The organism is Luteolibacter sp. Y139, from assembly GCF_038066715.1.
GTDB lineage: Bacteria > Verrucomicrobiota > Verrucomicrobiia > Verrucomicrobiales > Akkermansiaceae > Haloferula > Haloferula soli.
In genome coordinates this window covers 57,257-451,294 of sequence record NZ_JBBUKT010000005.1, presented here as the reverse complement: position 1 = coordinate 451,294, position 394,038 = coordinate 57,257, and the positions used below count along the sequence as shown (strand labels likewise).

The following is a 394,038-nucleotide window of genomic DNA, read 5'->3' as shown; positions in this document are numbered from 1 at the left end:
TCGGAGGAAGACGACTCGGAGGAAGACGACTCGGAGGAAGACGACTCGGAGGAAGACGACTCGGAGGAAGACGACTCGGAGGAAGACGACTCGGACGAGGACAAGGAGAAGACCGGCGAGAAGAAGGACCATTGAGCGTCCGCCTCACCTGAAGGGGCCACCCGATGACCGCGGCGCAGCCGCCCTTGGACTGCTGCGATCATTCGCAGCTTTCGAGTGCAGCTTGCTGCGCGGCAGTTCTCGCGGGCCGAACCGACCGCACAGGTCCCCGTCCGCCGCAGATTGAAAAATGCACCCTCACGCATGCGCCCTGCGTGATTTCCTCCCTCCTTCCCTACCCCTTCCCACCCTAACTGTTTGATCCCCAACCCTCCCTTCTAGCGGCACGCGGCTTGCAATTACCTCGCAATCCCGAATCCAAAACCGCCATGAAGATGAGAAACCTCGCTCACCCCCTTCGCAGCCTGCTGGCCCTTTCTGCCCTCACGCTCACCGCCGCTAGCGCCACCCCCGAATTTGTCCTCGAAGATGATGCCGGTCTCGCCGACTTCATCGGCATGACCTTCACCGCCGATGAACGCCTCGTTGGCGACACCATCCACGTCTCGGTGAACCAAGGCATCGCCACCCTTTCCGGCAAAGTCGCTACCCTCAATCAGGCCGAGCGCGCCGTCGAACGCACCAAGTCCGTCGAAGCCGTCCGCGGCGTGATCTCGGAAATCAAGATCGCCTCCGCCCGCCTCAGCGATGAGCAACGCGCTGCCGACATCGCCCGCCGCCTCGCCGCCGCTCCCGGCATCAGCTCCAGCGCCATCACCGTCGGCGTGCACGATCAATACGCCGTCCTCGATGGCCAAGTCGGCTCTTGGGACGAGCAGGAACTCGCCCGCGAACTCGCCGCGGAAACGCCCGGCATCGCCGTCATCGAGAACCGCATCACCTCCACCAACAAGCCCTCCCGCAGCGACCGCGCGATCCGCTGGCAGATCGAGCGCGATATCGCCGATGACCCGCTTCACGATGGCCTCCACATCGCCGTCTCCGTCAATGGCGGCCAAGTCCGCCTCTCCGGCAAGATCGGCACCGCCGGCGAAAAAGCCCAGCTCATCCAACGCGCCCGCGTCACCGGCGTCAGCGAGGTGAATGGCGAAGGCCTCGAAATCGCCCGCAGCCTTTCCATGGAAGGCATGACCGGCAAGGCCCCTTCCACCAGTGCCACCCGCCAGGCACTGAATGACGTCTTCCTGCACGACAAGCGCCTCAAGGGCACGGACATCACCATCGACCTTGATGGCCGAGTCCTCACCCTCGGCGGGACCACCACCAGCGCCGAAGTGAAGACCGTCGCCGAGTCCGACGCCCGCGGCGTCCCCGGCGTCGAGATCATCATCAATCGCATCACCGTCTCCGAAGACCGCCGCGTGGCCGTCCAGTAAGATCAGGGTCAGCTTCGCTACGGCCGGAAGAACTCCATCTCCTCGATGGGACCATAGATCCCGGCCGCTTCCCGAGTCTCATAGACGAGGTCCATCTCGCGCTCTTCGTTCCGGCGGAGCTCTTCAGCGGTCACGGTCACGAGATGCTCTCTGGAGGTCCTTTGAAAATGGACGTGAGCGATCTCCATTGGCTTGCCACGGACGACCTCGAATTCGAGCTCGGACGGTAACGGCCCGGCCGGCTGATTCGACGCGGTGGCGATGATCCGCCCATCGGTCGTGAAGCTTCGGAAATTCAATTCGCGCGTCTCCTTGAGCTTGCGATCGATCACTGCCCGCGTGATCGACGGAATCGCAGCGTGACAACCATCCGGCGAGAGGAAGATCAGCTCGGTCACCCCGTGGCAGCCGGTCGCCAGAGTCTGGTGCTCGGCATACACCATCGGCCAGTCGGCGAGCGGAGTGCCCGCGATCTCGGAGCGCCACGCCGCCAATAGATCCGGATCCGCCTTCTCGGGAGATAGCCATTCGCGCTCGCTCCAATGAAAGACGGTCTGCTCCACGGGCCGGCCCTTCACTCGCGACCGGTGCATCCAGCTCCGCAGGGTTCCCAGCGGACCGCCGCCATGGACCTCCTTCCAAAACGACGTCGGCATCCGGTCCAGGCGAATCTTGAATACCCGCTTCTTCACCGGCACCGGCACATACCCCACCGCCTGCGCCCCGAGCCCGGCAAGCGCCTTCGGGCCCAAGCCCTTGATCCACACCCAGCCATCGCTGAAGCGCGGGCAACGCCACCCCTTGTCAGCCTCTTTCCAGATCGCCACCGCGAGCAGGAGCACCAGCGATACCGCCACGATCCCGCCCGCCCACTTCGCGACCTCCAGGATCTGGTCATATCTCCTCGTCATCAGGGGATACGCGACCACCAGCGGGAAGATGACGAACACCGGTGCCAGCAGCGCCCAGGTCAGCCGCCGCCGGATCTGATCGCGCCGGGTGATCGACCGGATCGCCGGGATGGAGATGTAGCCATACACGTGAGCCGGTGCGGTGCGCACCTTCACCCCGCGGAACAGAAACTGACAAAGGACCTGGGTGCCCACCGCGATCGCGATCATCCACAGCGGCGAAACACGCGCTCCTCGCGTGGCTTGATAAATCATGTACCCCACCATCGGCAGCCCGGCGATGACTACGATCGCCAGGCGCTTTCCATCCATCGGCACCGGCAGCTTCATCGCCACCGGAGTCAGGTGCCCGCCCATGCCGCGGCCGTCCAAGTCCACCTTCGGCAAAACGGTTCCCTCACGAACGACCAGATAGTCGGCCTCCACTCGCCACACGCCACCCACCACCTCCGACGAGACCACCTCTTCCGCGGGCGGTGCATAGGGATTGAGAGCATCGTCAGCCACGCCCGCATTCCAGCCTCATGACATCGCGGAAACAAGCATCCTCCGATCCACCCTCCAACTCACTCCTCCAGCCCGCATCCCACAAAGCCCCTAAGGGGTGTCGACGTTCCGTCGACACGGGGTGGACAGCATGTCCACGCTCCCCATCTCTTCATCCGCGCCATCCGCGCCATCCGCGCAATCCGCGGTCAAAACCACCTTCCCTTCATCCGCATCCATTCGCGGTCAAACCTCCCAATCCCCCGGCATCTCCACCTCCTCGTTCGCACTGCGAATCCCCGCCTCCTGCAACAGCACCGCATGATCTTCCGCCTCCTTCTCTAACAAAGCTCGCAGTTCTTCTTCACTTTCCACCGCCAGCGGAGTCACCCGCTCGCAACGCTGGAGATGCCGCGACCACTGCCCGCTGACATTCCCCCTCACCCGCTGGAGATCGAGATACTCCGGAAGCCGCGGGTAAAACGGCTGATCGGAAGTAATCACACACCTCCCGTCAGTGGTCCACGTGCGGAAGTCCGTCTGCGCCACTTCCACAAACGCCCGCGCCTTCGAGATCCGGTACAGCGTCAGATGACAAAAGTGCCGCCGGTCCGGCGACGCGAACCGCGCCGTGAGCATGCTCAAGTCTCCCTTGGGCGAACCGACGCGGATGCAGCCGAGCTCCTGCCACGAGGCGAACTCCCCCTCGCTGCGCAGCTTCTCGATTTCCTTCGCCATGCCTTCACCCGACGGCAACCCGCGCCGCCGTTCGCTCCAGTGGAAGTTCTGCCGCACCAGCGCCCGCGAACGGAACACCTTGAAGAGCGCCACGATCAGGATCAGCAGCGGATTCCGCCGCGGCCCGAGCAGGATCCCCAGCGGCAGCCGGTACTGATAGAGCGTGTAAACCTTGCGCGTCCGCAACGGCGGCGGCTCGGGCGAGATCCTGGAGAGCTTCAGCAGCGAAGATGCAGGCACACCGGTTAGATAAAACCACCCGCCCGTCTGTCGCACGCACCGCAGCCAACGCTCCGCCATCAGCCACACCATCGCCGCGAGAAACAGGCCCACGGTTCCCAGCACGACCGGTGTCTTGAACCAGTCATCCCACAGATGCTCCCGCTCATAGTTTCCGGAAATGAAAGAGTCGCTCAAGCCGGTCACGACAACGCCGACCAATGCCGCCATGATCATCCCACTCCGCCAGCGATCGCGGCGAGCCCGCGCCTTGAGCCTAGCGATGGGCAGGTAGCAATGGATGTTCGCGATGAGCTGGCTGGCCTTCGTGAAGCGACGGAACAAGCGCCCACTCACGAGAAACGCCAGCAACCCCGCCAGCCCTGCCAACCGGGGAACGACATTGGCGACACTGAAGATCACCGCTATCGCGATGACCAACGGCACCAACAGCCCAAACGCCGAAGCCCCCGAAGCCGCCACGAAAACCTGGTGCGACGAGGTCAGCTCCCCTCCCTCATCCTCCCCGAACAGCGACACCGGCGGCAACCGCGCCCCATCGCGAACCAGCAAGTGATCCCCATGCACCATCCACAACTTCCCCGCATCGACCGCCGCCAACGGCTCCACCGAAACCGGCGGCGCATAGGGATTGAGAGGAGCATCATTCGACACGACCACATTCCAGCGTCATCTCTTCATGGCGGCAAGGATGCTCCTCGTTTGGATTCTAGAGGATCATCTCTAGACGTAGGCGCGTTCGTGAGAACGCGGGAAGCAAAGGTGATGCCCGCCTCAATCCGCCTTCAGCCACCGCCATCCCACCGCTGCCAAGGCAGCGGCCAAAAGGCCACAGGAAAGAATCAACGCATACTTGGGGCCCTTGTTGACCACGGCTCGGGGTGACGCGTTCTCCTCCACTGCGCCGACATCCGGAACAGGAAGCCCCTGGCGCCGCACCTTTCCTGCCACCGAGCCTGCGGAAACCGGAAGATTGTCGACGCCGAGCCCAAGCTCCTCATTCAAGATGGCCTTCTCTCCCCAAATCTCCTTCACCATCTCCGCAATCCGAGGACTATCCGGCGAGAGGCCTGCTGTGCCGGTAACTGAAGTATCCTTCAGGCCGCGACGCTCTTGGGCCAGCCGAGCGACGGAGCTTATCGCCCGCAAGGCGTCCGACGCCAGTATTCCATTGGTCCCTCCCGGAGGTCCATATCCGTAACGCCGGAAGATCAGATCCCCAGTGTCGTCCCAATCCCCAATTTCCGCCTGTTCTTCCTTCATCCTCTTCTGGAACTCTGGATCGTCGTAGTCGAATTGGCCCGACTTCATCGGGCGATCATCACGGGATAGTTCGAGAAGAAAGCGGACCGCCCACTCCGCGCGAAGTTCGCGGATCGCCGTGATGATCGATCTTCGTTCCGCGTAATTCTCGAAAAGCACCGGGGTCTCTTTGAAGTATTCCTTCACCCATACGACGAGCTGAGTATTCTGGGCGAAGTTGGCCTTTGCCAGATCTCCCAATTCGCCGGCATTGGCATATTTTTTAAAGAGCGCTACGGCATCTTGTGGAGGAAGCGACTCAAGTTGCTGCACTTCTCTCAGTTCCGAGTCTACCGGCACGGCCGCTTTGAGGCCTCCAAGCAAACTGGAGATCGTTATCAAGATCGCAGCGAAAATAGGCACCTGCTTCATCGCACTTAATGTTCGATCTCCTGAAGCTTATCTACCTCGTGCTTGAGCAATTTGGACGGCTGGAATCTGAATGTGATCAGTCCCCACATCACAACAAATCCAGCATGATCCCGAGGCAGGGAGGAGCGGCTTGGACTCATTTTCTGGCCTCGGTGGTTCGGGACTAACGGTGCGGTGCAACATGGATGGTGCGTGGCGGCAACGGAAGCCAGGTTCAACCTTGCTGTATTACCGCGACGAGATCACTTCCCCGGCCCCGCCAGCTTCGTCGTCTGCGCGGCATCCATCTCGCTGCGGGTAATTACCACCCGCCCCTTCTCCTCCACCATCGTGAGCTTTTCCCGATAACGCCGCGAACGAAGCTCGCCGCTCTCCTTGTCCCGGAAGACTTCCGACACCCTCATCTCGACCGAGGCGCTCCCATCAGCGGCCAAGGAGATCGATTCAATCGCGAGCCCATAAACATACGTCGCCGTATCGATGGACCGATAGAAGGATTCGATGATCTCCTTCATCTGAGCCCGGTCGATGTGTTGCCGTTCCTTGGTCTCCACCAATACCAGTTCGAATCCCGCCGTCGGCATCGTCTCAAGGCACGCCTCCGCCTTGCAGGAATTCGACGCAAGCGTCACCGACTGCAAGCACTTCATCACCTGATCTTCCGTTAGCCCGGCCGCAAGAGAACCGGCCATGGGGACCACGAATGGCAAAAGTGTGATGAGCTTCATCCTCGAAGGAATAGAGCCCGCGACGATCAAGGACAAGCAAGCTTCTCGCGAGAGAAGAGGTTCACCAACCTCACTCCATCCACCCGCCCAGCTGTTCCGATGCGAGAACCGAGCCCATCCAAGCCTTGCGTTTCTCTTGCGAGGGTTCCTTACTAGGCAACACCATGGAAAGAATAGCCAAAATCATCCGGGTACTTGGGCTTTTGTCGTTGGCGATCCTTCTGATCTTAATCTGGCGCGCCAACATGGGACATGTCGTTCAGCAGGTGAGCGCTTCGGAGAACGGCCCGATGATCAAGATCAGGGTGTTGCAGGTCGCCCCATGGAGTTTGGAGGGGCTTTTGGATATCGGTGGAACAGCCTGTCGAGCAGAATACTACCCTGGTCCGGGGGCTCCGATGCTATTCTCGATTTCGGAATATGGGGAGGACAGTCTTCCGCCGGACTACAACATGAAAATCGAATGGACTAGTAACGGTCGCGCGGAGGTGGTGAGAAATGGCTTCGTGGTTTTTCGCTGGACCGGCCAAGGATGGGAGCAAGTCAGCAAAGGGTATTGATGCCCGTAAATTTCCGACTCACACCTATCAGTGATGCCATCCCTTGAAATTTGAATCTGTTAGACCGCAACCACCTCCATCTTCTACGCATGCTGACTCCGCTTCCGCGCAAACCATGCTCCCACAACGGCCAACGCAGTGACGACGGAAACCAACCCGGGCCACCAACTAGCGGGAAACGAAGGTGCCGGAGCTACCTCCCCGTTCGTGGGCGAAGGAACGGCGCGAGAAATCAATTCGGGTAACTCCTGCTCCTTGCGAATCTCTTCGTCGCTGATAGCCAGAGGCGCAGTCTCCCACGATCCATCGGGCATGAATCGGTATTCCACTTTCTGCCCCAGGAAGGAGAAGGCCCGCCTGCCTTCTTTTATCTCCGCATACCACGCACGAAATTTTGGCAATGCGACCGCCTGCTCAGGAATGCCCTTTGCGGAATCCACAAATCGAAGCGGCGGGTAGGGGGAATCTCTCAGCCCGATGGTCGAGAGCGCGCCAACGGCAAGCCAAGCATTCTCAGGCTCTGTGATGTAATCTCTCTCGCGCGACTTGTCCACCTCGTGGCGGGGAATGTCCCGCTCGTCGTCAAGATAGTGACCAAGCACTTGGACCGCCTCGGGAGACGGCAGATGAGGAAAAATCCCCATCAAACAGAAGCTCCTCACGGAATCATATTTTATCTGAGCAGTCCGCGGAATGGCTTGAGCTTCTTCGCGCTCGCGCTCGATTTTATCAGCGAAGTGTTTGGCATGCCCGGGGATGGCAAGAAGCGCAGCTTGGACCTCCTTTTGGAAGGTAGCCGCTTCGGCTCCAGCATACCTGTAGTCCGCTGGCCAACCGATCCCTCGAAGAACGGTGCCTAGTGTCTCGATTTTTTGAGCAACGGGCTGAGCGTCCAAGTCTCCTGCTTCGGCCAATTGCCCTCTCCAATAAGAAATCCGCTGATGTTCTCCCGCTTCCTGCTCCGGCGTTGCACTGGAAATCATCGTGCTCCCGACAAGGAACAGTAGAAGGATGGTGAATTTCATTTCGTTCAATAGCTTGGCAAGACTTGGTTCCAACCTCGTATCGAGAAGAAGACAAGATCCCTCCCCGTTCAACTCCAGCTTCAAGCAGGCGAAGCCAAACCACGAAGTGGATGGGGTCGGTTCTCGCACTTTAACATTCAGACGCGCGGCCCTAGACGGCTCGAACTCCTCCATCGGGCCAGTCCACCAAGCCCAGTTCCTTAACCTGTTAGAATCCCTCCAAGATGGGACGTTCGGCGTTCCCCCCGCTCGCCTTCTCTCTCGTCAGCTCGAAGGTCTTCCGCCCGTCCTTCTCCCAGCTCCCGCTCATCACGTTCTCATCGTCCGTGAATTCCAGCGTATTCACCCACCCCTTCGCCGCCGTCACCACCACTTGCCGCTTCTCCGCATCGTATGCCATTGTGAAAGAATCTTTCCCGTTGAAGACCCCGCCCTTCTCACTCTCGATCTTCCAGACCTTTCCGTCCGTATTTCGCCGCCACGTCCCGACCAGCAGCTTCAGATCCACTTCACTCTCCTTCCTCGGCAACGCCTTCTCCTTCTCCTTCTCCTTCTCCTGCAACTCCTTCTCCGTCCTCGCGATCAATTCGGCCACTGCCTTCGCCTTCTCCGGTTCATCCGCTTTCCGATAGCGCTCCGCCAGCGCATCCAGGTCCTGTAGATAGGCCAGTTTCAGCCGGCGCACCTCCTTCTCATGCGCCTCCGTCACCAACCGCACCTCATCCGGCAGCTCCTGTGCAATCGCCCCCACGCCCAGGAAAATCGAAAACAGCATCCCGTATCTCATCCTCCTAGCCTCTATCAATCGCCGCCTCGCATGACCATCTCTTTTCCCGCTTCCGTCCGCCTACCTTTTAAGGACGAGCATCGCCCACCCAAAAAATAAGTCCCAAGCCAAACCGGCTCCAGCAGTCGCGGGATAGCTACCTACTTTCTCCGGATCGACGGGAAGTGGCTACCCGCTGGTGATCGCCGATCACGATGCGCTCCTCACTCCTTCCACCCGCCCAGCTTGCACACCCGCTTGAAGTGTTTCGCCTCCACCGGCGTGATCGAAAGCCGCGTGCCCTTCTGTAGCACCACCATACCTTCCAGCGATGGATCCTCCTTCATCTGCTGCAGCGTCACCTCATTCGGAAACTTCGCCACGAACTCGAAATCGACGAGCATCCAGCGCGGGTTCTCCTTGGTCGACTTCGGGTCGTAGTACTCCGACTTCGCATCGAACTGCGTGGGATCGGGATAAGCCTCGCCGGCCACCTTCGCGATCCCCACCGCACCGGGCGGCGTGGTGCTGGAGTGATAGAAGATCGCGAGGTCGCCGGGCCGCATGTCGTCCCGCATCGAATTCCGCGCCTGGTAATTCCGCACGCCGCTCCACGGCTCGCGCTTCGCCTTGGCAAGATGATCGATGCCGAAGACATCGGGCTCGGATTTGATCAACCAGTAACGCATGGCGACAGGACGCCCAAAGGCGCCGTTTTTGTCGAACCCGGAATGCGGAATCTATCCATCCTCACGCCGTTTCCCTCCGGCTTCATTTCAGATCCTCCAGCGCCCCTGCCCATGCCTCACCGGACTCGTCCACGAGCTTCCGGTCGACGAAAGCTTCCAAGGTGATCTGGGCCTTGGATTTCCACTTCTCCGTCTTGCCGCCATCGGATCGTGACAGCATTGCAGCGGACTCATTACACTATTGGGTAGAATTAGAACCATGAAGCCAGTGCCTCCACCATCCAAGATCGGCAATCCGGTGATCTTCGCCCCGCCGGTGGCTGTGGGTGAAGCACCCAAGAGAAAAGGCAGGATTGTCGACGAGGTTTGGACTGATGTATTTCCGGACAGGGAGTGGGGCTGGTATATTTACACTTCCCAGCTAATAGAGTGGACCGATGGAACCCAGTCCATCCGCATGACTTACTATTACCAACCAGAAGGAGGAAATCGCTGGCTGTTCGGAGGCCAATATTCCCTGGAGGATACTCCCGAGATCATCCACGGATTAATACACCAGACCATCGCCAAGAACTGGAAAAGCAAACAAGCCGGACAAACCGGTCGAGGCGACGGCGACAAGCCCTCGAATTGAATCGGAGTCCTGTGCGCCACCTCACCTAAAACGTCCCCTGAAAAATTGCACCTCTACCTCTCATCGTATCTTATCGGCGATCAAGGCCACCACCTCGCGCACCTCGCACGAGGCAAGACTGCCCTGGTCGTTTCTAACGCACTTGATTTCTCGAACGATTCCGAGCGTCTCAGGGCTGGAATGGGGCGGGAGATTGGCCGGCTAGCCGACCTCGGAATTGCCGCGGATCCCTTGGATCTCCGGGACTATTTCGCTTCCCACGGCATCCTTTCTGAGAAGCTCGCGGCAGCTGGCATGTTGTGGGTGCTCGGAGGCAACACCTTCCTGCTGCGGAAGGCCATGCACCTCAGCGGTCTCGACCAATGGATCCAGGGCAAGGTTGACGACAAGCATTTCCTCTACGGAGGCTACAGCGCTGGCGTTTGCGTTCTGTCCCCTTCGTTGAGAGGCATTCACCTGGCTGATGAACCGGAAGCTCAGTCCCACGGATATGAGCACCCCACCCTATGGGAAGGACTTGGCATCATCGACTACTACATCGTGCCTCACTACCGATGTGACCACTTTGAATCAGAGAGCATGGAAGCGGTCGTGGACTACTACCGTGAGCATGATCTTCCGTATCGGGCAATTTCGGATGGTGAAGTCATCATCGCGGACACCCACAACCGGGAACCAATCGCGGCACCCAATTCCTGACCGCTGTGTTTTTGGGTCGATTTTACGACTTCACCCCTTACCTTCCATCAAAGCGCCCAATCCTTGTCGCGGATGGGTGCGCTATAGCGTTCGTCAGAAATCGATGAAACGGATCATCCCAGTGGTTCTCGCGTGTTTCTGCGCTCCTTGCCGGGGCGAGGAGCCAGTCACTGACCCCGGAACCAAACCCGTGGCGGCTCCGTCTTTCGAAAAGCGGGAGAGTCCTGCCACCCTGCTCAAGAAAAACCCGGACGGGACTCTTCTGGTGTCCCTAAGGCCACAAATCTACCTGGACGAGCTCGGATGCGTCATGCTGAGCGATCGGGAGGGACACACCTTTTCCCAGCTGCACCACATCATCTCATTCTCCTTGGATAAGACCCGCTACTGGACCATTTGGGGAATCAGCCCGGGCAGCGGGCCGCCGGTCAAACTCGACCCCGCGACCGATTACAAGTGTCTCATCAAGACCTCGAATCCACCTCAGGAGGGAGCGGCGACACCGTTCTCGATCCTGAAAATCTGGGAGGGAGACAAGTTGATTTTCGAGTGCAAAGAAAAGGCCGAGCCAAGCCCCGCTCCGGACCGGAAGGACTAAAACGTGAGGCACTAGCATCACACTCCGGTTGCAATCGAAGCTTCTCGAGGACCTGGCGTCGGGCTTTTGTCGTTCTGCAACAGATGAAAGCTGGCACCATTATACTCACTTCTCTCTTTGCCGCTGTTCTGGCTTCCTGCTCCAAAACGAGCAAAGCCGACACCCGGAAGGAGCAAGAAGCGGGGTTCGAGAGGACTTTCGGGTTTGATCCTCGCGCGTCCATCACATCAATCAATTATACCAGCCACTATACCCGGGAACTGACGGACGGCACGACCGCGGTATGGCTGGGTTTCACTTACGATCAAATCACATTTCAGAAGATCGTCGGCGGGGGATATTCCACCTCTACCTCAACTACGGTTCCCGACATCAAACCGTCGCCTGCTTGGTGGCGCAAGCCCCCAGCCAACGTCACCATTTATTCAAGAACTCAGGAAGACACCCCGGCAGATGAAGGGTTTTCGTTTGAAGAATATTTGTGGCATGATGAATCAGCGGGGATGGTTTTCCTCTACAAATCCTACTCGGGCTGACGGCAGAACAAGCGATGGAGGCAACTCCGCTGCGCTCCGTGCCTCATCTTAGACGTTCAGCAAGAAAAACGACATGTCAGACCGGCGCATAGAATTGTGGGATCATGTGGGTCTTGGACTGATCCTCGAATGGCCATCCGGGATCGCGATCACCAATCAGACAGGCGGGACATCGTGCCTTTCACCGGAGATTGAAGGAGTTCTCATCCCTCTACGAAACGACGTTACAGTACCCGAGCGCGTCTTGATCTCTCCAGAGAATGAGCTCTACGACTATTTCACCGGGCCAAAGTGGCGTGGCACGGGGGCGACCAACGGAATCGATTCGAACGATGCCGATTTTATTGAGTCCGTGATCAGCAAAGCCAGGCTCTTTCCAACAATCAGGGTGGACCGAGATAGACTCAAGGAGAGCCACGAGGCTTGGATCCATGTCATTGTTTCGGGCGACGAGCCCTGTGATCCTCCGCTTTTTACTGGATTTGGCCCGTATCCAAGAAAAGGAGTCCTGACGTGGCAGAATAGCGACTAACAGTGAAGCTCTTGGGGGCAGCACTTTAAAAGTGAATCTGTTAGACCCGGATCTGCCCAATGCCGCGCCTGAAAGCGCGGACTACTTCTTAATCCGGATCGAAGTGCCGCAGAAAGTGCAGTTGAACCACTTGAAGACCATCACGTGCAGCGCCACGGCGCCGATGTAGCCGAGCAGCGGCAGGTGATGCGCCTTGCGGTTCTTCAGGCAGTGCTTCGGCACATACATCCGCTGGGCGCAGACGCGGCACTTCGCACCGGAGCTCACGAAGGCGTAGAGAATGCCGAGCACCGGCACCGCCAGCGGGAAGGCGATGATCCACGCCGGCACCCACGCGAAGTCTTCCGGCTTCTGATCGGACAGGATCAACAGCGGCGCCGCGATGATCGCGACAGGCACCATAAGTTGGAGCAGCACCGTGATCAGCCCGCCGAACCAGACCCGCAGCGGACGGTCATGCAGCACGCCGCGGATGAAGAAGCGCGATGAAGGCTTGCGGCCGCGGTTGGTCTTTTCCAGCGGGGTGCGGAGGATATTGATCCGCTCTTCCTGCGGGGTGGCAGGACCGGAGGAGGCACGGACCGGCGGAGCCTCGCCCTGCGCATCCTCGATCGTGCGGATCTTGCCCACATCGAAGCCGCGGCGCCCCATCGAGAAACCGACATCCGCCACCTGCACCGCCGCAGTGGCATTCGCCCGACGGTTCGTAGCGGGAGCACCGGGCAAGTCCTTGCGCGTCGATTTCTCGACATACACCCGGACATCCAGATCCCCCAGCGCGCGATTCAGCAGCGGCGCCACCCCGATCTCGGACGGCGCGATGCCGCGCTCGGCGAGCTGCCGCGCCGGGATCGGCAGCGCAAACGGGGCCACCGCCAGCATTTCAGCCACGTCCGGATCCGCCTCGAAATTGACCGGGCCGGCGACGGCAGCAAGCGCCGCCTCACCGCTCGAATCTTCCTCCGCGGTAGGAGCCAATTCCGGCTCTTCCTCGACGGGTTCCTCCGTTGGCAACGAAAGCTCTTCCTGAACCGTCTGGAGAGAAGTGGCCGCGCGGGCCCTCCTTTCGGCGCCCCGTTTCCGCCGCGGACGGTCCGGCAGCGGCTCCGCGGCCACGGCGACCGGCAGACGGCTGCGGGACGATTTCTGGGCATCGGGGTCGACCGCGCGGGCCGCGGCGGCGATCCAGCGCTCGATCTTCCGCCGCTCCGGCGTGCGGGGCACGATCTTTAGCATCTCGTTCGCCGCGGCGACTTCCCGGGTCAAAACCTCGGGATCCGCCTTGGCAAGCGCGTGCGCATCCGTCCAGCCGGTAGCTTCCAGCAGTTCGGCGTCATCAGGTCCGATGCCTTCGATATCAATGAGCTTCGCCATCCCCCCGGTGCGAAAAGAACGTCAGGACTCTAGGGTTCAAACGACCGCTGGCAAGGCCTCATCCGAGGCCTGCCAACATGTCACGTAGTTGCACGAGCTTCCCGCGCCATTCTTCCAGGCGCGCCTTCTCCTGCACCACCACCTCGGCGGGGGCGCGGGCGACGAAACTTTCGTTGGAAAGCTTGGCCTCCGAGCGGGTGACCTCCTGCTCCATCTTCCCGATTTCGCGGGTCAGACGGATCTTCTCCGCCTCCACGTCGATGAAGCCTTCCAGCGGCAGGTAAATCTCACCCACCGGCGTCAGCGAGACCGGCGTGCCCTTCGGCGCATCGTAGGCGTCATCCACCACGATCTCCCCTGCCCCGGCGAGAATCGCCAGGACGGCCTTCTCCTCCGAGAACCACTCGGCGGCGTTCTTGATCACCAGCTTCACATCGCGGCGATTGGCCACGTTGTATTCGGCCTTGAGATTGCGCAGGCGACCGGCGGTCTCGTAGATCGCAGCGGCCTTCGCCTGCTCGGCAGCGGTGTCTTCCGCGGACAGGCCGGCAAGCACCGGCTCTTCCGGCAGCTCGGCGAGCATCAGGAAATCGCCTTCGTTCATGTAGCCCATCCGGAGCGAAAGTTCCTCGGTGATGTGCGGCATGAAGGGATGCAGCAGCTGCAGGTAGCGGCTCAGCACCGTATCGATCACCGAGATGGTCACGGCACGCGCTTCCGGAGCAGCGGTCTCACGCAGGTCGCCCTTGATCGCTTCCAGGAAGAGGTCGCAGAAATCGCTCCACAGGAACTCATACAGGCGCTGGGTCAGCTCACCGAAACGATAGTCGGCGTAGATCTTGTCGAGATCGGTCGCCAGCACATCCAGCTTCGCGAGGATGTCGATGTGGAAGCAGTTGGCCATGCCCACCACTTCGTGATCTTCATCGTCGTCGCCTTCGATGTCGGGAAGATCTACCTCACCCGCCATCTCGCGGAAACGGCAGGCATTGAAGAGCTTGTTGGCGAAGTTACGGCCGCCTTCGATCTGCTCTTCATCGTAGCGCATGTCCGCACCGAGCGGCGCGATGCGCATGAGTCCGAAGCGCAGGCCATCCGAGCCATACTTGTCCATCAGCTCGATCGGGTCCGGCGAGTTGCCGAGCGACTTCGAAAGCTTGCGGCCCTTCATGTCGCGGATCAGCGAGGTGAAGAACACGTTCTTGAACGGCAGCTCACCCTCAAAGCGGAAGCCCGCCATGATCATGCGCGCCACCCAGAAGAAGATGATGTCCGGGCCGGTCACCAGGTCGGTGGTCGGGTAGAATTTCTTCAGCGTCGGCGTTTCCTCGCCCACGTTCGCCATGGTCGCGAAAGGCCACAGCCATGAGCTGAACCACGTGTCCATCACGTCTTCATCGCGCACCCAGTTGCCTTCATCGGCAGGTGCGTCGGTGCCCACATGGATGTCGCCGCTGGTGAAGTTCGACATGTCGAGCGACTCAGCGCCCTTCAGTTCATCGAGCTTCTCCTTGCGATACCACACGGGAATCTGGTGACCCCACCAGAGCTGGCGGCTGATGCACCAGTCCTGCAGGTTTTCCATCCAGTGCGCATAGGTCTTCGCCCAGCGCTCGGGGCGGAATTGGATCTCACCGGTCGCCACCGCATCGGCGGCTTCCTTGACGCAGGGATACTTGAGGAACCACTGCATCGAAATGCGCGGCTCGATCGGCACGTCGGCGCGCTCGGAGTAGCCCACGTTGTTCTTGTACTCCTCCACCTTGATGAGCAGGCCCATCTCCTCCAGCTTCGCGGCGGCCTTCCGGCGGCCCGCGAAACGCTCGAGTCCGTGGATCTCCGGCACCTCCGGGCAATTCACATGACCATCCGGTGTGAGCACGTCGATGATCTCAAGATTGTGGCGGATGCCGATTTCGAAGTCGGCCTTGTCGTGCGCCGGCGTGATCTTCAGCGCGCCGGTGCCGAACTCGATGTCCACGTGATCGTCCGCGATCACCGGGATCGCGGCGTGCGGGAATGGACGGTTCACCGTGCGGCCCACATACTTCGCGAAGCGCGGGTCCTTCGGGTTCACCGCCACGGCCACGTCGCCCATGAGAGTCTCCGGACGCGTGGTGGAAATTTCGAGGAACTCGCCGGGAGCATCCGTGAGCTCATACTTCATGAAGAAGAGCTTCGAGTTCTGCTCCTTCATGATCACCTCTTCATCGGACAGCGCGGTGAGGGACACCGGGCACCAGTTCACGATGCGCTTGCCGCGATAGATCAGGCCTTCCTTGAACAGCTCCACGAACACATGGCTCACCCACTTCGTGTAGGACTCATCCATGGTGAAGCGCTCGCGGCTCCAATCGCAGGAGCAGCCGAGGCGCTTGAGCTGGCTGATGATGATGTTGCCGTGCTTCTCCTTGAAATCCCACACGCGCTTGAGGAACTCATCGCGCCCCAGATCGCGGCGCGTCTTGCCTTCCTTCTCACGCAGCTCGCGCTCCACCTTCGCCTGCGTCGCAATGCCGGCGTGGTCGGTGCCGGGCAGCCACAGCACTTCCTTCCCCTTCTGGCGGGCGCGGCGGGCGAGGATGTCCTGGATGGTGTTATTCAGGACGTGGCCGAGATGCAGGATGCCGGTGACATTCGGAGGCGGGATGACGATCGAGTACGCCTCTTTTTCCGAGGTCGGATCGGCTTCAAAGCACTTCCCTTCGAGCCAAGCGGCGTACCACTTGGCTTCCACCTCTTGGGGTTCATAGGCTTTCGGCAATTCGGACATGAGCGCGGACCCATGCCAGAGGGGCCGGTATTTGTAAAGGGGTGGGGCGAAGGAACCGCTCCCGGGTCGAACGTGGACCGAAAACCGGCTACTTTGCCCAAATGACCTGGCCCGCAGCCCCGCGAGCGCGAAAAACATCGCCCAAGGCTGATTCCCCGGCCTCCCCACGTTCCATGTTGGACGTCCGCCGCCCGTTGCCCTCCAATCCCCCCGTGACCGGCCCCGTCGAACTTCTCCAGCAGCTCGTCCGCATTCCCTCGGTCAATCCGGACAATCCGCCCGGCACCGACAACGCCAATACCGGCGAAGCCGCCTTGGCCGATTTCCTCAAGGCCTGGCTCACCGATCTCGGCGCGGATGTCGCGCTGGAGGAAATCAAGCCCGGCCGCCCGAACTTGATCGCCCGCTTCGCTCCGCGCGATGGCCGGCCGCGCATCCTCCTCGGCCCGCACCTCGACACCGTCGGCGTCGGTGCCATGACCATCGACCCCTTCGGCGGCGAAATCCGTGACGGCCGGATGTGGGGCCGCGGCACCTCCGACACCAAGGGCCCGATGGCCGCCATGCTCTGGGGCCTGAAGGAAAATCTCTCCATCCTCGGCAAGCTGCCCGTCGCCGTCGATTTCGTCGCCTTCATGGGCGAGGAATCCGGCCAATGGGGCTCCAAGGATTTCGCAAAGCACCACGCGCACGACTACTCCTTCGCCATCGTCGGCGAGCCAACGTCGCTCGATATCGTTCACACCACGAAGGGCTCGCTCTGGGCCACGCTAAAAGCCACCGGCAAGGCCGCCCATTCCTCCCAACCCGAGCGCGGCGACAATGCCGCCATGAAACTCGCCCGCGCCCTCGACATCCTTGAGCGCGAACTCTCCGCCGAGCTCGCCACCTACACCCACCCCGTCCTCGGCCGCTCAACCATCAATGTCGGAGTCCTCCGCGCCGGCTCGCGCCCGAACATCGTGCCCGACCTCGCCGAAGCCGAGATCGACATCCGCATCACGCCCGCCCTGCGCGATGCCGGCGGCGCGCTCGCATTGCTCGAAAAGACCATCGCCCGTCTCGCCCTCCCGCTGGAGATCGTGAAGCCGAAGGAAAACCACCCCATGGAAACTCCCGCCGGGCATCCATGGATCGCCCGCATTCAGAAAGCACGAGCCGCCTCCAAACCAGTCGGCGCGCCATGGTTCTCCGATGCCGCCCACCTGGCCGAAGTCGGCCTCGCCTCCGTCTGCATGGGCCCCGGCTCCATTGACCAGGCACACACCTGCGACGAGTTCATCGACATCGCCGCTCTTGAGGAAGGCGCTGCGTTCTTCACGGACTTCGTGAAATCGCTGGCATGAAGAGCCGCATCACAGCGCTCATCCTGGCGGCCGCGTTCATCACAAGCTGCGCGTCCTCTTCCAACTCCTCCCTGCCCACACCTTTTCCTGAAGTCGAGGACCACCCGAGCCTCCACGGCCAGACTTACATGCATGGCGACGGCATCCCGGATGCTGCGGAGATCCACCACATCTTCTTCGCCGCCTACTCCCGCTCGCGCGTCAAGATGCTCGGCGGTGAAGACCTCGAAACCATCGCCCTCAACATGGTCGCTCTCCGCGCCCGTCTCGGCGACGAAGCCTTCGCCACCGCTCTGGCCAAGGAACACCCCGCGGTGATCTATGCCGTTGGCGGACACCTCGGCAAAGAATCCGGCAATCCCGCCTTCCCCGCCACCGCCAAGCTCATCGCGGCCAATCCGCACTACCAACTGGAACTCGACCAAGCCGCCGTCGAGTTCGGATCATAGGGGGCCGCTCCAACACCATTCCGGCACCATAGCGCATCTTCCGAGCTCCACTCAGGCGATCCACTTCCCGCCCCGCCCGATTCACCGATCTTTCATCGCTCAAGTCTTGCGTCTTGTGCCTGCAGGTCTTCTGTCTACCCCCGCGCATGACCACCGTCCTCGAGACCCTCGACAAGGGCACCGCCTATCTCACGAAAAAGGGCATCGAGGACGCGCGCAGGAACATGCAGATGCTGATCTCCCACCAGCTTTCCTGCACGCGCATGGACCTCTACCTGCGCTTTGATCAGCCGCTGGAAGAAACCGATCTCGCCCCGCTCCGCGAACTCCTGAAAAAGCGCGGCGAAGGCGTCCCCATCCAGCACTTGATCGGCTACGTCACCTTCCACCGCCGCGATTTTAAAACCGACGCCCGCGCCCTCATCCCCCGCCCCGAGACCGAGGAACTCGCCGAGTGGCTCATCAAAAACGCCAAGCTCCCCGACAGCCCGCGCATCCTTGACATGGGCTGCGGCACCGGCGTCCTCGGCCTCACCCTCGCCGGGGATTTCCCGAACTCCCACGCAACGCTCGCCGACGTCTCACCCGACGCCCTTTCCCTCGCCCGCGAAAACGCCGCCGAACTGGAAATCACCAACGTCACCTTCGCCGAAAGCGACCTCTTCTCCGCCCTCGGCAGCCAGACCTTCGACCTCATCGTCGCCAATCTCCCCTACGTCCCGGAAACCGACCGCCCCACCTTGGCCAAGGAACTCGCCTACGATCCCGACCTCGCCCTCTTTAGCGGCCAAGACGGGCTGGACCTCATTCGCCGCTTCATCCCCGAAGCTGCAAAACGCCTCAATCCCGGCGGCTGGCTCGCCCTCGAAATCGGCACCCACCAATCCACCGAAGTCGAATCCCTTCTCCGTGCGGCATCTCTGACCGACGTCTTGACTCTCAAGGACCTTTCCGGCATCCCCCGCTTCCCGGTCGCGCGATTTTCAGCTCCTGAAAACTGAACGCGGCAGGAGCGATAGCGACCCTCTCATCCGCAAAGCGGCAAATATGCGTAGCCCGTAGGGCAATGCTGCAAACTAGCAAACTTCATCAATGGACAAGCTCATCGTTCACGGCGGCACCCCGATCCACGGGGCCATCACGATTTCCGGATCGAAAAACGCCTCGCTCCCGATTCTCGCCGCCACCCTGCTGACCGATGAGGACTGCGTGATCCGCCGCGTGCCCGATGTCTCGGACACGAATTACATGGTGCAGATCCTCACCGCCCTCGGTGCGGACGTGGAGCGCTTCTCCGGCACCGTGCGCGTCACCGCCGCCGATATTTCCGACACCGCCGACTACGAGATCGTGCGCCGCATGCGCGCCTCCGTCTGCGTGATGGGTCCGCTCCTCGCGCGGAAGCGCCGCTGCGTCGTCGCCCTGCCCGGCGGCTGCGTCATCGGCGACCGCCCGGTCGACCTGCACGTCCGCGGCCTCGAAGCTCTCGGCGCGAAGGCGGAAATCGAAGGCGGCAACGTCGTCCTCTCCGCCCCCGATGGCCTCAAGGGCGCGACCATCGACCTCTGCGGCCCGATGGGACCGACCGTGCTCGGCACCGACAACGTGATGATGGCCGCCACCCTCGCGGAAGGCATCACCACCATCACCTCCGCCGCCTGCGAACCCGAGGTCGTCGACCTCGCCGATTTCCTCAACGCCATGGGCGCCAAGATCCGCGGCGCGGGCACCCCGGTCATCACGATCGAAGGCGTGTCGAAGCTGAAGGGCTGCGTTCACAACGTCATCCCGGACCGCATCGAAGCCGGCACCTTCATGGCCGCCGCCGCCCTCGCCGGCGAAGGCGTCACCCTGCGCCGCATCCGCCACGAGCACCTCACCGCCATCACCGCCACGCTCCGCAAGGCAGGCCACCAGGTTCACTTCAATGACGTCGGCGACGCCTGCACCGTGCTCCGCGGCGACAATCCGATGCCCGCGGAAATCGTCACCGAGCCTTACCCCGGTTACCCCACCGACATGCAGGCGCAGATGACCGCGCTCTTCGCCACCACACCCGGCACCAGCATCGTCGTCGACACCATCTTCCCGCAGCGCTTCATGCACTGCGCCGAGCTGAAGCGCATGGGCGCCGATATCCAAGTCGCAGATGGCAAGGCCGTCATCAAGGGCGTCGAGCAACTCAGCGCCGCCCCCGTCATGGCCAGCGACCTCCGCGCCTCCGCCGCCCTCGTCCTCGCCGCCCTAACAGCGAAAGGTTCCACCGAGATCCGCCGCCTCTATCACATCGACCGCGGCTACGAGCACATCGACGAAAAGCTCCAGGCCCTCGGCGCAAACGTCGAGCGAGTGCGGGAATAAGGAGTGTCGACATTCTGTCGACACGGCGTGGACAGGATGTCCACGCCCCTTACCTCCTTACATCACGCGTGAATCAACCGCGTGATCTCCAGCGCCAGCTCCAGCGCCGCAGTCCCCTGCTGCCCCGTCACCGCCGGATCATGCCCATGCGCCACGCTCGCGATGAACGCCGCCAGTTCCAGCTTCAGCGGCTCATCCTTCTCCACTTCCACCTCCGCGCGCTGGATGCCCATCCCTTCCTTCCAATGGATCTGCCCCGCTTGCTCCTGGTAATCCAGTGAGAGATAGCAGTCGGATTGGAATACCCGGATCTTCCGCATCTTCTCCGGGCTGATCCGGCTCGCCGTCACATTCGCCACGCAGCCATTCTCGAAACGAATGCGCGCGTTCGCAATATCCTCGGACTTCATCAACACCGGCACGCCCACCGCATCGATGCTCGCCACCGGCGAACGCACCAGGTGCAGGATCACCTCGATGTCATGGATCATCAGATCCAGCACCACCCCGATATCGATGCTCCGATTCGGGAACGGCGAAAGCCGGTGCGCTTCGATGAAAACCGGATTCGTCAGCCGCTGCTCCAGTTGCCGCAGCACCGGATTGAAGCGCTCGATGTGCCCCACCTGAAGGATCCGCCCCGTCCGCTTCGAAGTCTCAACAAGCGCCGTGGCATCCTCCACAGACGGCGCAATCGGCTTCTCCATCAGCACATGCGCACCCAGCTCCATCAAACGGCATCCGACCTCCCGGTGCGCAATCGTCGGCACCGCCACGCTGATCGCCTCCGCCCGCTCGGCGAGCTCCTCCAGCGAGGAAACCGGCTCCGCCCCAAATTCATCCGCCACCGCCTTCGCGCGCTCCGGATCGGCATCATAGATCGCGCAGAGCTTCGCACCCGGGATCAGGCTGTAAACGCGGGCGTGGTTGCGCCCCATCGACCCAGTCCCGGCAACCCCTGCACGAATGATTTCCATGCGCGTTAGCTAGGCCGGTCGAGGCGACCGCGGCAAGCCCCCGGACGGGCATCATTCCCCCTTGGCTTTTCGGCCGGCTCTGACTGGAGTGTATCCATGCGATTCCTCGCGTTCCTACTCCTGCTGCCGTTCGCCGCCTTCGCGGCCCCCACCGAATCCAAGGAAACCCTCGAATGGAAAAAGGGCGAAAACATCCCCTACCTCCAGTTCCTCCCCGAGGGCTACGCCGACACCAAGGATCCCCTGCCACTCGTCATCTTCCTCCACGGCTCCGGCGAGCGCGGCACCGATCTCGAAAAGATCAAGAAACACGGCCCGCCGAAGTTCGCGATGAACAACCACGGCCTGCCCTTCATCCTCGCCGCACCGCAGTGCCCGGACGGCCGCTGGTGGAATCCCGATGAAGTCCTCGCCCTCACCCACCATCTCATGAAAACCCTCCGGGTGGACCCGAAGCGCGTCCACCTCACCGGCATCAGCATGGGCGGCTACGGCACTTGGGCCTGCCTCGCCAAGGAGCCCAAGCTCTACGCCAGCGGCGTGCCGATCTGCGGCGCAGGCGACCCAGCCGCCGCGAAGGACCTCAAGGAAATCCCCATCTGGGCCTTCCACGGCGAAAAGGACCCCGCCGTCCCCGTCGAAAAAACCCGCGAAATGGAAGACGCCATCCTCAAGGCCGGCGGCAAGAAATTCCGCTCCACCTACTACCCCGAAGAAGGCCACGAATCCTGGAATCCCGCCTACGCCGATCCCTCTCTCCTCGCGTGGATGATGCTGCAGAGCCGTTAGACAACAGCCTGAAATAGCTAAGGCGCAAGCGAAGCGCAGCTCCGTATTAAGGGGTGTCGACGTTCCGTCGACACGGTGTGGACGAAACGTCCACACTCCTTATGGACTCGCCTTTCCTCTTGGCTATTCCACCGCTGCGCCGCGGGCCCGAAAAACATGCAAACACGGCTCGCGGCGTTTGCCCTCAAACACCCGCAAACATCCCCAGCACCACTGGATCATCCAGCCGCTCCACCACCACATCAGCCCCGCATTCCCGCAGCTGCTCCGCGTTGAACTTCCCCGTCGCCACGGCAAGGCACCGCGCCCCCATCGCCTTCGCACAAGCCACATCCTTCGGCGTATCCCCGATCACCAGCGTCTCCGCGGCCGTGAAATCACGCCCCGCATGAGCCGCCGCACGCGCTAGCGCCACCGGCCCGAGCAAATTCCGGTCCGCATGGTCACACCCATACGCCCCGAAGGCGAAATGCGCATCCAACCCGTAGTGCCGCATCTTCGCCGCCGCACCACCCGCGATGTTCCCCGTTAGAAGACCCACCGTCACCTCCGGCAAGCGCGACAAGCTCTCCAATAACTCCGCCGCACCCGGCAACACCCGGCCGGCATAGCCTCCACCCGCGAGGTTCTTTTCCAAGTGCCGCAGGTAGCAGGCAAAAAACGCAGCCTCCTCCTCCGGGCCATGAGCCCGGTCAAAGTGAGCCAGGATCCCCGCCAGCACACCGAGATCGGTGCTGCCGGCGAGATCCAGCTCGGGCCCGCTGCCGCCGAAGCATTCCTCGGCAGCTTCCTGCAAGGCCCGCATCCCGGCACCACCGGTATCTACCAGGGTGCCGTCGATGTCGAACAGCCAGAGCTTTACCACCGGGCTGGGCCTCAGTCCTTTTCGGCCGCGGCTTCTTCCTTCGCTTCCTCCTTGGCGTCTTGCGCCTTGGATTCCGCTTCGGTCAGGCCTTCGGGCTGCTCGTCTTCGTGGAGACCTTCGTCTTCCTCGAAGTCGTCTTCCTCCATCAGCTCGCCGTGATAGAGATGGAACCTCCGCTTGCGCTGGTGCGCGGGCAGCGGCGAGAGCGTCATGCCGACGGCACGGCCATTCAGGCGCGGCTCCTGGTCGACGTGGGCGATCTGCTTCAGGTCCTCGATGATGCGCTTCATCATCACGAAGCCGAGCTCCTTGTGAGCGTTTTCGCGACCGCGGAATTGCAGCACCATGCGCACCTTGTGCCCGGTATCGAGGAAGGTCTCGGCACGGCCCATCTTGATGTTGTAGTCGTGTGTGCCGGTACCCACGCGGAATTTCACTTCCTTCATGCGGGTCGAGCTCTTCGACTTCACCTTCTTCAGCTTCGACTGCTCGTACTTGTATTTGCCGTAGTCGACAATGCGGCAGACCGGCGGATCCGCGTTCGGGGCGATCTCGACCAGGTCGAGCCCGATCATTTTCGCTTTCTCGAGCGCTTCCCGGGAGCTCATCACCCCCATCTGGTCACCGTTGAACAGTACGACACGCACCTTGGGCGCGCGGATCCGGTCGTTGATGCGCGTCATGTCGCGCTGCTGACGACCCTTGAAGTTACCTTTTGATGGCTTGGCGATGGCTGTATCCTCCGTGGGGTTCAATGCGACGCGGGCTGGCACGGAGAGACCGCACCTTCACCTGCGAAGAGCTTTAGGGAACGCTGGCCGTGATCCGAATCGATCATACGGGACCAAATAAGCCGCCCCGTTCACGATGAACGGGTGGCAAATTTCTCATTTCGTGGCGTTCCAAAGAAAACATCATGTGGCCTGAAGCGGCCTGTAGTCGCGTGGGACGCGTCGGCCGGTGCCAAAACACCGGAGCCTCGCGGGCGACTGAGCCGAGTGTATAAGCCCAGTCGCACCAAGCGGCAAGCGGGATTTTGCGGGCGAATCCACTCGAGGAGCCCGGGGATGGATGGGAAAACGGACAGACATCTCCCGTAAAGTAACCGTCGCCATGCCTCCTCTCCCAAGGATTTCCCTCCTTTCCCTCAGCCTCCTCCTCGCGCCGATCCTGATCGGAGGAGGCCTCGCCGAGCCACCCCCGGCTACTCCACCCGCCAGATCCTGGGACGACTACCTTGCCACCGCCCCCACTCCGCTCGACCCCAAAAACTGCATCTCGGAAAAGCCCTGGGAACTGTTCGGCCGCATGGGCGAGCAGATGAACCTGACCTTGTACAACGACCCGAAGAAGGACGCCGCCACGCGCGCCAAGTTCCTCACCACCTACACCCGCACCTTGGCCACCGCCGCCGATCGCCGGGACCCGCAGGCCACCGCCCAGCGGCCTGCCTTCCGCGAACTCCACGATTTCATCGCCGCCGCTTTCGCCCGCGCTCCACGGGCAAAGTCGAGCCTCAGCGACGCCGAGCGAAAGGCCTTTATCGAGCGGAGCTTCTCGGGTGGCGGGCTCAATTGGGCTTCCTTTCTCGGCTTCTCCATCGACGACACCGCGGGCTACATCCGCGCCCGCCTGATCCTCGCCGGCAGCACGGTTCCCGCTCCGGAACTTGATCTCTTCCGCGGCCAGCTCGCCGCGAAACTTCGCCGCTACACCGAGCAACCATCAACCGCAGTCTCGAAAGAGAACACCTGCTACGCCCTCATCGCCTTTGCCCAAAGCTACCGGATCGATCCGCCAGCCGCCGCACCCCACGACGAGAAAGCACCCGAAGCCGCAGCCAGCCTCTGGAAAGACTACCTTCTCGATCATTCACCCACGCTGGAGGAATGCCTGGCCCATGCGCCCTCCGATCTCTTCCACCTCATCGGCCGCCGGGACAATGTTTCCCTCTCCGGCATGCCTGGCGGGGATGCCACCATGATCGACACCTTCTACGCCAAATACGCCCACGAACTGGCTACCTACAATGACCAGCACTTCCCCGAACGCGTCACCTCCCGGCTAGTCCTTCGCGATCTCCTTTACTTCACCATAGAAGGGCTGGTGAGCGGCTTCGGTCAGCGCTTCTACTCCACTCGCGAGCGGATCGATGCCTACGTCGAGCACATCATCGCCACCACCTCGGCAGATGGAGTCCTACCCGGTGCCAGGAAACTCGATTTCTCCGCTCAACAGGCCGCCAGCTATGCACGCGCGCGCCTCGTCATGATCGCGGAAGAGCCCTACAGCATCGACCTCGATGGCTACCGCACCGGCGTGGCCACGCGCATCCATGCTGCGGCGAACAAAGGCGCCTTCACCGCCACCAATCTCGCCTACCTGGTCGCGCTCCTTGCCGACAACCACCAGACTCCTCTGGATCCCAAGCTGGGACCTCCAGAGGAGCCCTGATAGAAAACACAGGCGACGATCCTCAGAGCCTCCGCTCCTTGATCTCCGCCACGATCTCCGCGATGAACTCGCCCACCGGCTTCGCCCCAAGGTCATCCTTGTCGCGATGCCGCACGGACACGGTGCCCTCCTCAATTTCCTTCGCACCCAGCACCAGCATGTAAGGCACGCGATCCAGCCGCGTATTGCGGATCTTCGCACCCACCTTGTCGGACGAGCTATCCAGCGACACCCGCACGCCAGCCTCAGCCAGCTGCGTCGTCAGTGCCTCGGCAGCCTCCAGGAACTTGTCGGAAATCGGCAGCACCCGCACCTGCTCCGGTGCGAGCCACGTCGGGAACTTGCCCTCGAAGTGCTCGATCAGCAGACCCGTGAAACGCTCCAGCGAGCCGAACGGCGCGCGGTGAATCATCACCGGCCGGTGCGTCGTGTTATCCGCACCCACATACTCGAGCTTGAAGCGCTCCGGCAGCACGTAGTCCACCTGCACCGTGCCCAGTTGCCAATCGCGGCCGATCACGTCCTTCACCACGAAGTCGATCTTCGGCCCGTAGAACGCCGCCTCACCCGCTTCCTCGGTATAGGGCACATCAAGCGTCGCCGCCGCCTCACGACAAGCCGCCTCCGCCAGATCCCACTTCGCAGGATCACCCGTGAACTTGCTGTCATCCGGATCACGCAAGCCGACGCGCACGCGGTAATCCGTCATGCCGAGCGTCGTCAGCACCGTCTTCACCAGGCTCAGGCAGCCGATCAGCTCCTTCGCGATCTGATCCGGCGTGCAGAAAAGGTGCGCATCATCCTGCGTGAAGCCGCGCACGCGCGTCATCCCGCCGAGCTCGCCGGATTGCTCCCAGCGATACACCGTGCCGAATTCCGCCAAGCGCACCGGCAGATCACGATACGAGCGGTGCTCGCTCGCGAAGATCTTGATGTGGTGCGGGCAATTCATCGGCTTCAGCATGTAGCCCTCGTAGGTGCCATCGCTGAGACCATTGATCAGCTGCGCGCAGGTCGTGTCCTCATCCGCCAGCTTCTCGAGCACATCACGCTCGGGAATCGCCGGATACTGGCTCTCCTGATAGTAGGGGAAGTGCCCCGACGTGCGGTAAAGGTCCAGCTTGCCGATGTGCGGCGTGAAGACCTGCGAGTAGCCCTGCTTGTCCAGCTCCGCCGTGATGAAATCCTGCAACGCACGACGCACCAGCGCACCCTTCGGCTTCCACAGGATCAGGCCCTGCCCGACCGCTTCATCGATGTGGAAAAGATGCAGCTCACGGCCAAGGCGGCGGTGATCGCGCTTCTTCGCCTCCTCCAAGCGCACCAGGTGCTCTTCTAACAATTCCTTCGATTCAAAAGCCGTTCCATAAAGCCGCTGCAGCTGACCCTTCGACTCATCGCCCAGGTAGAAGGACGACGACACCGACATCAGCTTCACGTTCTTGCACTTGCCCGAGTAGCCCACATGGGGCCCCGCGCAGAGGTCGATGAACTCACCATTCTGGAAGCAGGAGATCTCCTCGCCCTCCGGAATCTTGTCGATCAGGTCCAGCTTGAAACGACTCGCATTGCCCGGACGCTCGGAAAGACCGCCGAGGCGACCGCTCTCGGCCATCGCCTTAGCTTCGTCGCGCGTCAGCACCCGGCGCTCGAACTTCTGGTTCTCCTTCGAGATCTTCTTCATCTCCGCCTCGATCTTCTCGAAATCATCCGGCGTGATCCGGTGCTTCATCTCGAAGTCGTAGTAGAATCCACTCTCGATCGGCGGCCCGTAGGCGAACTGGGCGTCCGGCCAAATGCGCAGGATGGCAGTCGCCATCACGTGGGCGCAGGAGTGGCGCAGGCGCTCCAGATCCGTCATTTGGGCGCGTTCTTCGAGAGTCTTCCGTTCGGACATGGGGCGGGGAGATTGGCCGGGAAAACGGCTTTTTCAATGCCCGATTCGCACCGATTCCGCCCTCCTCACTCCCCCGTCACCGGCCCGCGGTGCCGCACCTCGCTCCAATCCTTGATCCCGAGCACTTCCTTGGCGAAACGACCCTTTTCCTCAAATCCCGGCGCCCCCAGCGCCCGATACGCCCCCAGATCGGCTTGGCCCGTGCTGATCCGGCGGTCATCTCCGAATTTCCGCAGTCCCAGCCACACTGAAATAATCGAGCGACAGCATCGGGTGCGGAGCGGTGCCCGTCGTGCAACCTCCCATTCCCGGCCACCCGGATCCTGAAGCTGCACATCGTGCGCACTTCCCGGCTCAACCTTCAACGGCACATCTCCCTCCACCACCGCGACACGCAGTTCCCGCCGGAGGGCTTCCATCCCACTGCGGCATGCTTGCAATCCTAATAACAGCCCGGAAGACTCCGGTCATGATGAGGATAAAGATCGTCGCATTCCTTCTCTGCCTTTTCCCCTTCGTAGCCCGCTGCGAATTGGCAGCAGTGGAAAAGCTGCGCTCGTCCGCGGCGCAATTTCCGAAAATCGAGTTCGGGAAGGACGAAAACGGATTTGCCCGCGTCCATCTGCTGACCCCGGCCAAGTCCGTGGAGATCGATGGCTGGTATTATCATGGCTTCCGGTTCACTACTCCGGAATGGCTCGATCAGTCCGTGCTGTGGATGTTCCTGCACCCGGAACAGGACAACGAGAAGGTGGGCCGCTTCCGCTGGTCGATCGTGCCGGTGGAAGGTGACGCGGACTTCCAACTCACGTATCTCAAGAAGCCCGCGCGGGCATTCAAGTCGGTGAATGAGCGCTTCCCGCATGCACGGGAATTCCTGGTGCAGAGCTTCCCGAAGGATGACTTGGAACCCGGCAAGGAATACCTCGTCTGTTTCTGCTATCAGCAGCCTCAGATCCCGAAGCTGGCCCTGGCGATGACCGTGAAGTCGGACCGCGGCATCGCCGAATTCGGCAGCATCCCTACCGGCAAGCCCGACCCGGAGAAGAAGTCATTGCCAAAGGATGCCCCGCGGCTCGACCCCAAGCCCCAGGTGGCCAAGGTCGTGGAAGCCTACCGGAAAGGCGGACGAGAGGCAGGCCTGCGGGCACTGGATGAGATTACGCCCGCATTTGAGAAGGAGGGCGGAGTGTTCCGTCCCTATTTCAATGAAGTTTGGCGCGAGGCCCAGACCCGCACCGGCCGCGAGGATCCGGAGTGGGCCGCGGACGTGTGGGACTGGCTATTCCGCGCAGCCCTCGCTCGTGGCGACCGGGAACTCGCACGCAGCGTCACTTCAAATGCCTTGGGAGGCTTGGCTGTCGTCCGTCGCTTCGGCCGAGCCAAGGAAATCCGTGCCTGGCAGGAAGAGAATCTCTGGCGGAGCGGCTTCGAGCTGGACCCGAGGACCTACCCGGATCTCGGCCCGGGCCTCGCCGCGCTTCCTGAGATCCGCCGCCGGGAAGTCCCGAAGGGACCACCCTTTGGCACTCCGACGATCCGTCGCACGGGTGAATTCTCGATGGAGGAGAACTTCGATCGCATGAATGCTTCCGCCTTTCTCTCGCTCGCCGGCGACCGGGAACAGGCAGGCCATTGGCAGGAGGCCATGGAATGGCGGGTCTGGGCACAGATCTGGTCAGAAGCGGTCACCGAAGCCAGTAAGGACAAGAAGCCGATTGGCGAAGTCTCTAACATTTGGTACGAGGCTGTCGGTGACAACGCCGACAACCTTCTTCTCCTTGGACTAACAGAAGCGGCGAGGGACGAGTATCAGCGGGTCATCGATACCTCTTGGCCAGACTCCTACCAGGGCCGCGGCAAGTTGCAGGCCAAGCTCGATCGCATTGCCTGCAGTCTTGATCTCGGCGAATTCGATCCCTCTTTGGTCAATGAGGCAGCGGAGCTTGCGCAGAAAGCAAAGTCGAATGGCTTTCTCACCAAACCCACGTGGCAACGAGCCACCTTGATCCACGCCCGCTGCCTGCTGGCATCTGGGAATAAGGCGGAAGGCTCTCGGATGCTGGATGAACTGGTCGCCGATGGCTGCGAGCCCGCTCGCCAAGAGCGCTGTGTTCTCCGTCTCGCTGCAGGCACCTTGGACGGCGTGGAAGAAGATCTGAAGCTGCTGCTCGCCTACCACCGGGCAGCTGGAAAGAAGATCAGCGAGGCCCAGGTCTATTCCCTCTATGCCGAATTCCTGGAAGCCTCCGGGCGCTTGGATGAAGCGCTCGCGATGCGCCGTGAGTCGATCCGCTTGATGCGAAGCTTTGACCTCTTCGCCCTGCTGCCCGCCGAGCAGGCACGGCTCTCCTGCCTGCTGGCAAAATGCGGTGATCGCTCCAGCTCCGATGCCGCCGCGGCCGAAGCAACCCGGCTTTCCGAAAATGAAAAGCGAATCCCCGCGCGCATTCGTAGCTCGGTGAAATCCCTGCTCGCTTCCCGTTCGCAAGGCGATGCCATCGCCAAGAAGCCCGCGGACAAGAAAGGCACCGTGGATCTCCAGCCGCTCCGCTCACTGGTGATTCCCGTCGTGGGTCGTCCCTTGCGAGGACGCCTGACCTTGTCGAATCCGAATACCATCCCAGTGGAAGGCACGCTCGCCTTCGACGGCATCCCCGCCGACGCCACGTGGGACGTAACATCAGGTGAAGCGCGCGTGACTCTCGGCACCGCGGGAGTCGATCGCCTCATGAAGGTCCGCATCGAGCCCGGTAGCTTCGCGGTCATCCGCTTGGCCGCGGCAGCAGGGGCGATCGGCAAGGGAACGCTGTCCACCGTCTGGAGCGCTCCGGGTCAAAAGGACCAGATCTCCGAACTGAAAATCGACGACGCGGAAGCAGGCGTTTCCTCCGCCGTGGTCGAAGCAGGCGAGTATCGGGGGAATCCCTTCTACAGCGTCCCCATTCATCACCACTTCGTGCGCGCGGATAGCTCGGATGCCCCCGCCGACTTCCGCATCACCGCCTCCGCTCCTGCTCGCGTCGAGATGTATGATGAAGAGGATCAACCGGTCTTCGTCGACGTTCGCGGCGATGGCTCACTCACCGGCACCAGTGATGTCCTATACGCCGACCGGAACTCCGATGGCGCAGGCGATGTCACCAGCAAGGAAGGCGAGGCTTCATTCCGCCTTCAAGTCTATCCCGACGGAGTGATTGCGCCGGAAGGCCTCACGCTGAAGATCGAGTCAAAGGTCGATGGCGCATGGGTAGCCGTCTCGGAAGACCGCATCATGCCCTAACAGCTCGATCCTCTCACTTCGGCTGATCCCGCCGCGCCGCAGGATCACTCTCCCGCCCACGCCCCCGGCTCCACAGCCCATCCTTCCAGCTCCCCGATAGCGCCGGGCACAGCGCCAGCCCCCGATCCGCCTCAGCCCCACCCTCCCGCTGGTGCATGATCCGGTTGCAACGCCCCAGCGTCCATTCGGCAAACGGCCGCTCGCGCAGATGAAACTCATCCCCCGCCGAGACCTCCCCATGCCACAGCACGCGGAAATAAAACCCCGTCCGCCCATTCCGCTCCACCTGCGCCGCCAAGTCCTTCACATGCCACCTGCGCGCCAGTTTCCAACACGGCTGCCGCGGCTGCGACACCTGCACGATCGCGCTGCCGATCTCAAACACATCCCCCACGCACACCTCATCCTCGATCAACCCACGCGTTGTTAGATTCTCGCCAAAGGCCCCCGTCGGCAGTCCCTCCAAATCCGGCACCCCATTCCAGAACTCATAGTGCTCGGACGGATACACGCACACCGCCTTGTCCACCCCGCCGTGGTATCTCATGTCCGCCTGCTCATCCCCGCGGAAGCCCTGATAGCCCAGCCACTGCGGCACCTCATGCGGCACCTTGTAAAAGCCCGTTCGCCAATCCTTGTCCCACCAGGCGCCGCTGCCCTCGCTGACCACTTCCCTCACCGGACCATAGTGCAGAGCTACGATGTTCATGGTACTTCCTCCTCTTCCCCGCTTCCATAGCGCCCATCGAGCTCGCGCAGTTGCTCGATGATCCCGGCCAGCTTCCGCCCCTTTTCCGAAAGCTCATACTCCACCCTCGCCGGCAGCCCGGGAAACTCCGTTCTCTCCGCGAGTCCGTAATCCAGCAGCTTCTTCAACCGCTCCGCCAGCACCTTCGCCGAGATCCCCGGAATGAATCGCTCCAGCTCACCCGGCCGCTTCACCCCGCGCGCGATCGCTGCGAGCACTGCGACGCTCCACTTGCACCCCACCACGTCCTCCAGGCTCCGATAGCGGTTCCGGTCCTCCAGCGAGAGATAGGCAGGCTTCACCGCCGCATCTTCCCGCGCCGCCGGCGGGCTTGTCACCCGGGCACTTTCCGGTGGGGACCCTCCCGATTCCTGCCCGATTTCCCGATTCATCGCGCGTGCTTTCCTACGTCACGGCAACCCGCCGCTCAAACGCAAAACCAAACCACCAACTCCAACACCATCCATCTCCATCCCATGAAACAACACGCCACCTTCTACCACGCCGGCTGCCCCGTCTGCATCGATGCCGAGCAATCCCTCGCCACCTCCCTCGACCCCGCCCGCTTCGAAGTGGAAATCGTCCACCTCGGCCAATCCCCCGCCCGCCTCCCCGAAGCCGAGCAAGCCGGCGTCCGCAGCGTCCCCGCCATCGTCCTCGGCGGTTCCGTCTATCACATCAACCACGGCGCCGACCTCAGCGCGCTGAAGTGATGTAAACCGCCAACCACGATCCGCCGGGAAGCCACGCGCTTACCGGCGGATTCGCTTGTGTGCACCTCGCTCCTCCCAGACCCGGGTCTCCGACACAGAGACATGGATCTCCGATAAAGGCCCGCCAAATTCCCCTTTCTTGGTAACGCGGATTTCAGGGTCGGAAGTTTGCGCGCCCATCCACCCGCCGATATTGAAGCCCCTCTCATCCACACTCATCTGATCACCCCATGTGGATAGAACGGCCCCGCCACCGCGAAATACCAGCGCTTCCGATCCATCCGGCAGCGAGACCACTTCCGGCGCATCTCCCCGGTAGAATCGCAGTTGGAAATGAGGATCGGTCACCACGCGGGTGACTTTCGGAAACCGGAATTCCAGCCGCGCTACCCGAGTCCCCTCCTTCGCCTTCGGAAGAAATCGCGGCGGATTCAAAACGAGCGACGGGATCACGGTTACCGCCAAGAACACCATGATCGCCAGTGACAGGACGGATGCACCGCCAAACGAGGCCCGGTGCCACCTCGTCTGACCGTATCTCCCCATCGTCCCGAAAAGCAGCGGAGGAAAAAACGCAAGGAGAGGCAGAGGAAGCAAGGCCAACAGAAAGAAGCCGATGATCACCCCGTCCATCGCCATAAACAAACCCACCAAAGCCGCCACGATCACCAAGGGCGGAACCGCCAGACTGTTCCACGCCGACTCCGTCATCGCTGGCCGCCTCATCGGAGAGCATGGTCGGACGACAAGATGCCATCCCGATGAAGCCCCGGTGAAATCTCCACCTCCTCTCAACTTGAAGACCACATTTTGACGTTCCATTTCCCGGGTAAAGCGACTCCCTTTCCCCCGTGCCCGGTCACCAGGAATGGATCGTCCTCGCCGCTGGCTTCCTCGCCGCGGTCATGAATGCCGTCGCCGGCGGCGGCACCATGCTCACCTTCCCCGCACTCATGGCCGCGGGCCTCAGCGGCGTCTTGGCAAACACCACCTCCACCGTCGCCCTCTTCATCGGCATGCCCGGCAGCGTCTGGGCCTTCCGCCACCGGCTGGCCGAGGTGAAGCCGTGGATTCTCCCGCTCGGAATCGTCAGCCTGTTAGGCGGCCTCGCCGGCGGCTGGCTCCTGCTCGCGCTGCCCTCCTCCTACTTCGATGCCGTGGTGCCCTGGCTCCTCCTGATGGCCACCACCCTCTTCCTCCTGAATGCCCCCATCCAGCGCTGGCTGAAGAAAAAACGCGGCGAAGGCCACGACGCCGAACCAACCGGCCCGCGCCCCTGGGGCCTCGCCTTCCAGACCGGCGTCGCCATCTACGGCGGCTACTTCGGCGCCGGCATCGGCATCATGATGATGGCCGGCCTCAGCCTCCTCGGCCTGCGCGACCTGAACCGCGTCAATGCCCTGAAGGCCCTCCTCTCCCTGCTCTGCAATGTCGCCTCCGTCATCTACTTCATCGCCTGCGGCAGCGTCGATTGGCGGCTCGCCGGCTGGCTGGTCGCAGGCTCTATCCCCGGCTACTTCCTCGGCGCCCATTTCGCCCAGAGGATCCCGGCCGTCGCCGTCCGCACCACCGTCGCCCTGATCGGCTTGGGCATCGCCGCCCGCCTCTTCTGGAAACAGATGGCCTGAGCCGAAACGCCGGAAAAGGCAGCCCAAGCGGCCACGAAATCATCGAAAACCCGCAAAAAACACCGGAAAAACCCTCCTTCCGTCCCTTTCGCTCGTTTCGTCGCCCCCTCCCCCAAAACCCGCGAAAATCTCCGGAACCGCCTGAATTCCGCGATCGCGGGACTTGCGCCAGGGCGGCGAGGCTGCTAGACACGCCCGCGTTTCACCCACCCCCCCTAAATCTACATGAAGATCACGATTATCGGGACCGGCTATGTCGGTCTTACCTCCGGCACGTGCTTTGCCGAAGTCGGCCACGAGGTTACCTGCGTCGATAACAACCCCGAGAAAGTCGCAACGTTGCTCGCCGGCAAGGTGCCCATCTATGAGCCCGGCCTTGAGGAACTCGTGAAGTCGAATGTGGCCGCCGGCCGCCTCAAGTTCACCACCTCCACCGAGGAAGGCGTCAAAAGTGGCGAGGTGATCTTCATCGCCGTCCCCACTCCGCCCCAGCCGGACGGCTCCGTCGACCTCTCCTTCATCGAAAAGGTCGCCCGCGAGATCGCCCAGTGCCTCACCCCGGAGCTCGGCTACCGCGTCATCGTCGACAAGTCCACCGTGCCCGTGAAGACCGGCGACAAGGTCGAGCAGACCGTCCGCCGCTACGCCCCCGCCGGTGTCGAGTTCGGCGTCGTCTCCAATCCAGAGTTCCTTCGCGAAGGCTGCGCTGTCGATGACCTGCTGCATCCCGACCGCGTCGTGATCGGCTCGAATGACGACCGCGCGCTCGCCTACATGCAGAAGATCTATGAGCCCTTCGTCGCTCCGGTGCTCGTCACCGACATCAACTCTGCCGAGCTCATCAAGCACGCCGCGAACTCCTTCCTCGCGCTGAAGATCTCCTACATCAATGCCGTGGCGAATATCTGCGAGGCCTCCGGTGCCGACGTGGAAAAGGTCGCCGAAGGCATCGGCATGGACAAGCGCATCGGCCGCTCCTTCCTGAATGCCGGCCTCGGCTACGGCGGCTCCTGCTTCCCGAAGGACATCAAGGCCTTCATCCACATCTCCGAATCCCTCGGCCAGCCCTTCGGCCTGCTCAAGGAAGTCGAGAAGATCAACTTCGACCAGCTCGACCGCTTCCTCGCCAAGATCCGCGAGAAGCTCTGGGTCTTCCGCGAGAAGAAGATCGCCCTCTGGGGTCTCGCCTTCAAGCAGAACACCGACGACGTCCGCGAGTCCGTCGCCATCAAGCTCTGCCAGAAGATGCTCTCCGAAGGTGCCGTCGTCGCCGCCACCGACCCGGAAGCCCTCGGCACCGCCCAGAAGTTCGGCGAACTCACCGGCAGCATCAGCTACCATACGGACATGTATGAGACCCTCGACGGCGCCGACGCCCTGGTCATCGGCACCGAATGGCCCGCCTACGCCAAGGCCGACCTCCACGAGATCAAGAAGCGCCTCCGCACCCCCCTCGTCTTCGACGGCCGCAACCTCATCGACCCCAAGGACGCCAAGGCCGCCGGCCTCGAATACATCTCCATCGGCCGCTGATCTCAGGCAGCAGCCAGAGACCAGAGTCCAGAAACAAGACTTCAATCAAGAGGCGCGGGCACCAGCCCGCGCCTCTTTTTCTTTGCTCCGTCACCAGCTCTGATGGTGCTTTGACAAAACGACAACTGGACGAATGCGCTGGAGGAGACTCCCGCTTTGCTTTTTGTTAGCCGAATGAACGGAAGCAGTGACGCCGAAGTTGCCCGGATCGTTCGAGTTGCGAATAATGAAGGCACATTTCTACATCAGGCCGTTATTCGCTTGCTGCTGCAGGAGATGACTGGCCCGCGGCGTAGGCCAGGGCACCATCTATACGTAGACGACGTTATCGAGGAGTATCCTCTCGTGTTCGGGCAGCAGTTGAGAGCAGACATTATCGCTCGATGCTCTCTTGAAGGTCCTATGATAGGAGGGGTCGAAATCACTTTGGCGATCGAATGCAAACGGGCTTACCTCGGAACTCGGAAGCTCATTTTTCTTCCCGCCATCCAGCGCCAGAATCGCCAACAGGTGAGAATTTTTCGGCGCACTTACGTCGGCAAGAACAGTCCATACTCGTCTGCTGTGCTGAATTCTTGTTGGGCGAGCATCAACGATACAGGACACTCTTTGACAATTCTGCCAGTCTCGGATGCTGGAATGTGGGTGGAGGTGTCCGATCAGAGAGAGCGAGGCGGCACGGCACTAAACGATGCGGCCATCCAAGCGTGCAGAGCCACCTTGGGCCTCATTGCAGAAGAGAAGAGGAAAGTAGCAGAAAAGAGCTTCGGATACCTGGAGCGGTATTACCTTCCCGTCATTGTCACAAACGCTCCTCTCTTCATGCTAGATGGAACGGAAGGGGTGGATCTCGCTACCGGAAACCTTCATCACGGAGGAGTAAGTCTCAGAACAGTTCCAGCGGTTCTGCTTAGACATCCGTTCTCGCGAATGGACGAAGGCGACGGCGACCCGAGACAGGTGGGAGGGAATCTAGATTGTTTCGGCGAGAACGAGCAGGACCCACAGAACGAGATATTCCGGTATAAGGAAACGATCTTGGTCATCACGGCATCTCATCTCCCTTCCCTTTTGCACGACGACGACATTCTCTCGAAAATTGCCACATCGATATTGTCGTGCGACCGAACTACTCCTGCGAGGCAAGCGTCGTAGAAGACCCACGCCCCTCGCCCCGCATCCTTATTCTCGGGACGAAGTTAGACGCGTGACTGTTGATTGCTCTCTTCCGGATTCTGATCAATTTGAGCTAGGTCAGCCCGAAGGGAACGAAGTGTTTCTAGAACTTGCTTGCCCAAACTAGTAGGCGAAACTTCGCCGCCTTGGCCAATTGGCCCATTCGAGCTGATCATGCCTCGCGCTCGAAGGTCACGATACACTGCCTCTTGCCCGGTGTGGGCCTTATGCCCCGGGTTATCATTTGCGAGCGCCAGCAATGAAAGGTGTGACGAGCCGAGCCCTTCGATCAACGAGGCCATCCAAGGCTGCGATTCGATGATTTTGGACAGCGCCCGCAACACAGGATCGGCGGGATCGGCTGTTATTGAAAGGTCGCCAAACTTCGCTTGCGAAATTCGAGCAAGGCGGCCTTTGACCAAATCGAAGATCTGTATCGTGTACTTCTTCCATGTGATTCCGAGGCACACCAATGAGCATGCTGCAAAAGAGAACTGAAGCCCCTTATAAAGAGAGTAAGCCGCCGCCGCGGCAAAAACAAACCACACTACCAAATCTCGGATGGGACGGCGAAAGATAGTCATGATGTTACCTGTTAGCCTGTTATTGTAGACCCACGCTCAAAGCCAGCCATTCAATTTTCGGTCAGCTTCGACGAACCCCGCAAACCGATGAACGTTCGATTATTTTGCGTTTGGCATCCCGTGGCTCATCGCCAAGAACGAGGCTTAATTGTTTGAGATGTCCTAAGAAACTTCACACCAAGATCACGCAATAAGTTTCGTCAGTTCCCATCAGCTCGTAGCATCTCGAGCCCTCTCGTGCATTGCCGCATCATGCCTAATGGCCCGCAATTCGTCTTTGTTCTGCAACCTTGCGGCTTCCGCAATTCACTTATTTAAGTCATTCGTCATTTCTCTTGCACAAAGCTTGAAACCTCCGTCCCACCAGCCTTCCCTCCCCTTCCCCGGGCCTTTCCTCTGGTCTCTGGTTTCTGGCCTCTAAAATCTTCTTCATGAAATCCCCGCGCCGCGCTGCCGTCTCCATTCTCCGTGCATGGACGAAGGGCCACGCCTACGCCGAAAACCTCATCGAGCGCCATGCCTCGCGGAATGACCTCTCCTCCGCGGACCGGGCGCTGCTGAATGCGATCGTGCTCGGCGTGCTGCGGAACCTGCGGCTGCTGGACCACTGGATCGGCGAGCTTCGCAAGGGGAAGCTGGATGACGAGACGCGGGACATCCTCCGCGTCGGCCTCTGCCAACTCCTCATCCTGGAGCTCCCCGACCACGCCGCCGTCTTCGAAACCGTGGAACTCGGCAAGAGCGCCAGCCGTGGCCTCATCAATGCAGTGATGCGCCGCGCCGCCGCGACGAAGAAGAAGCTGCTCGATCTTTCCGAAGTCCCGCCCGCCGTCGCCTGCTCGCATCCGGACTGGCTGCTGAAGCGCTGGAAGAAGGCCTACGGGAAAGACGAGGCGATCGAGCTGATGCTCTTCAACAACCAGCCCGCGCCAACCATCGCGCGGATCAATCCCTTGGCTCCCGCCAGCGCCGATCTCCCACCTGCGCCCCGTAGCCAGGAAGAAGACGAAGAAACAACCGTCCCCGACCTCCCTGATGGCTTCTTCCAAATCGAAGGCCCCATCCCGACCCAACTGCTCGCCTCCGGCGCCATCTACATCCAGGACCCCGCAACCCGCCATTGCGTCGACCTGTTAGACCCACGCCCCGGCGAGCGCATCCTCGATGCCTGCGCCGCCCCCGGCGGCAAGGCCTTCCTCATCGCCGCTGCTCAAAGAGGCGGCAAGGACCTCATCTGCACCGACTCGAACGAAAAGCGCCTCCCGCGCCTCCGCGAAAACCTCGAGCGTCTCCACATCAAGGACACCGAGATCGACTGCCACGACTGGAGCACCCCCGCACCGGCCAAGTGGCACGCCTCCTTCGATGCCATCCTCCTCGACGTCCCCTGCTCGAACACCGGCGTCTTCCGCCGTCGCGTCGATGTCCGCTGGCGCATCAAGCCCTCCGACATCACCGAGCTCACCAAGCTCCAGCGCCAGATCATCGAGAACGCCCTCCCCTGCCTCAAGCCCGGCGGCCGCCTCGTCTATTCCACCTGCTCCATCGAAGCCGAGGAAAACACCGGCCTCATCGAAGCCCTCCTCGCCGATCACCCCGAGCTGTCCCTGGAAGGCACCCACCAGGCCCTGCCCCAGCGCGATGGCACCGACGGAGCCTTCGCCGCCCTCCTGCGCCTGGCCTGAAACCCGACCTTGCCGGACCTGCCGAAAGCTGATCATCCTTTCCCCACCCCGATGAAATCCTGTTTCGGCATGCTGCTCACCATGATCGTCCTCTTCGCTGTCATCGCCAGCAGCGCGACGATCTGGTACCTGAGCAATACCGCGGAGTTCTCGCGGAAAGACGCCCCGGCGGCTGCTCCGGCACATTGAAAGCGTAAGGAGCAGCATTTGCCTTCAAGCGCCAACGGCGCGGCAAGTCCTCAGCCCCGGCCATCGGCCGGGGTTTTTCGTGCGCAGGGCACGGCGGCCTGAAGGGACGCGAGACGTGAGCAGATGAAACCGGCATCACGGTCATCTTGGTAACACGGACTCGCCGGAAAAATACGCGCTGATTGATCCTGCGAGCCTTGCCCAATCTCGCGACCTTTCAGGCCGCCATCATGGCCATTCACAAACCCCGGCCGTTGGCCGGGGCTGAGGGCTTGCCGCCCCGTTGGGGCTGGAGAAGGAGCCGAAAAAACGACTTACCACCCTAGGCTCACTCCTCCATCTCCGCCTCCCCGCAGCACGATCCACGCGCGTGCACACACGACTCGCACCAGCCCACGCCATCCACCACCATCACCGCCTCGCGTCCGCAGATCGCGCACGTCTCATCCTCCGGCTTTCCGGACGCCGGCTCCTTCTTCTCGGGTCCTCCCTCCATGCCCGAACTTAACCTACTTTCGCCCACGGATCGACTCCAACGCGTGCTGAATCAGCACCTTCATCTCCGGATTCGCATCCTTCATCGCGCCTTCCAGCACCGGCACCGACTTCGCCGTGCCGACCCTGCCTAGCAGGCGCACCGCGGACATCCGCTGGACCGGAGTCGTCTGGGGAAGACGGGACAGCACCTTGTCTTCCACCGGCTGGCCGAAGGCACCGTAATTCTCCTCCCACTTGTTCGGCTCCTGCAGCCACAAGCGATCGAGCAAGGAAACCGCGGCCATGTCCTTGCGGCCCGCGAGGAAGGTCACCAGTGGCTCCGCCACCTCGCCATCCGCCGGCAGTTTCTCAAGCACGCCGAGCACCACCTCCTCCATCCCGTCGCCAGGCTCGCTCCACTTCGGCAAAGCCTTGCCGATCTCGAATTGGATCGCGAAGTCGCCCTCCTGGATCAGCTCGCCCATCCGCTTGACGATGTCCTTGCGGTAAAGCTTCGGCTCCACCGGAGCGAGGCGATTGACGGCCTTGCGCGCGCGCTCCAGGTCGATGCTTTCCAGCTCGCGCTTGTTCAGCTCATAGAAGGCCGGATTCGCCGGATCGGTCAGCTTCTCGAGCGCTCCTTCCTGGAAGCTCTCATTCTTCACCACCACTTCGATGATCCGCAGTTCATCGGACGGACGGTGAACCTCGCCGAAGCGTTCGCAGAGGCGCGCGAGATCACCGATGTCCCCTTTGAAACCCGTCACCACCATCAGATACTCATTCGAGCGCGGATACATGTGGGAGCTCGGATCGGCTCCGGAGTTGCGGATGATGTAGTCGCGCACCTGCGGCCGGTGGAACTCGCGCAGGCCGCGCAGCCACAGGCCCACGGCCTTCGGATCGGTTTCCAGCGCACGCGCCAGCGGCTCGTAGGATACCTGCCGCTTCAGCGCGGCCACGCTCTCCTCCTCCGCCGTCTTCGGCCTTTCCGTTTCCTTGCCGGGAGTTCCCGCAGCCGGGGCATCCTCCGCGATATCCGCCCCGCTGCTGGCAAGCGTGACCCCATTCGTGAAAAAGAACGGCAGCGAGATCAATCCGCCCGCCGTCAGCAGCGCCGCCAAAACAGCCCGGCCACGCGCCCGCGGATTCGCCGCAACGAGCAGCACGCCGCTGACCACCGCCGAGAAAACGGCCAGCATCAGCCGCTTCGACTGCGAGGCCCCGTAGAGCACCCCACCCGGCATACCGCCGAAGATCAGCATCAGGATCACGATCACCGCGATCAGCACCGCGCTGAAGCCCAGCACCAGCCGGAGCGGCGAGGTCGGCTCGATGGTGCGGTGCACCGGCTCCGGCGCGTATTGGATCGTCTGAAAGGTCGATTGGGACGGCGCCGCATTCCGCGGGACACGGGAAAAGGAGTCCAGGGCCGCAGCGCGGCGCTCGCCGGGATAGAATTTCTTCGCCCGCACCACCACCTCGTCATTCACGCGGAAACGGTGCTCGCAGGTGCCGCACTCCACCATCCGGTCGCGCAATTCCAGGCCCACCTTGAAGCGTTGGCCACATCCGGGGCACCGGATGGAGAGCTTTTCGGCGTCGGCGTGTGAATCCATGTCCCCGAAAGATGGCGGATCAGGCGAGCATTGCAACCCGGGAGAGGCGGCCAGTCGTTAGACCGTCCCGCGCTCGCGCCGGAGGTGCACCGCGACGCATTCGGTATCAGGCAGGATATGTTTTTCCACCGTCACTTCCACCGCGCTCACGACAGGAAATTCCAGTGTCAAATTGGCCACATCCGCCGCCAGCGTCTCGATCAGCCGCCGCGGCCGGGCCGCCGACAGATCCTGGATGGCGGCCGCCAGCGCGGCGTAGTCGAGCGTGCGGGAGATCTCGTCGCCCATCGTGTGAAACGGCGTCCCCACCGACAGCTTCACCGTCACCCGCAGCTGCTGCGGCAGCGCGCGCTCCTCCTCCGGCACACCGATGTGACACGTCACCTTCAGCCGCCGGATTTCGATCTCGTGGAAGTCTCCCATGAAATCAACGCGCATACAGGCCGCAAGGCGCCGAGACCGCGCACGGTCCGCCCGTGATCCCCACCGGCGGGATGATGATCTCCACCGGCTGGCCATTCACCTTCAGCGTCGCCGTGGCAGCCGGAGCTTCAAGACCCTGCTGGGTGAAGGGCGCGGTCGCGATCGGCGCGCGCTGGATCAGCTCGGCCGGGGCCAGCCCCGTGAGCGAGGTTTCAAAGACATGTCCAGCTACCTCGACCCGCGCCGAGCAAGCATCCGGACCGGACACGATCTCGATCTTCGCATCCAGCACCGGAGCGCCCTCGAAAGGCGTGCCCGCGAAAATCTGCGGGCCGAAATACGCACCCACCTTCGGATCCGTGGAAACGAATCCACACACCGCCGGCGGCAAGGAAGGATCCGGCTGCCAGAAAACAATCCCCGACGGAGCCGAGCCCACCGGCGTGTGGACCATCCGCGCCACGTGCACGATCACATTCGGCATCGCCACGTCCGGCGCAGTCACGGCGATCAGATCGACGCCCCCTTCCCAGCTCATCCAATTGGTCACGGCCATGATCGGAGGCTTGATGATCGAATGAGGAAATCAAGCCAAGCGCGTGGCTTCTCTTCTTGTAGCGGAAGGACTGCGTCCTTCCGGCTGGGTGCGGACCGTAGCGGTAATGATAGCGGCGATCCACCTTCCGCCCTCGCCCCGCCGGAACGACGCAGTCGTCCCGCTACAAAAGCGTAAAGACCACCCATCACACCGGATGCTCGATCAAATCCTGGTTCAGCGCCTCCACCAGCAGCGTCCGCGTCGGCCGGTTCAGATCCAGCCCCAGCGCCGCGGCCGGCGTCACCCACCGGTATTCCTGCGCCTCGTCATTGAGCTTCACCTCCCCCGGCTTCGTGCGCGCCACATAGTTCAGCAGCAGGAAATGCTCCGGCCGCTGGAACTCATCCGAGTCGATGCAGTCCTGCACCAGCACGAAGTGGGGATGCGTGATCTCCAGCCCCGTCTCCTCGCGGATCTCGCGGCGCAGCGCATCCAGCGAGCTCTCCCCGCGGCGGATCTTCCCACCGGGGATCCCCCAGCGGTGACCCCACTTGTGGGTCTTCACCATCAGCAGCTTGCCATTTCCATCATGAAGCAATGCGCCCACCGTAGCCACCGGCCGCGGCTTCCAACCATGCCGACCTAACAAAGTCCTCAGCACCGCCAGATCCGGCACCGTCAGATCCGGCCGCGCCTCGGACAGCGGACCCGCATGCGTGTAGCCCGTGAGCACCGCGATCGACGTGAGATTGCCATGCCGCGCGGTATCGATGTCATGCGTCATGTCCCCCACGAAGGCGCTCTCCTCCGGTGCCAGCCGATGGCTTTCCAGAATCCCCAGGATCCGCTCCCGCTTGTCCAACACGCCCGAGTAGGTCGCCTCGAAAAAATCACTCAGCCCCAGATCCACCAGCTGCGCATGGAAGGCATCGCTATCCATGCTCGTCAGCACGAAGCAGCGGACGCCGTGGTCGCGGCACCATTCCAGCTTCTCACGCGCATGCGGCAGGATCGTCACCGCCGCCGTCGACTCCGAGAAGGCCTTGCGGAAATGCACCTCCAGCTCCGCCAGCGGCACGCCGGGGATCATCTCCTCATAGAACTCCGCATAGGGCAGCCGGAAACGCCGCCGGAAGCTCTCGCGATCCAGCGGCTCCTTTCCATAAATGCCCAGCACATGGTTGGTCGCCTCCAGCACCGGCGGGAGGTCATCCACCAGCGTACCGGACCAGTCGAAGATCAGATTGCGAAACATGAAAGAGGGAGATCAGCCGACATGGAAGCGAATGCTCTTCACCACGCCGGCACCAGCAGCTTCCTGGACTTTTTGCAGCAGCACGGTGCGCGTCTGCTCCAGGTGAAAGCGCATCGCCGGTTGCAGCACATGGAGCGTCAGGCAGCCGCCCTTCAGCGACACCGGCGTGGCATGGCGCGCCACGAAATCACCCGCCACTTCCTTCCACATCGAGCGCAGCTTCTCCTCATCGATGCCCTCGGTCGCACCAGCGGCCTTGAGAATGGATGCCAGGAATTCCTTCGGCAGGTGCAGCCGCTCGTCCAAGTGCGCCGGCTCCTCACCCCGCCATTCCCGGAGCACCGCGCGACGCATCGCTTCGAGCCGGGATTCCTTGGCCATGGCTTTGGAGATCAGTCTTCGCTGCCGTCGTCACCGATGGCTTCGACCGGGCAGCCTTCCATCGCCTCGCGGCTCTGGGCGCGCTCTTCGTCGTTCTCCGGCTGCTTGTAGACGTAAGAGTAGCCCTCGTCGTCGGAGCGGGTGAAATTGTTCGGCGCGGTCTCGCGGCACAGGTCACAGTCGATGCACTGGCTATCGACGTAGAATTTGCCTGTGACGTTTTCCCGGTTCTTGTCTTCGCGGTCGGCCATCGTGGAGAGGAAATGCTGCTGGCGAGTGCATCGCGCCGCCGGGACCCGCATGCAATCCCTTTTTGCCGTTTCGGAGCGGGTGGCGGGCCATCCGGGCGCGAAAATAGCCGGCAGTGAACCAATTCGTCACCTCCGCCGGGCAGGCATCGCCGAGGTTTCCACTGGCCAAGTCCGGGCGTGGTTCCTAAACCGGGGGCCACCCTCTGCCATGTCCGCGGAACCACCCAATCCCTCCGGCTTGCCGGGCCGCAATCGCCCGCATCTTTCGGATCTCTCCCGGGAGACCACGGAGGAGGATTTGTGGAATCTCGACGAGGAAACCACCGCAGCCGTCCGGCCCCGCCAGCCAAAGGCCGCCCCAGCTGCTCCGGCAGCCAAGGATGTGACCCCGGTGCCCGAGCCCGCCGGCCCCGCCGAGCCGCCCATGCCGCGCGGCCTGAGCTCACCGGTCAAGCCGCTGACTCCCCGCTCCGCCCCCTCTGACGAAATCGGCGAACTCGACGAGGACGAAATCCCAGCCACTCCCAAGGCCAAGTCAAAGCCCGCAACCCCGCCCGCACCCGCGAACGAGGTCGTCGCCCTGACCAGCGCCATCGACGAAGCGCACACGCCTCCGGCCGCAGCCGCTCCGAGCGCCCCCACGTCCCCGGCCGTAGCCGACCCGGAACCTTCCGTGGACGAAGAAGAGGAGGAGGAAGAGCAAGAAGAAGCGGACGGCTACGAGGACGACCTGCTTGCCAAAACGACCTCACGGGAAAACCGCCCTCGCGGTGCTTCTTCGCCCGCCGCCAAGGGGAACATCCCCCGCCCCCGCCTGAACCGCCGCGAAGTCATCGGCATCGCCACCTTTGTGGTGGTCGCCATGATCGCCTCGGTCTGGGTGCTCACCCGCTTTTTCAGCCTGCTTTCCTTCACCCGCGATTCTGACAGCCGGCCGAGCTACCCGATGAAAGGCCAGCTCGCCACCATCTCCTCCGGCAGCACCTTCTGGCGCGAGCCGGTTCGCTCCGGCGAGAGCCGCGACGTAGCCAAGCGCGATGTCGTCCTCATCCCGGTGCTGGAACTCTCGCTCGACCCCGGGAACTCCGGCGGCGGCTCCTTGCGCGTGATCTTCCGCAATGCCGAGGGCAACCCCGTCGGCGACCCCATCACCCGCGGCTTCGGTGCCGGTCGCTTCGAAACGACGGGCAATGCCACGGCCACCTTCACCGCCACCGATGGCTTCAGTGCCGACGGCGATTTCCAGGCCTACCGCACGGGCAAGGGCAAGCTCTGGACCGTCGATGTCCTCGAGGGACCGCCCGGCGGCACTCCGGCCAGCTCCTTCAAGAAACTTTCCTCGATTCCCATTCTCCCCGAACGCCGCTGATCATGTCCGATTCGAATGTTTCCCCGCTGGTGTCACGCGAAGGCTGGCACGTGATGCACCTCTTCTATCAAATCGACCACTCGCAGTGGTCCCTGCTCGGCGATGACGAGAAGCGTGCGGCCAAGACCCGCCTCACCGAACTGGTCCAGGAAATCCGCGCCACCAAGGACACCCACCTGCTGACCTTCGCCATCGCCACCCCGAAGGCGGACATCGGCTTCATGCTCCTTACGCCGGACCTGCAAGTGGCCACGGCCTATGAAAAGCAGCTCACGCTTTCGCTCGGGCCGGAGATCCTCAGCCCAGCGTATTCGTATCTCTCGATGACCGAGAGCTCGGAATACACCACCACCTCCGCGCAATACGCCGCCGAAACCCTGATCGGCGAAAAGGGTCTCACCGAAGGCAGCGCGGAATTCGAACAGGCGATGAAGGAATTCGAGGAGCGCATGGCGCACTACCTCAAGCACCGCCTCTACCCGGTGCTGCCGGATTGGCCCGCCATCTGTTTCTACCCCATGTCCAAGCGCCGCAGCGGTGCCGACAACTGGTACTCGCTGTCCTACGAAGCACGCCGCGAATTGATGAGTGGCCACGCCCGCGTCGGCCGCACCTATTCCGGCCGCATCCTCCAGCTCATCACCGGCTCCACCGGCCTCGATGAATACGAATGGGGCGTCACCCTGCTCGCCAAGGACACCATCGACATCAAGTCGATCGTCTACGAAATGCGCTTCGACGAAGTCTCCGCCCGCTACGCCGAATTCGGCGACTTCTACATCGGCATGCAGCTGCCGCTGGACGAGTTGTTCCGCCGGGTGTGTTTGTGAGGTGGGGCTGATCAATCCCACGCGGCCCGCGCAGTCACAGAGACCCGCTACGCTCATTCTTCAGGGCCAACGGCCTGAAATCCCTCAGCCCCGGGCAACGCCCGGGGTTTTTCGTGCGCAGGGATGGCGGCCTGAAGGGTCGCGATACGTGAGCGGCTCCCTCAATTCCAAACGTACCGCTCATCGAACGGCACCTGATACTTTTCCAGCAACAACCGGTATTCCTCCTGGAACGTCCGCTTGCGATGATGCTCCGCCTGATTCGCAAGGTAGGCCACCACCTGATCGGCATCGGATTGACTGACGGAGAATGCGGCGTAACCGGATTGCCAATGGAACGAGGACAATCGCGCGTCCTTCGATTTAATCCATTTCGATGACGAGGTCTTCACCGCCTCGACGACCTCAGCAATCGTTTTGGTGCGTGAAAGGCCGAATAGCATGTGCACGTGATCCCCGACTCCACCCACGCGCAAAGACGGGCAATCCATACTGTCCAATGTTCCCGCAAGATAGGGATGAAGCTCGGCCTGAAGTGCGGTTGATAGAGCAGGTTCCCGGTTTTTTGTGCTGAAGACCAAATGGATCAGAATGCGAGAGAGCGATTGTGGCATCGTGGATGTCACAATCGTAAATCTGCAGGGATTGTGGAACCCCATTTCCGGCCTTGGTTAGAAGACAAACCGCACCCATATCGCAGCCCTTCAGGCCGCCATCCCCCACGCACGAAAAACCCCGGGCGTTGCCCGGGGCTTAGGAATCGTGGGCCGTTGGCCCTGAAGAACTCTACCTGTTGCTCACGAAGCGAAGCACATTGGATCACTCATCCAGCCCATCCATCTCCGCCCGCATCCGGTCCATCAGCTTCTCCATTTCCTCCAGGTGATGCCGCAGATTCTCCGCCGCCCCCGGTGGCGCTGGCACCGCGCGCGGAACCCGCTGCTGCGGTGGCATGTTCTGACCCACCTGCCGCTGTCTCGCCTGCTCTTCCTCCTCCATCGCCGCTTGGGCGACCTCGGGGGAAACCGGCTCGCGTGACAACAGATCGATCACATGCTTCGCCGGAATCACAAAACTCCGCGTACGGTCCGCACGCGCGATCCCGATTCCCACGACATTGCCATCCAGATCCACCACCGGCCCGCCGCATTGCTCGCGGCCGACGCGCAGGTCGGTCTGAATCACGCTGGGAAATCCCTCATGCACCAGACTCAGGCCTTTTTCATCCGCGCCCATCCGCTCCATCTGGCGCAGGCGGCCATTCGGAATCTCCGGGTAGTCCACGTTCCGCTCCTTGAGCTCGGCATTGGCGGTCGCCTCGGCACCCTTGCGGAGATACCGGATCGCGATCTTATCCCCCGGGTGAAAACCGGATAGCACCGACTTCAGCTCCACCAGATTGGTCACCGTGCGGCCATTGAGCGCAAGGATGCGGTCGCCGCTCTCAAGACCCGCAAGGGCTGCAGCGCTGCCCTTCTCGACATCCTCGATCTTCAGGCCCTTCGCTGGCGGATCGGTATTCGCGATCACGCCCAGGAATGCCTGGTCCTTTTCGCGCAAGGAACGCGCCTCGACCGCCACCACCCCCACGCTCACCGGCGTGTCATCCGGCGATGCGGCGATCAGGAAATGGCCCAGCTTCGGCGCTTCGCGATCCGTCAGCTTCACCGCCGGATAGCTCGCACCCTTCAGTTGGAGCAGGGCCAGGTCCTCCTCCTGATAGACACCGATCACGGTGGCCGTTGCCGTGGTGCCATCGCCACCCACGACCTTGATCGGGCCGCGGGTCATCGCGATCTCACTCCACTTGGTCAGCGCCTTGGTGCCGTCTTGGACGACGGTGCCGTAGGCCACCGAGCGCAGGCCATAGCCGGTATCCGCCCACACCCATAGCGTGGACGGGACCACGGGGCGGACGGACGGGCGCACCGCGTCGATGAATTCCATCGACTGGCGCTGCACCGTTTCCGCTTCCTCCGGGCGCATCAGCGGCACCTCGCCGCGGCCCTGGGCGAACGCGCCGGCCACCAGGGCGGCGTGAAATGCGGTCGCAAGAAGACTGGTTCTCATAATGGGACGAAGATGAAAAAGGTTCCGGTTCGGACTAAATTTAAGATTCAGATTCAGGCTCAGCGGATCTGGTTCTTTTGCTTCAATTCGATCTCCAGCTTGAGCGGCTTGTCCGCGCGCAAGATGCCGATCTTGACCTTGTCGCCCGCCTGCTTCTTCGCGAGGAAGATCTGCAGCGCGCGGCCATCGCGCACCTGCTTGTCCTCCACACTCTGGAGAATGTCACCCGGGCGGATGCCTGCCTTCGACGCATGCTCGCTCACGCCGGAAATGACGATCCCGCCACCACGGACCTGCGACCCGAGCTCGATACCCATGACGGCTCGCTCCGGATTCGACATCGGGTCCATCTGGAGCTGGCCCCAGACTTCCCCCGCGATCAGCCGGTCCCAGTCCTCTTTGAAACCATCCACTCCCGCGTGGTTGTTATTCTTCAGGGCATCACCGATCGAGGAATTGATCCCCACGATCTTGCCATTCAGGTCGAACAGCGGACCGCCGGAATCACCGCCGATCAGCGTGCAATCCGTCGTCAGGAAATTCCCGGGGCCGTCCGAAACCACCGAGCCGAATCGCACCGGCGGAGTCCGCGCCGGATCGAATCCCGTCGAGTGACCCATCGCGATCACCCAGTCGCCCGCTTCCAGCGGCTTGGATTCCCCGCGCTCAATGAAGGGCCACGGGCCTTTCTCCTCGATCTGAACCATGCCGATGTCCTTCGACATGTTCGCGCCGAGCACTTTGCCCTTCACCTGCTTGCCGTCCGGGAAGACGACCAGCACCTGCTCCGCGCCCTCGATCACGTGGGCCGCGGTCAGGATCAGTCCGTCGGCGGAGGTAATGACGCCCGACCCGGAAGCCCCGCTTTCCTCGGAAATCAGGGCCACGGTGGATTTCATCGCCTTCTCCGCTACGGCTGCGATCTTGCCTTCAAGCTTGCGTATGTCCTCGATCGAGCCCACGGGCTCGCGCGACCACGCCGGTTGCAACAAGGCGGAAGCCAGAACGGCCGCCGCCACTCCATTGAAAAATCTCGGATGCTTCATCGCTTTCTCACACGTCAAAGCGACACACTCGCCCACCTTTGTTTGAGGTGCGATATCGCCTTCGCATCCGCGGACCATCCGCGTTAAGTTCTCCACGTCCATGCCGAAATCATCCCCGAAGGACCCCGGCAGCCCAACCGGAAAATTCTCCGATAAGCGCTCGTCCAACCGCAAGAAGACCGAACCGGCCCGAAAGCCCGTCGGACTTGGTTCCGTGATCCTTTTCTGGCCGTTTTTAATCTTCCACGGCCTCATTTCTCCCCTGCCGAAGTTCCTCCGCGTCCCGATCCGGCTCCTCGGCGACCCACTGATCGCGGGACTTTACGCAGGTCTCGCCATGGCCGGATTTTATTTCGTCCGCGCCCGTCCCTACGACATGGCGAAGGTCGCGGAAATGCCCGAGCGGACCGTCGTTTTCGACCGCCGCGGCGAGGAACTCGGCCGCATCCACGGCGAGAAACGCGACGTGATCAAGGTCTCCGAGGTCGCCCAGGACTTCATTTTCGCCATCCTGGCCCGCGAGGACAAACGCTTCTACACCCACGGCGGCGTCGACTGGATCGGCGTAGGGCGCGCGGTGAAGGAAAATTTCGTCCGCGGCGGCGCCGCCCAGGGTGCCTCCACCCTGACCATGCAGCTCGCGCGGAATAGCTTCGCGCTGAAAGCCTCGCTTCTCGATTTCTCGCCGAAGATCCAGGAGCTCGATCGCAAGCTGCTGGAAACCGCCGTCTCCTACCGCATCGAGTCGACCTACTCGAAGGAGGAAATCCTCCAGCACTACCTGAACCGGATTTTCTGGGGCCACCAGGTCCGCGGCATCGAGGAAGCCTCGCGCACTTACTTCGAGAAATCCGCGAAGGACCTCACCCTCTCCGAGTCCGCACTGCTCGCCGGCATCGTCCGCGGCCCGAATGCCTTCTCCCCTTTCAAGGACATCGACAAGGCCATCCGCGAACGGAACACCGTGCTCGATCGCATGGTCTCGGAAGGCTTCATCAAGGCGGACCAAGCCGAAGCCGCGAAGAAGGAGCCCATTTCCATCCGCCCGGAGTGGCGACGCATCTTCCACGATAGCTACGCGATGGATGCGATCCGCCGCGAACTCGAGCGCATCCTGGAAGAAGAGAACATCGAGCTCGGCGGACTCCAGATCACCACCACCATCGATCACTTGATTCAGAAGAAGGCCGAGGAAGCACTGGATGCGAAGCTGCGGGAGATCGAGCGGCGGCCCGGCTACGATCACCAGACGCGCGCCGCATGGAACGCGCTGCCCATCGACAAGAAGACCCAGCCCCAATATCTCCAGGGCAGCGTGGTCGCCATCGAGAACCTCACCGGTGCCGTGCTCGCCATTGTCGGCGGTCGCAATGCCGACGAGTCGAAGTTCAACCGCGCCCTGCAAGGCAAGCGGCAGATCGGTTCGGTCTTCAAGCCCTTCGTCTACCTCGCCGGCTTCGAAAGTGGCATCCGCCCGGATACCCTGATTGACGATGGTCCGATCTCGCGCGGCGAAATCCGCGGCGCGGGCGCCTGGCATCCGCACAACTCCGACGGCAAATTCGGCGGTTACCTTCCCGCTTCCACCGGCTTGATCCGATCGCGCAATACCATGTCCGTGCGCGTCGGCAATCGCGCCGGCATCGACAAGGTCGCGGACGTCGCCCTTTCCGTCGGCTTCGAGACCCCGATGCCGAAGCTGCCGACGTCCTTCCTCGGTGCATGGGAAGCCAGCACCTACGAAGTGGCTTCGGCCTACACGGTCTTTCCGAATTGCGGCGTCCGCTACGCTCCGCGCCTGATCAAGGAGATCCGCGATCGCAATGGCAACGTGGTGTGGCCGGAGAAAGGTGACTCGCCTTACATCTCCTACGAAGCCGTCAGCAAGGGCCCGGCCTGGAGCGTCTCTAACATCCTGCACGAGGTCACCACCCGCGGCACCGCGGCCGCCATCAAGAGCCTTGGCTTTAACAAGGACTGCGGTGGCAAGACCGGCACCACCAATGACTACAAGGACGCATGGTTCGCCGGCTACACCTCCAGCATCACCTGCGCCGTCTGGGTCGGCCTGGATACGCCGAAGAAGACCATCGAAAAGGGCTACGGCGCAACCCTCGCCCTGCCCGTGTGGGTGGAAGTCATGAAGACCGCCGACAAGCTCGGCTACAAGGCGGAGGGCCTGAAGTCACAGCTTTCCTTCGTCGAGTGCCGCCTCTGCCGCAGCTCCGGCAAGCGTGCCACCGCCGGCTGCGAAGCCGCCCAAGAGGCCTATACCGACAACGTCCCGAAGGACATGGTGCCTGCCGAAAACGATCTCTGCCCCGATCACCCGGCGAAGGCCATCCCTCTCGACGGCGAGGTGCCAGAGGCCACCACGTCCAACCGTCCTCCAAAGGCCCAGCCGGTGTCTGACGACTCACCGATCCTCGATGAAGAGGAAATCGAGATCCCCAAGGCCATCCCGGTCGATGAAGGCGAGCCCGTGATTCAAAAAGCCATCCCCGTCCCCGAAAGCCAAGGCCGCTAGCCATCAGTCTGGTCTAGCGTCTTGAAGTCTTCCGTCTCCCCTTATGTCCACTTGGCGACCGATCCGCAGAACCCCGGCCTGGCTGGCCTGGATGCCGGGTTGGCTGCGCACGTCGATGAAGTGGCTGCTGTGGACCGGCGTCATCGGCGGCACGCTCGGCCTGATGGTCGCGCTGTTCTATTTCTCGAAGGCCTCGCGGTTCGACCTCGCCGAAGTCGCGAAGATGCCGGCGCATACCGCCATCTATGATCGCAATGGCAAGGAGATGGGCAGCGGCGGACCTAACAGCCGCCGCCTGATCACCCGCGCCGACATTCCCAACTTCCTCGTCAATGCCCTGCGTGCCCGCGAGGATGCCCGCTTTTTCGAACACAGCGGCGTCGATGTCCGCGGTCTTGCTCGCGCGGCCGTGGAGAATGTCAAACGCGGCGGCATGGCCCAGGGCGCATCCACGCTCAGCATGCAGCTCGCGCGGAATACCTTCGAAATCCGCGAGAAATCGATCAACCGCAAGCTGCTGGAGATCGCGCTGACGCTACGGCTTGAGTCGCGCTACTCGAAGGACGAGATCCTCGCGAATTACCTGAACCGCATCTATTTCGGTGCCGGTTGCCACGGCATCGAGCAAGCGGCGCGCACCTACTTCGGCAAACAAACGTCGCAGCTCAATGAAGCCGAAAGCGCGATGCTCGTCGGCATCATCCGCGGCCCGCACATCTTCTCGCCCTTCCGCAATCTCGATGCCGCCCGCGAGCAACAGTCGCAGACGCTCGCCCGCATGAAGGCGATGGGCCTCATCAACGACGCCGACGTCGCGCGAGTGAAGGCGATGCCGATCAAGCTGGTGCCCCAGGAGCAGCGCGGTGCCGAACGCTCCTACGCCCTCGAAGCGATCCAGAAGGAACTCCAGACCATCCTCGACGACGTGGACATCCGCGACGGCGGCCTCACCGTGCGCTCGACGCTCGATGCCGGCTGGCAAACGCGGCTTGAGACCGACCTTTCCGAATCGCTGCGAAACATCGAGCAATCCAAGGGCTGGGAATACCCCACCCACGAGAAACACCAGCAAGGCGCCGAGCCGCAGTATCTCCAATGCGCCGCCGTCACCCTGGAGACGAAGACCGGTGCCATCCTCGCACTCGTCGGCGGCCGCGATTACCTCGACTCGCGCTACGACCGCACCATCGGCGCCCGCCGCGACCTCGGCTCCGCCTTCTCCCCATGGGTCGCCGCCGCCGCCGCCGAACGCGGTCGCCTCGTGCTCCCCGGCAAGCCCGTCCAGACCGGCCGCCAGATCGGCCCGAAGGAAACCATCCGCATCGCCAAGCGCTGCGGCATCACCGGCCCCTTCCTCGAAACCGAAGACCTCTTCCGCGGCAGCGCCGCCGCCACCCCGCTGGAACTCGCCACCGGCCTCGCCACCCTCGGCAATGCCGGCCAGCGCCCGAAGCCCTACTTGATCCAGAGCATCACCGCCCCGGACGGCAAGGTCCTCTACACCGCCGCCCCGAGCACCACCCCGGCCATCGGCAAACAAGCAGCCAAGGAAGCCGCCGACCTTTTGGACAAGGAATCCGGCACCCGCGTCCAAGCCGGCGCCACCGGCTCCGGCCGCGACGCCTGGCTCGCCCGCCTCGGCCCCAAAGGCTCCACCGCCATCTGGGTCGGCTTCGACGACCCCCAGCGCATCGCCCCCGCCAAGCAACTCGACAGCGTCCTGGATGACCTCGCCCAGCGGCTGGGGAATTGAGTGCCCATATCGATCTCCATGCCTAAGCCTCACCAGCCGCCCTTCACTCTCACGTCGCGGATCGTCGCGCTCGTGGCAGAGATCAGCGAACGGGTGGGGCGCTGGGTAGGCGAAGGACGCGAGGCTGTGTCGCCACGGCTACGCCGCGAGAATCGCATCCGCACCATCCAAGCCTCGCTCGCGATCGAGAATAACACGCTCAGCATCGACCAGGTCACCGCCATTCTCGAAGGCAAGCGGGTGCTCGGAACGCCACGCGAAATCCAAGAGGTCCGCAACGCCATCCTCTGCTACGACCGCTTCAGCGACTGGAAGGCGACCTCAGCCGATGATTTCCTCACAGCCCACGGCATCATGATGAAAGCCCTCGTCGATCAAGCGGGAGCTTTCCGCTCCAGCGGTGTCGGCATCTACCGGGGAGACAAGCTCGTCCACATGGCCCCGCCCGCGAATCGCGTGGAGCATCTGGTGCGCGATCTCTTCCGCTGGGCGGAAACCACCGACCACCACCCACTGGTCGCCAGCTCGATCCTCCACTACGAGATCGAGTTCATCCACCCCTTCGCCGACGGCAACGGCCGCATGGGCAGGCTTTGGCAATCGCTGGCCCTCGCCTCGTGGCATGCGGATCTCGCCTACCTGCCCGTGGAGAGCCTCATCAGCGAACGCCAGGAAGCCTACTATGCCGCATTGGGTGAAGCGGACCGGCAAGCGGACGCCGCACCCTTCGCGGAATTCATGCTGACCGCCATCCGCGACGCTCTTGATTCGCTTCCAGCGACCGAACAAGTAACCGAACAAGTAACCGAACAAGTAACCGAACAAGTAAGGTTGCTGATCCGGTGCTTCTCCGGGGCCGAAGAGGTGACCTCTGCCGAGCTGATGCAGCGGTTGGGTCTAACCCACAGGCCTTCTTTCCAAAAAAGCTACCTCCAGCCCGCGCTAGCTTCGGGACGGATCGAGATGACCAATCCCGCCTCGCCGCGCAGCCCGGTCCAACGCTACCGCCTCACAAAGCGCACCCGGCAGAAAAGACCATGACGGGAGAAAACCGTCCGCCTGCCATCGCGTGCTTCGCTCCGCCCGGTGGCTTTGACTTCTCGAAATGAAACGGGCAATCTCTTCGGTGAATGTCCCCACAACTTTTCGAGCTGGCAGTCGATTTGATCTTGGAACGGGAGAAACGCTACCACGAGCTGGCGTACTACTTCCTAAAGGAAGCGCTCGATTTCACACTCTGGCGGGTGGCACAAGACAATGGCGGCCAGTTTCGCCAGGTCACCGGTCAGGAACTGAGCCTTGGTTTTCGCGATCTGGCACTGGAGCAATTCGGCTCGGGCACCTCGAGCTTGATGCTGAAGTGGGGCCTGCGCGGCAGCGCGGATATCGGCGAAATGGTCTACCTCCTGATCGACGCGCAGATCCTCTGCAAACTGGATAGTGACAAGAAAGAGGACTTCGCTGCGGTATTCGATTTCGATGACCTGCAGCATGAAGGCGGCCCCGAGGATGAACGGACGTAGTTCTACGTAAGTAGCCCCGCTTGGCCCCGGAAATCCAAGGAAGTCGCCCGTTAGCTAACGGCTTTGACTCCGTCAAAGGAACCGGGCATCCTCTCCTGCGAATGAAGGCACTGCAGTTCGAGCAAGCGGTCGAAGCGATCTTGAAGCGCGAGAAGCGATACGATCCGCTGGCCTACCTTTTCTTGAAGGAATCGCTCGATTTCACGCTGAAGCGCGCCTCCGAGTCGAACAACGGCGAACCGCGGCACGTCTCCGGCAAGGAACTCTGCGTCGGCTACCGCGACCTCGCGCTGGAGCAATTCGGCCCCATGGCCGCGACCCTCATGCACGAGTGGGGCGTCCGCGAAAGCGGCGACATCGGCGAGATGGTCTTCCACCTCATCGACGAGCAGATGTTCGGCAAGCAGGACAGTGACACCAAGGAAGACTTCGCCGCTGCCTTCGACTTCGACGATGCCTTCGTGACGCCGTTCCAGCCGAAAAAGAATCGGCAGGCAGCCACTCCGGAGCCTGAGAAGGCCCTGAACTGACCGTCAGCCCACTGGGACCGCGGGATTCATCCCGCCCGACTGCTACAGCCCGCACCAGGCCTCCAGCAGCCCCATCATCTCCCCCGCCGCAGCCGCGCCGGTCTCAATCACCTCCGCGTGATTCAGTTCCTCCGGCGACATCCCGGCCGCCCAATTGGTGAGACAAGAGAAAGCGCTGACCTTCATCCCCAGCGCACGCGCCTGGATCGCCTCCAGCACGGTGCTCATCCCCACCGCATCCGCGCCCATCGCCCGCAGCATCCGGATCTCGGCCGGCGTTTCGTACTGCGGCCCTCGTAGCCCGGCATACACGCCCTCGTGGAGCAGCACCTTCCGCTCCGTGGCCAGCGAGTGGAACTCCAGCATCGCCTCGGCATCGTAGACCTGCGTCATGTCGATGAAGTTCGGCCCGCCCTCCAGCGGCGACGTGCCCGTCAGATTGAGATGATCATTCAGCATCATCCAGGTCCCCGGCGCATGATCCTCATTCAGCGTGCCGGCGGCATTCGTGAGAATGATGTGCCGCACTCCCTGCTCATAAAACCACCGCACTCCCGCGGTGATCGCCTTCGCATCATGCCCTTCGTAAAGGTGCACCCTCCCCTGCATCACGATCACCTCACGACCGCCAAGCGTGCCAAAAAGAAAGCGCCCTGCGTGACCTTTCACGGAAGAAACCGGCAACCCCGCCTCGGCAAATCCCACGGTCTTCGTCACTGCCACGCGATCCGCCAAGGGACCGAGTCCCGACCCTAACACGATACCCACCGGTTCAGCCATGCCACATCGTGGACCGGATCAGCCCCTCACATCAAACCCCAAGTGGCCCGGCGCGAATGTCGCCGTCCCCACTGGGAGCGCGGGATTCATCCCGCTTGGACGGCAGGGCTCGCCAGTCCGGAAAAGCGGAATGAATCCCGTGGCCCTAAGGGGTGTCGACGTTCCGTCGACGCGTTACAGACACCACGTCCACACTACTGCCCAAGCCGCTCCCGAATGCGTCCCGCCAGCCGCTCCATGTGAGGCACGCTCATACCTGCAGCCTTCGCCCGCCGCAGCGGCTCCGCCCAGATCGAATCAAACTCCACCTCCCTGCCCTCCACATAGTCGATCATGCTCGATGGCCGGTAAGGCCCCATCGGCCGCGTCCGCTCCACATTGAAATCGATCAGCGAGTCCTCCAGCGCCAGCCCCTGCGCCCGCGCCGCGCCAATCACCTCCGCCATCAGCGCGCGGATCTCATCTTCCACCCCGAGCGTGGCTAACAGGATATCCGTGGTCACCCCGCCCTCGGCAATCGCGAGCCCATTGAAGGGAATATTCCACACCAGCTTCGTCCACTGCGCCGCCGCCAGCAGCGGCGCCGCTTCCGTCGGAATCCCAGCCGCCGTGAAACGCCGCGCAATCTCCGGCCCACGCCCACGGTCATCATTCACGAACTCCCCCACGCTGATCCTGCCGCCGGCAGTGTGGCTGACATGGCCGGGAGCGATGCGATTCAGGCACACGAAACAAAGCGCACCCAGCACCCGCTCGGGACCCACGATCTCCGCGATCTGCTCACAGTTCCCCAGCCCGTTCTGCAAGGTCAGCACCTGCGTCCCCTCATGCAGCAGCGGCGGCAGCACCTCGCCTAACAGATGATTCGAAGTCGTCTTCCAAGCCACGATGACCAGGTCCACCGGCCCGATCTCCGCCGAGCTACGGAAGCCCTGCACCTCCGGCAGATGCAAATCCCCCGCCACACTCTCGACGCGAATCCCGTCGCGCCGCACCGCATCATAATCCGACTTCAGTAGAAACCGCACATCCTCCCCATTCGCCGCAAGCCGCGCCCCATAATAAAGCCCGATCGCTCCCGAACCAACGATGGCGACGGATTTGAAAGTCCAGTTCCCGCTCACAAGGAAGATCTACGGACGGACCGGGCAGCCCGCAATAGAATGTAGCGCGGTCCGCCCCACCCTCCGTAGGCGCGGTGGTGACACCGCGGAAGCAGCGAGTGAAGCCGACCTCACCCTCGCGTTCTCACGAACGCGCCTGCGTTTCCACCAACGACTCCCTCAACCCACCGGCTTCGAAGGCAAACCGACCGGAACCTCAGCCCCACTCTTCGGCCGCTTCTTCTGCATCTTCTCCACCAGCGCCGCGATTGCACCCCACAGCATGAACAGTCCCATCAAGCCATAGAAGATCAGCAGCCAGAACTTCTTGTCCGCCGAAAAGCCATAGTTGTGCAGGCCCACGCTCAGGAAATTCACGTGCCACCACGAGAAGGCCACGATGATCGCGCCGAACATCGCGCACAGGTGCAGCCCCCACTCCTTGATGTAGCCACCGAGGCGGGCATGCAAAATCGCCAGGCTCCACAGCACGATCATCAGCGCGCCGTTCTCCTTCGGGTCCCAGCCCCAGAAGCGACCCCACGAATCATTCGCCCAGATGCCACCGAGCACCGTGCCGATCAGCGACAGCGTCAGCGTCAGGCACACGCACCCATACACCGCACGCGTCACCGAGCGCCGCAGCGAAACATCGCCGCCATCCAGACCCAGCGTCCGCATCATCAGGTAAACGATCGACAGCAGCGCCGTGATCAGACCCGCCGCATAGCCGAGGCTGATCGTGAGCACGTGAATCGTCAGCCAGTAGTTCGACCGCAGCACCGCGATCAATGGATCCAGGTGATCCTTCCCCTCGCCCACCTCGAAGCGGCGGGCCAGCACGATCATGAACGCCGCCACAAGCGGCGTGATCCCGAGCACGAAACGCTTCCGCGTCATCCACTCGACTAACAACCCGAAGGCGACCACCGCCGCGCAGATGAAGATGATCGTATCGTAGAGATTCCCCACCGGCGGACGCCCCATGATGATCGACCGCTTCGTGATCGGGATGATCATGTAAATCAGCCCGAGTCCCAGGAAACTGACCGTGGCCCAGTGAGCGATGCGCCCGGCCTTCGAGCGACCCGCGAAAAACATCACCGCCGAAGTCACCACCGCGAACAGGAACCAGACGAGCGCGTAGATGAACCAGTTCTTCTTGAAGTAGTCCGCCTCCAGCGGGATCGAGCGATACTCGTCACGAGCCTTCGCGCGCTCCACCACGCTGCTTTCCCATGCAGAGAATTTCTCGCGGAAAGCAGGCTGCCCGTCCTTGAGCGACTGCGCCACATCCTCCAGCAGCTTGATATCCTTGATCGATTGCTCCGGCTCGCGCGTCAGCCCGGTGAAGATGTGGAAGATGCGGTCGCCCGCGCTGAGCCACGCCTTGTCGTCCTTGTTGGACGGCGGGAAAAGATTGAGGCCGAACTTCGCCGAGTTCGCCGCCTGCTCGATCAGCACCGTGATCGTCTGCACCTCGCTCGATGCCTGCTTGCCTTCGGCCGCCGCCTTCAGCTCTGCGCGGATCTTCGGCGCCGCCTGCATCACCTCGCTGACCGGCAGGATCTTTCCTTCCTTCGCGGACGATGCCGGCAGCAGTCCATTCCGCGCGAAGTTCATATAGCCCGTCAGGAACTCATAGGTCCGCACACTATAGGCCAGCGCCAGCGTCTGCTCCTCCACCGCCTTCAGCTGCTTCGGATCCTGCCGCTGGATTTGCTCATACGACACGGAAAGCTCGCGCAGCTTGTCCAGGCCCGGCTTGAGATCGTTGTAGCTGTAGCGGTCACGTCGACCGCGGGCCTTCACACCCACGGCTTCCAGCACTTCCGAGTTATCCAAGCGGAAGGTCGGCAATTGATCCGCCAGCTCCGGCCGGAACATGCAATCGAGCATCCAGTCGAGCGGCTTCAGGATGACCTTCTTGTCGTCCTTGCCCAGGATCTCCATCTTCCGCGCGCCGTGCAGGCCCAGCATGCTGAAGCCCGCATAGGTGCCCAGCGGCTTGATGCGTCCGCCATCCTGCACCGGCAGCAGCGCGGCCAGATCCAGCGTCTCTTGATCCCACGGGGTGTAGTCCGCCACCTTGCGCGTATCCCCTTCCGGCTGGCTATCGCGCACCGCGAAGATCAGGATACCCACGACAGCGAACAGCCCGAGGGCGAAAACAATCCAACGTCCGATATTGGCTTTCATGTCGATTGCGGGGCAGGAGTGGACTTACCACGGAACAGGAAGGTCCCGAGCTTGAGAAGGAAATGCAGGACCAGGCCGAAGCCGGCGACGTAGATGCTCCACTCCGGCCACTTGTCGGAGGGATTCCGCACCACTTCGAAGCCGGAGATGGTCGCCTCGGTCGCAGCGCCGCCCGGACCATTCATCATGGTCCGCTGGTAGAGGGTCAGTCCCTCCTGCCGCAGCGGCTTGTTCATCTCGATGAAGTGCTTCGTCTCGTGCCCGTCCTGCGTGCGGATGATGTCACTTTCGAAAAGCTTCGGACGGTTCGTGTTCGGATGATACTCGGACCGCGCATCCACCAGCGTCACCTTGAAGGGCACGGGCCACACCCGCTTGTCGAGCCGCACCAGGAAGGTCCGGTCACCCGACTTCACCGTCACCGGCGCGCGCGGCGTGAACGAGTCCGGATCGCTCGTCACCAGCAGCATCACCTGGCCGCTGCCACCGTCGCGGGGCACGATCCGCGCATGGACGCCCGGCGTATCCATCTCGGTGTCCTTGTTCCGCTCGCGTGAGAAAATGAACCACCCGTCCACCACCGGCTCACCGCGTTCCGGTGCCATGCTCGCCGTGGACATCGCCTTCGCGTTCTGGACGTAACCCTGCACCTCGAGATCGAAGGGCAGCTTCGGCAGCATCACCTTCCGGTGCTGCTCCGGCCCGAGATCCGAGTAGTAGGCATCCTTCACGAACTGCACCGGCCCCACGGCCTTGCCGTCCTTCACCTCGGTGATCTCGATGCTCGTCTCGGTCAGCGAGCTCGCATAGTCCGCGGTCTTCGGCAGGCCCTTGTCATCCTCGCTCAGCATCATCACGCCGCGCTCTTCCTTCAGCTGCGCCACGCCACCCGCCACGATCATGAAAACGATGGCGAAGTGGGACATCAGCACGCCCGCCGTCTTCCAGCCCTTCCGCATCCGGATGATGCCACCCAGCGTCAGGTTCAGCGCCAGCAGCGCACACACCCAGTAGCCACCGGGCAGGGGCGGGAGAAGTTTGCCCACCGCCTTTTCATTGAAGATCCCCGCGTCGGGGAACACATACCAGTTGTGAATGTCGAAATACTTCTGAACCGTCGGAAACAGCCCGTTCAGCTTCATCTCCAGCGTCGCCGTCCACGTTTCAAGCAGCAGGATCAGGAGCAGGATGGTCGCGAGGCCGAAACTTGCCAGCATGTGATAAATGCGGGCAGGGATCGACTGGCGGGCGGAATCGTTCATCAGATCAGGGCAGCGGGTTACGGGTCAAGCGGGCGGGGTCGTTCAAGAGGAGCGGGACAGCGGCTTATTCCCGTCTGCGAAGGGCCGCCACGAACACTTTCAGCGCTTCTTTCTGCGCTGCAACTTCTTCGGCCGGGCCGGTCATTTTCACCGTGATCACCCGGCCCGCATCCTGGGCGACCAGACCGTAGAGCGCCTGTTTCGGGCGGGCGGACTGGCCCATGCCGGGCATATAGTCGCCCTCGGCGGCGACCCACACACCCTCGATTCCCACCACGGCGCCCTTCTCAAGCTTCGCCACGTCGCCATCGGTGACCGGGTCCTTGTCGAATTGGCGGAGCCAGCGGTTCACGTTGTCCGTCAGGCCACCGGAGGAAAGTCCCACCGCCACCTCGCCCCCAGAGCCGAAGCGATAGTTCAGCAGGCGGAATTGATTCCCCGGCATCTCCAGCCAGCCCTCGGGCACCTTTCCAGCGAGGAAGGGATTGCTGGTCGCGCCGCCGGGCGCTTGGAAACGATCGTTGCTGGTCGCATCCAGCTTCACCTGCTCGTCGCGCATCGTCAGCGGGCGCTCTTCATCCACGGTCACCTCGGCCGGCTTTCGGCAGGCAGGCAGGAACAGCGCAAAGCCGAGACAAGCAGTGAGGGCCCGGATTTTCATCGCGCCGCCGATAACCGCCTCCCCCGCGACGCGCAAGGGCATTCCGGCCATCCTCTTTCCGCTTCCCGTGATTGGCATGCCGCCCCTACGGTCGCGGGACGTGAGCGCTATCCGCTATTTCAACCGCCACACCGGCCAGATGGAGACCGAGCAGGTCTACGGCGAGGGCTTCCTGAAGTTCTCCTACGCCAATCCGCTCGGCTACATGCCCCTCCACCTGATGGTGAAAAAGGCCGGCTTTTCCCGCTGGTACGGCAAGCGCATGGACGATCCCGCCACCCGGGCGAAAGTCGCCCCCTTCATCGAGAAATACGGCCTCGATCCCTCGGAATTCGCCGATTCCCCGGACAGCTACCGCACCTTCAATGAGTTCTTCTACCGCAAGCTGAAGCCCTCGGCCCGCCCCATCGCCGACACCCGGGCCGTCTTCCCCGCCGATGGCCGCCACCTCGGGTTTCAAACAGCCAGCCAGATCGACGGCGTCTTCGTGAAGGGCCAGAAATTCGACCTCGGAAAACTCCTCGGCGATGACGCACTCGCCTCGAAATACGCCGATGGCTCCCTCGTCCTCTCCCGCCTCTGCCCGGTCGACTACCACCGCTTCCACTTCCCCGCCACCGGCACCCCCGGCACCACCCGGGTCATCAATGGACCCCTCTTCTCCGTCTCCCCCATCGCCCTCAGACAGCGCCTCTCATACCTGTGGGAAAACAAGCGCACGATCACCAAGCTCGAGACCGAAGACCTCGGCACCGTCCTCCTGTTAGAAATCGGCGCCACCTGCGTCGGCTCCATCCTCCAGACCTTCACCCCCGGCAAGCCCGTGAAGAAAGGCGACGAAAAAGGCTACTTCGCCTTCGGCGGCTCCTCCACCATCACCATCTTCGAACCCGGCGCCATCAAGCTCGCCGACGACCTCGTCGAATGGTCATCCAAGCAGACCGAACTCTACGCCAAGGTCGGAACCGCAATGGGGAACTGAGATCACCTCTCCTCATGGCCGGTCTCACCCTCGTCGCTGGTCTCGCCCTCCCGGCATGTCTCACCCTCATTTCTAAAGCGTCAATGGTGCTCAAGCCCTGCCTTTAAGCGCCAACGGTGCGAAATCCCTCAGCCCCGGGCATCGCCCGGGGTCCCCATTGCGCCAGCCCCGGCGGCCTGAAGGGCAGCGAGACGGGAGCAGCCCCGTGCTTCCATCAATGATCGAAAATCATCATCACGCCGGTCTAACTTTCCCAATCTCCCGGGCCTTCACCCCGCCACGCCCATGACCGCCCCCGAACGCCCCACCGCCCGCGCCCACCGCGAAATCACGGCGGTCCTGCGCCAGTGCGACCTCGCCATCGACGCCACCGCCGGCAACGGCCACGACACCCTCTTCCTCGCCAAGCTCGTCGGCGAAACCGGCACCGTCATCGCCTTCGATGTCCAGGAGCAGGCCATCACCTCCACCCGCGAACGCCTCGCCTCCGCAAATCTGTTAGATCGCGTCACGCTCGTCCACGGCTCCCACGCCACCCTCTCGGACCACGCAAAACCCGCCACCGCATCCGCCGTGATGTTCAACCTCGGCTACCTCCCCGGCGCCGATCACGCGATCATCACCCAAACAGAAGAAACCCTCCAAGCACTGGACGCATCCCTCATCGTCCTGAAACCCGGCGGCATCCTCACCATCGTCTGCTACCCCGGCCACGACGGCGGAGACAAGGAAAGCGCCGCAGTGGTTGCTTGGGCTGAAAACCACCACGCCGAGATCTTCCGCCGCGAGGACACCTTGAGGCCCGCTCCGTTCCTGGTGCTCGTAAGGAGCATGGACATTCTGTCCACGCCGCGTCGACCGAACGTCGACACCCCTCAATGAAAAAGCCCGGCCCACCTCATCGGCGACCGGGCTTTGAAAAGATAAAATCGGGCCGGTCTCAGAACACCTCGCCGTCCTTGAAGAACCGCTTGATCTCCGCGGCAGCCGCTTCCGTCGAATCCGAAGCATGGCAGACATTCCGCATCTTCGCATCGCCTTCCTTGTCGCCGAAGTCACCGCGGATCGTTCCCGGAGCGGCAGCCTTCGAATCAGTCGGGCCGAGCAAGTCGCGGACCTTCGCGATCACATCGTCGCCTTCCAGCGCCAGCGCGATCACCGGGGTCTCCTGCATGAACTCGCGCACGGACGGGAAGAACGGCTTGTCCGCGATGTGCGAGTAGTGGTCCGCCAGCAGTTCGTCGGTCAGGAACAGCTTCTTGATGCCGCGGATGGTGAAGCCTGCCTTTTCAAAGCGGGCGAGCACGGTGCCGACGAGGCCTTTGGACACGGCGTCGGGCTTGAACAGAATGAGGGTGGTCTCGAGGGCCATGCGCGGGAGGTAGGCGGCGGGGGCGGGGCTGGCAAGCCTTTTGCTAGGAAGCGCTAGGAAGCGTTCCCCACCCCACCGCCGGTTCCCACGTTAGTTGGACGATTTGTTGGACCGGCTCGAGTTGTGATCCTGCGCCTGCGACACCGTCATCCCGAGATCCGGACTATAAAGTCCAGCCGGGCAAACGATCATCCGGATCGAGGGCTCCCACATACATTCCGGCGCACACCAGCGGATCGGCACGGTCGCCGAGGAGGCACCGGTCGGCAGGCCCGCCGCATTCAGGAAGACCGGCGTGCCGGCATCATCGCAATCGAAGCGATCGGTAACCGCAGCCGCCGAGTCGGTCACCATGCTCCAATAGCCCGCCGTCGGCCAGACGCGGCCGCCCCCGGGGCAAACGAAGCCGTCCACGTTTTCATGCGGATCACCCCAGTGCTCCACCTTGTTGCGGGCGGACGAGTAGAAGTAGCCCGGCGGGCAGCTGCAGGTCCGGAAGCCAACCCGGCCCAGAGAGGCCTCGCGATTCCCGCCACGAATCGGGGAACCGATGTGGCGACCCTTGAACGCCGCATTCGGCACCGGGTAGTAAATGGTGCCATTCCGCGTGATGATCCCATACTTGATCCCCTCCGCGCAGGCGAAGGTCACCGCAGGGCTCGTCGTGCCCGTGCCGCTGCCATCGTCACTCCACTCCTGGATGCACTCGTCGCCGTCATAGACGAATTCCGTCGTCACCGGCGGCAGGCCACCCCCACCACCCGTGGTGCTGGAAACGCGGCGACCTATCGCGTCGTAAACGTAAGCCACCAGGGTCAGCGTGCCCGCAGTCGAAGAACGCGTGACCGCAGTCACACGGCCCTCGGCATCGTACTGATACGAATCCGTGCCGGTGCTGCCGCGTTCCATGCTGTGGACATTACCGTCATCACCCCAAGCGATGCCCCCACCGGGCCAGCTGGAGTACTGATCCATCTGCTGGTCGCCGGGCGGCAAAGCCGAGTCCTGCGTGTAGTTGCCGACCACGCCATTGCGGACCTCCTGAATCCGGCGGCCTTCCTTGCCAAGCGTGTAGCTCACGGCCAGCTCGGGGAGCGGCGGCCCGCCAAGCGCCTCACGACGACGCGTGAAGCATCCGGTGATCCGGCCCATCGCATCGCGCGTGAAGTTCTGCATCCGGCCCGGCCCTTGCGGACTCTCCGTGAAGAGCGTCTGCCGCGAGACGACATGCTGGGCGCCGTTGCGCTGCTGCACCACGTGCGCCAGCTCATGCGCGATCAGGCTATTGGTCACCACGATCTCCGTGCAGGTATCGAAGCTCAAGTCCGCACCTCCCGGCGGTCCATCACCGCGATAGTTGTAGGTGGTCACCACGCCATTCGCCTGCGTGCTGCGCCACACCCGGTCACCCGCATACTGGAACACCACCACCGGCGGCGAAATCGGCACGCCCACCGCCGTCAGCGTGGAAACCGACTGCAGGAAGCCAAGCGCATCACGCGACTCCGCATAGCGCCGGCCATCCGGATACGTGATCCCGGTCCGGCCGCGTTGATCGTAGGTGCAGGTCACCGTGTGGCCACCACTGGTCTCGGAAAGCGGATTGCCGAGCGAGTCGTAGGTGCACTGCACCACCGACGATCCCTGCGTGCAGCTAATGCAATCGCCCATGCCATTGTAGACGAAGCTCTTCGGCGCCACCGGCAGCACCCCGGCCGGCAGTTGGCTATGACTTACGGAAGTGACTTGGCCGCGCAGATTGAAATCCGCGTGAGTGAGCTGCCCGTTCCTCCGGTGATAGTCCGAGGCACGGCCGAGCGAATCGTAGGTGACTTCCACATGGGTGCCATCCGGACACTGGCACAACCTCGTCCGGCCGAGCGAATCCCGCGTGAAGGAAGTACGATATCCATAGGAGTCCTCGGTAAAGACCGTCTCGCCACAGCGGGAAAGCGAAGCGCAGAGCACGTCCTGCTTGCCATCGCCATCCACATCCGCAGTCACCTGCTGGCTGAAGGGACCGGCGGCAGTGCCACCGTCATAGTTCATGTGGACCACCAGCCCGCCGGGCTGCGTGACCGACACACAACGGCCGACCGAATCCCACTCCGAGGAAGACGAGTTCCCGACACCATCGGTCACCGAGACGCAGCGGCCCAGCGCATCATAGCTGCAAGTCATCGTGAAGGTCTTGTCCGGCATCCCTTGAATCCGGAAATGATCGGTCTGGCCGCAGACCAGCACCTGACCCTTCTTGTCGAGCGTCAGCGTGGTCGTGGTCGCGCCATCCGTGAAAGAGGTCAAGCGGCCCGCGCTATCGTAGTCCCACTGGCAAACGGGATCCGCATTGCAGGTCTCGGACCGCGGCAAGCCCGCCGGCGAACGATGCACCACCGTCGTCTCCAAGGCCGGCTGCCCCGGCGCACCCGGCGTGAAGCGTTCCGCGATGTAGATGTCATCGGACTCATACCGGTCGAAGAATAGCTCAAAGCTGGCCCCTGCCTTGGCGTGATTACTCCGCGCGCTGTTCTGGTTGTAGGCCTTGGCGTGATTGCTTCGCGCGTTGTTCTGGTTATAGGCGCGCAAGCCCGGCCCACCGCTCCTCGATGAAGTGCGATAAAGCATCACATTCCCCGCGGACCCCGGCACGTCTTCCATCTCGCCATACACCGTCTCGGTCACGAAGCCCTGGTTGTCGTAGCTCAGCGAAGCCACATTGCCCATCGGGTCGGTCACCGAGGAGAGCCGGTGGAAGCCATCCCAAGTGAAGCTCACCTGAGGCGCGATCATCCCGCTCGCCACGGCCGCCACGCGCACCGGCGCACCGCTCAAATCATAGTCCGTCTTGGTGACCACCGGAGTCGTCGCCCCGCTGCCCCCTTCCGTGATTTGATACGGGAGCCCGCGCTCGTCGTAGCTGTAGTCACAGGCCAGATCCACGGTCTGCCCACGGCAAGCCGCTGGCGTGCTGACGCGGACGACTTGTCCGGCAGCATCGAAGGTGAAGTCGGTGACGGCGAAGTTTTCCAAGCCAAGTGAGCTCGGATCGAGCAAGCCCAGCGACTCCACCGGCCGCTCTTCTCCCGCCACGCGCGAGAGACGGCCCCGGCTATCGTAGACGTAAAAGGTGGAATACAACGGATTGTCCGCCACCGGCTTGCCATCGGCACCGCGGTGGTCCGTGTCCACACGGGCAACACAACCTCCCGCATCGAGCACCGCCGTCGTCGTGATCGGCATCGGACACGGCGGACTCGTCACCGAGACCAGCGTCCCGCGGAGGTCATAGCCGAAGGACCACACGTCATTCAGCGGCCCGGTCACCGAGATCGCCCGGCCGAGCGGATCGTAGTCGAAGGACGTCGTGATCGCCAGCCCGGTCGGATCGGTCGTCACCGAGGACGCGAAGCCATCGCTGTCATCATACACCACCACCTTGGAAAAGGAGGAGTCGGTGTCGATATCATCGTTCACCGTGCAGGAGGTCATCTGGCCGCGCGTATTGTAGGCGAAGGCCACGGCGGCACCGGCCACCGGACTCGTCTCGCTGGTCAGGTTCCCACTACCATCGTAGCCGTAGCTGAAGGCCTGTCCGTGCGCGGTGACGATGCGCGTGACAAACGACGCATCGCATGGACCGACGTAATCCGAGTCATCACAAGCGCCGATGGCATGCGAGGCCGCCGCACCGAAATCGGACGGATCAGGACAGGTGAACGACCAGTGGCAGTTCTCATTGTTACGATACAAGCTCACGTCGTCGCAGTCCGAGTCGTCGATGATCGCCAGCGGCGAGTGCTGGCGCCTGCCGGTCGCAAGGCCGGAAGAAGCATCGCGCGGGGATTTCACGCCATAGCCCTGGGCCAGCGCACCGGCGCCGGCCTGGAGACCCACGGCCACCTTTTCGCCGAAGCTGCTACCCTGCGTCTGCCTCGCGGTCGTTGGCGTCATCGAGAGCCGACTCGGCATGCTGTTGATGCCGTTGATCGACCGCATCGCGGACAGCTCGTCCCGATCATCGCAATCGTCGCTCACGAAGTTGCTCTTCGGGCTCCAGATCAGCTTGGCGGGAACAATGTTGCCGCCGGGGTTCTTGCCACCCTTGATGGTCAGCCCGCCGATTGGATTCCCCGGCCGCGCCGACTCTGGCGAACCGTAGCCCGGCAGGTGATCGCAGGTCACCGTGCGCGCCTCACCGCCGGACGAAACCAGCGTCACCACCCGCGCATTGCCACGCTCGCGGACCGGGCAGTCCTTGCTGAAATCGCGGGCCATCACCGTCTTCCGGCAGCTGCCATCGGGATACGTGATGCTCGTGCACAGGCTGTCCGCATTGTAGGTGCAGCTCCTTTCAAAGTAGGCCGGATCGGTCGGGCGCAGCCTCGTCGCAGGATCCGGCAGGCTCGACGTGGTCACCGGCACATCCGGTGTGGCAAAGCCCGTGTAGCAACGCTCCCGCAACAGGCGATGCATCTTGTCGAAGGTGCTCACCGTTACGCGGCCCAGCTCATCGTTTTCACAACACTCGTAGCCGCCGGAAAGCAATACCGCGAAGGTCGTCCTCCGCAGCGCTTGCGCCACCACGGCTTCGCGATTGCAGTCATGCGCCGAACACGTGTCATACGCCGGATCCAGCGGATTGGTGGACGTCGCGTATTCGAATCCCTCTAACAAACGGCCCGCGCCATCGTGCACGGAGAGCAGGTTGCCGTTCAGATTCGGATCCGCCTGCCCCTCGCTGTAGTCGAAGGTTACCGGTCCCACCGCAGGTGGCGTGCCGGGCTCGTAGGGCGAGGTCACACTGGCCAGCCGTCCGGACGGCGAGTAGCCGTAGGAGATCTTCGCGTAAGTGAAGCTCGTCATCGTCGCCTCCGCCGAGACCGAGATGATGTGCGGCGAGGGCGAGCCGCCCCACTCCACCGCCAGGCTGCGGCCAAAGGCATCGCTCACCGTGCTCAGTTGCCCGGACGAATCATAAGCGCAGGTCAGCCCCACCTGATTGCGATCCACGATCGCGGAGATCTTCCCCGCACCCGGCGATCCATCCAGCGCGCGGAAGATCCAGCGGCCCGCATTCGCGAAAGTCAGCGTGAAGACCCCATTGCGGAAGCTGCCCTCGCGGAACATCCCGTCGCAGCGATACGTCCCATCGGCCTGCCGATAAAACGTATCCGCACGCCCACCACCATCGCGCACGATCACCCGCGGCGCATTCGGACCCGCCGCCAGCGGCACCGGCTCCACCGAGATATTATAGGAGAAATCCCAACCCGCCCCGAGGCCCGAGCTCACCGGCGCCTTCGAGCGATACGTGCACACCCACGACAGCGCCGGCCCCGCCGCGCATGGCAGCTCCAGCGAGACGTGGCTCAGCGAAACCTCCCCGGGCATGCCGCAGGATGACGGCACCACCCGGCCCGTATTCGCACCCGCGCCCTTGGTATTGATCGCGTGCTTGTGGGTGCCTCCCTGATAGAGCGCGCTGCTCACTTCCAGCCCCTGCGCATCATAAAGCGGGCTCGCATTGCCACCGCCGCCGCTGCTCAGGGAAGCAGAGTTCAACTGACTCTGGGCCTGGTAGTAATCGTAGCCCTTCTTGCTGAGGAAGGCGGCGAGCAAGCTCGGGCTGCTGATATCCCCATCGTCCCCCAGCCAGCCGATTTCCCCGCTGCCGCTGCGTGCGGTGCTGCTTCCACCCTTCTTCACCACGATGCCAACACCCGGAATCGGATTCGACGACGCCAGCGGCGCCCCCGGCGGCAACGAAGGCGGAGCATCCGAAGCACGCCCCGTCGCCGTGATCGAAATCGGAATATTCAGCGTCACCACATCCACACCGGACGGATCACGCACCGCGATCGCCGAAACCACCGCTCCACCCGGCAACATCCCGCCGACAATGGACGCCCGCCAATAACCGCCACCCATCGCCACCAAGGCCACCTCCTGCGGCACCCCGTTCACCGAAATCACCAGCTTGCTCCCGTCCAGGATGCACTGCCCGTGAATGAGAATATCACCTCCCAGCGGCTGCAACACCGGCTCCGGGATCTCGAACACCTCCGCCTGCGGCTGCACGATGCGGTAAAAGGACTTCGTCGTCGTCGGCTCCGGATCCAACCACTCCCCCTGCGTCCCCGTCGCCTCCACCAGCGCCAGCTGCTTCCACCCACCGGCACCGCCGCCTCCACCCCCACCACCGGCACTGCCCAGGTCCGTGGACCGCTCGATCCGATACCGCACCCCGCTCTCGGAGTTCCACTTCAGGCGGATCTGTTTCCCCGGCAAACCGGCGGCGAACTCCAGCAACGGCGGCTGAACCGGATCACCGGCAAACAGCGGCGACGACAAGGCAAGCGACAGCAATGCCGCAGGTAGGCGGGTTTTCATGGGCGGGAAGGGTTGCACCCGGAGGAGCCCGTCAGTCACGACTCCCCGGTATTCAAGCGCTTCTAACCATTTGCCGCCAAGCGGTCAACGCGCATCTAACGTAGATTCACGAGTCCCCGGGAAAACCCCACGACCGTGCAGAATGAACGCCGCAGGCCCCTTGGACTGCAGGGCAAATCCCGGCTTTCCCACCGTTGCACGCATGAGATCAAGTTCAGGGCCAAGGGCCCGCTCCATCCCAGCCTGGGCCGCGAGGCCTAGGAAATGAATGCCACACGCTTCGAGGACCAAAGGTCCGATCCATGCCGGGAAATGCCCGATGGACCGGAGCGTTCCCTTCTTTGATCGCAGCAAACACCGGCAAACCCGCCCCGAAAATTCGCTTGCAGCTCCGGGTGAAATCGGGAAGAAAGCCGCCCCGCTTTTCCCGAAAAGCAGGCTTGGATTTCACCGAGATATCGGGGTGTGGCGCAGTCTGGTAGCGCGCTTCGTTCGGGACGAAGAGGCCGTGGGTTCGAATCCCGCCACCCCGACCACTCAGGCCCATTTCAGCCTGACCGGTCACCCCAGCCTTTACAGCTGCTTTGACCCTAACGCCAGTGGCGGGATGAGAACCCATTTCCGAGCCCTAGCGAGGATGCTTTTTTGGGACGGAACACAGCAGTGGCACGTTTTGCAAGCAACTTGGCACGTTTCACCAGTGCAAGAGAACACGGACTATGACATCTTAGCAGCATGTCGGCAGGCAAAGTCACAGGCGACCGCTTCCGGATTTCGAGCCTCTTGGCCAAGCGATTGGCCGAACGGGGAATCTCCATCCGCACCGTGGAACGCGAAGCGGGATTGCCCCCGGGATTCCTTAATCAAGAAAAGATCCATGCTGCCACGGCGCAGCTCTTCGCCCTTTGGAAAGCCATCGGCCATATCAGCGGCGACCCGGCGATTGGCCTGAAGCTCGGAGCCGAATCTAGGTTCGAGCGATTTGAACCTATTCAGGTCGCTGCGGTGTGCAGCCGTACTTTTGGAGATGCCCTGCAGCGGGTGTCCCGGTGCAAGATCCTGACCTGTCCTGAAGAAATCCGCGTTCAAAGCGACGGAGCCGAAACGAGAATCAACTTCGTGTTCCTCCAGGATGAGGGTGCCGAACCCGAAGTTCTGGTCGACGTGTGCTTGGCTTGGGTGGTTGCTCTAGGCAGCCGGGGGAGCCAAGGCCAGATCCGGCCTCTTCGTGTGGAACTGGCCAGGACAGTCCGGCATCGGGAGCTGTTTGAGAACCACTTCGGCTGCCGCATTCGCTTCAAGGCCGGTCACAACGCTGTCGTTTTCCGGAGCGAGGATCTCGCGCGGCCGTTCGCTACCCACAATGAAGAGCTATTGAAGATTCTGGGAGCACAACTGGATCGTGAACTCGACGAATTGCGGTCCGACGCGGGTGTTGGCGAGCTGGTAAGACTGACCCTCAAGCGCACGCTCGCCGGAGGTCGTCCAGGTCGTGCGGATGTCGCCCGCGAGCTTCACCTGAGCGTGCGAACTCTCCAGCGACGGCTGAATGATGCCGGGCTCACCTTCCAGCGACTTGTGCAGGATACCCGTCACGAGTTGGCCCTCGAATACCTTGGCGAAGTCACCATCGAAATCAGCGAAGTGGCCTTCCTACTGGGCTACGAGGATACGAATTCCTTTTTCCGTGCCTTCCACGAATGGCAAGGCGCCACACCGGGAGAGTGGCGTGAGCAACACATGCGCTCCGCTTATTCCCGATCCACCGATAAACCGAAAACGAACCGATGAAAACACTGATGACCTCGTTAACATTCCTGGCCGGAGCTCTGGCCGGCAGCGGAACTGACAAGCCGCAAGGCGCGGACAACTTCTATCAAAGCGCAAAGGTGACCATGAGAAAAGTCACCTTCAAAACCCAATACAAAACAAATGTCGCGGGAAATCTGTTTGTCCCCACGACGCTGGCCCGGGACTCGAAACATCCCGCGATCATTGTCGGGCATCCGATGGGCGCGGTGAAGGAACAGAGTGCAAATCTCTACGCGCAGAAGCTCGCGGACCAGGGCTTTGTCACTCTGTCCATCGACCTGCCGTTCTGGGGAGGCAGCGAAGGCGATCCTCGCAACGCGGTGATGCCGGATCTTTACGCCGAAGCGTTCAGTGCCGGGGTGGATTTCCTGGGATCACAGGAGTTTGTCGATCGCGGCCGGATTGGTGCCTTGGGCATCTGCGGCAGTGGGAGCTTTGTCATCAGTGCGGCCAAGATCGACCCGCGGATGAAAGCCGTTGCCACGGTCAGCATGTACGACATGGGGGCCGCGAACCGGGATGCCCTCAACCATTCGCAGACTGTCGAGCAGCGGAAGCAGATCATCGCCCAGGCCGCCGAACAGCGATGGAAGGAGGCGGACGGAGCAAAAACGGAGCTTACCGGCGGAACGGTCCATGAACTGACGGCGGACACTCATCCGATCCAACGGGAGTTCTACGATTTCTATCGTACTTCTCGCGGCCAGTTCACGCCCGAAGGCAGCTCGCCAAATGCGACGACCCACCCGACATTGAGCAGCAACGTGAAGTTTATGAACTTCTATCCCTTCGCGGACATAGAGACGATCTCACCCCGCCCGATGCTTTTCATCACCGGCGATGCGGCCCATTCCAAGGAATTCAGCGAGCAAGCATACAATCTCGCCGGAGAGCCCAAGGAACTGGTCATGGTTCCGGGAGCCAGTCACGTCGATCTCTATGACCGGGTCGATCTCATCCCTTGGGACAAGCTCACCTCATTCTTCACCGCTAACCTGAAGCCCGCCGCAGATACTGCTCCGGCATCCGGGGCAGCCACCCCTTGATCACATTCAACCGATAGGAATCATTATGAATCATCCTTTGAACTTTAGCGGCAAGGTGGCCTTGGTCACGGGCGCGGCCTCCGGCATGGGACTAGCAACGGCGAAAGCATTCTCTGACGCAGGGGCCGTCGTGGTGTTGGCCGACTTTCGAGAGGAAGCGGTCGAGTCAGTCGCCGAGGAGTTGCGTGCCCGAGGACGCAAAGCCTTGGCCATCCGGTGCGATGTCAGCGACGAGTCGCAGGCGGCGGCGATGGTCGAGCGGACCGTGGCCGAATTCGGCCGACTGGATGCCGCGTTCAACAATGCCGGTGTGATGGCCAAGCTGGCACCCACTGCCGAAAGCACCCATGAGGAATGGGAGCGCGTAATCGGGATCAATCTTCGGGGCGTCTGGAGCTGCATGAAGCACGAGCTGATGCAGATGCAACGTCAGCAATCGGGGGCCATCGTCAACAATGCCTCCGTAGGTGCTCTCACGGGTAATCCGGGGATCGGCTCCTACATCGCGTCCAAACATGGCGTCGTCGGGCTGACCCGTACGGCCGCGCTGGAATACGCCAAGCAAGGGATTCGGGTGAATGCGGTCAACCCGGGTCTGATCGACACCCAGATTGCAAGGGATGTCGTAAGCGGTGACGAAGAAGCTTACCGGAATGCGGGCGACCAGGTTCCGATCGGTCGTCCTGGCAGACCGGAAGAAATCGCCTCGGCGGTGCTCTGGCTGTGCAGTCCGGCGGCAAGCTACGTCGTGGGCCATGCCCTCACCGTCGACGGGGGACTCACCGTCGGCTGACTTCCACTCAAAACGAGTATGAAGACGATCAGTCGAGCACTAATGAGCATCAGCCTTGCGGTCTTCGCCGGAGTCTCCTCGTCCTGCAAAGGCGAGGAAGCTAAACCCGAAACCGCCGCCAACCCCATATCCACCGTGAAAATCCGCCTCAAAATTGGCAGCAAGACCTTCGATGCAAAACTTGAGGATAACGAAACGGCCAAGGCATTCGTGGGCATGCTGCCGCTTACCGTAAAAATGTCCGATCTCCACAGGAATGAAAAGTTTCACCGGTTCGCCAGCGGCCTTCCGACGAAGGATGCGAACCCCGGCATGATTCATTCCGGTGACCTGATGATCTACAATTCCAGCACCTTGGTTCTCTTTTACGACAGTTTCCGAACTTCCTACAGTTACACGAAGCTCGGAAAGCTCGACAATCCGAAAGGACTTTCCGAGGCACTTGGTTCTGGTGATGTCTCCATCACCTTCGAGAAAGATTCCTGACTGCTGACGGCGGAACCCCGGAATCGTCGCGGGTCGAGGGGTGCCTTACAGGACCCCTTGCTCCGGCGAGCCAAATGGGGCCCATTTTCGCCGTCTCAGTGGGACCCTCCTGGACCCAATGCGACCCACTAGAGATGGGGCTTTTGCGAGTTTGAAGGGGGGCAAAACGGGTGGGGTGAGGCCCCTAGACTCCCGATCTAACAGGATTTCCCTTGGAGGATCTGGGGTTGACGGCGAGGTGGCGCTTTTCGTTCGGGACGAAGAGGCCGTGGGTTCGAATCCCGCCACCCCGACCACTCAGGCCCATTCAACCTGAGCATTCGATCCAGCCACTCCGGCTGTCATACCATTCCCCTAGGTGGCGGGATGAGATTGCAGCGGGAGCTTCGCGACCCATCTTTCCCGGCAAAGCCGCAAACTGGCAAAGACCCGCAGGGTCAAACCACTTCCGAGCCTAAGCGAGGATGCCTTTTGGGGTTGAACGCGGCGGGAGCTTCGCGACCAACCCCACTCCGGCGAAGCCGCTGATTGGCGTGGTCCGCAGGACAATCCCGCCACAGCTGCCACCACTCCACGCGCGGAACAGGAAGAAAACCCACTTCCCCAATGCTTCAACAGCACCTCCCCAAGCCCTCGCCCCGGACTCTATCTCCTTGATGCCTCTCGACTCCGCCACCCAACATCGCAGGAATGATAAACCGGCCGCGAATCCTCCTTCTCTGCTGTCTCCTGCTCGCCCTGCTGGGCGGCCCGATAGCCTGGAAGCTGGCAAAAGCGAACGACAGCAAGAACACACCTCCACCGAGCCCCCGCAACGAAGCAGGCCCATCTCCTACCTCAGACACCACGGCCAATGGCGATGAGAGCAAGAGCAGCCGCCGGGTCGTCGACTACACGGCCAAGGCCAAGTCCATGCTCGAACTCCGCCCCGGTGAACTCGGGGTGCTACCGGTTCCCGCCGACTTCCTCAGCGATTCTCCCAGCGACCTACCCGCTCCCCAAGGGGTTCCGCTCGTGAAGGGAATGGTTCACAAGGCACTCGCCCAGCAGTATCTCGAAGGAGCTCTCCGCCAAGGCACCGCCGCCCAAGTCAAGGTCGCTGCAGGCGCCGATGGCCTGGACTGGAAAGGCGAGAAGCTCGAGCTCAGCGCCCATCTGGGCAAACCTGACGAACCCTTCCCTGACCTTTTGGTCGATGCCTCCGCGGAAGGCGAAAGCACGAAGATCTCCCTAACGGTCCCCAGTGGAACCTGTGCCTTGGTCCGCTCTCCTCAAGGCGAGTCTGTCTTGATCGTGATCGGCGGGGGTTTTCCTATCGGCGGAGTGACCAGAGAGAAATGAAATGACTCCGGCAGCAGGATGGAAGTCGGCATTCCACGCCCCCTCGGCTGAGCACAGCGGAAGCTACTTCCCGAAAAACTCCCCCAACACACCCTCCATCGCCATCCCCCAGCTCTCATACGCCGGCTTCGCGAGGTGCAGCCGGTCATCCTGATAGAAGCCTGCCTTCCGGTTCCCGCTCCCGTCCAGGAGCTCCGGGCCGAAGTCCAGGAACCGCACCGCTTTCCCATCCGCCAGCGCCGCGATGCTCTTGTTCACCTCACCCGCGTAAGTGCGGATCCCATCCCCCGCATCGAACGCTGGCAGCATCCCCAGCAGCAGGATCTTCGAAGCCGGCATCTTCTCCTTCAGCTTCTCCACAAACACCCGGATGCCCTTCGCCGTGTCCGCCGCCGGATAGCCCGGCCACACATTGTTCACGCCGATCATCAGCACCACCACCTTCGGCTGGAGGCCATCGAAGCCACCATGCTCCATCCGCCACAGCAGCTGCGGCGTGCCGTCTCCACCCACCCCGAAATTCGCCGCATTACGAGGCGCATAGTACTTCTCCCACAGCTCCTTGTCCCAACCCAGCGTCAGCGAGTCACCGATGAAGAGCAGATCCACCCCGCCCTTCGCCGCCTTTTCCTTCAGCCCGTTGTGGAAGGTCATCCACGCGTCCGGGTATTCAGGATAGAATCCCTGCGCCGGCGACCACGCATTCTCCGCCTTCGCCGGAGCCTGCTTCGCTTCCACCGGAGGAACCACCTTCCCGTCTGTTAGAAGCTTCACCTCATCCAGCATGCCCGTCCCCTTCCCCTCCACCAGCAGCGCCACATCCACCTGCCCCGTTCCTTCGGGCAGCGTCAGCTCCTTGCTGACCTCTCTCCATCCCGCACCCGACGGACTATTACCCGCGATGAGAAAATTCAGCGCCTTCCACTCCTTCGTGTAGCACATCAGCCCCAGCATCGCGTTGGCCGCGCCTTCGGTTCGCACCTGGCCGGAGAGCGTCACCGTCTTCGGAAAGCTCCCGGCAGGAACCTGCACGCGCGCCATCGCCCTACCACCGGTCTCCAGCCGCAGTGATGCCGCCCCCGCGAAAGGCGCCGCCGTCTCTCGACTCAACACCCCTTCACCACTGCTAATCGCCCAGCCATCGGGAACCTTGTCTCCATGCTCCATCCCCGCATTCGGCACCAGGCTCGGCCCGGGATGCAACGGCAGCGGATTCCCCACGCTCTCCGCAAGCGGCGGCGCCATAGGAGCACGACGCACTCCTCCGCCCCCGATGTTCGCCGCACTGTTGTTATCCACCACCTGCAGCAGCGGCACCAGTCGCGCGACATCCTCATAGAAAGGCCCCGCCGATCCCTCCAGCGAGATCCCCAGCACCGACGCGCATTCCTCGCGCACCTCACGCTCCGCGCAGAAGTAGAAGACATCGTGCGCCGCATCATCGGAAATGTAGGCACCGTAATCCTGCAGCGCCTGCGCCAGCTTCCGCGCCACCGTCGTCTTCAGGCCCAGCCCGCTCAGATCCAGGTCCGGCTTCAGGCACAGCAGCGATCCCATCACCACCGCCGGATTGCTCCCCTTGTAGCCCTTCGCCGCATAGCTGTCGGCACGATCAGACGGCCAGCGGAACCCCGCCCGCTCCTTCCCGAAGTAAGTGAACTTCTCACAGAAGATGTTCACCTTGATCGCATGCCGGATCGGCTGCTCGTCTAACAACTCACCGCGCCGGATGCTGCCACCCAGCGCCGAAAGACCCGAGCCTCCATGCGAACCCGTGATGCCATCACCGCGCAAATCGGTCTTCGGAAAACGATACGCCCACACCGGACTCCCTTCCCGCGGCCGGCAGATCGGCCCCAGATTCTCCACCGTGAAGCCATCCGGCTGAAGCACCGCCGCACTGTAATTCGGAGTCCAGTTCTTCCGCGCATCCGGCACGATCAGATCGTCATTGAAACCCGCAGTCCCCAGCGATTGCGAACCACCCTCCCGCGTCTCCCATCCTGCCGGAGCAAAGATCTCGCGCTGCGGCGCACCGGGATTCGTCCTCGCCAGGATCTCCGGATCGATCGCCACGCCTCCGTTCGAGTTCAGCCCCGCCGGCACCAGCACCGCCCCGCTGCCCAGCGGCATGTTCCAGATGCTATCGGAAGCGAATGGCCACAGCCACGGATCGCGTGACGGGGAGTTGGCCGCCGTCGCGCAACCCATCAAAATGACCGCACTCGCAGCGTGTCGCACAAAGCCTGAAATCATGGGGCGGGCGATACGAAGCTCGCCCGGGATTGTTTCACCTCAGCCCCCCGGATTGAGCGTCATCGCAAGCCCCCTTCCCCCTGGGAGCGCCAGTCTTCAGACCGGCACGAATGGTCCCGAACTGCCGACTCCACCCTCAGCCACCCCCATCCCCGTCCCATCTTCTCATCCGTGCCATCCGCGTGATCCGCGGTAAAAACATCCGTCCCGATCCATCCATCCGAGTCCCAAATTCCCCAACGAACCCCTCCCATTCTCCAAACCAGCTACATTATCGTCACCGTCTGATCATCAAGACTTCCTGATTAAGCGTTGTAAACTTTTTAGAATTTCCCTAAAACCGGAGGCATGACGGCGGTCGCCCTCCTGTCTTTTTCAAACCTGTTGCCCGGCTGGGTGCTGGCAGCCTGGTTCGGCATCGTCGTTCTCGGTCCCCTCCTCCTTCTACTGGTCGCCTCATTCCGGCGATTGGGAAAAACCCGGAAGGTCACCGAACTCTCCCCCATGCCCCCGGCCATGCTCTCCCCGGACCTCGCCCGCTGCGGCCAGCCGTGGATCGGCCGCCTCGGCTACCTGGGTCACCAGATGATCCAGATCCTGCACCCCGCGGGAGACGATGCCCCGGACACCGCCACCTGGGTCCTGCCGAGCTCGAAGGACCGCTCTCTCGCACTGCTCACCGGCACCATTCCCCCCAGCGGCGGGAAGCCAGGCTTCGCCCTGCGGCTGATGACCTTCCTCGCCGATGGCCGCGTCATCGTCACTGCCGACCATCCGGTCACCCATCGCATACCGGGCCACTGGGCACTCCTGCAGCGGAGCTTCCGCACCATCGAGGAACAGCTCCAGGTCCATCGCGAACGGGTGGAAGAGCTCCGCGCCGGCATGGCCGCCATCTTGCCCGCTGCCGCCGAGATCGCCTCCCGCCTCGCCACCGAGGAACGCGCCATCAACGAGGCACTGCTCACCTACGGCGACTATCGTACTTCCGGCGAAACGGAAATCCGTCCCTCCCTCCTCCACGCGCCCGCCATGGTGCTGCGCGATCTCTTCACGCGCCTCGCCGGCCTCCACGCCCTCTCCACCACCAAGAAGGACATCGCCAGCGCGCGCAAGGATTCCACCCCGGGCGAAGACGAACTCTCTTCCGGCGGCGGCTTCAAGATCTCACTGGAAGACCAGATCGAGCAGGACATCCGCCGCTACCGCAAGCACGCCGACCAGCCGCTCGCCAAGAAATACAAGCGCCGCCGCGCCGCGCTGCTGCTCATCACCCTCGTCGCCTTCACCGCCGCCTTCGGCCACGATCATCCTCAGGAAACCGTCGCCATGCTGCTCGGCCTCATCGCCGTGCACGAGTTCGGTCACTGGCTGATGATGAAGATTTTCGGCTACCAGCGCATGGGACGCTTCTTCGTGCCCTTCGTCGGACCCATCGACCAGGGCAGCAAGCCGCACGCACCCGCCTGGCAACAGCTCGCCGTCATCCTCGCCGGTCCACTGCCCGGCCTGGTCTTCGGACTCGGCGTCACCATCGCCAGCTTCTTCACCGCGGATCTGCCCATGTGGCTGCGCGACCTCGGCGGGCTGGCACTTGCGCTGAATGCCTTCCAGCTCCTCCCCTTCCTGCCGCTCGATGGTGGCAAGGCGGTCGACCTGCTCATCTTCCGCGACCTACCGATCCTCCGTCCGTTCTTCACCATCGTCTCCGCTCTCGCCACGTTCGCCGCCGGCCTGATGGTGAAGTCGAGGGCGCTGAAGGTCCTCGCCATCACCATGTTCTCCGGCCTCGCCTGGGACTTCAAGATGATCAAGGTCGTCCGCGGCGGCCGCCGCCTCGGCTGGGCCGGCACCGTCGATGACGATAAGGAAGCGCTTGAGAAAATCTTCCGCGGCGTACGCGAGGAGAACAATGACAGCTTCCTCCGCGGCGGCGATTGGCAGCGGCAGATCGACGTCCTGTTAGGCGAGGTCCTGCGCAAGCGCGCCGGCTTCGTCCTGCGCATCTTCGGCGGTGCCTTCTACAGCTGGTCGCTCGTCATTCCCCTCCTCCTCATCGTCTTCCTCTTCACTGGAAAATTCATCGGCAGCGCCGGCCAGTTGAATCGCCTCGCAAAGGACGTGGTGGAATTCCGCGAAGGCTTCCCCGTCGAGCAGCGGGCCGTCACCCAGGTACAATACGATGCCGTCACCGGACTCGCCGGCCTCACTGACGACGCCGTCGCCTCCGGCATGGGAACGCCCCGCGAGCTTGCCACCCTGCTCCCTGCCGAGGTCACCACGGAACTCGACAAGCTCGATTGGACCGCCGCCTCGATCACCCTCCACGGCGGCGAGCTCGAGCCCGCCACCCTCTCCATCTGGCTGGAGAGCCTGTGCGCCCGGATGGAGACCGCCACGAAAAATGGCCAGCACGCCGAAGCCCTCCGCCGCGCGGAAATCCTCCTTCACGGCCTGAACGCCCTCGAACCCGCCAGCCTCCTCAGCGAGCGCGAACCCATGTGGGATGCACAGCTCCGCGTCCTTACCGCCGTCGATCAACTCGCCGCCTCCGGCAAGCTCGATGCCGCGACCATCCAGCGCCTCGACGCCCGCGTGAAAGCGCTGAACAAAGCCCCGGTTCCTGCCGTGGAAAGCCTTCTCCTCGTCGACAGCTGGGGCCGTCGGCAAGCAGAGACCGCACTCGTCGCGCCCAAGCCAGCAGATGGCCCCGAACCGGAGTTCGACACCCGCTTCTGGCGTCTCGCCACTCCCCAGTCGCGGAACCTCTTCAACAACATCGTGGCCTTCAAGGACGCAACGCCTGCCACCGTCCTGTTAGGGCGCTACTGGAAGAAGTCCGGCAAGGTCGGCGAACTCCCCCCCGAATTCGAAGGCGGCGTCAAGGTGCACCCCGCACCCGGCGAGGCCGAATACATCGCGGCCTTCTGTGATCACCATCGCCAGATCGCACTGCGGCGCATGACCACACTCTCCGCTCTCGCCATGGAAACCTATCGCCTGAAAAACGGCGCGTTTCCCAAGCAGTGGAAGTATGCCATCCCCGGCGGCGCTGAACTCAGCCTGGACAACACCAGCAGCCCCTGCCTGAAGCTCATCGACCACCTGAAGGAAGTGAGGAAGCCCTATCCCGCGTGGCTCGGCCCGCTGAAGGACCCGGCCACGGTGGACTACACCTGCCCGCTGAATCCCGCGCAGGAAATCTCAAAGCGTTGAGCAGCACGTGGCGAAAGGCCTGCGCCCTCCCGGCGGGGCGCGGACCGTAGCAACATCGCAACTTGGATTCATCGCACGGCCACGCTCCAAGCCCCAAAGGGGCGAAATGAGATAGCCCGGGGCATCGCCCCGGGTTTCATGGCACATGGGATTGGCACCCTGAAGGGGGGCGATGAGGCCGGTATTACTTTGCGAGCCCCAACTCCCCCTCCATCACCCGCACGAAATCCTCCTCACTCGAAGGCAACCCATGCAAAATCCTTCGGTCTGCAATCAACAACTTCGGCAACTGCTTCGTCTTGCTCGAAAAAACCACCCAATCCTCCGCATCCACCCTCAGCATCTCATCAATCCACGCCTCATCCTTCGCTCCTCCACCCACCTTCTCCCGCGCCAACCGCAACCCCGCCTGCGCATCCGCAAACAACGCATGGTGCACCTCCTCGAACTCCCCCGGCGCACTTCGCCACACCGCCAGCGCCGCCCGCGAGATCTCACAGCTCCCCTCGTGCACCGTATCCTTCGGTCCTAACAAACGATTGCACGATCTCTCCAAAGCCACCGGCAAAACAATCACCGCGATCTCCCGCGGATGCCGCGCCCGCAGCGTCTCCAGAAACCCATGCATCGTCCGGCAAGCGGGACACTGGTAGTCGAAATACTCCACCAGCACATGCTTCGCATCCGCCGGCCCCAGCCTTGGCAAAGCCTCCACATCATACCGCTTCGCCCCTCCATCGAAGCTCACCTTCCGTCCCCCACCTTGCGCGTGGACATCCGTCACAACCGCAGCAACCGGCGCAGTCTCCTCAATCCGATGCGTCGCCGGCACCGGCCCGAAAACCTGGATCAAGATCGCCCCACCCATCGGCGCCAGTCCCCCACCGACCGCGGGCAACCAGTTCACCGAAGCCATTCCCCTCAGCTCCCGCCACCCCATCCCAATCGTCCCCAGCGCCACCCCATGCGCTGCAAGACACCACCCACAGAAATGATGTAGCACAAACGCCTGTACCCCGACAAACCACACCACCGCCCCGCCTAACAGCACCAGGCAACTCGCCAGCAACCCCGGCCTCCGCCACTTCAGCGCGATGCCCGTCACCACATACGTCACCAGCCCGAACCACGGCACCGGCACCCCCGCCACGAACGACCACCGCGACGAAAGCACCTCGTCACAAGTGCTGCCACACCCCGCGACATCGCCAAGCGACGACTTCAACACCAGCAGCCACACCTGGATCGCCACCCCGGCAGCGATCAGCAGCCACAGCCACCTGGCCTTCATGGCAGCGCCGCCGAGAACCGGATGAAGCGCTTGGGGTGCAGCGAATTCCGCGGCGTCAGGTCGCGCACGGTCCACAGGTTCGGTTGATCGGATACCACAGCGGTGACACTAGCACCGGATTGCCAAAGCGAAAGATTCTCCGACACCTCCACCGTGAAAAGCGCCAGCCGCTCCCGCAGCCGCGGCACCGAGAGCTGCAAATACTGCTGCCCCCCACTCTCGAACCAAGAGCTCGCCACAGCCGGTGGAAGCCCTGCCACCAGCGGCGAAGTCCCATAAACGAACTCCATCAAGTTCGACACCCCATCATGATCCGGATCACCCTCCGGACCATTCAGCACCTCACCGGCCAAGGCACCCGCCGCCCACTGCGCATAGCTGCTCACCCCCGCCGACTGCATCAGGAAGGGCGACCCGCTCGCATGGATCGCACCCAGCACCACCTCGTTCGCATCCTTCGCATTCCACTGGATCAGCGGCGGATTGAAGGGATTCGCCGCCGGCCATTTCCAGGACGTGCCGCGAAAGAGAATCCACTCGCTGCCGGCGGCCGTGTTTCGGAAGCCCCAGATCCACGCCTTGCCATTCACCGTGAAGGGCGCGGCATTGTCCTCCAGCGTGAACTGCGAATCATACAGACCCGTCGTCGCGTTGTAACCCGTCGTTTCCGCAGCCACCCACTTCGATGCCCATTGCGCCGCATTCGATGCGGTCGGCACGAAGCTTCCGGTAAATGCCCCCAGCTGGAACTGGAAGCCGCCATCCATCGGCGCGCCCGCGCTATCCAGATTCACCGCCGCCGGATCGCTGAACCACGTCACCGTCTCCGCATCCGCGGCGGCGAGCAGGAACAGGGCGAGGAGCGTGCGGATCACAGGCAGACGTATTGTTAGAATCGGCGACGACGGGTAATGGACGCGAGACCACCCAGCGCCAGCAGCAGGAAAGCCGTCGGCTCCGGCACGAAGGTGTGGGTCTGCAAGCCATCCGCAGCCGGATTCGTCACCACCCCGCCGCCCTGGATTCCATCCTTCGCTCCCCAGACCGGAGGATCACCATCGATGTCGCTCACCGCCCATTGCGTCGGCAGGCCATTCGGGCAGCAGTTCGGATCGGCGAGCGGGAAGATCCACGTCGAGGCGCGGGCCAGCAGCCACTCGGTCATTGGCACCGGCAGGTCGCCATTGCGAATGAAGATGAATGCCTCCAGCCCCTCGAAACTTCCGGACCCCGGCGTCAGCCACGAGCTGTTGCTGCGGCCATCCGCCGTCATCTGCACCGAGGATGCGAAGTAGCCGAGGCTCTCATTGTAGCTCGCCCGGTCGAAGACATTCCAGTGGTCCACCCACTCCTCCACATTTCCCTGCGTCGGCTTGAAGCCCACATCAAACGCACCGAGCTCGAAGACGAAGGAATTCGTGAGCCTCTCACCCTCGCTGTCCCGCACATTGTCGAAGACTTCATTCCCCCAATCCAGCGTCTGCGAATGGGCGGCCGTCGCGCCGAGCAGCAGCGCGATCAACGGGATGCATTTCATGAAGCGAGGGAAAATCACGGCGTCCAGGGGGTTGGCATCTCGTAGGTGAAGATGGGATTGGCGAGGTCCATGAAGACGGCACGGTCGCCTTGGAAGAGAAGGTCCACGTTGTGCGGCTGGATGGTCGTGTCGCCGGTCTTGGTCCACTGGATCGTGGACGGCTGCACCGGTGCGCCATTCAGCAGGAAGTAGCCATCGTAGCCCGTCGCGGCCGTCACGGCATCGCCCTTCCACACATAGAAGCGGTCGGCCTTCTTGAAGTCGCGGCTGCCGAAGAAGCCCTGCGCCAGCGTCATCGCGCGGCCGTTCATCGCCGCTTGGTCGAGCGGATAGCCACCACCCACCAGGCTCGCACCCTTCGCCAGCGGGCGGATGAAGTCATTCGCGCGGACCTCACCCCACGCGAGGATCGAGCCCGTCGTCTGGCGGCTGTTGAAGAAGATCCCTTGGCCCGGCGGAAGCACCGCGCTGCCTTCATCGGCCAGCGTCGCATCCTTCACCCAGCGCGGCACGCCATTGTCATCGTAGAGCCAGTAGATGACCCACGTCCCGGCGTTGTTGACCTGCACCTGATCCGCCGTGGATTGGCTGCCCGTCGCACCGAATTGCTCCGGCGGGAATAGCTCATTTAGCGTCCAGTGCGCACGGATCACGATCCCATCCCCCGCCAGGCTTGCGGGCAGCGTTCCAGTGATCGTGTTGAATGGAGCCAGCCCGCTCGCGAGATCGCTGTCGTTCTCCACCGTCACCGTGTCCCCGCTCGCCGACACCACGTCGAAGCGCTGGCCTTCATTCTCACCGGAAGTAATCTCGGCATAGTAGCTCACACCGGACTGCAACAGCGTCTCCAGATCCACCGGACCCGCGCTCGTGGTCAGCGTGAAAGTGCTGCCGCTCGCCGAATCCACTGTGCCGGTGAAGACCGGGCAGTGCAGATACGGATTGTTGTAAGTGCGGCAGCTCACGTTCACCGGCGTGCGCGTCCAGCCCTTCACCGCCGTGTGGGAAACGTGGTCGATCGTCTCGTCGCCATTCTCATCCAGATCAGCACGCAGCCGGATAAAGCCTTCACCGCTCACCAGCCCGGTGAGGTTCTCCAGATCAAAGATCACCACGCTCTCTGTGCAATCGCCATTGTCCGTGACGATCAGGTCATCCGGCTCCAGCACGATCGATTGCCAGGTCGTCGGATTGCCCAGCGACGCCGCGTATTCGAGCACATACGTGACATGATTCGTCGCCTGCTTCGGCCGGACGAAGGCACCTTCGATCGTTCCCGGCGCCATCGTCGACGGAGCGATGCAGAAGGCCGAGCCGGCACCACTGTCATAACGCTTCGCGAAGGCAAACTCCGCAAGGTTGTCCAGCACATCCCCATCAGGATTGCCGCTCGCGTCTTCACCCGGATGCAGCTCCAGCCACTCCGGCCAATCGTTCGCGCAGGTGTCGCGCGTCTCGATGAAGTTGTTGTCCTCGTTCGTCTCGCCCGGCAGCACCACGATCGGCACCACGTCGCCGATCAGGTTGATATCGCCGCCATCGGCATCGCCGAAGCTGTCATAGCCGTGCGGCTGGACCTGCGCCACCTTGTAGGTGCCAGGGAAGACCCCATCGAAGCGATACGATCCATCCGGCCCGGTGACCGTCGTGATCGGGTCGCCATTGCCATCCAGCACCGGATCACCGTTCTCATCGAGCAAGGCCAGCGTGACGCCTGCAAGCGGATCCGAGCCCGCGAAAACAAACCCACTGATCGCACCGAAGCGGATCTCCACGAAGTCCCGCCCGGTCACATGCTGCCCGGGCGCCACCGTGATCACCGTGACATTCCCGATCGCATCAAGATCGCCGCCATCCACGTCCGAAACGCTGCCGTAGCTCGCCGGCTGCGTCTCCGCGACCTGATAGCTGCCAGGCAGCAGATTGCCGAAGAAGTAGGAGCCATTCGCCGCCGTCACCGTGGTGATCGGCTGGTTCGAGCCATCCAGCACCGGCTGACCGGCACCGTCTAACAAGGCAAGCGTCACCCCGGAAATTGGCGCATCCCCGCTGCCATTGTCATCCGTGTCGTCGAAGACCGAGCCCGCGATCGAGCCATACTGGACCTCCACGAAGTCCTTGCCCGTCACATCATCGCCGGGCAGCAGCACGATCGGCGTCTCGTCGCCGATGAGGTTGTTATTCGCCCCATCCACATCGCTGACACTCGCATAGCCGGAAGGCTGGCTCTGCGAGACCCGATAAGTTCCCGGCGGCAAATTCGCAAACAGGTAGGAGCCATCCGCCAGCGTCACCGTCGTCCGCGGCTGCACGCCGGGCGTGTTCGGATCGCCATCGATCGGACTGCCCGAGCCATCCAGCAGCGTGAGCGTCACACCCGCCAGCGGAGCATCACCGCTGCCGTTGTTGTCGCTATCGGCAAACACATGACCGGCAATGCTCGCTGGCTCGATCTCGATGAAATCATGGCCGCTGCTCGTTCCTCCGGCAGTGACAGCGATCGGCGTCTCATCGCCAATCACATCGTTATTCGCACCATCGGTGTCGCTGACACTGTTGTATCCCGCAGGCTGGTCCTCGCGGACGCGATAGTTACCCGGAGCCAAGCCACCGAAGCTATAGCTGCCATCGGCCAGCGTCAGCGTGGTCACCTCCTGAATGCCCGGCGTATTCGCATCACCATCCACCGGATTGCCCGATGCATCCAGCAAGTGGATCACCACATTCACCAGCGGCGCATCCCCGTCCCCATCGCCATCCGTATCGGCAAACACACCGCCACGGATCGTGCCCGGCTGCTCCTCCACGAAGTCATTGCCCGCATTCGTCTGGCCCGCGACCACCACGATCGGAGTCTGGTCGCCGATGATGTTGTTGTTGGAGCCATCGATGTCCGAAACACTGAAGTAGCCCGAAGGCTGCGTCTCCACCACCCGATAGCTACCGGGAGGAAGATTCGTGAAGCTATAAGCCCCACCCGTTCCCGTGGTCGCCGTCGTCGGCTGCACACCACCGGTATTCGGATCACTGTCGACGTCGTTTCCAGCGGAATCCTTTAGCGTGAGCAGGACACCCGCGATGCCGATGTCACCGGCATTGTCGTTGTTCGTATCCGCCCAGACCGTGCCGCTGATCGCACCCGGCTGCTCTTCCACGAAGTCATTGCCGCTGTCCGTCTCATTCGCAGCCACCGCCACCGGGATCCGGTTGTCGGAAAGGCTTGAGTTCGCCGCATCATCACCCGGCGAAGTCGTGTCACCATCGCTCACCGTGAAATAGCCCAACGGCTGCGTCTCCACCACCACGTAGGAACCCGGCGGCAAATTCGTGAAGCCATACGCCCCACCCGCCCCGGTCACGGCAGGCGAACCATAAGGAACACCATCCGCCGGATTGCCATCGCCATTCGGATCGGTGAAGAGCGTGATCGTCACACCCGCGATGCCCACATCGCCGCTATCGTCGTTGTTGGTATCGGCCCACACCGTGCCAGCGATCGCTCCCGGCTGCTCTTCCACGAAGTCCTTGCCCGAATTCGTCTGACCCGCGACCACGAGGATCGGAGTCTGGTCACCGATCACATTGTTATTGGAGCCATCGACATCGCTCACGCTCAGATAGCCGGACGGCTGCGTCTCCACCACCCGATAGCTTCCAGGCGGCAGGTTGCTGAAGGTGTAGGCACCGCCCACACCGGTCGTCACCGTCGTCGGTTGCACACCACCGGTATTCGGATCGCTATCGATATCATTGCCCGAGGAATCCTTCAGCGTGAGAACGACTCCCGAAATCCCCACGTCACCGGTATTGTCGTTGTTCGTATCCGCCCACACCGTGCCACTAATCGCACCCGGCTGCTCCTCCAAGAAGTCATTGCCAGTGTCCGTCTCATTCGCAGCCACCGCCACCGGGATCCGGTTGTCCGTCGTGCTCGAGTTCGCCGCATCATCCCCCGGCGAAGTCGTATCCCCATCCGTCACGGTGAAATAACCTGACGGCTGGGTCTCCACCACGACATAGGCGCCCGGCGGCAAATTCGTGAAGCTGTAGGTGCCGCCCGTGATGGTCGCAGTGGTCGAGCCATACTGCACACCATCGGCCGGATTCCCGTCCGCGTTCGGATCGGTGAAAAGCGTCAGCACCACGCCCGCGATGCCCACATCACCCGTATCGTCATTGTTCGTATCCGCCCACACCGTGCCGCTGATCGTGCCCGGCTGCTCTTCGACGAAGTCGTTGCCAGTATCGGTCTCGTTGGCATTGACCGCCACGGGAATGCGATTGTCCGTCGTGCTCGAGTTCGCAGCATCGTCGCTTGGCGAAGTCGTATCCCCATCCGTCACGGTCAGATACCCGGCGGGCTGGGTTTCCACCACGACGTAGGCACCGGGCGGCAAGTTCGTGAAGCTATAGGTGCCACCGGTGACGGTCGCAGTGGTCGAGCCATACTGCACACCATCGGCCGGATTTCCGTCCGCGTTCGGATCGGTGAAAAGCGTCAACACCACGCCCGCGATGCCCACATCGCCCGTGTTGTCATTATTCGTATCCGCCCAAACCGTGCCACTGATCGTGCCCGGTTGTTCCTCCACGAAATCATTTCCGGTATCCGTCTCGTTCGCGTTCACCGCCACCGGAATCCGGTCATCGGTCGTGCTCGCATTCGCGGCATCATCCCCCGGCGTCGTCGTGTCCCCATCCGTCACCGTCAGATATCCGGCGGGCTGCGTCTCCACCACCTGGTAGCTGCCCGGCGGCAGATTCGAGAACGTATAGACGCCGCTCGCGTTCGTCGTCGTCGTGGTCGGCTGCACTCCTGCAGTGACCGAGTCACTGTCGATATCGACCCCTGATCCATCCTTCAGCGTGATCACGACTCCCACAATCCCGACATCACCGGTATTGTCGTTGTTCGTATCCGCCCACACCGTGCCGCTGATCACGCCCGGTTGCTCCTCGACAAAGTCGTTGCCGTTATCCGTCTCGTTCGCATTGACCGCCACCGGAATCCGATTGTCCGTCGTGCTCGCATTCGCCGCATCATCCCCCGGCGTCGTCGTGTCCCCATCCGTCACCGTCAGATAACCAGCCGGCTGCGTCTCCACCACCACATAGGCACCCGGCGGCAAGTTCGTGAAGCTATAGGCACCACCGGTCAGCGTGACAAACGGCGACCCATAAGCCACACCGTCGGCAGGGTTCCCATCCGCGTTCGGATCCGTGTAAAGCGTCAGCGTGACACCAGCGATCCCCACATCGCCCGTGTTGTCGTTGTTCGTATCCGCCCACACCGTGCCGCTGATCGTGCCCGGTTGTTCCTCGACGAAGTCATTGCCAGTGTCCGTCTCATTCGCGCTAACGGCCACCGGAATCCGGTCATCCGTCGTGCTCGCATTCGCCGCATCATCTCCCGGCGTGGTCGTATCACCATCGGTCACCGTCAGGCAACCGGACGGCTGCGTCTCCACGACGACATACGCTCCTGGTGGAAGATTCGTGAAACTATACGCACCACCGGCGAGAGTGACAAACGGCGAGCCATACGCCGCGCCATCCGCCTGGTTCCCGTCACCATTCGGATCCGTGTAAAGCGTCAGCGTCACACCGGCGATCCCCACATCGCCCGTATTATCGTTATTCGTATCCGCCCACACCGTGCCGCTGATCGTGCCCGGCTGCTCCTCCACGAAGTCATTGCCGTTGTCCGTCTCATTCGCATTCACCGCCACCGGGATGCGATTGTCGGTCGTGCTTGAATTCGCCGCATCATCCCCCGGCGTCGTCGTGTCGCCGTCCGTCACCGTCAGGTAGCCAACCGGCTGCGTCTCCACCACCACGTAGGCACCCGGCGGCAAATTCGTGAAGCTATAGGCACCACCCGCAAGCGTAACAAACGGCGACCCATAAGCCACCCCATCCGCCGGATTCCCATCGCCATTCGGATCGGTGTAAAGCGTCAACGAGACTCCTGCGATCCCCACATCGCCCGTGTCGTCGTTGTTCGTATCCGCCCACACCGTGCCGCTGATCGTGCCCGGTTGCTCCTCCACGAAATCATTCCCCGTATCCGTCTCATTCGCCACCACGGCCACCGGGATCATGTTGTCCGTCGTGCTCGCATTCGCCGCATCGTCAGCCGGCGTCGTCGTATCGCCGTCGGTCACCGTCAGGTAGCCCGCAGGCTGCGTCTCCACCACCTGGTAGCTCCCCGGCGTCAGGTTCGAGAATGTGTAGAGACCACTCGCATTCGTCGTGGTCGTCGTCGGCTGCACCCCGGACGTATTCAGATCACTGTCGATGTCGTTCCCCGATCCATCCTTCAGCGTGAGAACCACGCCCAGGATGCCCACATCGCCCGTATTGTCGTTGTTCGTATCCGCCAGCACCGAACCCGTGATCGTACCCGGCTGGAAATAACCGGCATCCAGCGTCAAATTCGACTGCCCGCCGGTCAGCGTGATCGCCGGCGTGCGACCAACCGCATTCGCATCGCTATCCGAAGCATCCGCGCCCTGGTCCGCAGCACTGCGGATATAACCCGCCACCGGATCAAAGACCACGTAATAGCTCCCCGGCATCTGGTTCGTGAACGAATACAAGCCGCTCGCATTCGTCGTCGTGGTCGCCGCGATCGTATCGTTGCCGCCGCGATAGAGTGTCACCGTGACCCCCGCGATGCCCACCTCGCTCGCACCCTTCTGGCCATCGCCATTCACATCGTTCCACACCAGGTCACCGATCGTAACCGGCGAGGTGTAGCCGAAGTCGATCTCCGTCCGCACCTGCGTCGCACTCAGCGTAAAGGTCGCCGCATGATCCAGCGCTCCCGTCGCATCGAAGGTCTGCGTCATGCTCGCCGGCAGCGTGCTCACATCGACGCGCGCCGTGTAGGTGCCCGGCACCAGATTTCCGATCGAGTAGGCACCCGTCGCATCCGTTAGAGCCGCCGGCTCAGTCGCACTCTGGAAAATGCCATCGCCATTGATATCGGCATACACCCGCACGTTCGCGATTCCCGTCTCCCCCGCATCCTGCACCCCATCAGCATCGGCGTCGTTCCACACGCGATCCCCGAAGCCGGCACCGGCACGATAGCCGAAGTCCACATCCGTCACCTCCTGGCTCGCCGTCAGCGTGCGGTTCGTCTCGTGATCCAGAGTCGCATCCAGATCATACGTCTGCGTCACCCCTTGCGGCAGCGTCGAGATCTCGACCCGCACGCTATACGTCCCCGCGGCCAGGTTTTCGAACTTGTAGAACCCGTTGAGGTCGGTGATCGCATACCGTTCGATCCCTTGGTCGAAGTAGTCGTCCCCATCCGCATCGATATACACCCACACCCCGGGAATCCCCGGCTCTCCCGCATCGCGCACACCATCCGCATCCCGGTCATTCCAGACCAGGTCGCCCAGGCTCGCATCATTCCGATAGCCGAAGTCCGCATCCGTCCGGTTCGCCCCGCTGATCGCGACCGTGGCCGTATGGTCGGTCGAGGGACTCGTGAGATCATAGGTCTGCGCGTAGCTGGATGGCACCGTGGACTTGTCCACCCGCACCGTATAGGTCCCGTTGAAAAGGTTCCCGATCGAGTAGGCACCCGTCGAGCTTGTCACTGCGGACGGCTCGGTCGCGTCGAAGACCGCATCGCCATCCATGTCCAGATACACCCGGATATTGGCGATGCCCGTCTCAGCTGGCGTCGTGTAGCTCATGCTGCCGTCGTCGCTGTTGCTGATGCTGCCGCTGGCATTGATATCCACGCCACCGTCGATGATCGCATAGCCCAGGAAAGTCCCGTCATCCGAGTTCGAGATCGACCCGTTGTTAGAGATGTCCACGGAGCCGTCGATGATCCGCATCGTGCCGATGAAACCATCATCGTTGGTATCCACGGTGCCGCTCGCGTTGAAGTCGATCTTGCCGTTGATGACGGTATAAATGATCGTAGCCGTGAGGGCCCCGTTCCCATCCACATCCTCCCACACCAGATCCCCGATCGAATACGGCCCGCGATACCCGAAATCCAAATCCGCCCGATGCTCCGCGCCCAGCAAGGTCACCGACGCCTTGTGCGCCGTAGCCACCCCATCCAGGTCGAAGGTCTGCGTCGCCGCACCCGGCAGCGTCGTCGTATCCACCCGCACCGAGTACGTCCCCGGATTCAAGTTCCCGATGTACCACGCCCCGTCACCCGAGGTGATCGTGTTCGGCTCGCCCACATCGTAGCTGCTGTTGGCATTCGTATCGAGATAGACGCGCACCCCGTTGATGCCCGGCTCGCCGTTCTCCTGCACGCCGTCATTGTCGCGGTCCATCCACACCCGGTCGCCCACGCTCGCACCCACACGGAAACCGAAATCCACATCCGTCCGGTCCTCCGCGATCCCCAGCGTCACCGACGCGCGATACGAAGTCGCGATCCCATCGATGTCATAGGTCGGACCATAGCCCACATTCGCCGCCGCGATGTCCGCATTGTCGACCCGCACCAGATAGGTTCCCGAAGCCAAACCCGTGAAAAGATAGTTCCCGGACGCATTGGTCGTGCTCTGCGGCTCGCTCGCATCACGCACTCCGTTGTTGTTGTAGTCCAGATAGACGTCGATGTTCGGGATGCCGTTCTCACCCGGATCCTGCACCCCGTCGCCATTCGTATCGCCCCACACCCGGTCGCCGATGCTGCCGTAGACCGTATCCGTCCACGAGATCGGCAGCAGCAGCCCGTAAGGCGAAATCTCCACCTGCCCCGTGTTCTCGATCGTCTCCCCTGTTAGACTCGCGCGCGGCACGATCGTCGCGCGGAAGGTCACCTGGAATTGCTGCCCCGCCGCCAGGTTCCCCGGCACCGAGAAACCCGCGCCATCCAGCGGAAACGCCGTCCCGCTTCCATCATCTGAAATCGTCGTCCACCCCTGCCACGCCCCACCCACCATGAAGCGGTATCGCGTCGAGCCCGCCACATAGGTCACCGTCGTCGGAAGGCTATCCTGCACCTTGAAGGGCCCCGGGATATTCGTGCGCGCATTGCTCACGCCACGGATGTCGTACTCCAGCGTGTCCCCACAGCTCACCACCCCATCGCCATCCGCATCGACCGCGATCGACGAACGCTTGCCCGCATCGCCCTCGCGCATCGGCGGCACCAGCGAGGCCACGTCCAGCCCCGGCTGCGCCACCGTCGCCACCGCCGGATCCTGTCCCCACACGGCCGCGATCCGGACCGAGGGATTCAGCGTGTAAACAAGCATCCCGCTCTGGTCACCATCCGGATCGAAGAGCTTCTTCTGCTCCAGTTCGCGCAGCGGATAGGCCACATCATAGTGATTGCCATTCGGATCGGTGAGCGGCCCCACATTGTCACCATTGTAGTCGACGTAGACGGTCTCCTGGTTGTGGCCGTTGCCGGAAGTGGTGATCCACACCGGGTTGCCGTTTTCGTTCGGATTGGTCGACGAATACGGGTCGCGCCCGATGCCCAGGCTCACTAGCACCTGCGTGGTCAGGGATGGCTTGCCCACCAGCGTGAAGCCGCCGTCCCAGTTCTGGTTGTTGCCGGACGTGCTGTCCGCATCGATCGCACCGATCGCGTAGAAAAGCGGCGGATTCGCTCCCGTCGTGTAGAAGCGATAGGCGCCGAAGGCCGTGCTGTCATTCGACGGCTGCAGGGTCACGCGCGCATTCCCCTTCGCCGGCACGCTGATGCTGGCGGTGGTGTAGGCGGTCGCGCTACTACGATAATCGTAGTTCACCGTGATCGCCGTGTCCGCCGGATTGTAGAGGAAGGTCACCGTTCCATCCGCCGGCGTGGTGCGCGTGGAGACCGGTGCGTAATATTCCGACGCCCAGCGGTAGGTCGGCAGCAGCGAGGAATCCCGGCTCGCGTAGGTGGAGCCCACGGTACCGGTGAAAAGGATCACCTGCACCGGCTTGCTCGCGAGCACATGGCCACCCACATTCACGTCACTGCGGAAGACGGCCTCGCCCTCCGCCAGCACCACGGTCTCCTCGTAGACGCCGTTGTTGTCCTTGTCGATCTGGACACTGGCACCACCGGGACCCGCGGAAATCGCCAGCGCTGTGTAGCTGAAGAGATTCTCGTCCTGCGTGAGCGTCGCCGTCGGCGTCGTCACCGGCATGTCCACTCCCACCGGGCAGCGATACTCGGTGCCCCACAGCCCGCGTTCGAAAACTTCCGTGCAACCCGCCAGCAGCGTGTTCGTCCCCGCCGGCACCGTCATCTTCGTCACCGAGATCGGCTTGAAGGACGCGATCTTGTCCCGCGCATCGTAGTCGATCACCGACTGCTGCGTGCCCGTCGCCACGAAATTCCGCAGATTGAAAACCGTCCCCGCCGGGATCAGGTCGGCCGGATTCCCCGGCGGGTAGCCGTTGGCAGGATTCCCATCGCCGAAGATCAGCGTCGTGGACTGCGTCGGATTGGTGATGTCCTTCTCATACCCGTCCTCCCAGTGGTCATAATAGATCACCGTCCCGTCTGTCGCCGCGGCCAGCGTGACGAAGACCGTGATCGGATCGTCCGCCACCGAGTTGATCGCATTGAAGGCCTCCAGCTGCTGGTCCTCTGGGAAAGGGACGTAGAAAAGCTGCGTCGGCGGCGGATTAACCGCATGCGCCGCCCCGGCACACCAGGCCATGGCCAGGGCACCAAGTACGAACCTGCGGACAGCGGGGACTGCGGGGAGCATGCAACAACAACCGGGGTGAAGGGGAGCGGGAACCAGGCGTACAAAAGCCCACCCTTTCCCCCGCACTCACGCGGAGGTCCGTACGAAAACATTGCCGGCCTAGCTCATTCCGAGCACGGGTCGACAAGGCATTCCAGAGGATGAAGGGGAGAACCAATGCAACCGTCCTGCCAGCGGGTGGGGCCCGTTCGCAGAAACGATATGGGGAAAATTATTAAGAAAACCTGATTATACAATTATTTTATTTAATGGCAGATTGTCCTGTAAATCCAGCGTTGCAATTCGCCGCTAGCCCGCCGCCGATTTGTCGTAAAATTAAGCATTTCAGAGGCTTGGGCATCCAAGGAATCGCGACTTCAAGGCTTTTCCAAAATTAAATGAGGCTTGATTTTAAAAAAACCTCTGACAACTAGTAGCGCCGGATGTTCGCCGCATTTTCAGGGATGTCATTTGGCTTCGCCCTGTTAGCCCTCGTATTCGCGACCGGGTTACCGCTCTTCTGTGCGTTCATCGCAGTGGCGAATGTCCGCCGCTATCGGGTAAAGGCTCACCTGATCGACTCCTATCAAGTCCCCCCCGACGTGCGCCGCCGCATGGCCCCATGGCTGAACCGCCTCGGCCACTTCGGCTTCCGCCAGATGCAGCTCTCCCGCCTTGAGAGCGCCGGCTACGCCGAGGCCCACCGCTGGATCCTCCTCAATGAAGAGGAGAAGACCTACGCCACGCTCGAGCGCACCGTGCCCGTCAGCGGCGCAGGCGCCAGCGTCTCCCTCACTCTCTTCAATGCCCTGCGCGATGGCACCCTGGTGGTCACCGCCGACCGCCGTATCACCCATCACCCGCCCTCGTGGTGGCAGGATGTGCAGCGCTTTTTCGGCACCGTCACCTCACAGTGGAAGCTCCACTACTCGCGCATCCGCGGGAACAAGGACCGCGTCCTTCCCCCCGTCGATAAATTCGCCGGCATGCTGGAGGCGGACGAGGAAGCCCGCCACGAAGCCCAGGTGAAGGGCGGCGAATTCGTCCCCACGCACAGTGATCCGGACATCCTCCGTCTCCGCTTCTCGCGCCTCCCTTCCCGCGTCCTCCCTCTCCTCGCGGACTTCTTCACCGGTCGCAGCTTCCGCTCCGCCACCCGCCGCGACGTCGCCGCTCCGGCCAAGGCCCGCATGGATGAAGGCGAGCGCGTCGGCGGACCCGTTGGCCTTTCGCTCAATCAGGCCGTCGAACAAGACCTCGCCCGCTATCGCGCCCTCATCGCGGTCCGCACCAGCCCGCTCGATCACCTGCGCCGCATCGTCGTCCTGCTCGGCACCGTCGCCTTCTTCATCGCGCTCTTCGGCCACGATCAACCGCTCCAGACCGCTCTCACCGTCCTCTGCCTGGCCGCCCTGCACGAAGCCGGCCACTGGGTGCCCATGAAGCTCTTCCGCTACAAGGGCGTGCCACCGGTCTTCGTTCCCTTCACCGGAGCCACCGAGCGCGGACGCAAGCTCCACGCTCCCGCATGGCAGCAGCTCGTCGTCCTGTTAGGCGGCCCTCTCCCCGGCCTCATCGCCGGCCTCGCCATGCTCGCCCACGGCTACTTCCAGCCGTCCACGCCGCTGTGGCTGCTGGATGCCGCCGGCATGGCCGTGGCGCTGAATGCTCTCCACCTCTTGCCCGTCCTTCCAATGGATGGCGGCAAGGTGATCGACCTTCTCGTCTTCCGCGACCTGCCGATGCTGCGCCCGTTCTTCACGGTCACCGCCTCGCTTTCCGCCTTCGCCGCCGCGCTCATCTTGAAATCGCGGGTGCTCCGCTACATCGCGGCCGCCATGTTCGGCGGCGTGCTGTGGGACCTGCGCACCATCCAGGTCGTCCGCGGTGCCCGCAAGCTGCCATGGGCCGGCGAGGTCAATGACGAGTCCGAGGCTCTCCGCCGCATCTTCCGCGGCATGCGCGAGGAAGGCCAGGGCGCCTTCATCGGTAGCGAGGGCTGGCACAAGAAGATCGAGGCCCTGCTCATGGAAGTCATGCGCAAGCGGCCCGCCTTCGTCACCCGCTTCGCCGGTGGCACGCTGCTCGCCGTTTCCGGTGCCGTCCCCGCCATGCTCATGGTCGGCGTGCTGCTCGGCCCCGTGCTCGGCGATGCCGGCCGCGTCGTCCGCAATGTCGAGCACGTCAACGAATTCCGGAAGTCCTTCCCCAAGGAAAACCGCCACCTCTCCCCCGAGGATAGGGCCACCCTGATCTCCCTCGCGACCGAAACCGAAACCGGTCCCGAGCAAACCGCCCGCCCCGCGACCGACAAACCCCGCGAGGCCGCGCTGCAAGTGCTCCCGGTCATCGCCAAGCGCCTCGATCATCTCGACTGGGCCAAGGCCAACATCGCCTCCCGCTCCAACCTGTTCGGCGCCCGCGTCCTCCCGATCTGGGTGGAAGTCCAGTGCCTCCAGCTCGAGCGCAGCGCCTCCGCCGGCAATCGCGCCGAGACCCTCGAGCGCGCCGAAGACATGTTCGGCATCCTCGCCGCCGCCGAACCGGCCACCAGCCTCGAGCGCCGCGAACTCCTCTCCTCCATCGAGCTCCGCGTCCTCACCGTCATCGAGCGCGAAGCCTGCGCCGGACGCCTCGCACTCGCCGATGTCGAGCGCCTCGACACCCTGATCTCGGCACGCAATGTGGCTCCCGATCCCGAGGTGGAAAGCCTCCTGCTCGTCGCCGCATGGTCCGAGGCCAGCCGCCTTTCGGCCCTCGCCGACGCCGCCGCCCAGGCATCGCTCGATCCCCGCTTCTGGCGCGATCTCTATCCGCGCATCCGCGTCGTCCGCCGCCTGCTGGAAGAGCAGAATACCACCCTGGTCCCCGCTTCCGTCGCCCTCGCCCGTCACTGGAGAAACAGCCGCCGCGTCGGCGACCTGCCACCGTCGATCGGCCTGAAGGTCTCCGTCGATCCCGGCGAAGCCTCCTTGATCCTCGGCTTCTGTGAGAACCATCGCCGCCTGCTCTGGCGCCGCGTCGTCACCCTCAGCGCCCTGCGCTTGGAAGACTACCGCCAGAAGAACCACAAGTTCCCCGACCGCTGGGTCTACAAGGTCCCCGGTGGTGCCGAGCTCCAGCTGAAGATGGACACGGAATCCGAGCCCTACATCCGGCTCACCGACCAGAGCGAGCAGATCCAGATGGCCGTGCCCGCCTGGCTCACCCCGCCCACCTTGCCCCTTCCCCGCTCTATCCCGTCCCTCGACTACGACTGCCCGCTCTTCGGCTCGCAGATGCTCCCCGAGGTCTCCTCGCACTGAGGACGCGCCGGGCTGTTCGCGCTGCTTCGCGGAAATTGAAGCGCCCGTGGTTGGGTTGTTAGACGGCCCATGACTCTTCTCGTAATGAAAACGATCCTGCTCCTCATCGCCTTGGCTCTTCCGTGTGTCGCCGGCCCCGTCTTCACCGGTGGTGTCGCAATTCACTCGGGAAGCGGCGATGACCAGAAGTCGAAGGCCTTCGAATTCAAAGGCCCCTATGTCCTCCAGTGGACCCTGACGGACAAGGCTCCGAGCAAGCGCGACGATCCCTATTGGCGCCCCACCACCGAAAGTGGCTGGAAGCAAAAGCGGGTGCTCATCAGCGTGCGTGATGCCGCCACCGGCGCGCTCGTCGTCAGCCAGATGCTTGCCGGTCGCGAAAACCATCTGAATATTCCCGAAGGCGGAAAGCACTACCTCGTGGTGAATGGCGATCCTGATATCGCGTGGGAAGTGAAAGCGAAGGAAGGCCGCGTGGTCGTGACCGAAAAGGGCGAGACCATGGAACTTCCTCCGCCCGGAGGCTGGGCCAGCCAACCGGTGCCCGCGCCAAAGCGATTTGTGCAGCCGGCGCAGACCGAGAAGACCAGCGACAAGCCCGCCGCCGTCACCACCGCACCCGAGCCGAAGCCTAGCAGCGTCCCGGGCCTCCCGCCAGGCGTCGAGCCCACGAAGAAAGCCGCGACCGATTTGCCTCCGGGAATGCAGCGCACCAAGTGATGGCCAGGAGCTCCTGAGCCGGCACCCCGCACTCACTCCCCCTCAACGACTCATAACGCAAATCGCACGAGTCCGAGGAAGATCAAGCCCCCCGGATTTCCGCTTGATCCGAACCTAACAATCATCTAGCAGCGGCGTGGCATCTCCTTGCCATCCCCTCAGATGAAAAAGCTACTCCTCCGCGCCTTCGCGCTCCTCGTTGCTGTACTCCCGTTCACCGCAGCCCAAGCCGCCGCTCCCAAGCCGCCGGTACTTTTCGGTGACTACGCTCCCGGCAAGACCTTCACCTTCACGGTGACCACCGCCCAGTTCGCGACCACCACCGGCTTCGGTGGCACTCCCGTTCTCGGAACCTCCGCTCCCGCCGGCATTCCGAACTTCACCGTCGGCCAGCAGGTCACCTTCGTCATCGGTAAGAAGGGCGAGCTCATCGGCCCCGGCTTCAAGATCGGCTTCCTCTCCGGTGCCATCGGCGCGAATGCCTACATCAACAAGCCCAAGAAGGGCGCCCAGCCCACCGTTTCGTCGGTCCACAAGAACACGACCACCAACGAACCGACCGCCGTGGACATGACCTTCTTCACCTTCAAGCTCTCGAAGCGCATCCCGACGGTCACCATGACCACCTACATCCTCCAGTAACCGTCCGCGTCCCAACAACGACCTGAACAAACTTCACGAAGGAGGGCCCCACGGCCCTCCTTCACTGCGTACAGCCCCAGCCTCGCCGACTTCCCCACACAAGTCAGGAACCCTAGGTCGGGAATCCTACGTCCGGAACTCTTTGTCCCAACGGGACTACGTCCCAAAGCCCCGGGTTGCCGACGAAGGAGGCTACCCGGGGTCCTGCATACGCCAGTGACCTACGCCAACGGCGTTGCGGAAAAGCATGACCGACCCCAATCGTCGCTCACCTCGGAAGCTCCTGTCTCCAGACCGCCACACCCTCACTGCGCACTCCCCTGAAACGTCCCCCCCTCCAAAAACGCCTTCGCCTCCCCCACCAAAAACAACGACCCCGCCACCAGCACAATCCCATCCCCCTCCATCGCCGCCGCAAACGCCGCCTCAAACCCACCATGGCAAACATAACCCGGAGCCCCCTCCGGCAACGCCGCCGCCAACTCCTCCGCAGCCACCGCCCGCGGCGTATCCACCGGACAGATGTGAATCTTCTCCGCCAACGGCACTAACAGCTCCAGGATCCCCGCAATATCCTTCCCCCCCACCGCACTGAAAACCAGCGTCGCCTTCCTCGCGCCAAACTCCTCCTTCCACGTGCTCGCCAGCACCGCCGCCCCCTGCGGATTGTGCGCCCCATCCAACACCACCTCGCGACCCTTGTAAGTGATCCTCTCAAAGCGTCCCGGCCACCTCACCGTGGACAGCCCGTGCATCACCACCCCGTAGTCCAGGTGCACCCCGGCCGCATGCAGACACTCCAGCGCCAGCGCCGCATTCCACCGCTGATGCGGCCCCGGCAACGCCACCGGATACCCCTGCAACGGAGCATCGATGAACGATAGCGGACAGCGCCGCTCGTTCGCCTCCTTCTCTAACACCCGCCGCACTCCTTCTTCCTGCGGCGCCGAAATCGCCGGCACGCCTTCGACAAAAATCCCCGCCTTCTCCACCGCGATCGCCTCCACCGTATCGCCCAGCCACTGCATGTGATCCAGCCCCACCGGCGTGATTGCACACACATCCGCCGGCACCGCCGTCGTCGCATCCAGCCGCCCGCCCATCCCGGTCTCCAGCACGATCATCTCGCACTCCCGTTCACGGAACCACCGCATCGCCAGCGCCAGCGTGATCTCAAAGAACGTCGGATGCGGATCCAGCGCCTCACACACCGCACGCAGCTCCGTCAGCATCGCCGCGCAATTCTCCTCCGGAATCTCCACCCCCGACACCCGGATCCGCTCCCGGTAGTCGATCAAATGCGGCGAAGTAAAAAGCCCGCACCGATACCCAGCCGCCCGCGCCACCGAATCAATCATCGCGCACGTGCTGCCCTTCCCATTCGTCCCCGCCACATGGATCACCTTCACCCCATGCGCCGGAAACGCCAGATACTCCTTCAGCAACCGCCGCGGCCCCTCCAGCCCCAGCTTGATGCCAAACATCTGCGTCGAGAACAGCCAGTCGATGGATTCGGAGTAGGTCACGGCAAGGCCGCGCCAGCATCGCCGCTGTCTGCCATCACCTCAATCGTTTCCCACCGGAATCGCCACGCCCAACCACGGTCTCCCACTGGGAGCGCGGAATTCATTCCGCCCGAATGGTCCCTCCCAGCCCGCCCCAAGCGTACGTAGTCCCGCCTTCAGGCGGACTCGAACCACCTAACAACCCCTCTCCACCTCCCAAGCCCGCATTGCCCCCAAAGTGGTCCGCACACTCCGCTCCCATCACACCTACTCGCGTAGCCCGCATCGCCTCATCCCACGGCACCATGCGGGCTTCACCGCGCTCGACTTCGGCCATCCTTTCCTCGGCGATCCGGATGCCTTCCTCATCGGCTTCTCCTTCACCAAAGCTATGCAGGAGCGCCTCCGTCAACCAGCGCCGGTCCTCAGGATCAAGGGCCAGCGCGGCTTCCAGCAAGGCCTGCGACTTTTCGCTCATGGGAAACCTCTAGCACAGCGAGCGACCGGCGTCCACGCCTACGCCGCCCACCGTGCCCCGGAGAACATCACTTCTTCTCCAGCCGCTTCTTCAAATCCTCCTTCCACTCCTTCTCCAGCTCTTCCACCGGCTTGCCCGTCCACGTCTTCCACAGCTCCACCGAGTATCCCTCGTGGACCGCAATGTGGATCTTCGCGATCAGATCCTTCGTGTAGGTCCGCGTCACCCAGTCGATGAAGTTCGCCGTCGTCCGATAGCTGTCATCATACTTCACCCGATCCGGATTGCGGATCACCGCCCCATTGCTCTCCGGCTCAAAGAGGAACCACCGGATATAATCCGTCGCCCCCTCGAAGAACCACGTCGGCACCCCGCGCGCCGCAGGCTTCTCACCGAACTGCACGATGTGAACCATCTCGTGGATCAGGCAACCCACCGCCTCCTTGTCCTTCTGGTCCCGCATGAATTTCGAGCTCACCACGATCTGCTGTCCATTCGCAAAGGCCGGGATGCCATCGCGACCCGGCATGATCTGACCCTCGCGGAGTTCCACGTTGAAGCTCTTCGGTGCCGCCGGCGTCTTGCCCGGGATCGAAATCAGCTCCGCCACCTTCGGATACCACTTCTGCATCGCTGGCACCGCCGCCTCCTTGAACCACGGCGCCAGGTCCGGGCTCGCCGTCGAATCCAGGATGATCTTGAAGTCACCACCCTCGGTCTCGAATGTCGTCAGAATCTTCTCCGGCGGCGTCAGCCGCACCAGCTTCTCACCGCCCGCCTCCACCACATCGATCTCGCTGAAGAAGGTATTCCCGAACCCACGCGCATCCTCATTCGGCACGATGTCGAACAGCAGATGCTGATACTTCCCGAGCGACGTCGCCCCTTCCTTCTTTGCTGAAATCACCACCCCATTCTGCCCCGCGCGCCGCACCGGCGTCTCCACGCTCGCGATCTCCACCCACCCCTTCGTCGCCGGATCCACACCCTCGCCAGGCGCCGCGTCGAACTCCTTCGCATCCGCAGCAGCCGCATACAGCTTGTAGTGCTGCGCCGACCGCCCGCCATTGTGCCACGAATACGTCGCGATCGACTCCACATCGGTGTCCTTCCCCAGATCCACCGTCAGCCGCCCGCCCTTCCCCGAGAAAAAGAAATTGTTCTTCGGATCATCGTTGCTCGTCGGGATCTTCCCATCATTCAAAACCGCGATCCCGCCCGAGTTCGGATCCACCGCCCCCGACACCACCGCGAACTTCGCCTTCGTCCCCGCATCATTCGTCGCCGGCGGCAGGATCGCATCGAACTTGAACCCCTCATCCCCCCGCGAATGCCCGGTCTCAACCTTGGCCTCAGGAACCTCAGCTAGCATCGGCGCCACCAGCGAAACAGAAAGAAAAAGCGGAAGAGAGAACTTCATAAGATGATGAAGTATCCACGGCTCCGCGCCCCCCAAAGGTTTAGCGCAAAGATCATTCAATGCGGCATCGCCCGGATTTCTCCACTTTCTCGCTGACCATCTCCCGCAAGTCCGGGCCTCAAGGATCCGGGGGGCTCCTTTTCATTCCATATGAAGGATGGCGTCGGTCATGCCTGACGACGACGACCCACAAAATCCCTGCTTCCATATCGGTCCGGTATACCACCGCCCAAGGGAGTGATCGCATCGCCACTTTGCGGAAGAACGGCCCGAAAGGATAGCCGAAGCCAGGATGCGTGGCGACCTTCTCCAGCAACTCGATAAGATCTCTTGAAAAGCGTTCGGCAGCCGAAGGTGACCGATCGCTCAGGTATTCCAGAGCCTCGCGAATATCTTCCTGAGCCTCTCGGAGGTACCGGATCTCCATCACTTCCGCTTCAGGAGCTTCATGACCTCATCGTGACTCACCCACGAATCCGGGTTCTCTTCCAACGCTTTCCAACGCTCGTCGGCAATCTTTAGAACCTCCTCATCCTCATCGAAGCTCTCCCACAAAGCCTCCGCCAGCCACCGGCGATCCTCGGGATCGAGGGCCAGCGCGGCTTCCAGCAGGGCCTGCGACTTTTCGCTCATGGGATAACCTTTAGCACGTCGCCCAGCCCGCGTCCATCCTGCACCGGGGACTCACCCCACCGGCATCATGAACGCCAGCAACTGCGCCAGCTTCTCCCTTAGCTTGCCGCGCGGCACGATCGTATCCACCAGCCCGTGCTCCAGCATGAACTCCGCCGTCTGGAAACCCGGCGGCAGGTTCTGGTGCGTCGTCTCCTTCACCACCCGCGGACCGGCAAAGCCGATCATGCACTTCGGCTCCGCCAGATTGATGTCACCGATCGTCGCGAACGACGCCGTCACGCCACCCGTCGTCGGGTGCGTCATCACCGAAATGTAAGGCAGATGCGCCTCCGACAAACGCGCCAGCGCGCCGCACGTCTTCGCCATCTGCATCAGCGAGAGCATGCCCTCCTGCATCCGCGCACCCGACGATGCCGACACAATGATCACCCCGCGCTTCTCCTTGATCGCCAGCTCCACCGCACGCGCGATCTTCTCGCCCACCACCGAGCCCATCGAGCCCGCGAAGAACTTGAAATCCATCACCGCGATCACCGCCGGCTGTCCGCCGACCTTGAGGCGACCCGTCACCACCGCGTCATTGAGACCGGTCTTCGCCCGCATCCCCTCGATCTTCTCGCGATAGTTCGTGAACCCGAGCGGATTGGCTGAAATCAGATCCTTCTCCGTCTCCTCGAAGCTCTCCGGATCCGCCAGCAGCGCGATCCGCTCCCGCGCATCCATCAGGAAATGATGGTCGCAGTGGTGGCAGGTCTGGTGGTGCTGCTTGAGCTCCAGCGTGTGCAGCATGGCCCCGCAATCGGGGCACTTGGTCCACAGTCCCTCCGGCATGTTATCGCGGCTGCGGCCGCCGCGCAGAGGTGGCTTGTTGAAGATGCCCATGGGTTCGTTAGGTCAGTCGTGCTCGGTGAAGGCGTCGAGGCTAGCCCCGCATCACGGTGACGACAACCACCTTTTGGACACCCGCTTTCCTCAGCACCCGGGCGCACTCGCCGGTCGTCGCCCCCGTCGTGAAAACATCGTCCACAATCACCGCGCCCGGCGGCTTTCCCGCGGCAAATCGCCTGCCCGCCCACGTCAGTTCAAACGCACCCCGCAGGTTTTTCAGCCGCTCCACCCGGCTCAGGCTGGTCTGCGTCCCGGTCCCGCGGGTCCGCGCCAGTGCTTGGCACAGAGGCAGTCCCGTCTGCTTCGCCAGCGGCCGCGCGATCTCCTCCGCCTGATTGAAATGCCGCCACAACTTCCGACCCCGATGCAGCGGCACCGGCACCAGCGGCCAACCCTCCTCCAGCGCCACCGCCAGCCGCGCGTCATCCCGGAAAGCCCGCGCCCCCAACCGCGCCAGCTCCTCCACCAGCTCGATCCGCCGCGTGTATTTCAGCTCGTGGATCATTTCCAACAGCGCCGGATGATGCGGCACCGCCGGCCGCGCGAACTCGAAGGAAAACGTCTGCCCCCGGCAATTCACGCACGAGAACGCCGACTCGATCCGCCCCTCATGCTCCTCCCCGCACTGCTCACAAAAAGGCTCGTTCAACCCCGGCAACTCATCCGCACACCCATCGCACAGCGCCCGCCCCGCCTCCAGACCACTCCAGCACCGCCGGCACCTCCCCGGGTAGAGCAGGTCGTACATCCGCTTCCACAGGCTCCCCTTCCCTATCCCCATCCTGCCGGTATCGCTCTCGCCCATCGCGGATCACCCTCTCTAACTGCGATAGCTCGCCGTCGGCTCCGGCACCCGCGTCATCAGGTGGACCAGCACCCCGGTCACCATCACCACCGACAACGGCAGCAGACCTTCCCGCAGCGTTGGCCCCACAAAAATCCGCGTCGCCTCCGGCAGTCCACCCACCGGCCACGTCGTCGCCTTGAAAATCCCCACTCCCACCACCCAGCCCAGGTGCAGCCCGATCGGCAACCACAGCGACGCCGTCCTCACCCGCGCATATGCCAACACCAGCCCCACCGCCATCAACACCGTGAAGCTTGATGCCAGCTCCATCGGACTGCCGAAGCGCGCGAAGATCTGGCTCAGCAGGAAAAACCCCGCCGACGATGCCTCCGGATCCGGGATCTTCACCTGCACCGGCGGCTGCAGGAAGTGCACGAACGCAAACAGGAACGACAGCGAGAACACCGCTGGCGTCACCCGCATCGCCCGCAGGAAAATCCCCAGCAGCACCCCGCGGAAAAGCAACTCCTCCACCAGCGCCACCACCACCGCACCGGGGATCACCTTCTTCAGCGACTTCGCCCAATCGATCGCCTGCGGCACCTTGTTCACCACCCCTCGCGTCGATTCCGTCGCATCCTTCCACACGAAGCACCCCGCCTGCAGCATCAGCCAGCCCGACAGCAGCAACAGCCCACCCGCCAGGATCAGGCCGGTCGCCAGTTGCAGCCACCCATACGGATTCCGCCGCAGCGGCTGCCCCCGATCCGCCACCACCACATTGTCCGGCAGCCGCAGCGACCACGGTGTGTCACGATAACTCCCCGGCGCCCGTCCCAACCGCAGCCAAGCCGTCAGCGGAAACAACAGCACCAGCGCCGACAACATCAGCGCGCGATCGAAGAACTTCGGAAAGTCCGCCCGCCCCGCCGCCTCCGCCACATAGCGGATCATCCCATTCGTCTGCTTCTCCGCCGTCACCTCCGCCAGCCCCTTCCCCAGCTGATAGAGCCACGGCGAAATCACCGCCGCCAGAATCAGCGTGCCGGCCACATAGGCGAAGATCTTCAAGACATCACTCTGCTGGCCGTGTCGCACGGACCGCAGGCTTATCCACCCCACTGAAACTTCCAAGCGCCAAGTAATAGCGGAACGACGAAGTCGTTCCGCCCTAAGGAGTGTCGACGTTCCGTCGACACGAATGTAGCGGCGCGTCTACGACCGTCGCTGACTCGCGGCCACAAGCCGCATCGTGAGACTCCCTCTCCTCTCCCGGAAACACCTCCACCTCTCCACCCTCCCAAAACCCTTCTTCCCCAGATTGAAACCCACCTCCCACCCTGCTATGTCATCAACCCAATAACCCAAAAGCTGCCCATGGCCTTCTCCTCTCTCCGCATCATCACCTTCGCCGCGCTCGCCTCCAGCTTGTCCCTCGCCTTCGCAACCCCCTCAGCCCCCAACCCGAAAATCCCTCCCCAAGCCGGCGTCTCCATCGAAGTCCAACGCAGGACCACACCCGCAACCGCCAAGCTCACCAACGACACCACCCGCGAACTCACCTTCCTCCTCTACAATACCGACAAGTTCAGCCTGAAACCCGGAGCCAGCAAAAGCGTCCCTCTCCCAAAGACCGACAAGATCGATAAGGTCGCCAAGATCGACCTCCGCATCTTCGAGCCACTCACAGGAGGAGAACCGGTTCAAAAGAAAGGAAAGTTCCGCCAGATCTTCAGCGGCAAGCTCGCCGCGGACGATACCGACCACCTGATTCCCCTCACCTTCGACAAGCCGGATCCAAAGCCCCAAGCACAGCCGTAGCCCGCAAGACCAAATCCCACGTGCCCGGAGGACCGGGGACTCACTCAAGCCCCAAGCCCTCCGGGCGTCATGTGCAGTGCAGGGAAACCTCGTAGAACCAAATCCTGCCTAACAAACAAAACTGCAGGAACGACCATCATGCCACGCCGCCCCCGGCCCTTGTGTCAAAAGGAGGTAAAAAGTTAGCCACCCTCCCTTGAGCCCTTGAAAAACCACGCACCCTCGCCCAGATAAGATAAGCCGGAATCCGACCACCGCGTGCCCAACCGCCCTGACCTCAAGCAGACCGAGAACGACAGCGCCGAAGTGCTGTCCCTCGCTCGCCGCCGCTGGTTCGCCATCGCCTTGTGCGTCCTCTCCATGACCGTCGGCGCGCTCACCTTCTCGCTCAGCTTCCCCCAGACCGGCCCCACCCAAAGCGCCCACGTCCTGACCCACATCTTCATGGGCCCCTTTTGCCACGCCTCCTACTTCCCGTGGTTCAGGCCGGTGCCGCGCGTCGTCATCCCCTGGGCCGCCGTCCTGCTCCTCCTGTCCCATCCCCTCTTCCCCCGCCCCCTCACCGTCATCACCACCCTCATCGGCGGAGGCCTGTGGTGGCTCATGGGCTGGTACTGCATTGCCGTCGTGACTTGAGGCGGCTGGAAGGATGATGAAGCAGACCAGCGATGTCTTCGTTCAGAAAACGGAGGAGGGTAGCCGGAGATGGCCCCATCTTGATCACGGTGGCGAAATCTTCCAACGACAGTGCTGATATCGGCAGACAGCATCCACCCACCTTCTAGCGTTTGCTGCGCTCCATGATGTGGAGAAAGTCGTCAAGCTGGCCTTTGACAGCCCCATGGGGAGAGGAGCGCAGAACTTCCAAGACCGGCTTAAGCTCTTCGAGATCCAAGTACCCAGCCATGGTTACCGCATAACCTTGGATACTTGGCTCGCCGCAGGTCAGCATTTCGAAGACGATCCATCTCATCGGTTTCAGATCGAGCTCGCCTGCTTTGGGCGCCTCGATGAATTCCTCGCCTTTGATCGGCGAACCTCGCCTCGAAAGCTCAAGACCCGACACAATCTTCTCGATCGCTAAGCCTGCATAAACCTGAGAAGATCGTTCACCATTCCGGAGAACAGGCACAAGAAAGGGAATGGCGGATGGATCTCCGAGCTCTCCAATTGCCTTAAGAGCCGGAACCCTTTCCTCCGGAGCTTTCCCGAGCTTTTCAATCAGCGCTGGATAACCTCGAGCAAATTCACCGGCCGGAAGCTTTTCAATGAGGTGAAGGTATTCTTGGAGCCATTTGAGTTTCGTTGCGGCATCTGGCTCAGGAAACGTTGGCCTCTGATTCTCAAATCCGGCAACGACGATTTGTGCCGATGCTGAAGCCCACAGGGTAGCGACGCAAAACAACGCTCGGAAAACGGCAGTATTCATCTTGCTGAGGGCGCGACGGAAGCCACATCAAACCTTGGCGATTTCTGTCGGTGGGAGCAAGCTTCGAGACGGAGCGAAGGAGGTCGGGTAACGTCGAATGGCTCAGTAACTCAAACATCTGCATCGCCGTCGTGACCTGATCTGAGGCGCTCACCTCACTTCTTCTCCCACGCCTTCACCCAATCGATCTCGAACTTCTGCGGATACACCTTCGGATCCGCCTCGCCTCCCCACGCCCCTCCGATCGCAAGATTGAGCATCAGGTAAAACGCATCCGCCTTGCGAAACGGATTCTCCGCCCCCTTGCCAGCCACATCCAGCTCGATGGTCTTGTAAGGCTTCCCATCGAAGAGAAAACTGAAGCTCTTCTCATCCCACTCGAGCCCATAAACATGGAACTCGCTGTGCAAGGTCTCCGAGCGAGTGTCCCCGCCGACCTGCCCGTGTTCGCCGGTCCCCGGCTTTGCAAAGTGGATCGTCGCATGAACCACCCCCGGCTCATGGCTCACGAATTCCATGATGTCGATCTCGCCGCACACCGGCCAATGCCCGCCGTTGTTGTCACCCAGCATCCAAATCGCCGGCCACACGCCCTTGCCCGCCGGCAACTTCGCCCGCACCTCCACCTTCCCATAGTGAAAGGCCTTCAGCTTCTTCGTGATCAGCGCCGCCGAGGTATACTCCGCCTCCTTCCGCTTCGTGATCCAGTTGTCGGACCCCTCCTTGAAAAAGGCATTCGCAAACGTCTCATGCCGCGCCTCGATGATCAGGCTCCCATTCTCCACCCGCGCATTCTCCCGACGATCCGCCGTGTAATACTGCAGCTCCTCATTCCGCACGAAGCCCTTCTCATACGTCCACTTCTTGGCATCCGGCGCCCCCGCATGATCGAACTCATCCGACCAAATGAGGCGCCAGTCGGCGGCATGAGTGGAAAGAGCCAGACCGAGAAGGCAGAAGATGGATTTCATATGGGTTCAGGTAGGAACGCGGCGATGGAAGGACTTCTTCCGACTCTCTCTTACTTCTTCCTTTCGTCGATTTCGACACTTTCGTTGTCGATCCCTTCACCAGCCAAGGGCCTTCACAACCCCAGCTCCTCCCGCAGCGACTCGAACAGCCGGTCACGCGACTTCGCCATCACTGCGGGTGTCTTCGTCCGTGGCTTGCGTGCCGACCTCGCGGACACCTCCGAAGACCTCGGCTTCATCTTCATCTTCATGCGCGGTGGCTTCGCCTTCATCAGGGGTTCGTGGAAGTAGTGCCCGCCGTCTTCCGGCTGTCAGGAAGCTCCTCGCCCGACGACTCGATCCAGTGCTGGATGAAGAACTTCTTCTCATCCGTCAGCAGATGATTCGACCGCCCCAGGATCGGCCGCAGCGAGGTCGTCATCTGCAGCGTCACCAGCAGGAAGATGATGCTCCACACCGAGAACGGCCCCTTCGAAACCGCACCCGTCGAGCTCACCGCATTCCTCAGGAATCGCAGCCCGAAGATCAGCGCGATGAACCACGCACCCAGCGACAGCACCCCCATGAAGCCCAGCGAATTCGTCGCCTGCGTGAAGATCCACACCGCCGGCGCGAACCCTAACAGCAGCAGCCCCGCCAATGCCAGCATCCCGGCAAAGGTCGCCGCCAGCTGCGACGCCCCCGCCTGCGATCCCGCCAGGCACGAGAAGATATACAGGCTCGGATAGCAGATCACTCCCGCGATCAGCAGCCCCGCCGTGATCTTCACCGGAGCCGCCCACATCTGCGTCCCCATCGCGAAGCTCCCCAGCACCGCACCGAATACGATTAGCGAGAGCACCGCGATGATCAGGAAGGGAACGAACGCCCCATGCCCCGGATCGGCCAGCCGCCCCACCAGCGCCCGCGGACTTCGCAGCAGCGCCTCGAAGAGCGCGCGCATGTCCAGCTTCTCGGGCAATGGCGGCTCGACACGGGGAGCCGGTGCTTGGGCTTGTGCCCCATAGGGCGAGTGAGGCGGCGGAGCCGGCGCGAAGGGCGGCATCGGATTCTGGCTATCTTGGTTCATGGTCTTACGAGTTGAGTTCTGGGAAAAAGAGTGCGGAGGATCGGCAAGGCGATCACCACGAGACCTAACAGCAGCCCCGCGATCGCGAATGCGGCATTGCCATGGGTGCTTTTGTTGAGCGAGCTCCAGACGGCTTCATAAAAGCTGCCGCGCATCGGAAACGGCCGGAAGAACTGCACCACCAGTCCTGGCGTCCCAAAGAATGGCCGCAGGATCCACGAGAACTGCGCACCGAGAAATCCATTCCCCGCCAGCCACGCCAGCATCGTGATCGTGGCCACACCCTGCGAAGGACAACGCTGCCTCAGGATCCGATAAAGCGTCAGCGTCCCCGCAATCCCCGCCACCGCCACCAGGAACACGTGAAACAAAAGATACCCCGCATGCGCCGACAAGGCCTGCGGCGACTCCGGCGACGGCGCATTCAGCGCCAGCATCAGCGTCACCGGCGCCAGCGATCCGAGCAGCAGTGCCGACACCGCGAACGCACTCAGCAGCGCGAGCATCGACTGCCTGAATCCAATCCCACCTAACAGCACGCCCAGCAGCCCATTCAGCATCCCATTGCAGCCAAGCGTGCACGCCACCAGCAGCGGCATCTTCAGCGCCACATAAACCCCCATCAGCGGCGAGCGCCAATAGCCCGTCGTGAATCCATAAGCCGCCAGCGCCACCGCCGCCAAACCCGCAATCCGCGCGATCTTCCCCGGCGTCGGGTCATCGAGCAAGTCGGCTTGCGGCTGCAACAGGCGGCGGATCACGCTGAGAAGAAAAATCCCCGCCCGTGAACCACCGATGAACGAAACATGAATGTCCCCCGAAGATTCATCGAAAAGCCTCGCAGAAAGGGCAAATCTCTCTTCGTAGCGGAACGACTGCGTCGTTCCGGCTTCTAGCGCTCCGCTTCACCAACCCACTCCCGCCAACTCTCCGTAGGCGCGTTCGTGAGAAATCAGGAGCAACGTGAACCGCCTGCTACTCTCAATCCTCTTCATGGCGGAACTACGCACCGGCACTCGCTAATCCACACAAAAAAAGCGCGGCCACGAATCACCCGCAGCCGCGCCTCAAGAATCAAATCAAACCCACCCTCAATTCGCCAGATACCCCGAAACCCCCTCGTGGTCCGGCGTCATCGCCTTGTCCCCACGATTCCAATCCATCGGGCAAACCTCACCAAATTGCTCGAAGTGCTGCAACGCATCCACCAACCGCAGCGCCTCACGGATCGACCGCCCCAGCGGCATGTCATTCACCACCTGGTGACGCACGATTCCCTCCCTATCGATCAGGAACAAACCGCGATAGGCTACCAGCTCACCCCGCACCACCAGCGTCCCGTTCTCATCAATGTCGTAATCACCCGCCAGCACATCATACGCATCCGAGATCGTCTTGTTCACATCCGCCACCAGCGGATACGTCACCCCCTCGATGCCACCCTTCGCCTTCGGCGTCTGCAACCAGGCCCAGTGCGAAAACTCCGAATCCGTCGAGCAACCCACCACCGCCACATCGCGCGATTCAAACTCCTCGATCTCCTCCTGGAAACGATGCAGCTCCGTCGGGCACACAAACGTGAAATCCTTCGGATAGAAGAAGAAGATCACATACTTCTTCCCCAGGAATTGATCGAGCGAGAACCCCTCGATGATCGTGTTTGCGACAACGGCCTTGGCAGTGAACGACGGCGCTTTCTTACCTACGAGAACGGGCATGGTGTGTGGCGATTTGTTTGTTAGAGAATGAATGGAATGGAAATCCGGGCGGCCCGGTAGCCGCACCCCACCCGCCGGGCAACCCTTTTCCAGAAAGAGCTCCGCCCAAGTGGTCGAAGACCCGGACTGCGGCAGCCCTGCTGCCGCTCAATGCCAGCAGCCCTGCTGCGGGGAAGCACCCATGTGCAATCTCGCCACCTCTCCCGTCCAATCGATCCGGCCTCCAGACTCACGCCATCAACATCTCCGATACCCAATCTCTCACCTCTTCAGGGCCAACGGCCCGGCCAGCCCTCAGCCCAGCCCATCGGGCTGGGTTTCCGGCACACAACCAACGGCGGCCTGAAGGGCCGCGAGACGGGTCGAGCCCGCAATCGCCACGAAAGATGGATCCGCCATTCATCGTCCGAACAAAATCAAACAACAGCGCCCGGCGGACCAACATTGCCCCCGGACTCAAAACCCGCTATTCTCTAACGCCCTGAAAACGCTGACCGACCATGAATGCACCGAGTGGCTCGCTGCCAAGGGCCTAACGGAGAACCCTTACCGCCTGCCCAACCGTGGAGAAAGCCCCTACCTTCAGCTCCCCTTGCGCCCTCATCCCATGGCGCTCCTGCGAAACCTCGTCCTCCTCAACGAACCCTTCCAATCCGCCCTGCTGCACATCACCGACTGGGCCCACTACACCCCTGACCAGATGGCGATGGTCACTCAGCTCCGGAAAGCCAGCAGCGAAGAACGACGGATCATCGACACCCCGGGACACCTCTTCCATGGCGAGGAAAGCGACCTGCTCGCCGGATGGATGGGTCTCGTCGCCGCCTACGAATGGACGGCATACGTTTACTTCGACCATGGGCTCACGCTTCTCTTGTGGGAGGGCCAACTAATGGACCTGTGGTGCGATGACACCGAGCGATTCCATCGCAACCAGGACATGCTGAAAGCATGGCTCAGCCCGAAAGAAGACCCCGGTTACCCCCTCAAACCTCCTCCGCCGGCACCACCTCAATCTTCACAAACCCCCGCTCCCCACTCTTCGCAAAAACAAACTTCACCTCCATCGTCCCACTACTCCCCGCCGACGTCGTCAGCGTCCCCTCCGCCACCCGCCACGTCTTCAGATCCTCCGACACCATCACCTTCCACCGCGTCCCATCGGACAGCTGATAGGGGTTCGAACTCACAAACAAATCAGACGCGATCGTGAACCTCGCCGCCACCGAATTCCCCTCCGGCCGCAACGTGATCGGCACCGGCCGCGACGCCGCATCCGTCACCGATGAACCATGGAACCTCTCGATCAAATCCACAAACCCATCACCATCCCCATCATAATCCTCCGGCATGGAGGCTTCCTTGCTCACCGCCGCCACCGGCTTCGCCAGCTGCAACAACGTCACCGGCCCCTTGTAAGCCCGCGACTTCAGCGCCGCCTCCACGGCACCCGGCGAAAGCCCCGGATCCAGCGATAGCTGAAGCAACGCCGCCCCGCTCGCATACGCCGCGGAAGCACTCGTCCCATTGATCAAATCATACGTCCCCTTCTGCGGATCCGCATACCGCAGGGAACGAACACTGTCCCCCGGCGCATAGACATCCACCGCCGGCCCATAGTTCGAAAACGTGGCCCGCTCATTCGCCGTCCCGCTCGCCCCCACACAAATCACCCCATCCATCGTCCCATAGCGCGCCGGCAAGTACGTCGATGCCGACTTGCCATCATTCCCCGCCGAAACGATCACCACGATCCCCGCATCCACCGCCTTCTGCAGCGCCATCCGCACGATCGTGCTATCCGCCGATGCCGTCGACGAACTCGCCAGGCAAATCGTAGCCGGCTGCGATGGCTCATTCTCCTCATGATGATCCACCGCCTCCAGGATCGCATTCGCCAGCAGTCCCGAGGTCGAGTTCCCCTTCGGATAGATGTCCAGATTCAGCATCCGCACCGGCGTCCGCGTCACCGCACCTGTCTCCGGCCCCGCGATCAGCGACAGCATCCGCGTCCCGTGCTCGAACTGCGACGACACCGTCGGATCACCCGACCCACGAATCAGCACCGTCCCGTCATTCGTCAGCTTGTCATTCGCCGCGAACCAATTCGCCACATGCTTCACCGCCGTATCGATCAGATAAAGCCGCACGCCCTTCGTGCTCGCCACCGGCTCGTAGTCCACCTTGTCCTGCGGCAGCGCCTTGTTAGACGCATCCGCCATCCGCGCCAGCGCCCATCCGCGGTCGGCCAGCTTCGGCTCGATCTCGATCTCCGGCTCCGCCACCACCCCACCGATCGCGCGCAGCAGCGCGATCTGTTCCTTGGTCGCATAGCCAGTCACCGCACTGCCAAGCAGCCCGTTGTTCACATCCACGTAAGGCGAGATCCCCAGCGCACGCAGCAAGTGCCGCAACACCGGCAAATCTAACAAATGAGGCGAAGCCGGATCATTCCGGAACACCCAGTGGCTCAAGCCAGCCGCCTTCCGCACCGACGAAAGAAACATCGATCCACCGCTCCCGGGCGTCAGAGGCGAAAGCCCACCCAGCGAAAGCAAGCCACCCGAGCAAGACCCGCCCAGCATCGCCATCCCCGGCACTGCCGCACACACCGCCGTCGCGCTCTCCTTACCCTCGCCCGTGCCACGCTGGAAATCGAACACCTTCCCCGCCTGATCCACCGCCACCAGCGCCACGTCTTGCACGAAGTCCTGCGCATCCAGATCCGGAAAAGCCCAGCGCCCATTCAGCTTCGCACCCACCCACGCATTGCCCTCCGCATCCAGGTCGAATGATCCCACCACCATGTCGGCGATCGTCTCCGGAGTGCCCAGGTCGGATTTCCACTCCGTCGTGCCATCGCGGCGGAGTCGTGTCAGGAAGCCGCGCACCGGGTTTCTGCCCGGCGCACGATTCGCCGCCACCCACACCGCGCCATCGCTGCCCACGCGCAGCCCCGCCGCCTTGCAGGCAGCACTGCCTTCCACCGCGAAGGATTGAAGCGTCGACCCATCCAGCGGAGACAGCCGGCTCACCTTCAGGCTCCCGTCACCCTCCGCCGACTTCGCCAGCACCTGAATCCCGCCGGGACCCAGATCGATGTGCGAAGCCGCCATCGATCCCGCAGGCAGCGATGCCATCCATCGCGGCATCCCACCCGCGGAATATGCCGCGCACAGGCAACCGCCACCCGTCACAAAAACCTGATTCGCCCCGAATGAAACCCCGGTCGGCAGGATCCCCTCCGTAATGAAATACCCCAGCCACACGCCGGCCGCCGGATCCAGCCGCGCCACAAACCCACGCGGATCCCTCGGCCCGATCGGCAGCACCAGACCACCGAACACCGGCGGCCCCTCCGACACTCCGCACACGAAAATCTCTCCCGACGGCCCCGCCGTCGCCAGCCCCGTGATCCTCACCCCGCCCGTCGAACGGATCGTCGCCGACCAATCCAACTTCGTCCGCTTCCCACTCGCATCATCCGAGTAGCGCAGCACCGCCGCCGTCGGTGCCGTCAGGCTATCCAGCAAAGGTAGCCCCGCCAGATCCACCGCGCCCTTCATATTCACCGCCGCAAACGCCGGCGGAGCCTCCCCTGCCTGCCGCGGAGCCCGGATCGCCACCACCTCCGCCGTCCCGCTCCCACCCGAGCCCACCAGCGAATTCCACGTGAATTGGCTGCCCCAGCTCGTCCCTCCCAGCAGCGGGAGCACGACGAACAGCAGCAATCGCAGAAGCGTGACGGGGGATAATTTCAAGGGGGCGACCGGGGGATGAAGGTCAGGGAAACCTGATATTTGGGTGCCCGAAGCATTCCACAATTCCGCCCCGAAAGAATCACGTGATCGCGGAAGGCCGGATTACACGTAGTTGCATACCCTGTTAGAACCCCGCAGACCCATCCCATCTCCAGCCCCAAAGGGGCGAAATCCCTCAGCCCAGGGCAACGCCCTGGGTCCCCGCACCCAAACCCACCGTGCCCTGAAGGGGCACCATACGATCGAGCCACATCCACCCATCGCCTCTCACCCTGACCTCCACAAGCGCACTCGCCTTCCCACATGGCCGCAGCCAAAGTAGCGTGTGAACCTAGGAACTCAGCCTCCATCTCACACCCCGCTGACCACTACCCTTCAAACATTCGCCCAAGCAACGGAGCCCAAAACAATGCCCCGCAGACCCGCATTCACCCTCCTTGCCACCCTGGCGGTTTGCTCATGTGCGTCCCCTAAGCCCGCCGAGCCAACGATCTCCCCGGTCCATCACCATCCCACCATCGCGACCGCGACAAAGCCACGCTTTCACATCGAAACGACCGGACTCGAAGGCGACGCTCCCTCTCCCCACTACTGGATCGTAACCAGCACCCACCGGGTCCCCCTTCCCGACCTCCCGCATCCGGACGCCACCACTTGCCCGGGCGCGAACTTCACCATCTCGCCCGACCAGCAATGGATCTTCGCGGATGAAAAACTCTATCACCGGGCGAACGAGGTTTGGCTCCTTCACCGGGATTCGGAGCTACACTACTCATTGGTGGGCACCCCGACATTTGGACGTGCCGCTCTCGACTACTTCACGCGAGCGACTGGCAAGCGTCTCCCTTCGGACTACTACTTTATCACCAGGATCGGCCCATGGCCCGACCACGGCAACCGCATCCGACTCACCCTCTATTCAGACGACTGGCTCGATACCGCCCTCTGCTACGACCTCAAGACCCGGAAGTTCTCCATCTCCGATGATCAGACGACCACATACTACTAACGGGATGGAGACAACCAACCCACGATAGGCCGCAGAACCAGGAAACCACAGCACCGATGACACCGCCAACTGAACCCATCCGGTGGACAGGAGACTTGCAGGATGACTGCACCGCCATTTGGGGTGGCCTCATGCTTCGGGCCGAAGAGATGGATCGCAACATCTGGTGGTGGGCCGTCTCTGATGACGAGGGACGCGGGGACGAGATCCGATCATCGAATCATGAAGATCGCGAGTGCCGCACCGGCCCCATTGCTCGCCAACGGGCGGAAGAATGCGCGCGGGAATTTCTCAGCTCCGCACTCCCGAAGAAAGAAGACGACCGGCAATAGACCTGCAAGTTGACTTCGGACTCGCTCTCGCCGGTGCATCCACTCTAGCATTTTGCAAAAATGAAGATCGCCACACTTGTTGCGATTGGCGTCATGGCGGCGATGCCCTCGTGTCGTCGATCGAGCACACCGCCCGTCTCGCTGAAGATGGGCGACACCATGGAGAGCTTCGAAGTGGGAGCAAGGTGGTCAGATACGCAGGATCGCCTGGTTGCAGCCCTCCTTCCCCTTTGGGATGGCACGCCCCGGGGCGTATCCGCGGAGTTTCAGATGACCCGCACGATCCCCCGCGAGGTCTCGCCATCCCGTTCCGGCACGTGGAGTTCGCCCAAGTGGCGATTCTTTAGGGATCGCAATGGACGATCTGGAATCGAACAGATGGAGGATTCAGGGCCGGCCGAGATGATCTCGGAGCCAACGGTCGAATGGAGGCAGGTTGAGGCATACCTCAAAAGCCAGTTGTTAGAGGCATCCCGCGTCGGCGGCACAGGTGGAGAACAAAACGGCGGCGGACAATCGGCCACCAGCCCCGGGCCAAAATGATTCCCCCGCTCGCCCGGATAACAAACACTATTAGGCTGTGATCGCGCAAATGACTGATACGGAGGCTAGAGTAGTAGCAGCATGGAAGGAGGCAGCAGCCGATCTGGGAATTCGGTTCACCTCACCATTTGTCGTCGCTGCGCAGGACGGTCGCAGTCACGAGTATCTCGGGTTGGTTCATCAGTTCGGACGCCGCATCGGTGCGGTCATCTCCGTTCTTCACGAGCCGTCCGAACAAACACCGCGTCCCGCTGTGGACGAGTATTACTGGTCTATTCTCGGTCCAGCCTACGCTCGATACGAGCGGCAGGACTTCATTGATACCTTGGACGACTGGCAGTTTTTCGGCTCGGACGCAGAGCATCCTTCGTGGTATTCAGGGAAGAGTTGGACATGATCAGGCCCCCCAACCATGCGCTGTAGCAAACCCGGCCATCGCGCTCTGGTTGCAATCGTGTCGGTCGCAGTGGGTGCGACCAGTTTGCTTCTTATCGGGCGTCAAAAACCTCTCCCGGAGATCCCGCAATCCGAGCGATTCTCCGCGATGATCAACAGGCGAGACACTGGCGCCATGCCTAGTCTCAAGGGCAAGACGAAGAACGAAATTCGTGGCATCCTGGGTGATCCCCAGAATGAGGATGTCGAGCGCGAGGTGTGGATTTGGCTTAACGATTGGGAGGGCTACAAGACCAGGGGATTGGCACGGGATTGGAAGACGATGGCGACCCATTCTCACGCTGACGGGCTCTGGATCGGCTTCGGCTCTGATGGCCGAGCCTCAACCTTCCTCTACTCCCTATCCGCTGCGCAGCCACCCAATGCTCATTAACAGATCACGCGGCGGACTTCAGTTCTCATTCGGCTCGAATGCCCCCTTTATCAATTCTCCACGTCTGTTACTTCCACGAACGCTTCACCCTCCAATCGGAACGATTGGACGGAATCGTCTTTCTCGCGAGGAAATGCCCTTCCAACTACGGCAAGTTCCCAACCGCCTACACTGGTCTCTAGCGATTGCTTTCCAAAGCGGACGGTGGCTTCGCCAAGCCGCTTCATCTCTACCTCCTTGAGCCTGAGCGAAAGCGCCCCGTTCAACTCACGCAATCTCGCCTTCCGCGATAATTCCCACCGTTTTCCAGCCAACTGGTATTCCCGGTATTCAAGAAAGAATTCGTCGACTTGTACAACCACCGCCGCCTTGCTTCCTCCAAACCTCACAGCAGCGATCCTTATCAACGCGGCACCCGGCACTTCCACCTCCAAGGCTTCCTCCCCACTCACGCTCGGTGCCCAGTCTCTTTTCAATGCGAACACGTTGGTCTTCTCCCGGGGTGCTTCTTTGATCTTCTCGACGGAAACCGCATCCGCATCCCCGAGGTCGTGGGGCACTTGAGTTTCGGTCACTTCCACAACCTTCTTTCCCTCATCGCATCGAAAGACAAACTCGCTTCCGTGCTGCCAGATTTTCCCGCCGGCTGACAAACCGAACCGGACAAGATAACCACCACCTCCGGACCACACCATCGGCTCTCCAAGCCGATAGATCGCAGCGAAGGCCATGGCCAATTGGGAGGCTTCGTTTTCATCGCGCAAATGGACATCCGCCTTCTTGCATAGCTCGGCAAATCCGCTGCGGTCGCCAGACATCGAGATTACCACCCTTGTGTCTTCATGGGAGTAAATCACGAATTCCAGCCGGGCTCCATGCTCGGTCACTGGATCCACGATGACTGAAGCCGAAGTCCGAACGAATCTCGCGTGCGGAAACAACCGGGTAAGACTCGGATCCTCCACGGCAGCGACCTTATTGATGCTGAGCGAGGCTTTCCCAAACATACCCCCCAACGCCTCCCTTGCCTCTTGGCGCATTGCGGCACGCTCTCCCTCTTCGGCCTCAACTGCCGACAAGAGAAGGCCGACCAAAGGGATCAGCGCAAGGTATCGCGTAGTGAACATCCTGCCCCATCCTAGCGGAAGGCAGTGAAAACCCTCGTAAAAACCGGGTAAAGTCTCACCGACCGCACACCCCCATTCGCCCCTTTCCTCCTCCCGGCCGACTGATCAGCCGCTTCCCCCTTGCCTTTCCCCCGACAATGCACCGTCATCCCCGCGGTCATGTCCGCCCTGCTTTCCGCCAATGAACTCCGCCTCTCCTACGGCTACCAAACGCTGCTGGATGGCGTCACCCTCGCCGTCTCCGCCGGCGAAAAGGTCGGCCTCGTCGGCCGCAATGGCTGCGGCAAGACCTCGCTCCTGAAAATCCTCACCCGCTCCCAGCAGGCCGACTCCGGAGAAATCTCCCTCCGCCGCGCCCTCCGCATCGGCTACCTCCCCCAGGAGTTCGAGCTCCAGCCCGAGCTCAGCGTCCACGAAAACATCTCCGCCGGTGCCGCCGATGTCGTCGAGGCCATCCGCCGCTATGAAGACGGCGATGGCTCGGAAGCCGAGCTCTCCGACCTCCTCCACCTCATCGATCACGCCGACGGCTGGAACCTCGACGCCCGCATCAAGGCCACCGCCACCGCCCTCGGCACCCCGCCACTGGAGGCCACCGTCGGCCCACTCTCCGGCGGCGAAAAACGCCGCGTCGCCCTCTGCCGCGCCCTCGCCTCGCAGCCCGATCTCCTCCTGTTAGACGAGCCCACCAACCACCTCGACGCCGACTCCATCCGCTGGCTGGAAGACTTCCTCAAGACCTACGCCGGCGCCGTCATCTTCGTCACGCACGACCGCTACTTCCTCGACGTCATCGCCACCCGCATCATCGAGATCGACAACGGCAAGGCCTACTCCCACCCCGGCAACTACACCGCCTATCTCGAATCGAAAGCGGTCCGCCAACAGATCGCCGAGCAAACCGAACGTCGCCGCCAGCGCTTCCTTCGCGAGGAACTCGACTGGGTCCGCTCCGGCGTCAAAGCCCGCGGCACCAAGTCCCGCCACCGCCTCGACCAGTTCTACGAGATCGAGGGCATGGAAGCCCCGCCCGAGGAACGCGAGATGGACCTCCTCATCCCGCCCCCACCCGAGCTCGGCAATACGGTCGTCGAACTCGAAAGCGCCGGCGTCAATGTCGGCACAGCATCCTCACCCCGCTGGCTCTTCCGCCATCTCAATCTCAAGCTCGAAGCCGGCCAATGCACCGGCATCGTCGGCCGCAATGGCGTCGGCAAAACCACCCTCCTCAAGGTCTGCCTCGGCCAGATGGACCCCAGCGAAGGCACCGCCACCGTCGGCAAGAAGGTCCGCATCAACTACATCGACCAGACCCGCATGGCGCTCGATGCCAAGGGCTCCCTGTTAGACGAAATCTCCGACGGCAACGAGAAGCTCCAGTTCGGCGACCAGACCCTCGGCGCCCGCGCCTACCTCCGCCGCTTCCTCTTCGACGACCGCCGCATCAATGAACGCGTCGACCTCCTCTCCGGCGGCGAACGCGCCCGCCTCATGCTCGCCAAGGTCCTCAAGACCGGCGGCAATCTCCTCGTCCTCGACGAGCCCACCAACGACCTCGACCTCCCCTCGCTCCGCATGCTGGAGGAAGCCCTCGCCGACTTCGATGGCTCCGTCCTCGTCGTCTCCCACGACCGCTACTTCCTCGACCGCATCTGCGACCAGATCATCGCCTTCGAAGACGGCGGAGTGAAAGTCCAGCCCGGCAACTACTCCTACTACCTCGAGAAGCGCCAGGCCCGCGAACAAGTCGAACGCCTCCACGCCCAAGCCGCCGCCCGCGACGCCGCCGCCCGCCAAAAGGCCGCCGCCCCCGCTTCTAACAAGCCCCGCAAGCTCACCCTCTCCGAGCGCAAGGAACTCGAAGGCATGGAAGAAACCATCCTCCACGCCGAAGAAGCCGTCGCCGCCCTCGAAGCAAAACTCGCCGACCCCGAGTTCCAAAAGAACTACGCCGAAATCCCCGCCACCGCCGCCAAGCTCGACGAAGCAAAAGCCAAGGTCGCCAAACTCTACGCCCGCTGGGAAGAGCTCGAAGCCCTCAGCGCCGCAAGCTAACCGGCCGCAAAGTCAGCACAAAGCTGCTTCAGGCCAAGCGCCCATAGTGGTCCGCACTCTCCGAGTGCGGCACCGAAGCACCGGGTGGCCCGAAACACTCGACGCCCCTGAGGAGGGGGGACACTCCTGTCCCCCCGTCAAAAACCCGTGACGACAAAAGTGTCGTCACTCCTCCGGCAAGAATCGCATCAACCCCTCTGCGTCCCTCCGCGACCTCTGCGTCTCCGCGGTAAACGCCACCACCCCTTCACCTCCCAAACAAAGCCTCCCTCAACATCGGCTTCCCCTGCTCCGCATTCCAATACCCGAACCCCGCCTTCCAGTCCCACATCGTCCACGGCATCCCCCGCTTCTCCGCCGCCATCCGGAAGTCCCGCACATACCGGCTCCGGCTCGCCGCATCCGCCTCCTTGTAGCAGCCGAACTCCCCCACATGGATCGCCCGCCCGAAGTGCTTCGACCACTCCGCCGCATCATCTAACAAAAGCTCGAACGTCGCCGCCGTACAAGGATTATCCGTCCCCTTCCGCGTATTGTACGCCTCCAGCCAAGCCACCAGCCCCGCATTCCCCTTCAGCGAATCCGGCACACTCACCGGCACCGCCGGCGGCCCCGGGTACGAGATCCCTCGTAGATCCTGAAACCCCACCCACCCCGCCCGCTGGTGGGTAAACTGGAACGGCTCATAACTATGGATGCTCGTGATAATGCGATCATCCCCATCCGGCAGGAAAAACCGGTCCAACCCCGGCACCGATGCCCACTGCGGAGGATCCGCCACCAGGATCCGCTGCGGACTAACAGAACGTATCGCAGCAATCGCCTGCGCATGCACCTTCGTCAGCGCCTCATAATCCAGCGCCCCATTCGGCTCATTCAGCAGCTCCAGATACAGCCCCGCCGGGTAATCCTTGAAGTGCGTCGCGATCGCCTTCCACCCCTTCGCAAACGCATCCCGATTCCCCTCCGGATCCTTCTCCAGCGCCCCATAGTGATGCCAGTTCAGGATCACGCTCAGCTTCCGCTCCATCGCCCGCTTCAGCACCGGCTCCAGCACCGCCAGGAACTCCGGCTTGATCTTCCCATCCTCCAGATAGAAGTGCCACGCCACCGGCACCCGGATGTGATCGAATCCCTGCTCCGCCACCAGATCGACATCCTTCACATCATACGTGATCCCCCACGTCCCCGGCTCCGCCTCCCACCCATTCCCAAAGTTCACCCCCCGCTTCAACTTCGCCGCCGCCTTATGCGCCGGCGTATCGCCGGAAAGGATCTTCGGCTCCTTGAAATCCGGCACCGTCGCCGCCCGCGCATGAAGTGTTAGAGTCACCGGCACCCCCGCCTTCACCCCCAGCTTCCCCACCAGCGGCCGCCCATGCCACGAAGCCGCCACCCGCTTCCCCTCCACCGCCTCACGACCTGTTAGAGGCCACTTGTCCCCCGCAGGATACGGCCGCCACGGCGACTCCCACCCCACCGGCTTCCCCTCCGCCTCATCTTCAAAACTCCCATTCGCCAGCACCGCCCCCTTCGCCGAAAGATCGTCCCACAGCACCTCCATCTGCCGCAGCACCCCCGGCCGCGCCTCACCCCACGGCCCATTCAGATCCAGCTCCATCGTCCCATCGTGCGCCGGCGTGAACTTCACCACCACCTCCCGCCACTTCCACCACGTGATCGGAAACGAAATATCCGTCAGCCGCGCCCGCTTCTCCGGCGTATCCTCATAGTTCCCCGGCAAGCACTCGCCGATCGAAACACTCGCCTCTTTCAAAGGCGCCGCCTCCCCCGGCACCCGCAAAAACAACCGCGCATGCGAAGGCTGGAAAGGCACAAACTCCTCCGCCCCCAGCGGAGCGACCAGAGCCAACAAAAGAACCAAGCGCGAGAACATCAGCGGCAATACGAAGGAAACATCCATAGGCTGTCCGGGAATTCGAACACGCCCAGAATGAACGAGATCCCCAGCCTCGGAAACCCAATCGACTGGCCCCCACCCTCTTCTCCGCGCTTCCACTGCGACCTCTGCGTCTCCGCGGTTCGTTTCCCCCACCAGTCCCGGGCTGTTTCACTGGTCACTGATGACTGATGACTCGGCACTTCATCACCCCAACTTCCCCGCCACCGAAATCACCTCCTCCACCACTCCCTTCACCGACTTCACCGCCGACTCATCCGTCAGCTTCCCTCCCTCATCAAATTTCCCATAAGCCCCGCTCAGCGCGAACTGCTTCGGCACCACCAGCACCCCGATGTTCCCCAGGATCGACCGCAAGTGCACAAGCCCCCGCAATCCCCCCAGCGCCCCCGGCGAAGCCGATAGCAAACCCGCCACCTTCCCCCGATACGCCGCCAGCGACGGCTCATCATCCGTCTCCTGACGACTCACCCAATCGATGAAATTCTTCATCAGCGGCGTCACCGACGAATTGTATTCCGGCGAAACAAACACCACCGCATTCGCCGCCAGAAACTTCGCCTTCAGCCGCTTCGCCGCATCCGGCAATCCCTCCGCGTCTTCCAGATCCCCATTGAAAATCGGCAGCTCATAGTCCGCCGGATCGATCAAATCCACCTCCGCACCCGCCTCAGCAGCGAGCTGCGCAGCCAGTCCAGCCAGCTTGCGGTTCACGGAATCACGGCGGGCACTGCCCGGCAGAATCAGGAGCTTGGTCATTGCCCCAACCTGCCCCGTTTTCACGCGAAGGAAAGGGGATCTTGCGACACCCGTCACTGGCTGTTCGCCGTGTTCTGCGCCGCCAATTTCTCCATTACCACCTTCCGCTGGAAGGCAGCAAAAGCATCCCACCCGTACATCGCCCGGATCCGCTCCGCCGCCGCCGGCTCCGCCTCGGCCCACCGCTCCGCATACGCCGGATCATCCTGCGCCAGCTCGTTCACACCGGCCTCCTGCTCGAAGGTCTGCCGGATCGCCTCCATCGTGTCAGCCGGCACCTGCGGAGCCACCGCCGCTGCCACCTCGTCATCGATCAAGTGACTGATCGGCATCTCCGGCGGGCGCGTGATCACCGGCTTCGAAGCCGGAGGCGTCGCAGAAACCGCAGAAGGCCCAGCCGCTGCCGGACTCGCCGCAGCAGCATCACCCGTCGCGTGATTGCCCACTCCTCCATGGCCACCCTCAGCCGAAAGCACACCCATCCCGGAAGCCACCGCACCGGAACCACGGGAAATCTCACCGCCCTCTTCGACAAACGAACCATCACCACCGGAAACCCGTTGCCGTCGATTGTTAGAGCGGACACCAGCCCTCTGCTGGCCCCGCTCCTCGGAAAAATTGTTAGAGCCACTGGACTCCTGTTGCGCCACCGACTCCCCCAGCCCGGAAGGCACACTCCTGTCCCTCACCTTGGTAGGCTTGGACGCCTCCAACGCTTCACCCCCATCCGCGGAAACACCGCGCATCCCCTCACCCACCTTCACCCCCTTGGAAGAACTGCCAGCCGATTCCATCGCCACAGCCTCCTCATGCGAGGAAAGCACTTCACCCTTCTGCTTCCGCAGCAGCAGCGGAATCGCCACCAGCGACAGCAGCACCAGCGCCACGATCTTCAGCCATCCTGAGCGTCCCATGCGTGAGTCAGTCGTCTTCATCGAATGAATCAATCCTCGTTCACAAACAGCCTGCTGAAACCAAATGGCGCTTCCGCCAGGAGGAAGCGGAAGCGCCATGGAGATCAGGCGGACAGCGTCCGCTCGATGGATATTAGTCGCCCAGGGTCGAACCGATGAGCGTGCCGTCCGAGATACGGGACACCTTCATGTCGGTCAGCTTCACGTTCGGGGCAGCCACGGTGCTGACGATGTTGTCGCGGATCGCGTTGACCTTGGTCAGGTGCGTGCCGGTCAGCGTGGAGCGGTAGAACATGTGCTGGTAGCCCCAGAAGCTGTACTTGCCTTCGCGCACGTTGTTGTCGCTGTAGTCGACACCGTTCCACTTGAGGCGCTTGCCGCCACCGGTGACCACGGTGTTGCTGTCGTTGATGCCGAGGTAGCTCACGTAGTAGCCGCCGAGCGTCGAGAAGGACTTCGCAGCCAGGGCCGAGCGCAGGTTGCCGCCGGAGGTGTAGCCGTTGTTGCCGGCGTCATAGGCGATCGGGGTCACCTGGGCAGGCCAGATCTGGTGGCTCTGGATCACGTCACCGGTGATGGTGCCCGGCTGGTAGTGCACGGCGGAGGCGAACACGCCTTGGCCGGACTCGGCAGCGGCGGTGATACGGGTGCCGGACTCCGGGTCACGGCCGGTCGCGAAGACGAAGGAAGCATTGTCAGCCGGCAGACCGGTGAACATCGACAGCGGCAGCGAACCGTTGGAGAACAGCGCGCGGGCCAGCAGCGGGGTCATCGCGTCAAGCTCGGCAGGAGCACCGTCGTTGGCCACCCAGGTGAAGGGAACCACGGCCACCTTGTTGTCCACCAGCGTCGGGGTGGTGTAGATGGTGGAAGCTTGGAACACGTCCGACATCGCGGCGTCAGCCACCAGGTTCTCGGAGGTCACCAGCACGCCGTTGCCGTCCACCGGCACGCTCGCGGTGCCACCCACGGTCTGGGTCTGGCTGCTCGGGATCACCTTCACGGTGTTGCCCTGGGCCACGTCGCGGATGCCCGCGGCGGAACCGGTCCAGGAGGTCTTCACGATCAGCGTGTTTTGGTTCGGGCTCACACCGGTCACTTCGGTGAAGATCGCGTAGGTGGCGGCGGTGATGTCCGTGCCGGAGTAGGCGAAGGTTTCACCGGTCATCGTCGCTTGGATCGCGGCGTGGGCAGCGGAGCGGAAGGCGGTGGAACCGGTGAGCACGATCGTGGTCGTGGTGTCGGCGGAAGCGACCGCAGCGAGGCCAAGGCCGAGAGCGGTAGCGAGGATGGAGTGCTTGGTGTTCATGGTTGTCGGGGTGGTTTTGAGTTTGAGGGGAGTCAGGGTCTGTGTCGTTTTTGATTTCAAGCGGAGCGGCGGCGGCGGAAGACGAGGAGGACGGTGCCCAGGCCAGCCAGTGCGGCGGACGTGGGTTCCGGGACGAAGGTCAGCGTGCCGTTGGAGGACAGCGAGAACTGGCCTTCGAACGAGCTCGACGACGTCGCCGAGAACACGCGGAAGAGGCTCAGCGTCTGGCTCGTGGTGCCTTCGATCTGGGAGAAGGCACCGTAGTCCAGAACACCACCACCGCTGTTCACACCGCCGGGTGCCAAGTAGCTGTTCCAGCTGTTGGCATCGCCGGAGCCTTCCGAGGCAGCCACGGAGCTGTTCCCGGTCGACTGGTAGTTATCAAAGGTGCCGCCCATCGCGACCACCTTGTTGGCCACATCACCACGCTGCGTGGCATTGAGGCCGGCAGGACCCACGCCCGCGTCACCGGTGGTGACCTGCGGCTGGGACACGTAGAGCACGCGGCCGATGTCGCCATTGACGGTCTCGCTGCTGATGTTGCTCGAGGTACCGATGATGCCCCAGAAGAGGTCATTGCGCGTGTTCCAGTTCGCGCCGTAGATGGCCGCGAGATCGGTGCCGATGTCGCCGATGCTCACCGTGCCCGTGTTGACGTCGTCGCGGTAGTTGGAAGCCGCGCCGAGGTTCACCACGTAGACGGTGCTGGAGCCGGTTCCGCTGGTGGCCTGGAAGCCCATCAGGAGATCGCCCTTGGAGTAAGTGACGAGCGCGGCATTCGCCGTGGCAGCACCGACGGCACATGCCGCGGCGAGCGTGAGGAGGGATTTGACCATGGGAGTTTTCATTGTCGTGTTAGGAGTCTTTCTTCTGTTGGAGGACTGGGGCGTAGGCAGTGGCTTTCGCCCGCAGCGTGCAGAAGCAAAGGCTTTCTTCCGTGTCAGCCAACGGCATCACCGCGACGATAGTGTCACGGGCTCTGCCAGAGGCCTTTAGCCCATCAGGGAGTGACCAGAAGACGGATGAAGTGCTTCGTCAGTCCGGTAGGCACGGTGTAGACCACCGAGTTCGCATTGTAGACCGCACCGGAGGGAGCATTCGTCCACGTCACGAGGTCGGTGGACACCTGCACGAAGACCGAGCTCACCGTGCGATCGGTCGCGCGGTTCCAGGTGATCGTGTGGTCGAGTGCGATCTGCGGATTCGCAGTGAAGCCGCTGCCGCTCTGGCCCATGAAGAATTCAATGCCGTTCGGCACGCCATCACCGTCGAAGTCGAGCGTGTCGCCTTGGTTGTTCACGTTGGTCGCCGCCCACTGTGCGTAGGTGGTTCCCGTCGCAGCTGCTGGCACGAAGGTCACCACGCCAGCCGCGCTGATCGTGAAGTGGCCCTCATAGCTTCCAGCGGTGGAAGCCGCGATGCGGAAGAGGCTCAGCGATTGATTCGGCAGCGCTTCGATGTCGGAGAAGGCGTCGAAGTCGAGAAGACCCGCGGTCTGCGGACCAGGAGCCATGAAGGCAGCCCAGCTCGAAGCATCGGACGTACCTTGGGAAACCGCGAAGGCGCTGTTCGAAGACGCCTGATAGGAGCGGAAGCCCGAGGTGGTGGAGGTCATCTGCTGCATGTCGGTGGCGACTTCACCACGGATCGTGCTGTTCAGTCCGCTCCAGCCGCCTTCGGACGTGCCCGGGGTGACTTCCATGCGCGAGGCATAGATCACCTTGGCCACATCGCCATTGACCGGAATCGCATTCGAGGAACAACCGGCGATGCCCCAGAAGAGGTCCGTGCGCGTGCGCCAGTTCGCTCCATAGATCGCGGCGAGGTCAGCTCCGATGTTCCCAAGCGTCGGCGTGATGTTGCTCGTGGCATCGCGGTAGCTGGCAGCGCTGCCGAGATTCACGACGTAGGTGTCAGCCACTCCATCGCCACTGGTGGCGTGGAAGCCCATCAGGATGTCGCCTTGGGCAAACGTCGGTGCAGCGGCATGAAGAGCGGCCGGCGCAAGGACCGTCGCAAGTGTTAGAAAGAGTTGGATTGGTTTCATGTGCGGTGTGGGGAGTCGGGTCTGAACGGGCGAAGGCTAGGACCTTGTTCCCGCTCGTGAAGGGTTGAGGTCTTACGGATTCGTCACATTCGCCGGTGACAATCACGGACACCTAACCGATCCCCGCAGGTGACGGACCCGACACATTCCGTGCACGCGAAACAGTGGAGTGTTGTAGTCCAACGCGCCGCGTCGAACGCGGAGGATCGATCCACACATCAAGCGCGGATGATAGATCCACTCATCATCTCACGACACAAGTGACGAGATCGACAAGGACCTCCATTCAAGTGACGCCCTCGTGACACCAGCCGGTCACGCAGCCATTGTCCACGGCCTCGCACGACCTGTTAGATCGCGCTTGGAAAGTGATGGATTCACCCGGCCCGCGAAGCGGCATGACGATCTCCGCCGGGGCTCATTCCCCGGCATCATCGATCAAACAGCCCGCTTCACGGCGTCACTTCCTGCTGGCCCTGGTCCTTCTTGTCTTCGTCCTCTTCATCATCGGCGGATCCGCCGTAGCCGAGAACTTCCACCGTGATCAGCGAAGGCTCCTCCACCACATCCTGTGGCTTCGTCTCCTCGGCCGCGCGGTTCTGCTGGCCCGGATCCGCGGACGTCGCCGCGCTCGTGGTATTGGCCGCCGCCGTGATGCTGCCCACGGACGGTGCCGCCACTGCTCCCGGATTCGTGCCCGCGGCGGAACCACCCACCGAGATATTGCCGGCGTTCACCACCACCGCTGCCGCGATGTTCAGGTTGCCCGAGACCCGGATGCCCGCGTCACCGGCATCGATCGTGCCTTCCGGTGCGATCAGGTCGACGTCGCTCGGCGCGATTCCCGCCACGGTATTGAGAACACCGATGCCACCACCCGTCGCCAGACCGGCGAGGTCGGTGCGGACGTCCGCGCTCTGCGGGTCGATCAGCACCCGCGTCGGCGGAGCGGATTGCACCGTCTTCGAGGAAGATCCGGCAGCAATGTTACCCCGCGTCGACCAGATGATTTCATCACCACCGCGCAGCGTGAAGATACGCGAGATGCCGAGGTCCACATTGAGATCCGTGAAGACATTGATATTGCCACCCGACTCCGTGACGATGCCCGGAGGCGTCAGTGGCGTGCCGACCACCGTCGAGGCCAGCGACAGCGAGCCACCCGGTGCGAGCAGCGCGATGTTTCCGCCGTTGCGCGTGCGGATGTCACGCGAGCGCGTGTCGATGTCGCCGTCCCAAGTTCCATCTCCGCCGGGGAAGAGCGTCGTGATCGCATCCTTGCCCGCATCGTAGTTGCCGAAGCCGTCGCTGTCCGGGTTGTTGTGATTCCGGCCCGCGTCGCGCAGCACCAGGAAGAAGACATCCAGCGCCGTCTGGTTCATCGCCTCGGTGTCGAGCGCGTCGAATTCCTCCTGCGTCAGTCCCAGCTCCTTGAGATGCTTCGTGCCTTCCTCGCTCTTCACGAACTTCGGAATGAACGCCGCGAAATCCGCATTCGATTCCTCAAGCGAGGCCGCGTTGCCGCCCAGACCCGCCATCGCGAGGATGTCCGCCCCCGCGAAGGCCAGATACGGATTGCGACCGTTGCCAATGCTCGTGATGCCGGAGCCCGTGCCATCGGTGAGGCTCGCACCCGTGCCCAGGTCGATGTTGCGGCCGGCCAGCACTTCCAGCGTTCCTTGGCCCGCGATCTGGATGTCACCGGCGGGAGCGAAGTCCTGGTTCACCGTCACGTTGCCCGCGGTGCGCGCCGTCGCGCGTCCATCGGTCGAGTTGTCGTAGGCGATGATATCCCGGCCCGCCGAAACGAGGCTCACGTCATCGCTCGAAAGGTGCTGCAAATACAGCGAGATGTCCCGGATATCCTGCCCCGCGATCACCCGCGCCGCCTTCGGTGAGAACAGCGTCAGGCCCGAGATGTCTCCACCATCCGCATAGATCCGCACCGGCGTGGTATCGCCCGTGTGCAGGCCGCCGGACGTGTGGACCGCTTGCTTCTCCTGAAGCACGCCATTCGTCGAGCCGGTCTCATCGAAGAGACTCGCGAACGAATCGAGGAAGCCGTTGATCGTTCCCGTCGCCCGTGTTTGGGAAGTGCCCACCAGCGTCTGATAGCCGAAGGGAGTCGTGATCCCATAGATCGCGGATGGATCCGCATCCGAAACATTGATCCGTCCCGAGACCCACGTCTGCGGCGAACCCAGGTTCACCAGGCCCAGGCCCGCGGTGTGAAGCCCGTTCACCGAACCCGCCGCCAGCAGGTCCAGGCTGCCCGTCTTGGACGGCGAGAGATTGATCGAGCCCGTGACATTGATGTCGCCCGAGAAGGCCGAGACCGAAAGCGTGCCCGGCATCAGGCGGAAGGCCTCCGTGAACGGCGTCACCGAGCTCTCCACCAGCCGCAACCACGGCTGATAGAAGGCCGAACCTTGGTTCGTCCCGAGGCGCAGCTGGTTGTCAAACCACAGCTGCAGCGTCGGCACCGCATCGGTCGTGCCATCCGCCACCACCGACTCGCGGAAATTCACATCCCCACCCAGCGACTGCACCGAGAGCGAGGCATCCGACGAGTAGGTCGAGAACCACGTCTTGTTCCAGAACGAGTTGTTGAAGCCCTGCGGCAGCAGGAACGGATTCGTCACCGGACCTAACAAAATATCACCACCCGCTTCCACGTCGAAGCCACCCTTGCCCACGAACAGCGTCGTCGGCAGCCACGTCCGCGAATCGCTGACCTGCGAAGGCGTGCGGATGATCGTGATCGAAGGCGAGCGCGTCGAATTCGTCGTGATGTTCGCGCCGGCAAGCAGCGAGCCCTCGCCGCGCTCCACGTAATAAACACCGCCATCGATGTTGCGGCCCGCCTTCACGCGGATATCGCCGCCACCCAGTTCCACCAGCTTGTCGGCCGATGGCTTACCGCCGGGCATCCGCGCATTCGTCGGTGCCACCGCGTCCACGTTGCTGACATCGCGTCCAGCCGTGAGGCTCACATCGCCACCGCCCAGCGCACCGATGCCTTCGAAGAAATTCGTGAAGTCCACCCACCACGTCGTCGAGGCGGTGTCGCCATTCCGCGTCGCGCCGAATTCACCCGTGGTCGGATTGATGTAGCCGCGGCGATAGAGCCAGTTCACCGGCATCTGCCGCTGCGAATCCTGGATCAGCGTGCCCGCGCTGGTCTTCGTCAGGTGAACGATGTCGTGACCCGCATTCAGCGTCACATTGCCACCGCCCAGCGTGTACTGGATCGGCGAACCGGACGTCTGCTGGATCGAACCCAGCGTTCCCGTGCTGCCCGTCATCCGGTTGATCGGCAGGACAAAGGTGCCGCCCATCGTCGGATCGGCCACCTGCGTGCCCGCCGTGTAGATCGAGGCAAAGGCATTCAGCAACTGGATGTCGCCCGCCGTGACGACGTCGATGTCACCGCTACCGGTGCGGATGACCTGATAGAGACCGGAAGTGGAAGTCGCACTGAGGATCGTCGAGGTCAGCGCCGCTGTGCCGCCAGTCACGATCGCCGCACCGCCGTTCTTGCCGAGCTTCAGCGAACCGCCCGCAGCTCCCAGCGCAATGTTGTCCGCAAACTGCATCGGCACCACCGAGCGTGTGTCGGCGGCAGCGAAGTCCGCACCCGCCACCAGGCGATACGACCAAGACTCGGCGTTGTCTGCCAGGTTCGCATTGTTCGCCAGCATCGCCGCGGTATACGCGCCGGTCGCGAAGCCGTCGGTGAGGCTGTTGTTGAAGACCAGGTTGCCCGCCGCACGCAGCGTCAGGATGCCGGGCACCTGCTCCGCACCGAAGCGGAAGGTCGCCAGGTTCCAGTCACCCGAGTTTCCAGAGGTGCTGGCACCACCGAGCGTGAGGTCGCCGGTCGTATTGATGATCTCCGCGCCGGGGCGCACCGTCAGGATCGAGCCGAGCGTTCCAGCCGTGCCACCATTCGCCGCCAGGATGCGATTCTCAATCGTCGCGCTGTTAGAAACGAAGGTCGTCGCGTCGGTCTTCACCGTGTTCTGCACCGTCGTGCTGATCGTGCCGGTTCCGGTGAGATCGTAGGTCTTGTAACCTTCCACGATCACGTTCGAAGCACCGGTGATCGTGCCCGCCAGGTTGCCCACCGCGAGATCCGTGCCGCCGGAAAGTTGCGGCGCACGCACCTGCAGCGTGCCGCTGAAGTCGCCAATCGCAGCGCTGTTAGCCGTCTTGCTCGCCACCGAGAGATCAATCGTGGAACCCGCATTGACCGAAACCACACCGCCCGAAGCGCCGCGCGTTTCCAGGACCACGTCGCCACCCTTGCCAGCGGAATCGAAATCATCCGCCGAAGCATCGATCAGCGAACCGCTCGCCAGCGTCAGGTTCTTGCTCGCCACCAGTCGCACCGAGCCACCCTCCGCGCCGGACACGTCGATCGTGCCGCTCACCGTGATCGAGCCCGCATCCGCGGACAGCGAGTAGCTCTCCGCCAGCGCGGTGCCATCCACCGCCACATCACCCGTCCGCACGCGATACGCACGCTGGCCGGTGAAGAAATTCTGGTTCAGCTGCGAATCGAGGCTCGCCAGCGATGGCAGCGATCCCACGTCGAGCGAGAAGCTGCCATTGTGCCCGCCTGCCCCGCCCTTGCCGGCAATCGTCCCGGCGATCGTCGTCGAGCCATGGATGGCCGAGATGCTGAGCTGGCCCGCATTGCCACCGCCCGGCTTCGCCGCCACGGAAAGCTTCCCGGAATCGGTCACCGTCACGTTCCCCGTATCGGAGGTCAGGCTGATCAGCCCGCCGCTGGTGTAGCGCGTCTGATCCATGAAGCGGCGCGCGGACCCACCCGCATCGATGGAGCCGGACACCACCACGTTGCCCGTGGTCGCATGCGCGGAAACACTCCCGCTCGGCAAGATGATGTTGGACGCGAGCTCGACCGATGAACCGGTGAACGAAAGCGAAGCACCCAGACCCGCCGTCGTGCTCGTGGTCACATTTCCACCACCGCCGGTCTTCAGCGAACCGGAAGCCGTGAGCGCATAGCTCACCGCGCTCGCCGAGTCGATCAGCGGCGCGTTGATCTGCAAGTTCCCCGCCGCATTGAAGCGGCCGCTCTCAGCAATCGAGAAGCCCTTGTTCGCCGTGAGATTGTAGTTCGCAAAGCCACCCGCACCGAGCGTGCCCATCCCCATGCGGATCGTCTCGGCATTGAAGGAAAGCGTGCCACCCGTGACCGGCGTCGCCGCACCGGCAGTGCCGCCGGGACGGTTGTCGAGTTCGATGACCCGCGCATTGAAGGTCACGTCGCCGCCATTCGCATTCAGCCCGCGGATCTCCGCAGCGCGCAGCGACAGCGTGTCGATGACCGGCTTGCCATTGCTGGAAACCCCGCCCACCGAACCCGCACCAAGCAGGTCGATCGACGAGTAGCTCGAAAGCGCCAGCGACTTCGCCGAAGACAGCGAGGTCAGCGTGGCACCGCTCAAAACAAGACCGGCATCCGCTCCCGGAGCGACCGTAGGATCCAGCACCAGGCTGATGCGACCGCTGGCCAGCGCCAGCGCATCGGCCGTCAGCACCGCCGTCGGATCGATGACGGTTAGAGAAGTCGAGTCGAGCGTGATGCCCGTCGCCTTGATCGAGGCACCCGCACCGATCTCCAGCCGCGGCGTGCCACCCGGCGTCACTCCGCGGCGCAGCACCGGCGCATCCGTCTGCCCGCTCACGCGGAGCAGCGCGCCATTGCCGCTGCCCGCCACCGACGCATCGCCCAGGATCAGCGTGTCGCCTTCGGAAGAACCGCTCTGTTGGATGACCGAGCCGTCTTCGATGTTCAGCGCCGTCTTCGCGGCCAGAATGATTTCGCTGCCCTTGAGCGGCGCACCGGCATTGTCGACCGTCAGGTTGCCCGTCGTCACCGCCACCAGCGTGCCGTCGGCCGTCGTCGTGCGGACCCCACCGATCAGCAGGCTCTCGGCACCGAAGCTGGAGAGCAGCGCGGAGTCCAGCACCAGCACGCCGGAACCGCCCGTCGCGGTGCCATTGGAGATCAGGATATCCACCGGGCTGCTGATGTCGATCAGGCCGCCGCGGAACTTGTCACCGGCCTCCGAGGAAATGCTGCCACCCAGCGCCATCGCCTTCGTCGCGGCCAGCACCAACTGCCCGGAATCACCCGGAACGCGGATCGAGCCGCCGGTGAAGAAATTGTTAGCGAGCAGCTTCGTGTACTCCGCACGACCCGCCAGCGTCGTCGGCGGCGTGAGCTCGAAGCGCGTCACGATTTGCGGCGTATCGCGATTGGCCTCAAGACCATTGAAGCGCACGCCCGACACCACCTTCGAACCATCCGCAACCGGCACGGTGCCGATCGCGGCACCCGCCAGCGGCTTGATCAGATAAGCACCCGCCAGCGTCGCATAGCGCGCCGGCAGCAGCGTGTAAGTCCCAGCCGGCAGACCACTCGAACCATCCAGCGTGATCTGGTCGCCCACCTGCAGGTTGCCATTCACAAAGCCCGCATCACCGCCCAGCGAGGACGCCGTATTGAAAGGCGCATACGGCGCATACTCCGCGCTATAGCCCGGCACGATCGCGAAGCTGCCCGTGTCCGCCAGGATATCCCGCGAACCACCCAGCCCCTGCACCCAGCGGTAAGCCTGCAACTCGCCACCACCGCGGATGTCCACCTTCGAGCCCGCCACCGTCGTCACGGATTCAGCCGAAAGCGTCACCGACTTCTGCGGCGGTCCCGAGGTCGTGATGTCATTGCCACCCGGATCGATCCACGACGTGCCATCGAAGCTCACGCCATACGGCACCGTGATTCCCTTGCCAGTCAGCGGATCGATGCCCGAGACGGAAGTGACGCTGTTAGCCCCCAGCGTGAGCGAAGTCGTCTTGGTGAACGAAAGCCCCGTGAATAAATCCGACGGCGCCGTGCCCGTGCCATCCCAGCCCAGCTGGATCTTGCCAAACGGCGCGCGCAGCGTGCCATTCTGGACGATCGTCGAACCGTAAACCGAAAGCTTCCCTCCACCCGACAGCGGCAGGTTCCTGCTGCCCGAGCCATTGATCGTCACCGATCCCTTGTGACCCGTGCCACCCGCCGTGTAGTCGAAGGCCGCGATCGTGAAATCAAGCCCGGTCGGCGGATAAATCTGCCCCGCTGTTAGAGTGATGTCACCCGCCACCGCCAGCGTCCCGTTGCCGCGGATGTCGCCATTCGTCGCCGTCAGGTTGAGCGAGCCCACATCGCGCAGCGCGAGGTCACCCACATCGATCAAGCCCGCCGAGATCGATACCGAACCGGTGCCATTCGTCGGCGGCATCCGGCGGAACACGCCATTGACGTCATACTCCGGATTCTCTTGGGACTCGCTTGAGAGCTTCGGCGTGTCGAAATTGTTCCCCACCGCCACGTAGCGCGCATTGAGCGAAACGGTGCCGCTCGCCGTGATCACCGGACCCGTGCCCGCCGTGATCCGGCCATCGGCATTGATCGCCACATTGCCCGTGAAGCCAATCGTGCCACCCAGATCCAGATTGGCGAAGCCGCCCTCCGTGAAATGATCCGCCGCGAAACGTCCGCCACCCAGCACCCCGCTGCCATCCACCGGCGCATTCGCACCGATCGTCGGCACGAAGCCGTTCGCCATCACGCTGCCCGATTGCTTCACCAGCAGCGTCGTGTCATCCGGGTTCGCCAGATTGCCCAGCAGATAGAACCTTCCCGAGGAAACCGAAAGCGTCCCGCCGGCCGCCGTCGATCCGCCCGCCTCGCCCATCAGCGTGGCATCGGACAGCAGCATCTGGCTTCCTGTTAGAGTGATCTTGCCCGCGTTGCTCTCGACCAGCATCGAGTCGCCTCGCGTCTGATACGGCTTGCTCGTCGTGCCGGAGCTGCCGGACGCGATGTCATCCAGCGAGCGGCCGGATTCACCCGGCAGCAGGTCCAGCGTGTCGCTGCTTCCCGACACATCCAGCTTCGCCCCCGCCTGCGCGGCAATGTTGCCGGACACCGTGATCGAGCCACCGTCGAGCACCGCACCGCGCTTGCGACCGAACGAATCGGGAACCAGGAAAGTCTCACCCGACGCATCCAGCACCGCATCCGATCCGATCAGGACCGTCACCGATGGATTCTGCGCCACCGGGTTGATGCCCGGCAGCGGGAAATTGTTCGCACCCGTGACCTTGATCGAGCCACCCGCGGCCAGCACCGAGCCGTGCACCTCCACCGTCTGTCCGGAAAGCGTCACGCTGCCCTTCGGCCCCGCATCGATCACCGAGCCCGCCCCCATCACCGTGTCGCCGCGCAGGATCAGCGCGTTCGAGAGGAATTCATTGGCCGCACCAGTGGCACCGAAGGAAAGGCTCAGCGGCGAGCGCAAGCCCTCCGGCTTCACGATCTCCGAGAAACCTAGTACTCCATTCGTATCGTTCGCCACCCAGCTCGTCACCGTCGGCGCGATCGTCGTGCCCGGTGCGATCACCATCCCCGCGCCACCTTCACGGCCGATGCCCGTCAGCGAGAAGCTCGTGAAGCCACCTTGGTCGAAGAACGTCGGATCGACATGGAAGACACCCGCCGGTGCCGCTCCACCGACCTGGATCGCTTGCGCGCGCAGGCTCAGCGAGCCGCCCTTCGCGCCCGAGAATCCACGCAGCTCACCACCCAGCGCAAGCGTGCCACCCGTGACACCCGAGAGAGAAACATCGCGACCCGCCAGGATCGAGAGACTGCCCGCATTGCCATAGGTATACTTGCCGGTCGAGCTCGCGATCATGCCGCCGGACACATCCGCCACCGATCCTTCCGCAAGCAGTGCCGACATCGCCGTCACCGAAATCGAGCCACCGGTGATGATCTGCGGCGTCTGCTGCGCCGTCGGCGAAAGCGGCCGGTCATCTGCGATCAGCCCAGCAGTGCTCAGCACCGCATTACTGCCCAGCCGGAAGAACCCGCGGTTCGGATCCGCCGCCGGCAGCTCCGTCGTCGTGCCGCTCGCCTTCAGGTCCGCCACCGTGTCCGGCGAAATGTTGTAGGCCGTGAAGCTCAGCGTGCCACCCGGCGCGATGATCGAGCCATTGACCGTGAGATTCGCACCCGCCAGCGAGATCGAGCCCCTTGGCGCCGCCTTCAGCGCGACCCCCTCCTCCACCACGATGTCACCATCGAGCGAGCGGACGGAAAGCGCACCGAAACCGCTTTCCTCCAACAATTCAGGCGAGAGGAAAAGATCGTTCAAGCGCTCCGTCGGCAGCGCCTCCGGATGACCGGATGCATCGAGCGCGAAGTCCGCCACCGGAGCCTGCGGATTGCTGTTAGAGAAAGTGACCGTCGTGTTGTGCGGCGTGTATTCGACCGGCGTGCCATTCAGGATGCGCTGCGCCGTCAGCGAAATGCTCAGCGACGAGGCCTTCGGCTGGTTCGTCGTCTGGCGCGTGCCCACCACCGTATTGCCGGAGAGCTTGCCATCCTGCACCACCGAACCCGCGGCGATATCGAGCGCACCGCCCGCACCACCCTGCGTGAAGCCTTCCTGGTAGCGGGTCCCGTTCAGCGTGAAGGGATTCACGTACTCCTGCACCGTGCCCCACTTCTTGTTCACCACCAGGTTGCTGCCAGTGAAGACACCGTCATAGACGCGGTCCGGAGTCGCATCGGAAATGTCGAAAACCTTCCCGCCTGCGGACACGCGGCTCGTCTGCACCACGCCGCCCGCGTAGTTGACCCAGCCGCCGGAAACATTGACCTCCGCATTGTCGCGAATGACCACCGCATCACCGGCCTGCAGCTTCACGGTGCCACCGGCTGCCGTGAGCTCACCCACCGTGCGCTCCACCAGGTTCACGTAGCCCGTCAGGTCCGCCAGCGCGGTGCCCACCCAGGTCTTGCCATTGTAGACGCCGGTCTCCGTGACATCGATGTAAACCGTCTGCCCGCGCAGCGGCCCATCGCGCAGCAGCGGCGAATCCGCCAGCTCCGTGCCGCGCAATTCCGCACGCACGATGTTCGACGTCACCGACGAAGCCACGTTCTGCGAACCCGACACGTCAATCGTCGCACCGCTGTCGATATCGATGCGCCCACCCGAGCGGATGTAAGAATACTCCGGCGTTCCAGACGGCGTCGAAGCCGGAATCGTATTCCAAGTGCCCGCGCTCACCGTCACGTTCGCGCTCGGCGCGTAGAGGATCGAGTTGTCGTCGAAGTGCACCACGTTGCCGCGGACATTCACCTGCGAAGGCAGCGCCAGCACCGAGCCCACCACCTTGTCCGTGCTGGAAAGCTCCGGCGTGATCCGGGTGACACTGTCCTCACCAAGCGTGACATTGCCCGACGAACGATTGAGGAAAGAGAACGAGGTCGCGCTCGAGGGATCATACGCGATGTTGCCGATCGCATCGTAGTCCGCCAGCAGGTCAATGCGACCATTGAGCGAGACCGAGGTCGTGCTCGTGATCACGCCCATCTGGTTCACTGCCTTGCCCGCCATCGTGATGTTCGCACGCGGCGAGTCGATGATGCCGTTGTTCGTCGCCGAGCCAGCGTAAGCCGTCAGCGTCGAAGCAGGATCCGCCACCGCACCGATGAAGGTATCCAGACCGCGCAGCGAAGGATCCGAGCTCTTGTGCGCATCGAAGCCCACCTGCAATCCAGCCGCCAGGATCGTCTGCCCGTCCGCCGTGGAAATCGAGCCGTTGTTGACCACGTTCGCACCCACCAGCGCGATGCGTCCGCCCACCTTGTCCACGGAAGTCGGCGCAGTCAGCTGCGCACCCGCCTCCACGATCACATCACCGATCCGCGTGTTCGCCGGCAGACCGGGATCGAAGGCCGGCATGCCATCATTGCCCGCAGGCATCGCCAGCGCGGAGAAAAGGAACTGCTGGTCCGGATTGTTCAGCAGACCGCGGTCGATCAGGTTCGTGTTGATCGGCAGCGCGGATGCCACCAGCGCGTGGACATTCACCTGCGACTTGCCGCCGAAGACGATCCCGTTGCGGTTCATCACGTACACCTGCCCCTTCGCCTCGATGTTGCCGAGGATCTGGGTCGGGTTCAGGAGCGGGTCGTTGACGAAGTTGAACGCAATCCACTGCCCCACGTTCGAGCCGCCATCGGTCTGGTCGAAGGTGAGCGTCGTATTCTTGCCGACGTTCATCGTCTCCCAGTTCAGCAGCGCCTGTTGCGCCGTCTGCTTCACCGTCACCGTGGTGGTGCCACCGGAAGTCGTGCTCTGCACCGGCAGGTTCGCACCCTTCCAGAAAGTCGAGTTCGGTCCCGTCACCCGCGAGTCGACCTGCAAGCCACCCGTGCCAAGACCATCCGGCACATCTGGCAAGACTGCACCGCTACCCGAAGGATTCGTGTTCGCGTGATTGCCACCGCTGTTCGCAAGATTGCGCGCGGCCAGCTGCATCGCCTGCACCGACTGGATCGCCATCGCGGTCCGCGCCAGCGAGTCACGCGTCGTCCCACCCGCCGGCACGATCGGTGGCGGCGTGGTGCCCACTGGATTCGCCGCACCCGTCGGCGCTGAACCTGCTGCCCTGCCACCTCGCAAAATGTCACCGGCCATCGCTGGCCCGGTGAGCAGACCCAATTCTCCAAGCAGGACCAATGCGGTGCCTGCGAGCTGCGATGAGCGGAGGAGACGGTGCGGGTGGCGAGCGGGTGACATGTGAGGGAAAGCGAAAGCGCGTGGGGTTATTTGGACTTCGGCTCGGCGAGAACCTTCGGAAGCTCAATCTCGTTGATGACGACCGGATGATCACGTAACAGTTTCGCCACATACTCCTGGCTGGCGGCCTGCGCACGCTGCTCACGGAGCCTCTCGGCTAGACGGGGCTTCACTTCGTCAAAGCTCAGCTTCCGCGGTTCCTCGCGATCTAGTACTTTTACGAAGTGCCAGCCGTCCTTGAGTTGGATGGCACCAGTTACCCCGCCTTTGGACAATTTCGTGATCTCCGTGCGGATGCCTTCCTCGATGAGGTTCTCATCCAGCCAGCCGATCTCGCCACCCTTGCCAGCGGACGTCGCTTCCTCGCTGGAAGCACGCGCGATCGCGGCAAAGTCGGCATTCGGAGCAGCCAGCTTCTTCTTCACGTCGGCCACTTCGGCTTCCTTGGCAGCCTTATCCTTCGCCGCTTCAGGAGCAGCGATGAAAACCTGCGCGAGCTTGTGGCGGCGTTGCACATTGAGCGCATCGCCCGCGCCGTCATAGGCCTTTTTCAAAAGCTCTTCCGAAGGAAAATCCGCTTCCGGCTCGGCGATCGAGCGCAGGTAGCTCTCGGCCACGATCGTCGCCCGCGAGCGCTCGATCTTCGCCGCCACCTCCGGGCGATCTCCCCACTTCTTTCCTTCGGCTTCTTGCAACACCAGCCGCTGCACCAGCAGCGTGCGCACCGCCTCTGTTAGAAGCGATGGCTGCTTCGCCGCGGCCTCGCGCTGCGCAGGTTCAAGTCCGGCCAGCCAGTTCTGCACGTCCTCCACATACACTTCCGCATCACCCACCTTGGCGACCACGGTTTTGTTAGAAGAAGCGGCTGGCTTGGTCTGCGCGGACAACGGCGCAAGCAGGGCGAGGCAGGAAATAAGAATGCGATAATGCATGAAAACAAAAGGGAACGGGAACAATCGGGGGAAAGAGGGGGACGGGAGCAGTGGAACAAATCAACTCCGGCGCAGGTGATCCGCTGCGATCAGGGGGTAGGTTTCTTCTTTTCTCCTTCGGCGGGAATTCGTGCATCCTCCACCTTGTCACGATAGTCCTGCACCAGCGTATCAAGGCGCGCCTTGGTGATGCCGGTGAAGGGTTCACGCGCCTTGAGCGCTTCACCCACGCTGAAGCTGCGGTAGCGCTCCAGGATCTCGGTCGCCAGGCGATAGAGCTCCAGGTTCTGCGCCTTGTGATCGCGCACCTTCGCCTGCAGCACCGACTTCTCGTCGGCCAGCTTCGCACGCTCCGCTTCCTTCGCATTCGCGACCGCGGCGGCCTTGGTATAGCCCTCCTTCCACTTCGCCAGCGTCGCATCTAGCGCACCGTATTTCTCTTCCAGCGACTTGTAGTCCACCGTCAGCCTCTCGATCGATTTCTTCGAGGCCGCCTGGTCTTCGGCCGACTGCTTCGCCAGCGCGTCGGCCTTCTTGGTCAGCTCGGTGATCTTCGCATCGGCAGCCTCCTTGTCGGCCTTGGCCTGCTGGGCCTCGGTCTGGGCGGTCCGGAGTTGGAGCATGCTATCGCGCAGCGCCGTGCGCAGCTTGGCATTCGCGGCGGCTTGCGGGTCTTCCGCGGCAGCGGCTTCCTCACCGCGCACGGCGGCGAAGGGCAACAGGCAGGCGGAAAGGAGCAAAAGGGAGCGGGACATGGTTAGAACTTGGCGTTGATGTCGAACTGGAGGACGTCGCTCTGCAGCGTGGGTCCTGCGATTTCATTGGCGCTCATCCAGCGCGCACCGAGGCGCACCGAGGGCGAGAGGGCGTAGTTTCCACCGATGGTGAAGCCCTTCATGTTGGTGCCACCGCCGCCGAAGTCGGAATCGGTGAAGCCGTCGATGACAGCATCCGACTCCACATAGCGGTAGCCGAGGAAGGCATTCCAGTCGCCGCGCTTGTCGAAGGACGGGCTGCCGGCGATCAGATTGAGGAACCACGCCGAGTCGCCACCTTCGAAGGCGCTGTTGCCACCCGCACCGGTCGGACCCCGGTTGTTCACGCCATAGGCGGACAGGCGGCCTTCGTCGAAGGCCACGTTCTTGATCAGCTCACCCACCGCGGACAGGCGGATCGGCTCGTAGCCGTCGTAGTCGAGGCGGCCGGTCATCGTCACGTTCTTGAACGGCGTCGCCAGGCCAAAGTACTGCCACTGGTTCGTCGTGCCGAAGCCATTGCTCGCATCCGGGATGATCACCCGCAGCGGCATGTAGGTATTCCCCTTCTGCGCGAAGGACGGGCGCGTGCCATCGGTATCGCCCGCATCCGATGAGGTCAGCGGCGTGTAAGGCGTGGAAAACTCGCCCTCGGCTCCACTAAAGTCATAGTAGGCCACCGCGAACTTCGCCGTCAGGTCCTCCTTGAGCTTCAGGTTCACGCCGATCTGCCCGGCGAAGAGGTACTTGTCCGTGCTCTCGAACTTCGCCGGATTGTTCGTCGCGAAATTGTAGTCGGTGTTGAAGATCGGGAATGCACCGCCGCTGCCGAAGACCTTCACCGTGTCATTGACCTGGTGCGAACCGCGGATCGCGATCCCGTCCATCCCGATGTCATCATCCCACATCACCTCGGACGAGAAGAACGGATTGTCAAAGCGCCCGATGTCGATGTTCACATCCGCATCCAGCTGCTTGCCGAAGTTGTAGGAGAGGAACGCCCGGTCCAGCCACAGCGCATACTTCGAGAAGTTGCCGCCCGAAGCACCGAAGGATTGGTTCGGCGAGACCGGCGAGCTGCTCTCGCCCGTCGCCACCCGGAAGCCACCGCTGAAGCCGTCCTCAAGCTCGATCGCAGCACCCGCCCGGAAGCGGAAGCGGAAACGATCGCGGTCCTGGTCGACGTTGAGCTGCGGCGAGAACTGCGTGCCCGAGACATCGAAGGGCGCGCCGGTGTTGATCGCGTTGAAGTTCGGGAAGGCGCCGGTGTTGTCGTTGCTATCGCCGAAGTAGGTGCCCTCGTAGCGCGTGCGCAGGTCACCGAAGACCTTCCACTGCTTCTTCCACTCCGGCTCCGGATTCTTCGCGGAATACTCACGCTCGCGCGCCTCCGCCATCAGCTGCGCCTTGATCTCGGTCTGCATCTGCTGCTTCACCGGCTCCGGCACGTAGCTCACGCCCACATCGCCCTGCTCCACCGGTGGCGCGGAAGCATCGGCAATCGCGACCCGCATCGACTCATCGCGCAGCCGCGCCGCTTCGGCATCGGCCTGCGCCATCGTCACGAGGTCCTTCGCGTCTTCCGCGCTCAGCACCCCGCGCTTCACCAGGCGGTTGATCAGGTTGATGGTCACGTTCTGGGAAACGCCGCCGCCGGCCATCATTGCGGCAGGACCATTCGCGGCATCGACCGGCGCCGTGGTCTGCGGCTCTGTTAGAGCCGGCAGGTCGCTGCCGGGTTCCTCAGGAACCGCCCCTCCGGGGGCGGCCTCCTGGGCGTGCAGCAGTCCCGCTTGCAAGGTAAGCGCGAGCAACGTGGAAAGAGGGAGGTGGGAATCGTAGCGGAGCATTGGGATGAAAAAGGTCAATCAGTTGGCCTTGCAGGGGGAAATCGGGATCACTTGGTCTTCTTGCCGGAGAGCCGCATGTGGATCGGCATCGGCATGTCGGAAGGCAGCGACTCGGGGAGTTGGAAGCCGATCAGGTCGTTGCGGAGCGCGTCGTCCGCCGTGGAGCTACCGGAGGAACCACTCAGCTTCACCTTCGTCACGCGACCGGTGGAATCGACCCACACTGCCACCTTCGCGCTGAAGGCCGCATGGCTCGTCTTCGAATTGCGCGTCAACTCGGCTTGCAGCGTGCGGATCAGCATCCGCGCCGCGCCGTCATACTTGCCGGCGGGAATGCCGCGGCGACCGCTGCCAGTGCCGCCCTTGCCTCCCTTGCCACCTGGGCCGAAGCCATTGCCCTCACCATTCCCCGAGGGAAGGTCGGCGCCATTGTCTCCCGCAGGCTCATCATTCGATGCATCGGGCTCGGGCGGAGCCTCCTGCGGAATCTCCTCCTGCGCGATCATCTCCTGCTTCTGCTCCTCCGGCGGCGGTTCTTCCTTCGGTGGTGGTGGCGGCGGCGGCGGTGGTGGAGGAGGAGGCGGCAGCGTGATCTCGACGACCGCGGCCTTTTTCTTCTTCGGCTCCTCCTTGCTGCAGGACGTGAACGCGAGCGCGACAAAGGCCACACTCAGGCCAATGACACCGCTGATGATCTTTTCTGCGAAAGCCATGACGGTTACTTGGCGGGTTCGGTGGCAAGGCCGATCTTCGTGATGCCCACGCGCCCGACCACATCGAGCACGTCCATCACACCCTGGTACTGCGCGGCACGGTCACCGCGCACCACCACCGGCGTTTCCGGGGCGGCGGCTTTCACCGCACTCAGCTTGCTTTCCAGCTCGGCCAGCGAGCCGATCGGCGTGGTGTTCAGGCGGATCTTGCCCTGGTTGTCCACGGTGATGGCCTGCATCTTCGGGCCGTCCATCTTCGGCGCGGCCGCCTTGCTCGCGCGCGGCAGCTCCACCTTCACCCCCTGCACGCCGGCAGTGGTCATGATGATGAAAATCAGCAGCAGCACCAGGTAGAGGTCCACCATCGGCGTGACGTTGATGTCGTCGTAGCTCTTGTCGTCGGCAGAGGCCATGGCAGGACGTTGGTTTTGTTAGGGATTACTCGATGGTCTTGGAGACCGTGCCGGAGTTTTCCGACCCTTGGTAGAACTCGGCCATCTTCGCGACGAACTCGTCGATGAAGACCTGCATCAGCGCTGTGGCGTTCTTGATGCGCGAGTTCAGGTAGCTGTAAATGAAGAGCGCCGGGATCGCGACAACCAGGCCGACCACCGTCGCCAGCAGCGCGGACGCAATGCCGGGCGCGATCGAGTTCACGTTCACCTCGCCGCTCTTCGCGATGATCGCGAAGGTGATCATCACCCCGACCACCGTGCCGAGCAGGCCGACATACGGGCCACCCGCGATGCTCATTGTGAGGAACACCAGCCCGTTCGTCAGGCGGTGTGTCTCATGGACCAGGCCGCCATCGAGGCTGGCGCGGATCGCCTGGATCGAGCGACCCGTCAGGCCCTTGCGGTGCGCGCGGTCTTGCTCCAGGCGGTGGCGGATCTCGGTCGACCCGATCTGATAGATTTCAAACAGCGGCGACTTGCGGATCAGTGCCTCGGTGGCCGTATCGGGAGCAGTGCCGCCCAGGCTCTTCACGCTGGCCTTGTCGCTGTGATCGAGCGCGGTCAAGTCGCTGGAAAGGTTCTTCCACAGCCGCATGAATTCCTTCGTGCCCTTGTCGATCGAGTTGAGGTAGGCGAACTTCTTGATCGCGACCGTCCAGCCCGCGATGATCATGATGATGCACACGCCGATCGCCATCCAGCCGTCGAACATCATGTTGTGCGCGATGTCGCCGAAGAGCGCCAGGTGCTCCATCACACCGCCGCTGTGCTTCTTCTCGCCACCGCCCGTGCCCGCGTCCGCGGAGCCAAGCGAAACCAGACGCTGCGCGGCATCCGTGGTGCCCTGCGAAACCGCAGCCAGCTTCACCCAGCCGCCGCTGCGTGCCACCTTGTCGAAACGAAGCTCATCGATCTCACCCTTGAAGCGGCCACCCGTGCCATCTCCGCCGATGGCGATCGCGCTGTTCAGCGCAGGCAGCGCTGCCTGGGCGAGCGAGTATTCCGCGCCATTCACATAAAGCTTCACCGCACCGGCATTGCTGACCACCGCGAGGTGGGCCCATGCCTTCTCCGGCAGCGGAGCTCCGGCCGTGCTGCGCGTGCTGCCGACTTCCACGACCGGCACGCCCTTGTCCAAAACCAGGCGGAACAACTTGCCACCTTCACTGCGGGAAAGGATCACCGCATTCGCTTCCAGCGCCGAAGGATTGATCCACACGGACACCGTCGCGGCCTGTCCTTCCGACCACGCCAGCGATGGCGTCGGCGGGATGGTTACCGGCTCGCCGTTGCCGAGCAGGCGCAGGCCGTTCCCCACCAGCGAGCCTTGCGAGGACACGCCAGCGTTCGAGGCATTGTTCGCATTCGCGGTCGCGTCTGCGGGATTGCCCGCCGTCTCGGCGAAGTGATAGAGCGCCGCGGTATTCTCGTCGTACGCATCCGTCGGCTTGTTGCCCGCGTCCGGCGCGCCATTGCCATAGTAGAGATTGAAGGTCGTCGGCCCGCCCGGCGAGATCTCCGGCACCTTCACCCACACCAGGCCTTCATTGAGCAGCGAGGAGTCGAACTTCTCCACCTGGTGCGGATAGACCGTGCCATCGTCGCCCACGAAGCGCAGGTCCGCGCCGCCCTGCGCCACCTTGTCGAACTGGAAATTGCCATCATGCAGGCGGATCAGCACGCTCGCCGGGCCGGTCGCATCAGGCAGCTTGGTTTCCGCACCGGCATCGATCGTGATCTTCTGGCGTTGCGTCCACGCGGGATTCCACCAGCCGTCGGCTGCTTTTTCGTCAGCGGCGTGAAGTGGAGCTGCGGCAAGCAGCGCGGAGATGGTGAAAAGACGGAAGGTCATGGTGAAACGAATCGGGAAGGATCAAATCAATCGGCAATCGGTCAGAAGTCGCCCCACAGGCGGAAGGTGTACATCACGTTTTGGTCGTCGCCCGTGGGACTGTCGAAAAGCGGATAGGCAGCATCCAGCGAACCATTGAAGTGCTCGAACATCCGCCCGCGTGTGCCAATACCGACACTGCCCAGCTGCTCGCCGCTGCTCTGCGCCGGCAGCGCATCGTGGATGCTGGTCACGCCGCCATCGATGAAGGCATACACGCGCAGGTCGTCTTCCTCGCCATGGCTCCAGCTCTTCGGCAGCAGCGAGGGACTGCGGAATTCAAAGGTGCCGAAGATGCCATCGTCACCCACCACCGCCGACTCGAGGTAGCCGCGCACCGTGCCAAGGCCGCCGCCGGAGAACTGCTCCGCATTGATCAGCGGCTCGTTCGAGGCCTGCCCCTGGATCTTCGCGAACCACTGGAAGCCATTCGTCAGGTCGCGCGTCTTCGAAATATCGCCGCGGAAGTAAATGAAGCCGCCGTTCGCCAGGTAGCGCTTCGTCGCATAGTCATACTCGGAATCGCCGAGGCCGCGGAAGGCCCACGTCACGCCCGCATTGATGTCGATGCGGTCCACCTTGTCCTTCGTCGCCGCCTTGCCCTGGATCGATGCCGTGTAGAGCGCGCTGAAGGGATAGTAGGTGATCGGCGCGGGCAGCGAGATGCCGCCGATGGTCGTCGAGTCGTTGTAGTGCTTGTAGTCGAAGCCCAGGCTCAGCGAGTGATAGAGATTCTTCCCCACCGGCAGCGTCCGGATCGCACGCATGCCGATGATCTCGCCGCGGCCCAACGAGTTCGCTCCACCCAGCGTCGAGACATCGCTGTCCTGCTTGGTCCCTTGCAGCATGATCGACCACATCGGGTGATCCTGCAGCCGCACCATGTAGTAGCCGCCGTAGACCAGCGCGTCATTGGTGTCCTCGGGAGCGATCTGGAAATTCACACCGGCCGAGTGCCCCAGCTGCCAGAGATTGTCATAGGACAGCGCGCCATTCAGCCGCAGCGGCTCGGTATCCGCGCTGTAGCGGTTGTTCAGCTCCAGGCTGCCATGCGCCGGCAGCTCGTCCTTCACCGTGAGATCCACATCCACCGTGCCGGGCACCACGCCGGGCTTCAGCGACGGCGTCACCGTCCGGCCCGGGATCTGGTTCATCGCCGTCACCTCTTCTGTTAGACCCGTGAAGTCGATCGGCTTGCCCTCCTCCATCGAGTGCGCCTGCGACGTGATCGCCGAGGGCGAGGTGAACTGTGCCCCGCGCACCCGCAAGCGCCCGACCGGATTCTCCTCCACCTGCAGCATCACGATGCCCTGGCGGATCCGCTGCTCCGGAATGATCACCGACACCGCCTTGAAGCCCTTGTCGTGATAGGCCTTCTCCAGCGCCGCCCGCGCCGCATCCACATCCGTCGGCAAGCGCCCCGGCCCGAGATAAGGATACACCGCCGTCTGCACCTCCGCCGCACTCAGCGTCTTCGATCCCCGCACGCGATACTGGCGGATATACATCGGCCGCGGTGCCGGCGCCGCTTCCGCAACAGCGGCAGGTGCCTGAGCCGGACCTGCCTCCTCGGCAACCACCGCAGAGGAAATAACCCCAAATAAACACAACCACCCCACGCCCGGCGGACGTTGGAAAAGTCGGAAGGATGTCGGGACGACGGGCATGGTGGGTTCCCTCAAAGCCCGCGCCATATGCCGCCCACCCCGTTCCCTCTCAATCCACCTCAAGTGACGCTTCCGTCACGCTCGCGTCACACTTCCGGTGACGTTTCGGTGTCAAAGCCCCACCCGCCCTAACAACCACCTCATTCTCAACGAATCCCCCGCTGACGTTTTCGCCACACACCCGCGGAAAGGACCCACCTCGCCCTCGCGGACCACCCCACACCACCTCCACCGCTCTCCCCAACCACCCCGCAAAAATTACGGAAACACCCGTAGCAATTCGCGCCCATCCACCCCTTCACACCGGACCATCCATCACTCCAATAATTCCACGATAGAGGCATTCGGGAATAGTGGAGTGCCAGAGTGACCCCCACGCCAAAGTAGTCCGCACTCTCCGAGTGCGGTCGAAGCAGTTCTCACCGCCCTCGGAAACCCTCAGCTCGCCCACCAAATTGTAGCGGCGTCTCTATGAGCGTCGCTGACTAGCGGCCACAAAGCCGCATCGTGAGACTCCCGCTCCCCATCCACAAGGACGCGGCCAACGCTAGATCTGCCCCATCCGCGCAATCGCCACCACCGGCTGCTCGATCCCGTCCTCACGATCAAGGCGCAGCTCGATCTTCGCCCGCTCCGAAGGACGCACGAACGGAACCATGAGTTCACCTTTGAATTCCACGAATTTCGTCACGCCTCTCAAGACCAGCACGAACCCGTCCCGGCGCTCCGCCGTGGACACCTTCAGCCTTCCTCGCTTGCTGACCACTTGAGCGCTGTCGCCATATCGACAACGCTTGTCGGGCCCGCATTCGAGGAGCGTGATTTCGAAACGCTGCTCGTCCTCGTCCACTCCCTGAACCGTGATGCTGCCAATTTCGTCTCCCTCCGGCTCCCAGACGAAAGCATAGCGCGACACCCCTTTTGAAGACGGCCCCGCAAACACTTGGTATCCCGAATACGGGATATCGAAGACCTTGCCGGTACGGGCCATGATCTCCGCGTGGAGCTTGAAAACATCGAGCGCGAAGTAATTCGGATTCCGCGTTTCATGGAGAAACACGCCCGGCTGGGCAGCCCCGGCCTTCAGATATCGCAGCGCCTTCTCATAGTCTCCCGCCGCCGCCCAACCCTTCGCGACGATAAAATCAAAGGCGATATACGAATACTTCTGCCGGGCACTCCTCTCCGTCACCGGCTCCATCTCCCGCGCACCCGCAGAAATCCAGGCACGCACCTCCTTCGCGGATGCCTCAAGATCAAAGGCATCCTCAACACCTTTGATCTCCTTCTCCGACGCCTGCTTCCAGCGCCCGAGAATCGCCCGCCAAGCCTCGTCTTCAGCAGCCCGCGCCGGCAGCGAGCACGGCAGAAGCAGGAGAAGCCACACAAGACGCTTGGAAAGCCGCATCACATCCTACCAGACGATAGAAGCCCGGAGACTATTTCGACGGCACCAAAAATAGAACTCACGTTGCCGGGAATTCCGCTTTTCCGCTCTCCTAAGCATACCGGAAAAGCGGAAAGCCCTCAGTCCCCGATCCCCATCTTTGCGATCTCTGCGCTCTCTGCGGTTAATTGAAACCCCATCAAACCCGCGCCACCTCCAACAACTCCCTCAACCTTCCCAAATCCGCCGCCGAAGTCTTCGCCACAAACCCGCGCGCGTGCGCGAAGTGCACATCCGCCTCACCCTCGATCCGCGTGAAATCAAACGCCGGGTGATCATTGTTCCGCGAAAGCCCATAGCCCGTCCCACGCCGGTCCGGATACACCAGCGCCGAAACCTCCTTCTCCTTCCCGATCGACTCCAAATAACGTCCGATCCCCGACGACGGCTCATCCGGCATCGGCTCCGTCCGCGGCAGGAACAGGATCTCCTCACCCGCCACCGTCCACAGCTGCGCATGCGCCGCCACGAAATCCAACCGCAGCCGCAGCGACCGCACATAATCGATCAGATCCTGGCCGGTCATCCGCATCATCTCATAAATCACATCGCCCGGCGCCAGCCGGCTCGCCTTCGCAAACCGCCGCAGCAAGGTCACATCGATCGGCGAATTCAGCTTCGCCAGCGTATCCCGGTCCAGCCCCAGCCACTTCGCCGTCACATTCGGCCCGCGCGTGTCGAACCACTCCGCCGGCTCCAGCCAATCGCAGAAAGTACGAGCATCCTCGTAGAGACCCAGATGCTGCAGCACCAGGCTCAGCGCACACACCGGCGGATGATCCGCGGGAAACTGGTGATGGTCGAAATTGTTCCGCTCCGGCGCATGCTCGCCACCCACATCCACCACCGCCGTCGCCGGATCCGCCAGATCCTCCGCCGTCGGCTCCCGCCGCAGGATCTCCACCCCATGCACCGCAGCCAGCAAGCTGCACGCAAGAAGCTCGTCCTTATGCGAGCCACCCGGATGAGTGACAATGCGTTCGATGGCAGGTGAAGTGGACATGGTCAGGTCAGATCGGAAAGGCCCGCGACCATAGGCCGACCGCGCAACCACGCAACACCCGCGTCACGGCATTTCCAAGGGTAGCGGAAGGACTGCGTCCTTCCGGCTTCTCGCGCTCCGCCAACACATCGCCGCCCCCGATCACCAGTCCAGCCCACCCCAAAAATGCAGCGGCGCCTCTACGGCCGTCGCTGACTAGCGGCCACAAGCCGCATCGTAAGACCCCCGCTTCACCCTCTCCATAAGGGGTGTCGACGTTCCGTCGACACGTCCCATCCCCGGACCTGTCCAAAATCACGCAATCCCCGCACCCACATCCCGCGCCTTCTCTTTCCCACCCACCACCCACCGGCAAACCCACCGGAACACCACCACCCCCACACAAGCCCCGACCCCGGCCAGCAACGGCCCTCGATGCATCGGAAACACCAGCACGAATCCCTTCCCCTTCACCAACGTCGAGTAACTCGAAACACAAAACGGAAACATGAACAGCCGCACCACCGTCCACCGCTCCATCGCCTGCCCCTGCACCTTCGTCGCAAACACCAGCGCGATCCCGATCAGCGAGCCCATCCCCAGCGCCGTCAGCCACACCACCGGCGACGGATCGAAGTAGCACGACACGATCGTCAGATACCACGCCAGGTAGCACCACAGCACCAGCTTCGGCACCCGCAGACTCGCGAAGTAACGGATCACGCTCACCGCAAAAGCATCCCTCCGGCCAATCGCCGGGGAAAGCGTGAAGTCACACGACGAGTTGCCGCGATGCGACACCACCACCACCCCATTTCCTCCTTCCGCTCGGCTAGCGCCTCCGCAAGCATGCCGGGATGAAGTTCCCCTCGGACCGCCGGGCCAAACCCAGCACGATCGCCTTCAGGATCGCGCTGCTTCTCTCCAGCGCCATGCAGTCGGGGCCTGCCCTCGCCGCCGATCCCGCGCTCGTCCCGGGCTTCTCCTTCGAGCTGCGGATGTCGAAGGAAGACTACGTGAAAGAAGTCGCCGCGCTCGATCAGGACCGCATCGATCCCGCGAAGGTGGAAGCATCACCGGTGCCTGCGTTTTCCTCGATCATCACCGGAGTCACCGCTGGCACACCGGCGGCGCAAGCAGGCGTGGGAGTCGGCTGGCGGGTGACCGCGCTGAATGGTCGCGAGGTATGGCACCGCCTCGAGCCCTGGGAGCCGGATGACCAGGGAAAGCGGGAAATGACCTTCGTCACGCCAAAGGGCGAGCGGAAGAAGCTATCCTTCGAGCCCGGGAAGATCGGCACCTTCACCGTCAACTCCCGCCGGCTGGAAGTAGCAGCGCTCCACCTCACCCCTCGCGGCCCATGGGACCGCGACCTCATGGTCGCCGCAGTCGCGTGGACAGCCGGCGATCACGACCTCTCGGAAACAGCCCTGCGCGCCGCCATGAATCGCGGCATGCCCGCCGGCACCGTCCTCTATCACTTCGGCTCCTTGATCGCCCTCGACCACGGCGACATTAAGATGGCGAAGGAACTGAACACCCGCGTCATGAATTCCTTCCCCGCACCTCCCGGGAAAGGCAAGGAGCATGAGAAGGAAATCCCGCGCTTCTATCGTGAAGGCATCCGCGAACTCGGCCTCGCCACCGGCGACTACCGCCTCTTCGCCCGCGCCAATCGCGAGAACGAAGGCCTCAATACTCCCGCTCTACTACCGGCCATGGCAGACCAGTGGATCCAGTGGAGCATCACGGATGACCACGGCTCGCTGCTGCCGGACGTGATGAAACTCCAAGGCCCCGACCTGCTCGCGAAGTGCGAGAAATTCGTCCCACGCTGGCAGGCCAAGACCGACTTCTTCAACTTCGACAAGGCAAGGGCCGGACGCTACCTCGAAGAAGTCCCACCCGGCAAATTCGACCGCCAGTCCTTCGCCCCACCCGGTGCCGTGCGGGACATGGTGTGGCACGTCCGCTTCTCCTTCCGCGAGTACGGAAAGCCCGCCCCGCAGCGGAATAACTTCCTCTACTTCGCCCTCATGGACCGGCAGATGAAGTCCCAGGCCGCAGCCCACCCCGGTTCCGCGTATCTCGACCGCTCCGTCCTCTACCTCCAGATCATGCGCTTCCCGGAAGATGACCGGCAGGAGGTCGGAGTCGGCATCGGCCCCTGCTACTCATGGGTGGAAATGTCGCCGAACCTGCCCTCCATGTCCGTCGAGGAGTTCGATTCCTTCAAGAAGATGATCTGGGCCAAAGATCCCAAGTCACACGAGGTCAAGCGCCGCGTCCACGACCTCACCCTGATCCGCTCCGGCAATATCGCCGAGATCGTCCTCAACGGCCGCACCCTCATGCGCGCACCCGTCGACCCCGCCGTGGAAGACCTCTACGCCACCTTCCACTCGGAAGGCATCTCCTTCGCCATCGACGGGATGACCATCCATCAGATCGGGACGGAGTGAATGGCGCGTGATTTCGAATCACTTCATCTCCGCACGACCAACGCTCTTCTCGCCGCATGAAATTGGCCCTCCACCGTTCGATGATCTTCTGGTCCGGCTTGCTGGCCGTGGGGTTCGTCTGCTGGGCCTGGCACGACTCGTATTTCCTCAACCGCTTCGCCAACCACCGCGGATATGGCATCAGCCACATGAATGGCGGCATCGCCATGGCGAAGATCACGACCTATTTCGGGACACGGCACGGCAGCATGAATACGAGCACGTTTTACCGGATGGAGACCTTCCCTCCACCGCTGTTCATCCGCAGCGAGGTTCCTCCCGGTGGAACCAGGCCAAAGGCGGCAGTGCCGGACCTCCACCCACCTTTCACCGTCAAGGAGAGCTGGACCATTACGGCCAAAAGCGAGTCCGGATCCACCCGCATCTTCATCCCCTATTGGCTCATCCTGTCCTTCATCGCACTTCTTTGGCTCGCCCTGCTCCTCTGGCGGGCCAAAAGACGAAGCACCAGGATCAAGGTGTGATCCAGCTGTCAGGAACTCAGTTCGTCACCGCAATTACCTTCACCGCGCTCACCGCACCACCACCGGGAACACCCGCGTGGAGGAAGACGTTGTAAGTTCCGGGCTTCTTCGCCTTACCCGAGATCGCACCCGTCGCCGCATCAATCACCACGCCATCCGGCAACCCAATCGCCGCGAAAGCCGTCGCACCAAAGGTAGTCGTCACCGCATACTCCACCGGCTTCCCCTTCTTCACCGTCAGCGTTCCGAGATCGCTGGTGATTCCCGGAGCGACCGGTGCCTCCGCACCCACCTCCGCCAGCACATCCCGCACGGTCTGCGGCGTCTGGTTCACCACCGTCGTGATATCCGCCTGCGTCGAGAGTCCGTAGTGCCCGCTCTTCGCGATGATCGCGTCAGCCAGCTTCGAAATGAAGTCCGGGCTATTCGTGAGTTCCTTGGCAAGACCCGTGATCAGCAAGTCCGTGGCGAGTTGCGGTTCGTGATCCAGGCCGAGATTCGCGATGGAAGCCAGGAACCGGGACGGCAGGCTCACCGAGGTCAGGCCCGTGCAACCCCAGAAAGCGCTATCGCCGATGGTCTCGACCGTATCGGGCACCGTCAGGCTGGTCAGACCGGTGCAAGCATAGAAAGCACCGCCTTCGATCGTCTTCAGGGAAGGAGGAAAGCTCAATGAAGTGAGCCCGGAGCAGCCGCTGAAGGCATTGCTGCTAATCGTGGCAAGCGAAGAAGAGAAGTTCACCGAGGCCAATCCCGTGCAGCCTTCAAAGGCATTGGGACCGACCGTTATCAGGGATGGCGGTAAAGCCACGGAAGCCAGTCCCGTGCATCCCTGGAACGCCTGCTCCCCGATCGAGACGAGCCCGGCGGGGAAGCCCACGCTCTGAAGACTGGCACAGCCCATGAAGGCAGCCTGCCCGAGTGCAGTCATGCTGGCCGGCAGTTGCACGCTGCCCAGATGGGTGCAGTCCTTGAAGGCACGGTAGATCGTGGTGACGCTCGCCGGGATCTGGATCGACGTGAGACTACTGCAATCCGAGAACGTGGAAGTCAGGGTCACCAATGGGTCCGGCAGGTCCACCGTGACCAGACTGGTACACCCCTCGAAGGTCTTCGTCAGCGACGTCACCCCATTCCCGAAAGTCGCGGAAGTAAGGGAAGTGCAGCCCGAGAAAGCACTATCACCCAGGCTCGTCAGCGAATTCGGCAGCGTGACCGACGTCAGCGACGTGAAATTCGCGAACACCGATGCACCCATGCTCGTCACGCCCTCGGGGATCACCACGCTCGTCACACTCTGCCGCAGGGCCAGGTTCGAGTTGGGCGACGCCCCGAGCCTGAGAATCGAGCGCACCGGCAGGCCATTGATCTCCGCCGGGATCACCAGCGGATTCACCGCCACATTGGTATGACCGATGATCGTGATCGAGGTGCCATCGGTGCCGTAGGAAAAATTCCCGAAGGTCTGGGCAAGGGCCGAACCGATCACCGCCAAACAAGCAGCGATGAAAACAAACGGGCGGAACAGGGAGTGTGCGCGCATGGAATTGGAGGGACCGGGTTTTACTACGCAGAAAAGAAATGAACTTGCCGCGAAGTTACGAGGACTTTTCCGTGAAATGAATGGAAGGACCGGATGAGCGTGACCTCCCAGAGCATCCTTTCCTTTTTCCGGGGAGCCACCATCCTCCTATCGCCCCATGAAATTGGCCCTCCACCGCTCCATCATCTTCTGGTCGGGATTGCTCGTGATGGGATTCATCTGCTGGGCGTGGCACGACTCGTATTTTCTCAATCGCTTCTTCAACCACCGCGGATATGGCGTAAGCCACATGAATGGCGGCATCGCCATGGCGAAGATCACCACGTATCTCGGAACCCGGCACGGCTCCATGAATACGAGCGTATTCTACCGGATGGAGACTTTCCCTCCACCGCTGTTCATCCGCAGCGAGATTCCTCCCGGAGGCACCAAGCCAAAGGAAGCCGCGCCGAACCCACCTTTCACCGTCAAGGAAAGCTGGACCGCCACTGCCAAACTCGAGGCAGGGGCCACCCGCATCTTCATCCCCTATTGGATGATCCTGTCCTTCACCGCATTGCTCTGGCTCGCCCTGCTCCTCTGGCGAGCGAAAAGGCGGAGCGTGAGGATTGAGGTGTGATGGAGGGCGCGGGGCAGCCCACCCTACCTCACACCTCCGCGAACTTCTCCTTCCGCCACAGCGTCGGCGATGTCCCCACGATCCTCGCGAAGCTCCGGTTGAACTGCGACAGCGACTGATACCCCACTTCAAACGCGATCTCCGAAACCCGCTTCTCCGGCTTCAGTAATTCGCGCTTCGCAGCCTCCACGCGGCAACGGTTTACATAGTCCGTCAGCGTCAGCCCGGTCGCCTCCTTGAAGAGCCGGCAGAAGTGCGACTCGCTCAGCCCGGCCTCATGCGCCACCGCACCCAGCGGCAGCGATTCATCCAGATGCGCATGGATATACCGCCGCGCCTTCGCAATCGCCGCCGGCTCGCTGCCCTCCTCGATGATCGCCAGCGACTCTGCATGATGACTGAGCTGCTCGGCGAAGCTGTGCAGCAGCGTGATCATGCTCGAATACCGCTCCGGCTCCACCGAGCGCGTCTGGAAATACGCCTCATGCAGCGTCTTCTTCGTCTGCTCGTCCATCGTCTTGCGACCGATGCTCCCGAGCACCTGCGTAAAGTCGTCTTCCGATGGCGTCCGCGAAAACACCTGGCCGGTCTTCAAATACCCCACCACCGAGGCACCCAGCTTCACCGGCACCGCCGAAGCCGTCAGCCCCGCGAAACAATGACAGCTCGATGGCCCCTTCACACTCGCCTCCTCGATCAACCGCCGGTTCGTATCGATGCACGCATGGCACGCGCTCTTGCACAGGTTCAGCACCTCGCAGAAAGGGCTGCGATTGATCGACTGGTCATCCAGGCACCACTCCTCGGGATTCGCGCCCACGAGTCGCAGCGGCAGGCCCGTGGCCGTCCGGAAAGCGTCCTGATACACCTTGAAAAGGTCGGACTGCTTCAGCCGCTCATGCAGAGTGGCTTCGAACTGCTTGGTCGCGTGGCTCATGGCGGGTGCGGACTTCTTTTGGGATAACATGGCGACCATAGTCAGTGGGTTTTGAGAGTTCAACTCTTTGCATTTTGCCCGACGCAACCAAGAGGATGGAAACGACAGAACTCAGCGGCATCAACACCGCCGCAAGCAGCGGACTCATGTGAGCCGTGGCCGACAGCGCCACCACGGCGAGATTGTAGGAAAGCGCGAAGGCAAAAGCGCGCCGCACACCCCGCGCGCGCCCATCCGCAGCCGCGAAAGCCTCCGCCAGATACGCCAGCCCTGAGCCCAGCGCATAGAAGTCTGCCTTCGACTCCAGCAGGCTGCGATCCACCACCGGCGTGCCGGTGACGAAGGCGACATCGAAGGCCAGCGAATCATTCGCGCCATCGCCCACATAGAGCGTGTCCTGCCGGTCCAGCGCCTTCACTCGCCGGCACTTTTCCTCCGGGCTCAGCCCGCCCAGCGCCTGATCGTAGGGAATGCCCAGCGCGTGCGCCAGCCGGGTCACCTTCAGCGGCGAATCGCCCGAGAGGATGTGAATGGAAAGACCGCGCTTTTCCAGATGCCGCAGCGCTTCCGCAGCACCCGGCCGCAGCGAATCGCGAAAGGTAAAGGCGGCGACCAGCACGCCATCGTGCCGCAGTTCGGTCCCCTGCTCGCCCTTGCCCAGAAACCACTCGCCATCCTCCGCCCCGAGTCGGACACCTTGCCCGGGAATCTCTTCCACTTCGATCGGGCCGAGCACTTCCAGCAAGCGCTGCCCGCGATTCCCCAGCGATTCTAACAGCGTCCGCGAAACCGGATGCAGCGACCCACGCGTCAGCCGTGCCAGCGCCAGCGCGGCGTGATCATCCAGCGCATCCACCGCACCGGGATTTTCTAACAAAGGCCGCTCCAGGGTCAGCGTCCCCGTCTTGTCGAAGATCACATGCTTCACCCTCCGCAACCGCGGCCACAAGCTCGCGCGGCGAACGAAGGCACCACCACGCGACAGCCTCGCCGCCGCCCATTCATCCGCCAGTGGCACCGCCACCCCCAGCGCACACGGACAGGAAACCACAAACACCGAAATCATCGCCTGCAGGCCGGTGCTCACGTCGCCGCCCATCGCCCACACGGCGAAGACTGCGACGCCAATCACCAGGACGACACCCAGATAAATCCTCAGCAGCCGCTGGAACACCGGCGAACCACGATCTCCCGTCGCATCCGCGATCAGCTTCGAAATCAGCGAATCCGCCCACGTCTCATCGGCCGTAACCGTCACCGCCTGCCGCCCTAACAAAATCGCACCCGCTGGCAATCGTGCACCCGGCAACACCGTCACCGGATCCGCCTCCCCATGGATCCACTCCAGCGATACCTCCGCCATCCCATCGCTCAGGCAGGCCGAAACCGGCAGCGCCTTCCCCGGCTCAAGCTCAAACGCAGTCCCCGGCTCCAGCTCCCCGATCGCCACCATCTTGTCTCCCGACCTAACAGCCTCCGGCAATGGCGAGCGCCGCACCAGCCGCAACCGGTTCTTCTCCACCGCCGCCGTCTGAACATAGCGACCCACCAGCATCAGGAACACGAACGTCGCGACGAAGTCGAAGTACAGCAGCTTCTCCTGCCCCACCACCCAGCCAGCAATCGACCCCAGATAGGCCGCGATCAGACCCAGCGCGATCGGCAGGTCGATGTGCAGCGCACCCACCTTCAGCGCCCTCCACGCACGACTCACGAAATACCCGCCACCCACCAGCATCGCCAGCGTCGCCGACGTGAAAGCGATCAGCCGGAACAACCCCGCAAACTCAAAGTCCGCCGGCATCCCGAGATAAGTCGGCAGCGAGAAACCCATCGCATTCAACGCAAACGCACCGCACAGCCCCATCCGCCCCGCCAGCCCGCGACGTTCCGGCGAGGATTCCCTACTACCCGCAACCACCGGCGCAGCCACATAGCCGAAAGTCGCCAGCTCCTTCAGATACGCAGTCACATCGCAAGCCCCACGCTGCCACTCCAGATGAAGCCGCCCATTCGCCGGATTCGCCGCCGCCCGGATCGCCCCGGCATGCCGCTCGAAAAGCCGGTCGATCAGCCACACGCACCCAATGCACGAAATCCCCTCCACCGCACAATCCAGCTCGGCCGCAGTGCCATTGTTAGACCCGCTTTCCGCCGCCGCAACCAGCGGCCCCAGCCACCCGAAATCATGCTCCTCAAACGGCCTGCTCCGCACCGGCGCCGTCGCCGCATCCTGCTTCAGATCATAGTAGCGATCGAAACCCTGCTCATGAATCAGCGCCGCCACGAATTCACAACCCCGGCAGCAAAAGCGCTCCTCCCGCGCCCCAGCTTCCACACGCGAGCGACTCGGCGTGAAAGCAGTGCCGCAGTGCTCGCAGACGCAGGCCCCGGTGCTCATCACCAGAACTCTGCCCGGCCCGGAGATTCCCCACCACGCATGGATTGCCTCAAACGCCGCATGAAATGCGGAGCACTTAAGGGGTGTCGACCTCCGGTCGACGCGAGCCTGAGGAGGGGGAAACTCTTGTCCCCCCTTCAAGCACGGGACGACAAAAGTGCAGTCCCTCCTCAACGCCTTGGAGTGCCAAGCAGCTTGCCAACCCCTACCCCAAAACCCTCTCCAAAACCCCAATCAACCTCCCCCGCAAAAGCACCGCCTTCTCCGCCAGCCTCGCCTGCTCCCTCTCATACTCTCTTCTCCCCTCAGCCGTCTCAATCCTCACCGACTCCAACCCATACGCACTCAAGTCATAAGGACTCGCCCGCATGTCCAAATCCCGCAACTCCATCGCCTGCTCGAAACAATCCATCAAAAGGTCCGATCCCACCCACGGCATCGATTTGAAAGCCCACTTGTAGAGATCCATGTTCGCATGCACGCACCCCGGCTGCTCGAAGGCAGGCCGCTCCATCAGCGTCGGCTGCAAGCGATTCAACGGAAGCGCCTCCACATGGAAAAACCGGAACGCATCGAAGTGAGAACACCGGATCGGCCGCGACTCCACCAGCGCATCGATCTCCCCCTGCGGCAGCCGCAGCTTCGTCGTCAGCGCATGCCGCACATCCGCCCCGCGATACACCATCGCCCACTCATGCAGCCCGTGGCACGCGAAGTTTGGCGCACGATCCCGCGTCGCCACCAGCAGCTCCCGCGTCCACCGCAAGCGCGCCAGCTCCTTCGCCTCTAACAACCCCGCATCCGCAAACACCACCCCATCCTGCAAACGATACGGCGACTTCTGCCAGCACCCCGGCAACTTCACCGATTCCTCCAGCGCGATGCCCACCTCAGGATGCCACTCCTCCAGCTTCGCGAACGAAAACGGATAGTAGCTGAACAGGAAATCCTCCACCGGATGCGCCTTCCGCGCCGCCCGCCGCCTCAGCGCCGGCCCCGTCCACCGCCCCGCCCGCGCACGATGCCCCGCCGCCCGCTCCTGCCACTCTGCGGCGGAGAGAGTTCGGATCGCGGCAGTCGCTTCGGCCATCGGCGGCGGAGGAAACCACGGGAAAGCCCCGCATTCCAGCCCGAGCTACCAAGGCCACAAAAAAGGTGTTCATCCGACCTCCCTCATGGTCTCATCACCCCGCCGGATGAGCGAGAATTTCTACCAGCAGACCACCACCGCCCCGACCTCGTCCTTCGATGTCTCCCTGCGGCCGCCCGTGTTTTCCGAATTCATCGGGCAGGAAAAGGTGAAGGACCGCCTCCTCCTCATGGTCGAAGCCGCCCGCCAACGCGGCGATGTGCTCGATCACGTCCTCCTCTCCGGCCCGCCCGGCCTCGGCAAGACCACCCTCGCCAATATCATCGCCCGCGCCACCGGCTCCCAGCTCCACGTCACCTCCGGCCCGCAGATCGAGAAAGCCGGTGACCTCGCCGGCGTGCTCACGAACCTGCAAAAGGGCGACGTCCTCTTCATCGATGAGATCCATCGCCTCCACCCCGCGATCGAGGAATACCTCTATCCCGCCATGGAGGATTTCCGCCTCGATATCATCATCGACTCCGGCCCATCCGCCCGCTCCATCCAGCTGAATCTCCCGCGCTTCACCCTCGTCGGCGCCACCACCCGCTCCGGCATGCTCACCGCCCCGCTGCGCTCGCGCTTCGGCCTCGTGAACCGCCTCGACTACTACACGCAGGAGGAACTCGCCCAGATCATCGAGCGCTCCGCCGGCCTCTTGGATATCCCTGTGAAAAACGAGGGCTCCATGGAAATCGCCGCCCGCTCCCGCGGCACCCCGCGCGTCGCGAATGCCCTCCTCCGCTGGGTCCGCGACTACGCCCAGGTGAAGAGCGATGGCACCATCACCGGCCCCATCGCCGACTCCGCCCTCGCCATGATCGAGATCGACGCCCAGGGCCTCGATGAAATGGACAAGCGCATCCTCGAAGCGCTCATCTACAAGTTCAACGGCGGCCCCGTCGGCGTCGGCTCCCTCGCCGTCGCCGTCGGCGAAGACGCCGCCACCATCGAGGAAGTCCACGAGCCCTTCCTCATCCTCCAGGGCTACCTCCAGCGCACCCCCCGCGGCCGCGTCGCCCTCCCCGCCGCCTACACCAAGATCGGCGCGAAAATGCCACCACCCACAGATGGCCAAGGGATGCTGCTGTAAGGTTGCCTTGAAGCGACCTCAAGGCAGACGGAAACCTCTTCGGTCGGAGCCGGCAACCATAGTGGTCCGCACTCTCCGAGTGCGGTCGAAGCCACCTCGGAAGCCGTTGATATCCCAGGCATCGGGCAGTCCCTTGCTGCTCGTGAGCGCAGACCCTCAAAGCACCACCCAAACCACTCCCCAGCAGACTGCTTTGGCAAAGGGCCTCCGAATCCCTCCGCGCTAGCTCACGCATCGCCCTCCGGCAAAGCGGGCCTCACCCAATGCAGATATTCTCCGTGTCGCAGCTTTTTCGGATTCTCGGCGATGTATCGCTTCAGCCTCAAAAACGCAGCCTCGCTGCGCACCAGGTGATCGAAACTCTCATCCTGCCAAAAACGACCACACCGACCCAAGTGCTTGTTAATCCGAGTGCTCGTCCAACGTTTCCACGACTCGACCTGCAAGAGCATCTGATTCCGCGGAATTCCACCCACCAGCAGGTGAATGTGATTCGGCATAACGACAAAGTCTCCGAGCAGGTAGCGTTCTCCGTCGAAGCGACGCAGCGCTTCCGACACAATCAAGGCGCACCCCGGATCGCGAAACGGGCAACTCCCTTGGCAGGAATCGAGCTCCGCTTCCAAGTCTTTCGAGAAGCGCCGGAAATCCTTTTGCTGCTCCTCTGAAAGAGCCTCGACCTGCCTCCTCCAATCAGAGGCGTCCGGATTGATCCCATGTTCTCGCAGCCAACGTGAGCGCTGCCACCGCCAACGGACCCATGTGTTCTTCGGAATGGAGTCCGCCGTCCGCCAAGTGATGAAGTAGGTCGCGCCTGCTTGTTCCCAATGCGGCAGGTGTCCCCTCGTGACGGCCACGGGGACTGAAGGATCATAAAAGTGGAAGTCCATGCAGGCGCTGGCGCAGGAGGAAACGAGACTGCTGGAACTATCACAAGCTGCCCAATACGCGCCAGAACTGCTTCCCAATCCCATGGCTGCCTCCACTGCAAGCCCATCGTGGTCCGCACTCTCCGAGTGCGGTCGAAGCCACCTCGCTCGCCGTCCCCATCCCGAGAATCCATCCAGCCCTTGCTGGTTGTAAGCACAGAGTCTCTAAACGCCGCCAGAACTGCTTCTCCCGCACTCGGAGAGTGCGGACCACCATGGCACAAAGCCACTTCCCGCCGCGGGACAGCCTCAAAACCCTCTCCCAGCCCCCAATAATCAGCCCTTTCCCTCCCCCGCATCCCGTTCTAGCCTCCCCCCCGGATGTCCGACCTTGTCGCCCAGACTATTGACCGATGCCGCGCCGCCGGGCTCCGGCGGACGAAGGCATTGGAAGAACTCATCACCACCCTGCTCGAGTCCCAGCGCCCGATGACCCTCGGCGAGCTCGCCGCCTCACCGCGCATGCACGACCAGTGCGACAAGGCGACCGTCTTCCGCCTCCTCCAGCGGCTCGCGGAAAAGGGCATCGCCCGCCGCCTCGGCCTCCACGAGCGCGCCGCCTATTTCACCCTGCTCATCCCCGGCCGCCACGCCGACTACCTGATCTGCACCGAGTGCGGCAGCATCGAGGCCGTGAAGGCCCCCTGCCCCGTCCATGAGCTGGAAGACGAGATCCGCCGCAAGACCGGCTTCAAGAATCTCTATCACGAGCTCGAATTCTTCGGCACCTGCCCCGCTTGCGCATGAATCGCCTCGTCCGCACCGCCCTCACCCTCTTCGCCTCGGCGAGCGTGATGATCTTCATTGTGCTCCAGCGGCTTGAAGGCGCCCGCCACCTGATCGGCAAGTCCCAGGAATCGGAGCTCCAGATGGTGTATCTCGGCATGGCCATCACCGCGATCATGCTCGTCATCGGCGTCGGCCTCATGGTCACCGCCTTCCTCCGCTCGCGAAAGGCACGGAAGCTGGAGAGCGATCCCGCCGGCAGCGATCCCGCCCACCATGGATGACTCGCTGGAGAGCGACTTCCTGAAGTTCATGGAAGTCGAGCGCAGTGCCTCGCCGCGCACGTTGGAAAACTACCGGCTCGCCATGGCCTCCTGCCGCGAGTGGCGCGGCGAAGCCTTCACCAGCTGGCGTGAACTCCAGCCTGATGATTTCCGCCGCTGGCTCTTCGAGATGATGAAGGCCGGCCTCTCGAAGGCCACCATCCGCCTCCGCTTCGCCGCCATCCGCTCCTTCTACAAGTTCCTCGTCCACCGCCGCGGCTTCGCCAAGAGCCCCGTCGTCGAAGTCCAGCTCCCGAAACCGGAAAAGAAGCTGCCCGTGGTGCTCACCGTCGCGCAGATCGATGAACTCCTCGCACTCCCTCTACAGGTCCCTGTGACCAAGCTCACCAAACCCTGGATGCCCCTGCGCGATGCCGCCATCCTGGAGCTCTTCTACTCCTGCGGCCTCCGCATCTCCGAGCTCCGCGGCCTCGATGTGAAGGACATCGATTTCCTCGGCGAAAGCTGCCGCGTCATGGGCAAGGGCTCCAAGGAACGCATCGTCCCCATCGGCGGCCCCGCCTTGTCCGCCCTCCAGCGCTACCAACGCGAAGCCGCCGTGACGAATGGCCCGCTCTTCCTCGGCAAGAACCGCACCCGCCTCACCCAACAGGCGATCGATCTCCTGCTGAAGAAATACCTCAAGCTCAGCTCCATCCCCTTCAAGGTCTCCCCGCACAAGCTCCGCCACAGCTTCGCCACCCACCTGTTAGACGCCGGCGCCGACCTCCGCTCGGTCCAGAGCCTCCTCGGCCACGCTTCCCTCTCCACCACGCAGATCTACACCCACGTCACCAAGGAGCGTCTGCGCACCGCCTACGACCAGGCCCACCCGAGGGCCAAAGGCTGAGAGAAACGACGCGGTCTCCACGATCGCCGCACGCCACGCTAGATCTTCTTCCGCACCACCTGCCCACCCGATCGCTCTGCAAGCGTGGCCAGAAGCGTCGGCACCTTCTTGTCCAGCGTGTGCGCATACAGCTTCGCCTTCTGCGCCAGCAGCTTCTTGCCGAACTCGACGATGACATCCTGCCGATCCGGATCATCGAAGTCGCAGAACCAATAGATGGCATCCGTCTTCATCAGATCCACCATGCAACTCAGCGCCGCGGGCGCGTCCCGGGTCCAGCGGATGAAAGTCGAGTGAGGCTGCTCTTCAAAGGAAGGGATCTTCGGAATGTGGCGCTCCGGCGTGAAGGGATTCACTCCCTGCACCGGCGCGGCGAAGAACCACGGAACCACCGCCGTCCGAGTAAGCTGGCACCCATCCACCTCCACGAAGTAGGCTGCGGCGAAATCGCGGGTGATCTCTTTTCTCAGTGCCTCCAGATATGGCTTCATGCTCGGACTGGAATCCAGCACCACCGTCAGCCGGGCCGCGGTAATCGTGGAGTCATAAATGCGCCCCTCCTTTGCAGCCTCCTCGCCTCCTTCGTTCTTCCACGCGGTGGAAGCCACCGCCTCCGCTGCGGCGAGCGCCTGCCGCACCCGTTCGTAGTCAGCCAGGCATGCCGTCACATGCTCCTCGGTGTCCTTCCCCGAAAGACGCCCCTCCGCATAGCGCTCAAAGGTTCGCTGCCGCTTTTTGTCTTCCGATGGAGCCAGGTAATCATACTCCAGCTTGAACTCCTTGCCGCCGATGCTTTGCAACGTGGCGGCCCGCCTTTCGAAGTTCGCCTTCAGCCAATCGAAAAGCCGCTGCGTGTAGTCGGCCATGCTCTTTTCATCCCACTTCCCCTTGCTCTCCTCCGCCCGCGCGGCGCCGGAAAGCATTATCCCCAGCGATCCGGCTCCCAACGTGGCGAGGCAGTTTCGCCGCGTCATGGCAGTGGATGTCTGAGGCTGGATCATGGCGGGAAAGATAGGAGGAAACACACATGTCGGCGTCAAGCTCGCGGCGTCATTTGACGGCTAGCACTACTCAGACGATGATGGCCCATGGGGGAAAGACTTCACGACCCGTGGCTGGTCGCCGTGTGGCCCGGCATGGGCACGGTGGCGATGGGGGCCGGCTATTATCTCATGGCGAAGCTCGGCATGCACCTCTGGGAAGAGCTTCCCGCCCGCGATCTCTTCGAGGTGGATCACGTGGACGTGAAAGACGGCCTCATCCAAGTCGCGCCGCTCCCCCGCAGCCGCCTCTTTCTCTGGAAGGACCCGCAGCACCACCATGACCTCATCGTCTTCATCGGCGAAGCCCAGCCCACCGCGAAGAGCGCCCTGATCTGCCACCAGCTCATCGACCTCGTGGTGCCGCTGGGCGTCACCCGCGTCTTCACCTTCGCCGCCATGGCCACCCCCATGCGACCCGGCGATCACGGCCGCGTCTTCGGCGCCGCCATCGACCGCGGCACTCTCGCCCGTTTCAAGGACCTCGACCTCACCGTCCTGGAAGGCGGCCAGATCAATGGCCTCAATGGCGTCCTCCTCGGCGTCGCCGCCGAACAAGGCATGCAAGGCGGCTGCCTCCTCGGCGAGATGCCCCAGCTCTTCTCCCAACTCCCCTACCCGAAAGCCTCGCTCTCCGTGCTGGAATTCTTCGCCACCCTCGCCGGCATCAAGATCGACCTCACCGAACTCGAATCCCACGCCCAGGATGTGGAGAAGAAGCTCGAGACCTTCCTCACCCGCATCGAGCAAGCCATCCATCAAGTCGAAGGCAGCACCGAATCCGCCGTTCCTCAACCCGACGAAGACGACGACGAGAAGAAGAAGCCAAAGCTAAACGCCGAAGACCGCCAGCACCTCGATCAACTCTTCGCCGAAGCCAAACAAGACCGCACCCGCGCCTACTTCCTCAAGCAAGAACTCGATCGACTGAAAGTCTTCCGCGAATACGAAGACCGCTTCCTCGACCTTTTCAAAAGCCCCGGCGGAGCATAAGCCCCTAAGGGGTGTCGACCTCCGGTCGACGCGACGCGCAGCGTCAATGAGGAGGAGACACTCTTGTCCCCCTTCTAAATATCACTCCCCATCATCCTCCTCATTTTCATTCTCCCCGCCCTTCACCTTCTTCGGCATCCGCGTCAGCGCCTTCTCCTCCGTGGCCTCCCCCTGATCCCCCTGCGACTTCATCCACGCATCCAGCCGCTGCTTCAAATCCGCCACCACCGGCTTCAACGACTCATCCCCGATCAGATTGTTCCGGTTCCAAGGATCCGTATCACAATCGTAAAGCTCCTCCGCCGGCCGATGCTGGAAATCATTCACCAGCTTCGCCGCATGCGCGTCGCCATTCTCCCCCTTCTTGATCCAGCTCTGGAACACCCTCCCGGGCGTCACCGCATTCTTGAACGTCACCTCCGGCGTCAGGTTCCGGATGTAGCGATACCGCTCACCACGAATACTACGGATCCCGTAGTGCTCAGGCCCCCGGATGATCCCCTTCGAAGTCTCCTGCGAATACGTGAACTCGCGAAACTTCTCCTCCTTGCCCAACAGCACCGGCAGGAACGACTTCCCATCCAGCACCTCCGGCCGCGGCAGGCCCGCCGCCTCCAGGAAAGTCGGCACGATGTCCGTATACTCCACGATCGCCCGGCTCGTCGACGCCGGCTTCACCTGCCCCGGCCAGCGTACCACGCACGCGCTGTGCAGCCCCGTGTCATAGCAAGTCCACTTCGCGAAAGGCAGGTCATACCCCTGCTCACTCAGCACCACCACCACGGTATCATCGCGCAGCCCCTTCTCATCCAGTGCCGCCAGCACCTGCCCCACCTGCGAGTCGAAATAGGTGATCTCCGCAAAGTATCTCGATAGCACCTGCCGCGTGATCGGCGTGTCCGCCTGGATCGGGCTCAGCTTGATCTTCCCCGGTGGATACGCGCTCGCATCGCCCTTGTTGTGCGGCGAATGCGGCTGATGCGACGCGGCAATCAGCAGGAACGGCTTCTTCTGCTCCTTGCACTCGCCGAAGAAGCTCGAGATCTTCGCCACATCCGGCTCCCCATCCGCTCCCGCCGAGTATTCAAACGGGAACACCGACTTCGGCTCGATGTGCGTCTTCCCGGAAAGCGCCGTCCGATAACCACCCGCCTGCAAGTAAGTGGCGATGCTCTTCACATGGTCATAAGCCATCGTGTGGTTCGGATACGCCCCCGACTTCACCGGATAAATTCCCGTGTAAAGATTGTGCCGCGTCGGCGAGCAAGTCGGCGAACTCTGGAAGCACCGCTCGAAATTCATCCCCTCTCCCGCCAGCTTCTTCAGGTTCGGCGTCTTCGCCTGCCCGCCGTGGATCTCCATGTCATTCCACGTACAATCATCCGCCATGATCAACACGAAGTTCGGCTTCGCGTGAGCAACACAGACCGCGAATAGGAAGCAGAAGAAACCGCGAATGAACGCAAATGGACGCGAAGAAGTGGTCATGATAAGGACCGGGGTTCGATTGAAGTCGGAATACGAAGAGGATTGACCACCGATGGCATGGATTGTAGCGAAAGAAGAGGGATGAACTGATCGAGGGCGGGCATGGCTAGGATCGACGGAGCAACAAGCACACGCCTGAGATCGGCAGCATCCCCTCCACGGCGATCCACCAGCCTCTTGTTTCCTATCCGTGCCATCCGCGTAATCCGTGGTTGAAATTCTTCCGAAGCCATCAGCCATGCTGCGAAACACTCCCCATCATCACGGCTTCCCCGGAAACGCCGGCTTCAGATCCTCCGCCGCCTGAAAAGCCTCAGGCGTATCCAGCTTCACCCCCGGATCCAGCTGGTCCTTCAGCAAGCGATCCAGCTCCCCGGAAAGCCGCGCCTTGATCGCCGTCGCCGCCGGATCATCGGCGAGATTCTTCATCTCAAACCGATCCTGCGCCGTGTGATAAAGCTCCTCCGCCGGCCGATGCGTGAAGCGCTCCACCAGCATCAGGTGCCGCGGATTCTCCGTCGCCGTGAACACCCACGAACCCCAATACGGATTGTGCTCCGTCCGCCCCATCAGATGCTTCTCGATGTACATCCGCTCCGGCGTGAGATTGCGAATATAACGCCACTCCCCATCGCTGATCGAGCGGATCGGATACGGCGGGCCTTCCGGGTAATTGTTGTGCATTCCATACGCGAACTCCCGGTGTGCATCCTTCTCCCCGCGCAGCACCGCCGCGAAGCTCGTCCCATCGAACACATTCGGGTCCACCTTGCCACCCGCCAGGTCGATGAAGGTCGGCAGCATGTCCGCATACTGCACCAGCGCCGGAGTCCTACGACCCGCAGCCACCACGCCCGGCCAACGCGCCACGATCGAGGTATGCAGCCCGCTATCATAGTTCGTCCACTTGCACCCCGGGAACTGCGCGCCCTGCTCGCTCGTGAAAACCACCAGCGTGTCCTTCGCCTTGCCGGTCTTGTCCAGCATCGCCAGCAGCTCACCCACTTGGTTGTCCATGTAGGTGATCTCCGCGAGATACTTGCCAAAGCTCTGCCGCGTCATCGGCGTGTCCGCCAGATACGGCGGCAGCTTCAGCGACTTCGGCGGATAGGCGGAAGGATCGCCCATCACCCACGGCGCATGCGGCTCCACCAGCGCCACGAAGAGGCAGAAAGGCTGCTTGTCATCCCGCGTGATGAAATTGCGCGCCCCGGAAATATCGTGCGGATCCGTCGGATCGTGCACGCAGTTCTCATCATAGCCCGGGACATCCTCGAAGCCATACACGCCCTTCGGCTTGATATGATGCTTCCCCGCAAGTCCCACGCGATACCCGAGATCGCCGAGGTAATGCGTCACGCTCTTCGTCCCCGGACGGCTCGCCGTCTGGTTCCACGCACAACCATTCCGCAGCGGCAACCGGCCGGTGTAGAATTCCGAGCGGCACGGCGAACACATCGCCATGCCCACATACGCCCGCTCGAACAGCGTGCCCTGCTTCGCGAAGGCATCGATGTTCGGCGTCTTCGCATTCTGCCCGCCATTGATCGCGAGATCGCTATACGTGCAATCGTCCGCGAGGATGACGAGGATGTTAGGCTTCTCCGCGGCACGCAGCAGCGGCGAAAACAAGACGGCGGCCAATAGAGTGATCCAAGGTTTCACGGCAAATTTAAGTTAGTCCTCCTGTTTCTGCTGCTTCTTCGCACCGGCACCACCGCCTGCACCGCCCGGTCTCGGCTTCGGATAAACATGCGCGCGCGCTGCCCAAGTCTCCCACTCGGACGACATGGTGGCCACCCGCTCCGGCTGCTCCTTCGCCAGATCCTTCAGCTCCGTCCCATCCACGCTGAGGTGGTAAAGCTCCCACTTGTCCTTCTGCAAGCCACGCGGCAGCGAGACACCCTTGCCCACCAGCTTCCACTCGCCATCACGGACGAAGGCATTGTTCTCATGCTCGATGAAGATCGGCCCCTTGCGCGCCAGCGGCTTCCCATCGAAAGCCGGCGTCAGCGAGATCCCATCCGCAGGCAGGATCGCGTGCCCCTTGAACTCCTTCGGATACGTCGCACCCGTCACATCGCACACCGTCGCCATGATATCGATCAACTGCGCCGGCTCGCGGAACCAATCCCGACCGCCTTTAATACGAGCAGGCCAATGCGCGATGAAATCCGTATTCGCACCACCCTCATGCGCGAAGTGCTTATACATCCGGTAGGGCGTCGCCGAGGCATTCGCCCAGCACTTGCCATAGCTCGGCGTGGTCCACTCGCTGCCCGCCTCGCGATCCTTCACCGGATCACCCTTGCCCAGCACCGAGAGCTCCGCACACGCACCGTTGTCCGAAAGGAACAGGATCAGCGTGTTGTCGTAGGCATTGTGCTTCTTCAGCGTGCCGATCAGGTCGCCGATCTTCTGGTCCACGCGATCGATCATCCCCGCATAGGCGGACATCCGGTCGGCGCATTCCTTCTGCTGCTTCTCATCGAGCGAATCCCACGCCGGCACCTCGGCATCGCGCGGTGAAAGCTGCCACGAAGCGGGAATCAGGCCTGACTCCTTCTGCCGCGCGAACCGCTGCTCGCGCAGCTTGTCCCAGCCCATCGCATACTTGCCCTTGTATTTCTCCAGCTCCTGATCCGGCGCATGGTGCGGCCAATGCGGCGCATTGAAGGCGAGATACAGGAAGAAAGGCTTCTCCTTGTCCGGCCCCGCTTCCAGCTCATCGATGAACTGCCGCGCATGATCCGCGAACGCATCCGTCGTGTAGAAAGGACGATCCGCACTCGTGCTCTTCGGATCCTTGTCCGGCGTGTTCCCATCGAACATCCCGCGCGGCCCGGAAGGATGGAAATAGTGAGTCGCTCCAGCGATGCACCCATAGTATCGATCAAACCCACGCTGCAGCGGCCAATCCCCCTGGTCCTTCCCCGCCAGGTGCCACTTGCCCGTCATGAAGGTCGCGTAGCCCGCGCTCTTCGCCACCTGCGCCAGCGTCACGCACGAGTCATTGATGTTCCCGGCGTACGCAGGCGGCACGTTCTTGTCATCGTCCTTCTCTTCGCCCGTCATGTGGCCGATCCCCACCTCATGCGGATGCAGGCCGGTCATCAGCGTCGCCCGGGTAGGGCAGCAGCGCGCCGAATTGTAGAACTGCGTGAAGCGCAGTCCGCTCTTCGCTAGCGAGTCCAGGTTCGGCGTATCGATCTCGCCGCCCCACGGGCGGATATCGGAGTAGCCCATGTCATCCACCATGATGAGGATCACGTTCGGCTTCTTCTCCGCCGCGCTTGTGAGAAGCGGCGTCGCGAGCAGGCAGGAAAGCAGGAGTGCGGATTTCATCGGAAAAACAGATCAGAACTTCTGGGCTTCATCGGGACCAGGCGTGCCATAGGCCGGATCAATGGCACGGATCGAAACATCGCCATCTTTCATCCCGACCTCCAGCGGCACCAGCGTCACGCCGCGTTGATTGATGGTCTGCGCATCGGAACCTAGGTCACGCTTCTCGATCCCCTCGCGCGACAGCGGTGGCACATTGCCATTGAAGAATGCCGTGCACCACCACTTGCCATCGCGCGTCTGGAATGGCGTCCCGTGACCCAGGAAACGCCCGGCGAATTTCCGCGGACCATATGGCCCCGTGATCTTGTCGGCGGAGCAGTAGTAGAGATTGTAGGAACCCTTGCGCCCCTTGTCGGTCGACCACGCCGTGCCGATGTGCACATACTTGTCGCCCACCTTGATCATCGTCGCGCCCTCATGGCCGATCCTGCTGATCGGCTCGCCCTTCGGCCCCGGCCGGCTGCCCGAGGGATCGATCCGCACCGGCTCCGCGGTGAAGCTGGCGAGATCCTTCGACAGCGGCGCGATCAGCGTGTTCTGCCACAGCATCCACCACGTGTCCCCATCCTTGAAGAGCGAGGGATCATGCTTCTCGCCGAGCTTGCCCGGCTTCATCGGGTTCGTCCACGGCCCCTTGAGATCCTTCCCTTCCGTCAGCGAAAAATTCGCACTCGCAGCGGGGCAATGCACCAGCGCCCAGCGATCCCCCATCCAGTGAAGCTCAGGCGCCCACACGAATTTCCCGGGCCTCATCCGCATGCCATCCTTCAGCGTGAAAGGCGTGCCGAGATACTCCCACTCCACCAGATCCTTGCTCCGCCACACCTGCACCACGCTGCCCACGATCGAGTTGTCACCCAGGCCCACGTTATACGGATCGCTCTTCTCGCGCGGATCATTCGGATTCGGCGTCGTCCCCGTTAGATAGTAGAGATCGTCCGGCCCCAGCGTGATGTAGGGATCACGGATCCAGCCTTCCTTGATGTAGATCGCCTTGTCATGGCTCGCGAGCCCCGCCTCGATTTCCGCACGCGACATCGCGGGCTGTACCGGCGCCGGCTTCGGCGATGGGAAGTTCTCACCGGTGCTGCCTTCCTCGCGTCGTGCCGCAGACTTGCGGCCACCATCGATCAAGCCCGCTCCTCGATGAATCGCCGCCAGCGCTTCCGGCGTCAGCTTGCGAACCTTGCGATCATACGTGATCAGCCCGTTGATCTCACCCTCCACATCCGTGGTCTGCGTGTAGATACCAGCGGCAACGCCCTGCGACTTCAGGTCGGCAAGCACGCGGATCGATTTCTTATACCGCTCCAGCCACTCGTCCTTGTCCTTCGGCAGTCCGCCATAGCCCCAGTTCCGCGCATTCGGATCCCACAGGTGACCCTCCACCGGAAAGCCGTGCCCGCCGAATTCGCCGACCACCTTCACATACCCATCGAATCGCTCCGCCTGCTTGAAAGGAAATCCGGGATCCGGATAGCGATGCTCATCCACGATATTCCCCACCGGCCACCAATTCCCACCGGACGCGATATTGACCTGCCGCGTCGGATCATACGGCACGATCCACTTGCCCACCTCCATCGTCCGATGCTGCCCCCACGCTTCATTGAAAGGCACCCACGTCACGATCGCCGGGTGGCTGTAGAGATGATCGATCATCCCCTTCAGCTCCGCCATGTATTGCTCATGCGCCGCATCCGGCCACGTCGCATCCACGGGGTCCGGCCCGAGCCGCGTCCACGGCGGGCTGCTGGAACCTTCCTTCTTCCGCCCGCCACCGGTTCCGGAGGAAACCTGATCCTGCCACACCAGCATCCCGATCCGATCGCAATACGCGTAGTAGCGCCGCGGCTCCACCTTGATGTGCTTGCGGATCGTATTGAAACCCGCCGCCTTCAGGAAATCGATGTCCGACTGCATCGCTGCCTCCGACGGCGGCGTGAGCAGGCCATCCGGCCACCAGCCCTGATCCAGTGTGCCCCAGTGGAAGATCGGCTTGCCATTCAGGTTGAAGCGCAGGTTGCCATCCGCGTCCTTCGCCACCGTCGTCTCGCGGATGCCCGTGTAGGACTTCACCTTGTCCTCGCCCAGCGTGATCGCCAGATCGTAGAGCGTCGGCGAATCCGGCGACCACAGCTTCGGCGAGGGGATCGTGAAGGAGATCTTGTTAGACGGCCCGCTGACGCTTGAGACCTCCTTGCCATTCAGCGACGCCACCACGCTCGCCTCGGCGACTGGACCCGAGGTTGTTAGAGCAATCTCCACCTTCCCGGACACCGACGGCGTGATCTTCACCGCGGTGATGTGATTCTCCGCCACCTCCTCCAGCCACACCGTCTGCCAGATCCCGCTGACCGGCGTATACCAGATCCCGTGCGGCTCGTTGACCTGCTTGCCGTGCAGCTGATAGCCGCTGTCGGTCCCATCGGTCACCTTCAGCTCCAGCGTGTTCTTGCCCGGCTTGAGCGCCTTCGTGATGTCGAAGGAAAACGGCAGATTGCCACCGGTATGGCTGCCCACCTCCGTGCCATTCACGCGCACGCTGCACTGGTAATCCACCGCCTCGAAATTCAGCACCACCCGCTTGCCCGCCGTCGGCGTGAGCTCGAACTCGCGCCGATACCAGATCGCGTCATTCGCCGTGATCCGCTTCTTCACGCCGGACAGCGACGACTCGATCGCGAATGGCACCAGAATCTCACCCGCTGACTCGGGCGCCGCCGTCGCCTCCTTCGGCGAGATCGCATAGCTCCACAGCCCATTGAGATTCACCCACTGCTCGCGGGCCAGCTCGGGCCGCGGATACTCGCGCCAGGCGGTGTCCGGGGTCAGCTTCTCGCCCCACTCCGTCAGCATCGAGCCCGGCGCAGCCTGCCACGCGAGGGCAGGAAGCGGCGCCGCGGCAAGCGCTAGGAGTGCGAAGGACAAGGGTTTCGGCAAAGGCATGACCGGGGATTTCGCCAAAGGAGGAAGTGTACCGCCAGAATCATGACATTCCTCGCGCAACTGGCAAATCCCCGGCGGGTTTCCCCGGTGATTCGAAATCCCAACTTTCGAATCCCGGATTTCAAACAAGAGCCCGCCCACACGCCGCTACCCATTCCAGAACACCTCGCGCCCTCGCGAAATCGAATCTTGGCCTCCTACCCATCGTTCGACCCCATGAAAGCCATCCCGATCGTTCTCATCATCGCCTCGCTGGTCACGTCCGTGGACGCCCGGCCCCGCCTCGCCCCGCCGAAGCGCGACAAGGCCGCTGACAAGCGCGAGGCCGAGGAAAAAAAGGCCCGCGAGAAAAAACGCGACGCCATCCAGGAGTACATGCACCGCAAGGACTCCAACAAGGACGGCTCCCTCAGCCGCGACGAGTTCGTCGCCGGCGAGACCGACCAGGACGCCGCCGGCAAGAAATTCGACCAATACAACAAGAACGGCGACCGCTCGCTCTCCAAGTCCGAGATCGAGGAAATGCTCGGCCTCTGAGGAACACCCGGCGCAACTTGCAACACCCATTCATACATGGCGATCGCGACGTCGTGGATCTCCAAGGGGCGGCCCGGTTATGGGTTATTCCCGGGCTGCCCCGCCGGAGGGTCCGTTCCGGCTCTCTCCCTTCCCCGACGCAAACGCGTCCGCCCCATCCCTTTCACTTCAACCAACAATCATCAGTCATCAGTCATCACCATGAAAGCCACCAGCACCCTGATCGCGCTCGCCTTCGCGCTCTCCATGCCCTTCGCCACCGCCGCGCCCGATGGCACCGCACCGAAGAAAAAGGCCGACCCCGCCAAGATCTTCAAACGCAAGGACAAGGATCACGATAGCCTGCTCTCCAAGGACGAATTCGAAAAAGGCGGCCGCGAAGCCGCCAAGGCCGACAAGATCTTCGGCCGCAAGGACAAGAACAACGACGGCAAGCTCACCTTCGCCGAGTTCACCGCAGTCCCGAAAAAGAAGCACAAGAAAGCGACCGAGTGACTTCAAAGCGCCCCTGAGCGCTACTCCTCTTCAGCACCAAAGGTGCGACAAGTCCTCAGCCCCGGCCATCGGCCGGGGTTTTTGTTACGTGAGGACCGGCGGCCTGAAGGGCAGCGAGATGGGAAAGGACCGAACCTCTCCCCACCCTCGCGAATCCACCCACAGCCCTCTCGCACACCGCCCTCATCTTCGCTCATTCCCGACGCAAAATCGCCTCCCCATCCCCCGTAAAACCTGCTCTATTTCCCACTCCTCACCTCACTCATGACCCGCCCTGCCATCACCCGCCGCGATGCCCTGAAGACCACTCTCCTCTTCAGTTCGAACCTCATCACCGGCGGCCTGATGGGCAGACTCGGCGCAGCAGAGCCCGAAACAAAGTTCTCCCCCGGCGGCCTCGACCTCCTCGCCGTCGGCGACTACGGCACCAACAACGAGAACCAACGCCTGGTCGCCACCCAGATGGCGAAATTCACCAAGTCCCTCGGCCGCCCGCTCTCCTGCGTCCTCGCCCTCGGCGATAACTTCTACGGCAACTTCATGCCCGAGCAATTCGCCGCGCGCTTCTCCGGCATGTATCCCAAGAAGGACTTCGACTGCCCCTTCTACGCCCTGCTCGGCAATCACGACTACGGCCCGCAGTACGATTCCAAGCAAGGCCGGACCAAGGCCGACTACCAGCTCGCCCGCACCCGCGAAGATCCCTCATCCCGCTGGAAGATGCCTGCCAAGTGGCACGCCTTCGAACTCGGCCCGAAGGGCCAGCCGCTCGTCAAAGTCATCTACCTCGACGGCAACAATTTCGAAGGCGCCCTCACCCCACAGGAAAAGCTCGCCCAGCACCGCTGGCTCGAAGCCGAAATGGCCAAGCCCACCAACGCCAAGTGGCTATGGATGGTCTCTCACTTCCCCATCTTCTCCGAGACCAAGGACCGCGGCGACAAGCAAGGCGAGAAGCTCCTCGCCCAATGGGAACCCTACCTCCGCGACAAGCGCGTCTCCCTCTACATCTCCGGCCACGATCACAATCTCCAGCACCTCCAGGTCGAAGGCTTCTCCCCCGACTTCGTCATCTCCGGCGGCGGCGGTGCCAGCCGCTACGAAGTCATCGGCACCGGCCGAGGCTTCTCCATGCAAACCCGCGGCTTCAATCACATCCACGTCACCGACGAAAAGATGACCGTCCAATTCATCAACCCCGAAGGCCAACGCATCCACGCCTACGAGCGGGACCTGTTAGGAAAGACGACAGTGCTGAAGGCGTGAGTTTCAAGATCGTCGGTTCCCCCGCCGAACTACTTCTGCTCGTTCCAGCGCTTCTCGTTTTCGAGCATCTTCTTCCTCCATCCATCGTCGTCCTTGGAGACTTCGAAGTAGATCGGGTCATTTCCTTCAAAGATCACCAGATAACGATGGCCCTTCTTGCACTGTGATCCGAGGTGCGGCTTCTTGATCAGAAGCATCTCGACCTGCCCCTCGGAAAAGGACCGCCGTGCCTCCTCATACTTGCTGACTCTCAACTCCGGGCTCTGATTGCTAAACTGAAGCCCTGTGTCGTTTCCCCGGATGGTCTCGATCCGCTTGCCAGCGACAGTCACGTTATGAACTTCAATTCCATTCTTATTCCCGGCGAGGTCGACTTTGACGCTATCGACTTCTATCAGGACGATCCGGAAACTCTTCACGCTGAAGAACAAGTAGTCCTCGGGCGGTATCTCCGAGAAGGCTCGCACCGGGCCAGCCACAAACACGGCGAACCCTAGAACGACTACCTGGAACAACCGGTGCATGCCTCCCGATTGGCATACCACCCCAGCTTCCTAGCACCAAGACCAAAGCGCCAAGCTCTCCTTGTTACCGAGGGCTTGGACCCGGCTCCGGATGCTACTTCCCTTCACCATCCGCCTTCCCCTCGGGAGCGTCAGCTCCCTCGACCCGGTCATTCTCCACAAGCCGCTTCGCCGTTTTCGCGATCATCATGCTGAGGTTCTTGTCCTTCTCGATATCGTCCCAGGGAGTCTTTAGTAGAAGCTGATTGAAGAGACCTCCATCCCTTTCCTGCCCGGCGATGTAGAAGCACACCACCCGCGCTCCGCCCAGGTTCTCGTAATTGTCCACATACAGCTTCTTGTACGCGAGCATCCCCTTGTCGTCCTGCATCGAGAGCTGGGTCAGCGCCAGGGCTTGCAGGCTCTTCTTGTCCCCCGTCTTGGCCCCCTTCTCCAGCAGCAGCGCACCTTTCTCCGGCTGCCTGAGCACCATCGCATAAATGGATCCCAGCTTCCTGAGCGCCTCAACATCATCGGGATGATCCTTCAGCGCCGCCTCAAGCAAGACCACCGCCTCATCCGCCCGCTGTGCCTTCATCAGCGCATCCACCTTCGCGTGCACGCCTTCAGCAGCCGGCACTTCAGCCGCAGGGTCAGCGCACAGCACGCCAGCGAACAACAACGACAAGACAGCAGATATCCGGATCATCTTCATGGCAAGCCATGGAATCAACGCCACCACCGTCTGAGAGTTGCGGATGTCCGCTGCAATCGACTCCCAAAAATCCTCGCGATACCTCCCCTGTTAGCCCTCACGGGACCTTTTCTCAATGAGCTTCGCCCCGGTAATCTTGCCACCCTTCATCGAGAAAGTCACATCGACCTCGTACCAAATCAACTCCCCTCCGACGGTCGTGTCCCCCGCAGCCCGCAGCAGCAGCCTGTCATTGTCGAGCCACTTCACCGGCGTCTCGCGCGAGACACGATCGATCTCCTTTGCCGATAGCAACTTCAGCGCCTTCTCCGTCGCGCTGGGAAGCTTGACCTTGGTCGCACCCTTGCCGATGGCATAGACGGAAACCTCCCAAGAGCGTTTCGTCGTCCGACCCATCACCGCCAGGTGTTTCGAATCCGGCGACCACAAGAGCCGCAGGTTCATCGAATCGGCCGCCATCGGATAGCGCGCGTAGCCACCGAGCGCCACCCGCGCGATCACCTCGCCCGTCGCCTTCCGGTAGATGCTCAGGTGGTCCACGTCATCGATCTCGTTGGCCGGCGGTTCCACACGTGCCGCATAGTCACCACCCGGAGAGTCACTGTCCGGCACCTCCTTGGAATTCCCGGCCAAGGCTGCCGGACACAAGAGAAAGACGAAAACCGCAGCGACGATGAAAAGCGCATTCATGAATCAAGAGGTGCCAGATAGAGAACTCCCATTCATCACTCCCGGGAACGGCCATCTGCTTCGTCAGCGAGGTGGATGAATTGCAGCATACGACGATTCCGGCCTCAGCCTAGCGAACCATCATCGCCAAATGAAGCGCCCTTCTCCGGCTCACCGAGGAAGATTCCTCACCGCCGCCCTCACCGCAAGAATCAGGAAAAACGCACTCACCGAGACCGTCAGGATCAGCGGCATCGCATTGACCAGCTCGGATCTCCAGCTCACGTCCGTGACATAGTCCCCTGCAGCATCCACCACCGGACTCCCATCGGGATTCCTCTTGAGCGGCACATACTCGCTCGGACTCGAGCACAGCGCGAACATCACCAGACACCCGAGGGACAGGAGCGAAAAGCAGCCAACCCTGGCCGACCGCTCATAGAGGGATTGATTCATCACAATGACAGCTCGCCGCCTTCCGGCGCGCTACCCAAAGAACTCCCCCTGTCCGGAAAATTGTCAGTCCGACACACCTATCCGCCATATCCCTACTCCGCCTTCACCCGCCAAAACCCCTTCCCTTGGAACAGCGCCCCATCCGGCACATTCACATCAATCATCTGCGCACCCGCATTCGCCGCACCGGTCACACCGGGAAGCAACGCAGTCCCGCCCGTCGCACGCTGGTAGCGATACACATCCGTCCAGCCCGAGAGATTCGCGCTGTACTGCAGCGTCCACGTCACATCCACGATGCTCGGGTGATAGGGAAAGCTCAGCCTCCGCATGCCCGCATTCGGGGCGGACGGCTGACCGAGGCGAGCAGACGTGAAGGCCTTCGGGTCCCCACGGAGCGAGTATTCTAGCAAGTTCGGCAGGCCATCCCGATCCGGATCGGCGGTGCCCGCCGCATTGCCGGGATTGCCCGGGAATTGTCCCGCGGACCAGTTCGCGTAGCTCAGCGCACTGTCACCTTTCAAAGTGAAATCGATGAATTGAGAGCCTCCCATATAGAACCTCAGCAAATCCTGCGCGGGACCGCCGGAGCCGGGATCATAGGTGACTTGGAAGGGCACAGCCTGTCCGGTGGCGAGGGTGCCATTCAGATCGAATGACTGCGGCTGCATGGAAAAGCGGAGCGGTGAGCCGAACGGCCCGAGTACGGATATCACGACCAGGCCCCCCGCACCGCTGTTGCGCAGCAGGAAATTCTTCGTCACGGAATGCAAGGGCAGCGCCACGAATCCAAAGTCGAAAGACCCACCCGAAGGGATCACTTGCGCGGACCCGCCATTCACCTCCTCCACGGAGAACACGGGGCCGGTCTTGTCGAGGGCGATGCCGTAGAGACGATACGTGTTGTTAGGATCGTGCGACTGCACCCGGATCACCCGTGTCGCGGCGTCCGCGGTGAAAAGGTATTCGGTGCGGATCCCTTGGGCCGCGCCGTAGAGACCTTCATCGACTTCGATCGAATCGTTTCCGGACGAGAACGTCGCTAGGCAACTCCCGGAAGACGCGGATCCCGCGCCGAAGACCTGGACCCGGTAGCCCTGGCCCGTCACGAGGCCATCCAGCGTGATGGTCACGTTCTTCTGCCCCCGCACGAATTGGTCTCCTATCGTGCCGCTGGCTCCTCCCGAGTTTCCAGGAACGGTGGACTGCGAACCGGACTGGAAAACACCACCGAAATCCGCCCCCTCGATCTTCACCTTGCCCGGAGCATTCAGGTTGGACGATGGCAGCCCTCCTACCCTCACTCCGTTCAGATCGAGTCCGCCGACGGGAGTCCCCAACGCATAAGCCCAGGATTCGGTGTTAAAGAACTGCCCCGTCCCGACTCCGGAACTCGCATCGTCATTCCACGGCCGGATGCGCCATGGCGACGAGAAGTCCTCGGCCGTGAGCTTGAAGTCATCCAGCAGCACCGTGCTGTCCACGCTCGTCTGATTTCGCAGCCGGATGTCCAGCAGCGACGAGGTGGCGATGAAGGTGCCCGTCACACGGTAGTACGGATTGGTGCCACCCACACGAGGTGAAACATTGAACGGCACCGCAGGCTTCGCCGGACTATTCGCCCCGCATTCCAGGGACCAGGTCGCTGCCGGCACGCTGCCCAGATAATCGCGGGCATTCGCACGGAAGCTCACCGTGTAGCGCGTCCCCGGAGTCAGCCCGGCCACGGTAGTGACCATCGAGCCTTCGTTTCCATTCTGGCTCTGCACGATGGCGACTTGGCTCCCAGCGGGAATCGCGCCGTTGTCTGCGAAAGGATAGCTCGGCGACGGGTCACGCACCGGATTGATCCCCACCTGACCGCTCCAGCTCCAGCCGGTGATCCTGCCGTTGTTGTTATTGGAAGCGTAGCCGGGCCAGTTGCCATAGAAGTCCGCCTCGAAGCTCGCATTGGGAATGACCATCGTCTCGGGAATGACGTGTTGGTGCGCCGGCATCTCCGCCGGCGTGACCACGTGGGTCTCCACGCCCACTTTCTCCGCCAGCGCACGAGCCGTCAGGCCACTGCCGGTGCCGCGCCCCATCGGCGTGCGACCGCGGAAATCCGGCAAGCCGAAGGTGGTCTGGCCATTGCCACCATAGACGTCGCCCACCACTTGGTGCAGCGCGTTGTTCGAGTTGATCGGGAGCGTCCGGCCATCGGCGGGCGTCACATCCGCCGGCAGCGCACCGGCATACATCACGATCTCCCCGAGCGTGTGCCCGTTGTAGCCGTTATGGCCCACTTGGGGAAACAGGCCCAAGGTCACGATACCGATTTGAATCGCAGCCGATGGCTGCACGGTATCGATCGGCGTGGACGTTCCGGACGAGCTGGTGGATGCGCCACCATACCCGTGCGTGTGAGCCGGTAGATTGAGCCCCGACAGGACCGTGGTCTCGCTACCAAAGGTCTGCCCGAGCGTGCGCGAAGTAAGCCCGGGACCCTGGCCCGCACCGACGGGAACCCGCCCGCGCAAGTCCGGCAACGCGAAGGTGGACACACCATCGCCACCCCATGCCGTGCCGAGCGCCGCGTAGAGATCCGGATACTCATCGATGGAAAGCAGCTGCCCCTGCGCAAGCGCCCAGCCGGAGGGAGCGAAGTCACCGGCGAAAAGCCGCAGCTCGCCAGCACCATTGATCAGGAAATTCAGCCCCAGCGAAGACTGGCGATTCTCGAAAGGTGATGTCGCCACCTCACCGGTGAAATTGAGCTGCAGCGTATGCAGCGTGTGGCCATGGCGCGGCAGGTTCTCCGCCACCAGCGCGACTTTCTCCGAACCGGATTTGCCAGCGAGTGTCACCGCCGTCAGTCCGCTCCCCTGTCCCGGCTGGACTGGCACCGTGCCACGGAGATCCGGCAGCGCGAAGTTCTGCACGCCATTCCCACCGTAGCGGGTGAATAGGATCGAGTAGACCGCGGTATTCCCCGTCACGGGGATCAGCCGGCCATCTGCCTCCGGATCGCCAATCGCGATATCACCGGCGGAGAAATGAATCTCCCCCAGATAGCCATCATTGGGCGGCAATCCCGGAAGGCCATCCCCCGGAGTCGGATACACACCCGTCATCACGAATTGCGACCGGACCACCAGCCCGGGCTGCACCGTGTCCATCGGGCTGGAGCTGCCGGTCACGGCGGTAATGTCCGCAGCGTGAAGCGATGCCACACCGAGCAACAAGGCCGCAGCAGCGAAACGGGAGGCAAGACGATGCGCGGGCAGGCCCGTGCGTGAATGCCGAGGGAGGAGGCGATTCATGAGCGAGGAGACAGAGGAGGGTTTGAGGAACCTCCGTGTAAGATAAAAGCCACCCGCTGTTAAGGACAATCCCCTGATCGCGCAGGGGCCGACCGCCACGACGGATTGGCACCGCGCCTGCGAGGAAGGAAAGCATCCAACCCGAATCCCAACGCCATGAATGAAGACCCGAAATCCGGCATCAAGCAGAACAAGGACACCGACTGCGACGATCCCCGCTGCGATGTCCTCCACGATCTAAGCCGCACCCCACGCTCGGAAGAGGCAAAGCTCGAGCAAATGGAGGAGAATCCTCCGAACCACGAGCTCTGAGCCACCGGCCCACGCGTGAAAAGCGGAAGGCATCGTGATCGCGCGGCTGCATTGCACCCCGCGCCGCCCATCCGTGCGCATTGCAGCGGACTGCTGTGGGAAAACGCCCCGCATACAAAAAGCGGGCCGCCCTGTTAGAAGCGGCCCGCCAAAATGATCAGCGTGAATTCAAATCAACCCCTCACGGCATCGTCGCCTTGAGCCGTGCGTAGAGCCTGCCGCTACCGCCCGCATTGCTCGCCGGGATCGTCACCGTCACGTTATCCGGATCCGGCACCGCATTCACGTTTACCGTCACGCCATTCCCATCGGGACCGGAGGACGCCGCGCCGATCGCCACCGAGCCCGGCCAGGTCGCCAGCGTGGTCCCATACTCTACCGTCACGGTCACCGCACCGATGCTATCCTCCTCGCGCTTGAAGGACATCGTGATCCCCGTCGCCGCACTCCCCGTGAAGGTCGGCGCGATCGCCGCGGTATCATTCACCGTCGGATTGCCACCCAGCACCCACTCGAGTCCCGTCGCAATACCATCGTTGTCGAAGTCGAAATCAAACGCGGTATTCGTCAGCGTCGGGAAGGTAGCCGTCCACGTCGCATACGGATTGGCACCCGCCACCGTGAGAATGAGATCCGTGCCGCTTATCGACAGCGTGCCATTCAGGCTGGCACCCACCGAAGCAGTCACATTCGCCGCATCCAGCGTGCCGGTGATGCCACCGGTCGTGTGGATCAGCGTGTAGACACCGGCCGCAAGACCACCCGCATCCGTGATCGTGAATTCATTCAGCCCGATCGTGCCCGCACCGAGCGAAAGCGTGCCGCCCACATTCACGCGGTCATTCGTTCCCGCCGGTGCACCCAGCTGCATCACGATGCGGCCCGCACCCGTGCCGATCTGATCCGCTTCCAGGTTGCCATTGATCGTGAGCGTCGCACGGGTATCAGCGAGCACACCGGCCGCGCTGGTGCCACCAGGCGAAAGCTTGCTCGGTGCCTGCAGCTTCACATTGCCACCGATCGTGCCGGAGCCCGCGAGCGTGCCATTCATCGCACCCGTGCCACCCACCCCCGGCAATTCGCCGAAGAAGACATTCCCGGGCACGCGGCCATCCACGACCAGCGCGCCACCATCCACGATGTGGGTCGGGCCCGTGTAGTCATTCGTGTTGTTCGTGATCACCACATGGCCGTTCTGCCGCTTGGAATAACCATTGGTGCCCGCGCCCGTCATCTTCCCGGAAATCACCAGCGTGCCGAAGTCGGTGCTGATCCGCGAGACACCCGCGGCCACGCCACTATTCGCATCCAGGTGAATCGTGCCGCTCAGCCCCGCATCAGTGAACCCGGTCGCGATATTGATGATCTTGTTCCCCGTGCCGGCATCCGCGAAGTAGATGTCATTGTCGATCGTGCCCCCCGCGATCGCGAGCGTGTTGGTATTGGCAAGGCCGGGACCCATCGTGATCGGACCGCTGCCCACGTTCGCATCCGCCGCGGTCGTGATGGCATTGTAGAGATTCAGACCACCGCCGAAGGTATTCGTCCCCGTCAGCGTCATGTTGCCCAGGCCCCGCTTCGTCACACTGCCGCTGCCGGTGATGGAGCCGCCGTAGCTGAAGTTATTGCTGCGGTTGAATTCGACATTGGCATTGTCGAGGATGTTGCCCGCCAGATTGCCGGTGGTCCCATTGGCGCCGATCTGGAGCGTGCCCGCGCTGACCGTGGTGAGGCCGGTGTAGGTATTGTCCTGCGAAAGGATCGCCGTGCCGGTCCCCGCCTGCGTGAGAGTGCCACTGCCACTGATGAGCGAGGCGATGGTGACATTGTCCGTCCGGTTCACCACCACGCTGCCATTGTTCGCCACCGTCGGAGCAGCGATGCTACCCGTCGTGCCGCCGTTGCCGATCTGCAGCGTGCCTGCATCCACCGTGATCGCACCCGTCGCGGTATTGTTCGCGGTGAGGAATAGCGTGCCACCAGCCGTCGAAGTCATCGAGATGCCACCCGTGCCAATGATCGACGAGGCGATGGTCACATCACCGGTCGATGTCTTTGAAATCGAGACTGGCTCGAAGGTCTCCAAGGCAAAGGGCACCAGCGAGAGGTTATTCCCCGCCGTATTCTTGAAGGCCACATTCCCCGGCGAGAGGCTCGCGATCAGCGTCACCGTCCCGGTCGCTGCATTCACGAAGTCCACGTTGTCCCGCGTGAAGAAATCGTCGTGCAGCGAAGTTCCCAGGTTCAGGAAATTCTTGTTCGTGTCCTCGATGCTCCAGTCACTGTTCGTGTAGCCATGCCACTCCAGATTGGCCGCTTGGAAATTGTAGATGAGGTCGGAGTTCCCGCCTGCCCCACCCAGCGCCAACGTCGCGCGGCCGGGATTCAGCAGCATGAAATTGCTCAGATCCAGCCCGCCGTTGTTGTCATGCAGCACCACGATCCCCGACCCGGATGAAGCCGAGTTCGCGATCACATTGACGATCTCGAACGGAGCCACGATCACATCCGCCGCGCGGAAATTCTGGCCCGCACCGGTCGTCGTCGGATCGAAGCGGAGGTTCGAGGCACTCCCCAGCGTCAGCGTGCCGGTGGTGGAGCCCTCGCCATCGAGCGTGGCCGCCGGGCTCACGTTGATATTGCTCGTGAAGCTTCCCGACGCCTGCAGCGTGGAATTCACCGTCGTCGTGCCCGTGTAGCTATTCGTGCCGGTCAGTACCACCCGGCGCGTCCCGCCGATCGTCAGATTCGCGCCCGGCGCGGACTCGGTGATGTTTCCGGAGAAGGTCACCTTGTCAGTCGCATCGCCCGAGCTATCGAGCAAGCCAGCACCGGTGATCAGGATCGGGCTGGTGACCAGGTCGCCGGTCGCAAGCGAACCGGTCGAGGAAAACTTGCCGCCATTCAGCACGATATTCCGCGCGAAGGGATTCGTCAGCTCGAAGGCGCGGAACTCCGTGCCGGTATTGATCGTGAGATTGTAGCCCGTGTTATAGGTCGCTGCTCCCTGCGCCTGGAGAACGCCTTCGCTCACCAGGATATCGCCCACCGTCACCTGCCCGCGCAGGTCGAATTGGCCGAGTCCCACCTTCGTCAGCTTGAAGAGACCGCTCGTCACCGAGGTGCCATTGGCGCCAACCCCATAGCGCACGCCGGAGGGCGCGCCGATCGAGGCATCCGCCGTCAGCGTCAGGCCGCCGAAGTGATTCGCATCGCCCGTATTGCCCGTGGCCGAGTAGAGCGCACCGATCCCGCCCGCACCATTGCCCGCGATTGAGATCGTCTCGGCGAAGGGCAAGCGCTTGTCATTGATGTCGAGCGTTCCGCCCGGATTCACCACCGTGCCCTGCGTGTTGCCGCCCAGCGCATTCAGCACACCGCACTGGAGGATGCCACCGTTGATCGTCGTCAGGCCGGTGTAGGTGTTCGCCGCGGACAGCACCAGCTTGCCCGTGCCACCCTTGGTCAGGCTCATCCCGGAGACCGACTCGATGATCGGGCGGCTGATCGTCAGCGTGCCCGTGCCATCATGCGTGATCAGCAGCGGATCGTTGAGATTGACCGTTCCCGTGTCGCCGATCGTATGGGCTCCCGTCGCGCCACTCGTCACCGTGATGGCCGCGCTCCCCGCATCGGTATCGAAGGTCAGCGTCTGCGCCACATTCGAACCATCGACCAGCCGCACACTCACCGCCGAGTCCGCATCGTCCGTGAAATTCAGCGAACGGATCGTCCGCCCGGCCCCGATGAAATTCGTCAGGAAAGTCGTCGTGCCCGCTTTGTAGAAATAGACATCGAGCGTGTTGTTGAAGGTCGGGATCGCGTTCGGGTCCCAATTGTTGGCCTGTCCCCAGCCCGCCGTCGCGGCACCACCATCCCAGATGGCATTGACCGCGGAAGCGGAGTGGGCGGACAGACAGACGATGACGAATGGCAGGGCACGGGTTTTCATTCGATGAATCTCGCTAACGGGTTCTGGTGAGGGACGGCGCAGCCCCGGCCCGGCCGGAAATCATCCGGTCCAGTAGGGAAGCAGCCGCAGGAGTCAGCCGGGGAGAGCTCTTGGTTTTGTGTTTCGGTCCCGGCGAAAAGGTGGTGTGACGAGTCCCCCGGATGTTCCCTAAATATTCTCCCGGAGTTTTCCCGAAAGCCGCGGAGACTGCAAAGAAGCGCCAACCGCGCGGGATGCAACAGCCCAGCCGGGGAGCGTACAAGGCTCTCCGAGGTCGTCCAAACGGACATCGCCCGCAGCGCCAGAGTGCCCTTAAGGAGTGTCGACATCCTGTCGACACGGCGTGAACCGCATGTCCACGCTCCTGACATCCTCGCCTTCTCGCGCAACCTACATCCGAGGCCGGGCACGCGTCGCTAGTGCGCAGTACCGCCTCTTCCCTCCTCCTGATGATCCACCAACCCCGTCACAAATGCCGCCAGCTCCGGCGAGTAAGCATCACGCCGGACCCACACACCGGAGGAATCTGGGGAAACCCACTTCAGATCGGGATACTTCGCCGCCAAAACCTTCCGGCTCTCCTCATTCATGCGCGCGCCCAAGCGAATCCGCGTGGCCTGATCCATCAGCGCCATCGGATAACCATCGATGAAAATCCCCAGCACGTAAGCCGCGACAAATGCAGCCCACCGCCACCGCACCTTGAACCTGACGATCGCCATCACCGCCAACACGAACACCGCAAGCGCCACCCAAGGCGCATAGTCAATGAACCACGACCCCGGAAGCTCCAGCCGCCGCGCCCAGCCCCCTTGGATCGCCGCGACATCGCTTCCAAGCATCAAAATCGCAAACCCGAAAAGCATGGCAACGGCGATCATGACTCAGCACCTCCACCCTGCAGCAAATCCAACGCACCTGAAAAGCCCCAATCTCCCCGCGACAGGGTGATAGCCTAATCACCTCGCCTCTTCCTCATCAGCAACACCACGCTCCGCGGGATCTCCACCAACAGAATCGGCAAACACCCGATCGCCCCCGGAATCCACCCCATCAGAACGAATCCATTGACGGCGGCATCCACCGCATCACCCGGCTGATCCAGCGCCTTCCGATACGCCGGAGCAAAGTCCAGCGGCCACAACGCCAGCCACACCGTCACCACGATCCCCGCCAACAGCAGCAGGAAATGCAATCGCTTCGTGAGCCACCTCAACCACACCGCGTAGGCCACGATCGGAAGACCGAAGATCAGCGCGTAGGTGAAGAGCTTCTGCATGAGATCTGGCAGACTGTCAGGAGGTCTTCGCGAGTTACTCTTGTGAATCGGGAGCTCGTTCGCCCGCTTGAAAGAGAACCTTCCGGCCATCCTTCACGCTGAATCCATCGAACGACTTGAGGGTTACTGCCGCCGCCGGCTGCCTGGTGAACGCCACCGGCTTTTGCGGCCGTCCATTGATAATATCGTCGATCGAATCCCGATCGGCCGCTGACAGTCGGCCATTGAGAATGTCGTCGATCGATTTCCGATCAATCGCTGGCACAAATTCATGGTCATACGCGGTGATCGTGAGACCGGTAGCGTGCTGCCACGTCTCCATGTGGGATGCCCAGCTGCGGCCTATCGAGCCTTCAGAGCGTTGACCTATTGGCTTCTCGATCCCCAGCGAGGCAAGCAAGGTCGCACGGGAAACCGGAAAGTCGCGGATCAAGCGCGCCTTCGTGATGACAGCCTCCTTCTCCGGCGAGAGACCAGTACACGCCGAAAGCGAAAGCACCGCCATCGTGGCGAGGCAGCTCCAGGCATTGATACCTTGAATCATTGGGGAAGCGTATGAATGAAAGCGGCCAAGCTCCAGCAGGATAATGGCGCCCACGCCAATCTCCCCATTCACTTCAGCCCCGGTCTCCGTATCCTTCCTCCTCTGTGACCTCCTGCCTTTCCTCTGTGCCTCTGCGGTAAACGGCAGGGACCCGGTGAGATCCCTCCGCCAACCCTAACGGGGATCCAAAGGAAAAGCAATTGGTCGGGTGCCGGGGATTTTAACCCCGACGACGTGAATCCAAATCACGCATGCTAACAGGTTACATCAACACCCGATGAAAACGAAAAGGAACAGGGACAGGAAAACGAAAGAGAAAGTACCGCGACGGGGAATCGAACCCCGGCTTCCGCCTACGCAGGGCGGTGCGCTTTCCACTACACCAGCGCGGCAATGAATGATGGATTGAGAATGGATCAAAAGAAATTGGTCCGGAGCGACGGGAATCGAACCCGCATTGCCTGGGTCACAGCCAGGGATCTTGCCGTTAGAACACGCCCGGGATTGGAAAAGGGAAAACGAAAGAGGGAGGAAGTTACAAAGGGACACAGTTATGCATTTCGACACCCCATCACGGGAATCGATAAGCCGGATACAGATAAACAAACAATGGCGATCGCGGCGGGACTTGAACCCGGCATCTGCGGGTTGAAAGCCCACCATGCTGACCTTTGCACCACGCGATCGAAATCAGATCGGAATGGAAACGACGATCAGCGGCGAGAGGTCGAAGGCAGCAGAATCCCGCTTGGCAGAAGGATTCAGGCGGATTCCAGAGAATCCCGGCGGCTAAAGTCCGCCATAGTCACACTTCACTGCATCGCACCACGAAGCCAATCAAAGGCCTCACCGCTGATGTCGCGGTCGCTCTCGGAGCGGAATGATGGAATGTCGAAGGTTCATCGGAACGCCTCAAGAGATCCCATAACTCCCACCAACCGTCAACCAGGAATTTTCCGACCCATGATAAACGCAAACAAACACCCACCAGCACCCGCCCAATAACCGCGGCGCAGCTGCCCTCGGACTGCTGCGATCATTCGCAGCTTTCGAGTGCACCCTCCAAGCCCTCCACTCACACAAAACAAAGCGACCTCCAACGATCGCCACCCTCCACCAAAACCACTCGTCTCTCTCAGACACCGCCAACGACCATCGCCGAAAGCCGAAAGGCATCCAAGCCGTCACGATGCAAAAAACGCAAGGATCACTTCTTGTCTAAGCCACCCTGTTCGATCCCACTTTTCTTGAGGAAGCCAGCGAAGACACTCGATGCCCGCGGCGTTATTTGAAAATAAGAACCACTCCTCCCGTGGGCCACTCCGGAGCCCTCGATGCCCGGCTCGAAGGCGTAGACATACCCGGACTCGAAGGAGATCGCGAACTCATGTTTCTTCTCTCCCTCGATGAAGACGATTCCATGCCGCGGGATCTCCGGAAGAAATGCATCCGGCATCGCAGCCTCTCGAATCGATCTGGTAAAGTCATCTAACAGGACCAGCCGCTCGCGAGCTTCCAGCGCCTTGATCCGGCCCAGGACAGGATAGCCGTGATACATTTCCGCGGCATCGGCACTTGCACCCTGCGTCTCCGGCACCCCAAGTTCCCGGTGTCCCTTACCGGCCGGACGCCCCAGAGAAAGGATTTCGATCGTCGCTCCGGCGGCTGACCATGCTTCCATTTGGGCGGCAAGCCTCGCCTGCTGAAACATCTCCATGCCGCGGATCTTCACCACTGTCGAAGCATCCCATTCCCCGGCGATCTTCGAGAACACCCAGGACCCGAAAACCATGTGGCGGGCCCACAGCCCCGCATTCGCGTTCTCTTCGACCCGAACCGGCAGCGTCTTCTCGCAATCATAAGGATGGCCCAGGTTCCACCACGCCGCAGACCACTTGAATTCAAGCGCCTTCGGATAGCTGGAAGTATTCCTCCACTCCTCCATCGCCTTCCTTCCCTCCGGCGATACCGAGGAATCGAACACAAGAGACGGCTTCACGTAAAACGACCGCCAGCACCACGCCACATACCCGCCCGTGCTGAGCAAGAGCGTGCCGAACAAAAAGATGGCCGCGCGCTTCCTCATCTCATTTCTCCGGCTTCACCCGCCTCACACCACCCTTCTCAAGAACACTATCGAACCCATCCATCGAACGCGAACTAATCCTGAAAAACGCAAGATTCTCACTACGACTCTTCCCCATCGGAGGATCACTCCCATAAAAGCCATCAATCCCCTCGATCCCATTCCCGAAGGCATAGGCATCTCCCTTCTCAAAATTGATCAAGTATTCCGCCCTCTCCTCTCCCAAGGTGAGAATCACCCCATACCGCGGGCTGATCCCCCACCCCGGCAGCTCGCTGTCGACATCCGCCTCACGGATCGAACGGGCAAGGCCATCTAACAAATGCTGTCGCTCACCCGCCTCCACCACCGCGACACTGCCGAGCACCTCATAGTGATGGAAGATCCCGGGAACGCGGAATCCCAGCTCCGTAACCTCCACCACATGCTGCTCCAGCGGATCCGGAGACGTCACACGCCCCAGCGAAACGATTTCAAGGGTCGCCCCATTGGCCGTCATCGCATCAATGCGGGAAGCAATCTGCCCCTGCCGGTAAATCTTGGATTGGCCGAACAAGCCCTTGGAAGGCCGGCTATGATCCATGACAGTCGCGGCATCCCATTCCCCGCCGGTCCTGGAGAATCCCCAGAAGTGGCGGCTGTCCCACGCCCACAGCCCGAGGTCCTTGATCTCCCTCACCTCCACCGGCGCCGCCATCCGGCAGTTCCATGGGTGCTGAAGGTTCTGCCACGCCTCGGACCAGTCGAACCCAAGTGGCGCCGGATAGCTGGAAGCGCCTCTCCACTCCTCCGCCGACCTCCGGCTTCCCGGCGACATGTTGCCTGCAAACTTCAGCCGCGGCTTCACATAAAACGGCCGCCAGCACCACGCCACATACCCACTCATGCTGAGCAGAAGCGCACCGAACAAAAGAATCGCCGTTCGCCTCTTCATCTCACTTCTCTTTCTTCATCCGCTTCACGCCGAACCTGTCGAGCAGGGTATCAAAGGTGTCCCTCGACTTGGAGTGGATCACAACGCGGGTCTCCCGCGGGTTGTCATCGCAATCGTAGGGGTCGTCGACGCCATCTCCATGGGCGTAGCCGATATACCCTTGAGGCCAGAACTCCAGTTCGACCTTCTGACCGCCGCCGCTGAGAATCACGGCGATCCCGGAACCCCTGCTTCCGAAATCGCGATCGGCTGGCACCTCGACCGCCTCGCGGATCGCGCGGGCCACCGCTTCCACCAGCTCCCGCTTCTCCTGGCGCTCCGACACCGTGACACGATCCAGGATAGGAGTGTCGTGAATTACCCCCGGAGAACTAACCGCCTCATCATCCCCCGCATGCGCAGAACCAAACTCCCCCAGGGAAAGCAGTTCGATCGTGACACCCTCTGCCATTCCCAATTCTTCGATCCGGGAAGCGACTGCTCCCTGATGCCTGACTTCGCTGGTGACGCTGCGCCAGACAGCAAATGGACCTCCCACGGGAACAGGCGGCCCCCATTCCCCGCCGGTCTTTGAAAATGCCCACATCCCGTCAAACTGAACCGCCCACAGCCCGCAACCAGGCTCCTCCACGATGCGCACCGGGAATGCCCGGAAATTACTCCATGGATAGCGGAGATAATCTGCAGCCACCTCCCAATGGAAGCGAACCGGCCCGGGATAAGCGGACGTCTTCGCCCACCGTTCCACTGCCCTTCGCGCTCCCGGCGAGACAGCACCACTGAACACAAGCCGCGGCTTCAAATAAAACGGCCTCCAGCACCACGCCACATACCCACCGATGCTACAGAGCATCACACCGGACAGCAGAATGGCCGTGCGTCTCTTCATCTCATTTCTCCAGCTTCCGCCGCTCGATCCCGTTTCGATCCAGCACCGCATCGAATGCCTCACGATAGCGCGTGCTCAGCCTGAAAAACGCCAGGTTCTCATTCGGATGGTTCCTCCCGAAATTCGAATCGTCATACGTCCCTACAAATCGATTGAAGCCACTTCCGAAAAAGTAGCCGTTCCCATCTTCGAAGCTCACCAGGCACTCCGCACGCTCTCCTCCCAGCGTGATCACGATCCCATGACCGGGACTCTGGCCACCCGCCGCCAGCCCGTTTCTAACATCCCCCTCACGGACCGAACGGGCGAATCCCTCGAACAAACGCTGCCGCTCCCTCGCATCCGACACCGTCACCCTGCCCAGTACCTCATAGTGGTGGAAGATGCTTGGGAAATCCGTCTCCGGCCCTTTGGCCTCGCTCGCCGGTCGCACCAGCGCCCCGGCCGCCGTCACTCGCCCTAGCGAAAGGATCTCGATCGTCGCCCCGGCAGCCAACTTGTCATCGATCCACGTCCCAATCTCCTGCTGGCGGTGGCTCCTGTTGTTATTCGCCAAGTCATTCCAACTCCCGTAGTCGAATACAGTCGAGGCATCCCACTCCCCGTTCGTCTTGGAAAAGCCCCACGCCCGGACACTGTCCGTCGCCGCCAGTCCGAGGTGCGGCGCATACTGGACCGCGACCGACTTTCCCATCTTGCACTGCCATGGATGCCTGAGATTCCACCATGCCATGGACCACTCGAATCTCGCCGGCGCCGCATAATTGGAAGACCACCGCCACTCCTCCAGCGCCTTCCGCGCCCCCGGCGATTCTTGGCCAGTGAAGAAAAGCCGCGGCGGTAAATAGAACGGCCGGAAACACCACGCCACATACCCGCCCATGCTGAGAAGCAGCGAGCCGAACAAGAGGATGGCCGTGCGCCTCTTCATCTCACTCCCCCTCCCTTCTCCTCCGACTCCGCAGCCCGCGACTCCATCGGCCCGGTGATGATCCTGCCAAACTCATAGTAGGGGTAAACCACCCGCTCCACCTCCGGGTCCCCGCCTTCACGCCGGTCCTTCACCCAGGTGCGGAACAAGCGAAAGCGGTAGACTTCACCCTTCGCGTCCTCACTTCTCTGCAAGACCCACTGGTCATCGAATCCGAGATCGAACTCCAGGCGCTTCTCCCCCCGATCGGCATCGAAATCGATAATGTCCGCAATGCCCTCCTTCCTTACCACCACGCCAGCTTCCGCCATCCTCTGGATCATCGCTCCCACGGCCTCGTGCTCATTCATCCTTGGTATCAGATCGAGCATCTTCTGGATATCCGGCGGCGGCGGCGTGTCCGGCAGCGGTGGGCGTGATGCCGCATGCGGACTTCCTTCCCGATAGAGCGTGAGCCGGGTGAAGCCTTGGGTGTCTCGCTGCCGCTTGATGAAGCTCAGGGTGTCCGGTTCCCCGTCGGAGGATTGCATCAGGTAGCGGCCGGCCTCCGTCAGAAACACGCCATCCTTGCTCAGCATGAAGCTCCGGCCATCGAGATCCGGCCACTCCGGCATACTTCCGAACTCCAGGATGTCGTCGTTCAGCTTCGCCTTCTTCAATCCATCCGCGGAGATCCAGTTTCCCGAGCGCCTTTTCAGAAATGCCGCCTCCTGGTCCTTCTCCTCCTGCATCATCCGCAAGGCCTCCCCCCGCGCCTCCACTGAGAGCTCTTTCGGAGGCTCCTCCGCTCTCACGCCGTACCGCGCCAGCAGGGCGGACTTCTCCCTCTCCGCGAGACGATACTCAATCACCACCCCCACCAGGCAGCCCAAGACAAACGCAAACAGCAGTGAGGCGATCCGCATTACCTTCATGACCTATCATCACCAAAAGCTCCCGGTCAATCCGCCAGCCTGAGGAGCGGGGACACTCCTGTCCCCCATCAATTCCCCACAGTCACTTCCGCGGATCATACCCGAACTCCACCATCGTATCATAGTACGGCGAAACCTCCCCGCGATCCGTGAACTTCGCCGACGCATCGGCCAGCGTCGCCTTCGCCTCATCCGCCTTTCCATCGCGGTATTCCATCGCCGCCTTCGTATACGCCGCCAGCAGCGTATCCGCCTCCTTCAAATTCTCCGCCGCACGACGCTCAAACTCCGCGTCATTCCCCCGCCCCTCCTCGCACAGCATCAGCTTGAAATCCACCAGCTCGCCCACGGTCCCCTTCACCGCTCCCTGCGACTGCAGCACCTGGAATGCCTTGATCGCCTCATCCCAGTCCTTCGTCACGAAACTCATCTCCGCAATGTTGAACCGGATCGATGGATCCCCCGGCTTCTTCTTCGCCGCTTCCTTGAAGTCCTCCAGCGCCGCCTTGAAGTCCCTCTTTTCCGTGTAGCACGCACCCCGCAGCGTCAGAAAACCCGGGTCCCCCCTGAACTCCTCCGGCACTTCATCCAGAACCTTCATCGTCCCCTCGATGTCATGCTTCCCGAAAGCCGCGTTGGCCGACTTCAGCGACTTCGATAGCTCTTCGCGAGAACCCCGATCCGCCACCTTACCCTTCCCCGCCTCCGCACCCTCAGCCTTACCTCCCGCCGCGCCATGCGCCGTCGTCGCAGCACCCGACTCCACCGCCGCTCCACCCGAGGCAATCGAACTCCCACCGCTCACCGGCTTCTTGCAAGCCGGCATCATGAAAACTAGCGCGATGGAACTGCCGATAAGGAGAGACTTCATTCTTCAGTTACTTTATGCGGCAAAGTTTCACCCCGTGAACCACGAAATGAACCAGCACGATGAAATTTCGATGAAGGGCTGAGGACCGAGATCGAACGCACACTTACCTTCACGGATAGTAGCCAAACTCGATCATCGTGTCATTCCACGCCGCAAGGTCAGTGTTGAGGCGGAATCTTGTAGAGGCATCGGCGAGCGTGGCCTTCGCCTCTTTGTCGTTCTTCGCGCGGAATTCCATCGCAGCCTTCGTATACGCGCCCAGCACGCTATCCGCATCCTTCAAGTTCTCCGCGGCGATCCGCTCGACGTCGGCAGCATTCCCCCGCCCTTCCTCGCACAGCATGATCTTGAAGGCGACCAGTCCACGCAGGAGCTCCGCATTCGGACCCTCACGCGGCGTCACCCGCTTGAATGCCACGATCGCATCGTTCCACTTCTTGGTAACGAAGTACACCTCCGCAATGTTGAACTGGATCTGCGCATCCCCCGGCATCTTCTTCTCCGCCTCCCGGAAACACTTCAGGGCAGCATCGAAGTCCCTCCTCTCCACATGGCAAGAGCCCCGCAGGAGGAGGAATTCAGGCTCCGTTTTCACGTCCTCGGGGAAGGCATCGAACTTCTCCAGTGCCCCTGCGATGTCGTGCCTGTAGATCAAACGCCGGACCAGATCCTGCGCCAGGGAAAGCTCCTCTCGCCTCGCCTTCTCCGCCTCGGTCTCTTCGGCGGGAGCGGCTGACGCGCCCGCTGGCACCGGGATTGCATGAGGGACTGGCTCCGGCCTCGGCGGCAGCATCGAATAAGTCACGGCTCCACAGAAGATCGCGAACAAGAGCGCCACCACGCCGTTCACGAGCAGATAGGGACGCCACTCCTTCCCCCGCCTGCTCCGTTCGAGAGCCGTGGTTACGATCATGGGCCCCAAAAGCAAAACCTGCGGAAACACCCCGAAGACGGTCGCCCCTATCCAATTCCGCGAGCCGGGCGCGAACGTGATCATCGACACCAGGCCCAGACCGACCACTGCACCCAGCGCCCCCAACCGGATCACGCGAGGGTCGATCCGTGTGAGCATGCGATTCATGGTCATCCCGTCCCTATCGCAGTTCACGATCACCGGGGCAAGCCACCATCGCCCGCATCACGGAGAAACAAAAGCCTTCGCACGCATCGCACTCACAAACTCCCCCGCCTTTCGCAAGCGCAGCGAAAACTTCGCCGGCAAGCCCGCTTCATTCAGGAACTCCACCTCCACGATACTCCCTCGCTCCTCCACCTTCAGGATCTTGCCGAGCGGAATGAGATGCTCTATGTCGAGGTCTCTGGCAAACACGGTGTAGGGAAAGGAAGTCGTAAGGGAGAGATCGGAGCCGGTGACGACAACCGTCAGGCATTTGAACGAGCCTCCGATGCGGGTCATGAAGGTCTTGTGAGAATATCCCGCCACGAGTCCCTCCACGAATACCACGCCCGCATCCCCCAGCTTCGGAAGCCTCAGCATACTCCTCCGTCGGCCCCACAGCAGAAGACCGACACTGAGCACCTGCACTAGAACAACCCCGAGGACAAAGATCCCAACAAATTGCGATGCCGGGGACATCGCCAAGGCTTGATGGGGAAAGAACGAAAGACAGGAAGACACAAGATACGGGAATGAAAGGCTCACCGCCGGGCGAGCTTGTAAAGACCCCGGCCCGCAAAGGGAAGGATCGCCTTTGAAGAACCCTTGCTGCCCATGTCCAAGGTGAAGCCCTGAGGAGGGGGGACACTCCTGTCCCCCCGGCCTTTTAATTTAAGGAAGCACCACAAAAGCATCGTTCCTCCTCAGCCCTTCACCATGCCAACCTAACGGCCCAGCGGCATCACCAGCTCCACCCGGTGCCCATCTGGATCCGCAACAACAGCGCGCCGTCCCCACTCGCTGTCAGCAGCAGCCGTAATGATCGTGCCACCTGCCTCCACCAGCCCATCCAGATACGAATCCACCCCATCCATGCTAAAACCAATGCGCACACCGGCCGTGGAACCTGCCTTCGCACTCGCAGGATAAATCTCAAACACATACCCACCCGCAAATGGCTGGGCCGCGAGATGCTCCGGACCCGAACCATGCCGATGCCGCTCGAAGCTCAGACCCAGCACACGATAGAAACGCTCCGCACGATCAAGATCCGCGGAACGAATGACGACCAGATTCAGCAATGGCGGAGGCATCATGATCTCCAGACGTTGAGAAACTCCATGCTTCCCGGCTCCTCGAATGACCCCTCGCAGCGGCATAGGAAGCCGTGCGCCCAGAGAAAGCCACGATCCGCCGCACCATAAATCAAGCTGCCGCCCTGACCATCCGGAACCGGCCCCAAGAAAGAAAACAAAACCTCTGCGCGCTCGCTCGCCGGCAGACTCGAGTAGCCGCTCAGGTCCAATTCCATCACCTCGCCTTCTTCCCCTTCCTCCACCTCGAGCGGACGGAGCTTGAAGCAGCAAGTCCAGTCGATCTGACCTTCCGCGCTCAAAAGCCTGCTCATGGGATACCCGGGGCGATCCTCGCCTCCCTCCAAGTAAGGACGCATCTCCTCAGCCCAGAGCGACAAGCGCCGGACGTAAGCCCGGGGAACGACCTTGGCACCCGGCCCATCGTGGATCTTCTCCACCACGATCCGCTCGAGAATGTTGAACCCTGCTGTTTCGATTCCCATCATGTCCTTACCCTTCATTCTTGTCTTCCGCTCCGAGCTCAAGTTCGTCGCAGCGAATCACGATCTCCTCGCCGCGGATGTCGTCTTCGTAGACCGAGAAAATCCATTCCACCCGCCGGCAATTCTCCGCGCGAGTCTGCACCGTGTAAAAGCTTCCATTCAGACCGGATCGGGACCGGGCTTTGGCCAACGCCGTAGCCAACCGCAGCTCCTCCAGTTCATCCTCATTGAGCAAGCCAATCCCTTCACCCGCCAAACAAGACTCGTCATGGAGCATGCCGGATCCAAAGCCTTCGTGACTCGGAGTGTAAGGATGCCGATTCGCGATGAACAGCGGCGGCCCGTCCGTCTTCGCCCATGAGTAGTCGCCATCCCGAGCCTCATCCCAGATCCACTGGATGAATCCCACACAAGCACCCTCATCCCACCAGACGAGGTCGCCTGCTTGGATCGGTGTGCCAACGGGGTAGTTCATGGGCGGCGGCCTCTACCCAAGCAACTCGCCATGCCTGCGGCAAGCCAAGGGATGACGAGGCCGACGAGCTGTAATCGATGATGCGGCGATCACATGATCAAGCAAACCACCTCACCCATCATCCACCCCATCGTCCTCTTCCTTCCCTCCCTTCTTCTTCCCCTTCCCCGCCGCAGCAGCCTTCGCCTTCGGTGCCGCCAGCGCACCGACACGATCCGCCCACGCCTGCCACTCCTTCGCCAGTGATGCCACCAGCTCCGGCTTCTTCGCCGCCAGGTCATTCATCTCACACGGATCCGCCAGAATGTCGTAGAGCTCCCACTTCGCCTCCTCCGGAAAGCGCTTCCCCTTCACCAGCTTCCACTGCCCCTTGCGAATCGCATAGGCCCCCTCATGCTGGAAGCACAGCGCCCGCTCCGGCAGCGCTGCCGTGCTGCGGAAGGTCGGCGTCAGGCTGATCCCCTCCATCGGCTGCACCTGGTGCCCGTCCCGCATCTTCGGATACGTCGCACCACCCACCTCCGCCAGCGTCGGCATCAAATCCATCACATGCGCCGGATCACGGACCCACCTGTTAGAATCTTTGATCCCCTGCGGCCAGTGCACGATGAATGGCGTGATGATCCCGCCCTCATGCGTGAAGTGCTTGTAGAGCCGGAACGGCGTATTGCCCAGATTCGCCCATCCCGAGCCATACGACATGTGCGTCCCCGGCCCGCCCATCTTCTCCAGCTCCTTGCCCTCGTGCAGCACGTTCTTCCCCGCGCCCGATTCGCCATCGAATCCAAACGGACCCCACTCATAGCACGCACCATTGTCGGAAAGCAGCAGGATCAGCGTGTTCTCATAGCTGCCGTTCTCCTTCAGCTGCTTCACGATCCGCCCCATCCCGTCGTCCACATGCTTCACCATCGCCGCATACAGCGCCATCCGGTGCGCCAGATCCTCGCGCCGCGGCGCATCCAGCGATTTCCAATCCGGATTCGGCTTCCCCGGATAGCCATTCGCCCGCGCCGGCGGAGCTACCGGAACGATCGATAGCGGACTCAGCTTCCACCCGTCGCTATTGATCAGCCCGATCTCCTTCATCTTCTTGAACCGCTCCTCCCGCAGCGCATCCCATCCTCTACGATAAGTCTCGTAGAAAGGCGCCGCCGACTTCTCCGGCGCCTGGATCGGGAAATGCGCCGCCGAATACGCCAGATACAGGAACCACGGCTGCTCCTTCTTCTTCCCCGCCTGCTTGATGAACTCCTGCGCGTAATCGCCGAAAACATCCGTCGCGTAAAACTTCCCCGGCTCATACTTCAGCTGCTCGTGATCCGCCGGCAGCCGCTTGTAATTCCGCGGATCCCACTGCCCCGCCGAGTGCCCGTTCGTGAAGCCATAGAATTCATCGAACCCACGCGCCACCGGACTCGCCTCCGGCGAATTCCCCACATGCCACTTCCCCACCATGTAGGTCTGGTAGCCCGCCCCCTTCAGCACCTCCGGCAGCGTCGCCGTATCCTGGCTCAGCTGCCCGCTGAAATTCGGAATCCCCGCTTGCGCCGGATGCAGCCCCGTCAGCAACGAAGCCCGCGACGGACAGCACCGCGCCGAGTTCGCCATATGCGTGAACCGCAGCCCGCCCTTCGCCAGTGCATCGATGTTCGGCGTCGGAATCTCCCCGCCATAGCAACCCAAGTCGCTGTAACCAAGGTCATCTAACAAAACGAGCAGGATATTCGGCTTCGAAGCAGCCGAAACGGAGCCAATGGCGCCCGCCGCAGCGAGCACAAGGGTGACAGCAAACAAGGATTTCATGATCAAAGAAACGTCTGGTTCAGCGGAAGCCCGCTGGGAGCGCGGAGCCTCCGGCCCGCAGAAGCAAGATAGCGGCCATGGAAAACGTGCGTGACCGAATCGAAATACGAATCTCACCACCCAGGCGCGCCTCATGACCGCGGCGCAGCCGCCCTTGGACTGCTGGGATCATTCCCAGCTTTCGAGTGAAGGGTGAACCGTGCCGTTCATGTGGAGAGAAGGGAGCCATGAGGATCGCGTTAGGCATTGAAGAGCAGCAGCAGGCAAACTCACTCCTCTTCATCCCCACCCTCCGCACTATTCCTCTTCGCCCCCTTCACCATCTGCTCCAGCCGCGCGCGCATCTCCGCCACCTTCTCCGGCTTCGCTTCCGCCAGGTTGTTCTTCTCCGAAATATCCTCCGCCAGATTATAGAGCTCAAACCTCGGCCCCCTCTTCCCTTCAGCCGCATCCCCACCGCCATTGGCACCAGCCCTCGCCTTCGCCCTCGGCCCGTTTGGCCTGCCCGCACCCGGCCCCTGCGGCCCCATAAACCGAATCAGCTTCCAATCCCCCATCCGCACCGCGATCCGCGCCGGCTGCGAACCTAACAACAGCGCATCCCGCGCCGGCGGCTCCCCCTTCGTCAGCAGCGGCCAGATATCCATCCCATCCACCGGCAGCGCCTGCTTCGCATCCGCACCCGTCAGCTTCACCAGCGTCGGATACCAATCGCTCACATGCACCGGCGTCTCGATCTTCTTCCCCGCCGCGATCTTCCCCGGGTAAACCACGAACGCCGACGACCGCACCCCGCCCTCATACGTCGTCGCCTTCCCCGCACGCAGCGGCGTGTTCATCGTATAGTCGCCCGGATTCACCCCGCCATTGTCGCTGGAGAAAATGATGATCGTATTCTCCTCCATCTTCTTCTCCCCCAGCGCCGCCACCACACGCCCGATCGACTCATCCACCACCGACAGCATCGCCGCCAGCGTCTGCCGGTGCGGCGGCAGATCCTTGTAGGGCTCCTTGTACTTCTCCGGCGCCTGGAAAGGCCCATGCACCCCATTGAAAGGCACATACAGGAACAGGGGCTTGCCCTCCTCCTGCGCCTTCACCAGCCGCACCGCCTCATTGCCGATCAGCGTCGTGCTGTAGCCCTCCTCCTTCAGCGGCTGGTCATCCCGATACCACTCCACGCGACCCGCACGCACATGCGTGAAGTAATCGATCTGCCCATACCAGATCCCGTACTGGTGATCGAAGCCCCGGTTCATCGGCCGATACTCCGGAGTCGATTCCCCAATGTGCCACTTCCCACAAATCGCTGTCGTATACCCCGCCGTCTTCAGCGCCTGCGGCAGCGTCCGCTCCTCCAGCGGCAGCCCGCCCTTCGAATCCGGCTTCAGCGCCCCATACACCCCGTGGTGCACCGGCAGCCGCCCTGTTAGAAGCGTCGCCCGCGTCGTCGAGCACAGCGGCTGCACGTAGTATGACCCGAAGGTCGACCCCTTCGCCGCCAACGCATCGATGTTCGGCGTCTTGATATCCTTCCCCCCATTGAACCCGCAATCCGCGAACCCCATGTCATCCACCAGGAAATAAACGATGTTCGGCTTCGACGAGGGCGCCGCCACAGCCTCCTCCGCCCCAACCGGGCAAAGAACGGCCGCCAACGCACAAGTCAGCACAGCGAGAAAGCGAATGGGCATGACCGGGAATTTCGCGAAGCCCCCAAGTGTGGCGCGAAATCTAGGAAAATGCCGCCAACAATCCCGGCGGCCCTGAGGAGGGGGGACACTCCTGTCCCCCCGTAAAATCCTGAATGACAAACTCCCCACTGCCACCAATCTCGCCACGCCCTATCACCCCGCAATGGGTGACTTCCTCGACCCCTCCGGCGAGATCCACCGCTATGGCGACCGGCTTCCCCACTGGGAGCAAGGCGAGTCCATGCAGTTCATCACCTTCCGCCTCGGCGACGCAATGCCTGAGGAAAAACTCACGCTCTGGAAAGCCCAACGAAAAGTCTGGCTGACCCATCACCCCCTACCATGGTCACCGGAAACCGAAGCCGAGCACCATCGCGAGTTCACCCGCAAGCTGGAGCGCTGGCTCGATGAAGGCCACGGCTCCTGCTTCTTCCGCGACGAGCGTTACCGCAAGGTATTGGAGCAGACCCTGATGCACGATCACGGCAATCGCGCCGACCATCACGCATGGGTCATCATGCCAAATCATGTGCATCTGCTGTTTGCACCGAAGGCTCCGCTGAAAAAATTGCTCCAAAGCTGGAAGGGCATTTCCGCCCGAGGCGTTGGCAAAGGCAGGATCTGGCAGAAAAACTACCGCGACACCCTCATCCGCGATGAGGACCATTTCGTGAATGCAGTCAGGTACATCCGCCGGAATCCCGCCAAGTTACCACCGGGGACCTTCACCCTGTGGCAAAGCGAGCGCGCACTACGGGTTCCGTAGGAACCCGCTGAGGAGAGGGGACACTCCTGTCCCCTCTTCAAACACGGGACGACAAGAGTCTCGTCCCTCCTCAGCCCCAAACCCGCCATTTTGATACTTTTTTTACGCCCCCTTCCGGCTCTTTGACTACCCGGATCCGCTAGCCGTGTGACCATTCCCCCACGTCACCGACGCACCATCCCACCGCCCCGCATGAAGCGCCCCCTACCCATCCCCCTTCGCGTGCTCCGCATCGCCGGCATCGCCGCCGTCGCCGGGTTCGCCATACACGGATGGGATGACAAAAAGGAAAAGCCGCCCATCCCGGACGAAAAACGCGTCGCCATGATCGATCTCGAAGACAAGCAATCCGGCCCCGGCTACTTCCACGCCGACTCCGCCACGCAGCCCGACGAAAACGGCATCCGCTGGCTCGAGCCCGATCAGGCCAAGCAGCAGATCGACCGCGTCCTGCACGATCGGAAGCTGGATGAAAGCAACCGCAAGCAGCTCGCCAAACTCATCGGCGAAGTCTCCGAGCCCTACCCCTCCCGCACCATCGGAGGGAACCGCATCAACATCGCCCGCCTCAATGTCGCACTCGATGCGATGCCCCGGTGAATCGATGACGATCGAAGGTCCGCACGCAAGGCGCGCGCAGACCTGTTAGAAAAGACAGCCCCAGAATGACACCACCCTCCCGAAGCCATCCCGCCTGCACGCCCCGCGTGCGGGCTCGCGGAGCGTACACAAAGTGGTCCGCACGCGCCGCGCGCAGTCAACGCCTCCCTCCACTTCGCCGCCTACGAAGAACCTCAAGTTCTACAATCGCCTTCAAAACCGCTTCGGCCTAACGCTTCCCACCCTTCCCGTTTTCTCCTGACCATGACTACGACATCTGACGGTCACTCACACCGCTCACCCGCCCTCGCCGCCGCCACGCTCGCGGCGCTTGGCATTGTCTTCGGCGACATCGGCACCAGCCCGCTGTATGCCTTCCGCGCCTGCTTCTCCGGCAGCCACGGCGCACCCATCCATCCGGAGAATCTCATTGGCGCCGCCTCCCTCATTGTCTGGTCGCTGATCCTCGTCGTATCGCTGAAGTACCTCTTCATCATCCTCCGCCTCGATAACAAGGGCGAGGGCGGCATCCTCGCACTCTCCGCCCTCATTCGCGCCTGCAAGCGACGCGCCGGCATGATCGAGCCGAAGTTCGTCCTCCTGTTAGGCCTCGCCGGTGCCGCACTGATTTACGCAGACGGCATGCTCACGCCCGCCATCTCCGTGCTCAGCGCTGTGGAGGGCCTCTCCGTCAGCGCCCCGGTGGTGGAGCACTGGATCATCCCCATCTGCGTCGGCATTCTCGTCGCTCTCTTCTCCATCCAGCGCCACGGCACCGGCAAGGTCGGCGTCATCTTCGGCCCCATCGTCATGGTCTGGTTCGGCACGCTCGGCGCACTCGGCATCGCCAAGCTCATCCATAACCCGGAAGTCCTGAAGGCCATCAGCCCGCATGCCGGCTTCATGTTCCTGATCCATGAATGGGAGCACGCCTTCCCGCTGCTCGCCTCCGTTTTCCTCGCCGTCACCGGTGGCGAGGCCCTCTATGCCGACCTCGGCCACTTCGGCGTGAAGCCCATCCGCATGGCATGGTTCACCGTCGTCTTCCCCGGCCTCGCGCTGAACTACCTCGGCCAGGCCGCCCTGCTCATCGAGGACCCCTCAGCCATCCGCGCGCCCTTCTTCCTGCTCGCGCCCGAGTTCCTGCGCTTCCCGCTCACCATCCTCGCCACCCTCGCTGCCGTCATCGCAAGCCAGGCCCTCATCTCCGGCGCCTATTCTCTCACAGGCCAGGCCGTCCAACTCGGCGTGCTCCCGCGCGTGAAAATCCGCTACACCTCCGAGCACTCCGCCGGACAGATCTACGTGCCCTCCGTGAATCACCTGCTCGCCGTCGCGTGCATCCTGCTCGTGCTCGCGTTCAAGACCTCCTCCGCCCTCGAGGCCGCCTACGGCATCGCCATCGCCCTCACCATGACCATCACCTCCATGCTCTTCTACTCCGCCGCGATCTCCGCGTGGGGATGGAGCAAGCTGAAGGCCGGCCTGCTCACCGCCGCCTTCCTCACCGTCGATGGCGCCTTCCTCGCCGCGAATGCTCACAAGATCATCGAAGGTGGCTGGCTGCCCCTCGTCGTCGGAGGCATCATCTTCGCCCTCATGATCACCTGGATGTGGGGACGCGAGCGCCTCTATCGCCGCCTCACAAAGGACGCCCTCCCCATTGATGGCCTTCTAACAGAACTCAAGCGCGGCCACATCCACCGCGTCTCCGGCACCGCCGTCTACATGAGCGGCCGCGGCAATACCGTCCCCACCGCCCTCCTCCACAATCTCAAGCACAACCAGGTCCTCCACGAACGCGTCGTCCTCCTCCACGTCCAGACCCTCGACCAACCGCACGCCAACCCGTGCGAATCCATCGAGCACAGCGACCAGGGCGAGGGCATCCACCGCGTCACCCTCAGCTTCGGCTTCGCCGACACGCCCGACGTTCCCGTCGCGCTCAAGGCCGGCCTGCCCGAGGAAATCAAGTTCCACCCCGGCAAGGCCACCTACGTCCTCGGCCGCGAAACCTACGGCGTCGGCCGCAAGGCCAGCGCCCTCGAACACCTCCGCCTCGCCGTCTTCGCCGCCATGGCCCGCAATGCCTCCCCCGCCACCGCCTACTTCCGCCTCCCCCCCGGCCGCGTCGTCGAGCTCGGCGCACAGATCACCCTGTGATCCCGAAGCGACCCGCGAGCCCTGAGGAGCGGCGACACTCCTGTCGCCCTCTTCTCAAAACTCCTCAGGCGGAACCTCAGCTCGTCGTTCGCGGTTAGGCGCCGTCGGCTCATCCGCCGGCAAAGCCGCCACCGCAATCTGAACCCCCACGAAAGCAATCCCCACCGCAATCGTCAGCACAGCCTCCGCCCGGGTGCCCGTCATCACCTCATGGACCACGAGCGCCAGAACCAGAGGCACCACCAGAAAGTAGATCACCTTCGGCGAGACAATCGCGCCGAGCACACTCCGGCTCCACCACCAGCGGGCGTCCTCGTGACCGGGAGAGTCATGCGTGTTCATCGTTCTGGCGAGATGCGACCAGTCTTCATCAAGCTTTGCCGCCACGCTGGGCACCGGCACGAGGGATCACAAGGGAGAATCAACCATCATCCACCCCGACCTACGACTCCGCCCTCACCACCTCCAGCCGCCCCGCATCCACCAGCGAATCCCTCCCACACCTCACCCTCCGCTCTTCCACCGCATCCCGCTGCCGGATCGCCTCCAGCTCCAGATCCGCAAACCGAACACCCTCCCACTCCGGAAACGCCGGCGCCAACTCCCCCAGCATCACCCACAGCATTCGCTTCCCCTGGATCCCCAGCGCCAGCATCTCCAGCGCCTCCAACATCCCGAGCTCTCCCGGCTCCATGCCTTCCCACTTCAACTTCAGCTGGCTCACTCCCGCGGTCAGCTTCCCCGCCACTTGCAGCGCCGTGCTTTCCTCCAGCCCGGCGCGATCGAGCAGCTCCCGCAACTGCACACGATCCGCTTCCACCTTTTCCCTCAGCGCGCGGAAAAACTCCGCCTCTCCCGGATCCTCCTGACGGCTCGCCAGATCATCGATGAGTTTCACCGCCCCCGCCGATCCCGCCAGATGGTCATTCAGGTAGCGCTGCAATTCATGATCCATAGCCGTAGTTCAGTGATAAATTGAGAAGCCCCACTTTCATTTCCGCGCCTCCGCAGCACCCGCCTCCGTGAAGGGCAGCAAGCTCTCGATCTCTCGCCGGATCTCATCCTCGATTCCCGCCCTCAGCAATACCCCCTCTTTCTCACGCGAACCATAAACTGATTCCACGAGCAGCGGCGGCAAGCAAAGCACCACCTCCTCCGAAGGCGTCGCCATCCATCGGAACTGCGGTCTGAAAGTGAAGCGCCGCACCACGCGTTCCACGACTTTGCGCAAGCCGCCCGGCACCACTCGTGAGTTGAGGACGATTTCCATGATGCTTGGAAAAGAGCACAACTCATGCTCCCTTCAACTCACTGATGAACAGTCGCACGCCACCCGTCCCGCGCTGCGATTTGCCGCATCCCCTTTGCAGACCGCCCTTGCGGTGTCCTTTCAAGCAAGGCCTTTCACCGCTAAAAGACAGCCCCCGATAACGAAAAAAACGTCACTTCGCATCGCGTCACCCGATGACCGGTGACCATCCGCCCGCCTCATCCCGTGCTTCCCTCCCACCCGCCTTTCCGCTAGAACGCGGACGAGATGAAAACCCTGCTGTTCCTCGCCTTCCTGGCGACCTCCTTCCCCGGCCATGCGGCCGACCGCGACATCGGCACCATCGTCGCCACCGAGAAAGCCGCACCCACCGCCCCCAAGGTCACCGTCAGCTACGTCTACGATGGCAAGAGCCAGCTCTTCCTCACCCTCGGGAACATCGCCATGAACGCCGGCACCAAGGGCATCGCCGGCACCCTCTTCGCCAACAAGTCCGCCATCCTCATCAATCCCAAGGAGCGCTACGACGACACCGGCAAGGTCGAGGACGTCAATTGGTCCTACACCATCCGCTACGTCATCCCGAACGTGAAGCCCGGCGTCTACACCCTCGTCCACGACGACACCGCCGCCGAAGGCGTCGACCGCATCACCCGCACCGTCCTCGATCTAACAAAAGCCGTCAAGGCCACCACCGCCGTCACCTTCAAGGACGACGCCACCAAAAAGCCCGGAGAGCCAGCGAAGCAAAAGGAAGAGCCCTACCCCGACCCACCCATCCCCCAGATCAAGCCCGAGACCGAAGTCCCGGCGGAGGGTGCGACGAAGGCAGAGCCGAAGTGAATTCACACCCACTCCGCAAGAATGCCCCTGACCACTTGGTCCCGGATCGCTGAACCGGCATGATTCCCCTCGACGAGGCGATTTGGCACCAGCTCAGTTGCCACAACATCACCGGCCGAGAGTTCGCGAAAATCCTCAAGGGATACTATGCGGGAACAATTCCCGGGAGAAAAGCCCTTCAGGAGGACCTTCTCCAATGCATCTGCGGCGGCAATGTCTACGACTCGGCTCTCGCCGCAGCGCCGCATCTGACTCATCTCGCTTCTCGTTGCGATCCTTCCTCGGCAGCCGTCATGCTGGAGTTTGCCGCCATGGCCATTGCGGAGGCGAGCACGGGGAACGGACCCCGGTTTGATCCACGCTTGACCGGCCCGCTTCGCGAAGCCGCCTGCGCTGGTGTGATCGAGACCATGAGAGTGCTGGAATCACCGAATCTGGACACCTTCACACGGGAGGAAATGGAGGCCGCACTGCTCGCCTTTTCCGGAGATATCGAAGGCTACCGGAATGCGATCGCGGAGATCAATGCATGGTGGGAGGGATGGTCTAGTTCCCCGCAGCAAGTGACGGAGATGCCTGCGCCGCTCCCCCGAAACGAGGTGATTTGGGGTGATAATTCCCCTTCCTCGCAGACCTCCAGCGGCGAGGAGTGATCGCATTCGGAAAATTCGGATCCCACCCTGGAACACCTTCCCCCCTCGCGAAATCCTTGCCCGGAGGTAGATTCTTTCATCCACCTCGCCACCATCCAGACTCCACCATGACCCGCCGGGAAAGAGACCAGCAGATCGACGCCGCGGTGCGCGCCCACCACTCCGGCCTCCGCTACTTCATCCGCTCGCTCGGCGTGAATGACGCCTGGGTCGACGACCTCGCCCAGGAGACCTTCGTCATCGCCCACCGCAAGTGGGAGGAGCTCGACAATCCCGAGAACGCCCCCGGCTGGTTCCGCACCATCGCCCGGAATCTCGTCATGAACGAGCTCACCAAGACCGGCCGCCGCCAGCGCCTGCTCGATGAAAAGATCACCGGCATCATCATCGCCGCCGAGCCCACCGCACCCGCCCCCGGCGTCCTCCAGGACGCCGAGATCCGTCACGAGGCCCTCCGCGAATGCCTCGCCAATCTTCCCGAAAACATCCGCCGCGTCATCCACGCCCGCTACTACGATGACCGGAATGCCAGCGAGATCGGCGACGACCTCTCCATGAATCCCGCCTCCGTCCGCAAGCTCCTCTTCCACGCCCGCAAGGCGCTCGCCGACTGCCTCGTCGCCAAGCACATCAACGCCTGAATCGCCTCCCTCCATGAACTCACCGCAAGCCGACCACGGCAGCACCGACTTCGAACTACTGTGCGCGCAGTACTTGGACGGCACCCTCGACGACCTCAGCCGCGAGCGCCTCGCCGCACTCCTCGAGTCCGATCCCCAGGCCATCGCCACCCTCCGCTCCCAGCTCCTCGTCTCCGGCGCACTCGCCCGCCTCAAGCCCGAGCTCAGCGACGAAACCTTCCTCCGCTCCGTCCTCCCCCACCTCAACACCATCGCCGGCGAAGAAGACGACACTTTCCCGAACCGCGTCCAAAACACCATCCGCTTCCAGCGCCGGAAGCGCATCACCCTCGCCGCAGCAGCCGCCATCGCCCTCGCCGCCGGCCTTGCACTCTCCATGCGCGGCACCGTCGTCGCCACCCGCTACGATGGCGAGGAAACCGCCAGGCAAGTCCGCACCGGCCAAAAGCTCATCTTCTCCACCGGCGTCTCCCGCATGGAATTCACCAATGGCGCCGTCGTCGCCATCGAGGCACCCGCCGAGCTCACCATCCGCTCGCAGGATGAAGTCGAGCTCGCCCACGGCCGTCTCAATGCCTGGTGCCCGGAGACCGCCCACGGCTTCCGCGTCGTCACCACCTCCGCCACCGTCACCGACCTCGGCACCTCCTTCGGCGTCTCCGCCAGCCCCGATGGCACCGCCGACGTCCTCGTCCTCGATGGCAAGGTCGTCGTCCAGAACGACAACGTGAAGCGCCAGATCGAACGCGGCGCCGCCATCCGCGCCACCAGCGACACCAAGCTCAGCGACGTCGCCTTCGAGCCCTCACCCTACCAGCGCACCTGGCCCGTCGCCTCCGGCATCCGCTCCACCCGCGGCGAAGTCATCCCCGCACCACCCGGCACCCCCGAATCACTCGCCGCCCTCGAGAATGACAACCAGATCCTCGTCATCCCCGAGCGCCGCGACTTCAAGCCCGCCAAATCCATCCCCGTCGATATCATCGAGCCCGGCACCTACGATGGCCAGAACCTCAGCGCCCCCTACAAGATCACCCCACCCGCCGGCAAACGCGTCCGCAGCTACCTGCTCCGTTACAATCCCGTCGGCCAAAGCATGGGCTTGGAATACCTCCGCAATTTCCAGGGCTCCGTCACCTTCGACCGCCCCGTGCTCGGCATCATCACCCACAGCCAGAAGCTGAATCGCACCGATGCCACCCTCACCCGCTCCCCCCTCCCACAACTCGGCCCCCGCGACGCCGAACTCCGCGGCCTCGAACCCGGCACCAAGACCGCCTCGAAATTCGCCGACCGCGTCGAACTCTCCCCCGACCGCCGCACCATCACCGTCAACTTCTACGCCGACGTCTCCATCGACGAAATCCGCGCCATCACCGAGGATTGAAATAACTTAGAGATTGTGTGGCATGGCTACGGCAATCTCTCCGGTCCCCACCTCGCGTTTAAGTTGCAATACCACTGCGGCGATGTTCGGATGAGATCCTATGACGAATCCCTTCCCGAATGATTCGACGGGGCATTACCCACAAGGCTCCTTTTCGACGGTCCAGCAAGATACTGCCAGATTTGAGGTCCAGAAACCCCGGCGAGAAATGGTGGAGGACTGGTTTTGCGGTCCACTCAGTGAAATGTCGAAAGATCGGCACTCGGCATTCGTGGTAATGATGGTCTCCATAGCGCTATACGAAAAGTATCTCAGGTATTCCACAGCTATGAAGGAGGGGGATAAATTCTCTGACTCTGCGAAAGCCTTTGAATTAATGGCGAGCGAGTTTGGAATTAAAAAGGAAGACTGCTTTGGATTTTGGCAGGATTGGAGAAATGGACTTCTTCATAAGGCGATGCCAAAGATCGAACGTTTTCCGGGTGGTTACGAGATGAGCGGGGACTTTGAGCGGGCACTACACGTGAAAGGCGACAAACTAGAGATCAACCCGTGGAAGTTTAGGGACGTGGTTGTCGAGAAGATCCGTTCCAATGGCAAAATGTGGAACGATGAGGAAAGTCCGTTAGCCAAGATCGTGAAAATAACGAAGGTGAAATAGTAGGAATTAACCGGACTACTGAGGGTTGTTAGAGAAGGTTCCCCTCGCTTCCCCTCCACCGCCATGCATCCTCTTCTTCATGATCAGGATCATCACGGCCATGGCCTGCCTCGCCATCTCCTCCACCCTCGCCGCCGACCCATCCGTCGAAGCCAAGGACGGCAACATCCTCCTCCACACCGACTCCGGCGAAACCAAAACCCTCACCACCTCGGGCAAGGACACCGCCCCCGTCCTCTCCACCGATGGCAATTGGATCGTCTTCATCCGCGCCACCGCCGGAAAGAAAATCCCCACCGGCTCCGGCGAATACGACCCACAGGAACTCTGGCAAATCGACGCAGCCGGCAAGGAACCCGTCCTCCTCGTCAAGCCGCGCGCATCGAATGAAATGAAGGAAGTCATCTCCACCTTCCACAATCTCCAGTTCTCCACCGACGGCCGCTTCGTCTACTTCGACACTCCCGCTTGGACCACCTCCAGCGCCGTCCACGTCGTCGACACCACCAATTCCAAGGAACGCTTCCTCGTCGCCGGCGATGGCGTCAAAGTCATCCCCCGCGGCGAATACCAGGACTGCCTCCTGTTAGGCCAACACCGCTACTTCCTCGGCGGCGGCTCCTACGACTGGCTCTGGCTCTTCCGCCCCGACGGCACCGAGATCGGCCCCGTTGGCGAAGACGCCAAGAACTTCATGGAGACCTACTGCTCCGACAAGACCGAGAAGGACGAGTAGCCAGCCTCAGCCAACAAAACGTAGCGGAAGGGCTGCGCCCTTCCGGCTTCTCGCGCTCCGCCGGAACATCGCCACTCCGATCACTGGCGCGGTTCGTCACGATCACAGCTCCGTCACCTTCAGCCGGAAGAACATGCCACCCGGGCTTGGCGGCACACTCACCGTGATCTCCTCCAGGTCGTAGCTATAGGAGTAGGTATGAACGCCGGGCCCCGAAGTCGGAACGTCCGTCCAGTTCTTCAGATCCGTGCTCCACTGGACCACCTGCAGCGTATGAGCTGCCGAGATCCTGCTGCGCTTGAAGCGGAAGAACGCATTCCCGAAGTCGAAGCCCTGGGTAGGCAGGATGCCGGTGTCGTTGCCACCCGGATTCCCGCCCAGCACGTATTCCATCAGATTGACCATCCCATCGTGGTCCGGATCGCCATCGGCCGTCACATCGCCAAGTCCGGGATACCCCGCCAGCCATTCATCCAGATTCTTTCGCACCACCACGATCTGCTTGCTCGCGGGCAGATGCTTCAGCACGTAGCCGGCAGGCACACCGCTCACCGCCGCGAAGAAGCCGGTGAGGTTCCCCGTGTAGCGGGCGATCACGAAGGTATCCTCATGGAACAACGCATCATGCGTCGCCAGCGTGAGCTCGGAGCCAGTGAGATCGAGGTCACCCGTCACCGCGAGCCAGTCGCTGGAATCGGCGGTAAGCCAACAGCGATAGCTCCCCGAGAGGACCGTGGGACCCGCTTCGATCCCGACCCCCGCAGTGCCGGACGCATCTCCCAGCGTGCCGGCAAGGGTGAGCGGCCCTTGGATGGTGCCGCCACCGTAAAGCACCGCCGCGGGCCCGACTGAGACCGGCCCGCTGCCAAGCGGTGTGGTGCCACTCCGGAGTTCCACGACGCCTGCTTCGATGGTCGTGCCACCCGTGTAGCTGCTGCCCATGCCAGAGAGAATCAGCTTGCCGCTGCCCTTCTTCACCAGCGCGCAGGGACCCGCGATGAAGCCGCCGATGTTGTACTCCTTGCTGCTGTTGTTCACCAGCACGCCAGAAGGGAACACCGTGTTGCCGACGCGCACCAGACCGCCACTCCCGCTGTCGTTGAATTCCACACTGTCACCCCTGTAGAAAACATCAGCGGCAGCTCCTTCATTGGTGGTCGCCCACTTCACCGCGCCATCTTGCCAATAGTCGGAGCCCGCTCCCTTCCAGATCAGCGCCTTCGATCCGATGTCGACCGTGATCAGGTTCGGAGTGAATGCCAGCACCGCCTTCCGATAGTTGAAGGAGGCATCCACGCCCAACTGTGCCGCACCCGTGAGCGTGCCGGTGTAGTGCAGCACCGGGATCGGATCGCCCGCGACCACACCCGGCTTCATGTCCACCGCGACGTAAGACGAGGTTTGAAGGGTCACATTGCCATTCACCGTGAGCGCTTCCCCGGACGTGGGCACCTTGATCTTGCCCAGCGCGGCCATCGTGAGTGAGCCGCCGGTCCCGATCACGCCACTGCCGCCGATCGAGCCGCTTACCGTCACCGCCGTGCCGGCCAGACTACCTGTTAGATTCAGGACCGCACCACTGTTGACCGTGGTGGTGCCGGTGTACGTGCTGGCACCCGAGAGTGTGTAGGTGGTGTCGCTGGTGCCCTCATTGAAAAACGCGATGGAACCCGTCCCGCCGGACTGCCCGATCGCTCCGCTGATCAGGTTCAGCCGCTTGCCGTAGCCCGGCGCATTCACCCGCGTCGCCACCGGTCCGGACAGCGTGACCGGTCCCGTGATCGTGGCATCCGCCAGGATCAGGTTCCCACCCGCCTGCAGGAAACCCTTCCACTGTCCCGTCGGGGAAAAGACCAGCGGATTCGCCACCGTCGCCCCCTCGGCGAACAGCGAGGAGCGGCCTGTTAGATTGATCGCACCGCTACCGGTCTCCTTTCCAGTCACCGCACTGATGCGCGCATTCGAGACCGTGATCGGCCCGGTGAAAGTGCTGCTGTCCCCCGTGAGCTTGAAGTCCGAGTAGCCGTTCGAGCCATTGTTATTCCCCGCGATCGTCAGACCGCCGCTGCCGCTGAAGGCATGCGCGATTTCCGTGACCGTCGTCGAACCGCCGCGTGCCAGCGTGAAGGAGGCACCACCCGCGATCGTCACCGGACCCGTGCCGAGCAATCCGTTCGTGTCAGGCGCAGCCGCATTTCCCACCACCAGTTGGCCGGCAGCGATCGTAAAGCCACCCGTGAAGGAATTGCTCACCCCCATCGTCAGCGTGCCCGCCCCGGTCTTGGTGATGGGCGCCGCACCCGCGAGGATCGTATCCAGCGTGACATCGTTCGCCCCGGTCGCGATCACCGGCGCGCCTGTTAGAGAGACGTTGCCACCCGTCAGGAAATAACCCTGCGCCGTGAAAACCAGCGAACTCGCACTCACCGTCCCTGACACCGTCACCACACCACCGGTCCCGCCGAAGACAGCCTCCGAATCCGCACTCCACGCCGTATCCACCCCACCGCTCGCCGCCGTGTCCCAATTCGCCGGACTCGCCGCCGTGCTCCACGTCCCCACCCCGCCATCCGCATCCACCCCCGTGGAAGTCCCGTCCCAATGGAGACTTGCAGCCTCCAATGGCACAACCGAACTGATGACATAAAGACAAACGCGGGAGAACGAACAGCACTTCAACTTCACGCGCGGGAGTCAAGTGAACCCCACCGCACAAAAAAAGTTAATTTACGTGAAATTCCTGCGATCCGGAGACCCCGCCATTCATCCGATCAGAACTCCTGCAGCTTTTGCAGGATACCGCCTCCATGGATGTGACGGCGCGTCCATGACCGTCGCACTTTGGCGGCAACAAGCCGCATCGTGAGACCCCCGGCGCTTCACAAACGCACCTCCACCCACCACACCATCACGGCTTCGTCACCTTCAGCCGCACGTAAAAGCGCCCAAGGTCACCCGGAAAGCTCATCGTGATCTTCTCCGCTCCCGGATTGAACTCAAAGGTTTCCCCGGTTCCAGGGTCGTTGAAGATCGGCAGGTCGTTCCAATGCACCAGGTCCTGGCTCCACTGGACGATCTGGGTGGTGTCAATTACCGAGAAAGTACTGCGTGAGAAGCTGAGGACAAGCTGGCCACCACTGTAGCTCATCTTTGGCCTGATCTGGGATTCAAAGGAGGCCGGATTTCCGCCGAGCATGTACTCCACCAGATTCGGCAATCCATCGCCATCCGGATCGCCATCCTGCGAGGGATCTACCAGACCAGGAAAGCTCGCGATCCACTCCTCGTAGACTTTCGGCCTGACGATGAACCGCTTGTTCGCCACATCGTGCTGCAGCACCAGGCCGTTGGCCGTCACACCCGGCGCGGAAAAGCTGCCCGTGACCGTGCCGGTATAGCTGAGGATGACTTGCGCGCCGGAATAGCTCCCGGGCCCGATCGACACATCCAGCGTGGCACCGGTCAAATCCAGGTCTCCATTCACCACCAGCTTGTCGGAAGATCCGATCGTGCACCGGTAGGTGCCAGAGAGAATGGTCGGGCCCAGCGTCAAGATCCCGGCCTGGTAGCTCACCCCGGGATCAATCGCACCGGCAATCGTCACCGCGCCGGGGATCGAGCTATTGCCGGAGAGCGTTCCTCCGGCAGCAACTACCACCGGCCCGCTACCCAGTGCGGAAGAGGAAGTGACTTGCAGCGTCCCTCCCGTCACTGTCGTACCGCCGGTATAGGTGTTGGCCCCGCTAATCGTCCAAATCCCCGCGCCGGTCTTCGTCACCGAACCGGAACCCGAGATGATGCCACTGTGGACCATCGGCTTGTTGATCCCCGGCACGTCAAAGGTAGTCGCCCCCGCGATGCTCACCGGACCGCTCCACTTCGCATCGTAGCCCGCGGCCGGACTCCCCCGCCACGTCGTTCCGGCCTCGAGGATGGCCTTCCACGCGCGACTGGTCGAACTCTCCGTCATGCCCAGCGTCGCTCCCGTCCGGACCGTCACCGTATTCGCCGCCGATCCGCCGATGTTGTTGCTCAGGAAGCTGAACGTGCCTTCCTTCACATCGATGTGGCCCGGAGTATTCACCAGCGCCTTCAGCCCGATCTCATTCGCGCCCACCTTCGTCAGCGTGAACCCTCCCATCGCCAGCGAGAAACCCGGAACCAGGTTCCAGTTCCCCGTCCCGCCCAAGGTCGTGGCACCGGCCATCGTCAAGCTCTCGATCGCGTTCAGAGCGGCGGCGCCGGTGTTCACGATCGCTCCTGCTCCGCCCACGCCCGTGCCCGAGACGAAAAATTGTTTGCGGCCGAAATCCTGGCCGTTCACGTCCAGCGTCGCTCCGGGGGAAATGGTCGTCACACCCGCCATATCGCCCAAGGCGTTGCTACTTCCCGCCTTCACCGTCCCTTCGGAAATCGTGAAGCCGCCGGTGAAGGTATTGCTCCCCGCCATCGTCAGCGTCCCCGTGCCCGTTTTGGAAATCGTCGTCCCTGAGATGACTGGGGCCAGCGTCACATCATTGGCTCCCGTACCGATCACCGCCGCGCCGGCCAGCGCCACCGTCCCGCCGGTAAGGCTATACGATGGTGCATCAAACGTCAGCGAGGCAGCGCTGACCGTGCCCGACACCGTCACCACTCCGCCCGTCCCCCCGAAGACCGCGTCCGAGCCATTCGTCCACGGAGCCTGATCGCCCGCAGTCGCGGCCGTATCCCAATTCGCCGCCGGCCCCGTGCTCCACGTCCCCGCGCCCCCATCCGCATCCGGCCCGGTCGAGGCACCATCCCAGTACAAGCTCACCGCTTGCACCGGCATCACCATCCCCATCGGGATGACCAGACCCACGATACGGAAAAAGACCGCGGGAAGAGAACGGCTGGGTCTCATGAAGTCACTCATACACGGGTATATCTTGGAGACAAAAACATCCTGGTGAAATCGTTGTGAATACATAGGCACAAACCCCGCACTCACGGCTGCGTCACCCTCAGCCGCACGTACATGCACCCCGGAGCACGCGGGATCGTCACCGTGATGTCATCCTGCTGGTTGCCATCGGGAACCACCACCACCGGCGGCGCACTCGTCACCGGGACAGGGATGTCCGTCCACACCTTCATGTCGTGGCTCCACTGCACCGTCTGCGTCGTCGTCGTGCGCGAGGCATCGCTGCGCTTGTAGCGGAAGATCAGATGGTCTCCCTGGATCTCCTGCGTCGGCAAGATCCCCGGATCACTCGCGCCCGCATTCCCGCCCACCACATACTCCACCAGATTCGGAATCCCGTCGCGATCCGGATCGCCATCGTTCGTCGTATCGACCACACCCGGCTGACTCGCGATCCAATTGGCGTAGCTCGTGCGGACGATCAGGATCCGCTTCGTCGCCGTATCATACTTCACCCCGTAGCCCTCCGGCACGCCGCTTATCGCAGCGAAGCGCCCAAGGAGATTCCCCGAGTAAGTGGCGATGATGCAGGGATCGGGAAAGCCCGACTGCGAGACCGGCACCACCGTCAGGGTCGATCCTGTTAGATTCAGATCTCCCTGGACCTGGACCAAGTCACAGGCGATCGACTCAAGCTGGCAGCGGTAGTTGCCGGACAGGGTGAGCGAGCGGGTCGTCAGGTAGCCGATCCCCCAGCCACCCGGCACCGTTACCTGGGAGAACCCGGGATCCAGCATGCCCGCGATCGTCACCGGACATTCCAGCGCGCCTTGGTTCCCGCCCAGTTCGGCACCCGCCGCGATCGATACCGGCCCGCTTCCCACCGAGCCTCCCACTTCAAATCGACCGCCCTCCACGATCGTCCCGCCGCTATAGGCATTGTAGCTGGAAAGATACATCACGCCGCTCCCCCGCTTGATCAGCGAACACGGCCCGAAGATCGTCGCGTCGAGTTGATAGCTCTTCGCCGCATTATCCACCACCACCGCCGAGGGCCACACTACCTCCTGCCCGCTGACGAGGCCACCCGGGCCGCTGTCGTTGAAGAGCACGCTGTCACCCTTGTAGAAATAGTCCGAGACCGTGCCCGCATCACTGGTACTCCAGTTCTTGCTCGTGGTGGAGTCCCACGAACCATTCGCCCGCTTCCACACCAGCGCCTTGTTCTCGAGATCCACGGTGATCTGGCCCGGCGGGAAACCAAACGACGCCTTCCGGTACAGGTTCGGCGCATCCATCGTCAGGTTGGCCGCACCACCCGTCAGCGTGCCGGTGTAGTTCAGCACCGGGATCGGGCCGGTGATCACCGTCCCCGGCGTCACGTTCACCGCGATCGTAGCCTTGGGGCCGAGATTCACATTGCCATTCACCGTCAGCACGCCACCGGACGGACTCACCCTCAGAATACCCCCGCTGGCGAATGTCAGCGAGCCACCGCTGCCGATCACCCCGTTGCCTTCCAGCACGGACGCTCCTCCCACCGTTACCGCCGTGGCTCCCAGACTCCCCGTCAGCTTCATCGTGACGTTCGCCCCGATCGTGGTCGCCCCGGTGTAAGTGCTCGCCCCCGACAGCGTGAATGAATTCGTCGTGGTGAAAGAATCCATCCGGATCGAAGCAGGCCCGCCCGACTCACCGATCGGACCGCTGATGGTGCTGTTGGTGTTGGAGGCCGAGGAGTCAGGACCGTAAATCGCCGTCGTCACCCCACCAGGCAAGGTGATCGGACCACCCAGCGTGGTATTCGACAGGCTGAGGCTTCCTACCGAGCTTCCCACCGGCGTGAGCGTGATCGCGTTCGCCACCGTCGCTCGACCCGCCCGCAGCTGCGCGCGGCCTGTTAGAGAAACCGGCCCGCTGCCCAGCATCCCCGTAAAGTTCGCCACGAGCGTCGCATCCCTCACTGCCACCGGGCCGCTGAAGTCATCGTTTCGCCCACCAAGGTAGAAGTAGGAGCCTCCGAACGAGTCACTGCTCGGGCCGCGGAAATTGAGGCTGCCGCTGCCGCTGAAGGAATTCATCACATTGCGGGAGCCCAGGCCGCCAAAGGACAGGGCCGCCCCATTGGAAATCACCACCGGCCCCGGGCCGATCTCACCCGACCAACCCGGAACATTCAAATCTCCAACGACCAAATGACCCGCCGTCACCGTTCCCGGACCGCTGAGGGAATTGTCAGCGGTCAAGCTCACCGTGTCCGCCGTCGTCTTCGTCCACGACGCGCTTCCCGTCAGCTTCGCCTTCACCGTGCCGGATTGCAGCTCCATCGGGCCCGTGGCGATCGTCGCGGGATCGATCGTCGCACCGGACTTCACCACCAGCGAGCTCGCCGAGATCTGCGACTTGTCGTCGAAATGCAGCACGCCACCGCCCGCCACGATCGGGCCACTCATCTTATAGCTGTCCTGCCCCGCCAGGGTGAGCTTGCTGCTGCCGGTCTTCACCAGCGTGCCCACGCCCGTCAGCCGGCCGCTGCCATTGAAGGTGTAGTCCCCGTTCGAATTGTTCACCGTCATCCGCGCCGGTGCCAGCACCGTGCCGAGCGTGATCGTCTTCGCGCTGTCCGCTGCCACCGAATCGTCGAAGGTCACCGAATCATACGAGCGGAAGCGATCGTTGACCATCCCGTTGGAAAAATTCGCCAGCACCATGTCCCAGCTGCCATTTGTAGCACCACCCGCGCTCGCATTGTTCCACACCAGTCCGCTGCTGCCCGTTTTCGTGAGAATCAGCCGCAGCTTGTTGCCAACCACCGCCACGCTGCCGGTCGCCCGCGTCGCGCCGAAGACACTGTTGAAATCCACCACCGGCACACCACTGCCCGTGATGCTCCCCGCCGTGATCAAATCATAGACACCCGGCGTCGCATCCGGCCCGATCATCGGCCGGATCGAAATATTCCCGCTCCCCAGGTCCAGCGCACCCGTCACCACCGTCGCACCACTTGTTAGAGCAGGCAGCACCAGCGCGCTCCCACCCTTCGCCGCGATGCTCGCCACCGTCTTGCCCCCGGCCATCAGCCCGAAGCAAGCCCCCGCGGACACCGTCACCGCCGAATCCTTCAGCTGATCCTCCGGACTTTCTAACAAAAGCGTCCCTCCCTCCACCAGCGTCGGCCCCTGATAAGTCACCTGCCCGTTCACTGACATCGTCCCGCTGCCGCGCTTGGTCATCCCATTCGCCGCGTAGGCTCCCGCAATCCGGCCCTCGATCCGCAGGTCTTCCACCGCCTCACCATCAGCCACATTGAAAACCGAGGTGCTCCCCGTATTGCCGGAGCTCAGATAAACATTGCCGTCGATCACCGAGGGCACGGCGGCCGCCAGGCTGTTCACCACCGCATCGCAACTCATCGAGTAGCTGCCCGAATGTGTCTCCACCCTGCTTCCTGTTAGATTCAGGACCGGAGGCGCGGTCATGCCGCCGGAAAGGTTGTACAACAGACCGCCCGTCACATTCAGCGGGTTGACGCGCGCGCCCGTCGTACTGCCAAGCGAGCCCGCATAGTACAAAGTGAGGGTGGCTCCCGCGTTCACCGTCACGGGCCCACGCACCGTTCCGGCACCGTTCGAAGAAGCGTTCAGCCTCAGCTCGCCGGCATTCACCGTGGTGCCACCGGTGTAGGTATTGACCTTGGAGAAGGTCACGGAGCCGGTGCCGGTCTTGATCACGGAGCCGGCACCCGAAATGACACCCTCGGTGCTCATGTGCGCGTCGCTGCCCTGCGCGTCGAAGGTGGTCGCCCCCGCAATGCTGATGGGACCGGTCCAGAACAGCGCACTGGCAGGATTCCCACCAGTCCGCCACGTCGTCCCCGCCTCAAGGATCGCACTCCACGAATACACACGGTCCCATCCGTTCGTCCCCAGCGTCGCCCCGCTGCGGACCGTCACCGTATTCGTCGTCGATCCCCCCATTCTCGCATCCAGAGTCAGCGTCCCCTGCTTGATATCGATGTTCCCCGGCGTGCTAAACGTCGCGCTCAGCCCGATCTCGTTCGCACCCACCTTCGTCAGCGTAGAGCCGCCCATCGCGATCGTGGAGTTGGCCGCAGTGCTCCAGTTCGTCGTGCCGCCGATCGTCGTCGCACCAGTCATCGTCACCCCTGAAATCGCGCTAAGGGCCGCAGCCCCCGTATTCACGATCGCCCCCGCGCCACCCACGCCCGCTCCGGAGACCTTGAAAGCCTCACTGCCCAGACCCTGGCCATTCACATCCAGCGTCGCTCCGGAGGAAATCGTGGTAGCGCCCGCAGTGGTCCCAAACGCACCCGCACTCCCCGCCTTCACCGTACCCGCAGCGATCGTGAAGGCACCGCTGAAACCATTCGCACCGCCCAGTGTCAGCCCCCCCGTGCCCGTCTTCGAAATCGCCGCCGAGCCCGCGATCACCGGCTCCAGCGTCACATCATTCGCGCCCGTCGCGATCACCGGCGTCCCGCTCAGCGTCAAGGTCCCGCCACCCGTCACGCGATACCCCGGCGAGTTGAACGTCAGCGAACCCGCGCCCACCATCCCCGACACCGCGACCACGCCACCCGTCCCCCCGAACACCGCCTCCGATCCATCGGTCCACGACACATCACTCCCAGCCATCGCCGCAGTATCCCAATTCGCCGCCCCTCCCGTCGTCCACGACCCCGTTCCCCCGTCCGCATCCGCACCGCTCGAAGCCCCGTCCCAATACAAACTCGCCCCCTCCACCGGCATCACCATCCCCATCAGGACGATCGATCCCATGATATGAAAACAAAACCCGGGGAGAGAAGAACTCGGTTTCACGAACCCATCCATATCGCATCCCTCAGCCCTTGAAAGCGTTTTTTGTAAATCCCCTGTATTTACAAAATCGTTACCCGGACCGGTAGGTTTGCATGCAACTTTCCGAAAACACCCCTCCCGGAAAGACAACTCCCTGACCCAGAATGCCCCGCCTCCTCCAGCGCCGCAAGCTCGCGGACCCCACGGTGACATATTTGTTAGATAGCTCTCACTTGAATCTCCCCGCCACCTCCTTCCGCACCCCCGCATCCTCAATCTTCTCCGCCAGCTTCAAAATCTCCTCCTTCGCACTCGCCGGCGCGCTCTTCAAGAACGCCACCAGCACCTCATCCGACCCACCCTCCTCATCATACTCCATCGCCAGCCGCGACATCTCGGAGAAATCATGCCACTCCACCATCTGCCCCAGCATCGTCCCCGTGAGACGATCCGCCTGCTCCAGTGACTGCTCCACGATCCACTTCCGCGCCTCCTCCGGCGTGATCGTCAGTTCATCATTCCCACTCACCCGCACCCGCAGCGCCTCACCCACGATCGCTGCGCGTTCCTCCGGCATCGGCTCGAGTTGACTCAGGAAATCCGCCGCGTATGCCAGATCCCCCTGAGCCACGCGCTTGCTGGCAGCTTTCGCAATCACCGCGGCCGCATCCCCATCTCCCGAGTTCTCGCGCAAGAAGGCAGCCGCCGCCTTCGCCCGCTGCGGCGAGGCGCTCGAGAACCAGTCGTCGCTGAGCAACCTCTGCCTCACCTCCTCCGGCATCGCCGCCAGGCGAGCCCCCGCCGCCTCCGGATCACGATACGCCTGCGCTCGCACCAACTGCGACTCGAAGTAAATCCGCGGATCGATCTGCAGCCTCCCAACCTCCACCACGGCCAGCGCCCCCTTCCCCGCCTGCTCCTCAAACCACCCAACCGCATCATCCGGATCGTTCGCAATCCAGCGACCATAGATCGCGCTCAGCTGCGCCAGTATCACCTGGGGACTCACGGAAATCCGCCCCACGAAAGTATCCAACGCCAGCCGCGGATCGCGTCGCCCCAGCGAACCCGCGATGAAAATGCCGAGCTGCACCTTCGCCGACTTGTCAGCATCCGAAGCATCCAGCTCGCGCAACACCGCGATGAGCTCATCCGTCTCCAAGCGATCCAACTCCGCACGCAGCTCCTCCAACCGATCCACATCGATTTTATTCGGCACCGCACCCTTCACCGCACCCTGCGCCACCAGCAAGCCCCTCAACAGCCGCTGCGCCTTATCCATCGCCGCCGGCCGCTCCCTCACCCGCCTCCGCGCCGCATCGCCCGCCACACTCTCCCCAGCCTCACCCTTCGCCCCGGCCTCCCTCCCACCATCCGCCCCACCACCCCAAAGCCCCCTCGCCCCCGGCACCAGCCACAATGCCGCCAAAAGCAACAACCCAACCGCAACCACAAGGGTCACTGGCCTGAATCGACGGGAAGGAATCATCGGCAGCTTTTGTTAGATAAACCAAGCGGACTATCCCTTCTCCTCATCCGCACCGTCGAAGTAAACATCAAACCACAGCTCGATCTGCAGCTCCGCCAGCCGCCTCATCTGCACCGGCGAAATCGTCGGCCCACCATGCCCCCACCTGGAATCCCAGCGGACGCACAGATCGATCAAGTGCCCCTCCGCGTGCAATTTCTCGAAAGCGGCATCACAGCCATCCAGCTTGGAAAGGATCCAGTCCAGATGCTCCCGCGCATCCAGGCTCGTGAGCACACCGCTCGAGGAAATCCACCATCCTGATTTCTTATACGTTCGGTCCGGCTTCGTGGGCCTCGGATCTCCCGCCCGCTGCGTCTCCGTCGGCTGCACTCCCATCACCCCCGTCACCGCATCAGGATCGAGCGTCTCCGACATGATGCGCAGCCACGCATGCGTGTAGGCACAGGTCGCATACTCCGGATTATAGGGCGTCTGGATGCGCATCATCGGCCGAAAACCCTGCCTTCCCCGTCACCGAGTTCAAGGCTCCTCCCCATCATGCGCCGCGATGAATTTCTTCAACGCCTCCCGATTCCCCAACCGCTCCTTCGGCACCTCCACCTCGCAGCAAAAATACCCCTCCAGATGACCCACGCTTCCATCCCCATACTGGAACCTCGTGTGCCCGAGATCATTGCCAAGATGACGCGACTTGAACCAATACTTCACCTGCTCCCCATCCCCCAGCGTCAGGATCCCCGTCTGGATCTTCGAAGGCAGCAACGCCCACCGGTGGCCCTCCTCCTTCGTCTCCAGCACCAGCTTCGCCGGATCATCCTGCGCCGCCGCCGCATCCACATCCGCCTTGCTCGTCCCACGCGGACCACAACCGACCAGCACAAAAAGAGCAGCGGGAAGTAAAAGGTATTTCATGGGTGAAACGCTCCACATCGTGTCTCGCTGCGGACGCCAGGCAGAAGGCCATTGAGCACTCCAGGCAGCAGAATGAAAGCCCCGATTCCCTCCCTCCCGACATGGCAAATCCGCCCGCGGAATCAACTCGACCGGGAGATACCAAATATCAACATCTCCCACGCACCCACCCGCACCCTTACATGTCACACACTGCCCAGCCGGCCGCACACCCGCCCGCCCGGAACGCCCGCACCACCGTAGCCACCCACATCGTGGCGGCGATCGCGATGGCATTCCTCTTCCTCACCCTCCCCGCGCGCTCCTCACCTCCCGTGCCCATACCTCCTCCCTTCCTGGTGGGAAATCTGACCGCTATTCCGGTCATCGTCCAACCGGGCACCAAGCCCAACCTCACATGGTCGGTCAAACTCCCGGCCAGCGAGAATGCCGCCGACTACACCTTCTTCATCCGGCAGAAACAGTTTTGGTCTCCGCCCGTGACATGGGACATGACGGACCTCGCCCCCGAAGGAGAGAGTCTCTCCGCGCTCTCCATCAATCCAAACGGGGCCGCGTTTGAACTCTGGGCCGTCAAGAACGGATCACCGCCCGTCCCCTATCTGTTAGACTCCACTGCCTGCGATCTTAACCTGCCCATCACCACGGTGACCATCCGCACCCAGGACACCACCTACGCCGTGATGCCGAGAACGCGCGCCGACCGCCCCTTCTCCGTGGAGCTCAAAATCAGCGGCGTCATTTCCGACCCGGGTGCTCCGGAGCGAGCCAAGGGCGTCACCCTGAGCCGCCACGTACAGTCCTACGGAGCGACTGGCATCGGCGATCCGCTTGACCGCACCCAAGCCACTCTCCAATCCCAGTCTTCGATCACGAGCAATGGCACATCCACCATCGTCATCAATCCCACCGAGATCCCCGGCGCCAATCGCGCGAAGGTCCGTGGCGAAGAACGCTTCACCATCCATTCCGTGGCGGACGCCCAGACACCTGCTTCCCAGCTCGACTCCGCACTCGTCCAAATCTGGCCCGTCGCCGACGCCACCATCACCGGCATCTCCCAGGGCCAAATCATCAGCGCCAGCGTCCCCCAGCTCACCTTCCAGCTGAACGACCTCTACCCCAGCTCCACCACCTGGGCACACATCTACAAGGGCGCACCCCAGACCGGCCTCCTCGGTACCACCATCCCCGGCTCCAGCGTCGTCATCAACGACAGCGTCCCCGCCAATCGCACCATCGTCGTAACCGACTACAGCGCCTTCCTCCCCACCGACGGCCTCTACACCCTCGAGCTCCTCACCAAGACCCCCTTCGGCACCGATCGCCTCGCCCGCGTCAGCTTCATCTTCCAACGCACCGGCACCACCATCACCGGTTGGCGCCAAACCCACTTCGGCACCGCCTCGAACACCGGCGACACCGCCGATCAAAACGACTTCGACCACGACGGCCTCCCCAACCTCATCGAGTTCGCCTTCGGCCTCGATCCCAAGCAAAACAGCGCCGGCCAACTCCCCACCCCCGAGCGCACCGGCGACCAGATCACCCTCCGCTTCACCCCGCCCGCCGACATCGCCGGCCTCCTCCACGGCGTCGAATACAGCACCACCCTCCAGCCCGGCAGCTGGTCCCCCGTCCCCAACACCGGCACCCTTCCCGAGAACGTCTTCACCGTCTCCACCACCGGCAAGCCCCGCCTCTACCTCCGCCTCACAGCCACCACGCCGTAGTGTAGCACAGCACCCTCAAGGCAAGGACCATCAAGCCAGGGCAATCAAGGCCAAGGCAGGGACCTTTCTCCGAAAGGTCCGGCTGGGGACGGCACGAAGCATCCACCCCAGTCCGAGCCCTCTCCTCTTTTCGTAGCGGAAGGACTGCGTCCTTCCGGCGTCTCGCGGCATGAGCCAATCCCCCGGCCCTCGCCTCCTCTAACACCTCCGCCTAAGCCGTCGGCAGACCCCGGACTGCGGCAGCGCTGCTGCCGCTCAAAGCCAGCAGCCCTGCTGCGGAGAAGCACCCCGAAGGTCACCCCTCCACCTAACACCTCCGCCCCATGACAGCCGCAGGCCCTCGGACTGCTGCGGTCATCTGCAGCTCTCGAGTGCACGCCACGGCCCTCCTCCCCCGCGTCCCGCAGCGACCCCGCAAGCCCGCTCCCCCGTTCCTCACCAGCCCCAAGCCTCTTCCTGAAAACTGAAAACTGAAAACTGAAAACTAACCTCCCCCCCTCACTCATACCCACTCCCCGGCACCTCCTGCCCCGCAAACTTCCGCGCATACTCTCCCGAACCCTCCCACCGCGGCCACCTCTTGTCCGTCCCGATCAAGCGATCCTTCTTCCACAGCGACACATATCGCACCCTCGGTTCCTCCAGCGTGAATGACTCCCCATCCGCCTTGTAAACCAGCCCATCCGGAAAGTGCTTCATCAGCACCGCACCCCCCCCCTTGCCCGCGGAGCCGTTGAACACCTCCTCCAGATCCTTCGGCGCATCCTCACCTTCTCCCGCCGCAGCAGCAGCCAGAAAATGAATCGTGACAAAGTAAGCCTCACGATCCTCCCGCTCCACCACCAGACGTTGCCTCCAAATTTCAACCCCACCCGCCAGCAATAGCGCAGCGAGCACGAGCACGACCATCCAGACACGGCGTTTGCGAGACATCACGATTCCGATCAATTCCTAGCCCCACACTCCACCCCATCCGGAAACCCGAGGAAAGACCGAAAGAACCAGGCAAGGCAAACTCCCCGCACCCATTCCTTCGTCTTGTCGCACCCGCCGGCGAGCCGCTAGAAGACACCTCATGAAACAAGGCCGCATCCTCCTCACCATCATCGCCGCCTTGATCATCTTCACCCTCGGCTACCTCACCGGCCAATCTTCCAAGACCAGCAGCACCGCCGACACCTCTTCGTCTCCCTCCACAAGCAACCACTCCGCCCACGCCTCATCCTCCAGCGACCCATCCCCCACCAACACAAACACCAAATCCAAACCCCGCCCCCAAAACACCGACCCCATCCCTTCCCCCGAGAAAAACTTCTCCCGCCGCATCGTCGCCATGATGAGCAAGGGCGAGCTCTCCGTGAACGGTGTCTCCATCAATGGCGACAGCCTCATGCCCGATAACAAGGTGAAGGAATTCCTCGACCTCACCGATGACCAGCTCGAGACCATGAAGCAGATCGGCCGCGATCAATTGCAAGCCGAGCAAGAGCACGAGCGATCCATCACCAAGGTCCTCAAAGTGTCCGAAGGCGAATTCATCTGCGAGATCCCCGCCGACCCCGACTTCCAGGCCACCCAGACCGCCGCCTTGACCGAAAAGATCCGCAAGGAATTCGGCCCCGATGTCGCAGCCGTCCTTCAGACCTCCATCGCCCAGGCCTACGCCGAATATCAAGCCCCCCGCCACGTCCAACTCACCCTCGCCCGGGACCCCAGATATGCCGCCGTCGAAGGAAACCTGGCCCCGGATGCCCGCGCCATGATCGAGGGCATCCGCAACGTTACCGTCAGCGTGAACCAAAACGACAACGGCACCTTCATGACCGATGAGCGGGGCGTCACCCTCCCGGGCATCCAAGGCTTGAAGGGCACCACCAACATCAACCAGCCCGACCCCTTTTTCGCCCGCTACTACTACCTCTGGCAGCAGGAGCAGAACCCGCAGAAATAAGGCTACCCTTGCTGGCCCGTCGAAGAACCTGTTAGAAGCCACCCCATGAAAAAAGCCCCCTTGCTCCTCCTCGCCATCACCGGCCTCGGCGGCTTCACCCTCGGCTACCTCACCGGCCAATCCTCCAAGGCAACCAACACCGGCGACACCACCTCCTCTCCCTCCACCGCCAGCCACGACACCCACGCCTCTTCCTCCAGCGACCCCTCCGCCACCAACACCAAATCCAAACCCCGCACCGCCAATACCGACTCCGTCCCCACCCCCGAGAAAAATTTCTCTCGCCGCATCGTCGCCATGATGAGCAAGGGCGACCTCGTCGTGAACGGCGTCTCCATCAATGGCGACACCCTCATGCCCGAGGAGAAGGTGAAGGAATTCCTCGACCTCACCGACGACCAGTTCGAGACCCTCAAGCAAATCGGCCGCGACCAACTCCAGCAGCGCCAGCAGCACGAGCAAGCCACCCTCAAGATGGTCAAGAGCACCGCGGACGAAATCGTCTTCGACCTCCCCGCCGACCCCGCCTTCGCAGCCCGGCAGAAGGAATCCTACATCGAAGCCCTCCGCAAGGAACTCGGCCCCGACGTCGCCGCCGTCCTGCAGTCATCCGCTGGCGCCGCCTGCGATGGCTTCCTGCACCCACGCCACGTCCGCTACACCCTCACCCCGCGTAAGGATTCCATCCCCGAAAACATGCCCCCCCAGCTCCGCAGGACCTTCGAAGCCATGTACAACTTCACCACCAGCGTGAATCAAAACGAAGACGGCACCTACATGACCGACGAACGCGGCGTGACCCTCCTCGGCGGCCAGTCCTCCTCCGGATCCATCAGCCTCTACGACCCCAAGCCCGACGCCTGGCAGCCCCACTTTCACTACCTCCTGAAGCAACCGCAGAGCGAGTGAAAGCCCCCGCGCCCCCGCACCCTCACCTCCCTAACACCTCCTGAAACGCCCGGTAAATCCCCTGATCCTCCGTCGGATCATACACCGCGAACACCACCCGATCGAAAGCCCCCGCAAACACCGGCCCATCCAGCCACCTCTTGAAAGCCCCCGCCACCATCCCCGGATCATTGCGAAAGACCCCGCACCCCCATGCGCCTAACAGCAGCTCCCGGTGCCCCTGATCCCGCGCCACCCCCAGCACCATCCCGGCGCGCCGCACCAGCGCCTCCTCGATCTCCTCCAGCGTATCTCCGCGCAGCAATGCCTGCCCCGCATTCGGTGCCGGCGCCGTGATCACGGACGCCAGGAAAACCTCGCCCGGTTCATCCCGGCTCCGCGTCCTGAACCACGGCACCCGCGGGCTGTAGAGAATGTGATCCGTGTACAGCATCGAGTCCTGGCTACGATTCCTCTCGTAGTATTCCACCTGCGGATGCAGGCACGCATACAGCGCCGAGCACCTCGCCAGATCTTCCTCCTGCGCCTTCGCCCCATTGATAAATCCACCACCCGGATTCCGCGCCGAAGCGAAGTTCAGCAGCACCAATTGCTCAACCCCCTCCCTCCACAACCTCGCCGCCGCGATCTGCGTCGTCTCCGCCGTCACCTCGATCACCGGCCGCGCAGCAGCGCCCGCCTCCCCCCCGGCAGCAGCAGCTGTTAGACGACCCGCATCCCCCGGTCGGTACAAGCACGTCCCTGAAACCGCCTCCTCAATCTCCTTGCGGATCTCCACCCACTCCCCCGCCGCATTCGTGAAGCCACCCTTCTCAAGGATGGCGAGGACCTCTTGTGCTTTACCCTTCAGTGACATGAATCTCGTCAATCCACTACCACTGTCGGACCGTCCTCGCCACCCTGATCCATTCATCCATTCACTTCACCACCGGCACACAATCACCCGTCCGGACCGCGGTATCCTTCACCACCGTCGCCTTCACCTTCCGGCTATCGCCACGCGAGTATTCCAGATGCAGGTTCAGCCCCTGGCGGCTCTTCGAGCGCAGGCTCACATCCGCCGTGTCATCCACATCCAGCAGCCCCTTGCCGGAATAGCTCACGCCATCCAGCACCACGGTCGCCTTCAGCGTGTGATTCTTGCCCAGCACCACCGTCACTTCCGCCGGCGCGATTCCCGTGCCTGTCGCCTGACCGCGGAAAGTCCCCGCCGCCTGCGATTGCACCGCCAGACTACCGGTCGCACTGGTGCCCCGGCCATCCGAGACCTGATACGTCAGCAGCCGGCTCTTCGGATCACTCTCCGGGGTGATCACGCGGATGCGCTGCCCCTTCGGCGTTGAAATGATTTCCGCCGAGCCATCGCCCTCCCAGGCACCCAGCCCGGTCAGCGTCAGCTTGTCGCCATCCACATCGCGATCGTTCTTCAGCACGTCCACGATCACCTCGCGCTTCCCATCCGTCGCCTTCACCGGCAGCCACGCCGCATCCGGCTGCGCCGAGGGCACATAGCTCGCGGGAGCATCGCTGAATTTCATGCGAAAGGACCGCGTCGCCTCCGCTGCCGATGGTTTCTTGCTCTTCGCCTTCGCCGCCGCCTTGGCATCCGCCCCAGCCGTCACCGCAGCCGATGCCCCACCTTCCGGCGGGATTGTCGCCAGCCCGTACATCATCCCGTCATTCGCCACCATGAAGTTCATGAAGCGGTTCCGATACTCCTCACTGAAGTGATGGACCACCGTCGTCCCCTCGCCGGGCACATGGCGATACAGGAGCGGGTCCTGCGTATACCATTCCCTCACCAAGCCATAGATCCCATCGGCCAAGTTCATCGGCCGCTTCAGGTCATCACCCAGCGGATTCAGATTCACGTAGTTCTCCGTGAACGTGCCATCGAACGCCAGGTGATGCATGAAGAATTGCCCCGCCGCCACGAATCCATCATCCGTCGCCACCAGGTCACACGCCGGGTGGAACATGAACGAGAACTCCTTCAGCACCGTGAAAGCACCCGGACCATCATAACGGAAAAGCCCGCCATAGCTCCGGTGTAAGTCTCCCGGGGAAGTCACACCGCCCACGTAAAAGCGCCCGTAGAGCTTCCCATCCGCACCCAGAGCCAGCTCCTCCGGAGACCTGTAGGGACTCTGCTCTCCCACCTCAGGCGGCGGGAAGGGCATATCCTCGAAGGCACACAGGATCGTCAGCGCCCCATTCGGATCCAGGCGGTAGAGCGTTCCCCCGCCCTCCGGCCCGCCATCGGATGCCACGCCACACAGGCTGCCATCCGGCATCGCCACCAGATGAGTCATGCCAGGAGTCGCCGCCGTCCGGTCATGCACCACGCTGAAAACCCCATCCGCCGAAATCCTGTAAATCGTCCCGTAACCATTCGCCCCGCCATACATGCAGGACCCATACAGCGCCCCATCCGCACCCAGCACCAGACCCGAGCTCGCATTGTATCCCTCCACGGCCGACTGAGCATCCTCCTTGTTCGAGAACTGATGAATGATCACCGGCTCCTCCCCCGGCACGATCCGGAAGATCGCAAAACCCCAGTCGTTCCAATTCCACGTCCCCGCACAATAGAACGCCCCATCACCACGGGTCACCAGCTCATCGAGCGGCATGAAGGAAATCCGCATCGACCCGATCTCCTCGAACACCGGCTCCGGCGACTCTGCAGGCGGCGGCGAACCCTGCCCCCACGCCACACCACCCAAACCAAAAACCGCCGCCACCGAACACCGACCCACCAGATCACTCAACTTCGACATCATCTTCCCGGCAACCTGCCCGACACCCTCATTCCCGCGCAACCCTTATTCTCTGTCTCTTTCCTCACATCATCACTCTTCATCATCACTTCACAATCCCTTCACCACCGAGCCCGCCATCCCCAGCGCCAACAGCGAACCCACGTTCCTCAGCGCCAACGGCGCGCCCCATACCAGCCTAGGCCGCAGGCCTGGGAACCTCCGCCAAATCAGGACGAGGACCAAAGGTCCGACCTATCTGAAGTCGCGTGACAAAGCCCCGCCAATCCCGCGCCACCCAAAGCACCCCCGATAAGAAAACAAACTGAAGCGTGCCCATCCCGATCCACTCGAAAGCAGAAACCAAAACAACCGCTCCCCAAGCCTCTCAGCCCCGGGAAAATCTCGTGCAGCTCCTAGTGCCGGTTGCTCGGCATCGGCCTCCGCGGCGATCCTTCTCCGCCCAGGAACCTGCTTGCCAGATGAGTCACCGGCGTCGCCATCCGGTACTCCTGCTGCAGCGCCAGCGCCTGCCGGATCGCATCCGCCACCGTCGCCGTCGAGTGCTCCGGATACTCGCGCTTCAACGTCATCAGCAAAGGCCCGCACCACGATGGCAATGGCTCTTGATCGGCTTCCGAGGAGGAGGTGGAGGTGGTGGATAGGGAAGTCATAGGAGGAGGCACAGGTTAGGAGTGGGAGTGTTAGGAGCGGCGGGCCCGAGTGACCGTCACTTCACATCAGGCCCGCCGCTTCATTCGGGGGACAACCTCTTCAGCACACCGAAAGCCACCCACCCGAAGGCCCTCAAACCCCTGCTAGATCAACAACCACCCCATTTTCCCCCAATAGCACAAAAGGCAATATGCCGCTAACTCCGTGCGTTCTGCCCTTCCTCCTAGCCCCTATCGGAAATCCACCCCGCAACAACAATCCACCTCACCGCCCTCGCCACGCCGCATCTCATCCACATGGAGCGCGCGTCGATGACCGTCCCACTCCGGCGGCATCAGCCGTATCCCCGCGGATCCACCTCCCCTTCCTAAATCGTTGCTTTCCTCCGACCAATACGGCCTCTGGCTTCCGAAGAACCCCAATCCATTTCACTTCACATGAAACTCGCACTCGCGCTGTTCGGATGGATCGCACTCGTCGGCTGCGTCTCCACTCCAGAAACGCCCGCCAGCTCCAATGAAAAGGGGCGCATAGAAATGATCGCCTCGGATATCGATCTACTCCGTCACTTCCTCGATGCGCTTTATCGCTCCGCATCCACCCCCTATCGTTTGATCTCGGACGCGGCCTCTGAGCAGTCGATGGCACACATCCCCGTAGCCGATAGGAATCTCGAGCTGACTGACCGGCTGAATGAATTGCGCCGTGCACCACACCCGGTCATTACCATCAATGTTCAATCCGGTGACCGGCCGGAACCATGGGGCTCCGGATTCACACTCTACTCCTACGACACGAGAACAGGAAAACTCGCAGCCGTGGGTCCTTACAAGCTCGGCCAAGACACCGCCGACATGTGGATCGATGTCCGGCACTGGCCCGGCGGAACGCGCCTCATCAGCTTGCGTTTCGCGTGGATTCACGACCTCAAGGACAACATCTTTCACCTGCGAAAGGATGAACGGACCTTCCGATTCGCAGTCGCCGACGAACCCTTGATGGAATGAAGACAATTCCACTACCATCCATGAGAATCCTCTCGCTTCTCGCTGGCCTTGGATCGCTGGAATTGCAGGAGCCTTGGCAGTGCTCATCTTCCTCTTCAAGCGGCTGGAAAAGAGCCATCGAGACCACCAGAACGCCATGCATCAATAGAGTTTCGAATACACGAACTCTAACCAAAAAATATGCGCAACCATCAGAAGTCCCCCTGGAATGCCGGTGAACAATGCCGTCTTCCGTCGGAACTCGAAGCGAAGCCAAGAAATAGCCGACAATACGAACGCAACGATCCCCGCTTCAACGGCACCCAGCCACAGGATGACCAGGATGCTAAGCCCCCGATGATCCGAGGCGAGGCTTGCTACTCGCACCAGCGTAATCACCAAAATGACGATTGGGGCAATTAGGGCACCAAGCCAAAATGATCCCCGGCGCCCTTCTGGTTCCACCACCAAACTCACGGATTGAGAGTAGCAGCGCGGTCAAGCACTCGTTCTTCTTCAACCTCAACATCCCTGAGTGCCCTGCATGAAGTCAGGTCCTTCTTGCCTTCCTTGTTGGGATCACCCCCCCGCACTCTAACATTTGGTCCCAGTTCTTCGGATGCATCAGCGGTGTCTGCCCTCGAAAATCGAATCCCTCTCCAGGATCGCACCACCACCACGCCCCCCATCCCTTCCCCTATTGAAAAAAGCCCACCCTTCTGTCTCTATCCCACCCATGAAGTCCCTCAAACCCACGCGGGCCGTCATCCTCTCTTGGACCGCCCTAGCCCTCCTCGCCTCCCTCGCCCACGCCGCCGACATCACCGGCACCTGGCACGGCGAGTTCGACAGCCCGCGCGGCCGGCAAAAAATCCAGTTCGAACTCAAAGCCGAAGGCAACGCCCTCACCGGCAAAACCCTCGCGTTCTTGGACGGAGCCCCTCGCGAAGCCCCCATCCAGGAAGGCAAGATCGACGGCGACTCCATCAGCTTCTCCCAGGTCTTCGAATTCCAGGGGAACAAGCTCGGCATCGCCTACACCGGTCACGTCGCCGAGGACGGCATCACCTTCACCCGCACCGTCGGCAGCCGCGCACCATCCGAATTCAAAGCCACGCGCGGACCCGTGCCGCCCTCATCCACCCCGGCCGAGCCAACTATCCCCTCAGCCCCCGGCCAACAGAACGACATCGGCCCCGAGGACAAACCCGCCTACCAGCCTCCGCCCTCCAATTTCAATGCCCCGCGCGAAGGCATCGCCCACGGCAAACTGGAAGTCATCGACTACCCCTCGAAGACCGTCGGCACCACCCGCAAGGTCCAGATCTACACCCCGCCCGGCTACTCCGCCGAGAAGAAGTATCCCGTCCTCTACATCCTCCACGGCATCGGAGGCGATGAAACGGAGTGGCAGCGCTTCGCCAAGGTCGACGCCATGATGGACAATCTCATCGCCGACAAGAAAGCCGAACCCATGATCGTCGTCATGCCAAACGGCCGCGCGCAAAAGGACGATCGCGCCAGCGCCGGCATGGAGGCAGCGCCCGCCTTCGCCGTCTTCGAGCACGATCTGTTAGACGATCTCATCCCCGCCATCGAGTCCCGCTACAGCACGCGGCAGGATCGCGAGAGCCGCGCCCTCGCCGGCCTCTCCATGGGCGGCGGCCAGACCCTGAACTTCGGCCTCGGCCACTTGGACACCTTCGCATGGATCGGCGCCTTCTCCTCCGCGCCCAATACCAAGCGCCCCGCCGAACTCCTCCCCGATCCCGCCGCCGCGAAACCCAAGCTCAAGCTCCTGATGATCACCTGCGGGAACAAGGACGGCCTCTTCCGCATCAGCAAGGGAGTCCACGTCTACCTAAAGGAACACGATGTCCCCCACCTCTGGCACGTCGACGATCACGGCCACGACCCCGCCCACTGGGCCAGCGCGCTCTATCACTTCTCCCAGCTCGTCTTCCATTGAAGGCAGGCGCGCGAACCGCGAGAAGAAAAACGGTGAATAAAGCCCAGCCCGAGCAACCGGATCACGGATAAGGCAAGTCTCCCCGTACGACCCTACCGGGGAATCCACTACTCCAAGGTCAGATCATTTTTGACCACCTATCTGACGGAAGTCCGGCAAGATGAGGGCTGCCATCTCATGCACATCTTCCCCATTCTCTCGGACGAGGATTTCCTCGCGGCAAACTCGGCCACCATCGCCGATCTCCAGTCCCGCCACCCCCGCAGCACCACCGCTGATCTCATCTCAGCGCTGCGCACGGCCCAGTGGCTCATGGACCCGGGGGAAATGCCACAGCTGGCAAACCTCGCCTCACAGCTCCTCTCCGTCGTCGTCGAGCGCGGCCTCGAAAGCGACCCGACGATCCCCGTCCGGTAGCCGCACCCAGGGCTGCTCCTCACCGGGGATGCCCCGTCTCCCCCGCCGGCGGCTTTCCCCGCCCCGTCTCCTTGAAAAACTCCTCCAGCGTCACCACGCCATCCCCATCGGTGTCCAGGTGACTGAAAAGATTCGCCGCGACCTGGGGCGGCCTGTGGTCGAACCGCGGCAGCGTGGAAAATTCCTTCAGCGTCAGCAGCCCGTCGTCACCCGCCAGCTCTTCGAAGAGCGATGCCACCTTCGTATCCATCCGCTTCTTCAGCTCCGCCACCGCCACCTGACGCTCGGACTCATCCACCGTCCCGTCGCCATTCCCGTCCCAGAGCTTGCCGCCCTGCCCCTGCGCATTCGCATTCGCGCGCGATTCCGTATAAGCCTGCCGCTCCGCCTCGGAAATTAACCCGTCCCCATTCACATCCAGGAATGCTGGCGCGGACGTCAGACCGCCCGGCGGCACCGCCTGGGAGATCCCCGCCACCAGCATCAGGGGAAGGACGAGAGTCTTCATTGGAAAGTCCTTTTGACGCATTCCGATCCCCTCCGGTTACGGCCGGGACACAAATCGCGCACCCCCATTTGAAATCTTTTTTTAAAAAGCAATCAACCGCTAATCCCAACAAACACCACCCCACCCTCCCGCAATTAGCGCCAAATTGCCATTCGCTCGATGTCCGCTAATCACCTTGCCACTTCGGCGCCGATTGCTAACGTCCGTCCTTTCCCTGGGGGGGGAAAAGAACAAGGCCCCGCCGGTCTCAACCACTGGCGGGGTCCCTTTTTTTTCAGGCCCTCGATACGGACCCCGGAAGGCCCCGGCTCACCCGCAGCCCGCTCCTTCCGGTTTCTCCCCTCATCCCACTCCCCGCGCCCTTCGCGGTGAATCCCCCGGGCATGCCTTGGCGAGACCACTTGCCTCTCGCCTCACCCCGCCCGCCTGTTAGCCTTCCCCTCAAAGGCCTACCCCCGGCCCAGCCCGGCACCCCCATCCCTCGCCGGCCCCGCAACCCAACCTCCCTCCCTATCCTCCCATGGACCTCCAGCTCGCCCCCGACCAACGCGACCGCGTCGAGGAGTTCCGCCGCAAGCACCGCATCGGCCTGCTCACCCTGCTCTTCACCGACATGGTCGGCTCCACCCGCCTCAAGCAGGCCCTCGGCGACAAGGACGGCTTCGATCGCATCCAGCAGCACCACGCCCTCGTCCGCCAGCTCCTCGCCGCCTTCCCCGAGGGCGAGGAAATCGGCACCTCCGGCGACTCCTTCTTCCTCGTCTTCGCCAAGCCCTCCGATGCCGTCAAATTCTCCCTCCTCCTCCAGTCCCGCCTCCGCGATCTAACAGCAAACCCCGATGCTCCACTCCAGGACCGCATCGGCATCCACATCGGCGAGGTCATCATCGAGGAACGCCCCGGCACCTCCAAGCCGAAGGACCTCTACGGCATCCAGGTCGACATCTGCGCCCGCGTCATGTCCCTCGGCCAGGGCGACCAGATCCTCATGACCCGCGCCTCCTTCGACAATGCCCGCCAGGTCCTCCGCGGCCCCGAACTCGCCGAAGCCGAACTCGGCCCCCTCACCTGGACCAGCCACGGCCCCTATCTCCTCCAGGGCGTCGATGAACCACTCGAAGTCTGCGAAGTCGGCGAAACCGGCCGCGCCCACCTCACCCCGCCCGCCGACTCCAGCAAAGCCCGCCGCGCCGAAACGCAAACCTCCCCTCTAACAAAACCCAACCCCACACCACCCAACACCACCGCGGAAAAAGAGAACCCAACCCAAACCCAACAGCGCCAGCCAATCCGCCGCTGGGTAATCCCACTCCAGATCACCATCGTCATCCTCGGCATCCTCATCCCCATGGGCGTTCGCAATGGCTGGTTCCACCCCAAATCCCCCGCCACCGAACTCCTCCGCTGCACCTTCGAAACCACCGAAGGCTACCAAGCCGGCCAACCCGTCAGCGGCCACGGCGGCTGGCAACGCGGCGCCTGGAAAACCCAACTCCCCGCCGGCGGCGAAGGCATCGCCACCGGCCTATTGGACGGTTCCTCCCAACAAGACGGCTCCCCCCAACAAGCCTTCCTCGGCAGCGTCCCCGGCCAAACCACCCCCGGCGTCCACGCCTCCCTCCGCCGCACCGTCACCTTCACCCCCGCCTCTAACAGCAACAGCCAAGCCACCGTCGACCTCCACTGGCGCCAGCAAATCAAGGACTCCACCGACGGCATCCGCAATCGCTTCGAATGGCTCTTCTACAACCAGAGCCAACAACTCCTCGGCGGCCTCCTCTTCGACAACGCCACCACCCACATCATGTCCCGCCGCCCCGACAACACCCTCGCCGACACCGGCCTCACCTTCGAGCGCGGCCGCACCTACCCCATCCAGCTCCACCTCGACTTCCACGCCAAAACCTGGACCGCCACCATCGACAAAGCATCCCTCGGCCCCTTCCCCCTTTCCCCCTCCGACCGCGACCAGCCCATGAACCTCGGCGCCATCTCCATGACCTGGTGGAGCGTCCCCGAAAACGCCACCACCCCGAACGCCCCCCTCACCGGCAACAACCTCATGGCCTTCGACGACCTCGTCATCACCGCCCCCAAGTAAAAACCGAAGCGCCCGCGACTCATCACACGATCCGCCCCACCCACCGCAGGCGCATCCGTGAGAATGCGGAAGCAGGCTCAAGCTCCGCATCACCGGGTGCACACCAAAACCGGAACGACCAAGTCGTCCCGCCCCTAAGGAGTGTCGACGTTCCGTCGACGCGAACTCCAACGACGCAGTCGCCCCTCCCCAATGTAGCGGCGCGTCTATGACCGTCGCTGACTAGCGGCCACAAGCCGCATCGTGAGACTCCCGATTCCCATTCCACAGCGATGCGGCCAGAGCCGCCAAAGTACGGCGGTCATAGACACGCCGCCCCACCCGCGGATCACGCGCACCCTACCCCCCAAACGGATCCTTCCCACCACCTTCACCCTCACCACCCGCATTCACCTCCGGCTTCGGCGGCGGATTGCGCCCCCTGTTAGACGCAGCCTTCGAAAGCTTCAGCGGCACCGCATACCCCTCTGACCAATACTTCACCAGGATCGTCGCCGGACTCGTGATGTCCTTCTTGTAGATCGCGTTGGGATACTCCTTCCCCTTCACCACGAATGCCGTTGAGATCACCGGCTCTCCCCCGCCGTCCGGCACCAGGTCCAGCATCTCCGGATTCTCCACTGCGCCCAGGTGATAGCCCGTCACCACCCCGTCATCCTTGTCCTTCTTCCCCGGCAGCGGCCAGAATGACGTGCCGATCTCGATCGTGAATGGATCCACCTTCTTCTTCTCGTGGTGCTGCTCCTCCTCCGCCTCGAAGCTGGTCGCCTTCGGCAGCGGCATCGTCGTCGTGATCTCCTTCGGAGCCCGTCCGCAATACACCTCCACATCCGCGGAAAATTCACAGCTCGTCAACGTCACCCCGGCGAACTCTCCCTCCGCCGTGATCACCAGCGACCACTTGCGCCCCTGCAACCCCGCAGGCGGCGTCGCGAATGGATCCCGCAGGAAGGTCCCGTCATCCACCACCCCGCTCCACTTCGTCACCTCCAGCTCCTTTCCCCCGGCCGAGAGCTTCGGATTGGAAATCTTGATATCCGAATGCGCCAGCGCGCTCTCCCCCTTCACATCGAAGGTGAATTGCAGCACCGGCTTCCCCGCCTCCACCCCCGACACCAGCGCCGGCCAATCCGTCACATAGCCAAAGCTCGCACTGATCGGCGGCTTCGCCTTCCACCCCTTCGCCCGCACCTGGTCCTCCGCCGCCAGATCCTCCAGCTTGAAGAGCACCTCCTTCCCCGCCTTCGTGCGAAACCGCACCTGCGTCCCCGCCGCCCCATCATCCACCCCCGTGATCTCCAGCTCCGCCGCCTTCCCCTCCTTGTTCTTCCACATCTCGAATTCACAACGAGCCGTCGTGCCCAACGCCAACACCAGCGCAAGCGCAACGCCTGCCGCAAAAGGTCCAAGGAAAGTCTTCATGGGAGGATGGAGATAAACAGCACTAACAACAAACCCTCCTCCCCCGCAAGACAGCCTTTACTGGGAGCGCGGAATTCATTCCGCCCGAAGCCACAAGGGTTGCGGGCTTCATCTCTCTGCCAAATGAAACAACGAAACGATCAAACGGAAAACAACCACCCATCCCCGGCTCCCTCCCCTTCCGTGTATTCCGAGTATTCCGTGGTTCCCTGCCTTTCATCCCGGCCATCCGCGAAATCCGCGGTCAAAAAATCCCCCCGCCTCTCCTCACTCCATCTGCATCCCTCCGCGTCCATCTGCAGTTGGGAATCTCCACCTGTCTTTTAGATTTCGCGCACATTCGCGTTCTTTCGCGGTTCAATCAAAACACCGCTCCACTTCACGCCTCCACGATTCCAGTTGTCATCCCCGCACATCTCTGCCATTCCTCCCGCGTGTCCCTTCGATATTCGCTTTCCGAATCGCGATACCGCCTCAGTTGACTGAGGTGCGTTGATCCTTTTCTTGGAAAGTGAAGCGGCGAGGTCGCCGCAACCGTTTGCTAAACGGATTGTCCCGTCACCGGGATGAGGTTCACGTCCTCCGCTTTCCGCTTCCTTTCAAGAGCGTCTGACCGAGTGGCTGAAGGTAACGGGCTGTAACCCCGTCGGAGCAATCCCGCACAGGTTCGAATCCTGTGGCGCTCATTTCATCTATCCATCCCACCATCTAACAAAACCCACCCGCGAAATCCGCGGTCAAACATCACCATCCATACCCGGCTTCTAGATGGGCTCAGTTCCCGCATCGTAGCATTCGGCGCTGGCCACTCCTCCTGGCCTCCAGCTCCGTGTCACGCTGCCGCGTGAGAGACTATGCGAAAGGACGTGCGGAGCAGGCCTCATCCCTGCCTCAACGCAAACCTCTCAATCTTCTCCAAACCGCACCCAGCCATCAGCCCGAAAGGAACCGCAGCCACCAAGTCCGCTCCAAGACTCGCCATGGCCCGGCGAACGAAGACATCCTTCCCAAAGTCCAGGAACGTCTTCACCTCCCGGATCAAATCCCGCTCGGCAATCTCCCCTGCCACGCAGTTCCTCAGAAGGCTCCCGAAATGCGCGGGCAGGATCGCGAGGAGAATGCGCAGGTGCTTCTCATCCTGCCGTCCATCCTGAGGGAGATTCACCAGGTTGTGACACTTGCCCTTGAACAGGAACAGGGGGTCCAGAATACGGATGCCACTCACCACCAGACTCCGTTGCCAAGCACGCTTCACCTCCTCGTGCGAAAGGCCGAACACACCGTCCAGCAGATCGATCACCTTTTCTCCCTCATCGTCCAATTCAACGATTCCGACCTGCCCATCAAGAGGCGAGTCGGCTTTGATCAATTTGCCGGCGATCACCTCGTGGATCTTCTTGAACGCGCCGTGACCGAGCCACACATCGCAGTCGAGCGACGTGAAGGGAGCCAGCTCCATGGCAGCCGGACACTCACCTGAATAGACCTCGGCCCAGACATTCACCGCCTGTCCACCTGCCAGGAAATGCTCCAGGGATCTGGCCTCCATCGCCCGCAGTTGAGTGGCAAAATCGCCCGGACCGAATCCCGCGTTTCCGGCACTCACCACGCGAAATCAGCGTCCCACCGCAGAGGAAAGGTTCTCGATCCGCGCACCAACAAACATCCCGACAGGAAACGCAGAGTTCTTCTGCTGCAGCTTCTGCGGAGACATTCCCTCGGCGAGCAAACGCAGGTCTTCTTCCCGGGCAGCCTTCTTCTTGGCGGCGCGGGAAGCACGGCTGATCTTCGCTTCTGAAGAGTTTCCTCTCATGGTCGGCAATGGCTCCCGGACTTCAAGCGGCCTTCCATGCAGGCCGAGGATCGCTGGCGCTTTCGTTGCCAGTCTAGGAGCCATCCCAAAAACTGTCAACGGGCCATTCAATTTTCTAATAATTAACACCTTACGGCACCCGATTCAATCTCCGGAAGTTTGAGCCACGCCCCCTGCGCCCCCGCGTTTCGTTCACCCACCCGTGCGATGAGTTTCCATCGATCACTCGGCACTCCCCAACACCTGTTAGCCTCAAGGCACCGCCACCCGATAAAACGCCCGCCCCTCCGGCGGCTCGATGTCCGTGAAATCCAGCACCCCATTCTCCTCCCGCAGATCTGCCACCGTCGTCCACGTCACCAGATCCACCGAGCGCTGGATAGCATACGCATAGCCCGGGATCCCCGCGAAGCGGATTCTCACCGCGCCATCCACCGCCCTCTCCACCGTCGGCTGCACGCCACCGATCCCATCCGACGGCACCACATTGATATCCAGATACGCCGACGCCGAGACCCCGTGGTCATTCAGGATCGTCATCAGGAATGAATCCGGCCCGCTGTAGTCGATCGCCGGCGTATACAGCAGGTGCCCTGCCTCCGCAGTGACCTCACCGCCCGCCGCCGTGCCACCGTCCTCCACCGTCAGCACGATCGGATCCCCATCCGGATCATAACCCGTCGCCAAAATCTCCGCATGCGGAATGATCGCCGGCCGGTTCACCGAGGTGCTGATCGCCAGCCCCAGGAATACCGGCACATCACTCCCTTCATCGATCGGCAGCACCGTCACCTGCACCCAGTCCCTCCCCGATAAATCCCCATCCGACGCCTCCAGGCTCAGCACATAAGTCCCCGCCTGAGTGAAGGTCGCCGACGTCACCGTCGCATTCACATTCGAAAACGAAACCGCCGCCGGCCCCGACACCACCGACCACGCCCTCACCAGCGAGAACTCATCCGGCAGACCATCATCCGTCACGCTGCCATTCAGCGTCACCGCCACCGGCGCAGCATCACCGATGTACGCCGCCTTGTCCGGCCCCGCATCCACCACCGGCGCCGCATTCGTCGCCCCGCCGCTGCCATCCGTCGACTGCACCAGCACCACCCAATCTTCCGTCGGCGTATCCGGAGGCGTCCCGAGCGGAACAATGCCACCGCCCTGAAGCAGCACCCCATCGATCAAGGGCACACCCGTCCGAGGATTGAACCACTTCGTGGTGAAGTTCCCCGTCACACCTGTTAGATCCAGCGTCGCCGATCCACCGTCATGCAGCTGCACCAGATAGCAGCTGCCGATCTTCCCCAGGCAGCGGTTCGCATTGTCCCCATTCCCGCTCACCAGCGCGTTCTGGTTCTTCATCTCCTCAAACGGGAAATTGTTCCCCGCGAAGAAATTCACCGTGTAGCGGCAGTAGTCCCAGAAGGCATCACGGCTGCGGAAATTCTGCAGCGTCAGATCACCCTCCGGCTTGTCATAGCCGAAGTAGAATTCACAGCCCGCGCCACCCGCCATGATGTTTCCCCACAGCGCATTCTTCCGCGCATCGCGATGGCTCGTGCCCGCATCATTGTCCGGCCTCACCGAGAGCCGCGAGTCCCCCGGCTCGTCCGCCGCCACCACCCACGGCCTGCCAAAGTCCGCCGAGCGCGTGATGTAGCGCTTCGATTGCGCGAAGGTATCCGAGAAGTCGGAATTGTTCAGCTGCAGCGAGAAGCCCGTCAGCTTCGAGGCATTCCCCATCATGTCGAAATGGCTCGCCCCATTGTGAATCACGATCGGGTGGTGATACGGATCCGTATCGTAGAAGTACTGCGCCCACGCCACCTTCTGCGCCAGCGTCGCATTGTTGATCTCCTCTCCCAGGTTCCAGTTCAGCGCCAGATTGTGGCCGAAGCGCGCGATCAGCTCCCGGTAGTAAAGCTTCCGCTGCACGCCCAGGTCGCCACCGTCTAACATCAGCTCGTTCTCCGTCTCCTGCGTCTTGAAGTGCAGGTGCATCCCCATCTTCGTCCCATGGTCGAAGACCATGCCCCACTGGTCCATCCGCGACACATCGATCCGCAGCCGCTCCGCATAGTCCGGATACGGGAAGACATTCTTGTCATCCCCATCGATGTTCATCGTCAGGAATGAAAACGAATTGATCCCCTCCGATGCCAGATAGTTGATCGCACCGATCAGCCCGTGGCCCTTGTGATCCTGCCACTCCGGATCGCCCGTCTGCCAATCAGCCACATGCGGCGCCCACGTCTTCACCCGGAAGTCATCGTGCCCATCCGTCTTGAAGCTCCCATCGAAGTCCGCATACGAAAGCAGGTTCTCCGGCGAATCCACGCCCGCCTTCATGAAGTACCTGCCGGTGCCAGCATAGCGCAGGTGATGCTTCCCCACATACTCCAGCCGTCCCTTCGCCCGCATGTCGCGCCCCGTCTTGTCCGTCGGCTGGATCAGGAATCCCCCCGACTGCGCATCGAAGTATCCCGCGCTCGTCCCCGCCGCAGCACTCGCATCCGCCATCACATTCACCCCCGTGCGGAATGACACCGTGTAAGTCCACTCGCCCGTCGCATCCGGCGCGAAATGGACACGCCACACATGCCCCGCCGTCGCGGACGTATTCCCCGCATCCCCATCCGCCGCATAGTAGCCCGGCACCACGTAGGATCGCCCCGACGCCACATGCCGGAAGGTCACATCCAGCCGGTAGTCCGTGAAGGGATTCGGCACCGCCGCCTCACTCGTTTCCGGCCCCGTGAAATTCAGCGTCACCTTGTGCCACTGCTTCAGCTCCCCCGCCATCGCCGGCGGCTCCGCCACCAGCCGCTCGCTCCATGCCCCGGCCACCAGCGCGAGCACCATCATCGACCTCAAGGCTGTGTTGATCCCCGGCATAAGGCCCTCTTGTACCCCCACCCGGATTAACAAAGGATGAGACCGCGAAAAATCGGACAGCAATCCACCACCAATAAGACAACAACCCGCCGCTAATCTCTCCTCATCTCAAAATCCACAAATCCAAATCCCTGAGGAACTCCTGCCGCCCCAGGGGGTTCTCACCAATCCTCTCCTCACTCCCCGCGCCGCCGGCCCATCCAAAAAATTCACAAAGTATTCACAATCGAAATACAAAACCCCTTGCCTTCTCCCCACCTCAAGCTAACAGTCCCTGCGCCACCCCGGCAACCGGGCAAGTTAACTTTTTCCCGGCGGCCCCTTGCCAAAATCCGACACCACCCGAAGTTCCGCATCCCCTCCTCCACAACCTCCTCACCACCCGGCAACTACCCCATCTTTCCTCCTCTCCCCGTCGCCGGCCCGCCTCACGGGACCGGCCACCAAATCGATCGATTGAATCAATTCATCGAACGATTCGTCCCTCAAACGATCAAACCAATCATTCGTAGGCGCGCGGGTGGCACCGCGGGAATACAAGCGGTGTTGCTCTCGCTTCTTAGTAGTGGCTTCCGCGGTGTCACCCTCGCGCCTACGAATTTGAATCTGGTCTGAATCTGCGTCTGAATCTGAACGGGGACCCCATCCTGGCCGTCTTTCATACCGGCCCGTCCCTCCAAGCAGCCCCCGCGAGCCCTTCCCGCAACCGCGACCTGCCATCATCTTCTCCGCCGCAAACCCCCGCAGGGTTTCCACAAAACCTCACTAAGGGGGTGTCGACGTCCCGTCGACGCGACGACGCAGTCGTCCCATCCCCCAATGTAGCGGCGCGTCTATGACCTTCGCACTTCCGCGGCCACCAGCCGCATCGGGAGACCCGCCTCACAGCCTCCTCCTCTCATAGATAGCAGCGGAAGGACTTCGCCCTCCCGGCTTCTCGCGCCTCGTTAGAAAAGCGCCTCACCCCGATCCCGAAGCGATCCCAGCCAGCCCGCCTGACCCCGCGCGGTGGATCAGCACTCAATCCGCCGGCTAATCATTCGACCGTGGCGCGGTCTCGGGTTCCTTCCGCACGCCCGCAGCCTTCTCCGCCTTCTCCGCCTTCTCCGCCTTCTCCGCCTTCTCCGCCTTCTCCGCCTCATCACACCACGGCCGCGCCCACTCCGGCGTGTCCTTGAAAAAATCGCTCCCCGCGCACTCCGCCAGCAGCTTCCCCGTCTCAATGTCGAACTTCTGAATCCACGCCGGACCGTGCTCGTTCCTCCCTGCGATCACCACCGACTTGTCTGCATCCGCAAACCCCCACGTCCCGATAAAGGCACGGGAAATCCTGAACGTCTTCTTCTCCCCCGCCTTGGTGATCACCACCAGCGTGCTGTTCATCCACTCCCCTCGGCTGTGCCTTGCCCCCGCGACCGTCCACCCCTGCAGACCGCTCTTCGACTTCTGCTTCAGCGAAATCTCACTCTCCGCGCTGCCCGTCGAAACAGCGAGCATCCAACACAAAACCACCCTCAGCAGCATCTTCATTCCGGGGAAAACAGTCGGGTTACTACCACTCATCCTCATATCCCGCCATACGCTCACCAGCCGAATCGTGTTTCAATCTCATCCGCCCTTCGTCCCCACAAGGCGACTCATGCCCTTCGTCCCAACGGGACGACTCATAAAAGCCTGGCACGCAGTGCCAGGTGGAACGCCCCGGATCAACGCGTCCTGAAGGGAACGCCTCATGCGTCTAACGGCTGCACTCCCGATTCGGCTCCGGAGCTACCCCGCACGCCCTTCTCATCCCATCCGCGCCATCCGCGAAATCCGTGGTCAAATCATCCACCGGTCCGCTGCCTTTCCACTGATCACCGATCACCCGCCGCTTCTTCCCATCACCCCACCACGCTCAACTGTGCCGCCGCGCCACGTGGAATGCCTGCGTGTCCACCGTCGCGATCCCGGGATAGCAGGAATCGAAGTCCGGCCGGATCTCGTCCATCTGACCCACAGCCTCCAAGTCCTTCACCAGCGAATACCGCAACAGCCGCCACTCCTTCACCGGCTCCAGGCACCACGCGAGAATCACATAAGCCCCCGTCTTCCGCGCTTGGCCTAGCAGGTAGAAGTCAGCCATCACCTCCTTCTTTTCGTAAGTGAAGACCACACGGCGGGATTGGCGGATCGCGGCGCGAATATCGCTGAGAGCTATCGGAATGGGCATCGGCACTTCATCAAGTTTCGCCTCAAGGCATTCCCGCCGCAACGTTGATTTTCTCGTGTCCCCACCTAAGCAAACCGCGTAGCCAGACCCTCACGCACGAATCCGCCCGGCCACTCCCTCCCTCAAAACAGCACCTGCCCCTCGATCTCCCAGCCATCCACTCCCACCTGGCAGCGCGATACCGAATAAGGCAGGCCCTCCCCGCCCGCAGCCACGATCTGGAACACATCCGCCGGCCCCGCAGTCACCCGCGAGGTCGTGACGATGTTGCACTCATGCCAGCAGTGCTGCGGCTCACGCGGCAGGCGATCCATACCCGACCTGATGAGATCACATTCTACCTTTCCATTCTTCATCAGGTAGTAGGAGGACATTCCGAAGGGTTGCACGGCCACGCATTCCATACGAGTCCATAGTACCTTTGCAGACACACATTTTCCGAAGGCCACGCATACCGTGACGGCTTCGGAACCTTCATTAGGTTTTCCCGATGGCACCCTTCGGAAAATGCCATCCGTAGAACTGCGGAGCATGCGTTCATTGCACACCGGGAAGATCGGATGCACCTCTTGAGTGATCGCATCCATGCATCATCTCTTTCCGTGGTAAATGTGTGAAATGGTGAATGCGCCCGTGGCCGGATTCAGTGTCCCACCGGTCACGGGCCATCCAAAGCCACCTCGATAACCACGCTACGGCACCAGCGCGAAGTTCCCGTATTCGATCACATACGCCTTCTGGATCGCCACGTTCGAAGCTGCCGAAGCCTCGATGATCGCCTCCCGCGCTTCCCCCACCGTCGCATACTGGTGATCCGCAACCCATCCGCACGAAACGCCCGGCAAGTTCGCGAAGTTCCGCGCCCTCAGCATCGCCTCGAAGCGCCCTCGCTTGATGCGCCCCGTCGCAGGCTTGTGTTCGATGACTGTGAAAATCTTCACGTGACCATTGGGTTCTACCTTCCACTGCTTCTCGCGCGAACCGTGCCGCATCAGCCATCAAGGCTGCATCAGCCCTCCGCCTCTTACAGCGCTACCGCCATCAAGCAATCTGCCCCACCTCCTAGCAATTTGCATCCATCACGGCAGCACCACCTCCCGCGATCCCCTTCACTCTGTCAGGCATTCCACCTGCGAAACCATCATCACCGGTTCCAACCGACCGGAATACCCAACGATGAAAACCAAGGAAGAAAAACTGAAGGACCTCCGCAATGAAGACCCCATCACCGGCGAACCGGGCAGCCATCCCGTCGGCGTCGGTGTCGGCACCGCTGCCGGTGCCTCGGTCGGTGCCGCCATGGGGGCGGTCGGTGGCCCTGTCGGAGCCGCCGTTGGCGCCGTGGCCGGTGGTATCGCCGGTGCACTCGTGGGCAGGGAGGGAGGCGAAGCCGCCAATCCCACCGTCGAAGATGCCTACTGGCGGGAAAACCATCCTCGCCAGGACTACCACCAGCCCGACCTCAACTACGATGAAGACTACGCCCCCGCCTATCGCCTAGGCTGGGAAGGACCGAATCGCTATGGAACCGATTTCATTACTTCCGAAAACGCCCTCCGCACCGACTGGGAAGACCGCAAGGGCAACTCACGCCTCGACTGGCCACACGCCCGCGAAGCCGTCCGCGCCGCCTGGCACAAGGTCGAGCGAAAGCTCCCCGGCGACGCCGACAACGACGGCATCTGAAAACGTTTCCACGCCCATCATCACCGACACACGGTGATCCCACCACGGCCCCGGCATCCCAGTGTTGCCGGGGCCTCGTCGTTTCAAGGCACCATCAAATCGGAAGCACCCCGCGCCTTCTAACAATCTCCCCTACCTCCGCCACCATTGATCCCCCGCCACCCTCTGATAGCCCTCCCATCACCCGCCCGATGTCCAATCCCTACGCCCCGCCCTCCATTCAAGAGGATGCGCTGGAAACCCGCTCTAACAAAGGCACCATCCTCCGCAGCATCGGTGCGCTGGCCCTGTCCTACCACGTCGTGCGGATCTTGCTCCGGCCTTTTCCAACGATCTTCGGCATCCCGCTGGAGAGTGCGATGATCATGGCCCTCTTCATCTACGGCTTCCTGCGCGGCGGGAAAAAGTTCCATCTCTCCATCGCCCTCTTCATGGCGCTTTCCATCGCCGTACAGGTCTATTTCGGCAGCCGCGCCATCGCCCATCCGGAGCGGTTGCCCTTCCCCATGGACCCCCATCCATGGCGGCAGCTCGTGATCGCGGAAGTCCCTTTTGCGATCGCCCTCGCATGCGCCTCGCTTCTCTACCTCGGAGCCAGGCGTGCCTCCGGCCCTGCGCATTGACTTGGCCGGCTGCGCGGCTCCGCCCGTGATTCTCCTCTCTCGGTAGCGGAAGGACTGCGTCCTTCCGGCGTCTCGCGCCCCGTCAATACCTCGCCACTCCCGATCACCAGCCAAGCCCGCACCACCCTCCACAGGCGCGGTAATGACACCGCGGGAAGCAACCGCGAAGCCCGCCCCTCCAACAACTCCCGCCCCACCCGCCTTCACAAAGCATTCACACGAACAAACTTGCCTTCCCCCCGCAGCACTCTATCAGTCCACGCGCGATTCCGGCGATCTCACGAGTTAACTTTCTCATCTCCATCCATCGCCACCCAAACCCAAAAACCCCTCCGCGCATGATCCGCTCCACACGCGCCAGACACACCCTCGCGGCCCTCGCTCTCATCACCTCCAGCGCCCACGCCCAGGAACAAACCGCGCACCTCGTCAAGGACGCCAACCGCTCCTCCGGTGACTTCACCGCCGCCATCTCCTGGTGCCTGCCACTCGGCCAGCGCGTCGTCTTCACGCAGGACACCCTCGATGCCGGCCCCGAGCCATGGATCAGCGATGGCACACCCGCCGGCACCCACCTCCTGAAAGACATCGTCATCGGCACCAGCGGATCCTTTCCCGAGCAGCCCGTCTCCTTCGGCACCGGCGCCAGCACCAGGATCGCCTTTCTAACAAACAGCACCTCCACCGGCGACAAGCTCTGGATCACCGATGGCACCACCGCCGGCACCACTCAGGTCCGCGAAAGCACCGTCGTCGGCTGGGCCGGCGAGACCCATCTCCGCGCCGGCACCACCAATGGCGTCTTCATTGAAGAGCACACCTACACCGGCTCGCCCGATAGCTTCGAGCTCTTCTTCAGCGATGGCACGCTGGCCGGCACCCGCTCGCTCAATCCCATCGTCAGCGGCGTTCGCACCAAGTTCGCCAAGCCCAAGGGCTACATCACCAGCGGCTCATGGTGCTACTTCATCGCAAATGACAATGAAGTCTGGCGCAGCGATGGCACCACCGCCGGCACCACGAAAATCACCACCTTCACCGGCACCCCACCGGGGCGGCTCGCCGTCGCCGGCGCGAATCTGTACGCCTTCCTCGAGGTCCAGCCAAACGTCCTCACCGAGCTCTGGACCTGCCCCGCCGCAGGCGGCACCCCGGTCAAGCTCGGCCCACCCGATGGCACCACCTGGCGCTACTTCATGCAGCGCATCCCGCTCGGTGATAAACTGGTCTTCGCCATGCTCAGCGAGACCGGCCCGCGTCTCTGGGCCACCGATGGCACCGCCGCCGGCACCCACCAGATCCCCGTCACCATGCCCGGGGCAAATGGACCCGTGGCCTTGGACATCTACGCCACCCTCACCGAATGGCAGGGCGCCATCTATTTCACCACCCACACCGGCCAGTCCGGCATCGGCGGCGCCGTCTGGCGCACCGATGGCACCGCTGCCGGCACCGTCGCGTTCAAGACCTTCAAGTCGAATGCATTCGGCGAAGACATGTGGACCTCCGCGAATGACCTCTACTTCCAGGTCAATGAAGCCGGCGACTATCACCTCTGGCGCACCCGCGGCGATGCCGCCAGCACCCGCGAGCTGAAGGGCCTTCCCACCTACGGTTTCTCTGAGAATGGCCCCCTCGGCCCCACCATCGCGCCCACGCCTTCCACGGTCTTCCTCCTCTCAAATCAGGGCACACCCCGGGAAGCCCTCTGCCGCGCGAAGAATGACAAGGGCGGCACCCTCCTCCTCACCCGCCCCGAGTCATCGAATGCCTCCAGCATCCCCGCCCACCATCCGGATGCACTGACGTATGAGGATCTGAACGGCGTCCTGTTAGATTTTGTCGACCTCGGCGATGGCCTCGAGCTCTGGCGCATGAATCCGGATGGCAGCAAGTCGAAGTCGATCTGGAAGCGCCCGCTCAAGAACTACGCCGAATCCCCTCAGGTCGGCTTCCGCGGCATCGCCGTCAACACCGCCGGCACCGGCGCCCTCTTCACCGTCGATGGCGGCACCCGCGAAGCCAGCGAGCTCTGGATCACCGATGGCACCAAGCCCGGCACCAAGCTCCTCCACGATCATTCCACCGGCGAAGGCAAGGGCATCCCCCTCGACTTCGCGAAAGCCGGCGATCTCACCCTCTACTCCGTCATCGATGCCGGCGTCACCACCGTCGGCACCTTGTGGATGACCGATGGCACCAGGACCGGCACCGTCAAGGTCGTCACCACCGGTGGCAGCTCGCCCTACCCGGATCCCCAGGAAATGGTCAGCCTCAACGGCATCGTCTACTTCCTCAGCACCCCCGCCGATGGCAAGACCGGCCTCTGGCGCACCGATGGCACCGCCGTCGGCACCGTGCTCCTGAAGAATGACTGGTACGTCGGCTCCAACGATGGCGCGCAAGGCCTCTCCGTCGTGGATCACAAGCTCCTCTTCAATGCCCGCATCGGACCCACCCAGTTCCTTTGGGAAAGCAATGGCACCGCCATCGGCACCGTCCCCGTCAGCCCCACCGTCGGACTCGGCGGCAGCAGCGATACCGACCTCGTCGCCCCCGCCCTCGATCTCAATGGCCTCGCCATCTTTGAAGCCAACTACCCATCGAATCTCTGGCGTCGCGACGACTCCTCCATCATCCCGGTCAAGCCCATCGTCGCCGGCCGCAGCGTCTTCCCCTGGGCGCCCTACTCGCAACGCCGCGTCGTCTCCGGCACCCAGCTCTTCTACTGCGGCATCCAGGACAACGATGCCGAACTCTGGGCCACCGACGGCACCGCCGCCAATACCCGCCGCGTGAAGGACATCTGCGCCGGCAATGATACCCTGCGCGCCGCCGATAACCTCCTCAGCTCCTATCCCGACAACTTCACCGCCTACGGCTACGATGTCTACTTCACCGCCTACGATGAAGAACACGGCACCGAACTCTGGCGCAGCGATGGCACCGCAAACGGCACCCTCCTCATGGCAGACATCGCCCCCGGCTCCACCAGCTCCCATCCCGCCGGCCTCAAGGTCATCGGCACCAAGCTCTACTTCACCGCCACCCGCCGCGACGTCGGCCGCGAGCTCTTCTCCATCGACCTCCCCCAACACTAAGGGGTGTCGACCTCCCCCAACACTAAGGGGTGTCGACGTTCCGTCGACGCGACGACGCAGTCGCCTACATAAACGTGTAGCGGCGCGTCCATGACCGTCGCCAACGAGCGGCCACAAGCCGCATCGTGCGACCCCCAATCCGTCTCCACCAAACGTAGCGGAAGGACTGCGTCCTTCCGGCTTCTCGCGTCCCGCAACAAATCGCCGCCTCGATTCACCCTCACCCCACCCCCATTCACCCATCTTTCACACCCCCACGCTTGCCTTCACCCCCGATCCCACTACCACTCCCTACGCTCCCCCGGGCCATCGCACGAGTTAACTCATCTCAACCCGTGCCGTCCGGATCAGCGCCCCCACACCCGAGCGATCGAGATCCGCGCCACCCATGACATCCCTCTTCAAACGCCCCGCCCTCACCCTCCCCGCGCTTCTCGCCTCGCTCGCCTTCATCTCTCTCGCCGCACCCACACTCGCGCAAGCCCAAGAGCAGGAGCCCGAACAAACCGCCCGCCTCATCCGCGACATCAACCGCGGCATGGACGATCTCGGCCCGCCCATCTCCTGGGTCATGCCCCTCCAGAAAAGCGTCGTCCTCGCGAAATTCTCCGTCGACCACGGCCTCGAGCTCTGGACCAGCAATGGCACACCCACCGGCACCAGGCTCCTCAAGGACATCCTCCCCGGCCCCGACAGCTCCTTTCCCGACTACCCCGTCGCCTTCGGTTCAAGCGAAGGCGCAAGGATCGCCTTCACCTCCAATACCGACACCTTCGCCACCCGGCTCTGGGTCACCGATGGCACCAGCCAAGGCACCCTCCCCATCTTCGAAACCTCCGGCTCGGGATTTGACCACCGCACGCGCGCCGTCAAAGGCACCCCCACCGGCGTCTTCTTCGAAAGCGGCGGTACCAGCTATGAAGATCGCTACGAGCTTCACTTCACCGATGGCACCCCCGCCGGCACCTGGTCGCTCAACCCCCTCGAAGGAGAAACCCGCACCCGCTTCACCTCACCCTCCGGCTATCTAACAAGCGGCCAGTGGTACTACTTCATCGCGAACAAGAACGAGATCTGGCGCAGCGATGGCACCCCCGCCGGCACTACCAACGTCATCACCATCACCCAGGGCACACCCACTCACACCGCCATCGCTGGCGGCCGCCTCTTCGTCGCGATCACCGTCGAATCCGGCGCCCACGAGCTCTGGTGCTGCCCCATGGATGGCGGCCCGCTCACACTCCTCGCCGCGGAGTGGGACAAGTATCAGGACTTCTGGAACATCGTCCCCTTGGGAGACCGCATCATCTTCCACGTCGCGCCCGTCTGGAGCGGCCCCGGCCTATGGACCAGCAATGGCACCCCGGAGGGCACCCGCCGCCTCCCGCTCCAGGATCAGGGCAGCGAGCCACAGCTGACCGGCGATCTCACCCCATGGAATGGCGCCGTCTATGTCGCCACATGGCGCGATGATAGAAGCGAGCTCTGGAAAACCGATGGCACCCTCGCCGGCACCAGCCACGTCATCACCTTCCCGCCCGGCTACTACTATAGAAGCCCGTCCCAGTGGGAGCCCCATCATGCCCACCACGATGGCACCCACCTCTACCTCCAGGTCCAGAGCCCCGATGTCGGCTGGGAAGTATGGCGCACCCGCGGCGACACCGCCAGCACCGTCCCCGTGCCAAAGCTGCCCCGGTTCAATCCGGAAGAGCGCTACAGCGGCCCCGCTCCCATCCTCGCCGTCGGCAAGAACGGCCTCTTCGTCATCACCCAACAGGGCTCGGACGATGAAGCACTCTGGCGCACCCGCGGCAAGTCCGGCGCCGTCCGCCTCACCCGCCCGGAAAAAGTGGTCGGCTCGAATTTTGTTAGATCGCCCTTCGGCTCACAGCCCTACGAGATGTTAGACGGCAGCCTGCTCGCCTTCGTCAATACCGGCCGCCACTACGAGCTCTGGCGCATGAATCCCGATGGCACCCGCGCCCGCTCTCTCTGGAAACCGGAGGCACCGCTCGCACCGTACAACAATAGCGAGTTCGGCTTCCGCGCCATTATCGGGGATACCGCCGTCTTCACCTTCTCCGGCGCGGACCGCAGCCAGGTCTGGGCCACCGATGGCACCAGGCAAGGCACCCGCCTCCTCGCCGAGGCCCTCGTCGGCTCAGGCAACAACTACCCCGCCGACTTCGTCAAAGCCGGCGGCATCTGGTACTTCACCTTCAGCAGTGAAACCTACGGCGAACCCGCCGCCCTCTGGAAAACCGACGGCACCCCCGCAGGCACCTCCCGCATCGTCACCGCCGATGGCAACTTCGCCACTCCGGACACCGGCGAGCTCGTCGAGTTCCACGGCCAGCTCCACTTCCTCTCCACCGGCGAGGACAATGCCACCTCCATCTGGCGCAGCGATGGCACCGCCGCGGGCACCGTCCCCGTCACCGATCCCTCAGGGCTGCAGAATGCCAAGGACCTCTCCGCCGTCGGGGATCGCCTGCTCTTCTTCGCCGATTGGAGCAACAACCACTATTTCTGGCAAAGCGACGGCACCGCTCAGGGCACCGTCCAAGTACTACCCCTCCAGTACTTCGCCTCCTACAGCACCCAGCCACCGCTCGACCTCGGCGGCGTCGCCATCTTCCAAGGCACCCGCGATTACCAGGAAACCCAGTGGTGGCGCCACGATGCCATCACCGGCACCCGCCCCGTCCGCGACCCCCACACCGGCCCCAGGGTTGCCCAGTGGGACAGTGGTTGGCAGAACCACGCCATCGTCGGCAACCGCCTCTTCTACTCCGCCACCGCCGGGGACGGCGATAACTACGAATACCAGCTCTGGCTCACCGACGGCACCTCAGACGGCACCCGCCTCGTCAAAAGCTTCGGCACCTCCGGATACCTCCCGGAAAACCTGCTCGCCGTCGGAAACCTCCTCTACTTCACCGTCTACCAGCCCGCCTACGGCCGCGAACTCTGGCGCAGCGACGGCACCGAAACCGGCACCGTCCTCGTCGCCGACATCGACCCCGGCCCCGCCGACTCCTCCCCCTTCGGCCTCAAGGCCATGGACGGCAAACTCTACTTCGGCGCCCGCCGCGAAGACATCGGCTACGAGCTCTTCGTCATCGACCTGCCCCAGCCCTAAGGGCCATCGCCGTCCCGCCCCTTAAGGGGTGTCGACGTTCCGTCGACGCGACGACGCAGTCGTCTCCATAACAACGTAGCGAAAGCACCGCGTCCTCCCGCCTCCTCGCTATCCACCACAAACCACCGCTTCGATTCAATCTCACCCCACCCCATTCACCGCTCTTTCACACACCCGCGCTTGCCACCACTCCCGATTCAACTTCCACTCCCCAAGCTCCCCCGGGCCTCTCGCACGAGTTATCTCATCACAACCCGTGCCGCCCGGATCAGCCCCCCACGAGAGAACGAGATCCGCGCCACCCATGACATCCCTCTTCAAACGCCCCGCCCTCACCCTCCCCGCGCTTCTCGCCTCGCTCCTCTTCACCTCCCTCGCCGCGCCCGCAGAGGCGCAAAAGCCCGAGCAAACCGCCCGCCTCGTCATCGACGCCAACCACGAGGCCGGCGGCTACGGCTCCGCCATCCAGTGGATCCAACCGCTCGGTCAGGGCGTCATCTTCGCCATGGACTCCCCCACCCATGGCTACGAGCTCTGGACCAGCAATGGCACCCCCGCCGGCACACGCCTCATGAAGGACATGGTCCCCGGTCTCGCAGGATGGACGGCCGGTAATCCCACCCTCTTCGGCGAAGGCCCCGCCACCAGGCTCGCCCTCCAGGCCGGCGGCAACAGCTACGCCCATGAAATCTGGATCACCGATGCCACCGCCGCCGGCACCACCCTCGTCTACGACGCGAAAACCCGCGGCCCCTCCCGCGCCGTCAACCTCCTCGCCGGCACACCGAACGGCTTCTTCTTCCACGACTTCGACCCGGGCGGTGACCCTCATACCCAGGAACTCTTCTTCAGCGATGGCACCACTGTCGGCACCCACTCGCTGAATCCCCCCGTCGAAGGAGGCACCCCGCGTTTCTCCGATCCCTTCATCGCCTTCACTAGCGGCCCATGGGCCTACATCACCGCCTCTAACAACGAACTCTGGCGCAGCGATGGCACCTTTCTCGGCACCACCAAGCTGCCCCTTGATCCCATCCCCGAAGGCAGCGAAATCGACCCACACGCCGTCGCCGCCGGCAAGCTCTTCCTCTCCTCCTATCACTCCGCATCCGGCACCGCCGACCTCTGGGTCTGCCCCATGGAAGGCGGCACCATGACCCGCCTCGCCCCGGAGATGGATTGGTCCAGCTCTTATCTCTCCGACTTCACGGAGTTGAATGGCCTCCTCTACTTCAGCGAGACCGATGATGACAGCGACCACCACCTCTGGGTCACCGATGGCACCGCAGCCGGCACCCGTGAGATCCCGATCCCACCCAAGGAAGGCACCCTGGTGAACAAAATCGAGTTCGCCCGCTGGCACGGCTCCCTCTACTTCACCGCCGAGTTCTTCGACTACTCCAACTTCACCTACGTCCAGGAACTCTTCCGCACCGACGGCACCGCATCGGGAACCACGCGACTGCCCACCGGCCCCTACTTCGGCGGCCTCTTCCCTGATGAAGCATGGCGGGATGAAGAAGACTTCCTCTACTTCTCCACCTACAACGAAAACGCCGACTTGGAGCTCTGGCGCACCAAGGGCGACCCCGCCAGCACCCGCCCCGCGAAGGGCATCCCAGCCAGACACTACCTCCGTGCCCGCACCGGCACCGTCACCAGGACGGAGAAAGGCACCTTCTTCCTCGCCAATGGCAAGGAAGGCGACTTCAGCACCGCACTCTGGTTCCAGCGCGGCAAGTCATCCCGCGCCATCCAGCTCACCAAGCCCGAGAAGATCGGCGCGGACGGCATCGTCATCACCGAACTCGCCTCCCCACGCCCCGACCGGCAGCCGTATGAAATGTTAGACGGCAGCCTCCTCGCCTTCCTCAATACCGGAAACGGCTACGAGCTCTGGCGCATGAATCCCGATGGCAGCCGCCCGCGCTCCATCTGGAAGGCGAAGGAATACCTCTACGACAGCAGCTCGCTCCTCTTCCGCGGACTCACCGCGGACGGCCGCCGCGCCCTCTTCACCTACGTCGCCTATAGTAATACCAGGCTCCAACAACTCTGGGTCACCGATGGCACACCGCGCGGCACCCGCCTCCTCGTCGATCACAGCGAGCTCCCGAATGCCGGCGACCCCAAGGACTTCGTCCAGGCAGGCGGCACCTGGTTCTACTCCACACTCGTTGGCGACACCGCCCAGCTCTGGAAGACGGATGGCACGCCCGCAGGCACCTCACGCATCGTCGCCGCCGATGGCACCACGCCCGGCCCCGCATCCGGCGAACTCGTCGTCTTCCAGGATCACGTCTACTTCCTCACTCCGTTGGAGAACGAAAACGGCAAGACCGCCCTCTGGCGCAGCGATGGCACTGCCGCCGGCACCATCAAGCTGAAGGACACGTGGCACGGCGAGACCGGCGAAAAAGCCGTCGGCCTCTCCGCCGCAGCTGGCAAGCTGCTCTTCTCTGTTAGACTCGGGGATTCACAGCGCCTCTGGCAGAGCGATGGCACTGCGAACGGCACCGTCGCCGTCACTCCCGCCGCCATCTTCCGGCGCGATACGATCAAGCCAGCCATCGACCTCGGCAATGGCGTCGCCATCTTCCCCGCGCAACAAGGTCCACCCTCCCAGGAAGAACCCCACCCCGAGTCCCGCTACCAATGGTGGCGCCACGACTCCACCGGCACCCACGCCATTCCCCTCCCCACATCCGACCATCACTTCGTCGATCTCTACATGTGGGACCGCCTCCACACCCTCGCCGGCTCGCAGGTCTTCTACACCGCCCAGGGCGAATACGGCCCCAGCCTCTGGGTCACCGATGGCACCGAAGCCGGCACCCGCGAACTCCGCACCCCCGGCACCATCTTCCCCCTTCAGCCCCGCAACTTCCTCGCCGTCGGAAACACCGCCTACTTCTCCGCCCGCGACGATACCCAGTTCCAGGAACTCTGGCGCAGCGATGGCACCCCCGAAGGCACCGCCCTCGTCACCGACATCGGCCCAGGCGACTCCTACCCCGAAGGCCTCAAGCTCATGAACGGCCAACTCTACTTCAGCGCCTGGCGCTGGGACACCGGCCGCGAGATCTTCACCATCGATCTACCGGAGCACTAAGGAGTGTCGACATTCTGTCGACACAACGACGCAGTCGTCCCCTCTAACAATGCAGCGTCGGTCTATGACCGTCGCTGACTAGCGGCCACAAGCCGCATCGTGAGACCCCCAATCCATCTCACAGCAAAAGCCCCCTCAATTCGCCGTCCCCGGACTCGAAGTCGCGTAAATCTTCCAATCCACCGCAGCATTATCCGTATCACTCCCATTCGGCACGCGGCCCAGGCTGCCCGTCGCGGGGGTATTGCCGTCAGCCACGCTCGCCGGCAGCGGCGAACCCTCCACCAGATTGAACGTGCCAGGCACGCCCGTCACCCTCCCCGCCGTGACGCTGCCTTCATAGGACAGCGAGTCCACCGCCTGCTGCGTGGAAGTATCCAGCAGCAGCAGTCCGTCCGGAGCTCCATTCTGGATCATGTCCTGGCTCAGCCATAGCGGCGGCGTGTAGCGCACCGCCGGAGCAGGCACCGTCACGCCACCGCCTGCGATCACCAGATAGCCATTCGCCGGGATACTCCCGGCCGCAGCCAGATTCGCCCGGTAGTATTCATTCCCGTTCGCCCCGTTGATGAATACAAGCATCAGGTTCGCCAGGCTGATGGAAGACGCGGTCGGATTGTAAATCTCCACGAACTCCGTCGCGTCGGCCCCCGGATTGTCGTAGTCCACCTCATTGATCACCAGGTGATTGGCCACTGGGGGAGTCGCCAGCGTCAGCAGCGTCTGGTGGGAAAATGCCCCCAGGCTCGCCGTCACCATCACCTCACCCGCGGCCCCATTGCCAGTGAAGGGAAACGTCCCCGCAGACTGCCCTGCCGGCACCACGACGCTGCCAGACACTGTCCCCAGCGCTGGATTGGAAGTGCTCAGGCTGATCGTCGTGTCCGCCACCGCCGGTGCCGCCAGCGTGACCGTCAGCACCGTGCTCTCATCCGGTAAAATCGTCACCACGTTCGGCGTCAGCGCGAATCCCCCCGCATCCGGACCCGCCGGCAGCTCCACATTTACACACGCGAAGAGCCGGTCCGGCGGCGTGCTCCCCAGAGGCTCCGCCACCACCACCCTCTCCCAGGTGCCATCGATCACCGTCACCGATTCCGCAGCACTGAAGGGAACATACGCACCCGGCGTCGCTCCATGCTGCGGCGTGTAGATCAGCCCGGAATTCCGCCGCCGCACATACTCCACGCTCATCGTCGCACCCGCTCCACTGCCCGTCCGGCGGATCGCAGGCAGCCCCCGGCTCCCGCTGCCCGGCGTCACCACCCGCACATCCGGGATCGTCCCATCCAGGTTGAAGGCATACTTCAAAAGGTTCGCCACCCCGTCATGGCGGGGCTCTGCCCAGGCCAGCGCATTCTCATCTGTTAGAAAGGCATCTGCCGCCCACTGCTGGTAGCTCTTCAGCGTCGCATTCGGCGGCGATCCCGCGGAAGTCACGAGATCCGCAGCCGCGCGCGGTTCCACTTTCGCAAGCCCGTCACGCATCGCCAGCGCCCCCGCGATGCTCACATACGTCTGCCCCTCCCACGGAAACGGACTGGCCAGGTAAAACAAGTCATCCACCCGCAATCCCGCATCCACCAGGAATTCATTTCCCGCAGGATCCAGCGAAGCCACCGTCACCTGGTTCACCTGCACCACCACGCCCTCCAGCGTGTAGCTCCGCGTGCCCCCGGTCGCGATCTCCGCCGCCGTCACCACCACCGGCGCAGGCAGCGCCTCGCTCACCGCACTGGTGATCACCGGCGTCGCATCCACCAGCCTCGTCTCGCCGCCGGCCAATGCGATCGTGGCCGCCGGGATCTGGATCCGCTGCCCCGCCGACACCGCGAAATTCCCCACCACGAAGATCCCCGAATAGTCCGTCCCCATGTACCCCACATCGCCCGGCTTCACCTGCAGGAAGCACCCCTCATTGCAGCGTGCCGTCACCAGCGCATCATTCAGCGATACCGACTCGCCCGCTGGAATCACGCCCGACTTGATCTGATAGATCGTCGCCGGAGTGACCGCCATCGCCACCGAAAACCCGAAGAGCAAAACGGAAACCGAACCCACCGCCACGGAGCGGGACACACGAGAGCGAACCAGATTCATGGAAGCAGAGAGCAGGAGAAATGTCAGAACCCATCCGCCACCGGCACCCTCACATCATGAGAATCCCCAGGCTCGGAACTAAGCGCAGACTAGACTCCCAGGCCCCGTTGAACAGCCATTATTGGATCCGGCCGCCCCATCAATCCCACCCCTAACCAAAGCGCAAGCGCTTGCCATCCCTCCCGCCCATCCCAAGACTCCCTCCGCTTCCCCCCGCATCCCCACGAGTTATCTCGCCTCTCATCTCCTTCCCCCCAGCTTCTCTTCTCATGATCCCTGCGCCCCGCTCCTCACGCGCGTCCTCGCTCCTCCTCACCGTCCTCGCGGCCGCATTCACGTTCACCGGCACCCCCGCACCCGCCCAGGAGCAAACTGCAAAGCTGGTCAAGGACCTCAACCGCGCACCCGGCGACTACTCCGCCTCCATCGACTGGGCCGTGCCACTGGGCAATCGCGCCCTGTTCGTGCAGAGCACCTTCGCCTACGGCTCCGAGCCATGGATCAGCGATGGCACACCCGCCGGCACCCACCTTCTCAAGGACGTGGTGCCCGGACCGGGAGGATCTCATCCCAATCAGCCTCTCCCCTTCGCCGATGGCACCAAGGTCGCCTTCCATCGCGATAGCTGGGCTACCGGTGACAAGATCTGGGTCACCGACGGCACCGAGGCCGGCACCGTGCAGGCATACGTGGTCCCGGCACCACCCATGCGCGCCCAACTTCAACTGAAGGCCGGCACCACCACCGGCGTCTTCTTCGAGCAGACCGAAGTCGATGGAAACGCCACCCGCGAACTTCTCTTCACCGATGGCACCGCAGCCGGCACGTGGACGCTGAATCCCATCAATGGCGACGGCAACGACCGCTTCGCGCAACCCACCGCCTACGCCACCACCGGCCCATGGTGCTACTTCATCGCGAGTGGAAATGAAGTCTGGCGCAGCGATGGCACCGTGGCAGGCACCGCGAAAGTGCTCACCATCACCACCGGCACGCCCGCCCATCTCGCACTCGCCGGCACTCACCTCTTCGTGGATATCGCACCCGCCTCCGGCACTCATGAACTCTGGTCCGGCCCGGCGAATGGAGGCGATCTCACCCGCATCGATTCACCCCAGCATCCCGCATCGGACTGGCTCGAGCACGCCATCGCACTCGGCGATGAACTGTTCTTCCTCCGCCAGAACAGCAGCGAACTCTGGGCCTCCGACGGCACCGCCGCCGGCACCCGTCAGATCGCCCTGTTAGATGACCACGGCACCGAGTCAGTCGTGGGCGCATCCTTCACGCTTTGGAAAGACGCCCTCTATTTCCGCTCCCGCACAGATCAGAATATCAATGAACTCTGGCGCACCGATGGCACCGCCGCCGGCACCACACGGCTCTCGTCCTCCGCGCCGTCATACTACCCATCCCCCTACATGTGGGGCACCGGGGACTACCTCTACTTCCACGAAGTGGATGTCCATGCCTCCTACAAGTCCGTCCTCTGGCGCACCCAGGGCGATCCCGCCAGCACCCGCCGCGTGAAAGGCCCGGCCGCAAGCGGGGGCTACACTCTCACCGGTACCGACTCCGGCTTCTTCTTCACCAGCGGGGACAATACGCCGGATGAAACCCTCTTCGCCATCACCGGCAAGAAGCCCAAGCCCGTGCCTCTCACCCAGCCCGAGAAATCCACCGCCCTCGGCATCGAGGACCACTACGAGCCCGACTCCTATGAAATGGCTGGCGGGAACATCGTCTCCTTCGTCTGGACCGGAGATCGCCGCGAGCTCTGGTCCATTGCCCCCGATGGCAGCCGCACCCGCGCCATCTGGAGGCCGAAGAGACCGGAACATCCCGATTGGGAAGCCGGCTTCTGCGGCACCACTCCCCACGGAGCTCTCTTCATCTACGAGTCCAGCCAGCTATGGATCACCGATGGCACCGCGAAGGGCACCCGTCTCTTGGCCGATCATTCGTCGCACCCGGGATCCAATGATGGCTACGTGACTGACTTCGTGAAGCTCGGTGACACCTGGTACTACTCGGCCGAGTCATCCCTGTGGAAGACGGATGGAACCAAGGCCGGCACCTCCCGCGTCTCCTATGCCGACCCGGATGGCGGGACGCTCGTGACCTTCCAGGGCAGCCTCTATTTCCTCTCCACTGATCGTGCCCACACCGTCCTCTGGCGCAGCGATGGCACTGAAGAAGGCACCGTGTGGGTGGAGGGTTCATGGAACAATCCCTTCTGGCCCACCGCCTCGCACCTCTCCGTGGCCGGTGGTCAGCTGCTCCTCTTCGCGAGACATGGCGACGACGTCCAGCTGTGGCAAAGCGACGGCACCACCGAAGGCACCATCCCCGTCTCCCCTTCCGCCATCTTCGAAACGAACATGGTCTCGAAGGCGTTCGATCTCGGCGACAAGGCCCTCTTCCGCGCCCGCCAACCGGACGAACCCGAAAACATCGGCGTCCGCTGGTGGTGCCACGATGCCACCGGCACCCGCCCCGTCCGCGACGACATGATCGGGCAGACCATCGGCTTTAGTGCCAGCAGCGGTGCCTTCCCGGTCGGTTCCCAGCTCTTCTATTGCCCCGAGGAGGACGATGGACTTCCTAACTTCGGCAATGCCGAGCTATGGGTCACCAACGGCACCTCCGCTGGCACGCGAAAGGTGAAGGACATCGGGCCCGGCATCCTCGGCTCCTCCCCCGATAACATCCTCGTCGTCGGCAACCAGATCTACTTCACCGCCTACGATCTCGCCCACGGCAACGAACTCTGGCGCAGCGACGGCACCGAAGCCGGCACCGTCCTCGTCGCCGACATCGAGCCCGGCGAAGAAAGCAGCACACCCACCGCCCTCAAGGTCATGGACGGCAAGCTCTACTTCACCGCCCATCGCAATGACGTCGACTGGGAACTCTTCTCCATTGACCTCCCGCAAGATTGAGACGCGCCAGCGTCCCAACCCTAAGGGGTGTCGACGTTCCGTCGACACGACCATGCAGTCGTCCCCCCATCAAATGTAGCACCGCGTCCACGACCCTCGCCAACCAGCGCCCACCATCCGCATCGTGCGACTCCCGCATCGCCCCCATCGTGGTCCACACTCACTTCTGCCTGGGCGCATTCAACGTCGCCCCGCCCTGATGGTGGATCGCCTTCTCCACCGCACCATCTCCTCCCCGAACGAACTCCACGCTGGCAGGCACCGCCTTCCAGAAGAACTCATGATCCGACTTCGGGAAAATCGGGAATTCCGGCTGCCCGGTTAGCTTGGCATAGAGCTGGTTTTCCCGCCGCGTCACCGTCAGCACCGCCTGCGGGCCGTATTGGTATTTCCCGGTGAAAGCATCCAGCACCTCATTGCCCAGCGTCACCGACGCCGGCTCGTCGCCCAGCTTCGGCGCTTTGAAGGTGACGCCGTTCTGCGTGTGAGCCAGCGAGATCACCGCATGGGTTTTCGGATCATGCTCGAAAACAATCCGCGCCGCCACAGACGGATAGAAGAACGCGTCAGGCCCGCATGGCAGGATTTCAAAACGCGGCTGCTCCCCTAGCTGCGCGAAGATCTTCCCCTGCTCCACGGTGATGTTCTGAACTCCGCCGGGATACTGATAGCGGCCCGCGTAACTCGGATAGATCGCGGGAAGGATCGCCGCGTCCACCTTGGGAGCGTGAGCCGCGATCTCACCCTGGAGAAAACTCCGCGCCGCAAGCGCCAGAAGCTCATCCGGACTCGAACCCGGCCGCGGCGGCATCGCATTGCTCAGAACCACCAGGGTCACCTGCGAATCCGGCAGCCACATCACCGAACTGAGATAACCCGGTAGCCCGCCGGTATGCCCGATCGCTGGCATCCATTCGATCTCGGTATGAAAAAGACCCATCCCGTAGCGAAGCACCTGCGTCTCTTTCTTCGGCACGGTGAACTCACTCCGCGCGGCCTTCAGGCTTCCGGCATCCAGCACCTTGCCCCCCTGGAGCGCTTCGGTCCATCGCCACAGATCGGACGTCGTCGAATAAAGTTCGCCCGCGCCCCCTGCCCAGCTCATGTCCCACTCGGGTGCCGGCTTGAATTCCTTTCCGTCGAAGCTGTAGCCCTTCGCTGCATTCGCCGGCGGAGTCGCGTTCAGCCACAGGCCGGTATCGTGCATCCCCAGCGGGCCGAAGAACGTGTGATCCAGATAGTCACCGAAGGACTGGCCGGAAACTTTTGCCACGATCTCGCCGAGCAAGAAGTAGCCGCTGTTAGAGTAGCGGAACTGTTCTCCCGGCGGGAAATCCGGCGGCGCATTCTGAAACCACGCGATCAGGTCGGCCGGCTTGATCGGCTTGCCGACTTTCTCTGCAAAGCCCTCCTGCTCCGTATAGCTGTGAAGTCCCGAGGTATGGTTGAGCAGCTGGCGCAGCGTGATCTTCTCGCCACCCGGGTAGCTTGGAAAATACTTCGAGAGCGGATCTTCGATCGAGAGACATCCCTGCTCCGCGAGATGGAGAATCGCAGCCGCCGTGAATTGCTTGGTCACTGACCCGATGCGAAAGCGGGTATCCGGAGTAGCCGCCGCCTTTCCCTCCCGATCCGCGAGACCGTAGCCGCGGGAAAACAGGATCTTCCCCTCCCGCGCCACCAGCATCGCGCCACCCGCCCCATCGGTACTGAGGCGTTCATCCAGGACTTTTTGCAGGGCTTCACTGCCCGGCGGATCCCCTGCGGCAACTACGATGGATACCGTAGCAAGACCGAGAAGAACCAGCAGTGCGAATGGCGGACGCTTGATGTTGATCATCTCAGTGAAGGACGGGATTCGCCGCATTCCCCGCGTGCTTCTGCACGGCGGCTTGAATTCCCCAGTGAACACCGGCCATCAACCCCCAGGCCGGGCAGACCGCCCACAACAGCACTGCCATGGATTCTCCAAACAAGATCTCGTCCGCCCTCAGCAGCCATGCCTCGTGACAACTCCACGCGAGCGCCAGCATCCCGGCCCCGCTTAGGATCGCGGTTTTGAAACGGCGCACAGGCATCGCCGCAAACAAAGCCCGCCCCGCGAAAACAAGACCCGGCAGGCTCATGATGGCCATCATCCCGGAAGCCCGCTGGCCATCCGAAATCTCCGGAGCAACCAGCATCGCCACACTCATCCCGAGCGTGAATAAAGCCAGAAGCGTCAGAAAACAGATCTTCGCCTCGCGGCGTTTCCGCTCATCATGGACCCACTCGATCTTTCCAAATTCGGCCCCTAACACTTGGACTGTGCCAATGCTCCGGGAGGCGGAAAGGAATGCTTCCTCTGCCGTCATGCCCCCGGCGACCAGCTCTTCCATCGCGTCTATCAGATGGCACTCCAGCTCGCCTAACAACGCGTTTTCCTTGAGGCCTGCCGCGCGCAGATCGCGTCGCCAGACTTTCAGCGCTGACTTCAGATCAAACATGCGCCTCCTTTCTCAAGGCAGCCAGGACACCGGCGACCAGCGACCACTGTTCGTGATGCCCGGCCATGGCGGTCCTGCCCTCTTCCAGAAGCCGGTAGTACTTCCGTTTTCGGCCAGTCTCACTTTTGGCCCAGCGCGCCTTGATCAGACCCCGCGCCTCCATCCGGTGCAGCACCGGGTAGAGCATCCCATCCGTCCACTCGATGCGCTCGCCGGACAACCGCCGGATTTCCTGGATCAGTGCGTAGCCATAGCTTTCGCCCTTTTCCAGAAGGCAAAGAACCATCGGCTCGGAGGAAGCGGCAACCAGCTCTTTGGTTAGCATAGAATCTCTATACATTGCACCTCTATGCATGTCAAGCGGAGGATGGGTTACGTCGACACAACGACGCAGTCGTCCCTCCATCACCCTGTAGCACCGCGTCCACGACCCTCGCCAACCAGCGTCCACCAGCCGCATCGTCCGACTCCCGCTTCACATCCACCATAAGGGGTGTCGACGTTCCGTCGACACGAGCCCCACTCCATCACGCAGCCCGAACCCCGCCGGGACGACTCAGTCGCCCCGACCAAGATTCGGGCCGCCGTCCACCATCTTACTTCGCCGCCGTAGCCGCCAGCGCGTCGACCCGCTGCTTGCAAGCCGCAACCTCCGCGGTTCGCTCCCTCCACCAGACCGATGCCTTTCCACCGATCACCGATCACTCGGCCCTCCCCCGCCTTTCCTGCAAACCGCACGATCCATCAGCTCGCCTCCCCCATATCCGCCCGAAAACCCCGCCCGGTTTCACCCCACCGCGCATTTCCCCACCATCTTCGCGTCATCCGCTCCTGTCGCACGAGCGTGCTTGCCATCCCGCCAGATCCCTCTAGCTGTCCCCGCAACAGGCCCCTCGAAAAAGCAACACCTTCGACCCCAGGGACAGCCACCTCTTTCATCCACCCCCTTCACGCTCCACTCGATGATGCGCTCACGACTTCCGCTTTCCTACCTCCATCGGTCCGCCCTGCTCACCTCCGCGCTCGCGCTCGCCATCACCGCCACACCCGATCAGGCCCGCGCGCAATTGCAGACCGCCCGCCTCATCAAGGACGCCAACACCCTCTCGCCGAATACCGCCTACAATCCCAACATCACCTGGGCCAGCGCCACCGGCAGCCAGCGCGTCGTCTTCCCCATGCAGACCTTCGCCAATGGCACCGAGCTCTGGGTCACCGATGGCAAGGCCAAGGGCACCCGCCTCCTCAAGGACCTCATCCCCGGCCCCGGCAGCTCCTCCCCGCAGCAGCCCACCTCCTTCGGCACCGGCACCACCAAGAAGACCGCCCTCCTCGTCAATCGCGTCTCCACCGGCGACCAGATCTGGATCACCGATGGCACCGAGGCCGGCACCACCCGCCTGTTGGAAAATTCCCTCCCCGGCTACCAGTCCTCCACCAATCTCCTCGTCGGCACCCCCGCCGGCTTCTTCTTCGAGGAAATCAACTCCTCCCGCACCGATGACTCCCACGAGCTCTTCTTCAGCGATGGCACCGTCGCCGGCACCCGCTCCCTGAATCCCCTCGCCAGCGATCACCACACCCCCATCTCCGATCCCTCCGCCTACGCCACCGCCACTGGCGACTCATGGTGCTACTTCGTCGCGAATGACAAGGAAGTCTGGCGCAGCAATGGCACCGTCGCCGGCACCACGAAGATCACCACCTTCACCACCGGCACCCCCATCTCCATCACCGTCGCCGCAGATCGCCTCTTCATCACCAGCCAGCTCTCCGCAGGCGGCCTCCAGCTCTTCGTCTGCCCCATCGCCGGTGGCGATCCCGTGAAGGTCGGACCACCCGACGCCACCACCTGGAATCAGATGCTCGTCATCGCACTGCATGATGACGCCTTCTTCATCGCCGTCGATGGCTCGTCAAATCGCACCCTCTGGACCAGCGATGGCACTGCCGCCGGCACCCGCCGCATCACCCTGATGTCGCCGGACCAGACCACCGAGTCCAAGATCACCCTCGCGCTGAATTCGTGGAAGGACGCCATCTACTTCTCCACCTATCACAATGACATCGGCTACGAGCTCTGGCGCACCGATGGCACCACCGCCGGCACCTTCCCCTTCCGCGCCTTCCCGCCGCCGGACAGCCTGCCCGTCTATACGGATATGCGGGAATTCGGCGATTCCCTCTACTTCGACCTCACCGACCCCTACGGCTTCGAGCACCTCTGGCGCACCCGCGGCACCAGCGGCTCCACCCAGGTCGTCGGCAAGTCCCCCGCCTTCAATAACCCCTACGGCCTCGATCCCCTCCTCACGAATACCGACACCGCGGCCTTCTTCATCACCGGCCAGGTCCAGTCCGCCATCGCCCTCTCCATGGTCCGCTCGAATGGCGGCGCCACCCAGCTCACCAAGTCCGAAAAGTCGAACTCCTCCGGCGTCCCCCTCCACCCGGCCGAAGGCGCACCCTTCGACATGCTGAATGGCCTCCTCCTCGCCTTCGTCAAAACCGGACTCACCCACGAGCTCTGGCAGATGAATCCCGACGGCAGCAAGTCGAAGGCCATCTGGAAAGTCCCCACCACCCAGCTCGGCATCCAGGGCTCCGTCTCCTTCCGCGGCCACCTCGGCAGCAGCCTCCTCTTCACCGTCGATAATCCCGGCGCCAAGCACCAGGTCTGGATCACCGATGGCACCAAGAAAGGCACCCTCCAGCTCGCCGACACCGGCAGTGGCTACGCCGCCGACTTCGTCAAGGCCGGCAGCAACTACTACTTCGCCGTGAACTACAACGACGAAGCCGCCACCACCGGCCTCTGGAAAACCAACGGCACCCCCGCCGGCACCTCGAAGGTCGCCTCCACCGACGGCACCACCCCGCGCCCGAAGCCCGGCGAACTCGTCGCCCTCGGCGACGTCGCCTACGCCCTCACCGGCCCCACCCTCTGGCGCAGCGATGGCACCGCCGCCGGCACCGTCGCCCTGAAGAGCGATTGGTACGGCCAGTCCACCGATGCCGCCGCCTACCTCTCCGTCGTCGCTGGCAAGCTCCACTTCACCGTCAAGACCGGCACCCTCCAGTACCTCTGGCAGAGCGATGGCACCGCTGCCGGCACCGTCGCCGTCACCCCCGCCGTCGACTTCGACGCCGGCTCCATGGGCCCCGCCTTCGACCTCGGCGGCGCCGCCATCTTCCAGGGCGACCGCATCCAGCCCGCCCCCTTCCTCTGGCGCCTCGATGCCACCGGCACCGCCCCCGTCGCGCCCTACGTCATCGGCCGCCGCGTCAACTACTGGATCACCTACTCCGACCGCCAGGTCGTCGCCGGCAATCAGTTCTTCTACTGCGGCATCCAGGACGGCGATGCCGAACTCTGGGCCACCGACGGCACCGCCAATGGCACCCGCCTCGTAAAGAACATCTACCCTGGCACCGCCAGCACCAGCGCCCAGAGCTCCAATCCCGCCCACCTCGTCGCCGCCGGCAATCTCGTCTACTTCACCGCCACCGATGAAGAACACGGCACCGAACTCTGGCGCAGCGACGGCACCGAAGCCGGCACCGTCCTCGTCTCCGACATCGACCCCGGCCCCGAAAGCTCCAACCCCCAGGCCCTCCGCGTCCTCGGCAGCAAACTCTACTTCACCGCCAACCGCCGCACCATCGGCCGCGAACTCTACTCCGTAGACCTCCCCTAATAAGGTCCACCTCCCCTAACAGCGCGACTGCATCAGTCCCCCATCGTGGTCCACACTCTCCGAGTGCTGTCGAACCCGCTCTAACAGCTCCCATCCCCCTGCGCCCTCCTTCAGGGCCAACGGCCCGCCCCATACCAGCCTAGGCCGCCAGGCCTAGGTGATGGATACGAAGGTCTTCGAGGGCCAAAGGCCCGATCCATCCCGGGAGACTTCCAACGAATCGGAACGCTCCCTCTATAGCCCGGGCCTTCAGTCCCCGGCGGTCGTCACTTCATTTTCCCGCACCTTGCGGGCCGACCTTTATCCACAAACCGGGAACTCTTTGTCCCAACGGGACTCCGCAACAAAGCCCGGGGTTGCCGACGCAGGAGGCTACCCCGGGTCAGTCCATACCCGAGTCCCTACGCCAACGGCGTTGCGGAAGGGCACGGACAATCCTCATCCCCCTTCAATGCTTCCCGGGATGGCCCAGCTGTGACTTCCGCTAAACCGGAACGTCCCCTCACACCCCCACCCAACCCTTCACCATACCACCCCATAACATACACCACACCTCCACCGCACCCACCTACCCACATCATCACCAAAACTCCACCACCCGCATGGGAGCATCTCCCATACCCGCCACTCACTTCCATCTTGCCCTCATTTCCCCCGCACTCATGATCCTCCATAGATACGGAAATCCCTCCCCATGAGATCCGGAAACATCATCCACCGGGACCGCCATCACCGCGGCCCCGCCATCACCGCCCTTCTTCATCCGCGCCCATCCGCGGTTAACACCTTCCCCTCTCTTCATCCGCGCCATCCGTGAAATCCGCGGTTAGATAAAACCACCATCCTCTCATCCGCGGTCACCCTCGTGTCTTTCACCCGCCCATCCTCCATAGCCTCGGCAAAGAAAGATCACCCTGCGTCTCCTCTCTGCGTCCCTCCGCGACCTCCGCGTCTCTGCGGTAAATCCTTCCCAACCCCGATGCCTTTCCACTGATCACTGATCACCGATCACTCGGCGCTTCCCTCACCGATCACCCGTCACTCCCCACCTAACACCTCCCTCCCCAACCACCCACCTCCATGCCCGAATTCACCAACCAGGAAATCCTCGCCGAACTCGAAGCCACCAATGGCGAAGCACTCTTCGAATACTTCGATATCGACCAGACCAATCCCTACTCCCCCAAGTTCACGCCCAAGCCCGGCGTCATCATCAAGCCCGACCCCGGACAACCCGTCCAGCTCGGCCTCGGCCTCGATATCGCGAACTTCTTCACCCATAGCAATCGCCAGCGCGCCTACCGCCGCAAGATCAAGAACAACCCCGCCCTCAAGCCCATCGTCTCCGCCGGCGACTCATGGTTCAGCCATCCCCTCCTGCGCGATGTCATCAATCACCTCGGCGACAATCACGGTTACGCCATCCTCAGCCTCGATGCCGCCGGCGCCGAGCTCAGCGAAGTCGTCCAGTCCGGCAAATGGGCCACCGCCCTCAGGGCCGAAAACTCCCGCACCCTCCTCGTCAGCGGCGGCGGCAATGACCTCATGGGCGATCACTTCGGCGACTATCTCAATACCGGCCTCCCCGCCGGCACGCCTCCCGGCGACTACCTGAACTCCGCCTTCGATGACGCCCTCAATCGCGTCCTCAAGCACTACAATACCATCATCCTCCAGGTCGAAAACGACTTCCCCGGCGTCAAGGTCTTCGTCCACAGCTACGACTTCGCCATCCCCCGGCCAAAGGGCCCCTGGCTCGGCGTCGCCATGATCAAGGCAGGCATCACCGAAAAGAGCGACCAGCGCGCCATCATCAAGGAAGTCGTCACTCGCTTCACCAAGCGCCTCGAACAACTCGCCGCCGCCAATGCCGGCCGCGTCTTCTACATCGGCCGCAAGACCAATGTGCCCGATGGCTCCTGGGATGATGAGATCCACCCCACCAGTGAAGGCTTCGCCATCGTCGCCGCAAATTTCGCCGTCGAGCTCCACGTCGAGGGCGTCACTCCATGAGTGAATCTAACACTCCTTGAGTGAGTCTAACATCCGCTGAATAAGCCGCATCCACGGCCTCGATCTCCACCACTCCACCCGCGCATGCCACCCTTCTTCCAGGCAGCAGCACCTCCCGCCGGCGGCGGCACACACGTGCTCCTCATCGGCGTGAATCACTACACGGAACTCCCCGCCGAAGACGGCACCGGTGGTGGTGGAAATGGCGATAGACACGCCCCCGGCCTCAAGCGCCTCAGCACCTCCGTCCCCTCCATCGAGAGGCTCGCGAATTGGTTTATCGACGGCGCGAGCGGGAACAAGGGCTTCAGCTCGGCCCGCTTCCCGCTCGCGTCGCTCGATATCCTGCTCTCGCCCGGCCAGTTCACCCGCAGCGATGGCACCACCACCGCCGTCCCCGAGGCCACCTTCAGGAATATCCGCACCGCCGCCCACGAGTGGCGCACCCGCGCCCACGGCCATCAGGAAAATCGCGCCATGCTCTTCTTCGTCGGCCACGGCATGGAGGGCACCGATCACTACCTCCTCCCATCGGATGCCTTCAGCGATGCGAATGCCCCCGGCGAAAACCTCATCAAGCTGAATACCCTCATCACCCGCATGGGCTCCTGCCGCGCCGGCATCCAGATGTTCTTCGTCGATGCCTGCCGCTCCCACCTCGGCGCACAGCTCCAGTCACAGGAGGAGGCCGGCGAAGACTTCTGCGCCCCCTTCCTCAGCCCCCAGCCATCCCTCCATCCCCGCCACGTCCCGCTCTACCGCGCCGCCCTCGCAAAGGGCCAGCCCGCACTCGGACGCACCGGCATGCACACCTTCTTCACCGAGGGCCTGTTAGATTGCTTCAATCACCACGGCGCCAGCGACAATGGCGGCGCCGGCGCCTTCCAGGTCACCGCCGACTCCCTCCGCGCCGCCCTCGACGAACGCATGAAGCGCATGACCGCCGAGAAAAGCCTCCCGCTCAATTGCGACTGCAAGGACATGTCGCAGACCATGCCCGCCATCCCCCTCGATCTCCACGAGATCCCCGCTGCCGATTGCCGCGTCCTCGCCCGCGTCAGCACCGTCCCCGCGGAAGTCTTCCCCACCACCTTCTTCAGCATCGCCGGAAATGGCATCACCCAGGCCCATCCGCCCACCGGTGGCCCGCCACCACCCCCCACACTCACCACCTGGGACACCGACTTGCCACCCGGCGAATACGATCTCTCCACCTTCAGCAATCCCGGCCAGCTCATCGCCACCCGCAGGAAGGAATTCCGCATGCCCGTCGATCACTGCAAACTTCCCGTCCCATGAGCACCCAAGTCTCCATCGGCTTCCAGCTCCCCATGATGCTCCCTTCATCAAGTGAGCAGCGCATGGGCACCGAAGCCCTCATCCCCGTCCAGGTCCGCCGCGCACTCGATGAGTCCGTGAATGCCAATCCCTCCCGTGGCAGCTCATCCACCACCGCACTCGTCCCCCTTCGCGGCGGCACCAGGTCCCTCGACCTCGACCCCGGCACCTATCACCTCCGCGCCACCCTCCCGAATGGCGATAGCATCAGCGAGACCGTCGAAGTCACCGCCACCGCATCGCAGCAGACCATCACGCTGCACGCCCCCTACAGTGCACCGAATGAAAACAGCGGCTGGGCCTACTTGCTGAATGAAACCCGCCGCGAAGTCAGCCGCCAGGCCGACCTCCTCACCGACGCCGCCCACCAGATCAAGTCCGTCGCCGTCGGCCGCGCCAAGGACTTCGCCTCCGATTCCAGGAACCTCTCCGACCCCAAGGACAAGATCGGCGCCTACATCATCCGCGGGAAGAGCCTCACCCTCGATCACTCTAACAAGAACATCCCGCCCGACGTCATCTTCTGGAAAGAGGACAAGGGCACCTGGACCCGCGATCCCGCCACCGACTGGGACCAGCACCCTCATCCCTACAATGACCCCGACGCCCTCGTCCGTTGGAAAGGGCCCGTCCCCGTCACCACCCGCCTCTGGCTCCAGCTCGAAAACCACCGCGGCGGCACCTTCTCCAAGTTCGCCCTCCTCTGCCCCTCACGCACCGGCGAGCCCACCCGCATCCTCCTCCAGCTCGATGCCATCGACGCCCGCGACACCGACCCCATCAATATCATCCAGGAAACCGGCAGCGAAGCCGCCGCCGTCCTCCTCGCCTACCTCCACCGCGGCGACAATGAATCCGCCCGCGCCGTCGGCACCGATCTAACAAGTCGCGCCCGCCAACTCATCCAGGGCAAGTTCGACGACTTCACCAGCGCCATCATCGCCGCCTACTTCACCCACCAGTTCGGCTACACCGAAGGCACCGACCACACCTGGTGGCCCAATTGGCTCCGCAATCTCGACGAAGCCTTCCCCGCCTACTCCGACGGCACCGTCATCCACGCCTGGCACCTCCTCTCCCAGCACCAGACCGACAGCGACAGCGACTCCCCCAACTCCGGCGAAACATCTCCCGACTCGATCAAAGCATCCCCCAACACCGAAGCCTCCGCCAACTCCAGCGAAGCATCCGGCAACCTCACCGACGCTTCCCACGCTCCCATCACCACCTCCCCCGACCTCGCCGAAGCCTCCGCCAATTCCATCGCCACCTCCCCCTTCCTAATCGAAGCCTGCGCCCGCCTCATCGAAGCCGCCGACCGCGGTCTCCCCCTCTTCACCCGCGGCGTCCGCATGCTGTTAGACGGCCTCGAACTCGCCGTCGCCTACTTCCCCCACGACGAAACCCTCAAATCCGCCGCCACCCAAATCCGCCGCCAAGCCGTCACCCTCGACTGGACCGAAGTCACCACCACCCGCTGGGGAAAAATCGAAGCCACCACCTTCACCCCCGCCACCCGCACCACCCCCTGACGGCACGCCAGCCAGCCCCCGGCGAAGCCCTTCCCAAAAAATGTAGCGTCAGTCTGCGACCGTCGCAACCTAGCGGCCACAAGTGGTGGCCCTGCTGATAGACTAAAAAAACCGCCAGCCGTGAGACTGGCGGTTTTGAATTTTTTCACGTCAGCAGCTAGCTGAAGGGCTCGGAGTTCGTTTCATTTTTGCCCGGAGGAGTTCCTGTCTCTCCTTCATGGCATCGAGGCGATGCAGTTTTTCGCGCCAAGGTAAATCCATTAGTTTCCGCCGAGCGGCCTGCTTTTTAGCCGTGATCGCAGTCCATACCACATCACGATTCATGGTTCCGTTAGGTCGAATTTCTTTTTGAACACAAGCCACTTTTCAGTGAGTTCGTGCCGCGAGACTATCTCTTTGAATTGGCTCCTGTCCAGTGCGGCGCTTTCCCAAAATTGCAAAAGTCTTGAAAAGTCCTTGGCTCTTCCGGTTTTGAGTGCCACAGCCGCAATGTATTCCGCCGAGAAAACCCGAAGCGGGGGGCCGGCGTCATCTTCCAACGTAATGGCGTTTCGCATCGCTTCTTCCTCAAGCTTTCCGCGAGGCGGGAGGAACTGAACTGGCCATCCGCCAATTAAAATCCGGTCGTCACTCTCCTTGTAGCCCTTGCTTTTGAAGTAATTTAGTACCGGCCTCGGGTCCAGAATGATGCCGGAGCCGGGCTTGAAAATCACGAAAACATCCACGTCTTCCGTTGTGGCTGATTCGAGCCACTCAGATAAAGAATCAACCCACCCTCATACCCACGCGAAGCCTCCCCATGAAACGGCAACGAGAACACCACAAACTCGCCACCCGGACTCTTCACCCGCCGCTGGAACGCCGCCCTGCTCGGAACAAGATCAATCACCGCCGCCAGCCCCATCAGAACCAACACCACCACCCCCAAGCCAAAAGCCCTTCCATCGATAAAACGGCCGCGCCCTCATGCGATTCCTTTCCGCTCCCTTCTACCACGCCAGAAAAGAAACGCCACCCACGGCCCCATGAACCCCGCAACCACCAATGGATAACCCACAGTCAACAACGAGCGCTCGCTGCTCCTGTGAAGCCACACCAACGCCGGCATTCTGAATCCCGGCGCCAGCCACCTCGTTCCCCCCGATATTCCATGATACAAAAGTCCGAAATGCTGGAACAGGCTCTCATGGCTGAAGCCGATCGCCGGCGGAGTTTCATATCCATTCCCAGTCCAAATCTGCACCTCCAGCCCCAGCGCCCCATTGGAACTCCACGCCATATAGCTCCTGTCCCGCCCCGACGTCGTCCAAGCAACCTGATCGTGCACATCCATGGATCGCGCCCACGCCCACCCCAGGAAAACCAGCACCACCGTCCCCAGCCAAAAGCTCTTCCACCGATAAAAAGCGCGCGGTTTCACGGACATGCCTTCCTCTCCCTTCTACCACGCCACCAAATAAACCCCACCCACGGCACAGCGAAACATACCATCACCAACCAGTGAGGAATGTAGATCGCCCATGCGCCCCTCACAGGAATCGACAGCACCCCACCGAAATGAACCGCCGCTGCATTGCGTGGCACGGACGCGTCTCCGCCCTTCGGCACGATGCGGTACTTGTGCAGCGGCTCGGGATCTCCGCTGACATGCAGCATCTCCGGCGCATCAAACCTGACTTCCCTCCATAGAACACCCTCGGTGGACCATAGTGAGAATCGCTGCCCGTCAAGCGGGAGCCGATACCCCTCGGGCGGCAGACCCATCGAGTATCCCCGATCCGCTAGGCAAATTCCCGAGCCCGCCTGCCGGAAGTATTTCTGCCCATAGCAGAAATAGCTCTCCCAATGGATCGAATCCCACCACGCCCACGTCAGAAACCCAAGCACCATCACCCCGAGCCAAAAACTCTTCCACCGATAAAAAGCGCGCGGTTTCACGGACATCCCTTCCTCACCCTTCTACCACGCCAGAAAAGAAACACCACCCACGGCACCAGGAATCCCGCAACCACCAACCGGTAATCAACCGTCACCAAAAAGCGCTCGCTACTCCTGTCGATCCCCACCCGCGGCACTCGGAGTAACGGTTCCCACCACGCCGTCTCCTGCAATCCTCCATAGTCCAAACTTCCGAAACGCTCGGACGCGGAATCATGGCTGAAGCCGATCGCCAATGGAACTTCCCAGCCCCAAGAGCGAACCTCCCACCCAAGCTCTCCGTTCCAACTCCACGCCATGTAGCTCCTCTTCTGGTCCGATGTCGTCCAAGCAACCTGATCGCGCAAACCTACCGATCGACTCCACGCCCATCCCAGAAATCCGAGCACCACCACCCCGAGCCAAAAGCTCTTCCACCGGTAAAACGACCGCACCTTCATCTCATCGATTCAATCTCTTCTCCCTTCGCCACCGCCAAGCCAGGAACACCGACCACACCACCGCAAAACACACCATCACCACCCAGTGCGGAATGTAAATCGCCCACGCCCCAGCCACCGGGAAAAACAACGCCTCATTGAAGTGAACCGCCGCCGCATTGCGCGCCTTCGAAACCCTCTCCCCCTTGGACACCACATAGTAGTCATGGACCTGCCGCGAGTCCCCGCTCACACGAAGCACCTCCGGCCCATCGAACCGCACCTCCCTCCATCGCGCATCATCCGGCGAGACCTCACCACGACTCCAGCTCGGCGACTCGCTCAACAGCCGCCCCAGATCCGCCACGCAAATCCCCGACCCCGCATGGCACACGCTCTTCTGCCCATAACGAAAGCGAATCTTCCAATGCAACGAATCCCCCCACGCCCAACCCAAGAACCCCAACACCAGGATCCCGAACCAAAACGACTTCCACCGAATCACCGAGCGCCGACCCATCTCATCCACCATAGACACCGCCACCCCGCAGAAAAGAAAAAGCCAATCCCGCATCCTCATATCTTTCTTCCCCGCGCCTCCTCTCGCCATCCTCCCTCCTTGAAATCACCCCGCCGCCCTGCGAAAACCCAAACCATGCGCCCTCTCTCCGCATCCGATAAATTCATCCTCTCGCTCCTTCACCTCGCGACTTGGATCGTCGCCCTCGCCGGCATCGCCGCAATTGCCGGCTCCATCTATTCCATCGTCAGGACCGACCTCTGGAGCCTCCTCAGTTGCATCCCCACCGCCATCGTCTGCTTCGCCCAGGCCATCGTCTTCCACTACGTGAGAACCCGCCTCACCGATGACCTCACCCGCTACTGACCGCCCACTCGGTCATGGCCCCCGACATTCTCTCTCCGCGCTTCACCCATCCCGCCGGTTTCAAGATTCCATTCCGCTCCGCATCGGCTAATCTGTTCGTCTCATGATCAGATTTGGCATCTTAAGGCTGATCCTCCCCCTGCTCTTCTCTCTTTGCTCGGCGCAGTTGGCGAGCGGTGAGGAAGAGGAAGGAGTCGTATGGAAGATTGAAAAAGCCGGCCTCACCTTGGCGATAAGGGAATCGTCCTTCACACCTCAATGGGGAGAGAAGCCGCAAGGAGGAGGATCAGAGGGGAATGCGCTCTACTTCAAATACTCGGATGCCCGGGCTACCAGCACCCTCTATCCCAGCTGCATGGGCGGCATTGCGGGCATCATCGAAGAGGGATTGGCCGTCAAGGCAGTCCATGTAGTTGAGCCAGTTCCCCACGTCAGGATCAGTTTCTTGAAGTCCGGAGATGTAGAGTTGCGATTTGATGCCGGGTCCAGCGGTTCAGATGTGATTGTCCTTTCCCGAAAGGAAGCATTGGACCTCGTGACCGCCGTGCAACGATATCATCAAAAGCTGATCAAGGATCAGCAGGCCGGACAAGCCGGTTCATCCCGAGCCGATCAGCCATCAAACTGACCCCATCAAACGTCACGCCTTCCTTCCGCCTTCCCTCTTTGTAGCGGAACGACTGCGCGCGTCCCGGGGGTCAGCCCTTGAAATTTGAATCCCTCTCCATCCTTGGCGCACTTGGCGTCTTGGCGGTTCATTCCATCACCAGTCCCGGGCTGCTTCTCTGCGTCCCTCCGCGACCTCCGCGTCTCTACGGTTCCTCCACCAGTCCGGGCTGTTTCACTGATCACTCGGCACTTCTTCTGCCTTTCCTGAGAACTGAAAACTGAACACTAGCAAACTCCCTCTAACAACACCTCCCCACTAGGCAAAATCCCCGCATCCCCCCGGATCACCTGCCTCATCACCAGCGTAAACATCACCCCACCCTTCCTCCTCACCCGCGGCCTCCCCTTGTTCTTCCCCCGCGAAATCACCCCGCTCACCTCACCCTCTAACAAACACCCCACCGTCTCACCCCCGCGCCCCTTCACAAACACCAGCGGCCCCGCCTCCCTCGGCGAAATCCTCCGCCCCTCTCTAACAGGCACCGCACCACTCGGAATCGCCAGCGCCCGCGTCGCCCGCCCCGTATAGCTCGAGATCCCCTTCCCCGGCACCACCACCCCGCCCTCATACCGCAATCGAACACCCACCTCCTCCACCCTCACCACCGCCCCCGACTCACTCACCTCACCCCGCATCGACCTCACCACCCGCCCCCAGAAATCCACCCCATCCCTGTCCCTCGGCACATACCTCTCCTCCAGATGCCCCCGCCAACGCCTCTCCACCCCCGCCGCCGCAGCCTCTAACAATTTCCTCCCATCCCCCAGCTCACCCACCACCCGCTCCATCTCCACCAATCCCTCCGCCGAAACCGACACCCCAATCATCGCCCACCTCCTTCTCGATCTCCAAAAATCATCCCCCCATCAAACACCCTCACCCACCTCACCACCACCCTTCCCACTGGCCCCATTCCACTTACCTAACAGCCCTCACCCCGCCTGCCACCTCCGCCCCAGCCGTCGGAGACCCGGACTGCGGCAGCCCTGCTGCCGCTCGAAGCCAGCAGCCCTGCTGCGGGGAAGCACCCTGTGATCCCCCGCAGACCTGATCACTCCGCTCATCACCTCCCTCACCCGCCTCCGCATCCTCTAACACCACCACCCCGGTTCTAAAGGCAATCCCGGTGGAGGAGTAGCGCATCAGCCAGCCCACCACTCACCTCCACCAAAAAAACTCCGCCCGGCCCCAAAACAAAGACCGGACGGCACCTCCACATCATCACCCATCCGTCTCCTCATAATACCCCTCCCGGAACACAATCACCGTCTCCGCCGGGATATTCGGCTCATGCTTACCCCCCGGAGCCCACGCACCGATCCCCAGCTTGATCGACTTGAAGCCCGCCCCCGTATCCTTCATCGTCGCATCCTTCTTCTTCATCAGCTTCATCAGCTCCACGAACTTCAGCCCCAGCAGATTCACCCCATCCAGCATCGGCTCCGCCGGCTTGCAAAACTCGATCGCCCTCAGCTCCCCCGTCTTGCTATAGTACGCGAAGCACCCCTTCTTCTCGAAGTAGTCCAGCGGAGGATCATCCTCATCATCGGGATCCCTCTTGAAGCTCTTGAATTTTCCCCCCACCGCCTCGCGAACTTCGGCATGCGACATCCCGAACTCGAGCGGCTCCGCTCCCTTGTAACTGTTGATTACGAATTTCATTCCCATCGTGATTATCTATTTCAGCAGATTCCTGTGATCCGAATGGTTGTAAAGCCAGTTCGTATACTCCCTCATCTCCTTGATCTGGCGCTCGTATTTCCCCAGGAATAAAGTCCGCAGATCCCTATTCACCATGGGGCACTCCTTGAAAGTTATATCTGTTAGAAAGCAACCCCACCTTCAACAGGTTCAGCCAACAAGGCACAGCCCCTTCGCATCCCAAGAACCCGGCCACACCTTCACGTGGGCGGCCGGCACCCGTCAGCCATCGTAATAGCCGGGCGGAAATACGATCACCGTCTCAGCCGGATCCTCCGGTTCTCCGATGCCACCTGGCGCATAGCTTCCAATTCCCAGCTTCTCCGAAGTGAAGCCATCATTCTCGATCATCACCTCCGGATCTTGCTCGGTGATCAGCTTCACCAGATCCGCATAGCTCATCCCCAGCAGATCCACCCCTCCAAGCATAGCCCTGCCGGGCTCGACGAACTCAATTGCCTCCACCCTGCCGTCATCATCGTAGAAAACCATGCACTCAAACTCCCCGAAAACATCCGTCGGATGAGAATCGGCATGTTTCTGCACACTCTTGAATTCCCCCCCAATTGCTTCCCGGGCTTCGTCGGCCGTCATGCCAAACCTGATCGGCCCGGCTCCCTCGTGGCTGTGTATTTCAAATTTCATCCGCGTAATCAGAATCCAATTTTTGTAGTGTAGCCCTGCATCTCCTGCATCAGGCCATCATATTCGTCGCCGAATTTCGATCGGACATCATCGATGTCCATTTGCTGCGCTTCCCTGAATCTACCCTGCTCAATCAGGGCTTTCTGCCTCGCGCGATAGGCTTTGGCTTTTTTTGAACTGCCATTGCTCTCCGTCACCCAATGATGCTCCTCCTTCATGGAAATTGAGGGACCCTGCTCCCGGGGAATCGGGCTCACCGAATCCGCCGGCATATGATGCGACTCACGGCCAGGCACGCCCTTGACCTTTCCATGAGCACCTCCCCTCGGCTGTTTGCCGTTTCCATCATTTCCTCCTCCCCGGTTCTTCCTGGCATCCGCTCCCGATGCTCCTTGTCGAGTCGATGGCACCTCACCCAAGCCACCGCCACCCCCTGACTTCGTCCACTCGCCACCTTTCCCACCCGGCGCCCCCTTCGGGACCCGCGGCTGATCCGGATTGAATGCCGCTTCTACTACATACCCCGTAGCATCATCATCGTCATCCTCCCTCCCTGGCTCATCCTCCCCTTCTTCCTCTTCCCATTCGGAGTTCAGAGTTCCACCTTCATCCTTCAGAGTTCCATCACCCTCTTCTCCGCGCTTCCTCTGCGACCTCTGCGCCTCCGCGGTTCGTTCCTCCACCAGCCCGCGCCCTCCAGCACCCGGCTCCCCCTCCGGCCTCTGGTCTCTCGCCTCAGGCTTCTCAGCCTTGAAAAGCTCCGCATCACTCGCCGGCACCGGCACCCCGTGCCGCTCGTACAGCCACGCCCGCTCCACCGGCATCTTCCCATCCAGCAGCCCCAGCTCCCGGTCACGCTGCGCCATCGCCGCCTCATCCCGCGGCTCCGGCCACTTCGCCCACAGCCCCGGCAGATCAGTACGAGACTCACCGTAGTTCGCCGCCACCATCGCCGGGATCAGCTGGTGCGTCAGGATCTCCCCCACGAAATCGCACACCCCCTCCACCACCTCCCGCCGCACCTCCATGTGCACATTCCCCAGCGCCTGGCTCCCGCTATCCCCCTGCGAACTTGTTAGAGTCTGCCCCAGCACGAAGACATCGCACTGCTCATCCGCCAGCCTCAGCAGCTCCGCCTGCGCCAGGTTCCCCCCGCCCTTCCCGCTCTCCAGGAAATTCATCTCCACCCCCTGCTTGAAGGCCGCCCACCCCTGGCTCCCCAGGTTCCCCATCATCGCCGCCAGCTCCGCCTTCGCCTTCGCATCCCCCTCCGGATAAGTCGCCCACCGGAACGGAATCCCGAACAACTGCGCGAACTGCATGAACCACTTCAGCCCGTACACCGCCGCCAACCAGTAACCCGTCAGCACCCGCAGCGGAGCCGCCTGTGCCGGATGCCCACTATGCCCCCCATTCACCGCGATCAAAAACCGGTGCCGCGGGAAATCCTCCAACGCCGCACCACCCACACCCGCCATCGAACCACTCCGGTCCAGCATCAAACGATCCACCCCATCCTCTAACAGCGGATACCCATAAAACCGCGGCGGCACCGGCAACGTCGAAACAGGAGCCACCATCCCCTCAGCGTTCCTCTTCCAATGCGGCTCCAGCACATGGTGCCCCATGAAATACCCCATCGCCAGCTCCTCCACCGTCCCCTCGAAGCCCTTCAAGCCCCGCACCGGATCCGGCTTCATCCCCCACACCATCTCCTCCACCTCACGCGCCAGTTTCTCCGCCCCCGCCTTCGCCTTCTCCCCGCGCCGCGCATACGCCTCCACCCGCCACGGCGCCTTCCGCGCCGCCAGCTTCACCTCACGCAGCGCCTTCTGCAGACGAGGCCAAGTATCCACCATCGCCTGAAACAGCATCTGCTGCTGCCACAGCTGACCTGTTAGAGCCCCCTCCAAGGTGGAAGCCACCTCACCCGGCCGCTGCACCCGCTCGAAAATCTCCAGCAAGCGATCCCGCGCCATCGGCACGATGATCGACCCATCATCCTCTAACAACCCCGCCGGCCTCGCCCTCAACCCCATTGAGGGGTGTCGACCTTCGGTCGACGCGGCGTTCACGCCAACACCACCATCCCTCCGCCTCGGCAGCCCCGCCCCCACCGGCACGAACCCACCACCAACTCCCAACCCACACCCATTTCCCATACCCCCCATCTTCCCACGCCCCCACCACCCCCGTGAACCACATCGACTGGCCCCCACCATCCCTACCATCCTCTTCATCCCCCGCCTTCCCCTCCTTCCCTTGTCCCAACGGGACTTCACAACACAGCCCAGCGTTGCGAGGCAATCTTCCCTCCAACTGCCCCAAAGGGGCTACGTCCTGAAGCCCAGGGTTGCGAGGCACTCGCTACCCTGGGTAACGCCCGACCACCTCACCTACGCCAACGGCGTTGCGCACCGCCCCACACCCTCGGGCCAGTCCCCGAATTCAAACATCACCCATACATCACCAGCGTCATCGTGAAAAGCATCAGCACCACCGCCGCCACCAGCAACCGATAGCTCCCCGCCTCCATCCACGACACCCGCGTCGCCGCCCACATGAAAACCAGCGCCATCATCATCGCCCCGCCACCCGCCACCTTCTCCCCCATCCTCAGCCACCCCGTCTGCCCATAGCCAAACCCCACACCCATCCCAAAACCCGAAAAACCCTGCACCGCCACATAGCCCAAGCACCACCTCACCACCGCGAAGACCACCATCGCCCCCGCGAACAAAAACACCCTGACCTGTTCCCTCCTCATCGCCCCATCGCCCTCTCCATCCCATCACGTTCCACCCTCCACCGCCTCACCATCCACCATCCCCACACCCCCAGCCAAACGAACAGCACCACCCCATCCCCCACCTTCACATGCCCCGACTCCATCACCCCGTTATACTGATACGGAGCGAAAAACCGGTTCAGATCCACCTGCTCCGGATCACGCACCGGCACATGCCAATACCCCGCCGGAGCCGTGATCCCATAAAACAAATGAGTCGCCCCCTCATGGCGAACCCCACCCATCATCCCATTCCCCGCCCTCCACGTCAGCGATGTTAGATAGCGCCCCGAATCCCACCACCCCCACACAATGAAACACGCCACGAACAACCCCAGCCAAAACGAAACCCTCCGATAAATCGCCCGCACCCCCATCATTCAGAGTTCAGAGTTCAGAGTTCAACGTTCCCCCCTTCTAACACACCCGCCCACCAAGCCAAGCCATCCATCCTGACCCCTCTCCCCCAAATCCTGCCTTTCATCCGCGCCATCCGCGCCATCCGCGGTCAAACATCCCATCCATCCCCGTGCCTTTCACTGATCACTGAATCCCTGATCACCCGGCACTTCTTCTCCTCCCCCCCAAAAAAAATCCACAGTTCAAATGAATACCCCTCGCCAAACCCCGTCCATCCTGCATCAACTCCCCTCAAAATCTCTCCCTCCATCATTGAACTGAAATGAAAACCATCCTCCTTTCCATCATCATCCCCCTCCTTCTCCTCATCACCGCCTGTTCCCGCTCCTCCACCCGCTCCGACTTCGCCCACCTCGGCGAAACCATGGCCGAGTGCGAAAAACGCTGCGGCAAGCCCGTCAAGCCCCCCACCGGAACCGAAGCCTACTACCGCAATGGCGACTACATCATCCACGTCACCTTCTGGAACGGCCAGGCAGCCACCGTCTCCTCTGCCAAAGGCAAGCCCGGCGGCACCGCCATCAGCCACACCCCGCTCACCTCGGCCGAGCAAGAAACCCTCCTCAAGGCCAACGACGCAGGCTCCACCTGGAGCAAGGACAAGGATTCCGACGACGAAATGACCACATGGTCACGCGCAGACGACAAGGCCGAAGCCTCCTACATGCCCAAGAGCGGAATCCTCCTCGTCACGGCTACCGCCTACCAGGAATTCCTCCACGAGCAGAAGAAGCAAGAAAGGGAATAATCCCCCGAACCTCCACCCCGTCTAACAAATCGCCCTCCCCTCCCGTCACCCACCCCATCGATCGAATATATCCCCCTCATGATACCAAAACTCCTCCCCATCACCACCCTCGCCCTCTCACTCCTCACCGCCCTCCCCACCTTCGCCCGCCTCGGCGAAACCAAGGCCGAGTGCGAAGCCCGCTACGGCAAACCCGTCCGCACCAGCCAGCTGGGAAACACCGTCTATCGAAAGGCCGACCTCGATCTCACCATCACCTTCTCAAGTGACAAAGCCGTCGTCCTCTTCATCGCCAAGACCACCCCGGGCGTCACCGAGCACGACGTCGGCGCTTTCGATGCCGACGCCGACAAACGCGGCGAGATCTCGAAAGTCCAAATCGATGTCCTCCTCCAGGCAAGCAAGGGAGCTTCCAACTGGACATCCGGTTCCGAATTCGACCAGGAAGGAACCTGGTGGCAGCGCGACGATGGCAAGGCATCCGCTCAATATTCAAACCATGTCCTGAAAATAGCGGACGACGCCTACCTCGCCGCGAAGGAAGAAGAGGACAAGAAAAAGGAAGCCGAGCCCTTCAAGGACTTCGCCCGCCTTGGCGAATCAAAGGACCAGTTCGAGAAGCGCTGCGGCAAGCCCGTCAAAACCAATCCCGACGGCACCCTCCTCTACCAAAAGGCAGGACTCAAGATAACCGCCACCTTCTGGAAGGAAAAAGCCGTCCACCTCATCATCTTCAAAGAGGCCGGGAAGGAAGATTCCTCCGACCCATTCGCCGGCCTACCTGACCCGCTCGGCCTCGAAAACCGCACCGTCATCTCCGAGAACGCGCTCGATGCCATAGTCAATGCAAGCAGTGCCAGCTCCACCTGGGAAAAGGAACCCGGCATCACCATCAAATGGACGCGCTCCGACCAAAAGGCCTCCGCCACCTACGCCATGGACAAGGCATTGCTAAACATCACTGACCAGGAATTCGCCGCCCATCAGGTCGAGGAGCACCAGAAACAAGAAGCCAAGGACCTCGACGGCTTCTGAACCACATCCCCCACCATTCATCATTCGTCCTCCCTCCTCCACCATTCATGAAACTCCTCCCCACCGTCGCCCTCCTCCTCTTCACCGCCCTCCCCACCTTCGCCCGCCTCGGCGAGACCACGGCCCAGTGCGAAGCCCGCTACGGCAAGCTCGCGCTCCACTGAAAACTGAAAAGGCAGTGTCACTCACTGACAGTCCATATCCTCCCTAATGCGAAAAGCCAGGACTCGAAATGGACGACGGCGCCCGCTCCTAATCCGGACGCCGTCTCATGGGGCCGGGATGACGCAGGGTCAAATGCGCCAGTCTAGTTTTCAAGAGAAGTCGCGAATGGCACCGTGTTACCGGCGGCGGGTGCTGCTGCCTTAGAAGGGCGGGACTCGGCTGTAGGGGTCTTATCAAGTTGCCGCATCCCAGCTCGCAAGATCTCTAGGAATGTGTGATTCCGGCATTGAGCGTCGGCAACAACGGCATCGAGCGACATGACGAAGGTGGGGGTCAGCACAGTCTCACCGTTGGGTCGGCGAGTCGGGAACTCACGGTAGAACACCCGACCTTTTGAGAACAATGGGACAAACTCGTACTGAAGGAGCACCTGCTCCATCTCCAGATTTATATGAATGATCGCGTAGTACCAAATATGCTGAATATTTGGGCAATGGGCAGCAAGCTTGCGCGCACGAGAAAGGAGTTGATTAATCACAAATTGATTATCCTTCTCCTCATCGGTAATCTTCTTCAATTCCACGACCACGACGTCCACAGCGGGCGCTTCAGCAGGATCGGCTGAAAAGATCATGGTGATATCCGGCCTACCCTCGTCCTTGATAGGCGATTCCTGCAGGGTTATGGCCTCAATAACGTCGTCCATCTGGCCTTCGCTCAAAATGGTCCGGAAGCTCATGAACTTGTCGTCCAATAGCCAAGCGTTGTTCCTGTAAATATCGTTGATGAAGCCGTTCTCGTGAAAACGCTCCCAGCGAGGGGCGATCAGGTTATGGATGTCCGCCTCCGAATTATCCGGCGTCATCTCCTTCATGCGGCCAATGATTTTCTCTCGGTACAACACGTATTCCGTGAGCGACCGCGAAGACAATTCTAGGGACTTCGCATAGGTTTCGTCGTCAAGCTCGTCAGACTGCAACACTTCCTTTTGAGCCTCGAAAAATCGCTTTTGCGCGATCTCCAGAGCCTGATCTCGATCTATAAGTCCAACTGAAGAATCATCGAAGAGTCCCGATAAATGGGGAAATCTCCTTTCGAATTGCGTCTTGGTTTCAACGTTTTTCGTTTCGATTTGCTTCACCTCCTGGGACAGCATGGAACCCAGCTCTCGCTGCAAAACTTGAAAAAGCTCATGCTCTTTTACGGTTTCCGGCAGCACCAATTTCTGCCGAGAATGATCCGCCGACCCATCGAAGAGGTCGGATACAAAAAGACAGGTAACTGAGTATCCCGCCGGAATAGCTCCAGGAGCGAGCAGATTGATGGGAATCGTTCTTCCGTCAATGCTTGCAGCGATGACGACCTGAGCCCGCTGTCCCATTCCGGGGCGCACGCTGTAGAGCATCTCTACATCACCTCGGTAAGCGTCTAGAGACGTGGCGTTTATCATTACCGAAGTGAATTTAGGAAGGTCGTCCGCCGTGATGACTTCTTCGGTGGAGGTAAAGTCCTTCTGTTCCTTGCTCTCCACAGTTTCCAACGAAAGCGAGATCCGGAAGTCAACGCCTCTCCGGTGGCGGTCGTACAGAGTCGGCAGAAACTGTTCAATTATTCGGGGCTTCAGTGCACCGGGACGAAGGTCATCGTATGACTTGATCTTGGCACCGTTGAAGGAGGTAAAGATCAGCTTTGTCCGATTGGGGCGCGCTGACTCTAACGGACGATTGTCACACGCACCTTCGAACTCATGCTCGAAAAGGAATGTTCGATGCATCGCCCCGTTCGAGTGGACGCTGTCGTAATGAACCCGATCGAAATACCTCAAATATACGAGCCGCCCCACCCCTTTGTGAAAGGTATCGCGAGGATTCATGATGGTATAGAAGCGCTCCCAGCTCTCCTCGTCGAACCCGGTTCCGTTGTCCGTGATGGTTATTTTAAGTGTGCTGGCGGCGGTAAACCCGTCGATCTCAATCTTGACAGAAACATCTGTGGCTCCGGCGTCGAGTGAGTTGGCGAGAGCTTCAAAATACACTTGCACCAACGACGGATTCGGGAAGAACAGTTTAACTGCGCTGGAAGTTTCGATGTTCATGGATTCTCGTCCTGATCGGAGTGCTTGAGCCTCGCGTTCTTTCGCCTCCATAGCCCCGTTCGACAAGCCGAATCCGGCATTGGGAACCGTTGTCTCCATTTTACAGCGGTATGTTCGACGCCCTTCCGATCACTTTTGCTTCGCCTCCCTCACCTCCCGAGTGGCATGCACCTCTTTCGTCCCGGCGGACTCCATCGCCCTCGCGGCAAGCTCGGCACATGGGGTCAGCCCCGCATCGAAACATTCACCTCCGCAGTTCGCCCCTCCACCGGACCAAGGCTGTTTCATTGATCACTGATCACTCGGCACTTCCCCGCCTTTCCTGAAAACTGAACGCAGCAGTCGCGATAGCGACGATCATCCCCCCGCAAAGCGGCAAACCGCATGGACCGGAGGTCAAAACCAAAAAACTTCAACTCTTCCAAGCACACCCCTGCACCCCGCATCCCTTCTGCAGCCGGTCCACCCGCGCCTGCAATCTCTCGATCTGCCTCCCCATCGCATCGATCTGCCGGTTCATCATGCTATAAATCAGCTTCGCCAGCACGGTCACCACCGTCGCCAGCGACCCCACGATCCCCAGCACCCACACGATCGGCAGCTCCACCCTCGCCGCACTCTCCAGCCCATCCGCCAAAGCATTCATCAGTCCTTCAAATAATTCTGTTAGATCTCTCTTCCCTTGGCGCACTTGGCGTCTTGGCGGTTCATTTCATCACCAGTCCGGGGCCGTTCCTCCGCGCCTCCGCGGTTCATCCCTTCATCATTCCGATGCCTTTCCACCACTTCGCGAAGCGAAGTGGAGCCGCAGACTATTCCTGATCCACCCGGCTCAAATCACCGATCACCCGGCACAACGCCTTTCCCTGAAAACTGAACGCAGCAGTCGCGATGGCGACGACCACCCTTCCGCGAAGCGGCAAACCGCGTGGACCGGAGGTCAACACTGAAAACTAGCAAACTCCCACAATTCACCTCGTCGCCTGAAAGTGCATCGCATCCCTCCCCCAGAACGCCCCCGCACTCAACCACCCCTCCCTCGCAAACGCCTCCATCACCTCGAATGGCATCTCCGCCGCCACCGGCCAATGCATCCGGTTCCCATTCGAGTCCGGCATCAGATCGATCGCCGCCCCCCGCGCATGCAGCGATGGCGTTGAGCCCCCTCTCATCGCCCGGTCATTGAATACCCCCGCAAACTCCCCCAACACCTCCGCATGCGACAAAGCCAACGCCTCTAACACCCGCGACAAACTCTCCGCACACCGCCCATTCACCCGCGCCCTCCGCACCGGAATCCCCTCATACCGCATGCACCCCGGCAGCTCGATCATCACCAGCCGGCTCTCATCCCCCGCCTCCCCATAGAACCTCGTCAGGCTCGCCTGATCCGTCCCCGGCCACCTGTTAGACGAGCGCTCCATCAGCCCCCGCAAATACCCCTGGCAAGCCTCGATCGACCGCGGCCCCCAGAACCCATCCACCGAAGCCCCCACCTTCCCCTGTATCGCCTTAATCTTCTCCGCATTCATACCTCGTCAAATTTCTGTTAGATTTCCCCTCATCCCAGCGCCCCCCTGCGAGCGCCGGTCTCCAGGCCGGCAGAACGGTCCCCCACTGCCCGCCTCAACAACCAAGCCCCGAATCAACCCACCTCATTCCCCACACACTTCGATGGAGGATTGATGATGGGTGATCCCCCCTCACTTCACCCCCTTCTCATCCACCACCTTCCCCTTCTCATCCATCACCACCACCTTCCCCTGCGGCACCACCCCGCTCACCGCAAACTTCCCATCCGGCCCCACCGAAACACTCAGCCCCTCACAAGAAACCAAGCCCACCCCCACCGCCACCCCCGCAGCCACCAACATCAACCCGTTACACCTCATCCTCTTCATAAGCCTCACCTCCATCAATTCAGTTCAGTTCTCCAACTCCAGACCCCAATTCACCTCAGCCTCAAACCATCGCGCCCCTCGCGCCTTCGCGGTTCATCCTTCCCCTCGTCTCCGCGCTTCCTCCGCGACCTCCGCGCCTCTGCGGTTCGTTCCCTCCACCAGTCCGACGCCTTTCACCGATCACCCGGCACAATGCCTTTCCTGAAAACTCAAAACTGAAAACTAGCAAACTCTTCAATCCCCCACCTTCCCCAGCGACTCACCCACCGCCTTCACCACATGCACCACCAGAGCCGCAAACGTCGGCACCCCTGCCACCCACACCGCCCAACCCTCCGGCAGCAAAGGCAACACCCCCTTCAAATCCAAAATCGCCAGCGACTCCCCCAGCGCCGCCGCCGCCGCCAACCACCCCCTCAACACCTTCAAGTTCACGCTCACATTCATCACCCCCATCCTGCCCCCGATACCCACCCCACACCACCTCATCGACTGGCCCCCACCTCCTCCCATGTAGCGGCGGTCTATGACCGTCGGAAACTCGCGGCATCAGCCGCATCCCCGCGCCCACCCCTCTCCAACCGTAGGCGCGTTGGTGACAACGCGTGCCCAGCCCCGGTGCCTTCCCCTCCCAGTAGCTGAATGGCTGCGCCATTCAGGCAGTGCGAGCTCGCAACCCAAGTCGCCACTCCGCCCCACCCACCGTAGGCGCGTTCGTGAGAACGCGTCCACAGCCCCGACGCCCCTCCACCGATCACCCGGCACTTCTTCTCCGCGACTTCCTCCGCGACCTCCGCGCCTCCGCGGTTCGTTCCTCCACCAGTCCGACGCCTTTCCACCGGCTACCATCACACTCCATCCACCTTCCGTGTGTTCCGTGTATTCCGTGGTTCCTCCTCCACCAGCCCCGATGCCTTTCCACTGATCACCGATCACTCGGCACTTTTCAAAACCTCTCCGCCCCCGTCGCAAACTCACTCACCCCTCCCATCACATCACCCGCATCCGACACCGCCCCTGTTAGAAAACTCCCCACCATCAGCGCCCCCAGCAACGCATCCGCCCGATCCGGCGAACCCAGCCCCCGCCGCCGCATCTCCTCCTTCCCCTCCACCCGCTTCTTCCCGTTCGCCGCATACCCCAGCCGCCTCGTCGTCAACTGCCGGAAAGTCTCCGCATCCAGCTCCCCCACATGCACCCTTCCCCGCTCGATCCTTCTAACACCCTGCAGCCACACCTCCGAAATCAAGTTCGCATAGTTCACCCCATCACACGCCGCCTGCCCCCCATGGAACTCATGAATCGGAAACCCCTCATCCCGGAAAATATCCACCATCGGCCCCCCCAAGCCATCCGCATCCCCCCAAGTACCACCCGGTGCCACCGGGCAAAAAGAGTTCTCCTTCAGCAACCGGATAAACCGTCTAACAGCCTGCACCCCGTCCCTCTCCCGCCACGCATCGATGATCCGCACCTCATTCCCCCTCCGGATCGCCAACACATTCTCATCCCGACCACGAGCGAAGTCACAAAACGCCACCACCTCACCCCCATGCGGCCACCGCGGCTGCAAATCCAACGCCGCCCGCAACGACCCGGGCGACACAATCAAAAACTCCCCACCCTCCGTGAACTCCCCCAAGTGCATCGACCGATACACCTCGCTCTCCACCCCATGAATCTCCCTGTCGCGTTCCCTCTTCCACCCCGGCAAATGCGGACACTCCACACTCCCCACCCGCCGCGACCAATAGAACTTCTTCAACGAATGAAAGCACTCAAAGAACCTCCCACACGCCGGCCCCGGCGATGAAATCAAAAGCTGATACCTCAGCGTGCATCGATCAAACGCCGCCCAAATCGCATCCGGCACCGTCTTCGCCTCATCCATCAGCAGCATCACCGGATCCACATCACTCGACACCGTAGGATGCCACCCCTCCGCCCGCCCCGCCTCCCGCGAAGAAAACCCAATCCCCGTCCCCCCCTGCGGCGTCGCAATCCTCAAAGGCGAACCCCCGCGCCTAACAGAAACAAACCCCGGCAACCCCGCCTCCAGCGCCGGCCAAGTCTGATTCTGAAGTTGGTTAAAGCTCGATGAAGTCGCCACCAGCTTCCCCCGCGGATGCCTCATGAAAAACCAATCCACCGCCGATCCAGCGACAACAGTAGTCTTCCCCGCCCCATTACAAGTCGCCACCGCCGTAGGATACCCCCGCCCAAACGCCTCCAGCGCCTCCACCTGCCAAGGATAAAGCCTCCGCCCCCGCACCATCGCCCACTGCCAAGCTGTTAGATCCTCCGTCATCACTCACCATCGTAGCGGAATGGCTGCGCCATTCCGGCTGCTCGCGCCCACCACCCAATTCGCCACCCCGATTCTCCACACACCTCTCCCAGCCCTTCATAGGCGCGTTCGTGGCAACGCGCCCCCATCCCCGATGCCTTTCACTGATCACTCGGCACTTCCCCACCGGGCCCCACCACACCCTCCGCGACCTTAACCATTCCCCGCATCTCCTCCAAAACCTCCTCACTCACCTCTAACAACATCGTCCCCTCACCATCCCCGCTCTCTAACAAAACCCTCTCCCTCCACAAATCCGGCCTCCGGTTCCTCAGCCAGAAAATACACGCCCGCACATCCGGCGGATAGTGCTCCTCATACGGCACCCTCACCGGCTCCTCCTTCCCCCCGCGCGACATCACCTTCACCACCTCCCGCGAATACCCCATCGCCCGCTGGAAAAGCCGCTCCGCCACCTCCGCATCCGCCCACATCCTCCCCCGTCTCACACCCTCCGCAAACTCCCCATGCCTCCGCATCCACCTCTCTAACACCTCCACCCTCACCCCGAAAAACCCCGCCACCTCCTCATCCCCCGCCCCCAGCTTATACAGCTTCTCCACCCACCCCGCATACTCCTCCCGATACCGCACCCTGACGCGCGCCGATACTCCCCTCGTCCCACCACCACCCTTCATCATCTTCTTCTTCACCTTCATCATCTTCTTCACCCCCATACCCACCCGCCATCCTCCCACTCCCCACCCCGCCTGACAATACCCACCACTGGCCCCCATCCATCACCCCGTATCCCGTGTCCCAACGGGACTCCACAACCGAGCCCAGGGTTGCGAGGCACGAGCTACCCTGGGTCTTCACCCCGCCAATTCACCTACGCCAACGGCGTTGCACACCTGCACCATCCTCACGCTACACCCCGCACTTCATCCCCCATCACCAAAACGCCCTCCCCGGAGTCGGCTTCCACTCATCCTTCCCCACCAGCATCACCCGATAGTCGAAAAAGTATCGCTCCTTCCCCGTCCCCGCCATCAGCACGTACTGTCTGCGATCCAGCCCCCGCGGCATGCCATATGAAATCTCCGGCATCCGCTTCGTCCGCAGCGCCCCCAGCAGCGGCGTCCCCTCCCAATGCAAATACAAGAACGACCGCCCATACCCATCGCTCCTCATCCCCAGCCGCCACATCACTTCGAATAGCAACTCCAGCCCCTTCCCATTCCCCCGCCACGCCTGCTTCACCACATAGCGCCCATCCTTCCCCCCCACAAACTCCACCGCCACATCCGCCGTCTTCACCTCCTCCATCGTCACCGAGTGAATCCACTCCACCCGCTCCCCCGCCCTCGCCCCCATCGGCATCATCATCCCCACCGCCGCCGCCCAAACCCATCCAGTCAAAAGCACGCCTTTCATACAGACTGAAACTCCTACCACCCCCACACCCCCATGTGAAGCCAGAGTTAAGCCGCATCACCGCAACACTCCTCCTATCACCTCCCCTTGTCCCAAAGGGACTCCACCCTGAAGCCCAGGGTTGCGAGGCACTCGCTACCCTGGGTGATCTCACGATCCATCACCCTACGCCAACGGCGTTGCGAAACCGCCCCACCTCTCACGTCGCCTCCATCCCACTCCCCCGCGTCTCGTTCCTCCACCAATCCGATGCCTTTCCACCGATCACCGATCACTCGGCACTTCTCCCCACCTCACTCCACCAGCCGGGTAAATCGAAAGCGGCTTCCCGTCTCGCCACCATCCTGTTAGGGAGAAAGCGCTCGTGACCGCCAAGCCAAAGCTCGCACTACTTCTCCTCATCGCCCTCCTGGCGGGCATCCTCTGCCTCTTCCTCACCGGCCACCCCGGCCACAAGCAGGACCAAGCCACGTCACACCCCGCCACGCCGGATCACGGCCCAAGCAGCCCGCGTCCCAAGGACGACATCAATGAGCGCATCAAGCAGGCCATCGCGGAATACAAGAAGTCCGAGCGCCCGAATTACTCCGATGCCGCGCCCTACGCTCTCAGCCCCGCCGAGGTAGAGAAATTCCTCCAGGCACGCGGCCACACCGCCGCCTCCCTCTATTTCGTCCTCCTCTGCACCGAAGGCCGCAAGCTCGACGACATCGCCGCCCTGCCCGATTCCCCGCTCAAGTTCCAGATCCTCGCCACCTACACCACCGATAAGAACGAGCGCCTGGCCATGGCCCGCAAATACCTCGAGACCGATCCCGGCAACAAGCTCGCGCACCTCATGCTCAGCCACACGCTCTCCGAACTCGACCTCGCCGACGAAGCCGCCGCAGCACTCCGGAACTCCTCATCCACTTCCGACATCCACTCCAGCCGGGATGACATCGCCGCCGAATTCAAGGCCGCCTGCGACATCCTCGGCGAAGATCGCGGCTACCAGATGCTCGAGCTCCACTGGTACGACTACGCGGTCAATCTCGGCCATCAGACCGCACACGCCTACATCACCTCGCTCGACCCCGCCGCCTTCATTCACGATGGCAAGGCCGATGCAACGCTCCTGCTCCAGACGATGGACGACTACTACCGCGACATCGGCTTCGACGAAGACAGGCGGCGCAATGAGGTCATGATGTCCGTCCGCTCCGCCATCGCCGCGATGAATTCGGACAACACCATCACCAACGCCACCTTCGAGATCGACCGCCTGAATCGCGAGCTCGACGCCGAATTCATCGCCGGCTTCAAGCGTGCCACCGCCTTCGACAAGCTCACTCCCGCCCAGCGACATCAGCGTCTCGCCGAGCAGCATCTTGACGCCCCCTGAAAGGGAATCACCCGCGCCCCTCGAAGCCACTCCATTCCAACGGACGCGAGCCTTCCACACCACCTCACTCCACCCGCGGCAAATCATCCGCCGTCCCGAATACCTCATCCACTCCCGCCGAAAAAATCCCCACATCCCCCGTCTCCTTCCCCACCTCGATCCGGAACGCATTCCCCCACAGGTCCACGATCCTCCCCTCATCGTCCACCCTGCTCCGATACCCATTCGTCACATCCGGCAACATCGCCTTCACCAGCGCCTCCCCATCCGCCGACCGTAGCTCCTCACGCAAAAGCCTCATCGAGCGAAGCCGCGTCGTCAGCGTCATGATCTCGAATTCCGTATCCACCTCGCGCTGCACGTTCGCCGCACGCTCCCCCTCTTCACGGAATCGCGCCACCATCCACACCATCGCCCCCACGCACGCCACCGCGATCGCCCATCCCCACCACCGCGCACGCCACCGCCACACGCACCAGCAAGCCACACCTGTTAGAGCCACCGGCACCGCCAGCACCAGCCCCGCCTCCATCATCTCCCGCGCATCCACCACCGTTCCCATGGCGCTCATCACCCTCATCGCCATTGCCTCATAAACCCGCCGCCCACCCCATTTGTCTCCACCTCAAATGGCGTCAGCCCCCGCAACCTGGCATCCTTCTCTCCGCGTCCTCCGCGATTCGTTCTTCACCAGTCCAGGGCTGTTTCACCGATCACCAGCCACAGTGCCTCCCCCCAAATCTGAAAACTGAAAACTGAACACTAACAAACTTTCCCTCACTCCATCTCGAATACCCTCACACTCCCATCCTCTCCCAGCGCCGCCAGCCACTTCCCCCCCGGCGAAAACGCCATCGAGTAAGTCCGCGACCTCACCGCATCCCTCATCTCCAACTGCCGCTCCCCCGCAGTGGTGAACAGCAGCAGATTCTTCGAAGTCCCCGAAACCGCCACCCGCTTCCGCGACCAATCCACCGCCGCGATCGCATGGCCATTCTCCGAGGGCTCCTCCCTCGCCTCCTTCACCGGCGACGCATGGAAATAAATCCTCCCCGTCGACCAACTGTTGTCGATCACCCGCACCATCCCGCCTCCCGTCTCGTAGAAGGCATTGCTCAGAAAAGGCGCATCCGTCACGATCTTATCATCCGCGACCTCCCTCCACTTTCCTGTTAGAGCCGCTGTCGCGCTCCCACCCGCACCGGGCCAGATCACACGGCAGCGCCCGCCACGCTCCCACAGCAGGATCGTCTTCCCATCACTGGTCACCTCCGGATAGCCGCTCCCCTCGTAAGGGATTCGCGCCTCCACACCTGTTAGATCCTGCGAATAGATCCACACCTCCGCCTGCGTCACCACGCACAGCCCGCCCGCCATAGGCATCCACAGCATCGCCCTCGGCAGGAAGGGCTGCAGCATCCCCTTCGGCGTCGCATCCTTCCCCGTCGCCACATCCACCCGCCGGATCGACTCCACACCATCACCCGCCCCGGCCTCCAGTGCCACATACACATGAGCCATGTTGCTCGTCATCGCCACGATGCTCCGGTCATACACCGCCCTCCACCGCTCCTTCCCTGACACCACATCGAAGGCCTGCACCATCTTGTTCCCCGCGGTCACGATCACCACCCGATCATCCTCCGTCGGCACCCACACCACCTTATCATAGTGCCCGCCCGAGCCATCCCCCGCCTTCCCCGCCACCTTGAAGTCCGCCTTCACCCTCACCGCCACCTCTCCTCGAGCGGCACAAACAATCCCCGCCATCAACACGGCGAAAACCGCAAGCACAGCCCGGCGATTCATCTTCATCACAATTCCCCACCCTCTACCCGCATCACCACACACCCGCCAGACAAACCTTCATCCACCACCCGCCATCCCTCCACAATAGGATCGCACCTTCGCCCTCATCCGCTGCCGGTTCGGAATCGCCACCACACCCAGCCTCACCAGCACCCGCAGCGCCGGCAATACCAGTCGAAACATCCGGAACGCCCCATACCCCGCCACCGCACAAACCATCACCGCGAAAACGAAAGCCAACACCACACCCCATCCCCTCACCGTCCCCACAAATCCAATCGCACCCGCCAACGCACCCACACAACCCGTCAGCAAATGCGGCAAGGTCATCCGCGCCGATTCCCGGAAGAGAACCAACTCCGCTGCCACCGCATAAGGAAAGGGAATCTTCACATCACTCAATCACGGCTTGGGAAACCAACGGCACCGTCGGAATACAATCATCCCTCCCTCTCATTCGCGAGCATTCGCTTCTCCGCGTCCCTTCTCGTCTCCTCGTCCCTCCGGTTCATCCACCACCACCCCCCTCACATATTCCCCATCTCCGTGATCCGCATCCTCCCGTCATACGGATTCGAAAAACTCCAGAAAAACAAAAAACCCAGCCCCACCAGCAACGTCATCCCGCTCACCAGCGTCCACCGCCGCGACCACCATCCCGTCCCATAATTCTCGAAATACATCGCCGCCGCCGTCCACCCCACCGGCACTAGCATCAGCACGAACCCATGGTTCCGGACCAATAGCGCCCCCGCATTCCAACCCAGACTCTGCTCCGGATACCCCGCCGCCAGGAACGCAGCCCGCGTCATGAACACCCCCAGCACCACCACCATCATCTGGAACAGCGCCAACCTCACCGACACATGCACCTCATGAATCATAATCGTTAACCCAATCCCTACCCCATCCCGCCCCACCCGAAAAGCCCCCATTCATCCCCCGCCTTTCATCCACGAAATCCGCGCCATCCGCGGTCAAACTCTCCAACACCAAAGGCACCTTCCTCCGCGGTTCGTTCCTCCACCAACCCCGCAGCCTTCCCTTGCCGTCCTTCGCCTCTTGGCGGTTCATTCCATCACCAGTCCCGGGCTGTTCCTCCGCGCTTCCTCCGCGACCTCTGCGCCTCCGCGGTTCGTTCCTCCACCAGCCCCGTGCCTTTCCACTGATCACCCGGCACTTCTCCCACCTTCCGTGTATTCCGCGTATTCCGTGGTTATCCTCCACCAGTCCCGGTCCTTCATCACTTCACCCACAGCCCCGGCACTTCCTCCTTCACTTCCCCCACTTCCCTCGGATCACGAAACTCTTCGTCTCCCCGTGATCATCCCGCACCAGCCGGATCTCATGCAGCGGAGCCGCCGCCTCCGGATCCTTCTCCTCCGCTAGCGCGATTCTCACGCTCCCATACGCCGTCCCCTCGTCTTCCCAGATCACCTTCCCCTTCGGATCCAGGATCCTCAGGTGAAACTGCGAGTGGCACATGCAATACGCCGTCGCCGGAGTCACCACCACCGACCCCACACTCGGCCCGCCGAATCCCAGCGGCATCCGGAACTCCTCGTCACGCGGCACCGCAAACCACGCCAATCCCGCCGGCGCCTCCCCACTCGTTGCCTCCACTACATAGGTCAGCTGCTTGAAATCCTCGCTCCCCTTCAAATCCCGAGCCTCCAGCTCCGCCCAGTACGGAATGTCCCCGCCCATCTTCGCCATGTCATCCACCGCATACGCCAGCTCGGATAGCGATAGCTCCCTCGACGTCACAAACGTCGCCCTCCTCTCCTTGAAATCCACCCGCATCTCCACCGCATCCGGAATCAAGACCTCGTACATCCCCTCCACCTTCTCCGCCATCCCGTTCCTCACCGACGCCGCATAGATCCCCGCAATCCCATACTCATGCTTACCCTCCGCGATCGCCCGGTGCGTCACCGCTCCCGGCAACTTCGCAATCACCCGCACCGGCCGCACCTCCTCCTTCGCACCCGCCTCTGCAAATGGATCACCCTCACCCTCCGCATCCACCCCCGGAATGCCAGCCAGCATCAGCGCGCACGCCAGCACGCGTCCAATCACCATCGGCCATCTCTTCACCTTCATCATCTCTCCTCCTATCCCGCACTCTCTACCCACATCACCACACACCAGCGAGCCAAACCTTCACCCACATCCCCCGCACCACCACCATCACGCCCCCTTCCGCCTCCCGAACGCAATCACCGCCAGCCCCACGATATTGCACAGCGAAAGCAGCCCCAACGCCAAATCCGACCTCTTGTATTCCTCCATCCTCCACCTCGTCTCGCCCCCCGCCATTCTCAATTTCGACCTCGCTTCCTCTAGCAGCGCTGCTCGGAACGCCGGCGAAACCACCGTCCCCGCCCTCTTCTCATCCAGGCGATCCAGCCGGTCCATCGCCAGCTCGTAGTACTCCTCCCACCCATTCGGGTTCTCCATGTTCGCCCCCGCGATCAACCAACCCATCACCCCCACATTCAGCGCCAGCAGCGCCATCGTGAAAATCCTCATCATCCCCACCACCTCCCGACCTGACGTTTCTTCCCCATCTTTCCCCACATAAACCCACCACCACCCTTCCTTGTCTCTCGCGCCCATCTACGCACTTTTCCCAACCATCGATTCCCTCAATACACCACATCAATCTATCGAATCCCTCCATCATGGCATTTCATGGCAAGCTCCCCCGGTCAACCATCAAACAAAGCCACAAAGCCATGACCAAACGCATCAAGCCCATCGACAAAGAAGCCCGTCCCCTCGCCCGTGCCGCCCTCATCTCTGCCGCCATCTTCTGGCTGCCAGGCATTCTCTTCCCCTTCTTCCCCTTCGTCATCCCCATCTGGGGTTACCTCCCCATGGACTACCCCGGCCAGTGGTCCATCCACCTCGTGCTCCCCCTCGGCATCTTCTTCACCTTCGTTGCCGTCGCCTGGTTCACCCACGAGCGCCTCCCCGCCATCATCGCCCTTTTCATGCCCGTCGCCGGCATCGGCTTCTTATTCCTCCGCTTCTTCTTCGGCATGGGGCACGCCTTCCGATAGAACAAGCACCACCCCTCTTGCACCGCCCCGTGCCTTTGGCTACTCCTGAAAACGGAACACCCCGTCCTCTGCGATCTTTGTGTTCTTTGCGGCAAGTCCCTCACCAGTCCGATGTTTTTCCACTGATCACTGATCACCCGGCACTCCTCTTCCCATGACCAAGCCCCAGGCCATCTCCCTCGCCCTCGCCGGCCTCACCATCGCCCTCGCCGCCATCTCCGCCGTCATCCGCTCCATCGCCTGGGCCAAGCTCGATGCCCTCTCCGCCGCCCACGTACCCCACACCCACCCCGCCGTCATCGCAGGCTTCCGCATCCTCCGCATCGCCGACGCCTCCGCCTGGCTCATGACCCTCGTCGCCTTCCTCTGCGGCCGCCTCGCCTTCCGCCACTGGCACCGCGCCTGGCAGCTCTACCTCTTCATCGCCCTCCTCATCGCCGCCTTCATCTTCGCCTTCTTCGACCACGTCCTCAGCTAGCCCCGTCCACTCACCCTTCCGATCAACCCGCCTCCCCTTCACGAACTTCGCGTCCTGGCTCTTCTCCGCGCTTTCCCCCGCGACCCCCACGCCTCCGCGTTTCGTTCCTCCACCAGTCCCGTGCCTTTCACTGATCACCGATCACCCGGCACTTCCCCCATGCAAATCACCACCTCCCCTAAACCTACCCCCCAATTCCACCCGTATGCTTGACCCCGCCTTCGATCCGGGGATTATCCCCCCACCTTAAAAAGAAAAGGAATAGAGGCCAGCCATGTTCCTCCCCACACTCTATCAGGGATCAGGCGCAGTCCTCCGCGGACTGGAAGGCAAAGCCACCGGCACCCCTGAAGAAGCTTGGCCCCTCGAGCCCGGCATGGGCCACATCATCCTCAATCTCGAAGGCCCCGGCCTCGTCACCCAGGATGCCGAGCGCTGGCGCATCCTCCCCGGCATGGTCGCCCTCTTCCGCCCCTCCGCCCGCGGCACCGCCCACACCAGCCGCATGGAGAGCCCCAGCGGCCGCCACCGCTTCGCCATCCTCTCCGCCACCCCCGCCTGGGTCATCGAGCACTGCGGAGACTCCTGCGCCGCCCTCCACTCCCTCCTCATCGAAAAGGAAAACACCCAGCGCTGCGTCGAACTCCGCCCCCTCGCCCTCACCGAAAAAATCCTCGGCGAATCCCTCCTCACCCCGCCCGTCCTCCGCGGCCTCCGCCCCGCCTGGTTCGAGGGAAAGATCCTCGAGTCCCTCTGCCTCTTCGGCGCCATCGCCGAACCCGGCGCCCCACCCGCCACCGTCCACGATCCCCTCCAGCGCCGCGTCGAAGCCGCCACCCAATGGATGGACGAGCACTTCCGCGAAGACCTCGACCTCACCGCCATCGCCGGCCACGTCGGCTGCACCCCCGCCTACCTCAGCCGCCTCTTCAAGCAGCACACCGGCAAGACCCTCAGCCAAAAGCTCCGCGAAATCCGCGTCTCCTCCGCCGCCACCCTCCTCAGCGGCGGCTCCGACAACGTCAGCGAAGCCGCCTACAAAGTCGGCTACCGCAGCCTCAGCCATTTCACCAAGGCCTTCATCGCCGAAAAAGGCTGCCGCCCCTCCGACTGGCTCTCCCGCTGACCCCCGGGACCCCCGGGACCCCCGGGACCGCCAAGAGCGCCAAGAGCGCCAAGATTGGCGAAGGCTTGTAGCCAATCTGGACCGACCATAGGTCGGGGCCGCAGGCCCGAGGGGGCTGGCGGAGCCCCCGAGTCAATCTCCAGGCCGGCCGAATGGTCCCTCACCGCCCGCCCCCAAGCGTGCGCGCGCCCGAAGCCCTCTAACAGCGCACCCCACCCCGGCAATTCTAACAGCCCCAAAGGGGCGAAATCCCTCAGCCCAGGGCATCGCCCTGGGTTTTTCGCATCATACCCACGGCGCCCTGAAGGGGAGCGAGACGGGAACCCTCCCGCCCCACTCTAACAGCTCCGCCCCATAACCGCGGCGCAGCCGCCCTTGGACTGCTGCGATCATTCCCAGCTCTCGAGTCCACGACCGAGCCCGCCCACCCCTCACCCATCTACTACACTCCCAGTATCAATTCCCATCAACCCTCCACCTCCTCCACCCGCGCACCCCTCGCGATCAAATCCAAACAAAACGCCTCCGCCTCCTCATCATCCTCCATGACCAAGGCCATCGGCGCATGCGGCCCCACATGGTGAATCGCCAGATGACCCACCCTCGACGCATCCACCACCTCCACCTCATACCCCGCCTCCCTCAAAACCTCGCCCATCTTCCACGCCTCACGCCCATCCACCATTCCCAGCTCGATCCTCCCGCTCCGCCGCACCTCCGCCAGCAGCTCCGCCGGGGACCTACCCTCCAGCACCGGCAAGACCCGCCGCAGCTTCGCCAGCCACGGCCCAGGTGCCTCTCCGCCCGAAAGCACAGCCACCCGCCTCCGGTCGTGATAAAACCGCCTCACGCTCCACTCCTCGATCTTGATCGGCTCATCCATCTACTACGTCTCCAGTTTCAATTCACATCATCCAGCCACTTTCCCTCTCTGCTCGATCTCTCATGCCTTCCCTCTTCCTGAAAACTGAAAACTAGGAACTAACAAGCGCCCTTCCCCTCCACCACTGCACCCACCCCACCATCCCCAGCCAAATCAAAACATACCCCAGCACCACCACCCACAACCCCACCGCCACGCTCCAGAACCCCGGCCGCGGATACGAATCCCACGTGAGCGCCCGCACAAAATAAAACCCCGGCTTCCCCTCCCACTTCTCCTCCACCACCTCATCCCGCCCCGCCACAAACTGCCCCGCCCTCTTCCCCACCGGCGACTCCCACACATTCCACGTCACCAGCGCCCCCACCACCGCCACCTGATGATCCCTCCGCATCGCCGTAAACGCCACCGCCGACTGATGCCAGCTCGAGTCCCACCACACCCACATCAAAAACACCAACCCCGGCACCCCCAGCCAAAACAAACCCGACCGGTAAAAAGGAAAACGTAAGCCCCGCGAACCCATCTCTCCCCCATCCCAACAAAAACCCAACACCCCCGCAACCCAACGCTTTCCCTCTTCCTAGCGGAATGGCTGTGCCATTCCGGCTGTGCGCGCCCACAATCCGGACCGCCACTCCGCTTCTCCCACCGTAGGCGCGTTCGTGAGAACGCGTGCACAGCCCCGACGCCTCTCCACCCATCATCCGCCACCTCCCCGTCTCTCTCCTGTCCCAACGGGACTTCACAACACAGCCCAGGGTTGCGAGGCACTCGCTACCCTGGGTTCCTCCGCCACCCCATCACCTACGCCAACGGCGTTGCGCAACCGCCCCACCTCTCACGCCGCATTACCTACCCGGCACCCTGCCTTCCCCTGAAAACTGAACACTTAAAACTAGCAAACTCTCATTCCCCCACATTATCACCACCATGAAAACTCACCATGAGCCTTATCAGCCCACCCGCTCTAAGCTCAGGCCATGACAAACAACACCACCACCCTCCGCCTCGCCGCCATCGACCTCGATGGCACCCTCCTCGGCCCCGACCACCACATCTCCCCCGAGAACCACGCTGCCATCGACCGCCTCGCCCGCGCCGGGCTTGAGATCGTCCTCGCCACCGGCCGCCACCACCGCTCCACCGCACCCTACGCCCGCCAGCTCCCCCAAGTCCGCTGGATCGTCTCCTCCCAAGGCGCCGAAGTCGCCACCGCCGACCGCACCGCCATCGTCGCCAGCAATTTCCTCCGCCCCGCCCACCTCCACACCCTCATCCACGCCGCCCACCAGCGCCGCGAAACCTTCACCCCCATCTACTACACCGCCGACGAAGTCTTCACCGTCACCCCGCCGAACGACCACGTCTACGACTACGCCCTCGTCTCCGGCCGCATGCCCGCCCGCATCACCCCCGACCAACTCCTCCCCATGCAAGTCCAGAAAGTCATCTGGCTCGGCGACCCCGCACCCATCGCCTCCCTCCGCACCGATCCCACCCTCACCACCCTCCACCAGCAACTCCAGGGCGTCCAAACCATGGACCACCTCTACGAATTCATGCCCCTCGAAACCACCAAGGCCTGGGGCCTCCGGATCCTCACCCAAAACCTCCGCATCACCCCCCAGGAAGTCGTAGCCTTCGGCGACGCCGAAAACGACATCCCCATGTTCCACTGGGCCGGCCTCTCCTACGCCATGCCCCACGGCTGGCCAAATGCCCTCACCAGCGCCACCCGCACCGCCCCCGCCGGCCCACCCCACACCGCCTTCGCCCGCGCCGTCGACCAACTACTATCCTAATAGTAGCCACCCCCGCCTTCAAGCGGACCCAACTCATACAGCGGCGCACCCGCTCCTCTTCAGCCCCAAAGGGGCGGCAAGCCCTAAGCCCAGGGCAAGCGCAGCGTCGCCCTGGGTCCTCCCGACAAGATCATCCGTGCCCTGAAGGGGCACCACCCGATCGAGCCCCGCATCACCCTCACCCCGCCGCATCACCCTCCCACCCCTGAGGAGCGGCGACACTCCTGTCGCCCCGTCATCGATCTCCCGGAAAATCACACACCGAAAACCACTCGATCTAACAGGTCCAAATCAACCCGGCCCGTGGACAACCTCCACGGGCCGCTTCTTTGCCACCCTGTTCCAACATCTACCCGCCTCCCTGTCCCAACGGGACTCCACCCTGAAGCCCAGGGTTGCGAGGCACTCGCTACCCTGGGTGATCTCACGATCAATCGATCTACGCCAAAGGCGTTGCGCAACCGCCGCCCCACCTCACCACCCCGCATCTCCATCCGGAGACGCATTCGCGAGAACGCGTGCCTTTCCTTGGCACCTCATCGTCACGCATCACTTCTCCTCCACCGGCTTGATCGATTCCTTCATCTCCTTCTCCACCATGCTCAGGTCCACGGGCAAGTAGCGCGTGCCTCCATCACCCAGCTCCAGAGCCACTTCCATCTGGATGACGCTGAGATCCTTCATGTTCAAAAGCAGGTGGTAATTATATTGGCGCCCCTCGGGCTCGATGCGAATCAGCAGATACGGAGGCAGAGTATCCAAATCGTGATACCAGGATGCGCTGAAATGAATCTTGTACTTCCCGTTCTCCGGAAACAGACTCGTGAAATACGGAATCATCTTCATCACGTGCTTCCCGATCCTCACCCGGTGCGTTGCCGCATCGTACTCCATCGGCAGATACTCCGCTGGCACCTTCATGTCCGCAGCATCCTCTGCCGACACCACCAGCTTCCCCTCCTTCAGCTCCAGCACCACATCCTCGTGCGCGGAAGCCGTCAGCCCACCCAGTGAAAGCGCAAGAATCCAAGCCAGCGACCTGAGGAACCTTCTCATGACGATCGAATACGCCAAATGATCCCAGCCCGGTAAAGCCCCATCACCGCCCACTTCACCCTCGCCTCTCCCGAAGCACACCGCCTGTTCCTTCCGCGGTCCTTCCTCAACCCCCTCCTTCAGAATCTCATCCGCGCCATCCGCGCCCTCGCGGTTCCTCTTCCTCTCCGCAACCCTCCGCGTCTCTGCGACCTCTGCGCCCTCCGCGGTGAATCCCTCCACCAGTCCGAGGCTGTTCCCTGAAAACTGAACACTGAAAACTAGCAAACTCCTACCCTACATCCTCGCCGCCAAAACCACCGCCGCCAAAATCCCCGTCGCGATCAACCCCGCCATCCACCACGCAAAGTTCGAACTCGCGAACTGCTGGCTCCGCCGGTTCGCATACGGATCCGGCGTCCGCATTGGCATGCTCGGGTGAAACTCGGCCTTGGAGGAAAGGTGCTTCTTCATGGATGGGATGGGACAGCCTCACATCCAGCAAAAACAATTCCACCTCCCACCCGCGCCTCCCCGCACCCATGAATTCGCAGCATCCCAATCGCCCCCTACCCATTCCCACGCCTCCACCCGCGTCTCATTTCGCAATACCCATCACCCCGCACCGCCCTCCAAAGCGCTCCCGACACCCCGACTACCGTCGAAGCCAGCCCACCACACCCCTGGCCCCTGAGGAGGGACGACACTCCTGTCGTCCCGGTGCCCGCAGCCCTGCTGCCGCCCGAAGCCAGCAGCCCTGCTGCGATGAAGCACCGCCCGCCCTCCCCTCAAACCTTCACCCTCCACACCAGCAAGCCCCACAACCCCGCTCCACACGCCCGCTGCTCTCTCTCTTCACACACCCCGATTAGTGATTGGAAGATTACCCCTTGATGCTTCCCTTCCCCCAATGCCGCGCCCCATCCACCGCTGGAAATCCTTCTGGGCCGGCATCCTCATTCTCACCTTCCTCTCATGGGCATGGTGGGACTCCACCCACTTCTGGACCACGATAAGCCATCGGCATTACTACATGAGCCACGTCGGCTCCGGCATCTGCATCGCAGATTGGGCCGAAGAGTCGTATTCGCCCTCCACGCTGCTCTTCTGGGAGCACCGGAAGCTACAGCCCTCACAGGAACCATTGACCCGGGTTCTTTTCGAAGCCCCTGAAACCTTCCGTTACCAGCCCGGCATGATTGGCTACCACCGATCCATCCCTTGGGAACCGCGAGGCCAGTCCGCGGGGTTTCAATTTGGACGCGTTTTATCGGGAGCAGCCCTCGGCTCCCGCGCCATCTTCCTCCCCCACTGGCTCCTCATCCTCCTCTTCCTCATCCCCTGGGCCACCTTCCTCCTCTGGCGCTTCCACCGCATCAAGCGCCTCAAAACAACCTCCGAATCCTGAATCGAAAGCCACTCATCCATCCACATCCCCGGCTCTTCATTCGTCTCCTCTTCTTCTCCGCGCTTCCTCTGCGACCGCTGCGCCTCCGCGGTTCGTTCCCTGCACCAGTCCCGTGCCTTTCCACCGATCACCGATCACCCGGCACAATGCCTCTTCTCTTCCTAAAAACTGAAAACTGAACGCAGCAGTCACGATAGCGACGCTCACCCCTCCGCGAAGCGGCAAGCCGCGTGGACCGGAGGTCAAAACTAGCAAACTCTCCTCCCAATGACCCCGCGCCGCCTCATCACCCTCGCCGCGCTCCTCCTCATCGCCTGGCTCCTCATCGCCTACCTCGCCCTCCCGCACTGGTGGCATCATCACGAGGAAAAACTCCACCCCGCCCTCGAAAACGCACCCACCCTCACCACCACCCCCGAAGGCATCCCCGGCGATCCCCTCAATCTCCTCATCATCGCCACCGAGACCGAACTCGCCGCCGCCCTGTTAGACGCCGGCTGGCACCCCGCCGACCCCGTCACCCTCAAGACCAGCCTCCGCATCGCCGGCGACGCCGTCCTCGGCCGCGCCTACGCCGATGCCCCCGTCAGCCCGCTCCTCCTCTTCGGCCGCCATCAGGACCTCGCCTTCGAGAAACCCCACGGCACCAGCCCCCGCGAACGCCACCACGTCCGCTTCTGGAAGGCCCCCCAGACCGACACCCTCGGCCGCACCGCCTGGTGGGGTGCCGCCACCTTCGACCGCAGCGTCGGCCTCAGCCACGATACCGGCGAGATCACCCATCACATCTCCCCCGACATCGACCCCGAGCGCGACCTCATCCTCACCGACCTCAAATCTAACAGCTTCCCCACCGTCACCTACCGCCAAGCCTTCCAACCCAACCCCACCGGCAAAAACGGCGGCGGCGATCCCTGGCAAACCGACCGCCAACTCGGCATCGCCCTCCGCCATCCCGAAGCCGAATAGCACGTCCGCAAAGCCATCCCCACCACCTCAACTCCACCGCTCTTTAAAACACCCCACACACACCGCCTCCACTCCCACCGCCTCCTCGAAACGGATCAGGCTTTCCTCATCTTCCAAATCAATCCCCTCCACCGGCGGCTTCTGCTCCTGCAAACACTCGAAGCATACCCAGATCTTCCCAAAGATTTCACCAATGCTCACCGGATAAATCACCTCCCGCGTCAAAGGCGGATCATCATCCGGCCCCAGCACCTTCGCCTCCACATGCCTGCAAACAAGGGCGATCCCTCGCCAGCCATGTTTGGAGCATTGCATCCGGCCCATCGCGTCCTCTCTTTCCTAAATCAAGCACGCCACACCTTCACTTCCCCAACGCCTCCTCAGGCTTGATCACCTCAGGCTTCTCAAACTCCAGCTTCCAAAGCTCCAGCTTCCAAAACTCCGGCTCCTCAAAAAACTCCAAAGGCGCCAGCTCAATGTCCTCCAGCCTCAGATCCTCCACCCTCAGCCGCTTGAACTCCATCCCCTCCAACGTCCCCACCCCATCGAACTTCATCCCCTTCAACTCCAGCAACTCCTCCTCCAGCCTCTCCCTCTCCTTCAGCTGATCCTGCAGCTTATCCTCCAGCCTCAGCTTCTCTTCCACCTCCTGCTTGATCGTCTCCTGCTTGATCGTCTCCTGCTTGATCGTCTCCTGCTTGATCGTCTCCTGCTTGATCGTCTCCTGCTTGATCGTCTCCGGCCTGATCACCTCCGGTTTCAACTCCTCCGGCACCGCCATCTCCGGCACCACCATCTCCTCCGGCTTCAATTCCTCCGGCTTGATCATCTCAGGCTTCAGCTCCTCGGGTTTCAATTCCTCCGGCTTCAGCTCCTCAGGCTGCACCTCCTCTGGCATCACCATTTCAGGCACCACCATCTCCGGCCTCACTTCCTGCAGTCGCGCCATCTCCTCCTTCAGCGTCGCCAGCTCCCGCTCCACGCGTTCCAACCGCCTCTCCACCTCCGGCCGGTTCATCTCCTCATCCGTCACCGGCTCCTCCATCCCCTCCGTCTTCCGCGAATCCTCCTCGCCCGTCGTTCCTGTGAGATCGCCCAGCTCCTTCCGCTCGATCTCCCGGCTCCTCACCGACACCACCTTCGCCGACTTTTCATCCTCCGTCGTGTAGAAATAAAACCGGTAACGCGTCACCCGCTCCTCCCACTCCGGACTCACCGTCACGAGCATCTTCGCCCCCGGCTTCAGCGGAAAACTCTCCACCCCCGCACGCCCATCCGACCGCGGCTTCATCAGCCACCTGTCCCCACGCTTCACCTCCGTGTCATACGCCGGGCTCTCCACATTCACCCCGCGCACGAAGTAAGTCAGCTCCGTCCCATTCGACACCTCCAGCACCGTCGCCGGCATCCGCCGCGGACCCTCCACCGGCTTCTCCACCGGCCGGATCAAATACACCTCCACCCCCGGCAACTTCACCTCCTCCGCCACACCCGCCGAAAGCCCCTGCAGCAGCAACACCGGAAGCGTGAATGAAAGCAGCGTCTTCATAACCTAAGAACAGCGACAAAACGATCGGTCCCAAACGATACCTTTCACCCTTGCCCATCCCCACCCCCAAAGGGAAGCACGCATTCCGCGCCCCATCCCCAAAAAAGACCTCCGCCGCCCCCCCCAAAAAACCGTTTCATTTCGCGTCACCCCTCGTCCGCCGCAGCTGAAGATACTCTCTTTTGGGTGGTTGTGGAAACGGCTTCAGCAGTCTTGAAAGCGTCATGACCTCCGGATCGGGATCGAAAAAATCGACATAATACTGCCCGCCTTCAGTCGCAAAGGTAAGAAATACATTTTCAAGCGTGTACTTCTTCCGACCTAGCTCCACCCATGGATCACATTCATCAAAGATGAGATCACCACTGGCAGTAAGGGTCACCTTCATCTTGATCGTTTCTGACGAATAGACCCCAGCCTTCGACGCAGAGCAAAACTCCTCGGGCGCTTTGCCAGGAGAGGGAGCTACGCTTGACGCTGACTCTTGCTGATCGCGAAGGGGAGAAATCACCGGCCTGATCGCCAGACCACGCAGGCCTCGCAGCGCTGACGGGCCCACTGCACACAGGCAAACAATGGCAATAGCCCCGAGAACCAAAGCTATCTTGGATTTTTTCATCTCCCCAAGTTGCAAATACGTTCAGTGCCAAATCGCACGGGCCCAAGACGCTTTTAGACACCCTGAAATTCGCAGCCAAGCCCGCGCCCCCCTCACTTCCCCTCCGCCACCTTGTACCACGCCACCGAGCTCATCGGCACATGGCACTCCACCTTCCCCTTCGACAGGATCAGGAATTCGCCATCCTTCAGCTGGATCGTCGTCTCATCGTCCGCATTGTAGCCAGCCCGCTTTGCGCTCGACCCCAGCTCCGGCAGCTCCAGGGGAACCAGGTAGCGCACCTCCGTCACCGCCACCACCGGCGCGGCCGCCACCACCGGCGCAGCCACCCGCGGATTCTGCCCCGCCGCCTTTTCATCGATCGCGACCAATACCGCCACGGCCAAAGCAATGGCCCCCATCCAAGGAAGGAAATGTTTCATACCCTTCCATCTCATCACCCCCACCACGCCACCGCAAGCCCGCGAAACATCACCCCGGCCCGCATCGCAAGGCTCCCAGTCCCACCGTCACGCAGACACGCCGCCAATCAATCTCTTCAGCCCCAAAGGGGCGACCAGCCCTAAGACCAGGGCATCGCCCTGAGTTTCCCAACCAAAGCCACCGGTGCCCTGAAGGGGCACAAGACCACCGCGGCCCGGACCAATCCCCTCAAGCCGGTCCACCATCACACCCCTTCCATGGATTCCGCGCCCTCCATCGATCCCCCTCATTTCCCGCAAGGATCCCCACGCACCCACCGCCCCCCATTTTCCTCCATCGATTCCTCCGCGATCCCCACCACCGCATCTCGAAACTCTAACAATTCCTCCCGCGTCACCTCCATCCCCAGAAACTCGAACGCATACGGCGGCCCCTTCCCATTGATCCCGCCCGTCACCCACGCATCCCTCAGCGCATCCAAATTCCGCCCATGCCATGAGGGCGCATCACACTGCACCAGCACCGCATCGTAAAAATCGCCCACACCTGTTAGAAGACTCCAATCCACCCTCACCACCGGCGCATCCGCATACTGCAGCGTCCGCACCCACGGCGCACCCGGCCCCGTCCGCACCGCCATCCACCCCGGCGGCAGATCCGCGATCTCCCGCACGCTCCCATCCCGCTTCACGATCTCCTCCATCGCTACGATCATCGCCTCCGCCATCACCGCGCCCGATGCCGAATAAAACTGCCACCCATGATCCGACTCATCGTGATACGCATGCGTGATCGCCTCCCCTCCACGCATCACCCCCCGCGAAGTCATCGTCACCACATCCCGCCCCTGATCGAATGGCCACTCATCGTCACTCATCGCCCGATGAATTACCGCAGCCACCATCGATCGGGAAAGCCTTCCTTTTTTCCTCTGCGTCCCTCTGCGACCTCTGCGTCTCCGCGGTGAACTTCACCAGTCCGAGGCTGCTCCTGAAAACTGAACACCGAAAACTAGCAAACTTCCCCTCCCTCACTCCCCCGTCTCAATCACCAGCTCCTTCCCCTTCTTCAACTCCTCATGCGAAATAAAATGCCCCTCCACCTTCCGTGAATCATAGCTCACCCCCGTCAGCTTCCTCCCCTTCCCCTCCCTCCGGATCGTAAACGCCGGCGAGTCCCCGATCTTGAACTCCACCTTGTCGAAGATCGGCACGCTCACCAGATACTCCGGATCCGCCGGTGAGAACGTATACAGCCCCAGCGCATTGAACACATACCACGACGACATCTCCCCCGCATCGTCCATCCCCGCATACGACAGCTTGTCCTTCCCCATGTCATAAAAACGATCCAGGCACTGATCGATGATCGCCTGCGACTTCTCCGGCTTCCCGATGAAAGTATAGAGGTGCGGGTAACTATGATCCGGCTGGTTCCCATGGCAATACTGCCCGATGAAGCCCGAGATATTATAAGCCTCCATCCCGTTCCAAGGGATCGTGAAAAGCTCATCCAGCTTCTTCTCAAACGCCTCCTTGCCCGGATACAGCCCGATCAATCCCGCCACATCATGCGGCGCGAAGAATGCCGACTGCCAGGCATTCGCCTCACGGTACATGTATTCATAGTAAGGATACTGCGGATCGAAATTCTTCACCCAGCTCCCATCCGCCAGCTTCCCCCGCATGAAGCCCGTCGAAGCATCGAACACATTCTTAAAGCTCCCCGTCCGCCCCGTCAGCATCGCCCGGTTCGGCTCATCGCCCAGCTCCTTCGCCAGCAGCGCCAACGAATAATCATCATACGCATACTCCAGCGTCTTCGTCACCCCCGCCTTGTCCTTCGTCCCCACCTCCGGCTTCGCGATATCGTTGTCCGCGATGTACCCCTTCTCCGCATACTCCTTGATGAAAGGCCGCGGCCCGCCCTCCACCGTCGCATTCCGCAGCAGCAGCCGATACGCCTCCTTCACATCATAATCCCGCAGCCCCCGCAGATACGAGCCCGCGATGAAAGGCGCTGCATGATCCCCGTGGAAAAACGTCGGCATGAAGCCAAACCTCTGGCCACGCTGGATCATCGAGCTGATCACATCATTCGCCACCTTCGGCGATAGCATCCCCAGCAGCACCAGCTTGTTCCGGTAGTCATCCCACAGCGACGGATCCGTATAATAGTGGAAGCCCTTGTTCGCCACCGCCCCGCGCCCCGCCGGGAAATCCCCGTTCACATCACTCCGCAGCGCCGGCCACAGGAACGACCGATACAGGCACGAATAAAAAAGCCCCTTCTGACGATCCGTCCCACCCGTCACCTTGATCTTCGACAGCAACTCATTCCACGTCGACGTCGCCCGCTCCCGCACCTCATTGAAGCCACTCTCCCCGATCTCCTTCTCCAGGTTCTGCTTCGCACCCTCCACGCTCACATACGAGAAGCCCACCTGGATCTCCAGCGGCTTCGCCTCATTCTCGAACTGCAGCACCGTCACCTCCTTCTCATCCATCCTCACGCTCTCCATCGCCGTGATCCGATGGTTCGTCCTCGCATAGAAATAGATCCGCTCCCCCGTCTGCTGATACCCCGTGAAAGCCCGCTCCCCATCCTGCGTCAACTGCCGCTCGCGCACCCGCTCATTCGCCATCGACAGATCCACCAGCAGCTTCTTCGCCTCACCCTCCTTGAAGGTGTACTTGTGATAGCCACAGCGCAGCGTCGACGTCAGCTCCACATTCACCCCATAGCGCTCCAGATACACCTGATAGTATCCCGGCTTCGCCGACTCATTCTTGTGGCTATACGGCGAGCCATAGTCCTTCGGCTTCACCTCACCCGTCACCGGCAGGAAGGGCACGTTGCAGAGATTCCAGTGCCCCTTGCAAGTATGCGTGAAGGCCTGGATCACCGTGTCCTCATACTGATACCCCGACCCACTGTGAAACTGCGTCACCGGACTCAGCTGCACCATCGCATTCGGCAGCGATGACCCCGGAAACACCTCCGCCCCCCAGGTCCGGTGCGTCGGCGTAAACCCCACATCGCTCTTCTCCCAAATCGTCGCCGTCCCCAGCAGCGGATTCACCAGATCCGCCGGCCCATCCTCCGCGCGCACCCCGCCAGTGAACGCCCCAAACAGAACCAACGCGAGAGAACCAAGATGACGGATCATGAGCAACAGAATCGTGACAATCGGAGGATGAGAAAAGAGAGCGCGAAAGAAAGCCCGCAATGCCTCCCCGCGCGTGCAAATACGCGCCCCTCACCCCTCTTTTTCAGCAGACCCCGAAACCTACCCGGATGAGCACAGAAAAAGAACCACCCAATAAATCTCCCCAACCCCGATGCCTTTCCACTGATCACTGCTAACCGATCACCCGGCACCTCACCCATTCCGCCTCACCACAATCTTCGACAACCGCCGATACGGATCACTACTCCCCGAGATCTCCGTATCCGCCACCACGAAGCTCACCCCATCCACCACGAATGCCCGCCCGCGCAACCCCTGGTCCGCGCACAAGATGAAGTGCTCCCCCGTATCCAGCCACCCCGCGATATTCAAATCCGCACCCGGCCGCAACGCCAGCAGTTCGCCCTCGATCCTGCTCACGATGCCACGCCACGCATTCGGCATCGTCGTCCTCCACGCCACCTCCGGATCCGACACCGGCTGCGGCGCATACCCCACATACACCGTCTCGATCGCCGGCCCCAGCTTCACCACATGCTCGTTCCTCTCGTTATCGAAGTAAAACTCCAGCCGCTCCCCGCCGCGCACCTCATCCAGCGGAATCCTCACCTCCCCGCCCTGCCCCGCCACCAGCGCCGCCAGCAGATGCAGCCTCTCCGCCAATACCTTCGGGTCAGCACTCATCATCCGCACCGGGTCCATCGAATTCATGCCCCTTTGTGCCGTGCCCGCCTCATGAATACAATACAATCCCCCTTCGCTCCACATCCACTCTGACTTCACCTCATCTTCACAGTTCTCATCTTGACGCAAGCCCACCTTCTTCAGCCCCAAAGGGGCGACAAGCCCTCAGCCCAGGGCAACGCCCTGGGTATCCCACGCATCAATCACGGCGCCCTGTAGGGGCGCGAGAAGGGTAACGCCCGAGCAACCAATCCCGCTCACACCTTCCCGAACGGAACGCCACGCCCTCGTCGCGCCTCACCCACCCCAGCCTGTGCGCAATGCACGCAAGCTCCTCGTCTATCAGCTTATTGCATCGCGTCCGGCTCCCTCCCACACACTTCGGCATTCCTCACAGCCTGTGCGCAGTGCACGCAAGCTCCTCGTCTATCAGCCTATTCCTTCGCGTCCCGCTCGCACCCACGCGCTTCGGCATTCGCCGCAACCCTACCCGCACATGGACTGCAGCGATTCACGAGCAGCGTGGTGTGATCTCATGCATCCCAAGCGCACCGGCGCGCGTTGCCTTTCAGAAGGGTCTTGGCATCGCCTGAGCGAAAAGACCTGACCCCCTCCACGCATTCCGTTTGGAGCGGATCTGGAATTCCAAAATCATGACTCCAAACCAACAAACCCAATCCACCTCCCTCTCACCTCTCTCCGGACGCCGGACCTTCCTCCGCCGCCTCGGCATGCTTGGCGTCGGCGGCGCATCCCTCGCGACTGCTCCCATGGCATTCGCCGATCCCAAGCCCACCGCCTTCAACAAGAAAGCCCGCACCGACGCCGCGGTCCTGAACTTCGCCCTCAATCTCGAATACCTCGAGGCCGAATACTACCTCCGTGGCACCACCGGCCAAGGCCTCGAAGGCGCCGTCATCGGCACCGATGGCGCCGGCACCGAAGGCAATGTCATCGTCAAGGCGAACCCGAAGGTCGCCTTCACCACACCCGCCGTCGAACAATACGCCAACGAGATCGCCACCGATGAAGCCAATCACGTCCGCTTCCTCCGCGAAGTACTAGGAGCATCGAAGTATGACCAGGTCGCCCGTCCCCAGATCGATCTCCAGAACAGCTTCCTCGCACTCGGAAACCTCATCGGCGTCCCGAACTTCGACCCCTTCGCCAATGAAGTGAACTTCCTCCTCGGCGCCTTCATCTTCGAGGACGTCGGCGTCACCGCCTACAAGGGCGCCAGCCCCCTCATCACGAACAAGACCTACCTCGAAGCCGCCGCCGGCATCCTCGGCGTCGAAGCCTACCACGCCGGCTCCATCCGCACCCTCCTCTACGGCCTCGGCACCACCGCACAGAACCTCGCCAACGCCATCTCCGACGTCCGCGCCTCGCTCGATAACCAACCCGCCGGCGCACCCAAGCTCGACCAAGGCATCCGCGTCAACAGCGTCGCGAACATCGTCCCCGCCGACGGCAACTCCATCGCCTTCAGCCGTTCCACCCGCCAGGTCCTCAATATCGTCTACGGCGCACCCGACGCCACCGCCGGCCTCTTCTTCCCGAACGGCCTCAATGGCGCCATCGCCTGACCCCACGGCACCAAACAAACATTCCCTCATCCACCAGTCCCGCTCCGCTCCCGCGCAGCGGGACTTCTTCATTAAAGAGGGCGGACACTCCTCTCCGCCACCATCCCCGCACCTCACTTCCTCATTCCATCCATCGCGGTCCCTCCTCCCAAATCCTGCCTTTCATCCGTGCCATCCGTGGTCAATCACCTCACATCAAAGGTGCCTCCCTCCGCGACCTCCGCGACCTCCGCGCCTCTGCGCCTCTGCGCCTCTGCGCCTCTGCGCCTCTGCGGTAAAAAGCACATCCCTTCCATTCTCCTTGAAAACCGGCTTGATCCCGTGCCATAGGGCCAGCCCCCTTCACAAGGCCCGACACAAGAATTGTGCGACGTCGCTTCAAGTGCTTAAAGTCAGAATCATAAAACGACCATGACAAACATCGACTGGAAGCATGCCTTCGAAAAGCATGGGTTTCATTGGAGTGCCGAGCTTGATGATTTTGTTAGAGAATATGGAACCAGGAGGGAATTGCATTTCCTGGACGGTTCCGACCAAATCAACCTTCTCAAATCCTCCTACATCGAGCTTGGTGCTCAATACGGAGAATACGTTGTGGTATCAAAATATCTGCAGCAACGTGTCGCTCCCGTCGGCGACTACCACCGACTGGATGTCTCACTTTTTTTGACTGAGACCGGCCGCTTGATCGGTTCCTGTGACTACCTGCTGATAAGCTGGGGAGACCAGCATTGGCGCACGGCGATTCCTCTGATCTTGGGTGGCGATACTGGCTTTGAACTCGGGATCGTCTCCTGACAGGGCTCCACAAATGGGTCAATCCTTGGAAATTGAATCTGTTAGACCGCCGCTCCATCCTCCGCGCCCCCTGCGCCTCCGCGGTTCGTTCTTCCACCAGTCCGCGGCTGTTTCACTGATCACCGATCGCTCGGCACTTCACCCCTCACCTTCCCTCCCCCGCAAAACCGCATCCATCATCTCCCGCACCGATGCCGTCCCAGCATTCACCTCACCCGCCAGCGAGAACCCATAGTCCACCTCCAGATCATCCAAAAAACCCCTCACCTCTCCCGGCGCGATCCTCAGGCCTCCCACCAGCGATACCCCCAGCTGGTCCTCCCTGATCCCGAAGCGCCTCAACGCCTCCTCTTTCACGATCCGCACCGCCTCCTCCGGCGGGATCGCCTTCATCCGCTTCACGAACTCCTCCCGCTCACCCGGAGCATCCTTCAGCAACCTCAGCGCCAGAATCCCCAGCACCGTCCCGATCGGCACCAGCAACAACAGCGGATACCACGCAAGGCTCGCCACCACCCGGCTCCATTTCTTGTTAGAGACAGCCACCACCCCGATCAGCACATACGCCCAGCCCGTGCACCTCATCAGCATCACATCCGCCGGCTTCGACCGCTCATCGATCCCGAAATAAAGCCAAGCCCCGCCCACCAGCACCAGCGGCAGCCCGATCAAAAGCCATCTTCCAAGAGTCATCGCTCCTCTCACCTTCGACCAAGCCACTTCTTCAAGTCAAGAAACTGCGGTAAAACCACCAGTCCGAAGCTGTTCCTCTTCCTTCAAACTGAAAACTGAAAACTAGCAAACTCCCTCAAAAGGCACCCTCGAAAAATGAAACAGCTTCCGATGCTCATGATGCCTCGGCAGCTCCCTCACAAACGGAAACACCTTCCCGAACGCCGCCAGGAAACCCTCCTCCGTATAGTCCTCCGGGAACCGCTTCCCATCCTTCTTCCAGAACTTCAGATACTTGTCCGAAGGATCCACCCACTCCACGATCGTCGACTTCTCACTATACGCCGCCAGGATCGCCACAAACCCATCCATGCTCGTCTCCTTCAGCGCCACCAGATGATGCACCAGCGCCGTCGCCAGCGTCGTCTCCGCCTGCAACCTCTCCATCGCCCCCGGCCGCGATGAACCACCAATACTGCACGGCGACACCGGGAACAACAAATCCACCACCCCCACCTGCAGCGGCAAATCCTCCCCACGCGTCCGCTCCCAAGCCTGCTGCACGCAGTGCGACACATAGTCCGTGCTGCACACCGGGATCCCCAGCTCCCGCACGATCTGCTCGCCGATCACCGCCTGGTTCCCCGCCAGCTCATGAAGGCTCGCCGGCCGCGAACGCCGCACCTCATCATAGATCACCTTCCGCTTCAGCTGCTTCTCCTCCTCCGCGATCGCCGTCCCGTAATCATTCCACAAGTTATACGGCGAACGTAGTACTTTAGGCCGCAGCCGCTTCTCCAGGAACCGCAACGCCGCCTCCCACTTCCCGATCCGCGCGAGGAAGATCGCCACATGCCCGGATACCGGCACCAGATTCAGCGGAAACACCTTCGAAAGCTCATACCCCATCCCCCGCGGCTCGCTCTGCAGCATCGCCGACGCCAGCTTCGCCCCCTTCCAGCGGCCGATCCACACCGCTGTTAGAACGCTCGAACGAAACCCCTTCAGCCACGCCTTCGAAAGCCACCGGTCGAACCTCACGATCGACCCGAAGTCCAGGAACACCGGCTTCCCGCGGTGAAAGGTCACGTTCAGCAGATGCGCATCCTTCAGCATCAGCCCGTGCGCCCGCAGCTTCAGATTCAGCGTCACCAGAAACCGAGCCGCCTCCCGCACCATCTGCGGCGTCCACTCCGCCGGATGCGTCACGAAGGGAATCCGCTCATGCTCCAGCACGATCTCGCTTCCCGCATCCTGGCTCACCCACGTCCGCACCACGCCCATCTTCTCCAGCGCCTCAAAGAGATTCCACTCCATGATCCTCCTCACCACCGGCGCACCCTCCGCACGGATGATCCGGAACACCCGGCCCTCCGCGAAGTAAACCTGCCCCGACAGATCCACCCCATGGATCACCTGCTCCGGCGCCGGCGGCGTCGTCAGCGCGGGAGTCGGTAAAGTCTGCGTGGCCTTCGCCGCAGGAATCGGCGTACGGGCAAGCGACTGCGGAAAATCGAGCGTCTCAGGCATGGCGAGATAGCAGTAAGGAGAAGAAGAAAGCGACGAGGGCACACAAGAGCCACTCCCGGGATAGACGGACCGCCACGTGGGGAACTCGTCTGCCGCAGCGATACCGCGCCCACCCGCAACCGGCAATCAATTTCTTCCATTCGGAATGAATTCAACCCCATCCGACACGCTTCCATCGCGCCAAACACCGTAAAACAAGCACAATCAAGCAATTCCATGCAAAGCGCCACCCGCCATCGAAAATTCCTTGAACTCCCATCGTTAAGTGGGCATTAAGTCTCCCATCGTTTGCGGCTGACCTTGCTTTCAGTCCGCGAAGCGCCACCCCGCACGGGGAGCGGATCGTCTTGTGTTCACACAATCACACCGTCTCCAGCGACCTACACGCGCTTCAGAAATTTCACCCGCGATTGCCGCCGGCCACCACCTCGTGCCGCGCATCACCGTCTCTAACAAGCTGCACCCTTACGCACGCACGCCATGATCAAGCAATTCGTCCGCGATCTCCACTACGCGCTCAACAACCGCGAGCACGCCATCTTCACCCACCTCCTCCCGGAGGAGAAACGCGAGCGCCTCGCAGCCTTCGCGAATCGCTTCGAGAACTTCATCGAGACCGGCACCTACCTCGGCGAAACCGCCGCCGCCATGGCGAAAGTCTATCGCAATGTCCACACCGTCGAGATCCACGAAGACCTCTACCACAATGCCACCGAACGCCTCCGCCAGCACGGAAACGTCACCACCCACCACGGCAATAGCTCGGACATCCTCCCCCGCATCCTCGATCAACTCTCCGGCCCCGCCGTCTTCTGGCTGGATGCCCACTACTCCGGCCCCAAGACCGGCCGCATCACCAGGAGCCAGCAGACACCCATCGAAGAAGAGCTCTCCCAGATCTTCGCCACCGGCTCCTCCGAGCACCTCATCTTCATCGATGACGCCCGCCTCTTCGTCGGCAAGGACTCCTACCCCAAGCTCGGCCGCCTCTGGAAATTCGTCCGCACCCACTCCCCCTACAGCATGACCGTCCGCGACGACATCATCCGCCTCGCCGTCGACCGCGAACGCTTCTGACCCATCGTGGTCCGCACTCTTCGAGTGCGCCTCCCTCGTAGCGGGACGACTGCGTCGTTCCGGCGTCTAGCGGCCCACACCTCCCATCAAAGCCTCGCGCCACCACCGCGCCAACCTCCCGCGCGCGCGCCAAAAAATCCCCCGTAATCCATTCTCACCAGAATGAATTACACCCATTTCCCTCCCCCGCCTCCATTTTCCCACGCCACCACCAGCTCCCCCGTGCGAGCTACGTGGATTTGCTGCGTGGTTGAAGATTCTTGAAAATCTCCTTGAACGCCTACCGTCCCGTAGGCATTCGTCCGCCGTCGCCGCGACCAACCGACACCGGTCAGCCGCGGAGTGCGACCCCACACGGGGAGCGGATCGTCCTTTGCCCACGCAGAAACAAGACTCTGTCTCCACGAACTCATCTCATGCGCGTTCTTCCATTCCATCATCCGCTGCCGGGTCGCTGTCGTTGTCGTCGCTCCTGACGACCCACGGATCTAACAGATCGGACTAGACCGCACCGCCGCCCGCCCTTCCCCGCGCGGCCCCATCCCACCCACCGCAAGCGCGTTCCCAACAACGCGACAACGCACCCTCGCGCCCAGCCATCACCAAGCGCGCCCTCACCACCCACCTGCCGATCGCACTTCACCTCATCTCTCCGTCCCTCCGCGCCCCCTGCGCCTCCGCGTTTCGTTCCTTCACCAGTCCGACGCCTTCTTCCTGAAAACTGAAAACTTCAAACCACCAAACTTCACCATGACCCCTTCATCACGAATTTTCGGAACACTCCTCCCCCTCGCCAAAACTTATCTGGAGCGGCCCCACGCATCGACCACCCCAGTCACCGCGGAAACCGCCGCCCAAAACCCATCCCGGAGAAATCCAAAAACCCAACTCATGAAGAAGCCCACCAACTCCCTGTTGGCATTGCTCGCGGCTGTACCCGCGCTGCCCCTCACCGCCACCGCAGGCACCTACGCCTGGACCGGCACCACCAGCGGCTCATGGACACCCACCGTCACCGCGAATTGGAATGGCGCCACCCCCGTCTTCGACAATGCCGCCGACGTCACCTTCGGCGACACCCCCGCCATCGGAAATTACATCACCTATCTCAATGACGGCCCCCGCATGGTCCGCTCCATCTCGCTGAATGGCACCCTCGCCAATCCCCTCGAGATCCGCACCAATAACAACAGCACCACCGCCCGCCAGCTCCAGCTCTCCGCCGCCAGCGGCCCCGCCCAGATCAATATCGCCGCCACCGTCACCCAGACGCTCAATATCGGCCAGGGCACCGGCACCAATGCCAATGGCACCGTCAATCTCTCCAGCGATCTCGAGGTCAATCACAACGGCTCCGCCCTCGCCACCATCTCGCGCCCCATCAATGAAGGCGTCGCCGGCCGCTCTCTAACAAAGAACGGCACCGGCACCCTCCTCCTCTCCGCCGCGAATACCTACACCGGCACCACCACCATCAATGCCGGCATCCTCCGCATCGGAAATGCCGCAGGCCTCGGTGCCACCTCCGGCGATACCATCGTCAATTCCGGCGGCACCCTCGATGTAAACAACCAGATCATCGCCGCCGGCGAAACCATCACCATCAATGGCGCAGGCCAGGGTGGCATCGGTGCCCTCTACCAATCCACCGGCAGCGCAGGCGCAGGCAATATCGTCGACAATCTCGTCCTCGCCGGTCCCTCCACCATCGGCGCAGCCACCGGCACCCGCTACGGCATCGGCGCGAATGGCACCTCCACCACCACCGGACTTTACACCCTGACAAAGGTCGGCCCCGGCCAGTTCGACCTCCGCGGCCAGGTCACCATCGGGAATATCATCGTCAATGAAGGCGCACTCCAGACCGAAGGCGTCGCCCAGTATAATAACGACGGCTACACCCTCACCGTGAATAGCGGTGCCGCCTTCCGCTCCTTCGAGATCGTCAATCCCTTCACCCGGAATATCGTCCTCAATGGCGGCAAGCTCATCTCAAATGGCACCCTCCCCGCCGGCAATCTCTACACCGGAAACCTCACCCTGTCAGGTGCCACCGGCATCGAGAACAATGGCGGCGATGGCGACCTCATGATCTTCACCGGAAACGCCAGCGAGTCCGCACCCGGCGCTTCTCTAACAATCACCGGCACCCGCCGCGTCGTCCTCGCCGGCACCAATACCTACACCGGACCCACCAATGTCACCTCCGGCATCTTCCAGGCATCCGGCTCCTTCACCAGTGACATCGTAGTCACCGGCACCACCACGCTCGATGGCGAAGGCTCCACCACCGGCGCCATCTCCCTCTCCAGCGGCGCCACCCTCGTCTTCGACCCCAGCACCACCGGCGCGAATCAATACCTCCGCGCCGCCGATGTCGTCTTCCCCGACAGCGCCGTCATCAATGTCATCCCGAAGGTCACCGCACCTGGCTCTAACATCGTCGTCCTCCACGACAACAATGGCGGCCTCAGCCTCGACAATTTCTACCTCGTCAATCCCGGCCGCGGCGTCCTCACCCTCGGCGGCGCAGGCGGAAATTCCGACCTCCTCTACAGCTTCCCCGCCGCCAATCTCGAGTGGCGCGGCTACACCAATAACGACTGGCTCGAGACCGATGGAGCACTGAATTTCCGCAATACCGCCAGCAACGCCCACGAGGACTTCTACTCGCGTGACAATGTCGACTTCACCGATGCCGCCACCGGCACCATCACCGTCCTCTCCGCCGTCACTCCGGGCAATGTCGTCTTCAAGAACACCGCCGGCCACGACATCGCCTTCAGCACCCTCGGCGCGGGCAGCATCGATGCCCTCTCCATCACCACCACCCCGGCCACCACGGGCAATCTCACCTTTGATGTGCCCCTCACCGGCCAATCACCCCTCACGCTGAATGGCACCGGCATCGTCACCCTCTCCGCCGGCACCAGCAGCACCGGCACCATCACGCTGAATGCCGGCACCCTCCAGATCGGCGGCAGCCTCTTCGCCGGCTCCATCACCGCACCCGTGGTGAATAATACCGCCATCACCTCCACCCGCACCGATACCGCCACCCTCTCCGGCATCATCAGCGGCCCCGGCACCTTCACCCAGTCCGGCACCGGCACCACCCTCCTCACCGGGGAAAATACCTACACCGGCCTCACCACCGTCAGCGCCGGCACCCTCCAGGTCGGCACCGGCACCACCGGCTCCATCACCGGTGACATCCTCAATAATGCCAACGTCCAGTTCACCCGTTCTAACAATACCACCTACACCGGCACCATCACCGGCACCGGCTCGGTCGTTAAGAACGGCACCGGCACCTTCACCCTCGCCGGGTCTAACAGCTACTCCGGAGGCACCAGCATCATCAATGGCATCCTCCTCACCACCGATGCCTCCATCGGCACCGGTCCCGTCTCCATCGGCACCAGCGGCGCGAATACCAGCACCCTCTCCATCGCCGGCGGCACCATTGATAATGACATCTACTTCCCCAATGCCGGCACCGGCCTCAAGATCATCAATCTCGCCACCGGCTCGCTCGATGCCGCCCTCTCCGGCACCATCCACCTCGATGCCGACACCGGCACCGGCGCGGGTGTCAGCCGCATCAGCCCCGCCACCGGCACCATCGTCATCTCCGGGAAGATGACCGGCAGCGGCCTCGCCGGCTACTCGAAGCGGAATACCGGCACCGTCATCATCACCAATCTAACAAACGACTACACCGGCCCCACCGCCATCGTCGACGCTGGCACCCTCATCGTCGATGGCCGCGTCCCCAGCAGCGTCTTCTTCGGCGAAGGCGCAGGCGTCGGCGGCACCGGCATCCTCACCGGCACCCTCGCCGGCTCCGGCACCATCGGGGGAAATGTGAAGCTGGAGATGAATAGCAGGCTTTCCCCCGGTGGCACCAGCGCCGCCGGCGTCAATGCCGACACCCGCGCCACCCTCACCATCCAGGGCGGGCTCGATGCCGCACTCATTGGCAATGGCACCGGCCGCCTCCTCTTCCAGCTCGGCGCACCCGCCGGATCGAATGACCGCGTCAATGTCGGCGGCGTCCTCAATCTCGGCGGCGGCACCATCGGCCTCACCGAGCTCGTCCTCACCGACGCCGGCGGACTCGCCGCCGGCACCTACACCCTCATCCATGCCAATGGCGGCATCACCGGCACACTCGATCCCGCCAATCTCACCGGCACCGTCGGCACCGGCCTCAATGGCGCACTCTCCGTCAGCGGCAGCGATCTCATCCTCACCGTCACCAGCACCGGCAATCCCTACACCACCTGGGCCGCCACCTTCGCCGGTCTAACAGACACCTCCTTCGAGCTCGACTTCGACCACGACGGCCTCTCCACCGGCCTCGAATGGGTCCTCGGCGGAAACCCCACCATCAACGACGCCGCCTCCATCACCCCCGCTCTAACAGCCAACGCCGCCAGCGGCCTCACCCTCGCCTTCAAGCGTGAGGAAGACAGCATCGGCATCGCCACGTTAAGCGTCGAATACGGCACCACCCTCACCACCTGGCCCGGCACCGCCCTCATCGGCGCCACCACCACCGGCCCCGACGCCAACGGCGTCACCGTCACCATCAATCCCACCCCCGACCCCGACAACGTCACCGTCACCATCCCCGCCACCAACGCGAACAACAACCGCCTCTACGCCCGCCTAAAAGCCACCCTCCCCTGATTTCAATAAGGCAGGAACCGCTCTCCGAGCGGTCCGGCTGATGGAGCCCCACTCCACCCACACACCCTCTAACCACCCCAAGCTCCAAAGCCCCAAAGGGGCGGCAATCCCTCAGCCCAGGGCAACGCCCTGGGTTGACCATTCCCCATCCCCGGCGCCCTGAAAGGGCGCGATACCTGCCAGCCCCCAAACTACCACAAACCCCGTACTTCACCCACCACCTCCTCCCAACATCCCCTGCCTCCCTGTCCCAACGGGACTGCACCCTGAAGCCCAGGGTTGCGAGGCACTCGCTACCCTGGGTCATCCCCCACCCAAATCACCTACGCCAACGGCGTCGCGCAACCGCCCCACCTCTCCCGCCACGACCCACCCTCTTTCTCCTCCGCGACCTCCGCGTTTCGTTCCCCCCACCAATCCAGCACCTCTCCTCATCCACCCTTCTCCACCTCCGCGATCTCCTCCGCGACCTCTGCGCCTCCGCGGTTCGTTCCCTTCACCACTCCAGGGCTGTTCCTGAAAACTGAACACTGAACACTAGCAACTTTCCCCACCATGCCGCGCCTCACCCTACATCTCTCTTTCCTCCTCACGCTCACTCTTCCCCTAGCGGCCCAAACCCTCCCCATCACCACCAACCTAAAACTCCACCTCGACGCCTCCTCCCTATCCTCTCTCCCAAACAACGCCACCGTCACCTCCTGGCCCGACCTCGCCACCACCTACATCCCCGGCGACACCGCCCAAAACGCCACCCTCACCAACGGCCTCGGCACCCCCAAATTCATCTCATCCGACCCCCTGCTCGGAAACAAACCCGCCGTCTCCTTCGCCGGCACCGATGCCCTCGGCTTCGCCGGCTCCCTCGGCCTGAACTCCGCCGAAGCCGCCCAGCCCTTCACCGTCTTCGTCGTCGCCACGAACAACAAGACCGCCATCTCCCCCGCCATCTCCATCGGCGACATCCACAATGGCATCTCCGACGGCGCAGCAGGCGCATCCCTCAAATGCGACCTCTCCACCACCGCCGCCGGCCTCCGCTTCAATGACGGCTCCCGCCTCTTCGGCACCGGAAATTTCGAGGCAAACAAGTACCACATCGGCATGTTCCGCATGGCCGCCGGCGAAACCTACGCCGCCGGCACCTTCCGCAGCGACAACCGCACCGCCACCCAGAGCAGCGTCGCCAACGGCACCCGCACCCCGAACTTCGCCGACGAAGGCTACCACATCGGTGCCGGCATCAACTCCGCCAATGGCAACCTTGAAGAGCGCATGAACGGCCGCATCGCCGAGATCCTCTTCTACAATCGCGCTCTAACAGAAACCGAATCCAACCAGGTCGGCCTCTACCTCACCCAGAAGTACAGCCTCACCACGAACTACACCCCACCCGGCCCCGATACCCGCCCGAATGTCCTCCTCATCCTCATGGATGACACCGGCTGGAGCGACCTCGGCTGCTACGGCGGCGAAGCCCACACCCCGCGCATCGATGCCCTCGCGGCCAATGGCGTCCGCTTCCGCAACTTTCACAATACCGCCCGCTGCTCCACCACCCGCGCCGCCCTTCTCACAGGGAACTACACCCACCAGGTCGCCCAAAATCCCGGAGCCTCCCTCCCCGACCTCCGCACCGATAACAACATCACCATCCCCGAGCTCCTCCGCGACAAAGGCTACCGCACCTACATGGCCGGCAAGTGGCACCTCGGCACCGATCCCGGCGAGCGCACCACCGACCGCGGCTTCCAGCACGTCTTCGGCTTCGGCGCCCAGGCCAGCGGCTCCGGCGCGGACTATTGGGATGAATCCCAATACACCCTCAAGTCCCTCGACAACGAGATCCCCCAGCGCACCTACCCCGCGAATACCTTCTACCAGAGCGACGCCATCGCCGACCACGCCATCGACTTCATCGATCACCACCTCGCGAAGTCGGACAGCAGCAAGTTCTTCCTCTACCTCCCCTTCAATCCACCGCACTTCTCGCTGCAAGCCCCGGCCGCCCTCGCCGACACCTACATGGCCACCTACGCCCAGGGATGGGACGTTGTGAGACAGGCCCGCTACGATCGCATGCGCGCCCTCGGCATCATCGATGCCACCTACCCCGAAGCCCCCTTCAGCGACACCCCGTATAATACCAACCCCGTCATCCAGCCCGTCCCCGCCTGGAACACGCTCGATGCCGATCGCAAGGCCGACCTCGTCCGCCGCATGGCCCTCTACACCGCCATGATCGATCGCGTCGACTACTCCATCGGCCGCGTCATCGATCGCCTGCAAACCGCCAACCTCTTGGACAATACCATCGTCCTCCTCATGACCGACAATGGCGGCAATGCCGAAGGCGGCGTCTTCGGAAAATCCTACGGCACCAATAACCGCGCACCCCTCACTGGCAATGAACTCACCAATGCCGGCCAGCGCGGCATGAATGACAACCTCTGGCTAGGCGGCGGCTGGGCCAATGTCTGCAATGTCCCCTTCCGCTACTACAAGCGCTTCTCCCACGAGGGCGGCATACGTACGCCACTCATCGTACATTGGCCCGCCGGCATCGTGCAGCCGAACCGCTGGACGGATCAGAATGGCCACCTCATCGACATCATGGCCACCATCGCCGCCGCCACGGGCTCGCCCGTCCCCACCACCTTCGCCGGCCACACCGTCCTCCCGCCCGAAGGCACCAGCCTCCTCCCCATCCTCCAGAACCAAGCCACCTTCCCGCGCCAACTCGGCTACGAGCACGAGTCCACCCGCGCCTGGGTTGATGGCGAGTGGAAGCTCGTCACCAAGACCTTCGCCTCCACCGATGGCACCTCACCCGCGAATGCCCTCGAGCTCTACCACATCACCACCGACCCCACCGAGCTCCACAATCTCGCCGCCACCGAGCCCGAGCGCCTGAAGGCCATGGTCACCGCCTGGAATGCCTGGGCCACCCGCGTCGGCGTCCCCACCGGCCGCCTCCTCCACACCCCCATCGCCACACCCGCACCACTCTCCACCGACCTCTTCGTCGACAATTTCAACCGCGACGACTCCGTCGACGCCGACGAGGATTCACAAGGCATGTCCGGCTCCCGCGTCCCACCCATCGGCGCGAACAATGCCTACTACGAAGGCTTCGAAGGCAGCGGCACCGCCGACTCGATCCAGATCTCGGAAGGCGCGCTGCAAGTCGCAGTAGGCGTTGGCATGGCCGAAAACGGCATCAGCCATAACTTCATCGGCCAGGACATCATCGATGCCGGCGGCTTCTCCGTGCAGATGAATATCCGCGCCATCAGCGACACCACTGGCACCCAGCCCGCCGACCGCTACCTCGGCTTCGGCGTCGGCCTGAACAAGACCGAAGCCTCCCTCGGCAGCGACATCTCCGGCCCTAACAGCTTCCGCGGCAGCACCACCAACCCAACGGGCAAAGCCGACTTCTTCATCGACCTCGACCTCAATGGCAACCTCAAGGCCTGGCGCAAGGGCCAGCTCATCGCCACCGTCAACGTCGGCAAAACCACCGGCACTCTCACCGCCAAGTTCGCCCTCACCGGCTTCACCACCACCAGCAACGTGGAGGTCACCGTCTTCTTCGAAGGCAAGGCCATCGACCTCAACCCCGCCGATCCCAACAGCATCACGCAAAGCTTCACCTGGGATGCCAACGACATGAACTACATCGGCATCAGCGGCCGCGCCAACGAATACACCGAGCTCGATAACCTCGCCATCCGCAAGCTCCCCCTCGCCGACACCCTCTCCACCGAGCACGCCATCCAAAAAGGCCTCGCCGGCACCGACACCGCCCCGAACGCCGACCCCGACCACGACGGCCGCCCCAACTTCCTAGAATGGGCCACCGGCACCGACCCCAACGTCCCCGACACCAACCTAGCCCCCATCACCCTGTTAGAAGCCACCCCTTCCAACAGCACCCTCCGCTTCCAATCCCGCCGCCTCACCCAAGCCACCCAGTCCGACCTGGACTACACCATCCTCATCTCCGAAGACCTCGAACACTGGACCCCCATCACCCCACTCACCATCTCCTCCCCCACACCCATCCCCAACAACCCCGGCTACGAAACCGTAGAACTCCAACTCCCCCCCACCTCCTTCACCGGCACCAACACCCTCTTCGTCATCATCGACACCAAGCCCAAACAAGGCACCTGAAGCGCACACGCAGGACCTTGATCACGTAAGTCCCCGAAGCAATCACGTGAGACCCCGAAGCCCCAGGCTCTAAAGCCCCAAAGGGGCGACCATCCCTAAGCCCAGGGCATCGCCCTGGGTTTCTCACGTACACCCATGGCGTCCTGTAGGGACGCGATAAGGGAACCGCCCGCCTCACCGATCACCGATCACCGATCACCGATCACCGATCACCCGGCACTTCTTCCCCTCCCCCTCACATACAACCCCACCGCACACCCCAGCGCCGCCACCTGCGGCATGCACCCCAGCACCCACCTCCACCACGCCACCGGAAGCACCCGCATATCCATCCTCCCGAATCTCCCCCAAAGCTCACTGAAGAAATACACCTGCGACGAAAGCCCCAACATCATCAGCACCCCGATCCCCAGGTGCCACCTCCTCCCACCCCTCAGAAACCCATGCACCATCATCCCCACAATCCCCAGCGTCGCCACCATCTCAAAAACATCACGCCCATCCGCCACCTGCATCCGCAGAGCCCTTATCAAGAGAAACCCCACGCACATCGCCCCCACACCCCGCAGCACCTTATCCACCACCCGCGGATCCCCACTCGCCGGCACCGGCACCACCGCCGACTCCTCCCCGCGCTCCTTCGGCGGCGCATAAGGATCACGCTCCACATCACCTCCCCCATCAAACTCATTCCCGGACTCCGGCATCATTGGATCGAAAGAATAGAAACCAACACAAACAAACTCCCTCACCACCGCCCCTCCGGCAATCTCCCATTCACCTCCCTCAACTCCCGCCACGCCTTCACGAACTTCACCTCCTTCCGCCAATCGTCACCAGCGCTCCGCGACAATTCATCCTCCACCGCATCATAGATCACCATCGAGTCCGGGCCCGCCCCGTCCCGCTTCTTCAGCGCGATCCCCGTGAACCGCGAATCCGCCGTCCACGCCACCTCGCAATCGTCCACCTCCGTAGGACTGCTTCCGAAGTAAGTCCACTCCACCGCCTTGCAGTTCTTCCCACCCACCTTCACGTAGTACTCGTAGGTGAACTCCCCGTCGTGCATCCGCCCCACCGTGATCGTCGTCCCGTTCCCCAGCTTCACCTTGCCAATCTCCGTCTTCCACAGCGACGGCCCCAGCATCAGCACCAGAGCAAAGTAAGCCACCACCGGCGTCAGCACGATTCCCGCGAGCAAGCACCCCGCCCGCACCCTCGGCGACGGCAGCTCCGGCCCATCATCTCCATCTCCCCTCATCCGCTCCGCACACACACCTCCCCTCTACCCCGAAACCCCGCCACCATCACGCCCCATCTTTCCACCTCCAGTTCTCCTTCCCCTTCCGTGTATTCCGCGTGTTCCGTGGTTATCCCATCCACTCCCCATCAGAATCTCATCCACGCCATCCGCGATCGCACCCCGCCTTTCCTCCGCGCCCCCCGCGCCTCCGCGGTAAATCCTTCACAATCCCGCTGCCTTCCCACTGATCACCGATCACCGATCACCCGGCACTCCCCCACCTCCTCAGCACCACCCGCCAAATCCCGCGCAACCTGCGCGGGAAAAAAACACATGGGGGCAGCACTTCGGCAAGCAGGCAGGCAGATTACGATCTCCTCACTTAGTTGGCCCGGCCACCCTTCAACATCGTGCCGTCCTTCTGGATCATGTCGTCGTCCTTCATCATCCCCTTCTCGCCGCCCTTCATCATCACCGATCCATCCGGCATCAGCTTCGTGCCATTGTCGAAGGACATCTCCTTCTTCACCGGCATCGCCATACAATCCTTCACCACCATCAGCTTGCCCTCCTTCATGATCACCGAGCCATCCAGCACGGCACGACCGTCGGCCATGATCATGTCACCATCCTTCAGCTGCCACTTCTTTCCCTCCTTCGACATCACGGAGCCATCCGTCATCACCTTGCTCCCGTCGCTCAGGGTCATCTCTTCGGAAAGGGCCATCTTCTCGCCGCCCTTCACCGCCATCATCTTCCCGTCCATCATGAAGACGCCGTCCTTCAGCACGTGCGTCATGTAGTGGCCGTCCATGTCGATCATGTCGCCATCCTTCAGCATCCACTTCTTGCCATCCGTGGACATCACGCTGCCATCCTTCATCACCTTCGTGCCGTCCTTCATCGTCATGTCCTCTGCCATGGCCATCTTCTCGCCGTCCTTCATCGCCATCATCTTGCCGTCCTTCATCATCACGCCATCGTGATTCGCCGCGGCCGCCATGCCGATGGCTGAAAGGGCGATGAGACCTGAGGCGAGCGTATTGATCATTGATTTCATAATATTGAGTCTGTGGTATTTTTATTCGTTCACTATCCATAGCCGGACGAAGACGCGCTTCACCGGCCTCCTCGATATCGATCGAGGAAAGAGGACACTCGCAGATCACGCTCCATTCCCGCCCCCATCTGCCAAACCCTTCCACCAGAAGGGAATCTTGAACCCATTGACCCTCAGTCAATGCGCCCCACTACATGCGTTCTGCGTGGCGTGCGTGCCGAGTGCATGGAGCCTACCGCCCTTTTCCATCAACGTCCCCTGCCAGGAAACGCCGGCGCTGAACTCGATCGACTTCGCCCAGCCCCAGGTGCGAAAGCCCATCATCAGCCCCCCCCAGCCAAACACTCTTTCACCGATAAACAGGCCGCGCCTTCATGCCTTTCCTGAAAACTGAACGCAGCAGTTGCGATAGCAACCTTCATCCCTCCGCGAAGCGGCAAACCGCGTAGCCCGGAGGGCAATACTGGAAACTAGCAAACTCTTCTCCTCCACCGCCACGCCAGCCACCCTCCCCACACCATCACCTGCGCTCCCAGCGGCACCCACGTCGGAAACGCGACCCACCATGTCCGTTTCACCCAATCATCCCGATACTCCTTCGAAACAATCGCCCAGCTCCTCCGCCACGCCTCATCCTCACGAAATGGGCGCGAAAACCACACCATATCAAACGGCCCCGGCCACGCGTCCTCCTCCGAAACACTGAAGTTCCCGCCGCACCACTTCACAGTCACCAGCTTCTCCCCCAATCCCCACTTGCCCCGCGCATCCACCGCCCACAACTCCACCCCCTCGTCACGCGTCATCGACCTCGCCCACGCCCACCCCAGGAAGCACAACACCAGCACTCCCAGCCAGAAGCTCCTCCATCGATATATCGGTCGCGGCCTCATGCCTTTCCTGAAAACTCAAAACTGAAAACTAGCAAACTCTTCTCCTCCACCGCCATCCCATCCACCCACCCCACACCACCGCGAAGCATCCCCACACCATCCAATCCGCGATCTTCACATAAGAACTCCCCCAGCTCTCGAACTCCATCTCCTCCACCTCCTTCGCCGGCCTCTTCCCCGGCAGGCGCATCACCCCATTCCACGCCAGGAACTTCGTCGCACCGCCAAACACAAACGTCACCCCATCCACCCGCGCAATCCCATAAGCCCCCTTCGCATCCATCCGCTGCACCCACGTCTCCGACCGCATCGAATCCCACCACGCCCACGCGAAAAAACACCCCACGAACACCCCCAGCCCAAAGCTCTTCCACCGCCACACCGGCCGCACCATCCTCTTCTTCGCTTCATTCATCGCTCAGAGCTCAGCCTTCAATGTTCAGAGCTCCATGTCCATCCCATCACGCCCCGCCCACGCCCCAGCGTCCTCCTCTTCATGCACTCCGATGGGTGATTGGAAGATTGATGATTGATGCCTTCTCCCTCCCCCACCTCCGCCGCATCCACCTCCGCCACAGCACCGTCAATCCCCACCACGCCCCCGCATACCCCAGCACCACGAAGCCCATCGAAAGCCACCAACTCGTCCTCTCCTCATCGGGCAAGATCGAAGAATGATCGCGGATCTCCGTCATCGAGCCCCACAGCACCGAACGCGGCACTCGCCACAACAACGGCCGCCCCCGATAGAAAACCACCCGCTCCGGGCTGACTACCAAATCCGCCGGCGGATCCACCAATCGTCCGCGCCGGAAGATCAACATGCCTCGCTGCACCTGCACCGCCCACTTTTCATAGGGAAAGCTACCACCATCCGCCTGCATCACCACTTCGACCGACTCCACCTGCGCCCCTTTCCAATACGAATCCATCCACACCCACACCAAAAACGCCAACCCCCACGCCCCCATCCAAAACCCCAGCGACCGCCACCACCGCACCCGCCACCACCGCACCCGCCACCTCACACCCTCCAAGCCCGCGCTCCCACCACCTTCATCGCGATCTCCATCATCTTCCACACCACTCTCATCCTCACGCCCGCTCATCCTCCTAGAAAGAACATCTCCCCACCCCCCAGCAAATCCCAAAACACGACACCCCTCACCCCAAGTCATCTCACCCCGCACCATCCCCTCATCCATCTTCGTCCCAACGGGACATCACAATGAAGCCCAGGGTTGCGAGGCACTCGCTACCCTGGGTGCAGGCAGCATCCATCATCCTACGCCAACGGCGTTGTGGACCGCATCACCTGCCATCCCGCGATTCCTCTCCGCGGTCATCCGTGCCATCCGCGGTCATTCCTTCCTCGTCTCCGCGCTTCCTCTGCGACCTCTGCGCCTCCGCGGTTCACTCACCAGCCTTACGCCATCCCACCGATCACCCCGCACTCCTTCTCACCTGTTAGAAAACATCGTCCCCCGTCCCCGACACCCCATCCTTCCCCGCCGACCACACCCTCATCTTCTCCCCTCGCACCTCCATCAAATACGGCCGCCGCCACGGATCCAGCGCCGACCCATCCGCCCCCAGCCTCACATTCCCCCGATTCAAATACCCACCACCGCCATCCTCCCGCCCCTTCAGCAGCGTCGCCATCACCTCCCGATTCCCACCCGCCGGCCACTCGCCGCGAGCCCAATAGTAAGAATCCACCGCCAGCTCGATCTGCTTCATCGCATCCCTCGCGCTGCGCCTCATCTCGTGCTCCTCCGCCTGCGCCCAATCTCGCCGCACCCACATCCCCTCCGCCGTCGAGACACCCGCCACGATCACCATCGTCGACAGCCACCTCCTGAAACTCGCCATCGGCTCCTCCGCCCTCGAGCACCGCCACATCAGCCACACCACCACCATCCATCCCACCGCCGGAAACAAAGCCACGGCGAAGTCCCACAAGGTGATCACGGTGGAAAGCACGCTCATCAAAAGCCAGGCCCACTCGGAACCCATCTCACCACCCTACTCGTCCACACCCGCGCCCGCCAATGAGGATCCACCCCTTCATCACTTCCTCACACTCACTTCACCCGCTCCTCATCCATCTCATCCCCACCACTTCCCCCTCCACGTATCCCGCCATCAAAACCTCCACCATCCCGCGGCCACTCCACGGATCAATGACGACTGATCACCCGCCACCGCATTTCGATTCAAGGCTCCGCGCTCCACGTTCGCCTTCATCCGCCTCTTCCGCGCATGCCACGCGAAAACCAGCACCGCCCACAGCGCCACATACCCCGCCACGATCGCCCACAGCCCCAGCTGCACGATCACGATGTCGCGCTTGAACTGCTGACCCCCGAATGAAGTCGCATACCGCGACAACGCAGGCGGCAAATCAAACTGCCTTCCCCTCGGTCCCGCCACCCCCACCGATTGCAGCGCGGTCCGCCCCGTGTCGAAGTGATCCTTCGCCACACCCTCCTTTCGCCACTCCGTCGTCTGCTGCCACCAGATCGAGCCCAGCTCCAGCTGCAGCTTGTAGTTCATCCCGCCGCGGCCGACGTCCACCAACGAATGATACCCACCCGAGTCCCACCACATCCCCAGCAGCAGCACCATCCCCGGCACCCCCGGCCAATAGATCCACACCCGCCGGAAAAGCCGCATCAGCATCGCCATCATCCCGCCACCTCCATTCCCGCCGTCGAATCTGTTAGACGCGCCGTCACCCTTCCCTTCCTCCGCTGCCACCAGAAGACCATCCCCACCCACACCATCACATGGCACCCCACGATTCCCCACAGCGCGATCTCCCCCGTCACCAGATCCATGACCATCCCACCCCGGCTTCGCTCCTCCACCACCGTCTTGATCAGCGGCGGAAAATCAAACCGCCGCCCACGCTTCCCCGCCGGAGCACTCCCGTCCTCCGCCGGCAATTCACCACGCACCACCGGGAAATCGCTCGGGCCGGGCGGGTAATTCTCCCTCAAGGTCGAACTCCCCCACTGCACACCACCCATCCTCACCCCCACATAGCGCACCTTTCCCGGTCGTTCCCACCGAACGTGCGAATTCCATCCCCCCGAGTCCCACCACACCCACAGTAAAAACACCAGCCCCGGCACCCCGTACCAAAAGAGCCGCGAACGATAAAAAGGGCACGGCATCATGAAAACAACATCGGGGGAACGGACATGCAACCAAGGCATCCAACATCCGCCTCCGAACATCGAATCAACAGCCGCCATCACCCTGCCACAAACCACCCGTCCCCACAAGGTCCAATCTCCGCCATCCCTTTCCTCCTTAGCTCCCTCCATCTCTCCTCCGCGCCTCCTCCACGCCTCCGCATCTCGTTCCTCCACCAGCCCCGACGCCTTTCACTGATCACCGATCACTCGGCACTCCCCTGCCCCACGCCTCATCCGCCTCCCATGCCACCCCAGCCACGCACCCCACACCCCCAGCCACCCCGCGAAGGGCACCCACATCGGAAACGAAATCCACCACTGGTCCACCCATGGCTTCACCACCTCCTCCCCCATCAGCGCCCACTTCCGTCCGTCCCCCGGTCCCAGCCGCCCCTTCTCTCGCACCCTCGATTCCCACCGGATCGTCTGATGATCCGTATCCACATCCCGCTGCCATCTCCTCACCCGGAAGCACCCGTCATAAACTCCCGCCTCCACCCGCCTCGTCCCCGGCCCACGGACCAAGAGCCCCTCGTCCCGCGTCATCGACCGCATCCACGCCCACCCGAAAAACCCCAGCACCACCACCCCCAGCCAAAACGATTTCCAACGATACCACGGTCGTGAAGTCATCATAAAACAAAGCCCAATCGGATAAACACACAGATAACCCGGAAACCCCGACTCCCCCTCACCTCCCAAAAGAAAGGCTCACTCCCGCGCATACGCCCCCCACGTCATCCTTCATTCAAAGTTCAACGCTCAACGCTCAGCGCCCCATCTTCAGCATTCGCCTTCCTCCACTCCCACCACCCCACCGCGCCCAGCCACATCACTCCATACGCGACAGTGATCCCCCACAGCGCCACCCCCGCGCTCAAGCTCTCCCACCCCAGCGCCCGGAAGCTCGCATCCCTCTCCCACTTGAAAAGCGGCGGCACATCAAACTGACACCTCCGCCTCGGCGATGGACCGCTCCCGTCATCCGCCGCGATCAAGCTTCGCCCCATCGAGAACTCATTCGGGAAACTGCTCCTTCCCGAACTCTCCCTGATGCGACTCCACCGCACCGCTCCCCGATTCACCCGCACATCATAGTACCCCATCCCACTGCCCCTGAGCACATACGAATCATGCCCACCCGAATCCCACCACACCCACAGCAAGAACACCAACCCCGGCACCCCGCACCAAAACAACCGCGACCTGTAAAACCGCCTCTTCACCGCGCCACCTCCACTTCCATCACCGCTTCTGTTAGACGCTTCATCGCCTTCTTCTTTCTCTGCTGCCACCAGCAGATGGACCCCATCCATCCCATCGCGTAAGCTCCCCCGATCACCCACATCGCCACGAGAACGTCTTCATATCCGAAGAGCACGTGGTCGACATTCAAATTCTTTGTCACCTCGAAGGCGGGCTTTACATCAAAGCGGCATCGCCTCGGTCGACCGCTCTCTTTTGATTCATATCGAATCGTAGGAAGCGGCTTAAAGCCCATCCCTGCCGGATGTCTATATTGAGCCAATCCCACTCGGCCGGACGCCACGAACAACTGGTAAGACCTCTCCTTTCCAATCCACGCGACACCAGAGACATGCCCACCCGAATCCCACCACACCCACAGCAAGAACACCAGCCCCGGCACCCCGCACCAAAACAACCGCGAACGCCAAAACGCCCGCCTCATCCCCGCGCGACCTCCCTTCACCCCATCCATCCCATCTGCCTCTCCATTCATCCTTCAGAGTTCAGAGTTCGATGTTCAACGTTCGCCTCCCGCTCCATCACCCGCCTCTTCCACCACCGCCACCCAAACACCATCCCCAGCCACACCGCCACATACAACAGCACCACCACCCACATCGCCACCCACGCGAAATAGATCCGCTCCGTAATCTCCGCTCGCATACCGAGCAACGTCTGACTCTCCCACCCGAAGGCCGCCGGAAAATCAAACCCCCTGCCCGGCAACCGGCCCACCCAAATAGCGAACGGACTCTCCTCCACCTCGGCCCGATACGCCTGCAAGCCCAAGTAGCTCTTCCCCGTCAAAATCGGAGGCGTCCCCACATACGCGTTACGCTGCCACTCCACCCGCCCGCGACTCACCATCACCGAATCAAACACACCCCCACTCGCCGGCCGCACCACATACGAATGCCACCCACCCGAATCCCACCACACCCAAATCAAAAACACCAACCCCGGCACCCCGCACCAGAACAACCGCGATTTGTAAAACGCCCGCATCATCCCGCCACCTCCGTTTCCATCACTGACTCTGTTAGACGCCCCATCACCCGCCGCTTCCTCCACCGCCACGCAAACACCAGCCCCAGCCAGACCACCACATATCCCGCCACGACTCCCCAGAACGCCGCTCTCACAAGCCGCTCATGCACCACCCTCGGCTCCTTCCCATACACTTCCGTCGACACCCGGAAAAGCGGTTGAAGATCGAACTGCCGCGCCCGCGCGGGCCCCGTGCGGCTGAGTGGATCCTCCCGCAAGTCAATACGAGCCACGGAAATCGGCCTCCTTCCTGCCGACCCGCTCCAGGACTGCTTCGTGCGCCGCCAGACCACATCCCCCACCATCACCTCCACACCCTTTTCATCGCCGCTCGGGCCCCATCGCACAAAGGAAATACACCCACCCGAGTCCCACCACACCCACAGCAAGAACACCAACCCCGGCACCCCGCACCAAAACAACCGCGACTTATAGAACGGCCGCATCACCCCGCCACCTCCATCTCGACAGAATGCCTCATGCCTTTCCTCTTCACTCAAAACTGAAAACTTCAGACTAGCAAACTCCCTTCTCCACCACCCTCCTCTTCCTCCACTGCCACCACCACACCATCCCCAGCCACACCCCCACATACCCCGCCACCACGAATCTCATCGAAAGCCACCACTCCACCTCCCTGATCGAGCATTTCTTCCCCAGCCTCTGAAGTCCTGTCACCGTCACATCCCTTCCCCACTGCGTCGGCTTATCCTGCAAATACAGGTATCCATTGTAGTCGAAGCCCGGCCCACTCCCATGCGCCTTCACCCCCGGCGGCGCCGACAATAGAAGGCCCCGGTGAAAAATCACCTTCCCCTGCTGCAGCCGCGCCTCCCACTCGTTGTATCCCGCGCTGATCCCCGGCCCCACCGAACTCACCCACGACATCACCCGCGGCACATGATGAAACGAGATCACCCACGCCCACACCAGAAACACCAGTCCCGGCACCCCGCACCAAAACAACCGCGACTTGTAAAACGGCCGTCTCATCCTTCAAGCGATCCTCTTGAGAAAATCACCAATCATCAATCTCTCAATCACCAATCGAAGTGCTTGAGGAGAATAAAAGGCTCCCGCATCGCCGCACCGCCACCATGGGAGAGCAGCGCTTCCCGGAAGAACTCCGCCCATCGCGCCAGCGTCCCGTTCCTCACGCACTCTGATTGGTGATTGGAGGATTGGTGATTGATGATTGCTCCCTCATCACCCGCGCCTTCCTCCACTGCCACGCACTCACCGCCCCCAGCCACACCATCCCATACCCCGCCACCACCACCCACAGCGCCACCCGCGCGAGATCGATCCGCTCCGTCATCACCGCTCGCTCACCGCGCAACGTTTGCCTCTCCTTCTCGTAGGCCGCCGGAAAATCGAACCGCCTGCCCGCCACCTGGCCCGCCCGCTCAGAAAGCGGAGGCTCCTCCACCTCGGTTCGATAGACATGCAAGTCGAAGTAGCTCTTCCCCGTCAAGATCGGCGCCGTCCCCAGATACTCGTCACGCTGCCACTCCACCAGCCCGCCTCTCACCTTCACCACATGGAAGACATTCCCCCGCACCGTCCGCACCACAGACGAATCCCACCCACCCGAGTCCCACCACACCCACAGCAAGAACACCAACCCCGGCATCCCTAGCCAAAACAACCGCGACTTATAGAACAGCCGCATCACCCCGCCACCTCCATCTCCATAGAATGCCTCATGCCTTTCCTCTTCACTGAAAACTAAAAACTAGGAACTAGCAAACTTCCCCCTTCATCACCCGCCTCTTCCTCCACTGCCACGCCCCCACCGCCCCCAGCCAAATCACCGCATAGCAAGCCATCACTCCCCACATCGCCACCCGCCCGTCCACATCATCCACGATCATCTCCTCGTCGATCACCAGCGCGCCTCTCTCGAAAAACGGCCGCACATCAAACCCGCACTCCCTCTGCGCCAGCCCGCCATTCTCGTCGAACTTGGACAAGACCTCCCGCGACCAGCACGGCCCGCCCTTCACGCCCAGGGCTCTCATCAGCGTGTCCTCCCCATCGACCCATCCCACCGCACCCCGGCTCACCAGCACACCCCGCACCCGGCCCTTTCCCATCCATCCCACCTGCGACTCATACCCACCCGAGTCCCACCAAGCCCACACCAGGAACACCAACCCCGGCACCCCGCACCAAAACAACCGCGACTTATAGAACGCCCGCATCACCCCACCACCTCCGTTTCTGTTAGACGCCTCATCACCCGCCGCTTCCTCCACCGCCAGGCAAACACCGCCCCCAGCCACATCGCCGCATAGCACCCCGCGATCAACCACAGCGCCACGCTCACCTCCACCGCCTCATAGGTCATCTTCAGATCATCGTCCGGCTTCTCTTCTCTCCGGAATCCCGCCGGAAGATCAAACCCGCATTCCCTCGTGAACCCCAGGCCATTCTTGTCCACCTCCACCATCTCATGGCGATCCACGAAAAGCTGCTTCGTCCCCGGAATGAACAGACGCTGCACCACACTCCTCCACTCCACCACTCCCCGATACACCCTCACATCGCGCTCCTCGCTCCCCCGGTACCACGTCACCTCGGAATAATGCCTCCCCGAATCCCACCACACCCACAGCAAAAACACCAACCCCGGCACCCCGCACCAAAACAACCGCGACTTGTAAAACGCCCGCATCACCTCGCCACCTCCGTTCCCTTCGCCAAATCTGTTAGAAGCACCATCACCCGCCTCTTCCTCCGCTGCCACCACCACACCGCGCCCAGCCAGCCCACGGTATAGCATCCCACCATCACCCACATCGCCACGCTCACCTGCCGAGTCTCTGTTCTCCATCTCCCATTCTCATTCACGGTGGTGTCCCACTCGAACGGCCGGGGAAAATCGAACCGACGGTCCCGGATCCTGAGAATCTCATGCTCCATCGTCAGTGGGTATCGTCCTGTCCCGAATCCGTCCCCACCCACCCCGAACGAATTGTCCCTCCCGCTTCCCCCGACCACGCATCCCCGACTCAGCCGCAGATCATACACCCGGTTTCCACCATCCCATATCATATTGGACTCATACTGCCCCGAGTCCCACCACACCCACATTAGGAACACCAACCCCGGCACCCCGCACCAAAACAACCGCGACCTGTAAAACGACCGCATCACCCCGCCACCTCCGTTCCCTTCGCCAAATCTGTTAGACGCCTCATCACCCGCCTCCTCCTCCACTGCCACGCAAACACCATCCCCAGCCACACCACCCCATACCCCGCCACCGCCGCCCACAGCGCCAGCCGTGAATCCACCCAATCCACGATCACCCCCGCGCTGGGCTCCACCTCCATCACCGTCTTCTCAAAAGCCGTCGGAAAAAAATCGAACTTCCGCGCCCTCCCCTTCCAGCCACCGGTCCCGTCATCCTCCGGGAATGGCAATCGATCTGCCGAAAGCTCCCCCTTCACACCTGGCCCAGCCGTGGGATCGATGAGGCGCATATACCCCATCATGCCTCGCTCTACCCGCACCTCCCGGAACCCCCACCCACGATTCCACTTCAAGCGGGACTCATACCCACCCGAGTCCCACCACACCCACAACAAAAACACCAACCCCGGCACCCCGCACCAAAACAACCGCGCCTTGTAGAACGGCCGCATCACCCCACCACCTCCGTTCCCTTCGCAAAATCTGTTAGACGCCTCATCACCCGCCGCTTCCTCCACCGCCAGGCAAACACCACCCCCAACCACACCCCCACATACCCCAGCACCATCAACCACAGCGCCACCCACAACTCACAAGTCCTCACCTCCTCACCCTCACCAAAGGGAGTGACCTCACAAGTCCACGAATACGCCTCTGGAAACTCGAACCCGCGCTCCCTCACCGTCCCTCGCGCCCGATCCACCATCGCCACCCGACCAACATAGACCAATTCCGCCACCGAATTACTCTCCTCGTCCCGAGTGTCCTGCCACCACACGGCACCACTCGTCACCATCACGATGTGACTGTGCCTCCCCTGCCTCCAACTCACCTCGTCTGCATTCCTCCCCGAGTCCCACCACGCCCACACCAGGAACACCAACCCCGGCACCCCGCACCAAAGCAGCCGCGACTTGTAAAACGCCCGCATCACCCCGCCACCTCCATTTCTGTTAGACGACTTCTCACCCTTCTCCACCTCCACCCCAGCCACCCGCCCCACAGCGCGGAGAACCCCGCAATCGGAAGCCACACCGGAAACACCGCCCACCGGAAAAACCAACGGTCACGCTGGAAGAAAGTCCATCCCAGCCACCAGCCCGACGCAGCGTCGAAGGCAGAATCCCCGCGCCTCTGCGAATACCAGGCCACATCGAAGGGAGGCCTCGGAGACACCAGCGAATCCTTGTCCAGGATCACGACCCACCCATCGCGCACGCTCGCATTGTGGCTCCACCGGCTCACCCCATGAATCCACACCCCCTCATCCCGCCCCATCGACCGCGCCCACACCCACCCCAGGAACGCCACCACCAGCACTCCCAGCCAAAAACCCTTCCAGCGATAAACCGGCCGCCGCATCACCCCACCGCCTCCATTTCTGTTAGATGCCTCCGCACCCGCCGCCACCGCCACCCCAACAGGCCCACCCACAACACCGCCCACCCCGCCGGCAGCACCCACATCGGAAACGCGATCCACCACTTCTGCGTGAAATAGGCCTCCCACGTCGTCGCCCCCAGCGCCCACCGCCGCTTCTCCTCCTCGATCCTTCTGCCGAACTTCTGCGACTCCCACCTCACCCTCGCGGTATCCAGCTCCAGATCCGACTTCCCATCGATCACCCGGAACACCCCCTGGAAATAACCCGCCTCCACGAACTTCGTCCCCGGCCCGCGCCGGATCACGCTCTCATGTCGATCCACCGACCTCACCCCCACCCACCCCAGGAAGCACAGCATCGCCAGCCCCAGCCAAAACGACTTCCACCAAAAAATCCCCCGCGGCCTCATCACATCATTCATCATCGATACACTCTGATAGATCAACTTCCCCACCCCACAATCCCAATCCACGCACCCAGCCCCCCAATCCACCCTCCTCATCCACCCTCCTCATCCACCCTCTCGAACCTTCCGAGTATTCCGTGGTTACTCCCCCTTGCCTTTCTCCGCGATCTCCTCCGCGACCTCAGCGCCTCCGCGGTTCGTTCCCTCCACCAGACCGATGCCTTTCCACTGATCACCGATCACTCGGCACTCTCCTCCGCCACCTTCCCCGCAAACTCAACACTCACAAACCTCCTCCACCTCCACCATCTCCACAGGAACATCACACTCACCCACACCACCACATACCCCGCCACCACGAAGCCGAAGTGACACCACCGGTCCGTCATCCGCACCGTCACCCAGCGATGCACCGGCCCGCCGCCCACATTCTCCGACACCTTCCAATCCTCCCACCTCATCCCCCACAGCCCCTCCACCCCGCGCCCGAACTCCCCCTCACTCCAGCGCGAAAACACCGGCCACTCCCCCGTCAACCTCAAGTCCGGCGTCGCATCCATCGGCTTCCCATCGCTGATCACCAGACTCCCCTGCTGCAGCGTCCACTTCCCTCCCACAAACCCCGACCCATCCGCCCCCGGAAACTCCACCCACACCCCATGCGTCACCTGCGACTGATGCCAAAACGAATCCACCCACGCCCACACCAAAAACGCCAACACCCAGGCCCCGATCCAAAACCCCACCGACCGCCACCACGGCTTCGCCCACCGCTCCGCCCTCACCACCCCATCACCAGCGCTGTCACCATCACCACCGCCATCAGCCCCCACACTATCACTCCCGTTCATCCTGCTAGAAACAACATCTCCCCCACCGCACGGCAAACCCCAAAAGCCGACAGCGCACACCCCAAATCATCTCACCCGCATCTCCCCTCATCCCCCAAACCCTTCACTTCCTCTCCGCACTTCCTCCACGACCTCTGCGTCTCCGCGGTTCGTTCCCCCGCCAGTCCAGTGCCTTCCATCCATCCGCGACATCCGTGCCATCCGCGGTCAAATCCTCCACCGGTCCGAAGCTCCTTCACCGGTCACCTTCGCTTTCTAAACTTGGCGCACTTGGCGTCTTGGCGGTTCATCATTTCCCCCGCCTTCTCCGCGCTTCCTCCGCGACCTCCGCGCCTCTGCGGTTCGTTCCCCCGCCAATCCGGTGCCTTTCACTGATCATTGATCACTGATCACCGATCACTCGGCACTCCTCCCCATTCACCCCTTCTTCACCCCCGCTTCATCCCCTCTCCCGCCCTCCATCCCCACAGTGACACGCTGCTTCCACCGCGCGAATCAAACCCAGCCTGTCACCCCATGCCCCGCCGCCCCATCCACCGTTGGAAAAGCTTCTGGCTCGGCATCCTCATCATCGAGCTCCTCTACTTCGACTGGCCCGACTCGAAACGCATCGTCATCGACATCCGCGCCGGCGACCGCACCTGCCTCCTCGAGCACCACACCCGCGTCACCCGCTTCGTCCCCGGCTGGCCCGTCCGCGAAGACGGACTCCACTACAGCCGCCGCACCCCCGGCGGCCCCAACGACGTCCCCGCCATCTGCATCGAGCGCCACCTCCCCTGCTACCAACTCCACGACCTCACCGCCTTCATTCCCCTCTGGACCATCTTCCTCATCACCCGCTCCTGCCGGATGAAGCGACACGCAGCCACGGACGATAGCACCCTCACCGAAACCAGCGAATGAAACCGCATCTCTCCCTCCTCCTCCGCCTCGCCATCGTCACCACCGGCTGCATCACCCTCGCCGCCATCCTCTCCCACCAGAAAGCACTCGAGCTCGATGAAGAGATCCTCCAGCCATGCCTCTCCCCCGGCATGACCTACCACCGCGCCGTCCAATTCAGCCTGTTCAATCCCTTCGTCTCCCTCCTCCCCCACTGGACCATCACCTACTTCGAGGAACCCGTCGACATCGCCTACGTCAATCCCACCATCACCGTCGACTTCCTCGGCCAAATCACCAGCGCCTCGAAGGAAGCAGGCTACCTCCTCATCGAAAGAGGCTACCTCGACAACCACTAACCCCGAACCCCGGCGAAGGAAAATCCCCACCTTCACGTGCCGATCCCACACCGGGACTCCTCACCGATCACCCGGCACCATGCCATCACTCCTCGATGGCACTTGCATCTCCACCCCCACCCCCTTCTTCGCCGCACCACCCTCCTTCTTCGGCTTCGCCAGCGGCCCCAGCATCAGCGTGATGAAAAGCATCGGCGCATACACCATCCCGAATCTCTCCACGCTATGGCCCAGCGAGCCATAGTCTGCACGCACCCACAACAAGAGCCCGATCGCCACCACCCACAAGATCCCCAGCCACCACCACGGCACCCCGATCGCCATCCCCAGCCCGAAGATCGCGCAACCCATCACCCCCATCAAAAGCAACGTCAGCCAAGGATCCCTCTCCCGCGTGATCATCATCACCGGCACCGAGAAAACCCCACCCATCACGATCCCCAGCATCACCCCTCCGCCGATCACGATCGCGACGTTCTCCAGCCCCTTGCGCACCGCTTCCTTCATCGCCGCTCCTCTCTTGCCCTGAACTCAACACTCGAAATCAAAACCAGCAACCTCACTTCCCGTTCACCTCCACCTTCTCATACGAGATCGAGCCACCCCTCGCCTGCTCCGGCAGCGTCACTCCATAGCCCGTGATCACAATCACATCCCCCGGCACCAATTTCTTCGGCGTCTTTCCTCCAAGATTCATCCGGTCCAGCACGATCACCGCTTCCCCCTTTTTCGTCCGCTTCTGGCTACGAATATCGAAGCCCGTCCGCTGCCGGATCGCCTTCTGAATCTCCACCACCTTCGCCTCATCCATCCCCTCCGCCAGCACCAGCCTCACAAACGAAAACCCCGCATCCTTCCCGATCGCCACCTCCTCCACCACCGTCCCCCTCAGCACCTCCATCCGCGGACTCACCGCCGCCGGCAATCCCATCACCCGCCCCGCGCCCGCCATCCAAGCCAGGACCACCATCATCATTGCCAGGGGAAAGGACATCACAGTCATGGATCGGATCACGCGGGATCACCGCTCTCCACCTCCTATCACCCCCACTCCGCCACAGCCATCCCTTTCCGAGCCGGCACCCTTCCCCAAAGCACAAAAAAAGCCCGGCCGTCTCCAGCCGGGCTTTCCCGCAGATCATCAGATCAAATCAGATCGGAGCAGATGCAGCACAAACCCTCAGCCAATCCCTCGGCCAACCGCCTGCACTGCACCCCTCCTTTCAGTCTCAGCTTCAGTCTCAGTCCTGATAATACGTGATCGTCAGCTTCGGCCGCTTGGTCACGTCCGTGGCTTCCGACGAGCTCACCACGAAGGGATCCTCATCCTTCACGGTTTCGCCCCAGACATCGATCTTGAAGCCTTGGTTCGTACCATAGTTGATGCCGTCGATGACCGGCGTCCCGCCAATCCAGGCTTGCAGCGGCCGCACGTCTTCGAAGCCCATCTCACGCGTGCCGGCGCTGCCGTGCGCCATGTAAGCCAGCCCGTATCCGCCGGCATCACCGGAGCCCTTTGCCCCCGGCGTATCCCAAGCGTAGGCCAGGCCGGTGGTATTCCACGTGGCAGCCGTTTCATCCCAATCCTTTTTAACCGGCAGAACCTGGCAATGGCAGGTGCCCGCGCTGATCACGTCGAAAGTGATCTTCGCATCCAGCACCGTCGCCGTGGACGGGATCCCGGTCAGCCCCGGTACCAGCGGCCAATACATCAGGCCGTAGCTCGCCGGATGCCCCTCGTCGAAGAGCAAGGTCGGATCACTGCCCGCCGTCATGTTCGGCACGCTCGAGCGGATGTAGGTATCTGCCATTCCCGTATACCCATTCGTCGCATCCGGAAGCAGCGTCACCCGGTTCAGGCCTTGCTGCAGCACCACCGTCGTCGGCGCCACCACCGTCACGTCACGGTCGATCGTGGTCGTGGCACCATAGATGTCCGTCGCCACCAACCGCACCTCGTAGCTTCCTGCCGACAGGCCGCTCCACGAGCAAGCGAAGGGCGCACCGTAGTCCTCTTCCAGCAGCGTCAGCGATCCACCGGCCGGGCCGCCGTAGAAGCGCACGGACTGCACCCCGTGGACATCCGTCACCATCGCATCGATCTCGATCGTCCCCGTCGGGATGCTCGTGTTCGCCCCCGTCTTCTTGTAGGCTGGAGTCCGGTCGTTCTGCGCCGGCCTGTACACCACCACGTCCGGACCGGGATTGAAATCCCGCACCAGCTCCACCGGCGCGGAAGTCAGCTCCTGCGCTTCCGCATCGATGACCCGCACGCTCAGATCATACGTCCCCGGCGTGGCTTGCAGCCAAGAGAGCGTGTAGGTCCCCGAAGCCGAGGCACCATACGTCCCGATCAAGGTCGTCCCTTCGTACAGCTCCATCTGCACCAGGTTATTGTCGGGATCGTTCACTTTCACCTCGATCGGCACCGTCTGCCCGGCAGGGAAATGGCTATCCGCCGCCGGACTCTTGATCTCCACCAGGTCCGGTGCATCCGGCACCACCGTCACCGTCACCGGGCGGGACGTCAGTGACAGCCCCTGATTATCCACCACCTTCGCCTTGAAGACATGCTCGCCCAGCGCTGCCGCCGGGAAGACCGCCGAGTAAGGTGCCGAGCTATCGGTGCCAAACAGCACACCGCCCTCGTAGAAGTCCACCCGGTCGATCACCTCGTCAGGATCGGTCGCCGAGGCCTTCACCTCGATGTCCTGCTCCCCGATGATCGTCGCCCCGTTCTTTGGACTCGTGATCACCACCGAGGTCGGCGGCTCATTGAAGACCACACCGCCCAGTGGCTGCGGGAAGCTGAAGATCATCTTCACCTGTCCCACCGTCACCGCCGCGTAGTTGTTCACGTCATCCGTGCCCTCTGGCCACGGCAGGCCCATGTCCTCCTTGCCCCGCAGCTTGCCGATCGCCTGGTAAAACAAGCTCGCCGCATGCTTCAGCTGACCCTGCCGCAGCGGCTCGTAGTTGTTGGTCCCTGCTTCCAGGCCATTCACATACGCAGCCAGCGCGATCCCCTCCTCAGTCGACGTTTCGGCATCGGGGTATTCCACCTTCAGCTTCGTGAAGGCACTCGTCACGATCGCCTTCAGCTGGCCTTGGTTCGCCATGCTGAAATCCACCGCAGCCCCACCTGTTAGAACGGCTCCCGGACCCCACCATGCCGGCGCGGACGGATTGCTCACCACGTAGGGGACGCTGAGCACGGCATTCGCGCCCCACTCATCCGTCACCTTCACGTGCAGCGTTCCGCTCCCCGCCTGCACCTGGCCCGGCGTCAGGCGCCAGAACAAGAGATTCGAAGCAGGCGAGTCCATCTCCGTCCTCACCAGCTCACCGCCATCCAGCGCCTGGAAGTTCAGCCCCGGATGCTGGCGACTGCCGCCGGTCGCATCGAAGTTCACCAGCAGGCTATTCCACATCGTCCCGGTCACCGGCGTCGTCGTCCCCGCAGCCAGCGTGATCAATGGCGCCGGCGGCGGATCCTGCAGCGTGATGCTCACCGTCTGGGTCTGCGTCCGGCCATACGCATCGGACAGCACCAGCTCGATCTCGATCGGCTCGTCCGGCAGCGTGGCATCATGCGAGTCCGTATGCCACGAGAAGGTCGTTTCCACCCCCACACCCACATCGCTGTCCGCCCTCGCTGGCAGCTGCGGCGTGAAGGTCGCCCCTTCCGGAATCTCACTGTGCGAGTTGATCGCCAGCGGCACACCCGGCGTCGCAGCACAGGTGCCCGTGGCCGTGAAGGTGATCGTCGTCCCCTGCGGCACATCCGTGAAGCTCGTCTGGCTCACCGTCAGCACCAACGGCTCCGCCGGCGGTGGGTCCTCCGTCTCACCCAGCACTTTCACCGTCACCTCCACCACTTTCGACAGGAGCTCATCGTCGTCCTCGAACTGGAAGCTCATCTTATATTCCTGGCCCGCCTGCGCTTCCGTCGGCGTCCAATCGAAGGTGCACGTCAGGTGGTCACCCTCGTTGTCCTCCCCTGCCCCCGCGAATCCCGCGGTCGGCAGCAGCCTGGCTCCCAGCGGGAGTTCCGCCGGAGTGTGGTGCAGCACCAGGCGCGAATTCTCGCCATGATCGAATCCGATCACCTTGAAACTACCCTTCTCGCCCTCACGAAAGTAAATCTTCTCGCTCGCCGGAAATACCTCGATCTCCGGCTTGCCCTCCTGCGTGGTGTCATTCACCCACAGCTGGAGCTCCACCGTCGTGCTCGACTTCGGGGTCGTGCTGCCGGGCGCATAGTCCTTCGCCACCACCTGGACGGAGAAGGTCTTGATCGTCTGGCTGATATTCGAAGTATCCCACGTGATATGGCCATCCTCGGTGATCGTCATCCCCTGGAGTTCCTCCCACGACTTGTCGTTCTCGGTATCCATGTCGGAGGCATCCGACTCGTGCTCGATGAAGCTGTACTTCACCGTGTCACGCTCCTCCTCCGGCACCGTCATGGCGGCCTCCGGATCGAATGCCTTTGGCACCTCGAAGGTCACCTTCGGTTCGGCGGGCAGCCCCTGGGGCACCACAAACAGGGTCGCATCCGCAGGATTGAATGCCGGCGGCGTATTGCCCTCGGCCTTCGTCACCCGGCTGCGGATCCGCATCAGTGTGTTGGTGCGATTGACCAGCTCTTCCGAATCGTCCCGGGCGCTAGCCGAAACCGTGATGTCGCGGGAAGTCACACCCGTCGGCCAGCCATAGACGTGTTTCGGGACGATATCCTCGGTATCCGGGATACCATCGTTATCGGCGTCACCGTCCGGGTCATACTCCACCGCTTTCGCCGATACGATCTGGGCAGCCGGATCCACCGCCACCACCTTGAATTCGGTGAGTGATACCGTCGGGCCTTCTCCCCAATCCAAGGTCACGCTCGAGCCCACGATGTCGCCCACCTTGTAGAAGGGGTGATTGTTGACCGTCGGGATGTGGGTGGAATCCGGCTCGATCGGGTCAAGCAGACCTGAAGCTGCCGACAAGTCGAAGTTGATGATCACCTCCGCCTTCGCGACGAAGCTGGTGGTTACTGTTGTATCCCGCTTCCAGGTGACCGACCCACCCTTCAGGTGGGAAGCATGGGCGAGCCCTGTCAGGCACGCCATGATGACCGCACATAAAAGTGCGAATGAATTTCTCATGATGATAAATTGGATCTCGTGGTTCTTCTAACCTCCTCCACCGATTTGGCTCAGGGCTGGGCACCCGCCGTGAAGCTGCCCATGGAAAGATTCCCGCCCGGCTTGATCAGGATCGTCCCGTCCGCCAGCACCTTCATCGCCTTCGCCGCGGTGCTCGCCTGCTCCACCGTCACCTGTGCGCCCAGCTCCGACTGGCCGGTCACCTTCAGCGAATTCGCATTCGTCTGTCCATACAGGTGCGTGCTCGTCGTCGCCGAGTTGCCGATCACCGTCGTGTTCGCCCCTTCACCGATCGAGCCATAGCCGATCACGATCGAGTTGTCGTCGGCATCGGAATACCCGCGCGCATTCGCGCCGATGTAGATGCTGTTCTCCGGGTTCGCCAGCGTGCTGCTCCCGTTCGCCTGATAGCGGCCGGAGTAAGCGCCGATCGCGATGTTATTGGCACCCGTGTTGTTGTTGAGCAGCGCCGCCCGGCCGAGCGCCACATTCTGGTAGCCGCTCGTGATGTTGTAGAGCGTCTGGTAGCCCAGCGTGCTGTTGCCGTAGCCGGTGAGGCTATACCGCTGGGACTCCGCTCCCACCGCCGCATTGTAGCTGCCGCTGCCCTGGTGAATCGCGGACTTGCCCACCGCCGTGTTGGAGCTGCCCGTCGTATTGGTGCACAGCGCCTGGCGTCCCACCGCCGTATTCTCGCTGCCCGTGCTGTTGTAGTAGACCGTTGCCACACCCACACCGGTGTTGGACGAGCCCGTGGTATTTGCCTGCATCGAGCCATAGCCCAGCGCTGTGTTATTGGTCCCCGTGGTATTGAGCATCATCGTCTCTTCCCCCACCGCCATGTTATAGTCCCGGTTGTTCTTCCCCTTGCCGATCCGGACGTTGTTGAAATAGGAATCCAGCCCCACCCCGATGCCACCCGCCACTGTCAGCGCGCCCGTGATCGAGCTCTGCGCCGCCGTGGTGCTCGTGATCCCCAGCGGCCGGTCCCACGTGATGCTGCCCGTGCTCCCCACCGTGAAAACGGAAGTGCCATTCTGCGTGATGCCGCTTCCCGTGCCGCTCAGATTGATCTGCCCCGTGGCGCCCTGCAGCGTGATCGTCGCCGAGGTGCCCGCCGCATTGTAGACGGACAGGATATTGTCCGTGCTCAGCTTCATCTTCGGCCGCACCGTGCCGCCCGAATTGTCCCGCCACAGGAAGCTCCCCAGCGAATCCGTCAGGTCGAAGGCCGCATCATGCTCCGACGATCCCAGATACTTCAGCGTCAGTCCCGGCAGCGTCGCATTCGACGTCGCCACGCCGAAATCCACCACGCCATGCGCCGAGAGATCGCCTCCCGATTCCACATTCCCCGTCACGACCGCATTGCCCGCCTCCCCGCTGCCAGGCAGCACCGATAAGTCGCCATACCACGGCGCCGCGGTGGCAATCGAAAGGCTCAGGCAGCTCGCCAGCGCGAAAGCCGGCACGGTCATCGGGTGCGCACTCGGCGCGATCTTGTTCAATTTCATGGTTTTCTCTTTCTAGTATTGGGTTGGGTTAGCGCCGGAAGTTTTGCCAAAGTTACGGCAAATCTCTTCCGCGAGGCATTACTCCTGACGCATTTCCCGTCTATTTTAAGCATCTATTCCTGTCAATATGGTCACCCTTCAAAAGTTATTCACAATCATACGTCCACAGACCAAACAGAGTTTTGTCTGAAAAACACCCCTCGTCACCCCCGTCGACTGGCCCCCCTTAACTCCACCAGTCCGATTTCCCCCGCCACATCCATCCACCTTCCGTGTATTCCGTGCCTTCCGTGGTTCTCCCCTGCCTTTCATCCACGCCATCCGCGCAATCCGTGGTTCCTCCCGTCACCAACCCCGCTGCCTTTTCACCGATCACCGATCACTCGCCCCTCCGAACCGCCCCTCTTCAGCCCAGCGCCCTGCCGCCCCTGCATCCTCAATCTCACCCGCAGCCCCAGCCGCTTCAGCGTCGCCAGCACCAGGTCCCGCGCCCTCTCCGCCTCCGCCGCATCCCGCGTCCGCAGCCTGAATTTCAAGCGCTTTCCGATCACCTTCTTCCCCACCTCCACCGTCACCCGCAGCATCCACCCCTTCGTCCGGTCATAGTCCAGATGATGCAGCCTCCCCTCACCCTCCGGCCCCGCATCCTCCCTGCCACCATCCTCATCCCCCAGCGCCTCCAGCTCCGCCATCATCATCGCATGCAGGCTCACCCCCGCCGCCTCCGCCATCATCCCCGCGTCCACCTCCGGCACCACCACCTGCACCTTCCCCTTCGACTTCGCCGCCCTCTTCCGCCCCCTCCGCCTCTCCTTCCACGTCGGCTCCGGCTCCGGACTCAGCTCCAATCTCGGCCTCTCGCTCAAATCAAAGAATTCGTCAGATTCCATATCCCCACCTCCCCCCATCGTCTCAACTCTTCTAGATCTCTACGCGCTGCGGCTCCTCCACCATCCCGATGCCTTTCCTGAAAACTTCAAACTGAACACTAGCAACTCCTCCCCACCTCCCCCGCCTCCACATTCCACCCCCGGCTCGCCTCCAGGATCCGCCCGATGATCGGCCCGCCCCGCTCCGTCCCCACCTGCTTCGTCCGCAGCAGCTCCGGCAGCGCCGTATTCGCCGTCACGATCGTCGGCAGCAGCCGCGTCTTCCGGAAATCGATCAGTTCGAAAAGCCGCGCCTCCAGCGATGGCGTCCACGTGTTCTTCCCCAGGTCATCCAGCACCAGCACTGCCGCATGCTTCCACTCCCGCAGGTTCGTCCGCGCCGCATCCACCACCGCATAATTCTGGCTCCGCATGTCCTCCACCGCCGCCTGCAGCTCGATCGCGCTCGTCCACACCACCCGCACGCCATCGTTCAAAATCAGCTCCTTCGCCAGCAGCGCCACCACCCGCGTCTTGCACCGCCCTGGCAACCCCGTGATCAGGAGCCACCGCCCACAAGCCGGCCGCCACTCCCGCACCCGCTCCCACAGCGCCCCATTGAATGCCGCATGATCCACCCGCGTCCCCAGCATCTCCGGCGGCACCGCCGCCTCCAGCCTCGCCCGCCGCTCCCGCATCTCCGCCCGCTCCGCCTCTAACAGCGCCCGCTCCGCCGACTCCCGCTCCGCCACCTCATAGCACCCCGAGCAAAGATCCGGCGACAACGACGGAAAGAACTTCCGGATCTCCAACAACGTCGCATCCACCGGCTCACCACAAGCACAGCGAAGGGAAGAAGAAGCAAGGTCAGCACTCATCAGTCAGTGGTCAAAAGCCATCAGTTAAATCCATCCTCGCACCCCAAGCACCGCCCACCCGAAACGCCCATAAGGGGTGTCGACGTTCCGTCGACGCGTCTCCGACAAACAGAATCCCCATACTACTACACCCATCGTATTCACCACCCCCGGTCTCATCTTCTCCAATCCGCAATCCAAAATCCCCAATCCAAAATTCAACCAACCCTCCCCCCCAACTGCATCGCCACCTCCTCCGCCGACATCTCCCCGCGATCCTGTCGACTACCACCACTCACCACCGCCGGCCGGATCAGCGTCCCCGGATCATCCATCCACCGCTTCCCCTCGAAGAACTTCAGCGCACTCGGCGCATACTTGTTCGCCGCCCCCGATGGCGCCTTCGCCAGCGCCTCCGCCGCAGCTTTCGTCCCCGCCAGCATCACCGGAAAACTCTCCCCCGCCGCCAGGTGCCCACGCACCATCATCAGCGCCTCCGCGAATCTCTCCTGCCGCGGATAACTGCGAACAATCGTCTCCGCCTGCCGCGAAATCTCCAACTCACGATCCCGATCACCGAAACGCTCACCATCCCGCGAACCAGAACCCACCACAAACGAACGACCCCGCGCACCCTCGCGCGCACTCTCACATTCCTCTAGTACTTCCCTTTCATTTTCTTCCCTTCCCTTTCCTTCCGTCCGGATATCATCCACGCCCACAAAAAATCCCGTTGGGTTTCCGGTTGGGATATCGCTCCCATCGCCAGGACCACCACCCGCATCTGTTAGATCAAGCAACGCCCCCGCACCCACTTCACCACCACCCACCCCACGACTCCGCGGCCTTCCCCCGCGCGCACCATTCACCCGCGCTGCCTCCGCCTTCGTCTCCGTCTTCACCTGGCCCGCACAGCGATTCCGCTCGCGCTTCGCCTTCACCGCCGCCTCCTGCTCCGCCGGATAATGCTTCACATGCAAGTCATCACCATCCCACGTCCACAGCTCCGCCTCCCGCATCACCATCCCCTGCGCCACCCGCGCCACCGCCTGCCACTTGCGATCCCGCCACTCACGGCACCCCGCAATCACCCCGCCATTCTCCTGCCCCGCACAATACCGCGCCAGCATCAGCCACGTGCCCAGCTCCGCCGGATCCGCACCCGCCATCTCCGGCGAGTCCAGCGCGCTTGAATGAAGATTCAGAAATTCCATGAAAAGGGGAGGTCAGTCGTCAGCGGTCAAATTCCAGATTCTGTTAGATAAGTCATCTCCTCACGCCACCAATCCCCCCGGCAAACACGCCACCTCCGGCGTAAACAGCGAACCCACGTGCGCCGGCACCTCCGCACCCCGCGCCCTCCGCCAGCGATTCGCCACCATCCCCTCTCCACCCGCGAACCGGATCAGCAGGAAATCCCCCGCCCCATCCAACCGCAACTCCACCCGCGGCAACCGCGCAATCAACTGCAGCACCGCCAGCGGCACCATCATCGCCCCACCGACCCACACCGGCTTCGCCAACGTCATCCGCCCCTCCTTCCACAGCTCCTCCACCCCGCACGCATAGAGCTCCCCGCGCACCCCATCCAGTCCCCGCCACACCGGCGGCCGGATCCGCATCCCATCATCCGCCAGGCGACCCCACGGCAACGCATCCACCCGCTCCACAAACTCCGCCCCAGCCTCCGCCACCCCATCATCAAACACCACCGGCCCCCGAGACACCCGCAGCGCCACACAACCATTCGCCGCCATCACCACCCCCGAAGGATGCCGCACCACCCGCGAAAAAACCTCACACCCCGGATGGCAAAAATTCCCCAGCCCCTCCGCCGAAAGCGGATACCGCAAGGGCCGCCGCGACGACGAGGAAGCAGAAGGAGAAGAAGTCGAACGGGAAGCAGAGAATGTAGAGATCACGAGCAAAGAAGTTTCAAAGTTTTCACCAGCCAGCCGCCGAAACGCGCACAGCACCATCCGCGCTAAGGAGGGTGGACACTCCTGTCCACCCAGTGTGAGGCCCGCCCCACGCGACAGCCGCCAAGAGCCGCCACCCGCCCCAGGCAAGCAGCAACCCCACTACTAAATCCATAGTATCTAAACGAATCCACCTCCACCCCCATTCAGCGAGCTCCGACAACCACCCTCAACTGCTCGAAAGCAGCCTCTCCAGCTGCACCTCGATCTCCCCCAGCACCTCCCCGCGGATCTGCATCGCCTCCTGATCCATCCGCGGCCGGTTCTCCGACCACCCCACGCGCGGATTCAGTCCATGCCGGCAGCTCGCCAGAAGGCGCCGCAGCGCCCCCGGCGGCACCCCGATCGCCGGCTCCGGAATCCGCAGCAACACCGGCTCTTCACTCGTATCCACATCACTTTCAGGCTGGTTCGTAATCATAATCGAAAAAGAAAAGAGAAACAAAAAGTCATCGCTGATCAGTCAGCGATCATCGGCCACCGGTCATCGACCAGCAGGGCGCTCACGCCCTCCAGCATTCGTAGCGGAAGGACTGCGTCCTTCCGGCGGGGTGAGGCGCGCACCACCAACTCGCCACCGCCCCACCGCAGCAGCCCCCACCCCGCCGGAACGGCGCAGCCGCCCCGCTGAAAATTCACATCCATCTCCAACTACGGCACTCATGGTAGTTCCCCGCCCTCCAATGACCGATGACCGCTGCCCGATGACTGCTCCGCCACCCTCAAACCCTCCACACACCCGCGGAACCACGCCTCCCCCGCGCGCGATTCGCCGCACGGATGCTGCGACGGGATCGCATGCTTGCCATCCACCCGCCAGGCCGACAGCCCGGCCCGGTAGCCATCTTGCCAATGTTCGCGCATCGTCATCAGAGCGTCCGTAGTTCAGAGTTCAGAGTTCGTGAGCCGCGGAAAGCCTGCCTTGAGGACCTGCGGCAAACGAAACGGAGAGGATGGACGAAATCCGCCGGACGAGCTCTAGGCCGCTGAGGGCACTCTCCGGATTCATCACTCCATCCACCCTCTCCATCCCGCTCACCGCGGGATCCCCAGGAGTGGCCACCTTCAGCATCGCCCTCATCGCGCGATGCCTCCTTCCACTTCTGTTAGATCGATCGCCTCCCCATCATCCACCACCCCCGCCCCACCTTTCGAAGCCGCCGCGATCCGCCCTGTTAGAACCTCCACCGCCCTCCCCAGCTCATTCGCCGCGGCACGCAGCTCCGCCATCTCCGTCGCGCTCATCTCCTCGCTCCACACCCGCCACGCCAGATCATCCAGCAGCAGCAGCTTCCCCAGCAGCACCGCATCCTCCTCCTCATCGCGGCACCCTGCCGCCGCACCGCGCGATGCCCGCCCCGAGTAGCGGACCATCAGCTGCGCAAGCTCCCGCACATCGAGCACGGCAGTCGTCATCACGGCATGAAAAGGTGAATGCATGGAAAATGGGATCGGTCGAAAATCGGGATGCGAATGGCCGCATCAGGCAGAGGCAGGGAGAAAAAGAGGCGCGGCCCGGCCGGCCCGCACTGCCCGCCTCACCATGGGCATCGTGCGCCGGCCGGGCGCGAAATCTGTGAAACCGTGATGATGATGAATTGAAGCGCGAACCCGTTCACCGGAGACGCACCCCGCATTCACCCGGTTCATCGGTGGTTGGACTTCTGTCTTTGAAACCCGCGAGCGGAACGGAGGAACACGGGAGCTCGCAGGTTTCTCGGACAGAGTCTCTCAACCACCGATGAACGGGATGAACACGGAGGGAAAAGGATCAGGCCGCGGAAGACAGGACCGGGATGGATGGGATGGAGAGAATGCAGGAAACGCACCGGCCACGCCCACCACCCCCGCAGTCGCGTCCTCGCGTTCCACTCCCATCCATCCCATCCATCCAGGTCCTCTCTTCTTCATCTTGATCTGCCTTGCAGCGGACCCCGGCCTCCGCTCACACGCAGCATCCGCGCGATCACCATCAGCACGATCAAAGTCCGCCAGCGCTTCACCGCTGTGCCGCGCCACGATCACCATCGCACCGCGATACGCCGCAGCCTTCTCCGGCGACCTCTCCGCGTGATACTTCGCATGCTGCGCCTGCTGCCTCATCGCCCGCCCCGCATCACCGAAGAGCCGCACGATCCGCGCCGCATGCCACCACCCCCGCGCCCCCTCCGCTGCCATCGCCCCACGCGCCATCCCCTCGATCTCAGCAAGCGCCTGGTCGAGAGATGACGATGAAGTGGCAAGCGATGGAGTGGAGTTCATGGCAGGTGTTAGGATTAGGTCGTGAGGCTGGCGATCAGGTGGAGGTATTTCAGGCAGGGACCTTTCTCCGAAAGGTCCGGCGGTGGGCGGCAGGTCTTTTCAAGCCGATGGCCTGTTAGACCGGCCCACGTATTGCTTCTTTGAAAATCCACCCCTACTCGGCTTCGCAGCCTTTCGGGGCTATGGAGGGAAAATTGATTCAGATCTTAGATTCAGATTTCAGATGTCGTCCCGCAGATCGCGAGCAGCTGGCTGGTTTTGAAATCTCACTTCGTCTTTTTCAGGCACCGCGATGGATCTGTTAGATCGGCCCATACGTCCCATCCTCCCGATCCCGGCCTTACTTTCACGAATCTGTTAGATGACGCATCACCCACCCGCCCGCTGCGCCTGTGCTGCTTCCAGCTCGGCCGCGAGTTGAGTGGTAGCCAGCCGCGGATTCACGAAGCTCTCCTTGCGCGCCCGCTGTTCCAGGATACGCGCCTCGGCCTCGCCCGGCGTGCATTGCCACTGCTCCGCCGCCGCCAAAAGCAACCGCAGGACCGGCTCCGGATAGCGCGTGGGATCGAAATGAAGCGTCGTTTGCATCTGGGGGACTTCTTACTGACGGCGGAACAATGTTCCCGTTTCGGTAAATTGGCAATAATATAGTTTGAGAAATTTTACCGATTCGGTAATTCTTTGGCCGTGAGGGACAACGACGAACCACAGGGACCACCACCCGCCGACCACCACTCCTTCCGCGAGTGGATGGACCAAAATCGCCTCCGCGCCGAAGACGTCGCCGGCCCGCTGCAAGTCAGCGAACAAACCATCCACAACTGGCGCTCCTCCGGCATCCCCGCCCGCCGCCTCCCCCACGTCCAGGCCTTCATGACCGCTTGGATCGATCCCCGCGATCGCGAGACCGATCGCGAACCAGGCCGCGATCGCGACGCCACCACCGGCCACTTTCACACGCCCACGCAAGTCCCCGCCGAGCTCCGCATCGATGCCTTCATCATGCGCCCCGCCGAAGACGAGTTCGATGACTGGAACCGCGCCGCAAACGCCTCCGGCCTCACCGTCCGCGAATGGATCACCGATACCCTCGACCGCGCCGCCCGCGAGTTCAAGCGCACCGGCCGCCTCCCCGGCGAACAACCTCAACTCCCCCATCACGACCTCACCGCCGACAACGACCTCGTCGCCTTCCCCCAACCGCACAAGCACCCCCGCTCTAACAAACGCACGGCCGCCACCTCCTCCATCGCCGAAGAATCCCCCACACTCCCCTCCACCACCCGCTCGCGCTCCTCCTCTAACAAACACACCGGCCACTGGATCGATCTCCACGGCGGAGTCGCCGCCGGCGCCCCCATCACCAGCCACATCGTCCAGGAACCCGTCGCCACCCGGAAGTCATGGCCGGATGACCACTACGCCCTCCGCGTCTTCGGCCAATCCATGGAACCCCGCATCCCCGATGGCTCCCTCATCATCGTCAAGCACTGGCCCACCGCCAAAGGCACCCCCAAGAAAGGCACCATCGTCGTCTACTCCGACGGCACCGGCTCCACCCTGAAAGAATTCGGCTACCGCAAAGCCAAACCCACCGAACTCACCGAAGCCGACGCCATGGGCAACATCCCCGTCCTCCGCTCCCTCAACAAATCCTACCCCGAAGTCCAAACCCTCGAAGACGGCAAAATCCACGCCATCCTCGTCGAGGTCGGATAAGTTCAGCACTGGGCCGCCTTCCTTCCATCGATGCACGCCGCGATTCCCCCGCCCCGGAAAGCCAGCACATGGATTTGTGACTCCTGCAGGGAAGAGATCGCCACCATCGAAGAAGGTTGGGTCGAGTGGCTCGTGAGACGAGTGGGCGACACGTGGATGGGCCATGGCCTGCGACTGGTCCACCACCACTCACACTCGCCCGCGAGCAAATGCCAGTATCCCCAACAGGCCAAGCACCGCCCCGACGATTCGGTCCTTCTCGATCTCCCCTTGAAGTCACTCCTCGGGCCGGATGGCTTGATGGAACTCCTGCGCATGCTCGCACAGGGAGAACTCCCTCAGGCGGAAGTCATCGAAATGATCAAGCGCCTCCACATCCCCGGCTACGAACACGCGCGCCTTGACTCCACCCCCGCTCTCGCCGTCGGCGCCATCGACCTCAATTGACCCGCCCGGCCATCCCATGTCGTCCTACATCCGCACCACCCTAGCGTGGCAGATAGAGCAGGAAAGATGACGGCCAGCTAGGTTAAGCCATCCTCAGTTTGCTGAAGCAACGGAAGCACCCGCCAAACCATCGGTGCCCGAGTCACAAAAGCATTCTCCCGAGTCCCCCACTCACGCTGAACGAAACCAATAGCCCGCGCCCAAGTCTTCTCGGCTTGGCCGCTCTCGATATCCTCTCAGGCCTTCGGCGAAGCCCGCACTCACGATTCCTTCGGCATCAAGACCAGAACTCCCATTCTATCCTTCACTAATCCAAACATTATCAAAAAAGCCCCTACCGCTTTCACTGCACACCAGTTTTCTCCTTGCGGCAGATACGGCCTTATTCTAACTTTCACTTCGTGCCATTCAACGGACTCCCCTCCCTACTGGCCAGATTCCGAATCTAATTTTCATCTCCTTTGGCAGAGCCCCACAGTGCGAACACCATTTCAGAATCGAACATCATCCCAATAACCCCTTAGTCTCCCCCAAAAGCATGTCGGCGCCCTCCCCTTGCCGTAGACTTCTGAGCGTAGTCGCTCCTGGAATCCTATTTTCACTTTTGTTTACCTCATGTGCCCAGCCGAATGCATGGCATGGTCACTGGCAAACCAGTGGCACCCCTAACAAGGCATCTTCCAGCCATGCCTCCGGAAGCCCGAGCTCTGCCGGGTTGTATTATGAACAATATGGCCATGAAACCACGACCTACATCGTGGCCAGGATCGCCGGATGGGAGTCCGATCCCGCCAGACGGCTATCCTATTTCAGCCAGGCACCGGATGATCTGGCGTTTTGCTACTCTGCCCCGGCCGTCGCGGTATGGGGCAGCGCACCGGGTCTCTGGGGATATCGCCACCGGATCGTAGCAGTGCTCCATTCCCTGCACGGAGGGGATGCAGACGCCGTCCTCCGTCGTAGGGAGGACCTCCGGCAGCTGGTAGCAGCCAGTTCGAAAACGACGCCAGGGAACGACTGGAAAACCGGCTTCCTGATCCACGCCATGGGGGACAGCTACGCCCACGTGAAGCCGGGTCCGGACGGCCGGGAGGTAGCCTACGGACAATTGGTGGGCCATGGCTTCGACAACTCGGTGAAGCCGGACCACATCAGCGCGCATTTCGACACCTATCGGAAATACGTCACGAATCTTCATGCCGCGCTCGCCATCCATGGTGGAAATGCGAAAGAGCTGAATCGTTTTTTGGATGCAGGGGGGAAGGCGGCAAATATCCCAGACCAGTCAGGCCGCGAGGAGTCCGTGAAGGAGACGATCCAAGCATTTCATCCGTTCGATGAAGTTCCTTTCACGGAACTCACGGCCAAGGATTTCGACAGCTGGAAACATGAGATCAAGGACGTGGATAGCTTCCTGAGAGATCTCGAAAAGAAGCTAAGATGATACTCTCTTAAACTGCGATTCTAGGTACAGCGATCGCACGGCCTACATAAGCCTCACCGCCGAGCCAGACGGCTTCCGAGTAATGGTGCTCATTCAGCATCCAGGGATGAACTGCGCCAAGAATCCATCACCTTTTCCCATCCTATCCTCCCGCTCGATAGACAAAGACGAATAGAGCATGCACCTCCCATGAATAAGAAACTAGCCATCGCAGCCCTCGCCGCCTCTCCCTTGGTGCTCCACGCCCAGGAGAAGAAGGAAACCCCGAAAGCCGCCACTGAAATCCCGTTCAGCATCAAAGGAATCTTCGGCGAAGACCATCCCTACTCCGCCACCCTCGGCTTCACCCTGCTGAAATCACCGAACACCCTGCTGATGGAACGGGTCGAGGTGCCACTGATCGAAACCGAACAGGTCAAGCAGGCACTCAGGGAGCTCGTCATCGCCGAAGCAAGGGAGAAGGGAAAGCCCATCGACAACGACGAGACCAAGATCGCGGCCGCCATCGAGACAAAGAAAAAGACCGTTGGCGTTCCCGTTTGGGACAAGGAGAAAGGTCTCAAATTCCTCAAACCCGAGGAATACGAGAAACATCGCCTCACCTCCAGCCTCCGGATGTACCGCGCAGAGGAAAAAGACGAGCTGGATAAGAATGGCAAACCCACCGGGAAGAAGGTCAAGGCGATCGCGAAGGACTCGAATGACAAACCCATCGAGGAAGGCAGCGCGATCTTGTTCGGCATCCGCGACTCCTTCAGCCGGTACAACTACTCCCAGGAAGGTCTGGCATTCGACTACTCCAACTCCAATGGCAACGACTCCATGGTGCTGAAGGGCGCAATCATCAGCGACATTTATTGGGGAGCACTCTACAATAACGAAGGCATCAAGGCTCCGTGGAATAACGACCACTACCGCTTTTCCATCAAGACCGGTGTCGAGTTCAATACCGACGAAGTCGCCAAGAAGGAGGTCGATCAAACCAGCGTCTACCTTCTCGCGAACTTCCAGGCCAACCCTGACCTGGATGCCCATATGTTCGCCATCAAAGACTGGTTCCAGATCACCTCGCCGCAGTTCCTCCAGGTCGGCGCCGCCTGGGATCACGATGACCTCACCGGCACCGATGACCTCCGCTGGATCGTCGATTGGCAGCCACGCTTCTACCTCCTGAATGACCGGAGCTGGATCGCTCGTTCCATCGGCATCAATACCCTGATGCGCTTCGACAAGGACAAGTACTTTTCGCTGAACAAGAATCCAACGGTCAAAGAGAAAGCCACCCCGAACAAGGCGGCGCTGGTGGGAGACCGAAGCGAATCCCCGGACGGCAAGGCCGATCTGGCCCCCGACGAATCACCCTGGTACACCTACATCCCCGCCGACGTCAAACTCGCCGGCGGCTCAGACATCTGGGATACCCTCAGCGGCGGTCGTGAGGACTTGGACAAGACGACCCTGGAGTGGAAGCTCGGCCTCATCGTCGGCAATTCCGACTGGGCTTTCCGCGCCGGCTACCTGGCGGAGGGCGTCTCAGCCGTCTCCGATCTCGGCGGCACCCACATCGGCCACTCCATCTTCGCCGAAGTGGGCCTCGGCAATTTCACCGGCAAGATCGCCGGACAGGAAGTGCCAAACGAAACCCCGCTCCCCAAGGCCGACATCGGCGCCGCCACCCTCTTCGCCAAGTACAAGTTCGGCGAGCGCGCTCCTGACTTCAAAAACGAAGACCTCTTCCAAGTCGGTCTGCGGATGCGATTCTGAGTTGTGCACCAGGGCTCTCCTCGCCTGCCAGCGCATCGGCGGCGGGGAGAGCCTTTTCTTTTTCCCCCACGGACATGAGATCCCCCCACCGGCCCATCATCACCCGCGCCCTCCTCATCGGCACCGCCTTCAGCCTCCTGCCCGCCTGCACTCAAAAGGAACCACCACCACCGGTGGCACTCCCCACCGACAAGGACTCCGTGACCCTCATCGAAAAGACCCCGGTCATCGACGTCCACACCCACACCTTCAATGCCCGCTTCCTCCCCGTCAAAGGCATCGCCCTTGGCAAGCGGGACATCCATCCCCTCCTCTCCCTCGCTTCGGACGAGCTGGTCATCGCCATCGCCAACCTCATCGTCTGGACCACCCCCAAGTCTCCCGATCCCTCCGACAAGCGCCACCTCTCCCCATCCGATCGCCAGCCAAACTCCAGGCTCATGGAGGACCTCGCCCGATCGGTGAACCGCGACGCAATGGCTCTCCAGGGCAATCGCAAGCCACGCTCGATCACCCCTGAAAAAGTCGCCAGCGAACCCGCCGTCCAAGGCTACATCAAGCTCAAGACCGGAGAATCCACCTTCGACAACCTCTCCGCCCCCGAGAAAGCACGCCTCACCCAAGTCGTGAAGATGTTCGGGGATGGTTCCGCGACTGCCACGCAGAACCGCGAAGGAAAGGACGAGATCAAGCACTTCATCGACACCCTCACCAGTGACGAGGCCGCCATGGAAGGACTCTTCCGCCTCGACCACACGATCCAGAGAAAGCGCCAGGTCGACCTCATCGTCAGCCATATGATGGACATGGCGCCGACCTACAATCAGCCCGAGGACGGCAAGGACCTCCTCAAATTCGAGCGCCAGCAGATCCCCCGCGTCAATCGCCAGCAACAAAAGGCGAATGGCAACATGCTCTACTTCGCCGCCTACAGTCCCTTTCGCGACCAGTGGGGTGAAGGAGCTGCCAAGGGACACGCACTCCAGATCGTCAAGGACGCCTACCACAAGCAGGGCGCATTCGGAGTAAAAGTCTACCCACCCTCCGGCTACGCTCCCTCCGGCAATGTCATTCCCCACTGCCCCTTCTCGTTCGCATCCCAGCCCTGCGAACAGTGGAAAGCCCGCTACAAGCCGAACGGCGTCAAGCTCGACCCAACGGTGCTCGATGACCGCCTGTTAGAACTCTTCCGCTGGTGCGTCGCGGAGGATGTCCCCGTCTTCACCCACTGCGGCACCGGCGAATTCCAGGCGCGCAAGGGCTACGCCAAGCTCGCCCATCCCCAGCACTGGAAGCGCTTGCTCACCCGGCACCCCGAACTCTCGAATCTCAGGCTCTGCTTCGGCCACGCCGGCGCAGGCGGCTTCTGGTTTGATAGCAGCGAAGATGCCGATTGGGGCCGCACCGTCTACGAACTCTGCTGCCAGTATCCGAACGTCTACTGCGAGTTCGGCTGCTTCGACGCCATCGCGGATCCCGTTGCTCGCGCCAACTTCACCCGCCAGCTCGCCAGCCTCATCAAAAAGAGCCACGACGATCAAACCCCCTTCCAGTTCTCGAAGAAGATCATGTACGGCTCGGACTGGTTCATGCCCATGCCCGCCGCCGCCGACCGAGTGAACTACCTGAACTCCTTCCGCGTCGCCATCCTCAAAGCCGGCGGCCCCCAACCCGCCGAGCTCTATCGCCGCTTCTTCTTCAAGAACGCCCTCGACTACCTAAACGCCCCCAAGCGCATCCAGAAAGGCGGACTCCCTCCAGCCCTGAAGCTGCACCTCAATAGCCTCCTGGACATGTAGCCCGCATCCAATCGCAACCCCATAGGACAAACAGCCGACTCGGACACTCGATTCCAAAACCACCAGCCAATACAACACCATGAAAACCATGATCGCGAAAAGGCTCGCAGTTTGTGTGACTCTTCAATTCGCACAAACTGCCTTTGGAGCCCCCGAAGGGGCGGAAATCAGCAGGCCTCCCACCATCGACGTGAAAATCGAGGGCATCACCAGGGGCGAGGAAACAAAATCCCTCGAGCTCAAGAAAGTCGGCGAGAGAATCTATGGCATCACCCCGGAGGGAAAGAAATATGCCCTCGATGAATCCGTTGCCAAGCTCGCCAATAGTACCGCGCTCGGAACACTTGCCAGGAATGAACAGGGAAGATTCGAAGTCACATCCGCCGAGTCCGCGGTCAATTCGAAGTTCACCAAATACAAGGAGGACCTCCAGGGGAAGGTGAATTCCGAGCTCATCGACCAGATCGAAAAAAACGTCACCGATGTTGAAAAACTGACCGAGCCCTTGCGCAAGCCACTGGTGGATCCAGGAAGAGGTCCAGCTTCGGAGGACAAACCAAAGGTCGACTACGATGAGTTGAAGGACAAACTCAACGCCATCACCGGGGATTCCGAGAAAGCATATACACAGGCGCTCGATGCGCGCGACTACCAAACGGCTACCAGGATGGCCGTGATCTGGCTCACCACCAGAAACGAACAGAAGTCCTACTATGGCGCGCTTGATCCAGACAACTACTCCCCCGCCACCTATCTGAATGTGGTGGATACCGCGCTCGCCTCCTGCAAGGTCATCATCGATCCCGGCCAGACCGACCCGATGAAGGCTTCCGGAGTGCTGATCGGTCCGAAGACGGTCCTCACCTGTGCCCATGACGTCGAATTCGGCGACGATTTCCGGCTGGATTTCAGCGATCGCTTTGGAAAGGTGGTTGCACGGTGCCCGGCCAAGCGGATCTGGAGGGGGAAGTCCCGGGATGACGTTGAATCCAGGCTCGATTATGCGATCCTTGAAATCACGGACTGGGACGCGGATGATCCGATCCCGGGAGATCGGAAACCCGTGCCGCTCGTCGACGCCAGAGCCTCCTTGGACAGCCCCGTCTATGCCATAGGCCACCCTGGCGGAAAGGAGCTGCTCGTTCACGACTACGCCCGGGTCGTCTGTCCCCATGAGCTCAAGGAAAGCGACAGGGGCAGCTTCATGATACGCCTGCAGGCGGATCTCATCCGTGCCAATAAGATCGCTGGCACCACCATGGAGACGGCAGTTGCCGCCGAAGAGGCTTTCAAAAGGCGCTACATAAAGAAGGGCGACTCCTTCTTCTACCGCGACCCTTACAATGATTCAAAGATTCCAGTGTTTGGAGCGGATACGGATACCTTCCACGGCGACTCAGGAGGCCCCGTTATCCTGAGGAAAACCGGCGGCATCATCGGCATCCTCATTGAAGGCATGCCGGACAACGACTTCTTCGCAAATGCCACGATCTTGTCTCACGAGCGCTGCCTCCCCATCAAGGCCGTGATCGATCAGCTCAGGCCCACCAAGCCATCCGAAGCCGAACCACCCAGATCCATTCTCCCCGGGTGGCCCACTGCCTTCGGCGTGAAGATCGTTTTCCCCAACTAACCCCAATCCGCAATTAACTCATCCCATGAAATCCTCCACTTTAGCCGCATCACTGTTACTCTTCGGAACACTCTTTTTCACCGCCTCATGCACCAAGCCAAACTCCATCGACTCTGCCACGGCAACGGCTGCGGCTGCAGCCGGTCCCGTCACCGGTAAACAGCCCGCCGCGAGTATCCTCGATATTCCGTGTATCGCTCCTGAGGGCACCAGCGACTCCAAGGCTTTCGGGGATCCGAGATTCTTCTGGAAAAACAAGCACAGCTTCACTGTGAGCTTCTTGAACGGACCACCCGCAGTTCACCAGATGGTGATGTCCCAGGTCCGGGACTGGACTCGCACGTGTAACGTCACCTTCACCCAGGTCAGTGCAGATACCGATGCCGACTTCCATGTGGGTTTCGACCCCGACGGAGGCCACTGGTCTTACATCGGCACCAGCTGCGACGCATACGGCAAAAAAGCTCCGACGATGAATCTGGCCATCAACCAATACAGCCCGGAAGATGATGTCCGCCGTGTGGTCTTGCATGAGTTCGGGCACGCCCTGGGCCTGAAACACGAGCATCAACACCCCAAATCCCCCATTGTCTGGAACGAGGCCGCCGTAATCCGCTACTATAGCGGCCCACCGAACGGGTGGGACATAGCGAAGATCCGAACCAACGTTCTCAATAAATACACGGGACCAATGACTGGAACCCCCAACGCGGACCTGCACTCCATCATGCACTATCCGGTCCCCAAACAGCTCACGCGGAATAATGTCTCGGTCGGTTGGAACCGCCGGATCTCCACAATTGATACACAGTTCATGGTGCAGAAATACGGTTCACCCGCTCATCGATAGATTTCCGCAAGCACCGCCGGCGAACGGGATGAAGCCCCGGCAGCAGCCCTCGCATCATCCATTTTCTTCCGCTCCCCATCCTCCGGTGCGGCTATGCCCGCTGCACCGGAGGGTCGTGGTGCTCTTACCCCTCATCTCAAGAATTCACCCCACCCTCACTCCCCCTTCCGCGCCGTCGCCATCGGGATATCCACCTTCCCCTTCAGCGCCGGGTAGAGCGTCCCCAGCTTGTCCTCGTTCACCGTCGCCGTATCCACGAAGACCCAGCTCGCGCCCTTGTCCTCCGAGATCGCGATCATGTGCGAGCTCGCGATGATCTTCCCCTGCGGCGTCGTCATCATCGTCTCCATCGGCACCAGGCTCACCAGGACCCCGCCGTGATTCTTCGGCACCTGTGGCGTGCCGATCTTCGCCGAATCGATCGTCACCCCGCGGCTCTTCAGCATCGTGCTCGCCTGATCCAGTCGCGTCTTCAGCAACTCCGCGCCGCCCATCGTCTCCAGCAGCTTCTTCGGCACATACGGCAGCACCTTGTCGAAGTCCATCTTCAGCTGCGCATCCGAGCAGAGTTCCGCGTGCTTCTTGATGATCGGGATCATGGCTTCGTATTCCTTCGACGCTTCAGGCGTGGCTTCAGTGGGAGTGGTAGGAGCAGGAGTGACAGGTGCGGGAACAGGAGCAGGAGTCGGCGTCTCCCCCTCGGCGCGCAATCCCGGCACCGCGGACAACCCCGCGAAAATCAGGCTGCAAGCAAAAGCCGGCGTGGCAAAAATAGGTCGGATCGTTTTCACGGCTCGTTTCGAAAAATCAGGTTGATGCCCCCAACCTGTCTGAAAAATCGCCGGACACAAGGCCCTGAGTGCGATCCCCCGCAACAAGCCCCATCCCCATCCGCATTCCCCAGCAAAAAACCCCTCACTCCCCCTTGTTCGCCAGATTCCCCACGCTCGTCAGCGCCACGCTCATCATCCGGTTCTCCACCAGCAGCACCACCTGTCGCGCCAGCGTCTGCAACAGCCGCCCATCCGTCTCCGAGAAATCCCGCGCCTTCCGGTCCACCAGCAGCAGCGTCCCCAGCGCATGCCCATCGTGCGAACGCATCACCGCCCCCGCGTAAAAGCGGATGTAAGATGCCACCGTCAGCTTCGAGTCCAGCGTCCGCAGATCGCAATGCGCATCCCGCACGATGAAGAGATCCTTCCCCGACTCCACCGCATGCGCGCAGATCGAGCACGTCAGCGGCGTCTCCCGGCAATACAACCCCACCTCCGCCTTGAACCACTGCCGGTGCTCATCCACGAAACTGATCGCCGCGATCGGCACATCGAACACCTCCGTCACCAGCTGCACCAGCCGATCATACTCCTCCTCCTTCGGCGTATCCAATACACCATAACGATACAGCGCCTTCAACCGTTCCGGACTAGCGCAAGTGGGCAGTGAAATTTCGGACATCGCGATTCAATACGGCTGTCCGACAGAAACCCTTTTCAACCACGGCACGCAAAGCCAAAGCGCCCGCCACGATCAAAAAAAGATGAGAGAGAACGCGAACCTCCATCCCACGCCTCACCCCATCCCACGCCTCACCCCATCCCACGCCTCACCCCATCCCACGCCTCACCCCATCCCTCGCGCCCCATTGCACCCGCCCGTCATTTCTGTTGGACTCACACCCGGTGCATCCGCCTTCCCACACCCATCCCCGTCCCTTCTACCGCTCCCGCCTCCTCTGGTTCGCCCTCCCCGGGCTCCTCTTCCTCCTCTCGGGATGGCTCAATGACCCCGACTACAACCACGGCATCCGCCTCACCCTCGGCGATCACATCCTCCGCATTGCCGACGAAGGCCGCACCCTCTGCATCGACCCCGGCACCTACCGCCCGGGAAAATGGACCGCCCCCGGCTTCTCCTCCTATCGCCGCTACAATCAACCCGGGCTTCGTCCCAACTGGTACCGCCTCTTCTCCCAACCCTTCCACCACGAAGACCGGAGCAATTCCACCTACACCGGCTGGATGATCCACCTCGCCTACTGGCCCATCATCCTTCTCTACGCCACCCTCCTGTTAGTCACCCTCTCCTGGTGGCAACGCCGCAAGACCCGCCTCACCACCACTCCGCCCATCCCCTCGCACGACCCCACCTCCACCAACGGCCTTCTCTAACAGCCACCCACCCGTGAAGCCCGCCCCGGCCCTCCACCGCTCCCGCCTCCTCTGGCTCGCCCTCCCCGGCCTGCTCTTCCTCCTCTGGGCCTGGCTCAATGCCCTGACGAACTTCAGCAGCATCGGCATCACCCTCGGCGATCACATCCTCGACATCAGCGACGAAGGCCGCTCCCTCCACCTCCAGGCCATCACCTACGCCCCCGGCCATTGGACCGCCCCCGGCTTCTACTACGATCACTACACCCTCCCCGCCCGAGCCCTGCCCGCTGAGGCACAGCCACTCTTCCCCCAGGCACTTCACCACGCCCACCGGATTTCCTCCGGCCACGTCTTCCACTCCCTCCGCATCGCCTGGTGGCTCATCATCCTCCTCTACCTCGCCCTCCTGTTAGCCACCCTTCTCTGGTGGCAACGCCGCAAAACCCGCCTCATCACCCACGCCCCCGCACCCCCATCGGAACAAGGTGAACCGATCTAACAAACCACCCGCCCGCTCACCCATGCCACCCCTCTTCCGGCACTCCGCCCGCCTCTCCATCATCGCCGGAGTCCTCTCAAATCTCGCCGCCATCGCCTTCACCGCCGCCTACCTTCTCCAAGTCCGGCCCGGCGAACCCTACCGGCTCGAATTCCTCCACCTCGGCCTCAGCCAAATCTCCATCTTCGCCCTCTTCGCCGGCGGCATCCCCGCCGTCATCGCATGGATCCATCCCGCCACCAGCCGCCTCGCGAAGATCGGCATGCTATCCTCCATCCTCCCCTACTTCACCGGACTCGCCACCATGATCATCACCCCCTGACAAGACCAGCAGCAAGCCACCCCGCCGAACCGGCATGGGACCACATCTACTAGAAACACAGTAGCTACCCCTTCCACCTTGCCGCAAGCCCCATCCATCCTCCGCCACTCTGCGGTTCGTTCCCACCGCCAGCCCGAGGCTGTTTCACCCATCACATACGCCACTCCTCTTCATCCTCCTCCACCGCCACCACAGCACCCCGCACCACACCATCACCCAGATCCCCGCCATCGCCCACACCGGCACCTCCACCCGATACCGCCACACCGTCGCCATCGCCACCTCCGCATCGCGATACCCTCCCGCCCGGAACGCCGGCACCTTCCCACCCAGCTCCGGCGCATAGTGCATGTGACTCACCCCCGTGCGATCCACCCGGAACCCCGGCTCCACCTTCACCACCCTCGTGTAGGAAAGCACCATCCTCCCGCTATCCAGCGACACCCCGTCATCATACAGCGCCCGCGGCATCGGGTGGCTCATCGGACCCATCGGCCCCGCATCCTCCAGCGTCACCACCCGATAAACCTCCGTCCCCCTCCCATACGAATACCGCCACGCCCACCCCAGGAACACCAGCACGAACAATCCCATCCAAAATGCAACCGAGCGATAAATCGGCCGCATCATCCCTTCCCCTCCGTCTGTGCCAGATTCCCCATGCCTTTCCTCCTTCTGAAAACTAAAAACTGAAAACTAGCAAACTAGCAAACTCCCTCTCCCACAGACCGCTCCCATCCCGCGAATCCTCCGCCTTCCATGCCACACCCCTGACGAGTCGCGACACTCCTCTCTTACCACCTTCCAAGCCCCGCAAAAAAAAGAACAGTCCTCCCACCCTCCCGGCAAAATCCCATCATTGCCCTCACCCCGCACATCCCCTAGCATCACACCATGCGTGCCCTCGTCCGAGCACTCGAGATCGCCACCACCCTGCTCATCATCGCCGGGATCGCCTTCATCGCCATCGGCAGCGGCGATCATTCCGCCTTCTCCCTGCCCCTCGCCGACCTCGGCATGCACTACCTCGTCATCGGCAGCATCACCGCCCTCGCCGGCCTCCTCTGCGACGCCCACCTCAAGAGACCATAGCCAGTTCAGAGTTCAGAGTTCGACGTTCACCCCCTATGACCCCGCGCCCCATCCATCACTGGAAAACCTTCTGGCTCGGCATCATCGTCCTCCTCGCCCTCGGCTTCGCCTGGCTGCGCTCCTTGCTATCCCTCGACTACACTCCCCTCGGCCCCTGGATGGCCGTGGGACAAGGCGGCGGAAAGATCGCCTTCCTCTGGGATGCCAATGGCTATCCCGGCCACTATGCCGTCACGGAGAAGCTCTATCTCCACCAGTCCCCATTCGGCCCGCCCTCCGACTTCAAGGCATACGGCTACGACTACCTCTTTCTCGTCTTCGCCCACTGGTATCTCATCCTCCTCTTCTTCCTCCTCTGGCTCACCTTCCTCGCCTGGCGCCGGCAGGAAATGAAAGCCCTCGCCAAAGCCCAGGCCGAAGCCAACGCCGACATCGCAGCCATCACAAAACCGCAAACCCAACCGCAGCCCCCACCAGTCCAGAACCGCTCCACGGATCCCAACTTCCTGAAGCGAAGAATAGCCACTGACGATTCCTGATCCATCCGGCTCAAGTCAATCAATCACCCGCCACTTCTCCCCCCACATTCCCCCAATGCCGCGCCCCATCCATCACTGGAAGACCCTCTGGCTCGGCCTCTTTCTCCTCAGCTTCCTCATCTGGGCATGGGACAGAAGCCACGACGGCTACAGCGATTCCGCGAGCGTCCGTCTCGGTACGGGAACCTGGTATGGCCTCGGCAGCGCCAGTTGCTCACTCTGGGCATCGAAAAATACCTATTCACCCGGCCACGGCCCCCTCGGCCGGGTCCAATCGCACTCCATCTCATTCGCACCGGACACCCCATGGTTCCCACCTCCCACCCGGCGAATAGGTGGCTCGACCCCCCACCTTTCAGGTCGCCAGCGTCGGCATCGCCTACTGGCTCGTCATCCTTTTCTACATCCTCGCGTGGACCGTCCTCCTCACCTGGCGCTGGCAGCGCATGAAGAAACAGAAACCCCCCGGGAACGCCGAGCATCACCCTCGCATCTAAAGCCCTGGACCCACCTCCCACACCTACTACCATCATAGTAGCTCCATACTCTTCCCGCCCCCTCTTCCCAAATCCTGCCTTCCATCCGCGAAATCCGCGGTCAAACCTCTTCCTCTAGCATCTTCATCCACGCCCATGCCCACCCTCCGCCTCATCGCCCTCTTCCTCACCACCATCACCGCCGCACTCCTCCCTCGCGCGCAGGCAGATTCCATCGAGTGGCAACTCATCGGCACCGACCCCAAGACCGCCGCCGCCATCGGCAATGCCACCTTCAATGGCAAACTCACCACCCCCGAATTCGAGGACCGCATCAACAAGCTCATCACCGCCGGCAAAGTCAAAAAACACCTCACCTTCAAGAAAGACAAACCCACCGGCACCCCCGACGAACACCTCATCACCTCCGCCGGCACCCCCGATGCCTGGGAAGCCCACTCCGACTCCAGTTGGCCCAGTAAGAACTCCAACTACGTCCAGCACCTCGACATCACCACGCCGAAGGGCTTCCTCACCGCCGGCCGCTCCCTCCTCACCGTCGCCCAGTGCCCCACCCTCATCCCGAACCGCTGGGTCATCGCCGCCAGCTGGCTCGCCAAGGGCCAATCCACCATCCTCCTCCAGAAGCTCGTCACCACCACCCCCGATCTCCCCGAGTATCACGACTTCCGCCAGCAGGGCACACCCGGCCTCACCGAATTCATCACCCAGAAAACCACCAGGACCCGCCTCGATCCCCAGCGCGTCAAACAAGCCGAGCTCGACCGCCTCGCCACCGATCTAACAACCCAGTCCCCCGACTCCATCGGCGTCTCCATCAATCACGCCGCCAATAGCCTCATGGGCGGCTCCATCAGCGAACTCGAGAATAGCACTTCCGAAGGCTGGATCTTCGACTGCCAGCCGAACGAATCCGTCGACACCTCATGGATCGACTACGAAGCCAACGTCGAAAAAACCACCCTCTACGGCCTCGCCCCCGTCGCCCAATGGTGCCTCCTCCACCAGACCGCACCATCCGACACCCAGACACCCGTCACCCTCGTCAAGTTCACCCCCCTCGTCCTCACCGGCGACAAGCCCCCGGTCCGCGACCCCGCGCACGGCATGAAGAACTCCCACGTCCTCGCCGTTCACCCCGGCCTCCTCCGTCTCCTCGACCCCGCCAAGCCCCACCGCCGCTTCATCGACACCCTCACCCAGGCCGGCTGCCAGGTCACCGGCAAGGGCCTCATGCCCATCGGCGGCTCCATCGTCATCTTCCCCCAATCCACCTCCGCCGACGAAGCCGCCACCCTCGAAAAATTCCTCCGCGAGCGCCTCCTCATGTGGGACCAGTTCCCCGACTGGAAAGCCAAGAACCCCACCGAATTCGCCACCCCGAAGTAGACGCATCACCTTGAATGGAGCGCCGCCTCCCACGCGACATCACGGAGGCTGTCGCTCTCCCGAGCAGACCGGCATCGGTAGCGGAACGACTGCGTCGTTCCGGCTTCTCCCGCCCCGCATCACCACCACGCCCCGTCCCACATTCCGTAGGCGCGTTCGTGAGAACGCGTGCACACCCTCGATTGCCTTTCACTGATCCCCGCATCGCCTCCACACCATAGCCCAAAAAGGGCGGCCAGCCCTAAGGCATCGTTCCGGCCACCCACGCCTCTTCAGCCCCAAAGGGGCGGCCAGCCCTAAGCCCAGGGCATCGCCCTGGGTCCACCCCGCACCACCCACGGCACCCTGAAAGGGGGCGAGACGTGTAAGACCCGAAGAAATCCCCCGGCACCGCCACACCTCCCATCCCCGCCCCAAATCTACTACCACCCTAGTAGTTCCTTTCCACTCGCCCCGCATCTCCTCCACCCGCCCCCGCGACCCCAGCCATCGCAAATCGAAATCGCCCCGAATGGCACCTAACCTAAGGCGGCGGATCGTTCTTCAGCGCCAAAGGCGCGCCCCATACCGCCTAGGCCGCAGGCCTAGGAATGACCGCCCCATCATCACGAGGGCCAAAGGCCCGACCTATCCGGAGCGGCTCCCAACGGCCACATTCATCATGACGCGGACCCCATGGATCGCGACCTCCCCGCCTCGTTCCTCCACCAGTCCCGGGCTGTTCCTGAACACTGAACGCAGCAGTCGCGATAGCGACGATCACCCCTCCGCAAAGCGGCAAGTCGCGTGGACCGGAGGTCAAAACTGAAACCTAGCGAACTCCTCCCGCCCCCAACCCTGTCCGACAACCCGCCGAATCCCCCCCCTATCTATCACCCCTCCCACCTACCTATCTAAATTTGGAGTAGGTTCCCTCTGGCCTTTCATCGAATCCCGGTCAAAAGATCATGGTTGATTCTGGGTCTAACAGAACAGACCCGCCACCGGTGTCGAAACCCCACCGGCAATAACCCAGTCAGTCGCTAACCACCGGATCTCCGGACAGGAAAGGGACAGGAACACAACGCCCGTCCGCAAAGCCCACCCGCTGCGCGTCATGGCACCACTGTGCCCGTTTTCCCGCCAAGAATCGGTTCCAAGCCAAACCCAACCCATAACCCAACATCCCTACCCCATGTCCAAGTCCTTATCCAAATCGTGCCGCACCCTATACGTCGCGGCTCTGGCGATACTCAGCATGGTATCCCTCTTCCTCTGGAACCACAGCCATCCCGACCGAAGTAGTCGACAACAACCCGCCACCACCAAGCAAAACGCACCATCACCGGACACCACCCTCGCCGCCGCACCCGGTGACACGGACGCACCCACTTCACCCGCGCTTCAACCCGAAGCCACCACCCAAACTACTACACCTCCCGTAGCTCAAATTCACCCCACCTCGCGCCAGCCCCTCACCCGCGAGATGGACCCATCGGTAAACCCCTACGCCCCCGGCCTCCACCACCCCGGCAAATCCAAGCGCGCCTGGGACCCCGCCTTCATCGAGACCTTCCGCGACGCCATGACCGATGACCCGGTCTCCTTCGAGCTCACCGGAGGCACCATCGCCACCGGCACCGTGAAGATGGTCCAGCTCAAGGACGGCATCGTCTCCTACGTCTCCGGCGAACTCACCGCCCCCGAGACCGGCAAGTTCTTCATTCTCACCCCACCCGTCGGCGGCAAGGCCGGCCTCGCTGTCGCCGTCGTCGAATTCCACGGCAGCGAAACCGCCTACCGCGTCGAACCCACCGGCCCCGATGGCGCACCCGAGCTCTGGCAGCGCGATCTCGATGAAGTCGTCTGCCTCGCCATGGCCGAAGCCGATCCCCATCTCCTCGCCGAAGAAGCCGCCGAAGCAGCCCAGCAGCCCGAGGAAATCGCCCCTCTCCGCCCCGACCTCGCACCGGATTACAACCCCAGCTACAACTCCGGCATCGTCTCCCTGCAAAGCCTCCCCGGCGCCCAAGGCGTCATGCTGTTAGACTTCGCCGGCGGCTACACCCCGACCTGGGGCGGCATCACCTACGATCGCCCGCCCGTTGGAAATGCCACCATCAAAGACATCTGGAAGCGCATCGCCGAAGACTACGCCCCCTTCAACATCAACGTCACCACCGACTTCAAGGTCTTCGAGGCCGCACCCGCCGCCAGCCGCCAGCGCTGCTGCTTCACCACCACTCCCGTCACCGCCGCCGGCGTCGCCTACGGCGGCTCATGGAACTGGGGAAATGACACCGTCTGCTGGTCCGTCTACTACGTCGGAAAAGCCGCCGCAGAAGTCGCCTCGCACGAAGTCGGCCACACCCTCGGCCTCGCCCACCAGGGCCAGACCGGCGGCGTCGAATACTACGGCGGCCAGGGCAGCGGCCAGACCGGTTGGGCCCCCATCATGGGCGTCGGCTACTACCAACCCGTCACCACCTGGGCCAAGGGCGAATACCTCAATGCCAACCAACCCCAGGACGAGCTCCTCACCGTCACCACCACGAATAACAACGTCGCCTATCGCAATGACGACACCGGCAGCACCCTCGCCGCCTCGCGTTATCTCGATGTGAATGCCGACAACACCGTCACCGCCGAAGGCATCATCGAGCGCACCGGCGATACGGATGCCTTCCAGTTCACCACCACCGGCGGCGCAGTGAATCTAACAGTCAATCCCGTCGCACCCGGCGATTGGGGCGACCTCGCCACCATGGCCACCATCGCGAATTCCAGCGATACCGTCATCGCCACCACGAATTCGCAAAACTCGGTTAGCTCCACCATCAGCACCACCCTCGCCGCAGGCACCTACACCTTCCGCGTCACCGGCGTCGGTAAGAACAATCCCCTCAGCGATGGCTTCACCGACTACGCCAGCCTCGGCTACTACGCCATCAGCGGCAGCGTCGCCGGCGCACGACAGCCCACCCGCCTCAGCGTCCAGGACCACGCCGCGAACAATACCACCGTCGGCACCGTCCCCGCGAACAATCCCAACAGCAGCCCGCTCGTCTACACCATCACCAGCGGCAATACCGGCACCACCTTCTCCATCGATAACAGCGGCGTCGTCCGCGTCGCCAGCAATACCCTGTTAGACTACTACGCCCTCGCCTCGAATCCCGCCCTCTACAATGCGCGCTTCGAGCTCTTCGTCACCATCACGAATACGAACAACTCCGCCTACACCGAGACCAACCGGCGCGTCTTGGTCGATGTCACGAAGTTCCTCCCGCCCGTCCCCGCCTACGTCACCGCCAAGGTCGACACCGGCTCCCGCGCCACCATCACATGGACCTGCGGCCCTGACGCCACCAGCTTCAATGTGAAGCGCTCCACCAGCCCCGGCGGCCCCTTCACCACCATCGCCACCACCAGCTATCTCAGCTACACGGACACCGCGCTGTCTAATGGCGTCACCTACTACTACGTCGTCTCCGGCGTGAATGTGAATGGCGAGAGTGCAAACTCCGCCGTCGCCTCCGTCAGCGCCCAGTCCATCGCCGGCTACAGCTTCGAGGCACCCGCCATCGGCAATTTCGCCTACAATCCCTCCGGCGGCTTCTGGACCTTCTCCGCCCAGAGCGGGAACAATGGCTCCGGCATCGTCGCCAATGGCAGCGGCTTCGGAAACCCGAACGCACCCCATGGCTCACAGGCCGGCTTCGTCCAGGCCCTCGGCACCATCACGCAAACGATCTCCGGCTTCGTCCCCGGCACCACCTACGTCATCAACTACGCCGCTGCCCAACGCGGTGGCGCAGCCCAGCACGGCGGCGAAACGTGGAACGTCACCATCGATGGCACCACCATCCAGACGAACAATACACCTGGAGCCACCAGCTACACCGGATATACGACATCCTTCGTAGCCTCCGCCACCACCCACACCCTGGCATTCGCAGGCACGAATCTCAATGGCGACGATAACACCGTCTTCATCGATAACGTCCAGATCACCGTCACCGCTCCCGTCGCTTCTAACAATAGCTTCGAGACCCCGAGCCTCGGCGCCAGTCATCAATACAATCCCAGCGGTGCCTCCTGGACCTTCACCGGCCAATCCGGCATCGCCGGCAATGGCAGCGCCTTCAATGTCTCCGGCGCACCCATGGGCACCCAGGTCGCCTTCGTCCAGTCCGCAGGCAGCATCGCGCAGACCCTCACCGGCTTCACCGTCGGCCGCACCTACGTCATCAGCTACTCCTCCGCCCAGCGCCCGGGGAATGCACAGACATGGAACGTCCAGATGGGCAGCACCGTCATCGAGTCCGGCAGCGGCGGCGGCAGTGGATTCACCACTCACGCCATCAATTTCACCGCCGCAGCCACTTCGTATTCACTGTCCTTCGTCGGCACAAATCTGAATGGCGGCGATAACACCGTCTTCATCGACAATGTCACCATCACCTCGCCGCCCGTCTCCGCCGCCGCGGCCATCGCCCTCACCAGCCCGTCTAACAACTCCACGTTCTACACGCCCGCCTCGCTGAACCTCCAGTCCACCGTCACGGCCAATGGCACCCTCATCAATGGCGTCCAGTACTACGCGGACAATTTCGTGCTGATCGGCCAGAACAATACCGCGCCCTACAACGTCACCTGGCCCGCCAATCTCTACGGCCAGCGCTCCATCACCGCGCGCGTCTTGTTCAACAATGGCAGCTCCGCCGACTCCCTGCCGGTCGCGGTCAATATCATCAATCGCAACCTCGACTTCGAGACCCCGTCCCTCGGCACCGGCGGCGGCGCGTATCAATACAACTCCGCCGGCGGCTCATGGACCTTCACCGCAGCCAGCGGCAACAACGGCTCCGGCCTCGCCGGCAATGGCAGCGCCTTCGGCAATCCGAATGCCCCCGGCGGCACCCAGGTCGCCTTCCTGCAGGGCACCGGCACCATCACCCAGACCATGGGCGGCTTCACGCCGAACACCGGCTACAGGCTGAACTTCAAGGCCGCCCAGCGCTCCGGCAATGCCCAGACATGGACCGTGAAGTTCGATGGCACCACCATCGGCACCTACAATCCCGGCTCGGGGGCAACAACCTTCGCCGACTACACCACGTCGACGTTCATCACCACCTCCACCACCCACACCATCACCTTCACCGGCACCAATCAGCCCGGCGGTGACAATACCATCTTCCTCGACAATCTCGTCTTCGAAGTGGTCCCACCACCCGCCGCGCCCACCGGTCTAACAGCCACAGCAGGCAATACCTCCGTTGCCCTCTCGTGGTCCGCTTCCGCCGGTGCCACCAGCTACAATGTGAAGCGCGCCACCACCTCCGGCGGCCCCTACACCACCGTCGGCAATGTCGCCTCACCCGGCTTCAACAACACCAGCCTCACCAACTACACCACCTACTACTACGTCGTCACCGCCCTCGGTGAAGGCGGCGAAAGCACGGCTTCCGGCCAAGCCTCCGCCACCCCCATCATCATCATCGCCGACCCCGGCTTCGCCAGCCCCGCGCTCGCAGCCGGTGCCTTCCAGTACAATCCTACCGGCGGCTCATGGACCTTCAGCGGCGCCTCACCCAGCGGCTCCGGCCTCGTCTCGAATGGCAGCGGCTTCTCGAACCCCAATGCCCCCGAAGGCACCCAGGCCGCCTTCGTCCAGGAATACGGCACCATGTCCCAGGCCATCACGGGTCTAACAGTCGGCAACAAGTACACCATCACCTTCGCCGCCGCCCAACGCAGCGGCGCGAATCAGCACGGCGGTGAATCATGGAATCTGAAGATGGATTCCACCCTCATCGCCAGCTACAATCCCGGCCCCGCTGCCACCAGCTACGTCGACTACACCGCCACGTTCGTTGCCACCGCCGCCACCCAGACGCTCACCTTCGTGGGCACCGACCTGGCCACCGGAGACAACACCGTCTTCATCGACAACGTCCGCATCGCATTGAATACCGCCACCCTGCCAAGCCCATGGGCACGACAGGACATCGGCGTCACCAATGCCGCCGGTAGCGCCAGCCACAGCAGCGGCGTCTTCACCCTGAATGGCGCGGGCACCAATGTCGACGGCACCTCCGACTCGTTCAGCTTCCTGAGCCAGTCCTCCAGTGCCGACTGCTCCATCACCGTCCGCGTCGCCTCACTGGTGAATACCAATCCCAACGCCAAGTCCGGCGTCATGATCCGTGAATCCCTCGCCGCCAACGCCCGCGAACTCGGCGTCTGGGTGACGCCTGCCAATGGCATCATCTTCACCCGCCGCACCACCACCGGAGGCACCACCGCCACCTCCATCTCCACCGGCAAGGCCGCCCCCTACTGGGTCCGCCTCACCCGCACCGGCAATGTCTTCGCCGCCTACTACTCCGCGAATGGCACCACCTGGACCCAGCTCGGCTCCAACACCACCGTCGCCATGACCACCACCGCCTACCTCGGCCTAGGCTCCGAAAGCGGCGACGCCAACCAAATCGGCACCACCACCATCGACAACGTCACCGCCGTCCCCTGACCCCACACCATCCCGGCGCTCCCGCTCCCCCGGGAGCGCCTCTTCCCCCGGGAGCGCCGGTCTCCAGGCCGGCCGAACGGTCCCTAACAGCCCACCACACCACCAAGCCCCTAAGGAGCGGGGACACTCCTGTCCCCGCTTCAATCGAACAACCACTCCAAGCCTCCCACCACCCACCGTAGGCGCGTTCGTGAGAACGCGGAACCCACCCCAACAGCTCACCTCAACTCCAGCCCCACTGGGAGCGCGGAATTCATTCCGCCCGAGTGATCCCTCACTGCCGCCACCACCATCAGCAAACATGACCAAGCTCCCTCAAAAGAGTCACCCTCCCACCACCACCCCGCGCCCCTCCCGCGCCCGGGCCTTCCCCCACCGTGCCCTCACCTTCGCAGCATCCATCCTCCTCATCTCCACCGCCCTCCTCTGGCTCACCACCAACACCAACACCAACACCAACACCAACCACTCCTCTAACAGCTCCACTCGTTCTCCCTCCCATACCCACCCCCGCGAAAACACCCCCATCTCCCCACACCTCTTACAATCCCTCACCACCACCCTCACCTCCCTCACCAACGAACCCGACGAAACCCTCCGCCTCCAAAACCTAACCACCTACCTCCACAGCATCTCCCCCACCAACATCCGCCCCACCCTGGAAGCCCTCCGCCACCTCCTCGCCCTCACCGACCAATCACCCTCCAACAGTCCGACTCTCCCACTGATCACAACTTCGCAAAGCGAAGTGGAGCCGCTGACTATTCCTGATCCATCCGGCTCAAATCACCGATCACTCGGCACTTCTTTTTCCCTCCTCCTCCACCACTGGACCACCCTCGACCCTGCCGCCGCCTCCCTCTGGACCCAACACCTCCCACCCGGCCAACTCCGCGACCAATCCCTCGCCGACGTCGCCATCGAATGGTCCAACCTCAATCTAACAGAATCCACAAAGTGGGCTCAGCAACTCCCCAACCCCACCGACCGCGACACCACCCTCCTCACCATCGCCGCCGAAGCCCTCCGCACCGATCCCCTCACCTCCCTCCAACTCACCACCACTCTCCCCCAAAGCCCCGAGCGCGACACCTTCCTAACCCACGCCGCCATGGAATGGGCCACCCAGGACCTATCATCCGCATTAGAGTGGGCCCGCCAAATCCCCAGCAACAACGACAACTCCCCACTCCGCCAAACCCTCATCTCCGCCATCGCCACCGCCTGGAGCGACACCGATCCCGAATCCGCCGCCCGCCTCGCCGCCCTCGATCTCCCCGCCGGCCGCCCCCAATCCGACGCCGTCATCGCCATCATCACCCGCTGGGCCCAAACCAACCCCCAAGCCGCCACCCAATGGGCCCAACAACTCCCTCCCGGCACCCTCCAACAAACCGCCTTCGACTCCCTCAATTCCCTCGCAAACGCCCGCACCACCACACCCTGATCCAAACCGTTCCCACGCCCGCATCGCCTCCATAGTGGTCCGCACTCTCCGAGTGCGGTTCACCAGTCCGACCATAAGGGGTGTCGACGTTCCGTCGACTTCACATCCCCGATGCCTTTCCTTCGCGCCTCAACGCCCCACCGCGACCACGTTCCAATGTCCCAACGGGACTAAATCCTGAAGCCCAGGGTTGCGAGGCACGAGCTACCCTGGGTCGCCCCACCACCAAGTCACCTACGCCAACGGCGTTGTGCAAGCGTCCGCCATACCACCCCGATCCGAATCCCACGCTTCCAGCGCCTCCCCTCACCCACCCTCCCTGCACGTGCACGTGATCCGATCCTCTTCCTCGGCATAGATCAGCTTGTGCTTCTTCAGCAGCGCCTCCCATCGCTTCCAAGTGCTCTCAGGCAAACCGTAATACGTCGGCATCAAGCACTTCCCATAATAATGCACCTTCGATCCCGCCGGGATCTTCTCTAACAACTTCTCCGCATCCTCCCACGTCCTCGCCTCGGCAAGCTTCTTCTCCTTCCGCGAGCCGGTCATGATCAGCAGCTTCGGCTTCTCCTCCGTGCCCCCGTTGAAGATCATGAATCCGTAGTCATCGGTCAACTCCACCACCAGCGCCTTTGGCGGATCGTCCACCGAGTGGAATACATGCATGATCAGATTCCCACTCGCCGCCACGCTCCCCGCTTTCGGTTCCTCCGCGAAAACCGCAAACCCGGCAAGGGCCGACAACGCGATGGCAATAAGGTGCGCCTTCATGGTGGATCGTGATCGATTGGCGTCGATGATATGACTCATCCCACCCGCCAAATCAATCACCGATCAACACCATCCCCACCATACTCCCCCGGGCCTCTTCCACTGAAGATTCGACGTTTGGCGTTCGATGCTCAATGTTCGCCTCGTCTCTTCATGACCCCGCGCCCGCTCCACCGCTCCCTCCTCTTCTGGCTCGGCGTCCCCGGCCTCATCTTCTGCCTCTGGGCATGGACCCGCTCCAATTCACGGCAGACCACCTTCATGGCAGAGATCCCGCCCATCTGCTACGCCGAGTTCACCAGCAAGGCCGGATTCCTGGAATACCTCTTCCTTGCTTCGGAACCCGGCACATCCCCTCAATTCCTCTCCTATGACGATCCCTTGCGCTTGGACCCCTCGTGGCTTCCTCCCGCCATCGCTCCGGAAATTCACCCCAAAGACCCCTTCGATACAAACGCTCACCACACCCGCATCGCCTGGTGGTTCATCACCCTCATCTACACACTCCTCTGGCTCGCCATGAACGCCACATGGCGGCACCACAAGCACCGCCAAATGAAACGCATCGCCATCCCACCCAATGACGAATTTCCGGCATCGAATGAAGAATTGAAGGAAAGCTAGAACCCACCCTCCTCCGCTCGCTCCGTTCCTCATTCCTCATTCGGGAATTCGTCATTTCCATCATGCACCGCTCCCGCCTCTTCCTCCTCGGCCTCCCCGCCCTCATCTTCCTCACCTGGATCTGGCTCGGCACCCGTCCCTTCCTCGGCTGGGCCCAATACGGCACCCCACCCTTCCTCATCCTCGCCGGCACCGACACCGGCACCTATCGCCTCGCCCTCACCCGTCCGCTCTCGTCCAACATCCACTTCGCCATCACCGGACTCCGGCGCGACACCTCCTGGAACGAACCTCCCGCCCCACTCTTCCCCCAAGCCATCGCCTGGCAATCCGAACAAACCCACATCCGCCACAGCACCGAACTCCGCCTCGCCCACTGGTTCGTCCTCGCCCTCTACCTCCCCGCCTGGCTCACCACCACCGCCCTCTGGCACCGCCGCAAGCGCCACCTGTTAGACACCGGCAGCGCCACCCCTCCGTAGCCATGATGAAAGGGGGGACCTGACAACTCCGCCCCGCCATTCATCTCCGCACCAGCCGTCGGAGACCCCGGACTGCGGCAGCCTGCTGCCGCTCAATGCCAGCAGCCCTGCTGCGGGGCAGCACCGTTCGACTCCATCTCACCCCCACGCCCCGATGGAAGGACCACACCCCTGTCGTCCTCTCGTTCCAAAACATCCAAACTCCCTCCATCATCCACATTCATCATTGGAAGATCGCCAAACCATGATCTCCTCCCCGGTTGAATGCCCCCGCGCCCCATCCATCATTGGAAAAGCTTCTGGCTCGGCATCATCGCCCTCCTCTGCCTTGCTGTAGCGTGGCAGCGCTCCCGCCATTACAGCGACGAGCTCAGCTTCGATCTCGGCCCACACGGCCTCTACATCTTCATCGAGCATGAGGCCGGCAAGGTCTCGCTACAGTGGAGTTCCGGGACCAGCCCCAACTGGCCCCGCGCCTACAGCGTACCGCTCCGCTCCCGCCAGCCCCGCTTCCCCTCCGCCGCATCCATCAGCTGGCACGATGGCAGCGTGAGACCCTTCCGCAGCGGCCAACTGACCTTCGCCCACTGGTATCTCATCCTCCTCTTCTTCCTCGCCTGGCTCGCCTTCCTCATCTGGCGCCGGCGACGCATGAAACCCTTCGGAGCGAACATCCACCCGCCCTCCGAAACTCCAACAAAGACGGAATCCTGAGACAAGGAACACCCCGCACCGGAGTTCTCACCCCGGCTTCCATTCCCTATTCAGAGTTCACCATCCCCTCTTCTCCGCGCTTCCTCTGCGACCTCCCCGTCTCCGCCGTTCGTTCCTCCAACAAGTCTAGGGCTTTTCCACCGATCACCGATCACCCGGCACCTCTTCCCGATGCCCCCGCGCCCCATCCACCACTGGAAATCCCTCTGGCTCGGCCTCCTCGTCCTCACCTTCCTCTCCTGGGGATGGGCCTACTCCTTCCGAACCGAATGGCACATCGCCTGGTGCCTTCCCTCTTACCGTTCACAGTTCAGTGGCGACTTCGAGGAAGGAACCGTCCAGATCAGCCGGCATCGCTTTCCCCCGCCAACCAAGGCACCCTCAGGCTTCCTCTGCTATTCTAGTCACCCTACCGACCCTTCGCCGATGTGGCTGCCGCTGCCTTGGACCTTCTATCACGCGGACGGCAACTGGTCGTTCACCCTATCATTCTGGTTCCTCATTCTCCTCTTCCTCATCCCCTGGCTCGCCTTCCTCCTCTGGCGCCGGCGACGCATGAAACACCACCCCACCCACCAACCCTGACCTGATCACCCGTTCCCGCGCATTTTCTTCCGGCTATCCATCCAATCTCCGCTCATGCCCCCGCGCCCTATCCTCCGCTCGAAAACCTTCTGGTTCGGCATCTTCATCCTCATCTCTCTCTGCGGGACGTGGCTTTCCAGCGCAGGATGGAACCGGCAGATCGCCTGGACCGGCTCGAAATTCGACATCGCCGCGAACACCACCACCGGCGCCCTCAGCCTCCACATCACCAGCGACTCGACCGGACACGGACTCTCTAACAGCTTCTTCCCGCCCGGACTCCGCACCTCGAAGGATCCACAGGAAGACCACCCGCCATTGCTCCAGCCTCCGTTCAAGTTCCAGAGCGCGGACAAACACGGACCATGGCGCGAATGGACCCTCACCCTCGCCTGGTGGTTCCTCATCCTCATCTTCCTCATCTCATGGTCCTTCCTCCTCATCTGGAGATCACGACGAATGAAACACCTCGGAACAAGCATCCACCCGCCCTCCGAAACTCCAACAAAGAAGGAATCCTGAGACAAGGAACACTCCGCGCCGGAGTTCTCTCCCCGGCTTCCATTCCCTATTCAGAGTTCACCATCCCTTCTTCTCCGCGCCCCCTCCGCGACCTCCCCGTCTCTGCGTTTCGTTCCTCCAACAAGTCTAGGGCTCTTCCATCGACCATCGATCACCCGGCACCTCTTCCCGATGCCCCCGCGCCCTATCCACCGCTGGAAATCCCTCTGGCTCGGCCTCATCATCCTTCTCTTCCTCACCTGGGCCTGGGCACGCAGCCGCACCCACGCCGATGGCGTCATCATTCAGCTCTACTCCCTCACCTGGACCGGCGTCGAGAGCGCAGACGGATACGCCATGTGGAACACTATCACCTACCGGCCCGGCAGCCCCTACACCGGCCCGCCCGGCCGCTTCCACACCATCGCCGTCTCCCGCAAACAAGCCGGCGACTGGTTCAAGCCACCCATCAAGATCGAGAACCGCGATCTGCAGCCACCCCAACCCACCTTCACCAGCCACGGCATCGCCCTCTGGCTCATCACCCTCCTCTACCTCCTCACTTGGCTCTCCTTCCTCGCTTGGCGATGGCAGCGCATCCGGAAAGCCTCCCACCCACAGCCAACGTAAGGTAGCGCAATAACCTCCACCCATCTCCCGTTACCATCACATCATGAAAACCACAAACCCACCACTCGCCCTCCTCCTCACCATCGCCGCGCTCACCACCACCGCGCCGGCCGATGAAGCCTCCTTCCGCGCCGCACTCACCACCCTCCCGCCGAAATACCTCGCCGATATCCCCCTCACCAATCGCGCCACCCTCTTCAAGGAACTCGCCACCGACACCACCCCCCAGCGCCTCGATGCCCCCCACGGCTGGCTCAACTTCTACAGCGATGGCGGCGACGTCAAAGCCACCTCCATCATCTGGGCCAAGGAACTCCCACGCCCAAGTGGCCAGCCGCCCCTCATCTTCATCCACATGGAGAAGCCCTTCTCCGGCCTCCTGAAGGGCGCACCCAAAGCCGACCAGACCTTCGTCCTCGAACCCGTCGGCAAGGACTGGATCGATGTCACCTGGACAGTCATCCCCGACACCGTCGACATGACCATGCACTTCCGCACCCACCGCAACGACACCACCATCGAAGCCGCCCCCTGGAAGGAAATCGACCGCGCCGACGGCCGAGGCAAGACATGGACCTACGGCCAGCGCACCCTCGACCTCCACTGGACCGGCAAGAAATTCGCCATCGAAAAACCCGCCGGCAAGAAGCTCTCCGACCACTGACCCGCGCCCCTTCAGCGCGCACCACCCCAGCGCCCTGAGGAGGGACGACACCTCTGTCGTCCCGAGACATCTCCTCTTCTCCGCGTTTCGTTCCCCGCACCAGACCCGTGCCTTTCCACAACTTCGCGAAGCGAAGCGGAGCCGCTGACTATTCCTGATCCATCCGGCTCAAATCACCGATCACTGATCACCCGGCACTTCTTCCATGCCCCCGCGTCCCATCCACCGCTGGAAATCCCTCTGGCTCGGCCTCATCATCCTCCTCTTCCTCATCTGGGCATGGGCGAAATCCCGCAGCCACTCCGATCGCATTTGCCTCTTCGTCCAGCCCGGCATCATCCATTTCCTCCGGAGCCGCGGCGGATACCTCCAGTGGGATTGCGCCTACGGTCACTTCTCCGGCCCACACCCTCCTCTCATCACCTTCGACTCCACCTCTCGCCCCTGGAACCCGGGTTTGCTTCCCGCCCCCTTGCGATACGACGAACATCCGAATCGCCCTTACATCATCAGGGTCGGCATCGCGTGCTGGTTCATCACTCTCCTCTACCTCATCCCCTGGCTCACCTTCCTCGCCTGGCGTTGGCAACGCCACAAACCACTTCTGTTAGATAAAAGCCTCTCACAGATACAACCCTCCTAGCGAGCCACCCACCTTCCATCCTCTACACCCTCACCCGATCGCCCCGAGACACCTTCTCTCCTCCGCGCTTCCTCTGCGACCTCCCCGTCTCTCCGTTTCGTTCCCCCGACAGTCCGAGGCTGTTCCACTGATCACTGATCACCGATCACTCTGCACTTCTTCGCATCCCGCTCACCAAAAATTCATCATCCGTCCCTTGCGCCCTCATCATTCCAGCGCATCTTCCATCACAGCGTTAGCTTTGGTGCCCGTGGCTCGGGGAGGGGCCGCGGGTGCCACTAACGCCTCCGATTTTCCCAAGCAAAGAAAACAAGGTGTGCCATCGATCGACCGATGGACGGTGTGTTTGCAAATGTGTGTGTAAGCAGTAGTGCCCGCGGCTGAAATCTTCAGCCCGCGGGCGTTTCATTTTCACCCACCTCTCATCAGCGCAAAACCTCGAGCAAACCCCGCCATCCATCCCCCGGAACCGCCCACCCGGCCACCGGCGCAGATCGAAGCACCCGCGGCGTCCGGACCTCACAGGAACCACCACCCGCCTTCCACGCCGACCCGGCTCATGAGCCCCGGTCATACCCACCTCACCGGATCGAGATAAGCACCCGCACCCGCCGGTTCATCTCCCCGGCCACCTTCACCCTCCTTCCGCTCACCAGCCGCGGAAGCACCTGCCTGCGTCCCACGCCCCACCCCGCAGCCACATCCCACCAGCACCCGGCCCCGTCCACCGTCACCGCATGAGCGCCAATCATGTCCCAAATCCACCCCGCCATCCAAGATAGCTTCCCGCCACCCACGCACATCTCCTGCGTAGTTCCCCCCACTCATCTTTCACTTGCATCCCCCTCAATGACAGGCACCTTTGCCCCGCAGCAATAAACTTGGCGTCCGTGGTTCGGAGAGGGGCTGCGGACGCCGCTGCCACGTCCATCCTTCCAAATGGACAGCACACGCAAGCGGGCGTTTCGCTTCTTTCGACGCCTCGTTTCTCTTGGCGCTTCGTTTCTTCCGGCAACTCCGCGACCCCTGCGTCTCCCCGGTTCGTTCATCCACCAGTCCGATGCCTTTCCACGGATCACTGATCACCATCACCGATCACCCGGCACTTCCCATCCTCAAACAAACGCCACCCACATCCCCCACCCGAACGCCGGCAGAAACACCAGCAGCGCCGCCACCTTCATCCCCTCGCTGAACCGCCACAGCCTTTCGCTCAGCCCCCAGAACCAGTGAAAGTGGCAGAACGCCCCGATCGCAATATACGCCACCGCCAGCCAAAACCCCGCATCGCCCGAAATCCTCTCATCCATTCCGCGCGAGCCGAACATCGTCGTCCATCCCCGCTGAATACTACAGATCCCGTAGATCACCGGCACCGCCGCCAGCACCACTCCCGCCAGCCACTGCTTCCCGCGCCCGCCCGATGGCGCATACGCCAGATCCAGCATGTCGCCCGAGGCCTCCCCGCGCGGATCCCGCATCCAAATGCTCTTCTCCTCCCCGCGTTTCATCGGCTCGCCACCGTCCTAGCGCATCTCCGGGTGGAAAGCCACCCCACCGTTTCCACCAGGCTCCTCCTCACCCCTCCCTCACCAGCCACAGCGATAGCACCAGCACCCCCAGCAGTACCACCGCCAATGCCATATCCTCCGCGCTCATACCTTCATCGCCCCTCCCTCTAACAGGTCACTATCCTCCCCATCAAAAACGAAGCGCGCGGCACGCCTGCCTCCGCCGTGAGATCGGGGAAGAAAGCGGCCGCGCCGGCAGGACGTGGGTTTCAATCGTCCACCGTGATCTTCACCGAGGGGATCTGGATCGAGTCCACCACCTTGTAGGTCTTGTCCACCGCCACCACATTGCCGCCCGCCATGTAGTACTGCACATCAGGCGTCGGAGGTGGCAGCACCTGGATCAGCTCCGGCGGAGCCTCCACCAGATACGGCCGCTCCTTCTCCGTGATCACCACGCCGGGCGCGATCGCCGTGGTGCGCCAGCCCGCAGGGATCTCCTTCACCTTCAGCCTGGACACATACGCTGGCGGCAGCCCGTAGCGATCCGTCTTGTAGGTATCGAAGTACTTCACCACCTTCGTCTTCGCTTCAGGATTGAAGGTCCTCGTCGTGGTTGTGTGCTTCTCCGTCGTTGATCCGTCCGCATTCTCGCGGACTTCCGTCTTCTTCTCGGTCTGCGTGACCTGGGCCGTCGCGGGAAGGATCACTCCCAGCGCAGCCACGGCGATTGCCAATGGTGTCGTTTTCATGTGCGTTTTTTTTGTTAGGTTGAGAGGAGGATGAAAAAGAAAGGGAGCGACCACACTCACGGCCGATCCTCCAGCAACTGCCTCGCGAGATCCTCGATCGGCGTCGCCACGTGATACGCGCGCTGCACCACCAGCGCCTCGCGGATCGCCTGCGCCACCTCCTCCACCGATTGCTCCGGATGAGCACGCGTCAGCGTTCTCAAGATAGGAGCACACCACGTCGGCAGCGGCTCCGCATCGGTCATGAAGGCAGTCGTAAAGCTCATCGCAAGAGGAAGAAGTGAGTCATGATGTCGTTGATGATGGAGATCCGAATTTGGCGGCGGGCTCGAGTGACCGTCACCACACATCGAGCCCGCCGCCGCACGGGGGGATCTCCTTGAAAGCAAATCAGCGACCACCCGCATCCCCGTCGCAACTCATTGAAAACCGCCACCACCCCTCCATTTCCCTTAACATCCGAAGCGCAATCTGCCGCCACTCATTGCGTTCTGCTAATCCTCGCTCCCTCACCTCGCCCACCGTCCACGCGCAAACACCGCCACCACACTTCCAGCGAGTTCCCTCCGCCATCCCCCTCTGAAAATTTCGCGCCCATCCGCGTTCTTTCGCGGTTGAAATTCTTCCTCCGCCCTCGCCTGAAGCGCCCGATCCACACCTCGTTTCGTCGCCCCGAATGGCGCAAACTTGAGGCGGGTTTCCGGCGTCTTTTCCCCCAAGACTCCGCCCGAGTTGTCGGAGACCCGGACTGCGGCAGCCTGCTGCCGCTCAAAGCCAGCAGCCCTGCTGCGGGGCAGCACCCGGGTGCACACCCACCACCTCATGCGTCCAATCGGACTCACCTTCGCGCGCCCACCCTTTGCATCTTCTGCCCCCCGGGCACATCCGCCATAAGCTAGCGCCCCTCCATTCCCAGCCCTTCTTCTTTCGTCCGTTTCTCTCGTTTCCTTGCCCCCCCACCGCCACCATCACGGCATCCCCTCAATTCCTCCGCAGCCCGCCCCCATTGAGCACCTGCGTGTCGATCGTCATGATCTGCCGGTCATACGGATCGAAGTCCCCGCGGAATACATCCACCGGCCCCACCCGCTCGAAGTCCCGGATCTCCGCATACCGCAGCACCCGCCATCCCGGCGTCGGCTCCACACACCACGCCATCACCACATACGCCGAGCTCCGCCGCGCATGCCCGAGCAGGTAAAGATCCGCCACCATCGGCGTCCGCCGCTCATAAACAAATCTCGCCCGTTGGCGCTTCACGATCGTACCGCGGATGGTTTCGAGGGATACTGGAGTTTGCATTGGAGAGAGGAGAAAAAGCCCCAACGTTTTCCAGAAATTCCACAAAGCAAGCGACCGCTAACAAAAATCGCTCACACGTTGCTAAATGCATCATCACCCCAAATAACACCCCCCCGCTCAAAATCATACGTAATAAAGCGAATTCGTTATCTTCATCCCACAAGCTCTCACCGCCCTCCCTTTCACACCTCCTTTCCTCGTCCACCCCGCAAAACCCTTGCCACAAAGGGGGAAATTCGGACCAAACCTCCCCACCACCCTGCATTGTCCGCAAAACTTGCAGGGGAAATCATGCAATAACTGCGGACTATCTTTTCACCCTCACCCACCCACCGGAGATACGCTCTCTTAAGATCCATTGAAGATCATTGACCCCGGCCTTTTGGACCGATTTGGCACGTCGTTTGCCACCCTTGTTTCGTTCTCTGGGGAGAGAACCAATCGCTCCATTTGGAGCAAGCAACAACACCGCCCCGCACGATGGTCGTGATCTGCTCTTGCAGCTCGTCCTTCGTGCGGGACGAGTGCATGCCACACGACAGCGAGCAGGAAAGAGGGCAGGATTGGAACGAGCGGCGATCTCCCCGGCGATCACACCTCTCCACACTCCCCGAATGCACTGCCGCCCCTTGCCCATTCCCGGGCTTCCACTCGCGCCCTCCGCCGACGGCCTGACCGTGCTGGACGATGTCCTTCACGCCACCTCTTCCCACCCGCGCCGGCCCATCGCCCCGCTGCCACTCTGGCTTCAGCCCGCGCCCGTCATCCCCGCCGCCCCCGCCAATCTCACTCCCGCTCCCGCCCCGGCCGATCCCGTCGCCACGAAACAGCGGCGCTGGTATCCCCACGGCGAACAGCCGCGGCCTCAGCAGCAACAGCAGCAGCCCGGAACTTCCCGTCACCTCCGCAACCACCGTCCGCGCTTCCGTGTTCCAGCCACCGTGACCAGCATCAGCATCAGCCAGGCGGACGAACTCGCCGCGGATCTCGATGACGAGCTCGCACTCTTCCGCAGCCGCCACCACATCGAGGAAACCCCGCGCCTCACCTCCGACCAGCAGCCGGATGCCCCCGCCGCCCGCCGCCACTCCCTCTCCATCCACTCGCCGCTCGATGCCATCCGCCTCTTCCCGATGCCCGTCAGCGCCGCCGCCCTTCTCGCCGCCGTCTGCGGCCTCCTCTCCGGCCGCATCGCGAATCTCCTCATCGGCCCCGGCTTCGCCCCGCCCCTCTGGTTCGCCGCCGGCTACCTCCTCCTCTTCGCCCTCCACCTCCTCACCCACTGCTTCCTCGCCCGCAGCGAGCACTTCTTCGCCAGCCAGCAGCGCTTCCTCCGCCTCCTCGCCGCGAATGCCCTCATCCTCCTCCCCCACTTCATCGCCTGGTCCATCCTCCGCGGAATGATGGCTAAGTAAATTGAGCGCTGAAACGTTCGTATGAAGAGCGAGAGAGAAATCACGCCATCCCTTCACCGGAAAAACGTCACCTCGCTTCTCACGATTTCACCCTTAAAGGATTCACCCATCAAAACAGCATGACCCCGGCAAATCTCCAGCCACGGCCCACCGGCCCCCTCACCCGGGCGCTCCGCCATGCCTGCACCCCCGCCGCCATCCCCCTCTCCGCCGCCGCCAGCAGTGGCGCCGGCCTCATCACCCGCGGAAACACGCCCACCCTTTCCCCCGGCGGCCGCGCCATCTTTATCTCCCTCACCGATTCCGGATACGCCTTCCAGGCCGCCATCTACAATTCGGTGAACTCCATGCTCGGCGCTCCCTCCGCCACCTTCGATTCCCTCCTCGCCGACGCCATCGGCACCACCTCCGGCACCAGCCCCGGCATCGTCCGCACCGCCCCCTACGCCCACGGCGCCTTCACCTCCGCCGGCTCCACGCAAATGGGCGCCGCCGGCAATCTCACCTACCTCTTCCTCGTCGAGGACGGCGAAGGCTCCGTCAAATCCCTCGGCCTCTATCGCGGCCCCAAGGTCCCCGCCACCGGCTCCCTCCACCTCGATCCCTCCAACGTCTCAAACGTCGGCATCGGCACCACCCACGGCGGCTACCAGCTCATCAGCATCCCCGATCCCACCACCGTCCTCCTCGGCGTCTGGAGCCTCAGCCTCCCCGCCTTCAGCCCCTGCTGAGCCCTCTCCCAGCCTCCAAAAAAACAAAGAGGCATCGCCAACTCTTCAGCCCCAAAAAGGGGCGAAATGAAATAGCCCGGGGCAAGCGCCAGCGCCACCCCGGGTTTCTCGTCTCAAGCCACGCCGCCCTCCAATGGCGGGACGGTACACGAACTACGATACCCCCCGTACTTCCAACCGTAGGCGCGTTCGTGAGAACGCGTGAACTCAGGGTAAAGCGAGCTTCACCGGCGACTCACGCGACACCGAGCGCCCTCCGCCTCGTAGCGGAACGACTGCGTCGTTCCGGCTGCTCGCGGCCCGCATCACCACCCCACGCGCCATCACACCAACCGCAGGCGCGTTGGTGACAACGCGTCCACAACCCCGATGCCTTTCCTGAAAACTGAAAACTGAACGCAGCAGTCGCGATAGCGACGATCATCCCTCCGCGAAGCGGCAAACCGCGTGGACCGGAGGTCAAAACTAGCAACTAATCCTCCGCGATTTCCACCACCACACTCTCCACCCCAGTCCCCCAATTCACCAACAACCCCTCCTCCAACAACACCCTCCCCTCAAACACCCCCGCCTTCACATGCGGCACAGCCACCTTCCCCGCAGGCACATGCGCCTCACTCACCCGATACCTCTTCCCCGCATCCACTCCCGGCACCTTCACCCGCCCCTCCATCGCCTTCTCATAATTCCCCGTCCGGAACGCAAAAAACACCCCCCGCGACTTCCCCGCATCTACGACGGAACTAGTACAAACATCCCCCGCATAAGGCGACACCCCACGAAACACCTCCCCACCATGCAGCAGCGGCCTTAACCGCTTGTACTCCTCGATCCCCTCCCGCAGCTCCCCCAGCTCCTCCGCCTTTAGATGCGATGGATCCAGCTCCACCCCCAGCCGCGCCGTCATCGCCACATCAATCCGGAACTTCATCGGAAACTTCCCCGCATCGAAGCTCTCCGCCACATGCGCCCCCCACGTCATCGGCGGGAAAAAGTGCGAATACCCCCAGTGCATCTTCAGCCGCTTCAGCGGATTCTGGTTGTCGCTCCCCCAGAACTCCGCATGCCGCTGCAGCGAGCCATACTCCGCACGACCTCCCCCGCTCGCACAATCCTGGAAAATGATCTTCGGATACTTCGCCACCAGCCGGTCCAGCACCCGGTAATACGCCAGCGTCATCTCCGTCGTCATGTTCATCTGCCCCTCCGGACTCGCCCCTTGCGAACCCGCATCCTGCAAGTGCCCGTTGTTGTCCCACTTGATGTATTCGATCCCCGGATACTTCTCTAACAACCCCGCCACCGTCTCGTAGGCAAACTCCTCCACCTCCTTCTTCGAAAGATCCAGCGGCAGCTGGTTCCTCCCCAGCCGCTGCTCCCGCCCCGGCAACTTCACCGCCCACTCCGGATGCTTCGCATACAGCTCGCTCCGCGGATTCACCATCTCCGGCTCCACCCACAGCCCGAATTTCAGCCCCCGCTCATGCGCCTGTTCCGCCAGCCACTGGATGTCATGCGGCAGCTTCTCCCGGTTCACCTGCCAATCCCCCAGACCCGCATCATCATTGTTCCGCGCATTCACCCCGTTGCCGAACCATCCGTCATCCAGCACGAACATCTCCACCCCCGCCTTCACCGCCGCATCCATCATCGCCAGCAGCCGCTTCTCATCGAAGCTGAAATAAGCCCCGTCCCAGCTGTTCAGGATCACTGGCCTCGTCACCTCCACCTGCCGCACCCCACACTCACGCGCCCACCGGTGAAAGTTACGCGATGCCGCACCCTTCCCGCTGTTAGACACCGTCAGGATCACCCGCGGCGTCTCTAACACCTCACCCGCTCTCAACATCTGCGGCTGGAACGGATTGATCCCACCACTCACCCGCACCGTGTCCTTGAACTCGCTCTGGAAATCCAGATGCCAGTTCCCGCTCCACGCCAGCGACCCCGCGATCACCCTGCCCGCCTCCTCCTGCGCCGGCCCCTCGCTCACCACGAAGCTGCTGCTATACCCGTGCGTCGGATGCGTCAGGCTCTGGTTGCCGATCCTCCGCAGCCCCGTCGCCACCCGGTCCTCGCTCCAATTCATCTCATCACCCCAACCCCCGCGAAAAGTTGTTAGATGGAGGTCCTTCCCACCCACCGAGAACGAAAACGAATCGAACCTCAACAACGTCACCGCCTCCTTCCCCCCATTCGAAAT

At 62.4% G+C, this 394,038-nt stretch carries 342 protein-coding genes and 5 tRNA genes (1 of these 347 running past the window's edge); 130 read left to right on the top strand and 217 right to left on the bottom strand.

The window, feature by feature from the left end:
• Positions 1-434: 434 nt before the first annotated feature.
• Positions 435-1,436 (top strand): BON domain-containing protein, encoded by a 1,002-nt coding sequence (locus WKV53_RS15630; protein WP_341405709.1) that lies wholly within the window; start codon positions 435-437, stop codon positions 1,434-1,436.
• Between the two features lie 17 nt (positions 1,437-1,453).
• Here the strand turns inward: WKV53_RS15630 and WKV53_RS15625 are convergent, their stop codons facing one another.
• From WKV53_RS15625 to WKV53_RS15610, 4 genes are all read right to left on the bottom strand, one after another.
• Entirely contained in the window at positions 1,454-2,854 is a 1,401-nt protein-coding gene (locus WKV53_RS15625) for a hypothetical protein (protein WP_341405708.1), read from the bottom strand.
• 225 nt (positions 2,855-3,079) lie between these two features.
• Positions 3,080-4,465: a hypothetical protein gene (locus tag WKV53_RS15620; RefSeq protein WP_341405707.1), complete on the bottom strand. Its 1,386-nt coding sequence runs from the start codon at positions 4,463-4,465 to the stop codon at positions 3,080-3,082.
• 120 nt (positions 4,466-4,585) lie between these two features.
• Entirely contained in the window at positions 4,586-5,485 is a 900-nt protein-coding gene (locus WKV53_RS15615) for a hypothetical protein (protein WP_341405706.1), read from the bottom strand.
• A gap of 242 nt (positions 5,486-5,727) precedes the next feature.
• On the bottom strand, positions 5,728-6,177 hold the full coding sequence (locus tag WKV53_RS15610) for a hypothetical protein (protein ID WP_341405705.1): 450 nt from the start codon (positions 6,175-6,177) through the stop codon (positions 5,728-5,730).
• Between the two features lie 200 nt (positions 6,178-6,377).
• Between WKV53_RS15610 and WKV53_RS15605 the strand changes: the two genes are divergently transcribed.
• Positions 6,378-6,773, top strand: coding sequence for a hypothetical protein (locus tag WKV53_RS15605; RefSeq protein ID WP_341405704.1), 396 nt, complete (start codon positions 6,378-6,380; stop codon positions 6,771-6,773).
• Between the two features lie 83 nt (positions 6,774-6,856).
• On the opposite strand, the gene WKV53_RS15600 is transcribed toward WKV53_RS15605, so the two are convergent.
• From WKV53_RS15600 to WKV53_RS15585, 4 genes are all read right to left on the bottom strand, one after another.
• Entirely contained in the window at positions 6,857-7,798 is a 942-nt protein-coding gene (locus WKV53_RS15600; protein WP_341405703.1) for a hypothetical protein, read from the bottom strand.
• Positions 7,799-8,006: 208 nt separating this feature from the next.
• A complete protein-coding gene (locus tag WKV53_RS15595) occupies positions 8,007-8,573 on the bottom strand; it encodes a hypothetical protein (RefSeq protein ID WP_341405702.1) in 567 nt (188 codons plus the stop codon).
• A gap of 215 nt (positions 8,574-8,788) precedes the next feature.
• Positions 8,789-9,253: an EVE domain-containing protein gene (locus tag WKV53_RS15590; RefSeq protein WP_341405701.1), complete on the bottom strand. Its 465-nt coding sequence runs from the start codon at positions 9,251-9,253 to the stop codon at positions 8,789-8,791.
• Between the two features lie 82 nt (positions 9,254-9,335).
• Positions 9,336-9,473 (bottom strand): hypothetical protein, encoded by a 138-nt coding sequence (locus WKV53_RS15585; protein WP_341405700.1) that lies wholly within the window; start codon positions 9,471-9,473, stop codon positions 9,336-9,338.
• Between the two features lie 39 nt (positions 9,474-9,512).
• On the opposite strand from WKV53_RS15585, the gene WKV53_RS15580 reads away from it, so the two are divergent.
• From WKV53_RS15580 to WKV53_RS15560, 5 genes are all read left to right on the top strand, one after another.
• Entirely contained in the window at positions 9,513-9,887 is a 375-nt protein-coding gene (locus WKV53_RS15580; RefSeq protein WP_341405699.1) for a hypothetical protein, read from the top strand.
• Between the two features lie 45 nt (positions 9,888-9,932).
• Positions 9,933-10,586, top strand: a complete 654-nt coding sequence (locus WKV53_RS15575; RefSeq protein ID WP_341405698.1) for a Type 1 glutamine amidotransferase-like domain-containing protein — start codon at positions 9,933-9,935, stop codon at positions 10,584-10,586.
• A 190-nt stretch (positions 10,587-10,776) separates the two neighbouring features.
• Positions 10,777-11,184 carry a hypothetical protein gene (locus tag WKV53_RS15570; protein ID WP_341405697.1) on the top strand — a complete coding sequence of 136 codons (408 nt, stop codon included), beginning with the start codon at positions 10,777-10,779 and terminating at the stop codon, positions 11,182-11,184.
• A gap of 83 nt (positions 11,185-11,267) precedes the next feature.
• Positions 11,268-11,720 carry a hypothetical protein gene (locus WKV53_RS15565; RefSeq protein WP_341405696.1) on the top strand — a complete coding sequence of 151 codons (453 nt, stop codon included), beginning with the start codon at positions 11,268-11,270 and terminating at the stop codon, positions 11,718-11,720.
• A 73-nt stretch (positions 11,721-11,793) separates the two neighbouring features.
• A complete protein-coding gene (locus WKV53_RS15560; RefSeq protein ID WP_341405695.1) occupies positions 11,794-12,252 on the top strand; it encodes a DUF6210 family protein in 459 nt (152 codons plus the stop codon).
• An 81-nt stretch (positions 12,253-12,333) separates the two neighbouring features.
• Here WKV53_RS15560 and WKV53_RS15555 read toward each other — a convergent pair whose 3' ends face one another.
• Both WKV53_RS15555 and WKV53_RS15550 read right to left on the bottom strand, forming a co-directional pair.
• Complete coding sequence (locus WKV53_RS15555; protein WP_341405694.1) at positions 12,334-13,626, bottom strand: DUF4332 domain-containing protein; 1,293 nt, start codon at positions 13,624-13,626, stop codon at positions 12,334-12,336.
• A 58-nt stretch (positions 13,627-13,684) separates the two neighbouring features.
• Complete coding sequence (locus tag WKV53_RS15550; RefSeq protein ID WP_341405693.1) at positions 13,685-16,399, bottom strand: valine--tRNA ligase; 2,715 nt, start codon at positions 16,397-16,399, stop codon at positions 13,685-13,687.
• Between the two features lie 212 nt (positions 16,400-16,611).
• Here WKV53_RS15550 and WKV53_RS15545 point away from each other — a divergent pair, with 212 nt between their 5' ends.
• From WKV53_RS15545 to murA, 4 genes are all read left to right on the top strand, one after another.
• Positions 16,612-17,745 carry a M20 family metallopeptidase gene (locus WKV53_RS15545; protein WP_341405692.1) on the top strand — a complete coding sequence of 378 codons (1,134 nt, stop codon included), beginning with the start codon at positions 16,612-16,614 and terminating at the stop codon, positions 17,743-17,745.
• A complete protein-coding gene (locus tag WKV53_RS15540) occupies positions 17,742-18,194 on the top strand; it encodes a hypothetical protein (RefSeq protein WP_341405691.1) in 453 nt (150 codons plus the stop codon). The genes WKV53_RS15545 and WKV53_RS15540 overlap by 4 nt, the downstream gene beginning before the upstream one ends.
• 146 nt (positions 18,195-18,340) lie before the next feature.
• Complete coding sequence (prmC, locus tag WKV53_RS15535; RefSeq protein ID WP_341405690.1) at positions 18,341-19,195, top strand: peptide chain release factor N(5)-glutamine methyltransferase; 855 nt, start codon at positions 18,341-18,343, stop codon at positions 19,193-19,195.
• Positions 19,196-19,286: 91 nt separating this feature from the next.
• Complete coding sequence (gene murA / locus WKV53_RS15530) at positions 19,287-20,555, top strand: UDP-N-acetylglucosamine 1-carboxyvinyltransferase (protein ID WP_341405689.1); 1,269 nt, start codon at positions 19,287-19,289, stop codon at positions 20,553-20,555.
• A 62-nt stretch (positions 20,556-20,617) separates the two neighbouring features.
• On the opposite strand, the gene WKV53_RS15525 is transcribed toward murA, so the two are convergent.
• A complete protein-coding gene (locus WKV53_RS15525) occupies positions 20,618-21,532 on the bottom strand; it encodes a Gfo/Idh/MocA family oxidoreductase (RefSeq protein WP_341405688.1) in 915 nt (304 codons plus the stop codon).
• 96 nt (positions 21,533-21,628) lie between these two features.
• Between WKV53_RS15525 and WKV53_RS15520 the strand changes: the two genes are divergently transcribed.
• On the top strand, positions 21,629-22,321 hold the full coding sequence (locus tag WKV53_RS15520) for a carboxylesterase family protein (protein WP_341405687.1): 693 nt from the start codon (positions 21,629-21,631) through the stop codon (positions 22,319-22,321).
• 184 nt (positions 22,322-22,505) lie between these two features.
• Here WKV53_RS15520 and WKV53_RS15515 read toward each other — a convergent pair whose 3' ends face one another.
• Positions 22,506-23,186 (bottom strand): HAD family hydrolase, encoded by a 681-nt coding sequence (locus WKV53_RS15515; RefSeq protein WP_341405686.1) that lies wholly within the window; start codon positions 23,184-23,186, stop codon positions 22,506-22,508.
• A gap of 11 nt (positions 23,187-23,197) precedes the next feature.
• Positions 23,198-23,959 (bottom strand): translation initiation factor IF-3, encoded by a 762-nt coding sequence (gene infC, locus WKV53_RS15510; protein ID WP_341405685.1) that lies wholly within the window; start codon positions 23,957-23,959, stop codon positions 23,198-23,200.
• Positions 23,960-24,299: 340 nt separating this feature from the next.
• Between infC and WKV53_RS15505 the strand changes: the two genes are divergently transcribed.
• The gene (locus tag WKV53_RS15505; protein WP_341405684.1) at positions 24,300-25,640 is read left to right on the top strand and encodes a hypothetical protein; all 1,341 of its coding nucleotides are present in this window, start codon (positions 24,300-24,302) and stop codon (positions 25,638-25,640) included.
• Between the two features lie 22 nt (positions 25,641-25,662).
• Here WKV53_RS15505 and thrS read toward each other — a convergent pair whose 3' ends face one another.
• On the bottom strand, positions 25,663-27,537 hold the full coding sequence (thrS, locus tag WKV53_RS15500) for a threonine--tRNA ligase (protein WP_341405683.1): 1,875 nt from the start codon (positions 27,535-27,537) through the stop codon (positions 25,663-25,665).
• Between the two features lie 65 nt (positions 27,538-27,602).
• On the bottom strand, positions 27,603-27,956 hold the full coding sequence (locus WKV53_RS15495; RefSeq protein WP_341405682.1) for a hypothetical protein: 354 nt from the start codon (positions 27,954-27,956) through the stop codon (positions 27,603-27,605).
• Positions 27,957-28,006: 50 nt separating this feature from the next.
• On the opposite strand from WKV53_RS15495, the gene WKV53_RS15490 reads away from it, so the two are divergent.
• Entirely contained in the window at positions 28,007-30,820 is a 2,814-nt protein-coding gene (locus WKV53_RS15490) for a tetratricopeptide repeat protein (RefSeq protein WP_341405681.1), read from the top strand.
• A gap of 13 nt (positions 30,821-30,833) precedes the next feature.
• Here WKV53_RS15490 and WKV53_RS15485 read toward each other — a convergent pair whose 3' ends face one another.
• Both WKV53_RS15485 and WKV53_RS15480 read right to left on the bottom strand, forming a co-directional pair.
• Complete coding sequence (locus tag WKV53_RS15485; protein WP_341405680.1) at positions 30,834-31,529, bottom strand: MOSC domain-containing protein; 696 nt, start codon at positions 31,527-31,529, stop codon at positions 30,834-30,836.
• Positions 31,526-31,960, bottom strand: coding sequence for a winged helix-turn-helix transcriptional regulator (locus WKV53_RS15480; RefSeq protein WP_341405679.1), 435 nt, complete (start codon positions 31,958-31,960; stop codon positions 31,526-31,528). Before WKV53_RS15480 ends, WKV53_RS15485 begins: the two co-directional genes overlap by 4 nt.
• Before the next feature lie 84 nt (positions 31,961-32,044).
• Between WKV53_RS15480 and WKV53_RS15475 the strand changes: the two genes are divergently transcribed.
• Entirely contained in the window at positions 32,045-32,281 is a 237-nt protein-coding gene (locus WKV53_RS15475) for a hypothetical protein (protein ID WP_341405678.1), read from the top strand.
• Between the two features lie 39 nt (positions 32,282-32,320).
• Here WKV53_RS15475 and WKV53_RS15470 read toward each other — a convergent pair whose 3' ends face one another.
• Positions 32,321-32,953 (bottom strand): hypothetical protein, encoded by a 633-nt coding sequence (locus tag WKV53_RS15470; RefSeq protein WP_341405677.1) that lies wholly within the window; start codon positions 32,951-32,953, stop codon positions 32,321-32,323.
• A gap of 179 nt (positions 32,954-33,132) precedes the next feature.
• Between WKV53_RS15470 and WKV53_RS15465 the strand changes: the two genes are divergently transcribed.
• The 3 genes from WKV53_RS15465 (at position 33,133) to WKV53_RS15455 (ending at position 36,597) form a co-directional block, all read left to right on the top strand.
• Positions 33,133-33,909 carry a sulfite exporter TauE/SafE family protein gene (locus WKV53_RS15465; RefSeq protein WP_341405676.1) on the top strand — a complete coding sequence of 259 codons (777 nt, stop codon included), beginning with the start codon at positions 33,133-33,135 and terminating at the stop codon, positions 33,907-33,909.
• 225 nt (positions 33,910-34,134) lie between these two features.
• The gene (locus WKV53_RS15460) at positions 34,135-35,442 is read left to right on the top strand and encodes a UDP-glucose dehydrogenase family protein (RefSeq protein WP_341405675.1); all 1,308 of its coding nucleotides are present in this window, start codon (positions 34,135-34,137) and stop codon (positions 35,440-35,442) included.
• 174 nt (positions 35,443-35,616) lie between these two features.
• The gene (locus tag WKV53_RS15455; protein WP_341405674.1) at positions 35,617-36,597 is read left to right on the top strand and encodes a hypothetical protein; all 981 of its coding nucleotides are present in this window, start codon (positions 35,617-35,619) and stop codon (positions 36,595-36,597) included.
• A gap of 44 nt (positions 36,598-36,641) precedes the next feature.
• Here the strand turns inward: WKV53_RS15455 and WKV53_RS15450 are convergent, their stop codons facing one another.
• Positions 36,642-37,202, bottom strand: a complete 561-nt coding sequence (locus WKV53_RS15450) for a hypothetical protein (protein WP_341405673.1) — start codon at positions 37,200-37,202, stop codon at positions 36,642-36,644.
• A 431-nt stretch (positions 37,203-37,633) separates the two neighbouring features.
• Between WKV53_RS15450 and rsmB the strand changes: the two genes are divergently transcribed.
• Together rsmB and WKV53_RS15440 are read left to right on the top strand one after the other, a co-directional pair.
• Positions 37,634-38,887, top strand: coding sequence for a 16S rRNA (cytosine(967)-C(5))-methyltransferase RsmB (rsmB, locus tag WKV53_RS15445; RefSeq protein ID WP_341405672.1), 1,254 nt, complete (start codon positions 37,634-37,636; stop codon positions 38,885-38,887).
• 51 nt (positions 38,888-38,938) lie between these two features.
• Positions 38,939-39,076, top strand: a complete 138-nt coding sequence (locus WKV53_RS15440) for a hypothetical protein (protein WP_341405671.1) — start codon at positions 38,939-38,941, stop codon at positions 39,074-39,076.
• A 328-nt stretch (positions 39,077-39,404) separates the two neighbouring features.
• Here WKV53_RS15440 and WKV53_RS15435 read toward each other — a convergent pair whose 3' ends face one another.
• The 7 genes from WKV53_RS15435 to WKV53_RS15405 all read right to left on the bottom strand — a co-directional run bounded on the left by WKV53_RS15435 (position 39,405) and on the right by WKV53_RS15405 (position 44,020).
• Positions 39,405-39,572, bottom strand: coding sequence for a hypothetical protein (locus WKV53_RS15435; RefSeq protein WP_341405670.1), 168 nt, complete (start codon positions 39,570-39,572; stop codon positions 39,405-39,407).
• Between the two features lie 13 nt (positions 39,573-39,585).
• Positions 39,586-41,172, bottom strand: coding sequence for a hypothetical protein (locus WKV53_RS15430; RefSeq protein WP_341405669.1), 1,587 nt, complete (start codon positions 41,170-41,172; stop codon positions 39,586-39,588).
• 57 nt (positions 41,173-41,229) lie between these two features.
• Positions 41,230-41,610 (bottom strand): dihydroneopterin aldolase, encoded by a 381-nt coding sequence (locus WKV53_RS15425; protein ID WP_341405668.1) that lies wholly within the window; start codon positions 41,608-41,610, stop codon positions 41,230-41,232.
• Positions 41,600-42,151, bottom strand: a complete 552-nt coding sequence (locus WKV53_RS15420) for a hypothetical protein (RefSeq protein WP_341405667.1) — start codon at positions 42,149-42,151, stop codon at positions 41,600-41,602. Before WKV53_RS15420 ends, WKV53_RS15425 begins: the two co-directional genes overlap by 11 nt.
• Before the next feature lie 187 nt (positions 42,152-42,338).
• Positions 42,339-43,388 (bottom strand): NUDIX domain-containing protein, encoded by a 1,050-nt coding sequence (locus WKV53_RS15415; RefSeq protein ID WP_341405666.1) that lies wholly within the window; start codon positions 43,386-43,388, stop codon positions 42,339-42,341.
• A gap of 12 nt (positions 43,389-43,400) precedes the next feature.
• Positions 43,401-43,769 (bottom strand): DciA family protein, encoded by a 369-nt coding sequence (locus WKV53_RS15410; RefSeq protein ID WP_341405665.1) that lies wholly within the window; start codon positions 43,767-43,769, stop codon positions 43,401-43,403.
• Between the two features lie 11 nt (positions 43,770-43,780).
• A complete protein-coding gene (locus WKV53_RS15405) occupies positions 43,781-44,020 on the bottom strand; it encodes a ferredoxin (protein WP_341405664.1) in 240 nt (79 codons plus the stop codon).
• 208 nt (positions 44,021-44,228) lie between these two features.
• On the opposite strand from WKV53_RS15405, the gene WKV53_RS15400 reads away from it, so the two are divergent.
• Positions 44,229-45,389, top strand: a complete 1,161-nt coding sequence (locus WKV53_RS15400) for a hypothetical protein (RefSeq protein ID WP_341405663.1) — start codon at positions 44,229-44,231, stop codon at positions 45,387-45,389.
• 2 nt (positions 45,390-45,391) lie between these two features.
• On the top strand, positions 45,392-46,219 hold the full coding sequence (gene hemQ / locus WKV53_RS15395; protein ID WP_341405662.1) for a hydrogen peroxide-dependent heme synthase: 828 nt from the start codon (positions 45,392-45,394) through the stop codon (positions 46,217-46,219).
• Between the two features lie 161 nt (positions 46,220-46,380).
• Here hemQ and tnpA read toward each other — a convergent pair whose 3' ends face one another.
• The 3 genes from tnpA to WKV53_RS15380 all read right to left on the bottom strand — a co-directional run bounded on the left by tnpA (position 46,381) and on the right by WKV53_RS15380 (position 49,335).
• On the bottom strand, positions 46,381-46,833 hold the full coding sequence (tnpA, locus tag WKV53_RS15390; RefSeq protein ID WP_341405661.1) for an IS200/IS605 family transposase: 453 nt from the start codon (positions 46,831-46,833) through the stop codon (positions 46,381-46,383).
• Positions 46,834-47,038: 205 nt separating this feature from the next.
• On the bottom strand, positions 47,039-48,289 hold the full coding sequence (locus WKV53_RS15385; RefSeq protein ID WP_341405660.1) for a S1C family serine protease: 1,251 nt from the start codon (positions 48,287-48,289) through the stop codon (positions 47,039-47,041).
• A gap of 59 nt (positions 48,290-48,348) precedes the next feature.
• Positions 48,349-49,335 carry a S1C family serine protease gene (locus WKV53_RS15380; RefSeq protein ID WP_341405659.1) on the bottom strand — a complete coding sequence of 329 codons (987 nt, stop codon included), beginning with the start codon at positions 49,333-49,335 and terminating at the stop codon, positions 48,349-48,351.
• Positions 49,336-49,435: 100 nt separating this feature from the next.
• Between WKV53_RS15380 and WKV53_RS15375 the strand changes: the two genes are divergently transcribed.
• From WKV53_RS15375 to WKV53_RS15355, 5 genes are all read left to right on the top strand, one after another.
• Positions 49,436-51,862 carry a transglycosylase domain-containing protein gene (locus WKV53_RS15375; RefSeq protein WP_341405658.1) on the top strand — a complete coding sequence of 809 codons (2,427 nt, stop codon included), beginning with the start codon at positions 49,436-49,438 and terminating at the stop codon, positions 51,860-51,862.
• Between the two features lie 43 nt (positions 51,863-51,905).
• Entirely contained in the window at positions 51,906-53,615 is a 1,710-nt protein-coding gene (locus WKV53_RS15370; protein WP_341405657.1) for a transglycosylase domain-containing protein, read from the top strand.
• Positions 53,616-53,633: 18 nt separating this feature from the next.
• Complete coding sequence (locus WKV53_RS15365; RefSeq protein WP_341405656.1) at positions 53,634-54,656, top strand: Fic family protein; 1,023 nt, start codon at positions 53,634-53,636, stop codon at positions 54,654-54,656.
• Between the two features lie 89 nt (positions 54,657-54,745).
• Positions 54,746-55,138: a Minf_1886 family protein gene (locus WKV53_RS15360; protein WP_341405655.1), complete on the top strand. Its 393-nt coding sequence runs from the start codon at positions 54,746-54,748 to the stop codon at positions 55,136-55,138.
• A gap of 101 nt (positions 55,139-55,239) precedes the next feature.
• Positions 55,240-55,668, top strand: a complete 429-nt coding sequence (locus WKV53_RS15355; protein WP_341405654.1) for a Minf_1886 family protein — start codon at positions 55,240-55,242, stop codon at positions 55,666-55,668.
• Positions 55,669-55,710: 42 nt separating this feature from the next.
• Here WKV53_RS15355 and WKV53_RS15350 read toward each other — a convergent pair whose 3' ends face one another.
• From WKV53_RS15350 to WKV53_RS15330, 5 genes are all read right to left on the bottom strand, one after another.
• Positions 55,711-56,448 (bottom strand): purine-nucleoside phosphorylase, encoded by a 738-nt coding sequence (locus WKV53_RS15350; protein WP_341405653.1) that lies wholly within the window; start codon positions 56,446-56,448, stop codon positions 55,711-55,713.
• Positions 56,449-56,642: 194 nt separating this feature from the next.
• The gene (locus WKV53_RS15345; protein ID WP_341405651.1) at positions 56,643-57,572 is read right to left on the bottom strand and encodes a 2-dehydropantoate 2-reductase; all 930 of its coding nucleotides are present in this window, start codon (positions 57,570-57,572) and stop codon (positions 56,643-56,645) included.
• A gap of 159 nt (positions 57,573-57,731) precedes the next feature.
• On the bottom strand, positions 57,732-59,750 hold the full coding sequence (locus WKV53_RS15340; RefSeq protein WP_341405650.1) for a cytochrome c biogenesis protein: 2,019 nt from the start codon (positions 59,748-59,750) through the stop codon (positions 57,732-57,734).
• Entirely contained in the window at positions 59,747-61,012 is a 1,266-nt protein-coding gene (locus tag WKV53_RS15335) for a cytochrome c biogenesis ResB family protein (protein ID WP_341405649.1), read from the bottom strand. The genes WKV53_RS15340 and WKV53_RS15335 overlap by 4 nt, the downstream gene beginning before the upstream one ends.
• 64 nt (positions 61,013-61,076) lie before the next feature.
• The gene (locus WKV53_RS15330) at positions 61,077-61,715 is read right to left on the bottom strand and encodes a hypothetical protein (protein WP_341405648.1); all 639 of its coding nucleotides are present in this window, start codon (positions 61,713-61,715) and stop codon (positions 61,077-61,079) included.
• Positions 61,716-61,773: 58 nt separating this feature from the next.
• Here WKV53_RS15330 and WKV53_RS15325 point away from each other — a divergent pair, with 58 nt between their 5' ends.
• Complete coding sequence (locus WKV53_RS15325; protein ID WP_341405647.1) at positions 61,774-62,655, top strand: phosphatidylserine decarboxylase; 882 nt, start codon at positions 61,774-61,776, stop codon at positions 62,653-62,655.
• Between the two features lie 285 nt (positions 62,656-62,940).
• A complete protein-coding gene (gene mnmM, locus WKV53_RS15320; protein ID WP_341405646.1) occupies positions 62,941-63,537 on the top strand; it encodes a tRNA 5-(aminomethyl)-2-thiouridylate-methyltransferase MnmM in 597 nt (198 codons plus the stop codon).
• Between the two features lie 58 nt (positions 63,538-63,595).
• On the opposite strand, the gene ndk is transcribed toward mnmM, so the two are convergent.
• Entirely contained in the window at positions 63,596-64,027 is a 432-nt protein-coding gene (ndk, locus tag WKV53_RS15315; RefSeq protein ID WP_341405645.1) for a nucleoside-diphosphate kinase, read from the bottom strand.
• 90 nt (positions 64,028-64,117) lie between these two features.
• Positions 64,118-70,417, bottom strand: a complete 6,300-nt coding sequence (locus WKV53_RS15310) for a hypothetical protein (RefSeq protein WP_341405644.1) — start codon at positions 70,415-70,417, stop codon at positions 64,118-64,120.
• A 459-nt stretch (positions 70,418-70,876) separates the two neighbouring features.
• Here WKV53_RS15310 and WKV53_RS15305 point away from each other — a divergent pair.
• The 6 genes from WKV53_RS15305 to WKV53_RS15280 all read left to right on the top strand — a co-directional run bounded on the left by WKV53_RS15305 (position 70,877) and on the right by WKV53_RS15280 (position 75,895).
• A tRNA-Pro gene (locus WKV53_RS15305) sits at positions 70,877-70,953 on the top strand.
• Between the two features lie 199 nt (positions 70,954-71,152).
• The gene (locus tag WKV53_RS15300; protein WP_341405643.1) at positions 71,153-72,208 is read left to right on the top strand and encodes an AraC family transcriptional regulator; all 1,056 of its coding nucleotides are present in this window, start codon (positions 71,153-71,155) and stop codon (positions 72,206-72,208) included.
• Positions 72,205-73,275: an alpha/beta hydrolase gene (locus tag WKV53_RS15295; protein WP_375341833.1), complete on the top strand. Its 1,071-nt coding sequence runs from the start codon at positions 72,205-72,207 to the stop codon at positions 73,273-73,275. The genes WKV53_RS15300 and WKV53_RS15295 overlap by 4 nt, the downstream gene beginning before the upstream one ends.
• Positions 73,276-73,300: 25 nt before the next feature.
• Positions 73,301-74,068 carry a glucose 1-dehydrogenase gene (locus tag WKV53_RS15290; protein ID WP_341405641.1) on the top strand — a complete coding sequence of 256 codons (768 nt, stop codon included), beginning with the start codon at positions 73,301-73,303 and terminating at the stop codon, positions 74,066-74,068.
• Positions 74,069-74,086: 18 nt separating this feature from the next.
• Positions 74,087-74,554 carry a cyclophilin-like fold protein gene (locus WKV53_RS15285; RefSeq protein WP_341405640.1) on the top strand — a complete coding sequence of 156 codons (468 nt, stop codon included), beginning with the start codon at positions 74,087-74,089 and terminating at the stop codon, positions 74,552-74,554.
• A gap of 690 nt (positions 74,555-75,244) precedes the next feature.
• Positions 75,245-75,895 (top strand): hypothetical protein, encoded by a 651-nt coding sequence (locus tag WKV53_RS15280; RefSeq protein ID WP_341405639.1) that lies wholly within the window; start codon positions 75,245-75,247, stop codon positions 75,893-75,895.
• A 63-nt stretch (positions 75,896-75,958) separates the two neighbouring features.
• Here WKV53_RS15280 and WKV53_RS15275 read toward each other — a convergent pair whose 3' ends face one another.
• Positions 75,959-78,151 carry a GDSL-type esterase/lipase family protein gene (locus WKV53_RS15275; RefSeq protein ID WP_341405638.1) on the bottom strand — a complete coding sequence of 731 codons (2,193 nt, stop codon included), beginning with the start codon at positions 78,149-78,151 and terminating at the stop codon, positions 75,959-75,961.
• A 348-nt stretch (positions 78,152-78,499) separates the two neighbouring features.
• On the opposite strand from WKV53_RS15275, the gene WKV53_RS15270 reads away from it, so the two are divergent.
• The gene (locus WKV53_RS15270; protein WP_341405637.1) at positions 78,500-81,367 is read left to right on the top strand and encodes a site-2 protease family protein; all 2,868 of its coding nucleotides are present in this window, start codon (positions 78,500-78,502) and stop codon (positions 81,365-81,367) included.
• A 184-nt stretch (positions 81,368-81,551) separates the two neighbouring features.
• Here the strand turns inward: WKV53_RS15270 and WKV53_RS15265 are convergent, their stop codons facing one another.
• Genes WKV53_RS15265 through WKV53_RS15250 form a run of 4 tightly spaced genes read right to left on the bottom strand, consistent with a single transcriptional unit; the run spans position 81,552 to position 94,850 of the window.
• Positions 81,552-82,658 (bottom strand): vitamin K epoxide reductase family protein, encoded by a 1,107-nt coding sequence (locus WKV53_RS15265; RefSeq protein WP_341405636.1) that lies wholly within the window; start codon positions 82,656-82,658, stop codon positions 81,552-81,554.
• Positions 82,655-83,533 carry a hypothetical protein gene (locus WKV53_RS15260; protein WP_341405635.1) on the bottom strand — a complete coding sequence of 293 codons (879 nt, stop codon included), beginning with the start codon at positions 83,531-83,533 and terminating at the stop codon, positions 82,655-82,657. The genes WKV53_RS15265 and WKV53_RS15260 overlap by 4 nt, the downstream gene beginning before the upstream one ends.
• A 14-nt stretch (positions 83,534-83,547) precedes the next feature.
• Positions 83,548-84,195: a PEP-CTERM sorting domain-containing protein gene (locus WKV53_RS15255; RefSeq protein ID WP_341405634.1), complete on the bottom strand. Its 648-nt coding sequence runs from the start codon at positions 84,193-84,195 to the stop codon at positions 83,548-83,550.
• Between the two features lie 14 nt (positions 84,196-84,209).
• Positions 84,210-94,850, bottom strand: coding sequence for an SdrD B-like domain-containing protein (locus WKV53_RS15250; protein WP_341405633.1), 10,641 nt, complete (start codon positions 94,848-94,850; stop codon positions 84,210-84,212).
• Between the two features lie 473 nt (positions 94,851-95,323).
• On the opposite strand from WKV53_RS15250, the gene WKV53_RS15245 reads away from it, so the two are divergent.
• The 3 genes from WKV53_RS15245 (at position 95,324) to WKV53_RS15235 (ending at position 99,547) form a co-directional block, all read left to right on the top strand.
• Complete coding sequence (locus tag WKV53_RS15245; RefSeq protein WP_341405632.1) at positions 95,324-98,185, top strand: zinc metalloprotease; 2,862 nt, start codon at positions 95,324-95,326, stop codon at positions 98,183-98,185.
• An 84-nt stretch (positions 98,186-98,269) separates the two neighbouring features.
• Positions 98,270-98,905, top strand: a complete 636-nt coding sequence (locus WKV53_RS15240) for a hypothetical protein (RefSeq protein ID WP_341405631.1) — start codon at positions 98,270-98,272, stop codon at positions 98,903-98,905.
• A gap of 162 nt (positions 98,906-99,067) precedes the next feature.
• Positions 99,068-99,547: a hypothetical protein gene (locus WKV53_RS15235; protein ID WP_341405630.1), complete on the top strand. Its 480-nt coding sequence runs from the start codon at positions 99,068-99,070 to the stop codon at positions 99,545-99,547.
• A 305-nt stretch (positions 99,548-99,852) separates the two neighbouring features.
• Here WKV53_RS15235 and WKV53_RS15230 read toward each other — a convergent pair whose 3' ends face one another.
• From WKV53_RS15230 to WKV53_RS15200, 8 genes are all read right to left on the bottom strand, one after another.
• Positions 99,853-101,073, bottom strand: coding sequence for a bifunctional folylpolyglutamate synthase/dihydrofolate synthase (locus WKV53_RS15230; RefSeq protein ID WP_341405629.1), 1,221 nt, complete (start codon positions 101,071-101,073; stop codon positions 99,853-99,855).
• Between the two features lie 100 nt (positions 101,074-101,173).
• Positions 101,174-101,530 carry an addiction module protein gene (locus tag WKV53_RS15225; protein WP_341405628.1) on the bottom strand — a complete coding sequence of 119 codons (357 nt, stop codon included), beginning with the start codon at positions 101,528-101,530 and terminating at the stop codon, positions 101,174-101,176.
• Between the two features lie 67 nt (positions 101,531-101,597).
• Entirely contained in the window at positions 101,598-102,950 is a 1,353-nt protein-coding gene (locus WKV53_RS15220; protein WP_341405627.1) for a basic secretory protein-like protein, read from the bottom strand.
• A gap of 118 nt (positions 102,951-103,068) precedes the next feature.
• Entirely contained in the window at positions 103,069-103,377 is a 309-nt protein-coding gene (locus WKV53_RS28730; RefSeq protein ID WP_375341832.1) for a type II toxin-antitoxin system RelE/ParE family toxin, read from the bottom strand.
• Positions 103,377-103,583, bottom strand: coding sequence for an addiction module protein (locus WKV53_RS15215; RefSeq protein ID WP_341405626.1), 207 nt, complete (start codon positions 103,581-103,583; stop codon positions 103,377-103,379). The genes WKV53_RS28730 and WKV53_RS15215 overlap by 1 nt, the downstream gene beginning before the upstream one ends.
• Positions 103,584-103,634: 51 nt before the next feature.
• The gene (gene accD, locus WKV53_RS15210) at positions 103,635-104,468 is read right to left on the bottom strand and encodes an acetyl-CoA carboxylase, carboxyltransferase subunit beta (RefSeq protein WP_341405625.1); all 834 of its coding nucleotides are present in this window, start codon (positions 104,466-104,468) and stop codon (positions 103,635-103,637) included.
• 40 nt (positions 104,469-104,508) lie between these two features.
• On the bottom strand, positions 104,509-105,279 hold the full coding sequence (locus WKV53_RS15205) for a ComF family protein (RefSeq protein ID WP_341405624.1): 771 nt from the start codon (positions 105,277-105,279) through the stop codon (positions 104,509-104,511).
• Between the two features lie 15 nt (positions 105,280-105,294).
• Positions 105,295-106,359 carry a CPBP family intramembrane glutamic endopeptidase gene (locus tag WKV53_RS15200; RefSeq protein WP_341405623.1) on the bottom strand — a complete coding sequence of 355 codons (1,065 nt, stop codon included), beginning with the start codon at positions 106,357-106,359 and terminating at the stop codon, positions 105,295-105,297.
• Between the two features lie 279 nt (positions 106,360-106,638).
• On the opposite strand from WKV53_RS15200, the gene WKV53_RS15195 reads away from it, so the two are divergent.
• Together WKV53_RS15195 and WKV53_RS15190 are read left to right on the top strand one after the other, a co-directional pair.
• Entirely contained in the window at positions 106,639-107,082 is a 444-nt protein-coding gene (locus tag WKV53_RS15195) for a hypothetical protein (RefSeq protein WP_341405622.1), read from the top strand.
• A 258-nt stretch (positions 107,083-107,340) separates the two neighbouring features.
• Positions 107,341-107,718 carry a hypothetical protein gene (locus WKV53_RS15190; RefSeq protein WP_341405621.1) on the top strand — a complete coding sequence of 126 codons (378 nt, stop codon included), beginning with the start codon at positions 107,341-107,343 and terminating at the stop codon, positions 107,716-107,718.
• Between the two features lie 145 nt (positions 107,719-107,863).
• Here the strand turns inward: WKV53_RS15190 and WKV53_RS15185 are convergent, their stop codons facing one another.
• Both WKV53_RS15185 and WKV53_RS15180 read right to left on the bottom strand, forming a co-directional pair.
• Positions 107,864-108,511 carry a HEAT repeat domain-containing protein gene (locus tag WKV53_RS15185; protein WP_341405620.1) on the bottom strand — a complete coding sequence of 216 codons (648 nt, stop codon included), beginning with the start codon at positions 108,509-108,511 and terminating at the stop codon, positions 107,864-107,866.
• Positions 108,512-108,666: 155 nt separating this feature from the next.
• Positions 108,667-109,482: a glycoside hydrolase family 16 protein gene (locus WKV53_RS15180; RefSeq protein WP_341405619.1), complete on the bottom strand. Its 816-nt coding sequence runs from the start codon at positions 109,480-109,482 to the stop codon at positions 108,667-108,669.
• Between the two features lie 24 nt (positions 109,483-109,506).
• Here WKV53_RS15180 and WKV53_RS15175 point away from each other — a divergent pair, with 24 nt between their 5' ends.
• Positions 109,507-109,773 carry a hypothetical protein gene (locus WKV53_RS15175; protein WP_341405618.1) on the top strand — a complete coding sequence of 89 codons (267 nt, stop codon included), beginning with the start codon at positions 109,507-109,509 and terminating at the stop codon, positions 109,771-109,773.
• On the opposite strand, the gene WKV53_RS15170 is transcribed toward WKV53_RS15175, so the two are convergent.
• The 5 genes from WKV53_RS15170 to WKV53_RS15150 all read right to left on the bottom strand — a co-directional run bounded on the left by WKV53_RS15170 (position 109,754) and on the right by WKV53_RS15150 (position 116,030).
• Positions 109,754-110,551, bottom strand: coding sequence for a hypothetical protein (locus tag WKV53_RS15170; RefSeq protein WP_341405617.1), 798 nt, complete (start codon positions 110,549-110,551; stop codon positions 109,754-109,756). The two genes, WKV53_RS15175 and WKV53_RS15170, sit on opposite strands and share 20 nt — an antisense overlap.
• On the bottom strand, positions 110,548-111,312 hold the full coding sequence (locus WKV53_RS15165) for a hypothetical protein (RefSeq protein ID WP_341405616.1): 765 nt from the start codon (positions 111,310-111,312) through the stop codon (positions 110,548-110,550). Before WKV53_RS15165 ends, WKV53_RS15170 begins: the two co-directional genes overlap by 4 nt.
• A gap of 330 nt (positions 111,313-111,642) precedes the next feature.
• Positions 111,643-112,269 carry a peroxiredoxin gene (locus tag WKV53_RS15160; RefSeq protein WP_341405615.1) on the bottom strand — a complete coding sequence of 209 codons (627 nt, stop codon included), beginning with the start codon at positions 112,267-112,269 and terminating at the stop codon, positions 111,643-111,645.
• 532 nt (positions 112,270-112,801) lie between these two features.
• A complete protein-coding gene (locus WKV53_RS15155) occupies positions 112,802-113,128 on the bottom strand; it encodes a hypothetical protein (RefSeq protein WP_341405614.1) in 327 nt (108 codons plus the stop codon).
• A gap of 127 nt (positions 113,129-113,255) precedes the next feature.
• Positions 113,256-116,030, bottom strand: a complete 2,775-nt coding sequence (locus tag WKV53_RS15150; RefSeq protein WP_341405613.1) for a S8 family serine peptidase — start codon at positions 116,028-116,030, stop codon at positions 113,256-113,258.
• Between the two features lie 409 nt (positions 116,031-116,439).
• Here WKV53_RS15150 and WKV53_RS15145 point away from each other — a divergent pair, with 409 nt between their 5' ends.
• From WKV53_RS15145 to WKV53_RS15130, 4 genes are all read left to right on the top strand, one after another.
• On the top strand, positions 116,440-117,039 hold the full coding sequence (locus WKV53_RS15145) for a hypothetical protein (protein ID WP_341405612.1): 600 nt from the start codon (positions 116,440-116,442) through the stop codon (positions 117,037-117,039).
• A gap of 392 nt (positions 117,040-117,431) precedes the next feature.
• A complete protein-coding gene (locus WKV53_RS15140) occupies positions 117,432-117,914 on the top strand; it encodes a hypothetical protein (protein ID WP_341405611.1) in 483 nt (160 codons plus the stop codon).
• A gap of 49 nt (positions 117,915-117,963) precedes the next feature.
• Complete coding sequence (locus WKV53_RS15135; RefSeq protein ID WP_341405610.1) at positions 117,964-118,311, top strand: hypothetical protein; 348 nt, start codon at positions 117,964-117,966, stop codon at positions 118,309-118,311.
• Between the two features lie 15 nt (positions 118,312-118,326).
• The gene (locus tag WKV53_RS15130; protein ID WP_341405609.1) at positions 118,327-118,743 is read left to right on the top strand and encodes a hypothetical protein; all 417 of its coding nucleotides are present in this window, start codon (positions 118,327-118,329) and stop codon (positions 118,741-118,743) included.
• A 50-nt stretch (positions 118,744-118,793) separates the two neighbouring features.
• On the opposite strand, the gene WKV53_RS15125 is transcribed toward WKV53_RS15130, so the two are convergent.
• Positions 118,794-119,870 carry a hypothetical protein gene (locus tag WKV53_RS15125; RefSeq protein ID WP_341405608.1) on the bottom strand — a complete coding sequence of 359 codons (1,077 nt, stop codon included), beginning with the start codon at positions 119,868-119,870 and terminating at the stop codon, positions 118,794-118,796.
• A 159-nt stretch (positions 119,871-120,029) separates the two neighbouring features.
• On the opposite strand from WKV53_RS15125, the gene WKV53_RS15120 reads away from it, so the two are divergent.
• Positions 120,030-121,925 carry an ABC-F family ATP-binding cassette domain-containing protein gene (locus tag WKV53_RS15120; RefSeq protein WP_341405607.1) on the top strand — a complete coding sequence of 632 codons (1,896 nt, stop codon included), beginning with the start codon at positions 120,030-120,032 and terminating at the stop codon, positions 121,923-121,925.
• Between the two features lie 247 nt (positions 121,926-122,172).
• Here the strand turns inward: WKV53_RS15120 and WKV53_RS15115 are convergent, their stop codons facing one another.
• The 17 genes from WKV53_RS15115 to WKV53_RS15035 all read right to left on the bottom strand — a co-directional run bounded on the left by WKV53_RS15115 (position 122,173) and on the right by WKV53_RS15035 (position 151,971).
• A complete protein-coding gene (locus WKV53_RS15115; protein WP_341405606.1) occupies positions 122,173-123,849 on the bottom strand; it encodes a glycoside hydrolase family 5 protein in 1,677 nt (558 codons plus the stop codon).
• A gap of 183 nt (positions 123,850-124,032) precedes the next feature.
• Positions 124,033-124,605: an NADPH-dependent FMN reductase gene (locus WKV53_RS15110; protein ID WP_341405605.1), complete on the bottom strand. Its 573-nt coding sequence runs from the start codon at positions 124,603-124,605 to the stop codon at positions 124,033-124,035.
• Between the two features lie 53 nt (positions 124,606-124,658).
• Entirely contained in the window at positions 124,659-125,540 is an 882-nt protein-coding gene (locus WKV53_RS15105) for a hypothetical protein (RefSeq protein WP_341405604.1), read from the bottom strand.
• Between the two features lie 112 nt (positions 125,541-125,652).
• On the bottom strand, positions 125,653-126,828 hold the full coding sequence (locus WKV53_RS15100; protein ID WP_341405603.1) for a type 2 periplasmic-binding domain-containing protein: 1,176 nt from the start codon (positions 126,826-126,828) through the stop codon (positions 125,653-125,655).
• A gap of 56 nt (positions 126,829-126,884) precedes the next feature.
• Positions 126,885-127,676: a PEP-CTERM sorting domain-containing protein gene (locus WKV53_RS15095; protein WP_341405602.1), complete on the bottom strand. Its 792-nt coding sequence runs from the start codon at positions 127,674-127,676 to the stop codon at positions 126,885-126,887.
• A 152-nt stretch (positions 127,677-127,828) separates the two neighbouring features.
• Positions 127,829-128,875, bottom strand: coding sequence for a hypothetical protein (locus WKV53_RS15090; RefSeq protein WP_341405601.1), 1,047 nt, complete (start codon positions 128,873-128,875; stop codon positions 127,829-127,831).
• 452 nt (positions 128,876-129,327) lie between these two features.
• Positions 129,328-140,556 (bottom strand): filamentous hemagglutinin family protein, encoded by an 11,229-nt coding sequence (locus tag WKV53_RS15085; RefSeq protein ID WP_341405600.1) that lies wholly within the window; start codon positions 140,554-140,556, stop codon positions 129,328-129,330.
• Positions 140,557-140,582: 26 nt separating this feature from the next.
• Positions 140,583-141,488 (bottom strand): peptidylprolyl isomerase, encoded by a 906-nt coding sequence (locus WKV53_RS15080; RefSeq protein ID WP_341405599.1) that lies wholly within the window; start codon positions 141,486-141,488, stop codon positions 140,583-140,585.
• A gap of 89 nt (positions 141,489-141,577) precedes the next feature.
• Complete coding sequence (locus tag WKV53_RS15075; RefSeq protein ID WP_341405598.1) at positions 141,578-142,243, bottom strand: hypothetical protein; 666 nt, start codon at positions 142,241-142,243, stop codon at positions 141,578-141,580.
• 2 nt (positions 142,244-142,245) lie between these two features.
• Entirely contained in the window at positions 142,246-144,093 is a 1,848-nt protein-coding gene (locus tag WKV53_RS15070) for a putative porin (RefSeq protein ID WP_341405597.1), read from the bottom strand.
• 47 nt (positions 144,094-144,140) lie between these two features.
• A complete protein-coding gene (locus WKV53_RS15065; RefSeq protein ID WP_341405596.1) occupies positions 144,141-144,806 on the bottom strand; it encodes an energy transducer TonB in 666 nt (221 codons plus the stop codon).
• 5 nt (positions 144,807-144,811) lie between these two features.
• Complete coding sequence (locus WKV53_RS15060) at positions 144,812-145,219, bottom strand: ExbD/TolR family protein (protein ID WP_341405595.1); 408 nt, start codon at positions 145,217-145,219, stop codon at positions 144,812-144,814.
• A gap of 25 nt (positions 145,220-145,244) precedes the next feature.
• Entirely contained in the window at positions 145,245-147,113 is a 1,869-nt protein-coding gene (locus WKV53_RS15055; protein WP_341405594.1) for a DUF2341 domain-containing protein, read from the bottom strand.
• 41 nt (positions 147,114-147,154) lie between these two features.
• Positions 147,155-148,732 carry a ShlB/FhaC/HecB family hemolysin secretion/activation protein gene (locus tag WKV53_RS15050; RefSeq protein WP_341405593.1) on the bottom strand — a complete coding sequence of 526 codons (1,578 nt, stop codon included), beginning with the start codon at positions 148,730-148,732 and terminating at the stop codon, positions 147,155-147,157.
• A 634-nt stretch (positions 148,733-149,366) separates the two neighbouring features.
• A complete protein-coding gene (locus WKV53_RS15045; protein WP_341405592.1) occupies positions 149,367-150,206 on the bottom strand; it encodes a hypothetical protein in 840 nt (279 codons plus the stop codon).
• A gap of 199 nt (positions 150,207-150,405) precedes the next feature.
• Positions 150,406-151,269, bottom strand: coding sequence for an MYG1 family protein (locus WKV53_RS15040; RefSeq protein ID WP_341405591.1), 864 nt, complete (start codon positions 151,267-151,269; stop codon positions 150,406-150,408).
• A 294-nt stretch (positions 151,270-151,563) separates the two neighbouring features.
• Positions 151,564-151,971 (bottom strand): hypothetical protein, encoded by a 408-nt coding sequence (locus WKV53_RS15035; RefSeq protein ID WP_341405590.1) that lies wholly within the window; start codon positions 151,969-151,971, stop codon positions 151,564-151,566.
• 134 nt (positions 151,972-152,105) lie between these two features.
• Between WKV53_RS15035 and WKV53_RS15030 the strand changes: the two genes are divergently transcribed.
• Positions 152,106-153,710, top strand: a complete 1,605-nt coding sequence (locus tag WKV53_RS15030; RefSeq protein ID WP_341405589.1) for a hypothetical protein — start codon at positions 152,106-152,108, stop codon at positions 153,708-153,710.
• 56 nt (positions 153,711-153,766) lie between these two features.
• Positions 153,767-154,234, top strand: a complete 468-nt coding sequence (locus tag WKV53_RS15025) for a hypothetical protein (protein WP_341405588.1) — start codon at positions 153,767-153,769, stop codon at positions 154,232-154,234.
• 16 nt (positions 154,235-154,250) lie between these two features.
• Here WKV53_RS15025 and WKV53_RS15020 read toward each other — a convergent pair whose 3' ends face one another.
• On the bottom strand, positions 154,251-155,777 hold the full coding sequence (locus tag WKV53_RS15020) for a leucine-rich repeat domain-containing protein (protein ID WP_341405587.1): 1,527 nt from the start codon (positions 155,775-155,777) through the stop codon (positions 154,251-154,253).
• Between the two features lie 157 nt (positions 155,778-155,934).
• On the opposite strand from WKV53_RS15020, the gene WKV53_RS15015 reads away from it, so the two are divergent.
• Entirely contained in the window at positions 155,935-156,396 is a 462-nt protein-coding gene (locus WKV53_RS15015) for a hypothetical protein (RefSeq protein ID WP_341405586.1), read from the top strand.
• Between the two features lie 28 nt (positions 156,397-156,424).
• On the opposite strand, the gene WKV53_RS15010 is transcribed toward WKV53_RS15015, so the two are convergent.
• The 3 genes from WKV53_RS15010 to WKV53_RS15000 all read right to left on the bottom strand — a co-directional run bounded on the left by WKV53_RS15010 (position 156,425) and on the right by WKV53_RS15000 (position 160,824).
• Positions 156,425-157,333 (bottom strand): helix-turn-helix domain-containing protein, encoded by a 909-nt coding sequence (locus WKV53_RS15010; RefSeq protein ID WP_341405585.1) that lies wholly within the window; start codon positions 157,331-157,333, stop codon positions 156,425-156,427.
• A complete protein-coding gene (locus tag WKV53_RS15005) occupies positions 157,293-159,734 on the bottom strand; it encodes a heavy metal translocating P-type ATPase metal-binding domain-containing protein (protein ID WP_341405584.1) in 2,442 nt (813 codons plus the stop codon). The genes WKV53_RS15010 and WKV53_RS15005 overlap by 41 nt, the downstream gene beginning before the upstream one ends.
• Positions 159,735-159,939: 205 nt before the next feature.
• A complete protein-coding gene (locus WKV53_RS15000) occupies positions 159,940-160,824 on the bottom strand; it encodes a hypothetical protein (RefSeq protein ID WP_341405583.1) in 885 nt (294 codons plus the stop codon).
• A gap of 106 nt (positions 160,825-160,930) precedes the next feature.
• On the opposite strand from WKV53_RS15000, the gene ruvB reads away from it, so the two are divergent.
• Positions 160,931-161,956 (top strand): Holliday junction branch migration DNA helicase RuvB, encoded by a 1,026-nt coding sequence (ruvB, locus tag WKV53_RS14995; RefSeq protein ID WP_341405582.1) that lies wholly within the window; start codon positions 160,931-160,933, stop codon positions 161,954-161,956.
• Between the two features lie 227 nt (positions 161,957-162,183).
• Here ruvB and WKV53_RS28725 read toward each other — a convergent pair whose 3' ends face one another.
• Positions 162,184-162,408, bottom strand: coding sequence for a hypothetical protein (locus WKV53_RS28725; protein WP_375341834.1), 225 nt, complete (start codon positions 162,406-162,408; stop codon positions 162,184-162,186).
• Between the two features lie 798 nt (positions 162,409-163,206).
• Between WKV53_RS28725 and WKV53_RS14985 the strand changes: the two genes are divergently transcribed.
• The 3 genes from WKV53_RS14985 to WKV53_RS14975 are packed head-to-tail and all read left to right on the top strand — an operon-like array spanning position 163,207 to position 164,784.
• Positions 163,207-163,632, top strand: coding sequence for a Fur family transcriptional regulator (locus tag WKV53_RS14985; RefSeq protein WP_341405580.1), 426 nt, complete (start codon positions 163,207-163,209; stop codon positions 163,630-163,632).
• Positions 163,629-163,895, top strand: a complete 267-nt coding sequence (locus WKV53_RS14980; protein ID WP_341405579.1) for a hypothetical protein — start codon at positions 163,629-163,631, stop codon at positions 163,893-163,895. Before WKV53_RS14985 ends, WKV53_RS14980 begins: the two co-directional genes overlap by 4 nt.
• Positions 163,888-164,784 (top strand): tyrosine recombinase XerC, encoded by an 897-nt coding sequence (locus WKV53_RS14975; RefSeq protein ID WP_341405578.1) that lies wholly within the window; start codon positions 163,888-163,890, stop codon positions 164,782-164,784. The genes WKV53_RS14980 and WKV53_RS14975 overlap by 8 nt, the downstream gene beginning before the upstream one ends.
• A 38-nt stretch (positions 164,785-164,822) precedes the next feature.
• On the opposite strand, the gene WKV53_RS14970 is transcribed toward WKV53_RS14975, so the two are convergent.
• Positions 164,823-165,785, bottom strand: a complete 963-nt coding sequence (locus WKV53_RS14970; protein ID WP_341405577.1) for a hypothetical protein — start codon at positions 165,783-165,785, stop codon at positions 164,823-164,825.
• Positions 165,786-165,872: 87 nt separating this feature from the next.
• On the opposite strand from WKV53_RS14970, the gene WKV53_RS14965 reads away from it, so the two are divergent.
• The gene (locus WKV53_RS14965) at positions 165,873-166,817 is read left to right on the top strand and encodes a proteasome assembly chaperone family protein (protein WP_341405576.1); all 945 of its coding nucleotides are present in this window, start codon (positions 165,873-165,875) and stop codon (positions 166,815-166,817) included.
• 81 nt (positions 166,818-166,898) lie between these two features.
• Here the strand turns inward: WKV53_RS14965 and WKV53_RS14960 are convergent, their stop codons facing one another.
• The 4 genes from WKV53_RS14960 to WKV53_RS14945 form a co-directional block, all read right to left on the bottom strand.
• Positions 166,899-168,305: a sulfatase family protein gene (locus WKV53_RS14960; protein ID WP_341405575.1), complete on the bottom strand. Its 1,407-nt coding sequence runs from the start codon at positions 168,303-168,305 to the stop codon at positions 166,899-166,901.
• A 261-nt stretch (positions 168,306-168,566) separates the two neighbouring features.
• Complete coding sequence (locus WKV53_RS14955) at positions 168,567-169,970, bottom strand: sulfatase family protein (RefSeq protein ID WP_341405574.1); 1,404 nt, start codon at positions 169,968-169,970, stop codon at positions 168,567-168,569.
• A gap of 12 nt (positions 169,971-169,982) precedes the next feature.
• Positions 169,983-171,650 carry an arylsulfatase gene (locus WKV53_RS14950; protein WP_341405573.1) on the bottom strand — a complete coding sequence of 556 codons (1,668 nt, stop codon included), beginning with the start codon at positions 171,648-171,650 and terminating at the stop codon, positions 169,983-169,985.
• A 12-nt stretch (positions 171,651-171,662) separates the two neighbouring features.
• Entirely contained in the window at positions 171,663-174,584 is a 2,922-nt protein-coding gene (locus WKV53_RS14945) for a family 43 glycosylhydrolase (protein WP_341405572.1), read from the bottom strand.
• Between the two features lie 234 nt (positions 174,585-174,818).
• Here WKV53_RS14945 and WKV53_RS14940 point away from each other — a divergent pair, with 234 nt between their 5' ends.
• The 3 genes from WKV53_RS14940 to WKV53_RS14930 all read left to right on the top strand — a co-directional run bounded on the left by WKV53_RS14940 (position 174,819) and on the right by WKV53_RS14930 (position 176,900).
• Entirely contained in the window at positions 174,819-175,139 is a 321-nt protein-coding gene (locus WKV53_RS14940) for an EF-hand domain-containing protein (RefSeq protein ID WP_341405571.1), read from the top strand.
• Positions 175,140-175,340: 201 nt separating this feature from the next.
• Positions 175,341-175,634 carry an EF-hand domain-containing protein gene (locus tag WKV53_RS14935; protein WP_341405570.1) on the top strand — a complete coding sequence of 98 codons (294 nt, stop codon included), beginning with the start codon at positions 175,341-175,343 and terminating at the stop codon, positions 175,632-175,634.
• 264 nt (positions 175,635-175,898) lie between these two features.
• Complete coding sequence (locus WKV53_RS14930; protein WP_341405569.1) at positions 175,899-176,900, top strand: metallophosphoesterase; 1,002 nt, start codon at positions 175,899-175,901, stop codon at positions 176,898-176,900.
• A 29-nt stretch (positions 176,901-176,929) separates the two neighbouring features.
• Here WKV53_RS14930 and WKV53_RS14925 read toward each other — a convergent pair whose 3' ends face one another.
• The 5 genes from WKV53_RS14925 to WKV53_RS14905 all read right to left on the bottom strand — a co-directional run bounded on the left by WKV53_RS14925 (position 176,930) and on the right by WKV53_RS14905 (position 182,545).
• Positions 176,930-177,424, bottom strand: coding sequence for a hypothetical protein (locus WKV53_RS14925; RefSeq protein ID WP_341405568.1), 495 nt, complete (start codon positions 177,422-177,424; stop codon positions 176,930-176,932).
• 94 nt (positions 177,425-177,518) lie between these two features.
• Positions 177,519-178,112 (bottom strand): tetratricopeptide repeat protein, encoded by a 594-nt coding sequence (locus tag WKV53_RS14920; RefSeq protein ID WP_341405567.1) that lies wholly within the window; start codon positions 178,110-178,112, stop codon positions 177,519-177,521.
• A gap of 96 nt (positions 178,113-178,208) precedes the next feature.
• Complete coding sequence (locus WKV53_RS14915; protein WP_341405566.1) at positions 178,209-178,808, bottom strand: hypothetical protein; 600 nt, start codon at positions 178,806-178,808, stop codon at positions 178,209-178,211.
• Positions 178,809-178,958: 150 nt separating this feature from the next.
• Complete coding sequence (locus WKV53_RS14910; RefSeq protein ID WP_341405565.1) at positions 178,959-179,243, bottom strand: hypothetical protein; 285 nt, start codon at positions 179,241-179,243, stop codon at positions 178,959-178,961.
• Positions 179,244-179,335: 92 nt separating this feature from the next.
• Positions 179,336-182,545: a phage tail protein gene (locus WKV53_RS14905; protein WP_341405564.1), complete on the bottom strand. Its 3,210-nt coding sequence runs from the start codon at positions 182,543-182,545 to the stop codon at positions 179,336-179,338.
• 156 nt (positions 182,546-182,701) lie between these two features.
• On the opposite strand from WKV53_RS14905, the gene WKV53_RS14900 reads away from it, so the two are divergent.
• Positions 182,702-182,857 (top strand): hypothetical protein, encoded by a 156-nt coding sequence (locus WKV53_RS14900; RefSeq protein ID WP_341405563.1) that lies wholly within the window; start codon positions 182,702-182,704, stop codon positions 182,855-182,857.
• A 181-nt stretch (positions 182,858-183,038) separates the two neighbouring features.
• Here WKV53_RS14900 and WKV53_RS14895 read toward each other — a convergent pair whose 3' ends face one another.
• The 20 genes from WKV53_RS14895 to WKV53_RS14800 form a co-directional block, all read right to left on the bottom strand.
• Positions 183,039-186,809 (bottom strand): beta strand repeat-containing protein, encoded by a 3,771-nt coding sequence (locus WKV53_RS14895; RefSeq protein ID WP_341405562.1) that lies wholly within the window; start codon positions 186,807-186,809, stop codon positions 183,039-183,041.
• A 416-nt stretch (positions 186,810-187,225) separates the two neighbouring features.
• Positions 187,226-187,690: a hypothetical protein gene (locus tag WKV53_RS14890; RefSeq protein ID WP_341405561.1), complete on the bottom strand. Its 465-nt coding sequence runs from the start codon at positions 187,688-187,690 to the stop codon at positions 187,226-187,228.
• A 74-nt stretch (positions 187,691-187,764) separates the two neighbouring features.
• Positions 187,765-188,088 carry a hypothetical protein gene (locus WKV53_RS14885; RefSeq protein ID WP_341405560.1) on the bottom strand — a complete coding sequence of 108 codons (324 nt, stop codon included), beginning with the start codon at positions 188,086-188,088 and terminating at the stop codon, positions 187,765-187,767.
• A gap of 34 nt (positions 188,089-188,122) precedes the next feature.
• Positions 188,123-188,632, bottom strand: coding sequence for a hypothetical protein (locus tag WKV53_RS14880; protein WP_341405558.1), 510 nt, complete (start codon positions 188,630-188,632; stop codon positions 188,123-188,125).
• Positions 188,633-188,952: 320 nt separating this feature from the next.
• Positions 188,953-189,024 (bottom strand) — tRNA-Arg (locus WKV53_RS14875).
• A 35-nt stretch (positions 189,025-189,059) separates the two neighbouring features.
• Positions 189,060-189,134: transfer RNA gene (locus WKV53_RS14870), tRNA-His, on the bottom strand.
• A gap of 108 nt (positions 189,135-189,242) precedes the next feature.
• Positions 189,243-189,318 (bottom strand) — tRNA-Glu (locus WKV53_RS14865).
• Between the two features lie 521 nt (positions 189,319-189,839).
• On the bottom strand, positions 189,840-190,718 hold the full coding sequence (locus WKV53_RS14860; protein WP_341405556.1) for a hypothetical protein: 879 nt from the start codon (positions 190,716-190,718) through the stop codon (positions 189,840-189,842).
• A 1-nt stretch (position 190,719) separates the two neighbouring features.
• Complete coding sequence (locus tag WKV53_RS14855) at positions 190,720-191,652, bottom strand: hypothetical protein (protein WP_341405554.1); 933 nt, start codon at positions 191,650-191,652, stop codon at positions 190,720-190,722.
• A 1-nt stretch (position 191,653) separates the two neighbouring features.
• Positions 191,654-192,292: a hypothetical protein gene (locus WKV53_RS14850; protein ID WP_341405552.1), complete on the bottom strand. Its 639-nt coding sequence runs from the start codon at positions 192,290-192,292 to the stop codon at positions 191,654-191,656.
• 250 nt (positions 192,293-192,542) lie between these two features.
• Positions 192,543-193,472 (bottom strand): hypothetical protein, encoded by a 930-nt coding sequence (locus tag WKV53_RS14845; RefSeq protein ID WP_341405550.1) that lies wholly within the window; start codon positions 193,470-193,472, stop codon positions 192,543-192,545.
• Positions 193,469-194,377: a hypothetical protein gene (locus WKV53_RS14840; RefSeq protein ID WP_341405548.1), complete on the bottom strand. Its 909-nt coding sequence runs from the start codon at positions 194,375-194,377 to the stop codon at positions 193,469-193,471. The genes WKV53_RS14845 and WKV53_RS14840 overlap by 4 nt, the downstream gene beginning before the upstream one ends.
• 91 nt (positions 194,378-194,468) lie before the next feature.
• Entirely contained in the window at positions 194,469-195,257 is a 789-nt protein-coding gene (locus tag WKV53_RS14835) for a tetratricopeptide repeat protein (protein ID WP_341405546.1), read from the bottom strand.
• A gap of 109 nt (positions 195,258-195,366) precedes the next feature.
• Positions 195,367-196,338 carry a tetratricopeptide repeat protein gene (locus WKV53_RS14830; protein WP_341405544.1) on the bottom strand — a complete coding sequence of 324 codons (972 nt, stop codon included), beginning with the start codon at positions 196,336-196,338 and terminating at the stop codon, positions 195,367-195,369.
• 57 nt (positions 196,339-196,395) lie between these two features.
• The gene (locus tag WKV53_RS14825; protein ID WP_341405542.1) at positions 196,396-196,755 is read right to left on the bottom strand and encodes a hypothetical protein; all 360 of its coding nucleotides are present in this window, start codon (positions 196,753-196,755) and stop codon (positions 196,396-196,398) included.
• A 344-nt stretch (positions 196,756-197,099) separates the two neighbouring features.
• Positions 197,100-197,471 carry a VOC family protein gene (locus tag WKV53_RS14820; RefSeq protein WP_341405540.1) on the bottom strand — a complete coding sequence of 124 codons (372 nt, stop codon included), beginning with the start codon at positions 197,469-197,471 and terminating at the stop codon, positions 197,100-197,102.
• A complete protein-coding gene (locus WKV53_RS14815) occupies positions 197,468-197,956 on the bottom strand; it encodes a hypothetical protein (RefSeq protein WP_341405539.1) in 489 nt (162 codons plus the stop codon). Before WKV53_RS14815 ends, WKV53_RS14820 begins: the two co-directional genes overlap by 4 nt.
• A 4-nt stretch (positions 197,957-197,960) precedes the next feature.
• Positions 197,961-198,428: a hypothetical protein gene (locus WKV53_RS14810; RefSeq protein ID WP_341405537.1), complete on the bottom strand. Its 468-nt coding sequence runs from the start codon at positions 198,426-198,428 to the stop codon at positions 197,961-197,963.
• A gap of 111 nt (positions 198,429-198,539) precedes the next feature.
• Entirely contained in the window at positions 198,540-200,234 is a 1,695-nt protein-coding gene (locus tag WKV53_RS14805; RefSeq protein ID WP_341405536.1) for an arylsulfatase, read from the bottom strand.
• A gap of 269 nt (positions 200,235-200,503) precedes the next feature.
• Positions 200,504-201,928, bottom strand: a complete 1,425-nt coding sequence (locus WKV53_RS14800; RefSeq protein WP_341405534.1) for an arylsulfatase B — start codon at positions 201,926-201,928, stop codon at positions 200,504-200,506.
• 163 nt (positions 201,929-202,091) lie between these two features.
• On the opposite strand from WKV53_RS14800, the gene WKV53_RS14795 reads away from it, so the two are divergent.
• The 3 genes from WKV53_RS14795 (at position 202,092) to WKV53_RS14785 (ending at position 205,457) form a co-directional block, all read left to right on the top strand.
• Positions 202,092-202,694, top strand: a complete 603-nt coding sequence (locus WKV53_RS14795; protein ID WP_341405532.1) for a transposase — start codon at positions 202,092-202,094, stop codon at positions 202,692-202,694.
• A 192-nt stretch (positions 202,695-202,886) separates the two neighbouring features.
• Positions 202,887-203,294, top strand: a complete 408-nt coding sequence (locus WKV53_RS14790) for a potassium-transporting ATPase subunit C (protein WP_341405529.1) — start codon at positions 202,887-202,889, stop codon at positions 203,292-203,294.
• A 264-nt stretch (positions 203,295-203,558) separates the two neighbouring features.
• Positions 203,559-205,457, top strand: coding sequence for a potassium transporter Kup (locus tag WKV53_RS14785; RefSeq protein WP_341405528.1), 1,899 nt, complete (start codon positions 203,559-203,561; stop codon positions 205,455-205,457).
• A gap of 54 nt (positions 205,458-205,511) precedes the next feature.
• Here the strand turns inward: WKV53_RS14785 and WKV53_RS14780 are convergent, their stop codons facing one another.
• The 3 genes from WKV53_RS14780 to WKV53_RS14770 are packed head-to-tail and all read right to left on the bottom strand — an operon-like array spanning position 205,512 to position 206,727.
• Positions 205,512-205,859: a hypothetical protein gene (locus WKV53_RS14780; protein WP_341405526.1), complete on the bottom strand. Its 348-nt coding sequence runs from the start codon at positions 205,857-205,859 to the stop codon at positions 205,512-205,514.
• 40 nt (positions 205,860-205,899) lie between these two features.
• Positions 205,900-206,412 carry a hypothetical protein gene (locus WKV53_RS14775; protein ID WP_341405524.1) on the bottom strand — a complete coding sequence of 171 codons (513 nt, stop codon included), beginning with the start codon at positions 206,410-206,412 and terminating at the stop codon, positions 205,900-205,902.
• A 36-nt stretch (positions 206,413-206,448) separates the two neighbouring features.
• Positions 206,449-206,727 (bottom strand): hypothetical protein, encoded by a 279-nt coding sequence (locus WKV53_RS14770; RefSeq protein WP_341405522.1) that lies wholly within the window; start codon positions 206,725-206,727, stop codon positions 206,449-206,451.
• A 267-nt stretch (positions 206,728-206,994) separates the two neighbouring features.
• Here WKV53_RS14770 and WKV53_RS14765 point away from each other — a divergent pair, with 267 nt between their 5' ends.
• The 6 genes from WKV53_RS14765 (at position 206,995) to WKV53_RS14740 (ending at position 211,648) form a co-directional block, all read left to right on the top strand.
• On the top strand, positions 206,995-207,570 hold the full coding sequence (locus tag WKV53_RS14765; RefSeq protein ID WP_341405520.1) for a hypothetical protein: 576 nt from the start codon (positions 206,995-206,997) through the stop codon (positions 207,568-207,570).
• Between the two features lie 59 nt (positions 207,571-207,629).
• Positions 207,630-208,223, top strand: coding sequence for a hypothetical protein (locus tag WKV53_RS14760; protein ID WP_341405518.1), 594 nt, complete (start codon positions 207,630-207,632; stop codon positions 208,221-208,223).
• A 107-nt stretch (positions 208,224-208,330) separates the two neighbouring features.
• The gene (locus WKV53_RS14755) at positions 208,331-208,864 is read left to right on the top strand and encodes an RNA polymerase sigma factor (protein WP_341405516.1); all 534 of its coding nucleotides are present in this window, start codon (positions 208,331-208,333) and stop codon (positions 208,862-208,864) included.
• A 13-nt stretch (positions 208,865-208,877) separates the two neighbouring features.
• Positions 208,878-210,251, top strand: coding sequence for a FecR domain-containing protein (locus WKV53_RS14750; RefSeq protein WP_341405515.1), 1,374 nt, complete (start codon positions 208,878-208,880; stop codon positions 210,249-210,251).
• A 100-nt stretch (positions 210,252-210,351) separates the two neighbouring features.
• On the top strand, positions 210,352-210,912 hold the full coding sequence (locus WKV53_RS14745) for a hypothetical protein (protein WP_341405513.1): 561 nt from the start codon (positions 210,352-210,354) through the stop codon (positions 210,910-210,912).
• A gap of 79 nt (positions 210,913-210,991) precedes the next feature.
• Entirely contained in the window at positions 210,992-211,648 is a 657-nt protein-coding gene (locus tag WKV53_RS14740; RefSeq protein WP_341405511.1) for a TolB family protein, read from the top strand.
• A gap of 102 nt (positions 211,649-211,750) precedes the next feature.
• Here the strand turns inward: WKV53_RS14740 and WKV53_RS14735 are convergent, their stop codons facing one another.
• The 6 genes from WKV53_RS14735 to WKV53_RS14710 all read right to left on the bottom strand — a co-directional run bounded on the left by WKV53_RS14735 (position 211,751) and on the right by WKV53_RS14710 (position 223,757).
• On the bottom strand, positions 211,751-214,333 hold the full coding sequence (locus tag WKV53_RS14735) for an autotransporter-associated beta strand repeat-containing protein (protein ID WP_341405509.1): 2,583 nt from the start codon (positions 214,331-214,333) through the stop codon (positions 211,751-211,753).
• A 223-nt stretch (positions 214,334-214,556) separates the two neighbouring features.
• Complete coding sequence (locus tag WKV53_RS14730) at positions 214,557-216,533, bottom strand: autotransporter-associated beta strand repeat-containing protein (RefSeq protein ID WP_341405507.1); 1,977 nt, start codon at positions 216,531-216,533, stop codon at positions 214,557-214,559.
• 83 nt (positions 216,534-216,616) lie between these two features.
• The gene (locus WKV53_RS14725; RefSeq protein WP_341405505.1) at positions 216,617-221,332 is read right to left on the bottom strand and encodes a beta strand repeat-containing protein; all 4,716 of its coding nucleotides are present in this window, start codon (positions 221,330-221,332) and stop codon (positions 216,617-216,619) included.
• Positions 221,333-221,582: 250 nt separating this feature from the next.
• Positions 221,583-222,815 (bottom strand): hypothetical protein, encoded by a 1,233-nt coding sequence (locus WKV53_RS14720; protein ID WP_341405503.1) that lies wholly within the window; start codon positions 222,813-222,815, stop codon positions 221,583-221,585.
• A 57-nt stretch (positions 222,816-222,872) separates the two neighbouring features.
• Complete coding sequence (locus WKV53_RS14715) at positions 222,873-223,331, bottom strand: DUF4279 domain-containing protein (protein WP_341405501.1); 459 nt, start codon at positions 223,329-223,331, stop codon at positions 222,873-222,875.
• Positions 223,332-223,364: 33 nt separating this feature from the next.
• Positions 223,365-223,757, bottom strand: coding sequence for a hypothetical protein (locus tag WKV53_RS14710; RefSeq protein WP_341405499.1), 393 nt, complete (start codon positions 223,755-223,757; stop codon positions 223,365-223,367).
• A 182-nt stretch (positions 223,758-223,939) separates the two neighbouring features.
• Between WKV53_RS14710 and WKV53_RS14705 the strand changes: the two genes are divergently transcribed.
• A complete protein-coding gene (locus WKV53_RS14705) occupies positions 223,940-225,490 on the top strand; it encodes a hypothetical protein (protein ID WP_341405497.1) in 1,551 nt (516 codons plus the stop codon).
• Between the two features lie 498 nt (positions 225,491-225,988).
• Here WKV53_RS14705 and WKV53_RS14700 read toward each other — a convergent pair whose 3' ends face one another.
• Positions 225,989-226,426 (bottom strand): hypothetical protein, encoded by a 438-nt coding sequence (locus WKV53_RS14700; RefSeq protein WP_341405495.1) that lies wholly within the window; start codon positions 226,424-226,426, stop codon positions 225,989-225,991.
• Positions 226,427-226,565: 139 nt separating this feature from the next.
• On the opposite strand from WKV53_RS14700, the gene WKV53_RS14695 reads away from it, so the two are divergent.
• Both WKV53_RS14695 and WKV53_RS14690 read left to right on the top strand, forming a co-directional pair.
• Positions 226,566-227,441 carry a hypothetical protein gene (locus tag WKV53_RS14695; RefSeq protein WP_341405493.1) on the top strand — a complete coding sequence of 292 codons (876 nt, stop codon included), beginning with the start codon at positions 226,566-226,568 and terminating at the stop codon, positions 227,439-227,441.
• A gap of 45 nt (positions 227,442-227,486) precedes the next feature.
• Positions 227,487-228,350 carry a hypothetical protein gene (locus tag WKV53_RS14690; RefSeq protein ID WP_341405491.1) on the top strand — a complete coding sequence of 288 codons (864 nt, stop codon included), beginning with the start codon at positions 227,487-227,489 and terminating at the stop codon, positions 228,348-228,350.
• A 22-nt stretch (positions 228,351-228,372) separates the two neighbouring features.
• Here WKV53_RS14690 and WKV53_RS14685 read toward each other — a convergent pair whose 3' ends face one another.
• The 3 genes from WKV53_RS14685 to WKV53_RS14675 form a co-directional block, all read right to left on the bottom strand.
• On the bottom strand, positions 228,373-229,206 hold the full coding sequence (locus WKV53_RS14685) for a TIGR02452 family protein (RefSeq protein WP_341405489.1): 834 nt from the start codon (positions 229,204-229,206) through the stop codon (positions 228,373-228,375).
• Positions 229,207-229,267: 61 nt separating this feature from the next.
• Positions 229,268-231,133 (bottom strand): choice-of-anchor tandem repeat GloVer-containing protein, encoded by a 1,866-nt coding sequence (locus WKV53_RS14680; RefSeq protein ID WP_341405488.1) that lies wholly within the window; start codon positions 231,131-231,133, stop codon positions 229,268-229,270.
• 392 nt (positions 231,134-231,525) lie between these two features.
• Complete coding sequence (locus WKV53_RS14675; protein ID WP_341405486.1) at positions 231,526-231,783, bottom strand: hypothetical protein; 258 nt, start codon at positions 231,781-231,783, stop codon at positions 231,526-231,528.
• Between the two features lie 438 nt (positions 231,784-232,221).
• On the opposite strand from WKV53_RS14675, the gene WKV53_RS14670 reads away from it, so the two are divergent.
• Entirely contained in the window at positions 232,222-232,791 is a 570-nt protein-coding gene (locus WKV53_RS14670; RefSeq protein WP_341405483.1) for a hypothetical protein, read from the top strand.
• A gap of 141 nt (positions 232,792-232,932) precedes the next feature.
• Here the strand turns inward: WKV53_RS14670 and WKV53_RS14665 are convergent, their stop codons facing one another.
• Positions 232,933-233,247, bottom strand: coding sequence for a hypothetical protein (locus WKV53_RS14665; RefSeq protein ID WP_341405481.1), 315 nt, complete (start codon positions 233,245-233,247; stop codon positions 232,933-232,935).
• Positions 233,248-233,506: 259 nt separating this feature from the next.
• On the opposite strand from WKV53_RS14665, the gene WKV53_RS14660 reads away from it, so the two are divergent.
• On the top strand, positions 233,507-234,739 hold the full coding sequence (locus WKV53_RS14660) for an alpha/beta hydrolase (RefSeq protein ID WP_341405479.1): 1,233 nt from the start codon (positions 233,507-233,509) through the stop codon (positions 234,737-234,739).
• A 177-nt stretch (positions 234,740-234,916) separates the two neighbouring features.
• Positions 234,917-235,156 (top strand): hypothetical protein, encoded by a 240-nt coding sequence (locus tag WKV53_RS14655; protein ID WP_341405477.1) that lies wholly within the window; start codon positions 234,917-234,919, stop codon positions 235,154-235,156.
• A gap of 19 nt (positions 235,157-235,175) precedes the next feature.
• Here the strand turns inward: WKV53_RS14655 and WKV53_RS14650 are convergent, their stop codons facing one another.
• On the bottom strand, positions 235,176-235,664 hold the full coding sequence (locus WKV53_RS14650; RefSeq protein WP_341405475.1) for an EF-hand domain-containing protein: 489 nt from the start codon (positions 235,662-235,664) through the stop codon (positions 235,176-235,178).
• A 520-nt stretch (positions 235,665-236,184) separates the two neighbouring features.
• On the opposite strand from WKV53_RS14650, the gene WKV53_RS14645 reads away from it, so the two are divergent.
• Positions 236,185-237,765 (top strand): adenylate/guanylate cyclase domain-containing protein, encoded by a 1,581-nt coding sequence (locus WKV53_RS14645; RefSeq protein ID WP_341405473.1) that lies wholly within the window; start codon positions 236,185-236,187, stop codon positions 237,763-237,765.
• Positions 237,766-238,104: 339 nt separating this feature from the next.
• Here WKV53_RS14645 and WKV53_RS14640 read toward each other — a convergent pair whose 3' ends face one another.
• On the bottom strand, positions 238,105-239,187 hold the full coding sequence (locus WKV53_RS14640; protein WP_341405471.1) for a hypothetical protein: 1,083 nt from the start codon (positions 239,185-239,187) through the stop codon (positions 238,105-238,107).
• Between the two features lie 603 nt (positions 239,188-239,790).
• Here WKV53_RS14640 and WKV53_RS14635 point away from each other — a divergent pair.
• Positions 239,791-239,873: transfer RNA gene (locus tag WKV53_RS14635), tRNA-Tyr, on the top strand.
• Between the two features lie 194 nt (positions 239,874-240,067).
• Here the strand turns inward: WKV53_RS14635 and WKV53_RS14630 are convergent.
• The 7 genes from WKV53_RS14630 to WKV53_RS14600 form a co-directional block, all read right to left on the bottom strand.
• Positions 240,068-240,736, bottom strand: coding sequence for a hypothetical protein (locus WKV53_RS14630; protein ID WP_341405469.1), 669 nt, complete (start codon positions 240,734-240,736; stop codon positions 240,068-240,070).
• Between the two features lie 66 nt (positions 240,737-240,802).
• Positions 240,803-241,129 carry a hypothetical protein gene (locus WKV53_RS14625; protein ID WP_341405468.1) on the bottom strand — a complete coding sequence of 109 codons (327 nt, stop codon included), beginning with the start codon at positions 241,127-241,129 and terminating at the stop codon, positions 240,803-240,805.
• 123 nt (positions 241,130-241,252) lie between these two features.
• Positions 241,253-243,898 carry a DUF5060 domain-containing protein gene (locus tag WKV53_RS14620; RefSeq protein WP_341405466.1) on the bottom strand — a complete coding sequence of 882 codons (2,646 nt, stop codon included), beginning with the start codon at positions 243,896-243,898 and terminating at the stop codon, positions 241,253-241,255.
• A gap of 1,032 nt (positions 243,899-244,930) precedes the next feature.
• The gene (locus WKV53_RS14615) at positions 244,931-245,428 is read right to left on the bottom strand and encodes a hypothetical protein (RefSeq protein ID WP_341405464.1); all 498 of its coding nucleotides are present in this window, start codon (positions 245,426-245,428) and stop codon (positions 244,931-244,933) included.
• A 367-nt stretch (positions 245,429-245,795) separates the two neighbouring features.
• Positions 245,796-246,110, bottom strand: coding sequence for a WYL domain-containing protein (locus WKV53_RS14610; RefSeq protein ID WP_341405462.1), 315 nt, complete (start codon positions 246,108-246,110; stop codon positions 245,796-245,798).
• Between the two features lie 122 nt (positions 246,111-246,232).
• The gene (locus WKV53_RS14605) at positions 246,233-246,484 is read right to left on the bottom strand and encodes a hypothetical protein (protein ID WP_341405460.1); all 252 of its coding nucleotides are present in this window, start codon (positions 246,482-246,484) and stop codon (positions 246,233-246,235) included.
• Between the two features lie 318 nt (positions 246,485-246,802).
• Positions 246,803-247,051 (bottom strand): hypothetical protein, encoded by a 249-nt coding sequence (locus WKV53_RS14600; RefSeq protein WP_341405458.1) that lies wholly within the window; start codon positions 247,049-247,051, stop codon positions 246,803-246,805.
• A 235-nt stretch (positions 247,052-247,286) separates the two neighbouring features.
• On the opposite strand from WKV53_RS14600, the gene WKV53_RS14595 reads away from it, so the two are divergent.
• The 5 genes from WKV53_RS14595 to WKV53_RS14575 all read left to right on the top strand — a co-directional run bounded on the left by WKV53_RS14595 (position 247,287) and on the right by WKV53_RS14575 (position 257,777).
• Positions 247,287-247,796, top strand: a complete 510-nt coding sequence (locus WKV53_RS14595; RefSeq protein ID WP_341405456.1) for a hypothetical protein — start codon at positions 247,287-247,289, stop codon at positions 247,794-247,796.
• A 191-nt stretch (positions 247,797-247,987) separates the two neighbouring features.
• On the top strand, positions 247,988-248,419 hold the full coding sequence (locus tag WKV53_RS14590) for a hypothetical protein (protein ID WP_341405454.1): 432 nt from the start codon (positions 247,988-247,990) through the stop codon (positions 248,417-248,419).
• Positions 248,420-248,757: 338 nt separating this feature from the next.
• Positions 248,758-251,520 carry an ELWxxDGT repeat protein gene (locus WKV53_RS14585; RefSeq protein WP_341405452.1) on the top strand — a complete coding sequence of 921 codons (2,763 nt, stop codon included), beginning with the start codon at positions 248,758-248,760 and terminating at the stop codon, positions 251,518-251,520.
• 388 nt (positions 251,521-251,908) lie between these two features.
• On the top strand, positions 251,909-254,665 hold the full coding sequence (locus tag WKV53_RS14580; protein WP_341405450.1) for an ELWxxDGT repeat protein: 2,757 nt from the start codon (positions 251,909-251,911) through the stop codon (positions 254,663-254,665).
• 304 nt (positions 254,666-254,969) lie between these two features.
• Positions 254,970-257,777, top strand: a complete 2,808-nt coding sequence (locus WKV53_RS14575) for a hypothetical protein (protein WP_341405448.1) — start codon at positions 254,970-254,972, stop codon at positions 257,775-257,777.
• Positions 257,778-257,912: 135 nt separating this feature from the next.
• On the opposite strand, the gene WKV53_RS14570 is transcribed toward WKV53_RS14575, so the two are convergent.
• Entirely contained in the window at positions 257,913-259,877 is a 1,965-nt protein-coding gene (locus WKV53_RS14570) for a lamin tail domain-containing protein (protein ID WP_341405446.1), read from the bottom strand.
• A 269-nt stretch (positions 259,878-260,146) separates the two neighbouring features.
• On the opposite strand from WKV53_RS14570, the gene WKV53_RS14565 reads away from it, so the two are divergent.
• On the top strand, positions 260,147-262,819 hold the full coding sequence (locus WKV53_RS14565; protein ID WP_341405444.1) for an ELWxxDGT repeat protein: 2,673 nt from the start codon (positions 260,147-260,149) through the stop codon (positions 262,817-262,819).
• A gap of 160 nt (positions 262,820-262,979) precedes the next feature.
• Here the strand turns inward: WKV53_RS14565 and WKV53_RS14560 are convergent, their stop codons facing one another.
• From WKV53_RS14560 to WKV53_RS14550, 3 genes are read right to left on the bottom strand one after another with little or no spacing between them, the layout of a single operon-like run.
• Positions 262,980-264,659, bottom strand: a complete 1,680-nt coding sequence (locus WKV53_RS14560) for a serine hydrolase (RefSeq protein ID WP_341405442.1) — start codon at positions 264,657-264,659, stop codon at positions 262,980-262,982.
• A gap of 1 nt (position 264,660) precedes the next feature.
• Positions 264,661-265,305 (bottom strand): permease prefix domain 1-containing protein, encoded by a 645-nt coding sequence (locus tag WKV53_RS14555; RefSeq protein WP_341405440.1) that lies wholly within the window; start codon positions 265,303-265,305, stop codon positions 264,661-264,663.
• Positions 265,298-265,591 carry a PadR family transcriptional regulator gene (locus tag WKV53_RS14550; protein WP_341405438.1) on the bottom strand — a complete coding sequence of 98 codons (294 nt, stop codon included), beginning with the start codon at positions 265,589-265,591 and terminating at the stop codon, positions 265,298-265,300. The genes WKV53_RS14555 and WKV53_RS14550 overlap by 8 nt, the downstream gene beginning before the upstream one ends.
• Positions 265,592-266,267: 676 nt before the next feature.
• Here WKV53_RS14550 and WKV53_RS14545 point away from each other — a divergent pair.
• The 4 genes from WKV53_RS14545 to WKV53_RS14530 all read left to right on the top strand — a co-directional run bounded on the left by WKV53_RS14545 (position 266,268) and on the right by WKV53_RS14530 (position 273,886).
• Positions 266,268-269,003, top strand: a complete 2,736-nt coding sequence (locus WKV53_RS14545) for an ELWxxDGT repeat protein (protein ID WP_341405436.1) — start codon at positions 266,268-266,270, stop codon at positions 269,001-269,003.
• 1,080 nt (positions 269,004-270,083) lie between these two features.
• Positions 270,084-271,016 (top strand): SGNH/GDSL hydrolase family protein, encoded by a 933-nt coding sequence (locus WKV53_RS14540; protein WP_341405434.1) that lies wholly within the window; start codon positions 270,084-270,086, stop codon positions 271,014-271,016.
• A gap of 84 nt (positions 271,017-271,100) precedes the next feature.
• Positions 271,101-272,315 carry a caspase family protein gene (locus tag WKV53_RS14535; protein WP_341405433.1) on the top strand — a complete coding sequence of 405 codons (1,215 nt, stop codon included), beginning with the start codon at positions 271,101-271,103 and terminating at the stop codon, positions 272,313-272,315.
• The gene (locus tag WKV53_RS14530; RefSeq protein ID WP_341405431.1) at positions 272,312-273,886 is read left to right on the top strand and encodes a hypothetical protein; all 1,575 of its coding nucleotides are present in this window, start codon (positions 272,312-272,314) and stop codon (positions 273,884-273,886) included. Before WKV53_RS14535 ends, WKV53_RS14530 begins: the two co-directional genes overlap by 4 nt.
• 320 nt (positions 273,887-274,206) lie before the next feature.
• Here the strand turns inward: WKV53_RS14530 and WKV53_RS14525 are convergent, their stop codons facing one another.
• Positions 274,207-274,611: a hypothetical protein gene (locus WKV53_RS14525; protein WP_341405429.1), complete on the bottom strand. Its 405-nt coding sequence runs from the start codon at positions 274,609-274,611 to the stop codon at positions 274,207-274,209.
• A 1,654-nt stretch (positions 274,612-276,265) separates the two neighbouring features.
• Positions 276,266-276,676 (bottom strand): hypothetical protein, encoded by a 411-nt coding sequence (locus WKV53_RS14520; protein WP_341405427.1) that lies wholly within the window; start codon positions 276,674-276,676, stop codon positions 276,266-276,268.
• A gap of 222 nt (positions 276,677-276,898) precedes the next feature.
• Between WKV53_RS14520 and WKV53_RS14515 the strand changes: the two genes are divergently transcribed.
• Both WKV53_RS14515 and WKV53_RS14510 read left to right on the top strand, forming a co-directional pair.
• Positions 276,899-277,129, top strand: coding sequence for a hypothetical protein (locus tag WKV53_RS14515; RefSeq protein WP_341405425.1), 231 nt, complete (start codon positions 276,899-276,901; stop codon positions 277,127-277,129).
• Between the two features lie 103 nt (positions 277,130-277,232).
• Entirely contained in the window at positions 277,233-277,757 is a 525-nt protein-coding gene (locus WKV53_RS14510) for a hypothetical protein (RefSeq protein ID WP_341405422.1), read from the top strand.
• 266 nt (positions 277,758-278,023) lie between these two features.
• Here WKV53_RS14510 and WKV53_RS14505 read toward each other — a convergent pair whose 3' ends face one another.
• From WKV53_RS14505 to WKV53_RS14480, 6 genes are all read right to left on the bottom strand, one after another.
• The gene (locus WKV53_RS14505; RefSeq protein WP_341405420.1) at positions 278,024-278,626 is read right to left on the bottom strand and encodes a hypothetical protein; all 603 of its coding nucleotides are present in this window, start codon (positions 278,624-278,626) and stop codon (positions 278,024-278,026) included.
• Between the two features lie 394 nt (positions 278,627-279,020).
• Positions 279,021-279,461, bottom strand: a complete 441-nt coding sequence (locus tag WKV53_RS14500; protein WP_341405419.1) for a hypothetical protein — start codon at positions 279,459-279,461, stop codon at positions 279,021-279,023.
• 261 nt (positions 279,462-279,722) lie between these two features.
• Complete coding sequence (locus WKV53_RS14495) at positions 279,723-279,992, bottom strand: hypothetical protein (RefSeq protein WP_341405417.1); 270 nt, start codon at positions 279,990-279,992, stop codon at positions 279,723-279,725.
• 161 nt (positions 279,993-280,153) lie between these two features.
• Positions 280,154-282,178: a phage portal protein family protein gene (locus WKV53_RS14490; RefSeq protein ID WP_341405416.1), complete on the bottom strand. Its 2,025-nt coding sequence runs from the start codon at positions 282,176-282,178 to the stop codon at positions 280,154-280,156.
• A gap of 422 nt (positions 282,179-282,600) precedes the next feature.
• Positions 282,601-282,912, bottom strand: a complete 312-nt coding sequence (locus WKV53_RS14485) for a hypothetical protein (protein WP_341405414.1) — start codon at positions 282,910-282,912, stop codon at positions 282,601-282,603.
• Positions 282,909-283,313, bottom strand: a complete 405-nt coding sequence (locus tag WKV53_RS14480; RefSeq protein ID WP_341405412.1) for a hypothetical protein — start codon at positions 283,311-283,313, stop codon at positions 282,909-282,911. Before WKV53_RS14480 ends, WKV53_RS14485 begins: the two co-directional genes overlap by 4 nt.
• A 302-nt stretch (positions 283,314-283,615) precedes the next feature.
• Between WKV53_RS14480 and WKV53_RS14475 the strand changes: the two genes are divergently transcribed.
• Positions 283,616-284,101, top strand: a complete 486-nt coding sequence (locus WKV53_RS14475) for a hypothetical protein (RefSeq protein WP_341405410.1) — start codon at positions 283,616-283,618, stop codon at positions 284,099-284,101.
• Between the two features lie 78 nt (positions 284,102-284,179).
• The gene (locus WKV53_RS14470; protein WP_341405409.1) at positions 284,180-285,136 is read left to right on the top strand and encodes a hypothetical protein; all 957 of its coding nucleotides are present in this window, start codon (positions 284,180-284,182) and stop codon (positions 285,134-285,136) included.
• A gap of 307 nt (positions 285,137-285,443) precedes the next feature.
• On the opposite strand, the gene WKV53_RS14465 is transcribed toward WKV53_RS14470, so the two are convergent.
• From WKV53_RS14465 to WKV53_RS14430, 8 genes are all read right to left on the bottom strand, one after another.
• Complete coding sequence (locus tag WKV53_RS14465; protein ID WP_341405407.1) at positions 285,444-287,396, bottom strand: ATP-binding protein; 1,953 nt, start codon at positions 287,394-287,396, stop codon at positions 285,444-285,446.
• 412 nt (positions 287,397-287,808) lie between these two features.
• Entirely contained in the window at positions 287,809-288,042 is a 234-nt protein-coding gene (locus WKV53_RS14460) for a hypothetical protein (RefSeq protein WP_341405406.1), read from the bottom strand.
• Between the two features lie 325 nt (positions 288,043-288,367).
• The gene (locus WKV53_RS14455; protein ID WP_341405404.1) at positions 288,368-288,928 is read right to left on the bottom strand and encodes a M15 family metallopeptidase; all 561 of its coding nucleotides are present in this window, start codon (positions 288,926-288,928) and stop codon (positions 288,368-288,370) included.
• Between the two features lie 171 nt (positions 288,929-289,099).
• Complete coding sequence (locus WKV53_RS14450) at positions 289,100-289,288, bottom strand: hypothetical protein (RefSeq protein ID WP_341405403.1); 189 nt, start codon at positions 289,286-289,288, stop codon at positions 289,100-289,102.
• A 243-nt stretch (positions 289,289-289,531) separates the two neighbouring features.
• The gene (locus WKV53_RS14445; protein WP_341405401.1) at positions 289,532-289,732 is read right to left on the bottom strand and encodes a hypothetical protein; all 201 of its coding nucleotides are present in this window, start codon (positions 289,730-289,732) and stop codon (positions 289,532-289,534) included.
• A gap of 511 nt (positions 289,733-290,243) precedes the next feature.
• Positions 290,244-291,608: a hypothetical protein gene (locus tag WKV53_RS14440; protein ID WP_341405399.1), complete on the bottom strand. Its 1,365-nt coding sequence runs from the start codon at positions 291,606-291,608 to the stop codon at positions 290,244-290,246.
• A gap of 137 nt (positions 291,609-291,745) precedes the next feature.
• A complete protein-coding gene (locus tag WKV53_RS14435; RefSeq protein WP_341405398.1) occupies positions 291,746-292,315 on the bottom strand; it encodes a hypothetical protein in 570 nt (189 codons plus the stop codon).
• Positions 292,316-292,538: 223 nt separating this feature from the next.
• Complete coding sequence (locus WKV53_RS14430; RefSeq protein WP_341405396.1) at positions 292,539-293,021, bottom strand: hypothetical protein; 483 nt, start codon at positions 293,019-293,021, stop codon at positions 292,539-292,541.
• A 364-nt stretch (positions 293,022-293,385) separates the two neighbouring features.
• Between WKV53_RS14430 and WKV53_RS14425 the strand changes: the two genes are divergently transcribed.
• The gene (locus WKV53_RS14425) at positions 293,386-294,405 is read left to right on the top strand and encodes a hypothetical protein (protein ID WP_341405394.1); all 1,020 of its coding nucleotides are present in this window, start codon (positions 293,386-293,388) and stop codon (positions 294,403-294,405) included.
• A gap of 64 nt (positions 294,406-294,469) precedes the next feature.
• On the opposite strand, the gene WKV53_RS14420 is transcribed toward WKV53_RS14425, so the two are convergent.
• The 6 genes from WKV53_RS14420 to WKV53_RS14395 form a co-directional block, all read right to left on the bottom strand.
• Positions 294,470-294,976 (bottom strand): hypothetical protein, encoded by a 507-nt coding sequence (locus tag WKV53_RS14420; protein WP_341405392.1) that lies wholly within the window; start codon positions 294,974-294,976, stop codon positions 294,470-294,472.
• 206 nt (positions 294,977-295,182) lie between these two features.
• Positions 295,183-296,214 carry a hypothetical protein gene (locus WKV53_RS14415; RefSeq protein ID WP_341405390.1) on the bottom strand — a complete coding sequence of 344 codons (1,032 nt, stop codon included), beginning with the start codon at positions 296,212-296,214 and terminating at the stop codon, positions 295,183-295,185.
• A 57-nt stretch (positions 296,215-296,271) separates the two neighbouring features.
• Positions 296,272-296,607 carry a hypothetical protein gene (locus tag WKV53_RS14410; RefSeq protein ID WP_341405388.1) on the bottom strand — a complete coding sequence of 112 codons (336 nt, stop codon included), beginning with the start codon at positions 296,605-296,607 and terminating at the stop codon, positions 296,272-296,274.
• Between the two features lie 134 nt (positions 296,608-296,741).
• Complete coding sequence (locus WKV53_RS14405; RefSeq protein ID WP_341405387.1) at positions 296,742-297,098, bottom strand: hypothetical protein; 357 nt, start codon at positions 297,096-297,098, stop codon at positions 296,742-296,744.
• A 391-nt stretch (positions 297,099-297,489) separates the two neighbouring features.
• Positions 297,490-298,296 (bottom strand): hypothetical protein, encoded by an 807-nt coding sequence (locus tag WKV53_RS14400; RefSeq protein WP_341405386.1) that lies wholly within the window; start codon positions 298,294-298,296, stop codon positions 297,490-297,492.
• Positions 298,297-298,404: 108 nt separating this feature from the next.
• Positions 298,405-298,749, bottom strand: coding sequence for a hypothetical protein (locus WKV53_RS14395; protein ID WP_341405385.1), 345 nt, complete (start codon positions 298,747-298,749; stop codon positions 298,405-298,407).
• A 203-nt stretch (positions 298,750-298,952) separates the two neighbouring features.
• Here WKV53_RS14395 and WKV53_RS14390 point away from each other — a divergent pair, with 203 nt between their 5' ends.
• The 3 genes from WKV53_RS14390 (at position 298,953) to WKV53_RS14380 (ending at position 300,883) form a co-directional block, all read left to right on the top strand.
• Positions 298,953-299,279, top strand: coding sequence for a hypothetical protein (locus tag WKV53_RS14390; RefSeq protein ID WP_341405383.1), 327 nt, complete (start codon positions 298,953-298,955; stop codon positions 299,277-299,279).
• Positions 299,280-299,433: 154 nt separating this feature from the next.
• Complete coding sequence (locus WKV53_RS14385) at positions 299,434-299,757, top strand: hypothetical protein (RefSeq protein ID WP_341405382.1); 324 nt, start codon at positions 299,434-299,436, stop codon at positions 299,755-299,757.
• A gap of 274 nt (positions 299,758-300,031) precedes the next feature.
• Positions 300,032-300,883 carry a helix-turn-helix transcriptional regulator gene (locus WKV53_RS14380; RefSeq protein ID WP_341405380.1) on the top strand — a complete coding sequence of 284 codons (852 nt, stop codon included), beginning with the start codon at positions 300,032-300,034 and terminating at the stop codon, positions 300,881-300,883.
• Positions 300,884-301,349: 466 nt separating this feature from the next.
• On the opposite strand, the gene WKV53_RS14375 is transcribed toward WKV53_RS14380, so the two are convergent.
• Both WKV53_RS14375 and WKV53_RS14370 read right to left on the bottom strand, forming a co-directional pair.
• Entirely contained in the window at positions 301,350-301,766 is a 417-nt protein-coding gene (locus tag WKV53_RS14375; protein ID WP_341405379.1) for a hypothetical protein, read from the bottom strand.
• Positions 301,767-301,857: 91 nt separating this feature from the next.
• Positions 301,858-302,208 (bottom strand): hypothetical protein, encoded by a 351-nt coding sequence (locus WKV53_RS14370; RefSeq protein WP_341405377.1) that lies wholly within the window; start codon positions 302,206-302,208, stop codon positions 301,858-301,860.
• A gap of 541 nt (positions 302,209-302,749) precedes the next feature.
• Here WKV53_RS14370 and WKV53_RS14365 point away from each other — a divergent pair.
• Positions 302,750-303,571, top strand: a complete 822-nt coding sequence (locus WKV53_RS14365; protein WP_341405375.1) for a Cof-type HAD-IIB family hydrolase — start codon at positions 302,750-302,752, stop codon at positions 303,569-303,571.
• 549 nt (positions 303,572-304,120) lie between these two features.
• Here the strand turns inward: WKV53_RS14365 and WKV53_RS14360 are convergent.
• Together WKV53_RS14360 and WKV53_RS14355 are read right to left on the bottom strand one after the other, a co-directional pair.
• The gene (locus WKV53_RS14360; protein ID WP_341405373.1) at positions 304,121-304,627 is read right to left on the bottom strand and encodes a hypothetical protein; all 507 of its coding nucleotides are present in this window, start codon (positions 304,625-304,627) and stop codon (positions 304,121-304,123) included.
• 276 nt (positions 304,628-304,903) lie between these two features.
• Positions 304,904-305,080: a hypothetical protein gene (locus WKV53_RS14355; protein ID WP_341405371.1), complete on the bottom strand. Its 177-nt coding sequence runs from the start codon at positions 305,078-305,080 to the stop codon at positions 304,904-304,906.
• A 436-nt stretch (positions 305,081-305,516) separates the two neighbouring features.
• Between WKV53_RS14355 and WKV53_RS14350 the strand changes: the two genes are divergently transcribed.
• Positions 305,517-306,014 carry a hypothetical protein gene (locus WKV53_RS14350; RefSeq protein ID WP_341405370.1) on the top strand — a complete coding sequence of 166 codons (498 nt, stop codon included), beginning with the start codon at positions 305,517-305,519 and terminating at the stop codon, positions 306,012-306,014.
• 267 nt (positions 306,015-306,281) lie between these two features.
• Positions 306,282-306,983 (top strand): LssY C-terminal domain-containing protein, encoded by a 702-nt coding sequence (locus WKV53_RS14345; RefSeq protein WP_341405369.1) that lies wholly within the window; start codon positions 306,282-306,284, stop codon positions 306,981-306,983.
• 27 nt (positions 306,984-307,010) lie between these two features.
• Here WKV53_RS14345 and WKV53_RS14340 read toward each other — a convergent pair whose 3' ends face one another.
• From WKV53_RS14340 to WKV53_RS14310, 7 genes are all read right to left on the bottom strand, one after another.
• On the bottom strand, positions 307,011-307,247 hold the full coding sequence (locus tag WKV53_RS14340; protein ID WP_341405367.1) for a hypothetical protein: 237 nt from the start codon (positions 307,245-307,247) through the stop codon (positions 307,011-307,013).
• Between the two features lie 97 nt (positions 307,248-307,344).
• Positions 307,345-308,532 carry a hypothetical protein gene (locus tag WKV53_RS14335; protein WP_341405366.1) on the bottom strand — a complete coding sequence of 396 codons (1,188 nt, stop codon included), beginning with the start codon at positions 308,530-308,532 and terminating at the stop codon, positions 307,345-307,347.
• Between the two features lie 136 nt (positions 308,533-308,668).
• The gene (locus WKV53_RS14330; protein WP_341405364.1) at positions 308,669-309,151 is read right to left on the bottom strand and encodes a hypothetical protein; all 483 of its coding nucleotides are present in this window, start codon (positions 309,149-309,151) and stop codon (positions 308,669-308,671) included.
• 92 nt (positions 309,152-309,243) lie between these two features.
• A complete protein-coding gene (locus WKV53_RS14325; RefSeq protein ID WP_341405363.1) occupies positions 309,244-309,552 on the bottom strand; it encodes a hypothetical protein in 309 nt (102 codons plus the stop codon).
• 308 nt (positions 309,553-309,860) lie between these two features.
• Positions 309,861-310,451: a barstar family protein gene (locus tag WKV53_RS14320; protein WP_341405361.1), complete on the bottom strand. Its 591-nt coding sequence runs from the start codon at positions 310,449-310,451 to the stop codon at positions 309,861-309,863.
• 153 nt (positions 310,452-310,604) lie between these two features.
• Positions 310,605-312,743, bottom strand: coding sequence for a GH92 family glycosyl hydrolase (locus WKV53_RS14315; protein WP_341405360.1), 2,139 nt, complete (start codon positions 312,741-312,743; stop codon positions 310,605-310,607).
• Between the two features lie 213 nt (positions 312,744-312,956).
• The gene (locus tag WKV53_RS14310) at positions 312,957-313,475 is read right to left on the bottom strand and encodes a hypothetical protein (protein WP_341405358.1); all 519 of its coding nucleotides are present in this window, start codon (positions 313,473-313,475) and stop codon (positions 312,957-312,959) included.
• A 626-nt stretch (positions 313,476-314,101) separates the two neighbouring features.
• On the opposite strand from WKV53_RS14310, the gene WKV53_RS14305 reads away from it, so the two are divergent.
• Together WKV53_RS14305 and WKV53_RS14300 are read left to right on the top strand one after the other, a co-directional pair.
• Entirely contained in the window at positions 314,102-315,037 is a 936-nt protein-coding gene (locus WKV53_RS14305; RefSeq protein ID WP_341405357.1) for a ferritin-like domain-containing protein, read from the top strand.
• A gap of 411 nt (positions 315,038-315,448) precedes the next feature.
• Positions 315,449-315,835, top strand: a complete 387-nt coding sequence (locus WKV53_RS14300) for a hypothetical protein (protein ID WP_341405355.1) — start codon at positions 315,449-315,451, stop codon at positions 315,833-315,835.
• A 138-nt stretch (positions 315,836-315,973) separates the two neighbouring features.
• On the opposite strand, the gene WKV53_RS14295 is transcribed toward WKV53_RS14300, so the two are convergent.
• Both WKV53_RS14295 and WKV53_RS14290 read right to left on the bottom strand, forming a co-directional pair.
• Entirely contained in the window at positions 315,974-316,528 is a 555-nt protein-coding gene (locus WKV53_RS14295) for a hypothetical protein (protein WP_341405353.1), read from the bottom strand.
• Between the two features lie 102 nt (positions 316,529-316,630).
• Entirely contained in the window at positions 316,631-318,037 is a 1,407-nt protein-coding gene (locus tag WKV53_RS14290; RefSeq protein WP_341405352.1) for a hypothetical protein, read from the bottom strand.
• Between the two features lie 480 nt (positions 318,038-318,517).
• On the opposite strand from WKV53_RS14290, the gene WKV53_RS14285 reads away from it, so the two are divergent.
• The 3 genes from WKV53_RS14285 (at position 318,518) to WKV53_RS14275 (ending at position 327,988) form a co-directional block, all read left to right on the top strand.
• Positions 318,518-319,114: a hypothetical protein gene (locus tag WKV53_RS14285; protein ID WP_341405351.1), complete on the top strand. Its 597-nt coding sequence runs from the start codon at positions 318,518-318,520 to the stop codon at positions 319,112-319,114.
• An 891-nt stretch (positions 319,115-320,005) separates the two neighbouring features.
• Entirely contained in the window at positions 320,006-323,809 is a 3,804-nt protein-coding gene (locus WKV53_RS14280; RefSeq protein WP_341405350.1) for a beta strand repeat-containing protein, read from the top strand.
• A 555-nt stretch (positions 323,810-324,364) separates the two neighbouring features.
• Entirely contained in the window at positions 324,365-327,988 is a 3,624-nt protein-coding gene (locus tag WKV53_RS14275) for an arylsulfatase (RefSeq protein WP_341405349.1), read from the top strand.
• Positions 327,989-328,197: 209 nt separating this feature from the next.
• On the opposite strand, the gene WKV53_RS14270 is transcribed toward WKV53_RS14275, so the two are convergent.
• The 22 genes from WKV53_RS14270 to WKV53_RS14165 all read right to left on the bottom strand — a co-directional run bounded on the left by WKV53_RS14270 (position 328,198) and on the right by WKV53_RS14165 (position 342,521).
• A complete protein-coding gene (locus WKV53_RS14270; RefSeq protein WP_341405347.1) occupies positions 328,198-328,698 on the bottom strand; it encodes a hypothetical protein in 501 nt (166 codons plus the stop codon).
• 38 nt (positions 328,699-328,736) lie between these two features.
• Entirely contained in the window at positions 328,737-329,249 is a 513-nt protein-coding gene (locus WKV53_RS14265; protein ID WP_341405345.1) for a hypothetical protein, read from the bottom strand.
• Between the two features lie 364 nt (positions 329,250-329,613).
• Positions 329,614-330,291, bottom strand: a complete 678-nt coding sequence (locus WKV53_RS14260; RefSeq protein WP_341405344.1) for a DUF6799 domain-containing protein — start codon at positions 330,289-330,291, stop codon at positions 329,614-329,616.
• A 470-nt stretch (positions 330,292-330,761) separates the two neighbouring features.
• On the bottom strand, positions 330,762-331,184 hold the full coding sequence (locus tag WKV53_RS14255) for a hypothetical protein (protein WP_341405342.1): 423 nt from the start codon (positions 331,182-331,184) through the stop codon (positions 330,762-330,764).
• A 28-nt stretch (positions 331,185-331,212) separates the two neighbouring features.
• A complete protein-coding gene (locus WKV53_RS14250; RefSeq protein ID WP_341405340.1) occupies positions 331,213-331,599 on the bottom strand; it encodes a hypothetical protein in 387 nt (128 codons plus the stop codon).
• Positions 331,600-331,678: 79 nt separating this feature from the next.
• The gene (locus WKV53_RS14245; RefSeq protein WP_341405339.1) at positions 331,679-332,293 is read right to left on the bottom strand and encodes a hypothetical protein; all 615 of its coding nucleotides are present in this window, start codon (positions 332,291-332,293) and stop codon (positions 331,679-331,681) included.
• Positions 332,294-332,651: 358 nt separating this feature from the next.
• Positions 332,652-333,200 (bottom strand): type II secretion system protein GspG, encoded by a 549-nt coding sequence (locus WKV53_RS14240; protein ID WP_341405337.1) that lies wholly within the window; start codon positions 333,198-333,200, stop codon positions 332,652-332,654.
• 129 nt (positions 333,201-333,329) lie between these two features.
• A complete protein-coding gene (locus WKV53_RS14235) occupies positions 333,330-333,944 on the bottom strand; it encodes a hypothetical protein (RefSeq protein WP_341405335.1) in 615 nt (204 codons plus the stop codon).
• On the bottom strand, positions 333,872-334,366 hold the full coding sequence (locus WKV53_RS14230; protein WP_341405334.1) for a hypothetical protein: 495 nt from the start codon (positions 334,364-334,366) through the stop codon (positions 333,872-333,874). Before WKV53_RS14230 ends, WKV53_RS14235 begins: the two co-directional genes overlap by 73 nt.
• 210 nt (positions 334,367-334,576) lie before the next feature.
• Entirely contained in the window at positions 334,577-335,023 is a 447-nt protein-coding gene (locus tag WKV53_RS14225) for a hypothetical protein (protein ID WP_341405332.1), read from the bottom strand.
• Positions 335,024-335,142: 119 nt separating this feature from the next.
• Positions 335,143-335,328 carry a hypothetical protein gene (locus tag WKV53_RS14220; RefSeq protein WP_341405331.1) on the bottom strand — a complete coding sequence of 62 codons (186 nt, stop codon included), beginning with the start codon at positions 335,326-335,328 and terminating at the stop codon, positions 335,143-335,145.
• 281 nt (positions 335,329-335,609) lie between these two features.
• The gene (locus WKV53_RS14215) at positions 335,610-335,795 is read right to left on the bottom strand and encodes a hypothetical protein (RefSeq protein ID WP_341405330.1); all 186 of its coding nucleotides are present in this window, start codon (positions 335,793-335,795) and stop codon (positions 335,610-335,612) included.
• A 329-nt stretch (positions 335,796-336,124) separates the two neighbouring features.
• Complete coding sequence (locus WKV53_RS14210; RefSeq protein WP_341405329.1) at positions 336,125-336,298, bottom strand: hypothetical protein; 174 nt, start codon at positions 336,296-336,298, stop codon at positions 336,125-336,127.
• Between the two features lie 341 nt (positions 336,299-336,639).
• On the bottom strand, positions 336,640-336,828 hold the full coding sequence (locus tag WKV53_RS14205; protein WP_341405328.1) for a hypothetical protein: 189 nt from the start codon (positions 336,826-336,828) through the stop codon (positions 336,640-336,642).
• 370 nt (positions 336,829-337,198) lie between these two features.
• Positions 337,199-337,675, bottom strand: coding sequence for a hypothetical protein (locus WKV53_RS14200; RefSeq protein ID WP_341405326.1), 477 nt, complete (start codon positions 337,673-337,675; stop codon positions 337,199-337,201).
• A gap of 160 nt (positions 337,676-337,835) precedes the next feature.
• Positions 337,836-338,315 carry a hypothetical protein gene (locus WKV53_RS14195; protein WP_341405324.1) on the bottom strand — a complete coding sequence of 160 codons (480 nt, stop codon included), beginning with the start codon at positions 338,313-338,315 and terminating at the stop codon, positions 337,836-337,838.
• A gap of 109 nt (positions 338,316-338,424) precedes the next feature.
• Positions 338,425-338,886 (bottom strand): hypothetical protein, encoded by a 462-nt coding sequence (locus WKV53_RS14190; protein WP_341405322.1) that lies wholly within the window; start codon positions 338,884-338,886, stop codon positions 338,425-338,427.
• Positions 338,886-339,518, bottom strand: coding sequence for a hypothetical protein (locus WKV53_RS14185; protein ID WP_341405321.1), 633 nt, complete (start codon positions 339,516-339,518; stop codon positions 338,886-338,888). The genes WKV53_RS14190 and WKV53_RS14185 overlap by 1 nt, the downstream gene beginning before the upstream one ends.
• Positions 339,519-339,837: 319 nt before the next feature.
• Positions 339,838-340,335, bottom strand: coding sequence for a hypothetical protein (locus WKV53_RS14180; RefSeq protein ID WP_341405320.1), 498 nt, complete (start codon positions 340,333-340,335; stop codon positions 339,838-339,840).
• On the bottom strand, positions 340,332-340,931 hold the full coding sequence (locus WKV53_RS14175) for a hypothetical protein (RefSeq protein WP_341405318.1): 600 nt from the start codon (positions 340,929-340,931) through the stop codon (positions 340,332-340,334). The genes WKV53_RS14180 and WKV53_RS14175 overlap by 4 nt, the downstream gene beginning before the upstream one ends.
• A 310-nt stretch (positions 340,932-341,241) precedes the next feature.
• Complete coding sequence (locus tag WKV53_RS14170; protein ID WP_341405317.1) at positions 341,242-341,688, bottom strand: hypothetical protein; 447 nt, start codon at positions 341,686-341,688, stop codon at positions 341,242-341,244.
• Positions 341,689-341,909: 221 nt separating this feature from the next.
• Entirely contained in the window at positions 341,910-342,521 is a 612-nt protein-coding gene (locus WKV53_RS14165; RefSeq protein WP_341405316.1) for a hypothetical protein, read from the bottom strand.
• Between the two features lie 516 nt (positions 342,522-343,037).
• On the opposite strand from WKV53_RS14165, the gene WKV53_RS14160 reads away from it, so the two are divergent.
• Positions 343,038-343,427, top strand: a complete 390-nt coding sequence (locus tag WKV53_RS14160; RefSeq protein WP_341405315.1) for a hypothetical protein — start codon at positions 343,038-343,040, stop codon at positions 343,425-343,427.
• Positions 343,424-343,765 carry a hypothetical protein gene (locus WKV53_RS14155; RefSeq protein ID WP_341405314.1) on the top strand — a complete coding sequence of 114 codons (342 nt, stop codon included), beginning with the start codon at positions 343,424-343,426 and terminating at the stop codon, positions 343,763-343,765. Before WKV53_RS14160 ends, WKV53_RS14155 begins: the two co-directional genes overlap by 4 nt.
• A 60-nt stretch (positions 343,766-343,825) precedes the next feature.
• Here the strand turns inward: WKV53_RS14155 and WKV53_RS14150 are convergent, their stop codons facing one another.
• From WKV53_RS14150 to WKV53_RS14085, 14 genes are all read right to left on the bottom strand, one after another.
• Entirely contained in the window at positions 343,826-344,272 is a 447-nt protein-coding gene (locus tag WKV53_RS14150; RefSeq protein WP_341405313.1) for a hypothetical protein, read from the bottom strand.
• A gap of 52 nt (positions 344,273-344,324) precedes the next feature.
• Positions 344,325-344,759, bottom strand: a complete 435-nt coding sequence (locus WKV53_RS14145; RefSeq protein WP_341405311.1) for a hypothetical protein — start codon at positions 344,757-344,759, stop codon at positions 344,325-344,327.
• Positions 344,760-345,006: 247 nt separating this feature from the next.
• Positions 345,007-348,885 carry an Ig-like domain-containing protein gene (locus tag WKV53_RS14140; RefSeq protein ID WP_341405310.1) on the bottom strand — a complete coding sequence of 1,293 codons (3,879 nt, stop codon included), beginning with the start codon at positions 348,883-348,885 and terminating at the stop codon, positions 345,007-345,009.
• Between the two features lie 86 nt (positions 348,886-348,971).
• A complete protein-coding gene (locus WKV53_RS14135; protein ID WP_341405309.1) occupies positions 348,972-350,435 on the bottom strand; it encodes a hypothetical protein in 1,464 nt (487 codons plus the stop codon).
• Positions 350,436-350,800: 365 nt separating this feature from the next.
• A complete protein-coding gene (locus WKV53_RS14130; RefSeq protein WP_341405308.1) occupies positions 350,801-351,325 on the bottom strand; it encodes a hypothetical protein in 525 nt (174 codons plus the stop codon).
• Between the two features lie 98 nt (positions 351,326-351,423).
• Positions 351,424-352,182: a P-loop NTPase family protein gene (locus WKV53_RS14125; protein WP_341405306.1), complete on the bottom strand. Its 759-nt coding sequence runs from the start codon at positions 352,180-352,182 to the stop codon at positions 351,424-351,426.
• Positions 352,183-352,379: 197 nt separating this feature from the next.
• Positions 352,380-353,375, bottom strand: coding sequence for a hypothetical protein (locus WKV53_RS14120; RefSeq protein ID WP_341405304.1), 996 nt, complete (start codon positions 353,373-353,375; stop codon positions 352,380-352,382).
• Positions 353,376-353,435: 60 nt separating this feature from the next.
• Entirely contained in the window at positions 353,436-353,942 is a 507-nt protein-coding gene (locus tag WKV53_RS14115; RefSeq protein WP_341405302.1) for a hypothetical protein, read from the bottom strand.
• Positions 353,943-354,309: 367 nt separating this feature from the next.
• Entirely contained in the window at positions 354,310-354,561 is a 252-nt protein-coding gene (locus WKV53_RS14110) for a hypothetical protein (RefSeq protein ID WP_341405301.1), read from the bottom strand.
• Between the two features lie 38 nt (positions 354,562-354,599).
• Positions 354,600-354,785: a hypothetical protein gene (locus WKV53_RS14105; protein ID WP_341405300.1), complete on the bottom strand. Its 186-nt coding sequence runs from the start codon at positions 354,783-354,785 to the stop codon at positions 354,600-354,602.
• A gap of 247 nt (positions 354,786-355,032) precedes the next feature.
• Positions 355,033-355,221 (bottom strand): hypothetical protein, encoded by a 189-nt coding sequence (locus WKV53_RS14100; RefSeq protein ID WP_341405299.1) that lies wholly within the window; start codon positions 355,219-355,221, stop codon positions 355,033-355,035.
• Positions 355,218-355,559 carry a hypothetical protein gene (locus WKV53_RS14095; RefSeq protein ID WP_341405298.1) on the bottom strand — a complete coding sequence of 114 codons (342 nt, stop codon included), beginning with the start codon at positions 355,557-355,559 and terminating at the stop codon, positions 355,218-355,220. Before WKV53_RS14095 ends, WKV53_RS14100 begins: the two co-directional genes overlap by 4 nt.
• A 312-nt stretch (positions 355,560-355,871) precedes the next feature.
• Entirely contained in the window at positions 355,872-356,402 is a 531-nt protein-coding gene (locus WKV53_RS14090; protein ID WP_341405297.1) for a hypothetical protein, read from the bottom strand.
• A 369-nt stretch (positions 356,403-356,771) separates the two neighbouring features.
• Complete coding sequence (locus tag WKV53_RS14085; RefSeq protein ID WP_341405295.1) at positions 356,772-356,990, bottom strand: hypothetical protein; 219 nt, start codon at positions 356,988-356,990, stop codon at positions 356,772-356,774.
• A 99-nt stretch (positions 356,991-357,089) separates the two neighbouring features.
• On the opposite strand from WKV53_RS14085, the gene WKV53_RS14080 reads away from it, so the two are divergent.
• The 7 genes from WKV53_RS14080 (at position 357,090) to WKV53_RS14050 (ending at position 366,058) form a co-directional block, all read left to right on the top strand.
• Positions 357,090-358,121 carry a S24 family peptidase gene (locus WKV53_RS14080; protein WP_341405294.1) on the top strand — a complete coding sequence of 344 codons (1,032 nt, stop codon included), beginning with the start codon at positions 357,090-357,092 and terminating at the stop codon, positions 358,119-358,121.
• A gap of 30 nt (positions 358,122-358,151) precedes the next feature.
• The gene (locus WKV53_RS14075) at positions 358,152-358,568 is read left to right on the top strand and encodes a hypothetical protein (protein WP_341405292.1); all 417 of its coding nucleotides are present in this window, start codon (positions 358,152-358,154) and stop codon (positions 358,566-358,568) included.
• Positions 358,569-359,325: 757 nt separating this feature from the next.
• Positions 359,326-360,012, top strand: a complete 687-nt coding sequence (locus WKV53_RS14070) for a hypothetical protein (protein ID WP_341405291.1) — start codon at positions 359,326-359,328, stop codon at positions 360,010-360,012.
• A gap of 189 nt (positions 360,013-360,201) precedes the next feature.
• Positions 360,202-361,776, top strand: a complete 1,575-nt coding sequence (locus tag WKV53_RS14065; protein ID WP_341405289.1) for a hypothetical protein — start codon at positions 360,202-360,204, stop codon at positions 361,774-361,776.
• 74 nt (positions 361,777-361,850) lie between these two features.
• The gene (locus WKV53_RS14060; RefSeq protein ID WP_341405288.1) at positions 361,851-363,575 is read left to right on the top strand and encodes an amidohydrolase family protein; all 1,725 of its coding nucleotides are present in this window, start codon (positions 361,851-361,853) and stop codon (positions 363,573-363,575) included.
• Positions 363,576-363,654: 79 nt separating this feature from the next.
• The gene (locus WKV53_RS14055; RefSeq protein WP_341405287.1) at positions 363,655-365,208 is read left to right on the top strand and encodes a trypsin-like serine peptidase; all 1,554 of its coding nucleotides are present in this window, start codon (positions 363,655-363,657) and stop codon (positions 365,206-365,208) included.
• A gap of 25 nt (positions 365,209-365,233) precedes the next feature.
• Complete coding sequence (locus tag WKV53_RS14050; RefSeq protein ID WP_341405285.1) at positions 365,234-366,058, top strand: M12 family metallopeptidase; 825 nt, start codon at positions 365,234-365,236, stop codon at positions 366,056-366,058.
• Positions 366,059-366,213: 155 nt separating this feature from the next.
• Here the strand turns inward: WKV53_RS14050 and WKV53_RS14045 are convergent, their stop codons facing one another.
• On the bottom strand, positions 366,214-366,849 hold the full coding sequence (locus tag WKV53_RS14045) for a hypothetical protein (protein WP_341405283.1): 636 nt from the start codon (positions 366,847-366,849) through the stop codon (positions 366,214-366,216).
• Positions 366,850-366,973: 124 nt separating this feature from the next.
• Positions 366,974-367,513 (bottom strand): GAF domain-containing protein, encoded by a 540-nt coding sequence (locus tag WKV53_RS14040; RefSeq protein WP_341405282.1) that lies wholly within the window; start codon positions 367,511-367,513, stop codon positions 366,974-366,976.
• A 224-nt stretch (positions 367,514-367,737) separates the two neighbouring features.
• Here WKV53_RS14040 and WKV53_RS14035 point away from each other — a divergent pair, with 224 nt between their 5' ends.
• From WKV53_RS14035 to WKV53_RS14025, 3 genes are read left to right on the top strand one after another with little or no spacing between them, the layout of a single operon-like run.
• Positions 367,738-368,226, top strand: a complete 489-nt coding sequence (locus tag WKV53_RS14035) for a hypothetical protein (protein ID WP_341405280.1) — start codon at positions 367,738-367,740, stop codon at positions 368,224-368,226.
• Between the two features lie 13 nt (positions 368,227-368,239).
• Positions 368,240-368,707, top strand: coding sequence for a hypothetical protein (locus tag WKV53_RS14030; RefSeq protein WP_341405279.1), 468 nt, complete (start codon positions 368,240-368,242; stop codon positions 368,705-368,707).
• A gap of 22 nt (positions 368,708-368,729) precedes the next feature.
• On the top strand, positions 368,730-369,029 hold the full coding sequence (locus WKV53_RS14025) for a hypothetical protein (protein WP_341405278.1): 300 nt from the start codon (positions 368,730-368,732) through the stop codon (positions 369,027-369,029).
• A gap of 144 nt (positions 369,030-369,173) precedes the next feature.
• Here WKV53_RS14025 and WKV53_RS14020 read toward each other — a convergent pair whose 3' ends face one another.
• The gene (locus WKV53_RS14020; RefSeq protein ID WP_341405277.1) at positions 369,174-369,623 is read right to left on the bottom strand and encodes a hypothetical protein; all 450 of its coding nucleotides are present in this window, start codon (positions 369,621-369,623) and stop codon (positions 369,174-369,176) included.
• A gap of 300 nt (positions 369,624-369,923) precedes the next feature.
• Between WKV53_RS14020 and WKV53_RS14015 the strand changes: the two genes are divergently transcribed.
• The 6 genes from WKV53_RS14015 (at position 369,924) to WKV53_RS13990 (ending at position 380,510) form a co-directional block, all read left to right on the top strand.
• A complete protein-coding gene (locus tag WKV53_RS14015; RefSeq protein WP_341405276.1) occupies positions 369,924-370,121 on the top strand; it encodes a hypothetical protein in 198 nt (65 codons plus the stop codon).
• Positions 370,122-370,156: 35 nt separating this feature from the next.
• Positions 370,157-370,660: a hypothetical protein gene (locus tag WKV53_RS14010; protein ID WP_341405274.1), complete on the top strand. Its 504-nt coding sequence runs from the start codon at positions 370,157-370,159 to the stop codon at positions 370,658-370,660.
• Positions 370,661-370,995: 335 nt separating this feature from the next.
• A complete protein-coding gene (locus WKV53_RS14005) occupies positions 370,996-371,157 on the top strand; it encodes a hypothetical protein (protein ID WP_341405272.1) in 162 nt (53 codons plus the stop codon).
• A 135-nt stretch (positions 371,158-371,292) separates the two neighbouring features.
• Positions 371,293-372,546 (top strand): hypothetical protein, encoded by a 1,254-nt coding sequence (locus WKV53_RS14000; protein ID WP_341405271.1) that lies wholly within the window; start codon positions 371,293-371,295, stop codon positions 372,544-372,546.
• Between the two features lie 1,174 nt (positions 372,547-373,720).
• Positions 373,721-379,063 (top strand): beta strand repeat-containing protein, encoded by a 5,343-nt coding sequence (locus tag WKV53_RS13995; RefSeq protein WP_341405269.1) that lies wholly within the window; start codon positions 373,721-373,723, stop codon positions 379,061-379,063.
• 301 nt (positions 379,064-379,364) lie between these two features.
• Complete coding sequence (locus WKV53_RS13990; protein ID WP_341405268.1) at positions 379,365-380,510, top strand: hypothetical protein; 1,146 nt, start codon at positions 379,365-379,367, stop codon at positions 380,508-380,510.
• 306 nt (positions 380,511-380,816) lie between these two features.
• On the opposite strand, the gene WKV53_RS13985 is transcribed toward WKV53_RS13990, so the two are convergent.
• A complete protein-coding gene (locus WKV53_RS13985; RefSeq protein ID WP_341405267.1) occupies positions 380,817-381,281 on the bottom strand; it encodes a hypothetical protein in 465 nt (154 codons plus the stop codon).
• 153 nt (positions 381,282-381,434) lie between these two features.
• Between WKV53_RS13985 and WKV53_RS13980 the strand changes: the two genes are divergently transcribed.
• From WKV53_RS13980 to WKV53_RS13945, 8 genes are all read left to right on the top strand, one after another.
• Positions 381,435-381,905 (top strand): hypothetical protein, encoded by a 471-nt coding sequence (locus WKV53_RS13980; RefSeq protein ID WP_341405266.1) that lies wholly within the window; start codon positions 381,435-381,437, stop codon positions 381,903-381,905.
• Between the two features lie 62 nt (positions 381,906-381,967).
• Complete coding sequence (locus tag WKV53_RS13975) at positions 381,968-382,387, top strand: hypothetical protein (RefSeq protein ID WP_341405264.1); 420 nt, start codon at positions 381,968-381,970, stop codon at positions 382,385-382,387.
• 264 nt (positions 382,388-382,651) lie between these two features.
• Entirely contained in the window at positions 382,652-383,101 is a 450-nt protein-coding gene (locus tag WKV53_RS13970) for a hypothetical protein (RefSeq protein ID WP_341405263.1), read from the top strand.
• Between the two features lie 171 nt (positions 383,102-383,272).
• Positions 383,273-383,686 carry a hypothetical protein gene (locus WKV53_RS13965; RefSeq protein ID WP_341405261.1) on the top strand — a complete coding sequence of 138 codons (414 nt, stop codon included), beginning with the start codon at positions 383,273-383,275 and terminating at the stop codon, positions 383,684-383,686.
• Positions 383,687-383,740: 54 nt separating this feature from the next.
• Complete coding sequence (locus tag WKV53_RS13960; protein WP_341405259.1) at positions 383,741-384,208, top strand: hypothetical protein; 468 nt, start codon at positions 383,741-383,743, stop codon at positions 384,206-384,208.
• A 171-nt stretch (positions 384,209-384,379) separates the two neighbouring features.
• Positions 384,380-384,817 (top strand): hypothetical protein, encoded by a 438-nt coding sequence (locus WKV53_RS13955; RefSeq protein WP_341405258.1) that lies wholly within the window; start codon positions 384,380-384,382, stop codon positions 384,815-384,817.
• A 43-nt stretch (positions 384,818-384,860) separates the two neighbouring features.
• The gene (locus WKV53_RS13950) at positions 384,861-385,481 is read left to right on the top strand and encodes a hypothetical protein (protein ID WP_341405256.1); all 621 of its coding nucleotides are present in this window, start codon (positions 384,861-384,863) and stop codon (positions 385,479-385,481) included.
• Positions 385,482-385,686: 205 nt separating this feature from the next.
• Entirely contained in the window at positions 385,687-386,124 is a 438-nt protein-coding gene (locus WKV53_RS13945; protein WP_341405255.1) for a hypothetical protein, read from the top strand.
• Between the two features lie 581 nt (positions 386,125-386,705).
• On the opposite strand, the gene WKV53_RS13940 is transcribed toward WKV53_RS13945, so the two are convergent.
• The 5 genes from WKV53_RS13940 to WKV53_RS13920 form a co-directional block, all read right to left on the bottom strand.
• The gene (locus WKV53_RS13940; protein ID WP_341405254.1) at positions 386,706-386,897 is read right to left on the bottom strand and encodes a hypothetical protein; all 192 of its coding nucleotides are present in this window, start codon (positions 386,895-386,897) and stop codon (positions 386,706-386,708) included.
• A 342-nt stretch (positions 386,898-387,239) separates the two neighbouring features.
• On the bottom strand, positions 387,240-387,635 hold the full coding sequence (locus WKV53_RS13935) for a hypothetical protein (protein ID WP_341405252.1): 396 nt from the start codon (positions 387,633-387,635) through the stop codon (positions 387,240-387,242).
• 269 nt (positions 387,636-387,904) lie between these two features.
• The gene (locus WKV53_RS13930) at positions 387,905-388,387 is read right to left on the bottom strand and encodes a hypothetical protein (protein ID WP_341405250.1); all 483 of its coding nucleotides are present in this window, start codon (positions 388,385-388,387) and stop codon (positions 387,905-387,907) included.
• Between the two features lie 56 nt (positions 388,388-388,443).
• Entirely contained in the window at positions 388,444-388,653 is a 210-nt protein-coding gene (locus WKV53_RS13925; protein WP_341405248.1) for a hypothetical protein, read from the bottom strand.
• A gap of 715 nt (positions 388,654-389,368) precedes the next feature.
• On the bottom strand, positions 389,369-389,689 hold the full coding sequence (locus WKV53_RS13920) for a hypothetical protein (protein WP_341405247.1): 321 nt from the start codon (positions 389,687-389,689) through the stop codon (positions 389,369-389,371).
• Positions 389,690-390,303: 614 nt separating this feature from the next.
• On the opposite strand from WKV53_RS13920, the gene WKV53_RS13915 reads away from it, so the two are divergent.
• Positions 390,304-391,104: a hypothetical protein gene (locus WKV53_RS13915; RefSeq protein WP_341405245.1), complete on the top strand. Its 801-nt coding sequence runs from the start codon at positions 390,304-390,306 to the stop codon at positions 391,102-391,104.
• Positions 391,105-391,223: 119 nt separating this feature from the next.
• A complete protein-coding gene (locus WKV53_RS13910) occupies positions 391,224-391,835 on the top strand; it encodes a hypothetical protein (RefSeq protein WP_341405243.1) in 612 nt (203 codons plus the stop codon).
• Positions 391,836-392,307: 472 nt separating this feature from the next.
• Here WKV53_RS13910 and WKV53_RS13905 read toward each other — a convergent pair whose 3' ends face one another.
• Positions 392,308-394,038: the 3' portion of an alpha-galactosidase gene (locus WKV53_RS13905; RefSeq protein WP_341405242.1), read on the bottom strand. The gene runs 825 nt beyond the window's last position; 1,731 of the gene's 2,556 nt are visible here — the last part of the coding sequence; its start codon lies beyond the right edge, outside the window — the gene reads right to left on this strand; it ends in the stop codon at positions 392,308-392,310.

What these genes read in the sequence shown, in the direction of transcription:
- WKV53_RS15630 (WP_341405709.1), top strand. Translation starts at nt 435, where the DNA reads ATGAGAAACCTCGCTCACCCCCTTCGCAGCCTGCTGGCCCTTTCTGCC.
- WKV53_RS15615 (WP_341405706.1), bottom strand. Translation starts at nt 5,485, where the DNA reads ATGAAGCAGGTGCCTATTTTCGCTGCGATCTTGATAACGATCTCCAGT.
- WKV53_RS15610 (WP_341405705.1), bottom strand. Translation starts at nt 6,177, where the DNA reads ATGGCCGGTTCTCTTGCGGCCGGGCTAACGGAAGATCAGGTGATGAAG.
- WKV53_RS15605 (WP_341405704.1), top strand. Translation starts at nt 6,378, where the DNA reads ATGGAAAGAATAGCCAAAATCATCCGGGTACTTGGGCTTTTGTCGTTG.
- WKV53_RS15600 (WP_341405703.1), bottom strand. Translation starts at nt 7,798, where the DNA reads ATGAAATTCACCATCCTTCTACTGTTCCTTGTCGGGAGCACGATGATT.
- WKV53_RS15595 (WP_341405702.1), bottom strand. Translation starts at nt 8,573, where the DNA reads ATGCTGTTTTCGATTTTCCTGGGCGTGGGGGCGATTGCACAGGAGCTG.
- WKV53_RS15590 (WP_341405701.1), bottom strand. Translation starts at nt 9,253, where the DNA reads ATGCGTTACTGGTTGATCAAATCCGAGCCCGATGTCTTCGGCATCGAT.
- WKV53_RS15585 (WP_341405700.1), bottom strand. Translation starts at nt 9,473, where the DNA reads ATGCTGTCACGATCCGATGGCGGCAAGACGGAGAAGTGGAAATCCAAG.
- WKV53_RS15580 (WP_341405699.1), top strand. Translation starts at nt 9,513, where the DNA reads ATGAAGCCAGTGCCTCCACCATCCAAGATCGGCAATCCGGTGATCTTC.
- WKV53_RS15565 (WP_341405696.1), top strand. Translation starts at nt 11,268, where the DNA reads ATGAAAGCTGGCACCATTATACTCACTTCTCTCTTTGCCGCTGTTCTG.
- WKV53_RS15560 (WP_341405695.1), top strand. Translation starts at nt 11,794, where the DNA reads ATGTCAGACCGGCGCATAGAATTGTGGGATCATGTGGGTCTTGGACTG.
- WKV53_RS15555 (WP_341405694.1), bottom strand. Translation starts at nt 13,626, where the DNA reads ATGGCGAAGCTCATTGATATCGAAGGCATCGGACCTGATGACGCCGAA.
- WKV53_RS15550 (WP_341405693.1), bottom strand. Translation starts at nt 16,399, where the DNA reads ATGTCCGAATTGCCGAAAGCCTATGAACCCCAAGAGGTGGAAGCCAAG.
- WKV53_RS15540 (WP_341405691.1), top strand. Translation starts at nt 17,742, where the DNA reads ATGAAGAGCCGCATCACAGCGCTCATCCTGGCGGCCGCGTTCATCACA.
- prmC (WP_341405690.1), top strand. Translation starts at nt 18,341, where the DNA reads ATGACCACCGTCCTCGAGACCCTCGACAAGGGCACCGCCTATCTCACG.
- murA (WP_341405689.1), top strand. Translation starts at nt 19,287, where the DNA reads ATGGACAAGCTCATCGTTCACGGCGGCACCCCGATCCACGGGGCCATC.
- WKV53_RS15525 (WP_341405688.1), bottom strand. Translation starts at nt 21,532, where the DNA reads ATGGAAATCATTCGTGCAGGGGTTGCCGGGACTGGGTCGATGGGGCGC.
- WKV53_RS15520 (WP_341405687.1), top strand. Translation starts at nt 21,629, where the DNA reads ATGCGATTCCTCGCGTTCCTACTCCTGCTGCCGTTCGCCGCCTTCGCG.
- WKV53_RS15505 (WP_341405684.1), top strand. Translation starts at nt 24,300, where the DNA reads ATGCCTCCTCTCCCAAGGATTTCCCTCCTTTCCCTCAGCCTCCTCCTC.
- thrS (WP_341405683.1), bottom strand. Translation starts at nt 27,537, where the DNA reads ATGTCCGAACGGAAGACTCTCGAAGAACGCGCCCAAATGACGGATCTG.
- WKV53_RS15495 (WP_341405682.1), bottom strand. Translation starts at nt 27,956, where the DNA reads ATGGAAGCCCTCCGGCGGGAACTGCGTGTCGCGGTGGTGGAGGGAGAT.
- WKV53_RS15490 (WP_341405681.1), top strand. Translation starts at nt 28,007, where the DNA reads ATGATGAGGATAAAGATCGTCGCATTCCTTCTCTGCCTTTTCCCCTTC.
- WKV53_RS15485 (WP_341405680.1), bottom strand. Translation starts at nt 31,529, where the DNA reads ATGAACATCGTAGCTCTGCACTATGGTCCGGTGAGGGAAGTGGTCAGC.
- WKV53_RS15480 (WP_341405679.1), bottom strand. Translation starts at nt 31,960, where the DNA reads ATGAATCGGGAAATCGGGCAGGAATCGGGAGGGTCCCCACCGGAAAGT.
- WKV53_RS15475 (WP_341405678.1), top strand. Translation starts at nt 32,045, where the DNA reads ATGAAACAACACGCCACCTTCTACCACGCCGGCTGCCCCGTCTGCATC.
- WKV53_RS15460 (WP_341405675.1), top strand. Translation starts at nt 34,135, where the DNA reads ATGAAGATCACGATTATCGGGACCGGCTATGTCGGTCTTACCTCCGGC.
- WKV53_RS15455 (WP_341405674.1), top strand. Translation starts at nt 35,617, where the DNA reads ATGAACGGAAGCAGTGACGCCGAAGTTGCCCGGATCGTTCGAGTTGCG.
- WKV53_RS15450 (WP_341405673.1), bottom strand. Translation starts at nt 37,202, where the DNA reads ATGACTATCTTTCGCCGTCCCATCCGAGATTTGGTAGTGTGGTTTGTT.
- rsmB (WP_341405672.1), top strand. Translation starts at nt 37,634, where the DNA reads ATGAAATCCCCGCGCCGCGCTGCCGTCTCCATTCTCCGTGCATGGACG.
- WKV53_RS15440 (WP_341405671.1), top strand. Translation starts at nt 38,939, where the DNA reads ATGAAATCCTGTTTCGGCATGCTGCTCACCATGATCGTCCTCTTCGCT.
- WKV53_RS15435 (WP_341405670.1), bottom strand. Translation starts at nt 39,572, where the DNA reads ATGGAGGGAGGACCCGAGAAGAAGGAGCCGGCGTCCGGAAAGCCGGAG.
- WKV53_RS15430 (WP_341405669.1), bottom strand. Translation starts at nt 41,172, where the DNA reads ATGGATTCACACGCCGACGCCGAAAAGCTCTCCATCCGGTGCCCCGGA.
- WKV53_RS15425 (WP_341405668.1), bottom strand. Translation starts at nt 41,610, where the DNA reads ATGCGCGTTGATTTCATGGGAGACTTCCACGAGATCGAAATCCGGCGG.
- WKV53_RS15420 (WP_341405667.1), bottom strand. Translation starts at nt 42,151, where the DNA reads ATGGCCGTGACCAATTGGATGAGCTGGGAAGGGGGCGTCGATCTGATC.
- WKV53_RS15415 (WP_341405666.1), bottom strand. Translation starts at nt 43,388, where the DNA reads ATGTTTCGCAATCTGATCTTCGACTGGTCCGGTACGCTGGTGGATGAC.
- WKV53_RS15410 (WP_341405665.1), bottom strand. Translation starts at nt 43,769, where the DNA reads ATGGCCAAGGAATCCCGGCTCGAAGCGATGCGTCGCGCGGTGCTCCGG.
- WKV53_RS15405 (WP_341405664.1), bottom strand. Translation starts at nt 44,020, where the DNA reads ATGGCCGACCGCGAAGACAAGAACCGGGAAAACGTCACAGGCAAATTC.
- WKV53_RS15400 (WP_341405663.1), top strand. Translation starts at nt 44,229, where the DNA reads ATGTCCGCGGAACCACCCAATCCCTCCGGCTTGCCGGGCCGCAATCGC.
- hemQ (WP_341405662.1), top strand. Translation starts at nt 45,392, where the DNA reads ATGTCCGATTCGAATGTTTCCCCGCTGGTGTCACGCGAAGGCTGGCAC.
- tnpA (WP_341405661.1), bottom strand. Translation starts at nt 46,833, where the DNA reads ATGCCACAATCGCTCTCTCGCATTCTGATCCATTTGGTCTTCAGCACA.
- WKV53_RS15385 (WP_341405660.1), bottom strand. Translation starts at nt 48,289, where the DNA reads ATGAGAACCAGTCTTCTTGCGACCGCATTTCACGCCGCCCTGGTGGCC.
- WKV53_RS15380 (WP_341405659.1), bottom strand. Translation starts at nt 49,335, where the DNA reads ATGAAGCATCCGAGATTTTTCAATGGAGTGGCGGCGGCCGTTCTGGCT.
- WKV53_RS15375 (WP_341405658.1), top strand. Translation starts at nt 49,436, where the DNA reads ATGCCGAAATCATCCCCGAAGGACCCCGGCAGCCCAACCGGAAAATTC.
- WKV53_RS15370 (WP_341405657.1), top strand. Translation starts at nt 51,906, where the DNA reads ATGTCCACTTGGCGACCGATCCGCAGAACCCCGGCCTGGCTGGCCTGG.
- WKV53_RS15365 (WP_341405656.1), top strand. Translation starts at nt 53,634, where the DNA reads ATGCCTAAGCCTCACCAGCCGCCCTTCACTCTCACGTCGCGGATCGTC.
- WKV53_RS15360 (WP_341405655.1), top strand. Translation starts at nt 54,746, where the DNA reads ATGTCCCCACAACTTTTCGAGCTGGCAGTCGATTTGATCTTGGAACGG.
- WKV53_RS15355 (WP_341405654.1), top strand. Translation starts at nt 55,240, where the DNA reads ATGAAGGCACTGCAGTTCGAGCAAGCGGTCGAAGCGATCTTGAAGCGC.
- WKV53_RS15350 (WP_341405653.1), bottom strand. Translation starts at nt 56,448, where the DNA reads ATGGCTGAACCGGTGGGTATCGTGTTAGGGTCGGGACTCGGTCCCTTG.
- WKV53_RS15340 (WP_341405650.1), bottom strand. Translation starts at nt 59,750, where the DNA reads ATGAAAGCCAATATCGGACGTTGGATTGTTTTCGCCCTCGGGCTGTTC.
- WKV53_RS15335 (WP_341405649.1), bottom strand. Translation starts at nt 61,012, where the DNA reads ATGAACGATTCCGCCCGCCAGTCGATCCCTGCCCGCATTTATCACATG.
- WKV53_RS15330 (WP_341405648.1), bottom strand. Translation starts at nt 61,715, where the DNA reads ATGCCCTTGCGCGTCGCGGGGGAGGCGGTTATCGGCGGCGCGATGAAA.
- mnmM (WP_341405646.1), top strand. Translation starts at nt 62,941, where the DNA reads ATGACCGCCCCCGAACGCCCCACCGCCCGCGCCCACCGCGAAATCACG.
- ndk (WP_341405645.1), bottom strand. Translation starts at nt 64,027, where the DNA reads ATGGCCCTCGAGACCACCCTCATTCTGTTCAAGCCCGACGCCGTGTCC.
- WKV53_RS15310 (WP_341405644.1), bottom strand. Translation starts at nt 70,417, where the DNA reads ATGAAAACCCGCCTACCTGCGGCATTGCTGTCGCTTGCCTTGTCGTCG.
- WKV53_RS15300 (WP_341405643.1), top strand. Translation starts at nt 71,153, where the DNA reads ATGTCGGCAGGCAAAGTCACAGGCGACCGCTTCCGGATTTCGAGCCTC.
- WKV53_RS15295 (WP_375341833.1), top strand. Translation starts at nt 72,205, where the DNA reads ATGAAAACACTGATGACCTCGTTAACATTCCTGGCCGGAGCTCTGGCC.
- WKV53_RS15290 (WP_341405641.1), top strand. Translation starts at nt 73,301, where the DNA reads ATGAATCATCCTTTGAACTTTAGCGGCAAGGTGGCCTTGGTCACGGGC.
- WKV53_RS15285 (WP_341405640.1), top strand. Translation starts at nt 74,087, where the DNA reads ATGAAGACGATCAGTCGAGCACTAATGAGCATCAGCCTTGCGGTCTTC.
- WKV53_RS15280 (WP_341405639.1), top strand. Translation starts at nt 75,245, where the DNA reads ATGATAAACCGGCCGCGAATCCTCCTTCTCTGCTGTCTCCTGCTCGCC.
- WKV53_RS15275 (WP_341405638.1), bottom strand. Translation starts at nt 78,151, where the DNA reads ATGATTTCAGGCTTTGTGCGACACGCTGCGAGTGCGGTCATTTTGATG.
- WKV53_RS15270 (WP_341405637.1), top strand. Translation starts at nt 78,500, where the DNA reads ATGACGGCGGTCGCCCTCCTGTCTTTTTCAAACCTGTTGCCCGGCTGG.
- WKV53_RS15265 (WP_341405636.1), bottom strand. Translation starts at nt 82,658, where the DNA reads ATGAAGGCCAGGTGGCTGTGGCTGCTGATCGCTGCCGGGGTGGCGATC.
- WKV53_RS15255 (WP_341405634.1), bottom strand. Translation starts at nt 84,195, where the DNA reads ATGAAATGCATCCCGTTGATCGCGCTGCTGCTCGGCGCGACGGCCGCC.
- WKV53_RS15250 (WP_341405633.1), bottom strand. Translation starts at nt 94,850, where the DNA reads ATGGCCTGGTGTGCCGGGGCGGCGCATGCGGTTAATCCGCCGCCGACG.
- WKV53_RS15245 (WP_341405632.1), top strand. Translation starts at nt 95,324, where the DNA reads ATGTTCGCCGCATTTTCAGGGATGTCATTTGGCTTCGCCCTGTTAGCC.
- WKV53_RS15240 (WP_341405631.1), top strand. Translation starts at nt 98,270, where the DNA reads ATGAAAACGATCCTGCTCCTCATCGCCTTGGCTCTTCCGTGTGTCGCC.
- WKV53_RS15235 (WP_341405630.1), top strand. Translation starts at nt 99,068, where the DNA reads ATGAAAAAGCTACTCCTCCGCGCCTTCGCGCTCCTCGTTGCTGTACTC.
- WKV53_RS15225 (WP_341405628.1), bottom strand. Translation starts at nt 101,530, where the DNA reads ATGAGCGAAAAGTCGCAGGCCTTGCTGGAAGCCGCGCTGGCCCTTGAT.
- WKV53_RS15220 (WP_341405627.1), bottom strand. Translation starts at nt 102,950, where the DNA reads ATGAAGTTCTCTCTTCCGCTTTTTCTTTCTGTTTCGCTGGTGGCGCCG.
- WKV53_RS28730 (WP_375341832.1), bottom strand. Translation starts at nt 103,377, where the DNA reads ATGGAGATCCGGTACCTCCGAGAGGCTCAGGAAGATATTCGCGAGGCT.
- WKV53_RS15215 (WP_341405626.1), bottom strand. Translation starts at nt 103,583, where the DNA reads ATGAGCGAAAAGTCGCAGGCCCTGCTGGAAGCCGCGCTGGCCCTCGAT.
- accD (WP_341405625.1), bottom strand. Translation starts at nt 104,468, where the DNA reads ATGGGCATCTTCAACAAGCCACCTCTGCGCGGCGGCCGCAGCCGCGAT.
- WKV53_RS15205 (WP_341405624.1), bottom strand. Translation starts at nt 105,279, where the DNA reads ATGGGCGAGAGCGATACCGGCAGGATGGGGATAGGGAAGGGGAGCCTG.
- WKV53_RS15195 (WP_341405622.1), top strand. Translation starts at nt 106,639, where the DNA reads ATGGCCTTCTCCTCTCTCCGCATCATCACCTTCGCCGCGCTCGCCTCC.
- WKV53_RS15185 (WP_341405620.1), bottom strand. Translation starts at nt 108,511, where the DNA reads ATGAATACTGCCGTTTTCCGAGCGTTGTTTTGCGTCGCTACCCTGTGG.
- WKV53_RS15180 (WP_341405619.1), bottom strand. Translation starts at nt 109,482, where the DNA reads ATGAAATCCATCTTCTGCCTTCTCGGTCTGGCTCTTTCCACTCATGCC.
- WKV53_RS15175 (WP_341405618.1), top strand. Translation starts at nt 109,507, where the DNA reads ATGGAAGGACTTCTTCCGACTCTCTCTTACTTCTTCCTTTCGTCGATT.
- WKV53_RS15170 (WP_341405617.1), bottom strand. Translation starts at nt 110,551, where the DNA reads ATGAACCAAGATAGCCAGAATCCGATGCCGCCCTTCGCGCCGGCTCCG.
- WKV53_RS15160 (WP_341405615.1), bottom strand. Translation starts at nt 112,269, where the DNA reads ATGCCCGTTCTCGTAGGTAAGAAAGCGCCGTCGTTCACTGCCAAGGCC.
- WKV53_RS15155 (WP_341405614.1), bottom strand. Translation starts at nt 113,128, where the DNA reads ATGGTCGAAGTAAACGTATGCCGTCCATTCGTAGGCGGCGACGAGACC.
- WKV53_RS15145 (WP_341405612.1), top strand. Translation starts at nt 116,440, where the DNA reads ATGCCCCGCAGACCCGCATTCACCCTCCTTGCCACCCTGGCGGTTTGC.
- WKV53_RS15140 (WP_341405611.1), top strand. Translation starts at nt 117,432, where the DNA reads ATGAAGATCGCCACACTTGTTGCGATTGGCGTCATGGCGGCGATGCCC.
- WKV53_RS15135 (WP_341405610.1), top strand. Translation starts at nt 117,964, where the DNA reads ATGACTGATACGGAGGCTAGAGTAGTAGCAGCATGGAAGGAGGCAGCA.
- WKV53_RS15130 (WP_341405609.1), top strand. Translation starts at nt 118,327, where the DNA reads ATGCGCTGTAGCAAACCCGGCCATCGCGCTCTGGTTGCAATCGTGTCG.
- WKV53_RS15125 (WP_341405608.1), bottom strand. Translation starts at nt 119,870, where the DNA reads ATGTTCACTACGCGATACCTTGCGCTGATCCCTTTGGTCGGCCTTCTC.
- WKV53_RS15120 (WP_341405607.1), top strand. Translation starts at nt 120,030, where the DNA reads ATGTCCGCCCTGCTTTCCGCCAATGAACTCCGCCTCTCCTACGGCTAC.
- WKV53_RS15115 (WP_341405606.1), bottom strand. Translation starts at nt 123,849, where the DNA reads ATGGATGTTTCCTTCGTATTGCCGCTGATGTTCTCGCGCTTGGTTCTT.
- WKV53_RS15110 (WP_341405605.1), bottom strand. Translation starts at nt 124,605, where the DNA reads ATGACCAAGCTCCTGATTCTGCCGGGCAGTGCCCGCCGTGATTCCGTG.
- WKV53_RS15105 (WP_341405604.1), bottom strand. Translation starts at nt 125,540, where the DNA reads ATGAAGACGACTGACTCACGCATGGGACGCTCAGGATGGCTGAAGATC.
- WKV53_RS15100 (WP_341405603.1), bottom strand. Translation starts at nt 126,828, where the DNA reads ATGAACACCAAGCACTCCATCCTCGCTACCGCTCTCGGCCTTGGCCTC.
- WKV53_RS15095 (WP_341405602.1), bottom strand. Translation starts at nt 127,676, where the DNA reads ATGAAAACTCCCATGGTCAAATCCCTCCTCACGCTCGCCGCGGCATGT.
- WKV53_RS15090 (WP_341405601.1), bottom strand. Translation starts at nt 128,875, where the DNA reads ATGAAACCAATCCAACTCTTTCTAACACTTGCGACGGTCCTTGCGCCG.
- WKV53_RS15085 (WP_341405600.1), bottom strand. Translation starts at nt 140,556, where the DNA reads ATGTCACCCGCTCGCCACCCGCACCGTCTCCTCCGCTCATCGCAGCTC.
- WKV53_RS15080 (WP_341405599.1), bottom strand. Translation starts at nt 141,488, where the DNA reads ATGCATTATCGCATTCTTATTTCCTGCCTCGCCCTGCTTGCGCCGTTG.
- WKV53_RS15075 (WP_341405598.1), bottom strand. Translation starts at nt 142,243, where the DNA reads ATGTCCCGCTCCCTTTTGCTCCTTTCCGCCTGCCTGTTGCCCTTCGCC.
- WKV53_RS15070 (WP_341405597.1), bottom strand. Translation starts at nt 144,093, where the DNA reads ATGCTCCGCTACGATTCCCACCTCCCTCTTTCCACGTTGCTCGCGCTT.
- WKV53_RS15065 (WP_341405596.1), bottom strand. Translation starts at nt 144,806, where the DNA reads ATGGCTTTCGCAGAAAAGATCATCAGCGGTGTCATTGGCCTGAGTGTG.
- WKV53_RS15060 (WP_341405595.1), bottom strand. Translation starts at nt 145,219, where the DNA reads ATGGCCTCTGCCGACGACAAGAGCTACGACGACATCAACGTCACGCCG.
- WKV53_RS15055 (WP_341405594.1), bottom strand. Translation starts at nt 147,113, where the DNA reads ATGACCTTCCGTCTTTTCACCATCTCCGCGCTGCTTGCCGCAGCTCCA.
- WKV53_RS15040 (WP_341405591.1), bottom strand. Translation starts at nt 151,269, where the DNA reads ATGTCCACTTCACCTGCCATCGAACGCATTGTCACTCATCCGGGTGGC.
- WKV53_RS15030 (WP_341405589.1), top strand. Translation starts at nt 152,106, where the DNA reads ATGAAGTTCCCCTCGGACCGCCGGGCCAAACCCAGCACGATCGCCTTC.
- WKV53_RS15025 (WP_341405588.1), top strand. Translation starts at nt 153,767, where the DNA reads ATGAAATTGGCCCTCCACCGTTCGATGATCTTCTGGTCCGGCTTGCTG.
- WKV53_RS15020 (WP_341405587.1), bottom strand. Translation starts at nt 155,777, where the DNA reads ATGCGCGCACACTCCCTGTTCCGCCCGTTTGTTTTCATCGCTGCTTGT.
- WKV53_RS15015 (WP_341405586.1), top strand. Translation starts at nt 155,935, where the DNA reads ATGAAATTGGCCCTCCACCGCTCCATCATCTTCTGGTCGGGATTGCTC.
- WKV53_RS15010 (WP_341405585.1), bottom strand. Translation starts at nt 157,333, where the DNA reads ATGAGCCACGCGACCAAGCAGTTCGAAGCCACTCTGCATGAGCGGCTG.
- WKV53_RS15005 (WP_341405584.1), bottom strand. Translation starts at nt 159,734, where the DNA reads ATGAGCACCGGGGCCTGCGTCTGCGAGCACTGCGGCACTGCTTTCACG.
- WKV53_RS15000 (WP_341405583.1), bottom strand. Translation starts at nt 160,824, where the DNA reads ATGGCCGAAGCGACTGCCGCGATCCGAACTCTCTCCGCCGCAGAGTGG.
- ruvB (WP_341405582.1), top strand. Translation starts at nt 160,931, where the DNA reads ATGAGCGAGAATTTCTACCAGCAGACCACCACCGCCCCGACCTCGTCC.
- WKV53_RS28725 (WP_375341834.1), bottom strand. Translation starts at nt 162,408, where the DNA reads ATGCTCTTGCAGGTCGAGTCGTGGAAACGTTGGACGAGCACTCGGATT.
- WKV53_RS14985 (WP_341405580.1), top strand. Translation starts at nt 163,207, where the DNA reads ATGTCCGACCTTGTCGCCCAGACTATTGACCGATGCCGCGCCGCCGGG.
- WKV53_RS14980 (WP_341405579.1), top strand. Translation starts at nt 163,629, where the DNA reads ATGAATCGCCTCGTCCGCACCGCCCTCACCCTCTTCGCCTCGGCGAGC.
- WKV53_RS14975 (WP_341405578.1), top strand. Translation starts at nt 163,888, where the DNA reads ATGGATGACTCGCTGGAGAGCGACTTCCTGAAGTTCATGGAAGTCGAG.
- WKV53_RS14970 (WP_341405577.1), bottom strand. Translation starts at nt 165,785, where the DNA reads ATGATCCAGCCTCAGACATCCACTGCCATGACGCGGCGAAACTGCCTC.
- WKV53_RS14965 (WP_341405576.1), top strand. Translation starts at nt 165,873, where the DNA reads ATGGGGGAAAGACTTCACGACCCGTGGCTGGTCGCCGTGTGGCCCGGC.
- WKV53_RS14960 (WP_341405575.1), bottom strand. Translation starts at nt 168,305, where the DNA reads ATGACCACTTCTTCGCGTCCATTTGCGTTCATTCGCGGTTTCTTCTGC.
- WKV53_RS14950 (WP_341405573.1), bottom strand. Translation starts at nt 171,650, where the DNA reads ATGAAATCCGCACTCCTGCTTTCCTGCCTGCTCGCGACGCCGCTTCTC.
- WKV53_RS14940 (WP_341405571.1), top strand. Translation starts at nt 174,819, where the DNA reads ATGAAAGCCATCCCGATCGTTCTCATCATCGCCTCGCTGGTCACGTCC.
- WKV53_RS14935 (WP_341405570.1), top strand. Translation starts at nt 175,341, where the DNA reads ATGAAAGCCACCAGCACCCTGATCGCGCTCGCCTTCGCGCTCTCCATG.
- WKV53_RS14930 (WP_341405569.1), top strand. Translation starts at nt 175,899, where the DNA reads ATGACCCGCCCTGCCATCACCCGCCGCGATGCCCTGAAGACCACTCTC.
- WKV53_RS14925 (WP_341405568.1), bottom strand. Translation starts at nt 177,424, where the DNA reads ATGCACCGGTTGTTCCAGGTAGTCGTTCTAGGGTTCGCCGTGTTTGTG.
- WKV53_RS14920 (WP_341405567.1), bottom strand. Translation starts at nt 178,112, where the DNA reads ATGATCCGGATATCTGCTGTCTTGTCGTTGTTGTTCGCTGGCGTGCTG.
- WKV53_RS14915 (WP_341405566.1), bottom strand. Translation starts at nt 178,808, where the DNA reads ATGAATGCGCTTTTCATCGTCGCTGCGGTTTTCGTCTTTCTCTTGTGT.
- WKV53_RS14910 (WP_341405565.1), bottom strand. Translation starts at nt 179,243, where the DNA reads ATGAATCAATCCCTCTATGAGCGGTCGGCCAGGGTTGGCTGCTTTTCG.
- WKV53_RS14905 (WP_341405564.1), bottom strand. Translation starts at nt 182,545, where the DNA reads ATGAATCGCCTCCTCCCTCGGCATTCACGCACGGGCCTGCCCGCGCAT.
- WKV53_RS14900 (WP_341405563.1), top strand. Translation starts at nt 182,702, where the DNA reads ATGAATGAAGACCCGAAATCCGGCATCAAGCAGAACAAGGACACCGAC.
- WKV53_RS14895 (WP_341405562.1), bottom strand. Translation starts at nt 186,809, where the DNA reads ATGAAAACCCGTGCCCTGCCATTCGTCATCGTCTGTCTGTCCGCCCAC.
- WKV53_RS14890 (WP_341405561.1), bottom strand. Translation starts at nt 187,690, where the DNA reads ATGATCGCCGTTGCCATGCTTTTCGGGTTTGCGATTTTGATGCTTGGA.
- WKV53_RS14885 (WP_341405560.1), bottom strand. Translation starts at nt 188,088, where the DNA reads ATGCAGAAGCTCTTCACCTACGCGCTGATCTTCGGTCTTCCGATCGTG.
- WKV53_RS14880 (WP_341405558.1), bottom strand. Translation starts at nt 188,632, where the DNA reads ATGATTCAAGGTATCAATGCCTGGAGCTGCCTCGCCACGATGGCGGTG.
- WKV53_RS14860 (WP_341405556.1), bottom strand. Translation starts at nt 190,718, where the DNA reads ATGAGGAAGCGCGCGGCCATCTTTTTGTTCGGCACGCTCTTGCTCAGC.
- WKV53_RS14855 (WP_341405554.1), bottom strand. Translation starts at nt 191,652, where the DNA reads ATGAAGAGGCGAACGGCGATTCTTTTGTTCGGTGCGCTTCTGCTCAGC.
- WKV53_RS14845 (WP_341405550.1), bottom strand. Translation starts at nt 193,472, where the DNA reads ATGAAGAGGCGCACGGCCATCCTCTTGTTCGGCTCGCTGCTTCTCAGC.
- WKV53_RS14840 (WP_341405548.1), bottom strand. Translation starts at nt 194,377, where the DNA reads ATGCGGATCGCCTCACTGCTGTTTGCGTTTGTCTTGGGCTGCCTGGTG.
- WKV53_RS14835 (WP_341405546.1), bottom strand. Translation starts at nt 195,257, where the DNA reads ATGAAGTCTCTCCTTATCGGCAGTTCCATCGCGCTAGTTTTCATGATG.
- WKV53_RS14830 (WP_341405544.1), bottom strand. Translation starts at nt 196,338, where the DNA reads ATGAATCGCATGCTCACACGGATCGACCCTCGCGTGATCCGGTTGGGG.
- WKV53_RS14825 (WP_341405542.1), bottom strand. Translation starts at nt 196,755, where the DNA reads ATGCTGAGGCTTCCGAAGCTGGGGGATGCGGGCGTGGTATTCGTGGAG.
- WKV53_RS14820 (WP_341405540.1), bottom strand. Translation starts at nt 197,471, where the DNA reads ATGATGCCTCCGCCATTGCTGAATCTGGTCGTCATTCGTTCCGCGGAT.
- WKV53_RS14815 (WP_341405539.1), bottom strand. Translation starts at nt 197,956, where the DNA reads ATGATGGGAATCGAAACAGCAGGGTTCAACATTCTCGAGCGGATCGTG.
- WKV53_RS14810 (WP_341405537.1), bottom strand. Translation starts at nt 198,428, where the DNA reads ATGAACTACCCCGTTGGCACACCGATCCAAGCAGGCGACCTCGTCTGG.
- WKV53_RS14805 (WP_341405536.1), bottom strand. Translation starts at nt 200,234, where the DNA reads ATGAAATCCTTGTTTGCTGTCACCCTTGTGCTCGCTGCGGCGGGCGCC.
- WKV53_RS14800 (WP_341405534.1), bottom strand. Translation starts at nt 201,928, where the DNA reads ATGCCCATTCGCTTTCTCGCTGTGCTGACTTGTGCGTTGGCGGCCGTT.
- WKV53_RS14795 (WP_341405532.1), top strand. Translation starts at nt 202,092, where the DNA reads ATGGGTGACTTCCTCGACCCCTCCGGCGAGATCCACCGCTATGGCGAC.
- WKV53_RS14790 (WP_341405529.1), top strand. Translation starts at nt 202,887, where the DNA reads ATGAAGCGCCCCCTACCCATCCCCCTTCGCGTGCTCCGCATCGCCGGC.
- WKV53_RS14785 (WP_341405528.1), top strand. Translation starts at nt 203,559, where the DNA reads ATGACTACGACATCTGACGGTCACTCACACCGCTCACCCGCCCTCGCC.
- WKV53_RS14775 (WP_341405524.1), bottom strand. Translation starts at nt 206,412, where the DNA reads ATGGATCATGAATTGCAGCGCTACCTGAATGACCATCTGGCGGGATCG.
- WKV53_RS14770 (WP_341405522.1), bottom strand. Translation starts at nt 206,727, where the DNA reads ATGGAAATCGTCCTCAACTCACGAGTGGTGCCGGGCGGCTTGCGCAAA.
- WKV53_RS14765 (WP_341405520.1), top strand. Translation starts at nt 206,995, where the DNA reads ATGAAAACCCTGCTGTTCCTCGCCTTCCTGGCGACCTCCTTCCCCGGC.
- WKV53_RS14760 (WP_341405518.1), top strand. Translation starts at nt 207,630, where the DNA reads ATGATTCCCCTCGACGAGGCGATTTGGCACCAGCTCAGTTGCCACAAC.
- WKV53_RS14755 (WP_341405516.1), top strand. Translation starts at nt 208,331, where the DNA reads ATGACCCGCCGGGAAAGAGACCAGCAGATCGACGCCGCGGTGCGCGCC.
- WKV53_RS14750 (WP_341405515.1), top strand. Translation starts at nt 208,878, where the DNA reads ATGAACTCACCGCAAGCCGACCACGGCAGCACCGACTTCGAACTACTG.
- WKV53_RS14745 (WP_341405513.1), top strand. Translation starts at nt 210,352, where the DNA reads ATGACGAATCCCTTCCCGAATGATTCGACGGGGCATTACCCACAAGGC.
- WKV53_RS14740 (WP_341405511.1), top strand. Translation starts at nt 210,992, where the DNA reads ATGATCAGGATCATCACGGCCATGGCCTGCCTCGCCATCTCCTCCACC.
- WKV53_RS14730 (WP_341405507.1), bottom strand. Translation starts at nt 216,533, where the DNA reads ATGAGACCCAGCCGTTCTCTTCCCGCGGTCTTTTTCCGTATCGTGGGT.
- WKV53_RS14725 (WP_341405505.1), bottom strand. Translation starts at nt 221,332, where the DNA reads ATGGGATCGATCGTCCTGATGGGGATGGTGATGCCGGTGGAGGGGGCG.
- WKV53_RS14715 (WP_341405501.1), bottom strand. Translation starts at nt 223,331, where the DNA reads ATGATGCGCATCCAGACGCCCTATAATCCGGAGTATGCGACCTGTGCC.
- WKV53_RS14710 (WP_341405499.1), bottom strand. Translation starts at nt 223,757, where the DNA reads ATGAAATACCTTTTACTTCCCGCTGCTCTTTTTGTGCTGGTCGGTTGT.
- WKV53_RS14705 (WP_341405497.1), top strand. Translation starts at nt 223,940, where the DNA reads ATGTCACACACTGCCCAGCCGGCCGCACACCCGCCCGCCCGGAACGCC.
- WKV53_RS14695 (WP_341405493.1), top strand. Translation starts at nt 226,566, where the DNA reads ATGAAACAAGGCCGCATCCTCCTCACCATCATCGCCGCCTTGATCATC.
- WKV53_RS14690 (WP_341405491.1), top strand. Translation starts at nt 227,487, where the DNA reads ATGAAAAAAGCCCCCTTGCTCCTCCTCGCCATCACCGGCCTCGGCGGC.
- WKV53_RS14685 (WP_341405489.1), bottom strand. Translation starts at nt 229,206, where the DNA reads ATGTCACTGAAGGGTAAAGCACAAGAGGTCCTCGCCATCCTTGAGAAG.
- WKV53_RS14680 (WP_341405488.1), bottom strand. Translation starts at nt 231,133, where the DNA reads ATGATGTCGAAGTTGAGTGATCTGGTGGGTCGGTGTTCGGTGGCGGCG.
- WKV53_RS14675 (WP_341405486.1), bottom strand. Translation starts at nt 231,783, where the DNA reads ATGACTTCCCTATCCACCACCTCCACCTCCTCCTCGGAAGCCGATCAA.
- WKV53_RS14670 (WP_341405483.1), top strand. Translation starts at nt 232,222, where the DNA reads ATGAAACTCGCACTCGCGCTGTTCGGATGGATCGCACTCGTCGGCTGC.
- WKV53_RS14660 (WP_341405479.1), top strand. Translation starts at nt 233,507, where the DNA reads ATGAAGTCCCTCAAACCCACGCGGGCCGTCATCCTCTCTTGGACCGCC.
- WKV53_RS14655 (WP_341405477.1), top strand. Translation starts at nt 234,917, where the DNA reads ATGCACATCTTCCCCATTCTCTCGGACGAGGATTTCCTCGCGGCAAAC.
- WKV53_RS14650 (WP_341405475.1), bottom strand. Translation starts at nt 235,664, where the DNA reads ATGAAGACTCTCGTCCTTCCCCTGATGCTGGTGGCGGGGATCTCCCAG.
- WKV53_RS14645 (WP_341405473.1), top strand. Translation starts at nt 236,185, where the DNA reads ATGGACCTCCAGCTCGCCCCCGACCAACGCGACCGCGTCGAGGAGTTC.
- WKV53_RS14640 (WP_341405471.1), bottom strand. Translation starts at nt 239,187, where the DNA reads ATGAAGACTTTCCTTGGACCTTTTGCGGCAGGCGTTGCGCTTGCGCTG.
- WKV53_RS14630 (WP_341405469.1), bottom strand. Translation starts at nt 240,736, where the DNA reads ATGGAGGCCAGATCCCTGGAGCATTTCCTGGCAGGTGGACAGGCGGTG.
- WKV53_RS14620 (WP_341405466.1), bottom strand. Translation starts at nt 243,898, where the DNA reads ATGCCGGGGATCAACACAGCCTTGAGGTCGATGATGGTGCTCGCGCTG.
- WKV53_RS14615 (WP_341405464.1), bottom strand. Translation starts at nt 245,428, where the DNA reads ATGAAGATGCTGCTGAGGGTGGTTTTGTGTTGGATGCTCGCTGTTTCG.
- WKV53_RS14610 (WP_341405462.1), bottom strand. Translation starts at nt 246,110, where the DNA reads ATGCCCATTCCGATAGCTCTCAGCGATATTCGCGCCGCGATCCGCCAA.
- WKV53_RS14605 (WP_341405460.1), bottom strand. Translation starts at nt 246,484, where the DNA reads ATGTCCTCCTACTACCTGATGAAGAATGGAAAGGTAGAATGTGATCTC.
- WKV53_RS14595 (WP_341405456.1), top strand. Translation starts at nt 247,287, where the DNA reads ATGAAAACCAAGGAAGAAAAACTGAAGGACCTCCGCAATGAAGACCCC.
- WKV53_RS14590 (WP_341405454.1), top strand. Translation starts at nt 247,988, where the DNA reads ATGTCCAATCCCTACGCCCCGCCCTCCATTCAAGAGGATGCGCTGGAA.
- WKV53_RS14585 (WP_341405452.1), top strand. Translation starts at nt 248,758, where the DNA reads ATGATCCGCTCCACACGCGCCAGACACACCCTCGCGGCCCTCGCTCTC.
- WKV53_RS14580 (WP_341405450.1), top strand. Translation starts at nt 251,909, where the DNA reads ATGACATCCCTCTTCAAACGCCCCGCCCTCACCCTCCCCGCGCTTCTC.
- WKV53_RS14575 (WP_341405448.1), top strand. Translation starts at nt 254,970, where the DNA reads ATGACATCCCTCTTCAAACGCCCCGCCCTCACCCTCCCCGCGCTTCTC.
- WKV53_RS14570 (WP_341405446.1), bottom strand. Translation starts at nt 259,877, where the DNA reads ATGAATCTGGTTCGCTCTCGTGTGTCCCGCTCCGTGGCGGTGGGTTCG.
- WKV53_RS14565 (WP_341405444.1), top strand. Translation starts at nt 260,147, where the DNA reads ATGATCCCTGCGCCCCGCTCCTCACGCGCGTCCTCGCTCCTCCTCACC.
- WKV53_RS14560 (WP_341405442.1), bottom strand. Translation starts at nt 264,659, where the DNA reads ATGATCAACATCAAGCGTCCGCCATTCGCACTGCTGGTTCTTCTCGGT.
- WKV53_RS14555 (WP_341405440.1), bottom strand. Translation starts at nt 265,305, where the DNA reads ATGTTTGATCTGAAGTCAGCGCTGAAAGTCTGGCGACGCGATCTGCGC.
- WKV53_RS14550 (WP_341405438.1), bottom strand. Translation starts at nt 265,591, where the DNA reads ATGGTTCTTTGCCTTCTGGAAAAGGGCGAAAGCTATGGCTACGCACTG.
- WKV53_RS14545 (WP_341405436.1), top strand. Translation starts at nt 266,268, where the DNA reads ATGATGCGCTCACGACTTCCGCTTTCCTACCTCCATCGGTCCGCCCTG.
- WKV53_RS14540 (WP_341405434.1), top strand. Translation starts at nt 270,084, where the DNA reads ATGCCCGAATTCACCAACCAGGAAATCCTCGCCGAACTCGAAGCCACC.
- WKV53_RS14535 (WP_341405433.1), top strand. Translation starts at nt 271,101, where the DNA reads ATGCCACCCTTCTTCCAGGCAGCAGCACCTCCCGCCGGCGGCGGCACA.
- WKV53_RS14530 (WP_341405431.1), top strand. Translation starts at nt 272,312, where the DNA reads ATGAGCACCCAAGTCTCCATCGGCTTCCAGCTCCCCATGATGCTCCCT.
- WKV53_RS14515 (WP_341405425.1), top strand. Translation starts at nt 276,899, where the DNA reads ATGCGCCCTCTCTCCGCATCCGATAAATTCATCCTCTCGCTCCTTCAC.
- WKV53_RS14510 (WP_341405422.1), top strand. Translation starts at nt 277,233, where the DNA reads ATGATCAGATTTGGCATCTTAAGGCTGATCCTCCCCCTGCTCTTCTCT.
- WKV53_RS14505 (WP_341405420.1), bottom strand. Translation starts at nt 278,626, where the DNA reads ATGATTGGGGTGTCGGTTTCGGCGGAGGGATTGGTGGAGATGGAGCGG.
- WKV53_RS14500 (WP_341405419.1), bottom strand. Translation starts at nt 279,461, where the DNA reads ATGAAATTCGTAATCAACAGTTACAAGGGAGCGGAGCCGCTCGAGTTC.
- WKV53_RS14495 (WP_341405417.1), bottom strand. Translation starts at nt 279,992, where the DNA reads ATGGTTTTCTACGATGATGACGGCAGGGTGGAGGCAATTGAGTTCGTC.
- WKV53_RS14485 (WP_341405414.1), bottom strand. Translation starts at nt 282,912, where the DNA reads ATGAGGAGGGAACAGGTCAGGGTGTTTTTGTTCGCGGGGGCGATGGTG.
- WKV53_RS14480 (WP_341405412.1), bottom strand. Translation starts at nt 283,313, where the DNA reads ATGATGGGGGTGCGGGCGATTTATCGGAGGGTTTCGTTTTGGCTGGGG.
- WKV53_RS14475 (WP_341405410.1), top strand. Translation starts at nt 283,616, where the DNA reads ATGAAAACCATCCTCCTTTCCATCATCATCCCCCTCCTTCTCCTCATC.
- WKV53_RS14470 (WP_341405409.1), top strand. Translation starts at nt 284,180, where the DNA reads ATGATACCAAAACTCCTCCCCATCACCACCCTCGCCCTCTCACTCCTC.
- WKV53_RS14465 (WP_341405407.1), bottom strand. Translation starts at nt 287,396, where the DNA reads ATGAACATCGAAACTTCCAGCGCAGTTAAACTGTTCTTCCCGAATCCG.
- WKV53_RS14460 (WP_341405406.1), bottom strand. Translation starts at nt 288,042, where the DNA reads ATGAATGCTTTGGCGGATGGGCTGGAGAGTGCGGCGAGGGTGGAGCTG.
- WKV53_RS14455 (WP_341405404.1), bottom strand. Translation starts at nt 288,928, where the DNA reads ATGAATGCGGAGAAGATTAAGGCGATACAGGGGAAGGTGGGGGCTTCG.
- WKV53_RS14450 (WP_341405403.1), bottom strand. Translation starts at nt 289,288, where the DNA reads ATGAGGTGTAACGGGTTGATGTTGGTGGCTGCGGGGGTGGCGGTGGGG.
- WKV53_RS14430 (WP_341405396.1), bottom strand. Translation starts at nt 293,021, where the DNA reads ATGAAAGGCGTGCTTTTGACTGGATGGGTTTGGGCGGCGGCGGTGGGG.
- WKV53_RS14420 (WP_341405392.1), bottom strand. Translation starts at nt 294,976, where the DNA reads ATGAGCGCCATGGGAACGGTGGTGGATGCGCGGGAGATGATGGAGGCG.
- WKV53_RS14415 (WP_341405390.1), bottom strand. Translation starts at nt 296,214, where the DNA reads ATGAATCGCCGGGCTGTGCTTGCGGTTTTCGCCGTGTTGATGGCGGGG.
- WKV53_RS14405 (WP_341405387.1), bottom strand. Translation starts at nt 297,098, where the DNA reads ATGATTCATGAGGTGCATGTGTCGGTGAGGTTGGCGCTGTTCCAGATG.
- WKV53_RS14400 (WP_341405386.1), bottom strand. Translation starts at nt 298,296, where the DNA reads ATGGTGATTGGACGCGTGCTGGCGTGCGCGCTGATGCTGGCTGGCATT.
- WKV53_RS14395 (WP_341405385.1), bottom strand. Translation starts at nt 298,749, where the DNA reads ATGATGAGGATTTTCACGATGGCGCTGCTGGCGCTGAATGTGGGGGTG.
- WKV53_RS14390 (WP_341405383.1), top strand. Translation starts at nt 298,953, where the DNA reads ATGACCAAACGCATCAAGCCCATCGACAAAGAAGCCCGTCCCCTCGCC.
- WKV53_RS14385 (WP_341405382.1), top strand. Translation starts at nt 299,434, where the DNA reads ATGACCAAGCCCCAGGCCATCTCCCTCGCCCTCGCCGGCCTCACCATC.
- WKV53_RS14380 (WP_341405380.1), top strand. Translation starts at nt 300,032, where the DNA reads ATGTTCCTCCCCACACTCTATCAGGGATCAGGCGCAGTCCTCCGCGGA.
- WKV53_RS14375 (WP_341405379.1), bottom strand. Translation starts at nt 301,766, where the DNA reads ATGGATGAGCCGATCAAGATCGAGGAGTGGAGCGTGAGGCGGTTTTAT.
- WKV53_RS14365 (WP_341405375.1), top strand. Translation starts at nt 302,750, where the DNA reads ATGACAAACAACACCACCACCCTCCGCCTCGCCGCCATCGACCTCGAT.
- WKV53_RS14360 (WP_341405373.1), bottom strand. Translation starts at nt 304,627, where the DNA reads ATGAGAAGGTTCCTCAGGTCGCTGGCTTGGATTCTTGCGCTTTCACTG.
- WKV53_RS14355 (WP_341405371.1), bottom strand. Translation starts at nt 305,080, where the DNA reads ATGAAGAAGCACCTTTCCTCCAAGGCCGAGTTTCACCCGAGCATGCCA.
- WKV53_RS14350 (WP_341405370.1), top strand. Translation starts at nt 305,517, where the DNA reads ATGCCGCGCCCCATCCACCGCTGGAAATCCTTCTGGGCCGGCATCCTC.
- WKV53_RS14345 (WP_341405369.1), top strand. Translation starts at nt 306,282, where the DNA reads ATGACCCCGCGCCGCCTCATCACCCTCGCCGCGCTCCTCCTCATCGCC.
- WKV53_RS14335 (WP_341405366.1), bottom strand. Translation starts at nt 308,532, where the DNA reads ATGAAGACGCTGCTTTCATTCACGCTTCCGGTGTTGCTGCTGCAGGGG.
- WKV53_RS14330 (WP_341405364.1), bottom strand. Translation starts at nt 309,151, where the DNA reads ATGAAAAAATCCAAGATAGCTTTGGTTCTCGGGGCTATTGCCATTGTT.
- WKV53_RS14325 (WP_341405363.1), bottom strand. Translation starts at nt 309,552, where the DNA reads ATGGGGGCCATTGCTTTGGCCGTGGCGGTATTGGTCGCGATCGATGAA.
- WKV53_RS14320 (WP_341405361.1), bottom strand. Translation starts at nt 310,451, where the DNA reads ATGAGTGACGATGAGTGGCCATTCGATCAGGGGCGGGATGTGGTGACG.
- WKV53_RS14315 (WP_341405360.1), bottom strand. Translation starts at nt 312,743, where the DNA reads ATGATCCGTCATCTTGGTTCTCTCGCGTTGGTTCTGTTTGGGGCGTTC.
- WKV53_RS14310 (WP_341405358.1), bottom strand. Translation starts at nt 313,475, where the DNA reads ATGAATTCGATGGACCCGGTGCGGATGATGAGTGCTGACCCGAAGGTA.
- WKV53_RS14305 (WP_341405357.1), top strand. Translation starts at nt 314,102, where the DNA reads ATGACTCCAAACCAACAAACCCAATCCACCTCCCTCTCACCTCTCTCC.
- WKV53_RS14300 (WP_341405355.1), top strand. Translation starts at nt 315,449, where the DNA reads ATGACAAACATCGACTGGAAGCATGCCTTCGAAAAGCATGGGTTTCAT.
- WKV53_RS14295 (WP_341405353.1), bottom strand. Translation starts at nt 316,528, where the DNA reads ATGACTCTTGGAAGATGGCTTTTGATCGGGCTGCCGCTGGTGCTGGTG.
- WKV53_RS14290 (WP_341405352.1), bottom strand. Translation starts at nt 318,037, where the DNA reads ATGCCTGAGACGCTCGATTTTCCGCAGTCGCTTGCCCGTACGCCGATT.
- WKV53_RS14285 (WP_341405351.1), top strand. Translation starts at nt 318,518, where the DNA reads ATGATCAAGCAATTCGTCCGCGATCTCCACTACGCGCTCAACAACCGC.
- WKV53_RS14280 (WP_341405350.1), top strand. Translation starts at nt 320,006, where the DNA reads ATGAAGAAGCCCACCAACTCCCTGTTGGCATTGCTCGCGGCTGTACCC.
- WKV53_RS14275 (WP_341405349.1), top strand. Translation starts at nt 324,365, where the DNA reads ATGCCGCGCCTCACCCTACATCTCTCTTTCCTCCTCACGCTCACTCTT.
- WKV53_RS14270 (WP_341405347.1), bottom strand. Translation starts at nt 328,698, where the DNA reads ATGATGCCGGAGTCCGGGAATGAGTTTGATGGGGGAGGTGATGTGGAG.
- WKV53_RS14265 (WP_341405345.1), bottom strand. Translation starts at nt 329,249, where the DNA reads ATGAGGGGAGATGGAGATGATGGGCCGGAGCTGCCGTCGCCGAGGGTG.
- WKV53_RS14260 (WP_341405344.1), bottom strand. Translation starts at nt 330,291, where the DNA reads ATGAAATCAATGATCAATACGCTCGCCTCAGGTCTCATCGCCCTTTCA.
- WKV53_RS14255 (WP_341405342.1), bottom strand. Translation starts at nt 331,184, where the DNA reads ATGAGGCCGCGACCGATATATCGATGGAGGAGCTTCTGGCTGGGAGTG.
- WKV53_RS14250 (WP_341405340.1), bottom strand. Translation starts at nt 331,599, where the DNA reads ATGAATGAAGCGAAGAAGAGGATGGTGCGGCCGGTGTGGCGGTGGAAG.
- WKV53_RS14245 (WP_341405339.1), bottom strand. Translation starts at nt 332,293, where the DNA reads ATGAGCGGGCGTGAGGATGAGAGTGGTGTGGAAGATGATGGAGATCGC.
- WKV53_RS14240 (WP_341405337.1), bottom strand. Translation starts at nt 333,200, where the DNA reads ATGGGTTCCGAGTGGGCCTGGCTTTTGATGAGCGTGCTTTCCACCGTG.
- WKV53_RS14230 (WP_341405334.1), bottom strand. Translation starts at nt 334,366, where the DNA reads ATGATGCCGTGCCCTTTTTATCGTTCGCGGCTCTTTTGGTACGGGGTG.
- WKV53_RS14225 (WP_341405332.1), bottom strand. Translation starts at nt 335,023, where the DNA reads ATGATGACTTCACGACCGTGGTATCGTTGGAAATCGTTTTGGCTGGGG.
- WKV53_RS14210 (WP_341405329.1), bottom strand. Translation starts at nt 336,298, where the DNA reads ATGCGAGCGGAGATTACGGAGCGGATCTATTTCGCGTGGGTGGCGATG.
- WKV53_RS14200 (WP_341405326.1), bottom strand. Translation starts at nt 337,675, where the DNA reads ATGAGACGGCCGTTTTACAAGTCGCGGTTGTTTTGGTGCGGGGTGCCG.
- WKV53_RS14195 (WP_341405324.1), bottom strand. Translation starts at nt 338,315, where the DNA reads ATGCCGGGGTTGGTGTTCTTGCTGTGGGTGTGGTGGGACTCGGGTGGG.
- WKV53_RS14190 (WP_341405322.1), bottom strand. Translation starts at nt 338,886, where the DNA reads ATGCGGGCGTTCTATAAGTCGCGGTTGTTTTGGTGCGGGGTGCCGGGG.
- WKV53_RS14185 (WP_341405321.1), bottom strand. Translation starts at nt 339,518, where the DNA reads ATGGAGAACAGAGACTCGGCAGGTGAGCGTGGCGATGTGGGTGATGGT.
- WKV53_RS14170 (WP_341405317.1), bottom strand. Translation starts at nt 341,688, where the DNA reads ATGATGAATGATGTGATGAGGCCGCGGGGGATTTTTTGGTGGAAGTCG.
- WKV53_RS14165 (WP_341405316.1), bottom strand. Translation starts at nt 342,521, where the DNA reads ATGAACGGGAGTGATAGTGTGGGGGCTGATGGCGGTGGTGATGGTGAC.
- WKV53_RS14160 (WP_341405315.1), top strand. Translation starts at nt 343,038, where the DNA reads ATGCCCCGCCGCCCCATCCACCGTTGGAAAAGCTTCTGGCTCGGCATC.
- WKV53_RS14155 (WP_341405314.1), top strand. Translation starts at nt 343,424, where the DNA reads ATGAAACCGCATCTCTCCCTCCTCCTCCGCCTCGCCATCGTCACCACC.
- WKV53_RS14150 (WP_341405313.1), bottom strand. Translation starts at nt 344,272, where the DNA reads ATGAAGGAAGCGGTGCGCAAGGGGCTGGAGAACGTCGCGATCGTGATC.
- WKV53_RS14145 (WP_341405311.1), bottom strand. Translation starts at nt 344,759, where the DNA reads ATGTCCTTTCCCCTGGCAATGATGATGGTGGTCCTGGCTTGGATGGCG.
- WKV53_RS14140 (WP_341405310.1), bottom strand. Translation starts at nt 348,885, where the DNA reads ATGGCGTGCCTGACAGGGCTCGCCCATGCTTCCCACCTGAAGGGTGGG.
- WKV53_RS14135 (WP_341405309.1), bottom strand. Translation starts at nt 350,435, where the DNA reads ATGAAATTGAACAAGATCGCGCCGAGTGCGCACCCGATGACCGTGCCG.
- WKV53_RS14130 (WP_341405308.1), bottom strand. Translation starts at nt 351,325, where the DNA reads ATGGAATCTGACGAATTCTTTGATTTGAGCGAGAGGCCGAGATTGGAG.
- WKV53_RS14125 (WP_341405306.1), bottom strand. Translation starts at nt 352,182, where the DNA reads ATGAGTGCTGACCTTGCTTCTTCTTCCCTTCGCTGTGCTTGTGGTGAG.
- WKV53_RS14120 (WP_341405304.1), bottom strand. Translation starts at nt 353,375, where the DNA reads ATGGAATTTCTGAATCTTCATTCAAGCGCGCTGGACTCGCCGGAGATG.
- WKV53_RS14110 (WP_341405301.1), bottom strand. Translation starts at nt 354,561, where the DNA reads ATGATTACGAACCAGCCTGAAAGTGATGTGGATACGAGTGAAGAGCCG.
- WKV53_RS14105 (WP_341405300.1), bottom strand. Translation starts at nt 354,785, where the DNA reads ATGGATGTGAATTTTCAGCGGGGCGGCTGCGCCGTTCCGGCGGGGTGG.
- WKV53_RS14100 (WP_341405299.1), bottom strand. Translation starts at nt 355,221, where the DNA reads ATGAGGGCGATGCTGAAGGTGGCCACTCCTGGGGATCCCGCGGTGAGC.
- WKV53_RS14090 (WP_341405297.1), bottom strand. Translation starts at nt 356,402, where the DNA reads ATGAACTCCACTCCATCGCTTGCCACTTCATCGTCATCTCTCGACCAG.
- WKV53_RS14085 (WP_341405295.1), bottom strand. Translation starts at nt 356,990, where the DNA reads ATGCAAACGACGCTTCATTTCGATCCCACGCGCTATCCGGAGCCGGTC.
- WKV53_RS14075 (WP_341405292.1), top strand. Translation starts at nt 358,152, where the DNA reads ATGCACGCCGCGATTCCCCCGCCCCGGAAAGCCAGCACATGGATTTGT.
- WKV53_RS14065 (WP_341405289.1), top strand. Translation starts at nt 360,202, where the DNA reads ATGAATAAGAAACTAGCCATCGCAGCCCTCGCCGCCTCTCCCTTGGTG.
- WKV53_RS14060 (WP_341405288.1), top strand. Translation starts at nt 361,851, where the DNA reads ATGAGATCCCCCCACCGGCCCATCATCACCCGCGCCCTCCTCATCGGC.
- WKV53_RS14055 (WP_341405287.1), top strand. Translation starts at nt 363,655, where the DNA reads ATGAAAACCATGATCGCGAAAAGGCTCGCAGTTTGTGTGACTCTTCAA.
- WKV53_RS14050 (WP_341405285.1), top strand. Translation starts at nt 365,234, where the DNA reads ATGAAATCCTCCACTTTAGCCGCATCACTGTTACTCTTCGGAACACTC.
- WKV53_RS14040 (WP_341405282.1), bottom strand. Translation starts at nt 367,513, where the DNA reads ATGTCCGAAATTTCACTGCCCACTTGCGCTAGTCCGGAACGGTTGAAG.
- WKV53_RS14025 (WP_341405278.1), top strand. Translation starts at nt 368,730, where the DNA reads ATGCCACCCCTCTTCCGGCACTCCGCCCGCCTCTCCATCATCGCCGGA.
- WKV53_RS14020 (WP_341405277.1), bottom strand. Translation starts at nt 369,623, where the DNA reads ATGGGATTGTTCGTGCTGGTGTTCCTGGGGTGGGCGTGGCGGTATTCG.
- WKV53_RS14015 (WP_341405276.1), top strand. Translation starts at nt 369,924, where the DNA reads ATGCGTGCCCTCGTCCGAGCACTCGAGATCGCCACCACCCTGCTCATC.
- WKV53_RS14010 (WP_341405274.1), top strand. Translation starts at nt 370,157, where the DNA reads ATGACCCCGCGCCCCATCCATCACTGGAAAACCTTCTGGCTCGGCATC.
- WKV53_RS14000 (WP_341405271.1), top strand. Translation starts at nt 371,293, where the DNA reads ATGCCCACCCTCCGCCTCATCGCCCTCTTCCTCACCACCATCACCGCC.
- WKV53_RS13995 (WP_341405269.1), top strand. Translation starts at nt 373,721, where the DNA reads ATGTCCAAGTCCTTATCCAAATCGTGCCGCACCCTATACGTCGCGGCT.
- WKV53_RS13990 (WP_341405268.1), top strand. Translation starts at nt 379,365, where the DNA reads ATGACCAAGCTCCCTCAAAAGAGTCACCCTCCCACCACCACCCCGCGC.
- WKV53_RS13985 (WP_341405267.1), bottom strand. Translation starts at nt 381,281, where the DNA reads ATGAAGGCGCACCTTATTGCCATCGCGTTGTCGGCCCTTGCCGGGTTT.
- WKV53_RS13980 (WP_341405266.1), top strand. Translation starts at nt 381,435, where the DNA reads ATGACCCCGCGCCCGCTCCACCGCTCCCTCCTCTTCTGGCTCGGCGTC.
- WKV53_RS13975 (WP_341405264.1), top strand. Translation starts at nt 381,968, where the DNA reads ATGCACCGCTCCCGCCTCTTCCTCCTCGGCCTCCCCGCCCTCATCTTC.
- WKV53_RS13970 (WP_341405263.1), top strand. Translation starts at nt 382,652, where the DNA reads ATGCCCCCGCGCCCCATCCATCATTGGAAAAGCTTCTGGCTCGGCATC.
- WKV53_RS13965 (WP_341405261.1), top strand. Translation starts at nt 383,273, where the DNA reads ATGCCCCCGCGCCCCATCCACCACTGGAAATCCCTCTGGCTCGGCCTC.
- WKV53_RS13960 (WP_341405259.1), top strand. Translation starts at nt 383,741, where the DNA reads ATGCCCCCGCGCCCTATCCTCCGCTCGAAAACCTTCTGGTTCGGCATC.
- WKV53_RS13955 (WP_341405258.1), top strand. Translation starts at nt 384,380, where the DNA reads ATGCCCCCGCGCCCTATCCACCGCTGGAAATCCCTCTGGCTCGGCCTC.
- WKV53_RS13950 (WP_341405256.1), top strand. Translation starts at nt 384,861, where the DNA reads ATGAAAACCACAAACCCACCACTCGCCCTCCTCCTCACCATCGCCGCG.
- WKV53_RS13945 (WP_341405255.1), top strand. Translation starts at nt 385,687, where the DNA reads ATGCCCCCGCGTCCCATCCACCGCTGGAAATCCCTCTGGCTCGGCCTC.
- WKV53_RS13940 (WP_341405254.1), bottom strand. Translation starts at nt 386,897, where the DNA reads ATGGCGGGGTGGATTTGGGACATGATTGGCGCTCATGCGGTGACGGTG.
- WKV53_RS13935 (WP_341405252.1), bottom strand. Translation starts at nt 387,635, where the DNA reads ATGAAACGCGGGGAGGAGAAGAGCATTTGGATGCGGGATCCGCGCGGG.
- WKV53_RS13930 (WP_341405250.1), bottom strand. Translation starts at nt 388,387, where the DNA reads ATGAAAACGACACCATTGGCAATCGCCGTGGCTGCGCTGGGAGTGATC.
- WKV53_RS13925 (WP_341405248.1), bottom strand. Translation starts at nt 388,653, where the DNA reads ATGAGCTTTACGACTGCCTTCATGACCGATGCGGAGCCGCTGCCGACG.
- WKV53_RS13920 (WP_341405247.1), bottom strand. Translation starts at nt 389,689, where the DNA reads ATGCAAACTCCAGTATCCCTCGAAACCATCCGCGGTACGATCGTGAAG.
- WKV53_RS13915 (WP_341405245.1), top strand. Translation starts at nt 390,304, where the DNA reads ATGCACTGCCGCCCCTTGCCCATTCCCGGGCTTCCACTCGCGCCCTCC.
- WKV53_RS13910 (WP_341405243.1), top strand. Translation starts at nt 391,224, where the DNA reads ATGACCCCGGCAAATCTCCAGCCACGGCCCACCGGCCCCCTCACCCGG.